Origin of the sequence: Tessaracoccus palaemonis (genome assembly GCF_019316905.1) — a bacterium.
Lineage (GTDB): Bacteria > Actinomycetota > Actinomycetes > Propionibacteriales > Propionibacteriaceae > Arachnia > Arachnia palaemonis.
The window spans coordinates 2,116,781-2,570,838 of the sequence record NZ_CP079216.1 but is presented as its reverse complement, the minus strand read 5'-3'; the positions used below and the strand labels follow the sequence as shown (position 1 = coordinate 2,570,838).

416 protein-coding genes, 8 tRNA genes, 3 rRNA genes, 1 other RNA gene, 3 pseudogenes and 1 riboswitch (2 of these 432 running past the window's edge) are annotated in these 454,058 nt (G+C 69.7%); of the genes and pseudogenes, 265 read left to right on the top strand and 166 right to left on the bottom strand.

Going from position 1 to position 454,058, the window contains the following annotated elements:
- The 5 genes in view from KDB89_RS11730 to idi are tightly spaced (each overlapping or abutting the next) and all read right to left on the bottom strand, a layout consistent with a single transcriptional unit that may run on beyond the window.
- Positions 1–671, bottom strand: the 5' portion of a protein-coding gene (locus KDB89_RS11730) for a cytochrome P450 (RefSeq protein WP_219081250.1). Its footprint begins 406 nt before the window's first position; only the first 671 of its 1,077 coding nucleotides appear in the window; the start codon lies at positions 669–671; its stop codon lies beyond the left edge, outside the window.
- Positions 668–2,242: a phytoene desaturase family protein gene (gene crtI / locus KDB89_RS11725; RefSeq protein ID WP_219081248.1), complete on the bottom strand. Its 1,575-nt coding sequence runs from the start codon at positions 2,240–2,242 to the stop codon at positions 668–670. Before crtI ends, KDB89_RS11730 begins: the two co-directional genes overlap by 4 nt.
- Entirely contained in the window at positions 2,239–3,123 is an 885-nt protein-coding gene (locus tag KDB89_RS11720) for a phytoene/squalene synthase family protein (protein ID WP_219081246.1), read from the bottom strand. Before KDB89_RS11720 ends, crtI begins: the two co-directional genes overlap by 4 nt.
- The gene (locus KDB89_RS11715; protein WP_219081244.1) at positions 3,120–4,196 is read right to left on the bottom strand and encodes a polyprenyl synthetase family protein; all 1,077 of its coding nucleotides are present in this window, start codon (positions 4,194–4,196) and stop codon (positions 3,120–3,122) included. Before KDB89_RS11715 ends, KDB89_RS11720 begins: the two co-directional genes overlap by 4 nt.
- A complete protein-coding gene (gene idi / locus KDB89_RS11710) occupies positions 4,193–4,762 on the bottom strand; it encodes an isopentenyl-diphosphate Delta-isomerase (protein ID WP_219081242.1) in 570 nt (189 codons plus the stop codon). The genes KDB89_RS11715 and idi overlap by 4 nt, the downstream gene beginning before the upstream one ends.
- A gap of 93 nt (positions 4,763–4,855) precedes the next feature.
- Between idi and KDB89_RS11705 the strand changes: the two genes are divergently transcribed.
- Positions 4,856–5,365, top strand: coding sequence for a MarR family winged helix-turn-helix transcriptional regulator (locus KDB89_RS11705; RefSeq protein WP_219081240.1), 510 nt, complete (start codon positions 4,856–4,858; stop codon positions 5,363–5,365).
- Here KDB89_RS11705 and KDB89_RS11700 read toward each other — a convergent pair.
- The 5 genes from KDB89_RS11700 to KDB89_RS11680 all read right to left on the bottom strand — a co-directional run bounded on the left by KDB89_RS11700 (position 5,304) and on the right by KDB89_RS11680 (position 9,395).
- The gene (locus tag KDB89_RS11700) at positions 5,304–6,866 is read right to left on the bottom strand and encodes an FAD-dependent oxidoreductase (protein WP_219081238.1); all 1,563 of its coding nucleotides are present in this window, start codon (positions 6,864–6,866) and stop codon (positions 5,304–5,306) included. The genes KDB89_RS11705 and KDB89_RS11700 overlap by 62 nt on opposite strands.
- Complete coding sequence (locus KDB89_RS11695) at positions 6,863–7,573, bottom strand: class I SAM-dependent methyltransferase (RefSeq protein WP_219081236.1); 711 nt, start codon at positions 7,571–7,573, stop codon at positions 6,863–6,865. The genes KDB89_RS11700 and KDB89_RS11695 overlap by 4 nt, the downstream gene beginning before the upstream one ends.
- Positions 7,566–7,886, bottom strand: a complete 321-nt coding sequence (locus KDB89_RS11690) for a lycopene cyclase domain-containing protein (RefSeq protein ID WP_219081234.1) — start codon at positions 7,884–7,886, stop codon at positions 7,566–7,568. Before KDB89_RS11690 ends, KDB89_RS11695 begins: the two co-directional genes overlap by 8 nt.
- Complete coding sequence (locus tag KDB89_RS11685) at positions 7,879–8,262, bottom strand: lycopene cyclase domain-containing protein (RefSeq protein ID WP_219081232.1); 384 nt, start codon at positions 8,260–8,262, stop codon at positions 7,879–7,881. The genes KDB89_RS11690 and KDB89_RS11685 overlap by 8 nt, the downstream gene beginning before the upstream one ends.
- A 497-nt stretch (positions 8,263–8,759) precedes the next feature.
- Positions 8,760–9,395 carry a VOC family protein gene (locus KDB89_RS11680; protein WP_219081230.1) on the bottom strand — a complete coding sequence of 212 codons (636 nt, stop codon included), beginning with the start codon at positions 9,393–9,395 and terminating at the stop codon, positions 8,760–8,762.
- 110 nt (positions 9,396–9,505) lie between these two features.
- Here KDB89_RS11680 and KDB89_RS11675 point away from each other — a divergent pair, with 110 nt between their 5' ends.
- From KDB89_RS11675 to KDB89_RS11610, 14 genes are all read left to right on the top strand, one after another.
- The gene (locus tag KDB89_RS11675) at positions 9,506–10,309 is read left to right on the top strand and encodes a sugar phosphate isomerase/epimerase family protein (protein WP_219081228.1); all 804 of its coding nucleotides are present in this window, start codon (positions 9,506–9,508) and stop codon (positions 10,307–10,309) included.
- Between the two features lie 7 nt (positions 10,310–10,316).
- Positions 10,317–11,225, top strand: a complete 909-nt coding sequence (locus tag KDB89_RS11670) for a proline dehydrogenase family protein (protein WP_219081226.1) — start codon at positions 10,317–10,319, stop codon at positions 11,223–11,225.
- Positions 11,222–12,010 (top strand): CPBP family intramembrane glutamic endopeptidase, encoded by a 789-nt coding sequence (locus KDB89_RS11665; RefSeq protein ID WP_219081219.1) that lies wholly within the window; start codon positions 11,222–11,224, stop codon positions 12,008–12,010. The genes KDB89_RS11670 and KDB89_RS11665 overlap by 4 nt, the downstream gene beginning before the upstream one ends.
- A 55-nt stretch (positions 12,011–12,065) precedes the next feature.
- Complete coding sequence (locus tag KDB89_RS11660) at positions 12,066–13,085, top strand: aspartate-semialdehyde dehydrogenase (protein ID WP_219081218.1); 1,020 nt, start codon at positions 12,066–12,068, stop codon at positions 13,083–13,085.
- A complete protein-coding gene (gene proC, locus KDB89_RS11655; RefSeq protein ID WP_219081216.1) occupies positions 13,082–13,879 on the top strand; it encodes a pyrroline-5-carboxylate reductase in 798 nt (265 codons plus the stop codon). The genes KDB89_RS11660 and proC overlap by 4 nt, the downstream gene beginning before the upstream one ends.
- Positions 13,880–14,029: 150 nt before the next feature.
- The gene (locus KDB89_RS11650) at positions 14,030–14,131 is read left to right on the top strand and encodes a 30S ribosomal protein bS22 (RefSeq protein ID WP_002550589.1); all 102 of its coding nucleotides are present in this window, start codon (positions 14,030–14,032) and stop codon (positions 14,129–14,131) included.
- A complete protein-coding gene (locus KDB89_RS11645; protein ID WP_219081215.1) occupies positions 14,131–14,466 on the top strand; it encodes a glutaredoxin family protein in 336 nt (111 codons plus the stop codon). Before KDB89_RS11650 ends, KDB89_RS11645 begins: the two co-directional genes overlap by 1 nt.
- Positions 14,432–16,027, top strand: a complete 1,596-nt coding sequence (locus tag KDB89_RS11640; protein ID WP_219081213.1) for a uroporphyrinogen-III synthase — start codon at positions 14,432–14,434, stop codon at positions 16,025–16,027. Before KDB89_RS11645 ends, KDB89_RS11640 begins: the two co-directional genes overlap by 35 nt.
- Positions 16,028–16,037: 10 nt before the next feature.
- On the top strand, positions 16,038–16,697 hold the full coding sequence (locus KDB89_RS11635; protein ID WP_219081211.1) for a histidine phosphatase family protein: 660 nt from the start codon (positions 16,038–16,040) through the stop codon (positions 16,695–16,697).
- Positions 16,694–17,254: a TlpA family protein disulfide reductase gene (locus tag KDB89_RS11630; protein ID WP_219081209.1), complete on the top strand. Its 561-nt coding sequence runs from the start codon at positions 16,694–16,696 to the stop codon at positions 17,252–17,254. Before KDB89_RS11635 ends, KDB89_RS11630 begins: the two co-directional genes overlap by 4 nt.
- A gap of 41 nt (positions 17,255–17,295) precedes the next feature.
- A complete protein-coding gene (locus KDB89_RS11625; RefSeq protein ID WP_219084306.1) occupies positions 17,296–18,006 on the top strand; it encodes a cytochrome c biogenesis CcdA family protein in 711 nt (236 codons plus the stop codon).
- Positions 17,976–19,583: a cytochrome c biogenesis protein ResB gene (gene resB / locus KDB89_RS11620; RefSeq protein ID WP_255555903.1), complete on the top strand. Its 1,608-nt coding sequence runs from the start codon at positions 17,976–17,978 to the stop codon at positions 19,581–19,583. Before KDB89_RS11625 ends, resB begins: the two co-directional genes overlap by 31 nt.
- Complete coding sequence (gene ccsB / locus KDB89_RS11615) at positions 19,580–20,491, top strand: c-type cytochrome biogenesis protein CcsB (protein WP_219081208.1); 912 nt, start codon at positions 19,580–19,582, stop codon at positions 20,489–20,491. Before resB ends, ccsB begins: the two co-directional genes overlap by 4 nt.
- A gap of 39 nt (positions 20,492–20,530) precedes the next feature.
- Positions 20,531–21,955, top strand: a complete 1,425-nt coding sequence (locus tag KDB89_RS11610; RefSeq protein ID WP_219081206.1) for a GerMN domain-containing protein — start codon at positions 20,531–20,533, stop codon at positions 21,953–21,955.
- Between the two features lie 6 nt (positions 21,956–21,961).
- Here KDB89_RS11610 and KDB89_RS11605 read toward each other — a convergent pair whose 3' ends face one another.
- A complete protein-coding gene (locus KDB89_RS11605) occupies positions 21,962–22,723 on the bottom strand; it encodes an SDR family NAD(P)-dependent oxidoreductase (protein WP_219081204.1) in 762 nt (253 codons plus the stop codon).
- 31 nt (positions 22,724–22,754) lie between these two features.
- Positions 22,755–23,480, bottom strand: a complete 726-nt coding sequence (locus KDB89_RS11600) for a PIG-L deacetylase family protein (protein WP_219081202.1) — start codon at positions 23,478–23,480, stop codon at positions 22,755–22,757.
- A 311-nt stretch (positions 23,481–23,791) separates the two neighbouring features.
- Here KDB89_RS11600 and KDB89_RS11595 point away from each other — a divergent pair, with 311 nt between their 5' ends.
- The 3 genes from KDB89_RS11595 to KDB89_RS11585 all read left to right on the top strand — a co-directional run bounded on the left by KDB89_RS11595 (position 23,792) and on the right by KDB89_RS11585 (position 28,518).
- The gene (locus tag KDB89_RS11595) at positions 23,792–25,060 is read left to right on the top strand and encodes an IS256 family transposase (protein ID WP_219080107.1); all 1,269 of its coding nucleotides are present in this window, start codon (positions 23,792–23,794) and stop codon (positions 25,058–25,060) included.
- Positions 25,061–25,909: 849 nt separating this feature from the next.
- A complete protein-coding gene (locus KDB89_RS11590) occupies positions 25,910–27,319 on the top strand; it encodes a mycothione reductase (RefSeq protein ID WP_219081200.1) in 1,410 nt (469 codons plus the stop codon).
- Positions 27,316–28,518: a glycoside hydrolase family 3 N-terminal domain-containing protein gene (locus KDB89_RS11585; protein WP_219081198.1), complete on the top strand. Its 1,203-nt coding sequence runs from the start codon at positions 27,316–27,318 to the stop codon at positions 28,516–28,518. Before KDB89_RS11590 ends, KDB89_RS11585 begins: the two co-directional genes overlap by 4 nt.
- Before the next feature lie 8 nt (positions 28,519–28,526).
- Here the strand turns inward: KDB89_RS11585 and pstB are convergent, their stop codons facing one another.
- The 8 genes from pstB to KDB89_RS11545 all read right to left on the bottom strand — a co-directional run bounded on the left by pstB (position 28,527) and on the right by KDB89_RS11545 (position 37,151).
- Positions 28,527–29,306, bottom strand: coding sequence for a phosphate ABC transporter ATP-binding protein PstB (gene pstB, locus KDB89_RS11580; protein WP_219081196.1), 780 nt, complete (start codon positions 29,304–29,306; stop codon positions 28,527–28,529).
- A gap of 20 nt (positions 29,307–29,326) precedes the next feature.
- Positions 29,327–30,403 carry a phosphate ABC transporter permease PstA gene (gene pstA, locus KDB89_RS11575; RefSeq protein WP_219081194.1) on the bottom strand — a complete coding sequence of 359 codons (1,077 nt, stop codon included), beginning with the start codon at positions 30,401–30,403 and terminating at the stop codon, positions 29,327–29,329.
- A complete protein-coding gene (gene pstC, locus KDB89_RS11570) occupies positions 30,403–31,380 on the bottom strand; it encodes a phosphate ABC transporter permease subunit PstC (protein ID WP_219081191.1) in 978 nt (325 codons plus the stop codon). The genes pstA and pstC overlap by 1 nt, the downstream gene beginning before the upstream one ends.
- A gap of 70 nt (positions 31,381–31,450) precedes the next feature.
- A complete protein-coding gene (gene pstS / locus KDB89_RS11565; RefSeq protein WP_255555902.1) occupies positions 31,451–32,560 on the bottom strand; it encodes a phosphate ABC transporter substrate-binding protein PstS in 1,110 nt (369 codons plus the stop codon).
- A 114-nt stretch (positions 32,561–32,674) separates the two neighbouring features.
- Positions 32,675–33,547, bottom strand: coding sequence for an NUDIX hydrolase (locus tag KDB89_RS11560; RefSeq protein WP_219081189.1), 873 nt, complete (start codon positions 33,545–33,547; stop codon positions 32,675–32,677).
- Entirely contained in the window at positions 33,544–35,703 is a 2,160-nt protein-coding gene (locus KDB89_RS11555) for an RNA degradosome polyphosphate kinase (RefSeq protein ID WP_219081188.1), read from the bottom strand. Before KDB89_RS11555 ends, KDB89_RS11560 begins: the two co-directional genes overlap by 4 nt.
- Positions 35,648–36,487, bottom strand: a complete 840-nt coding sequence (gene mshD / locus KDB89_RS11550) for a mycothiol synthase (protein ID WP_219081186.1) — start codon at positions 36,485–36,487, stop codon at positions 35,648–35,650. Before mshD ends, KDB89_RS11555 begins: the two co-directional genes overlap by 56 nt.
- A 10-nt stretch (positions 36,488–36,497) precedes the next feature.
- Positions 36,498–37,151 (bottom strand): response regulator transcription factor, encoded by a 654-nt coding sequence (locus KDB89_RS11545; protein WP_255555900.1) that lies wholly within the window; start codon positions 37,149–37,151, stop codon positions 36,498–36,500.
- Between the two features lie 111 nt (positions 37,152–37,262).
- Here KDB89_RS11545 and KDB89_RS11540 point away from each other — a divergent pair, with 111 nt between their 5' ends.
- The 5 genes from KDB89_RS11540 to ygfZ are packed head-to-tail and all read left to right on the top strand — an operon-like array spanning position 37,263 to position 40,014.
- Entirely contained in the window at positions 37,263–37,946 is a 684-nt protein-coding gene (locus tag KDB89_RS11540; protein WP_219081182.1) for an NADase-type glycan-binding domain-containing protein, read from the top strand.
- A 37-nt stretch (positions 37,947–37,983) separates the two neighbouring features.
- Positions 37,984–38,421, top strand: coding sequence for a D-aminoacyl-tRNA deacylase (dtd, locus tag KDB89_RS11535; RefSeq protein ID WP_219081180.1), 438 nt, complete (start codon positions 37,984–37,986; stop codon positions 38,419–38,421).
- A gap of 35 nt (positions 38,422–38,456) precedes the next feature.
- Complete coding sequence (locus KDB89_RS14690; protein ID WP_255555899.1) at positions 38,457–38,582, top strand: hypothetical protein; 126 nt, start codon at positions 38,457–38,459, stop codon at positions 38,580–38,582.
- Positions 38,579–39,085: a heme-binding beta-barrel domain-containing protein gene (locus KDB89_RS11530; protein WP_219081178.1), complete on the top strand. Its 507-nt coding sequence runs from the start codon at positions 38,579–38,581 to the stop codon at positions 39,083–39,085. Before KDB89_RS14690 ends, KDB89_RS11530 begins: the two co-directional genes overlap by 4 nt.
- Complete coding sequence (gene ygfZ / locus KDB89_RS11525; protein WP_219081176.1) at positions 39,085–40,014, top strand: CAF17-like 4Fe-4S cluster assembly/insertion protein YgfZ; 930 nt, start codon at positions 39,085–39,087, stop codon at positions 40,012–40,014. The genes KDB89_RS11530 and ygfZ overlap by 1 nt, the downstream gene beginning before the upstream one ends.
- Before the next feature lie 378 nt (positions 40,015–40,392).
- Here ygfZ and KDB89_RS11520 read toward each other — a convergent pair whose 3' ends face one another.
- The 4 genes from KDB89_RS11520 to KDB89_RS11505 form a co-directional block, all read right to left on the bottom strand.
- Positions 40,393–41,277, bottom strand: a complete 885-nt coding sequence (locus KDB89_RS11520) for a sugar ABC transporter permease (protein ID WP_219081175.1) — start codon at positions 41,275–41,277, stop codon at positions 40,393–40,395.
- A complete protein-coding gene (locus tag KDB89_RS11515; RefSeq protein ID WP_219081173.1) occupies positions 41,277–42,860 on the bottom strand; it encodes an ABC transporter permease subunit in 1,584 nt (527 codons plus the stop codon). The genes KDB89_RS11520 and KDB89_RS11515 overlap by 1 nt, the downstream gene beginning before the upstream one ends.
- 78 nt (positions 42,861–42,938) lie before the next feature.
- Positions 42,939–44,195 (bottom strand): sugar ABC transporter substrate-binding protein, encoded by a 1,257-nt coding sequence (locus KDB89_RS11510; RefSeq protein WP_219081171.1) that lies wholly within the window; start codon positions 44,193–44,195, stop codon positions 42,939–42,941.
- Positions 44,196–44,226: 31 nt separating this feature from the next.
- Positions 44,227–46,215: a beta-galactosidase gene (locus KDB89_RS11505; protein ID WP_219081169.1), complete on the bottom strand. Its 1,989-nt coding sequence runs from the start codon at positions 46,213–46,215 to the stop codon at positions 44,227–44,229.
- A gap of 159 nt (positions 46,216–46,374) precedes the next feature.
- On the opposite strand from KDB89_RS11505, the gene KDB89_RS11500 reads away from it, so the two are divergent.
- Positions 46,375–47,388 carry a LacI family DNA-binding transcriptional regulator gene (locus tag KDB89_RS11500; RefSeq protein WP_219081167.1) on the top strand — a complete coding sequence of 338 codons (1,014 nt, stop codon included), beginning with the start codon at positions 46,375–46,377 and terminating at the stop codon, positions 47,386–47,388.
- Positions 47,389–47,410: 22 nt separating this feature from the next.
- Positions 47,411–48,718 carry an acyltransferase family protein gene (locus tag KDB89_RS11495; protein ID WP_219081165.1) on the top strand — a complete coding sequence of 436 codons (1,308 nt, stop codon included), beginning with the start codon at positions 47,411–47,413 and terminating at the stop codon, positions 48,716–48,718.
- Between the two features lie 2 nt (positions 48,719–48,720).
- Here the strand turns inward: KDB89_RS11495 and tpx are convergent, their stop codons facing one another.
- Positions 48,721–49,218 (bottom strand): thiol peroxidase, encoded by a 498-nt coding sequence (tpx, locus tag KDB89_RS11490; RefSeq protein WP_219081164.1) that lies wholly within the window; start codon positions 49,216–49,218, stop codon positions 48,721–48,723.
- 89 nt (positions 49,219–49,307) lie between these two features.
- Between tpx and ppk2 the strand changes: the two genes are divergently transcribed.
- Positions 49,308–50,225, top strand: a complete 918-nt coding sequence (gene ppk2, locus KDB89_RS11485; RefSeq protein ID WP_219081162.1) for a polyphosphate kinase 2 — start codon at positions 49,308–49,310, stop codon at positions 50,223–50,225.
- A 3-nt stretch (positions 50,226–50,228) separates the two neighbouring features.
- On the opposite strand, the gene KDB89_RS11480 is transcribed toward ppk2, so the two are convergent.
- The 6 genes from KDB89_RS11480 to KDB89_RS11455 all read right to left on the bottom strand — a co-directional run bounded on the left by KDB89_RS11480 (position 50,229) and on the right by KDB89_RS11455 (position 55,559).
- The gene (locus KDB89_RS11480) at positions 50,229–51,125 is read right to left on the bottom strand and encodes an EamA family transporter (protein WP_219081160.1); all 897 of its coding nucleotides are present in this window, start codon (positions 51,123–51,125) and stop codon (positions 50,229–50,231) included.
- A gap of 82 nt (positions 51,126–51,207) precedes the next feature.
- Entirely contained in the window at positions 51,208–51,864 is a 657-nt protein-coding gene (locus KDB89_RS11475) for a PadR family transcriptional regulator (RefSeq protein ID WP_219081158.1), read from the bottom strand.
- Between the two features lie 114 nt (positions 51,865–51,978).
- Positions 51,979–52,305, bottom strand: a complete 327-nt coding sequence (locus KDB89_RS11470) for a type II toxin-antitoxin system PemK/MazF family toxin (protein WP_219081156.1) — start codon at positions 52,303–52,305, stop codon at positions 51,979–51,981.
- On the bottom strand, positions 52,302–52,511 hold the full coding sequence (locus tag KDB89_RS11465) for an antitoxin MazE family protein (RefSeq protein ID WP_255555898.1): 210 nt from the start codon (positions 52,509–52,511) through the stop codon (positions 52,302–52,304). Before KDB89_RS11465 ends, KDB89_RS11470 begins: the two co-directional genes overlap by 4 nt.
- Before the next feature lie 81 nt (positions 52,512–52,592).
- On the bottom strand, positions 52,593–54,455 hold the full coding sequence (typA, locus tag KDB89_RS11460; RefSeq protein WP_219081154.1) for a translational GTPase TypA: 1,863 nt from the start codon (positions 54,453–54,455) through the stop codon (positions 52,593–52,595).
- Positions 54,456–54,533: 78 nt separating this feature from the next.
- Positions 54,534–55,559, bottom strand: a complete 1,026-nt coding sequence (locus KDB89_RS11455) for a LacI family DNA-binding transcriptional regulator (protein WP_219081152.1) — start codon at positions 55,557–55,559, stop codon at positions 54,534–54,536.
- A gap of 155 nt (positions 55,560–55,714) precedes the next feature.
- On the opposite strand from KDB89_RS11455, the gene KDB89_RS11450 reads away from it, so the two are divergent.
- From KDB89_RS11450 to KDB89_RS11435, 4 genes are read left to right on the top strand one after another with little or no spacing between them, the layout of a single operon-like run.
- The gene (locus KDB89_RS11450) at positions 55,715–57,004 is read left to right on the top strand and encodes an extracellular solute-binding protein (RefSeq protein ID WP_255555897.1); all 1,290 of its coding nucleotides are present in this window, start codon (positions 55,715–55,717) and stop codon (positions 57,002–57,004) included.
- Between the two features lie 2 nt (positions 57,005–57,006).
- The gene (locus KDB89_RS11445) at positions 57,007–58,005 is read left to right on the top strand and encodes a carbohydrate ABC transporter permease (protein ID WP_255555896.1); all 999 of its coding nucleotides are present in this window, start codon (positions 57,007–57,009) and stop codon (positions 58,003–58,005) included.
- Complete coding sequence (locus tag KDB89_RS11440) at positions 58,005–58,880, top strand: carbohydrate ABC transporter permease (protein ID WP_219081146.1); 876 nt, start codon at positions 58,005–58,007, stop codon at positions 58,878–58,880. Before KDB89_RS11445 ends, KDB89_RS11440 begins: the two co-directional genes overlap by 1 nt.
- Positions 58,881–58,905: 25 nt before the next feature.
- A complete protein-coding gene (locus tag KDB89_RS11435) occupies positions 58,906–61,233 on the top strand; it encodes a glycoside hydrolase family 3 N-terminal domain-containing protein (protein ID WP_219081144.1) in 2,328 nt (775 codons plus the stop codon).
- 20 nt (positions 61,234–61,253) lie between these two features.
- Here KDB89_RS11435 and KDB89_RS11430 read toward each other — a convergent pair whose 3' ends face one another.
- A complete protein-coding gene (locus KDB89_RS11430) occupies positions 61,254–61,580 on the bottom strand; it encodes a type II toxin-antitoxin system PemK/MazF family toxin (RefSeq protein ID WP_219081142.1) in 327 nt (108 codons plus the stop codon).
- On the bottom strand, positions 61,577–61,837 hold the full coding sequence (locus KDB89_RS11425; protein WP_219081140.1) for a hypothetical protein: 261 nt from the start codon (positions 61,835–61,837) through the stop codon (positions 61,577–61,579). The genes KDB89_RS11430 and KDB89_RS11425 overlap by 4 nt, the downstream gene beginning before the upstream one ends.
- A gap of 438 nt (positions 61,838–62,275) precedes the next feature.
- On the opposite strand from KDB89_RS11425, the gene KDB89_RS11420 reads away from it, so the two are divergent.
- On the top strand, positions 62,276–62,773 hold the full coding sequence (locus KDB89_RS11420) for a hypothetical protein (protein ID WP_219081138.1): 498 nt from the start codon (positions 62,276–62,278) through the stop codon (positions 62,771–62,773).
- A gap of 212 nt (positions 62,774–62,985) precedes the next feature.
- Positions 62,986–64,281 (top strand): competence protein CoiA family protein, encoded by a 1,296-nt coding sequence (locus KDB89_RS11415; RefSeq protein WP_219081135.1) that lies wholly within the window; start codon positions 62,986–62,988, stop codon positions 64,279–64,281.
- Between the two features lie 114 nt (positions 64,282–64,395).
- Here KDB89_RS11415 and KDB89_RS14685 read toward each other — a convergent pair whose 3' ends face one another.
- The 6 genes and pseudogenes from KDB89_RS14685 to dhaK all read right to left on the bottom strand — a co-directional run bounded on the left by KDB89_RS14685 (position 64,396) and on the right by dhaK (position 67,663).
- Complete coding sequence (locus KDB89_RS14685; protein ID WP_255555895.1) at positions 64,396–64,527, bottom strand: hypothetical protein; 132 nt, start codon at positions 64,525–64,527, stop codon at positions 64,396–64,398.
- A 322-nt stretch (positions 64,528–64,849) separates the two neighbouring features.
- Complete coding sequence (locus KDB89_RS11410) at positions 64,850–65,290, bottom strand: DUF3151 domain-containing protein (protein ID WP_219081133.1); 441 nt, start codon at positions 65,288–65,290, stop codon at positions 64,850–64,852.
- Between the two features lie 16 nt (positions 65,291–65,306).
- Positions 65,307–65,624, bottom strand: a complete 318-nt coding sequence (locus KDB89_RS14775) for an HPr family phosphocarrier protein (RefSeq protein WP_369408099.1) — start codon at positions 65,622–65,624, stop codon at positions 65,307–65,309.
- 12 nt (positions 65,625–65,636) lie between these two features.
- Positions 65,637–66,035: pseudogene (dhaM, locus tag KDB89_RS14770) on the bottom strand (dihydroxyacetone kinase phosphoryl donor subunit DhaM); the annotation flags it as partial.
- Positions 66,036–66,038: 3 nt separating this feature from the next.
- Positions 66,039–66,671, bottom strand: a complete 633-nt coding sequence (gene dhaL, locus KDB89_RS11400) for a dihydroxyacetone kinase subunit DhaL (protein ID WP_439654848.1) — start codon at positions 66,669–66,671, stop codon at positions 66,039–66,041.
- Entirely contained in the window at positions 66,668–67,663 is a 996-nt protein-coding gene (dhaK, locus tag KDB89_RS11395) for a dihydroxyacetone kinase subunit DhaK (RefSeq protein WP_219081128.1), read from the bottom strand. The genes dhaL (KDB89_RS11400) and dhaK overlap by 4 nt, the downstream gene beginning before the upstream one ends.
- Positions 67,664–67,862: 199 nt before the next feature.
- On the opposite strand from dhaK, the gene KDB89_RS11390 reads away from it, so the two are divergent.
- From KDB89_RS11390 to KDB89_RS11370, 5 genes are all read left to right on the top strand, one after another.
- Positions 67,863–69,146 (top strand): adenylosuccinate synthase, encoded by a 1,284-nt coding sequence (locus KDB89_RS11390; protein ID WP_219081126.1) that lies wholly within the window; start codon positions 67,863–67,865, stop codon positions 69,144–69,146.
- A gap of 7 nt (positions 69,147–69,153) precedes the next feature.
- Complete coding sequence (locus tag KDB89_RS11385; protein WP_219081124.1) at positions 69,154–69,372, top strand: hypothetical protein; 219 nt, start codon at positions 69,154–69,156, stop codon at positions 69,370–69,372.
- Between the two features lies 1 nt (position 69,373).
- The gene (purD, locus tag KDB89_RS11380; RefSeq protein ID WP_219081122.1) at positions 69,374–70,609 is read left to right on the top strand and encodes a phosphoribosylamine--glycine ligase; all 1,236 of its coding nucleotides are present in this window, start codon (positions 69,374–69,376) and stop codon (positions 70,607–70,609) included.
- A 5-nt stretch (positions 70,610–70,614) separates the two neighbouring features.
- Positions 70,615–71,718: a DUF3048 domain-containing protein gene (locus KDB89_RS11375; protein ID WP_219081120.1), complete on the top strand. Its 1,104-nt coding sequence runs from the start codon at positions 70,615–70,617 to the stop codon at positions 71,716–71,718.
- Positions 71,719–72,001: 283 nt separating this feature from the next.
- Positions 72,002–73,282, top strand: a complete 1,281-nt coding sequence (locus KDB89_RS11370) for an ATP-binding protein (protein ID WP_219081118.1) — start codon at positions 72,002–72,004, stop codon at positions 73,280–73,282.
- A gap of 238 nt (positions 73,283–73,520) precedes the next feature.
- Here the strand turns inward: KDB89_RS11370 and KDB89_RS11365 are convergent, their stop codons facing one another.
- Positions 73,521–75,458, bottom strand: coding sequence for an acyl-CoA dehydrogenase family protein (locus KDB89_RS11365; protein WP_219081117.1), 1,938 nt, complete (start codon positions 75,456–75,458; stop codon positions 73,521–73,523).
- Positions 75,459–75,461: 3 nt separating this feature from the next.
- Complete coding sequence (locus KDB89_RS11360; RefSeq protein WP_219081115.1) at positions 75,462–76,097, bottom strand: TetR/AcrR family transcriptional regulator; 636 nt, start codon at positions 76,095–76,097, stop codon at positions 75,462–75,464.
- A gap of 69 nt (positions 76,098–76,166) precedes the next feature.
- Between KDB89_RS11360 and KDB89_RS11355 the strand changes: the two genes are divergently transcribed.
- From KDB89_RS11355 to KDB89_RS11345, 3 genes are read left to right on the top strand one after another with little or no spacing between them, the layout of a single operon-like run.
- Positions 76,167–77,414: an acetyl-CoA C-acetyltransferase gene (locus tag KDB89_RS11355; protein ID WP_219081113.1), complete on the top strand. Its 1,248-nt coding sequence runs from the start codon at positions 76,167–76,169 to the stop codon at positions 77,412–77,414.
- A 1-nt stretch (position 77,415) separates the two neighbouring features.
- Positions 77,416–78,804, top strand: coding sequence for a 3-oxoacyl-ACP reductase (locus tag KDB89_RS11350; protein WP_219081111.1), 1,389 nt, complete (start codon positions 77,416–77,418; stop codon positions 78,802–78,804).
- Positions 78,805–78,817: 13 nt separating this feature from the next.
- Entirely contained in the window at positions 78,818–79,672 is an 855-nt protein-coding gene (locus tag KDB89_RS11345; protein ID WP_219081109.1) for a MaoC family dehydratase, read from the top strand.
- Here KDB89_RS11345 and map (KDB89_RS11340) read toward each other — a convergent pair.
- A complete protein-coding gene (map, locus tag KDB89_RS11340; RefSeq protein WP_219081107.1) occupies positions 79,653–80,420 on the bottom strand; it encodes a type I methionyl aminopeptidase in 768 nt (255 codons plus the stop codon). The two genes, KDB89_RS11345 and map (KDB89_RS11340), sit on opposite strands and share 20 nt — an antisense overlap.
- A 120-nt stretch (positions 80,421–80,540) precedes the next feature.
- Here map (KDB89_RS11340) and purB point away from each other — a divergent pair, with 120 nt between their 5' ends.
- The 3 genes from purB to KDB89_RS11325 are packed head-to-tail and all read left to right on the top strand — an operon-like array spanning position 80,541 to position 84,969.
- Positions 80,541–81,971, top strand: coding sequence for an adenylosuccinate lyase (gene purB, locus KDB89_RS11335; RefSeq protein WP_219081105.1), 1,431 nt, complete (start codon positions 80,541–80,543; stop codon positions 81,969–81,971).
- 55 nt (positions 81,972–82,026) lie between these two features.
- Positions 82,027–83,562 carry a Re/Si-specific NAD(P)(+) transhydrogenase subunit alpha gene (locus KDB89_RS11330; protein WP_219081103.1) on the top strand — a complete coding sequence of 512 codons (1,536 nt, stop codon included), beginning with the start codon at positions 82,027–82,029 and terminating at the stop codon, positions 83,560–83,562.
- Positions 83,563–83,565: 3 nt separating this feature from the next.
- Positions 83,566–84,969 carry an NAD(P)(+) transhydrogenase (Re/Si-specific) subunit beta gene (locus KDB89_RS11325; protein WP_219081101.1) on the top strand — a complete coding sequence of 468 codons (1,404 nt, stop codon included), beginning with the start codon at positions 83,566–83,568 and terminating at the stop codon, positions 84,967–84,969.
- A gap of 511 nt (positions 84,970–85,480) precedes the next feature.
- Here the strand turns inward: KDB89_RS11325 and KDB89_RS11320 are convergent.
- The 4 genes from KDB89_RS11320 to KDB89_RS11305 all read right to left on the bottom strand — a co-directional run bounded on the left by KDB89_RS11320 (position 85,481) and on the right by KDB89_RS11305 (position 88,758).
- On the bottom strand, positions 85,481–86,395 hold the full coding sequence (locus tag KDB89_RS11320; protein ID WP_219081099.1) for an amino acid ABC transporter permease: 915 nt from the start codon (positions 86,393–86,395) through the stop codon (positions 85,481–85,483).
- Positions 86,392–87,039 carry an amino acid ABC transporter permease gene (locus KDB89_RS11315; protein ID WP_219081097.1) on the bottom strand — a complete coding sequence of 216 codons (648 nt, stop codon included), beginning with the start codon at positions 87,037–87,039 and terminating at the stop codon, positions 86,392–86,394. Before KDB89_RS11315 ends, KDB89_RS11320 begins: the two co-directional genes overlap by 4 nt.
- 72 nt (positions 87,040–87,111) lie before the next feature.
- On the bottom strand, positions 87,112–87,978 hold the full coding sequence (locus KDB89_RS11310; RefSeq protein ID WP_219081095.1) for a glutamate ABC transporter substrate-binding protein: 867 nt from the start codon (positions 87,976–87,978) through the stop codon (positions 87,112–87,114).
- Between the two features lie 27 nt (positions 87,979–88,005).
- Positions 88,006–88,758 (bottom strand): amino acid ABC transporter ATP-binding protein, encoded by a 753-nt coding sequence (locus tag KDB89_RS11305; RefSeq protein WP_219081093.1) that lies wholly within the window; start codon positions 88,756–88,758, stop codon positions 88,006–88,008.
- 188 nt (positions 88,759–88,946) lie between these two features.
- Between KDB89_RS11305 and KDB89_RS11300 the strand changes: the two genes are divergently transcribed.
- Positions 88,947–89,333, top strand: a complete 387-nt coding sequence (locus KDB89_RS11300; RefSeq protein WP_219081091.1) for a pilus assembly protein TadG-related protein — start codon at positions 88,947–88,949, stop codon at positions 89,331–89,333.
- A gap of 69 nt (positions 89,334–89,402) precedes the next feature.
- Here the strand turns inward: KDB89_RS11300 and arfA are convergent, their stop codons facing one another.
- The 4 genes from arfA to KDB89_RS11280 all read right to left on the bottom strand — a co-directional run bounded on the left by arfA (position 89,403) and on the right by KDB89_RS11280 (position 94,236).
- Positions 89,403–90,911 carry an arabinosylfuranosidase ArfA gene (gene arfA / locus KDB89_RS11295; RefSeq protein WP_219081089.1) on the bottom strand — a complete coding sequence of 503 codons (1,509 nt, stop codon included), beginning with the start codon at positions 90,909–90,911 and terminating at the stop codon, positions 89,403–89,405.
- A gap of 98 nt (positions 90,912–91,009) precedes the next feature.
- Entirely contained in the window at positions 91,010–92,368 is a 1,359-nt protein-coding gene (locus tag KDB89_RS11290; RefSeq protein ID WP_219081087.1) for an ABC transporter substrate-binding protein, read from the bottom strand.
- A 93-nt stretch (positions 92,369–92,461) separates the two neighbouring features.
- Positions 92,462–93,340 (bottom strand): carbohydrate ABC transporter permease, encoded by an 879-nt coding sequence (locus KDB89_RS11285; RefSeq protein WP_255555894.1) that lies wholly within the window; start codon positions 93,338–93,340, stop codon positions 92,462–92,464.
- Complete coding sequence (locus tag KDB89_RS11280) at positions 93,340–94,236, bottom strand: carbohydrate ABC transporter permease (RefSeq protein ID WP_219081085.1); 897 nt, start codon at positions 94,234–94,236, stop codon at positions 93,340–93,342. The genes KDB89_RS11285 and KDB89_RS11280 overlap by 1 nt, the downstream gene beginning before the upstream one ends.
- Positions 94,237–94,616: 380 nt before the next feature.
- Here KDB89_RS11280 and KDB89_RS11275 point away from each other — a divergent pair, with 380 nt between their 5' ends.
- From KDB89_RS11275 to KDB89_RS11235, 10 genes and pseudogenes are all read left to right on the top strand, one after another.
- Positions 94,617–96,284: a nitrite/sulfite reductase gene (locus KDB89_RS11275; protein ID WP_219081082.1), complete on the top strand. Its 1,668-nt coding sequence runs from the start codon at positions 94,617–94,619 to the stop codon at positions 96,282–96,284.
- On the top strand, positions 96,281–96,460 hold the full coding sequence (locus tag KDB89_RS11270) for a hypothetical protein (RefSeq protein ID WP_219081080.1): 180 nt from the start codon (positions 96,281–96,283) through the stop codon (positions 96,458–96,460). Before KDB89_RS11275 ends, KDB89_RS11270 begins: the two co-directional genes overlap by 4 nt.
- Positions 96,457–97,194 (top strand): phosphoadenylyl-sulfate reductase, encoded by a 738-nt coding sequence (locus KDB89_RS11265; protein ID WP_369408085.1) that lies wholly within the window; start codon positions 96,457–96,459, stop codon positions 97,192–97,194. The genes KDB89_RS11270 and KDB89_RS11265 overlap by 4 nt, the downstream gene beginning before the upstream one ends.
- Positions 97,191–98,090: a sulfate adenylyltransferase subunit CysD gene (gene cysD, locus KDB89_RS11260; protein WP_219081078.1), complete on the top strand. Its 900-nt coding sequence runs from the start codon at positions 97,191–97,193 to the stop codon at positions 98,088–98,090. Before KDB89_RS11265 ends, cysD begins: the two co-directional genes overlap by 4 nt.
- A complete protein-coding gene (locus tag KDB89_RS11255; RefSeq protein WP_219081076.1) occupies positions 98,090–99,382 on the top strand; it encodes a sulfate adenylyltransferase subunit 1 in 1,293 nt (430 codons plus the stop codon). The genes cysD and KDB89_RS11255 overlap by 1 nt, the downstream gene beginning before the upstream one ends.
- A gap of 18 nt (positions 99,383–99,400) precedes the next feature.
- Positions 99,401–100,111 (top strand): sirohydrochlorin chelatase, encoded by a 711-nt coding sequence (locus tag KDB89_RS14680; protein WP_255555893.1) that lies wholly within the window; start codon positions 99,401–99,403, stop codon positions 100,109–100,111.
- A pseudogene (locus tag KDB89_RS11250) lies at positions 100,108–100,971 on the top strand (phosphoribosylaminoimidazolesuccinocarboxamide synthase); the annotation flags it as partial. The gene KDB89_RS14680 and the pseudogene KDB89_RS11250, both read left to right, overlap by 4 nt.
- 55 nt (positions 100,972–101,026) lie before the next feature.
- Complete coding sequence (locus KDB89_RS11245) at positions 101,027–101,185, top strand: hypothetical protein (RefSeq protein ID WP_219081072.1); 159 nt, start codon at positions 101,027–101,029, stop codon at positions 101,183–101,185.
- Positions 101,186–101,202: 17 nt separating this feature from the next.
- On the top strand, positions 101,203–102,054 hold the full coding sequence (locus tag KDB89_RS11240; RefSeq protein WP_219081070.1) for an aminotransferase class IV: 852 nt from the start codon (positions 101,203–101,205) through the stop codon (positions 102,052–102,054).
- Positions 102,051–102,671: a DNA-3-methyladenine glycosylase gene (locus KDB89_RS11235; protein ID WP_255555891.1), complete on the top strand. Its 621-nt coding sequence runs from the start codon at positions 102,051–102,053 to the stop codon at positions 102,669–102,671. The genes KDB89_RS11240 and KDB89_RS11235 overlap by 4 nt, the downstream gene beginning before the upstream one ends.
- A 168-nt stretch (positions 102,672–102,839) precedes the next feature.
- Here KDB89_RS11235 and KDB89_RS11230 read toward each other — a convergent pair whose 3' ends face one another.
- On the bottom strand, positions 102,840–104,009 hold the full coding sequence (locus tag KDB89_RS11230; protein ID WP_219081068.1) for a pyridoxal phosphate-dependent aminotransferase: 1,170 nt from the start codon (positions 104,007–104,009) through the stop codon (positions 102,840–102,842).
- A 117-nt stretch (positions 104,010–104,126) separates the two neighbouring features.
- Here KDB89_RS11230 and purS point away from each other — a divergent pair, with 117 nt between their 5' ends.
- From purS to purL, 5 genes are all read left to right on the top strand, one after another.
- Positions 104,127–104,366 carry a phosphoribosylformylglycinamidine synthase subunit PurS gene (gene purS, locus KDB89_RS11225; RefSeq protein ID WP_219081066.1) on the top strand — a complete coding sequence of 80 codons (240 nt, stop codon included), beginning with the start codon at positions 104,127–104,129 and terminating at the stop codon, positions 104,364–104,366.
- Positions 104,366–105,040, top strand: a complete 675-nt coding sequence (purQ, locus tag KDB89_RS11220) for a phosphoribosylformylglycinamidine synthase subunit PurQ (RefSeq protein ID WP_219081064.1) — start codon at positions 104,366–104,368, stop codon at positions 105,038–105,040. The genes purS and purQ overlap by 1 nt, the downstream gene beginning before the upstream one ends.
- Before the next feature lie 86 nt (positions 105,041–105,126).
- A complete protein-coding gene (locus tag KDB89_RS11215; protein WP_219081062.1) occupies positions 105,127–106,107 on the top strand; it encodes a DUF2332 domain-containing protein in 981 nt (326 codons plus the stop codon).
- Between the two features lie 42 nt (positions 106,108–106,149).
- Positions 106,150–108,813, top strand: a complete 2,664-nt coding sequence (pepN, locus tag KDB89_RS11210; RefSeq protein ID WP_219081060.1) for an aminopeptidase N — start codon at positions 106,150–106,152, stop codon at positions 108,811–108,813.
- A 9-nt stretch (positions 108,814–108,822) separates the two neighbouring features.
- On the top strand, positions 108,823–111,078 hold the full coding sequence (gene purL / locus KDB89_RS11205; protein ID WP_219081059.1) for a phosphoribosylformylglycinamidine synthase subunit PurL: 2,256 nt from the start codon (positions 108,823–108,825) through the stop codon (positions 111,076–111,078).
- A gap of 9 nt (positions 111,079–111,087) precedes the next feature.
- On the opposite strand, the gene KDB89_RS11200 is transcribed toward purL, so the two are convergent.
- The 3 genes from KDB89_RS11200 to KDB89_RS11190 all read right to left on the bottom strand — a co-directional run bounded on the left by KDB89_RS11200 (position 111,088) and on the right by KDB89_RS11190 (position 113,404).
- Entirely contained in the window at positions 111,088–111,582 is a 495-nt protein-coding gene (locus KDB89_RS11200) for a GyrI-like domain-containing protein (RefSeq protein ID WP_219081058.1), read from the bottom strand.
- 65 nt (positions 111,583–111,647) lie between these two features.
- Positions 111,648–112,751 carry an NADH:flavin oxidoreductase/NADH oxidase gene (locus KDB89_RS11195; protein ID WP_219081056.1) on the bottom strand — a complete coding sequence of 368 codons (1,104 nt, stop codon included), beginning with the start codon at positions 112,749–112,751 and terminating at the stop codon, positions 111,648–111,650.
- Positions 112,748–113,404 carry a type 1 glutamine amidotransferase domain-containing protein gene (locus tag KDB89_RS11190; RefSeq protein ID WP_219081054.1) on the bottom strand — a complete coding sequence of 219 codons (657 nt, stop codon included), beginning with the start codon at positions 113,402–113,404 and terminating at the stop codon, positions 112,748–112,750. Before KDB89_RS11190 ends, KDB89_RS11195 begins: the two co-directional genes overlap by 4 nt.
- Positions 113,405–113,530: 126 nt before the next feature.
- On the opposite strand from KDB89_RS11190, the gene KDB89_RS11185 reads away from it, so the two are divergent.
- On the top strand, positions 113,531–114,445 hold the full coding sequence (locus tag KDB89_RS11185; RefSeq protein ID WP_219081052.1) for a LysR family transcriptional regulator: 915 nt from the start codon (positions 113,531–113,533) through the stop codon (positions 114,443–114,445).
- A 123-nt stretch (positions 114,446–114,568) separates the two neighbouring features.
- Here KDB89_RS11185 and KDB89_RS11180 read toward each other — a convergent pair whose 3' ends face one another.
- A complete protein-coding gene (locus KDB89_RS11180; RefSeq protein ID WP_219081050.1) occupies positions 114,569–115,147 on the bottom strand; it encodes a winged helix-turn-helix domain-containing protein in 579 nt (192 codons plus the stop codon).
- Positions 115,148–115,241: 94 nt separating this feature from the next.
- On the opposite strand from KDB89_RS11180, the gene KDB89_RS11175 reads away from it, so the two are divergent.
- From KDB89_RS11175 to KDB89_RS11165, 3 genes are read left to right on the top strand one after another with little or no spacing between them, the layout of a single operon-like run.
- Positions 115,242–116,567, top strand: coding sequence for a dipeptidase (locus KDB89_RS11175; protein WP_219081048.1), 1,326 nt, complete (start codon positions 115,242–115,244; stop codon positions 116,565–116,567).
- A 4-nt stretch (positions 116,568–116,571) separates the two neighbouring features.
- Positions 116,572–117,591: a glycosyl hydrolase gene (locus tag KDB89_RS11170; RefSeq protein WP_219081022.1), complete on the top strand. Its 1,020-nt coding sequence runs from the start codon at positions 116,572–116,574 to the stop codon at positions 117,589–117,591.
- A gap of 4 nt (positions 117,592–117,595) precedes the next feature.
- Positions 117,596–119,077, top strand: a complete 1,482-nt coding sequence (locus KDB89_RS11165) for an aspartate ammonia-lyase (RefSeq protein WP_219081020.1) — start codon at positions 117,596–117,598, stop codon at positions 119,075–119,077.
- A 5-nt stretch (positions 119,078–119,082) separates the two neighbouring features.
- Here the strand turns inward: KDB89_RS11165 and KDB89_RS11160 are convergent, their stop codons facing one another.
- From KDB89_RS11160 to KDB89_RS11130, 7 genes are all read right to left on the bottom strand, one after another.
- Entirely contained in the window at positions 119,083–119,958 is an 876-nt protein-coding gene (locus KDB89_RS11160) for an SDR family oxidoreductase (RefSeq protein WP_219081018.1), read from the bottom strand.
- A 49-nt stretch (positions 119,959–120,007) separates the two neighbouring features.
- Complete coding sequence (locus KDB89_RS11155) at positions 120,008–120,964, bottom strand: cation efflux transmembrane domain-containing protein (protein ID WP_255556444.1); 957 nt, start codon at positions 120,962–120,964, stop codon at positions 120,008–120,010.
- Between the two features lie 5 nt (positions 120,965–120,969).
- Complete coding sequence (locus tag KDB89_RS11150; RefSeq protein WP_219081014.1) at positions 120,970–121,434, bottom strand: LysR family transcriptional regulator; 465 nt, start codon at positions 121,432–121,434, stop codon at positions 120,970–120,972.
- Between the two features lie 55 nt (positions 121,435–121,489).
- Entirely contained in the window at positions 121,490–122,359 is an 870-nt protein-coding gene (locus tag KDB89_RS11145) for an enoyl-CoA hydratase-related protein (RefSeq protein ID WP_219081012.1), read from the bottom strand.
- Positions 122,356–123,288 (bottom strand): NAD(P)H-dependent flavin oxidoreductase, encoded by a 933-nt coding sequence (locus KDB89_RS11140; protein WP_219081011.1) that lies wholly within the window; start codon positions 123,286–123,288, stop codon positions 122,356–122,358. The genes KDB89_RS11145 and KDB89_RS11140 overlap by 4 nt, the downstream gene beginning before the upstream one ends.
- A gap of 28 nt (positions 123,289–123,316) precedes the next feature.
- Complete coding sequence (locus KDB89_RS11135) at positions 123,317–123,571, bottom strand: HPr family phosphocarrier protein (RefSeq protein ID WP_219081009.1); 255 nt, start codon at positions 123,569–123,571, stop codon at positions 123,317–123,319.
- Positions 123,572–123,701: 130 nt separating this feature from the next.
- Positions 123,702–124,331, bottom strand: coding sequence for a helix-turn-helix transcriptional regulator (locus KDB89_RS11130; protein WP_219081007.1), 630 nt, complete (start codon positions 124,329–124,331; stop codon positions 123,702–123,704).
- A gap of 73 nt (positions 124,332–124,404) precedes the next feature.
- Between KDB89_RS11130 and moaA the strand changes: the two genes are divergently transcribed.
- Genes moaA through moaC form a run of 13 tightly spaced genes read left to right on the top strand, consistent with a single transcriptional unit; the run spans position 124,405 to position 138,604 of the window.
- Positions 124,405–125,424 carry a GTP 3',8-cyclase MoaA gene (gene moaA / locus KDB89_RS11125; protein WP_219081005.1) on the top strand — a complete coding sequence of 340 codons (1,020 nt, stop codon included), beginning with the start codon at positions 124,405–124,407 and terminating at the stop codon, positions 125,422–125,424.
- Between the two features lie 15 nt (positions 125,425–125,439).
- Positions 125,440–125,679, top strand: a complete 240-nt coding sequence (locus KDB89_RS11120; RefSeq protein WP_219081003.1) for a MoaD/ThiS family protein — start codon at positions 125,440–125,442, stop codon at positions 125,677–125,679.
- Position 125,680: 1 nt separating this feature from the next.
- Entirely contained in the window at positions 125,681–126,328 is a 648-nt protein-coding gene (gene mobA / locus KDB89_RS11115; protein ID WP_219081001.1) for a molybdenum cofactor guanylyltransferase, read from the top strand.
- Positions 126,329–126,370: 42 nt separating this feature from the next.
- Positions 126,371–130,090 (top strand): nitrate reductase subunit alpha, encoded by a 3,720-nt coding sequence (locus KDB89_RS11110; RefSeq protein WP_219084299.1) that lies wholly within the window; start codon positions 126,371–126,373, stop codon positions 130,088–130,090.
- Entirely contained in the window at positions 130,090–131,667 is a 1,578-nt protein-coding gene (narH, locus tag KDB89_RS11105) for a nitrate reductase subunit beta (RefSeq protein WP_255555890.1), read from the top strand. Before KDB89_RS11110 ends, narH begins: the two co-directional genes overlap by 1 nt.
- Positions 131,664–132,287, top strand: a complete 624-nt coding sequence (gene narJ / locus KDB89_RS11100; RefSeq protein ID WP_219080999.1) for a nitrate reductase molybdenum cofactor assembly chaperone — start codon at positions 131,664–131,666, stop codon at positions 132,285–132,287. Before narH ends, narJ begins: the two co-directional genes overlap by 4 nt.
- Before the next feature lies 1 nt (position 132,288).
- Complete coding sequence (gene narI, locus KDB89_RS11095; protein WP_219080997.1) at positions 132,289–133,044, top strand: respiratory nitrate reductase subunit gamma; 756 nt, start codon at positions 132,289–132,291, stop codon at positions 133,042–133,044.
- A complete protein-coding gene (locus KDB89_RS11090; protein ID WP_255555889.1) occupies positions 133,041–134,399 on the top strand; it encodes an MFS transporter in 1,359 nt (452 codons plus the stop codon). Before narI ends, KDB89_RS11090 begins: the two co-directional genes overlap by 4 nt.
- The gene (locus KDB89_RS11085; RefSeq protein ID WP_255555888.1) at positions 134,396–135,781 is read left to right on the top strand and encodes an MFS transporter; all 1,386 of its coding nucleotides are present in this window, start codon (positions 134,396–134,398) and stop codon (positions 135,779–135,781) included. The genes KDB89_RS11090 and KDB89_RS11085 overlap by 4 nt, the downstream gene beginning before the upstream one ends.
- The gene (locus KDB89_RS11080; protein ID WP_219084295.1) at positions 135,778–136,188 is read left to right on the top strand and encodes a molybdenum cofactor biosynthesis protein MoaE; all 411 of its coding nucleotides are present in this window, start codon (positions 135,778–135,780) and stop codon (positions 136,186–136,188) included. Before KDB89_RS11085 ends, KDB89_RS11080 begins: the two co-directional genes overlap by 4 nt.
- Complete coding sequence (locus KDB89_RS11075) at positions 136,179–136,928, top strand: HesA/MoeB/ThiF family protein (RefSeq protein ID WP_219080995.1); 750 nt, start codon at positions 136,179–136,181, stop codon at positions 136,926–136,928. The genes KDB89_RS11080 and KDB89_RS11075 overlap by 10 nt, the downstream gene beginning before the upstream one ends.
- Positions 136,915–138,129 carry a molybdopterin molybdotransferase MoeA gene (locus KDB89_RS11070; protein WP_219080993.1) on the top strand — a complete coding sequence of 405 codons (1,215 nt, stop codon included), beginning with the start codon at positions 136,915–136,917 and terminating at the stop codon, positions 138,127–138,129. Before KDB89_RS11075 ends, KDB89_RS11070 begins: the two co-directional genes overlap by 14 nt.
- Positions 138,130–138,133: 4 nt before the next feature.
- Complete coding sequence (gene moaC / locus KDB89_RS11065; RefSeq protein WP_219080991.1) at positions 138,134–138,604, top strand: cyclic pyranopterin monophosphate synthase MoaC; 471 nt, start codon at positions 138,134–138,136, stop codon at positions 138,602–138,604.
- 7 nt (positions 138,605–138,611) lie between these two features.
- Here the strand turns inward: moaC and KDB89_RS11060 are convergent, their stop codons facing one another.
- Positions 138,612–139,124: a MogA/MoaB family molybdenum cofactor biosynthesis protein gene (locus tag KDB89_RS11060; RefSeq protein ID WP_219080989.1), complete on the bottom strand. Its 513-nt coding sequence runs from the start codon at positions 139,122–139,124 to the stop codon at positions 138,612–138,614.
- 67 nt (positions 139,125–139,191) lie between these two features.
- On the opposite strand from KDB89_RS11060, the gene KDB89_RS11055 reads away from it, so the two are divergent.
- From KDB89_RS11055 to mobA (KDB89_RS11035), 5 genes are read left to right on the top strand one after another with little or no spacing between them, the layout of a single operon-like run.
- On the top strand, positions 139,192–139,599 hold the full coding sequence (locus tag KDB89_RS11055; protein WP_219080988.1) for a TOBE domain-containing protein: 408 nt from the start codon (positions 139,192–139,194) through the stop codon (positions 139,597–139,599).
- Positions 139,596–140,336 carry a molybdate ABC transporter substrate-binding protein gene (modA, locus tag KDB89_RS11050; protein WP_219080986.1) on the top strand — a complete coding sequence of 247 codons (741 nt, stop codon included), beginning with the start codon at positions 139,596–139,598 and terminating at the stop codon, positions 140,334–140,336. The genes KDB89_RS11055 and modA overlap by 4 nt, the downstream gene beginning before the upstream one ends.
- Before the next feature lie 23 nt (positions 140,337–140,359).
- Entirely contained in the window at positions 140,360–141,115 is a 756-nt protein-coding gene (locus KDB89_RS11045) for an ABC transporter permease (protein WP_255555887.1), read from the top strand.
- Complete coding sequence (locus KDB89_RS11040; RefSeq protein WP_219080982.1) at positions 141,108–142,160, top strand: sulfate/molybdate ABC transporter ATP-binding protein; 1,053 nt, start codon at positions 141,108–141,110, stop codon at positions 142,158–142,160. Before KDB89_RS11045 ends, KDB89_RS11040 begins: the two co-directional genes overlap by 8 nt.
- Positions 142,161–142,219: 59 nt before the next feature.
- Positions 142,220–142,813, top strand: coding sequence for a molybdenum cofactor guanylyltransferase (gene mobA, locus KDB89_RS11035; protein ID WP_219080980.1), 594 nt, complete (start codon positions 142,220–142,222; stop codon positions 142,811–142,813).
- A gap of 88 nt (positions 142,814–142,901) precedes the next feature.
- On the opposite strand, the gene KDB89_RS11030 is transcribed toward mobA (KDB89_RS11035), so the two are convergent.
- Together KDB89_RS11030 and KDB89_RS11025 are read right to left on the bottom strand one after the other, a co-directional pair.
- Positions 142,902–144,518, bottom strand: coding sequence for a glycoside hydrolase family 13 protein (locus KDB89_RS11030; RefSeq protein WP_219080978.1), 1,617 nt, complete (start codon positions 144,516–144,518; stop codon positions 142,902–142,904).
- Positions 144,515–145,498, bottom strand: a complete 984-nt coding sequence (locus KDB89_RS11025) for a LacI family DNA-binding transcriptional regulator (protein WP_219080976.1) — start codon at positions 145,496–145,498, stop codon at positions 144,515–144,517. The genes KDB89_RS11030 and KDB89_RS11025 overlap by 4 nt, the downstream gene beginning before the upstream one ends.
- Positions 145,499–145,689: 191 nt before the next feature.
- On the opposite strand from KDB89_RS11025, the gene KDB89_RS11020 reads away from it, so the two are divergent.
- Positions 145,690–146,286: a GNAT family N-acetyltransferase gene (locus KDB89_RS11020; protein ID WP_219080974.1), complete on the top strand. Its 597-nt coding sequence runs from the start codon at positions 145,690–145,692 to the stop codon at positions 146,284–146,286.
- Between the two features lie 134 nt (positions 146,287–146,420).
- On the opposite strand, the gene KDB89_RS11015 is transcribed toward KDB89_RS11020, so the two are convergent.
- Genes KDB89_RS11015 through KDB89_RS11000 form a run of 4 tightly spaced genes read right to left on the bottom strand, consistent with a single transcriptional unit; the run spans position 146,421 to position 153,034 of the window.
- A complete protein-coding gene (locus KDB89_RS11015; protein WP_219080972.1) occupies positions 146,421–147,098 on the bottom strand; it encodes an ABC transporter ATP-binding protein in 678 nt (225 codons plus the stop codon).
- Complete coding sequence (locus tag KDB89_RS11010) at positions 147,095–148,039, bottom strand: ABC transporter ATP-binding protein (protein WP_219080970.1); 945 nt, start codon at positions 148,037–148,039, stop codon at positions 147,095–147,097. The genes KDB89_RS11015 and KDB89_RS11010 overlap by 4 nt, the downstream gene beginning before the upstream one ends.
- Positions 148,020–150,617, bottom strand: coding sequence for an FtsX-like permease family protein (locus KDB89_RS11005; RefSeq protein WP_219080968.1), 2,598 nt, complete (start codon positions 150,615–150,617; stop codon positions 148,020–148,022). The genes KDB89_RS11010 and KDB89_RS11005 overlap by 20 nt, the downstream gene beginning before the upstream one ends.
- Positions 150,614–153,034, bottom strand: coding sequence for an FtsX-like permease family protein (locus KDB89_RS11000; protein ID WP_219080966.1), 2,421 nt, complete (start codon positions 153,032–153,034; stop codon positions 150,614–150,616). The genes KDB89_RS11005 and KDB89_RS11000 overlap by 4 nt, the downstream gene beginning before the upstream one ends.
- Before the next feature lie 69 nt (positions 153,035–153,103).
- Here KDB89_RS11000 and purF point away from each other — a divergent pair, with 69 nt between their 5' ends.
- From purF to KDB89_RS10940, 12 genes are all read left to right on the top strand, one after another.
- A complete protein-coding gene (gene purF / locus KDB89_RS10995; RefSeq protein ID WP_219080964.1) occupies positions 153,104–154,537 on the top strand; it encodes an amidophosphoribosyltransferase in 1,434 nt (477 codons plus the stop codon).
- Positions 154,534–155,574, top strand: a complete 1,041-nt coding sequence (purM, locus tag KDB89_RS10990; RefSeq protein ID WP_219080962.1) for a phosphoribosylformylglycinamidine cyclo-ligase — start codon at positions 154,534–154,536, stop codon at positions 155,572–155,574. Before purF ends, purM begins: the two co-directional genes overlap by 4 nt.
- Before the next feature lie 71 nt (positions 155,575–155,645).
- On the top strand, positions 155,646–156,701 hold the full coding sequence (locus KDB89_RS10985; RefSeq protein ID WP_219080961.1) for a heme/hemin ABC transporter substrate-binding protein: 1,056 nt from the start codon (positions 155,646–155,648) through the stop codon (positions 156,699–156,701).
- Entirely contained in the window at positions 156,698–157,804 is a 1,107-nt protein-coding gene (locus tag KDB89_RS10980; RefSeq protein ID WP_255555886.1) for a FecCD family ABC transporter permease, read from the top strand. The genes KDB89_RS10985 and KDB89_RS10980 overlap by 4 nt, the downstream gene beginning before the upstream one ends.
- Positions 157,801–158,592 (top strand): heme ABC transporter ATP-binding protein, encoded by a 792-nt coding sequence (locus KDB89_RS10975; RefSeq protein WP_219080959.1) that lies wholly within the window; start codon positions 157,801–157,803, stop codon positions 158,590–158,592. Before KDB89_RS10980 ends, KDB89_RS10975 begins: the two co-directional genes overlap by 4 nt.
- Complete coding sequence (locus tag KDB89_RS10970) at positions 158,589–159,797, top strand: hypothetical protein (protein WP_219080957.1); 1,209 nt, start codon at positions 158,589–158,591, stop codon at positions 159,795–159,797. Before KDB89_RS10975 ends, KDB89_RS10970 begins: the two co-directional genes overlap by 4 nt.
- Positions 159,794–161,101, top strand: a complete 1,308-nt coding sequence (locus tag KDB89_RS10965; protein WP_219080955.1) for an HtaA domain-containing protein — start codon at positions 159,794–159,796, stop codon at positions 161,099–161,101. The genes KDB89_RS10970 and KDB89_RS10965 overlap by 4 nt, the downstream gene beginning before the upstream one ends.
- Before the next feature lie 51 nt (positions 161,102–161,152).
- Entirely contained in the window at positions 161,153–162,499 is a 1,347-nt protein-coding gene (locus KDB89_RS10960) for an HtaA domain-containing protein (RefSeq protein ID WP_219080953.1), read from the top strand.
- 5 nt (positions 162,500–162,504) lie between these two features.
- Positions 162,505–163,470 (top strand): WxL protein peptidoglycan domain-containing protein, encoded by a 966-nt coding sequence (locus KDB89_RS10955; RefSeq protein WP_219080951.1) that lies wholly within the window; start codon positions 162,505–162,507, stop codon positions 163,468–163,470.
- A 9-nt stretch (positions 163,471–163,479) separates the two neighbouring features.
- Entirely contained in the window at positions 163,480–164,292 is an 813-nt protein-coding gene (locus KDB89_RS10950; protein WP_219080949.1) for an alpha/beta fold hydrolase, read from the top strand.
- Positions 164,279–164,965: an esterase/lipase family protein gene (locus KDB89_RS10945; protein ID WP_219080947.1), complete on the top strand. Its 687-nt coding sequence runs from the start codon at positions 164,279–164,281 to the stop codon at positions 164,963–164,965. Before KDB89_RS10950 ends, KDB89_RS10945 begins: the two co-directional genes overlap by 14 nt.
- A gap of 146 nt (positions 164,966–165,111) precedes the next feature.
- On the top strand, positions 165,112–165,750 hold the full coding sequence (locus KDB89_RS10940) for a biliverdin-producing heme oxygenase (RefSeq protein WP_219080945.1): 639 nt from the start codon (positions 165,112–165,114) through the stop codon (positions 165,748–165,750).
- Positions 165,751–165,809: 59 nt separating this feature from the next.
- Here the strand turns inward: KDB89_RS10940 and KDB89_RS10935 are convergent, their stop codons facing one another.
- Positions 165,810–168,023, bottom strand: coding sequence for an NADP-dependent isocitrate dehydrogenase (locus KDB89_RS10935; protein ID WP_219080943.1), 2,214 nt, complete (start codon positions 168,021–168,023; stop codon positions 165,810–165,812).
- A gap of 207 nt (positions 168,024–168,230) precedes the next feature.
- On the opposite strand from KDB89_RS10935, the gene KDB89_RS10930 reads away from it, so the two are divergent.
- Both KDB89_RS10930 and KDB89_RS10925 read left to right on the top strand, forming a co-directional pair.
- Positions 168,231–168,443 (top strand): DUF3073 domain-containing protein, encoded by a 213-nt coding sequence (locus KDB89_RS10930; protein WP_219080941.1) that lies wholly within the window; start codon positions 168,231–168,233, stop codon positions 168,441–168,443.
- A gap of 24 nt (positions 168,444–168,467) precedes the next feature.
- Complete coding sequence (locus tag KDB89_RS10925) at positions 168,468–169,436, top strand: alpha/beta hydrolase (RefSeq protein ID WP_219080939.1); 969 nt, start codon at positions 168,468–168,470, stop codon at positions 169,434–169,436.
- Positions 169,437–169,445: 9 nt separating this feature from the next.
- On the opposite strand, the gene KDB89_RS10920 is transcribed toward KDB89_RS10925, so the two are convergent.
- Together KDB89_RS10920 and KDB89_RS10915 are read right to left on the bottom strand one after the other, a co-directional pair.
- The gene (locus KDB89_RS10920; protein ID WP_219080937.1) at positions 169,446–170,552 is read right to left on the bottom strand and encodes an aminotransferase-like domain-containing protein; all 1,107 of its coding nucleotides are present in this window, start codon (positions 170,550–170,552) and stop codon (positions 169,446–169,448) included.
- A gap of 77 nt (positions 170,553–170,629) precedes the next feature.
- Complete coding sequence (locus KDB89_RS10915; protein ID WP_219080936.1) at positions 170,630–171,412, bottom strand: Ltp family lipoprotein; 783 nt, start codon at positions 171,410–171,412, stop codon at positions 170,630–170,632.
- Positions 171,413–171,511: 99 nt separating this feature from the next.
- On the opposite strand from KDB89_RS10915, the gene KDB89_RS10910 reads away from it, so the two are divergent.
- From KDB89_RS10910 to KDB89_RS10900, 3 genes and pseudogenes are all read left to right on the top strand, one after another.
- On the top strand, positions 171,512–171,895 hold the full coding sequence (locus KDB89_RS10910; RefSeq protein WP_219080934.1) for a metal-dependent transcriptional regulator: 384 nt from the start codon (positions 171,512–171,514) through the stop codon (positions 171,893–171,895).
- A pseudogene (locus tag KDB89_RS10905) lies at positions 171,810–172,388 on the top strand (ABC transporter ATP-binding protein). Before KDB89_RS10910 ends, KDB89_RS10905 begins: the two are co-directional and overlap by 86 nt.
- A 180-nt stretch (positions 172,389–172,568) precedes the next feature.
- A complete protein-coding gene (locus KDB89_RS10900) occupies positions 172,569–172,808 on the top strand; it encodes a tyrosine-type recombinase/integrase (protein ID WP_255556442.1) in 240 nt (79 codons plus the stop codon).
- 126 nt (positions 172,809–172,934) lie between these two features.
- Here KDB89_RS10900 and KDB89_RS14675 read toward each other — a convergent pair whose 3' ends face one another.
- From KDB89_RS14675 to KDB89_RS10890, 3 genes are all read right to left on the bottom strand, one after another.
- The gene (locus tag KDB89_RS14675; protein ID WP_255555885.1) at positions 172,935–173,063 is read right to left on the bottom strand and encodes a hypothetical protein; all 129 of its coding nucleotides are present in this window, start codon (positions 173,061–173,063) and stop codon (positions 172,935–172,937) included.
- Positions 173,064–173,066: 3 nt separating this feature from the next.
- Positions 173,067–173,750, bottom strand: coding sequence for a hypothetical protein (locus KDB89_RS10895; RefSeq protein ID WP_219080930.1), 684 nt, complete (start codon positions 173,748–173,750; stop codon positions 173,067–173,069).
- Positions 173,751–174,130: 380 nt separating this feature from the next.
- Positions 174,131–174,203 (bottom strand) — tRNA-Lys (locus tag KDB89_RS10890).
- A 65-nt stretch (positions 174,204–174,268) separates the two neighbouring features.
- Here KDB89_RS10890 and KDB89_RS10885 point away from each other — a divergent pair.
- The 6 genes from KDB89_RS10885 to KDB89_RS10860 all read left to right on the top strand — a co-directional run bounded on the left by KDB89_RS10885 (position 174,269) and on the right by KDB89_RS10860 (position 177,629).
- A complete protein-coding gene (locus tag KDB89_RS10885; RefSeq protein ID WP_219080928.1) occupies positions 174,269–174,904 on the top strand; it encodes a hypothetical protein in 636 nt (211 codons plus the stop codon).
- A 360-nt stretch (positions 174,905–175,264) separates the two neighbouring features.
- A complete protein-coding gene (locus KDB89_RS10880; RefSeq protein WP_219080926.1) occupies positions 175,265–176,629 on the top strand; it encodes a VldE C-terminal domain-containing protein in 1,365 nt (454 codons plus the stop codon).
- A 130-nt stretch (positions 176,630–176,759) separates the two neighbouring features.
- A tRNA-Glu gene (locus KDB89_RS10875) sits at positions 176,760–176,832 on the top strand.
- Between the two features lie 135 nt (positions 176,833–176,967).
- Positions 176,968–177,044, top strand: a tRNA-Asp gene (locus tag KDB89_RS10870).
- Between the two features lie 26 nt (positions 177,045–177,070).
- Positions 177,071–177,147, top strand: a tRNA-Phe gene (locus KDB89_RS10865).
- Positions 177,148–177,200: 53 nt separating this feature from the next.
- Entirely contained in the window at positions 177,201–177,629 is a 429-nt protein-coding gene (locus tag KDB89_RS10860; protein ID WP_219080924.1) for a VOC family protein, read from the top strand.
- 9 nt (positions 177,630–177,638) lie between these two features.
- On the opposite strand, the gene KDB89_RS10855 is transcribed toward KDB89_RS10860, so the two are convergent.
- Genes KDB89_RS10855 through KDB89_RS10830 form a run of 6 tightly spaced genes read right to left on the bottom strand, consistent with a single transcriptional unit; the run spans position 177,639 to position 185,380 of the window.
- Positions 177,639–178,334, bottom strand: a complete 696-nt coding sequence (locus KDB89_RS10855) for a response regulator transcription factor (RefSeq protein ID WP_219080922.1) — start codon at positions 178,332–178,334, stop codon at positions 177,639–177,641.
- Positions 178,331–180,835 (bottom strand): sensor histidine kinase, encoded by a 2,505-nt coding sequence (locus tag KDB89_RS10850; RefSeq protein ID WP_255555884.1) that lies wholly within the window; start codon positions 180,833–180,835, stop codon positions 178,331–178,333. Before KDB89_RS10850 ends, KDB89_RS10855 begins: the two co-directional genes overlap by 4 nt.
- Positions 180,836–180,837: 2 nt before the next feature.
- On the bottom strand, positions 180,838–181,452 hold the full coding sequence (kdpC, locus tag KDB89_RS10845; RefSeq protein ID WP_219080920.1) for a K(+)-transporting ATPase subunit C: 615 nt from the start codon (positions 181,450–181,452) through the stop codon (positions 180,838–180,840).
- A 17-nt stretch (positions 181,453–181,469) separates the two neighbouring features.
- Positions 181,470–183,626, bottom strand: coding sequence for a potassium-transporting ATPase subunit KdpB (gene kdpB / locus KDB89_RS10840; RefSeq protein ID WP_219080919.1), 2,157 nt, complete (start codon positions 183,624–183,626; stop codon positions 181,470–181,472).
- A gap of 3 nt (positions 183,627–183,629) precedes the next feature.
- Entirely contained in the window at positions 183,630–185,300 is a 1,671-nt protein-coding gene (gene kdpA / locus KDB89_RS10835) for a potassium-transporting ATPase subunit KdpA (protein WP_219080918.1), read from the bottom strand.
- On the bottom strand, positions 185,300–185,380 hold the full coding sequence (locus tag KDB89_RS10830) for a potassium-transporting ATPase subunit F (protein ID WP_255556441.1): 81 nt from the start codon (positions 185,378–185,380) through the stop codon (positions 185,300–185,302). The genes kdpA and KDB89_RS10830 overlap by 1 nt, the downstream gene beginning before the upstream one ends.
- Before the next feature lie 323 nt (positions 185,381–185,703).
- Here KDB89_RS10830 and KDB89_RS10825 point away from each other — a divergent pair, with 323 nt between their 5' ends.
- Positions 185,704–186,465 (top strand): DUF5134 domain-containing protein, encoded by a 762-nt coding sequence (locus tag KDB89_RS10825; RefSeq protein WP_219080914.1) that lies wholly within the window; start codon positions 185,704–185,706, stop codon positions 186,463–186,465.
- A 15-nt stretch (positions 186,466–186,480) separates the two neighbouring features.
- Here the strand turns inward: KDB89_RS10825 and KDB89_RS10820 are convergent, their stop codons facing one another.
- Entirely contained in the window at positions 186,481–187,947 is a 1,467-nt protein-coding gene (locus tag KDB89_RS10820) for a patatin-like phospholipase family protein (protein ID WP_219080912.1), read from the bottom strand.
- Between the two features lie 69 nt (positions 187,948–188,016).
- Here KDB89_RS10820 and KDB89_RS10815 point away from each other — a divergent pair, with 69 nt between their 5' ends.
- A complete protein-coding gene (locus tag KDB89_RS10815; RefSeq protein ID WP_219080911.1) occupies positions 188,017–188,613 on the top strand; it encodes a pentapeptide repeat-containing protein in 597 nt (198 codons plus the stop codon).
- Between the two features lie 495 nt (positions 188,614–189,108).
- Here KDB89_RS10815 and KDB89_RS10810 read toward each other — a convergent pair whose 3' ends face one another.
- Entirely contained in the window at positions 189,109–192,183 is a 3,075-nt protein-coding gene (locus KDB89_RS10810; RefSeq protein ID WP_219080909.1) for a glycine--tRNA ligase, read from the bottom strand.
- Positions 192,184–192,271: 88 nt separating this feature from the next.
- On the opposite strand from KDB89_RS10810, the gene KDB89_RS10805 reads away from it, so the two are divergent.
- Both KDB89_RS10805 and KDB89_RS10800 read left to right on the top strand, forming a co-directional pair.
- Positions 192,272–193,216, top strand: a complete 945-nt coding sequence (locus KDB89_RS10805) for an NAD(P)-dependent oxidoreductase (RefSeq protein ID WP_219080907.1) — start codon at positions 192,272–192,274, stop codon at positions 193,214–193,216.
- A 38-nt stretch (positions 193,217–193,254) separates the two neighbouring features.
- Entirely contained in the window at positions 193,255–194,160 is a 906-nt protein-coding gene (locus tag KDB89_RS10800) for a cation diffusion facilitator family transporter (RefSeq protein WP_219080905.1), read from the top strand.
- Positions 194,161–194,861: 701 nt separating this feature from the next.
- On the opposite strand, the gene dhaL (KDB89_RS10795) is transcribed toward KDB89_RS10800, so the two are convergent.
- A complete protein-coding gene (gene dhaL / locus KDB89_RS10795) occupies positions 194,862–195,503 on the bottom strand; it encodes a dihydroxyacetone kinase subunit DhaL (RefSeq protein WP_219080903.1) in 642 nt (213 codons plus the stop codon).
- Positions 195,504–195,578: 75 nt separating this feature from the next.
- Positions 195,579–195,827 carry a PLD nuclease N-terminal domain-containing protein gene (locus KDB89_RS10790; protein ID WP_219080901.1) on the bottom strand — a complete coding sequence of 83 codons (249 nt, stop codon included), beginning with the start codon at positions 195,825–195,827 and terminating at the stop codon, positions 195,579–195,581.
- Positions 195,828–195,891: 64 nt separating this feature from the next.
- Here KDB89_RS10790 and KDB89_RS10785 point away from each other — a divergent pair, with 64 nt between their 5' ends.
- From KDB89_RS10785 to menD, 4 genes are read left to right on the top strand one after another with little or no spacing between them, the layout of a single operon-like run.
- Positions 195,892–196,902: an AMP-binding protein gene (locus KDB89_RS10785; protein WP_219080899.1), complete on the top strand. Its 1,011-nt coding sequence runs from the start codon at positions 195,892–195,894 to the stop codon at positions 196,900–196,902.
- Positions 196,899–197,789, top strand: coding sequence for a 1,4-dihydroxy-2-naphthoate polyprenyltransferase (locus tag KDB89_RS10780; RefSeq protein WP_219080897.1), 891 nt, complete (start codon positions 196,899–196,901; stop codon positions 197,787–197,789). The genes KDB89_RS10785 and KDB89_RS10780 overlap by 4 nt, the downstream gene beginning before the upstream one ends.
- Positions 197,786–198,739 carry an o-succinylbenzoate synthase gene (locus KDB89_RS10775; protein ID WP_219080895.1) on the top strand — a complete coding sequence of 318 codons (954 nt, stop codon included), beginning with the start codon at positions 197,786–197,788 and terminating at the stop codon, positions 198,737–198,739. The genes KDB89_RS10780 and KDB89_RS10775 overlap by 4 nt, the downstream gene beginning before the upstream one ends.
- Entirely contained in the window at positions 198,736–200,253 is a 1,518-nt protein-coding gene (gene menD / locus KDB89_RS10770; protein ID WP_219080893.1) for a 2-succinyl-5-enolpyruvyl-6-hydroxy-3-cyclohexene-1-carboxylic-acid synthase, read from the top strand. Before KDB89_RS10775 ends, menD begins: the two co-directional genes overlap by 4 nt.
- Before the next feature lie 130 nt (positions 200,254–200,383).
- Here menD and KDB89_RS10765 read toward each other — a convergent pair whose 3' ends face one another.
- Together KDB89_RS10765 and KDB89_RS10760 are read right to left on the bottom strand one after the other, a co-directional pair.
- On the bottom strand, positions 200,384–202,087 hold the full coding sequence (locus KDB89_RS10765) for a TM0106 family RecB-like putative nuclease (RefSeq protein WP_219080891.1): 1,704 nt from the start codon (positions 202,085–202,087) through the stop codon (positions 200,384–200,386).
- Between the two features lie 8 nt (positions 202,088–202,095).
- A complete protein-coding gene (locus KDB89_RS10760; RefSeq protein WP_219080889.1) occupies positions 202,096–202,791 on the bottom strand; it encodes a demethylmenaquinone methyltransferase in 696 nt (231 codons plus the stop codon).
- An 85-nt stretch (positions 202,792–202,876) separates the two neighbouring features.
- Here KDB89_RS10760 and KDB89_RS10755 point away from each other — a divergent pair, with 85 nt between their 5' ends.
- Together KDB89_RS10755 and KDB89_RS10750 are read left to right on the top strand one after the other, a co-directional pair.
- Positions 202,877–203,521 carry an ABC transporter ATP-binding protein gene (locus KDB89_RS10755; protein ID WP_219080888.1) on the top strand — a complete coding sequence of 215 codons (645 nt, stop codon included), beginning with the start codon at positions 202,877–202,879 and terminating at the stop codon, positions 203,519–203,521.
- Positions 203,521–205,155 (top strand): DUF6297 family protein, encoded by a 1,635-nt coding sequence (locus KDB89_RS10750; protein WP_219080886.1) that lies wholly within the window; start codon positions 203,521–203,523, stop codon positions 205,153–205,155. The genes KDB89_RS10755 and KDB89_RS10750 overlap by 1 nt, the downstream gene beginning before the upstream one ends.
- Positions 205,156–205,365: 210 nt before the next feature.
- On the opposite strand, the gene KDB89_RS10745 is transcribed toward KDB89_RS10750, so the two are convergent.
- A complete protein-coding gene (locus KDB89_RS10745; protein ID WP_219080884.1) occupies positions 205,366–206,628 on the bottom strand; it encodes an isochorismate synthase in 1,263 nt (420 codons plus the stop codon).
- A 272-nt stretch (positions 206,629–206,900) separates the two neighbouring features.
- On the opposite strand from KDB89_RS10745, the gene KDB89_RS10740 reads away from it, so the two are divergent.
- The 18 genes from KDB89_RS10740 to KDB89_RS10655 all read left to right on the top strand — a co-directional run bounded on the left by KDB89_RS10740 (position 206,901) and on the right by KDB89_RS10655 (position 226,570).
- The gene (locus tag KDB89_RS10740) at positions 206,901–208,190 is read left to right on the top strand and encodes a geranylgeranyl reductase family protein (protein WP_219080882.1); all 1,290 of its coding nucleotides are present in this window, start codon (positions 206,901–206,903) and stop codon (positions 208,188–208,190) included.
- A gap of 18 nt (positions 208,191–208,208) precedes the next feature.
- Complete coding sequence (locus KDB89_RS10735) at positions 208,209–208,568, top strand: NADH-quinone oxidoreductase subunit A (RefSeq protein ID WP_219080880.1); 360 nt, start codon at positions 208,209–208,211, stop codon at positions 208,566–208,568.
- 16 nt (positions 208,569–208,584) lie between these two features.
- On the top strand, positions 208,585–209,139 hold the full coding sequence (locus KDB89_RS10730) for a NuoB/complex I 20 kDa subunit family protein (protein ID WP_219080878.1): 555 nt from the start codon (positions 208,585–208,587) through the stop codon (positions 209,137–209,139).
- Positions 209,136–209,837 carry an NADH-quinone oxidoreductase subunit C gene (locus KDB89_RS10725; RefSeq protein ID WP_219080876.1) on the top strand — a complete coding sequence of 234 codons (702 nt, stop codon included), beginning with the start codon at positions 209,136–209,138 and terminating at the stop codon, positions 209,835–209,837. The genes KDB89_RS10730 and KDB89_RS10725 overlap by 4 nt, the downstream gene beginning before the upstream one ends.
- Positions 209,837–211,189 (top strand): NADH-quinone oxidoreductase subunit D, encoded by a 1,353-nt coding sequence (locus KDB89_RS10720; RefSeq protein ID WP_219080874.1) that lies wholly within the window; start codon positions 209,837–209,839, stop codon positions 211,187–211,189. The genes KDB89_RS10725 and KDB89_RS10720 overlap by 1 nt, the downstream gene beginning before the upstream one ends.
- Entirely contained in the window at positions 211,186–211,929 is a 744-nt protein-coding gene (gene nuoE / locus KDB89_RS10715) for an NADH-quinone oxidoreductase subunit NuoE (protein ID WP_219080872.1), read from the top strand. The genes KDB89_RS10720 and nuoE overlap by 4 nt, the downstream gene beginning before the upstream one ends.
- Complete coding sequence (gene nuoF, locus KDB89_RS10710; RefSeq protein ID WP_219080870.1) at positions 211,926–213,239, top strand: NADH-quinone oxidoreductase subunit NuoF; 1,314 nt, start codon at positions 211,926–211,928, stop codon at positions 213,237–213,239. The genes nuoE and nuoF overlap by 4 nt, the downstream gene beginning before the upstream one ends.
- On the top strand, positions 213,236–215,635 hold the full coding sequence (locus KDB89_RS10705; protein WP_219080868.1) for an NADH-quinone oxidoreductase subunit G: 2,400 nt from the start codon (positions 213,236–213,238) through the stop codon (positions 215,633–215,635). The genes nuoF and KDB89_RS10705 overlap by 4 nt, the downstream gene beginning before the upstream one ends.
- A gap of 4 nt (positions 215,636–215,639) precedes the next feature.
- The gene (gene nuoH / locus KDB89_RS10700) at positions 215,640–216,962 is read left to right on the top strand and encodes an NADH-quinone oxidoreductase subunit NuoH (RefSeq protein ID WP_219080866.1); all 1,323 of its coding nucleotides are present in this window, start codon (positions 215,640–215,642) and stop codon (positions 216,960–216,962) included.
- The gene (gene nuoI / locus KDB89_RS10695) at positions 216,963–217,517 is read left to right on the top strand and encodes an NADH-quinone oxidoreductase subunit NuoI (RefSeq protein ID WP_219080864.1); all 555 of its coding nucleotides are present in this window, start codon (positions 216,963–216,965) and stop codon (positions 217,515–217,517) included.
- A 5-nt stretch (positions 217,518–217,522) separates the two neighbouring features.
- Positions 217,523–218,335, top strand: coding sequence for an NADH-quinone oxidoreductase subunit J (locus tag KDB89_RS10690; protein WP_438874130.1), 813 nt, complete (start codon positions 217,523–217,525; stop codon positions 218,333–218,335).
- Positions 218,332–218,631 carry an NADH-quinone oxidoreductase subunit NuoK gene (gene nuoK / locus KDB89_RS10685; protein WP_219080859.1) on the top strand — a complete coding sequence of 100 codons (300 nt, stop codon included), beginning with the start codon at positions 218,332–218,334 and terminating at the stop codon, positions 218,629–218,631. Before KDB89_RS10690 ends, nuoK begins: the two co-directional genes overlap by 4 nt.
- A gap of 59 nt (positions 218,632–218,690) precedes the next feature.
- On the top strand, positions 218,691–220,547 hold the full coding sequence (gene nuoL, locus KDB89_RS10680; protein ID WP_219084292.1) for an NADH-quinone oxidoreductase subunit L: 1,857 nt from the start codon (positions 218,691–218,693) through the stop codon (positions 220,545–220,547).
- 16 nt (positions 220,548–220,563) lie between these two features.
- Positions 220,564–222,069 (top strand): NADH-quinone oxidoreductase subunit M, encoded by a 1,506-nt coding sequence (locus tag KDB89_RS10675; protein ID WP_439654847.1) that lies wholly within the window; start codon positions 220,564–220,566, stop codon positions 222,067–222,069.
- Complete coding sequence (gene nuoN / locus KDB89_RS10670; RefSeq protein ID WP_219080856.1) at positions 222,066–223,640, top strand: NADH-quinone oxidoreductase subunit NuoN; 1,575 nt, start codon at positions 222,066–222,068, stop codon at positions 223,638–223,640. The genes KDB89_RS10675 and nuoN overlap by 4 nt, the downstream gene beginning before the upstream one ends.
- A gap of 19 nt (positions 223,641–223,659) precedes the next feature.
- Positions 223,660–224,625: a polyprenyl synthetase family protein gene (locus KDB89_RS10665; protein ID WP_439654846.1), complete on the top strand. Its 966-nt coding sequence runs from the start codon at positions 223,660–223,662 to the stop codon at positions 224,623–224,625.
- Between the two features lie 146 nt (positions 224,626–224,771).
- Entirely contained in the window at positions 224,772–225,878 is a 1,107-nt protein-coding gene (locus tag KDB89_RS10660; RefSeq protein WP_219080854.1) for a hypothetical protein, read from the top strand.
- A 221-nt stretch (positions 225,879–226,099) separates the two neighbouring features.
- Positions 226,100–226,570: a hypothetical protein gene (locus tag KDB89_RS10655; RefSeq protein WP_219080852.1), complete on the top strand. Its 471-nt coding sequence runs from the start codon at positions 226,100–226,102 to the stop codon at positions 226,568–226,570.
- Between the two features lie 148 nt (positions 226,571–226,718).
- On the opposite strand, the gene KDB89_RS10650 is transcribed toward KDB89_RS10655, so the two are convergent.
- From KDB89_RS10650 to KDB89_RS10625, 6 genes are all read right to left on the bottom strand, one after another.
- Positions 226,719–228,671 carry a M13 family metallopeptidase gene (locus KDB89_RS10650; protein WP_219080849.1) on the bottom strand — a complete coding sequence of 651 codons (1,953 nt, stop codon included), beginning with the start codon at positions 228,669–228,671 and terminating at the stop codon, positions 226,719–226,721.
- 111 nt (positions 228,672–228,782) lie between these two features.
- Positions 228,783–228,965: a hypothetical protein gene (locus KDB89_RS10645; RefSeq protein ID WP_219080847.1), complete on the bottom strand. Its 183-nt coding sequence runs from the start codon at positions 228,963–228,965 to the stop codon at positions 228,783–228,785.
- Positions 228,966–229,000: 35 nt separating this feature from the next.
- Positions 229,001–230,254, bottom strand: coding sequence for a hypothetical protein (locus KDB89_RS10640; RefSeq protein WP_219080845.1), 1,254 nt, complete (start codon positions 230,252–230,254; stop codon positions 229,001–229,003).
- Positions 230,251–231,300 carry a 2-oxoacid:ferredoxin oxidoreductase subunit beta gene (locus KDB89_RS10635; RefSeq protein WP_219080843.1) on the bottom strand — a complete coding sequence of 350 codons (1,050 nt, stop codon included), beginning with the start codon at positions 231,298–231,300 and terminating at the stop codon, positions 230,251–230,253. The genes KDB89_RS10640 and KDB89_RS10635 overlap by 4 nt, the downstream gene beginning before the upstream one ends.
- Entirely contained in the window at positions 231,300–233,216 is a 1,917-nt protein-coding gene (locus KDB89_RS10630; RefSeq protein WP_219080841.1) for a 2-oxoacid:acceptor oxidoreductase subunit alpha, read from the bottom strand. The genes KDB89_RS10635 and KDB89_RS10630 overlap by 1 nt, the downstream gene beginning before the upstream one ends.
- 60 nt (positions 233,217–233,276) lie before the next feature.
- Positions 233,277–236,420 carry a DEAD/DEAH box helicase gene (locus KDB89_RS10625; protein WP_219080839.1) on the bottom strand — a complete coding sequence of 1,048 codons (3,144 nt, stop codon included), beginning with the start codon at positions 236,418–236,420 and terminating at the stop codon, positions 233,277–233,279.
- Positions 236,421–236,497: 77 nt separating this feature from the next.
- Between KDB89_RS10625 and KDB89_RS10620 the strand changes: the two genes are divergently transcribed.
- Genes KDB89_RS10620 through mptB form a run of 4 tightly spaced genes read left to right on the top strand, consistent with a single transcriptional unit; the run spans position 236,498 to position 239,223 of the window.
- Positions 236,498–236,902 carry an NADH-quinone oxidoreductase subunit B gene (locus KDB89_RS10620; RefSeq protein WP_219080837.1) on the top strand — a complete coding sequence of 135 codons (405 nt, stop codon included), beginning with the start codon at positions 236,498–236,500 and terminating at the stop codon, positions 236,900–236,902.
- Positions 236,899–237,411 carry an NADH-quinone oxidoreductase subunit C gene (locus KDB89_RS10615; RefSeq protein WP_219080835.1) on the top strand — a complete coding sequence of 171 codons (513 nt, stop codon included), beginning with the start codon at positions 236,899–236,901 and terminating at the stop codon, positions 237,409–237,411. The genes KDB89_RS10620 and KDB89_RS10615 overlap by 4 nt, the downstream gene beginning before the upstream one ends.
- Positions 237,408–237,722 (top strand): NADH-quinone oxidoreductase subunit I, encoded by a 315-nt coding sequence (locus KDB89_RS10610; RefSeq protein ID WP_219080833.1) that lies wholly within the window; start codon positions 237,408–237,410, stop codon positions 237,720–237,722. Before KDB89_RS10615 ends, KDB89_RS10610 begins: the two co-directional genes overlap by 4 nt.
- Positions 237,715–239,223 (top strand): polyprenol phosphomannose-dependent alpha 1,6 mannosyltransferase MptB, encoded by a 1,509-nt coding sequence (mptB, locus tag KDB89_RS10605; RefSeq protein WP_219080832.1) that lies wholly within the window; start codon positions 237,715–237,717, stop codon positions 239,221–239,223. Before KDB89_RS10610 ends, mptB begins: the two co-directional genes overlap by 8 nt.
- On the opposite strand, the gene KDB89_RS10600 is transcribed toward mptB, so the two are convergent.
- Positions 239,205–240,095, bottom strand: coding sequence for an exodeoxyribonuclease III (locus tag KDB89_RS10600; RefSeq protein WP_219080830.1), 891 nt, complete (start codon positions 240,093–240,095; stop codon positions 239,205–239,207). The two genes, mptB and KDB89_RS10600, sit on opposite strands and share 19 nt — an antisense overlap.
- On the bottom strand, positions 240,092–240,619 hold the full coding sequence (locus KDB89_RS10595; RefSeq protein WP_219080828.1) for a GNAT family N-acetyltransferase: 528 nt from the start codon (positions 240,617–240,619) through the stop codon (positions 240,092–240,094). The genes KDB89_RS10600 and KDB89_RS10595 overlap by 4 nt, the downstream gene beginning before the upstream one ends.
- Positions 240,620–240,684: 65 nt before the next feature.
- On the opposite strand from KDB89_RS10595, the gene KDB89_RS10590 reads away from it, so the two are divergent.
- The gene (locus tag KDB89_RS10590) at positions 240,685–243,468 is read left to right on the top strand and encodes a cation-translocating P-type ATPase (RefSeq protein WP_369408084.1); all 2,784 of its coding nucleotides are present in this window, start codon (positions 240,685–240,687) and stop codon (positions 243,466–243,468) included.
- 830 nt (positions 243,469–244,298) lie between these two features.
- On the opposite strand, the gene KDB89_RS10585 is transcribed toward KDB89_RS10590, so the two are convergent.
- Positions 244,299–244,790: a YajQ family cyclic di-GMP-binding protein gene (locus tag KDB89_RS10585; protein ID WP_219080824.1), complete on the bottom strand. Its 492-nt coding sequence runs from the start codon at positions 244,788–244,790 to the stop codon at positions 244,299–244,301.
- A 147-nt stretch (positions 244,791–244,937) separates the two neighbouring features.
- On the opposite strand from KDB89_RS10585, the gene KDB89_RS10580 reads away from it, so the two are divergent.
- From KDB89_RS10580 to KDB89_RS10540, 9 genes are all read left to right on the top strand, one after another.
- Positions 244,938–245,023: transfer RNA gene (locus KDB89_RS10580), tRNA-Tyr, on the top strand.
- A 60-nt stretch (positions 245,024–245,083) separates the two neighbouring features.
- Positions 245,084–245,794 (top strand): purine-nucleoside phosphorylase, encoded by a 711-nt coding sequence (locus KDB89_RS10575; protein ID WP_219080822.1) that lies wholly within the window; start codon positions 245,084–245,086, stop codon positions 245,792–245,794.
- 54 nt (positions 245,795–245,848) lie between these two features.
- Positions 245,849–245,921: transfer RNA gene (locus KDB89_RS10570), tRNA-Thr, on the top strand.
- Between the two features lie 35 nt (positions 245,922–245,956).
- Positions 245,957–246,029: transfer RNA gene (locus KDB89_RS10565), tRNA-Met, on the top strand.
- Between the two features lie 51 nt (positions 246,030–246,080).
- Positions 246,081–246,251, top strand: a complete 171-nt coding sequence (gene rpmG, locus KDB89_RS10560; protein ID WP_219080820.1) for a 50S ribosomal protein L33 — start codon at positions 246,081–246,083, stop codon at positions 246,249–246,251.
- 100 nt (positions 246,252–246,351) lie between these two features.
- Complete coding sequence (locus KDB89_RS10555) at positions 246,352–246,777, top strand: FAS1-like dehydratase domain-containing protein (RefSeq protein ID WP_219080818.1); 426 nt, start codon at positions 246,352–246,354, stop codon at positions 246,775–246,777.
- Entirely contained in the window at positions 246,770–247,177 is a 408-nt protein-coding gene (locus KDB89_RS10550) for a MaoC/PaaZ C-terminal domain-containing protein (RefSeq protein WP_219080816.1), read from the top strand. The genes KDB89_RS10555 and KDB89_RS10550 overlap by 8 nt, the downstream gene beginning before the upstream one ends.
- Positions 247,170–248,276, top strand: coding sequence for a UDP-N-acetylmuramate dehydrogenase (locus KDB89_RS10545; protein WP_255555882.1), 1,107 nt, complete (start codon positions 247,170–247,172; stop codon positions 248,274–248,276). The genes KDB89_RS10550 and KDB89_RS10545 overlap by 8 nt, the downstream gene beginning before the upstream one ends.
- A 102-nt stretch (positions 248,277–248,378) precedes the next feature.
- Positions 248,379–250,310 carry a peptidoglycan-binding protein gene (locus KDB89_RS10540; protein ID WP_219080814.1) on the top strand — a complete coding sequence of 644 codons (1,932 nt, stop codon included), beginning with the start codon at positions 248,379–248,381 and terminating at the stop codon, positions 250,308–250,310.
- Positions 250,311–250,323: 13 nt separating this feature from the next.
- On the opposite strand, the gene KDB89_RS10535 is transcribed toward KDB89_RS10540, so the two are convergent.
- The gene (locus tag KDB89_RS10535; protein ID WP_219080812.1) at positions 250,324–251,502 is read right to left on the bottom strand and encodes a M20 metallopeptidase family protein; all 1,179 of its coding nucleotides are present in this window, start codon (positions 251,500–251,502) and stop codon (positions 250,324–250,326) included.
- 24 nt (positions 251,503–251,526) lie between these two features.
- Here KDB89_RS10535 and KDB89_RS10530 point away from each other — a divergent pair, with 24 nt between their 5' ends.
- The 8 genes from KDB89_RS10530 to KDB89_RS10495 all read left to right on the top strand — a co-directional run bounded on the left by KDB89_RS10530 (position 251,527) and on the right by KDB89_RS10495 (position 259,657).
- A complete protein-coding gene (locus KDB89_RS10530) occupies positions 251,527–253,305 on the top strand; it encodes an ABC transporter ATP-binding protein (RefSeq protein WP_219080810.1) in 1,779 nt (592 codons plus the stop codon).
- Positions 253,302–255,116, top strand: coding sequence for an ABC transporter ATP-binding protein (locus tag KDB89_RS10525; RefSeq protein ID WP_219080808.1), 1,815 nt, complete (start codon positions 253,302–253,304; stop codon positions 255,114–255,116). Before KDB89_RS10530 ends, KDB89_RS10525 begins: the two co-directional genes overlap by 4 nt.
- 120 nt (positions 255,117–255,236) lie before the next feature.
- A tRNA-Trp gene (locus KDB89_RS10520) sits at positions 255,237–255,309 on the top strand.
- A gap of 90 nt (positions 255,310–255,399) precedes the next feature.
- Positions 255,400–255,849: a preprotein translocase subunit SecE gene (gene secE, locus KDB89_RS10515; RefSeq protein WP_255555881.1), complete on the top strand. Its 450-nt coding sequence runs from the start codon at positions 255,400–255,402 to the stop codon at positions 255,847–255,849.
- Between the two features lie 3 nt (positions 255,850–255,852).
- A complete protein-coding gene (gene nusG, locus KDB89_RS10510) occupies positions 255,853–256,647 on the top strand; it encodes a transcription termination/antitermination protein NusG (RefSeq protein WP_219080805.1) in 795 nt (264 codons plus the stop codon).
- Positions 256,648–256,707: 60 nt separating this feature from the next.
- Complete coding sequence (gene rplK / locus KDB89_RS10505) at positions 256,708–257,136, top strand: 50S ribosomal protein L11 (protein ID WP_219080803.1); 429 nt, start codon at positions 256,708–256,710, stop codon at positions 257,134–257,136.
- Between the two features lie 88 nt (positions 257,137–257,224).
- Positions 257,225–257,923, top strand: a complete 699-nt coding sequence (gene rplA / locus KDB89_RS10500; RefSeq protein ID WP_219080801.1) for a 50S ribosomal protein L1 — start codon at positions 257,225–257,227, stop codon at positions 257,921–257,923.
- Between the two features lie 396 nt (positions 257,924–258,319).
- Positions 258,320–259,657, top strand: a complete 1,338-nt coding sequence (locus KDB89_RS10495; RefSeq protein ID WP_219080799.1) for a DDE-type integrase/transposase/recombinase — start codon at positions 258,320–258,322, stop codon at positions 259,655–259,657.
- A gap of 155 nt (positions 259,658–259,812) precedes the next feature.
- On the opposite strand, the gene KDB89_RS10490 is transcribed toward KDB89_RS10495, so the two are convergent.
- The gene (locus KDB89_RS10490) at positions 259,813–260,748 is read right to left on the bottom strand and encodes a putative endonuclease domain-containing protein (protein ID WP_219080797.1); all 936 of its coding nucleotides are present in this window, start codon (positions 260,746–260,748) and stop codon (positions 259,813–259,815) included.
- Between the two features lie 189 nt (positions 260,749–260,937).
- Here KDB89_RS10490 and KDB89_RS10485 point away from each other — a divergent pair, with 189 nt between their 5' ends.
- Together KDB89_RS10485 and KDB89_RS10480 are read left to right on the top strand one after the other, a co-directional pair.
- Complete coding sequence (locus tag KDB89_RS10485) at positions 260,938–261,558, top strand: pyroglutamyl-peptidase I (protein ID WP_219080795.1); 621 nt, start codon at positions 260,938–260,940, stop codon at positions 261,556–261,558.
- Positions 261,559–261,828: 270 nt separating this feature from the next.
- A complete protein-coding gene (locus KDB89_RS10480) occupies positions 261,829–262,581 on the top strand; it encodes an enoyl-CoA hydratase/isomerase family protein (protein WP_219080793.1) in 753 nt (250 codons plus the stop codon).
- Between the two features lie 7 nt (positions 262,582–262,588).
- Here KDB89_RS10480 and KDB89_RS10475 read toward each other — a convergent pair whose 3' ends face one another.
- The 3 genes from KDB89_RS10475 to KDB89_RS10465 form a co-directional block, all read right to left on the bottom strand.
- A complete protein-coding gene (locus KDB89_RS10475) occupies positions 262,589–263,341 on the bottom strand; it encodes an amino acid ABC transporter ATP-binding protein (RefSeq protein ID WP_219084288.1) in 753 nt (250 codons plus the stop codon).
- 5 nt (positions 263,342–263,346) lie between these two features.
- Positions 263,347–264,198: an amino acid ABC transporter permease gene (locus KDB89_RS10470; protein ID WP_255556435.1), complete on the bottom strand. Its 852-nt coding sequence runs from the start codon at positions 264,196–264,198 to the stop codon at positions 263,347–263,349.
- Positions 264,199–264,296: 98 nt separating this feature from the next.
- Complete coding sequence (locus KDB89_RS10465) at positions 264,297–265,217, bottom strand: ABC transporter substrate-binding protein (RefSeq protein WP_219080789.1); 921 nt, start codon at positions 265,215–265,217, stop codon at positions 264,297–264,299.
- Positions 265,218–265,519: 302 nt separating this feature from the next.
- Here KDB89_RS10465 and rplJ point away from each other — a divergent pair, with 302 nt between their 5' ends.
- From rplJ to tuf, 8 genes are all read left to right on the top strand, one after another.
- Positions 265,520–266,125: a 50S ribosomal protein L10 gene (gene rplJ, locus KDB89_RS10460; protein WP_219080787.1), complete on the top strand. Its 606-nt coding sequence runs from the start codon at positions 265,520–265,522 to the stop codon at positions 266,123–266,125.
- 54 nt (positions 266,126–266,179) lie between these two features.
- On the top strand, positions 266,180–266,572 hold the full coding sequence (gene rplL / locus KDB89_RS10455) for a 50S ribosomal protein L7/L12 (RefSeq protein ID WP_219080785.1): 393 nt from the start codon (positions 266,180–266,182) through the stop codon (positions 266,570–266,572).
- A gap of 333 nt (positions 266,573–266,905) precedes the next feature.
- Positions 266,906–270,379, top strand: coding sequence for a DNA-directed RNA polymerase subunit beta (gene rpoB / locus KDB89_RS10450; protein ID WP_219080784.1), 3,474 nt, complete (start codon positions 266,906–266,908; stop codon positions 270,377–270,379).
- A 103-nt stretch (positions 270,380–270,482) separates the two neighbouring features.
- The gene (gene rpoC / locus KDB89_RS10445; protein WP_219080783.1) at positions 270,483–274,424 is read left to right on the top strand and encodes a DNA-directed RNA polymerase subunit beta'; all 3,942 of its coding nucleotides are present in this window, start codon (positions 270,483–270,485) and stop codon (positions 274,422–274,424) included.
- Between the two features lie 322 nt (positions 274,425–274,746).
- On the top strand, positions 274,747–275,118 hold the full coding sequence (gene rpsL / locus KDB89_RS10440; RefSeq protein ID WP_077340453.1) for a 30S ribosomal protein S12: 372 nt from the start codon (positions 274,747–274,749) through the stop codon (positions 275,116–275,118).
- A complete protein-coding gene (gene rpsG / locus KDB89_RS10435; RefSeq protein WP_219080782.1) occupies positions 275,118–275,588 on the top strand; it encodes a 30S ribosomal protein S7 in 471 nt (156 codons plus the stop codon). Before rpsL ends, rpsG begins: the two co-directional genes overlap by 1 nt.
- Before the next feature lie 75 nt (positions 275,589–275,663).
- Complete coding sequence (gene fusA, locus KDB89_RS10430) at positions 275,664–277,745, top strand: elongation factor G (RefSeq protein ID WP_219080781.1); 2,082 nt, start codon at positions 275,664–275,666, stop codon at positions 277,743–277,745.
- A gap of 208 nt (positions 277,746–277,953) precedes the next feature.
- Positions 277,954–279,153, top strand: a complete 1,200-nt coding sequence (gene tuf / locus KDB89_RS10425) for an elongation factor Tu (protein ID WP_219080780.1) — start codon at positions 277,954–277,956, stop codon at positions 279,151–279,153.
- Between the two features lie 220 nt (positions 279,154–279,373).
- Here tuf and KDB89_RS10420 read toward each other — a convergent pair whose 3' ends face one another.
- Entirely contained in the window at positions 279,374–281,056 is a 1,683-nt protein-coding gene (locus KDB89_RS10420; RefSeq protein ID WP_219080779.1) for a glutamine--tRNA ligase/YqeY domain fusion protein, read from the bottom strand.
- Positions 281,057–281,104: 48 nt separating this feature from the next.
- A complete protein-coding gene (locus KDB89_RS10415; protein WP_219080778.1) occupies positions 281,105–281,611 on the bottom strand; it encodes a DUF4112 domain-containing protein in 507 nt (168 codons plus the stop codon).
- A gap of 118 nt (positions 281,612–281,729) precedes the next feature.
- Between KDB89_RS10415 and gltX the strand changes: the two genes are divergently transcribed.
- The gene (gltX, locus tag KDB89_RS10410) at positions 281,730–283,196 is read left to right on the top strand and encodes a glutamate--tRNA ligase (protein ID WP_219080777.1); all 1,467 of its coding nucleotides are present in this window, start codon (positions 281,730–281,732) and stop codon (positions 283,194–283,196) included.
- Here gltX and KDB89_RS10405 read toward each other — a convergent pair.
- The 5 genes from KDB89_RS10405 to KDB89_RS10385 form a co-directional block, all read right to left on the bottom strand.
- Positions 283,189–284,904, bottom strand: a complete 1,716-nt coding sequence (locus tag KDB89_RS10405) for an NAD-dependent malic enzyme (protein ID WP_219080776.1) — start codon at positions 284,902–284,904, stop codon at positions 283,189–283,191. The genes gltX and KDB89_RS10405 overlap by 8 nt on opposite strands.
- A gap of 60 nt (positions 284,905–284,964) precedes the next feature.
- The gene (locus KDB89_RS10400) at positions 284,965–285,921 is read right to left on the bottom strand and encodes a glutathione S-transferase family protein (RefSeq protein WP_219080775.1); all 957 of its coding nucleotides are present in this window, start codon (positions 285,919–285,921) and stop codon (positions 284,965–284,967) included.
- 34 nt (positions 285,922–285,955) lie between these two features.
- Positions 285,956–287,707 carry a DEAD/DEAH box helicase gene (locus KDB89_RS10395; protein ID WP_219080774.1) on the bottom strand — a complete coding sequence of 584 codons (1,752 nt, stop codon included), beginning with the start codon at positions 287,705–287,707 and terminating at the stop codon, positions 285,956–285,958.
- Between the two features lie 74 nt (positions 287,708–287,781).
- On the bottom strand, positions 287,782–288,225 hold the full coding sequence (locus KDB89_RS10390) for a EutP/PduV family microcompartment system protein (protein ID WP_255555880.1): 444 nt from the start codon (positions 288,223–288,225) through the stop codon (positions 287,782–287,784).
- On the bottom strand, positions 288,204–288,563 hold the full coding sequence (locus tag KDB89_RS10385) for a BMC domain-containing protein (protein ID WP_219080773.1): 360 nt from the start codon (positions 288,561–288,563) through the stop codon (positions 288,204–288,206). The genes KDB89_RS10390 and KDB89_RS10385 overlap by 22 nt, the downstream gene beginning before the upstream one ends.
- Before the next feature lie 89 nt (positions 288,564–288,652).
- Here KDB89_RS10385 and KDB89_RS10380 point away from each other — a divergent pair, with 89 nt between their 5' ends.
- On the top strand, positions 288,653–289,216 hold the full coding sequence (locus KDB89_RS10380; RefSeq protein WP_219080772.1) for an NUDIX hydrolase: 564 nt from the start codon (positions 288,653–288,655) through the stop codon (positions 289,214–289,216).
- Here the strand turns inward: KDB89_RS10380 and KDB89_RS10375 are convergent.
- Both KDB89_RS10375 and KDB89_RS10370 read right to left on the bottom strand, forming a co-directional pair.
- Entirely contained in the window at positions 289,201–289,863 is a 663-nt protein-coding gene (locus KDB89_RS10375; RefSeq protein WP_219080771.1) for a 3'-5' exonuclease, read from the bottom strand. The genes KDB89_RS10380 and KDB89_RS10375 overlap by 16 nt on opposite strands.
- A 3-nt stretch (positions 289,864–289,866) precedes the next feature.
- Positions 289,867–291,693, bottom strand: coding sequence for a DUF294 nucleotidyltransferase-like domain-containing protein (locus KDB89_RS10370; RefSeq protein WP_219080770.1), 1,827 nt, complete (start codon positions 291,691–291,693; stop codon positions 289,867–289,869).
- A gap of 199 nt (positions 291,694–291,892) precedes the next feature.
- Between KDB89_RS10370 and pflB the strand changes: the two genes are divergently transcribed.
- From pflB to rpsQ, 13 genes are all read left to right on the top strand, one after another.
- The gene (gene pflB, locus KDB89_RS10365; RefSeq protein WP_219080769.1) at positions 291,893–294,166 is read left to right on the top strand and encodes a formate C-acetyltransferase; all 2,274 of its coding nucleotides are present in this window, start codon (positions 291,893–291,895) and stop codon (positions 294,164–294,166) included.
- On the top strand, positions 294,167–295,024 hold the full coding sequence (gene pflA, locus KDB89_RS10360) for a pyruvate formate-lyase-activating protein (protein ID WP_255555879.1): 858 nt from the start codon (positions 294,167–294,169) through the stop codon (positions 295,022–295,024).
- 272 nt (positions 295,025–295,296) lie between these two features.
- Positions 295,297–295,608: a 30S ribosomal protein S10 gene (gene rpsJ, locus KDB89_RS10355; protein WP_015071250.1), complete on the top strand. Its 312-nt coding sequence runs from the start codon at positions 295,297–295,299 to the stop codon at positions 295,606–295,608.
- 11 nt (positions 295,609–295,619) lie between these two features.
- Positions 295,620–296,276: a 50S ribosomal protein L3 gene (gene rplC / locus KDB89_RS10350; RefSeq protein WP_219080768.1), complete on the top strand. Its 657-nt coding sequence runs from the start codon at positions 295,620–295,622 to the stop codon at positions 296,274–296,276.
- Positions 296,273–297,163, top strand: a complete 891-nt coding sequence (gene rplD / locus KDB89_RS10345; protein ID WP_219080767.1) for a 50S ribosomal protein L4, sunset domain variant — start codon at positions 296,273–296,275, stop codon at positions 297,161–297,163. Before rplC ends, rplD begins: the two co-directional genes overlap by 4 nt.
- A complete protein-coding gene (gene rplW / locus KDB89_RS10340) occupies positions 297,160–297,471 on the top strand; it encodes a 50S ribosomal protein L23 (protein WP_219080766.1) in 312 nt (103 codons plus the stop codon). The genes rplD and rplW overlap by 4 nt, the downstream gene beginning before the upstream one ends.
- Before the next feature lie 30 nt (positions 297,472–297,501).
- A complete protein-coding gene (gene rplB / locus KDB89_RS10335; RefSeq protein ID WP_219080765.1) occupies positions 297,502–298,338 on the top strand; it encodes a 50S ribosomal protein L2 in 837 nt (278 codons plus the stop codon).
- 18 nt (positions 298,339–298,356) lie between these two features.
- Positions 298,357–298,638, top strand: coding sequence for a 30S ribosomal protein S19 (gene rpsS / locus KDB89_RS10330; protein ID WP_219080764.1), 282 nt, complete (start codon positions 298,357–298,359; stop codon positions 298,636–298,638).
- 27 nt (positions 298,639–298,665) lie between these two features.
- Complete coding sequence (rplV, locus tag KDB89_RS10325; RefSeq protein WP_219080763.1) at positions 298,666–299,067, top strand: 50S ribosomal protein L22; 402 nt, start codon at positions 298,666–298,668, stop codon at positions 299,065–299,067.
- Between the two features lie 2 nt (positions 299,068–299,069).
- Entirely contained in the window at positions 299,070–299,882 is an 813-nt protein-coding gene (rpsC, locus tag KDB89_RS10320) for a 30S ribosomal protein S3 (RefSeq protein WP_219080762.1), read from the top strand.
- A 2-nt stretch (positions 299,883–299,884) separates the two neighbouring features.
- Complete coding sequence (gene rplP, locus KDB89_RS10315) at positions 299,885–300,304, top strand: 50S ribosomal protein L16 (RefSeq protein WP_219080761.1); 420 nt, start codon at positions 299,885–299,887, stop codon at positions 300,302–300,304.
- Positions 300,304–300,537 (top strand): 50S ribosomal protein L29, encoded by a 234-nt coding sequence (gene rpmC / locus KDB89_RS10310; RefSeq protein ID WP_219080760.1) that lies wholly within the window; start codon positions 300,304–300,306, stop codon positions 300,535–300,537. Before rplP ends, rpmC begins: the two co-directional genes overlap by 1 nt.
- 2 nt (positions 300,538–300,539) lie before the next feature.
- Positions 300,540–300,815 carry a 30S ribosomal protein S17 gene (gene rpsQ, locus KDB89_RS10305; protein ID WP_219080759.1) on the top strand — a complete coding sequence of 92 codons (276 nt, stop codon included), beginning with the start codon at positions 300,540–300,542 and terminating at the stop codon, positions 300,813–300,815.
- A 250-nt stretch (positions 300,816–301,065) separates the two neighbouring features.
- On the opposite strand, the gene KDB89_RS10300 is transcribed toward rpsQ, so the two are convergent.
- Positions 301,066–301,443 (bottom strand): phage holin family protein, encoded by a 378-nt coding sequence (locus KDB89_RS10300; RefSeq protein WP_219080758.1) that lies wholly within the window; start codon positions 301,441–301,443, stop codon positions 301,066–301,068.
- A gap of 101 nt (positions 301,444–301,544) precedes the next feature.
- Here KDB89_RS10300 and KDB89_RS10295 point away from each other — a divergent pair, with 101 nt between their 5' ends.
- From KDB89_RS10295 to KDB89_RS10215, 17 genes are all read left to right on the top strand, one after another.
- Positions 301,545–305,045, top strand: coding sequence for an ABC transporter ATP-binding protein/permease (locus KDB89_RS10295; protein ID WP_219080757.1), 3,501 nt, complete (start codon positions 301,545–301,547; stop codon positions 305,043–305,045).
- A 217-nt stretch (positions 305,046–305,262) separates the two neighbouring features.
- On the top strand, positions 305,263–305,631 hold the full coding sequence (rplN, locus tag KDB89_RS10290; RefSeq protein WP_219080756.1) for a 50S ribosomal protein L14: 369 nt from the start codon (positions 305,263–305,265) through the stop codon (positions 305,629–305,631).
- Positions 305,632–305,633: 2 nt separating this feature from the next.
- On the top strand, positions 305,634–306,005 hold the full coding sequence (gene rplX / locus KDB89_RS10285) for a 50S ribosomal protein L24 (RefSeq protein ID WP_219080755.1): 372 nt from the start codon (positions 305,634–305,636) through the stop codon (positions 306,003–306,005).
- Positions 306,005–306,628, top strand: coding sequence for a 50S ribosomal protein L5 (gene rplE / locus KDB89_RS10280; protein WP_219080754.1), 624 nt, complete (start codon positions 306,005–306,007; stop codon positions 306,626–306,628). Before rplX ends, rplE begins: the two co-directional genes overlap by 1 nt.
- Positions 306,629–306,636: 8 nt before the next feature.
- Positions 306,637–306,822, top strand: coding sequence for a type Z 30S ribosomal protein S14 (locus tag KDB89_RS10275; protein ID WP_219080753.1), 186 nt, complete (start codon positions 306,637–306,639; stop codon positions 306,820–306,822).
- 80 nt (positions 306,823–306,902) lie between these two features.
- Complete coding sequence (rpsH, locus tag KDB89_RS10270) at positions 306,903–307,307, top strand: 30S ribosomal protein S8 (RefSeq protein ID WP_219080752.1); 405 nt, start codon at positions 306,903–306,905, stop codon at positions 307,305–307,307.
- A 27-nt stretch (positions 307,308–307,334) separates the two neighbouring features.
- A complete protein-coding gene (gene rplF, locus KDB89_RS10265; RefSeq protein ID WP_219080751.1) occupies positions 307,335–307,877 on the top strand; it encodes a 50S ribosomal protein L6 in 543 nt (180 codons plus the stop codon).
- Positions 307,877–308,260, top strand: a complete 384-nt coding sequence (gene rplR, locus KDB89_RS10260) for a 50S ribosomal protein L18 (protein ID WP_219080750.1) — start codon at positions 307,877–307,879, stop codon at positions 308,258–308,260. Before rplF ends, rplR begins: the two co-directional genes overlap by 1 nt.
- 25 nt (positions 308,261–308,285) lie before the next feature.
- The gene (rpsE, locus tag KDB89_RS10255) at positions 308,286–308,885 is read left to right on the top strand and encodes a 30S ribosomal protein S5 (protein WP_219080749.1); all 600 of its coding nucleotides are present in this window, start codon (positions 308,286–308,288) and stop codon (positions 308,883–308,885) included.
- Positions 308,885–309,067 (top strand): 50S ribosomal protein L30, encoded by a 183-nt coding sequence (gene rpmD / locus KDB89_RS10250; protein ID WP_219080748.1) that lies wholly within the window; start codon positions 308,885–308,887, stop codon positions 309,065–309,067. Before rpsE ends, rpmD begins: the two co-directional genes overlap by 1 nt.
- 2 nt (positions 309,068–309,069) lie before the next feature.
- The gene (gene rplO, locus KDB89_RS10245) at positions 309,070–309,510 is read left to right on the top strand and encodes a 50S ribosomal protein L15 (RefSeq protein WP_219080747.1); all 441 of its coding nucleotides are present in this window, start codon (positions 309,070–309,072) and stop codon (positions 309,508–309,510) included.
- Positions 309,511–309,681: 171 nt separating this feature from the next.
- A complete protein-coding gene (gene secY, locus KDB89_RS10240; protein WP_219080746.1) occupies positions 309,682–310,995 on the top strand; it encodes a preprotein translocase subunit SecY in 1,314 nt (437 codons plus the stop codon).
- Complete coding sequence (locus tag KDB89_RS10235; protein ID WP_219080745.1) at positions 310,992–311,567, top strand: adenylate kinase; 576 nt, start codon at positions 310,992–310,994, stop codon at positions 311,565–311,567. The genes secY and KDB89_RS10235 overlap by 4 nt, the downstream gene beginning before the upstream one ends.
- Positions 311,564–312,385: a type I methionyl aminopeptidase gene (gene map, locus KDB89_RS10230; RefSeq protein ID WP_219080744.1), complete on the top strand. Its 822-nt coding sequence runs from the start codon at positions 311,564–311,566 to the stop codon at positions 312,383–312,385. The genes KDB89_RS10235 and map (KDB89_RS10230) overlap by 4 nt, the downstream gene beginning before the upstream one ends.
- 16 nt (positions 312,386–312,401) lie before the next feature.
- Positions 312,402–312,764, top strand: coding sequence for a DUF1707 SHOCT-like domain-containing protein (locus tag KDB89_RS10225; RefSeq protein ID WP_219080743.1), 363 nt, complete (start codon positions 312,402–312,404; stop codon positions 312,762–312,764).
- 25 nt (positions 312,765–312,789) lie between these two features.
- Positions 312,790–313,740 (top strand): neutral zinc metallopeptidase, encoded by a 951-nt coding sequence (locus KDB89_RS10220; protein ID WP_219080742.1) that lies wholly within the window; start codon positions 312,790–312,792, stop codon positions 313,738–313,740.
- Complete coding sequence (locus KDB89_RS10215) at positions 313,740–314,690, top strand: hypothetical protein (RefSeq protein ID WP_219080741.1); 951 nt, start codon at positions 313,740–313,742, stop codon at positions 314,688–314,690. Before KDB89_RS10220 ends, KDB89_RS10215 begins: the two co-directional genes overlap by 1 nt.
- A 1-nt stretch (position 314,691) precedes the next feature.
- Here the strand turns inward: KDB89_RS10215 and KDB89_RS10210 are convergent, their stop codons facing one another.
- Complete coding sequence (locus KDB89_RS10210; RefSeq protein WP_219080740.1) at positions 314,692–314,976, bottom strand: YciI family protein; 285 nt, start codon at positions 314,974–314,976, stop codon at positions 314,692–314,694.
- Positions 314,977–315,101: 125 nt separating this feature from the next.
- On the opposite strand from KDB89_RS10210, the gene infA reads away from it, so the two are divergent.
- The 19 genes from infA (at position 315,102) to KDB89_RS10115 (ending at position 332,148) form a co-directional block, all read left to right on the top strand.
- Positions 315,102–315,323: a translation initiation factor IF-1 gene (gene infA / locus KDB89_RS10205; protein ID WP_068749455.1), complete on the top strand. Its 222-nt coding sequence runs from the start codon at positions 315,102–315,104 to the stop codon at positions 315,321–315,323.
- Between the two features lie 216 nt (positions 315,324–315,539).
- Entirely contained in the window at positions 315,540–315,653 is a 114-nt protein-coding gene (gene rpmJ / locus KDB89_RS10200) for a 50S ribosomal protein L36 (RefSeq protein WP_020575560.1), read from the top strand.
- Between the two features lie 253 nt (positions 315,654–315,906).
- Entirely contained in the window at positions 315,907–316,281 is a 375-nt protein-coding gene (gene rpsM, locus KDB89_RS10195; RefSeq protein ID WP_219080739.1) for a 30S ribosomal protein S13, read from the top strand.
- Positions 316,282–316,323: 42 nt separating this feature from the next.
- The gene (gene rpsK / locus KDB89_RS10190) at positions 316,324–316,731 is read left to right on the top strand and encodes a 30S ribosomal protein S11 (RefSeq protein ID WP_219080738.1); all 408 of its coding nucleotides are present in this window, start codon (positions 316,324–316,326) and stop codon (positions 316,729–316,731) included.
- Between the two features lie 28 nt (positions 316,732–316,759).
- On the top strand, positions 316,760–317,365 hold the full coding sequence (rpsD, locus tag KDB89_RS10185; RefSeq protein WP_219080737.1) for a 30S ribosomal protein S4: 606 nt from the start codon (positions 316,760–316,762) through the stop codon (positions 317,363–317,365).
- Between the two features lie 115 nt (positions 317,366–317,480).
- Complete coding sequence (locus tag KDB89_RS10180; RefSeq protein WP_219080735.1) at positions 317,481–318,491, top strand: DNA-directed RNA polymerase subunit alpha; 1,011 nt, start codon at positions 317,481–317,483, stop codon at positions 318,489–318,491.
- A gap of 35 nt (positions 318,492–318,526) precedes the next feature.
- On the top strand, positions 318,527–319,003 hold the full coding sequence (gene rplQ, locus KDB89_RS10175) for a 50S ribosomal protein L17 (RefSeq protein WP_219080733.1): 477 nt from the start codon (positions 318,527–318,529) through the stop codon (positions 319,001–319,003).
- Positions 319,004–319,215: 212 nt separating this feature from the next.
- Positions 319,216–320,094 carry an ABC transporter substrate-binding protein gene (locus KDB89_RS10170; protein WP_219080731.1) on the top strand — a complete coding sequence of 293 codons (879 nt, stop codon included), beginning with the start codon at positions 319,216–319,218 and terminating at the stop codon, positions 320,092–320,094.
- A 77-nt stretch (positions 320,095–320,171) separates the two neighbouring features.
- The gene (locus KDB89_RS10165) at positions 320,172–321,146 is read left to right on the top strand and encodes an ABC transporter substrate-binding protein (RefSeq protein ID WP_219080729.1); all 975 of its coding nucleotides are present in this window, start codon (positions 320,172–320,174) and stop codon (positions 321,144–321,146) included.
- A 16-nt stretch (positions 321,147–321,162) separates the two neighbouring features.
- Positions 321,163–322,065 (top strand): ABC transporter permease, encoded by a 903-nt coding sequence (locus tag KDB89_RS10160; protein WP_219080727.1) that lies wholly within the window; start codon positions 321,163–321,165, stop codon positions 322,063–322,065.
- A complete protein-coding gene (locus tag KDB89_RS10155; RefSeq protein ID WP_219080725.1) occupies positions 322,065–322,856 on the top strand; it encodes an ABC transporter ATP-binding protein in 792 nt (263 codons plus the stop codon). Before KDB89_RS10160 ends, KDB89_RS10155 begins: the two co-directional genes overlap by 1 nt.
- 63 nt (positions 322,857–322,919) lie before the next feature.
- A complete protein-coding gene (locus KDB89_RS10150; protein ID WP_219080723.1) occupies positions 322,920–323,945 on the top strand; it encodes a LacI family DNA-binding transcriptional regulator in 1,026 nt (341 codons plus the stop codon).
- Positions 323,942–325,465, top strand: a complete 1,524-nt coding sequence (locus KDB89_RS10145; protein ID WP_219080721.1) for a sugar ABC transporter ATP-binding protein — start codon at positions 323,942–323,944, stop codon at positions 325,463–325,465. Before KDB89_RS10150 ends, KDB89_RS10145 begins: the two co-directional genes overlap by 4 nt.
- Before the next feature lie 154 nt (positions 325,466–325,619).
- On the top strand, positions 325,620–326,630 hold the full coding sequence (locus tag KDB89_RS10140) for an ABC transporter substrate-binding protein (protein WP_219080719.1): 1,011 nt from the start codon (positions 325,620–325,622) through the stop codon (positions 326,628–326,630).
- Between the two features lie 100 nt (positions 326,631–326,730).
- A complete protein-coding gene (locus tag KDB89_RS10135) occupies positions 326,731–328,317 on the top strand; it encodes a sugar ABC transporter ATP-binding protein (protein WP_219080717.1) in 1,587 nt (528 codons plus the stop codon).
- Positions 328,301–329,356, top strand: coding sequence for an ABC transporter permease (locus tag KDB89_RS10130; protein WP_219080715.1), 1,056 nt, complete (start codon positions 328,301–328,303; stop codon positions 329,354–329,356). Before KDB89_RS10135 ends, KDB89_RS10130 begins: the two co-directional genes overlap by 17 nt.
- Positions 329,353–330,378, top strand: a complete 1,026-nt coding sequence (locus KDB89_RS10125; RefSeq protein ID WP_219080713.1) for an ABC transporter permease — start codon at positions 329,353–329,355, stop codon at positions 330,376–330,378. The genes KDB89_RS10130 and KDB89_RS10125 overlap by 4 nt, the downstream gene beginning before the upstream one ends.
- 13 nt (positions 330,379–330,391) lie before the next feature.
- On the top strand, positions 330,392–331,543 hold the full coding sequence (locus KDB89_RS10120) for a glycosyltransferase (protein WP_219084285.1): 1,152 nt from the start codon (positions 330,392–330,394) through the stop codon (positions 331,541–331,543).
- Positions 331,540–332,148, top strand: a complete 609-nt coding sequence (locus KDB89_RS10115; protein ID WP_219080711.1) for a hypothetical protein — start codon at positions 331,540–331,542, stop codon at positions 332,146–332,148. Before KDB89_RS10120 ends, KDB89_RS10115 begins: the two co-directional genes overlap by 4 nt.
- A gap of 67 nt (positions 332,149–332,215) precedes the next feature.
- On the opposite strand, the gene KDB89_RS10110 is transcribed toward KDB89_RS10115, so the two are convergent.
- The 4 genes from KDB89_RS10110 to trmB form a co-directional block, all read right to left on the bottom strand.
- Positions 332,216–332,827: a superoxide dismutase gene (locus tag KDB89_RS10110; protein WP_219080709.1), complete on the bottom strand. Its 612-nt coding sequence runs from the start codon at positions 332,825–332,827 to the stop codon at positions 332,216–332,218.
- 138 nt (positions 332,828–332,965) lie between these two features.
- Positions 332,966–333,556 (bottom strand): class I SAM-dependent methyltransferase, encoded by a 591-nt coding sequence (locus tag KDB89_RS10105; RefSeq protein WP_219080707.1) that lies wholly within the window; start codon positions 333,554–333,556, stop codon positions 332,966–332,968.
- The gene (gene truA, locus KDB89_RS10100) at positions 333,553–334,374 is read right to left on the bottom strand and encodes a tRNA pseudouridine(38-40) synthase TruA (RefSeq protein ID WP_219080705.1); all 822 of its coding nucleotides are present in this window, start codon (positions 334,372–334,374) and stop codon (positions 333,553–333,555) included. Before truA ends, KDB89_RS10105 begins: the two co-directional genes overlap by 4 nt.
- A complete protein-coding gene (trmB, locus tag KDB89_RS10095) occupies positions 334,358–335,089 on the bottom strand; it encodes a tRNA (guanosine(46)-N7)-methyltransferase TrmB (protein ID WP_255555877.1) in 732 nt (243 codons plus the stop codon). The genes truA and trmB overlap by 17 nt, the downstream gene beginning before the upstream one ends.
- A 114-nt stretch (positions 335,090–335,203) precedes the next feature.
- Here trmB and KDB89_RS10090 point away from each other — a divergent pair, with 114 nt between their 5' ends.
- On the top strand, positions 335,204–335,587 hold the full coding sequence (locus KDB89_RS10090) for a YccF domain-containing protein (protein ID WP_219080703.1): 384 nt from the start codon (positions 335,204–335,206) through the stop codon (positions 335,585–335,587).
- Between the two features lie 4 nt (positions 335,588–335,591).
- Here the strand turns inward: KDB89_RS10090 and KDB89_RS10085 are convergent, their stop codons facing one another.
- Entirely contained in the window at positions 335,592–336,302 is a 711-nt protein-coding gene (locus KDB89_RS10085) for an NRDE family protein (protein ID WP_219080701.1), read from the bottom strand.
- A 38-nt stretch (positions 336,303–336,340) separates the two neighbouring features.
- On the opposite strand from KDB89_RS10085, the gene coaBC reads away from it, so the two are divergent.
- From coaBC to rrf, 9 genes are all read left to right on the top strand, one after another.
- Complete coding sequence (gene coaBC / locus KDB89_RS10080) at positions 336,341–337,555, top strand: bifunctional phosphopantothenoylcysteine decarboxylase/phosphopantothenate--cysteine ligase CoaBC (RefSeq protein ID WP_255555876.1); 1,215 nt, start codon at positions 336,341–336,343, stop codon at positions 337,553–337,555.
- Positions 337,556–337,720: 165 nt separating this feature from the next.
- A complete protein-coding gene (gene rplM / locus KDB89_RS10075; RefSeq protein WP_219080697.1) occupies positions 337,721–338,164 on the top strand; it encodes a 50S ribosomal protein L13 in 444 nt (147 codons plus the stop codon).
- 11 nt (positions 338,165–338,175) lie between these two features.
- A complete protein-coding gene (rpsI, locus tag KDB89_RS10070) occupies positions 338,176–338,697 on the top strand; it encodes a 30S ribosomal protein S9 (RefSeq protein ID WP_219080695.1) in 522 nt (173 codons plus the stop codon).
- Positions 338,698–338,789: 92 nt separating this feature from the next.
- Positions 338,790–340,142 carry a phosphoglucosamine mutase gene (gene glmM, locus KDB89_RS10065; RefSeq protein ID WP_219080693.1) on the top strand — a complete coding sequence of 451 codons (1,353 nt, stop codon included), beginning with the start codon at positions 338,790–338,792 and terminating at the stop codon, positions 340,140–340,142.
- Between the two features lie 62 nt (positions 340,143–340,204).
- The gene (locus tag KDB89_RS10060; RefSeq protein WP_219080691.1) at positions 340,205–340,945 is read left to right on the top strand and encodes a zinc ribbon domain-containing protein; all 741 of its coding nucleotides are present in this window, start codon (positions 340,205–340,207) and stop codon (positions 340,943–340,945) included.
- The gene (locus KDB89_RS10055) at positions 340,945–342,384 is read left to right on the top strand and encodes an RNB domain-containing ribonuclease (RefSeq protein ID WP_219080689.1); all 1,440 of its coding nucleotides are present in this window, start codon (positions 340,945–340,947) and stop codon (positions 342,382–342,384) included. Before KDB89_RS10060 ends, KDB89_RS10055 begins: the two co-directional genes overlap by 1 nt.
- A gap of 547 nt (positions 342,385–342,931) precedes the next feature.
- Positions 342,932–344,454 (top strand): 16S ribosomal RNA (locus KDB89_RS10050).
- 327 nt (positions 344,455–344,781) lie between these two features.
- Positions 344,782–347,888, top strand: a 23S ribosomal RNA gene (locus KDB89_RS10045).
- A 118-nt stretch (positions 347,889–348,006) separates the two neighbouring features.
- Positions 348,007–348,123 (top strand): 5S ribosomal RNA (gene rrf, locus KDB89_RS10040).
- Together the 16S, 23S and 5S rRNA genes form the textbook arrangement of a ribosomal RNA operon.
- A gap of 919 nt (positions 348,124–349,042) precedes the next feature.
- Here the strand turns inward: rrf and KDB89_RS10035 are convergent.
- Positions 349,043–349,498 carry a MarR family winged helix-turn-helix transcriptional regulator gene (locus KDB89_RS10035; RefSeq protein WP_219080687.1) on the bottom strand — a complete coding sequence of 152 codons (456 nt, stop codon included), beginning with the start codon at positions 349,496–349,498 and terminating at the stop codon, positions 349,043–349,045.
- 50 nt (positions 349,499–349,548) lie between these two features.
- On the opposite strand from KDB89_RS10035, the gene KDB89_RS10030 reads away from it, so the two are divergent.
- On the top strand, positions 349,549–350,799 hold the full coding sequence (locus KDB89_RS10030) for a multidrug effflux MFS transporter (protein WP_219080685.1): 1,251 nt from the start codon (positions 349,549–349,551) through the stop codon (positions 350,797–350,799).
- A 67-nt stretch (positions 350,800–350,866) separates the two neighbouring features.
- On the opposite strand, the gene rnpB is transcribed toward KDB89_RS10030, so the two are convergent.
- Positions 350,867–351,231, bottom strand: an RNA gene (gene rnpB, locus KDB89_RS10025) — RNase P RNA component class A.
- A gap of 66 nt (positions 351,232–351,297) precedes the next feature.
- Here rnpB and KDB89_RS10020 point away from each other — a divergent pair.
- Positions 351,298–353,787 (top strand): circularly permuted type 2 ATP-grasp protein, encoded by a 2,490-nt coding sequence (locus tag KDB89_RS10020; RefSeq protein WP_219080683.1) that lies wholly within the window; start codon positions 351,298–351,300, stop codon positions 353,785–353,787.
- Entirely contained in the window at positions 353,784–354,740 is a 957-nt protein-coding gene (locus KDB89_RS10015) for a transglutaminase family protein (protein WP_219080681.1), read from the top strand. The genes KDB89_RS10020 and KDB89_RS10015 overlap by 4 nt, the downstream gene beginning before the upstream one ends.
- Here the strand turns inward: KDB89_RS10015 and KDB89_RS10010 are convergent.
- Genes KDB89_RS10010 through KDB89_RS10000 form a run of 3 tightly spaced genes read right to left on the bottom strand, consistent with a single transcriptional unit; the run spans position 354,704 to position 357,282 of the window.
- Entirely contained in the window at positions 354,704–355,513 is an 810-nt protein-coding gene (locus KDB89_RS10010) for a transglutaminase-like domain-containing protein (RefSeq protein ID WP_219080679.1), read from the bottom strand. The genes KDB89_RS10015 and KDB89_RS10010 overlap by 37 nt on opposite strands.
- A 50-nt stretch (positions 355,514–355,563) precedes the next feature.
- A complete protein-coding gene (map, locus tag KDB89_RS10005) occupies positions 355,564–356,379 on the bottom strand; it encodes a type I methionyl aminopeptidase (RefSeq protein WP_439654887.1) in 816 nt (271 codons plus the stop codon).
- A 57-nt stretch (positions 356,380–356,436) separates the two neighbouring features.
- On the bottom strand, positions 356,437–357,282 hold the full coding sequence (locus KDB89_RS10000) for a DUF2510 domain-containing protein (protein WP_219080675.1): 846 nt from the start codon (positions 357,280–357,282) through the stop codon (positions 356,437–356,439).
- 128 nt (positions 357,283–357,410) lie between these two features.
- On the opposite strand from KDB89_RS10000, the gene KDB89_RS09995 reads away from it, so the two are divergent.
- A complete protein-coding gene (locus KDB89_RS09995; protein WP_219084283.1) occupies positions 357,411–358,703 on the top strand; it encodes a glutamine synthetase family protein in 1,293 nt (430 codons plus the stop codon).
- On the opposite strand, the gene KDB89_RS09990 is transcribed toward KDB89_RS09995, so the two are convergent.
- Positions 358,690–359,118 carry a sterol carrier family protein gene (locus KDB89_RS09990; RefSeq protein WP_219080673.1) on the bottom strand — a complete coding sequence of 143 codons (429 nt, stop codon included), beginning with the start codon at positions 359,116–359,118 and terminating at the stop codon, positions 358,690–358,692. The genes KDB89_RS09995 and KDB89_RS09990 overlap by 14 nt on opposite strands.
- 40 nt (positions 359,119–359,158) lie before the next feature.
- On the opposite strand from KDB89_RS09990, the gene KDB89_RS09985 reads away from it, so the two are divergent.
- From KDB89_RS09985 to KDB89_RS09975, 3 genes are all read left to right on the top strand, one after another.
- On the top strand, positions 359,159–362,074 hold the full coding sequence (locus KDB89_RS09985) for a bifunctional [glutamine synthetase] adenylyltransferase/[glutamine synthetase]-adenylyl-L-tyrosine phosphorylase (protein WP_219080672.1): 2,916 nt from the start codon (positions 359,159–359,161) through the stop codon (positions 362,072–362,074).
- A 36-nt stretch (positions 362,075–362,110) separates the two neighbouring features.
- Positions 362,111–362,243, top strand: a riboswitch (FMN riboswitch).
- 78 nt (positions 362,244–362,321) lie between these two features.
- Positions 362,322–363,149 (top strand): ABC transporter permease, encoded by an 828-nt coding sequence (locus KDB89_RS09980; protein WP_219080671.1) that lies wholly within the window; start codon positions 362,322–362,324, stop codon positions 363,147–363,149.
- The gene (locus KDB89_RS09975) at positions 363,146–364,144 is read left to right on the top strand and encodes an ABC transporter substrate-binding protein (protein ID WP_219080669.1); all 999 of its coding nucleotides are present in this window, start codon (positions 363,146–363,148) and stop codon (positions 364,142–364,144) included. Before KDB89_RS09980 ends, KDB89_RS09975 begins: the two co-directional genes overlap by 4 nt.
- A 6-nt stretch (positions 364,145–364,150) precedes the next feature.
- Here KDB89_RS09975 and KDB89_RS09970 read toward each other — a convergent pair whose 3' ends face one another.
- The 6 genes from KDB89_RS09970 to KDB89_RS09945 all read right to left on the bottom strand — a co-directional run bounded on the left by KDB89_RS09970 (position 364,151) and on the right by KDB89_RS09945 (position 372,311).
- Positions 364,151–365,632, bottom strand: a complete 1,482-nt coding sequence (locus tag KDB89_RS09970; protein WP_255555874.1) for a catalase — start codon at positions 365,630–365,632, stop codon at positions 364,151–364,153.
- Positions 365,629–366,057, bottom strand: a complete 429-nt coding sequence (locus KDB89_RS09965; protein WP_219080667.1) for a Fur family transcriptional regulator — start codon at positions 366,055–366,057, stop codon at positions 365,629–365,631. The genes KDB89_RS09970 and KDB89_RS09965 overlap by 4 nt, the downstream gene beginning before the upstream one ends.
- A gap of 80 nt (positions 366,058–366,137) precedes the next feature.
- Entirely contained in the window at positions 366,138–367,112 is a 975-nt protein-coding gene (locus KDB89_RS09960; RefSeq protein ID WP_219080665.1) for an MDR family oxidoreductase, read from the bottom strand.
- A gap of 32 nt (positions 367,113–367,144) precedes the next feature.
- A complete protein-coding gene (locus tag KDB89_RS09955; protein WP_219080663.1) occupies positions 367,145–369,295 on the bottom strand; it encodes an MMPL family transporter in 2,151 nt (716 codons plus the stop codon).
- 66 nt (positions 369,296–369,361) lie between these two features.
- Positions 369,362–369,625, bottom strand: coding sequence for a DUF1905 domain-containing protein (locus KDB89_RS09950; RefSeq protein WP_219080661.1), 264 nt, complete (start codon positions 369,623–369,625; stop codon positions 369,362–369,364).
- 70 nt (positions 369,626–369,695) lie between these two features.
- The gene (locus tag KDB89_RS09945) at positions 369,696–372,311 is read right to left on the bottom strand and encodes a UvrD-helicase domain-containing protein (protein ID WP_255556434.1); all 2,616 of its coding nucleotides are present in this window, start codon (positions 372,309–372,311) and stop codon (positions 369,696–369,698) included.
- Between the two features lie 232 nt (positions 372,312–372,543).
- Between KDB89_RS09945 and KDB89_RS09940 the strand changes: the two genes are divergently transcribed.
- Together KDB89_RS09940 and KDB89_RS09935 are read left to right on the top strand one after the other, a co-directional pair.
- Positions 372,544–373,758 carry an HNH endonuclease signature motif containing protein gene (locus tag KDB89_RS09940; RefSeq protein ID WP_219080657.1) on the top strand — a complete coding sequence of 405 codons (1,215 nt, stop codon included), beginning with the start codon at positions 372,544–372,546 and terminating at the stop codon, positions 373,756–373,758.
- Positions 373,759–373,877: 119 nt separating this feature from the next.
- The gene (locus tag KDB89_RS09935; RefSeq protein WP_219080655.1) at positions 373,878–375,086 is read left to right on the top strand and encodes a Fic family protein; all 1,209 of its coding nucleotides are present in this window, start codon (positions 373,878–373,880) and stop codon (positions 375,084–375,086) included.
- A 65-nt stretch (positions 375,087–375,151) separates the two neighbouring features.
- Here the strand turns inward: KDB89_RS09935 and KDB89_RS09930 are convergent, their stop codons facing one another.
- The 3 genes from KDB89_RS09930 to KDB89_RS09920 form a co-directional block, all read right to left on the bottom strand.
- Positions 375,152–378,661 (bottom strand): DUF4020 domain-containing protein, encoded by a 3,510-nt coding sequence (locus tag KDB89_RS09930; protein ID WP_219080653.1) that lies wholly within the window; start codon positions 378,659–378,661, stop codon positions 375,152–375,154.
- A 272-nt stretch (positions 378,662–378,933) separates the two neighbouring features.
- Positions 378,934–380,355 (bottom strand): type I glutamate--ammonia ligase, encoded by a 1,422-nt coding sequence (glnA, locus tag KDB89_RS09925; RefSeq protein WP_219080651.1) that lies wholly within the window; start codon positions 380,353–380,355, stop codon positions 378,934–378,936.
- Between the two features lie 175 nt (positions 380,356–380,530).
- Positions 380,531–381,898 carry a dicarboxylate/amino acid:cation symporter gene (locus KDB89_RS09920; protein WP_219080649.1) on the bottom strand — a complete coding sequence of 456 codons (1,368 nt, stop codon included), beginning with the start codon at positions 381,896–381,898 and terminating at the stop codon, positions 380,531–380,533.
- 185 nt (positions 381,899–382,083) lie between these two features.
- Between KDB89_RS09920 and KDB89_RS09915 the strand changes: the two genes are divergently transcribed.
- Positions 382,084–382,515: an RDD family protein gene (locus KDB89_RS09915; RefSeq protein ID WP_255555873.1), complete on the top strand. Its 432-nt coding sequence runs from the start codon at positions 382,084–382,086 to the stop codon at positions 382,513–382,515.
- A 3-nt stretch (positions 382,516–382,518) separates the two neighbouring features.
- Here the strand turns inward: KDB89_RS09915 and KDB89_RS09910 are convergent, their stop codons facing one another.
- Positions 382,519–383,655: an AAA family ATPase gene (locus tag KDB89_RS09910; protein ID WP_219080647.1), complete on the bottom strand. Its 1,137-nt coding sequence runs from the start codon at positions 383,653–383,655 to the stop codon at positions 382,519–382,521.
- A 64-nt stretch (positions 383,656–383,719) separates the two neighbouring features.
- On the opposite strand from KDB89_RS09910, the gene KDB89_RS09905 reads away from it, so the two are divergent.
- Complete coding sequence (locus tag KDB89_RS09905) at positions 383,720–384,532, top strand: aldo/keto reductase (RefSeq protein ID WP_219080645.1); 813 nt, start codon at positions 383,720–383,722, stop codon at positions 384,530–384,532.
- Between the two features lie 4 nt (positions 384,533–384,536).
- On the opposite strand, the gene KDB89_RS09900 is transcribed toward KDB89_RS09905, so the two are convergent.
- Complete coding sequence (locus tag KDB89_RS09900) at positions 384,537–386,252, bottom strand: amino acid ABC transporter ATP-binding/permease protein (RefSeq protein ID WP_219080643.1); 1,716 nt, start codon at positions 386,250–386,252, stop codon at positions 384,537–384,539.
- Positions 386,249–387,922: an ATP-binding cassette domain-containing protein gene (locus KDB89_RS09895; RefSeq protein WP_219080641.1), complete on the bottom strand. Its 1,674-nt coding sequence runs from the start codon at positions 387,920–387,922 to the stop codon at positions 386,249–386,251. The genes KDB89_RS09900 and KDB89_RS09895 overlap by 4 nt, the downstream gene beginning before the upstream one ends.
- Before the next feature lie 268 nt (positions 387,923–388,190).
- On the opposite strand from KDB89_RS09895, the gene exaC reads away from it, so the two are divergent.
- Entirely contained in the window at positions 388,191–389,714 is a 1,524-nt protein-coding gene (exaC, locus tag KDB89_RS09890; protein ID WP_219080639.1) for an acetaldehyde dehydrogenase ExaC, read from the top strand.
- Position 389,715: 1 nt separating this feature from the next.
- Complete coding sequence (locus KDB89_RS09885; RefSeq protein WP_219080637.1) at positions 389,716–390,132, top strand: DUF779 domain-containing protein; 417 nt, start codon at positions 389,716–389,718, stop codon at positions 390,130–390,132.
- Position 390,133: 1 nt separating this feature from the next.
- Here KDB89_RS09885 and KDB89_RS09880 read toward each other — a convergent pair whose 3' ends face one another.
- The 6 genes from KDB89_RS09880 to KDB89_RS09855 form a co-directional block, all read right to left on the bottom strand.
- A complete protein-coding gene (locus KDB89_RS09880) occupies positions 390,134–391,840 on the bottom strand; it encodes an ABC1 kinase family protein (RefSeq protein ID WP_219080635.1) in 1,707 nt (568 codons plus the stop codon).
- Positions 391,841–391,842: 2 nt separating this feature from the next.
- Entirely contained in the window at positions 391,843–392,388 is a 546-nt protein-coding gene (locus KDB89_RS09875; protein WP_219080633.1) for a PadR family transcriptional regulator, read from the bottom strand.
- Between the two features lie 74 nt (positions 392,389–392,462).
- Positions 392,463–394,226 (bottom strand): ABC-F family ATP-binding cassette domain-containing protein, encoded by a 1,764-nt coding sequence (locus tag KDB89_RS09870; protein WP_219080631.1) that lies wholly within the window; start codon positions 394,224–394,226, stop codon positions 392,463–392,465.
- A 3-nt stretch (positions 394,227–394,229) separates the two neighbouring features.
- A complete protein-coding gene (locus KDB89_RS09865; RefSeq protein WP_219080629.1) occupies positions 394,230–394,994 on the bottom strand; it encodes a DUF4191 domain-containing protein in 765 nt (254 codons plus the stop codon).
- Positions 394,987–395,940 carry a lipoyl synthase gene (locus KDB89_RS09860; RefSeq protein WP_219080627.1) on the bottom strand — a complete coding sequence of 318 codons (954 nt, stop codon included), beginning with the start codon at positions 395,938–395,940 and terminating at the stop codon, positions 394,987–394,989. Before KDB89_RS09860 ends, KDB89_RS09865 begins: the two co-directional genes overlap by 8 nt.
- A gap of 10 nt (positions 395,941–395,950) precedes the next feature.
- Entirely contained in the window at positions 395,951–397,144 is a 1,194-nt protein-coding gene (locus KDB89_RS09855; protein ID WP_219080625.1) for an MFS transporter, read from the bottom strand.
- A 69-nt stretch (positions 397,145–397,213) separates the two neighbouring features.
- Here KDB89_RS09855 and KDB89_RS09850 point away from each other — a divergent pair, with 69 nt between their 5' ends.
- Positions 397,214–398,137, top strand: a complete 924-nt coding sequence (locus tag KDB89_RS09850) for a LysR family transcriptional regulator (RefSeq protein ID WP_219080623.1) — start codon at positions 397,214–397,216, stop codon at positions 398,135–398,137.
- Here the strand turns inward: KDB89_RS09850 and lipB are convergent, their stop codons facing one another.
- The 3 genes from lipB to KDB89_RS09835 form a co-directional block, all read right to left on the bottom strand.
- Positions 398,138–398,788, bottom strand: a complete 651-nt coding sequence (gene lipB / locus KDB89_RS09845) for a lipoyl(octanoyl) transferase LipB (protein WP_219080621.1) — start codon at positions 398,786–398,788, stop codon at positions 398,138–398,140.
- 21 nt (positions 398,789–398,809) lie between these two features.
- Complete coding sequence (sucB, locus tag KDB89_RS09840; RefSeq protein WP_219080620.1) at positions 398,810–400,567, bottom strand: 2-oxoglutarate dehydrogenase, E2 component, dihydrolipoamide succinyltransferase; 1,758 nt, start codon at positions 400,565–400,567, stop codon at positions 398,810–398,812.
- A gap of 131 nt (positions 400,568–400,698) precedes the next feature.
- Positions 400,699–402,213, bottom strand: coding sequence for a leucyl aminopeptidase (locus tag KDB89_RS09835; RefSeq protein ID WP_219080617.1), 1,515 nt, complete (start codon positions 402,211–402,213; stop codon positions 400,699–400,701).
- 68 nt (positions 402,214–402,281) lie between these two features.
- On the opposite strand from KDB89_RS09835, the gene KDB89_RS09830 reads away from it, so the two are divergent.
- Positions 402,282–402,593, top strand: a complete 312-nt coding sequence (locus KDB89_RS09830; protein ID WP_219080615.1) for a hypothetical protein — start codon at positions 402,282–402,284, stop codon at positions 402,591–402,593.
- Here the strand turns inward: KDB89_RS09830 and KDB89_RS09825 are convergent.
- Complete coding sequence (locus KDB89_RS09825; RefSeq protein ID WP_219080613.1) at positions 402,566–402,772, bottom strand: hypothetical protein; 207 nt, start codon at positions 402,770–402,772, stop codon at positions 402,566–402,568. The genes KDB89_RS09830 and KDB89_RS09825 overlap by 28 nt on opposite strands.
- Positions 402,772–403,437: a DUF3043 domain-containing protein gene (locus KDB89_RS09820; RefSeq protein ID WP_219080611.1), complete on the bottom strand. Its 666-nt coding sequence runs from the start codon at positions 403,435–403,437 to the stop codon at positions 402,772–402,774. The genes KDB89_RS09825 and KDB89_RS09820 overlap by 1 nt, the downstream gene beginning before the upstream one ends.
- A gap of 159 nt (positions 403,438–403,596) precedes the next feature.
- Between KDB89_RS09820 and KDB89_RS09815 the strand changes: the two genes are divergently transcribed.
- The 7 genes from KDB89_RS09815 to KDB89_RS09785 all read left to right on the top strand — a co-directional run bounded on the left by KDB89_RS09815 (position 403,597) and on the right by KDB89_RS09785 (position 409,179).
- Positions 403,597–404,367 carry a PspA/IM30 family protein gene (locus KDB89_RS09815; RefSeq protein ID WP_219080609.1) on the top strand — a complete coding sequence of 257 codons (771 nt, stop codon included), beginning with the start codon at positions 403,597–403,599 and terminating at the stop codon, positions 404,365–404,367.
- Positions 404,364–404,678 (top strand): PspA-associated protein PspAA, encoded by a 315-nt coding sequence (gene pspAA / locus KDB89_RS09810; RefSeq protein WP_219080607.1) that lies wholly within the window; start codon positions 404,364–404,366, stop codon positions 404,676–404,678. Before KDB89_RS09815 ends, pspAA begins: the two co-directional genes overlap by 4 nt.
- Complete coding sequence (locus tag KDB89_RS09805) at positions 404,675–405,559, top strand: glycerate kinase (protein ID WP_219080604.1); 885 nt, start codon at positions 404,675–404,677, stop codon at positions 405,557–405,559. The genes pspAA and KDB89_RS09805 overlap by 4 nt, the downstream gene beginning before the upstream one ends.
- A gap of 100 nt (positions 405,560–405,659) precedes the next feature.
- Positions 405,660–406,004: a HesB/IscA family protein gene (locus KDB89_RS09800; RefSeq protein ID WP_255555872.1), complete on the top strand. Its 345-nt coding sequence runs from the start codon at positions 405,660–405,662 to the stop codon at positions 406,002–406,004.
- 150 nt (positions 406,005–406,154) lie between these two features.
- A complete protein-coding gene (gene ctaC / locus KDB89_RS09795) occupies positions 406,155–407,018 on the top strand; it encodes an aa3-type cytochrome oxidase subunit II (RefSeq protein WP_439654845.1) in 864 nt (287 codons plus the stop codon).
- 29 nt (positions 407,019–407,047) lie between these two features.
- Positions 407,048–408,784, top strand: a complete 1,737-nt coding sequence (ctaD, locus tag KDB89_RS09790) for an aa3-type cytochrome oxidase subunit I (RefSeq protein ID WP_439654886.1) — start codon at positions 407,048–407,050, stop codon at positions 408,782–408,784.
- The gene (locus KDB89_RS09785; protein ID WP_219080603.1) at positions 408,781–409,179 is read left to right on the top strand and encodes a cytochrome c oxidase subunit 4; all 399 of its coding nucleotides are present in this window, start codon (positions 408,781–408,783) and stop codon (positions 409,177–409,179) included. Before ctaD ends, KDB89_RS09785 begins: the two co-directional genes overlap by 4 nt.
- Positions 409,180–409,188: 9 nt before the next feature.
- Here the strand turns inward: KDB89_RS09785 and KDB89_RS09780 are convergent, their stop codons facing one another.
- From KDB89_RS09780 to ctaE, 8 genes are read right to left on the bottom strand one after another with little or no spacing between them, the layout of a single operon-like run.
- Positions 409,189–410,544, bottom strand: coding sequence for an MFS transporter (locus KDB89_RS09780; protein WP_219084277.1), 1,356 nt, complete (start codon positions 410,542–410,544; stop codon positions 409,189–409,191).
- A 38-nt stretch (positions 410,545–410,582) separates the two neighbouring features.
- Complete coding sequence (locus KDB89_RS09775; protein ID WP_219080601.1) at positions 410,583–411,734, bottom strand: ABC transporter permease; 1,152 nt, start codon at positions 411,732–411,734, stop codon at positions 410,583–410,585.
- Positions 411,731–412,612, bottom strand: coding sequence for an ABC transporter ATP-binding protein (locus KDB89_RS09770; protein ID WP_219080599.1), 882 nt, complete (start codon positions 412,610–412,612; stop codon positions 411,731–411,733). Before KDB89_RS09770 ends, KDB89_RS09775 begins: the two co-directional genes overlap by 4 nt.
- A gap of 41 nt (positions 412,613–412,653) precedes the next feature.
- A complete protein-coding gene (locus KDB89_RS09765) occupies positions 412,654–414,114 on the bottom strand; it encodes a GuaB1 family IMP dehydrogenase-related protein (RefSeq protein ID WP_219080597.1) in 1,461 nt (486 codons plus the stop codon).
- Positions 414,115–414,145: 31 nt separating this feature from the next.
- A complete protein-coding gene (gene qcrB / locus KDB89_RS09760) occupies positions 414,146–415,846 on the bottom strand; it encodes a cytochrome bc1 complex cytochrome b subunit (RefSeq protein WP_219080596.1) in 1,701 nt (566 codons plus the stop codon).
- Positions 415,846–416,907, bottom strand: coding sequence for a cytochrome bc1 complex Rieske iron-sulfur subunit (gene qcrA, locus KDB89_RS09755; RefSeq protein ID WP_439654844.1), 1,062 nt, complete (start codon positions 416,905–416,907; stop codon positions 415,846–415,848). The genes qcrB and qcrA overlap by 1 nt, the downstream gene beginning before the upstream one ends.
- On the bottom strand, positions 416,904–417,701 hold the full coding sequence (gene qcrC, locus KDB89_RS09750; RefSeq protein ID WP_219080594.1) for a cytochrome bc1 complex diheme cytochrome c subunit: 798 nt from the start codon (positions 417,699–417,701) through the stop codon (positions 416,904–416,906). The genes qcrA and qcrC overlap by 4 nt, the downstream gene beginning before the upstream one ends.
- A 24-nt stretch (positions 417,702–417,725) precedes the next feature.
- A complete protein-coding gene (gene ctaE, locus KDB89_RS09745; RefSeq protein ID WP_438874122.1) occupies positions 417,726–418,430 on the bottom strand; it encodes an aa3-type cytochrome oxidase subunit III in 705 nt (234 codons plus the stop codon).
- A 208-nt stretch (positions 418,431–418,638) separates the two neighbouring features.
- On the opposite strand from ctaE, the gene KDB89_RS09740 reads away from it, so the two are divergent.
- Both KDB89_RS09740 and trpD read left to right on the top strand, forming a co-directional pair.
- On the top strand, positions 418,639–419,049 hold the full coding sequence (locus KDB89_RS09740) for a response regulator (protein WP_219080590.1): 411 nt from the start codon (positions 418,639–418,641) through the stop codon (positions 419,047–419,049).
- On the top strand, positions 419,049–420,086 hold the full coding sequence (gene trpD / locus KDB89_RS09735; protein WP_219080588.1) for an anthranilate phosphoribosyltransferase: 1,038 nt from the start codon (positions 419,049–419,051) through the stop codon (positions 420,084–420,086). The genes KDB89_RS09740 and trpD overlap by 1 nt, the downstream gene beginning before the upstream one ends.
- Here the strand turns inward: trpD and KDB89_RS09730 are convergent.
- Positions 420,073–420,714: a hypothetical protein gene (locus KDB89_RS09730; protein ID WP_219080586.1), complete on the bottom strand. Its 642-nt coding sequence runs from the start codon at positions 420,712–420,714 to the stop codon at positions 420,073–420,075. The genes trpD and KDB89_RS09730 overlap by 14 nt on opposite strands.
- A 29-nt stretch (positions 420,715–420,743) precedes the next feature.
- Here KDB89_RS09730 and KDB89_RS09725 point away from each other — a divergent pair, with 29 nt between their 5' ends.
- Positions 420,744–421,946: a winged helix-turn-helix domain-containing protein gene (locus KDB89_RS09725; RefSeq protein ID WP_219080584.1), complete on the top strand. Its 1,203-nt coding sequence runs from the start codon at positions 420,744–420,746 to the stop codon at positions 421,944–421,946.
- 12 nt (positions 421,947–421,958) lie between these two features.
- Here KDB89_RS09725 and KDB89_RS14765 read toward each other — a convergent pair whose 3' ends face one another.
- Complete coding sequence (locus KDB89_RS14765) at positions 421,959–422,858, bottom strand: sunset domain-containing protein (RefSeq protein WP_219080582.1); 900 nt, start codon at positions 422,856–422,858, stop codon at positions 421,959–421,961.
- Between the two features lie 150 nt (positions 422,859–423,008).
- Between KDB89_RS14765 and KDB89_RS09715 the strand changes: the two genes are divergently transcribed.
- Positions 423,009–423,518, top strand: coding sequence for a peptidylprolyl isomerase (locus KDB89_RS09715; RefSeq protein ID WP_219080580.1), 510 nt, complete (start codon positions 423,009–423,011; stop codon positions 423,516–423,518).
- Here the strand turns inward: KDB89_RS09715 and KDB89_RS09710 are convergent.
- A complete protein-coding gene (locus KDB89_RS09710) occupies positions 423,505–425,298 on the bottom strand; it encodes a DEDD exonuclease domain-containing protein (protein WP_219080578.1) in 1,794 nt (597 codons plus the stop codon). The genes KDB89_RS09715 and KDB89_RS09710 overlap by 14 nt on opposite strands.
- Positions 425,299–425,438: 140 nt before the next feature.
- Between KDB89_RS09710 and KDB89_RS09705 the strand changes: the two genes are divergently transcribed.
- Positions 425,439–426,521 carry a C40 family peptidase gene (locus KDB89_RS09705; protein WP_219080576.1) on the top strand — a complete coding sequence of 361 codons (1,083 nt, stop codon included), beginning with the start codon at positions 425,439–425,441 and terminating at the stop codon, positions 426,519–426,521.
- A gap of 1 nt (position 426,522) precedes the next feature.
- Here KDB89_RS09705 and KDB89_RS09700 read toward each other — a convergent pair whose 3' ends face one another.
- Positions 426,523–427,308, bottom strand: a complete 786-nt coding sequence (locus KDB89_RS09700; RefSeq protein ID WP_219080574.1) for an alpha/beta hydrolase — start codon at positions 427,306–427,308, stop codon at positions 426,523–426,525.
- Between the two features lie 38 nt (positions 427,309–427,346).
- On the opposite strand from KDB89_RS09700, the gene KDB89_RS09695 reads away from it, so the two are divergent.
- From KDB89_RS09695 to KDB89_RS09675, 5 genes are all read left to right on the top strand, one after another.
- A complete protein-coding gene (locus KDB89_RS09695; RefSeq protein ID WP_219080572.1) occupies positions 427,347–428,111 on the top strand; it encodes a lysophospholipid acyltransferase family protein in 765 nt (254 codons plus the stop codon).
- Positions 428,108–429,307, top strand: a complete 1,200-nt coding sequence (locus KDB89_RS09690) for a sensor histidine kinase (protein ID WP_219080570.1) — start codon at positions 428,108–428,110, stop codon at positions 429,305–429,307. The genes KDB89_RS09695 and KDB89_RS09690 overlap by 4 nt, the downstream gene beginning before the upstream one ends.
- Entirely contained in the window at positions 429,307–429,969 is a 663-nt protein-coding gene (locus KDB89_RS09685) for a response regulator (protein WP_219080568.1), read from the top strand. The genes KDB89_RS09690 and KDB89_RS09685 overlap by 1 nt, the downstream gene beginning before the upstream one ends.
- Before the next feature lie 81 nt (positions 429,970–430,050).
- The gene (locus tag KDB89_RS09680; RefSeq protein ID WP_219080566.1) at positions 430,051–431,436 is read left to right on the top strand and encodes a class II 3-deoxy-7-phosphoheptulonate synthase; all 1,386 of its coding nucleotides are present in this window, start codon (positions 430,051–430,053) and stop codon (positions 431,434–431,436) included.
- Positions 431,433–432,461 (top strand): threonine aldolase family protein, encoded by a 1,029-nt coding sequence (locus KDB89_RS09675; RefSeq protein ID WP_369408083.1) that lies wholly within the window; start codon positions 431,433–431,435, stop codon positions 432,459–432,461. Before KDB89_RS09680 ends, KDB89_RS09675 begins: the two co-directional genes overlap by 4 nt.
- Here the strand turns inward: KDB89_RS09675 and KDB89_RS09670 are convergent.
- Both KDB89_RS09670 and KDB89_RS09665 read right to left on the bottom strand, forming a co-directional pair.
- Entirely contained in the window at positions 432,451–433,554 is a 1,104-nt protein-coding gene (locus tag KDB89_RS09670) for a hypothetical protein (protein WP_219080564.1), read from the bottom strand. The genes KDB89_RS09675 and KDB89_RS09670 overlap by 11 nt on opposite strands.
- Positions 433,555–433,600: 46 nt before the next feature.
- Positions 433,601–434,632, bottom strand: a complete 1,032-nt coding sequence (locus tag KDB89_RS09665) for a LacI family DNA-binding transcriptional regulator (protein WP_255555870.1) — start codon at positions 434,630–434,632, stop codon at positions 433,601–433,603.
- A gap of 322 nt (positions 434,633–434,954) precedes the next feature.
- On the opposite strand from KDB89_RS09665, the gene KDB89_RS09660 reads away from it, so the two are divergent.
- The 4 genes from KDB89_RS09660 (at position 434,955) to lacZ (ending at position 441,103) form a co-directional block, all read left to right on the top strand.
- On the top strand, positions 434,955–436,259 hold the full coding sequence (locus KDB89_RS09660) for an ABC transporter substrate-binding protein (RefSeq protein ID WP_219080562.1): 1,305 nt from the start codon (positions 434,955–434,957) through the stop codon (positions 436,257–436,259).
- A 98-nt stretch (positions 436,260–436,357) separates the two neighbouring features.
- Positions 436,358–437,290, top strand: coding sequence for a carbohydrate ABC transporter permease (locus KDB89_RS09655; RefSeq protein WP_219080560.1), 933 nt, complete (start codon positions 436,358–436,360; stop codon positions 437,288–437,290).
- The gene (locus KDB89_RS09650) at positions 437,283–438,095 is read left to right on the top strand and encodes a carbohydrate ABC transporter permease (protein WP_219080558.1); all 813 of its coding nucleotides are present in this window, start codon (positions 437,283–437,285) and stop codon (positions 438,093–438,095) included. The genes KDB89_RS09655 and KDB89_RS09650 overlap by 8 nt, the downstream gene beginning before the upstream one ends.
- Positions 438,092–441,103, top strand: coding sequence for a beta-galactosidase, LacZ type (gene lacZ, locus KDB89_RS09645; RefSeq protein ID WP_219080556.1), 3,012 nt, complete (start codon positions 438,092–438,094; stop codon positions 441,101–441,103). The genes KDB89_RS09650 and lacZ overlap by 4 nt, the downstream gene beginning before the upstream one ends.
- A gap of 660 nt (positions 441,104–441,763) precedes the next feature.
- Here the strand turns inward: lacZ and KDB89_RS09640 are convergent.
- The 4 genes from KDB89_RS09640 to KDB89_RS09625 form a co-directional block, all read right to left on the bottom strand.
- Positions 441,764–443,623 (bottom strand): DUF222 domain-containing protein, encoded by a 1,860-nt coding sequence (locus KDB89_RS09640; protein ID WP_219080554.1) that lies wholly within the window; start codon positions 443,621–443,623, stop codon positions 441,764–441,766.
- A 428-nt stretch (positions 443,624–444,051) separates the two neighbouring features.
- The gene (gene pknB / locus KDB89_RS09635) at positions 444,052–446,130 is read right to left on the bottom strand and encodes a Stk1 family PASTA domain-containing Ser/Thr kinase (protein ID WP_219080552.1); all 2,079 of its coding nucleotides are present in this window, start codon (positions 446,128–446,130) and stop codon (positions 444,052–444,054) included.
- 48 nt (positions 446,131–446,178) lie between these two features.
- The gene (locus KDB89_RS09630) at positions 446,179–448,545 is read right to left on the bottom strand and encodes an HAD-IC family P-type ATPase (RefSeq protein WP_219080550.1); all 2,367 of its coding nucleotides are present in this window, start codon (positions 448,543–448,545) and stop codon (positions 446,179–446,181) included.
- Positions 448,535–449,620 (bottom strand): polyprenyl synthetase family protein, encoded by a 1,086-nt coding sequence (locus KDB89_RS09625; RefSeq protein WP_219080548.1) that lies wholly within the window; start codon positions 449,618–449,620, stop codon positions 448,535–448,537. Before KDB89_RS09625 ends, KDB89_RS09630 begins: the two co-directional genes overlap by 11 nt.
- A gap of 51 nt (positions 449,621–449,671) precedes the next feature.
- Here KDB89_RS09625 and KDB89_RS09620 point away from each other — a divergent pair, with 51 nt between their 5' ends.
- On the top strand, positions 449,672–450,589 hold the full coding sequence (locus KDB89_RS09620) for a methylenetetrahydrofolate reductase (RefSeq protein ID WP_219080546.1): 918 nt from the start codon (positions 449,672–449,674) through the stop codon (positions 450,587–450,589).
- Positions 450,590–450,594: 5 nt separating this feature from the next.
- On the opposite strand, the gene KDB89_RS09615 is transcribed toward KDB89_RS09620, so the two are convergent.
- Positions 450,595–452,778, bottom strand: coding sequence for a HelD family protein (locus KDB89_RS09615; protein ID WP_219080544.1), 2,184 nt, complete (start codon positions 452,776–452,778; stop codon positions 450,595–450,597).
- Between the two features lie 178 nt (positions 452,779–452,956).
- Here KDB89_RS09615 and KDB89_RS09610 point away from each other — a divergent pair, with 178 nt between their 5' ends.
- Both KDB89_RS09610 and KDB89_RS09605 read left to right on the top strand, forming a co-directional pair.
- Positions 452,957–453,715 (top strand): DsbA family protein, encoded by a 759-nt coding sequence (locus tag KDB89_RS09610; protein ID WP_219080540.1) that lies wholly within the window; start codon positions 452,957–452,959, stop codon positions 453,713–453,715.
- Positions 453,715–454,058: the 5' portion of a cytochrome c biogenesis CcdA family protein gene (locus tag KDB89_RS09605; RefSeq protein ID WP_219080538.1), read on the top strand. Its footprint extends 235 nt past the window's final position; 344 of the gene's 579 nt are visible here — the first part of the coding sequence; the start codon lies at positions 453,715–453,717; the stop codon falls past the right edge of the window. Before KDB89_RS09610 ends, KDB89_RS09605 begins: the two co-directional genes overlap by 1 nt.

Here is a 454,058-nt window from a genome sequence, read left to right as displayed (position 1 = left end):
TCGTCGAGCAGCCGCCACAGGGCCAACGCGATGAACTCGCGCGTTGTGACCATGCCGGCCGTCCCGTAGGTGACGCACTCGACGAGGATGTCGGCGTCGGTGTAGCCGCGCTCGATCAGGTGGCTGACGACGTCTTCGCGCGGCGTCCGGCGTCGCGCCCGGACGGCGGGGGCGACATCGGCGACCTGGAACACCGCGATCGGGACCAGCCCGTTGAGCGCAGCCTGCGCCCACTGGCGTCGGGTGCGGCCGAGGTCGTCGCGGGTCATGTCGAGCGGTGGCTGCCGGAAGAAGGCCTCCAGCCGCCTCGACATCCCCGTCACCGACGACTCCGTCAGCCCGACGACCCGTCGGGTCACGTCGACGGCGTAGTGCAGCGCGAGCCGGTCCGCCCGGACGACAGCGCCCGCGGGGACGTCGTCGAGCCAGCGGGCGACGGCGTCGCGCATATGGCTCTCGTACCGTGCGCGCACGACGTCGCGCGTGAACAGCCGCCCCAGCGCCCTGCGCTGGTCGTCGTGCGTGTCGCCGTCGGAGATGAGCACGGGATGGTGTCGCAGGAAGCCGCGCGGGATGTACTCGGCGGTGAAACCCGCCTGCGTCACAGGGCCGCGCAGTACCTGGCGGGCTGCCCTCATCGTGGTCGCCGTCCAGACGGAGGTGCCGGTCATGCTCGGACGCCCGTCGGGCGCGGCAGGGGCCCGGCGGTGCGGTCCCCGCGCAGGTGCTTGAGCACGAGCTCGGCGCTGATCAGGCACATCGGCACCCCGACGCCGGGACTGGTCGTGCCGCCGGCGTAGAACAGGTTCTCCACGCGCTTCGACCGGTTCCCGGCCCGGAACATGGCGCTCTGGCTGAGGATATGGGCCGGGCCGAGCATGCCGCCCATCCACGAGTTGTAGCTGTCCGCGAAGTCGCCCGGCCCGATCGTGTGACGCAAGACGATGCGGTCGGCGAGGTCGTCGATCCCCGCCCACTCCGCGATCCGCGCGATGGCGGCGTTGGCCGTGGCCTCGACGGCGGGGCTGCCGGTGCCGTCGGGGCCGCCGTGGCCAAGCGTCACGTCGGCGGGCACCGGGACCAGGACGAACAGGTTCTCGTGGCCGGGCGGGGCGACGCCCGGGTCGGTGGCGCTCGGCCGACACACGTACATCGACGCGGGATCCGGCACATGCGGCGAGCGACCGAAGATGGCGTCGAAGTTGGTTCCCCAGTCGCGGGCGAAGAACAGGCTGTGGTGCGGCAGCTGGGGCAGCTGGCCCTCGACGCCCAGCAGGACGAGCACCGCGCCGGGGCCGCTGGTGCGCCGCCGCCACCAGGACTCCGGGTAGGAGCGGGCGGCCGGGTCGAGCAGGCGGGTCTCCGTGTGGTGCAGGTCGGCGGCGGAGACGACGACGTCCGTCGCGCTCCGGCGAGGTGCCCCGTCGGTGTCACGCCAGGTGACGGCCTGCGCCCGGTGCCGGCGTCCGCCCGTCATGGTCTCGATGTGCGTCACCTCGGCGCCGGTGGTGATCCGCGCCCCGGCCCCGACGGCCAGGTCGTGGAGCCGGTTGACGAGCTCGTGGAAGCCGCCCATGGGGTAGGCGACGCCGTCGCCGAGGTCGAGGGCGCTCATCAGGTGGTAGATCGCCGGTGCGTCGGCTGGGCTGGTGCCGAGGAATACCGCCGGGTAGCCGAGCGCCTGCCGGAGCACGGGGTCCCGGAAGCGCGCCGCGACGAAGGACTCCAGGCTGGTGGCGAGCAGCCTCGCAAGGCGAGGCGCCCGGCGCAGTATGTCGCGGTGCGTCAGCGTCGTCGGATCGGTGAAGGGGTTGTAGAGGAAGTGGTCGGTGGCCAGCGCGGACGCCTCCCGGGCGGAGACGAGGTAGCGGCGCAGCTCCTCGGCCGAGCCGGGGGACCGCGCCTCGAAGGCCTCGAGCACCCGCTGCTCGCCGAGCGGCACGGTGAACGGCTCGCCGCCGCCGGGCTCAGGGAAGATGCGGTAGCCGGGGTCGAGGAGGCACAGGTCGAGCTGCTCCTCGGTCGAGGTGCCCAGCAGCGCGAAGAAGCGGTCGAACACCTCCGGCATGAGGAACCAGGACGGGCCGGTGTCGAAGCGGAACCCATCGCGGGTCAGCGAGCCCGCGCGGCCGCCGACCTCGTGGCCCCGCTCCAGCACCTCCACGTCGTGTCCCTCGGCGGCGAGCAGGGCGGCGGTGGCCAGGCCCGCGACCCCCGCCCCGATGACGACGGTGCGGGTCACCGCCCGGGCTCCAGCCGGGTCCTGAGCCAGGCCCTCGCGGCGAGCCACGCCTTGAGCGGGCCGGGCACGCGCACGCGGGAGCGGTAGAGGCGCTCGACGCCGGCTGCCTCGACCCGGTCGGTCAGCGCCGCGAACAGGTAGGCGGCCGCGCGGACGGCGGCCCGCGCGTCGCGGGGCAGCGCGGGGATGACGGCGGCCGCGGTCGCCAGCTCGCCGCGGATCGTGGCGACCCACCGGTCGACGTCGGCCTGGGTCAGCCGCGGAGCGTCCGCGAGGTAGTTCCGGCCGAGGCGGCCGGTGTCGTCGGCGAGGTCGCGCAGGAAGTTCACGTTCTGGAAGGCGGCGCCGAGCGCGCTCGCACCGGCGTCCAGCCGGGCGACCTCGTCGGGGCTGAGCGCCGAGGACCGCGTGAAGACCCGCAGACACATCAGCCCGACGACCTCGGCCGAGCCGTGCACGTACTCGGCATGGGCGGCGTCGTCGTAGCCGACGCTCGCCCCCGCCGTGACGAGATCCGAGCGCATCGACGCGAAGAACGGGTCGACGAGCGGCCAGTCGATCCCGCACTCGTGTGCCGTCGAGGCGAAGGCGTGCACCACGAGGTCGCTGCTGTAGCCCGTGAGCAGCGCGCTGCGCGTCTCGTCGATCAGCCGGTCGAGGGCCGCGGCCTGCTGGGCGGGGTCGAGGTCGGCCTCCGCGGTCACCCCGTCGACCAGCTCGTCCGCCACCCGCACGAGCGCGTAGATGTTGCGGATGTGACGACGGTGCCGGGCGCCGAGGAGCCGCGTCGCCAGAGTGAACGAGGTCGAGTAGCTGTCGATGACCTCCGCCGCGGCGCGTTCGGCCGTCTCCGTGTACCGCTGCAGTGCGCCGGCGCTCATGACCGGCGATCCCTGAGCTGCCCTGCCAGCGAGCGGATCAGGTCCGCCGCGCGCGGCGGGACCGGCCCGTCGCTCAACAAGGTGCCGACCTCGGTGTAACGCTCGTCCACGAGCTGCTCGACGAAGGCCCGCGCCCCGCACTCGGACAGCAGGTGCGAGGCCAGGGCGCCCTGGGCCGGTGACAGGTCAGGGTTCCCGAGCAGCGGCTCGAGGCGCTGCCAGGCGTCGGTGTGGCGGGCGAACGCGATGATCGCGGTCTGCTTTCCCTCTCGGAGGTCGGAGTAGCGGTCCTTGCCGTGCTCGCGGGCTATCCCGAAGGTCGAGAGCAGGTCGTCCTGCAGCTGGAAGGCCAGCCCGAGCTGCCTGCCGACCGCGGCCAGAGTCTCCTCCGTCGCCGTGGACGCCCCCGCCATCGTCGCCGCGACGCGCAACGGCAGCTCGAAGGTGTAGGTCGCCGTCTTCCGCAGAGTGGTGCTGAGCACCCGGGGCAGCGCGCCGGAGAGGATCCCGTCGCCCATCGACACGTCGGCGTACTCGCCGGCGACGGTCTCCGTGATGGTGAAGTCGATCAGGTCGAGCACTCGGGAGCGCTGGGCGAGGGGCAGGTCGACGCGGGCCACGAGCTGGTGCATGCCGGCCAGGACCAGGTCGCCCATCAGGATCGCCCCGCTGCGGGCCCAGTGGGCCGCGGCCTCCGGATCGACGCCCGGGGGCGCGTCGGCCAGGAGGGAGCCCACCAGGTTGGGGCGTCCGCGGCGCTGCACGTCGCCGTCGATGACGTCGTCGTGGAGCAGGAACGCGAAGTGCAGCAGCTCGACGGCGGCCCCCAGGTCCAGGAGCTTCTCGTGCACATCCGGATCCGGTGTGTTGGAGAGCGCGTCGTACATGTCGATCAGCAGCACCGGCCTGACGAGCTTGCCGCCGAAGGCACATTCGTAGGCCAGGTCCCACAGCTGCCGGAAGTGGCGGTCGTAGGCGCCGGCATGCCGCGAGCGGGCGTCGAAGAAGGCCTCGAGACGCTCCCCGACGGCCTGTCTCGTCGTGAGCGCCTCTTCGCGGGCCAGGGCGCTCACGTCTCGGACCTCGGGAGCAGCGAACCACGGGCCACGAGAGGGGGAAGCTGCAGCCGGAGCCATGGGCTGAAAGCGAAGCCCGCGGCGTCGACCGCCGCCGCCAGGTCCAGCGGGGCCACCCAGGCGATGTCCATCACCTCTGCCGGCTGGGGGGAGAGCGGCGAGGTGAGACGGGCCACGAACACCGGGCAGATCTCGTTCTCGACGATCCCTGTTGCGTCGACCGCGCGGTAACGGAAGTCCGGCAGGGCAAGCCGGGGATCTTCGACCTCGGCTCCGAGCTCCTCGCGGGCCCGTCGCGCCAAGGCGTCGGTCAGGGACTCGCCAGGTGCGGGATGGCCGCAGAAGCTGTTCGTCCAGACCCCCGGCCAGGTCCTCTTCGTCAGCGCCCTGCGGGTGACCAGCACTCTGCCCTGAGGATCGAGGAGGTAGCAGGAGAAGGCCAGATGCAAAGGCGTCGAAGTGTCGTGGACTTCGCTCTTGAGTGCTGTCCCGCTCGGCTGCCCGTCCTCGTGGAGGAGCACGACCACCTCATCGGCACCAGGGGGGGAACTGATCTTCTCCATTTCGCTAGCCTAGCTAGCTACAAGCTCAGCTTGATACTACCCAGGTGGTAATTTTCTCACGTGGCCAGTCGATTCGAGATCTACCGTCTGGGCGTGAGTGACCCCAGCGGAGCGCTCGTTGACAGAACGCAGCTGACCGCCGACGACGTCGCCCAGGTCGATGAGGTGATGAGCGCGCTCGTGGAGCTTCGCGCCGCCGAGACGCGGCTGGCAGAGGAGTCCAGCCGCTACATGAAGCTCGGATCCACCGATATGCAGGCCATCCACTTCCTGATCGCCGGCCGACACAGGGGCCAGGATGTGACGGCGGGTGCGGTCGCGGCCCACCTCGAGATCTCGAGCGCGTCCACCACCAAGCTGCTCGACCGTCTTGAGCGGGCTGGGCACATCAGACGAGAGCCGCACCCGGCGGACAGGCGGTCCGTCGTGATCCGCCTGGAGGAGTCCACCTACGCCTCGGCCATGGACACCGTCGGCCGGCAGCAGTCGCGTCGTGTCCGCGCTGTCACGATGCTCACCCCTGAGGAGCGGGACGCCGTCGTCAGGTTCCTGCGGCAGATGGCCTCTGATCTCGCCGACTTCGACGGTTTCGGCGAAGGGTGAGCAGGCCCCGCATGGGCACGGTCCACACGTCCTGACCAGCCACTCCCCACCGGCCGAGCAGGTGGTTGGCCGCCTCGAAGCCCGTCGTCGCGGCGCGTTCCATCAGGGCGACAGGTAGCCCCGTGCGCACCCAGTCACCCGCCAACACCAGGGACTCGAACGGCGTGGAGATGCCGGGCCGGCGCGACCACCCCGTCGGGGGCATCACGGCGCAGTCGTCGCGGAGCAGCACCTCGGTCGAGGTGGCGGCGCATTGCGCGGTCTCCGGGTAGATGCGGTGGAGCTGGTCGACGAGGTCGGCCACCAGGGCATCGAGGGCGGCGGTGTCCTGCAGAACCTCTGGTGGGCAGGCGTACGCGTGCAACTCGACCACCGAGCCGCCGTGCGCGGCGGCCCACCGGGCGGCGCCGTCCTCGAAGCGCTCCAGCACGGTCACGTTGTCGAGGGGGCCGTAGCCGCTGGTGCCGACGAAGGCCTCGCGAGCGGCATCGACGGGGCCGTCGAGCCACAGCCGAACGACGAGGAACGGCGGGGCGTTGCCGGTGGCGGCGGCGTCGGCGCGCCAGGCGTCGAGGCCCGCGGGTTCGGGAGAGGCCGACAGGCCGGCGATCAGGTCCCTGGCGGAGCGCGGGTCCGCGGCCAGCACGACGGCATCGCAGTCGACAGCCTCGCCGCCCGCGATCCTCACGTGCGCGCCCCCGCCGGTCAGCTCGATCGCCTCGGCGGAGGTGGTGGTGCGGACGTCGGCGCCGAGGTCGACGAGCAGGCGGCCCAGCGGTGCCCACAGCGCGGTGTCGTAGTCCTCGTCGGGAACGTCGAACAGCAGCCCTTCGGCGGACCCGACGAAGTAGGTGTGGAACATGGCGACCAGTTCCCCGGCCGCGAAGTCGTGCGGGTCGGCGAAGAAGGACCTCGCGAACACCTCCAGCGCCAGGTCCCTGGCGCCGGGCGGGAAGCGCAGCCGGTCGAGGAACTCGGCCGCGGACTCACCCTCGTAGCGCAGGTACGTGTCGGGGAAGCCGACGCGTAGCAGCTCGAGGGCGGCGCCCACGTCGACGCGCGAGAGTGAGCGGGCGGTGAACGCCTCGGAGCGGGCCACGAAGCCGAGCAGGCTCCAGGGGGGAGTGCGGGGGATGCCGGCGAAGGAGTCGCGGGTCCCGTCCGGCCGCTGGAGGGGGTAGTCGTCGACGGGTATGAGCCGGGCGAGGGCCGGGTCGGTGCGGCGCAGCAGCGAGCGCAGGTTGTAGTACTGGCGGAAGAACGCGTGGAACCCGCGGCTCATGGTCCGGCCTTCACTCACGGGCCAGGCCGACACGCGGCCGCCCAGCCGCTCGCCGGACTCCAGCAGGGTGACGCGCACCCCGCGCTCGGCGAGCACCGTCGCCGCGGCCAGTCCGGCTATGCCGCCGCCGACGACGCACACGTGGCGCTCGACCGTGCTGCGGTAGAGCCCCGTCGGGCCGGGGTGGCGGACTGCGCGCGGGTCGCGGCCCGGCGTCACGGCCGCACCGCCGCGAACGTGTGCAGGATGCCGCGCTGCCAGCCGCTGACGGTGCGGGTACGGACGTCGCGGAAGCCCGCGTCGGCGATGCGGTCCATGAACGCGGCGGGGGAGTCGAACCGTCGGGCGCTGCGCCACAGGTAGCGGTAGAGGTCAGGGTCGCGGTCGACCACCGAGCCCAGCGGGATGATGATCGACCAGGAGACGAGCGTCCAGCGCAGATCCGCGCCGGGGGAGCCTGCGACCGAGTATTCCTGTGTGATGAGGTGCCCGCCTGGTTTCAGCAGGCGCGCCACCTCGGCGAGCGCCCCGTCGCGCCCGGCCTCGGGGATGTTGCGGAACAGGTAGCTGGCGAACACGGCGTCCCAGCTGCCCTCGCCGATGCGGGCGGTGTCGAGGTCGCCGACGCGGCCCTGCTCGAAGGTGACGCCCGCGGGCCAGGTGTGCCGGGCGGCCTGGGCGAGCATGCCCCTCGACAGGTCGATGCCGTGGACCGTCGCCCCGGCGGGGAGAGCGTCGACCACGGCGCGCGTCGAGGCCCCGGACCCGCAGGCGAGGTCGAGCACCCGCGGGGCGTCGATGCCGCGCAGCCGGTCGGCGAGCTCGGCGGCTGCGGAGCGCAGGTGTCGGTGGTAGCCGGGGTTGAGCGAGACCAGCAGGTCGTAGTGGTCGGCGCCATGGTCGAACCGCGCGCGCAGGTCATGCATCGTCTCGAGCCTCCTTGCTGCCGAGCCGCAGCCATCCGAGCATCGTGCCCGTCACCATCGCAAATCCGAACCCGAAGTCCTCGATGGGGATGTCCCACGGGAACCGGATGCCGGAGAACTGGGCGGGGGAGTAGAGCACGATCGGGTCGCTCAACTTGGTGAGCCAGCCGTCGACCAGGCACTGGAAGAAGAACACGATCGCCATGGCGCCCCAGTACTGGGCCGAGCGGAAGATGCCGGTCCGCAGCCAGGCGAGCTCCAGTGCGATCACCACCACCACGGCGAGGACCGTGAGGACTGTGTACTCAGGCATCGGCCTTCTCCTCCTGTTCGCGGACGATTCCGTCGGGCCAGCGCCACCGCAGCCGGCCCGTGGAGCGGATCAGCGCCGCGACGCGCCCCACGGCCTCGTAGGTCAGCAGCCCGCACAGTGGGATGACGAGGAAGAACACGAGCTCCTCCAGCGGCATCACGCCCAGCATGATCCCCGTCGTGAAGCGGTCGGAGTAGCTCCAGTGCCCGCGCAGGATGCCCACGACATCCCAGACGATGAACACCACCAGCATCGGGGCCATGGCCAGCGCCAGCCGACGAGGGGAGCGGTAGACCCGCGCGCCGAGCACGAACTCCAGCGGCAGTGTGATCAGCACACACGCGCCCATGAGGATCAGGTACTGCCAGCCGTCCACCCGACCTCCTCCGTAGTCAGCAGCACATTAGGGGTCGGGCGGGTCAGGTCGACTCGGAGCGGCCACAGGTGGGCGCAGGGCATGCCCGTTATGGCGCCCTGGGTGCGGCGAAGGGAGTTCACCCCCTGGGTTGCTCGTTCCGTCGGCGCCGACACGCGCTCGACTCCTGAGCACAACGATGCGTATTTCGGGGTTGCTGTTCCCATGTTGCAGGGGCACCGACATAGGCATCTTTGTGCCGGAACGGGGAACCGGGGTGGGCTCGGTCGCCGGTGATCTCCCTTCGCTTCGCTCAGGGCCCTTCGACGAGCTCAGGGAACCGGGGTGGACCCGGGGTGGGACTCACGGGGCCGGGTTTCCCTTCGCTTCGCTCAGGGCCCTTCGACAAGCTCAGGGAACCGGGGAGGAGTGCAGGGAACCGGGGAGGGTGCGGGGAGCCGGGACGACGATGGCCGCGCACCCCAGGGTTCGCGGCCATCGTAGGGAAGGATCTGCGGTCAGATCGTGACGGTTCCCTTGGGGCACTCGAACGTGACGCTGCTGATTCCAGGGGTCCCGCGGGGGGAGACCAGGTCGAGCTTGACGCCGTCGAGTTCGGCACCGATCGGCTCGCCGAGCCACTCGGACAGCCGGCTGGCCGAGCCGGCAATCTGGATCTCGGTCAGGGTCGCGTCGCCCGAAAGGGCGGAGGGGCGCAGCGACGCGTCGCTCTTCCACTGCAGGAAGTACGGCAGCTGCGGGTCGGCGATCAGGCCGCGGATGCCGATCTGCGACCACTCGAGCCGGCGGCCGTCGGGAAACTGACGCGACCCGGGGACCGCGGAGCGGTTCAGGCGCTCTTCATAGGGGGTCAGGTCCGCGACGCTCACGACCCAGCCGAGCCACCCGCCACCCATCTCCGAACGGGCCCTGACGGCCTGGCCGAACGCCGCCTTGTCGGACGCGGGGTGATCGAGGACCTCGACGACCTCGATGTAGCGACCGTCGGTCAGCGGGATGATGTGGTTGCGGGTGCCGAAGCGCGGGTGGAAGCCGCCGTCCTTGTACTCGGTTCCGAGCTCGTCAGCGAGCCGCCCGGCCTCCGCTTTGAGGCCGTCGGGACCAATGGCATAGATCAGATGGTCGACGTGCATGAGTCCATTCTGACCTCTGGCACTGAGAATCGACTAATCGGAAGGATGGCGCGGTCGGGGCGGCGCGCTCGCAGGGCGGGCAGACAGGCTCGGCGGGTAGGGTTCGAGGTGTGAACGTCCCGCAGGTCCTGCTGTCGACCACTTCGGTCTTCCCCGAGGCCTCAACCAGCGCATTCGAGTTGTCCGCCTCTCTCGGCTACGACGGGGTGGAGCTCATGGTCGGCGTCGATTCACTGAGCGTGGACATCGATGCCATCGCGAAACTGGCCGACTACCACGGTGTTCCTGTGCGTTCCGTGCACGCTCCGACGTTGCTCGTCACTCAGGGAACCTGGGGCAACGACTCCTGGGAGAAGCTGCGCCGCTCCGGGGAGGCGGTCCGGCAGTTGGGCGGTGACGTGGTCGTCGTGCACCCCCCGTTCCGCTGGCAGCGTGACTACGGAAAGACCTTCGTCGACGGCATCGCGACCCTGAATGCGGACTTCGACGACGTGAAGTTCTGCGTCGAGAACATGTATCCGTGGCGCACGCCCGCCGGCAACATCCAGGCATACCTGCCCGGCTGGGACCCCACCGACTTCGCCTACGAGCACCTGACCCTCGACCTCTCGCACGCCTCCACGTCGCAGCGGCAGTCCATGGACTTCGTCCACGCGTGGGGGCCGCGGCTCGCCCACGTCCACCTCACCGACGGCAAGGGCTCGCTGAAGGACGAACACCTCCTCCCCGGCGAGGGCGACCAGTCGGCCTGGGACGTGCTCGCGGAGATCTGCAGCCGCGGCTTCGAGGGCCACATTGTGCTGGAGGTCTCCACTCGGCGCGCACGCTCCCGCGCTGAACGCGAGGACCTCCTCGGTGAGTCCCTGGAGAACATCCGACGCACGATGTCGGCCGCCGTGCCGGAGAAGGGCTGAACCGCCCGTGACCAAGGTCAACCGTCCGCTGCGCCGCCTGATCCGCTCGCGCAGGGTGCGCCAGTCCGCGCTCGCCACCGGCGTGGCCCAGGACACCGCGGCCAGCTACATCGCCGGCCCCGACCTTGACGGTGCTTCGACGGTCGTCGAACGACTCCGCCGGCAGGGTCTGGACGTGTCGCTGGCCTATCTCCCCGAGACGGACGAGGAGACCGAGTCGGTCGCCGAGTTGCACCGGGCCCTCGAGCGGTTCGGAGACGGTGCCCGCGGCATCGAGTTCTCCGTGAAGCCGTCTTCGTTGGGGCTGCGCGAGGACCCGACCGCCGCGACGGAGGCGCTTCGGGAGCTGGCAACCGCCGCGCATGGTCGCGGAGCCTTCCTCACCCTCGAGATGCAGGGCGCCGAGGCCTACGACGCGACGCTTTCCATGTGGCGCGACGTGCGCGAAGACGTCCCGACGCTCGGGATCACGCTGCCGGCCGAGATCCGACGCAGCGAGCGGGAGGCCCTCACGCTGGCCCGCGAGGGATCCCGCATCCGCATCTGCGTCGGCTCCTACCCCGTTCCGCGCGACCAGATCCACCGCCGGGAACAGGACAAGCTGCTGGCCTTCGTGCGGTGCCTGCGCATCGTGATGGACAACGGCGGCTACGCGATGGTCGCCTCGCACGACGCCACCATCATCGCCATCACCCAGGAACTGGCCGGCCGCAGCAATCTCCCTGCCGACGGGTTCGAGTTCCAGATGCTGCAGGGCGTCAGGCCGCTGGAGCAGCGCAGACTGGTGGACATCGGCTACCGCTGCCGCACCTACCTTCCCTACGGGCCCGCATGGTTCGAGTACCTGACCACCCGCATCGCGGCCCGCCCCCGCACGGCCTTCAACTACCTGCGGGCACTGGCGGACAAGAGATGACCGCGGAGGTCGCCCCCGGGTACCGCAGGGTGCTGTGGGCCGAGATGGCCGTGGTCCTCATGGTGTCGCTCGGCCAGTCGGCCGTCTATGCGATCCTGTCGATCATCGAGAGGATGACCCGCGGCGTTTCGCTCGGCAGCCAGACCTCGACGATCAACTCGTCGGCCACCCCCGACAGGCCGTGGCTCGACCTGGCCTACCAGGTCGCCTACATGACCATGCCACTGATGCCGGTGCTGCTGGCCTTCTACCTCCTCGCGGTACACCGTCGGCCTGAGGAGGGGCCGTTCCGCGTCATGGGCTTCGACCTGCGACGCCCCGGCTTCGACCTGGCCTGGGGGTTCGGGATCTTCGCGGGCATCGGCGCCGCCGGCCTGGCCTTCTACCTCACTGCCGTGGCCATCGGCATCAACACGCAGGTCAGCCCGGCGAACCTCGCCGAGAACTGGTGGACGGTGCCGGTCCTGATCCTCCTCGCGATCAAGAACGGCATCCTCGAGGAGGTGCTGATGATCGGCTTCCTCTTCACCCGCTGGGCCCAGACGGGCGGGCGGATGTGGGTCATCGTGGTCATCTCCTCGCTCATCCGGGGCGCCTACCACCTCTACCAGGGCTTCGGCGGCTTCATCGGCAACGTCGTGATGGGGCTGGCCTTCGGCTGGCTGTTCCTGACCGTGCTGAAGCGACGCGTCATGCCGCTCGTCGTGACGCACTCGCTGCTCGACATCGTCTCGTTCCTCGGCGCTGGCCTGCTGCCGACGCTCATGTCGTGGATCGGCCGCTGACCGGACCCATGGACGGGGCCGTGCCCCCTCGGGCCCCGCGCCGTAGGATGGCTCCATGCGTGTTGGTGTCTTTGGAGCGACCGGCCAGGTCGGCGGCGTGATGCGCCGTCTGCTGGACGAGCGTAACTATCCCGTCGATGAGATCCGTTACTTCGCCTCGTCCCGGTCCGCCGGGAAGAAGCTGCCGTGGAAGGACGGCGAGGTGGTCGTCGAGGACATCGCCACCGCCGACTTCGCCGGCCTGGACGTGGCGATCTTCTCCGCAGGCGGCGGCACCTCCAAGCAGTACGCCGAGAAGGTCGCGGCCGCGGGCGCGACCGTCGTCGACAACTCCAGCGCGTGGCGCATGGACGACCGCGTGCCGCTGGTCGTCGCCGAGGTGAACCCCGGCGACGTCGTCGACCCCCAGATCGGCATCATCGCCAACCCGAACTGCACCACCATGGCGGCCATGCCCGTGCTCAAGCCGCTGCACGACGCGGCGGGGCTCGTCGGCCTGCAGGTCACCACCTTCCAGGCCGTCTCCGGCTCCGGCGTCAAGGGCGTCGAGGCCCTCGCGACCCAGGTCGGCGAGATCGACGACCCGCGCGTGCTGGCGCTCGACGGCTCGGCCCTCCAGGTGGCCGACACGTCCCCGTACGTCGCGCCCATCGCCTTCAACGTGGTGCCGCTGGCCGGCAGCATCGTCGACGACGGTGACGGCGAGACCGACGAGGAGAAGAAGCTCCGCAACGAGTCGCGCAAGATCCTGCACATCCCCGGGCTGCCCGTCGCCGGGACCTGCGTCCGCGTGCCCGTGTTCTCCGGGCACTCGCTGAGCGTGCACGCCCGCTTCGACCGGGCCATCACGCCCGACGAGGCACGCGAACTCCTGGCTGCGGCGCCCGGAGTCCAGCTGGCCGACGTCCCCACACCGCTGATGGCCGCCGGCGCCGACCCGTCGTTCGTCGGCCGGATCCGGCAGGACCAGAGCGTCGCCGACGGCAAGGGTCTCGTGCTGTTCATCAGCAACGACAACCTCCGCAAGGGCGCCGCCCTCAACGCCATCCAGATCGCGGAGCTGCTGGTCCGATGAAGCTGGCGATGGTCGGCGTCGGCTCGATGGGTGAGGCGCTGCTCGCGGGCTGGCTGGCCTCCGGCGTCGTCGCGGCGGATGAGGTCGGCGTCGTGCAGCGCACCGCCGAGCGCGCCGCGCAGCTGGGGGAGAGGTACGGCGTCCCGGCCGTCAGCCTGCCCGAGGCCGCGGCGGCAGAGACCCTGGTCCTCGCTGTGAAGCCGTACCAGATGGCCGGCGTGCTGGAGCAGGTCGCAGGATCGCTGGGTCCCGACACGCTCGTCGTGTCCGTCGCGGCGGGAGTAACGCTCGCCGACCTCGAAGGTGCGCTGCCCGGCGCCGCCGTCGTCCGCGTGATGCCGAACACCCCCTCGCTCGTCGGGCACGGCATGGCCGGCATCATCGCGGGGACCTCGGCGGACGCCGCCCAGACCGGCCGGGTCGTCGACCTGATGCGCGCGGTGGGCGGCGCCATGATCACCGATGAGGCCCATCTGGACGCGCTCACCGCACTGTCGGGCTCCGGGCCGGCCTACCTCTACTACGTAGCCGAGGCCATGATCGAGGCCGGCGTCCACCAGGGCCTGCCGCGGGCACAGGCGACCGAGCTCGTGAACCAGACCTTCATCGGCGCCGCCGCCATGCTCGACCAGGCGGGCGAGTCCGCCACCGTGCTGCGCGAGCGGGTCACTTCCCCGGGCGGCACCACGGCCGCCGCCCTGCGCGCGCTCGACGACCACGGGGTGCGCTCCGGGTTCCTGGCCGCGGTCGAGGCGTGCGCCCGGCGCAGCGCCGAGATGTCGCGTCGTGACTGACGCCCCCGCGCGGGTCGCCCCTGGGCGCCCAGCCGCGGGATTGGGCGATCGGTCGGCCGCGCGTTAGGATTTGTCGTCTGACCAGTCTCAGCTGGCCGACAAACGTGAACACCCGGGCGGCAGCTGCCGCCCGGCTATGAAAGGCGAACAGTGGGTTCTGTTATCAAGAAGCGTCGCAAGCGCATGGCGAAGAAGAAGCACCGCAAGCTGCTGAAGAAGACCCGTATTCAGCGCCGCCGCGCCGGCAAGTAGTGCCAACTCCCACCCGGGTCCAGCTGCTCACGCGGCACGGTTGCCACCTCTGTGTGGAGGCGGAGACCACCGTGCGTCGCGTCTGCGCGGACCTGGGTGTGGGTGTCAGCGTCGTGAACATCGACGACGACGAGCGGCTGCGCGACCGGTACACCGATCACGTGCCCGTGACGTTCGTCGATGACGAGCTACACGGATACTGGTTTGTTGACGAGAGTGCCTTACGAGAAGCTCTCACGTCGAGGCCGCGAATGCGCGACGATGTGTCCTCAGGCGTTGTCCCCTCAAGAAAGCTAGGACGTGACCGAGTCACTCGAACTGACCACCCCCGCTGACGAGGCGGGTCCCGATCAGACGATCGGCTCCGTGACCTTCGTCGGATCCGGCCCCGGTGGTCTCTCCCTGCTCACCATTTCGGGTGCCCGTGCGCTCAGCGTGGCGGACCTCGTGCTGGTCGACACCGACTCCGACCTCGAGGAGGTCAGGGCGATGATCCCGGCACACTCGACGGTCGAGGCGGCTGGCGTCGGAGAGGTCGCGAGGATCCGGGGGGCGGTCGCCGACGGCCAGCGGGTCGTTCGGCTCGGACGCGGCGACTATTTCTCCGACGTCGATTCCAGCGGCGTGCTCGCCGAGGTGCTCGCCACGCACGGACTGCGCATCAACGTCATCCCCGGCATCAACAGGTGGGGTGCTGCGCTCAGCTTCGGAGGAGTGCACTTCGGTAACCAGTGCGCGGTGCTGGACGCGATGGTCGAGGTCCCGGACATTGAGCGGTGGCCCGCCGCCGACACGCTCATCCTTCGCACCTCCGGTGCCCTGGCCGCCGAGCTTGCCAGTGTCGCGGCCGAAAGGCTCGGGGCCGATGGCGAGACCCTGCGGATGGTCAACATGGGCAGCACGGCCCAGGTGAGCGAGCTCCTCACCTGGCGCGAGGTCTCGGCCAGCGAGCACTCCGAGGTCTACTTCATCGTCGGCCTCGGCATCGAGGACTCGCTGCGCGACCGGTACGGCTGGTTCGAAGGCAAGCCCCTGTTCGACTGGCGCGTCGTCACCCCGAGCACCAAGGACCCGCTGGACGCCCTCGTGGAGGAGCTCTCGCACTACGGGGCCTCCACCGAGATCGTCGCCACGATGTCCATTGAGCCGCCTCGTACGGAACAGGCCATGGAGAAGGCGGTCCGCGGGCTGGTCGACGGGCGCTACCTGTGGCTCGTCTTCACCTCCCCCTACGCGGTCACCGCCATCGCGGAGCGCCTGAGCGAGTACGGGCTCGACTCCCGTGCGTTGTCCGGCATCATGCTCGCCGCCGTCGGCCGCGGCACAGTGGAGGCGCTCGCCCGGCTCGGCCTCGTCCCCGACCTGGTGCCGGTCGTCGAGAACACCACCGGCGCGCTCGCCAACGAGTTCCCCGCCTATGACGACCTGATCGACCCCCTGAACCGCGTGCTCGTGCCCAGCGCCGACGTGTCGGTCGAGCCGCTGCTCGTCGGCCTCGGCAAGCTCGGCTGGGAGGTCGAGGAGGTCACGGCGTACCGCACCGTGCGCGCGGCCCCGCCGGCCCCGGAGGTCCGCGACGACATCAAGACAGGCATGTTCGACGCCGTCGCCTTCACCTCCGCCACGGCCGTGCGCAACATGATCGGCATCGCGGGCAAGCCGCACGCCGCGACGGTCGTCGCGGCCATCGGTCCCGCGACCGCCGCCGCGTGCAAGATGCACGGCCTGCGCGTCGACGTGGTCGCCGACCAGCCCACGTTCGAGTCCCTGGCCGAGGGGCTGGCGGAGTTCGCCGACCGTCGCCGTGCCGAGCAGGTCGCGGCCGGCCTGCCGCCGACCAAGCCGTCGCAGCGCAAGCGCCGCAAGCGTCGCAAGGTCGTTGAAGCCGACGCGTAGGGTGAGTCGCGTGGTAGATGCGAGCATCGTGCACCTGCAGAGGCACGGACAGGTGGAGAACCCCGACGGCGTCCTGTACGGGCGGCTTCCCGGATTCGGGCTCTCCGAGCTCGGGCACGAGATGGCCGAGCGGATGGGCCAGCACTGGGCCGACGTCCCCCTGACCCACCTGCGCTGCTCTCCGTTGCAGCGCGCTCAGGAGACCATCGCTCCCACCGCGGCGCGGCACCCGGACCTGTCGATCACCACCGACGAGCGGGTCATCGAGGCCGCCAACGAGTTCGAGGGCATGATCTTCGGTCGCGACAACGCCGCACTCCGCGACCCCAGGATGTTCTGGGCCATGCGCAATCCGCTCCGACCCAGCTGGGGCGAGGCCTACGCGGACATTGCGAAGCGGATGCGCGCCGCGATCATCGACGCCGCCGCCGAGGCCGGTCCCGGCGGGCAGGCACTCGTCGTCAGCCACCAGCTCCCCATCTGGATCGCCCGCCGCTCCGCGGAGGGACGCAGCCACGTCCACGACCCCCGCCGCCGCCAGTGCACCCTGTGTTCGGTGACCTCGTTCACCGTTCGCGAGGGCGTCATCACCAGCGTCACCTATGCCGAGCCCGTCGCCGACCTGCTCCCGGTCTCGACGACGGGCCGCAAGTTCAGGGTCGGCACGTGAGGCGACGGGTCGTCCTCACGGCCCTGGTGACGATCGGCTCCCTGAGCGCTTGCTCAGCGGCCACCGACGCCTCCGACGTCTCCGGGTTCACAGCGGGCGACGGTACCGTCACCATCGTCCCCGCAGACCAGCGCGTCGAGGCACCCGTGCTGGCGGGGGAGACGCTCGAGGGCGAGCCCATCTCCACCGCGGACTTCGCCGGCCGGGCCATCGTGCTGAACGTGTGGGGCTCCTGGTGCGCACCCTGCCGGGCCGAGGCCCCCGACCTGGTGGCCGCCTCCGAGCAGCTGGGCGACGACGTCGCCTTCCTCGGCGTCAACACCCGCGACCTCGACACCGCGCCCGCGCTCGCCTTCGAGCGATCCTTCGGGCTGACCTACCCCAGCATCTACGACCCCGACGGTGAGCTGCTGCTCGGCTTCGGGCAGCTGCCGCCCAAGGCGATCCCGAGCACCCTGGTGGTCGATCCTGAGGGGCGGATCGCCGCGCGCGTGCTCGGCACCGTCGACACGTCGACGCTGGTGGGGATCGTCGGCGACGTGGTGGCCGACTCGTGATCGGGCTCGAGAGCTGGGTCGGCGACGCGCTGACGAGCTCGATGCTGGTCGCGATCCCCGTCGCCATGCTGGCGGGGGTCGTCTCGTTCGTGTCCCCGTGCGTGCTGCCCCTGCTGCCCGGCTACCTCAGCTACGCCTCCGGCCTGGGCGCCGCCCAGATCGCCAGCGGGGAGGGATCGCGCAGGCTCCTGCTCGGCGGGACGCTCGGTTTCGTGCTGGGGTTCAGCCTCGTGTTCGTGCTCACGGGCGCCGCGATCGGCGGCCTCGGGACGCTGCTGCTCGGCAACGCCCGCATCATCACGGTGGTCCTCGGGCTGCTGATCATCGTGCTGGGCGCCGCCTTCGCCGGCTGGCTCCCCGTCCCCTCGCTCTGGCGGCCCGCCGTCGCCCCCCGGCTGGGAGTATGGGCCTCGCCGCTGCTCGGCATGGTGTTCGGCCTCGGCTGGACCCCCTGCATCGGGCCGGCGCTGTCCGTCGTGCTGACCCTCGCGCTCAACGAGGGCTCCGCCGTGCGTGGGGGAGCCCTCGCCTTCGCCTACGCCCTCGGGCTGGGGATCCCGTTCCTGGCGTTCGCAGCGGCATTCACCGCCTTGGCGCCCAGGCTCGACTGGCTGCGCCGCCACCAGATGCTGATCCAGCGCATCGGAGGAGTCGCGATGATCGTCGTCGGGATGGCCATGGTCACCGGTCTGTGGGACACGCTCACCGCAACGCTGCGCCAGTGGGCCGCGAGCTTCGGGACGATCCTGTGACCGCGCCGGCGGGCCCGCCGCGGCGACGCCCCGGCCTCGAGTTCCTGCGCTGGGCCTGGGGCCAGCTGACCAGCATGCGCACCGCACTGCTGCTCCTCTTCCTCCTCGCACTGGCCGCCATCCCCGGCTCGATGATCCCGCAGGAGGGCACCTCGGCGATCTCGGTCATCGACTTCAAGGAGAAGTACCCCGGCTGGGACGCGGTCCTCGAACCGCTCGGGATGTACCACGTCTACACGTCGCCGGGGTTCTCAGCCATCTACCTGCTGCTGTTCATCTCGCTGGTCGGCTGCATCATCCCCCGCGTCACCAAGTACGCACGCTCGGTCCGCAAGCCCCCGCCTGCGCTGCCCGCCCGGATCGACAGGCTGCCCGAGACCCGCTCCGCCGCCTACTCCGGCCCGACCGACGAGGCCCTCGACCGCGCCGAGAGGTACCTGCGCGGCAGGCGCTACCGCGTCGCACGCGTCAAGAGTGGCATCAGCGCGGAGCGCGGCTACCTGCGGGAGGCCGGCAACCTCGTCTTCCACGTCAGCCTGCTCGCCGTCCTGTTCGGGCTCGCCTGGTCCAACCTGTGGGGCTACCACGGCACCGCAGTCGTGGTGGAGGGGCGCGGCTTCGCCAACGTGCTCACGCAGTATGACGACTTCACCAGCGGCGCCGCGGTCGACACCGACTCCCTCGAGGCCTTCTCGCTGCAGGTCAACAGCTTCGTCGCGGAGTTCGAGACCGGCGAGGTGCAGACCGGTGCGGCCCGCAAGTTCGAGGCCTCCGTCACGGTCACGGACGCCGACGGCACCCGCGACGAGACCCTGACGGTCAACGAGCCGATCATGACGGCCGGCGGCACCCAGGTGAACCTGCTGGGCCACGGCTACGCCGCGTCGTTCACGGTACGCGACGGCGACGGCAACGTGGCATTCTCCGGCCCGGTGGTGTTCCTCCCGCAGGACGGCAACTACACCTCCTACGGCGTGATCAAGGTGCCGGACGCCCGCCCCTCCCGGCTCGCTTTCGAGGCCTACTTCTTCCCGACGGCGGCCATCGACGAGGTCGGAGGCCCGTACTCGTCCTTCCCGGACGCGTTGAATCCTCAGGTCTGGCTCAATGCCTGGTATGGGGAGCCGAAGGAGGAGACCGGAGCCCCCGAATCGGTCTACGCACTCGACACGACGGGCCTGGAGCCGGTGCTCGCCGACGACGAGGAGCCGCTGCGCGCGCAGATGGCCGTCGGCGCCGGATTCACGTTGCCCGATGATCTGGGTTCCATCACCTTCGACGGGTGGGAGCGATGGGTGAAGCTCCAGGTCAGCGACACCCCCGGTAACGCGATGACGCTCGCCTCGATCCTGATCGGGCTGATCGGTCTCAGTCTCAGCCTCAGCATCCGGCCGCGGCGCCTCTTCATCCGCGTCGCCGAGGGCATGGTGCTGACCGGGGGCCTCGACAGGGCCGACGCCGCCTCCGGACTCGAGGACGAGGTCGCTGCGCTGCTGGCGGCAGCGGCGGACTCCGCACCGACAGGGCACAATGGGGACGCCCCCGAGCCCGAGACCCACGAGGAGCCGCCCGCATGAGCCTGTCGGAATGGTCCTACACCGCGATGGTGACGGCCGCCGTCGTCTACACGGTTGCGCTCATCATGCACGCCCTCGAGTGGTCGACGGCGCGCGGGCTCGCTGCGCTCCGCCCCGAGGACGGCAGCGAGGACCGCGCGCGCATCCGGGTCGACTTCTTCGGCCGGCTCGGGCTCATGATCACCGTGCTCGGCGCAGCGCTCCAGGCATCCGCCGTGGTGCTCCGGGGGGTCGCGGCGCAGCGGGCCCCGTGGGGCAACATGTACGAGTTCGTGTCGGCTGCCCTGCTCTTCGCCGTGATCGTGTACCTGGTACTGGCCCTGCGGTTCGGGATGCGCTGGCTCGGCGTCGGCGTCACGCTGGTGCTCAGCGTAGGTCTCGGCCTCGCGGTCACCGAGTTCTACGTCGATGTGGCCCCCCTGGTGCCCGCTCTGCACAGCGTCTGGTTCATCATCCACATCGTCGCGGCGTGCATCTCCGCCGCCGCGTTCAACATCGGTGCGATCGCCGCGATCATGTACCTGATCCGGGACCGCGCCGAACGCAAGGCCGATGAGGCGGGGACGGGGCTCGTCGGGTACCTGGCGAAGCTGCCCACCTCAAGGCGGCTCGACCTGATCTCCTACCGGCTGCACGCGTTCGCCGTCCCGATCTGGACGTTCACGATCGTCGCCGGCGCCATCTGGGCCCAGTACGCGTGGGGCCGGTTCTGGAACTGGGACCCCAAGGAGACCTGGTCCCTGATCACGTGGCTCGTCTACGTCGGCTACCTGCACGCCCGCGCGACCGCCGGCTGGCGCGGGCGCCGCGTCGCCATCATCGCCGTGGTGGGCGTCATCACCTTCTGGTTCAACTTCATCGGCGTCAACCTGCTGTTCAGCGGGTTGCACTCCTACTCCGGGATCTGATCGCAGGACATGACCGCCGAGGAGTCACCAGACTGGCTGGTGAAGCTGTACGAGGAGCAGGGGATCACCCTGCACCGCCTCGTCGTGCTACTCGGCGTCGAGGACGCGTCCGGACGGATCGTGCGCAGCGCGATGCTGGCTCTCCATCGCCGCGGCAACCGCCTGATCGATCCGGGCGAGAGGGTCGAGTTCATGCAGGAGCACGCGGTGCACCTGGCCAGAGCATCCCGGACGGTGACGTCGCAGCTGACCCTGCCGGCCGTCGCGGAGCCACGCCAGAACGACATCCTCCGCGGCATCGCGTCCCTGCCCCCGCGGATGGCGGAGATCCTCGTCGTCAGCCATTACCTGTCGGTGTTCGGCCCAGAGCTGGCCGCCATCATGCGCATGTCGGTGCGCGGCTGCAACCAGAAGCTCGAGATCTCCCTGGAGACGCTGCGGGCCAAGGTGGGCGCCGCCGCGGCAGGAGGGCAGCCCGGCTCACTCGAGTCCTTCTCGCAGGAGGTGACCGCCGCCCTGAGAGCCTCCGCGCGTCAGGTCCAGGCACCCGGCACGGTAACGCTGGAGGGAGAGTTGGCGCAGCTCAGCGGCCAGTACCGGAGGCATCTGGCCCCTCGGTTCGTGGTGCTGCTGACGATCATCGCGATCCTGCTCGGTCTCCTGCTCGCCGTCCTCACCCGGCCGCAGCCCACGCCCGCGGTGCTCTCGCAGCCCACGGCCAGCTCCGCCCCCAGCGTCACCTCATCGCGGACCCTGCCGGCCCAGGTCCGCAACATCGCCGTGTACTACGTGGGGCGCTCCGACGGGCTGCTCCACCGCGAGCTGCGCGACCTGCCGAGCGCCGAGAACCTGCTGAACTCCGTTGTCGAGGCCGTCCTGACGCTCGTCCCGCTCGACCCCGACTACCGTTCGTCGTGGGGGCCCGGGCAGGTCCTGAGCGTCGAGAGCGCCGGCGACACGGTCACGATCGACCTGAGCGCCGAGGCCTACGCGGAGCTCACCACCGATGAACTCGCCGTGCAGGCGCGCAACCAGATGGTGTTCTCCGTCAACGCGCTGGTCGGGGATGCCGACAACGCCGTGTTCTTCCTGCAGGACGGCGCGGCCCCGCCCGATACCTTCGCGTCGGAGGAGGGGTACACGTCGCGCAACGCAGGCGTCCTCGCTCCCCTCCAGATCAGCACGCCGCGCAACCAGGCCCAGCTCTCCGTCGGCCGGACCAGCATCACGGGCACCATCCGCGACGGCGCATCGGAGCCCATCGTGCAGGTGACCGACGTGGATTCTGGCGCGGTGCTCGCGACGCTCGAGGCGGAGCTCACGGGAACAGTGAGCGACGATGGCCAGAAGGGCTGGGCCACGGCGGTCAGCCTGGGGGCCGGCAACTACGAGGTGCGCGTCACGACGTCGTGGGGGGCGCCGCCGGTCGAGTTCCTGGAGAACAAGTCGATCAAGATTGCCTGAGCCGACTCAGCGGCTGACGATCCCCCGGGAGATCAGCGTCTGCAGCCGCACCGGTGCCAGCCCGGCGGTCAACGCCAGCCCCCAGTTGCCCAGCCCGTCGACGGTGTAGGGCCGGTGTCGCTTCAGACCGGCCCAGGCCGTGTCGACGACCTGCTCCGGCGTGCGGCGACGCCCCATCACCTCCGAGTTGCCCGCGTTGGCGAAGAACGCCGTCTGCGTGGGTCCTGGGCACAGGGCGATCGCCCGCACGCCGGTGGCGTGCAGCTCGTCCCACAGCGCGCAGCTGAACCGCAGCACGTAGGCCTTCGCGGCGGCGTAGACGGCCATGCCGGGGATCGGCTGGAAGGCCGCCGTCGACGCGACGTTCACGATCGCCCCGCGACCCCGGGACACCATGCCCGGAGTGACCGCGCGGCTCAGCTCCGTCAGCGCGACGACGTCGAGCTCCAGCTCCTGTGTCACCCTGGCCGGGTCGATGTCGGCGAACTCGCCGAGCGTGCCGAAGCCGGCGTTGTTGATCAGGTGGCTGACGGGAGTCCGTGAGACCTCCTCGACGAAGCCTGCCCGGCCCTCCGGGGAGCTGAGGTCGACCGGCGACACGCGCGTGCGGACGCCGTGCCGGCTGCGCAGCTCGGCCGCGACCTGCTCGAGTCTGTCCTCGCTGCGCGCCGCCAGCACGACGTTCGCGCCCTCCGACGCGAGCCGGTGCGCGAACGCCACACCGAGCCCCGAGGAGGCTCCGGTCACCACTGCCCAGGTTGAATCCATGCGGGTCAGCCTAGCCCTCACCGACCGCGGGCTACAGGTCGAAGACGTGCATGAGCAGGCCGTGGGCCGCGTCGATCGCCGCCCCCTGCTGGGCGAGCATGTCGGGGATGAAGTCGGCCGGGGCCGGGTGGTCGGGCAGGTCCGCGAGGTAGGCCTCGTGCCGGCTCAGCGACGCGACCGCGGCGGCGACGTCGTCGTCGGACAGGGGCACGCCGTGCGTCGGCTCCTTGTGCCCGTAGACCAGCAGGCGGTCGACGTGCCACTTCGGCAGCCCCTCCCGGTCCGCCAGCTCGGGGTGCACCCATGTGTTGTCCGCGTCGCGGACGGCGTCGAGGGCAGCGAGCCCGGCGACGCGATGGTCGGCCTGGTTGAGCCCCCAACCGACCTCGATCTCCCAGGACCCGACGGCGACCACGTCGGGCCGGAACTCGCGGATCCTGCGTGCGATGTCGCGGCGCAGGTCGAGCGAGTAGACGAGCATCCCGTCGGGATGATCGAGGATCGTCAGGTCGTCGACGCCGACCTCGGCGCACGCGGCGGCCTGCTCCCTCGCCCGCAGGGGCCCGACCTCGGCCGGGGGAGTCTGCATCCCCGCCTCTCCCGAGGTCAGCAGCAGATAGGCGACCGTCGCGCCCTGCCGCACCCAGCGGTGCACGCAGGCCGACAGGCCGTACTCGACGTCGTCGGGGTGTGCGACGACGCACAGCACCCGCCGGAATCCCTCGTCGTCCAACCGCTGCACGCTCAGGTCAGTCATGGGGAAAGACTAGGCGCGGGAGGGTGCCGCGGGTGGCGTCAGCGGGCGACTCGTCGCCGCTAGGCAGCCAGGGCCAGGCTCGTCGGGGCGACGGCCAGGATCGCCACGCACCCGCGTTTAGGTGAGGGCCAGCTCCCGCGCCCGGCTCGCGACTCCCGCGCACAGCTCGATTCCCGCGCACAGCTCGGTTCCCGCGGGTGAGTCCCATAGCGTGGTGTCAATCCTGTGGGGGTTCTCGTCGTCGTGGACGTTGAAGGGCCATCGTGGGATGACCAGTTGTTTCCGGCAAGAAGCAAAGCAGAGATCCCACGATGACCCAGTACCAGTCTGCCCTTTCGACCCTGATCGGTGAAGTTCTCGCCGATCCCGACCTCGCGCATCAGGACGTGTTCCGCCGGATGCTGCAGGCCGGCCTGCAAGACCTTGTCGACGCGGAAGCGACCGCGAAGATCGGCGCCGCCCGTTACGAGCGCACCCCGGAACGGACCACCCGCCGCAACGGCACGCGCCCGAAGGTCCTCGCGACCCCGGCCGGGGAGGTCGACCTGCAGATCCCGAAGCTGCGGGAAGGGTCGTTCTTCCCGTCTCTGTTGCACCCGCGGCGGCGGGTCGATAAGGCCCTCTACGCGGTGATCTGCCAGGCCTGGATCGACGGGGTCTCGACCCGCAAGGTCGAGCACCTGATCCGGGCCCTCGGCAACGACACCGGCATCTCCCGCTCGACGGTGTCGCGGATCTGCGGCGAGATCGACGAAGCAGTCCACGAGTTCCTGCACCGCAGACTCGATCACACCTGGTTCCCGTACCTGTTCCTCGACGCCACCTACCTCGACGTCCGCCACCGCGGCCGGGTCGTCTCCCAAGCACTGGTCGTCGCGACCGGAGTCTCTGGTGAGGGCCGACGCGAGATCCTCGGGATGGCGCTCGGTGACGCGGAGACCACCGACTTCTGGACCGAGTTCCTCCGCTCGCTGCGCGACCGTGGCCTCAAGGTCGCCACCGATGCGGACCCGCTCGGGGTGACCCTGGTCACCAGCGACGCGCACGCCGGACTGAAAGCGGCAGTGAAAGCGATCCTGCCCGGAGCGGGGTGGCAGAGATGCCGGGTCCACTTCGCCCGCAACGTAACTCAACGCCTCGGATCGGCCCACTCGAAACCGGTCAACGCGCTGATCTCCACGATCTTCGCGCAGACCACGACCCAAACCGTGATCGCGCAATACAAGGCCGTCACCGACAGCCTCCGCTCCGCGTTTCCCGAGGTCACCGCGATGCTCGAGGCCGCCGAAGCGGACCTGACCGGGTTCGCGACGCTGCCGCGCGAGCACTGGCAAAAGGTCTGGTCGAACAACCCCATCGAGCGCCTCAACCGGGAGATCAAACGACGCGCCGACGTCGTCCAGATCTTCCCCGACCGCGACTCCGTGACCCGCCTCATCGGCGCCGTCCTCCAGGAGCAGCACGAGGAATGGTCTTACGGCGAACGCCGCTACTTCTCCGACATCTCCATGCGCAAACTCGTCCACACCCTCCACGAACACACCGAACCCGCCCACCACGAGCTCTACCTCACCGCCTGACCATCACCCACCAACAGGAAGCAACGGAATGACACCACACCACGGGACTTGACCGTTCCCGCGCACAACGATGCCTATTCCGGTGCCGCTGTGCGTATGTTGCAGCGGACCTGGCATACGCATTGTTGTGCGGGAAAGTGGGGCTGCGGGTCGGGGCCGGGAGCCCGGTGGGCTTCGGGGGACTGGTCGGGTCGCCGAGTCGGCCGAGGTGCCCTTCGCGAAGCGAAGGGGGTCCAGCCGGGGGAGAGGGTGAGTCCCTTCGCTTCGCTCAGGGCCCTTCGACGAGCTCAGGGAACCGGGGTCGGCTCGGTCGCCGCGCACAACGATGCCTATTCCGGTGCCGCTGTGCGTATGTTGCAGCGGACCTGGCATACGCATTGTTGTGTGGGAAAGAGGGGCAGCGGGTCTGGGCCGGGAGCCCGGTGGGCTTCGGGGGCTGGGGGACTGGTTGGGTCGCCGAGTCGGCCGAGGTGCCCTTCGCGAAGCGAAGGGGGTCCAGCCGGGGGAGAGGGTGAGTCCCTTCCCGTCGCTCAGGGCCCTTCGACGAGCTCAGGGAACCGGGGTCGGCTCGGATGCCGCGCACAACGATGCCTATTTCGGGGTTGCTGTGCGTATGTTGCAGCGGACCTGGCATACGCATTGTTGTGCGGGAAAGTGGGGCGGGACGCGCGTCGGCCACCGGTCACCCGGGGCGTGCTGGAACCGGCTCATGGACGACGGAGGATTCGAGCTGCTGGTTTCCCCTGGGGGAGCCGGTTGCCGACGAGGACTACGGGCGCCTGCCTGGCGCCGCGGGGAACGCCTGACGCCCTCCGGAAACGCCCGGGCCCTACGTGACAGAATGGCTGCATGCAGCACTTCGACCTCGCCGTCATCGGTTCCGGGACCGGGAACTCGCTCATCGACGAACGGTTCGCCGACTGGGACGTCGCCCTGATCGAGCGCGACGAGACGTTCGGCGGCACCTGCCTCAACCGCGGCTGCATCCCCACCAAGATGTTCGTACTGCCCGCGGACCTCGCCGCGAGCGTCGCCGAGGCCCGCCGCCTCGGCGTGCAGCTGGAGTTCAAGGGGGCCGACTGGCCGGCGATCCGCGACCGGATCTTCGGCCGCATCGACCCCATCTCCGCCGGCGGTCTCGACTGGCGCGAGCGCAGCCAGAACGTCACGGTCTTCCACGGCGAGGCCAGCTTCGTCGACGCCTCGACGCTGCAGGTCGGCGACACGCGGATCTCCGCGTCGAACATCGTCATCGCCACCGGCTCGCGCCCCCGGACCCTCGACGTGCCCGGCCTGGCGGAGGCCTCCGACCGTGTGCACACCTCCGACACCATCATGCGCATCGACGAGCTGCCACGCCGCCTCGTCATCGTCGGCGGAGGCTACATCGCCGCCGAGTTCGCCCACATCTTCTCGGGCCTCGGCTCCGAGGTGACGCTGATCAACCGCACCGACGTGCTGCTTCGCCACCACGACCGCGACATCGCGCAGGCGTACCTGCAGGAGCTCTCGCACGGCCCGGTCAACGTGCGACTCAACCAGGAGCTCTCCTCGGTCGAGAAGAGCGACGATGACTCGCTGGTTGTCATCACGAAGGACCGCAACGGCATCGAGTACGAGTACTTCGCCGACCAACTGCTGATCGCGGTGGGCCGCGACCGCAACTCTGATGCTCTCAACCTCCGCGCGGCCGGCGTCGACCACAACCCCGACGGCCAGATCCGCGTCGACGCGCAGCAGCGCACCAACGTGAAGGGCATCTGGGCCCTGGGCGACGTCTCCAGCGACCACCTCCTCAAACACGTCGCCAACGCTGAGGGCCGCACGGTCCAGCACAACCTCCTCCACCCCGACGACCTGCGCGGCACCGACCACCGGTTCGTGCCCCAGGCGGTGTTCGGCGACCCGCAGATCGCGTCGGTGGGGGTCACGGAGCAGGAACTCAGGAACTGGGGAGCTCCCTACATCGTCGCCCGCCAGCGCTACGCCGACGTCGCGTACGGCTGGGCGCTCGAGGACGAGGAGCACTTCGTCAAGCTGCTCGCCGACCCGCGCTCCATGCACCTGGTCGGCGCGCACATCATCGGCCCCCAGGCGTCCACCCTCATCCAGCCCCTGATCCAGGCGATGAGCTTCGGGCAGCGCGTCGACGAGCTCGCGCGCGGCCAGTACTGGATCCACCCCGCGCTGCCGGAGGTCATCGAGAACGCGCTGTTGAAGCTCGTCCTGGCCCGCAAGCCGGGGGAGATCGGCCAGTGAGGGCCGCCACGGCCCTGACAGCCCTGGGTGCCGTGGCGCTGGCAGCCTGCGCACCCGCTCCGCTGACCGCCGGCACGGCGTCGGCGACGGCCGCGGCTACGGACCCGGCGACCACGACCAGCGCCTTGGCCCCGTCAACGACGGCGTCCCCGTCGCCGACGGTTGACAGCTGCGCCACCCTGGCCGCGGACCTGTCCCTGGAGGAGCAGGTGGGGCAGCTGTTCATCATCGGCCTCGACAGCGCCGAGCTGGACGAGACCACGCGCAGGGCGATCGCCGACTACGACATCGGCTCGGTCATCCTGCTGAGCAACCGGACCTCCGGCAGCTCGGCGATCCGCACCCTGACGGCCAGCATCTCCAAGGAGGGCACCGCGAGGCTGCCGATCATGATCGCGGTCGACCAGGAGGGCGGCACCGTGCAGCGGCTCCAGGGCGACGGCTTCTCGACGATCCCGACCGCCCGCGAGCAGGGCACCTGGTCCGTCGATGACCTGCGCGCCCAGGCGACGTCCTGGGCCCAGCAGCTGAAGAAGGCCGGCGTGGACTACAACCTCGCGCCCGTCGCCGACGTCGTGCCCGAGTCCAAGCGAGATACCAACGCCCCGATCGGCAGCCTCAAACGCGACTTCGGGGCGGATGCCGAACAGGTCTCCGAGTCAGTCACAGCCTTCATCGACGGCATGCGGGCCGGCGGGATCATGACCTCGGCCAAGCACTTCCCGGGGCTCGGCGAGGTCACCGAGAACACCGACTACGCCGTCGCTCACGACGACGACATCGACGAGGACTCCGTCGCGCTGGAGCCGTTCGAGGCCGCCATCGACGCGGGCGTCAGCTCCGTGATGATCTCGTCGGCGATCTTCGAGAAGATCGACCCCGACAACGAGGGCGTCTTCTCGTCGGCGGTCATCACCGACCTGCTCCGCGGGAAGCTCGGCTACGACGGCGTCGTGATCGCCGACGACCTCGGAGCGGCCAAGGCCGTCGGCGACGTGGCTCCGGGGGAGCGGGCCGTCCGGTTCCTGGCAGCCGGCGGCGACCTCGTCATCAACGCAGACCCGCGCCTGATGGGCGACATGGTCGCGGCCGTGCTGGACGAGGCCGACGACGACGCCGACTTCCGGGCGGGCCTGGAGACGTCAACAGCCCGGATCCTCACGCTGAAGGCGGAGGCCGGGCTGCTGAGCTGCGGCTGAGACTCGGGTCAGCCGAAGCGGCCGGTGATGTAGTCCTCAGTGGCCTGCTGGTCGGGGTTGTGGAAGATCTTCTCCGTGGGGCCGATCTCGATCAGCTCGCCCGGCTTCCCGTGCTCCTTGAGGTTGAAGAACGCCGTCTGGTCCGACACACGAGCCGCCTGCTGCATGTTGTGCGTCACGATGACGACGGTGTAGGTCTCCTTGAGCTCCTTGATGAGGTCCTCGATGGCCAGCGTGGAGATGGGGTCGAGGGCGGAGCAGGGCTCATCCATCAGCAGCACGTCGGGGGAGACCGCGATGGCGCGGGCGATGCACAGGCGCTGCTGCTGGCCACCCGACAGGCCGGACCCCGGGCGGTCGAGGCGGTTCTTGACCTCGTTCCACAGGTTCGCGCCGATCAGCGACTTCTCGACCAGCTCGTCGGCCTCGGTGCGGGAGAGGCGGGCGTTGTTCAGCTTCGCGCCTGCCAGCACGTTCTCGCGGATGCTCATGGTCGGGAACGGGTTCGGCCGCTGGAACACCATGCCGACCTGGCGGCGGACGCGCACCGGGTCGACCGCCTTGTCGTACAGGTCCACGCCGTCGAGGAGAACCTCTCCGGTGCAGTAGGCGCCGGGGATGACCTCATGCATGCGGTTCAGGGACCGCAGCACCGTCGACTTCCCGCAGCCCGAGCTGCCGATGAAGGCCGTCACGGAGCGGGGCTGGATCACCATGTTCACGTCCTTGACGGCATGGAACTTGCTGTAGAAGATGTTGAGGTCGCGGATCTCGATGCGCTTGGACATGTGTGTGCGTTTCCTTGTTGTCAGCGGCCGGCTTTGGGGGCGAACTTCCAGGCGATGAGTCGCCCGATCAGGTTCAGTCCCATGACGATGATGATCAGGGTGAGCGCGCCGGCCCAGGCGCGGTCGATGTAGGGGGTCGGATCGGCGCCCGGCGTCGTGTACTCGTAGTAGACGAACACCGGCAGCGTCGCCATCGGGTTGGCCAGGGGGTTCAGGTTCATCGACGACGTGATCGCAGCGGTGACCAGCAGGGGGGCGGTCTCGCCGATGATGCGGGCGATGCCGAGCACGACGCCGGTCACGATGCCGGCGATCGAGGTGGGCAGCACCACGCGGCCGATGGTCCGGAACTTGGGCACACCCAGCGCGTACGACGCCTCCCGCAGCTCGTTGGGCACCAGTCGCAGCATCTCCTCGGTCGAGCGGACCACGGTCGGGATCATCAGGATCGCCAGGGCACAGGCGCCCGAGATGCCGTTGTTGGTGCCGGCCCCGAAGAACAGCGAGAAGACGGTGTAGGCAAACAGACCGGCGACGATCGACGGGATGCCCGTCATGACGTCGACGAAGAAGCGGATGGCCCGTCCGAGCTTTGCCTTGCCTGCGTACTCCACCAGATAGATGGCCGTCAGGATGCCGATCGGCACGGAGATCAGCGTCGCCAGGCCGGTGATGATCAGCGTGCCCCAGATGGCATGGACGGCCCCGCCTCCCTCGCCGACGACGTTGCGCATCGACGAACTGAAGAACAGGGCGTCGAAGCGGGCCATGCCTTTGCTGATGGTTCCCCAGACGACGGAGATGAGCGGCACGAGAGCAAGCAGGAACAGCCCGGTGACGATGTTGCGGGCCAGTCGGTCCTTGGCCTTACGGGTGCCCTCCACCGCGGCGGACAGCGAGTAGGACGCTACGAGGAACACCGCGGCGCCCAGCGCGATCACGGCACCCACCGAGGCGGAGCCGAACAACGCCAGGACGCCGGCGGCTGCCACGACGGCCGTGACGATCAGGGCCGGGGTCGTGGCGGGGGGCAGCTGGGCGGAGGTCAGGATGTTGCGCTTGCGGGAGTCGGCGGACTCGGTGACGGTGGCGTGCATCAGTTTGCTCCCGAGAACTCGGCGCGGCGGGCGACGATGGCGCGGGCGCCCATGTTCACCAGCAGGGTGATGATGAAGAGGATCAGGCCGGAGGCGATCAGCTGGTTTACGCCGAGCCCGTAGGACTCGGGGAACTTCAGGGCGATGTTCGCGGCGATCGAGTTCGGGTTGTTGGAGGTCAGCAGCTCGAGGTTGAACCCCGGCCCGGGGGACAGCACCATGGCAACCGCCATCGTCTCACCCAGGGCGCGGCCGAGCCCGAGCATGCACGCCGACACGATGCCGGGCATGCCGAAGGGCAGGACGGCCTGACGGATCATCTCCCAGCGGGTCGCGCCCAGCGCGAGGGAGGCCTCCTCGTGCAGCCGGGGGGTCTGCAGGAAGACCTCGCGGGTCACCGCGGTGATGATCGGCAGCACCATGACCGCAAGCACGAGGGCCGCCGTCAGGATGGTGCGCCCGGTGCCGGAGACCTGGCCGCCGAAGAAGATCCGCAGCACGGGGGTGCTGCCGAGGTTCGCGTTCAGCCACGCGTAGATCGGTTGGACGAGCGGAGCGAGCACGTTGATGCCCCACAGGCCGAAGACGACCGAAGGCACGGCGGCCAGCAGGTCGATGATGTAGCCGAGTCCCTGAGCCAGGCGGCGGGGCGCGTAGTGGGTGATGAACAGGGCGACGCCGATGGCGGTGGGGACCGCGAACAGCATCGCCAGGAAGGCCACCCACACCGTGCCGAGCGCGTAGGGCAGCACCCAGGACCAGAACGGGCCGTAGGGGAGCTCCTCGGCGTTCGCGAGCAGGGCGGGCATCGCCAGCGCGACGAGGAACGTCGCCACCGCGGCGAGGATCACGAGGATCCCGGTGCCGGAACCCGTCGAGATGCCCTTGAAGAGCTTGTCGCCGAAGCGGCGGGGGTCGCGCTGCAGGTCGCCGAAGGAGGCGGCCGGACTGGCCGGCTCCCTGGTGTCCGTGGTCATGGTTCTCCTGTTGTCTCTGAGGGCGGTCCTCGGGCCGCGACGCCTCAGCGCCGCGGCCCGAGGGCGGTCGTCACTTGATGGTGTCGATCGCCGCGAGAACCTTCTCGCGGAGCGAGGCGGACAGCGGCGCGGATCCGGCGGAGGCCTCGGCCGCGGACTGTCCCTCCTCCGACGCAATGTAGCTCAGGTAGTCCTTCACCAGGGCACCCTGGGTCGCGTCCTTGTACTCGGCGCAGGCGATCGCGTAGGAGACCAGCACCAGCGGGTAGCCTGCGGCGGAGCGGTCGATCGTGATCGCGATGTCGTTCTCGGCGCGACCCTCCTCGAGCGGGGAGGCCTCGACGGCGGCCGCCGCGCCCTCCTCGGTGGGCTCCTGGAAGTCGCCGTCGGGGCCGACCTTCGCGATGGTCGCGGAACCGGCCTGCGACGCGTCGGCGTAGCCGATGGTGCCGGCGCCGCCGGTCACGGCCGCCACGACGCCGGAGGTGCCCTTGGCGGCCTCGCCGCCGTCGACCGGCCAGCTGCTCGAGACCTCCTCGGTCCAGACATCGGGGGCGGTCGCCGCGAGGTAGTCGGTGAAGTTCTCGGTGGTGCCAGACTCGTCGGAGCGGTGCACGGCCGTGATGACCAGGTCCGGCAGCTTCACGTCGGGGTTGATCTCGGCGATCGCGTCGTCGCTCCAGTTGGTGATGTCGCCGTGGAAGATCCTGGCGAGGACATCGGGGGTGAGGTTCAGCGAGTCCACGCCGTCGAGGTTGAAGATCACCGCGATGGGGGAGATGTAGACGGGAAGGTCGATGGCCGCGGAGGTGTCGGCGCAGCCGCCGAAGCCCCCGGCGGTGTTCTCCTCGGGCTTCAGGGCCCGGTCGGAGCCGGCGAAGTCAGCGCCGCCAGCCATGAACGCCTCGCGCCCGGCGCCCGAGCCGTCGGGGGAGTAGTTGACCGTCACGTCGGTGTTCGCGGTCTGGAAGGCCGCGATCCACGTCTCCTGGGCGACCTTGGTGGAGGAGGCGCCCTTGCCGGACAGCGTGCCGGACAGGGTGGAGGAACTGGGGTTGGCGGGGTCGGCCGCTTCGTTGGCGGCGCAGGCGCTCAGGAAGAGCGCGGCGGAGAGTCCGAGGGCTGCGGAGATGCGCAGGGCGGTGCGGGCTCGGGTACCGGTGTTGGCGATGTTATCCACGCACGGCACGCTAGGACCGCAAAGTAACCGAACCCTTCGCCTCGGGTGAACGGAAGGTGAACGGTTGCGGACCTTTGCGAGCCGCTCCACACATCAGCCCGAAAGTGGCCCTGGTCAGGCAGTCGGCTTGTGGACCTCGACCTCGACGACGGTCCCGTCGTCGTCGCGGTGCAGCACGATGGCCTCGCCGACGACCATCGGGCGCGCCGGGAGGTCGAGCCCCTCGAACATGGCGGGCAGCACCGGGCGGTGGCCGCAGATTGCTGTGGGGCGGGTGATCGACTGCAGGAGATCGGCCACGTAGTCGCTGACCTCGCTGGGGCGCACGGTGCCCTCCTCCTCCGTCAGGACGTCGGTGGTGAGGACCTCGATGCCCTGCTGGCGGCCGTAGGGGGCGAGCGTCTGCACACAGCGCGTCGACGAGGAGGAGACCAGGTCGGTGACGCCGTAGGCGCCGAGCAGCTGGGCGAGTTCCTCGGCCTGGTGCCTGCCGCGTCCGGTGAGGCGCCGTTCCTGATCGGGCCCCGACCAGTTCCTGCGGAGCATCGCCTTGGCGTGCCGGACGAGGATCAGTGGGGTCGTGCGGGGCTTGAGGAGAGCCGCCGACAGCACGCGCCGCTCGTCGGCGTACGTGATGCGGCGCATGGCCTTGTCGATGCCGACCCAGCAGGTCTTGTCGACCTCGGCGTTCGGCGTGAACTCCTGGGCCGAGACCTCCTCGGCGCGCCAGTATTCGACGGACTTGTCGCCCTTCGACAGGTGGTACCTGATCGTGGGTAGCCGCAGGCCCAGCCGGACGGTGGTGGCGGTCTCCTCGAGAACCTCGCGCACCGCGGTCTGCGGGGGAAGCTCGTCGACCTTGCCCTTGCCCTTCGGGAGAGACCAGTCGTCGTAGCGCGGCCGGTGGATGATGAGCACCTCGGTGTCGTCGCCGTCGCCGCGCAGCACGACGGCGCCGGCGGCGCGGATCCTGGGCCGCCGGCTCATCGGCTGGCTCGCCTGGCTGAGGCCTGGTGGATCAACCACTCCTGGAGATCCGTCAGCGGTTCGCCGTCGTCGCGCACGGTGTGGGCACTCCACTGGGAGTCGTGCAACTCCCAGCGCACCGTCTCGTCCGAGAAGGCCCGCTCGAAGAGGTCCTCGATCTGGCGGATGTGAGCCGGGTTGTTCAGAGACACGATCGCCTCGACGCGTCGGTCGAGGTTGCGGTGCATCATGTCGGCCGACCCGATGCCCACCATCGGCGTGCCGCCGCCCGCGAACCAGAACACGCGCGAGTGCTCCAGGAAGCGCCCGAGGATCGAACGGACGCGGATGTTCTCGCTGAGGCCGGGGACTCCCGGCCGGATGGTGCAGATGCCGCGGACCCAGACATCCACGGGCACACCGGCCTGCGAGGCGCGGTAGAGCCCGTCGATGATGGCCTCGTCGACCATGGAGTTGACCTTGATCTTCACTCCGGCGGGCCTGCCGGCGAGGTGGTTGTCGATCTCGGCGTCGATGTAGTTCAGCAGGCCGTTGCGGATGCCGTGCGGTGCGACGAGCAGCCGGCGGTAGTGGGTCTCCTGGGTCATGCCGCTCAGGTGGTTGAACAGCCGGGCGACGTCGTCGGTGATGATGGGATTGCTCGTGAGCAGCCCCATGTCCTCGTACATGCGGGCCGTCTTCGGGTTGTAGTTGCCCGTGCCGATGTGCGCGTAGCGGCGCAGGTTCCCGTCGCTCTCCTCGCGGACCACCATCGCCAGCTTGCAGTGCGTCTTCAGGCCGATCATGCCGTAGACGACGTGGACGCCGTACTGCTCGAGCTTGCGCGCCCAGCCGATGTTGTTCTGCTCGTCGAACCTGGCCTTGATCTCGACGATCGCCAGCACCTGCTTGCCCGCCTGCGCGGCCTCGATGAGCGCGTCGACGATGGGGGAGTCGCCCGAGGTGCGGTACAGGGTCTGCTTGATGGCGAGCACCGAAGGGTCGGCCGCCGCCTGCTCGATGAACCGCTGCACCGAGGTCGCGAAGGAGTCGTAGGGGTGCTGCACCAGCACGTCGCGCAGCTTGAGGGCCTTGAACATGTCGGCGGGTCGCGCGGACTCGACCTGGGCAAGGTCCGGGTGTGTGATCGGCAGGAAGTTCGGGTACTTGAGGTCCTCGCGCGTCGAGTCCGCCAGCGCGAACAGGCCCGAGAGGTCGAGCGGGCCCTGCATGCGGAACACCTCGTCGTCGCGGACATCCAGCTCGGCGGTGAGCATCGCGAGCATCTCGTCGTCGATGCCCTCCTCGACCTCGAGACGGACAGGAGGGCGGCCGACCTTGCGACGCAGGAGCTCCTTCTCCAGAGCGAAGAGGAGGTTCTCGGCGTCATCCTCCTCCACCTCGATGTCCTCGTTACGCGTGACCCTGAACGTGGTGGACGCCAGCACCTGCATGCCGGTGAACAGCTGCCCGAGGTGCCGGGCGATGATCTCCTCCAGCGGCAGGTACCGGCCCTCGGCCAGCCTCACGAAACGGGCGAGGATGGAGGGTACCTTGACGCGCGCGAACTGACGGGCACCGGTCGCGGGGTTGCGCAGCAGGATGGCCAGCGAGATCGACAGGCCGGAGATGTAGGGGAACGGGTGCGACGGGTCGACGGCCAGGGGCGTCAGCACCGGGAAGATCCGCTCCGCGAACAGGGCGCGCATGCGGTCCTTCTCCGCCGCCGTCAGCTGGTCCCAGGCGAGGATCTCGATGCCCTCGGCGGCCAGCGCGGGGCGGACCTCCTGCTGGAAGACACGCGACTGTTCGGTGACGAGAGTGCGGACGCTCTCGAGCAGTTCGGCGTGCAGCTCGCCGGGCATCTTGCCGGTCACCGTCGGCACGGCGACGCCGGCGGCGATGCGGCGCTTCAGACCGGCGACGCGGACCATGAAGAACTCGTCGAGGTTGGAGGAGAAGATCGCGAGGAACTTGGCGCGCTCGATCAGGGGGATGCGCCCCGCGTCCTTCGCCAGGTCGAGCACCCGGTTGTTGAAGTCGAGCCAGCTCTGTTCGCGGTCGAGGTAGCGGTCGGTGGGCAGCACGGCCTCATCAGGCTGCGTGATCTCCGTCACAGACTTACACTCCTCGCGTGCGGTAACTGGTGTCGACCTGCTTGGTGAGGAAGCCCGCATTGCGGTAGATCCGCACGACCCGCTCCTCAGAGCCTTCAACGTAGAGCTGGACACGGTCGTCGCCCTGCTCAGCGAGCCATTGTAGGCCGCGCTCCAACAGCACCCGGCCGAGTCCCCTGCCCTCGTGGCGGGGGCCGACGGCGATGACGTAGACCTCGCCGAGGCCGTCGCCGTGACGCTTCGTCCAGTGGAACCCGGCGACCTCGCCGTCGCGCCGCGCGACGAACAGGCCCGAGGGGTCGAACCAGTCCTGGGAGGCGAGTTGGTCGAACTCCTCGACCGTCAGCCTGCCCTGCTCCGGGTGGTGAGCGAAGGCAGCGCCGTTGACGCCGACGATCTGCTCGCGGTCCTCGGGACGGAAGGTGTCGACGGTGTAGCCGTCGACGACCAGGGGCGTGCCGTCGACGGCGGGGAGCGCCCGCTCCATCCGGTACAGCAGCCGTGCCGGCTCCATGCCGACGTGCCGGGCGAGTTCCTCGGCACCCGGCAGCGTGCCGAAGGCCCAGGCCGAGTACGCGGGATAGGACGCCAGCGCCTGCAGCAGCAGCTCAGTGCCGAAACCCTCACGGCGGTGGGCCGGGTGCACGCCGATCAGCAGGGTCTCGTCACGGACGTCGCAGATGACGAAGCCGAACGGGTCGTCGCGGCGACCCATGAAGAAGAAGTCGGCCTCCCGCAGCCCGTCGATGCCCAGCGAAGCCGACTCGTTGATGGGCTGCACACCGTCGTGCTCCGCGATCGCGGCGACGAGTGCTCGCAGGGTGTCGCGCATCGTCGGGCTCAACGGCGACATGTTAACCAGCACGGTTGACCTCCCGGGCGCTCGCGAAGCGGTACCCGACGTTGCGGACGGTGCCGATGTAGTGGTCGTACTGGCCGAGTTTCGCCCGTAGGCGTCTGACGTGCACGTCGACGGTCCGCGTGCCGCCGTAGTAGTCGTATCCCCATACCTGGCTGACGAGGGTTTCGCGTGACAACACCCTCCCAGGATGCTGCATGAGGTAGCGCAGCAGCTCGAACTCGGTGTACGTCAGATCGAGAGGCGCGCCATCGAGGCTCGCGGAGTACGCGGCCCCGTCGACGCGGATCGGCCCGATGACAAGCACGTCGGGGTCGACGGCGGCGCGGGCGAGGATCCTCAGGCGTGCGTCGAGCTCGGCGGGCTCCGCTCCGACGGCCATGAAGTCGGTGAAACCCCATTCGGGGGACAGCACGGCAAGCCCCGAGACAGCCACCAGCAGCAGGATCGGTGTGTTGCCGCCGCGGGACAGCGTCTGGCACGTGGAACGGGCTCCGGCGAGGTCAGTGCGGGCATCGACGACGACGACGTCGGCATTCTCGGCTTCGAGGAGCGCCTTCGAGGCGGATGCCGCCTGGTTCACCTGATGCGAGAGGAGGCGCAACTCGTCCGGCGGTTCGCTCGCGGAGACAAAGAGAACAGCGCTCAAGCCGACTTCCCTCCTTCTACCTGACTGTGGATCGGCCCTCATCGTATCGCCCAACGACATGGCGTGTGGATCAGTCGTTCACGCTGGGAACCGGGCTTGTAGCATTGCGCCATGGCGCTCCAGGTGCCGGACGAGGCAGTCCGGAAGTCGATCGCGGTCGACGCACGCCCCGGCGTTGAGCCCCGGCTGCTTGTCCTGATGCTCGCCATCGCCGTCGTCGCCGGGTTCTTCGGCGGACGGCTGGTCCTCATCCGCTCGGACTCCAGCACCACCGGCAGCGCAGACGTGATCTCCTCGTCCCCGCTCGAGCCCGCGAACTCCGTCGACGACGGGCAGTACACGCCCTACACCGGGGTCGTGAAGACCGTCACGCCAGACAGCGCCGAAGGCAAGTGCAGCAAGAGTCAGGCGGACGATGCGCCCGCCGCACTCATCGACCAGTCCGACACCAGCATCTGGCGGTGCAGGGGGGAGGGCATCGGCGAGACGGCCGTGTTCGAGTTCGACGAGCCGGTCACGCTCGCCGCGCTGCGGGTCGTCAACGGCAACACAGCCTGGACGGACCGCTACGCCGCCGAGCGGCGTATCACGGCGATCCGCTGGACCTTCGACGACGGCTCGTTCTTCGACCAGGGGCTCGCGCCCAACGACCGCGACGCCCAGGAGGTCCGATTCCCGGAGACGGAGACGACCAGCATCGCGATGGACGTACTCGGCGTCACGGAGCCCGGCGACGACTCCGACCTATCCGACGCGGTGTCCATCAGCGCGCTGGAGTTCCTCGCCCCTGCCTGAGCGCGCGCCGCCTCGCAGACGCGCAACAATGACCCGCATGCGCATCGTCTGTACCCGCGTCTCGTCCGCCTCCGTCACCGTCGAGGACGAGATCATCGCCGAACTGCCCCGGCCGGGGCTGCTGGTGCTCGCCGGCGTGGGCCACGACGACACCGTCGCGCAGGCCGCCGCGCTGGCGCGCAAGATCTGGGGCCTGCGGATCCTCGACGACGAGCTCTCCGCCAGTGACGTCGACGCGCCGATCCTCGTCGTCAGCCAGTTCACTCTCTACGCGTCGACCAGAAAGGGCCGTCGCCCGGGCTGGAGCGCCGCGGCGCCGGGACCGGTGTCCGAGCCGCTGGTCGAGGAGCTCTGTACGCAGCTGGAGGCGCTCGGCGCGACGGTGCTGCGGGGGCGCTTCGGCGCCCACATGCAGGTGGCATCAGTCAACGACGGACCCATCACCATCACGATCGACACCGAGAACTGGGCCTGAGCCGGAACCGGTCGGGGTCCATATACTTGTCACCTATGGACGCTGTCCTGGTGTGGGTACTGATCATCGCCGCGGGGATCTCGAGCGCATTTGCGCTGCTGATCCTCGGGTTCGTCCTGTTCGGCCTGCGCCGCCAGCTCAGAGGAGAAGACGAGAAGTGAACATCGACATCGAGGTCCCCGAGGGCCTGAACCCCAAGCTGACCGCGCTCGGCTGGCTGGTCGGCCGCTGGGAAGGCACCGGTAAAGGCACCGACCACGAGGGCAACGAGTTCCAGTTCGAGCAGCGCATCGAGTTCAGCCACAACGGGGGCGACTACCTGTTCTATGCCGCCCAGTCGTTCAAGCTCGGCGCCGACGACGAAGCGGACGGCGAGCCGCTGGGCATGGAGTCCGGCTTCTGGCGTCCCCGCGCCGACGCGTCCGTCGAGGTCGTGCTGGCGAACGCGCACGGCTGGACCGAGGTCCTCGTCGGCAAGATCCAGGTGACCCGCATCGACCTGCTCAGCGACGCCGTCGTGCGCACCGAGCACGCCGACGTCACCCACTCCGCCGGGCAGCGCCTGTACGGCAAGGTCGACGGCCAGCTGATGTACGCGCTCGACCGCGCCACCACCGAGCACGAGCTGCGGCCGCACATGTGGGCGCAGCTGAAGCGGGTCTGATGCGCGTCGGCATCGAGGACGGCATCGACGCGGGGCTGGCCTGGCACTTCGGCAACCCCGTCGCCGAGGCCCGGCTGCTGACCTCCGGGGGAGGGGTAGTCGACCTGCGCAACCGCGAGGTCGTCGAGGTATCGGGCGCCGACCGGCTGGCCTTCCTGCACGCCCTGACGACGCAGCACCTCGAGTCGCTGCCCGTCGGCGAGGCGACGACCGCGCTGATCCTCAGCCCCACGGGCCACGTCGAGCACGTGCTCTACGGCACCGACGACGGCACGAGCTTCCTGGCGTGGACCGAGCCAGGCCACGGCGACGCGCTGTCCGCGTTCCTCGACTCGATGCGTTTCGCCATGCGCGTAGAGGTGCGCCGTCGCGAGGACCTGCACGTCGTGTGGGCCGGGCACCAGGTCGCGCTGGACCCCGCGTGGCGGGTGCGCGACAGCGACCTCGGCGGCGTCGAGGCATTTCTGCCGGTCGGTGTCGAGCTGCCGGACACGGTCGGACTGTGGGCGTTCGAGGCGATGCGCATCGCCGCGGGCGTGCCGCGCGTCTTCGTCGACACGGACCACCGGACGATCCCGAACGAGATCGGGCTCGTCGGAACACACCTGTCGAAGGGCTGCTACCGCGGCCAGGAGACCGTCGCCCGCGTCCACACGCTGGGCAGGCCTCCCCGTCGGCTGGTGCAGCTGCACCTCGACGGCTCCATGTCGGAGCTGCCGGCGGTCGGCGCTCCGCTGGAACTCGACGGCCGGCAGGTGGGCTTCGTCGGCTCGTCGGCCCGGCACCACGAGCTCGGCCCCATCGCGTTGGCGCTGGTGAAGCGCTCGGTCCCGGTCGACGCGGAGCTGGTCGTGGCCGGCATCGCCGCAGCCCAGGAGCCCCTGGTGGACCCGGAGGTCGGCCTCCACGTCCGCCCCGTCCTCGGCTGATCCCGCGCCACCCTTACCGACGGACGCCACCCTTACCGACGGACGCCACCCTTGTTCGCACTTGCCACCGCCATGGGGGTGGCAAGTGTCGAGAAGGGTGGCGTCTGCACGTAAGGGTGGCGTCTGCACGTAAGGGTGGCGTCGACCGACGGGGCGCCCATCCGGTTCCCTGAGCTTGTCCAAGGGCGTTGAGGAAGCGCGCCAGCGCTGACGAAACGTGGCTTGGGTGGGACCCTTCGCTGCGCTCAGGGCGATTCGACAAGCTCAACGAGCCGACGACAAGGTCGTCCGCCTGGAACGCAGAACCGCCGACCCCCTGGGCGGGGATCGGCGGCTTGCGGCTGCGACCGTGCGGTCAGGCCTCGACGGAGCTGGCGATCAGCCCTTGACGGAGCCGGCGGTCAGGCCGCCGACGATGTAGCGCTGCAGCGTCAGGAACAGCACGAGGACCGGGACGGCGGCCAGTAGGGCGCCGGCGGCGAACAGGCCCCAGCGCGACGTCAGCTGGTTGGAGACCCACTGGTACATGCCGACGGCGAGCGTCCAGTTGTCCTCCGACACGAGGATGATCTTGCTGACGATGTAGTCGCCGAAGCTGGAGATGAAGGCCAGCAGGGCGACGACAGCGAGGATCGGGGTAACCAGGGGCATGATCAGCCGCCAGAAGATCTGGGCGTGTGAGGCGCCGTCGATCTTGGCGGACTCGTCGATCTCGATCGGGATGGTGTTGAAGAAGCCGTACATCAGGAACGTGTTCACGCCGAGCGCGCCACCGAGGTAGACGCAGATCAGCGAGAGCTTGGAGTTCAGCCCGAGGACGGGGAACACCTCGCCGATGGCGAGCAGCATCAGGAAGATCGCGACGAACGCGAGCGCCTGCGGGAACATCTGAACGATGAGCAGCGTCGTCAGGCCGACGCGCCGACCGCTGAAGCGGAAGCGCGAGAACGCGTACGCCGCGCAGGCACCCATCAGCACCGTGCCGATGGCGGCAGACCCACCGATGATCAGAGTGTTGGCGTACCAGGTCCAGTAGGACGTCTCGCCGAGGGCCTTGAAGTTGTCCAGTGAGAAGACCGTGAACAGCGAGTTGCTGGCGGCCAGCGAGCCGTGCGGGTTCAGCGACGCCGACACGATGTAGATGAGCGGGAACACCGCGTAGAACAGGATGAACACCGCGAAGATGTACTTCCAGCCGACCTCGAGGAACCAGCGCTTGCGGCGGGCCGAGGTGCGGGATTCGGGGAGAGTGTCAGCGGACATCAGGCGAACTCCTCGAGCTTCTTGGTCTGGCGGAACGCGATCGCGGAGATTGCTCCGACGATGACGAACACGATGACAGACAGGGCGCTGGCCAGGCCGTAGTCGGCCACACCCCGGTTGACGCCCGAGATGTCCCAGATCGCAGAGATCAGGATGTCGGTGGCGCCGAGGGCGTACGGGGCGCCGGGGATGGCGGGCCCGCCGTCGTTGAACATGAAGATCACGGTGAAGTTGTTGAAGCTGAAGGCGAAGGACGAGATCAGCAGCGGCGCGGTGGCCACGAGCACCAGCGGCAGGATGATCGAGGTCATCTGCCTGTACCTGTTGGCGCCGTCGAGGGCCGCGGCCTCCAGCGTCGACGCAGGCAGCGACTGCAGCGCCCCGGTGCACACGAGGAAGTAGTACGGGTAGGTCAGCCACACGTTGACGAACAGAACCGCCAACCTGGCCAACCATGGGTTGCCCAGCCAGTCGATGTTCGCGCCGCCGAAGAACAGCTCGTTGATGACGCCGAACTCCGCGTTGAACATGCCGCGGTAGAGGAGCGCCGACATGAACGCCGGGAACGCGTAGGGGAGGATGAAGAGCGTGCGGAGGATCCTGCGACCGCGGATGCGCTCGTCGTTGTAGACGAACGCCATCAACAGCCCGATCCCGAACGGCACCAGCACCGACAAGATGGCCCAGACCACGGTCCACAGCGCGACCATCGCCAGCGGCGAGACGATCGTCGGGTCGGTGAACAGGCGCATGAAGTTGTCGAAGCCGACGTTGACGATCCAGCCAGTGGTCAGCGAGGTGCCGTCGTCGGCGGTGAAGGTGCCCTGGTCGGTGGCCCGGTAGACGATGCCGTTCTCGGTGTCGGTGATGGTCTGCGCGTCCGGGTCCCATTCCATCGAGGACTGGTAGATCGACCCGGTGGAGCCGTCGCGGGTGCGGATGGACCCGTCGGTGGCGTCGTCGGAGATGGGGACGCGAAGGTTGACGACCTGTGTCTGCAGGTCCTGGCTGCTCAGCAGGTCTCGGCGACCGATGACCTCCCAGCCGTCGACCTCGGTGGGTGCCTTGCCGTCGGCGGAGGTGCCGACGACCTCAAGCGGCTCGTCCGCGGTGCCGACGAGGACCTCGCCGTCCTGCACGATGGCAAAGCCCAACTCGTCGCCCTTCTGAACGACGGACAGCGGAACGGTGGGGGAGTTCTCGACCCGGCGTTCACCCTGCTGCAGCGCGGCGTTGACGGCCAGCTGCTGCGACCCGACGTGACCCGCGCCGTAGTTGGTGAACGCGATGTAGCCGGTGTAGCCGAAGATGAACACCTGGAACATCAGCATGAATGCGAGGCCGGGCAGGAGGTATTTCAGCGGCAGCGCGCGCCTGCTGAAGTACACGTAGTCGGCGGCCGCGAGCAGCACCACCGCGAAGCCGAGGATCACCCAGCTGCCCGCGTTGAACGCGGACAGGATGCCCATCAGGCCGACCGCGTTGACGACGGCCATGATCAGCAGCTTGACCAGGAATCCCCAGCCGTTCCAACCACGGCGGCTATACCCCGTGGTCGTCTTTTCTTCGTGGGCCTCCGACATGGTGTCCACCTTCCCCTTTCGTGAGCTGAACCGGCCAGCGGGGGCGGGCCGATGAGCCCGCCCCCACTGAGGGGTGAATCAGCCGATGGAAGCTTCGAGGTCGGAGACCATCTTCGTCCAGGTCGACTCAGCGTCTGCACCCTTGATGATCTGCACCTGAGCGGCGTTCCAGAGGTCCCAGACCGATGCCATCTCGGGGATGTTCGGCATCGGGACGCCGTTCTTCGAGGAGGCGACGAAGCCGGCGATGTTGGCGTCGGAGGAGACCTCCTCGGCCAGCGTGCTCCAGGCGGGGATGCGCGGGTCGGCCTCGTAGAGGGCCTTCTGAGCCTCATCGGTGGCGAGGTAGTTGGTCAGGAACTCCTGCGCGACCAGGGCGTTCTTGGACTCGGAGCTCAGGTAGAAGCCCTGCACACCGACGAACGGGGAGGCGGTCTCGCCACCGGCCGACGGGATGGGGTTGACCTTGACGTTGACGCCCTTGGCGGTCAGCGCCTCGATGGCCCACGGACCCTGGACGGTGTAGGCGGCCTTGCCGGACGCGAACAGCTCGTTGTTGGTGTCGTAGTCGATCGTGGTGGAGATGTAGCCGGTGCCCTCCTCACCGTTGGCGCTGAGCCACTTGGCGAACTTGGTGCCAGCCTCGCCGCCCATGCCCACCTCGGTGGTGAAGCCGGTCTCGTCCTGCACGAAGACGGGGGCGCCGAAGGAGGTCTGGAAGCCGTACATGGTGTACGCGTCACCGGTCTGGCCCGCGGTGTTGATCACGACGGGGCGATCGACGCCTGCCTCCTTCGCCGCGGCGATCATGTCGTCCCACGTGGCGGGGGCGTCCTCGCCGACCAGGTCGGTGTTCTGGATCAGGGCGATGGTCTCCAGGGAGTACGGCATGGCGTACAGCTGGGAGTCGTAGGTGAAGGCGTCGATCGAGACGGGCTCGAAGGAGGAGGCCTTGTCGCCGAGGTCGATCGTGGAGATGACACCGGCCTGGACGAGCGAACCGACCCAGTCGTGCGCGCCGATGGTCAGGTCCGGGCCCTCGCCGGTCGGCACCTGGTTGATGAAGTCGTTGCGGATGTCCTCGAAGTTCTTCTGGACGAGGGTGACCGTCGCGCCGGTCTCCTCCTCGAACACCTTCGCGGCGTCCTCGATCGCGGGCTTGCGATTCTCATCGGTCCAGATCGTCAGCTCGATGCCCGAGGCGTCGATTGGTGCCTCGGAGGTGGCCGAGGCGGTGGACTCGGCAGTCGTGGTGGTCTCGGGCGTGCCGCTGGAGCAGGCCCCCAGCAGCATGGTGGCGGCGACCGCGGCGGCGCCGATGCTCAGGTAACGCATCTTCGTGTTTCCTTCCGGTTCTTAACTGTGGTCAAACCCGGACGACGGCGACGCCGCCGCCCGGCAGGGTGAGGAGACCGGCGACGGCGTCCCCGGTCAGGAGGTCGGTCCCCTCGGCAGGGATCTCGACGGTGGCCTCGGAATGGTTGATCGCGACGAGGTAGTCGGCCGACTCGCCGCGTCGCGTGACGGCCTCGACGCCGCGCGGCAGGTCGAGCGGAACGATGCCCGCGTCGGCGTAGACGCGCTGCATGACGGCCCGCAGGCCCTCTGCGTCGGGACGCGTGCTGACGTACCAGCCGGTGCCGCTGCCGTGCGCGTTCCGGGTCACGGCTGCCAGGCCGCGGCCGGGGCCAGCGGTGTAGGTGCCGACGATGTCGGCGCCGGTCACCACGAGGTGTTCCTGCCACACGTCGACGTTCAGCTGGTACCCGTCGAGCTCGACGGCGCCGACGGCGTGCTCGCGCATGGGGAGGTGCTCCTCGACCCAGACGCCCAGCGCCGGCTCGAGGGGCCGCAGGAAGCCGCCCTCGTGGACCCGGTCATTCTCATCGACGACGGCGGAGAAGTACGACACGACCAGCGTGCCTCCGGCCTCGACGTAGGCGTTGAGCTTCGCGGCCTGCTCGAGGGTGAGGAGGTACTGCGCCGGCGCGATGACCAGCGGGTACGCGCTGAGGTCCTGGTCGGGGTGCGCGAAGTCGATGGTGATGCCGTCGCGCCACAGGCGCTCGTAGTAGGCGCGGGTGCGCTCGAGGGCGCCGAGGTCCTCGGAGGGACGCCACTCGAGGCCCTGGGCCCAGTGCGACTCGTAGTCCCACAGGATCGCGGCCTGCGAGACGACGCGGGAGCCGCGCACCTCGGCGAGCCTGCCGAGCTTGGCGCCCAGGTCGACGACCTCGCGGAACACGCGGGACTCCGTGCCCGCGTGCGGCAGCATCGCCGAGTGGAACTTCTCCGCCCCGGAGCGGCCTGCGCGCCACTGGAAGAACAGGATGCCGTCGGCGCCGCGGCCCAGGTGCGACAGAGAGTTGCGGGCCATCTCGCCCGGTCGCTTGGCGATGTTGCGCGGCTGCCAGTTCACCGCCGACGTGGAGTGCTCCATCAGGATCCACGGGTTGCCGCCGCCGACGGAGCGCGTCAGGTCTGCCGCGATGGCCAGCCCGATCTCGGCCTCCTCGTCGGCCGCCCACAGGTAGTGGTCGTCCGAGACGATGTCGACCTCGCGGGCCCACGCCCACAGGTCGCAGCCGCCGTGCTGGTTCGCCATGAAGTTGGTGGTGACGGGCTGCGTGGCGTGCTCGCGGATGGCCGTGCGCTCCGCGATGAAGCACTCGCGCAGCTGGTGGTCGGTGAATCGCGCCCAGTCGAGCAGCATGCCAGGGTTGATGACCGACGGTGCGGTGGCGGGGACGCCCACGTGCTCCCAGGACCCGTAGTGCTGGCTCCAGAAGGCGGTGCCCCAGGCGGCGTTGAGGCCGTCGAGGTCGCCGTGGCGGGCCTGCAGCCATTCGCGCCAGGCGAGCTTGGAGGCGTCGGAGAAGTCCTCGCCGACGGGCACGCCGTACTCGTTGTGGATGTGCCACATGACCACGGCGGGGTGGTCGGCGTAGCGGCGCGCCAGCTCTCCCGCGATGCGGGTGGCGGCGGCACGGTAGGCCGGGGACGAGTGCGACGCCATGCCGCGCGCGCCGAAGCCCATCGGGACCCCGTCGGCGTTCACGGCCCGCGCCTCGGGGTACGTGGCGAAGAACCAGGCGGGCGGGGAGGCGGTGGGGGTGCCGAGGTCGACGCTGATGCCGTTGGTGTGCAGCAGGTCGATGATCTCGTCGAGCCACGCGAAGTCGAAGACCCCCTCGGAGGTCTCGATCAGGGCCCAGGAGAAGATGCCGACGCTCACCAGGTTCACGCCGGCCTCGCGCATCAGCGCGACGTCCTCGCGCCACACGTGGCGGGGCCACTGCTCGGGGTTGTAGTCGCCTCCGTAGGCGATCCCACCGGGCCAGGGCATGGAAGTCATAGACAGACACATCCTCGGGTCAGAGCGCGGTCAAACTGTGACCGGTTACAACGCTCGCAATACTAGAATGTGAGCGCTGCAGATGTCGAGTGGCGTTACCAAACTGTGACCCGTTACAGAAGAAGCGGAAGCTCCCGGCAACGGGGTAGAGTGCGCTGCGTGACGGGACAAGGCCAGGCGAAGAGGCTGACCATCCGGGACGTCGCCGCGGTGGCGGGCGTCTCGTATGGCACGGTCTCGCGCGTCCTCAACGGCGGTCACTGGGTCTCTCCCGAGGCGCGTGCAGCGGTGGAGGCCGCCGTCGCCCGGACGGGATACACGGCCAACCACGCCGCCCGCTCGCTGGCAACCGGCCGCGCCGACTCCGTCGCGTTCCTGCTGACCGAGCCGCACCACCTGCTCTTCTCCGACCCGACGTTCGCGCGACTGCTGCGGGGAGCCACCGAGGCGCTGGCACAGCACGACAAGACACTCGTGCTGGTCATCGCCGACACCGAGGCAGAGCGGAAGAACGTCGAGCGTTTCGTGCGCGCCGGGCACGTGGACGGCGTCATGCTGATCTCCTCTCACGAGGCGAACCCACTCTTGCTCTCCCTGCTGGCTGCCAGGGTGCCGACGGTGAGCACCGGCAGCCCGCTCGGGCTGGAGAGCGAGATCCCCACGGTAGCCGTCGATGAGGCCGGATCGGCCCGCATCATGACCCGGTACCTTCTCGACAAGGGGCATCGCCGCATCGCGATCATCACCGGGCCGAACGACACGCCCGGCGGGCGCTACCGCCTCGACGGTTTCCGGGCCGAGATGGGGACACTGTTCGACCCGGCCCTCGTGGAGCAGGACACCTACTCCAGCGAAGCCGGGGGCAGGGCGATGGCCCGGATCCTCGAGCGCTCCGGGGCCCCGGACGCCGTGTTCGCGGCCTCCGACATCATCGCGGTCGGAGCCATCACCGCGCTGCGCCACGCCGGCTACTCGGTGCCGGGCGACGTCGCGGTGGCTGGCTTCGACGATTCCGGGCTCGCGGAGAGCCACGACCCGCCGTTGACCACCATGAGGCAGCCGTGGGCCGAGATCTCGCGCGCCATGGTCGAGCTGGTCCTCGCAGGGATCGACGGGCGCGAGGTCGACTCCGTCATCCTGCCGACGGAGCTGGTGGTGCGCGAGACGGCGTGAGAGCCTCTGGCATGCTTGCCGGGTGAGCGCGGAGATCGGACGGAACCACACGGTCGACGTCACCCGCGCGCTCTCGGTGCTGATCGTCGTGGTCTTTCACGGCCTCCTCTACACCGCTCACCTGACCCTCGACGGGTCTCTCTACATCACGCAGTGGTCCCCGCCGTCGTGGGTGTTCTTCGCCTCGTGGCTCCTGATGGCCATGCCGGCCTTCTTCGTCTGCGGGGGCTTCGCGAACGCGTTGATCGTCGACAAGATGTACGCGCGCGGCACCGGGTTCTCGCATTACCTGGCCAACCGGGGCAGACGGCTGACTGGCGGGCTCACGCTGTTCGTGACGTTCTTCGCCGTGGTGGCCAGCGTGGCGGGGTGGCTTGGCTTCTTCGACTACGCCTACCAGGCCAGCACGCACTTCATGCGGCTGCTGTGGTTCATCTCCGTCTACCTGGTGATCGTGCTGTTCGCCCCGTTCCTGGTCCGTCTGCACGACAGGTTCGGCGCCTGGGTCCTCGTGGTCTTCATGGTCGCCATCGTCATCGTCGACCGCGGCGTCTTCGGGCATCAGCTGCGCGGGCTCGGCGAGCTGAACATGTTCCTGGTCTGGCTGCTGTGCCACCAGCTGGGCATCGGCTACCAGCGCGGCTGGTTCCGGACCGGGCCGGTGATGAGGACCTGGATCCTGCTCGGGCTCGCCGCGGGCGGCATCGCAGTGCTGGTGTTCCTGTTCGGCTACCCGCCCAGCGCCGTGGGCTTCGGCAACATGCCCGTGGCGAACCACCTCCCGCCGACGCTGGCGATGGCGCTGCTGGGCGTGGCGCAGGCCGCGGTGATGGGGCTCGTCGAGCGCTCAGGTGTGCTGCGGAACATGCGCCCGCGCGCGGAGAAGCTCGTGGGAACCATCAACGCGCTGGCGATGACCATCTACCTGTGGCACATCCCGTGCCTGGCCATCGGCGGCATGGCGCTGCTGACGGTCTCGACGTTCGTGCCGTCCCTGTCGTGGCTCCTGCTCTCGCAGGCGCTGGTGATCGCGGCGGGCCTCGCGGTGCTGTCCGTCGTCGCGCCGGCCGTCGGCTGGGTGGAGTTCAAGCTCATCCCGCCGTTGGGGGAGCAGCAGGACCGCGACCTGGCCCTGCTGTCGTTCTGCGTGATGATCGCCGGCTCCATGCTGGTGTGGAACCACGGGGCCATGTTCGACGTGAGGGCGCCGCTGTCGACGGTGGGCGTGGTCAGCCTATGGGCCGGGGCCGCGCTCATGGTGCGCGCGTCGCGCCCCGCCGGCGTGGCGAGGTCGACGCGCGACACCCTGAAGCTGCCCCGTCGGCGTTGAGGTCAGGCGACGGCCGCCAGGGCCGCGTCGTAGTCGGGCTCGGTGCCGGTGTCGGCGACCTGCTGCGTGTAGAGGACGGTGCCGTCAGCGTCGAGCACGACGACCGAACGGCTGAGCAGCCCCTTGAAGCCGCCATCGGCGAACGTGACGCCGTACTTCTCGCCGAAGTCGGTCCGGAAGTCTGAGGCGACGGTGACGTTCTCGATGCCCTCGGCGCCGCAGAAGCGGCCGAGCGCCATCGGCAGGTCGCGGGAGACGCACAGCACCTTGACGCCGTCGAGGCCGGCGGCCAGTTCGTTGAAGCGGCGCACCGACATGGCGCAGACGCCGGTGTCGACCGACGGGAAGATGTTGATGACGAGCGTGGAGCCGGCGAAGTCGGCGTTGGTGATGGGGGAGAAGTCGAGGCCGGTGACCTCGAAGTCGGGGGCCTTGGAGCCCACTTCGGGCAGCGAGCCGACGGAGTGGACGGTGGATCCCTTGAAACCGATGTCAGTCATGGCCCCAGGGTATTGGGTGAACGGGCAGCCGGGTCATCCGTTTGGGCTGAGTTCAGGCGGCGTTCACCAATGGCTGGAAAACTGGACCCATGAGTCAGCAGGGACTACGTGAGTACATCGACCAGCTCGTCGCCGACGGGTACGAGCTCGCCGGGCTGTCCGACGAGGACCCGTACCTGATCGACCCGATGGGCAAGGCCGTCGAGACCTGGCGGGACCGCTACCCGTACGACGAGCTGCTCGGCCGCAGGGAGTACGAGGCGGCCAAGCGGAAGCTGCAGATCGAGCTGCTGAAGTTCCAGTACTCGGCCCAGGACCGCGGCACCCGGCACATCATTCTGTTCGAGGGGCGCGACGCCGCCGGCAAGGGCGGCGCGATCAAGAGGTTCACCGAGCACCTCAACCCGCGCACCGCGCGCACAGTCGCGCTGACGAAGCCGACCGAGCGCGAGCGCGGCCAGTGGTACTTCCAGCGCTATATCGCGCACCTGCCCACCAACGGTGAGATCGTTCTGTTCGACAGGTCCTGGTACAACCGGGCGGGCGTCGAGAAGGTGATGGGTTTCTGCACCGACGAGGAATACCAGATCTTCGTCCGGCAGGCGCCGGTCTTCGAGGAGATGCTCATCGAGTCGGGCATGACTGTGACCAAGCTCTGGTTCTCCGTCACGCAGCGCGAGCAGCGCACCCGCTTCGCCATCCGGCAGATCGACCCCGTCCGACGGTGGAAGCTGTCCCCGATGGACCTGGAGTCTCTCGACCGCTGGGAGGACTACACCGAGGCCAAGAACGCCATGCTGAAGTACACCGACACCGACCTGGCGCCCTGGTACCGCATCAAGTCCAACGACAAGAAGCGTGCCCGCCTCAACGCCATCCGGTTGTTCCTCAGCCTCCACGACTACGACGGCAAGGACGTCGACGCCATCGGCATCGTCGACCCGGAGATCGTGCAGTTCGGGCGCCGCAACCACGCGGCGCCCGAGAGCGAGGCCTCGCCGCTCTGACGGTCAGGCGGCCCGGCTGAAGATGCGACGGCGCAGCACACCAGTGGTGACCGCGACGCCGAGCAGCAGGACGACGCCGCCGACCACCTCGAGCGGCGCAGGGGACTCGCCCTCGATGAGCCACGCGGCCAGCATGCCGACGGGCGGCACGAGCATGGTGAACGGCACCACCGACGACGCCGGGTGCCGCGCGAGCAGCGTGTTCCAGATGCCGTAGCCGACCAGGCTCGCCAGCCACGCCGTGTAGGCCGTCGACAGCAGCTGCGCCGTTGTCAGGTGCGTGAGGGACGCCCAGACGACGCCCGGCCCGTCGAGGATCAGCGACAGCCCCAGCAGGGGGAGCGGCACGACCAGCGCGGACCAGACGGTCATGGAGAGGCCCGACAGCGGCCCGGCTCCGACGGTGGCCCCGGCGCGGCGCGCGATGACGTTGCCGATGGCCCATGACGTCGCGGCGAGCAGCGTGACGAGGAACCCGACGGCCGGGGTCGCCGCGCCGCGGCCGAGCCCGACGATCAGCAGGCCTGAGGCTCCGATCAGCACCCCGACGAGCTGGCTGCTGGTCGGGCGCTCCCGCAGCGCGAGGGCCGCGAACACGACGGTCAGCGCGACCTGGGCCTGGAGCACCAGCGACGCGATGCCGGCGGGCATGCCCAGCGCGATGGCGGTGTAGAGGAGGCTGAACTGGCCGAGGCTCATGAAGCACCCGATCAGCACAACGTCCCGCGTCCGGGCAACCGGACGCGGGACGAGGAAGATGGCGGGGACGAGCACCGCGACGAAGCGCAGCGCCACGAAGAGGGTGGGCGGCATGCCGCCGAGCCCCAGGTCGATGACGACGAAGTTGATGCCCCAGATCGCGGCGACCAGCACTGCGGCGAGGGAGGAGCGGAGCGGCATGGGGGCCAGTGTGCTCCTCATCGGGTGGCCGGTGAGGCCACCGGTCCAGGCGTGGACCGCCCTCAGGCGGCCCGGCCGTGGATCAGTTCTCGGCGAGCAACTGGTACAGGCGGCGCTTGAGCTCGTCGAGCTCGGCGGCGGCCTTGGTGATCAGCTCGGGGTTGCCTGACTGTGCGATGGCCATCGCGGCCTGACCGGCCTGGCGGACGCTCAGCATGAGGGCGTGGACGGGATCCTTCTCGTCGCCCTGGTTCTCCCAGGGGGCGGGACGGTCCTTGGCGGCCTCGGCCTCTGCGGCACCGGTCTCGGTGATCTCGAAGAGCTTGCCGGCCTCGGAGGCGGCGGCCCGGATGAGGCCCTCGTCCTCGAGCTGGCTTAGCGCCGGGTAGATCGCGCCCGGGCTGGGCTTCCAGTTGCCCTCGCTGCGGGACTCGATCTCCTGGATGATCTGGTAGCCGTTGCGCGGGGCCTCCGCGATCAGCAGGAGGGCCGCGAGGCGTACGTCGCCGCGACGCTTGCGGCCGCCGGGACGGCCACCGCCGAAGCCGGGGCCTCCGAAGCCCGGGCCCATGCCGAAGCCGGGGCCCATGCCGCGGCCGTGACCGCGGTGCCCGCGGCCCCCGCCCCGGCGGTCCTCGCCGCGGGGGCGGCGACGCTCGTCGTCGACCTCGTTGGCTGCGAAAAGGTCGCGCATCTGGGGGCGACGTCCCATGAACGGGTGGTGCATGGCGTATTCCATGACTGACTCCTTGCGTGTTGTCTTCCGGCGCTCAACCGCGCCGACAACACTAGCCTGAGCGAACTATCTAGATATGTCAAAGATATATCTAGATAGTTCGCTCAGGGCGAACGCCTACCTGGCCAGGCCGAGGAAAGCCATGACGCCGCGCTCGATCTCTGCCAGTTGCTCGGCCGACACCCGGCCGACCCGCTCGGCGAGGTTCGAGCGGCGGACGGTGGTGATCTTGTCGATCATCACGTCGCTGTCCCTGGCGAGCCCTGACAGTTCGCCCGCCAGGACACGCACGCGCAGCAGGGGTGTGTCGATGAGGCTGCTCGTCAGAGGGAGTACCGTCACGGACGCCGTTGCCGTAAAGGCGTCATCCTGGAAGATCAGGGCTGGCCGGGGTTTCGAGGCGTAGACGCCTCCGGATACCGTCCATAGTTCGCCGCGGATCACTCGTCGTCATCCCACGGTGCCGAGATGGCTTCAATGAACGCCTGGTCGTCGGTGGCGCTCTCGTGCTCGGCGATCAGCTTCGACTGACGCTCGGCCTCTGCTGCGAAAGCAGGAGTGCGGACATCTGGCACCCACACCTGCACCGGGCGGAAGCCTCGTTCCCGCATCCGGCGTCTGTATTCGCTGACGCGCTCACGAACTGCCATGATCTATCGTTACATGTAACACGCGCGGCGACAAGACATACTTGTCGCCGCGCGTGGTAGTTGGGGCTGAACCCCGCAGGGTCAGTTGTTCTTGAGGCCCCGCCTCGCCTTGGCGCGGTCGTTGGCGCTCAGGTGCACCTTGCGGATGCGCACGACGGCAGGGGTCACCTCGAGGCACTCGTCGCCACCGCAGAACTCGAGCTGCTGCTCCATCGAGAGCTTCTTGGCGGGAATCAGGCGCTCCAGCTCCTCGCCGGTCGAGGAGCGGATGTTGTTGAGCTTCTTCTCCTTGGTGGGGTTGATGTCCATGTCCTCGGCGCGCGGGTTCTCGCCGACGATCATGCCTTCGTAGACCTCGTCACCGGGGGAGACGAACATGGTGCCGCGGGCCTGCAGATTGAACAGGGCGAAGCTGGTCACCACGCCGGTCCGGTCGGCCACGAGGGAACCGGTGGGGCGGGTGCGGAAGTCGCCGGCCCAGGGGGCGTACCCCTCGGAGACGTGGTTCATGATGCCCGTGCCCCTCGTCTCGGTCAGGAACTCCGTGCGGAAGCCGATCAGGCCTCGGGCCGGCACGATGAACTCGATGCGGACCCAGCCGGTGCCGTGGTTGACCATCTGCGCCATGGTGCCGCGCCGCAGCCCCATGAGCTGTGTCACGACGCCGACGAACTCCTCGGGGATGTCGACGGTCAGGCGCTCGACCGGCTCGTGCAGCTTGCCGTCGATCGTGCGGGTGACCACGACGGGCTTGCCGACGGTGAGCTCGAAGCTCTCACGACGCATCATCTCGACCAGGATCGCGAGCTGCAGCTCGCCACGGCCCTGCACCTCCCAGGTGTCGGGGCGCTCGGTGGGGAGGACCTTGATGGACACGTTGCCGACCAGCTCCTGGTCGAGGCGGGCCTTCAGCAGGCGGGCGGTCAGGTTCTTGCCGGACTTGCCCGCGAGGGGGGAGGTGTTGATGCCGATGGTCATCGAGATCGACGGCTGGTCGACGTGGATCAGCGGCAGCGGCTTCGGGTTCTCCGGGTCGGAGAGCGTCTCGCCGATCATGATGTCGGAGATGCCCGCGATGGCCACGATGTCGCCGGGGCCGGCCTTCTCGGCCGGCACGCGGTCGAGGGCCTCGGTGATCAGCAGTTCGGACAGCTTGACGTTGCTGACGGTCCCGTCGGCCTTGCACCACGCGACGACCTGACCGCGGTGGATCTCGCCGGCAACGATCCGGCACAGGGCCAGGCGGCCGAGGTACGGGGAGGCGTCGAGGTTGGTGACGTGCGCCTGCAGCGTGGCCCCCTCCTCGTAGGTGGGGGCGGGGATGTGGTCGTAGATGGTGCTGAACAGCGGCTCGAGGTTCGCGCTGTCCGGCATGTCGCCGTCCGCGGGTTGCGTCAGCGAGGCGCGCCCTGCCTTGGCGGAGGCATAGATGATGGGGAAGTCGAGCACGTGGGCGCTGTCGTCGTCGAGCAGGTCCATGAACAGGTCATAGGTCTCCTCGACGACCGCGGAGATGCGGGCGTCGGGGCGGTCGACCTTGTTGACCACGACGATGATCGGCAGCTTCTTCGCCAGCGCCTTGCGCAGCACGAAGCGCGTCTGGGGCAGCGGGCCCTCGGATGCGTCCACCAGCAGCACGACCCCGTCGACCATCTCGAGGCCGCGCTCGACCTCGCCGCCGAAGTCGGCGTGTCCCGGGGTGTCGATGATGTTGATGGTGCCGGTGGTGCCGTCGGGGCGGATGTGCTTGACGGCGGTGTTCTTCGCGAGGATGGTGATGCCCTTCTCGCGCTCGAGGTCCATCGAGTCCATGACCCGGTTGTTGACGTCGGAGCCTTCGCGGAACGCGCCGGACTGCCAGAGCATGGCGTCGACGAGGGTCGTCTTCCCGTGGTCGACGTGGGCGACGATCGCGACGTTACGCAGGTCTTGGCGGATGGGCATGGGTGGTGGACTCCCGATGTAGAAAATGGGCCATCGGAAAGTGTAAGCCCGCGAGAGCGGATGCCCTAACGGCCGGGCTCATCCACGCGGGGCGGCCGTGGAGTCCCTGACCATGAGGCGGGTCGCGAGCCGGATGGGGCCGCCGGTGACGGGGCGGCCGTGGGCGATGTCCACGAGCGAGCGGACGGCGGCCGAGCCCATGGCCGCCAGCGGCTGGTGGACGGTGGTCAGGGGTGGGCTGACGAGCGTGGCGAGATGGGTGTCGTCGAAGCCGACGATGCTCAGATCATCGGGGATCCGCAGGCCGAGCTGACGGGCCGCTTGGTAGACGCCCATGGCGATGATGTCGCTCGCCGCGAAGATCGCCGTCGGCCGACGGTGGGCCGGCAGGCCGAGCAGCTTCAGTCCGGCGGCGACGCCCGCCTCGTGGCTGAAGTAGTCGCCGACGACCAGCGTCGGGTCGTGCGGGAGGTCGTGCATCGACAGCGCCGACAGGTAGCCCTGGAGACGCTCGGACGACGGCACGGATCCCGTGGTGCCGTTGACGAAGGCGATCCGCTGGTGGCCGAGCGAGATGAGGTGGCTGGTGGCCTCGACGCCGCCGTTCCAGTTCGTGGCGCCGATCGAGGCGGTGCTGGCGGGCAGTGCGTTGGCCGGGTCGATCGCGACAAGTTTCAGTCCCAGTTTCTCGATCAGCTGGAGCTGGTGGGGCGACAGACGGGTCGTCACGACGATGACGCCGAGCCAGCGGCTGGCCTTCACGAGTTCGAACCACGCGTCGCTGAGGGGGGCGGTGCCGGGATGCGGGCCCTCGGAGTAGTGGGTCACGAGTCCGACGCCCAACTCCATCGACGTCGTGGTCGCGCCTCTGAGGATGTCGAGCGTGTAGGTCGTCTCGAGATTGTCGGCGACCAGCGCGATGAGCGGTGTGTCGACGGGAGTGGCGCCCCCGCGGTAGCCGACCTCCTCGGCGGCGGCCAGCACGCGGGTGCGCGTCTCGGGAGAGACGTCGCTGCGGCCGTTGAGGGCCTTGGAGGCTGTGGCTCGCGAGACTCCCGCGAGCGCGGCCACCGCCTCGAGGCGGGGCGTGGAAGGGTTCGGCACGGGGCCAGCATACCGAAACCGTTTCGGCGTCGGCAACGGAGTGGTAACAACCCTCGTCGTCGTGGCCCCGGGGCTTGACTTGCTATATGGTTTTACTACGATACAAAGTATTAGCGTTTCGCGAAACGTTTCGCGAACACCAACTGGAGGTTTCAATGAAGAAGCAGATCCTTGGCCTGTGTGCGGCTGCCGCGATCGCCCTGTCGGCGTGCGGCGGCTCGGCCTCAGACACGAGCACCACCGACGGTGCCTCGGGCGACGTCACCCTCACGTGGTGGCACAACTCCAACAACGAGCCGGGCAAGAGCGTCTACGACCAGGTCGCGAAGGACTTCGAGGCGGCGCACCCCGGCGTCACCGTCGAGGTCACGGCGATGGCGCACGAGGACATGCTCACGCGCCTCGAGGCCGCGTGGCAGTCGGGCGACGCTCCCGACGTCTACATGGAGCGCGGTGGTGGCGAGCTGGCCGACAAGGTCGACGCGGGCCTGGTGAAGGACATCACCGAGTCCGCCTCCGACGAGATCGCCAAGCTGGGCGGCAACGTCTCCGGCTGGCAGGTCGACGGCCAGACCTACGCCCTGCCGTTCTCGATGGGCGTCGTCGGCTTCTGGTACAACACCGACATGTTCGCCGAGGCCGGCATCACCGAGGCCCCGAAGACGTGGGACGAGATGTACGACGCGATCGACAAGCTCAAGGCCGCGGGCATCGCCCCGATCTCGGTCGGCGCCGGCGACAAGTGGCCCGCCGCCCACTACTGGTACTACTTCGCGCTGCGCGCCTGTGACTCCGCCGTCCTCGACGACGCCGTCAAGACCCTCGACTTCTCCGACCAGTGCTTCGTCACCGCGGGCGAGCAGCTCGAGAAGCTCGTCGCGGCCGAGCCGTTCAACGCGGGCTTCCTCAACACCCCGGCGCAGACCGGCCCGACCTCGGCCTCCGGCCTGCTGGCGACAGGCAAGGTCGCCATGGAGCTCGCCGGTCACTGGGAGCCCGGCGTGATGCAGGGCCTGACCGAGGACGGCAAGGGCCTGGGCGACGCCACCGGCTGGTTCGCGTTCCCCTCGTTCGACGGCCAGGCCGGCGACCCGACCTCCGCGCTCGGCGGCGGCGACGCCTGGGCCTCCCCGGCGGACGCCCCCGACGAGGCGACCGAGCTGATCAAGTACCTCCTCTCCGACGAGGTGCAGAAGACGTTCGCCGAGAATGACATGGGCCTGCCGACCAACCCCAGCGCCTCGCAGTACGTCACCGACCCGGCGCTTGCCGACCTCCTCGAGGTCCGCGACAACGCGGCCCGCGTCCAGCTCTACTTCGACACGGCGTTCGGCACGTCGGTCGGCGGCGCGATGAACGACGCGATCGCGCTGATGTTCGCCGGCCAGGCCTCCCCGCAGGACATCGTGGACGCCACCCAGCAGGCGGCTGACGCGGAGAAGTGATGATGACGTCCCCCACCACTGTCGAGTCGACTGGTGCGGGCGTCGCGGCGGCCGGGCGCTCTGAGCAGCGCCCGGCCTCCCCGGCCCGGACCCGGCGACCCCGCGACTGGCGGATGGCACTCGAGGTGATCGGCTTCACCGCCCCCGCCCTCGTGCTGTTCTTCATGTTCATCGTGTGGCCCATGATCCGGGCCGTCGAATTCTCGTTCTTCCGCTGGAAGGGCTTCGGCCCGCTGGTCGACTTCGTCGGCCTCAAGAACTACGTGTCGGTCCTGACCAACGACGTCTTCGTCGGCGCGCTGCTGAACAACCTGTTCGTCGTCGTGATGTCCATCGTGATCCAGCTGCCCGTCGGCATCGCCGTCGCTCTGCTGCTCAACCGCAAGATGCGGTTCCAGGGCATCCTCCGGATGATCGTCTTCGTCCCCTACGTGCTCGCCGAGGTCATCGCCGGCGTCGTGTGGTTCCAGCTCCTGCAGCCCCAGTACGGCGTGATCGACTCCATCCTGGGCATGGTCGGCATCCAGGGTCCCGAACAGGGCTTCCTCGGAGACCCGAAGTACGCCATGTGGACCGTCATGGTCGTCCTGACCTGGAAGTACCTCGGTCTGGCGATCATCCTGTTCCTCGCCGGCCTGCAGGGAGTGCCCGCCGAGCTCGACGAGGCGGCGCAGATCGACGGCGCCACCTGGTGGCAGACGCAGCGCTACGTGACGCTGCCACTGCTCGGCCCCACGCTGCGCACCTGGGGCTTCCTGTCCATGGTCGGCTCGCTGCAGCTGTTCGACATGGTCTGGATCCTCACCAAGGGCGGCCCCGCCAACTCGACCATGACCATGGCCACCTTCCTCATCAACGAGGGCACCCGGCGCTCCAACTACGGCATCGCCGGCGCCGCCTCCGTGATCCTGTTCGTCGTCGCGCTCGCCCTCGCACTGGTCTACCAGCGCTTCATCCTGCGACGCGACAACCCCGACTACGCCGACAAGGCGGCCCGCTGATGACCACTGCCACGCTCACCGCCCCCGCCCACGCCGCGCCGGCGAGGACGGCGTCCCGCCGGAAGCGCTTCAACCCGCTCGTCTGGCTCGTCATCCTGATCGTCGCAGGGTTCTCGCTCGGCCCCGTGCTGTACGCGATCCTCGGCGGCTTCCGCACCAATGCCCAGCTCGCCGCCGACCCGGCCGGCATGCCCGACCCGTGGGTCTGGGACAACTACGCCCGCGTGCTCGCCGACGGCCGGTTCTGGACGTACGGCCTCAACTCGCTGGCCATCGCGCTGCTGACCACCGCGCTCGTGGTGATCTGCGGGCTGATGGCGGCCTACCCGCTGTCGCGCTACCGCTTCCGCGGCCGCGAGGCCCTCTACATGGTCTTCGTGCTCGGCCTGCTGTTCCCCGCGACCGTCGCCGTCATCCCGCTGTTCATCATCATCTCCAGGGACCTGGGGATGAGCAACACGTGGTTCGGCGTCGCGCTGCCCCAGGCGGCGTTCGCGCTGCCGATGACCATCGTCATCCTGCGCCCGTTCCTGCAGCAGATCCCCGCCGAGATCGAGGAGGCCGCGTCCATCGACGGCGCGGGCCGCATCACGGTCTTCTGGCGGATGATGCTGCCGCTGTCCGGCCCGGGCCTCGTCACCGTCGGCGTGCTCGCGTTCGTCAATTCGTGGAACGCGTATCTGCTGCCTCTGCTGCTGCTCCAGGGCGACATGCGCACGCTGCCGCTGGGCGTCGCGGACTACTCGACGCAGTACTCCTCCGACACGGCCGGCGTCTTCGCCTTCACCAGCCTGTCGATGGTCCCCGCCATGATCTTCTTCCTCGCCATGCAGCGCCGCATCGTCGGCGGACTGTCGGGCGCCGTCAAGGGCTGACCGGCCCGCTTCCCAAGGAATCCCGATGCATCCCTGGAACAACACCGCGCTGGCCCCGGCCGAGCGCGCCGCAGCCCTGCTGAGCGAGCTGACGCTGGCCGAGAAGGTCGGCCAGCTCGGCTCCTTCTGGAACCGCCCCCGCGCCGACGAGCCCGCCGCCGAGGACGTCGAGCACCACGACGTGGCGCCGATGGAGTCGGCGATGGCCACCGTCTCCTGGGAGGAGACCACGCGCGACGGGCTCGGCCACCTGACGCGCATCTTCGGCACCGGCCCCGTGACCGTCGCCGAGGGGCGCGCGGAGTTGGCGCGCCGCGTGGGCGAGGTGCAGGAGTCGTCGCGGCTCGGCATCCCGCCGATCGCGCACGAGGAATGCCTCACCGGCATCACGACGCTCGGCGCGACCGTGTACCCCGCCGCGATCGCCTGGGGCGCCACCTGGCGGCCCGAGCTGATCGAGGAGATGGCCGCCGCCATCGGCGCCGACCTCGCCGCCCTCGGCGTCCAGCAGGGACTCTCCCCGCTGCTCGACGTCGTCCGCGACTACCGTTGGGGCCGCGTCGAGGAGACCTGCGGCGAGGACCCGTACCTCGTCGGAAGCCTCGGCACCGCCTACGTGCGCGGCCTGCAGGGTGCCGGCGTGCACGCCACGCTCAAGCACTTCGTCGGTTACCCCGCGTCCAGGGCCGGCCGCAACCACGCGCCCATCTCCATGGGTCGCCGCGAGCTCGAGGACGTCATGCTGCCGCCCTTCGAGATGGCGGTGCGGGCCGGGGGAGTGAAGTCGGTGATGAACTCCTACTGCGACATCGACGGCGTGCCGTCGGTCGCCGACCCGTGGCTGCTGACGGAGGTGCTGCGCGACCGCTGGGGCTTCGAGGGCACCGTCGTCAGCGACTACTGGGCCATCCCGTTCCTCACCCACACACATCTGATCGCCCCCGACGGCGCGACGGCCGCCGCGCTGGCCCTGCGGGCCGGCATGGACATCGAGCTGCCGGAGACCGGCCCGTACGGCGACCTGGTGGAGGCCGTCGAGCGCGGCCTCGTCACCGAGGAGCTCATCGACCGCGCCGCGCTGCGGGCGCTGACCCAGAAGGCCGAGCTCGGCCTGCTCGACGCCGACTGGCGGCCCGCCGGCGGCGACGCGCCCGACCGCGATCTCGACTCCGCCGGCAACCGGGGCATCGCCCGCAGGATGGCCGACGAGTCCATCGTGCTGCTGAAGAACGACGGCGTGCTGCCGCTGGCGCCCGGCGACCGGAAGGTCGCGGTCGTCGGCCCGGTCTGGGAGGACGTGCGCTCGTTCATGGGCTGCTACTCGTTCCCCAACCACGTCATGTCGAAGCTGCCCGGCCGCCAGACCGGGCTGGACATCGCGAGCCTGGTCGAGACGCTGCCCGCGGCGCTCGGCGGCGAGGTGTCCTTCGCGCCCGGCTGCGGCTTCACCGACGGCACCGATGCTCAGCTCGACGAGGCGGTCGCGCTGGCTGCCTCGGCCGACCTGGCGATCGTGACGGTCGGCGACATCGCAGGCCTGTTCGGCATCGGTACCTCGGGCGAGGGCTGCGACGTCGAGGACCTCCGCCTCCCCGGTCGTCAGGGTGAGCTCGTCGAGCGGGTGCTGGCCACTGGCACCCCGGTCGTGCTGCTGCTGGTCACCGGCCGTCCCTACGCGCTCGGCGAGTACGCCGACCGCACCGCGGCCATCGTCTCGGCCTTCATGCCGGGCGTCGAGGGCGCCGCCGCGATCACGGCGGTGCTGACGGGCGAGACCAACCCGTCGGGCCGCCTGCCCATCGCGTTCCCCGCGCTGCGCGGCGGGCAGCCGGGCACCTACCTGAACCCGCTGCTCGGCTGGGTCAGCGACGGCATCTCCAACCTCGACCCGCGGCCGCTGTACCCCTTCGGTCACGGCCTGTCGTACACGTCGTTCGAGCACGGCGACCTCGTCGCCTCGGTTGATTCGATGGACGTCGAAGGAGCCGTCGATGTGTCCGTCACGGTCACCAACACCGGGGAGCGGGACGGCTCGGACGTCGTGCAGCTGTACCTGGAGGACCCGTGGGCCGAGGTCGTCCGCCCGCTCAAGCAGCTCGTCGGCTTCGCCAAGGTCGACGTGCCGGCCGGCGAGGCGCGCCGCGTGACGTTCAGCGTGCACGCGGACCGCACGTCCTTCACGGGCGTCGACCGGCGCCGCATCGTGGAGCCGGGCGAGATCCGGCTCTCGATCGGGCGCTCCAGCGAGGACCGGGGCGAGCCCGTCAGCGTCGAGATCACCGGGCAGCGTCGGGTGGTCGGCGAGGGCCGCGTGCTGACGACGCCCGTGGCCGTGGAGGTGCTCGGGGGCTAGACGGAAGGGGCGATCGGAGGCTAGGTTGAAGGGTCGATCGGGACGCCGATGATGCGGAACAGAGCGCGGGCAACCTCCGACGTGTCGTAATCGGTGGGGTCGATCCGGGTGATGCGCTCGAGGCTGAAGGAGCGGGGCTGCTCGGCCATGGCGAAGGAGTCAGGGCCTAGCTCCACTCGCCATGCCCAGGGGCGCCTCTTGGTGGTCATGGGCACGGCAACCACCATGCCCAAGAGTTCGTTGACGCGACGGTCGGACAGTACGAGATGAGGCCGGTGGCACCGCTGCTCATGGCCGCTGGTGGGCTCGAGGGAGGCCCAGACGACGTTCCCGCGATCTGGGATCATCGATCGGCCTCGTCCTCGAGGGTCTTTCGTTCCTCGGGCGAGTAGTCGGCGTCCAGGACCCAGTCGTCGCCGTCCTCCACGAGCGCGGCACGGTACTTCTCCGGGGTGAGATCCTCGAACGAGGCCCAGAATCGGCGGTCCTCCTCCTGGTCGAGCAGCCGATTGAGGAACTGTTCGACGGTCACGTGCTCGGCTCGCGCGCGTGTCGAGATGCGCTCGCGCAGGGGCTTGGTGACTGCGATCGTCGTTCTGCTCATATTCCTGAGTATACCTAGGAGGTATGCACGAGTCTGTGGGGCCAGCCCGCCCCTGTGTGCAGAAGCCGTGGCCGACGATGTGTAGTGCATGTGTCAGGAATGCCCGAGCGCAGAGTGCATCGACGCTGGGCCCAGGCAGTCCGCTACACCGGCCAAGCAGGCGGCACCGCCTAGATCAACGGACATCCCAACGATCCACAACTGACCGTCACCGCCCTCGAAGCCACACACCACGAGGCCCCCCACGGCATCTAGCCCCGGCGCTGAGAACAAAGGCTCCGCTGTCGGCCGCCGGACCCGATCCCCATGAGCGCGCAGGGACGCAGGATTGAGGGGTCTGCGCGCCAGGATGAGTAGCACTCAGAGCCTGACGGGCACATAGGTGCCAGTGTTGCGTGCGGTCGGGCGGAGGGGGTCTGAGAGCGCCACAATGGTCGCGTGACTACGCCTCAACCCGCTTCTGTCCCCGCAGTCGGCCCCATGCCCTCGGACGAGGAGATCCTGATCAGCCTCGCGCAGCGACAAGAGGAGATCAACGCTGCCTGGGATCGTGTCGAGGCGAAAGCTAAGGAGTTGGTTGCTCAGACCGGTCAGACCGCCACCACCATCAGCATCTTCTGTGGCTACGGCAACTTCACCCACTATGACGAGGAGCGATTCGACTGGACTGACCCTGACGGCGCCCGCCACACTCTCGAATGGGGCGAAGTCGAAGGGATGGATGCCGCTTGGGAGGCACTCGGCGGCCGGCTCTACGATCTGGCCTCATTGACCTATCCATCGCCAGGCGAAGTCAACCGCGAATGGTTGCAACTCGGCGACCACGACCTGGCGCTCCTGATCTACGGAGTGGAAGACGACGAGGGCTTCTACAACGAAGAGGAGTCGCCCATCTATCAGCGCTTCCTGGAGATCGATCGGGACCGCAGCCAATAGCCCATAAACTGAGGTCGTTGCCCGGGGGCGGGCAACGCGCATACGCCAACCGGAGCGAGGACTGGTCATCGAGCCTGGTGAGGATCCGCGCTCCCAGGGACAGATGGGTGGCCAATAGGGGCGAGAAACTGGGACGGCCGGCACAACCGCCTCCCCGTCTATCAGCTGCGAATAGCCCTGCCACTAGCGCGGATACGCGATAGCTTTGCCGCGTGAGACATCGCACCGACGAGTACTGCGCCTTCACCGGATCACCCGAGAGCCGGCTCGTTTTCGCGCTGAACTCTGCTGATGAGATCGAGTACCTGCCCGAGAACGCCGCGCCAGAGTTCAAAGAGCGCCGAAAGCAGGGCGAGACGTTCTCCTGTGTCGTGCCGGAGTGCGGGTCGCCTGCGCTGACCGTGGTCGATCGAGGAGACCGGAGACACGGGTTCTCCCACGTGGCCGGCGGTGGGCATGATCGGGTAGGGATCGCCCACCTGCAGTGCCAACTGCTGATAAAGCGCTGGTTGACCAACCGGTACCCGATGCTCGAGGTCGACCTCGAAGTAACGACCTTGGATGGGCGGCGGCGTGCTGACGTGATGGCGACCTCACCGGCGACCGGCGCGCAGATCGCGTTCGAGGTCCAGTACGCACACATGTCTTCCAATCAGTGGCGAGCGCGTCATGACTCCTACCGAGAGCTGGGCATCGTGGATGTGTGGCTGTGGGGGTATGGAGGCGACCACTTCCACCGGTCAAGGAACGCATCTGATGTGGTGGTATTGGGCCCGACCCTGTCGGCTGTTGCAGATGCTGGTGCGCCTGTTCTTTTCATCGATCCCAGTTTCGAGAGCATCGGATACGCCACGAAGCGCGCATGGGACAGCGGGCAACGCGTGCTGAGTACCGTGGGAGCGGGGGAGCTGCAGTCAGAGAGACTGGATGCGTTCAGACTGGACAACGAGCGACGTTTTGTCACCGACGAGCTGGCAGCGCTGCTGCGGACATCTGTTCGCGTCAAACTCGCTGCTGCGAGGCGTCAGGCCGAGAGGGAGGAACATGCACGCAGGATGCTGGAGGTCAGGGAGCGGTTCTTCGCCAGGGTGCAGAGCAAGTCTGAGGCTCACGCCGTTGCCTGGGAGACAAGCTCCGAGCGCCACCGCATCGTGACGATCTTCGGCAGCTTCCCCGGCTACCTGCAGCACACACCAGCCAGCGGGGGAACCGTCATCCAGCTACCGTTCCCTCCCGCGATGTGGCAATCAAAGCTCTACCTCAACCATGTGTATCGGCGCCGGTGCGGACAACAGGTCAGTATCCGCAAGATGGTCCAGGAACTCGAGGCGATGGACCGCGACGTTCGGTTCCCCGAGGAAGCAGTCAGGAGTTGGCTCGGCGAACTCGAGAAGCATGGCATCGTCGCGAAACGCGAATCACGATACCTCTACGACAAGTGGCCGAAGTACGAGATCGCCGCACAAGACATCGGCCCCCTACCATCTCTTGTGACCCCGCCTGGGTGAAGTTGACCCAGCCCCTGGGCTCCCTCGGTACTGCTATGGCTGGTGCCGATGAGACCAACCCCGAGGCCCCGGGCCTTTGCGTCTCCGCCGGGCGGGCTTTCTGTCGCCGTGGGTCTAGAGAGGCTCGCCGCAGCTCATGCAGACGGTCTCGCCCTCCTCGAGGATCATGCCGCAGCAGTACGAGGCGCCCCCGGTATCATCGGGACCCCACTCGCAGCCGAGCTCCTTGTGGATCGTCAGTTCCAAGGGATAGCCGAAGTCGGCACTTCAGCTGGGACAGACGTAGTCGTTCATCGTGATGCGGTCGCTCATGGGCGTCGCGGGTTGCGGAGCCAGCCCAGGCTTGCAAGTTCCTGCGATCCATCCAGTCTCCACTTAGCTCAGGAACCCGCACCTTGGGAAGCCATTCCCACCGCGAGTCGCGCGTTGCTGAAGGTCGCCACCGACACCCACTCGAAGGTCGCTTCTCCTCTGGAGATTGTGCTGGTTGGTCGGCGCGGCTGCCTGGTTGAGAACGCGACACGGCCCCGGCGGATGCCGGGGCCGTGTCGTTGTCTCTGCGGGAGTTTCAGGCGTCCGAGCCGGACAGCACCCTGAAGGCCTCCTCGGAGGAGTCGCGGAGGAACTGCGCGCAGCGCTCCTGCTCCTCGGTCTCGCCGATGCGGCCGGCCGCGACGCTCAGCGCCCACAAGGCGCGGAGGAAGCCGCGGTTCGGCTCGTGCTCCCAGGGGATCAGTCCCGAACCCTTCCAGCCGTTGCGGCGCAGCTGGTCGAGGCCCCGGTGGTAGCCGGTACGGGCGTACGCGTACGCCGCGACCGCGCCCCCGAGCCCCTCGTCCTGCAGGCAGGTCTCGGCGAGCAGCGCCCAGCACAGCGACGACGTCGGGTGCGCCGCCACCACCTCCAGGAAGTGGTCCCGGCCCCGCTCCGCGATGGCGGCCAGGGCGGGATCCTCCGGCAGGCTGACCACGACGTCGGCGGCCATCAGGTTCGGGTGCGTCTCGCTCATGGGAGCAGCCTATCCGTCACAGCTCGCCCAGGCCGTTCGACACGAACTGCGCGAGCGCCTCGACCGCCTGTTCCGCCTCGGCACCCGTCGCGGTGAACTCCAGCAGGTCACCCTTGCGGGCGGCCAGCGTGGCCAGGCCGATGCTGCTCTTCGCCGACACCGGGCCGGCGTCGCCGCAGCTGACCTTCACCTCCGCGTCGAAGCTGCGCGCCTGGGCGACCAGTTCGGCGGCCGGCCTGGCGTGCAGGCCGGTGGTGTTGACGATGACGGCCTCCGAGTGGGCCGTGTCGTCCTCGGACGCCTCCTCGACGGGGGAGACCTGCGGAGCCGGCACCGGCGGCGTGCCGAGGGCGGACAGCTTCGGGGTCAGCCCCTGGTCCGCCTCGGCTGCGACCTCGTCGATCGATGCGCCGCCGGTCGCACGCACCACGGCTGCGACGAGGCCCTCGACGAAGGGGGCGGGCAGGATGCGGACGTCCGTGCCGGGCTGGTCGTAGAGTTCGACGCCGAGTTCCGCGCTCATCAGCGCGGAGCCCATGTCGACGAGCACGACGACGCCGTCCCCCTGGTCCACGTCCGCCAGCGCTGACGTGACGGCCGTCGCGTCGGTGCCGAGGCCCCCGTCGGACGTGCCCGCGGCCAGGGCGATGGGCGGGGCATCCCCGTGGACCATCTGCATGGCTAGCTCGACGGCGGCCTCCGCCAGGGCATGGCTGTGCGATACGACGACGATTCCGACTGCCACGGGTCAGCCGATCGCGTCGACGAGAGCGTCGAACAGCAGGACGGCGGACGTGGCGCCCGGATCGAGGTGCCCGCGGGAACGCTCGCCCAGGTAGCTCGCGCGCCCCTTGCGGGCGATCATCGGCTCGGTCGCGTCCCGGCCGGCGGCCGCGGCGGCCTGGGCGGCCTTCGCAGCCGAGGCCAGGTCGCCGCCGTCGGCCAGCGACGTGTCGAAGGCGTCGAGGCCCGGGGTGAGCGCGTCGACCATGGTCTTGTCACCCAGTTCCGTCTTGCCGCGCGCGATCAGGCCATCGAGGCCGGCCCGCAGCGCGGTCGCGAACTCTGCCGGCGACAGCTCCGTCACCGCGCCCGTGTTCATGCCCATCCGCATCAGCAGGGTGCCGTAGAGCGGGCCGGCGGTGCCACCGACGGTGCTCACGAGCGTCATGCCGGCCTTCTTCAGCAGGGCGTCGACGGTGTTGGCCTCGTCGAGGTGCTCGACGACCGCGGCGGTGCCGCGGGCCATGTTGGTGCCGTGGTCGGCGTCACCGATCGCCGAGTCGAGCTCCGTCAGGTAGGCCTTCTGGTCGCCGACGAGTTCGGCGTAGCGCCGCAGCCATGCGGCCAACAGATCGAGGGTCAGTTCAGTTGCGCTCACAGGCCCCACCGTAGCCCCGCCGTGTTCACGGGCGCGTCCCAGAGGCCGAGGATCTCATCGTCGGCCTTGACGAGCGTCAGGGAGCAGCCGGCCATGTCCAGGCTGGTGATGTAGTTGCCCACCAGGTTGCGCTCGATCGTGACGCCGGCCGCCTCCAGCAGCTCGACGACCTCCCCGTACATGAGGTACAGCTCGATGAGCGGGGTGCCGCCCATGCCGTTGAGCATGACGATGACCGAGGAGCCGGAGTAGTCGAGGTCGGCCAGGATGGGCTCGACGAGCTGCTTCGCGATCGTCTTCGCGTCGGCGATGGGCTCGCGGTGTCGACCGGGCTCGCCGTGGATGCCGATGCCGATCTCCATCTGGTCCTCGGGCAGGTCGAACGTCGGCTTGCCGGCCGCGGGGACCGTGCAGGACGTGAGCGCCATGCCCATGGAACGCCCGCCCTCCAGCACCTTCTCGGCGAGCGCCTTGACGGCGGCGAGGTCGCGGCCCTCCTCGGCGGCGGCGCCGACGATCTTCTCGAGCAGCACCGTCGTGCCGACGCCGCGGCGGCCGGCGGTCCAGGTGGAGTCCTCGACGGCGACATCATCGGCGACGACCACGGCCTCTACGTTCACGCCCTCACCCGCGGCCAGCTCGGCGGCCATCTCGAAGTTCATCACGTCGCCCGTGTAGTTCTTGACGATGTGCAGCACGCCTGCGCCGTTGTCGACGCCGACGGTGGCGGCGAGCACCTGGTCGGGCGTCGGTGAGGTGAACACCTCGCCACAGGCGGCCGCGTCGAGCATGCCCTGGCCGACGAAGCCGCCGTGCATGGGCTCGTGGCCCGAGCCGCCGCCGGAGATCAGCGCGACCTTCCCTGCGTCCTTGGGGGTCGCCCGGAAGATGACCCGGTTCTCATGGTCGACCCGCACCCCCTTGTCGGATGCCTCGATGCCCTTGAGAGCGTCGGCGATCACTGAGTCGGGGGAGTTGATGAGCTTCTTCACGGGATCCTCCTGCGTCGTTGCAACGGGCGCCAAGTGTGCGCGCACACCCCATTCTTCCACCGCCGTGCCCGGCGCAACAGGGCCAGTTGGGGCGGGTTTCGGCGGCTTCCGGCTCGGTGTCGGTGAGGCCGGGTAGTATGCCGTTGCAAGGCCCCGGGCACGTTGCACGGGGCCCAATCCATGCAAGGAAGTGAACTCCATGCCGAGTGTTGTTGTGGTGGGCGCCCAGTGGGGCGACGAGGGCAAGGGTAAGGCGACCGATCAGCTGGGCGACCGCGTCGACGTCTGCGTGCGCTACTCCGGCGGTAACAACGCGGGTCACACGCTGGTCGTGAACGGCGAGAAGTTCGTCCTGCACCTGCTCCCGTCGGGCATCCTCAACCCGAACACCACCACCGTGATCGGCAACGGCGTTGTCGTGGACCTGGACGTGCTGGCCGAGGAGCTCGAGGTGCTGCACTCGCGCGGCGTCGACGTGCCGCACCCGCTCATCAGCGCCAACGCGCACATCATCACCGAGTACCACCAGGTGCTCGACAAGGTTACCGAGCGCTTCCTGGGCAAGCGGAAGATCGGCACCACCGGCCGCGGCATCGGCCCGTGCTACTCCGACAAGATCAACCGGCTGGGCATCCGCATCCAGGACCTGCTCGATGAGTCGATCCTGAGGCAGAAGGTCGAGGCGGCGCTGGACCAGAAGAACCAGCTGCTGGTCAAGGTCTACAACCGTCGCCCGATCGAGGTCGACCACGTCGTCGACGCGCTCATGAAGCACGCCGAGGCGATCCGCCCGCACATCATCGACTCGGGCCGCTACGTGAACGACGCGCTCGACGAGGGCAAGGTCGTCCTGTTCGAGGGGGCCCAGGCGCACCACCTCGACGTCGACCAGGGCACCTACCCGTACGTCACGTCGTCCAACCCGACCGCGGCGGGAGCTACCACGGGCGGCGGCGTCGGCCCCACCCGCATCAACCGCACCATCGGCATCGCGAAGGCCTACACCACCCGCGTCGGCGAGGGCCCGTTCCCGACCGAGCTGTTCGATGACGACGGAGAGAGGCTGCGCCAGGCCGGCGGCGAGTTCGGCGCCACGACCGGCCGCCCCCGTCGCTGCGGCTGGTTCGACGCGCTTGTCGTCGAGCAGGCCGTCAAGATCAACGGCTTCACCGACATCTTCCTCACGAAGCTCGACATCCTGAGCGGCTGGGAGCAGATCCCGGTGTGCGTCGCGTACGAGGTCGACGGCGTCCGCACCGACGTCATGCCCATGACGCAGTCCGATTTCCACCATGCCGTGCCGGTCTACGAGTACCTCGACGGCTGGAGCGAGGACATCTCCGAGGCCCGCGTGTTCGACGACCTGCCGGCCAACTGCCAGGCCTACGTGCACCGCCTGGAGGAGCTGATCGGCTGCCGCATCTCCGGCATCGGGGTCGGCCCGGGCCGCGAGCAGTCCGTCGCCATCAACGAGCTGGTCTGACACAGGCATGACGCGGGGCACGCGTCGCCTCGTCACGACCCTGGTCGTCGGCCTCGTGCTGTTCATGGTCGCGACGGTGGCCATCGCCATCTGGCAGGAGGACATCGGCTGGGGCTGGTGGTGGGCCGTGCCGGTCGGCGGCGGCTTCATAGCCGCGATCGTCGGCTTCCGCATCCTCGTCCAGCGTTCCCAGGAGGCGGCGGAGAGGGCGGACGCGCTCGACTAATGTGGCGCGGGTGAAGACCCTCCTGCTCGGCTCCGGCGGGCGCGAACACGCGCTGGCCCGCTCGCTGGCCTCCGATCCACTCGTCACCGCACTGCACGCCGCTCCCGGCAACCCGGGCATCGCGGCGCTCGCGACCCTGCACGCCGTCGACGCCGCCGACCCCGACGCCGTCGTGGCGCTGGCCCGCGAGCTGGCCGTCGACCTCGTCGTCATCGGCCCTGAGGCCCCGCTCGTCGCGGGCGTCGCCGACGCGCTGCGCGCCGCGGGCATCGACGCCTTCGGGCCGGGTCGGGAGGCCGCCGTGCTGGAGGGGTCGAAGGCCTTCGCCAAGGACGTGATGGCAGCCGCCGGCGTGCCGACCGCCGAGGCCCGCGTCTGCGGGAGCCGCGAGGAGTACGAGGCGGCCCTCGACGCGTTCGGAGCCCCGTACGTCGTGAAGAACGACGGGCTCGCGGCCGGCAAGGGCGTCGTCGTGACCGACGACCGCGACGCCGCGCTGGAACACGCGCAGTCATGCGGGCGCGTCGTGATCGAGGACTACCTCGACGGCCCGGAGGTCTCGCTGTTCGCCATCTGCGACGGGGTGCGCGGCCTTCCGCTGATGCCCGCCCAGGACTACAAGCGTGTGGGCGACGGCGACGCCGGCCCCAACACCGGCGGGATGGGCGCCTACTCGCCGCTGACCTGGGCCGAGCCCGGGCTCGTCGACCAGATCATGGCCGAGGTCGTCGACCCGACGCTGCGGGAGATGGCCCGCCGCGGCACGCCCTTCATCGGCCTGCTGTACGCCGGCCTCGCGCTGACGTCGAAGGGGCTGCGCGTCGTGGAGTTCAACGTCCGCTTCGGCGACCCTGAGACGCAGGCCGTCCTGGCTCTGCTGAAGACGCCGCTGGGTGGGGTGCTGCGCGCGGCGGCGCGCGGTGAGTTCGACGCCGTGGGGGAGCTCGAGTGGTTCGACGGAGCGGCCGTCGTGGTCGTCGAGGCGGCCGAGGGGTACCCGGGCACCCCGGTCACGGGCACGCCGATCGGGTTGCCGGCCGACGAGAAGGACGCCTACGTCCTGCACGCCGGGACGCGGCTCGACGGGGACGAACTGGTGTCGTCGGGCGGGCGCGTGCTGGGCATCGTCGGCCGCGGCGCCGACGTCGAGGAGGCGAGGAGCCGAGCCTACGATCTGGTCTCACAGGTTCGACTCGCGGGGGGCTTCCACCGCACCGACGTCGGCCTGCCACACTGAACACCGTGACCACCTCCAGACGCGCCGTCCTGCTCGGCGCGGTGGGCGCGACAGCCGCGCTCGCCGCCTGCCAGGGCGAGACCCCCGAGATCACCCCCACCCCGACGCCGGAGAGCCCCTCGCCGTCGCCCAGCCCCTCGCCGAGCCCGTCGCCCGAGCCGAAGATCACGTGGCCGCTCAACGGCCGCGAGGTCAAGAACGAGAAGCTGCTAGACAGGCCGGCGGTCGCGGCCAAGGTACCGAACCTCAAGAACGAGAACCCCCAGTGGGGGCTGCTGGACGCCGACATCATCTTCTGCCAGCCCAACGGCTTCGCCTACACGCGCCTGGTCTCGGTGTTCCACAGCAAGTACCCCGAGGCCGTGGGGCCGATCCGGTCCATCCGGCCGGTCGACGTGCCGCTGCTGTCGCCGATGAAACCGCTGCTCGCCAACACCGGCGCGGCGGACTGGGTGCTGAAGTACTTCGACGCGCACGACGACTACATCGAGCGCATGACCTACCTCGACTGGCGTGGCACCGACGCGTTCAGCGTCGACCAGGACCGGCTCTATCAGCTCAACGGGCAGACGTACTACGACCGCGCGATCCAGGCCCACCCCAAGGGCATGGCCGAGCTGGCGACCCGCATGAAGAAGAAGCCGAGCCAGTACCTGCCGTTCGCCGAGACCGCGGAGGAGGCCTCGACGGCCGACTCCAAGAAGAAGGCCACCACCATCGCGGTGCCCTACGGCAGCGCGCACAAGTACGACATGAGCTACGAACTCGCTGACAACGGCATGTACCTGCGCAGCCAGCCCTGGGGCGAGCACGTGCTGGCCGACGGCAAGCGCGTCACGGCCCACTCGGTCCTGATCATCTCCGCCGAGTGGCGGATGGACAAGATCTGGGAGGGCTCCGGCGCCGCCGACCCCGTCGTCGACATCATCGACGCCAAGGGGAGCTTCACCTACTGCCACGGCGGCAGGCGCGTCACCGGCACCTGGAAGAAGGGCGCCATCAACAAGCGCTTCACGTTCACGTGCAAGGACGGCTCGAAGCTGAAGGTCGCGCCCGGTCGCACGTTCGTCGAGTTGCCGTCGCCGAGTGCCGACCTGCAGTTCGGCTGAGCCGCCGCGTCCGTCCCGGCTCCACACGCCACCCTTCTCGACCGACGCCACCCCTACCGACCGACGCCACCGCTATCGACACATGCCACCGCCAGGGCGGTGGCATGTGCGAACAAGGGTGGCGTCTGTCGGTAAGGGTGGCGTCGAGCGTCTGGCAAGGGCCCGGGGCGCGATCACCGAGTGCCTAGTCTCGTCCAGATGGTAGATCCAGACTCGTCCAGATGTTAGATATAGATCCGTCCAAATGTTAGATTGAGACTCGTCCAAATGTTAGATTGAGCGCATGCCGTACCAGCGAAGGATCGTTGACGACCTACTCGATTCCGTGTTCATCCCCGGCGGACTCGCTGCGGTCGCGCTGGAGGGCGCCAAGGGAGTTGGGAAGACCGCGACCGGAACACAGCGTGCCTCCACCGTGCTCACCCTGACAGCCGCCGGGCAACGTGAGGCCCTCGCCGCCAATCCGGACCTCGTGGTTCAGGTGCCAACGCCGGTCCTGATCGATGAGTGGCAGCTGGAACCCGCAGTGTGGGATCGCGTCCGACATGCGGTGGACGATGACCCCACCGGGGGGCGGTTCCTGCTCGCCGGTTCAGCCGGCGTGGCACCGGGGGTGCGAGTTCACTCCGGTGCTGGACGGATCGTGCGACTCGCGATGCGTCCGCTCGCGATCAGCGAGCGCGGTCTGCTCGAGCCTCGCGTCTCGTTGGCCGCACTGCTCGCCGGCGACGTGACGGAGGTGGAAGGAACGTCGGAGGTCTCGCTCGACGACTACGTCGACGAGATCATGCGGTCGGGACTGCCCGGTATCCGCGATCTGCCCGACCGTGCCCGCCGGCTGCAACTCGACAGCTACCTCAGCCGGATCGTCGAACACGAGCTGCCGGAGAACGGGGCAGCTGTGCGCCGGCCCGCCGCGTTGCGCGCCTGGCTCGCCGCCTATGCCGCGGCGACCTCGACCGATGCCGGGTACGCCACGGTTCTGGACGCTGCCACGCCGGGCGAGGGTGACAAGCCGGCCCGGCAGACGGCCGACGTGTATCGGGAGCACCTCACACGCATCTTCGTACTCGATCCCGTCGAGGCGTGGATTCCCGCCTTCGCGCCCCTGAAGCGGCTCACCCTGGCGCCGAAGCACCACCTGGTCGATCCTGCGCTGGCCGCCCGCCTTGTGGGCGTTGGAAAGCAGAGCCTTCTCCGGGGTGTGGGTCACCCCCTGCCCGGAGCCCGGGCTGTCACCTGGCTCGGCGCTCTCTTCGAGTCGCTGGTGACCCAGTCTGTCCGGGTCTACGCGGAGGCGGCAGGGGCACGAGTCGGCCACCTGCGGACCAAGAACACCGAGCACGAGATCGACCTGATCGTCGAGGGGGACGATCACCAGGTCGTCGCGATCGAGGTGAAGCTCGCCGGCACGGTCGAGGCCGCGGATGTGCGCCATCTCAACTGGCTGCACGGCGTCCTCGGGGAACGACTCGCTGCGCGGGTCGTGGTCTACCCGGGCCGCTACGCCTACCGCAGGTCGGACGGCGTGTTCGTGGTGCCGCTGGCGCTCCTGGGGCCGTGAACCAGACCAGAGAGGCATGTCCTCGTCGGACGGTGGTCAGTACATGACAGACGCCACCCCTCTTGACCGACGCTACCGCTGTTGACACATGCCACCGCCAGGGCGGTGGCATGTGTCAACAAGGGTGGCGCCTGCATGTAAGGGTGGCGTGTGTCGGTAAGGGTGGCGTCTGGGCAGGCGGGCGCCTGACGACCCTGAGGCCGACAGGCGAGGGCGACGCAGGCGCAGGCAATAGCGGTCAGGGGAGCAGCGGGGGCACCGCGGCCGTCGGGTGGTGCAGCCAGCCGGCGGGGACGCCCAGGCCCTCGACCAGCTCCTGCGAGCGACCCCGGAGCTCCCCGACGAGCTTGTCGACCTCCGCGGTGACCGCCTTGCTGCGGCGGGGCTCGAAAGCCTCGTGCTCCAGATACCAGGCGCGGTTGGCCTCGATGGTGGCCAGGGCGTACAGGTCGCAGACCTTCACCAGCAGCGCGCGGACGTAGTCGTCGTCGCACTCGGCGATGCCCTCGATGAACGCCTCGAGAACCACGCGGTCGATGTGGGCGCGGGCGGCCTCGAGCATGTGCGTCTGGCAGGCGTTGGTCGCCGCGAAGGAATCCTTCTCCTTCGCCGCGGCGCGCATGCGCTGAGCGAGGCCCTCGACGGTGTGCTGCTCGCGGAACTCGAACAGCGATACGTGCCAGCCGCGCATCCGGATGCGCTCGGCCTCGGGCTTGAGGTCGGCGGCGGCGACGAGGCGCTCGATGACAGAGCGGGCTGTGGTGCGCTCCAGGACGGTCGTGCCGATCAGCTTGGCGGTCTTCTGCGCCGTGCCGCGCAGATCCATGTCGCCCCACGTCGACTTGTAGTCGAGCAGCAGCGCTTTGGCGACCAGCTGCAGCAGGACGGTGTTGTCGCCCTCGAACGTGGCAAAGATGTCGGCGTCCTGGCGGGCGAGCGTGATGCCGTTGTCGGACATGAAGCCCGCGCCGCCGCATGCCTCGCGGCAGGTCTGCAGCGTGTCGTTGGCCCAGCGGGTCAGCGTGGCCTTCATGCCGGCGGCCCTGGTCTCCAGCTCGCGGGCCGCGATGGGGTCGGACCCGGCCGCGTCGGTGATGCGCTGGAGCTGCAGAGCCAGCTCGTTCTGCGCGAAGCCGTAGGCGTAGGCGCGGGCGACCTCAGGCAGCAGGCGGCGCTGATGCGTCAGGTAGTCCATCAGGTGCACCTCCTCGCCCAGGCCGGGGGCGCGGAACTGGCGGCGCCGGTTGGCGTAGTCGACGGCGATCGTCAGGCCCTTGCGGGCCGCGGAGGCGGCGCCCCCGCCCACGCAGATGCGGCCGCGCACCAGCGTGCCGAGCATGGTGAAGAAGCGGGCGTTCTTGGACTTGATGTCGGAGCGGTAGACGCCGTCGGCGTCGACACCGCCGTAGCGGTTCAGCAGCATCTCGCGCGGGACGTGGACGTGGTCGAACGCGATGGTGCCGTTGTCGACGCCGAGGAGGCCGCCCTTGTGGCCGTGGTCGCCGGTCGTGACGCCGGGCAGGTCGTCGCCCTGCTCGTCACGGATCGGGACGAGGGCCACGTGAACGCCCTGGTGCGCGCCATCGACCCACAGCTGCCCGAACACGGCGGCCATCCGGCCGTCGCGGGCCGCGTTGCCGATGTAGGCCTTCGCGGCGGTGGGGGTGGGGGAGTCGACGACGAACTCGGCCGTGGTCGCGTCCCAGGTGATGGTGGTCTCGATCGACTGCACGTCGGAGCCGTGGCCGAGTTCCGTCATGGCGAAGCAGCCCGGGAGCGACACGTCGATCGCCGACGGCAGGAACGTCTCGTGGTGCCACTGCGTGCCGAGGTTGACGATCGCACCGCCGAACAGGCCGTGCTGCACACCGGACTTGATCGTGAGCGAGAGGTCGCCCATGGCCATCATCTCGAAGTTGGCGACGGACTCGGCCGCGTTGCCGCTGCCACCGACCTCGGTCGGGAAGCCAGCCGTCACGAAGTTGCGCCCGGCCAGCTCGACGACCTTGGCCAGCGTCCAGTCGCGGGCCTCCTCCATGCCGAGCGCGGTGTCGCGGACCACGTCATCGGCGGTCACCTCGTCGCGCCAGCGCTGCTTCAGGGCATGGAACGGGCCGTCGAGGGAACGGCGGAGGGCCTCACCGGTGGGGGTGGTCGTGGGGGTCTTGGCGTGCATGGGTCAACTCCTTCGTTGAGCGTCGAACGCGGGGATGAACAGTTGGTCGATGTAGTCGACGACGTCCTCGCGCGGGCGTCGGAGGTTGGTGACGATCCACCGGTCGGCGACGGCCCAGATGAAGCCGACGGCGCCGTGCCCCCAGGTGTTGGCCGGCTCCTCATCGAGCCCCTCGCGGCGTAGCCAGGAGCGCATCGCTTCCGAGACCGTGTTGCCGATCCGCGTGGTGATCGAGAGGACGGGATCCTCGGTGGGGGTATCGCCCGTGGGTCGGGAAGAGACGAAGAAGTAGAGGTTGCGGTCGCGCTCGACAACGCCGAGGTAGGCGTCGGCCAGCCGGGAGACGAGGTCGCGTGGGTCGAGAGCGTCGTCGAAGGGCAGCTTGCGGACGATGTAGTCGCCGACGGACTCCGCGACCGCCTGGTAGAGGCCGGACTTGTCGTGGAAGTGCCGGTAGAGCACGGTCTTCGACGTGCCGGCGAACGCGGCGATCTCGTCCATCCCGATGTTGGGGCCGAGGCTGCGGATCGCGCGCACGGCGGCCTCGACGAGCTCGCGCCGCCGCTGGAGGTTGTGCTGCTCCCAGCGCGTCGCGCGGCCGTCGACAGCCTCCTGCCCGGTGTCCTGCGTCGTCGCCATGGAACACAAGGTACCCGAAACTTTGAGTATCTGCTACCGTCGGTTACAGATACGTCTGGAAGGAAACCGATGACTCAACGCAGAGCCGTCATCGTCGGGGGCAACCGCACCCCCTTCGTCAAGGCCGGCGGCGCCTACGCGTCCGCCTCGGCGCAGGACCTGCTCACCGCGGCCCTCGACGGGCTCGTCGCCCGATTCGGGCTCGCCGGCGAACAGGTCGACGAGGTCGTCGCGGGCGCCGTGCTGAAGCACACCCGCGACTTCAACCTCACCCGCGAGGCCGTGCTCGGGTCGTCGCTGTCGCCCCACACGCCCGCCGTCGACCTCGCGCAGGCGTGCGGCACCGGTCTGGAGGCTGTGGTCTACGCGTCGAACAAGATCCGCCTCGGCCAGGCGGACGTCGCCATCGCCGGCGGCGTCGACTCCGCCTCCGACGCCCCGATCGTCGTCACCGAGCCGCTGCGCCGCGCGCTGCTCAAGCTCAATCGGGCCCGCACGCTGCCCGACAAGCTGAAGGCGCTGTCCCGGATCCGACCGCAGGACCTCGCGCCCGTGCCGCCCGCGGTCGTCGAGCCGCGCACCGGGCTCAGCATGGGGGAGTCGCAGGCTCTCACCACGAAGAAGTGGGGTGTCACGCGCGAGGCGCAGGACGAGCTGTCCGTGGCGTCGCACCACAACCTGGCCGCCGCCTGGAACGCCGGCTTCTTCGACGACCTGGTCACCGGCTACCTCGGCGTCGCCCGCGACGCGCTGCTGCGCCCCGACACCTCCGTGGAGGCGCTGGCCAAGCTCAAGCCCGTGTTCGGCAGGGGCGACGGCGCGACCATGACGGCCGGCAACTCCACCGCCCTGACCGACGGCGCCGCCGTCGCACTGGTCGCGGAGGAGTCCTACGCCCGCGGCCGCGGCTGGCCGGTACTGGCCAGCCTCGTCGACGCGCAGGTCGCCGCCTCCGACTACGTGACGGGAACCGAGGACCTGCTGCTGGCCCCCGTACGCGCCATCCCACAGCTGCTGGAGCGCAACTCCCTCACGCTTGACGACTTCGACCTCATCGAGATCCACGAGGCCTTCGCCAGCACGGTGCTGGCCACCCTCAAGGCGCTGGAGGAAGGCGGGATCGGTACCGTCGACCGCGCGAAGCTCAACGTCAACGGCTCGTCGCTGGCCGCGGGCCACCCCTTCGCCGCCACCGGCGGCCGGATCGTCGCCTCGCTCGCGAAGAAGCTCGCCGAGCGCGGCCCCGGCTCCAAGGGGCTCATCTCCATCTGTGCAGCCGGCGGCCAGGGCGTCGTCGCGATCCTGGAAGCGGTGTGACATGGACATCCTCGAGACCCTCTACGGCACCCGCGCCGGGAAGTTCGTCGCCAACAAGGCCGGCCTGGCCGACCCGCCCCGGCTGCGCCGCGGCCGCGTGCTGCCCACCGGCCCCGTCGTGCTCGGCGAGCTCGACGGTGCGGGCATCGGCCGCGCGACGCTCGAGCTGCTCGGCATCACACCCGGCCAGCCCACGTTGGACCTGCCGGAGAACCGCACCCGCGACGAGAACGGCCGCGAGCAGGCGCCCCGCTACGTGACGAAGCCCGGCGCCATCGTCGTCGACGCCACCGGCGTCCGCGAGATCGTGCAGCTGGAGGGCATCCGCGCTCTGCTGCGCCCGGTCATGCGCGGCCTCGAGCCGTCGGGCCGCGTCATCATCCTCGCCACCGACGCCTCCGCGGTCGAGGGGCTGGAAGCCAAGGCTGTCGCACAGGGCATCGACGGCATCAACCGCACCGTCGGCAAGGAGCTGCGCGCCGGGTCGACGTCCAACCTCGTCTTCGTGAAGGAGGGCGCAAAGGCCGGCGACCTCGCCTCCACGCTCAGCTTCCTGCTCGAGGGGCGCTCGGCGTTCGTGTCCGGCCAGACGTGGCGCGTCGGCCCGCAGAAGGTCGCGCACGACCTCGACGCGAAGCCGTTCGCCGGCCGCGTCGTCGTCGTCACGGGCGCGGCCCGCGGCATCGGCGCGGCGATCGCCCGCACGTTCGGCCGCGACGGCGCCACCGTCGTCGCCGTGGACATGCCGCAGTCCGGCGACGCGCTCGCGAAGGTCGCCAACGAGCTCGGCGGCTCCGCGCTGCAGCTCGACATCACCGCCGCCGACGCCGGCGAACGGATCGCTGCCCACGTCGCGTCCCGCCACGGCGCCGACGCGCGGATCTGGGCCATCGTCCACAACGCGGGCATCACGCGCGACAAGCTGCTCGCCAACCTGGACGAGAAGCGCTGGGCGTCCGTGCTCGACGTCAACCTCGCCGCCGAGATGCGCATCAACGCCTTCCTGCTCAGCCACGACGTGCCGGGCGGGCTGGCCGAGGAGGCGCGGATCGTCGGCATCGCGTCGACGTCGGGCGTCGCGGGCAACAAGGGCCAGACCAACTACGCGGCCTCCAAGGCCGGCGTGATGGGGCTCGTCTGGGCCATGCGCGACGAGCTCGCCGACCGGCCGATCACCGTCAACGCGGTCGCGCCCGGCTTCATCGAGACCGAGATGACCGCGGCGATCCCATTCATCTCGCGCGAGATCTTCCGCCGCACCAACTCGCTCAGCCAGGGTGGCGACCCCGTCGACGTGGCCGAGACGCTGGCCTACCTGTGCGGCCCGGCGTCCTCGGGCGTCGACGGGCAGGTCATCCGCGTGTGCGGGCAGAACCTCGTGGGGGCCTGACGTGGCGCGGCGCGTGATCGAGCTGAAGGAGCCGCCCGCCACCGGGCGGCTGCTGATCAAGGGGCTGGCCGGGGCCGTCGGCAAGCGGGGCGGGCGGGTCGCCGCGCTGCCGGAGCTGGTCTACCTCCTCGAGGACGCCGGTCAGCACGTCGGCCGCCTCGCGGCCTACGACCACCTGACGGGCTTCGCGCTGGCCGACTCGGTGCCGGCCACCTGGCTGCACGTGCAGACCTTCCCGCTGCAGGCCGCGCTGCTCGCCGCCGACGAGTTCCCTTTCCCGCTCGCCGGGCTGGTGCACGTCAGCAACACCATGACGCTGCACCGGCCCGTCGGATTGGGCGAGCGGCTGCGGATCACGGTGCAGGCCGAGGGCCTGGCTCCGCACGCCAAGGGTGCGACGTTCGACATGGTCTCGCGCATCAAGGTGGGCGACGAGACCGTCTGGGAGGGCTCCTCGAACTACCTCGCCACCGGCGCGAAGGTGCCAGGCGAGGCCAGAGCGGGCCTGCGGCTGGAGGCCACGACGGCCACGCCGTCGCAGCTGTGGCGGCTGCCGGCCGACCTCGGCCGCCGCTACGCGGCCGTCTCAGGCGACGCCAACCCGATCCACCTGCACCCGGCCACGGCCCGGCTGTTCGGGTTCCCGCGGCCGATCATCCACGGCATGTGGACGCACGCGCGGGCGCTGGCGGCGCTCGGCGCCCTGCCGGACGCCTACACGGTCACCGTGCAGTTCACCAAGCCGATCCTGTTGCCGGGGAAGGTGTCGTTCGCGGCGGAGCGGGCCGAGGACGGCTGGTCGTTCGCGGTGGTGAACTCGGCCGGCAAGCCGCACCTGATCGGGGAGGTCAGGCCGGCAGGGTCATGATCTCGGCGCCGTCGTCGGTGATGAGGATGGTGTGCTCGCTGTGCGCCGTGCGCGCCCCGGTCGCGCTGCGCAGCGTCCACCCGTCCTCGTCGGTGACGAGCTTGGCGGTGTCGGCCATCACCCACGGCTCCACCGCGATCAGCATGCCCGAGCGCAGCTTGAAGCCGCGGCCAGCGCGCCCGTCGTTGGGGATGTGCGGGTCCTGGTGCATCGTCGAGCCGACGCCGTGGCCGCCGAACTCCAGGTTGACCGGGTAGCCGGCGTCCTTCAGGACGGTGCCGATGGCGTGCGCGAGGTCTCCGACCTTCGCGCCCGCCTTCGCCACGGCGATGCCGGCGGCCAGCGCGCGCTGCGTCGCGTCGATCATCGCCAGGTCCTCCGGGGCACCGCCGCCGATCGTGAAGCTGATGGCGGAGTCGGCGACGACGCCGTCGAGGGAGACGGCGAGGTCGAGGCTCACCAGGTCACCCTCCGCGAGGCGCTGGTTGCGCGGCTTGCCGTGCAGCACGGCGTCGTTGACCGACGTGCAGATGTAGTGCGCGAACGGGCCGTCGCCGAAGGACGGGGCGTAGTCGACGTAGCAGGACACGGCCCCGGCGGCCTCGATCATCTCGCGGGTCCACCGGTCGATCTCCAGCAGGTTGGTGCCGACCTTCGCGCGCGACTTCATGGTCTGCAGGATGTCGGCGACCAGCGCTCCCGCTGCGCGGGCGCGCGGGAAGTGGGTGGGGCTGAGGATCTCGATCATGGGTGCGACCTTGCTGTGTGATTCCGCTGGAGTTGTCAACGCCAGGGTAGTCCGGCGCCGCCGCCGGACTACCCCAGCACCGTGACGACGACCCGGGCCGGGTCATTTAGACTCGGCCCCATGAGCGTGCCGAACGTCCTTGCCACCCGCTACGCCTCCCCCCAGATGCAGGGCATCTGGTCGCCGGAGGCCAAGATCGTCTCGGAGCGGAAGCTCTGGCTCTCGGTGCTGCGTGCGCAGCGCGACCTGGGCGTCGACTTCGGCGGGGCGGACCCCGACCAGGTGATCGCCGCCTACGAGGCCGTCATCGACCAGGTGGACCTCGACTCGATCAACGCCCGCGAGCGCGTCACGCGCCACGACGTGAAGGCCCGCATCGAGGAGTTCAATGCCCTGGCCGGGTACGAGCACATCCACAAGGGCATGACCTCGCGTGACCTGACCGAGAACATCGAGCAGCTGCAGGTGCTGCACTCGCTGCGGCTGGTGCGCGGCCGCGTCGTCGCGGCGCTGGCGCAGCTCGCCCGCCTGGCCACGCAGTACGCCGACCAGCCCCTGACCGGCCGCTCGCACAACGTCGCCGCGCAGCTGACGACGCTCGGCAAGCGCTTTGCGACCGTCGCCGACGAGCTGCTCGTCGCGCTGGAGCGCCTCGACAACCTGATCGGCCGCTACCCGGCGCGCGGCATCAAGGGCCCCGTCGGCACGGCCCAGGACATGCTCGACCTGCTGGGCGGGGACGCGGACAAGCTCGCCGAACTGGAGCGCCGCATCGCGACCGAGCTGGGCTTCGCGCAGGTGCTGACCTCCACCGGGCAGGTCTACCCGCGGTCCCTCGACTTCGACGCGCTGACCTGCCTCGCGCAGGTCGCCGCGGCGCCGAGCAACCTCGCCACCACCATCCGCCTGATGGCGGGCATCGAGCTGGTCACGGAGGGGTTCAAGGAGGGGCAGGTCGGCTCGTCGGCCATGCCGCACAAGATGAACACCCGCTCGTGCGAGCGAGTCAACGGCCTGGCGGTCGTGCTGCGCGGCTACGTGTCGATGGTGGGCGAGCTGGCCGGCGACCAGTGGAACGAGGGCGACGTGTCCTGCTCCGTGGTGCGCCGCATCGCGCTGCCCGACGCGTTCTTCGCGCTCGACGGCCTGTTCGAGACGTTCCTGACCGTACTGGCCGACTTCGGAGCCTTCCCGGCCGTGATCGAGGCCGAGCTGGAGCGGTACATGCCGTTCCTCACCACCACCAAGGTGCTGATGGCCGCCGTCCGGAAGGGCGTCGGCCGCGAGGAGGCCCACGAGGCCATCAAGGAGCACGCCGTGGCGGTGGCCCTCGACCTCCGCAAGGGGGCGCGCGTCAACGACCTGCTCGACCGGCTCGCGGCCGATGAGAGGCTGAAGCTGACGCGCGACGAGCTGGCGCATCTTGTCAGCTCCCCGCTCGAGCTGGCAGGGACCGCGCAGGCCCAGGTCGCCCGCGTGGCGGACCGCATCGCCGGGATCGTCGCGGAGAACCCGGATGCCGCCGCGTACCGGCCGGGAACGGTTCTCTGACCGCATAGCCGGACCCGTCGGCACGTCCGGTCGGCGGCTGCGTTAGCGTGTCGGCATGCAGGTCGGAGTACCCACGGAGGCCACCCCCGGCGAGAACCGCGTCGCGGCCACACCTCGCACCGTTTCCCAACTCATCAAACTCGGCTACGACGTCGTCGTCGCCTCCGGCGCAGGGGCGAGATCGTCCCTCCCGGATGCGCACTACGTCGAGGCAGGAGCCCGGATCGTCACCGAGGGCGAGGCCCTCGGCAGCGACGTCGTCCTCCTCGTCAACGCACCCGACGAGGGACAGCTCGCCCAGCTGCGGCAGGGATCGGCCGTGTTCGGCTTCTTCTGGCCCCGCCAGGACGCCGACCTGACGGCCAGGCTGGCCGCGGCCGGCGTGACGGCGCTCAGCATGGACATGGTGCCGCGCACCAGCCGCGCGCAGGCCCTCGACGCGCTGAGCTCGATGGCCAACATCTCCGGCTACCGCGCCGTCGTCGAGGCCGCGCACGCGTTCGGGCGCTTCTTCACCGGGCAGGTCACCGCCGCGGGCAAGGTCCCGCCGGCCACGGTGCTGGTCGCCGGCACGGGCGTCGCCGGACTCGCCGCCATCGGCGCGGCGAACTCGCTCGGCGCCATCGTGCGCGCCACGGACGTCCGCCCCGAGACCGCCGAACAGGTCGAGTCGATGGGCGCCACGTTCCTGCACGTCGAGCAGGCCGGCCAGGGGGTCAGCTCCGACGGCTACGCCAAGGAGGTCGGCGCGGACTACGCGGCGAAGGCCGCACAGCTGTACGCGGACCAGGCCCGCGAGGTCGACATCATCATCACGACCGCGGCCATCCCCGGCCGCCCGTCGCCGAAGCTCATCACCGCCGACATGGTCGCGACGATGAAGCCCGGCTCTGTCATCGTCGACCTCGCCGCGCAGGGCGGCGGCAACTGCGAGCTGACGAGGCCGGGGGAGAGCTACGTCACCGACGGCGGCGTCACGATCATCGGCTACACCGACCTCGCGAGCCGGCTGCCGGGCCAGTCGTCGCAGCTGTACGGCACCAACCTCGTCAACGCGCTGACCCTCATGACGCCCGGCAAGGACGGCCAGCTCGTCGTGGACTTCGACGACGAGGTCGTCCGGTCCATGACCATCACGCGCGGCGGGGAGGTCACGTTCCCGCCGCCGCCCATCGAGGTGTCGGCCGCGCCTGCAACCAAGGTCGAGGCGGCCCCCGTCGCGGTCGTCGAGCCGAAGGCGCCCCGGCCGTGGTGGCATCAGGTGGTGCAGGTCGGCATCGGGGCGGTGATCCTGATCGCGGTGCTGACGGTCGCGCCGTCGGCCTTCGTCAGCCTGTTCGGGATCTTCGCGCTGGCCGGCGTCGTCGGCTACTACGTCGTCTGGAACGTCACGCACGCGCTGCACACCCCGCTGATGAGCGTCACGAACGCGATCAGCGGCATCATCATCGTCGGCGGCATGACCCAGCTGGCGAGCGACAACTGGGCAGTCAAGATCATCGCCTTCGTCGCGGTGCTGCTCGCCTCCATCAACGTGTTCGGCGGGTTCACCGTGACCCACCGCATGCTCGGCATGTTCCGGAAGGACTGAGCGATGCTGACCAACTTCATCAACGCCACCTACATCGCCGCGGGGCTGATGTTCATCCTCGCGCTCGCTGGCCTGTCGAAGCATGAGACCGCCCGCAAGGGCAACGTGTTCGGGATCATGGGCATGGTCTTCGCCGTCGTCGCGACGAACTTCGCCATCGCCTACACCGACTACGCCAACCACAACCTGCAGTTCGACGCGGCCATCATGCTGTACGCGGCGCTGGCCGTCGGCGGCGGAATCGGCGTCTACAAGGCCCGCAAGGTCCAGATGACCGGCATGCCCGAGCTGATCGCGCTGCTGCACAGCTTCGTCGGCGCCGCCGCGGTGCTCGTCGGCTACAACGTGCACCTCGAGGCGACGCACCACGACGTCCTCCACACGCTCGAGGTCTACCTCGGCGTCTTCATCGGCGCGGTCACGTTCACCGGGTCGCTCGTCGCGTGGGGCAAGCTGAACGGGCGCATCTCGTCGAAGCCGCTGACGCTGCCGGGTCGGCACTGGCTGAACCTGCTGATCGTCGTCCTGCTGGCCGGGCTCGGCTGGTGGTACGTCGCCACCGGGTCGATCATCGCGCTGATCATCGCGACCGTCCTGTCGCTGCTGCTGGGCGCGCACCTCGTCGCCGCGATCGGCGGCGCGGACATGCCCGTTGTCGTGTCGATGCTCAACTCGTACTCGGGTTGGGCGGCCGCGGCGAGCGGCTTCATGCTCGACATGAGCGTCCTGATCATCACCGGCGCGCTCGTCGGCGCGTCCGGCGCGATCCTGAGCTTCATCATGTGCCGCGCCATGAACCGGTCGTTCGTCTCCGTGATCCTCGGCGGCTTCGGCGACGACGTGTCGTCGGGCCCGGAGACGGAGTACGGCGACCACCGCGAGGCCAGCCGCGCCGAGGTGGCGCAGCTGCTGAAGGACGCGAAGTCCGTCATGATCGTGCCGGGCTACGGCATGGCCGTGGCGCAGGCGCAGCATTCGGTCGCGCAGCTCACGGAGCGGCTCCGCGCCGCCGGCACCAAGGTCGGCTTCGGCATCCACCCCGTCGCCGGCCGCCTGCCGGGCCACATGAACGTCCTGCTCGCAGAGGCGAAGGTGCCCTACGACATCGTCTACGAGATGGACGAGATCAACGACGACTTCGGCGACGTCGACGTCGTGCTCGTGATCGGCGCCAACGACACCGTGAACCCGGCGGCCATGGAGCCCGGCTCGCCGATCTCCGGCATGCCCGTGCTGCGGGTGTGGGAGGCGGGCACCGTCGTGGTGTTCAAGCGCTCGATGAGTGCGGGCTACGCGGGCGTGCAGAATCCGCTGTTCTTCAACGAGAACTCGGTGATGTGCTTCGGAGACGCGAAGGAGTCGGTCGAGCAGATCGTCGCCGAGCTGCCGTCGAAGGTGACCGCCTGAAACACGTCGACAAGGCCGATGAGCACATCCTCCTGCTCATCGGCCCTGTCAGCGTTAACACCCGCCATTTGCCTCGACGACAAGTGTGTCGTGCTCATCGCGGCATCCGAAGGTCAGCACCTCGTCGCCGCTTCCGAAAAGTGGTCAGTGCCGCTTCTCCCCGGTCCGGTGACGAGAAGCGCCCACTCCCCGGCCGACGGCGCCCTCGGAAAAGCGGTCAGTGCCCGATTCTCCCCGGTCAGGTGAGGAGAATCGGGCACTGACCGCTTTTCGGGAGGGCTGAGCGGGCAGACCGGGCAGTCGGGCAGAGCAGGGGCGACGTGTTGGCATCGCCCCGGCCAGCGGTGGGCCGACGAGGTTGAGCCCGTCGACAGGGCCGATGAGCACATCCTCCTGCTCATCGGCCCTGTCAGCGTTAACACCCGCCAGTTTCGGCGACGACAAGTGTGTCGTGCTCATCGCGGCCCGGTGAGGTGTGGGGCGCGGGGCACGGGATGAGCGGCGGCGGGGGTCAGCGGACGGAGTCGGCGGCGCGGATCGGGTCGTCGGCCAAGGCCTCGGCGGCCCCGTTGGTTTCGGTGTGGGCGCCGGCCCTGGGGCCGGAGCGCTTCGCGATCCAGCGTGCGAGCGCCGACAGCGAGAAGTTCACCGCCAGGTAGATCGCCAACACCACCAGGAAGATCGAGAACGAGTACGTCGTCGAGCCGAAGTAGTCCTTCAGCTGGTACGAGATGCGCAGGATCTCCGGATACGCGACGACGTAGGCCAGCGACGTGTCCTTGAGCAGGACGACGAGCTGGGCGACGATGATCGGCAGCATCTGGCGGAAGGCCTGCGGGAACTCGATGAGGATCCGGGTCGAGAACGGGGTCAGACCCAGCGACAGGCCCGCCTCGCGCTGGCCCTTCGGCAGCGCGTTGATACCCGCGCGCAGGGCCTCGCCGATGATGGCGCCGTTGTAGATGGCCAGCGCCGCGACGACCGCGGTGTAGCCGTTGGTGCCCAGCGCCAGCAGGATGAACAGCATCATCAGCAGCACGGGCATGCCGCGGAAGAACTCCAGCACGACGGCGGAGACGCCGCGGACCCAGCGCCACGGGGCGGAACGGGCAAAGCAGAGGACGACGCCGAGCAGCAGAGCGAGCACGGCGGCCAGCGCCGCGGCGCGCAGCGTGCCCATGATGAGCCCGCGGACCACCAGACCCTGCCACACGGCGCTGTCGAGGAAGATGTCCCAGCGCGACGGGTCCCACAGGCCCGTCAGCACGGTCCCGTTGACGGTCGTGCGCGGCTGGCCGAGCTTCCAGATCAGCCAGAGCAGCCCTCCGCCGATCACGACGGCCGAGACGATGGAGGAGATGAGCGACAGGCGGCGGGCCTTCGGGCCCGGCGCGTCGTAGAGGACGTTGGCGGTTGAAGCGCTCATTTCTGCAGGGCCACCTTCCGCTCGACCCACCCGGCCAGCTGGCCGAGTGGGATGGTGATGATCAGGTAGCACAGGCCGATGCCGATGAGGATCGGGATGACCGCGTTTCCGTTGGCGTTCGCCAGGCCCTTCGAGACGGCGAACAGCTCGACGACCATGAAGCCGCCGGCCACGGAGGTGTTCTTGGCCAGGGCGATGAAGACGTTGATCATGGGTGGCACGACCATCCGCAGCGCCTGCGGCAGGATGATCAGGCTCACGGTCTGGCCGAAGCCGAGTCCGACGGAGCGGGCCGCCTCGGCCTGCCCGAGCGGGACGCCGTTGATGCCGGAGCGGATCGCCTCGGCCACGAAGGCGGACGTGTAGACGCTCAGCGCGATGTAGGCGCCCAGCTTGGCGCTGACGCCCATCTGCAGCGACGGCAGCACGACGATGATGAAGAAGAAGATCAGCGTCAGTGGGGTGTTGCGCATGATCTCGGTCCAGCCCGTCGCGATGGCGCGCAGCGAGCCGATGGGGGAGATGCGCATCAGCGCGATGATGATGCCGATCACCATGGCCCCGAGCCCGCCGACGATCAGCAGTTCGAGGGTGACCTTGAACCCGGCCCAGTAGCTGTCCAGGTTCGCAAGCACGGCTTCCATACGCGCGGCTCCTCAGTGGGTGAGTGGGTCAGGCGCCCCGCCCCGGAGGGAGGGGCGCCTGTTCAGGATCGATCAGTAGCGGTCGACCGTGGGCGGGTCCGGGGTCGGGAGGACCTTGCCGGCCGTCGCTTCCCAGGCCGCGGCCCACGAGCCGTCCTCGAAGGACTGCTCGAGCGTGTCGTTGATGAAGGTGCGGAAGTCGTCGTCGCCCTTCTTCAGGCCGATGCCGTAGGGCTCCTCGGTGAAGGTGGAGTCGACGACCTCGAACTCGTCGCCGTTCTGCGACACGAGGCCGGCCAGGATGACGTTGTCCGTGGTCAGCGCCTGTGCCTCGCCCGTGCGGATGGGCTCGAGGCAGTCGGAGTACTTGTCGACGGTGATGACCTGGTCGGCCGGCACGGTCTCCTTGATGTTGGCCTCGGAGGTCGACCCGGTGACCGTGCAGACCTTGTTGTCACCGACGGTCTCCGGCGACGTGATGCCCGCCGGGTTGCCCTTGGCGACCAGGAACGACTGGCCGGCGATGTAGTACGGGCCCGCGAAGTCGATGACCTCCTTGCGGGTGTCGTTGATCGTGTAGGTGGCGATGACGATGTCGACGTTGCCGTTCTCGATGAACGGTTCGCGGTTCTGCGAGACGGTCTCGGTCCACTTGATCTTGCCGGCGTCGATGCCGAGCTTCGCCGCGATGATCTTGCCGATCTCGACGTCGAAGCCCTCGGGCGTGCCGTCGGGGCCGGCCAGGCCGAACAGCGGCTGGTCGAACTTGGTGCCGATGGTGATCTTGCCCGCGGACTGGAGCTTGGCCATCGTGGTGCCGTCGGCGAACGACGTGCTGGCGACCTCAGGCGAGGCCGTGTCGTCGGACCCGCAGGCCGTGAGCGCCAGCGTTGCCGCTACTGCGGCCGCGACGGCGGTGGTGAGCTTGGTGAACTTCATGGGGAATCTCCGTTTCTCGTCGGTTGGTCAGGCGAGGATCTTGGACAGGAAGTCCTTGGCGCGGTCGGACTTCGGGTGGGAGAAGAACTCCTCCGGGGCGGCCTCTTCGACGATCGCCCCGTCTGCCATGAACACCACCCGGTCGGCGGCCTTCCTGGCGAAGCCCATCTCGTGGGTGACGACGACCATGGTCATGCCGTCCTGCGCGAGTTCAACCATCACGTCGAGGACCTCGTTGATCATCTCGGGGTCCAGGGCGCTGGTCGGCTCGTCCAGGAGGATGAGCTTGGGGTCCATGGCGAGGGATCGGGCGATCGCCACGCGCTGCTGCTGGCCTCCGGAGAGCTGGGCGGGCAACTTGTTGGCGTGGTCCGCCACTCCCACCCGCGTCAGCAGCTCCATTGCGCGCTTGTTTGCCTCGGCCTTGGGGATCCTGCGGACCTTGATGGGGGCCAGCGTCACGTTCTCCAGCACCGTCTTGTGTGCGAAGAGGTTGAAGGCCTGGAACACCATGCCCACGTCGCTGCGCAGCGCCGCGAGCTGGCGTCCCTCCTCGGGCAGCCGGACGCCGTCGATCAGGATCTCTCCCGAGTCGATGGTCTCCAGCCTGTTGATCGAACGGCAGAGCGTCGACTTGCCTGAGCCCGAGGGGCCGATCACGATCACCACCTCGCCCTTGGCCACGTCGAGGTCGATGTCTTTCAGTACATGGTGCGAGCCGAAGTACTTGTTGACGCCGCGAATCTCGACGAGGGGTCTGGTGGTGGGGGCTTCAGGCATGGCGGCACTCTACGTCCACCTGACAGGCGATTTAACCCGATGTGACATTTTGCGGGGAACGTGTTGCACAACCGTAACCTGCATATCAGATGGGTCACGGGCAGGGCACAGGGGGGTCGCCGGTGTGGAGAACGGCCGATCTGAGCCTCCGCGGTGATTGACTGACCGCCCTGGGAGGGGAGGCGCAGATGCCACGGGACGAGAGGGGCGCGGCCGTGTCCGTCTGGGTCGCGATGGCCCTGCCTGCGTTCGTCGTGGTCGTCGGGCTGGGCGTTGATCTGTCCGGTCACGCGGCCGCCGAGCAGGAGGCTCGCGCCGTCGCGGCCGAGGCGGCCAGGGCGGCAACCCACCGCGTCGCGCTGGAGGCTGCCGGGGCCACCCTGCCCGCTGGTCCCGCACGGGCGGCCGGTCGGGGCTACGCGGAGGCGGCGGGCCTCGACGCCGAGGTGACGGTCCGGGGACTGACCGCCGAGGTGACGGTCCGCGGCCGCTACGAGACGCTGTTCCTCCCGCTGATCGGCATCGACGGGATCGATGTGGTCGGCACCGGGAGCGCGACGGTCGCACTGGGTTGAAACGGACCCGGTCCGTCGACGGACCCTGGGTGGGCCTGTCGACGGACCGGGCGGTCAGCGGCGGTGAGATCAGCCGAGGCGGATCATTGCCCAGCTCATCGGGGGCAGCGCGGCGGACAGGTGGCCGTCGGCCAGCTCGACCCCGGTCAGCTCCTTCGGCGCGACGGAGGTGGAGTCCTCCTGCGTGGCGTGCCACTCGTGGTCGTCCGGGTTGGACAGCTCGACGGCCTCCAGCACCGACGTGACGCCGGCGGCCTTGAGGTCGACCTCGACGGGCGCGGACTCGGCGATGGAGCGGTTCACCAGGAACAGCGCGACCTCACCGGCCTCCTCGTCGTGCGTGGCGACGGCGTCGACGAGCGGGACCTCGCCGTACTTCTCGGTGTGGTAGCTGCCGGTCTGCACCGGGATGGTGAGCACGTTGCCGCGCGCGTACCGGGAGGTCAGCGCGAAGGGGTGGAACGTCGTCTGCTTCCAGGCCGGGCCGCCGGGCTCGGTCATGATCGGCGCGATGACGTTGACCAGCTGGGCCAGCGACGCGGCGTGCACGCGGTCGGTGTGGCGCAGCAGCGAGATCAGGAGGTTACCGACCACGACCGCGTCGGCGACGTTGTACAGATCCTCCAGGAGGCGCGGCGCGACCGGCCAGTCGTCGCCCTCAGGCACCTTGGACTCGACGCGCTTCTGGTACCAGACGTTCCACTCGTCGAAGGAGATGTTGATCCGCTTGTCCTTCTTCTGCGCGGTGCGCACGGAGTCGGCCGTGGCGACGACGCCGTCGATGAAGTTGTCCATGTTGACGGCGGAGGCGAGGAACGAGCCGAGGTCGCCGTTCTCCTCGAAGTAGTAGACGTGCGCCGAGATCAGGTCGACCTCGTCGTAGGCCTCCGACAGGACGACGCGCTCCCACTCGCCGAACGTCGGCATCTCGGAGTTCGACGAGCCGCAGGCCACGAGTTCGAGGTTGGAGTCGACCATGCGCATGGCGCGGGCGACCTTCGCGGCCTCGCGGCCGTACTCCTCGGCCGACTTGTGGCCGACCTGCCAGGGGCCGTCCATCTCGTTGCCCAGGCACCACATGCGGATGCGGTGGGGCTCGACGGCGCCGTTGGAGATGCGCTCCTCGGACAGCTTGGTGCCCGAGGGCACGTTGCAGTACTCGAGGATGTCGAGGGCCTCCTCAAGCCCGCGCGTGCCGAGGTTGATTGCCATCATCGGCTCGACGTCGGCCTTGCCGCACCAGGACATGAACTCGTCGAGTCCGAAGGTGTTGGGCTCGGTGGAGTGCCAGGCGAGGTCAAGGCGGCGCGGGCGCTGTTCGACGGGGCCGACGCTGTCCTCCCAGCGGAAGCCAGAGACGAAGTTGCCGCCGGGGTAGCGGATCGTCGAGACGCCGAGCTCGCGCACAAGCTCCAGCACATCCTGACGGAAGCCCTGCTCGTCGGCCGACTCATGGCCGGGCTCGTAGATGCCGGTGTAGACGCAGCGGCCGAGGTGTTCGACGAAGGAGCCGAACGTACGACGGCGGACGGGGCCGACGACGAATGCCGGGTCGACGGTGATGCGGGTGGTGGTCATGAGTCTCCTCGCGGAATGGTGGGGGTATGCGACGGGGCGTCGGGGGAGTCCTGAGACTCTCCCGACGCCCCGGTGCGGTCGGGTTGGATGCCCTGAGGTCAGCCGAGCTCGTTCTCGAGGTCGGACTGGGCCTGCGACAGCGCGTCGGCGACGGGGACGCCGCCCTCGAAGATGTCGTTCAGGGTGGTGGTGCCGAACAGGTTGTTGACGCTCGGCATGCCGACGTTGGTGAAGGAGGTCAGGTTACCGATGGAGTCCTTGACCTCGAGCAGCGCGTCGAAGGGGTTGTTCTTGAAGTACTGCACGAACGCGTTCTCCGGATCGTGGGTGATCTCCTCGTCCTCCCACACGGTGGTGTTCAGCGGGTCGAAGCCCAGCTGCTGCCAGGTCGCGACGTTGCCCTCGTAGGACAGCTTGGCCCAGGCGACGAACTCGGCGGCGAGGTCAGCGTTCTCGCTGGCCGCGACGACGGCGGTGCCGGTGCCGCCGCCACCGACGGTGTCGACAGCCGGGTCATCGGTGGTGGGAGCGGGGGCGATGGCGATCTTGCCGGAGAAGTCGGGCATGTAGGCCGTGTAGCGCGAGGTGAACCAGAACGGCATGATCGCCGCGGCGAAGTCGCCGTTGTTGTAGGCGCCGTAGGCCTCCTCGGTGTCGGGCTGGCCGCCGGCCGGAACCGCAGCCGCGTTCGCGTCCTGCAGGCCCTTGAGGATGCCGAGAGCCTCGTTCATCTCGGGGCTGTTGACGTTGATCTTGCCGTCGGCGGTGAAGTACTCGCCGCCGAGCTGGGCCATGATGAGGCTGGTCTGCCACATGGCGGAGGTGTCGACGGTCGTCAGGTACTTGCCGGTGGCGTCGTAGTACTTGCTGCCGGCCTCCTTCAGGTCGTCCCACGTCTTGATGGTGGTGTAGTCGATGTCGGCGGCCTCGAGCAGCTCGGTGTTGTAGAAGGCGACCGTGGTGCCGACGTGGAAGTCGAGACCGTAGACCTTGCCGTCCTTCGAGAACAGGTCGAGACGGGCCTGGACGATGTCGTCGGCGTAGGGGGCCGCGGCCTCGGTGAGGTCCATCAGGGCCGGGGTGCCCTGCACGAACTGCGGGAACTTGCCGGCCTCGATGTCGACGACGTCGGGAGCGCCCTCGCCGGAGGTCAGGGCGATCTGCAGCTTGTTGTGCATGTCGTCGTAGGGCATGACGTTGGCGGAGATCTGGACCTTCTTGTCCGGGTTCTCCTCGTTCCACTGGTCAGCCATGTCGGTGTAGTACTTGGCGTGCAGCTCCTGGAACGTCCACAGCTCCAGCTTGGTGGCGCCCTCGACGGCCTCCTGCTCGATGACGGAGCCCGACGCGGTGGCCTCGGCGCTCGACTCGTTGTTCGACGCGGTCTGGCAGGCGGTAAGGCCGAGCGTGGCCATGCCCGCTGCCAGCGCGCTGACGGCGATCTTCCTCAGTTTCATGGTGTGTCGTCCTTTCGGTCCAGTAGCGACACTGCTTGCGGATGGTTGAGTTATCTCTCTGCCGGGCGGACCCGGAAGTGGGTGGGGTGGGCGTCAGCCCTTGACCGCGCCAGCGGTCATGCCTTCGATGAAGAACCGCTGGAAGGCGATGAACAACACGAAGATCGGGAGGAGCGAGAACACCGAGCCGACCAGGAGCAGGTCGTAGTTGTTGCCGTACGGGGTCAGCAGGGTGTTCAGGCCGATGGGAAGGGTGTACTTGTCAGCCGAGCGCAGGGCGAGCAGCGGCCACAGGAAGTTGTTCCACGACGACATTCCGTTGAGGATCGCCATGGCGGCGAAGGCGGGCTTCATCAGCGGGAGCACGAGGCGGAAGAAGATGCCGTACTCGCTCACGCCGTCGATGCGGCCGGCCTCGACGATGTCCTTGGGGATGCCGCGGAGGTACTGCCGGAAGAACATGATTGTCACGGCGGCCGCGAGGAACGGCAGGATGACCGCGGTGTAGGTGTCCTGCAGGCCCATGTCGTTGATCTGGATGTACAGCGGCAGCATCATCATCTCGAAGGGCACGCTCATGATCAGCAGCACCGCGACGAACAGCGTGTTCTTGAAGCGGAAGTCGTACATCGCGAAGCCGTAGGCGACGAAGGCCGAGATCAGCAGCGTCAGGACCACCTGGACGACGGTGACGAAGACGGAGTTGAAGAACCAGGTGAAGTACTGGCCCGAGTCCGTGAACAGCATGACCCAGTTCTCGAGGCTCGCCTGGCTGAGGTCGATGCCCAGGTTCAGGCCGTAGCGCACGATCATGTTGCCGTCCTGGAAGGTGGCGATGAAGATCGCCCAGAACGGGATGAGGACGAGGATCATGATGATGACGAACAGCGCCACCATTCCCCAGTTCGCCACGGTGAGGCGACGCTTGAACTTCCGCGCCTCGGCGGTCAGCTCTCCGGTAGCGCGCGACATCAGCGCTCCTCCTTCTTGAAGGTGCCCGTCGCGATGAGCTGCGGGATGTTGATGGCCATGACGAGGATCAGCAGGATGATGCCGACCGCAGACGCGTAGCCGAGGTTGTTGCGCTCGATGCCCTGGCGGTACAGGTACCCGACGATGGTCAGGCCGATGTTCTGCGGCGAGTTGTTGCCGCCCCACAGCATGAAGGACTCGAGGAACATCGCGAGGCCGCCGTAGACCGAGATGGTCAGGACGAACACGATGGTGGGCTTGATCGACGGGACGGTCACGTGCCAGAACTGCTGCCACTTCGAGGCGCCGTCGAGGTCGGCCGCCTCGTAGTAGTCCTGCGGGATGGCCTGGAGGCCGGCCAGGAAGTAGAGGATGTTCACGCCGGTCCAGCGCCAGCAGGCCAGCGTCAGCAGCGCGAAGAAGCCCGTGCCGCTGTTCTTGAGCCACTTGACGGGATCCACGCCGAAGATGGCGACGATCTGGTTCATCAGCGAGGTGGAGGACTCGGAGAAGATCAGGCGGAACACGACACCGGCGACGACCACGGAGCTCAGTGCCGGGATGAACAGCACCGACTTGAAGACGGCCTTGAACTTGTCCGAGCCGATCTTCGAGTTGATCAGCACCGCGAGGATCAGGGGGCCGGGGATCAGCAGCAGCAGGGTCCACAGCATGTACTTGATGGAGTTGCCGAGCGCCACGTAGAACAGGCGGTCCCCGAAGAGGCGCTGGAAGTTCTTCAGGCCGACGCTCTCGGTGACGCCGGGGAGGATGTTCTGCGTCGACATGATGCCGGACTTGATGAGGGGGCTGATCCAGAACACCGCGAGGGTGAGCACGAACGGGAGGACGAAGATGAACGGCGCGATCTTCTGTGAGTAGAGGATGCGCTTCATGCAGACGCTCCCGCGTCTCGGGGTGACTGGGGTGCTCCGGTCATCGGTGACCTCCGGGTTGAGTGCTTCTTTGCTGCCGAAGTGGCTGTGTCTCAAGAGGAAGGTAGTTGTCCTCAGGGGCACTGTCAATCGATTTTCGGGTTTCGGGGACAAATTGTTGTGAAACGGTCACATTGACCACCCTCGCGGGGCGGACTGGGCGCTCGCGCGTCGAAAACGATTTCGAAAACTGCGTCCCTGCGTGGGGGTTGTGCGGGGGTGGCATCGGCCGGGAGCCGCGGCCTCCTGTTCGCCGGGGGCGATCGGCCGGGCCGGTCGGGAATGCCGGGGACACCCCACGGGTTCGGACGAGTTAAGCCACTCCCACCGAAGGAACGCGCATGACCGAAGCGGCCGCCCGGCCCCGACGCAACCAGGCCACCGGTGCCTGGGCCGACGGAGACACCACGCCCCTGAACGCCAATGAGGCCTTCAAGCAGGCAGACGACGGCCTCAACGTGCGCGCCCGCATCGAGGAGGTCTACAGCCGCGAGGGGTTCGCATCGATCTCCGCGGATGACCTCCGCGGCCGCATGCGCTGGTGGGGCCTCTACACGCAGCGCCGCCCCGGGATCGACGGCGGCAAGACCGCCACGCTCGCGCCGGAGGAGCTGGACGACGAGTACTTCATGATGCGGGTCCGCAGCGACGGCGGCGCGCTCAGCAACGAGCAGCTGCGCGCCATCGCGGGCATCTCGACCGAGTTCGGCCGCGACACCGCCGACATCTCGGACCGGCAGAACATCCAGCTGCACTGGATCCGCGTGGAGGACGTGCCCGAGATCTGGCGCCGGCTCGAGTCGGTCGGCCTCTCGACGACCGAGGCCTGCGGCGACGTGCCCCGCGTCGTCCTCGGCTCGCCGGTCGCGGGTATCGCCGCCGACGAGATCATCGACGGCAGCCCCGCCGTCGCCGAGATCGTCGAGCGCTTCATCGGCGACCCCGAGCTGTCGAACCTGCCCCGCAAGTTCAAGACCGCGATCTCGGGGAGCCCGCGCCTCGACGTGGCCCACGAGATCAACGACATCTCCTTCGTCGGCGTCGTGCACCCGGATCACGGCCCCGGCTTCGACCTCTGGGTCGCCGGGGGGCTCAGCACCAACCCCATGTTCGCCCGCCGGCTGGGCGCCTGGGTGCCGCTGGAGGAGATCCCCGAGGTCTGGAAGGGTGTGTGCTCCATCTTCCGCGACTTCGGCTACCGCCGCCTTCGAAACCGCGCCCGCCTGAAGTTCCTGATGGCCGACTGGGGCCCGGAGAAGTTCCGTGAGGTGCTCGAGACGCAGTACCTCGGCCGCACACTGATCGACGGGCCCGCCGCCGACGAAGCGGTCGCCCGCCGCGACCACGTGGGCATCAACCTGCAGAAGGACGGCAACTACTGGGTCGGCGTCGCGCCGATCGCCGGGCGCGTGTCCGGCACGAAGCTGACCCGGATCGCCGACCTGGCCGAGCGCCACGGCTCGGGCCGCGTCCGGCTGACCCCGCACCAGAAGCTGCTCGTGCTCGACGTGCCCGTCGCGGAGACCGAGGCGCTGGTGGCCGGGCTCGACGCGCTCGACCTGCCCGCCCGCCCGTCGGAGTTCCGCCGCGGCGTCATGGCGTGCACGGGCATCGAGTTCTGCAAGCTGGCGCTGGTCGAGACCAAGGCGCAGGCGCGCCGGATCGTCGAGGAGCTCGAGGCCAGGCTGCCGGAGTTCGACGTGCCCTTTTCGGTGCACGTCAACGGCTGCCCCAACGCCTGCGCCCGCACGCAGGTCGCCGACGTCGGCCTCAAGGGCATGGTGCAGACCGACGACGACGGCAACCTCGTCGAGATGTTCCAGGTGCACCTCGGCGGCGGCCTCGGCGCCACCCCGCAGCTGGCCCGCAAGACCCGCGCCCTGAAGGTCGCCGCGGACGACCTGCCGGACTACATCGAGCGGCTCGCGCGCACCTTCCTCGAGCAGCGCGAGGGCGACGAGTCCTTCGCCACCTGGGCGCACCGCGCCGAGGAGGACGACCTGCGGTGAGCGCCGTGATCTACCACTGCCCCTTCTGCGCCGAGGAGGACCTGCGCCCCGTCGAGGAGCCTCGCGGCGCCTGGCACTGCGTCGCCTGCGCGCGGGTGTTCTCGGTCACGCAGCACCGCGTCGAGACGGCCCAGATCCCGGGCCGCCTCCGGGAGGAAGAGGAGGCGGGCCGGTGACGACCACCCTGACCACCGACGAGCTCCGGGCCTTGGCGGACGAGGCAGCGGCCCGCTTTGCGCAGCTCGAGGCCGAACAACGGCACGCGGGTCACCTCGGTCGGGTCGAGCTCAGCCGACAGGTGCTCGCCTGGGCGGCGGAGTCGTTCGGCGACGACGTCACCGTCGCGTCCTCCATGGGCGACGAGGTCCTCGTCGAGCTGGTCGCGCAGTCGGCGCCCGCGCTCGATGTGTTCTTCCTCGACACCGGCTTTCACTTCCCCGAGACGCTGCGGACGCGCGATCACTACACGGACCGCGTGCGAATCCGCACGGTGCTGCCGCTCCTGACGGTCGACGAGCAGGCCGCCGAGCACGGGGACCGGCTCTTCGACCGCGACCCCGACCGCTGCTGCGCCATCCGCAAGGTCGAGCCGCTGAACCGCGCGCTCACCGGGCGGTCGGCCTGGGTGACCGGCATGCGCCGCGTCGACGCCCCGACCCGCACCGACATCGGACTGGTCGGCTGGGACGAGCGCAGGCAGATGGTCAAGATCAACCCCATCGCGGCGTGGGACGACGACGACGTCGACCGCTTCGCCTTCGAGGAGGACGTCTTCCTCAACCCCCTTCGCGAGAAGGGTTATCCCTCCATCGGCTGCGCCCCGTGCACGCGCCCCGTCGCCCCTGGCGAGGACGCGCGCGCCGGACGCTGGGCAGGCAAGAACAAGACCGAATGCGGGCTGCATACATGAACCATTCCCTCGACCATCTCGACCACCTCGAGTCGGAGGCCATCCACATCTTCCGGGAGGTGGCCGGCGAATTCGAGCGCCCGGTGATCCTCTTCAGCGGCGGCAAGGACTCCGTCGTCATGCTGCACCTGGCGCTCAAGGCGTTCGCTCCGGCGCCGCTTCCGTTCGCGCTGCTGCACGTCGACACGGGCCACAACTTCCCCGAGGTGCTGAGCTACCGCGACGAGACGGTCGCCCGCATCGGGGCGCGGCTGCACGTCGCGAAGGTGCAGGACTACCTCGACGACGGCCGGCTGCGCGAGCGCCCCGACGGCACCCGGAACCCGCTGCAGACCGTGCCGCTGCTCGACGCGATCGAGGAGGGCCGCTTCGACGCCGTCTTCGGCGGCGGCCGCCGCGACGAGGAGAAGGCCAGGGCCAAGGAGCGCGTGTTCTCGCTGCGCGACGCGTTCGGCACCTGGGACCCGCGCCGCCAGCGCCCGGAGCTGTGGGACCTGTACAACGGTCGCCACGCGCCCGGCGAGCACGTGCGCGTCTTCCCGCTGTCGAACTGGACCGAGCTCGACGTGTGGCGCTACATCGAGCGCGAGGACATTGCGCTGCCGAGCCTGTACTACGCCCACGAGCGCGAGGTGTTCCAGCGCTCCGGCATGTGGCTGACCGCGGGCGACTGGGGTGGTCCGCGCGGCGGCGAGCCCGTCGAGCGGCGCGTCGTCCGGTACCGCACCGTCGGCGACATGTCCTGCACGGGCGCCGTCGACTCCGAGGCCGCCGACGTGGCAGGGGTGATCCTGGAGGTCGCGGCCTCCCGCATCACCGAACGGGGCGCCACCCGCGCCGACGACCGCCTCTCCGAGGCGGCGATGGAAGACCGCAAGAAGCAGGGATACTTCTGATGACCCACGATCTGCTCAGGCTCGCGACCGCCGGGTCTGTCGACGACGGCAAGTCCACCCTCGTCGGACGGCTGCTCTACGACACCAAGTCTGTGCTCGCGGACCAGCTCGACGCCGTCGAGCGCGTGTCGCGGGAGCGCGGCCAGGCCGCCCCCGACCTCGCGCTGCTCACCGATGGGCTGCGGGCCGAGCGCGAGCAGGGCATCACGATCGACGTGGCCTACCGGTACTTCTCGACCGCCACCCGCTCGTACGTGCTGGCCGACACCCCCGGCCACGTGCAGTACACGCGCAACATGGTCACCGGGGCCTCGACGGCCGAGCTGGCGCTCATCCTCGTCGACGCCCGCCACGGCGTCGTCGAGCAGACCCGCCGCCACCTGGCCGTCACCGGCCTGCTCGGCGTGCGGCACGTCGCCGTCGCGGTCAACAAGATGGACCTGGTCGGCTGGGACCGGGCACGGTTCGACGAGATCGTCGCCGAGGCCACCGCGGTCGCGGCCCGCTTCGGGATCGACGAGGTCGTCGCGGTGCCGCTGTCCGCGCTGCTCGGCGACAACGTCGTCGACCGCTCCGCCAACACGGAATGGTACGAGGGGCCGACGCTGCTGGAGCACCTCGAGGCCGTGCCGGTCGGCACCGACCCGGCCGCCCAGCCTCTGAGGTTCCCCGTGCAGGTGGTGCTGCGGCCGCAGCAGGCCGGCCACGAGGACTACCGCGGCTACGCCGGGCGCATCTCCGCCGGCGTCGTGCGGGTCGGCGACGAGGTCACGGTGCTGCCGTCGCGCCGCACCACCACCGTCGTCGGCATCGACCGGGGGCGGGCCGATGGGACGCTCGAGGAGCTCGACGAGGCCTTCGCCCCCCAGTCCGTCACGCTCCGGCTCGCCGACGACATCGACATCTCGCGCGGTGACCTGATCGCCGCGGCCGAGGCTCCCGGCGAGGTCACCCGCACCGTCAGCGGCATGGTGTGTGTCCTGTCCGACCGGCCGGTCAGGCCCCGCGACCGCGTGCTGCTGCGCGCCGGCACCCGCACGGTCCGCGCCATGGTGGAGGAGATCCTCGACCAGCTGGACATCGCCACCGTCGAGTACGCCCGCGCCCCGCGCGAACTGGCGCTCAACGACATCGGCCGGGTCCGCGTGCGGCTGGCCGACGACCTGCCCATCGACGACTACCGGGAGCTGCGCCGCACCGGCGCGTTCCTGCTGATCGACGAGGCCGACGGCGCGACGCTCGCCGCCGGCATGGCCGAGACCGCCGATCGCTACGCCGGCGCCTCCATCTGACCTGACGGGAGGGCACCCATGCCCGACATCGTGCTCATCGCCCACGGGTCTCCGGACCCGCGCCACCGCGAGGGCCTGGAGCGGCTCGCCGACGCCGTCCGCGGTCGCGTGCGCCCCGGCCGCGCCGTCGGCGTCTGCTACCTCGATCACCACGCGCCGTCGCCGGCGGACCTCGCGGTCGAGCTCGGCGGCTCCGCCGTCGCGGTGCCGGTCCTGCTGACGCCCGCCTACCATGCGCGCGTCGACGTGCCGCGTGCCGTCGAGGAGCTCGGGTCCGCCGGCTCGCACGTTCGGGTGGCCCGCCCGCTCGGGCCCGACCGGAGGTTGCTTGACGGCTGCGAGGAACTGCTGGTCGGGGCAGGCGTGCTGCCCCGCCGCACGACCGCGGTCGCCGTCTTCGTCGCCGGCTCCTCCGACACGGCGGCGGTCGCGACCGTCGCCGAGACCATCGCCCAGCACCCCCGCGAGGGATGGGGCCCGTGGCGGGTCGCGGCGCTGGACGGCGGCCGCGCCGTCGAGGAGGTCGTCGCGGAGCTGTCGCTCGAGGCCGACGAGGTCGTCGCCGTCAGCTTCATGGTCGCCGAGGGTGTCCTGCGGGACCGCATGGCGGAGCGCACCGCGAGGCTGGGCGTCGAGCTTGTGCCCGGGGCCCTGTCCTCGACGGGGGCGCTCGCGGACCTGGTCGTCGCGCGGGCCGCCCAGCGACTCGCCCTTATGATGAGCGTGTGAGCCAGTACTCCTCGGTCCTGAACCTCCCGCTGCGGCACGCCGGCAAGGTGCGCGAGCTCTACGACATCACCGTCGACGGGGTGCCCCGCATCCTGATGGTCGCCACCGACAACATCTCCGCCTACGACTTCGTGCTCGAGACGCCCATCCCGGACAAGGGCGCGGTCCTGACGCAGCTCAGCCTCTGGTGGTTCGACCAGCTCGCCGATCTCGTCGACAACCACGTCGTCAGCACCGACGTGCCCGCGGCCGTCGCCGGTCGCGCGACGATCGTCGAGGCGCTCGACATGATCGAGGTCGAGTGCGTCGCCCGCGGCTACCTCACCGGCTCCGGCTGGGTCGAGTACCAGGCCTCCCGCACGGTGTGCGGCGTGCCGCTGCCCGAGGGGCTGCGCGACGGCGATCGGCTGCCGGAGCCGATCTTCACGCCCGCGATCAAGGCCCCGCTCGGCGAGCACGACGAGAACGTCGACTACGCCACCGTCGCCGGGATCCATGGCGAGGAGCTCGCGTCGCGGCTGAGGGACCTGACGCTGCGCATCTACTCGCGGGCCGCCGACATCGCCGCCGACCGCGGCATCATCCTGGCCGACACCAAGTTCGAGTTCGGCCGCCGCGCCGACGGCACCATCGTGCTGGCCGACGAGGTGCTCACCCCCGACTCCTCGCGCTTCTGGGACGCGCAGGCCTGGCGCCCGGGGGAGTCGCTGCCCAGCTACGACAAGCAGTACGTGCGCGACTGGCTGACCCGCGAGTCCGGCTGGGACAAGGCGTCCGACACACCGCCGCCCGCACTACCCGCCGACGTCGTCGCCGCGACCCGCGACCGCTACCTCGACGCCTACCGCCTGCTCACCGGCCGGGAGTTCCAGCCGGCCTGACGCCCGTGCCCCGTCATTGAGCGATGATGGCTCCATGACGGACACCCAGATCAACGACGTGCCCGAGGACCCGGATGTGGTGCTGCGGCAGCCGACGGTCGATGAGGTTCTGGCCCGGGTGGAAGGCCGGGCCGGCGGCTCGCTGTCGCTGGCGGACGCGGTCCGTGTGCTGCGGTCCGACCGTGGGGAGTGACCGGTAGGCTCACCGGCATGGCAGTCAAGCTTCTCGCGCTCCTCGACGGAACCCTCGCCGACGTCACGCAGCCCATCGTCCGCGCCGATGACCAGGGCGTCGTCCGCGGCGACGGCGTCTTCGATGCAACGCTCGCCATCGGCGGCGTCGCCCGCGACCTGGACGCACACCTGGAGCGGCTCGCGCAGTCGGCCGCCATGCTCGACCTCCCCGTGCCGGACGAGGCGGGCTTCCGCCGCGCGGTCGACGCGATCCTCGCCGCCTGGGACTGGGACGCCGACCCGGAGGCCGTGCTGCGGCTGATCCACACCCGCGGCCCCGAGGGCATCGCCGACCAGCCGAACGGCTGGGTGCTGGCCGCGCCGCTCGACGAGGCCTCGATCCGCCAGCGTGCCGAGGGTGCGAAGGTCATGGTGCTCGACCGCGGCTTCGAGGGCTCCGGCGTCGCCTCCCTGCCGTGGCTGCTGCCCGGCGCGAAGTCGCTGTCCTACGGCATCAACATGGCCGCCAAGCGCTGGGCCCACGCGCACGGCGCCGACGACGTCGTGTTCCGCTCCCCGTCGGGGGGCCTGCTCGAGGGCCCGACCTGCAGCGTCGTGCTGGACCTCGACGGCGTGCTCGTCACGCCGCCGCTCGACGGCATCCTCCGTTCGATCACCGTCGAAGAACTGGTCTCCAAGGGCGCCGAGCACGGGCTCGACGTCCGTTTCGGCGAGCTGAGCGTCGATGACCTCGACCGCTGCCGCGGAGCCTGGCTGCTGTCCAGCGGCCGGATCCTGGCGCGCGTCACGCACGTCGACGGCCGCGAGCTGCCGGTCAGCCCGCTCGACGCGCAGGTCGCCCGCGCCGTGGACGTGCCGCTGCCGTGATCCGGGTCCCGCCGACGACCGGCTGGGGAGACCTGACCGACGACCAGCGGGCCATGCTCGACGGCGTCGGGACCGCCGCCCGCGGGCTGCTCGGCGCCTCGCTGGTCGTCGACCGCGGCGACGGCCGCGTGGCGGCTGAGATCACCGAGGTGGAGGCCTATGGCGGCGGGCTGGACCCCGCCGCCCACTCGTACCGCGGCCCGTCGGCCCGCAACGCCGCGACGTTCGGCCCGCCCTGGCACGCCTACGTCTACCGTCACCTCGGCATCCACACGTGCTTCAACGTCGTGGTGGGGGACGAGGGTGTCCCGTCCGCGGTGCTGATCCGCGCCGCCCGGATCGTCGACGGGGTCGGCTTCGCCCGCGAGCGGCGAGCCGCCCGCGGCCGCACGCGCTCCGACGCCGACCTGGCGGCCGGCCCGGCCAGGCTGACCGTCGCACTCGGCATCGACATCGCCGACACCGGGTCCCCGCTCGACGGGAGCGCCGGGATCCTGCTGACCCCGCGCGCCGGAGCCGAGCCGCCCGTGTCAGTCGGCCCGCGGATCGGCGTCGGCAGCGCGGTGGACTACCCGCTGCGGTTCTGGGTCACCAGCGATCTCACAGTGTCGCGCTGAGCTGTCGGGGCGCGGACTACAGTCTCGGCATGGACCACCACCCGCAGGAGCGGGCGGAGCGGGCGACCTAACCTGCACGTCCGCTGGATGCTGGCGCTGCTCCCCGCGGTGCTGATGGCCCGCGAGTGGGCCACCGGCAAGCTCACGGAGCTGTGGGACCCGCCGCCCTCAGCGTGACTGGAAGGCGACGATCCGCTCGATCGCCTCGCGGATCGCGGCGGTTCCTGCCGCGAAGCTGACCCGGACGGTGCGGTGCCCGCCGACGGCGTCGAAGTCCGTGCCGGGCGTCAGGGCGACCCCCGTCGCCTCCAGTAGCGCCGCGGCGTAGGCGGACGAGGTGCCGTGGTGCTCCAGCTGCGGGCCGAGGTCGGCGTAGTAGTAGAAGGCGCCGTCCGCGGGTGCGGATCCTCCCCACCCCAGGCGGGGCTCGGCGTCGAGCAGCAGCCGGCGGGCCTCCGCGAAGTCGGCGACGGCCTCGTCGCACTGCGCGTACGAGGTGTCGGTGAACGACTCGAGGGCCGCGAACTGCGCCGGGGCCGGCGGGCACAGGGCCAGGTTCCCGGCCAGCGCGTCGACGGCCGACATCAGCTCCGGGGGAGCGAGCAGCCAGCCGATCCGCCACCCCGTCATGCCCCAGTACTTGCTCCAGGATGAGACGACGATCGGGCCGGGCCCGAACTCGCGGGCCGAGGTGCCGCGGGAGTCGCCGTAGGTGACGCCGTGGTAGATCTCGTCGCTGACCAGTCGCACGCCGTTCGCGTCGCACCAGGCGACCAGCGCGGCCAGCTCGTCGCGCGTGACCATCGTGCCGGTCGGGTTCGCGGGCGAGGCAAGCACCAGCCCGGCCAGCGGGCCGCGTGCGTGCTCGGCGTCGAGCTGCTCGACCGTCGGCTGGAAGCGCACGTCGGCGCCGCAGTCCAGGTCGACGACCTCGCAGCCCAGCGAGCTGAGGATGTTGCGGTACGCGGGATAGCCGGGCCTCGCCAGGGCGACGCGGTCGCCCGCGTCGAAGGCGGCGAGGAAGGCGAGCAGGAAGGCGCCGGACGAGCCGGTGGTGACCGCGATCTCGGACGGGTCGACATCGGTGCCGTACCAGCGGTCGTAGTGGCCGGCCAGCGCCTCGCGCAGCGGCGCGATGCCGAGCGCCGGGGTGTAGCCGAAGGTCGTGTGGGCGACGTGCAGCCGGGCCGCCTCGTCGTCGACGGCGGTGGGTGCCCCGGCGACGGGCTCGCCCGCGCAGAGCGAGATGACGCCGACGCCGCGGGCGCGCAGCCGGGCCACCTCGTCGAGGATGGTCATGACCTCGAAAGGCGGAACCTGGGAGCGGGCCGACACCATGCCGTCGAGGCTACCCGGCAAGGCACGGATCCGGCGGGGTCGCGGCGTTCCCGCCGCGTCGTGGGACGTAGCCCCGGCGCAGGGCTCCGACGCCGCGCCATGCCCTAGAGTGGCGCCATGCCACGCGTCGTTGTCAACGTCATGCCGAAGCCCGAGATCCTCGACCCGCAGGGGAAGGCCGTCACCGGCGCCCTCAAGCGCCTCGGCTTCCAGGGCCTCTCTGTCCGTCAGGGCAAGCGGTTCGAGGTGGAGGTCGAGGGCGAGGTCACCGACGAGGTGCTCGCCGAGATCGGCCGCGCGGCGGAGACGCTGCTCGCCAACACCGTCATCGAGTCCTTCGACGTGGTGGCCGACTGATGACCCGCGTCGGGGTGGTCACGTTCCCCGGGTCCCTGGATGACCACGACGCCCTGCGCGCCGTGCAGCTCTCGGGCGCCGAGGCCGTGCCGCTGTGGCACGGCTCCGACTCGATCGAGGGCGTCGACGCCATCGTCCTGCCCGGCGGCTTCTCCTACGGCGACTACCTGCGCTGCGGCGCGATCGCCCGGTTCAGCCCCGTGATGGGTACCGTCATCGACGCGGCGAAGAAGGGGATGCCCGTGCTGGGCATCTGCAACGGCTTCCAGCTGCTGTGCGAGGCGCACCTCCTGCCCGGCGCGATGATCCGCAACGCCGGCCAGCAGTTCATCTGCCGCGACGAGCGCCTGCGCGTCGAGACCATCGACACCACCTGGACCTGCGCCTTCGAGAAGGGCCAGGAGATCACCATCGCGCTGAAGAACGGCGAGGGGAACTACCAGGCGTCCGCGGAGACACTCAAGGAGCTCGAGGACAGCGACCGCGTCGTCTTCCGCTACCTCGACAACCCGAACGGCTCCGCGAACGACATCGCCGGCATCACCAACGAGCGCGGAAACGTCGTCGGCCTGATGCCGCACCCCGAGCACAACGTGGAGGAGCTGACCGGGTCGTCGCTCGACGGCAAGGCGTTCTTCGAGTCTGTGCTGCAGTTCCTCGCCGTGCGCGTCTGACCCCACCCCACCCCAGACGCCAACGGTATTTCCCAGACGCCAAGGGGTGCCCAGACGGGGAGGGCAGTCGTGAGGGGAGGGCGGGGATGAAGGCGGTCCACGCGTACGAGGCGATGCCGATCGACGAGCTGTACCGGTGGTTCGCCGGCGAGGCCGAGCCGACGTCGCCCGTCTGGTCGAAGCTGTGCCGCTGGATCGCCGGGACGCCGGTGCTGACCGCGCGGCTCGACGTGCTGCCGGGTCGCAAGCGGCAGCCGAACCTGTTCCTCGCCGCCGTCCGTTACCTCGACGGGCCGACCGACCCGGGGCCCGAGTTCCTCGACTGGGTCGACGGGAACTGGTCGGCCATCGAGGCGACGATCCTCGCCCGACGCACCCAGACGAACGAGCCGGGCAGGCTGGCCGTGCTGGCTCCGGTCCTCGCGAGCCTGCCGCAGCCCGTCGCGCTGCTGGAGATCGGGTCGTCGGCCGGGCTCTGCCTCCTGCCCGACCGGTTCCGGTACCGCCTCCCCGCGACCATCGCCGACGGTGCGGCCGCCGGACCCGATGCACCCGTCCTCGACTGCCGGCACGACGGCGACCCTCCCGCCTCGCCCGCGGACCTGCGCATCGCGCTGCGCCGAGGGCTCGACCAGCACCCCCTGTCCGCGGCCGATCCCGACGACGCGCGGTGGCTGCGGGTGCTGGTCTGGCCGGGCGAGCGCGACAGGGAGGAGCGGCTCGCCGCCGCCCTCACCGTCGCCGCGGCCGACCCGCCGACGATCCTGACCGGCTCCGCGCCCGACGACCTCCCCCTCCTGCTCGCCGACCTCCCCGCCGGCGCGACGCCCGTCGTCATGCATTCGGCGACGCTGGCCTACCTCGCGCGCCCCGAGCGCGACGCGGTCGTCGCGGCCGTTCGGGCCTCCGGCGCCCACTGGCTCTCCTTCGAGGGACCCACCGTCGTCACGAGTCTCCGCGGCCGCACCCCGCCGGTCGACGGGCCGCACTTTGTCCTCGCCCTCGACGGCGAGCCGCTCGCCGTCGCCTCGCCCCACGGCCGCTGGGTCCGCTGGCTGCCGCGCTGACCCGCGCGACGCGGCGCCCGCGCCAGTGGTTGGATGGGGAGCATGAGCTCAGCCAATCTCAGCCAGGTCGAGACCGCGGCGCGCGCCGCCGCGGTTGAGGTGCACAGCTACACGGTCGACGTCGACATCCGCGACGCCCGCGACCCGGGGACGACGACGTTCCCCGTCACGTCGACGATCGAGCTGAGCATCGCCTCGACAGGCTCGGCGCGTTTCGACAAGCTCAACGAACCGGGGAACGCCTCGACAGGCTCGGCGCGTTTCGACGAACTCAACGAACCGGGTGCGCTCAACGAACCGGGGAACGCCTCGACAGGCTCGGCGCGTTTCGACAAGCTCAACGAACCGGGGGCGCTCAACGAACCAGGTGCGCTCAACGGACCGCTGTGGATCGACTTCATCGGCGAGGTGGACTCGCTGACGATCGACGGCGAACCGCACCCCGTCGAGCACGACGGGGCCCGGCTCCAACTGCCCGACGTCGCGCCCGGGCGACACACCGTCGTCGTCGCGGGCCACGCGCGCTACTCGCGCACCGGCGAGGGCCTGCACCGCTTCGTCGACCCGGCCGACGGCGAGACCTACCTCTACACGCAGTACGAGCCCGCCGACGCGCGCCGCGTGTTCCCCAACTTCGAGCAGCCCGACCTGCGCGCGCCGTTCACCTTCATCCTCACCGGCCCCGAGGAGTGGTGGCTCGGCTCGAACCAGCCGGAGGCCTCCCGCGAGGTCGTCGCCGACGGCGTCGTGCGCGTCACGTACGAGCCGACCGGCGTCCTGTCCACCTACATCACCTGCATCTGCGCCGGCCCGTACCACCGCGAGGTCGACGCCTGGGGCGAGATGGAGCTCGGCCTGCTGTGCCGCCGGTCGCTGGCCCGCTACCTCGACGCCGACGTGCTGTTCACCTACACGAAGCAGGGCCTCGACTGGTTCACCGCCAACTTCGGCGACTACCCGTGGGGCCCCAAGTACGACCAGATCTTCGTCCCCGAGTACAACCTCGGCGCCATGGAGAACCCCGGCCTGGTGACCTTCACCGAGAGCTACCTGTTCCGCTCGCCCGCCACCCCGGCGCAGCTGCAGGCCCGCTGTAACACGCTGGTCCACGAGATGAGCCACATGTGGTTCGGTGACCTGGTGACCTGCCGCTGGTGGGGCGACCTCTGGCTCAAGGAGAGCTTCGCCGAGTTCTCCGGCAGCCATGTCTCGCACGAGGCCTGCGGCTTCGACGACGCCTGGGTCAACTTCGCCGCCAACCGCAAGGCCAGCGCCTACCTCGCGGACTCGATGCCGACGACCCACCCCGTCATCGCCGACATACCCGACCTCGAGGCCGCCAAGACCAACTTCGACCGCATCACCTACTCCAAGGGATCCTCGGCCCTGACGCAGCTGGTGCACTTCGTCGGCCTCGACGCGTTCCTGGCCGGGTCGCGCCGCTACTTCGCCGCCCACGCGCACTCGTCCGCGACCCTGACCGACTTCATCGGCGCCCTGGCTCAGGAGACCGACCGCGACCTCAGCGGCTGGGTGACCGCCTGGCTCGGCACCGCCGGCCACGACACGCTCGCCGCCTCCGTCACGCTCGACGGCGACGCCGTCGGCACGCTGAGCATCTCCCGCACGGTCCCCGACGAATACCCGGCCGACCGCCCGCACGCCACCACCGTCGGCCTCTGCCGCGTCGTGGACGGCTCGCTGAAGCTGGAGCGGCGCCTCGACGTCACGGTCGACGCCGCGACGGTCGAGGTCCCCGAGGCCGTCGGCCTGCCGGCCCCCGACGCCGTGCTGATCAACGACCTCGACCACACCTTCGCCGCCGTCGCGCTCGACGGGACCACGCGTGCGACGCTCGTGGCGCACCTCGGGCACCTCGACCCGATCTCCCGCGCCGTCGCCTGGACCGCGCTGCGCACCTCGCTCAGGTCCGGCGACCTGTCCGCGGAGGACTTCGTCGACGCCGTCCTCGGCGCCGGCGAGACGCAGACCGGCGTGCTCGCGTCCCTTGTCGCCTGGGCCTTCGACGCCGTCGACCGCTTCACCACCGACACCGCGACGCTCGCGGCGCGCTGGCGCGACGGCGCACGCGCCGCGGCGCTGGCCGCGGCCCCCGGATCCCCCGAGCAGCAGATCTGGGCCCGGGCCTACCTCCGCGCCGAGACCCTGGCCGGCGGCGACGTCTCCTGGGTGCAGGACGGCGGCATCCCGGGCCTCGAGCTGTCCGTCGACGTCACCTGGGCCGCGTGGCAGACGCGCGCCGCCCTCGGCGCCGCGACCCCGGAGGAGCTGGACGCGGCCCTGGCTGCCGACGACACCGCCGCCGGCCGGCTCGCCCGCCTCACCTGCTGGGCCGCCGCCCCCGACGCCGCGGTCAAGCGGGAGGCCTGGGACCGGGTCCACGTGATCGACGGCGACGCGAACGCCACGATCGACGCGATCCTGGCCGGCTACAACACGCCGGGCCAGTCCGCGCTGCGGGAGCCGATGCGCCGCCCGTATTTCGAGACGCTGCTGGACGTCTGGCGCGACCACCCGATCGAGATCGCCCTGCGCCTGGTGCGCGGCGGATTCCCCGATAACGGGGCCGACGAGGGGCGGGCCTGGCTGGACGCCAACCCCGACGCCCCAGGCACGCTCCGGCGCCAGATCCTCGAGGCTGTCCATGAGGCTCAGGTGGCAGAGCGCGTGCGCGCGACGCGATAGATTGACCCTGTGGCAGACACCGTAGAGAACGCCTTCCAGACCCCCGACGTCGAGCAGCCCTACGCCGCCCTCGGCGTCAAGGACGACGAGTACCTCCGGATCAAGGAGATCCTCGGTCGGCGCCCCACCTCCGCCGAGCTCGCCATGTACTCGGTCATGTGGTCGGAGCACTGCTCGTACAAGTCCTCCAAGGTGCACCTGAAGAAGTTCGGGGAGCTCAGCCAGGACACGCCGCGCGGACCTCTGCTGGCCGGCATCGGCGAGAACGCCGGCGTCGTCGACATCGGCCAGGGCTACGCCGTCACGTTCAAGGCGGAGTCCCACAACCACCCGTCCTACGTCGAGCCCTACCAGGGCGCGGCGACCGGCGTCGGCGGCATCGTCCGCGACATCCTCGCGATGGGTGCGCGCCCGATCGGCGTGATGGACTCCCTGCGCTTCGGCCCGCTCGACGAGCCCGACACGCACCGCGTGCTGCCCGGCGTCGTCGCCGGCGTCGGCGGCTACGGCAACTGCCTCGGCCTGCCCAACGTCGGCGGAGAGGTCCAGTTCGATCCCTCCTACCTCGGCAATCCGCTCGTCAACGCTCTGTGCGTCGGCGTGCTCCGCCACGAGGACCTGCACCTAGCCCGCGCCACCGGCGTCGGCAACCAGGTCATCCTGTTCGGCGCGGCCACCGGCGGCGACGGCATCGGCGGCGCCTCCATCCTGGCCTCCGAGACGTTCGACGAGACCGGCCCGGCCAAGCGTCCCAGCGTCCAGGTCGGCGACCCGTTCATGGAGAAGCTGCTCATCGAGTGCACGCTCGAGCTGTTCCAGGCGGGCATCGTCAACGGCATCCAGGACTTCGGCGCCGCGGGCATCTCCTGCGCGACCTCCGAGCTGGCCTCGGCCGGCGACGGCGGCATGTTCGTCAACCTCGACCTCGTCCCCCTGCGCGACCCCAACCTCGCGCCGGAGGAGATCCTGATGAGCGAGTCCCAGGAGCGCATGATGGCGGTCGTCGAGCCCGCCAACGTCGAGCGCTTCATGGAGATCTGCGCCAAGTGGGACGTGCTGGCGACCGTGGTCGGCGAGGTCACCGACGGCGACCGCCTCATCATCTCGTGGCACGGCGAGACCATCGTCGACGTCGACCCGAAGACCGTCGCGCACGAGGGCCCCGTCTACGACCGCCCGTACCACCGCCCCGACTGGATCGACGCGCTGAACGCCGACCGCGCCGAGGACCTGCCGCGCGACAACTCCGCCGACGCCGTCCGCGCCATGCTCCTGCAGGTGCTCGCGCACCCCAACGTCGCCGACAAGACCTGGGTCACGCAGCAGTACGACCGCTACGTGCGGGGCAACTCCGTGCTGGCCCAGCCCGAGGACGCCGGCATGCTCCGCATCGACGAGTCCACCGGGCTAGGCATCGCGCTCGCCCTCGACGCCAACTCGCGCTTCTCGTACCTCAACCCGTACCTCGGCGCGCAGCTGTCGCTGGCCGAGGCCTACCGCAACGTCGCCGTCACCGGCGCCGAGCCGGTCGCCATCACCGACTGCCTCAACTTCGGCTCGCCCGAGGACCCCGAGGTCATGTGGCAGTTCTCCGAGGCCATCCTCGGCCTCGTCGACGCCTGCCGCGAGCTCGGCATCCCCGTCACCGGCGGCAACGTCAGCCTCTACAACCAGACCGCCTCGACCCCCATCCTCCCGACGCCCACCGTCGGCGTGATGGGCGTGATCGACGACGTCGCCACCCGCCTGCGCTCCGGCTTCGCCCACCCGGGCGACGCCGTGCTGCTGCTCGGCGAGACCCGGGAGGAGCTGTCCGGCTCCATCTGGGAGGCCGTCGCGCACGACGCGCACCTGGGCGGCATGCCCCCGCAGGTCGTGCTCGGCGCGGAGAAGGCGCTGGCCGACGTGGTGGTGGAGGCGGCCCGCCGCGGCCTGCTGTCGTCGGCCCACGACGTCAGCGAGGGCGGCCTCGGCGTCGCGCTCGCGGAGTCGGCGTTCCGGGGCGGCCTCGGCTTCGCCGTGACGCTGCCGGGCGACGACCCGACGGTCGCGCTGTTCTCGGAGTCCGCCGCCCGCGCCGTCGTGTCGCTGTCGGGGGCGTCCCTGGCCGAGTTCGAGGCGCTGTGCACCGAGCACGGTGTGCCCGTCGCCCGCATCGGTGAGGTCACCGGCGGGGGCGAGCTCGAGTTCGTGGGCGCGTTCACCGTCGACCTCGACGAGGCCCGCCGCGCCTGGGAGGCCCCGCTGCCGGAGGCCCTCGGCTGATCCCGGCGGTCAGTCCCCCAGGGGGAGGATCAGATCCGTGCGCAGCTCCTCGGGAGCCACGCTCGGGTCTGTGACGTACACCTCCACCCACACGCCCGTGGGCAGCGCCGGGGCCCGGGCGGTGAGATCGGCCCAGGCCGCGCCGAGCCCGTCATAGGTGCCGACGTGCGTGGTCGCCAGCGCCGGCCCGGCGGGCAGCTGCGAGCCGACCACGGACACGTCGCCCGCGGGCAGCGGTCCGTCGAGGATCGTCGAGACGGGGAACCCGACCTCCAGGTCGAAGATGCCCTCGGGTTCGCCGCGATACAGGGCAAGCGCCGGGCCGGTCGGGTCGAGGGCGCCGGCCCCCACCAGGTTGCCGAGCGCGGGGAAGCCCTCGTCGAAGGCGGCGGGCAGCCCATCCAGGCTGATGCCCTCGTAGCGGACCACCGCCAGCGGCGTCGCCGCGAGCTCGATGGTTGTGGGCGCGGAGAACGGTGCCTCGGGAAATGCAGAATCGGTCATGCCGCCCATCCTTGCAGGTGGGTGCGACATGACCGATCGTCCGTGGAGGTCAGTCAGCTGAGCTTTCAGCGCAGGCTCCTGGCCGCCCGCGAGTACTGCAGCGGGAAGTCCTCGTCGGCGCCGAGCGTACGGGACGCGCGCACTCCCCAGTAGGGATCGAGCAGCAGCGGCCGGCCCAGCGCGACCACGTCGGCCTGCCCGTCGACGAGGATCTGCTCGGCCTGGGCGGGCTCCGTGATGGAGCCGACGGCGACGGTCGGCAGCCCGGCAGCCTCGCGGACGCGGGCCGCGAACGGCACCTGGTAGCCGGGTCCGGTCGAGGCGCCCGGCCAGGGAGTGTTGCCGCCGGTGGAGACGTGCACGATGTCGACGCCGTGCTCCTTGAGGGCCTTCGTCAGCTCGACGGTCTGGTCGGTCGTCCAGCCCTCGGGTTCGAGCCAGTCGGTGGCCGACAGGCGGAACATGACCGGGTAGTCCTCGCCGACGGCGTCGCGGACCGCGTCGGCGATCTCGATGGCCAGGCGCGAGCGGTTCTCCAGGGAGCCGCCGTACTGGTCGGTGCGGTGGTTCGACTGCGGCGAGAGGAACTGGTGGACGAGGTAGCCGTGCGCGGCGTGCACCTCGATCATCTGGTAGCCGGCGGCCACGGCGCGGCGGGAGGCCGCGGCGAAGGCGTCGACGACGCCCGCGATCTCAGCCAGCGACAGGTCGTGCGGCACGGGCAGCACGTCGTCGAACGCGATGGCGCTCGGGCCGACGACCTCCCAGCCGAGCCGATCGGTGGCGGGGTCGAGCGGCTGGCCGCCGAGGAACTCGCGGTTCGTGCTGGCCTTGCGGCCGGCGTGCGCGAGCTGGACGACGGGGACGACGCCCTGTTCCTTCATGAAGTCGGTCAGGCGGCGGTGGCCCTCGACCTGCGCCTCGTCCCAGAGGCCGAGGTCCCAGGCGGTGATTCGGCCCTCGGGGACGACCGCGGTCGCCTCCACGATGATCGCGCCGACGCCGCCGACGGCGCGGGCGCCGTAGTGCTGCGCGTGCCACTCGCCGGGCACGCCCGTCAGGGGGCCCTCGGCGGGGGCGCTGTACTGGCACATCGGCGCCATCCACAGGCGGTTCGGGATGGTCAGCCCACGCAGGGTGATGGGGGAGAAGAGTCGGGTCGCGGTCACTTGAGCGCCTCCAGGATGTTCTCGGCGAGGGGTGCGGACGAGGCCGGGTTCTGGCCCGTCAGCACGTTGCGGTCCGTGGCGGTGTGCGGCTGGAAGGGCGCGCCCACCTCGACGGTCAGGCCGGCCTCGGTGAGGCGGTCCTGCAGGAGCCAGGGAGCCTTGTCGGCGAGGCCGCCGATCTTCTCCTCGGCATTGGTGAAGGCAGTGATGGTGTAGCCGGCGAAGGCGTTGCTGCCGTCGGCCTTCGTCGCGGCCAGCAGGGCGGCGGGGCCGTGGCAGACGACGCCGACGAGCTTGCCGGACGTCACCGCGTCGGCGAGCAGCCGGCCGGAGTCGGCGTCGACCGCGAGGTCCTCCATCGGGCCGTGGCCGCCGGGGACGAACACCGCGGCGTAGTCCGCGAGGTCGACGTCGGCGATGGCGATGGGGGACTTCAGCTCGGGCTGGTCGGCGGAGATGTCGTCGCTCAGGCTGGCGGGGTCGACGGGCGGCACGACGCCGCCCGGGGTGGCGACCTGCACGGCGTAGCCGGCGTCCTTGAAGATCTGCAGCGGCGTCACGGCCTCCTCGGCCCAGAAGCCGGTGCGGTGCGCGGTGCCGTCGTTCAGGGTCCAGGTGTCGGATCCGGTCATCAGAAAGAGAATCGTGTTCATGGGGTCATCCTCTCGTTCCATTCGCTCAAGCCTACGTCGCGAAGCATCGGAATTGAAATCGGTCGATCGATAGTTCCCATCGGAGAACCGATGGTTCATCGGATGTGCGGGGCGTACAGTGGAGGTATGTCGGACACACGTACCCCCCTGGATCTGAACCTGCTGCGGACCTTCCTGTGCGTGTACCGCGTCGGCTCGCTCACGGGTGCGGCTCCCGGGCTCGGGCTGTCCCAGCCGACCGTGACGGCGCAGGTGCGCAGCCTGGAGGAGCGGCTCGGCCGCCAGTTGTTCGAGAGGCTCGCCCGCGGCGTGCAGCCGACCGCCTTCGCGCACGAGCTTGCCGCCCGGGTGGCCGCGCCGCTGGACCAGCTGTCCGGCCTCGAGGACGACGGACCGCTCGGCGTCCGCGTGGCTCCCGTGCACCTCGCCGGACCGTCCGAGCTCCTGTGCACGAGGGTGCTGCCCGCGCTGGCGCCCCTGGTCTCGCAAGGGGTCGAGCTGCGGGTCGCTCAGGGCATGACGGACGAGCTGATGGACGAGATGCGCGGCGGCCAGCACGACCTGGTCATCGCCACCCGCCGCCCCCGCGGGAAGGGGCTCGTGTCGACGCCGCTCACCGACGCGCAGTACGCGCTGGTGATCTCGCCCTCGTGGGCCGGCAGGGGCGTGCCGCTGGCGGCGACCGGGTGCGAGCTGTGCGACGCGCTGCGTCAGGTGCCGCTCGTGGCCTACGCCGAGGACCTGCCGATCGTGCGCCGCTACTGGCGCACCGCGTTCAACAAGCAGGCGGCGAGGGAGGCGTCGCTGACGGTGCCGAACCTGCACGCGGTCGTCTCGGCCGTGACGTCGGGGGCGGGCTACTCCGTCGTGCCGCGTGAGCTGTGCGAGGAGCACCTGGCGGACGGGCGCCTGGTGGAGTTGAACGTCGACCAGGAGTCGCCGCTCAACACGTTCTTCCTGGTGCGGCGCCCCGGTGCGGAGGCCAACGCGCACGTCGGCGCGGTCGAGCGTGCGCTGGTGGAGGCCGCGAAGACCTGGTGAGGGGCCGGTCGTGGGCCGTCGCGCAGCGGTGCGCGACGGCCCACGATCCCCCCAAGGCCGGCCCCATCCGGGCCGACGTGAACGCGTCAGGTGCGCACGCCGGTGTGCGCACCCGGCGCGAGATCAGGCGAGGCTCAGCTCGAGGAGCGGGCTCCGCTGGGCCGTGGTCGTGATGGCGCAGTCCGGGGATCCCCACGACGAGGGCTCGACGACGGTGAACCGCACGCTCTGGCGCAGCGCCTCCTTCGCCTCGGACGCCGCGCGCTGCACGCAGGTGGCCTCGACGTCGCCGACCAGCAGCACGTCGAGGTTCCTCGGGAACGGGCCGGGGCGGCCGACGCGACGCGCGGCCCAGGTGCCGAGCAGGTACGCCTTCTCCAGCGCGTCCACATCCTTGAGGATCGCGGGCAGGAGGGTGGACGGCCCGTAGGTCAGACGCAGGAGTTCGGTCAGCGCGGGGGCGAGCGGGTGCTCGCGGTCGGCGCGGACCATCCGGGCGCGGCCGGCGCGGCGGTCGAGGACCAGTCCGGCGGTGGTGAGGCGCTCGATCTCGGTGTGCACGGTGGTCAGCCCTGCGTCGAAGTGGCGCGCGAGTTCGGTCAGCGAGCGCTCCTGCTCGGGGAGCAGGAAGAGCGTCGACAACAGTTGCCCCTGGAAGTCCGATCGGAGGAGGCGGCTCCGAGTGGGCGGCGGTTGCTTCATGTAAAAATGATACGAAAAGCGTCACTTCCGGTCGTGGGCAGGGTGCGTTAACGCCTGACGCTGAGGCAGACCGCCCGCTGAGTAGGGTGGATGCATGAGCCTCCATGAAGCAGCAGAAGCCGTGATCCCCTCCGTCCTCACCGACCTGAAGCGGCTCATCGCCATCCCGTCGGTCTCGTCCATCAGCGAGCACGACGACGACGTGCTGGCCGCCGCGGACGTCGTCGCGCACCTGCTGAGCGACGTCGGCTGCCCCACGGTCGAGCTCCTCGAGGTGCCCGGCGGCAAGCCCGCGGTATACGGCCACTTCCCGGCCCCCGAGGGCGCCCCCACCGTGTTGCTGTACGCGCACTACGACGTGCAGCCCACCGGCGACCCCGACGCCTGGACGTCGCCCGCCTTCGCCCCGTCCGAGCGCGACGGTCGCCTCTACGCGCGGGGCGCGGCGGACGACAAGGGCGGCATCGCGGTGCACCTGGGCGCGCTGCGCGCGTTCGAGGGCCGCCCGCCGGTCGGCGTGAAGGTATTCATCGAGGGCGAGGAGGAGATCGGCTCGCCCAGCATGGCGGGCCTGTTCGAGAAGTTCGGCGACAGGCTGCACGCCGACGTCTTCGTCATCGCCGACGCCGTCAACTGGAAGGTCGGCGAGCCGTCGCTCACCGCGACGCTGCGCGGCTCCGTCGACGCGGTCGTCACCGTCTCGACGCTCCAGACCGGCCTGCACTCCGGCCAGTTCGGCGGCGTCGTGCCCGACGCGCTGACGGCGCTCTGCCGCCTGCTCGCCACCCTGCACGACGAGGCGGGCAACGTCGCGATCGAGGGGCTGAAGACCTCCCCGGAGCCCACCGTCGAGTACGACGACGACCGCCTCCGCGAGGAGACCGGCATCCTGGAGGGCGTCGAGTGGATCGGCGACGGCAGCGCCGCCTCGCGCATGTGGGCCAAGCCGTCCGCGTCCGTCCTCGCGATCGACACCACCCGCCTGAAGGACGCGTCCAACACGCTCATCCCGAGCGCGAAGGCGAAGGTCAGCGTCCGCATCGCGCCCGGCGACGACCCCGAGTCCGCCACCACGGCGCTCGTCGACCACCTGCACAGCCACGCCCCGTGGGGCGCGCACATCACGGTGGAGCCGGGCCGGCACGGCTCCGGCAGCGAGTTCACGCTGAGCGGCGACCTGAACGAGAAGGTGCAGGCCGCGTTCCGTGAGGCCTTCGGCGTCGAGGCGGTCGCCATCGGTACCGGCGGCTCCATTCCGATCGCCGCAGAGTTCGCCGAGCGCAACCCCGGCGCCGCGGTGCTGCTGACCGCCGTCGTCGACCCCACGTCCCGCATGCACGGCATCGACGAGTCCGTCGACCTCGGCGACCTCGCCAAGGCCGTGGTCGCCGAGACCCTGCTGCTGCAGAACCTGGCCTGAGGCCGTGACCGGCGCCCGCGCCGACGAGGCCGCACGCTCCGTGCTGGGGACCTTCGGCGGCCGGGCGCTCGGCGTGCCCCGCACCCGGCTGGCCGCGGTCGCCCGGCCCGGCCGGCCGCGCGGCGAGTGGCACTACTGGTGGCAGGCGCACCTGATCGACTGCCTCGTCGACGCGCGGCTGCGCGGCAGCGCACTGGTCGACGACCGCCTCATCCGCGGTCACGTCCGAGGCGTCTGGCTGCGCAACGGGCTGCGGTTCCGCAACGGCTACTTCGACGACATGGCCTGGCTCGCGCTCGCCTCGCAGCGATTCGGTCGCCTGGGCGGGACCGACGTCGCCTCGCGGCGCCTGCGGCCCGTGCTGGAGTCCGCGCTGCGGCACGACCGGGGCGGCGGCGCGCTGTGGAGCACGCAGCGGGACTTCATCAACACCGCCGCCACCGGTCCCATCGCGCTGTTCCTGGCTCGCGCCGGTGAGCGCGAGGAGCCGCGGCGCCTGCTCAGCTGGCTGCGCGCCAACCTCGCCGATGACGACGGCCTGATGCGCGACGGGCTGCGGGTGGTCGAGGGCCGGCTCGTGCCCGTCTCGGATGTCTTCACCTACAACCAGGGGCCCGTGCTCGGCCTGATGCTGGAACTCGGCGGCGACGAACTCCGCGCCGCCGAAGCCCACGTGCGGGCGGTGGCCGGGCGCCTGACCAGGCCGGGGACGCGCGTGCTGCGCACACACGGGCCGGGCGACGGCGGGCTGTTCAGCGGCATCCTGACCCGCTACCTCGCGCTCGCCGCCGCCGACCCGCGCCTCGACCGCGACGTGCGCGTCCTCGCCGGCGAGGTCGTGACCTCGACGGCGGACGACCTCTGGGAGCGGCGCGTCGAGCGCGGCTGGCGCGGCCGACCGGTCCTCGTCTTCCCCCAGGACACGCACGCGACCGACGTCGGAGAGACCGCCGAGCTGTCCACACAGCTGCAGGCGTGGATGGCGCTGGAGGCGGCTGCCGTCGCGTCCTCGGCGCTACGGTGAGGGCATGCCTCGCACAGAGAGAGACTCGCTCGGAGAGCTGCAGATACCCGATGACGCGTACTGGGGAATCAACACGGCTCGCGCGATGGAGAACTTCCCCATCAGCCGGCGCGAGATCAGCGTCTACCCGGATCTGATCATCGCCTACGCCCAGGTGAAACAGGCCGCGGCAAGGGCGAACAGGGACATCGGGGTCCTCGACGCCGAGCGCGCCGACCTGATCGACCGCGCGGCCCAGGACATCATCGACGGTTCGCTGCATGACCAGTTCGTCGTCGGCGTCATCCAGGGCGGCGCCGGCACGTCGACCAACATGAACGTCAACGAGGTCATCGCCAACCGGGCCCTCGAGCTCGCGGGCCGGCCGAAGGGCGACTACGACTTCCTCTCGCCCAACGACCACGTCAACCGCTCGCAGTCCACCAACGACACCTATCCGAGCGCCGTCAAGCTGTCGATCGCCTACGGGCTCGGCCGGCTCGCGAATGAGATGCGACTGCTGCGCAGCTCATTCGCGTCGAAGGGGCGGGAGTTCCGCGAGGTCCTGAAGGTGGGCCGCACGCAGCTGCAGGACGCCGTGCCGATGACGCTCGGGCAGGAGTTCCGCGGCTTCGCCACGACGCTGGGCGAGGACATCGCGCGCATCGAGGACGTCCGGCCGCTGCTGCTGGAGGTCAACCTCGGCGCCACCGCGATCGGCACCGGCATCGCGTCGGTGCCCGACTTCGGCCCGGCCGTCATCTCGCACCTGCGGGAGATCACCGGGTTCGACGAGCTCGTCGAGGCGGGCGACCTGATCGAGGCGACCAGCGACACCGGCGTGTTCATGTCCGCGTCGTCGGTCATGAAGCGGGCGGCGATGAAGCTGTCGAAGATCTGCAACGACCTGAGGCTGCTGAGCTCGGGCCCGCAGGCCGGGCTGGGGGAGATCAACCTCCCCGCGAAGCAGGCCGGGAGCTCGATCATGCCCGGCAAGGTGAACCCGGTCATCCCGGAGGCGGTCAACCAGGTCGCGTTCATCATCGCCGGCTCCGACGTGACCATCGCGATGGCGAGCGAGGCCGGACAGCTGCAGTTGAACGCCTTCGAGCCGGTCATGGCGCACGTGCTGCTGCAGAACACGGCGTGGCTGCGTCGGTCGGTCCGCACGCTGCGGATCAACTGCGTCGACGGGATCACGGCCAACACCGCGCACCTGCGGGCGATGGTCGACAGCTCCGTCGGCGTCATCACGGCGCTGATCCCGCGGATCGGCTATCTCCACGCCGCCCGGCTGGCGAAGCAGGCGCTGCACGAGGGCGTCCCCGTCCGGTCGCTGATCCTGGCGGAGGGGCTGATGTCGCCCGACGAGCTGGACAAGGCCCTCGACCCGCACGGACTGTCCGGCGGGCTGTTCGACACGAGCGTGCTGCCGCGGCTGACGCCGGAGGTGATCGCGGGCCTTGAGGCCCAGCTCGACGAGGCGGATCGCAGGGACCTCGCCTGAACGCCCTACAGGTGTTTACCGCCAGTCACGGGCAGCACCGCGCCGGAGGTGTAGCTGGCGTCCTCGGAGGCCAGGTAGACGTAGGCGCCTGCCAGCTCGGCCGGCTGCCCCGCCCGGCCGAGCGGCGTGTCCTGACCGAACGTGGCCAACCTCTCGGCATCCCAGCCTGTGCCGGGGATGAGCGGCGTCCAGATGGGCCCGGGTGCGACTGCGTTGACGCGGATGCCCTTCTCGCCCAGTTCGTCGGCGGCGGCCTGCACGAACGCGACCTGGGCCGCCTTGGTCATGGCGTAGTCGATGATCGAGTGCGACGGGTTGTAAGCCTGGATCGATGCAGTCACGATGATCGAGCTGCCCGGCTCCAGCCGAGGCACGGCCGCCCGGGCGCTCCACAGCATGCCGTACAGGTTCGTTCGGAAGACCCGGTCGAACTCCTCGGTGGGCAGCGTCTCGATGCCGTCACGGTCCTTCTGGTATCCGGCGTTGAGCACCAGGATGTCGAGGCCGCCGAACTCCTCGACGGTGGACTCCACGATGCCGGTGGCGAAGTCCTCGTCGCGAACGTCCCCAGGCAGGGAGAGCCCCCGACGGCCGGCCCGCTCGATCAGGGCAATGGTGTCGGCCGCGTCGGCGTGCTCCTCTGGGAGGTGGGCGATTGCCACGTCGGCGCCCTCCCGGGCGAAGGCGATGGCGACGGCGCGTCCGATGCCTGAGTCTCCGCCGGTGATCAGCGCCCTGCGGCCGGCCAGCCTGCCGCTGCCGGTGTAGCTGGCTTCGCCGTGATCCGGCCTGGGTGAGGTCTCGTCGGTGAGGCCAGGCTGGCTCTGCTCCTGATCAGGGAAGCCGCCCGTGTGGTGGCTGACGCGCGGGTCGTGGGTCATCGTCTCAACTCCTGAGGGGTCGGGGCTGCGAATCTACGCACCGGCCGGTTCACCCGGCCCCGAATCTCGTTTCGTCCGGCAGGGAGGAGACGGGGATCAGCGCGATGTCCTGTGCCTTCCAGTCCAGGGCTGCCACATCGTCGCGGGTGGCCTCCAACTGCTCGATGCTCACCTCGGCGCGGGGGATCACGAACACCTCGATGTGGAACACCTGCCCCATGTCGCGCATCCGGACAGAAGCGTCTCGCACCCATGCCTCGCGGCGGACCCGCTTGACGATGTCGCTCGACAATGGGTGGGGTTCGGAGTCGTCGAAGCTGCGCGCCCGCTGGTCCATGAGGTCCAGGACTGCAGAGGACGAGTTCCTCCAACCATCCTTGACGATGCCCAGCGAGATGAACAGGGCAGCGACGCCGTCAAGCCACCACCAGCCGATGCCGATGCCGAGTACACCTATCACGGAGGCCGCCGTGGTGGTCCAGTCTGCCTTCGACATGTCCGCGTCTGTGAACAGCACCTTGTTGTGCAGGTCGGGGGCCAGCTTGAGCTTGGCACGGCCGTAGACGAATGGCCCCCACATTGTGCCGACCATGACTGCGACCATGCACCATCCCAGCCAGATCGTGTGGCCGAACAGGTTCACGGTGCCGATCGCGGGATGCTCGGCCCTGGCCAGACCCAGGGCGGACTCGACAGCGAGCAGCGCACCGATGAGCAGGAGTGCCACCCCGGCAACCAGGTGGCCGACCCCCATGGCGCGGTGCAGGCCGTAGGGGAACCGTCGGCTGGGCGGTTGCCGGATGAACAGTAGGGCGACCAGGAACGAGATCTGGGGCAGCAGAGAGAGGATGTCCTCAACCCAGGCGGTCTTCATCGCTTGCGAGCCGCCGATCACCACGGCGATCAGCATGATGGTCGCCGCGGAGTAGCCCAGCGTGAACCACTCCCAGAAGATCGCCTTGCGCAGGGCCTCCTGCTGTCGCTGCGGCAGATCGGTGCGTCCCATGGACTTCACGGGCCCACCTCCGCGTCGAGGAATGTCTCCAGCGCGCTCTGGAACCGATTCTCGCCAAGCGGGAGCAGCAGCACGACCTTTCGGCCATCCGCGCCGGGAACGGTGTCATACCCGCGGGTCTGCGAGGCCCGCTCCGTCCAGGGTGATTCGTCGGTCATGGGGCCGATCCCAAGGTCGATCCGACCGGCCTCGAGCGCGTCGACGATCTCCTCCTCGCCCAGCACGGTGAACTCGATGTCCGCGTCGCGCGTCGCGGCAAACTCATCGACCAGGTCCGGCAGGGGGCCGGTCACGTGTGCTCCGTCGACCCGGACGAGCCCCTGCGCCGGTGAGGCACCGACTCGGAGGGTGGTGCCGGTGATCCGGTCCAAGGCCCCGTCCGGATCGTGTGGGATCGTGACCCCGCAGCCGATGACCAGGCAGCAGGCCAGCCCTGACCCCGCGATCCCCAGGCTGCGCATGCGGTCTCCTCACAATCGACTCCGAGCGTACGACGTCAGGGTTTCGCTGGTCTGATCACGCCCGCAGGAAGATGTGGTCGAAGCCGTGGGGCGCCGGCTGGTTGAAGTGCGGCTCGCGCTTGGCGAGGAAGGCCAGCCCGCCCTCCCGGCCGTCGCCGTGCGCCGCGTGGCGCAGGGCCAGCGACTCGTCCAGGTGGGCCTCCAGCACGCCGACGTCGGCGAGGTGGCGGTAGACCAGCTGGCGGGTGAGCGCGACGGCGTGCGGGGAGCGGCCACGCGTCAGCCGGTCGGCCAGCGCGTGGGCCGCGGGCAGCAGCTCGTCGGGCTCGTGGACCGAGCCGACGAGGCCGACCTCGTGGGCCCGTGCCGCGTCGATGATGTCGCCGGTGTAGAGCAACTCCAGCGCCGACGGCACGCCGATCAGCCGCGGCAGGAACCAGGTCGAGCACGCCTCGGGCGTGATGCCGAGCCGCGCGAAGACGAAGCCCATCCGGGCGTGGGTGGAGGCCAGGCGGAAGTCCATCGGCAGCGTCATGGTCGAGCCGATCCCTACTGCGGGGCCGTTGATGGCCGCGATGACGGGCTTGCGGCACTCGAGGATCGCGAGCGTCAGCTTGCCGCCGGGTTCGCGGGCCCCGTCGGAGACCTCGGGCTCCTGCCAGCGCTCCGCGAGCTCGGCCGGGGTGAGATCCATGCGGGGATCGAAGCCGAACACGTTGTCGGAGTCGCTCAGCTCCATGCCGGCGCAGAACGCGCGGCCCGCGCCGGTGACGATGATCGCGCGCACGGCGGCGTCGGCGTCGAGGCCTCGCAGCGCGTCGACGAAGTCGGCGCCCATGTCGAGCGTGAAGGCGTTGAGGACACCCGGACGGTTGAGGGTGAGGGTTGCGATGCCGTCGTCGACGGTGGTGGTCACGGTACTCACGGGTGCCTCCTCAGGCGTTTCACGGCGGCGGCGTACTCCTCGTCGAGCCGGTACACGAGTTGCGCGACCGACGGGGTGTCGGTGATGCCCGCGACCGACTGACCGGCGGACCAGATGTCGCGCCAGGCCTTCGCGTCGGACGGCGACGGCGACGTCAGGTGCGTGAGGTCGACGGGGCCGGGCGGCGCCGCCGGGTCGATGCCTGCGCGGGTCAGGCTCTCGGCGAGGAAGTTCGCCGGGATCGAGCTGACGGTGGGCGTGTAGACGATGTCCTCGGGGGCCGCGGCCGCGAGCATGTCCTTGTACTCCTGCGGGGCGAGCGACTCCTGCGTCGCGACGAACCGCGTGCCGAGGTAGGCGAGGTCGGCGCCGAGCGCGATGGCGGCGGCGACGTCGGCTCCGGTGCTGAGCCCTCCGCCGAGCAGCAGGGTCCCGTCGTAGAAGGACCGCACGGCGGTGACGAAGGAGAACGGGTTCAGCGTGCCGGCGTGCCCGCCTGCGCCGGCGGAGACGAGGATCAGGCCGTCGACCCCGGCGGCGATCGCCCGGCGCGCGTGGGCCAGCGTCGTGACGTCGTGGAAGACCAGTCCGCCGTAGGCGTGCACGGCCGCGACGACGCGGTCGGAGGCGCCCAGCGACGTGATGACGACGGGGACGCGGCGCCGAGCGATGACCTCGAGGTCGTCGTCGAGCCGGGGATTCGAGGAGTGGACGATCAGGTTCACCGCGTACGGGGCGTCGCGGGCCCCGGCCGAGATGAGGGCCAGCCACTCGTCGAACCCTCCTGTGGTGCGCCGGTTCAGCGCGGGGAAGGAGCCCAGCACCCCGGCGTGTGCGCAGGCCAGCACCAGGTCGGGGCCGGACACCAGGAACATGGGTGCGGCGACGACGGGCAGCCGAAGCCCCGTCAGCCGTTCAGGCAGCGCCATTGCAGCCTCAGCGTCGGTGGGGGTGGGCTCAGGCGTCCAGGTCCTGCTCGACCATGGCGGCGATCCTGTCCACGGCCTCCGCATTGTCGGAGGTCACCGTGACCTCGGCGCCTTTCTCCGCCCCGAGGGTCATGATCAGCAGCGAGCTGGCCGCATCGACCTCGGAGTCGCCCATCTGCAGGAAGATGTCGTCGTCGTACTCGCCGGCGGCAGCCGCGATGAGCGCGGCGGGGCGGGCGTGCAGACCGACGTGCGATCCGACGGTCACTGTCTTGCTGGGCAAGGTGTGCTCCTTTACACAGGGGGCGCCAGGTGGCGGGCCTCCAGCTTAGCGGCTCCCCCCGGGCCCTTCCCCGGCGCCGCGGTCTGTCCCGGCCACCCATTGGGTGGTCGGGAGCCGCGCGGTCGCGCGGTCAGTGACGGGAGACCTCGACCGAGCAGCTGTTCTCGCCGATCGCCATCGGTCCCGCGCTCAGGTCGTCGCTGACGGCGCTGAGGAAGCCGTCGATGAACCCTGCGTGGATCGCGCAGACGAGCGGCAGCTGCTGAGGCGAGATGGCGCTCCTGAACGGACAGCGCACGAAACAGAGTTGTTGGTCATCGCGTACAGGAGCGAAGCCGCGTTCGGCGAGGTGATGGGCGAGGGCATCGAGCACCTCGTCGTCATCGAGCTGCCCCGGGGCCTTGTCGGCCCCCCAGGCCCGACCCGCCTGCCGCCCGGCCGACTGACCCTCCGGCGTATCGCCCAGCTGGCCGAGCAGGAGCTCGATCAGTTCGAGAAGGTGGGAGTGGCCCATTGCGGGGGCGTCGTGGGTCGCCGTGTACAGGAGCGGCGGGCGACCGTTGCCGGAAGGAACTCCCGGTATCCGCACCGCATAACCGGCCTCCACGAGCGCGTCCAGGTGGAACCGGGCGGAGTTGCGGTGGAGCTGCAGCGCTGAGGCGATCTCGGGAACTGTGAGGTGGCCGGGAGCGTCGAGCAGGAGCGACAGCACCTCGGAGCGGGTTGCTCCCAGATGTAGTTGCTGCGTCGTGGCGGTCACCCCTGAATTGTCACACCGACCGTCACAAGTTCAGAATCGGGGGCTCGGAGGGACACGTTGCTACTGTTTGCCCATGTTCCTTGGGTTATTGGGGGACCGGTTCGGCCGGACGGCACGCGATCTGCGCGTGTCGTTGACAGACCGCTGCAATCTGCGATGCAGCTACTGCATGCCCGCCGAGGGGCTCGCGTGGCTGCCCACCGAGGCGACCCTCACCGACGCGGAGGTGATCCGGCTGCTCGGCGTCGCTGTGGAACGGCTTGGCATCACGCGGGTCAGGTTCACCGGCGGCGAGCCGCTGCTGCGCCGCGGGCTCGAGGAGATCGTGGCCGCAGCCGCCGCCCTCCGAGGGCCGGACGGACGCCCAGAGCTGGCGCTCACCACCAACGGCCTCGGCCTCGATCGGAGGGCAGCGGCGCTGCGTGCTGCCGGCCTCGACCGGGTCAATGTCTCGCTCGACTCACTCGACCCCGAGCGCTATGCCGCACTGGCCCGCCGGGACAGGCTTCCGGACGTTCTCGCGGGCATCGAAGCCGCTGCGGCGGCGGGCCTTTCACCGGTCAAGATCAACGCCGTCGTGATGCGTGGCGCCAACGAAGCCGATGTGGTGCCCCTTGCTCACTTCTGCCTGGATCGCGGGTATCAACTGAGGTTCATCGAACAGATGCCCCTCGGCCCGCAGGGTGAATGGGACAGGGAGAACCTCGTGACGGCCGACGAGGTGCTCGGCCTCCTGCGCGACGCATTCGACCTCTCTCCGGCCGTCGAGCCACGGGGCGCAGCCCCCGCAGAGCTGTGGGATGCCACCGGCCGCGACGGTGCGCCGGCGGGCCGGATCGGCGTGATCGCCTCCGTGACGCACCCGTTCTGTGGCGCCTGTGACCGAACCCGCCTGACGGCAGACGGGCAACTGCGGTCGTGCCTGTTCTCGCGCCGGGAAGGCGACCTCCGGTCGTTGCTGCGGTCGGGGGCCAGCGACGACGAACTCGCCGAGGCGTGGTGCGCGGCCCAGTGGGCGAAGCCGGCGGCCCATGGCATCGACACTGCAGGCTTCGTTCCGCCGACCCGCACGATGAGCGCTATCGGCGGCTGAGAGAGGAAGACCGACATGGAAGTGCGTTTCTTCGCCGGAGCCGCGGAGGCGGCGGGGGTCGAATCCCTGCAGCTCGACGGCGAGCCCGCGACCCGGGCTGATCTCGTCGCGCACCTCGCGCGCGACAACGAGCGGCTGGCACGGGTGCTGGAGGTCAGCGCGTTGCTCGCCGACGGCGTCCGGCTGACGCAACCTGCCAGCTCCCTGGCAGGCGTCCAACGAGTCGACGTGCTTCCGCCCTTCGCGGGCGGCTGACGTGAGATCCGCCGCTGTCATCCTCGCGGGTGGCAGATCCTCGCGGATGGCCGCCGACAAGCTCTCACTGGAGATAGGCGGGTGCAGTCTCCTGGAACGCGCTGTGCGGGCGGCCGACGCGGTCGCGGCGCCCATCGTGGTGGCCGGGGCCCGGCCTCCCTGGTGGCCGGCGATCGACCCGACCGTCGTGTTCGTCAGCGAGGATCCGCCGTTCGGTGGTCCTGTGGCCGGCATCGCGGCGGGTCTGAGCGTTCTGGGGGCGGAGACGGAGCGGGTCTTCGTGCTGGCGGGCGACCTGGCGGATCCGGCGGCGGTGGTCGCCGCGCTGACCGAGGTTGAGGCCGGCGACGACGGCGTCGTCCTGGAGGACGCTCAGGGCTGGCCCCAGTACCTGGCGGGTCTCTACGACGCTGTCGCGCTCCGGGCAGCGCTGGCCGGCCTTGGCGTGGCGCGTGACGTATCGGTCCGGGCTCTCATGGCGACCCTCGCACTACGTCGACTTCCAGCGAACCCGCTTGTCACGCGCGATTTAGATACCCCGGATGATGCGAAAATGGCCGGGGCCCAGTTGCCGCCGATGCGGGTCGACGGGGCGCTGCCGGGCCGCAGATGCGGGCCGTCCGCGTCCATCCACGACCTGGAGTCCTAGATGCCTCAAAAACGGGTGTTCTGACGATTTCTTTGTGCAAAGCTGTCGCCCATGGATCAGACAGCGCGACTCGACGGCCCAGCCTCCGAGGCCCTGCTCAAGCTGGGGAAGTTCTTCACCCGTTGGGACGAGACGTCGGATCAACGTGCGGTCTTCCGCGAGGGGGGTCGCGCCGGCGACGTGTTCTACCGCGACCGCTGGAGCCACGACAAGGTGGTGCGTTCGACCCATGGCGTCAACTGCACCGGTTCCTGCTCGTGGAAGGTCTACGTCAAGGATGGGATCATCACCTGGGAGTCCCAGCAGACCGACTACCCCTCAACGGGTCCGGACCGCCCGGAGTACGAGCCCCGCGGGTGCCCCCGTGGCGCAGCGTTCTCCTGGTACACCTATTCGCCCACGCGGGTCCGCTACCCGTACGGCCGCGGGGTGCTGCTCGAGATGTACCGGGAGGCGAAGGCCCGCCTCGGTGACCCGGTCGAGGCGTTCCGGGAGGTCTCCACCGATCCGCTCAAGCGGCGCCGCTACCAACAGGCCCGTGGCAAGGGCGGGCTGGTGCGCATCACCTGGGATGAGGCCCTGGAGATCGCCGCCGCCAGCTACATCAACACGATCGCGAACTACGGCCCCGACCGCCTCGTCTCGTTCTCGCCCATCCCCGCCATGAGCATGGTCTCGCACGCGATCGGCACCCGGTTCACGCACCTTCTCGGCGGCGCGATGACGAGCTTCTACGACTGGTACGCGGACCTGCCCGTCGCCAGCCCGCAGATCTTCGGCGACCAGACTGACGTGCCGGAGTCCGGAGACTGGTGGGACGCCACCTACCTCATGATGTGGGGCTCCAACGTCCCCGTGACCAGGACCCCCGACGCCCATTGGATGGCGGAGGTCCGCTACCGCGGCACCAAGGTCGTGGCCGTGAGCCCCGACTACGCGGACAACGTCAAGTTCGCCGACGAGTGGCTGCCCGCCCAGGCGGGCACCGACGCTGCGCTGGCCATGGCCATGGGCCACGTCATCCTCAAGGAGAACTTCGTCGACCGCACTGTGGACTTCTTCGACGACTACGTCAAGCAGTTCACCGACTTCGGGATGCTCGTGACGCTTGAGGAGCACCCGGACGGCCACGGCCTGACCGCCGGGAAGTTCCTCGCTGCCGCCGACCTGACGGGCGAGGCCAGGCAGGCTGACGCGTCGTTCAAGACAGTCATGTGGGACCGCGCCTCCGGAGCCCCGGCCGTGCCGAAGGGATCGATGGGGTTCCGCTACAACGAGGAGGACGCGGGCCAGTGGAACCTGGACCTCGGCGAGCTGCGCCCCACGCTCAGCCTCCTCGACGTGCCGGGGGCGGAGGGACGTGAGGTCGCACTGCCCTGCTTCGAGGACCCCAGGGGAGTCGGCAGCATCATCCGACGCGGCGTCCCGACGCTAGTCGTGGAGGGCAGGCTGGTCACCACCGTCTTCGATCTGATGCTTGCGCAGTACGGCGTTGGCCGCGAGGGTCTGCCGGGATCGTGGGCCAGCGGCTACGACGACGTGACCTCGCCCTACACGCCCGCGTGGCAGGCGGAGATCACCTCGGTTCCGGCTGAGGCCTGCATCCGCACGGCCCGCGAGTTCGCCCGCAATTCCGAGGCGTCCAACGGGCGCACGATGATCATCATCGGGGCCGGTATCTGCCACTGGTTCCACGCCGACGTCACGTACCGCGCGATCATCGCGCTGCTCATGATGACCGGCTGCATCGGCCGCAACGGCGGGGGATGGGCGCACTACGTCGGCCAGGAGAAGTGCCGTCCCATGACGGGCTGGTTCAACATGGCCAACGCCATGGACTGGCAGCGTCCGCCGCGCACCATGATCGGCACCGCGTACTGGTACATGCACACCGACCAGTGGCGCACCGACGGGTTCTCGGCGGACATCGTCACGTCGCCGCTGTCGAAGGGCAACCTCGATCACCTGCACACCGCGGACGCCGTCGCGGAGGCGAACCGGCTGGGGTGGATGCCCTTCTACCCGCAGTTCGCCACCAACCCACTCGATCTCGCCGACGAGGCGACCGCGGCCGTCGAGCGGGGCGAGGCCGCCAGCGTCCAGGCCTACATCGCCGACAGGGTGAAGGCGGGCGACCTGAAGAGCTCGATCGAGGACATCGACGCGCCCGAGAACTGGCCGCGCACCATGATGCTCTGGCGCTCGAACCTGTTCGGATCCTCCGCGAAGGGGGCCGAGTACTTCAGCAAGCATCTGCTGGGCACGCACAACAACGTGATGCCCAACCCCGACGCCACGGTCAACCGCCCCGAGGTCGTCGCGTGGCACGACGAGGCGCCGGAGGGCAAGCTCGACCTGCTCATGACGGCGGACTTCCGCATGACCAGTTCGACGCTCCTCTCGGACATCGTCTTCCCCGCGGCCACCTGGTACGAGAAGCACGACCTGTCGAGCACCGACATGCACCCCTTCGTCCACGCCTTCACGCCGGCCATCGACCCGCCGTGGGAGACGCGCAGCGACTTCCAGCTGTTCACAGGACTCGCCGAGCGCATCTCGGAGCTCGCGCGGGGCCGGCTCGACACCCGCAAGGACATCGTCGCGGTCGCGCTGCAGCACGACACCCCCGGCCAGCTCAGGCAGCCGGGCGGCCACGCCCCGGACTGGCGGGGCACGGACCGGCCTGCGGTGCCTGGGGAGAACTTCCCGACACTGGCGGTCGTCGAGCGTGACTACACGGCCATCGCCGACAAGCTGCTCTCGGTCGGCCCGCTGGCCGAGAAGCTGGGATTCACGGTCAAGAACATCACCTACAAGGTCGGCCACCAGGTCAACCAGCTGGCCAGGCTGCACGGCGTGTACCCGTCGGGCCCGGCGGAGGGTCGTCCGGCGATCGACACCGACCAGAAGCTGGCCGAGGCGATCCTGATGTTCTCCGGCACCACCAACGGGGAACTCGCCACGCAGGGCTTCAGAGAGCTGGAGATCAGGACCGGGCGCCACCTCATCGACCTCGCGGAGGGCTCGGAGGAACGGCGCATCACGTTCCGCGAGACGCAGCAGGCTCCCCAGCCGGTCATCTCGTCGCCCGAGTGGTCGGGCTCAGAGACCGGCGGACGCCGCTACACGGCATTCACCACGAACGTGGAGCGCCTCAAGCCCTGGCACACGCTCACCGGCCGGATGCACTTCTTCCTCGACCACGACTGGATGATCGACGCCGGAGAGCAACTTCCGACGTTCCGGCCCCCGCTCGACATGACCCGCGCCTACGGGGAGCCGGAGCTCGGTCCCAACGGCGAGAAGGCGATCACCGTGCGCTACCTGACCGTGCACAACAAGTGGTCGATCCATTCCGAGTACCAGGACAACCTGTTCATGCTCAGCCTCGGCCGAGGCGGGCCGCAGGCGTGGCTCAGCGTCAACGACGCGGCCTCGATCGGCGTCAAGGACAACGAGTGGGTGGAGCTCACCAACGCCAACGGCGTCTTCGTGGCCCGCGCTGTCGTCACGTCCAAGCTGCCCGACGGCATCGCGTACGTGCAGCACGCACAGGAGCGCACCATCGACGTGCCGAAGTCGCAGGCGACGGGACGCCGAGGCGGCATCCACAACTCGGTCACCCGCATCCTGCTGAAGCCGACCCACCTCATCGGCGGCTACGCGCACCAGGCATACGCGTTCAACTACATCGGCCCCACCGGCGTGCAGCGGGACATCGTCTCGACCGTCCGCCGCCGCTCCCAGGAGGTGCAGTACTGATGTCACGCAGAGTGATGGCCCAGATGGCCATGGTGATGAACCTCGACAAGTGCATCGGGTGTCACACGTGCTCGGTCACCTGCAAGCAGGCGTGGACCAACCGGGCCGGCGTCGAGTACGTGTGGTTCAACAACGTGGAGACAAGGCCAGGGCAGGGCTACCCGCGCGGGTACGAGGACCAGGACAGGTGGCAGGGCGGCTGGGAGCGCACGCGCTCCGGGCGCCTCAGGCTGCGCTCGGGGGGCCGGTTCAAGAAGCTCATCAGCATCTTCGCCTCCCCGGTGCAGCCGGGGATCGACGACTACTACGAGCCATGGACCTACGACTACGAGATGCTCACCAGCGCCCCCCTCGGAGACGACTTCCCCGTCGCCCGGCCCAGGTCGCTGGTGAGCGGCGAGAACCTGGCGATCAAGGCGTCGGCCAACTGGGACGACGCGCTGGGCGGCGTTGCCGACACCGAGGCGAACGACCCCATCATGCGGAAGCTGCGCGAGGAGGCCAACCTCCGGATCAAGCTCGAGTACGAGAAGTCCTTCATGTTCTACGTGCCGCGCATCTGCGAGCACTGCCTGAACCCGTCGTGCATGGCCTCGTGTCCCTCAGGCGCGATCTACAAGCGGGCCGAGGACGGCATCGTGCTGGTCGACCAGGACCGCTGCCGCGGCTGGCGCCAGTGCATCACCGGCTGCCCGTACAAGAAGATCTACTTCAACCACCGCTCGGGCAAGGCCGAGAAGTGCACCATGTGTTACCCGCGCCTCGAGGTGGGGCTGCCGACGGTGTGCTCCGAGACCTGCGTCGGCAGGCTGCGCTACCTCGGCATCATCCTCTACGACCCCGACCGGGTCACCGCGGCGGCGCTCGCTGACGACCGGGACCTCTACGAGTCGCAGCTAGACGTCATGCTCGACCCCCACGACCCGCAGGTCATCGCCGACGCCCGCGCCAGCGGCATCCCCCAGGACTGGCTCGACGCGGCCAGGAAGTCACCGACCTACGCGCTCATCAAGCACTTCAAGGTGGCCCTGCCGCTGCATCCTGAGTACCGCACCATGCCTATGGTCTGGTACATCCCGCCGCTCAGCCCAGTGGTCGACCTCCTGCAGTCGCAGGGTCACGACGCGGAGGCGGGAGGAAATCTGTTCGGCGCGATCGACAGCCTGCGCATCCCGTTGGAGTACCTGGCGGAGCTGTTCACCGCCGGCGACGTGGAGCCGGTGCGGCTGGTGCTGCAGAAGCTGGCCGCCATGCGCGCCTACATGCGCGACGTGACGCTCGGCAACCCCCGTGACCCCGAACTCGCCGCGGCCGTCGGCATGACTCCGGAGGCGCTGGAGCAGATGTACCGGCTGCTCGCGATCGCCAAGTACGAGGAGCGGTACGTCATCCCCAAGGCCCACATCGGCGACGCCCACAACCTCGAGGAGATGGGCTGTTCGCTCGACTTCGAGGGCGGGCCGGGTGCCGGTGGGGAAGGGCCGTTCGGCAGCAGCTCGGGCCGGGCGGTCCCCGTCGCGATCGAGACCTACGCCGACGCCAAGGCGCGTCGCGAGGAAGCCGAGGCCTCCCGATGAGCCGCGCAAAGCTCCCCGTCCCGCCGCCCAGAACGCACCGGATCGTCTACGCCGCGGCAGCCCGGCTGCTCAGCTACCCCGACGAGGAACTGCTGGGGCAGCTCGACCTGCTCGAGGCCGCCGCGGGAGAGGTCGGCGCGGCGCAGGCGTTCGCCCCGACCCTCGCGCACCTGAGGTCGATGCCGATGATGGAACTGCAGGGCTGGCACGTCCAGGAGTTTGACCTGTCGCGTCGTCACGCCCTCCACCTGACGTACTGGACCGACGGCGACACCCGGCGCCGGGGAGAGGTGCTGGCCGCCATCAAGCAGACCTACCGGGACTCAGGGCTGGTCGTCGACCTCGACGGCGAGCTGCCCGACTACCTCCCGATGGTGCTGGAGTTCGCCGCCACAGGGGCGCCCGCCCTCGGGGTCGGCCTGCTGAACACCTACCGCGCCTCGCTTGAGCTGCTGAGGCTCGGCCTGGAGCAGGACGACCTACCGCACGCCGGTGTCGTCCGCGCCATCTGCGACACCCTCGGCGGACCCTCTCCGGCGAGCCGTGCCGAGGTGCAGGAGCTCCTCGGCGGAACGCCCACCGAGTATGTGGGCCTCGAACCGTTCAGTCTGAGGAGTTGACGTGTCGATCCTGCTGTGGGGCGTCCTGCCCTACCTCGCGCTGCTCAGCATCGTGGTCGGGCTGATCTGGCGCTACCGCTACGACCAGTTCGGCTGGACCACGCGCAGCTCCCAGCTGTACGAGTCCAGGATCCTGAAGATCGCATCTCCGCTGTTCCACTTCGCGCTGCTGGCGGTGTTCCTCGGCCACGTCGTCGGGCTACTGATCCCCAAGGCGTTCACCGACTGGATCGGGCTCTCTCAGCACGCCTATCATCTCGGCGCGTTCTACGGAGGATCCCTGGCCGGCGTCGCCCTCGTGGTCGGCCTCGGGCTGCTGATCTGGCGCCGACGCACCACCGGCGCGATCATGCGGGCCACCACCGTCAACGACAAGATCATGTATGTCGTGATGGCCGCGGTTATCGGGTTCGGCCTGTTCGCAACGCTGACCGGCGGCTCCTACGCCGACGGCTCGGAGCACAACTACCGTGAGACGGTCTCGGTGTGGTTCCGGTCCCTGCTGGTCCTGCAGCCCGATGTCGAGGCGATGGCGGCCTCCACCTGGCAGTTCCAGGTGCATGTGTTGATCGGGCTCGCGCTGATCGCGATGGTTCCGTTCACCCGCCTCGTGCACGCCTTCACCGCCCCCGTCCACTACCTGTTCAGGCCGTACATCGTCTACCGCAGCCGTGAGGCGCGTCCGCGTCGCTCCCAGACGACGCCCGGTCGCGGGTGGGAGCCGGTGGGCACCCGGGACAACGAGGACCGTCGATGAGCGCACTGATCGAGGTCCCCCCGGTGCACGAGACCGGCAAGGGGGCCTTCCGGGTCACGGCGATGTCCACCATCGCCTTCACGCTGATGTTCGCGGTCTGGCTGATGTTCGGGATCCTCGGCATCCCCATCCAGAAGGAGCTGGGCATCAGCGACGAGCAGCTGAGTTGGATCTCGGCCGTCGCGGTGCTCAACGGCTCTATGTGGCGTCTCCCCGCGGGCATCCTGGCCGATCGCATCGGCGGCCGTCGCGTCACCATCTTCATGCTCTTCGCCTGCGCGCTGCCCACCTACATGGTGTCGATGGCGCACAGCTACATGTGGCTGCTGGTGCTGGCCTTCCTGGTCGGCTTCGCGGGCAACCTGTTCTCCGTCGGCACCGCGTGGAACTCCGCATGGTTCGGCAAGGAGCGCCAGGGTCTCGCGCTCGGGATCTTCGGCGCGGGAAACGTCGGCGCATCGGTGACGAAGCTGATCGGCCCCGGCATCATCGCCGCCACCGCAGGCAGCACCTACGGGCTCGGCATCCAGGGCGGCTGGCGTCTCATCCCGGTGATCTACGCGGTGCTGCTGCTCATCACCGGCGTCGTCACCTGGCTTGTCGTCCCGAGGCAGGACCGGGCGCCAGGCAGGTCGAAGCCCCTCAAAGAGATGCTCGCACCGCTCAGCAACGTGCGGGTGTGGCGGTTCAGCCTGTACTACGTCGCCGTGTTCGGCGCCTACGTCGCACTGTCGGCCTGGCTGCCGAAGTACTACATGGACAACTTCGACGTCACGCTCGCCGCGGCCGGTCTACTGACGGCGACGTTCATCTTCCCGGCCTCGCTGCTGCGGCCCGTCGGCGGATGGCTCAGCGACCGCTTCGGTGCCCGCAGGATCATGTACGCCTCCTTCGGCGTGATGCTGCTCACCAGCGGCATCCTCATGATGCCCAACGGCTTCATCACCGTCATGCACCCCGACGGCTCGGCCAGCGACCACCTGCACTACACGATCGCGCTGCCGCTGTTCGTGCTGCTGGTGTTCCTGCTCGGCTGCGCCATGGGGCTCGGCAAGGCAGCGGTGTTCAAGCACATCCCTGAGTACTTCCCGGACAACGTCGGTTCGGTCGGCGGGCTCGTCGGCATGCTCGGCGGCCTCGGCGGCTTCTTCCTGCCGCCCCTGTTCGCCTACTCCAAGACCTGGTCGGGGTTCCCGTCCAGTACCTTCTTCTGCATCTTCATCCTCGTGGCCGTCTGCGCGGTATGGATGCACCTGACCATCGTCAAGATGCTGCACGAGAACGCGCCGGAGCTGGCCGGCAGCATCGAGATCCCCATGGAAATCGTCACTTCCGATAGCGAGGCCCGCCTGTGAGCACCACCGAAACCAAGGGCGACTGGCTCGTCGCCTGGGACCCGGAAGACGACAGCAAGTGGAACAGCAGGCTTGCCTGGAACACACTGATCGTCACCACATTCTCGCTGACCCTGTGCTTCGCGGTCTGGTACCTGCCGAGCGCGATCGTGCCGAAGCTCAATGCACTCGGCTTCGACTTCACCGCCCAGCAGCTGTACTGGATGGCGGCCATGCCCGGCCTCTCCGGTGGCCTGCTGCGCATCGTGTGGATGGTCCTGCCGCCCAAGATCGGCACGCGCAAGATGGTCGCTCTCACCACCATCCTGCTGCTGCTGCCCGCGGTGGGCTGGGGCTTCGAGGTCGCCAACCCCGACGTCCCGTATTGGCGGCTGATGGGTCTGGCCTTCCTCTCCGGCATCGGCGGCGGCGCCTTCTCCGGGTTCATGCCGTCGACATCGTACTTCTTCCCGCGCAGGATGTCGGGCACCGTGCTCGGCCTGCAGGCCGGCATCGGCAACTTCGGCGTCTCGCTGGTGCAGTTGCTCACCCCCTGGCTCATCGGGTTCGGCATGTTCAGCTTCCTGGGCTCGCAGACCCTTCACATCGTCGGCCGCAACCCGGTGGTCGTCTACTACCAGAACTCGGCGCTCGTCTACGTGCCGTTCCTCATCGCCGGGGCGATCTGGGCCTACATCGCGCTGAGGTCTGTGCCCGTCAAGGCGACGATCAAGCAGCAGTTCGACATCTTCGACAATCCCGACACCTGGCTCATGACGATCCTCTACATCATGACGTTCGGCACTTTCTCGGGCCTCTCGGCCCAGTTCGGCCTGCTCATGACGAACCTGTACGGGTCGGGGAACTCGGCGATCGTCGAGGGGGCGGGGGAGTCGGCGAGGTTGCTGGTGGAGGGCTACACGCTGCCTGACCCCGTCAAGTACGTCTTCCTCGGTCCGCTCGTAGGAGCCGGCGCGCGCGTGCTGTTCGCGCCGCTGACCGACCGGATGGGCGGCGCGATCTGGACGGTGGTCTCCGGCGTCGGGGTGCTGGCCTCGATCCTGTTCACGATCCCCGCGCTGACCCCCGACACATCCAGTGCCGACGCGCTCTCGGGCGGGTTCACCCACTTCCTGTGGGGCATGCTCCTGATCTTCCTGTTCTCGGGCATCGGCAACGCCTCGACCTTCAAGCAGATGCCGATGATCTTCGAGCGTCGCCAGGCCGGCGGCGTGATCGGCTGGACCGCCGCCATCGCGGCCTTCGGGCCCTTCCTCTTCGGCGTCGGCCTCACCCTCATGAGCCCCACGGCGTTCTACCTCATCGGCGCCGCGTGGGCAGTGATGTGCATCGTCATCGCCTGGTGGCGCTACGCCAGGAAGGGTGCGGCGAAGCCGAGCTGATGGCGTTCATCACCGATCACGACATCGACGGCGCGGCGCTGACGGACGCCGTATCAGATGAGAGGGCGGGGGCGGTCGTCACGTTCGCCGGCGTCGTGCGCAACCACGATCACGGCGTCGCCGTGACCGCGATCGACTACGTCGGCCACCCGTCGGCTGAGGAGATCATGGCGCGGCTCGTCGAGGAGTTCGCTGCCCGCGAGGGGGTGCACGCGCTGGCCGCCCAGCATCGCGTCGGCCACCTTGGCATCGGCGGCGTCGCGCTCTTCGTCGCCGTCGCCGCCTCCCACCGGGCGCAGGCCTTCGGCTGCGCCTCCGATTTCGTCGACCGCGTCAAGCAGGAGCTGCCCATCTGGAAGAAGCAGTTCCTGGCCGACGGCACCCACGAGTGGTCGCAATGCCCCTGACGGACCAGCAGCTGGAGCGCTACCGCCGCAACATCGACGTCGTCGGCATGGGGGAGAGGGGGCAGGAGCGACTCCTCGCCTCCTCCGTGGCCGTGGTCGGCGCCGGCGGCCTGGGGTCCGCTGCGCTTCCCTACCTCGCCGCGGCGGGGATAGGACGCATCGTCGTCGTGGATGGCGACGTCGTGGAGCTGGGGAACATGCAGCGGCAGGTCATGCACACCGAGCTCGGCCGCAACAAGGCCCACTCCGGCAGGCAGCGTCTGCTCGCCCTCAACCCTGACGTCACCGTCGAAGCCGTGCCGGAGTACCTCACCGCCGACCGTGCCCGCGACCTCTTCGCAGAGGCGGATCTCGTGCTCGACTGCACCGACTCCTTCGCCGCGAAGTTCCTCATCTCGGACGCTGCCGAGGCGGTCGGGGCCCCGCTGGTGTGGGCCTCGGCGGTCGGCATGCAGGGCCAGTGCTCGGTGTTCGGCCTGCCCGACCGGGCGGGCGACCGGCTCTACCTGCGCGACCTGATCCCGCAGGAACCCCGGGCCGGCGAGTACCCGCAGGCCACGGGCATCGGGGTACTGGGTGCCATGGTGGGCCAGATCGGCACGCTGCAGGCCACTGAGGCCATCAAGATCCTGGCCGGCTTCGGCCAGCCGCTCATCGGCCGCGTGGCCGTCCTCGATGCCGCCAGCTGGCGGTGGTCCGAGCTACCTCTGCGAAAGGGTGACGTGAGTGCTGAGCGTTGAGGGCTACGAGGCAGTGGTGGTCTCCCTGGCGGGGCTGCTGCCCGTCGATGAGGTGCCGCTGGCGCAGGCACGTCGCCTGGTGCTGGCCGCGGATCTGCCCGCACTGACGAGCGTGCCACCGTTCACCAACTCGGCGATGGACGGCTACGCCGTGCGGGCCGCCGACGTCGCCGCGCCTCCGGTCGCGCTGAGGGTCGTAGGTGACATCCCGGCGGGTGCGTCCAGCGCGCCGGGCGTTGGCGTCGGCGAGGCGGCCAGGATCATGACGGGTGCACCGGTTCCGCCGGGGGCCGACGCCGTCGTGCCGGTCGAGGCGACCGACCAGCTGCCGGGGGCTGCGCCGTTGCCCGCCGAGGTGACGATCCTCGAGGCGGTGGCGATCGGCCGTCACGTGCGCCGCGCGGGGGAGTCCGTGCGCGTCGGCCGGGTGGCGCTGGCGGCAGGCCAGACGATGACGCCGGGGGCCCTCGCGGTCGCGGCCTCCGTCGGCTATGCGACCGTGCCCGTGCGGCGCCGTCCGCGCGTCGCAGTGCTGGCCACCGGGTCGGAACTGGTGAGTCCGGGACAGCGGCTGGGTTTCGGCCAGATCCCCGATTCCAACTCCGTCCTCCTGGCCGGGCTGGCGGCCGAGTTCGGCGCCCACGTGGTGCTGGCACGCGCGGTCGGCGACGCCCCCGAGCAGTTCTCCGCAGCGCTCTCCGAGGCGCTCGCCGGCGCCGACGTCGTCGTCACCGCCGGCGGCGTCTCCGCCGGCGCCTTCGAGCCCGTCAGGCAGGCCGGCCTGGCGGGCGTCGACTTCGTCCGGGTCGCGATGCAACCAGGCAAGCCGCAGGCGTGCGGAGTCGTCGAGGCCCCCGACGGCGGCAGGGTCGCCCTGCTCGGCCTGCCCGGCAACCCCGTCAGCGTCTTCGTGTCCGCCTGGGTGTTCCTGCGTCCGCTGCTGGCGGCGATGCAGGGGCGCCGGTCCGACTGGCGAAGGGTCGAGGCGCGGGCGGCGAGGCCCTGGTCGTCGCCGGCGGGGCGGCGCCAGTACGTCCCGGTGACCCTTGCCGAGGACGGCACCTGCATTCCCTCGCATGCGCTCGGCTCCGGGTCCCACATCATCTCGGCCCTGCACAGCGCGGACGCCCTGGCCGTCGTCGGTGAGGGCGTCGAGCGCGTCGAGGTGGGCGATCGGGTCTCGGTCCACCTGGTTGGATAGCGTCATGGAGTTCACGCATCTGGATGCACGGGGCCACGCCCGCATGGTCGACGTCACGGGGAAGCCTCCGACGGTGCGGCAGGCCACCGCCGAGGCCCTCGTGGCCTGCTCTCCGGAGGTCGTCGACGCGCTGCGCACGGGCACGGTGCCGAAGGGCGATGTGCTGGCCGTGGCGAGGGTCGCGGGCATCGCGGCCGCCAAGAAGGTGCCGGAACTGCTGCCACTTGCGCACACCATCGGGGTGCACGGAGCCGTGGTGGACCTCGACATCGCCGACGAGGGGGTGTGGATCGTCGCGACCGTCCGCACCGCGGATCGCACCGGCGTCGAGATGGAGGCCCTCACCGCAGCGACGGTGGCCGCCCTGGCCGTGGTGGACATGGTCAAGGGCGTCGACCGCTCCGCGGAGATCCGCAGCGCTCGCATCACGGCGAAGTCCGGCGGCCGTTCGGGTGACTGGACCCGGCCCGAGTAGCCCCGGCTCAGCCGACGCTCGGTGGCCGGTGCAGGTCGTGGTCGGCCCCGTCGAGCTGCTCGACGATGTGGACGAGCAGCGGCCCCAGCACGGCCAGCGCGTCCCTCGCCCCGCCCCGCGAACCGGGCGCGTTGTAGACGAAGACACGGTGCGGCCCGTCGATGATGCCGGCGAGCCCCCGAGACAGATACGACAGTGGGGTCTTCGCGGCTCCCGCGGCGCGCACCGCTTCCGCGATGCCTGGCACCTCGTATGCCAGCAACGGGCGGGTCGCCTCGACCGTGACATCGCGGGGCCCCACACCCGTGCCTCCCGTGGTCAGCACCACACGGGCGCCGCCGGCCACCGCATCCCGGATGCGGGCCGCGATGAGGTCCCTCTCATCAGGAACCACCACGGCGTCGGCCACCTCGAACCCGAGGGCGGCGAGACCCTCACGCAGCACCGGCCCGGAGCGGTCCTCGTAGGCCTCCGCCGAGGCTCGGTCGGAACAGGTGATCACGGCGGCGCGGAAGCTCATGTGGTTCATCCTAAGCACTTGTGTGAACTTCCGGCGGAACCTCAGATGCGTCAATAACATGTCATCCATGAAGCAGATACGGATCGCCACAGCGGCCAACCTCCTGGGTGTCAGCGACGACACCATCCGCCGGTGGATCGACAGGGGAAGGCTCGCCTCCACCGTTGATGACGCGGGTCGGCACTGCGTGGACGGAGCTGATCTTGCTGCCCTGGCGCAGGAACTCGCCGACGACGCGCTGCTCGCGCTCGACGACGGCGCGGGCCACCGCTCCGCACGCAATCACCTCACAGGCCTCGTCACGCGTGTCGTCTCCGACGCGGTGATGAGCCAGGTCGAGATCCAGTGCGGCCGCTACCGCGTGGTGTCACTGATCTCGACGGAGGCCGTGCGTGAGCTGGGACTCGAGGCCGGGTCGATCGCCACCGCGGTCATCAAGGCCACGTCCGTCGGCCTCGAAGGGGCGAGGGCATGAGGCGCGCCGCCGCCGTCTTCCTGGTGGCCACCGCCCTGGCCGTCAGCGCGTGCGGCTCGCCCGCCGCGGAGACCACGACGTCGGCCGTGTCGTCCGACCAGGCGGTCGTCTTCGCGGCTGCCTCCCTGAGCACGGTCTTCCCCGAGATCGCTGAAGCCAGCTACTCGTTCGACGGATCCTCCGGCCTGCTCGACCAGCTGTCCGGCGGGGCCCCCGCCGACGTCTTCGCCTCGGCAGACAAGGCCAACATGGACAAGGCGGTCGAGGCCGGCCTCGTCGACGGCGCCCCTGTCCAGTTCGCCACGAACCACCTCGTACTCGTCACCCCCGTCGACAACCCGGCGGGAATCACGGGCCTCGACTCGACGCTCGATGACGCCAAGCTCGTGATCTGCGCGCCGGAGGTGCCCTGCGGCGCCGCCAGCCTCAGGCTGGCCGAGGCGCTCGGCGTCGAGCTGACACCCGTCTCTGAGGAGTCGAAGGTCACCGACGTGCTCGGCAAGGTCACCTCCGGAGAGGCTGATGCGGGGCTCGTCTACGCCACGGACGCGATCACGGCCGGGGACGCGGTCGAGACGATGGAGGTGCCGGGGGCGGAGGAGGATCCCAACACCTACTGGATCGCCCGCGTGACCGAGGCGCCTCATCCGGAGGCCGCCGATGCCTTCATCGCGACGGTGACGGGCGAGTCCGGGCAGGCCGTGCTGGGGAGTGCGGGGTTCGGGCCGGCGCAGTGACTCCCTATCCGAGGTGGGCGTGGGTGCCGTTCGTCGGCGCGCTGGCCCTGCTGGTTCTTCCGCTCGCCGGGCTGATCGCGAGAGTGCCCTTTGACAGGCTGACCTCGCTGCTGGCATCCGAGCGGGCCATCGATGCGCTGCGGCTGAGCCTGTCGACGTGCCTCGTCTCGACGTTGCTGGTGCTCGTGCTCGGCGTGCCGACCTCGGTCATCCTCGCCAGGTCGCACGGGCGTTGGACCGCGTTCGCGCGCACGCTGGTGACCATCCCCATGGTTCTGCCTCCCGTGGTGGCCGGCCTTGCGCTGCTCGTCACCTTCGGGCGTCGCGGCCTGGTTGGCGCGTGGCTGTCGAGCATGGGTGTCGAGATCGGTTTCACCACCGTCGCGGTGGTGTTGGCGCAGACCTTCGTCGCGCTGCCCTTCCTCGTCGTGTCCCTCGAGGGGGCGCTGCGCTCGTCAGGCGGCAGATACGAGTCCGTCGCGGCGAACCTCGGGGCCGCGCCCGGGCGGGTCTTCTGGAGGATCACGGTCCCGATCGCGGCACCCGCCATCGCCTCGGGCACCGCTCTCGCGTTCGCCCGCGCGCTGGGGGAGTTCGGCGCCACGCTGACATTCGCCGGCTCTCTGCAGGGCACCACCCGGACCCTGCCGCTGGAGATCTATCTGCTGCGCGAGTCCGACGCCGACCTGGCGCTCGCGCTCTCGCTCGTCCTGATCCTGCTCGCGGTCGTCGTCGTGCTGCTCGCGACCAGGCTGAACGCATGGGGGCGCCATGGATGAGTTCCTCCGGCTGGACGCGGCCGTCCCCGCCCGAGGTGTCGAGTTGAGCCTCCACGTCGCCGCCGGTGAGAGGGTGGCCGTCGTCGGGCCGAACGGTGCGGGGAAGTCGACGCTGCTGCAGCTGATCGCCGGTGCGCTACGTCCCAGCACGGGGACGGTGAGCCTCCGCGGGCGCAGTCTGTCGGGGCCCGACACGCACCTGCCGCCGCACCGCAGGCGCTTCGCCTACATCGAGCAGCGGGCCTGGCTGTTCCCGCACCTGAGCGTGCTCGACAACGTCGCGTTCGGGCCGCGAGCCAGGGGACTCGGCAAGGTCGCGGCCCGGGACCGGGCTGCGGAGGAGTTGGATGCGGTCGGCTGTCTCGAGTTGGCCGAACGCCGCCCGCAGAGCCTGTCCGGCGGCCAGGCCCAGCGGGTGTCGATCGCGCGGGGTATGGCGATCGACCCCGAGATCGTGCTGCTCGATGAGCCGTTCGCCGCCCTCGACGTGTCGGTGACCCCCGCGGTGCGGAGCATGGTGCACAGCCGGCTGGCGGGTCGCACCTCTCTGCTGGTCACGCACGATCCGCTCGACGTGGTGACGCTCGCGGACCGGCTCATCGTGATCGAGCAGGGACGGGTGGCGGCGGACGGTCTGATTGACCTCCTGTCAGCCGCGCCGTCCACCCGGTTCCTGGCACGCTTCATCGGCGTCAACCTCCTGCACGGCGAGGCCGTCGCCCCCGATGCCATCTCGCTCGGCGGGCAGCACCTGCGCGGGCTCGGCGATCCCCTCGAGGTGGGGCGGAGCGCTCGGGCGACCTTCTCGCCGGCGGCCGTCGCGATCCACAGCGAGGCGCCGGGCGGCAGCCCCCGCAACGCACTGAGGTCGCGGGTCACGTCGCTCGAGTCGCGCGGAGCGGTCGTGGTGGTGAGCCTGGTGGTTGCCGGGCAGCATCTGCACGCTGAACTGACGCCTTCGGCGGTCGCGGAGCTGGGGCTCTCGCCGGGCGATTGGGTCCACGCCGTGATCAAGGCGACTCAGGTGGCCGTGCATCAGTCGTGACCCGGCCTTCTGCCGTGAACGGAGTCGTACGATGAGGCCAACTGGGGGAGGAGAAGGACATGGAGGCGCGCACTGCAACGGTGATTCTGGCCGGCGGCCGATCGACGCGGATGCCCGGCGACAAGCTGGCGCTCGTGATCGACGGGCGCACCCTGCTCGAGCGCGCGGTGGCCGCGGCCTCCTCCGTGTCCGACACCGTCGTGGTGGCCGGGCCACGACCGCACTGGTGGCCCGACGACAGCGCGGGCGTCACGTTCGTGGTCGAGGATCCGCCGTTCGGAGGCCCCGTCGCGGGGGTCGCGGCCGCGCTGCCGCGGCTGGGGGACGTCCACGACGTGTTACTGCTGGCCGGTGATCTGGCCGACCCCGCCTCCGTCGTCCGCCTCCTGTGCGACGCCGAGCTCGCGCACGACGGCGTGGTCCTCGAGGACGTCGACGGCATGGCCCAGCCGCTCGCCGGTCGCTACCGGCTTGCCGCGCTGCGGGCCGCCGTCGAGCGGCTGGGCCACGTCCGCAACGTCGAGGTCCGCGCGCTGATGCGGTCGCTGTCCCTGACGAGGCTGCCGGCCCCGGAGCCTGTTACGCGCAACGTGGACACGCCTGCCGCCGCGCATGCCGTGCGCGCGATCCTGCCGCGTGCCTCGACCCCCTGAGGTGCGCGGCGTGCGGGTTGCTCCCCTCGCTGCGCTCGGGGCACCTCGACAGGCTCGGCGAACCGGGCTCGGGGAGCCGGCGGGCTTGTCAGGCGCGCTTCAGCCAGACGGTGACGTCGGTCGGGAGCTCGCCGTCGACGTCCGCGCTCGCCAGCAGCACGGTCCAGCCCTCGGGCAGCGGCTGCGGGTCCCCCAGCACGTTGGTCAGCACGCGCACGTCGCCGTTGTCGAAGCCGACGATGTGTTCGCCGGCGTCGAGCCAGGTCAGCTCGCCGCGTCCCAGCCCGAGCTCGCGGCGCAGCGCCAGCGCGTCGCGGTACAGCGTCCAGGTTGACCCGGCCACCCCGACCTGGCGGTCGGCGGCCAGCTCGGCGAACGAGTCGGGCTGCGGCAGCCAGGACTCGCCGGTGGGGGAGAAGCCGTAGGCCGGGGCGTCGGCGAGCCACGGCAGCGGCACGCGGCAGCCGTCGCGCCCGACGCGCGTGTGGCCGGATCGGGTCCACGTCGGGTCCTGGCGGACGTCGTCGGGGAGCGTGGTGTGGTCGGGCAGGCCGAGCTCCTCGCCCTGGTACAGGTAGGCCGATCCGGGCAGCGCGAGCATCATGAGCGTCGCGGCGCGGCCGCGGCGCAGGCCGATCACGTTGTCGGGCTGCTCGTCGCGCAGTCCGAGACCCTCGTGGCTGGAGCCGGGCACCGTCAGGCCGAGCCGGCTGACGTGCCGGACGACGTCGTGGTTGCTGAGCACCCAGGTCGTCGGCGCGCCGACGGACTCGTTGGCGGCCATGGTCGACGCGATGACCTTGCGGTACGCGTCGGCGTCCCACAGGCAGTCGAGGAACTCGAAGTTGAACGCCGTGTGCATCTCGTCGGGGCGCAGGTACAGCTTGAGGCGCTCGGGGTCCTCGACCCAGGCCTCGGCCACCAGCGAGCGGTCGCCGTCGTAGCCGTCGAGCACCGCGCGCCAGCGGCGGTAGATCTCGTGCACGCCGTCCTGGTCCCACTGGGGGCCGGTCTGGAAGCCGAGGTCGGAGTCCGTGGAGACCTGGTCCGGCAGCCCCTCGGCCTTGGCCAGCCCGTGCGCGACGTCGACGCGGAACCCGTCGACGCCCTTGTCAAGCCAGAATCGCAGGGTGTCGTCGAACAGCTCGCGGACGGGCTCGTGCTCCCAGTTCCAGTCGGGCTGCTCGGGGTCGAACAGGTGCAGGTACCACTGCTCGGGCGTTCCGTCGGCGGCGGTCAGGCGCGTCCAGGAGCGCCCGCCGAACACCGCGGTCCAGTTGTTGGGCGGCAGTTCGCCGTCGTCGCCCAGCCCGTCGCGGAACAGGTAGTTCTCCCGCTCCGGCGAACCCGGGCCCGCGGCCAGCGCGGCCTGGAACCGGCGGTGCTCGCTGGAGGAGTGGTTCGGGACCAGGTCGACGATGATCCTGAGGCCCCGCGCGTGGGCCTCGGCGATCAGCTCGTCGGCGTCGGCGAGGTTGCCGAACATGGGGTCGATGTCGCAGTAGTCGGCCACGTCGTAGCCCGCGTCCGCCATGGGCGAGGTGTAGAACGGCGAGAGCCACACCGCGTCAACGCCCAGGTCGCGCAGGTAGTCGAGCTTCGAGATCACGCCCTTCAGATCGCCATAGCCGTCGCCCGAGGCGTCGGCGAAGGAGCGGGGGTAGATCTGGTAGATGACGGCGTCGCGCCACCACTGGTGAATCATGCGGCAGGTCCTGTCGATTGGCGGATGATGAGGTCGGGGTGGAAGAGCATCTCGGTGGACTCGGCAGGCGGCCGTTCCAGCGCGCTGAGCAGCGCGTCGACCGCGGCCCGGCACAGCGCCGCGACGGGCTGCCGCACCGTGGTGAGGGCGGGGGCGGTGAACGGCATCAGCGCGGAGTCGTCGAAACCGACGACGGAGACGTCGCCGGGGATGTCGAGGCCCCGGGAGCGGGCCTCGCGCATCGCGCCGAGCGCCATGACGTCGGAGCCGCACACGATGGCGGTGTGGCCGGCGTCGAGCAGGCGGGCGGCGGCGCTCTGGCCGCCCTCGCCGGTGAAGAAGGTGCTGACGACGCTCGACTCGTCGAAGCCGAGGTCGAGGAAGGCCTTGACCTTGCGCTGGGTGGGCTGGAAGCGGCGTTGGCCGACGGCCAGCCCGATGCGCGTGTGGCCGAGGCTCCGGAGGTGGGCGACGGACTGCGCGACGGAGGCCGCGTCGTCGGTCGAGAGGAACGAGCCGGTCACCTCGGGGTGCCAGGCGTTGATGGAGACGAGCTGGATGCCGGCGCGGTTGAGGCCGAGGTAGCGCTCGGGCGAGCTGAGCTCGTCGGCCAGCGTCCCGGAGACGGAGATCACGCCAGGCACGTCGAGCCCGCCGAGCACGTCGGGCATCTGTTCCTCCGCGGTGCGCGAGGGGCCGATGACGAGCAGCAGCATCACGCGGCCGGCCGCGGACAGCAGCAGCGACAGCTCGTTGGCGAAGGCGGCGAAGGTCGGGTTGCCGAGTTCGGGGATCAGGACGGCGACGTGGCGGTCGCGGGCGGCCGACGGCTGCCCCGTCGGGATGCCGAGCCGCCCGGCGGCGACGAGCACCTGGTTCCTGGTGGCCTGCGCGACGCCCGGTCGGTCGTTCAGGACGCGCGACACGGTGGCGGTCGAGACCCCCGCGGCGGCGGCGATGTCGGCCAGTCTGGCGATCATGGGGCTCCTTCCGCTCGTCGGTCCCGCCATCCTGGCAGAGCCTTGCATCGGCTGCAAACGCTGCAAGATTCTTGCAGTCCGGGCGCCTGCGAGCCGCGATGAGCACGACACACTTGTCGTCGCGCGAAACGGCCGGAATCGGGGCAGAATCGACGACGAGCAGGAGGATCTGCTCAAACCAAGGAGACGGCATGCAGCAACTCAGGCGCTTCAGACCCGGCGACGAGGACGGCATCTCGCGGGTGTGCCTCCTGACGGCGCGCTTCGGCGGCGACGCGACGGGCATGCTGAGCGACGACCGACTCTGGGGCGACGTGTTCGCCCTGCCGTACCCCGCCCGCGACCCCGGCCTGACGTTCGTCGTCGACGACGGCGACGGGACCGTGGTCGGCTACGTGCTCGGCACCGACGACACCTCAGCCTTCGAGGCCTGGTTCCGCTACGTCTGGTGGCCGCCGCGTGCCCCGTCGGCGGAGGGGAAGGATCGCGTCGAGGCTGGGCTGATCGGCTTCGCCGACACGCTCGGCGCAGAGCCCCTCCCGTTCCTGGCCGAGTACCCCGCGCACGTCCACATCGACCTGCTGCCCGCGGCGCAGGGCGGCGGCTGGGGTCGTCGGCTGATGGAGCGCTACGTCGACGAGTTGCGGGCGCGCGGCGTCCCCGGCGTCCACCTGGGGGCATCGTCGGACAACACGAACGCCGTCGCGTTCTACCGTCACCTCGGCTGGACGGAACTCGTCGCGCCCGACGAGGCCGGCACGACGTTCTTCGGGCTCCGGCTGGCCTGAGAATGAGCAGATCCTCCTGCTCATCGCGAGATTTCGCCCGATAACGGCCGTTTTCAGCGATGACAAGTGTGTCGTGCTCATCGCGACCCAGGGGAGCGGGGCCGGGGCGGGGTCAGTCGCGGGCTCGGGCGGGGTCAGAGGCGGGCACCGTCGAGGAGGCGGACGACGTGGTCGGCGCGTGCGACGAGAGCCGGGTCGTGCGTGGAGACGACCGCGGCGAGGCCGCGCTCGTGAGACAGCTCCACGATCAGGTCCATGATCGTGGCGGCGGTGTCCGAGTCGAGCTGGCCGGTCGGCTCGTCGGCGATCAGGATGTCCGGCCCCGCGACGACCGCGCGCGCGATGCCGACCCGCTGCTGCTGTCCGCCCGAGAGCTCGTGCGGGCGCTGGTGCGCGTGCCGCGCCAGGCCGACGCGCTCCAGCGCCTCCGCGACGCGCCGTGACCGCTCCTTCGGCTCCACCTGCGCGAGCCGGAGCGGCACCTCGACGTTCTCCGCGGCCGACAGCACCGGGATCAGCCCGAACGTCTGGAAGACATAGCCGATCCGCCGCCTCCTGACCGCCAGCACCTCGGCCTCGGGCAACTCCGACAGCACCCGGGTGTCGTCCAGCAGCACCCGCCCCGACGTCGGCCGGTCCAGCCCGCCGAGCAGGTTCAGCAGCGTCGTCTTGCCCGACCCCGACGGCCCCGTGACCGCCGTCAGCCGACCAGCCGCCACCTCCAGGGACACGCCCGTGAGTGCGTGCACGAGCGTCTCGCCCGAGCCGAAGTCGCGGGTCAGGTCGACGCCTGTCAGGCGAGACGTGGTCATGACTCCTCCTGTGTCCCGTGGCGGGGCGCCGGGGGCGTGGCCGGTTCGCCCGGCCAGACGCCGACGTGATCGCTCTCGCGGTGGATGCGGACCCTGTCGTGCAGCTGCAGCGCCGCCACGTGCTCCGCGGGGAGCTGCACGCGCCCCGTGCGGTCGATCACCGAGTACTCCTCGACGACCTCGCGGACGCCGTCGCCGTCGGCGACCGTGTGACGCAGCACCTCCGTGGACGTCCGGCCGTCGCGGATCTGCACCGTGCGGGCGACGTGCCCGCTGACCATCGGGTCGTGGGTCACGATCAGGACGGTGGTGTCCAACTCGGTCGCGGCCGCCCGCATGGCGTCGAGCACCTGGGCCGAGTGCACCTCGTCGAGCTCGCCGGTCGGCTCGTCGGCGAGCAGCACCGACGGGGCGTTCGCCAGCGCGGTGGCGATCGCGACCCGCTGCTGCTGGCCGCCCGACAGCGAGCCGGGCCGACGGTCGGCGCAGTCGGCCACGTCGAGGAGATCCAGCAGCAGCCCGGCGCGCTCCTCGCGACGACCGCGGCCCGCGATCACCATGGGCAGCGCGACGTTCTCGGCGGCGCTCAGGAAGGGCAGGAGGTTGCGGGAGGTCTGCTGGAATACGAAGCCGACGCTGTGCCGACGGAAGTCGACTCGCTGCCGGCGGCCCATCGCCGTCAGGTCCTCGCCCGCGACCCGCGCCCGGCCGCCGGTGGGGGTGTCGAGGCCCGACAGGATGTTCAGCAGCGTCGACTTGCCCGACCCGGAGGCCCCGACCAGCGCGACGACCTCGCCCGCCTCGACGGTGAGGTTCAGCCCCTGCAGCGCCTGCACCTCGATGCCCTCGGTGCGGTGGATCCGCACGAGGTCCTCGCACCAGATGTCCGGGCCGGCGTGCGTGCGCCGGGCGCGCGCCAGGTCATGCGTGCGTGGTGTCATCGTTCCTCCGGAGTTGGTCGGCGACGTCGACGCGGCCCGCGCGCCACGCCTGGATGAGGATGGAGAGGCCCGCCGCGGCGAGCAGCCCGGCGAGCACGGCGCCGAGCCCGAGCGGGTCGACGTGGAGCGACGGCGCGGCCGTCGAACCCGTCAGCGAGGCGAGGTCGACGCTGCGCACCAGCAGGGCGGCGATGGCCAGCCCCGCGGCCGCGCCCACGAGGAGCGCCACCGCGACGATCGGCGCCAGCTCCCACGCCGTGAGCTGCCTGAGCTGCGCCGGCCCGAGCCCCAGGGTCCTGAGAATCGCGCCCAGCGAGCGCCGCTCCTGCGCCGCGAGCGCCTGCGACGAGGCCGTGGCCAGCAGCAGGAGCCCGACGGTGCCGAGGGCCAGGATGCCGAAGATGCGGGTCAGCCCCGTCAGGGTCGGGCTCGAGCGCAGCGCGTCGAGCTCGGCGGCGGCCGTCTGCACCTTCGCGGTCGGCATGAGGCCAGCCACCCCGTCGGCCACTGCGACCGGGTCCGCGCCGTCGTCGAGCGCGAGCAGCGCCAGGGTCGACGCCACGTCGCCTCCGCCGGGCCACCGGTCGACGTCGGCCAGCGCCCACGCCGAGCCGGTCAGCACGCCGGGCAGGTCGTCGGCGCTGCGCACGACGGTGACCGCCCCGAGCGCGCCGAGCGTGCCGGAACCGGTGCCCCCGGCCCCGCCCGTCACGATCCGGGCGTCCCCGCCGTCGTCGAACAGCTCCGCGGGGACCGCGTCGCCGCCCGCCGCGGCCGCGTAGACCACCGGCAGCGAGTCGTCGGCCAGCCAGACGCGCACCAGCGTCGAGTCGTCGCCCTGGCGGAGCGTCTCGTTCGACGAGGCGAGGCGCAGGCGCGTCACCGCGGCGACGCCGTCGATCCCGGCCAGCTGCCCGGCCAGCTCGTCGGTGACGGGCGGCCCGCTGACGCGCACGTCGCCGCCGACGTCGCTCCACGCGGAGCGGTCGACCTCGGCCGAGACCGTGCCGAGCAGCAGCGACGATGTGACGGCCATGGTGGTGCCCAGCACGACCGCGGCCACCGGGACCGCGCCGCCCGCGGGGGAGCGCAGCGCCCGGGCCGCGCCCAGGAAGCCGACCAGCCCGCGACGTGGGCGCAGCGCCGTCTGCAGCGCGCGCAGGGGGAGCGGGTAGAGCCGGAGGACGGCCAGCACCACGGCGACGGCGAGCAGCAGGGGAGAGGTGATGACGAGCACGCCTCCGGTCGGGCCGGAGGCCAGCTGCCAGGCCGAGACGCCCGCGGCCAGCAGCACGAGCACCTCGGCGACGACCCGCCACCTGGCCGCCGCGCGGCCCCGGGATCCGGGGACAGCGGTCAGCGACGCGGTCAGCAGCCCGGCGGGCACCAGGGCCACCAGCAGCGTCCAGAACCACGCGACCCAGCCGTCGGCTCCCGGCGAGAGGGCGGCGGCCGCCAGGTGCCCCAGTGCGGCCGACGGCACACCCACCGCGAGCCCCTCGACGAGAGCCAGGCTGCGCTGCTGGCGCCGCGACAGGCCGCGCGCGGCGGTCAGGGCAGACGTCCGGCGGCGCCGCTCGGCGACCAGCCGCGCGGCGAGCAGGACGAGGGCCGCCCCGACGCCGAGCGGGCCCGCGGCGCTGACCCACACCAGGGTCCGCGTGGTGACCTGCTGCGCCGACACCGAGGTCAGGACCGGACCGAGCTCGGTGGCCAGCCGGACGGTCGTCGCGCCGTCGGGCGAGACGCTCCACGACGGCGCCGTCAGCCCCGTGACCTGCGCGTTCAGGGCGTCGACGTCCACGCTCGACCCCCCGACCGCGGCCGGGTCGAGCCGGAACCACAGGGTGGTGCGGAACGGCGCCTGCAGGCGGCCCGTCGGATCCCCGCCGGCCAGCTCGTTCGGCAGGAACACGCCGACCTCGAGCTCGATGCCCCGGTTCGGGTCGCTCAGCTCGTTGTAGCGACGCCCGAGCTCGAGGTGCTCCCATCGCACGTCGGTCGCGTCGCGGGGGCGGAAGAGCCCGGTGACGAGGTAGTCGTTGCCGACGACGTCGCCGACCTCCCAGCCCATCCGCGTGGCCGCGTCGGCGAGGACCGCGACCTGCTGCGGCCCCTCGTCGTCGAGCGCGGGCCACGCCCCGTCGGTCAGCTCGGCATGCTCCGCGAGCGCGGGGTCGACCAGCAGGTGCCACGTGACGGTGTAGTAGCCGGAGGCCTGCGGCGGCACGCTGGAGGTGGTCGTGGCGTACTGGGCGACGAACTGCGCGGGCGCCAGCAGGGAGCGCAGCGGCTCCGGCTGCGCCTGCCGGATGGCCTCGGCGGCATCGGCGTTGTCGTCCCACGGGTCGTGCACCTGGCCGTCGAGCGGTGCCGGGACGCTCCAGGTACCCGACACGTCGCCGGCGATGGCAGACAACGAGCCCAGCCGCTGGGCCAGCTGCCGGTCGTCGAGGTCGGCGACCAGCCGGGGAACGGCGGTCACCAGTGCGGAGACGACGGCGACGGTGAACGCCAGCAGCAGCGTCGGCCACGGCCGGGCGGCCAGCTGGCGGCGCAGGAGCGTCCACAGCGTCATCGGACCTCCTCCCGGTACTGGGCGTCGCGGGCCTGGCCGAGCACGGCCGCGCCCGCCAGCGCGACGACCACCACGGTCGCGGCTGCGCCGGCCGCCAGCAGCGCGGCCAGCTGGGGCAGGTCCGCGACCAGCGCGACGGGGAGGTCGGCCCCGGTCGAGTGCGCCAGCGGGATGGTCACGAGCGAGGCGACGCCGAGGCCTCCCGCGACGCCGGCGGCGGCGGCCAGCGCCCCGACGACGGCCGACTCCCAGATCCTGGCAGCGGCCTGGGCCGTCGGGGTCATGCCGAGCGCCCGCAGCACGGCCACCTCGGGCCTGCGGGCGCGCAGCTGGGCGGCCGACGCCGCGGCAACACCGGCGGCGGCCAGCGCGACGGCACCGACGGCGGCGAGCCGCAGCGAGCCGGCGGTCAGCGCCGTCGGTCCGTCGGTCGACGCAGCGGCCGGTCGGGAGACGTCCGTGACCCCCTGCTCGGCGGCCAGCGCGGCCAGCTGGTCGTCCGTGCCGTCTCCGGCCCAGATCTCGGCCGGCCTGCCGAGCGTGCGGCCGTCGGAGGCGAGGGCGCGTTGCAGGGCCGCGGAGTCGACCAGCGCCCCGTCACCGATGCGCGGCAGCGTGTCGACGACCGCCGCGACCGTGGCGTCGAAGCGCGCCCCGAAGGCCCCGATGACCAGCGCGTCGCCGACCTCCAGCGAGGCATCCCCGGCGATGGACGTCGTCAGCGCGACGGGCACCGTGTCCGCCGCGGCGTCGCTGAGGTCGGGGGTCGTGGCGCCGCCGGGCAGGATGGCCACGCGAGCGAGCGAGTCGGTGGGGGCGGCGAGCATCGGGACCAGCAGGTTGCCGACCTGCCCGGCGTCGGCGAGCCACACGGGGGTCGGCGAGGCGAGCCCGGCCGCGGCGGGCAGCGGCACGTCGTCGGCGGAGGTCGACGAGAGGGTCGCCCTGACCGGCGCCCCGGCGGCCAGCGCGGCGACGTCACCCTCGTAGCGGGCCGCCGAGCCGGCGAACACGGCCGAGAACGTGGCGGTGGATGTCGCGAGCACCATCAGGACGACCGGCACCGCGTGCAGGCGCAGGGCGCGGGCGAGCTGCGCCCCCGCCAGCCACAGCGGCGTGCCGGCCCGGCGCGTGGCCAGCTCCAGCAGCCGCGTTACGGGGGCGAGCACCACGAGGGCGGCGACGCCGACGGCGGCGAGCAGCAACGCCGGGGACAGCGCGGCGACGGGGTCGCCGACCACGCCGGCGCCGATCACCTCCGCCAGGCGTCCGTGCCGGCGCAGCTGCCACGTCGTGAGCGCGGCCAGCGCGCACACCAGTGCCAGCGACGCGGCCCCGGCGACGGCGCGGAGCCGTCCGGAGTCGCGGCCGTCGCGGGGGCGCGAGGAGCGGATGGCCACGCCGCAGAGGGCGCCGGCCGAGAGCGCGAGGGACACCGCGACCCCCATGTTCACCTGGCCGACGAGAAGCGCACCGAGGGCCGTGCCGCAGACGGCGACGACGAGCGCCTCGGCCAGGCCGGCGGTGAGCACCTGCGGCCTGGCCGCGCCACGGGCGAACAACAGCCCCACCTCGGATTCGCGGGCGGCGGCCAGCAGGACGGCGACCTGCACCAGTCCGACGGCCGCCACGAGCAGCAGCACCGTCAGGGGGACGATGCGGAGGAACGCGGCGAGCTCGAGGTCGGTGTCCGCGGACGCCGCGGCCTCGGCCAGATCCCCGCCGACGGTGACGCCGCGGCCCGTGAGGTCCGCGGGCTCCGCCAGCTCGCGGGCCCGCCCGGCGCCGGCGGCCAGCGGGCCGAGCCCGGACGCCGTCGCGCCACCGGGCAGCAGGGTCCACTGGACGAAGGGGGAGTCGGTGGCCGCGACCACCTCGTCGGCGACGAGCAGCGGGGAACCGACGGCCTCCACCAGGCGCGCGTCCGTCAGCCGCCAGGTCCCCGTCACCGTCAGAGTCCGGCCCGCGACGCTGACCTCGTCGCCGATCTCGAGACCGAGCGCGTCGGCGGCCGAGTAGGGCACGGCCGCCTCATTCGCCGCGGCGGGCAGTGCGCCCTCGACGGCGACGGCGGAGTCGAACAGGGGGCCGGCGGCCAGCGTCACGCGCGACGAGCCGACGCGCTGCGGCTCGGTGTCGTAGCTGGTCAGCACCGTGACGGGGGTCGGCGCGAGGCCGTCGGCCAGGGCCTTCCTCGCCGTCTCGTCCTGTGACGTCGGGTCCGCGGCGAGCCGGGTGCGGACCGTCAGCGTCGAGTCGGCGACGGCGTCGGCGGCGGTCTCGTCGGCCAGGCTCGCCCAGTGCCCGAGCGACCCGACGACCAGCCCCGCGACGACCGCCACGAGCGCCAGCAGGACGACGAGCAGCGCGCGGGCGGCGGCCGCCCGACGCAGCGCAACACCTACCCAGCCGGTCATGTGCCCACATGCTAGTCATGGCTCCCCGTGAAGAGGTCCGCCCGGGGGCCTTCCGTATAGGCTGATCCGGTGCCGAACGACTTTGAAGGTCCGAAAGAGGAATGTGGCGTCTTCGGGGTGTGGGCACCCGAGGAGGACGTCGCGCAACTCACGTTCTACGGCCTGTTCGCGCTCCAGCACCGCGGGCAGGAGTCCGCGGGTATCGCGGTCAGCAACGAGCAGCGCATCATGGTCTACAAGGACATGGGGCTCGTGTCCCAGGTGTTCAACGAGGCCACGCTCCGGTCGCTGCCCGGGCGGCTGGCCATCGGCCACACGCGTTACTCCACGACCGGCGCGTCCGTCTGGAACAACGCGCAGCCCACGTTCCGCGCCACGCATCACGGCGGCCTCGCGCTGGCCCACAACGGCAACCTGACCAACACCGACGAGCTGGAGGACTGGCTCGCCGAGCTCGCCCCGTCGGAGAAGGTGCCGCGCAAGAAGACCATGGACTCGACCAACGACACCTCGCTGGTCACGGCCCTGATGTCCAGCTTCGGCGACCTGCCGCTCGAGGACGTCGCGCTCCGCGTCCTGCCGCGCCTCGTCGGCGCCTTCTGCCTCACCTTCATGACCGAGACGACGCTGTACGCCGCCCGCGACCCGCAGGGCATCCGCCCGCTGGTGCTCGGACGGCTGAGCAACGGCTGGGTCGTCGCGTCCGAGACCGCGGCCCTCGACATCGTCGGAGCGAGCTTCGTGCGCGAGGTCGAGCCCGGCGAGTTCCTCGCCATCGACGAGCGGGGCCTGCGGACGCAGCGCTTCGCCGAGCCCGCACCCAAGGGGTGTATCTTCGAGTACGTCTACCTCGCCCGCCCCGACACCACCATCGGCGGCCAGAACGTTCACTCCACCCGCGTGCGGATCGGCCGGAAGCTGGCCGAGGAGTTCCCTGTCGACGCCGATCTCGTCATCCCCGTGCCCGAGTCGGGCACGCCGTCGGCCATCGGCTACGCGCAGGGCTCCGGCATCCCCTACGGACAGGGTCTCGTCAAGAACGCCTACGTCGGCCGCACGTTCATCCAGCCGAGCCAGACCATCCGCCAGCTCGGCATCCGGCTGAAGCTCAACCCGCTCCGCGAGGTCATCGAGGGCAAGCGGCTCGTCGTCGTCGACGACTCCATCGTGCGCGGCAACACGCAGCGCGCCCTCGTGCGGATGCTCCGCGAGGCGGGCGCCAGTCAGGTGCACGTGCGCATCTCGTCGCCGCCCGTCCAGTGGCCCTGCTTCTACGGCATCGACTTCGCCACCCGGGCCGAGCTCATCGCGCCCGGGCTCAGCGTCGACGAGATCTGCACGTCCATCGGCGCCGACTCGCTCGGCTACATCTCCATCGAAGGCCTGACCGAGGCCACCCACATCCCGGCGGACAGCCTCTGTCGGGCCTGCTTCGACGGCAGGTACCCCGTCGCCATCCCACCCGCACAGGCCAAGCTCCTGAACCTGGAGGTCGTGAAGTGAACCAGAGCGCCTACGCCGCCGCCGGCGTCGACATCGAGGCCGGCGACCGCGCCGTCGAGCTGATGAAGGCGTCCGTGCAGCGGACGCGCCGCCCGGAGGTGCTCGGCGGGCTCGGCGGCTTCGCCGGGTTCTTCGACGCCTCCGCGCTGAAGGGCTACCGCAATCCGGTGCTGGCGACCTCGACCGACGGCGTCGGCACCAAGGTCGCCATCGCGCAGGCCCTGGACAAGCACGACACCATCGGCTTCGACCTGATCGGCATGCTCGTCGACGACCTCGTCGTCTGCGGTGCCGAGCCGCTGTTCGTGACCGACTACATCGCCACCGGCAAGGTCGTGCCCGAGCGCATCGCGGCCATCGTCTCCGGCATCGCCGACGCCTGCGTCGCGGCCGGCTGCTCGCTGGTCGGCGGCGAGACCGCCGAGCACCCGGGCCTGCTCGCCCCACACGAGTACGACATCGCCGGCGCCACCACCGGCGTGGTGGAGAAGGATCAGATCCTCGGCGCACACCTCGTCCAGCCCGGCGACGCGGTCATCGCGATGAGGTCGTCGGGCCTGCACTCCAACGGCTACTCGCTGGTGCGCCACGTCCTGCTGGAGCAGGCCGGCTGGAGCCTCGACCGCCACGTCGACGAGCTCGGCCGCACCCTGGGGGAGGAGCTGCTCGAGCCCACCAAGGTCTACGCGCTCGACATCCTCGACCTCATCTCGAAGGCCGACGTGCACGCGATGAGCCACATCACCGGCGGCGGACTCGAGAACAACCTCGCGCGCGTCATCCCCGACGGCATGGCCGCCGTTCTGCAGCGCGACAGCTGGACCCCGCCCGCGATCTTCCAGCTCGTGCAGCAGGTCGGCAATGTGCCGCAGGCCGACATCGACGCGACGCTGAACATGGGCGTCGGCATGGTCGCGATCCTCCCGCAGGACCAGGTCCCCGCAGCCCTGGCCGCGCTGCAGCAGCGCGAGGTGCACGGCTGGGTGCTCGGCGAGATCATCGACGAGGAGGGGGCCGGCGCGGCGCGGTTGGTCTGACCTGTGGCGCCGGCGGATTAATGCACAGGGAAGTTTGCAAAATCCGGTGAGGTTTGCCTAACCTGTGGGGCGTGACGATCGCTTCCCTTGCCCTGAGCCGGTGTCCGCAACTCCTTGCCGGAGCGCTGGTGCTGGCCCTGACGGCGTGCGGCGGGGCGACGTCCCCCCAGCGGGTTGACGACGCGCAGTCGCTAACCGGAGCCGTCACCGCCACCGTCGACGACGCGACGGTGCACGCGATCACCGACGACCCGCAGCCCGCGATCCCCGCCACCGTCACCGACGTCCAGGGCACCGAGGTCGTCGTCGACGACATCTCCCGCATCCTCGCGCTCGACCTCTACGGCACCACCTCGCGCATCGTCTTCGAGCTCGGCCTCGGCGCCAACGTCGTCGGCCGCGACTCATCGTCGACCTTCGACGAGATCGCCGACGCGACGCTCGTGACCCCGGCCGGCCACGAGCTCAACGCCGAGGCGATCCTGCAGCTGGCGCCGACCCTCATCATCACCGACACCAGCCTCGGCCCGTGGTCGGTCATCGAGCAGATGCGCGACGCGGGCGTCTCCGTCGTGGTCGTCGACTCGCACCGCTCGATGGACAACGTCGACGAGATCACCCGCCAGGTCGGCGCCGCCGTCGGCCTGTCGGACGAGGCCGAGAGGCTGGCCGAGCGCACGCAGGCCGAGATCGACGAGGCTGTCGCCGAGATCGCCCAGATTGCTCCCGCGGACGAGGGCGAGAAGCTCCGCGTCGCCTTCCTGTACCTGCGCGGCCAGTCCGGCGTCTACTACCTGTTCGGCGAGGGCTCCGGCTCCGACTCACTCATCGAGGCCCTCGGCGCGGTCGACGTGGCGAGCGAGGTCGGCGTGACAGGCATGAAGCCCATGACCGACGAGGCGCTCGTGGCCGCCAGCCCCGACGTGGTCCTCTGCATGACGAAGGGCCTCGAGTCCGTCGGCGGCGTGGACGGGCTGCTGGAGAACGTACCCGCGTTCGCGCAGACCCCCGCGGGCACCAACAGGCGCGTCATCGACATGGACGACTCCCAGATCCTGAGCTTCGGCTCCACCACGCCCGACGTGCTGCGCTCGCTCGCCTCCGCCCTCTACGGGGTAGACCTGTGAGCAGCGTCGCGTTCCGTCTCGAGACCGCCCCCGCCGCGGGCGACGAGCAGCCGCACCTCCCGCCGGAGCCGCGCGCCTGGCTGCCCGTGACGATGCTGACCGTGCTGCTGGTCGTGCTCGCCATCGCGACGGTCCTCTCCCTGGTCAACGGGCAGATGATCATCTCCCCGGGCGAGGTGTTCGCCTCGATCGGCGCCAAGCTCGGCATCGGCACCGTCGATCCGGCGCACGCCTACAGCGAGGCGGCCCTGTGGACCGTCCGGTTCCCACGCGTCGCGCTCGCGCTGGTCGTCGGGGCGGCCCTGTCGGTCGCCGGGGTGCTCATGCAGGGCGTCTTCGGGAACCCGCTCGCCGAGCCCGGCGTCATCGGCGTCTCGTCCGGCGCGGCCGTGGGCGCCTGCACCGTCATCGTGTTCGGCCTGTCGGCGCTCGGGTCCTGGACCCTGGTGGTCGCGGCCTTCCTCGGCGGCCTCGGCGCGACGATGCTCGCCTACCGGACCGCCCGCCGCGGCGGGCGCACGGAGGTCGTCACCCTCGTCCTGACCGGCGTCGCCATCAACGCCGTCTGCGGCGCCCTCATCGCGCTGCTCGTCTTCCTCGGCGACACGCAGGCCCGCGAGGAGATCGTCTTCTGGCAGCTGGGCTCCCTCAACGGCGCCCGCTGGACGCAGGTCGCCGTCGTCGCACCCCTGACCGTGACCGGGATCGTGGCCGCGCTGTGCCTGGCCCGTCAGCTCGACCTGCTGAGCCTCGGCGAGCGCTCCGCCCGCCACCTCGGCGTCGACGTCGAGCACCTGCGCCGCATCGCGATCCTCATCGTGGCCGTGCTGACCAGCGCCGCCGTCGCCTTCGGCGGCATCATCTCCTTCGTCGGGCTCGTCATCCCGCACCTCGTGCGCATGGTGCTCGGCCCCGGCCACCGCTGGCTCATCATCGTCTCCGCCGTCGGCGGCTCCGCGCTCCTGCTGATCGCCGACCTGCTCGCCCGCACGCTGGTGACCTACGCCGAGCTGCCCATCGGGATGCTGACCGCGCTCGTCGGCGGCCCGTTCTTCTTCTGGCTCATCCGCCGCGGCTCCCGCGGGGCCGGAGGCTGGGCATGAGCAGCGCCGTCACCGTCACCGGGGCCTCCGTCGCACTGTCGGGCAACCCGATCCTCAGCAACATCGACCTCGACGTCCGCGTCGGAGAGCTGGTTGCGCTCGTCGGCCCCAACGGAGCCGGCAAGTCGACGCTGCTCGCCGTCATCTCCGGCGACGTGCGCCCCGACGCGGGCGATGTGACCATGTTCGGCCGCGCGCTCGACTCCTGGCGCCCCGCCGAGGCCGCCCGCCACCGCGCCGTGCAGACGCAGCAGGCCCGCGTATCCTTCGCGTTCACCGGCGCCGAGGTCGTCCGGATGGGACGCGCCCCGTGGCACGGCACGGACGAGGCGGAGCGCGACGACGAGGTCGTCGCCGCCGCGATGGACCTGACCGAGACTCTCGGTTTCGCGCAGCGCCGCGTCCCGACGCTGTCCGGCGGCGAGGCGGCCCGCGTCAGCTTCTCCCGCGCCCTGGCCCAGGAGACGGCCCTGCTGCTGCTCGACGAGCCCACCGCCGCGCTGGACCTGCGCCACCAGGAGATGGAGCTCGCGCACATGCGCGACCGCGCCGACGCGGGCGTGGCGGTCGTCGTCGTGCTGCACGACCTGTCGCTCGCCGCCGCCTACGCCGACCGCGTCGTCCTGCTCGACCACGGCGTCGTCGTGGCCGACGGCACGCCCCGCGAGGTGTTGACCGCTGAGCTGCTCACGCAGGTCTACCGACACCCCGTCACCGTCATCGACGACCCCATCTCCGGCGGGCCAGTCGTGCTGCCGGTCCGTTCCAGAGTCCGGGAGTCCGTGTGAATAGGATCATCGCCGCAGCCACCACGCTGGCCGCCGCCCTCGGGCTGGCGCTGGCCGGCGCCCAGCCTGCCCAGGCCGCGGCCCGCGTCACGGCCACGTCGTCGCTCGGCAGCGCCGTGGCCAAGCCCGACGGTTCGACGACCTTCCAGATCAAGGGCAGCGGTTTCCAGTCCATCAAGGGGGGCTTCGGCGGCATCTACCTGATGTTCGGGTGGGTCGACGACCCGAGCGGGGGCTCCTGGAAGCCCAGCAACGGCGGCAAGACCGGCTCCGATCTCCTCTACGTCCCGGACTCCGAGACCAAGGACAACCAGGGCTACCAGAAGTTCATCGCCTTCCCCGGGTCCTCGACCGAGAGCTCCGCCAACGGCGGCGAGGTGTCGGCCAGCGGGAACTTCTCCGTCTCGCTGGTGGTGCCCGGCCCGGAGTTCACGGCCCAGGACCGCGACGGCAACTCGCGTTCGGTCGACTGCCTGGCGGTGCAGTGCGGCATCATCACCATCGGCGCGCACGGCGTGGTCAACGCGAAGAACGAGACGTTCACGCCCATCAGCTTCGGCGATGCCTCGGGGGCCAGCGGCACCAGCTCGACGTCCGGATCCACGGGTTCCTCCGGCTCCGACGGGTCGTCGTCGACCTCGGGTTCCACCGGCACGGCGACCACCCCGGCCGCGACGGCCGCGGCCTCGGCGGCGGAGGCCGAGGGTGATGCTGACGGCGAGGCGGCCGACGTCCCCGCGACCGTCGGGCTCAGCCAGAGCGCCATCCAGGCCGGCCGCGTCATCGGCTTCACCGGGCAGGGCTTCGAGGCAGGCGAGCAGGTCGTCGCCACCGTCGGCGCGGGACTGGCCGGGGTCGGCCCGCTGACCGCCGGCCGCTTCGGCGAGGTCGCCGGCGCCATCTCGCTGCCGAGCGACATGCGCGCCGGCACCCACGTGATCACCCTGACCGGCGCCGGCTCGGGCAAGGTCGCCGAGGCGGAGGTCTCCGTGATGGCCGACCCGTCGGCCGCCGCCGCGACCACCGAGACCCAGCCCGTCTCCGACTGGTGGCGCTACGCGGCCATCGCCGTCGCCGCGCTGGCGGGCGTCCTGCTCATCCTCATCGTCACCTCCCTGGTGACCGCCATCGTCCGGCGCCGGAAGGCCTCGCGTGCCGGCAAGGTCCGCCGTGTGAAGGCGCCGAGGGGCGGTGACGGCCTGTGAGGAGGTGGATCATCGCGCTCGTCGCCGGGGGGCTGTCGCTGACGCTCGGCCTCGGCACCGCGGCCGCCGACGACTCGAACGACGTCGTCGACGTGAACGTGGTGATCCCCTCCTTCGAGCGTGAGGTCGACGACGCGGTCCTCAGCTGGGGCGTCAACCCCGAGAGCGGCTCGGGCGCCTTCTTCGGCGGCTGCAATTTCCTGTCGGCCGGCAAGGCCGGCAACACCGGGTCCAGCCGCGTGTGGGCGCAGTCCGACGGCTTCTACTCCGCGAAGTCCGGCAACGTCACGATCGAGAAGCCCACCTCCGACACCACCTGGACCCGTCCTACCTGGGCCGACAAGTGCATCAACGCCCGCACAGGGGAGACCGTCACCACCGGCACCACGGACTACGGCACGGGCAACCGCTTCGTCATCTCGGGCGGCTCGGGAACCGTGAACGTGTCGACCAACACGGCGAAGGTCTCCTGGAAGGGCTCCGTGACGCTGGTCATGTACGGGGGGCTGACCTACTTCTGGGTCACAGATCCCGTCCTCACTCTCAAGAACGGCACGGGCACGCTGACCGCGACCGCCGGCGGCTACGGGGCCGACCGCGGCAACGCCTCGGTGTGGACCGCGCTCACGCCCCGCACCGTCACCATCGCAACGCTGACCGACGTCTCCCTGGGCAGCGACCTCGGGTTCTCCGACGAGCCGGCCTACCGCGGCGTCAAGGTCAACACCGCCGACGACTCCCAGACGCGCACCGGAGACGACTGGGGCGCCTTCCCACAGAGCTTCGTCGACTTCGCCTACGTCGCCGGCCAGGGGCCGTACTGGCACTCCTCGGGCGGCGTGCGCGACTTCGCCAAGCCCCCGACCGCGCTGTCCGTCAGCTGGTCCGCCTCGGACCGCGTCGACGACGCCGTGCCGACCACCCCGCCGCGCGGCGACGGCGACGACAACACTTCCGGGGGTGGCCCCTCGAACTCGACCGACCGGCCGAGCTCGACTGCCACCGCCAGCAATACAGGGCAGGCCGGCTCGTCCGGTTCCGGCACGACCTCCGGCGCTCCGGCGCAGGCGGTCGCCGCCACCGCTGCCCCCGTGGACGTGACCCCGGCCGACGCCGGCTGGATCGCGGCCACCACGCCCGACGCGCTGCTCAGCAGCCGCGGGCTCATCCCGGCAGCAGCCGCTGTCGCAGAGGACCCACGGGCGCTCCTGGTGATCGCGTCCTCGGCACTGGCCGCCCTCACGGCCGTCGCCGGCGTCGGATTCCGCCGCCGCTGGTTCGTGCTTCCGTGGTCCAAGGGCTGACCGGCCCCTGGAGCTCCACCCACCATCCACCCGTCACGTAAGGAACGTCATATGACCACCCGACTGACCCGCATCGCAGCCGCGGGCGCACTCGCCGCGGCGCTGAGCTTCGGCTCCGTCACCGCGGCCGACGCCGCAGAGCAGAGCGTCGAAGACATCACCCTGGACTGGGGCCTCTCGCAGGAGGCAGGCGGCGGCGCCTACTTCGGCGGCTGCAACTTCCTGAGCGCAGGCGCCGCCGGCAACACCGGATCGTCCCGCGTGTGGACCGAGGCCGACGGCTTCTACAAGGCCACCGACGGCAACGTCACCATCGTCAAGGACGGCGCCTCCGGCGACGAGACCCCGACCTGGGGCACCAAGTGTCTCGGCGCCAACGGCTCGGCCGTGGGGACCGGGGCCGGCTCATCGACCAACAACCGCGCCGTCTTCTCCGGCGGCACCGGCACCGTCGACCTCGAGGCCGGCACCGCCACCGTCTCCTGGACCGGTTCCTTCACCAGCGCCTTCTACGGCGGCATGACCTACTGGAGCGCCACCGACCCGGAGCTGGTGATCGACGCCGACGGCACCGGGACGCTGACCGCCACGCTCAGCGGCTACGGCACCTCGATGGACGACATGTCCAAGTGGGAGGCCATCTCCGGCCGCACCGTCACCATGGCCACGCTGACCGACGTCGAGCTGACGGCCGACGGCCTCACCGTCACCCCCGACTACCTCGGCGTGACCGTGTCCGGCGTGAGCCAGACCACCACCGGCACGTCGTGGGGCTCATTCCCGCAGTCGTTCGTCGACTTCCAGCAGCTGACCGGCCAGACCTCCTACTGGTACTCCTCGGGCGGCGGCGCCGACCCGAAGAAGCCCGCCACCGCGCTGACCGTCGGCTGGGACGTCGAGGAGGAGACCACGCCTCCCACCACCGAGCCCACCGAGCAGGACAAGGGCGACGTCGACGTCGAGGTCGTGGTGCCCGACACCACCGAGCCCGAGCCCGAGCCCGCGCTGACCCTCTCGGTCTCCGGCACCGCCAACCTCGGCACCGCCTCGGTGCTGCCGCAGGGCTTCTCCGCCTCCGGCGAGCTGCCCCAGGTGACCGTCAGCGACACCCGCGAGGGCGGCCAGTGGTCGGTCAACGGCTACGTCTCGGACTTCACCTCCAGCACGGGCGGCACCATCGCCGCCCGGTCGCTCGGCTGGCAGCCCAAGGTGATCTCAGGCGACGCCCAGGTCGGCGCCCGCGTCCAGGCCCACGCCCCCGGGCTCGCCGCCCCCGCGACGCTGGCCTCCGGCTCCGAGGGTGAGGCCACGCTCGGCTCGACCCTGACCCTGCACGCGCTGGCCTCCACCACCGCGGGCGCCTACAACGCCCAGCTCACGCTGACCGCCCTGGGCTGATGCAGATGCGCCCACGTGTCCTCGCCTCGGCGATCCTCGCACTCCTCCTCGTGGCCGTCGGCCTGCCGGCGCACGCCGACGTCTCCTGGAGCGTCGCCGTGTCCGACGACGGCTCCGGCCGCGCGAACTACGCGTACGAGGAGGAGCCCGGGTCGTCGGTCGAGGACACGTGGGTGCTCACCAACTCCGGCAGCGAGGACATCACGCTGCGGGTGTTCGCCACCGACGCGATCACCACCAGCTCGGGGCAGCTCGACCTGATCCCGAGCGACCAGGAGCCCACCGGGCTCGGCTCCTGGGTCACGACCTCCGCCGACGAGGTCACCCTCGAGCCCGGCGAGAAGCAGGAGATCGACGTCACCATCTCCGTGCCCGACGACGCGACGCCGGGCGACTACGCGGGGGGCCTCGTCAGCGTGCTGGCCGCCGGCGACGGGGGCACCGTCGCCGTCGAGCGGCGCCTCGGCACCCGCATCCACCTGCGCGTCCCCGGCGACGTCACCACGTCGCTCGCCGTCTCCGACCTCACGGTCGACGCGCCGCTGGCTCTGAACCCCTTCGCCGGCGTGGATCTGGCCGTCAGCTACCGGGTCACCAACGACGGGACCGGACGGGCCTTCGCGCCCGAGGTGCTCACGGCCTCCGGACCCGGCGGCCTCGGCTCGGGCCGCACCACGGGCGAGGTCCCCGAGACGCTGCCCGGCAGCACCGTCGACCGCGCGACGACCGTCGCAGGCGTCTGGGCACTCGGCCCGACGACAGTGTCGGTCAGCGTCCAGCCGACCGGCATCGACGGCACCATGGCCGACCCTGTCACCGCCGAGACCACCGTCTGGGTCGTCCCGTGGGGCTGGATCGCGATCGTCGCCGTGGTGGCGTTGGCCGGCATCGTGGTGGCCGTCGTCCGGGCCCGGTCCCGCTACGAGTGGGTCGACGCAGGCGCGGCCGACGCAGAGGATTCCACTCGCTAGGCTGCACCCATGTCACGTCGTCACACGTCCCGCGGGGAGGTGCGCTACCGCCGCCGCTACATCGGCACCGTCGAGTACCACACCAGCCGCAGCGGCTATGGCGACGCCTCGATGGTCGCCTACCGCTTCCCCTGTCAGGTCCCCGAGAAGTCCGGGCCGGACTTCGTCCTGGTGCACGGCATCGGCGTCTCCGCCCGCTCCTACGGGCCCACCGCCGTCGCGCTGGCGCAGCACGGCGACGTCCACCTCCTCGACCTGCCCGGCTACGGCCGCTCGCCCCGCCCCGACCGGGACATGACGATCGAGGACCACGCGGCCATGGTCGGCCGGTACCTGAAGGAGAAGGACCTCGACCACCCGGTCGTGGTGGGTCACTCCATGGGCACGCAGGTCGTCGCCGAGCTCGCCGCCGACTTCCCCGAGGAGGTCGACCACATCGTGCTCATCGCGCCGGTGGTCGTGCCCGACGCGCACTCGCTGCCCAAGTTGGCGACGCTCCTGCTGGCCAACGGCCTGCGCGAGCCTCCGCGCGTGACCGGCATGGCCCTCTACGACTACTTCTTCCGGGCCGGCGTGCCGTACATGGCGCGGCAGCTGCCGCACCTGCTCGGCACGGACATGGAGGAACTGGCCGCGGGCATCGAAGCGAAGACGCTGATCATCTGTGGGGACACGGATCCGATCGTCCCCCTGGGCTGGGGCCGCCGACTCGCCGGGCTGTTCCCCGAGGGCTGGTTCGCCGCGGTGCCGGGGCCCCACGCCACCATGTTCGCGGCCCCGCAGAGGATCGCCGACCTGATAGACGAGCATGCCCATCGCTGACGGCCTCCGCGTGGTGGCGCGGCGGGGCTGGTTCTGGGGAGCCGACTACCGCTACGTCGCCTGGGCGCTGGGCGGCGGCCTCATGCGCCGGGCCGTCCCCGCCCGCTACGCCGACGGCGACGGGCGCCCAGTGGTGCTGCTGCCGGGGGTGCTGGAGGACTGGACCATGATGCGCCCGGTCGCCGAGGCGCTGCACGCCGCCGGGCATCCCGTCCACACGCTGCCGGAGCTCCGCCGCAACACCGCCACCCTGGCCGACGGCGCCGTGATCGCCGCCGCCTACCTCGCGGTCCGCGACCTGACCGACGTCGTGCTGGTCGCGCACTCCAAGGGCGGACTTGTCGGCAAGCTCGTCATGCTGGGGGAGGAGGGCGCTCGGGTCCACTCGCTCGTGGCGGTCGCGACGCCGTTCGCCGGCTCTTCGCTGGCCAGGCTCATCCCCTGGCGGGTGGTCAGCTCGCTCAGCCCCGCGGACGCCGCGATCGTGGACCTGGGTGCCCGGAGTGAGGTCAACGACCGCATCACGTCGATCAGCCCCGCCTTCGACCCGCACATCCCCGGCGGGTCGCACCTGCCCGGCGCAGTCAACGTCGAGGTCGCGGCGATGGGTCACTTCCGGATCCTGAGCGACGCGGACACCCTGGCCGCCGTCGTCGACGCCGCCTCGCGCTGAGCCTCCCTGACGCCCACGTCATGGGTGGGACACCCTGTCGTCATGAAAGAGACACCCTGTCGCGAATGTGTCATACTGGCGTTGACGAATTAGGTATGCCTGACCTTACGTAATAGGTCGGGCGACGTGAAGAGGAGACCATCTCGATGACCACCCAGCTGGCCGCCACCGGACTCGCCGCCCGACTGCGCACGGAGACCCGCGCCGCCCACGAGAGCGCAGAGAACAGCGCCTTCATGACCCGCCTGGCCCACGGCGAGGCCACCCGCAAGGACCTGCTCGCGCTGACCCGGCAACTGCTGCACGTCTACGAGGCCCTCGAGGAAGCCGCCCGCGGGCTGGCCGACGACGAGTCCTTCGCGGCGTTCCACGATCCTGCGCTGGAGCGCGTGGAGTCGCTGCGCGCCGACCTTGCGGCCCTGGGCGACGGCGCAGAGGTGCCCCTGACCCCGGAGGCAGAGGCCTACGCCGACCGGATCCGGCGGATCTCCGGCAGCGCCCCGTCACTGGTCGCGCACCACTACACGCGTTACCTCGGCGACCTGTCGGGCGGCCAGGCGCTCGGCGCGATCTTCGGGCGCTCGCTCGGCATCGCCCCCGGCGACCCCGGCATCTCCTTCTACCATTTCGCCGACATCGAGAAGGTCAAGCCGTACAAGGACCGCTACCGCGACGCGCTCGACGCCGCCCCCTTCACCGAGGAGCAGCTCGACGAGGCCGTCGCGGAGTCGGTCGTCGCGTTCGAGCTCAACCAGGCCATCTTCGCCGCGCTCGACGCCCGCTGAGCACGGAGCAACGCCGCCGGATCCCGAGGGAACCGGCGGCGTTGCTGCGTCTGCGGAGGTCAGCCCAGTGCGTCGATCACGGCGTTGAGCGTCACCGACGGCCGCATGACGGCGGTTGTCTTCGCCTCGTCGGGGCGGTAGTAGCCGCCGATGTCGGCCGGGTGGCCCTGCACGCCGTTCAGCTCGCCGACGATCCTCGCCTCTCCATCGGCCAGCGCGGCGGCGACGGGGGCGAAGATGGCGGCCAGCTCCGCGTCGACGCTCTGGCCCGCCAGCTCCTCGGCCCAGTAGCGGCCGAGCCAGTAGTGCGATCCGCGGTTGTCGATGCCGCCGACGCGGCGGGTGGGCGACTTGTCGTTGTCGAGGAACGAGCCGGTGGCACGGTCGAGCGTGTCGGCCAGGACCTGGGCGCGCGCGTTGCCCTCCTCCTGAGCCAGGTGCTCGAACGACGCGGCCAGCGCGAGGAACTCGCCGAGGGAGTCCCAGCGCAGGTAGTCCTCCTCGACGAGCTGCTGCACGTGCTTCGGGGCCGAGCCGCCGGCTCCGGTCTCGAAGAGGCCGCCGCCCGCCATCAGCGGGACGACCGACAGCATCTTGGCGGAGGTGCCGAGCTCGAGGATCGGGAACAGGTCGGTGAGGTAGTCGCGCAGCACGTTGCCCGTCACCGAGATGGTGTTCCCCCCGGCGCGGATGCGCGTGACGCTCAGCGTCGTGGCCTCGACAGGGCTCAGGACCCGCAGGTCGAGACCGTCGGTGTCGTGGTCGGCGAGGTATGTCTCGACCTTCGCCGCGATGTTGCGGTCGTGGGCGCGCTCCGGGTCGAGCCAGAACACTGCGGGCCAGCCGGTGATCCGGGCGCGGCTCACGGCCAGCTTCACCCAGTCCTGCACGGGCGCGTCCTTGGTCTGGCAGGCGCGCCAGATGTCGCCCGCGGCCACGTCGTGCGAGGTCAGCACGTCGCCGGCCGCGTTCACGATCTCGACGACGCCGTCAGCGGCGATCTCGAAGGTCTTGTCGTGCGAGCCGTACTCCTCGGCCTTCTGCGCCATCAGCCCGACGTTGGGCACGGTGCCCATCGTGCGGGGGTCGAAGGCGCCGTTGGCCTGGCAGTCCGCGATGACGGCCTGGTAGACGCCGGCGTAGGAGGAGTCGGGCAGCACCGCGAGGGTGTCGTCCTCCTCGCCCGACGGGCCCCACATGTGGCCGGAGGTGCGGATCATCGCCGGCATCGAGGCGTCGACGATGACGTCGGAGGGGACGTGAAGGTTGGTGATGCCCTTGTCGGAGTTCACCATCGCCAGGCGCGGCCCTTCTGCCACCTCCTGCGCGAACGAGGTGCGGATCTCGGCGCCGTTGTCCAGGGCGTCGAGGCCGGCCAGGATCGCCCCGAGTCCGTCGTTGGGGGAGAGGCCGGCCGCGGCCAGGTCGGCGCCGAAGCGCTCGAACGTGGCGGGGAAGAAGGCCCGGATGACGTGGCCGAAGATGATCGGGTCGGAGACCTTCATCATCGTGGCCTTCAGGTGCACGGAGAACAGCACGCCGGACGCCTTGGCCGCGGCGACCTGATCGGCCAGGAACGCGTCGAGGGCGGCGGCGCGCAGCACGGCGGCGTCGACGATCTCGCCGGCGAGGACCGAGAGGTTCTCCTTGAGCGACGTGACGGTGCCGTCCGCGGCGCGGTGGCGGATCGTCAGCACGTCGTCGGAGGGCAGCACGACGGACAGCTCGGTGTGGCGGAAGTCGCCGTCGTCCATCGTCGCGACGGACGTCCTCGAGTCGGCGCTCCAGGCGCCCATGCGGTGCGGGTTCTTGCGCGCGTAGTTCTTGACCGACTCGGGCGCGCGACGGTCGGAGTTGCCCTCGCGCAGCACGGGGTTGACGGCGGAGCCCTTCACGCGGTCGTAGCGCGCGCGGACGTCGCGGTCCTCGTCGGTCGCGGGGTCCTCCGGGTAGTCCGGGATCGCGAAGCCCTGGCCCTGCAACTCGGCGATGGCCGCCTTGAGCTGGGGGACCGACGCCGAGATGTTCGGCAGCTTGATGATGTTCGCCTCGGGCGTCTTGGCCAGCTCGCCGAGCTCGGTCAGCGCATCGTCGACCCGCTGCTCCGCGGGCAGGACGTCGGGGAACTGGGCCAGGATGCGGGCCGCCAGGGAGATGTCGCGGGTCTCGACGTCCACCCCGGCCTGGCCGGCGAAGGCCCGGGCGATGGGCAGGAACGAGTAGGTGGCGAGAAGGGGTGCCTCGTCGGTGAGGGTGTAGATGATCTTGCCCATGGGCGTGAGTTCTCCTCATGATGTGGGGTCGCATCGCCAGCTTAGCGATGACGCGCCTTGTCGTCCGGCGTCAATCCACAGCGCGCGCGGTGTTCGCGGTGGGCGCTCTTTGGACTAGCCGGGGTGACCCGGTAGCCTGTACCCACGAGTTAGTTGAAGATTCCGCGGCCAGGCCGCGATGTACAAAGGCAAGGGGGTCGACCCGATATGGGGCGCGGCCGTGCAAAGGCGAAGCAGACCAGGGTTGCCCGCGATCTGAAGTATCGCGCGGTGGACACCGATTTCACCTCTCTGGAGCGTGAGCTCCGAGGCGATTCAGCCCTCGCTACGAGCGAGAGCAATGACCTCCCGGATCCCTACGCGGATCTTGCTGACCAGTACGCAGACTTCGAGGACGACGACGAGCGTCGCTCGTCCTGATCCGTCCGCAGCATGAACCCGTGGGTGCCTGACCGGGAACTCGCGGGTTTCGAGTGTCTGGAGTTCGAACTTCCCGACGAGCCGACGTATGCCCTGGAGCCTGAGCGCTCGCTCGTGGCGACGGTGGTGCGGCGGGCCGCTCCGCGGACCGCGCGGGCGGTGCTTTTCGTGCACGGCTGGAACGACTACTTCTTCCAGCGGCACCTGGCCGACGAGATGGACGCGCAGGGCTACGACTTCTACGCGATCGACCTGCGCCGATACGGCCGGTCGCTCCGGCCGAAGCAGCTCGCCGGGTACGTCGCAGCACTCGAGGACTACTACGTCGAGCTCGACCTCGCCGTCAGCCTGATGCGCGATGAGGGGCATGACGAGATCGTCCTGATGGGCCACTCGACGGGAGGCCTGCTCCTCTCGATCTACGCCAGCGAGCGGCCCGGCCAGTTCTCCGCGCTTGTGCTCAACTCGCCGTGGCTGGAGCTGCAGGCCATGTCGAGCATGAGGTCCGCCACGCAGCGCATGTTCAGCGCGGCGAGCGCGCTGCTGCCGACCACTCCCTTCCCCGGCACGGACAACGGCTTCTACCGGCGGTCCATCTCCGTGCGCGAGGACGGCGAGTGGACGTACAACGACAACCTCAAGGGCGACCCCGCCTTCCTGGTGCGGATCGGCTGGCTGTCGGCGATCATGGCTGCCCAGGGTCGGGTCGCCGCCGGCCTCGACATCGACTGCCCCGTGCTGGTGGCCGTCTCTGAGCGCACCGACTTCCGCCGCAAGTGGGACGAGGCCCTGTCGAAGGCCGACATCGTGCTCGACGTCAACGCCATCGCCGAGCGGGCACACTGCCTCGGCGACCTCGTCGTGCTCGTCCGGATCCCCGACGCGCTGCACGATCTCGCGCTCTCGGCGCCGGAGGTCCGGGCGCGAGTGTTCGCCGAGTACGGACGCTTCCTACGCTGCTACTCGATCGGCGCCGAGGGCCCAGCCGAGTAGCGCCACCCGCTAGGCGGCCTGCTCGCGGAGCAGGTCTGCGAGGGTGGCCAACCCGCGGTCGACGTCCGCTGGTGCGGCGTGGCTGAAGTTGAGCCGCAGGTGGCCGACCTCCGGCTCTCCGGGGTAGAACTCCTCGCCCGGCATGAACGCGACGCCTCGGCGCAGGCTCTCGTCGAGCAGGGTGCGCGTGTCGATGGGCGAGGGCAGCCGGAGCCAGAAGAACAGGCCGCCCGGCGGCGTCTCCCACTCGGCCAGGCCTGCGAAGTGCCGGTCGAGCGCGGCGGCGAACTGATCGCGTCTGCCCCGGTAGAAGTCGACGAGCCCGGTCAGCCTGGCCGGCCAGCCAGGTGACTCGATGGCGTCGAGCACGATCCGCTGCGAGAGCCGGGAGCTGTGCAGGTCGACGGACTCCTTCAGCATGACCAGGGGCGTGAACAGGTCCTCGGACGCGGCGAGGAACCCGAGCCGCAGCCCCGGCGCGAACGTCTTGGAGAACGAGCCCTGGTAGATCCAGGAGCCACCCCGAATCCGCGCGGCGATCGGCGTCGCGGGGAGGGGGTCGTAGGCGAGGTCGCGGTACGGGTCGTCCTCGAACAGTACCGTGCCGCTGGCGAGGCAGGCGGCGGCGAGCGCGTCCCGCTCGGCCGGGGTCGCGCAGTGCCCCGTCGGGTTCGCGAAGGTGGGGATGGCGTAGGCCAACCGCGCCCCGCCGTGACCGACCTGATCGAGCCCGACGAGCCTCGCCCCGTAGAGGCGGAACACCTGGAGCGCGGCGAGATAGGTGGGCGACTCCACCGCGGTGGGGGTGCCCGCGTCGATCAGCAGTTTGGCGGCGAGGTCGATGCCCTGCTGGCTGCCGCTCAGAATCATGACGCGGTCCGCGGGGGCGTCGAGGCCCAGCGCCGTCAGCTGGGCCGAGACGGCCTCCCGCAGTTCCGGATCCCCCTGGCTGGGGCCGTACTGGAGGACGCTTGGCTCCACCGACGCGGACCAGGACGGCAGCGTCTCCGTGGCGGGCAGGCCGCCCGCGAAGGAGACCATGCCCGGCCGGTCGGCGACGGCGAGGATCCGCCGGATGGGGGAAGGGCGCAGGCGCTCGATGCGTTCGGACAGCATGGGGGCTCCTCGGTGTTGATCGTCAGAGCCCCAGTCCTATCGTGTAGGCCCGACGCCCGGACGCCCGTCTCATGCTGTCAGTCGTTCAGGTGCTTCAGCGCGTAGTCGGCCTGCTTGGCGGTGAACTGCTCGCCGTAGTCGCTGATCAGCTGGTCGCGGATCGCGGAGTCGGACATGGACATGTGCTCGCGGTAGCTCTGCGCGGACTCGAGCGCCTCTGCGTTCCAGTCGGCGTCGACGTGCTTCAGGGCGTAGTCGGCCTGTTTGGCGGTGAACTGCTCGCCGTAGTCGCTGGTCAGCTGGTCGTGGAGGCTGGCCTCGCTGAAGGCCATGGAGTCGACGTAGCTCTGCGCGGACTCCAGCGCCTCAGCGTTCCAGTCGACGTCGACGTGCTTGATCGCGTAGTTGGCGGCCTTCTTCGGGAACTGCTCGGCGTAGTCGCTGGTCAGCTGGTCGTACAGGCCGGCCTTGCTGAAGGACATCAGGTCGATGTAGCCCTGCGCGGAATCCAGGGCGGCCAGGTACTCGGCGGGGACCTCCGGCTCGGGCTCCTCAGTGGGCTCCTCGGCTGCCTCCTCCGTGGACTCGGCTGGCTCCGGCGCAGCCTCCGCGGTGGAGGCATCCTCCGCCGGGGTTGCCGCCGCAGTGGTAGGGGCCGAGCTGGCGGCGACCGCCTCGGTGGTGGCGTTGTCTGTGGCAGCGGCAGTGCTGGTGGCTTCGGTCGCCGGGTCCGCAGCCTCGGGCTCATCTCCACCCATGGCGCCGATGGCGCCGAACAGAATGACGGCCGCGGCGGTGATGATGAACCACCAGCGCATGTAGAAGGGCTTCCTGCCCGAGGGGACCAGTGGGGCGGTCATGATTTCCCCGTTCCTTTCGTCGATCTGATTTCAGGCTAGGGACGGGGTCCGACAGTTTTCTTCCGCGGTCGCGTCGCGACCCGGCGATACGCTGGCCGCATGTCCGTTTCCGAGCTGTCGGCGAGCACCCAGAACTACCTCAAGGCGGTGTGGGGGCTCTCCGAGTGGTCCTCCGATCTGGTGACTCCGTCGCTCATCGCTGAGCGGACGGGGCTCAGTCTGTCCTCGGTCTCCGACGCGCTGCGCCGGATGACGGGTCAGGGACTCGTGGACCATGCGCCCTACGGATCCGTCGTCCTGACCGACACGGGCCGTGCCCATGCGCTGGCGATGGTGCGCCGCCACCGGCTGATCGAGGCCTTCCTGGTCACCGCGCTCGGCTGCACAGAGCGCGCGGGTGCCGGTCCTGTCGGCCCGCAACGTGCGCAAGACCTACGGCGGAGGCGACGGCAGCTTCGAGGCGCTCAAGGGCGTCACGCTTGACATCCACGAGGGGGAGTCGCTGGCCATCGTCGGGAAGAGCGGGTCGGGCAAGTCGACGCTGATGCACCTCATGGCGCTGCTCGACGCGCCGACGGACGGCACGATCATGATGGACGGGCGCGATGTCGCCGACCTGAGGCCGAAGCAGCTGAACCGCGCGCGCAACAAGACGTTCGGCTTCGTGTTCCAGCAGTTCTTCCTCACCCCTAACCAGAGCGTCCTCGAGAACGTCATGCTGCCGCTCAAGATCGCCGGCCTGGCCGCGCGCCCGCGCCGCGACCGGGCCACGGCCGCGCTCGAGCAGCTCGAGCTCGCCGACAAGGCCCACAACTAGGCCGTCAACCTTTCCGGCGGTCAGAAGCAACGCGCCGTCATCGCCCGCGCGATCGTCGGCAATCCCCGTGTCCTCTTCGCCGACGAGCCGACGGGCAACCTCGACTCCGCGACCGGCAAGGTCGTGGAGGACATCCTCTTCGACCTGAACCGGGAGTAGGGCATCACCCTGATCATCGTCACGCACGACTACGAGCTCGCGGCCCGGTGCGACCGGCAGGTCCGCGTCCGCGACGGCCGCATCGAGCAGGAGCTCAAGGCGGTGGCGGCATGAAGTCTAGGGAACTCATCCGCACCGCGGTCGGCAACACCTTGCGCTTCCCCCAAGCGCGACTGGCAGCTGTGGACCGACGCGCTGGCGCGGGCGAAGGTGCCGCACGTCCCGCTGCACGGCGCACGCGGATCGGCAGCGTCACTGCTGGGTGAGCTGGGCGTCCCGGACCGCATGATCGTCGACATCCTCGGCCACCGCGACATCAAGGTCACGCAGCAGCACTACCTCACGACGCGCGAGAGCGAGCGCCGCAAGGCCCTGGGTAAGGCGGCCAGGGCGCTCAAGCTGGACCAGCTGACCGCCTGACCGGCTACCGGGCGAGCCACTCAGGCAGCCATGCGAGGAACCCATAAGCGAGCGTGAACCCGACAACGGCCGTCATGACACCGATACGCGTGCGTCTTTTCATGCCTGGATGGTAGCGACGGTCGCCTAGCGGAACTGGCTGGCCATCCAGTTGGCAATCCACGGTGCGGCGACCTCCTGGAACCACGGCATACCCCAGATGATGACGGCCACGATGATGGCGATGGTGACCAGCGGCCCGATGACGCTTCTCATGGGTCAGCTCGCTCGCGCCGGGCACTCGCGCCGGAACGCCTCGTTCTTGTAGTCGCGGATCGCCTCGTCCTGGTCGTAGGTGCGTTCGTCGCGGTCGGCCGGGAAGCCGAGCAGTGGTGCGATGGCGTCGTTCAGTTCGAGGTTGGTGAGGTCGGCGTCGGCCTCGCACAGGCCCTCATCGGTGGTGAGGTCGTAGCCAGACGTGTCCACGGCTGCGCTCCCGTCGTCGCTCTCGTCCTCGGTGTCCAGCGCGTCGCCGGTCCCCTCAACGATGGTGCCGCCGATCGCGTAGGTCACGGCGTAGGGGCGGTCCGTGTTGACGATCCAGTTCTCGCCGACGACGAAGTTCGTGACGAGGGCCTTGAGGTTCTGCGCCGCCTCATGGACGGCACTCTCGCCGGTGAAGATCATCAGGACGTCGGCGTCTGAGCACTGGCCGGATTGCAGGGCGAGGGCAACCCGGTCGTCGCGCTGCCAGTCTGTGCAGTAGTAGCCGCCCGCGCCGAGGGCATCCCTCAACGCCTCCACGGACTCGTAGCGCTGGGCGACCGGCGCCGACGAGAGTGCGCCGGGGAAGGGCTCTGTCGCCGCGGTGGCCGGCGTGGTCGATTCTGCCGCATCCGTGGCGCCGCATCCGGCGAGCAGCAGCATCGCTGCGACGGCGAGCGCCGTCCTGGTCCTAGTCATCCCGCTCTCCTTCCGCATGGGGGCATCGTGCCATAGGCGCTGATGGCTAGGTGCGCGGCCGCTCCTAAGGTGTTGTTTCGCACACCCGTTCGGTTTGTCTCGGACCTCTCCGACCGGCTGTCGGACATGGAGCGACAGACGCACAACGACCCCCGGCGGAGATGCCGGGGGTCGCCGTGGTTAGTGATCGGTCACGCCCTGGGCGGTGGCCCTCCGGGAGATTTCGCCCACGAGGTAGGGCTGCCCGACAACAGCAACGCCCCCGACCTCGTGTGAGGTCGGGGGCGTTTTCTGCGTTCAGGGGCAGCGTCCGGGAAGAATGGCTGTCGCGATGGCTGTCACGGGAGCCGCTGAACGGCGTTCAAATCGCTCTGACTAGGTGCCCCCAACGGGGCTCGAACCCGTGACCCATGGATTAAAAGTCCACTGCTCTACCAACTGAGCTATAGGGGCGTCACGCAGTCTAGGGCATCCGCGCCTGGCGCCGCCCGGCTGGCTCGACGTGGCAGGCTGGGGGCATGTCGCCCCTGGCCTGGTTCCTCGTCGTGGTGGCGGCGGGCGTCGTGCTGCTCGCCGCGGCAGTGCTGCTGGACCGTCGACAGCGGCGTGCGGTCACCGGCGCGGGCGAGCCGGCACCCCGGCGCGGGGTCGAGTCCGTGGACCGCATCGTGCCCCACTACGTCACGCAGGACGAGATCGACGCGATGCCCTCTCCGGCGGCCGACCCGTCGGGTGGCCTCCCGCACCGCGGCGAGGGGTTCGGGTTCGGTCACGCGCACCCGGACTTCGCGACGGGAAGCGGGGGAGCGGAGCTGACCGGTCCCCGATTCCTGGTCGTCGACGGCGACGTGACGTCGATGCGGGAACTGCTCGCGCCGCTGGGGACCGCGACCGTCGAGTCGCCGCTGGTGCTGGTGGCCGCGCACATCGCCGGCGAGGTCCTCGTGACGCTGGCCGCCAACCGGCGGGCGTTCGGGATGCCAGTGGTCGCGGCGGTGGCCGGGACCCGCGACCGGCGTAGACTCGCCGAGCTGACCGGCGCGAGGCCGGTCGCGGAGGACGATCTCCGCTCCGGTTACCTCCCTGCAGACATCTATGGCACCGCAGCCGCCTGGTCGAGCACGGGGACGCGGGCCTGGGTGCAGACTGCCTGAGCTGTGAGGAACCTGAACCTCAACCTCGCGAACTGAACCTCAAGCGGTGCTTCACCTGAGCTGTGACTGCACGTTTCCTGAGGATGCGGATCGCTTCCTCAGGATTGGCAAGAGGCCAGGACCGCCCGGGAGAACCCCTAGTCAACCCTGAGATACCCCTTGTCAGAACGCCATTAATGACACGGGTGTGGTTTCTCCCACGCATGCGGCGTGTCGCTTCGCAAGTCTCTCAGCAAACTCTCAACCACCCTTGTTGTGACCCTGAGAGCGTTCTTAGGGTCCAGGGCATCGGCAGACGTGTCGGGGTCGCCAAGGCTCGAGGAAGCGTCACGTCTGCCATGTACAGCTACTGGGAGAGACGTGAGAAGAGCACTGAAGGGCATCCGGGCGACTGCGGTCGCCGCCGGACTTGCCGTGCTGGTCCAGGGTCTCGGGACCGTCGCGACCGGCCCCTCGGCCGACGCCGGCACCTCCGAGGTCACGGCCATCACCCGGGTCCACGTGAGGAGCAAGCCGACGACGTCATCGTCGTCGCTGACGATCCTCAGCAAGGGCGACAAGCTGAAGGCAACCGGCACGACGAACGGCTGGACGAAGGTCACGTATCACGGGAAGACCGCGTACGTGTACAGCCAGTACCTCAAGGGTGCCTCCTCGTCGTCGACGAGTGCGACCACGTCTGTCGCCAAGGGGACCTGGTACACGACCGCCAACCTGAACCTGCGCACGGGGGCGTCGACGAAGCACAGCAGCTACGTCATTCTCGGGAAGGGGCGCTCGGTCACGCTGACCGGCAAGGCGAGCAACGGTTTCGCGCAGCTCACCTACAAGGGCAAGACCCTGTGGGCATCGCGCAGCTATCTGACGCAGAGCAAGCCGTCGACCAGTTCGTCGCTGCCCAAGGTCACCGGGCAGAAGCGCGGAACCACCGTCCTGATGATCCGCACGACGTCCACCTCGAGCTTCACATCGCTGGGTGACGCTCCCAAGGGCACGATCTTCGACGTGACGGGGACCGTGAAGAACGGCATGGCGCAGATCATCTGGAAGAGCAACGTCCGCTGGGTCAACAACAAGTACCTGACGTCGGTCGGCGGGTCCACCAACTCGCCGTCTGCGTCCGAGACGCCTGCGACCACCACGAAGTACGCCACCGCGGTTCTCAATGTGTGGGCAAAGAGCACCGGAAGCTCCTATAGCGGCGAGATCGCCAAGGGGTCGAAGCTGGCCGTCACCGGCACCGTCAAGAACTCCCGGGCGGAGATCGTCTATAACGGTGCCATCAAGTGGGTCACGTCGAAGTACGTCTCGTCGTCGAAGCCGTCATCCTCGGCTTCAAGCGGCAACAGTTCATCGCTGAACAAGGGCTACTCGAGCGGTCTCGACAAGACCAACGCCAACGTCCAGGCCATCGCCCGCGACGTGTGGAACCGGTTCCCGCAGATCAAGACGATGTACGGCTGGCGCCGGGATGTGACTCCCGACCACCCCGCAGGGCGCGCCGTCGACGTGATGATCCCCGGCTACAAGTCCAACCAGGACCTGGGCTGGACCATCGCCAGGTACTACCGGGCGAACGCGCGGAAGTACAACATCAACTACATCATCTTCGGGCAGAAGATCTGGAACATCGCGCGTGACAGCGAGGGCTGGCGGAGCATGGCGGACCGTGGCGGAGACACGGCCAACCACTACGACCACGTCCACATCAATACCTACGGCTGATTCCCCCCACCAGCCGTACCTGGGAGGGCCCGGTGCTGATTCCTCGGCACCGGGCCCTCTCCTTTGCCATGCGCCCGGCGGGGCGGTTTGCCACCCTCCCGCCGCTATCCGTTATGATGGGTCACCGCTGGTCCCCATCGTCTAGCGGCCTAGGACTCCGCCCTTTCACGGCGGCAGCACGGGTTCGAATCCCGTTGGGGATGCGACGGCGTCAAACCCCTCGAGGGAATGTCGCCAACCGGTAATGACAAGGGCGGATGCCCGATGTGACAACCGCGAGGGGGTCACGCTATAGTTATCGGGCTGGCAGATGAGGCCGGCAAAGTGGTCAAGAAATTGGCCCCGTAGCGCAGTTGGTTAGCGCGCCGCCCTGTCACGGCGGAGGTCGCGGGTTCGAGTCCCGTCGGGGTCGCCAGGATGAGGCTGAGTGCTTCTCCTACTGGCCAGGTAGCTCAGCTGGTAGCAGCGTTCGCCTGAAAAGTGAAAGGTCGCCGGTTCGATCCCGGCCCTGGCCACCAGCACCCCGCCCAGGCGGGGTTTTCTGGTCTCAGGGCACCGGTAGCCTTCCCGCATGACCGCGCCGCACATCACCGCCATCACGCTCGGAGTCCGCGACGTCGCCGCGTCGCGACGCTTCTACGTCGACGGACTCGGCTTCGACGAGATCCCGACCGCCTCCGACGACATCGCCTTCGTCCGCGCCGGCCACGGCCTGCTGCTGGCTCTGTGGGACGCGACGCAGCTGCCCTCCGAGTACGGAGACGTGGGCCACGGCCCGCTCGCTCCTCCCATGTCGCTGGGGCACAACGTCGCCGGCCCCGACGAGGTGCGGACCTGGTTCGAGCGTGCCGTCTCCGCGGGCGCCAGCCCGGTCTCCGAGCCGCGGGAGCAGGTGTGGGGCGGCGTCAGCGCGTGCGTCGCGGACCCGGACGGCTTCCGCTGGGACTTCGTCCACAACCCGGCCTTCTCCGTCGCCGACGACGGGTCGGTCACCGTCTGAGGCCGCGCCTCAGCCCGCCGACACGTTCTCCAGCCGGTACCCCATGCCCGGCTCCGTGATGATGTGCACCGGGTTAGAGGGATCGGACTCGAGCTTCTTGCGGAGCTGGGAGACATACAGCCGCAGGTAGCCGCTGTCCTCCGCATGCTCGGTGCCCCAGATGCTGGTCAGCAGCGTCTGCCGCGTCACGAGCCGGCCCGAGTTGCGGATGAGGATCTCGATCACCTGCCACTCGGTGGGCGTGAGCCGCACCTGGCGGCGCCCCGACGACGACTCACGCGTCACGCTGCGGGCCGCCAGGTCGATCGTGACGTCTCCCAGCCGGACCGACGGTACCGCCTCGTCCTTCTGCACGCGGCGGGTGAGCGCGCGGATGCGGGCGAGCAGCTCCTCGATGGAGAAGGGCTTCGTCACGTAGTCGTCGGCGCCGGCGTCGAGCGCCTCGACCTTGTCGTAGGCGCCGGTCCGGCCGGAGACGACCAGGATCGGCGCCTGGGACCAGCCGCGGATGCCATGGATGACGTCGATGCCGTTGAGCTGCGGCATCCCGAGATCGAGGAGGTAGACGTCCGGGTGGTCGTCGATCGCGGCGCTGATGGCCTGCGCGCCGTCGGAGGCGGTGACCACCTCGTAGCCCTTGGCCGCGAGCGTGATCCGCAGCGCGCGGAGGATCTGCGGGTCATCGTCGGCGATCAGGATCTTCATGCTGTGGCCTCCTGCGTCGGTTCGTCCGGGCGGGAGACTCGGAGCGCGACGACCATTGTCAGGCCGCCGCCGGGGGTCTCCTCGGGAGTCAGCTCACCGCCCATGGCCTCGACGAAGCCCCGCGACAGCGCGAGCCCCAGGCCCAGTCCGCTCGAGTTGTCGGTGTCCCCGAGACGCTGGAAGGGCTGGAAGATGCCGTCCTGGTCATCCGGCGAGACGCCCGACCCATGGTCGATGACGCGGATCTCCATCCGGTATCCGAAGGTGCTGGTCGTGACCGTCACCGGCACCTCCGGCGGTGAGTAGCGCAGCGCATTCGTCAGCAGGTTCACGATGACCCGCTGCAGCAGCACCGGGTCGGCGCTGGCGCAGCTGTCCTCGTGGTCGAGGGAGAGCCGCACCTCCGTCGGGCCGAGGCCCAGTTCGTCGAGGGCAGGGGCGATGGACTCGGCCGGGTCGGTCGGCAGGGTGTGGATGCTGAGTACCCCGGCCTGCAGGCGACTGACGTCCAACAGGTCGTTGACGAGCGTCGCGAGCGCGGCGAGGCTCTCGTCGGCCGTCTCGAGGAGCTCCTGCCGGTCGTCGCCCGACAGGCCGGGGCCGGCCGTCCGGAGGCCGCCGACCGCCGCGGACGCGGCGGCCAGCGGGCGCCGCAGATCGTGGCTGAGCGCCGACAACAGCGCGCCGCGGACGCGGTCGGATGCCGCGATGGGCGCGATCTCTTCCGCCGTCGCGGTGAGCCTTCTGTGCTCGAGCGCGGCCCCGATCTGCGAGGCGACAACGGTGAGCAGGCGGCGCTCCGAAGCGGGCAGGTCATTGCCCGAGAGCTCGAGGGTGCCCTCGCCGGACAGATCGATGCACAGGTGGTGGCCCCAGTCGCCGTCCCCGGAGGCGGCGACGATCCGGTCTCCGACCCGGACCCTGACCGCCTCGAACTGGAAAGCCTCCCGGGTCCGGTCCACCAGGGCCTGGATCGCGTTGTCCCCGCGAAGCACGCTGCCCGCCACCGTCTGGATGAGCTCGGACTCGGCCGCGGCCCGGCGGGCGGCGCGCGTGTACCGGGCCGCGCGGTCGACGACGACGCTGACCAGCGTCGCGATCACGACGTAGAGGAGCAGAGCGACGATGTGCATCGGCTCGGCGATCGTGATGGTGTGGAGGGGGTCGATGAAGAAATAGTCGAGCGTGATGCCCGACAGCACGGCCGCGAACAGCGCTGGCCAGAGCCCGCCCACCAGCGCGACGAGGACCACGAGGAGCTGGTAGCTCAGCACGTCGCTGGTGATGGAATCCTCGGAACGCAGCGTCAACAGCAGCGCGGTGAGCATGGGCCCACCGAGGAGGGCGAGTAGGAAGCCGAGGGCCTGCCGACGGATCGTGAGGGCGCCACCCGCGCGGGGAAGCGCGAAGCGGCTGGCCGCAGCATGCGTGACGATGTGGACATCGATGTCGCCGGAGTCCCGCAGCACCGTCGCGCCGATGCCGGGGCCGGTCAGCGCGGTGGCCAGGCGGCCGCGGCGGCTGACGCCCAGGACCAGCTGGGTCGCGTTCAGCGAGCGGGCGAACTCCACCAGCGACGTGGGCACGTCGTCGCCGACCACCTGGTGGTAGGTGCCGCCCAGTTTCTCAACCAGTGCCCGCTGCTGCGCCAGCGACGCGGGACTGCCCGACCGCAGCCCGTCCTGGCTCGTGACGTGCACAGCGATCAGCTCGCCGCCGGCGGATCTCGCCGCGATCCGTGCGCCTCGACGCAGCAGCGTCTCGCCCTCGGGCCCGCCCGTCAGCGCCACGACGACGCGCTCCCTGGCCTCCCAGGTGACGCTGATGTCGTGCTCCCGGCGGTACCGCGTCAGGGCCTGGTCGACCTCGTCGGCCAGCCACAGCAGCGCGAGCTCCCGCAGCGCGGTCAGGTTGCCGAGCCGGAAGTAGTTCGACAGCGCCGCGTCGATCCGCTCCGCCGGGTAGACGATGCCCTCCGAGAGCCGGCTGCGTAGCGCCTGCGGGGCCAGGTCGATGACCTCGACCTGGTCGGCCCGTCGCAGGAAGCTGTCGGGGATCGTCTCGCGCTGGGGGACGCCCGTGATCTGCTCGACGACGTCGTTCAGCGACTCGATGTGCTGGATGTTGAGGGTGGAGATGACGTCCACGCCGGCGGCCAGCAGTTCGGCGACGTCCTCCCAGCGCTTCTCGTTGCGGGACCCCGGCGCGTTGGTGTGCGCGAGTTCATCCACGAGCGCGACGTCGGGTGCCCGCCGCAGGACGGCATCGATGTCGAGTTCCTCGAGCGTGACGCCGCGGTGCTGGAACGTGGTGCGCGGCACCTGGGGGATGCCCTCGGCCATCTTCGCCGTGGCCGAGCGCCCATGGGTCTCGACGATGCCGACGACGACGTCGCGGCCCTCCTCCAGCAGGAGGCGGCGTCCCTCCTCGAGCATTGCGAAGGTCTTGCCGACGCCGGGGGCGGCGCCGAGCAGCACGCGTAGTCGCCCCCGGTTCGCCACGTTCAGCCCTCCAGTTCGTCCAGCGCGAGGTTCAACTCGGGCACGTTCACGACACTCTCGCCGAGGTGCCCCAGGTCCGGGCCGGACGTATGCGCGGCGACGAGGTCGGTGACCTCGTCGGTCGTGAGGCCGCGCGCCGCGGCGACCCGCCCGATCTGGATTGTGGCATAGGCGGGGCTGATGTGCGGGTCGAGGCCGGAACCCGAGGATGTCACGGCGTCCGCGGGGACCAGGGACTCGTCGACGCCGTTGAAGGCCGCGACCTCGGTGACCCGCGAGGCGACGGCGTCGATCAGGTCCGGGTTCTCCGGGCCGAGATTCGACCCGGACGACGAGGTCGCGTCGTACCCGTCTCCCGCCGCCGACGGGCGGGGCTGGAAGTACCCGGCCAGGGGGCGGCCCGCCGCGTCGGTGAACGACTGGCCGATCAGCGAGGATCCGACGACGACGCCGTCGCCGCCGGAGATCAGGGAGCCGTTCGCCTGCTGTGGGAAGGCCAGCTGGCCGACGGCGGTGATGAGGAGCGTGTAGCCGAGGCCGAGCACGACTGTGAACAGGAGCAGCGCGCGGGTCGCCACCCAGATCATCCGTCCGCCGCTGCGGGTGGCTGTGATCATGACTGAGTCCTTACCTGTCAGAAGCCGGGGATGAGGCGCACGAGCTGGTCGATGAGCCAGATCCCGATGAAGGGGGTGATGATGCCGCCGAGCCCGTAGACGGCGAGGTTGCGGCCGAGCAGCTGCGAGGCGCTGACGGGCCGGTACTGCACACCGCGCAGCGCGAGCGGCACGAGGAAGACGATCACGATGGCGTTGAAGATCACGGCCGACAGCACAGCCGAGGCCGGCGAGCTCAGCCCCATGATGTTGAGGACCGCCAGGCTCGGAAACACCCCCATGAAGATGGCGGGGATGATCGCGAAGTACTTGGCGACGTCGTTGGCGATGGAGAACGTCGTCAGCGCGCCGCGGGTGATGAGGAGCTGCTTGCCGATGGCGACGATGTCGATGAGCTTGGTCGGGTCGGAGTCGAGGTCGACCATGTTGCCCGCCTCCTTCGCCGCGGACGTGCCCGTGTTCATGGCGACGCCGACGTCGGCCTGCGCCAGGGCCGGGGCGTCGTTGGTGCCGTCACCGGTCATCGCGACGAGGTTGCCGCCCTCCTGCTCGCGCCGGATGTAGGCGAGCTTCTGCTCGGGCGTGGCCTCCGCCAGGTAGTCGTCGACGCCCGCCTCCTGCGCGATCGCCGCGGCCGTCAGCGGGTTGTCGCCGGTGACCATCACCGTGCGGATGCCCATGGCGCGGAGTTCGGCGAACCGGGCCTGCAGGCCCTCCTTCACGACGTCCTTCAGGTGGACGACGCCCAGGAGGCGGCCCGTGCCGTCCGCGCTCCTCGACGCGACGACCAGCGGGGTGCCGCCCGAGGACGCGATGGCCTCGACGCGCCCCTCCAGCTCGGCCAGCGTGCCGGCGTCGACGGCGCCGGACTCCTCCCGCAGCCACGCGATCACCGCGGAGCCGGCCCCCTTGCGGATCTGGGCCCCGTCGGCCAGGTCCAGCCCCGACATGCGCGTCTGCGCGGTGAACGGGACGATGACTCCGCGGGGATCCGGTCCAGGGTCGGTGCCCAGCTCGCGCCCGAGTGCCACGATCGACGATCCCTCCGGGGTGGGGTCGGCCAGCGACGACGTCACCGCGGCCAGGACGAGCTCCTCGCGCGGTACGCCGGTCAGGCGGACGAAGCCGGTGGCGCGTCGGTTGCCGTAGGTGATGGTGCCCGTCTTGTCCATCAGGAGCGTTGTCACATCGCCGGCGGCCTCGACCGCGCGGCCCGACATGGCCAGCACGTTGCGCTGGATCAGCCGGTCCATGCCGGCGATGCCGATGGCCGACAGCAGCGCGCCGATGGTCGTCGGGATGAGGCAGACGAGCAGCGCGACCAGCACGGTGATGCTCGCAGGTTGCGCCGGGTACGAGGCGATCGGGTTGAGGGTGAGGGCGACGACCACGAACACGATGGACAGCGACGCCAGCAGGATGTTCAGCGCGATCTCGTTGGGGGTCCGCTGCCGGGCGGCCCCCTCGACGAGCGCGATCATGCGGTCGACAAAGGTCTCGCCGGGCTTCGACGTGATGCGCACCACGATCCGGTCGGACAGCACGCGCGTGCCTCCCGTGACGGCCGACCGGTCGCCGCCCGACTCCCGGATCACGGGCGCGGACTCGCCGGTGATGGCCGACTCGTCGACGCTGGCGATGCCCCAGATGATGTCGCCGTCGCCCGGGATCAGGTCCCCGGCGACGACCACGACGGTATCGCCGAGCCGCAGCTCGGCCGAGGACACCTCCTCGGTGGCGGCCAGCTCCGCGGCGGGATCGTCGTCGGCCCGGTAGCCCTGCGCCCGGTGCGCCACGGTGGTGGTGCGGGTGCGGCGCAGCGTCTCGGCCTGGGCCTTGCCGCGGCCCTCGGCGATGGACTCGGCGAGGTTGGCGAACAGGACGGTGAGCCACAGCCAGCCGGCGATGGACCACGTGAACGCCCACGGGACCTCCGTCCCGCCGGAGGCTGCGGGGCCGCCGGTGAAGGCCTCGACGATGCCGAGCAGCGTCGTGAGCGCGGCCCCGACCCAGACGATCAGCATCACGGGGTTGCGCCACTGGTGGCGCGGGTGCAGCTTCACCAGGGCTCCGGGCAGGGCCGCGGAGACCTGGGACCAGGCGAGCCCGCGGCGGGGTGCGGCGGCCGGCGGCGCGACGCGTTCGTCGGCCTTGGGTTGGGTGAGTGTGGACATGGTTCAGAGCAGCCCTTCAGCCAGGGGACCCAGCGTGAGAATGGGGAAGAAGACGAGTGCGGTGACCAGGACCGCGGTGGCCACCGTCATGCCGACGAACAGCGGTCGATGGGTGGGGAGCGTGCCCGCGGTGGCGGGTGTGGCGCCCTGGGCGGCCAACGAACCCGCCAGCGCCAGGACCAGCACGATGGGGATGAACCGGCCGAACAGCATCGCCGCGCCGAGCGCGGCGGTCAGCCACGGTGTGCTCGCGGTCAGCCCGGCGAATGCCGACCCGTTGTTGTTCGCGGCCGACGCGAAGGCGTAGATCACCTCGGACAGGCCATGCGATCCGGCGTTGGCGAGCGAGACGTCCACGACGCTGTCGCGGATCGCCGGGACGGCGAAGCTCAGCGCCACGCCCACGAGGACCAGGATCGGCATGACCAGGATGTACAGGCTGGCGAGCTTCATCGCGCGCGGTGTGATCTTCTTGCCGAGGTATTCCGGGGTCCGCCCGACGAGCAGGCCCGCGATGAACACCGCGATCACGGCGACGATGAGCATGCCGTAGAGGCCGGACCCGACGCCGCCGGGGGCGATCTCGCCCAGCATCATGTTGATCATCGCCATCATCCCGCCGAGCCCCGTGTAGGAGTCGTGCATGGAGTTGACCGCCCCAGTGGAGGTCAGCGTCGTCGACGTGGCGTAGATCACGGATTGCACGAGCCCGAAGCGCGCCTCCTTTCCCTCCATCGCGGCGCCCGCCAGCTCGACGGCCGTGCCCCGGCCCGCGAACTCGAAGGCGGCCATCGCAGCGGTCGAGAGGAGGTACAGCGTCGCCATGGCGGCGAGGATGGCGCGGCCCTGGCGACGGTCGCCGATCATCGTGCCGAACGTCCGGGGCAGCGAGAACGGGATCAGCAGGAGGAGGAAGACCTGCAGCAGGCTCGTCCAGGCCGCGGGGTTCTCGAACGGGTGGGCCGAGTTGGCGTTGAAGAAGCCGCCGCCGTTGGTCCCGAGTTCCTTGATGGCCTCCTGGGATGCGACGGGCCCCCCGGGGATGCTCTGCACCCCGTCGGCGACCGTAGGAACGTCGGTGAACCCGTTGAAGTTCTGGATGACGCCGCCCGCGATGAGCACGACGGCGGCCACGATCGACAGCGGCAGCAGGATCCGCAGAGTGCCGCGGACCAGGTCCACCCAGAAGTTCCCGATGGTCCCCGACGACCGGTAGGCGAACCCGCGGACCAGCGCGACGGCGACGGCCAGCCCGACCGCGGCCGAGAGGAAGTTCTGCACCGTCAGCCCGAGGAACTGCACGGTGTAGCCGAGCGCCTCGCCCGAGTACGCCTGCCAGTTCGTGTTGGTCACGAACGAGATGGCGGTGTTGAAGGCGACTCCGGGTTCGACGGCGGCGTTCCCGAGGGAGAAGGGCAGCCATTCCTGCGCGCGTTGCAGCAGGTAGAGGAACAGGACACCCACCAGCGAGAAGTACAGCACCGAGCGCGCATAGGCCTGCCAGGACTGCTCGCGGTCAGAATCGACGCCGACGACGCGGTAGATGCCGGACTCGACCCTCCAGTGCCTTGGCGTGGTGAAGACCCGCGCCATGTAGTCGCCCAGCGGGCGGTGCGCGAGGCCGAGAGCCAGCGCGAGGGTGGCGATGCTCGCGGCGAGCAGGATCCAGTCCATCAGAACCGCTCCGGGCGCACGAGGGCGATGAGGAGGTAGACGACCGCGGCGACCCCCAGGGCGGCGGCGAGGAACTCCATGATGATCACAGCTTCTCCACCGCCTTCCCGACGATGCCGACGGCGACGAACAGGACGATGACGCTCAGCACGTAGACGAGGTCCAGCACTTCGGGCTCCAATCGGGAGAATCGCGAGCGCCGTTCTCCCGGCGCCCCACCTGATGCAACACCGTGCTGCGCGCCCTGGAAACTGTCCTAACGGAACCCATACGGCCGGCCCCGGAAACCTCACGATTCCCTGACGCAGAAGGCTCCCGCAGGCCCTGCTCCGCCCTGCGCGGAAATGGCGCGACGCCCTCTCCGACGCCACTAGAGTCACGGGGACACCTCCGGAAGGACCCCATGTTCACGTTCGACGCCACCCCGGTGAAGTTCATCGGCCTGCTGATCCTGTTCGCCTGGTGCACCATCTGGTGCATCTACGAGGTGACGCGCAGGCAGACGGGAGTCCAGCGGGTCTCGAACGTCCTGCACGTCGCGATGGCCGTCGTGATGCTCGCCATGATCGCGGGGCCGACGTGGAAGGGCCTGACCGCGGTCGTGCCGACCTGGGGGCTGACGGTCGTCTTCGTGGCCGCGACGCTCTGGTTCATCGCCCGCATCCCCGTCTCGCGGGCCGCCGGTGACGCTGCAGGGGTGAAGCACTTCGCCGGGCACTCGATGATGTTCGGCGCGATGGTGTGGCACCTGGCGGCGATGGCCGTCATGGCCGCGGCGATGTCCGCGCCGGCCGCCTCCGCCGGGGCCGACATGGACATGTCAGGCCACGGCGACATGGCGGGCTCCGGCTCCTCGATGGGCGGCATGGACTCCATGTCTGCCATGCAGCAGCAGGGCGGGGCGCTCTGGTGGTTCGCGGTGGTCGGGCTGGCCTTCATGACGTACCTGCTGGTCGCGAGCGTCGTCGCGTTGATCCGCGTCTTCGACAACCGCGGCGAGGGCGTGGGGGAACTCGCCGCCTGCTGCGCGGAGATCCGCCCCGTCGGGACGACGAAGTACCGCCTGGCCGCGCTTTCCGACTTCGCGATGAACTTCGGCATGTTCTGGATGAGCACCGGCCTGCTCGTCCCTGTGCTGCCGTTCTTCGCCGCGCTGGCCTTCTGAGGGCTCAGCCGCAGGTCACATGCTGAGCCACGGCGGGGCGAACGTCGGCTGATCCGCATGCCGCTCCCACTGGCGCCACCACTGGTCCGCGCCGGGCGGCAGAGGGGTGCCGTGCGCCGAGCGCACCGCGTCGCGGAGCTCGACCTTCACCGAGTGCAGCGCGACCTCCGCCCGCCTCGTCGGCGTCGGCTGCTCGAGGTACTCCTTCTCCAGCTGGAGCCCGCGCACCCGCAGCTGCGTGATGAGGCGGTGGCGGGCCTCGGAGGCGGCGTCCATGTCCAGGTGCCTCTCGGCGGCCCGCATCCAGCCGTAGGCCTCGTTGATGGCGATGAGGCCGGGGTCGACCGTCATGGCGTCGTGCACGACAAGCTCGGGGAAGATCACGACGGCGCCCGTCGAGTGCGCGTACGCCAGCTCGTCGCGGCCGGCCTCGTCGATCAGGATCTCGGTGGAGCGCATCACGACGGAGAAGATGTCGGCGTTGGCCATCGACTTGCGGCGCTGCACGCCCATGGCCTGCGAGCTGACGACGTAGTTCCGGGCCGCGCCGAGGTGCCCGATCGTGAGCTCGGCGGGGAGGTTCTCCCGGGCGCCGCCGTCGACATAGGTCTCCGCGCCCAGCGGGACCGGGCGGAACACCGCGGGGATGGAGCAGGAGGCCAGCACGCCGACGCTGAGGTCGTGCTCGGCCGCGTCGAACGGCTCGTCCTCGCGGTTCACCAGGGTGCCGCGCTCGGTCATGTAGCGGAGCTCGCCGGACTCGAGGGCGACCATGGCCAGCCGCAGTGTCGTGCCGGAGGCCGCGACGCGCGCGGGGGAGAACATCTCCTCATCCAGAAGCTTGGCGAGCACCGGACCGGGCCGGTACATGGAGCGCGTGTTGTCCAGGCCGTGGGCGATGGTGCTGAGGTCGGAGCCGATGCGCGGCAGCTGACCCAGGTGCGAGGCGATGCCGGACAGCATGGCGAGCGACCAGTCGGAGCGGATCTCGGTCTCGTCGTCGGGGGTGAGCGCAAGCTCGAGCGGGCTGGGGGGCTCGTCGGCCGGCTCGGGGCTCGCAGCGGAGGCGCTGCGCCTGAAGGGCAGCCAGCCGCTCCGGGTGGGCTCGGGTCGCACCGGTCGGGCCGGCCGGACGATCTCCAGCCATGTCGGCGCCTCGGTCTCCAGCCGGGCGAACCACGGTCGCGCCGTGAACATGTCCGAGTTCGCCGTCATCGAGTCCCAGATGTCGGTGAGGCGCCGCAGATACATCCGCTGACCCTCCGGGGTGGCCGCCTGGGCCAGCGAGGAGGCGATGATCGAGCCCGCGGAGGCGCCGACGAAGATCGTGGGCGTGAACTCCTCGTCGTGCTCGTACAGGTAGGCGAGCGCGCCGAGCTGGAAGCTCGCCCGGGCCCCGCCCCCGGACAGGATGCAGGAGACCACCGTCGGGCGAGGCGTGAGTGAGAAGAACGGAAGACCGAAGAGTCCCTTGCCAGCCATCTGTCAAGACTATTGCATGCCCCGACGTGGGCGACGACGGCCACCGCAGCCCCTCGGTAGGGTCGGGTCATGGACTACGCGGAGCTTATCGAGCACGACGACATCGAGGGCGTCCGCCGGTCGGGGGTCGACTTCAGCGGCGCCGACGAGGACGGCCTGAGGATCCTCGACTGCCGGTTCGACGGCGCCCGGCTGAACGGCGCGAAGTTCACGGGCTGCCGGTTCATCGACGTGGTCTTCGACGCGGCCGACGCGCCCGATCTCGAGCTGTCGAAGTGCGCACTGCAGGACGTCGCGATCACCGCGTCGCGCCTCGGGGGAGTGCAGGCCTACGCGGGGACCTGGACTCGGGTCACGATCGTCGGCGGCAAGGTGGGATACCTCAATCTCCGCTCCGCCAAGCTCGCCCGCGTCCGCTTCGAGGACTGCGTGGTCGACGAGCTGGACCTGTCGCAGACGCAGGTGGACCGGCTGAGCTTCAGCGGCTGCACCGTCGGCCGCCTGGACCTCAGCAACGCGCGGTGCAAGGACGTGGACCTGAGCGGTGCGGAGGTCCTGACCCTGGAGTCGAACCCGGAGGGCCTGCGCGGCGTGTCCGTGAGCCACGCGCAGGCCGTCGACCTCGCCCCGGGCCTCGCCCGCATCCTGGGCATGAAGGTGGTCTGAGCCTGCCCCCGGTTTCCCCTGGGGTCACCCGCCGCCCCCTTCCCGCACAACAATGCCTATGCTCCTGCCGCTGCAACATGGGTACAGCAGCCCCGACATAGGCATTGTTGTGCGGGGAAGGGCTGGATATGGGAACAACGCGGCTGATGACCGCGGCGCCCACCCACAGACGCCATCCTTACCGACGGACGCCACCCTTAACGACGGACGCCACCCTTGTTCGCACATGCCACCGCCATGGCGGTGGCATGTGTCGAGACGGGTGGCGTCTGCACATAGGGGTGGCGTCGAGGACGCGACGTCGACGACGGGGAGCAGCCCGTTGCTGCTCGTCGCGCCATGAGCCCGCCCGTCACCCCTTTTCCGCACAACAATGCCTATGCTGCTGCCGCTGCAACATGGGTACAGCAGCCCCGACATAGGCATTGTTGTGCGCGCGGGTCGGGGAAGCCACGGCGACCCGCACGGAAGCCAAGGCGACCCGCACGCTGGAGCTCAGCCCAGGGCGACGTCCAGCGACTTCCAGTCGACGCCGGCAGGCGCGAGCGCCAGCACGGAGGCCAATAGCCCCTGACGCGCGGCGCGGACCTCCGGGTCCTCGGCATTGACGAGGATGTCGTCGAAGAACCGGGCGGCCGCGGCGACCACGGGTGCGGTCGCGTCCAGCAGGCCCGCGACGCTGCCGTCGGCCGTCCCGGCCGGGACCGACGCGACGGCGTCGCGCAGCGACACCTCGGCGGGCTCGGTGAGCTTCGACTCGTCGACGGCCACGTCGGCGCCTGCCTGGGGCAGCGCCTCGGCCGGCAGGATGCGCGTGATGCGCACCAACGTGGCGACCAGGTCGCGGAGGCGCTGGTCGTCCTGAGCCCCTGTCAGCTCGTTGAGGAGCCGCGCGGCGTACCCGGGGGTGTCGGCGGCCGGGAGGATCGCGGCGACGAGGTCCGCGGAGGTGCCCTCGTCGCGCAGCAGCTGGGCGAAGCGGCCGATGGTGAACTCCAGCGCGGAGTCCACGGCGTCGGGCGCCACGTCGATGCCCTGCTCCGCGAGGCGGGCGACGGCGTCGGTCAGGCCCTCGCGGATGGTCAGGGTCTCGAGCGGGGTGCCGGCGGCCTCGCGGAGGATCCGCACGACGCCGAGCGCCGCGCGGCGCAGGCCGAACGGGTCGGACGAGCCGGTGGGCTTGGCCCCCAACGCGAACATCGCGGCGAGCAGGTCGAAGCGGTCGCCCAGCGCCAGGAGGGCGCCCGGGGTGGAGGCGGGGACCGGGTCGGCGGAGGTGTGCGGCTGCTCCATCTCGAACAGCGCGTCGGCGACGGCCTGGGTCTCGCCCATCCGGACGGCGTACTCGCGGGCGATGAACCCGGCGAGCGAGCTCATCTCGACGACCATCTGCGTCGCCAGGTCGAACTTCGCCAGCTGGCCGGCGCGCGTCAGCGTCGCGCGCTCGTGGCCTACGAGCCCGACGCGGTCGGCGAGCTTCTCCGCGACGTCGGCGATGCGGCGGGCGCGGACACCCACCGAGCCAAGGCGCTCCTCGAACGTGAGCTTGTCGAGGCCGGGGACGAACTCGTCGGCCTGCTTCGTCTCGAGGTCGGAGTTCCAGAAGAACAGGGCGTCCTCGTAGCGGGCCCGGATGACCGACTCGTTGCCGGCGCGGACGGTCTCGTCGTCGCACAGGCCGTTGGCCATCGTGACGAAGTGGGCGGCGAGCTTCCCGTCCCGGTAGACGGGGAGGTAGCGCTGGTGCTTGCGCATCACCGTGGTGAGGATCTTATCCGGCAGGCCGAGGTAGCGCTCGTCGAAGTGGCCGAGCACGCCGTGCGGGTCCTCCACCAGGTTGGTGATCTCGTCGACCAGGGCGCTCTCGCCCTCCAGATCGACGGTGCAGCCGACGGACTCGGCCAGCGCCGTGGCCCGCTCCTCGACCTGAGCGCGACGCTCGGCGCTCGACAGCGTGATCGCGCCGGCCTCGATGGTGCTGAGCAGCTCGCCCGCGGAGGCGACGTCCAGGTGGCCGACGAGCGCGCCGTCGGCGCGACGGCCGGACTCCTCGCCCGCGACGGGGCGCTGCAGGTAGGTGGTGCGGCCGGAGGTCAGCCCGGAGACGCGCACCGGGACGACGACATCGCCCCACAGGACGACGAGCCAGCGGATGGCGCGTGAGAAGGACAGGTCGGCGTCGTTCCAGCGCATGTTCTTCTCGGCGCGCAGCCCGGAGACGACCTCGGCGACGATCCCGCCGACGACCTCGAGGACCCCGCGGCCCTCCAGCGTGGCCTTGACCGCGGCGTGCTCGTTGCCGCCGATCTCGGCCTTGACGACCTGGTCGGCGGTGACGCCCTGGCCGCGCATGAAGCCCTGCAGCGCCTTGGACGGGTTGCCCTCGGCGTCGAACGCCGCGGACCACTTCGGGCCCTTGCGGAGCTGCTCGGCGTCGGGCTCGCTCGCGGCGACGTCCTCGACGACCGCGACGATGCGGCGCGGCGTTCCTTCGACGGTGATCGAACCATGGGTCAGGCGGGTGGCGGCGAGCTTGGCGGTCAGCGCCTCGCGTACCGCGTCGACCGTCTGGGGGACGACGTGCGGCGGCAGCTCCTCGACGCCGATCTCGAGGGCCAGCGTCTGCGGCTGCGCGTCGTGCGCGACCTCGGGCGCGTCGACGACCGGAGCCTCGACGGCGGCCTCCTCGCGCTTCAGCGGGAAGCCCAGCTCCTCGCGGCGCTCGATCCACAGCGCGGCGGTGTCGCGCATCAGGCGGCGCATCGTGGCGAAGGCCTTGGCGCGCTCGGTGGTCGAGATCGCGCCGCGGGCGTCGAGCACGTTGAACGCGTGGCTCGACTTCAGGATGTAGCTGTGGGCCGGGACGGGGAGCCGCTCGGCGACCATGCGCGTCGCCTCGCCGACGTAGGTCTCGTACAGGCGGCGGTTCGCCTCGACGTCCGCGTCGTCCAGGTAGTAGCGGCTCATCTCGTACTCCTGCTGCCCGAAGGCCTCCCCGTAGGTCACGGGGCGCCCGTCGGCGGCGATGGCGTAGACGATGTCCTTGAAGTGCGTGACGCCCTGCTGGGCCATGAGGATGCGCTCGACGCCGTAGGTCAGCTCGACGGGGATCGGGTCGAGGTTCTGGCCGCCGACCTGCTGGAAGTAGGTGAACTGCGTGATCTCCATGCCGTCCAGCCACACCTCCCAGCCGAGGCCCCAGGCGCCGATGGCCGGCTGCTGCCAGTTGTCCTCGACGAAACGGACGTCGTGCTTGGACAGGTCGATGCCCAGCGCCTCGAGCGAGCCCAGGTACAGCTCCTGCGGGTCGCCCGGCTCGGGCTTCAGGATGACCTGGAACTGCGTGTGCGTCTGCAGACGGTTCGGGTTCTCGCCGTAGCGGGAGTCGTCGGGGCGGACGGACGGCTCGACATAGGCGACGTCCCACGGCTCGGGACCGAGCACGCGCAGCACGGTCGCGGGGTTCATGGTTCCCGCGCCGACCTCCGTGTTGAAGGGCTGCCAGGTCAGGCAGCCTTTCGAGGTCCAGTAGTCGGACAGTCGTCTCAGGGCGTCTTGCATCGTCAGCACCTGGTCAGATTACCTACTGAGTTGCCCCTTCGCCCAGTCGGGTCTGTGCCATGCTGGGCGAAATCGACCCCCGAGGAGTGGATTGACTGTGAAGGTCCTTGTCCCCGACGCCGTGCGCGACACCATGCCCCCGATCGACGGCGTGGAGTACGTCATCATCCCCGCGTCCAGCCCCGTCCCCGACGAGCACCTCGACGCCGAGGTCCTGGTGGCCTGGGGGCAGCCGCCCGCGGTCCTGCAGGACGCCGCCCGGCGCATGACAGGGCTCAGGCTCGTCCAGGGTTTCCTCGCCGGGCCCGACTCCATGGTCGCAGCCGGCTTCCCCGAGGGCGTGCAGCTGTCCAGCGGCGTCGGCCTGCACGACGGCCCCGTCGCGGAGCACGCGCTCGGCATGGCGCTGGCGCTCGTGCGTAACGTCCCGCTGGCGCTGCAGCGCATGTGCGAGCACGCCTGGGACCCGTACCTCAACGGGTCGGTGGAACCGCGCGGGGCCGACGGCAGCGTCTCCACACTGAACGGCGCCAATGTCACGATCTGGGGTTTCGGGTCGATCGCGTCGCGACTCGCGCCGCTGCTGACCGCCCTGGGTGCCCGCGTCACCGGGGCCGCCCGCTCCGCCGGCGAACGGCACGGCTACCCGGTGGTGGCCGAGGACCGGCTGGCCGCGACGCTCGCCGAAACCGACCTGCTGGTGATGATCCTGCCGACCAGCCCCTCCACCGCGAAGGCCCTCGACGCGGAGCGGCTCGGACAGCTGAAGCCAGGCGCGCTGCTGGTCAACGTGGGGCGCGGCAGCACCGTCGACGAGGCGGCGCTGATCGAGGCGCTGACCTCGGGTCGGCTCGCTGGCGCGGCGATCGACGTCGCGGCGACCGAGCCGCTGCCCGGCGACTCCCCGCTCTGGGACGCGCCGAACCTGCTCATCACGCCCCACGTCGCGGGCGGCCGTCCTCAGAACCCTGGTGACCTGCTGCGGCACAACATCGACGCCGTCCTCCGCGGCGAGGGGGACGTGACCAACCCGATCCGGTGACGTTGCGTCACGCGTGACGCGCAAGGGACGATGGAGGCATGAGTTCCCCCCGCGTCGACCTGACCAAGTTCGCCTGGCTGTCCATCGCGACGGCGCTCGTCACCATCGCGCTGAAGGCCGGTGCGTGGCTGTTGACGGGGTCGGTCGGCCTGCTGTCGGACGCCGCCGAGTCCGTGGTGAACCTCGTGGCCGCCGTCGTCGCGCTCATCGCGTTGCGGGTCGCGGCAAAGCCAGCCGACAAGAACCACCATTTCGGGCACTCCAAGGCCGAGTACTTCTCCTCGGCCATCGAGGGCGTCATGATCTTCGTGGCCGCCGCCGTGATCGTCGTGCTGGCCATCCGCCGCCTGCTCGAGCCCCAGCCGCTCGAACAGGTCGGGATCGGCCTGCTGATCTCCATCGTCGCTGCGCTCATCAACGGCGCGGTGGCGATGGTGCTGCTCCGCGCCGGCCGCCGGCACAACTCCATCACGCTGCGCGCCGACGGCAACCACCTGATGACCGACCTCATCACGTCCGTCGGCGTCGTCGTCGGCGTCGGCCTGGTCGCTCTGACAGGGTGGATCTGGCTCGACCCCGTCGTCGCGCTGCTGGTGGGCATCAACATCCTCTGGACCGGCTGGCGGCTCGTCTCCGAGTCGGCCTCCGGCCTGATGGACGAGGCGCTGCCGAAGGAGACCAACCAGCGTCTCCGCGAGATCCTGGCCGAGCACAGCACCGACTACGTCAAGTTCCACGCCATGCGCACGCGCGTCTCGGGGGCGCGGGCGTTCATGGAGATGCACATGCTCGTGCCGGGGGAGTGGAGCGTGAAGCGCGGACACGACCAGCTGGAGGATCTCGTCGACGAGATCCGGGCCGAGTTCCCCGACCTCTACGTGACCGGCCACCTCGAGCCCGTCGAGGACCCCCGCAGCTACGAGGACGAGTTCCTCGACAGCTGAGTCGCCCGGAGTAATCCGCCTCGCTCCGCTCGGCGCCCTTCGACGAGCTCAGGGATCCGGAGGTGAGCTCAGAGAACCGGAGGCGAGCTCAGGGAACCACCCGGTTCGTTGAGCCTGTCGAAACGCCCTGAGCGCAGCGAAGGGTCTCAGCTCGGCAACAGGGTTTCGCCTCGCTTCGCTCGGCGCCCTTCGACGAGCTCAGGGAACCGGAGGCGAGCTCAGGGAACCACCCGGTTCGTTGAGCACTTCGACGGGCTCAGCACAGGCTTGTCGAAACGCCTTCCCGGTTCGTTGAGCCTGTCGAAACGCCTCCCCGGTTCGTTGAGCCTGTCGAAACGCCCTGAGCGGAGCGAAGGGTCTCAGCCCGGCAACAGGGTTTCGCCTCGCTCCGCTCGGCGCCCTTCGACGAGCTCAGGGAACCGGGGACGGGCTCAGGGAACCGGAGACGAGCTCAGGGAACCGGAGGCGAGCTCAGGGAACCACCCGGTTCGTTGAGCCTGTCGAAACGCCCTGAGCGGAGCGAAGGGTCTCAGCTCGGCAACAGGGTTTCGCCTCGCTCCGCTCGGCGCCCTTCGACGAGCTCAGGGAACCGGAGACGAGCTCAGGGAACCGGAGGCGAGCTCAGGGAACCGGAGGCGAGCTCAGGGAACCGGAGGCGAGCTCAGGGAACCGGAGACGAGGTCAGGGAACCGGAGACGGGGTCAGGCGGCCCTGGCGCGCAACTCCTCGCGGATGCGGGTCGCGCCGGTGCGCAGGATGAGAGCGGTTGACACGGCGCCGGGGTCGACGACGCCGACCGAGCTCTCGGACTTCAGCGCGGAGCGGCCGCGGTGCGCGACCATCGCGGCGGTCGCGTCGCGGGCCTCGTCGGCCGCGTCGACGGCGTCGAGGATCGCCGACTCCAGGTCGGCCCCGCGTCGGGCGTCGGCCTCGAGGGAGTCGATGGCCGGCAGCAGCACGTCGACCATGGTCTTGTCGCCCCGCACGGCCTTGCCGCGCGCCATCACACCGTTGGTGCCCTGCCGCAGCGACGCGGCGACGCCGGCAAGCGTGAGGTGCTCAGGCCAGGTTGCGCCCACCCGCAGCAGCAGGGTGCCGAACAGCGGGCCGGAGGCGCCGCCCACGGTCCCGACCAGGGACATGCCCACCTGGCGCATCGCGTCGTTGGCGTGGGGACACTCGCTCAGGTCGAGCCGGCGGGCCGCCGCGAAGCCGCGGTACATGTTCGTGCCGTGATCCCCGTCCCCCAGGATGCCGTCCAGTTCATTCAGCTCGTCGACGCGCCCTTCAAACACGTGGGTGCACTCGTCGAGCCACTCGGAGACGGCAGCCACGGTCGGCATGGGGGTCCTTTCGGTCGATGGGGGAATCTCGATTCTCCCACAAGTCCGTCGGGGCTCCCCGCCACGGCGCAAGCGTCAGCGCAGGCCGCGGAGGAAGTCCTCGTCATCGTCGGGGGCCTTCGCGACGCGCGGCGAAGGCGTGCCCGCGCTGGGGCGGCCGAAGAACAGCCAGCTGAGCGGACCGACGACCGGCGCGCAGATCACCAGGAAGGCCCACAGCCAGCGCGGCATCGCGCGGACCTGTCCCGCTCTGCTCTGGGCGACCTCGACCACGCAGTACACGGTGAGCATCACCACTGCGACGATGAGGAGAACCCGGATCATGCGGCAAGTCTACCGTCGGTTCGCCTGCCCCGGCGGGCGGCCCGCGACCGATAGTCTGGCGGACATGGACGTCGACCGGGTGCAGGCCTTCCTCGACGGAGGGCCCGGCCTCTGGCTCGCCGACGGTGACGGCGTCGCCCCCGACGGCTGCGCTGTCGTGGCGACGTCGGGCTCGACCGGGTCCGCCAAGCTCGTGATCCTGAGCCGGTCGGCGCTCGTCGCAGCCGCTGAGGCGGCCGTCCAGCGGCTCGGCTATCGCGCGACCTGGCACCTGGCCCTGTCCCCGCGCTACGTGGCGGGGCTGATGGTGCTCGTCCGCGGCCTGCTCGGCGCCGGCGTGCGCGAGGCTTCAGCGTCCCTGGGGGACCTCGACCCGGCCCCCGGCCGCAACTGCCTCTCGATCGTCGCGACGCAGTTGTACCGCGCGCTGGACGACCCCGAGACCGCGTCGCGGCTTGCCGCCTTCGATGCCGTGCTGGTCGGGGGAGCCGCGCTCGGCGCCGAGCTGCGGGCCAGGGCCGAGGCCGCGGGCATCCCCGTCATCGAGACCTACGGCATGAGCGAGACGTGCGGCGGCGTCGTGTGGGACGGCGTCCCGCTGCCCGGCGTCGACATCCGGCTCGGTGAGCACGGCCGCGTCGCCATCGCCGGGCCGACGGTGTTCGCCGGCTACCTCGGGCGACCGGAGTTGACCGCCGCGACCCTGGTCGACGGCGCGGTCCTGACCGCCGACCGGGCGCACGTCGCCGACGGGCGGATCGCCATCGACGGCCGCTTCGACGACGTCGTGATCAGTGGCGGGGTCAACGTCGACCTGGCGGTCGTGCGTGCGGCGGTCGCGGCGCTGGACCCGGAGACCGCGGTGCTGTCGGAGCCCGACGCGGAGTGGGGCGTCATCGTCGTCCTGGTGGCGACGGGCGGCACGCTCGCAGGCTGGCGCGACCGGCTCCGCGGCAGTCTGCCGAGCCCGTTCCTGCCGCGCAGGTTGGTCCTTGTCGATCGCCTACCGCGCACGCAGGGGGGCAAGCCAGACCGCGTGAAGCTGCGCCACCTCCTAGACTCGTCGGCGACATGAACTCCTCTCTTGCAGTCTGGGTCGCCGGCGCGCGGCCCCGCACGCTCCCCGCAGCCATCGCACCCATCCTCGCCGGAGCCGCCTCGGCGCTGGCCGTCGCGGGGGCGACGGGGGGCCGGTTCTGGCTCATCACGGCCCTGTGCGCGGTCGTCGCTCTCGCGCTGCAGGTCGGCGTCAACTACGCCAACGACTACTCCGACGGCGTCCGCGGTACCGACGACGACCGTGTCGGGCCGCTGCGGCTCGTCGGCTCCGGGCTCGCATCCGCCCAGGCCGTCAGGACGGCCGCGTTCGCCGCCTTCGGCGTGGGCGCCGTAGCCGGGCTCGTCGTCGTGGCGCTCAGCGGCCAGTGGTGGCTGCTGCTCGTCGGCGCCGTGAGCATCGTCGCCGCCTGGTTCTATACCGGCGGGACGACACCCTACGGCTACCTCGGCCTCGGCGAGGTGATGGTCTTCGTGTTCTTCGGGCTCGTCGCCACGGTCGGCACCACCTACGTGCTCGCCGGCGTCGCCCCGCTGCACGCCTGGCTCGCCGGGGCGGCGGTCGGGGCGCTGGCCAGCGGCATCCTGGTCGCCAACAACCTGCGCGACATCGCCACCGACCGCGTCGCCGGGAAGCTGACGCTGCCCGCCCGCCTCGGCGACCCCCGCTCGCGCATCTTCTACGCCGGCCTCTGCGCCTTCGCAGGGGTCTGCGTCGTCGGGTTCGCGGCGCTGACCACCTGGTGGGCGCTGCTCGCACTGCTCGGGCTGCTGCTGCTCGTCGCGCCGCTGCGGCTCGTGCTCGGCGGCGCCATGGGGCCGAGGCTCATCCCGGTCATCCAGGGGACTGGCATGGCCGAGATCGGCATCGGGCTCGGGCTGCTGGTGGGGACGTTCCTCGCATGACCGCGGCGCCGTTCGTCTACGACATCCCGATGGCCGTCGGCTTCCGCGGCATCGCGCGCCGCTCGGGGGTGCTCTTCGAGGGGCCCGCCGGGTGGGCCGAGTGGAGCCCTTTTCCCGAGTATGACGACGAGGAGGCGGCGCCGTGGCTGGTCGCGGCCCTCGAGTGTGCCGCCGACGGGTTCCCCGAGCCGGTGCGCGACACCGTCGAGGTGAACGGCATCGTCCCGGCGCTTGCCCCGCAGGCGGCCGCCGACCGCGCCGTCGCGTCGGGCTGTCACACCATCAAAGTCAAGGTCGCCGGGCCGGGGTCCGTACTCGGCGACGACCTCGCCCGCGTCCGCGCCGTCCGCGCCGCCCTGCCCGAGGCCAGGCTCCGCATCGACGCCAACGGCGGGTGGGACCTTGCCACCGCGACCCGCGCGCTGGAGGCGCTCGAGCCCCTGCGGCTGGAGTACGCCGAGCAGCCGTGCGCCAGCGTCAACGACCTGGCTGCGCTGCGCTCCCGCCACACGGGCGTCCTGATCGCCGCGGACGAGTCGATCCGCCGGGCCTCGGACCCGCTGCGCGTTCGCGACGCGGGCGCCGCCGACGTCGCCGTGCTCAAGGTGCAGCCCATCGGCGGGATCCGCGCCTGCCTGGACCTGGCCGCGGACCTCGGCCTGCCCGTCGTGGTGTCCAGCGCCGTCGAGACATCAGTCGGGCTGCGGGCCGGCCTCGCGCTGGCAGCTGCGCTGCCCGAGCTGCCGTACGCCTGCGGGCTCGAGACGTCGCGACTGCTTGCCGGCGACGTCACCGGCGAGCCGCTGGCCCCCGTGGACGGGGCGCTGCCGGTGCGGGACGTGGCCGTCGACCCGTCGCTGCTCGCCGCGCACCGCGCCGACGACGATCTGCGGGACTTCTGGCTCCGGCGCCTTGCGCGGGTGTCGCGGATCGTGGAGGAGGCCAGATGAGCAGCATCGCGCTGGGCGCGACCATCGTCGACGCCCTGATCGGGGCCGGCGTCACCGACGTCGTGCTGGCGCCCGGCTCCCGGAGCGCGGCCCTGGCACTGGCCGTCGACCGCGCCGCGAAGGAGGGGAGCCTCAGGCTGCACGTCCGCGTGGACGAGCGCGTCGCCGGCTTCACCGCGCTCGGGATCGCGAAGGCGAGCCGTCGCGCGGTGGCCGTCGTCACCACGTCGGGCACCGCCACCGCCAACCTCGGGCCCGCCGCCATGGAGGCCACCGCGGCCGGCGTTCCGCTGCTGCTGATCACCGCCGACCGGCCGGCGCACCTCGTCGGGAGCGGGGCCAACCAGACCGGCGACCAGGCGGGCATCCTCGGCCCGTCGGCGCTCGCCGTTCTCAGGATCGGCTCCGAGTCGGGCGACGGGAACGACTGGGCCGCGGTGGTCCAGCGGGGCGTCGTGCTTGCGGAGGGCCGTCGGACCCGCCGCGCGGGGGCGGTGCAGGTCAACGTCGAGTTCGCTCCGCCGCTGGTGGGCGAGCTGCCCCCGGCCCGGCCCCGTCCACTGCGCGTCTCGCCGTCGGCGGGGCACAGCACCGTCGACCTGGACTCCCGGCGCACCGTCGTGCTCGTCGGGGACGCGACCCCCGAGGAGGGCGCGGAGGCCCGCGCCCTGGCGGAGCTCAGCGGGGCGCCGCTGCTCGCCGAGCCGTCGTCCAACGCGCGCGTCGGGGCCAACGCCGTGCCGGACTACCGGCTGCGGCTGGGCGCGCTCGGCGGCGACGTCGAGCGGGTCGTCGTGTTCGGGCATCCGACCCTGTCACGCCCGGTCACCACGCTGCTGTCCCGCGACGACGTCGAGCTGGTCGTGGTCAGCCCCGGGGCCACGTGGGTCGACCCGGGGCATCGCGCGGCGGTCGTCGCCGACCGCGTGCTGCTCGAGGATCAGGACCCCGAGTGGCTGCCGCGCTGGTTCGAGCCCCTGCCCGAGGCCACCCCTCCGACCGGCCGGGACCTCGTCGCCCGGACTGTGCTCGAGTCGCTCGGACCCGAGGACGACCTCGTGCTCGGCGCCAGCTCGATCATCCGCTCCGCCGACCTCGCCCCCATCCGGGAGCGCGGCCCGCGGGCGTTCGCGAACCGCGGCCTGGCGGGCATCGACGGCACCGTCGCCACCGCGACGGGGCTCGCGCTCGCGACCGGGCATCCCACGACCGTGCTGCTCGGCGACCTCACGGCCCAGCACGACCTCGGCGCCCTCGTGCGACCCCCGTCGGAGCCGTGGCCGGAGCGGCTGCGGGTGGTGGTCGTCGACGATCGCGGCGGCTCGATCTTCCGCGGCCTGGAGCAGGGGGCGCCTGAGTACGCCGACAGCTTCGACCGCGTGTTCCTCACGCCCCAGGGCGTTGACCTGGTGGCGGTCGCCGCGGCGCTCGGCTGGCGGGCGGTCCGGGTCGTGCCCGACGACCTCGCCGCCACGCTGGCCGGCGACGCCGAGTTCATCGTCGTCGACGTCTAGACGCCACCCTTACCGACCGACGCCACCCTTACTGACGGACGCCACCCTTCTCGACACATGCCACCGCCATGGCGGTGGCATGTGCGAAGAGGGGTAGCGTCTGCGCACAAGGGTGGCGTGTGGCACCCCGTCAGCCGGCAGGGAGGGCCCGGTCCTGGGCCGCGATCCACTCGCGCACGGCCAGCGTCGCGCGGACGTCGTCCTCGTTGTACTCCAGCACCCGGTCTCGGGCAGCGGCCCGCGCCTCGGGGCCGGGGCCGTCGACGGCCTCGTTGAACCACGACTGCGACGCGAGGCCGCCGGGCTCCTCGTCGCGCCAGGAGAAGCCGGCGCCCTTGTGCGCGACGACCTTCAGCCCCAGCCCGTCGACGCCGACGAAGTTGTCGCGGACGTAGCCGAACAGGTCGACGAAGTGGTCCCTGATCAGACCCGCGGCCTGGGCCAGGGCGGGGTCGCCCGTGCGCTCCGCCAGGCGTCGGATGTGGATCGTCTCGTAGTCGCTGTAGTGGTAGACGCGCAGGTCGGGGTGTTCCGCGGCCAGGGCGACGAGCCAGCGCGCGAACTCCGCGGCCAGCTCGCCCTCCTCGGGCTTGCTCAGGTGGTCGAAGCGGCTGAAGTGCTCGAAGCGGGTCCCTGACGCGTCCGTGACCAGCGCGCCCCACAGGTAGACGGTGCCGTCGTCGGCCGTCTCGATGTCCAGGTCGACCTCGAAGGTCGAGCGGGGCACGCCGATCGGGTCGTCGGTGACGCGCTCCAGGTCGACGCCGGCGGCCAGCATCCGGGCCCGACGGGCGGCCTGCCTCAGGCGCTGTTCCGAGCGGTCGCGGTGTCCGGTCAGCGGCAGGTACGACGGCAGGAGGGCCTCGACGTCGGTGGTGGCCAGCTCAGCGACGGTGTTGATGCCGAGGCTCAGCAGCGTCTGCAACTCCCGCACGTCGAGCGGCGCCTTCGAGATCCGCAGCGAGAGGTCGTCGTCGTCGATCATCGGGCGGCAGACCTGCCACCAGGCGCACCACTCGCACTCCTTGACGCGGATAGGGCGTACGACCGGCGGCGGGTCGTCGACCCCGGTACGTGTCATGGCGCTCTCGGCGACGTGGAGCCGGAACCTGAACTCGTGGTCGTAGCGCTCGAGGGCGGAGCGCAGCTTGTGTCCGGCGGACTTCGAGTAGGTGCGGATGAACTTGGCGTTGAGGTCGATCCAGGTGACGGTCGGCTCCGCGCTGAGCGCCCGGTCGTCGCCGACCAGCCCGACCCACGCGTCGGCCGACGAGAAGCCGCAGGCCTCCAGGAGACGCCAGTGGTGCACCAGCTCGAGCAGCGCCCCCTCGCGGTAGGTGCGGAACCGCGTCTTCGGGAGTTCCTCGAGCGTGCCGGGGTCGGCCAACGTCGAGGTGCGGAGGCTGGGCGCGCCAGTGTGCTTTTCCCGCACCCGGTAGGGCTTGACCTTGAGCGGCCAGTAGCCGGGGGAGCCCTCCGCATGGTCGACGCCGCGCACGAGCGCGTCGGGGCGGCCGCTTCGGTGCCCCTCCAGGTCCAGCGGCAGGACGCCGCCGATGATCACGGGCGCGCCGGCACCCAGCGCGGCGAGCGTCGCGGCCTCGCGCTCGGTCCACAGCCGGGCCTCGCCGGCGGGCACCCGCAGGTCCACCGCGTCGGGGACCTCGGCGAGTCGCGAGAGCACCTCGTCGCGGAAGTCGGAACCGCCCTGGAACGACTCGCGCAGCGACTCATCGAGGGGTGTGGTGGGCTTCTCCAGCGTGGGGTCGAAGGTGTGGTGCGTCTTCACCGGGCAGGAACGCGCGGCGTAGGCGTCGAGAACGATGGTGTCCACGTCGAGCGTTAGGCCTTCCAGGCGCGGTGCAGCGCGACGATGCCGCCGGCGTGGTTCTGCCACTCGACGTCGTCCCAGCCGGATGCGACGAGGAGGTCGGCCAGCCCGCGCTGGTCGGGCCAGGCGAGGATCGACTCGGCGAGGTAGCCGTAGGCGACGGGGTTGCTCGACAGCTTCGCGATGCGGGGGAGCGCCGCCATCAGGTACTCGGTGTAGATGTGGCGGAACACCGTGTTCGTGGGCGTGGAGAACTCGGCGATCACGACGCGGCCACCGGGCCTCGTCACCCGGAGCATCTCGCGGAGCGCGGCCGAGGTGTCCTCGACGTTGCGCAGGCCGTAGGAGATGGTCACCGCGTCGAACGTGTCGTCGCGGAAGGGCAGCGCCAGGGCGTCGCCGGCCACGAAGTCGATCGCAGGCTGCTGGACCCGGCCCTGGCGCAGCATGCCGAGCGAGATGTCGCTGGCCACCACGAACGCTCCGGACTCCGCGAAGGATGCCGAACTCGTGCCCGTCCCTGCGGCGAGGTCGAGGATGCGCTGGCCCTCGCGCGGCGCGACCGCCGCGACGGTCGCCCGCCGCCAGCTGTGCACCTGGCCGAGGCTCAGCACAGTGTTGAACAGGTCGTAGCGCTTCGCCACCCCGTCGAACATGGCGGCGACGTCCACCCGCTTCTTGTCCAGACCGGCGCGCTGATTCTGCATGCGGTAACCCTAGCGCCGCGCAGGTGGGACCGCCCGCCGAACCCAGCGGACCTCGATGTGCGCTGTGTTGGGCCTGTGGGTGACAATGGAAAGCGTGGCTAAGAAAGACGTAGTGCTCCAGGTGGACAACCTCAAGAAGGGCTATGGCCCCGTGACCATCGTGGAGAACTTCTCCATGAAGGTGCATGCGGGTGAGGCCGTCGCGCTCACAGGGCGCAACGGTGCCGGCAAGTCCACCGTGCTGCGCTGCCTCGTCGGGGCGGACCGCCCCAGCGAGGGGACCGTCGCGGTCAACGGCGTGAAGGTCTCCGAGACCAACCCGGTGATCCGGCGCGAGGTGGCGACCGTGATCGACGACCTCGACTTCTTCCCCGACCTCAGCGTCGTGGAGCACCTCGATCTGCTCGCCCGTGCCCACGGCCTGACCGACCCGGACGCGCTCGTCGACGAGGTGCTGGAGGAGGTGCAGCTCGTGCCGCAGGCCGGCCAGCTGCCGTCCACCCTGTCGTCGGGCCAGCGTCGCCGTCTGGCTCTCGCGACCGCCTTCGTCCGGCCCCGCTCGCTGCTGGTGCTCGACGAGCCGGAGCAGCGACTCGACGTCGAGGGCGTCGAGTGGCTCGGTCGTCGCCTGAAGCAGGAGCTGGCAGGCGGGCTCGCCATCGTGCTCGCCAGCCACGAGCCGACCCTCCTCGAGGCCATCGGCGCCCGTCAGCTGAGGCTGGGCGCCTGATGACGACCACCGACCCCCGCTTCGGCGAGATCGGCGTCGTCGACGAGAAGCAGCTCACGCTGCTGATGCGCGACTGGCGCAAGGGTCGCGCCGACCGCAACATCCTCCAGGCGCTCTCCGACGGCTACGTCATGGTGTTCAGCATCGTGCTGATCGGCGCCATGATCATCTCCTCGATCGTGCGGGCCCAGCAGGACGTCGCCGGCTGTACGGCCGAGGGCTGCCTCGCGGCCCGGAGCCTGCTGCCGTGGGCATCCGTCGCCGGGATCCTCGCGTTCACCCTTGTCATCTCGCGCATGTTCGGCCCGGTCGTCGCGTCGGCCGCCGAGGGCTTCTGGCTGATGGACGGTCCCACCGACCGTCGTCGGCTCTTGGCGCGCCGCCTCGTGGCCGCCGTCGCGTTGGCCTTCGGCGCGGGCGTGCTGTTCGGCGCGCTGATCGCCGCGCTGACGGGATCGCCGCTGCCGAACATCGGCATCTGGGCGCTGGCCGGCGGCTTCGGTGCCGCGGGCCTCGTGGCCTTCGCGGCCGCCGAGCAGGGCGCCGAGCGCGCCTGGATCATCGTGACGCTGCAGTGGCTGATCGGCGCCGTCGCCATCGGCACCATGGTCGCGCTCGTCGGCGGGGCGGCCGGCTGGTTCGCCCTCGGCGGGCTCGCGACGTTGTCGGTCGAGCTGGCGTTCATCATCGCCGGCGTCGGCGCGCTGCTGATCGTCGTCGCGGGGTTCATCGCCTACCGCCGACTCACCAACATCCGCCGCCAGCGGCTCACGTCGGGCGGCTCGCTGCTCAGCGGCCTGCAGGGCGCGGCCTTCGCCCTGGAGTTCGCGCTGATCCGCGACATCATCGTCGAGGCCAAGTCCAAGGCGCGCGGGCACGTGAACCCCACCCGCGGCACCGGCTCCGGCATGACGGCGCTGGTGTGGCGCGACGTGCAGCGCCTGTGGCGTCAGCCCCTCCCTCTCGTGACGCTGCTCGGCTCCGCCGTCGTGCCCTACGCGGTGCAGGCGCTCGGTCTGGCGCAGATCAGCCCGCCCATCTCGGCGCTGGTGCTGATGTTCGCGCTGGTCCCGTTCATGAACTCGCTGCGCGTCCTGACGCGGACCAAGGGTCTCCAGCGGTGCTTCCCCTACGACCCGGCACAGGTCAAGCAGGCTGCCATGATCGTGCCCGCGATCCTCGCGCTGCTCTGGTCGACGGCCGTCGTGCCGGCGTTCCTCGGCCTCGCGGGCGGCGCCGAGGCCGACATCGTGACGGCCATCAGCTCCGCTCTGGTGACCGGCATCGCAGGCCTGCTGGCCGCGATCCGCTGGATCTCCGCCAAGCCCGCCGACTACTCGGGTCCCATCGTCGCCACCGGCGCGGGCGCCATGCCCCCCGGCCTGATCTTCTCGCTGCTGCGCGGCTTCGACATGGTGGCGCTCGTCACCCTGCCGATCGTGTTCGGCTGGCCGGTGTGGATCTCGCTGGTGCTCGCCGTCATCGCGTTCAGCTTCCTGCGCTCGGGCTTCGACAAGGACCAGCTGTTCGAACAGCAGGAGGAGCAGAAGCGTCTCCTGGAAGAGGAGAAGGCCCGCCGCTCCGGCGCCGCCGCCCCGGGCAAGCAGAAGATCCAGGTCCAGCGGAAGCGCTGACGCCGCCCACCCCGTCGTCACCACCCCGCCGACGCGGTCACCCCTCGCTGGGTGGCCGGGTCGCCCCTCTGCAGACGCCAACGAAATACACGGACGCCAACGATATTCGCGCGAATATCGTTGGCGTCCGTGATTACCGTTGGCGTCGCGGAAATATCGTTGGCGTCTGCGGGAATGGTGCCGGGCCGGGGAGCCGGGGGAGTTGGGTCGTCAGCTTGGGGCGACGCCGAGGGCCTGGAGCATCGGCACGAACTTGGCCGCCGTCTCCTGCACCTCGACGCTGGGCGTCGAGTCGGCCACGATGCCGGCGCCCGCGAACAGTTGGATGGACTCCGGGGACTCGGGGCGGACCTGGCCGCCGCGCAGCGCGATGGCCCATTCCCCGTCGCCGTCCATGTCGACCCAGCCGACGGGGCCGGCGTAGCGGCCGCGGTCGATGGTCTCGACCTCCGCGATGATGTCCATCGCCAGGTGCGTCGGGGTGCCGCACACCGCGGCGCTGGGGTGCAGGGCAGCCGCGAGAGCGAGCGAGGTGGCGCCCGGCTCGACGACGCCCGTGACGTCCGTGGCCAGGTGCATGACGTTGGGCAGCCGCAGCACCGACGGGGAATCCGGCACGTTCATCGCCCGACAGTAGGGCGCAAGCGCGTCGGCCACGGAGCGGACGGCGAAGGCGTGCTCCGACATGTCCTTCTCGGACCGGGCGAGCTCGGCCGCCAGGGTGAGCGGATCGACGGCGCCACTGCCGTCCTGCCAGACGGTGCCCGCGAGCACCCGGGAGGTCACGAGCCCGCCCTGGCGGCGCAGCAGCAGTTCGGGGGTCGCGCCGACCAGGCCGTCGATCAGATACGCCCAGGTCATGGGGTAGGTCTCGAGGAGGCGGCCGTAGATGTGGCGGAGGTCGAGGGGACCGTCGGCCTTGAGGTGCAGGTCGCGGGCGAGCACGACCTTGTCGACCTCGCCGCTGCGGATCAGCGTGACGACCTCGGCGACGATGCGCTCCCATTCGCCCCGCCGCAGCGATCCGCCCATCTGGGTGATGTGACCGGGGCGGCGGGTCGGCTCGCCGGGGGAGGGGAGTGCGGTTCCCCGCCGGGCATCTCCGAGCCTGGTCATCCAGGCGAGGTCGCCGCGTCGGCCGATGATGACCTGCGGGACCGTGAGGACCGAGCGCTCCATCGAGCGGTCGGGATCGAAGATGAAGGAGCCGAGCGCCAGTGGGCCGGTCCCGAACTCGCCCGGCAGTTCGGAATCGTGGTCGATCTGGTTGGAGATCTCGTCCCACCACACGTCTGCGGCGTCGAGGCGGTCGGTCTCGAAGCGCGCTACTTCGCCCAGGGCGACGACGCCGTCGCCGCGTCGGATGAAGGCGCTGCCCTGGCCGGACTCCGGCAGGAAGCGCTCAAGGGGACCGGGATCGGCGATCGCCACTGTCGTGGCGCGCATGCGTGCGGTGCCGAAGTCGAGAATCACCCTCTGGAGCATACTGGGGCGTCCGAATGCTGGGCGACCCGGTGCGTCGCGTGTCCGCCATCGTGGGATGCCGACCGGCGCCGACCGGCGCCGCCGGGCCCTGACCTGAGGACCTCCGGACCTCCCGGTAATTAAGCAAAAGGAATCTCTCGAAAAGATTCTCAAAGCCCCTTGTCAAGGCACTGTCGGTCCGACTTTCCCCTCGTTTGTCCGAAAACTTTGACGGCCCCTAGACTGATCGCTGAATCTGATCAGAGCTGAGGAGCCGCTTCATGTCGTTCGCCAGTCCCTCGGGGGAAAGTGGTCCCACGGAGTCTGACGTCATCGTCGTCGGGGCCGGCCCTGGAGGGTCGACGACCGCGGCCTACCTGGCGCAGCACGGGCTGAACGTGACACTGCTGGAGAAGTCGGAGTTTCCGCGTGAGAAGGTGTGCGGCGACGGCCTGACCCCCCGCGCCACGAGGGCACTCACGCGACTGGGCGTCGACACCTCGCTGGAGAACGGCTGGCTCCACAACAAGGGCCTGCGTGTCTACGGCGGACGCACCGAACCGTTCGAGATGGACTGGCCGGACCTCACCGACTTCCCGCCCTACGGCCTCGTCCGTCCCCGCGCCGACTTCGACGACATGCTGGCGAAGCACGCCGTCGCGGCGGGCGCCACACTGCTCCAGAACACCAACGTCGACGGCGCGATCCTCGACGACCGCACCGGCCGCATCACGGGCGTCACGACCAAGGACGGCCGCCGCTACCACGCGCCGCTGGTCGTCGCGGCCGACGGCAACTCGTCGCGGCTGGCGGTCTCGATGGGCCTCAACAAGCGCGAGGACCGGCCGATGGGCGTGGCGGTGCGCACGTACTACACGAGCCCCCGTACCAACGACGACTACCTGGAGAGCTGGCTCGAGCTCTGGGACGGCGAGCGCGGCAAGTCCAACCTGATGCCCGGCTACGGCTGGGTCTTCGGGATGGGCGACGGCACCTGCAACGTCGGCCTCGGCGTGCTCAACACGTCGAAGGGCTTCGGTAAGACCGACTACCGCGAGCTGCTGAAGCGCTGGACCGACGGCACCCCCGAGGAGTGGGGTTTCCGCGAGCAGAACCAGATCGGCAAGGTGCAGGGCGCCGCGCTGCCGATGGCCTTCAACCGCCAGCCCGCCTACGGCCGTGGCCTCGTGCTCGTCGGCGACGCCGGGGGCATGGTCAACCCGTTCAACGGCGAGGGCATCAGCTACGCGATGGAGTCCGCGGAGATGGCCGCCGACGCGATCGTCGAGGCCCGCTCGCGCGGCTTCAACACCAGCTCGGCAGAGCGCGCGATGCGCGCCTATCCCGAGCGTCTCAAGGCTGAACTCGGCGGCTACTTCCGCCTCGGCACCGTCTTCGTGAAGCTCATCGGCGACCCCCGGATCATGAAGCTCTGCACCACCTACGGACTGCCGCGGCCGAGGCTCATGCGCTTCGTCCACAAGCTGCTCGCAAATCTGACCGACGCGCACGACGGCGATGCGGCCGACCGCATCATCAACGCGCTCTGCAAGGCCGCCCCGTCGGCCTGATCCGGAAGGAATCCAAGGATGAATCCCTACATCCCCATCGTGGGCATGGTGATCCTGGCGACCGCGTTCGTCCTGATCTCCATGGGGCTGAGCCTCGTCGTCGGCCCGCGTCGCTACAACCGCGCGAAGTACGACAGCTACGAGTGCGGCATCCATCCCACCCCGCAGCCCGCCGGCGGAGGCAAGTTCCCAGTCAAGTACTACATCACGGCGATGATGTTCATCGTCTTCGACATCGAGGTCGTCTTCCTGCTGCCGTGGGCCGTGGCGTACAACCAGCTCGGCTGGTTCACGAAGATCGCGATGATCATCTTCATCGTGCTCTTCTTCATCCCCTACTTCTATGTCCTGCGCCGCAAGGGCCTCGACTGGGAATGATCGGAAGGATCTGAACATGGGAATCGAAGACAAGCTCCCCAGCGGCATCCTCCTGACCACGGTCGAGGGGGTGTTCGGCTGGCTGCGCAAGGCGTCGTTCTGGCCCGCGACCATGGGTCTGGCCTGCTGCGCGATCGAGATGATGGCCTACGGCACCCCGCGTTACGACGCGGGTCGGTGGGGCCAGGAGGTGTTCCGCGCGTCGCCGCGTCAGGCCGACCTGATGATCGTGTCGGGCCGCGTCTCGCAGAAGATGGCGCCGGTCATCCGCCAGGTGTACGACCAGATGCCGAACCCCAAGTGGGTCATCTCGATGGGCGCCTGCGCGTCCTCGGGTGGCATGTTCAACAACTACGCCGTCGTGCAGGGCTGCGACCACTTCCTGCCGGTCGACATGTACATCCCCGGCTGCCCGCCCCGCCCCGACATGCTGATCGACGCGATGTTCAAGCTGCGCGAGAAGGTCCAGCACCGCCCGATCGGCCCGAACGAGGCCGCCGCGATCGAGGAGGCCGAGCAGGTCGCCCTCGCCGCCCCCGCCAAGATCGAGATGAAGGGCCTCATGCGATGAGCGAGCAGACCCCCGAGAACACCGAGAATCTGCCCTCGGCCGGAGAGCCGACGCCGAAGGCGCCCGTCTTCGAGGAGAAGAAGGGCATGTGGTCGCGCGGTTCCAGCGACACCTCCGGATACAACCTGCTCGACCGCGAACTGGCGATGCCGGGAGCCTCGCAGCCGCCCTTCGGCGAGCCGTTCGACGCCATCTACAACCGCGCCCTCGAGGTCGTCCCCGAGTTGCGGGGGGCGCTGGTGCTGTTCGACCGCGGCGAGCTGACGATCTACGTCCCCCGCGAGCACCTCCTGAAGACCGTGGCGCAGTTCCGCGACGACGCCTTCCTCCGCTTCGAGGTCTGCATGTCCGTCTCCGGCGTGCACTACCCGCAGCAGAGGGGCGCGGAGCTCCACAGCGTCTACCACCTGATGAGCTTCACCCACAACCGCCGCGTGCGGCTCGAGGTCAGCTGCCCCGAGGAGGACGCGCACATCCCGTCGGTCGTCGGCACGTACCCGATGGCCGACTGGCACGAGCGCGAGACCTGGGACATGTTCGGGATCATCTACGACGACCACCCGGCCCTGACCCGCATCCTGATGCCCGACGACTGGAAGGGCCACCCGCAGCGGAAGGACTACCCGCTCGGCGGCGTCGACGTCGAGTACAAGGGCGCCAAGGTCCCCGCCCCCGACAACCGGAGGAGCTACTCCTGATGAGCACCCACGCAGCCACTGAGGACATCTTCGCCGGCTCGGGCGGCGAGCCGAAGGCCGACCGCGTCTACCTGGCGCAGGGTGGCGACTGGGCCGACATCGCGGGCGAGCAGGCCGAGCGCGGCGACGAGACCATCGTCGTCAACATGGGCCCGCAGCACCCGTCGACGCACGGCGTGCTCCGCCTCATCCTCGAGATGGACGGCGAGACCGTCACCTCGATCCGCCCCGGCATCGGTTTCCTGCACACCGGCATCGAGAAGAACATGGAGTTCAAGACCTGGACCCAGGGCGTGACCTATGTCACGCGCATGGACTACGTCGCGCCCCTGTTCAACGAGGTCGCCTACTGTCTGGCGGTCGAGAAGCTGCTCGGCATCACCGACGACATCCCCGAGCGGGCCAGCATCATCCGCGTGCTCGTCATGGAGCTCAACCGCATCGCCTCCCACCTGGTCGCCATGGGCACCGGCGGCATGGAGATCGGCGCCCTGACGGTCATGACCATCGCGTTCCGCGAGCGTGAGATGATCCTCGACTTCCTCGAGGGCCTGTCCGGTCTGCGCATGAACCACGCGTACGTCCGCCCCGGCGGCGTGGCCAACGACCTGCCGGAGGACGGCATCAGCCACCTGCGCACGGTCATCGACTGGCTGAAGAAGCACCTGCCCGAGTACGCGACGTTCTGCAACGAGAACCCGATCTTCATCAACCGCCTCTCGAACGTCGGCGTGCTCGACCTGAGCGCCTGCATGGCACTCGGCGTCACCGGCCCCCGACTCCGGGGCACCGGCTACGGCTACGACCTGCGCAGGATGCAGCCATACTGCGGCTACGAGACGTACGACTTCGACGTCGTCACCTGGCCCTCGAACGACTGCTACGGCGCGTTCCGGATCCGCCTGCAGGAGTGCTGGGAGTCGCTCAAGATCGTCGAGCAGTGCCTCGAGCGCCTCGAGCGCACGCAGGGCCAGCCTGTCATGGTCGCCGACAAGAAGATCGCGTGGCCCGCGCAGCTGGCGCTCGGCCCCGATGGCCAGGGCAACTCGAACGAGCACATCAAGCACATCATGGGCGAGTCCATGGAGGCGCTGATCCACCACTTCAAGATCGTGACCGAGGGCTTCAAGGTGCCGGTCGGTCAGGTCTACCAGGCCATCGAGTCGCCCAAGGGCGAGCTCGCCTGCCACCTGGTCTCCGACGGCGGCACCCGTCCCTACCGGGCCCACTTCCGTGACCCGGGCTTCAACCACCTGCAGGCCATCCCGGCGATGTGTGAGAACGGCATGATGTCCGATGTCGTCGTCGCCGTCGCCAGCCTCGACCCCGTCCTTGGAGGTGTGGACCGATGAGCGGCCACTTCGAGAGCCATTTCCCCGAGTCCGGCTCGGTCGACTACGCGGACCAGTCCACGAACATCGACGAGACCACCATCAGCGAGCTGCGCCTGCTCGCAGGCCGCTACCCGCAGCCCCGCTCGGCGCTGCTGCCGATGCTGCACCTGGTGCAGAGCGTCGACGGCCGGGTCAGCCCCCGTGGCATCGAGGTCTGCGCCGACATCCTGGGCATCTCCACCGCCCAGGTCTCCGGCGTGGCCACCTTCTACACCATGTACAAGCGGCGCCCGGCGGGCAAGCACCACGTCGGTGTCTGCACGACGGCGCTGTGCGCGGTGATGGGCGGCGACATTCTGCTGGAGCGCGCCAAGAAACGCCTCGGCATCGACGAGAACCAGACGACGCCCGACGGCCAGGTCTCGCTCGAGCGCCTCGAGTGCAACGCGGCCTGCGACTTCGCCCCGGTGATGATGGTCAACTGGGAGTTCTTCGACAACATGACCCCCGAGAAGGCGGACGAGCTGCTCGACAAGCTCACCCGCGACGAGGAGGTCAAGTCCCCGCGCGGGGCCACGCTGACCTCCTGGAAGCAGGCCGAGCGGGTGCTCGCCGGCTTCCCCGACGGCCGCGCCGACGAGGGCCCGTCCGCGGGCGAGGCCTCGACGCTGGGCCGCCGCCTCGCCGACGAGAACAGCTGGGCCGCCCCCGCCGCCGACGCGGCGCCGGCCCCCGCCCCTGAGGAGGCCGCGAAGTGACCGACCTGCTGACTCCGGTACTGAGCGCCCACTGGGGCGATGAGCAGTCCTGGAAGCTGGCCCGCTACGAGGCGACCGGCGGCTACCGTGCGCTGCGCACCGCGCTCGGCATGTCTCCCGACGACCTGATCTCGCTCGTCAAGGACGCCAACCTGCGCGGCCGTGGCGGCGCGGGCTTCCCGACGGGCATGAAGTGGTCCTTCGTCCCGCAGGACAACCCGAACCCGAAGTACCTCGTCGTCAACGCCGACGAGTCGGAGCCGGGCACCTGCAAGGACATGCCGCTCATGCTGGCGACGCCGCACACCCTCGTCGAGGGCGTCATCATCGCGTCGTACGCCATCCGCGCCAAGCACGCGTTCATCTACTGTCGCGGCGAGGTCCTGCACGTGATCCGCCGCCTGCAGCAGGCCGTGCGCGAGGCCTACGCGGCCGGCTATCTCGGCAAGAACATCATGGGCACCGGCTACGACCTGGACATCATCGTCCACGCCGGCGCGGGCGCCTACATCTGCGGCGAGGAGACGGCTCTGCTCGACTCGCTCGAGGGCCGCCGCGGGCAACCGCGCCTGCGTCCCCCGTTCCCCGCGGTCGCGGGCCTCTACGCGTCCCCGACGGTGATCAACAACGTCGAGTCCATCGCCTCGGTGCCGTCGATCGTCGCCAACGGCGCGGCCTGGTTCCAGTCCATGGGTACCGAGAAGTCCAAGGGCATGACCCTCTACTCGGTCTCCGGTCACGTGAAGACGCCCGGCCAGTTCGAAGCCCCCATGGGCATCACGCTGCGCCAGCTGATCGAGCTGGGTGGCGGCATGCGCGAGGGCCACGAGCTGAAGTTCTTCACCCCCGGCGGCTCCTCGACCCCGATCCTGACGGCCGATGGCCTCGACCTGCCGCTCGACTACGAGTCGATGGCCGGGGCAGGCACGATGCTCGGCACCAAGGCCCTGCAGGTGTTCGACGAGACCACCTCCGTGGTCCGCACGACGCTGCGCTTCGTCGAGTTCTACAAGCACGAGTCCTGCGGCAAGTGCACCCCGTGCCGCGAGGGATCCTGGTGGCTCGTGCAGCTGCTGATGAAGTTCGAGGCAGGCACCGCACGGGAGGGCGACGTCGACAAGCTCCTCGACCTGTGCGACAACATCGGCGGACGCTCCTTCTGCGCGCTGGCCGACGGTGCCGTGGCGTGCGTGACCAGCGCGGTGCGCCACTTCCGCGCCGAGTTCGAGCTGGGCTACCACACGCCCGCCTGGGAGCTCTTCCCCTACGAGAAGAGCGCGCTGTTCACCACGGAAGGAGACGCGCGATGAGTGTCGAGACGAAGACGGCCTCCGAGGTCGCGCCGAAGCCCGATCTGGTCACGCTGACGATCGACGGGACGCAGGTGAGCGTCCCGAAGGGCACGCTGATCATCCGCGCCGCCGAGATGATCGGCACCGCGATCCCGCGCTTCTGCGATCACCCGCTGCTCGACCCCGTCGGCGCCTGCCGCCAGTGCATGGTCGAGATCCCCGACGCCGGCAACGGCCGCGGCTTCCCGAAGCCCCAGGCGTCCTGCACCATGCCGGTCGCCGAGGGCATGAAGGTCAACACGCAGGTCACGTCCCCCGTCGCCAAGAAGGCGCAGGAGGGCATGCTCGAGCTGTTGCTGATCAACCACCCGCTCGACTGCCCCATCTGCGACAAGGGCGGCGAGTGCCCGCTGCAGAACCAGTCGATGTCGCACGGCCACGGCGAGTCCCGCTTCACCGAACTGAAGCGCACGTTCCCGAAGCCCGTGAGCATCTCCGCGCAGATCCTCCTCGACCGCGAGCGCTGCGTGCTCTGCGCACGCTGCACCCGCTTCTCCGAACAGATCTCCGGCGACCCGTTCATCGCCCTGGTCGAGCGCGGCGCGCTGCAGCAGATCGGCACCTACGAGCAGGACCCGTACGACTCGTACTTCTCCGGCAACGTCGTGCAGATCTGCCCCGTCGGCGCCCTCACGTCGGCCGCCTACCGCTTCCAGGCCCGCCCGTTCGACCTCGTGTCGACGCCGACGACCTGTGAGCACTGCGCGTCCGGCTGCGAGCTGCGCACCGACCACCGTCACCACCAGGTCAAGCGCCGCCTCGCGGGCAACAACCCGGCCGTGAACGAGGAGTGGAACTGCGACAAGGGCCGCTTCGGCTTCATGTACGGCCGCGGCGACGACCGCGTCACCCGTCCGCTCGTCCGCCGCGACGGCGTCCTGCAGCCCGCCAGCTGGCCCGAGGCCATCGACGCCGCGGTCCACGGCCTGCGCGTCGCCGGCACCTCCGTCGGCGTGCAGACCGGCGGCCGCCTCACCGTCGAGAACGCCTACGGCTACGGCAAGTTCGCGCGCGCGGTGCTCGGCACCAACTCGGTCGACTTCCGCTCCCGCCCCGGCTCTGCGGAGGAGGCCGACTTCCTGGCCGCCCACGTCGCGGGCAAGGGGCTCGGCGACTCCGTGCAGTTCACCGACCTGGAGAACGCCGGCCACGTCGTGCTCGTCGCCTTCGAGCCCGAGGACGAGATGCCCAGCATCTTCCTCCGCCTCCGCAAGGGCGTCCGCAAGAAGGGCCTCAAGGTCACCACGCTGGCGCCGTTCGCGTCGCGCGGCACCGTCAAGCTCGGCGCCACGCTGGTCCCGGTCGCCCCCGGCGGCGAGGCCTCCGCGCTGGCCGATCTCGAGGGGCTCGACTCCGGCTCCGTCATCCTGGTGGGGGAGCGCGCCGCGACCCTGCCCGGCCTGCTCACCGCCGCCGTCGCGAAGGCCGACGCCACCGGCGCCCGCCTGGCCTGGATGCCCCGTCGCGCAGGCGACATGGGCGCCATTGAGGCCGGCTGCCTGCCGGCCCTGCTGCCCGGCGGCCGCCCCGTCGCCGACGCGGCCGCCCGCGTCGACGTCGCGTCGCACTGGGGCGTCGAGTCCCTGCCGACGGCCCCCGGCCTGAGCGCCGACGAGCAGTTCGCGGCCTTGGCTGACGGCTCGCTCAAGGCCCTCGTGGTCGCCGGCGTCGATCCGGCCGACCTCGCCGACCCGGACGCCGCGCTGGCAGGCCTCGAGGCCGCCCAGTTCGTCGTCAGCATCGAGCAGCGCCTGAGTCCCGTGACCGAGCGCGCCGACGTCGTGTTCCCCGCCTGCCTCCTCGAGGAGCAGAACGGGCATTTCCTGAACTGGGAGCACCGCGAGGGCCGCGTCCGCATGATCAACAAGGCGACCGTCTCCCCGATGAGCGACCTGCGAATCCTCGCCGCGCTGTCCGACGCGCTGGGCTCCGATCTGGGGTTCCGCGCCGCGAAGCAGGCGTGGGCCGACTTCACCGAGCTCGGCTCCTGGGACGGCGACCGCGCGACCGCGGCCCCCGTCGAGGCCCCCGAGCACGCCGCCGACGGCACGCTGGTCGTCGGCTGGCGCGAGCTGCTCGACGCCTCGAAGGGCACCGACTACGAGCCGGCGCTGCGCGCCACGGCCCGCCCGAACGTCGCGCGTGTCTCCACCGCGACGGCCGAGCGACTCGGCCTCGGCGAGGTCGTCACCGTCAGCCACGGGGCCCGTTCGCTCATCCTGCCTCTCGAGGTGACCGAGCCGATGGTCGACGACGTGGTCTGGGTCCCGCTCAATCCGGGCGCCGACCGTATCTTCGCTGCCCCCGGTACCCCGGTGGTTGTGGCACCCGTCCTCGTGGAAGAAGGGGAGTAGATCAATGGGCATCTTTCTCAACGACCCGTGGTGGCTGATCCTGATCAAGGTGGTGGCGCTGTTCGTGGTGCTGCTGGTCTGGACGATCTTCAACGTCTGGTACGAGCGTCGCCTCGTCGGCAAGATGCAGCACCGCCTCGGCCCGATCATGAACGGCCCCTTCGGCCTCGGACAGGCACTGGCCGACGGCGCGAAGCTGCTCGTCAAGGAGGACTTCCGCCCGGCGAAGGCCGACAAGTGGGTCTTCAACCTGGCCCCGGTGCTGACCGCGGTGGCCGCGTTCACCTGCTGGACGGTCATCCCGTTCTCGGGTGAGCTGGAGATCTTCGGCGTCACGACGCGTCTGCAGGTCGCCGACCTGCCCGTCGCCGCGGTCTTCATCCTCGCGTCCGCCTCCATCGGCATCTACGGCATCGTGCTCGCCGGCTGGGCGGGCAACTCCACCTACTCGTTCCTCGGCTCGGTGCGCTCCACCGCGCAGATGATCTCCTACGAGATCGCGATGGGCCTGTCCATGGTCGCGGTGTTCCTGATGGCCGGCACCATGTCGACGTCGCAGATCGTCGAGGCGCAGCGCGAGACCATCTTGTTCGCGCTGCCCTGGGACCGCGCGACGACGGTCGACATCGGCCTGTCCGGCTGGTACGCGCTGCTGCTGTTCCCGTCCTTCATCATCTACGCCATCGCGATGGTCGGCGAGACCAACAGAGCGCCGTTCGACCTGCCCGAGTGCGAGTCCGAGCTGGTCTCCGGCTACCTGACCGAGTACTCCGGCTTCCGCTACGCGCTGTACTTCCTCGCGGAGTACATCAACATGGCGACCGTCTCGGCCGTGTGCACCACGCTGTTCCTCGGCGGCTACCTGCCGCCGTGGCCGCTGACGCTGGTGCCCGGCATGGACAACCCGTGGCTCGGCCCGGTCTGGTTCGTGCTGAAGGTCCAGCTGCTCATCTCGGTGTTCGTCTGGCTGCGTGGCACGCTTCCGCGCCTGCGCTACGACCAGTTCATGGGCTTCGGCTGGAAGGTGCTGATCGAGGTCTCCCTGCTGTGGATCGTGCTCATCGCGCTGTTCCCCGACTACACGCTGGCCATCGCCGTCGTGCTCGTCGCGGTGCTGGTGCTGTGGTTCGGCCGCGAGAACAGAAAGACCGAGAGACCCGAGTTGGTGGTCGAGGAGGACTTCGACCCGTTCGCTGGCGGGTACCCCGTGCCCCCGCTGCCCGGCCAGGTGCTGCCCGAGCTCGTCGGCGTCGTGCACGCCACCGAGCCCGCTCATGAGGAGGCCGCGGACCCCGTGGCCGCTGCTGAAGAAGGGAAGGGCCTGTAGATGGGGTTCCTCAACCAGTGGGCCGGGTTCGGCGTCACGTTCAACACGATCTTCCGCAAGACCTTCACCCAGGGTTACCCCCAGAAGGGCAAGGAGAAGGTCACGATGCCGCGCTTCCACGGGCGGCACCAGCTCAACCGCTGGCCCGACGGCCTGGAGAAGTGTGTCGGCTGCGAGCTGTGCGCGTGGGCCTGCCCCGCGGACGCCATCTACGTCGAGGGCGCGGACAACACCGAGGACAGCCGCTTCTCGCCCGGCGAGCGCTTCGGCCACGTCTACCAGATCAACTACCTGCGCTGCATCTTCTGCGGCCTGTGCATCGAGGCATGCCCGACGCGCGCCCTGACGATGACCAACGACTTCAAGCTCGCCGACGAGACGCGCACCAAGCTGATCTACGAGAAGCAGGACCTGCTCGCCCCGCTGCTGCCCGGCATGGAGCAGCCGCCGCACCCGCGGCGCCTCGGCGACGACGAGAAGGACTACTTCCTCGGCCTGCCGGCCACCGGCACCGCCGACACCCGCACGGGCACGACCTCAGGAGCGGCCAAATGACCCCCATGATCCCGCTGGTCACCGCCAGCGAGGTGGCGTTCTGGGTGTGCGCGCCCATCGCGGTGCTGTGCGCGCTCGGCGTGCTGCTGTCGCGTAAGGCCGTGCACTCGGCCATCGCGATGGCGGGCGTGATGATCGCGCTGGCCGTGCTGTACGCGGCCCAGGACGCCCCGTTCCTGTTCGTCATCCAGATCGTCGTCTACACCGGCGCGATCCTGATGCTGTTCCTCTTCGTCGTGATGCTGATCGGCGTCGACGCGACGGACTCGGTCGTCGAGACGCTCAAGGGCCACCGCATCGCCTCCGCGATCGTCGCCTTCGCCATCGGCGTGCTGCTGATCTGCGCCGTCGCCCAGTTCACCCTCGGCGGTGAGCCGGCCGGCCTGGCAGAGGCGAACGCGGAGTACGGCGGCAACATCCAGTCGATCGCGGCGCTGCTGTTCACCAAGTACGTCTTCCTGTTCGAGGCGACCGCGGCCCTGCTGATCACCGGCGCCGTCGGCGCGATGCTGCTGGCGCACGGCGAGCAGCTGTTCACCAAGGTGACGCAGCCGGAGCAGCTGAAGAACCGCATGAAGGCCTACGCCGAGGACGGCGAGCACCCCGGGACGCTGCCCAACTCCGGTGTCTTCGCCCGGCACAACGCGATCTCGACGCCTGCGCTGCTGCCCGACGGCAGCATCGCGGAGAAGTCGGTCTCGGAGACCCTGCGCATGCGCGGGGTCATCGTCGACGTCGACGAGCTGCGCGGCCCGACCACCTCTGCCTACGCGGCGCTCGACGCGCGTGACCAGGAGCTCGAAGGAGACGACGAATGAACCCGGAAGGATTCCTGATCCTGTCGGCGATCCTGTTCGCCATCGGCATCGCGGGCTTCCTGCTGCGCCGCAACGCGATCATCGTGTTCATGAGCATCGAGCTGATGCTCAATGCCACGAACCTCGCCTTCGTGGGCTTCGCCCGCTGGCACGGCAACCTCGACGGCCTCATCGCGGCCTTCTTCGTGATGGTCGTGGCCGCCGCTGAAGTGGTCGTCGGCCTCGCGATCATCGTCGCCGTCTACCGCGCCCGCCGCACCGCCTCGGTCGACGACGCCAACCTGATGAAGTTCTAAGGGGACGGATAAGCGTGCAACTCCTCGAATCTCTCTCCGCCACTTCGGGCCAGGGCCTGATGATCTGGCTGCTGATCGCGATCCCGCTCGCGTCGGCGACGTTCCTGCTCCTGGCAGGCAGGCTCGCCGACAGGTGGGGCCACTTCCTGGCCACCGCCGCGGTGGTCGCCTCCTTCGTGATCGGGCTGGTGCTGTTCGCGGCGCTGCTCGGCCTCGACTCCGAGTCCCGCCACCTGAACACGGCCGTCTACGAGTGGATCGCCACGGGCAGCTGGTCCATCCAGCTCGGCCTGCTCGTCGACCCGCTGTCGATCCTGTTCGTGCTCCTGATCACGGGCGTCGGATCCCTGATCCACGTCTACTCGATCGGCTACATGGCCCACGACGACCGCCGTCGTCGGTTCTTCGCGTTCCTGAACCTGTTCATCGCCGCGATGCTGATCCTGGTGCTGGCGGACAACTACCTTGTGCTGTTCCTCGGCTGGGAGGGTGTCGGCCTCGCCTCGTACCTGCTGATCAGCTTCTGGGCGCACAAGCCCTCGGCCGCCCGCGCCGGCAACAAGGCGTTCATCGTCAACCGCGTCGGCGACCTCGGCCTCTCCATGGCGATCTTCACCATGCTGGCCATGTTCGGCTCGGTCCGCTTCGAGGACGTCAACGCCGGTGCCGCCGGGCTCAGCCCCCTGTGGGCGACCCTGCTCGGGTTCTTCCTGCTGCTCGCCGCGTGCGGCAAGTCGGCGCAGGTGCCGCTGCACTCGTGGCTGCTCGACGCCATGGAGGGCCCGACACCCGTCTCCGCCCTGATCCACGCCGCGACGATGGTCACGGCCGGCGTCTACCTCGTCGTCCGCTCCAACGCCGTCTACGCGCAGACCGAGGCCGCCGCGACCGCCGTCGCGATCGTCGGCACCGTGACGCTGCTGGCCGGCGCCTGGATCGGCACCGCGAAGGACGACATCAAGAAGGTCCTCGCTGGATCGACGATGTCGCAGATCGGCTACATGATGCTGGCGGCCGGCCTCGGCCCCGTCGGCGCCTCGTTCGCGATCTTCCACCTCATCACGCACGGCTTCTTCAAGGCCAACATGTTCCTTGGCGCCGGCTCCGTGATGCACGGCATGGGCGACGACGTGAACATGCGCCACTTCGGCGCGCTCGCCAGGCCGATGCGCATCACGTTCATCACGTTCGCGATGGGCTACCTGGCGATCATCGGGTTCCCGTTCACCGCGGGCTTCTACTCGAAGGACCACATCATCGAGGCCGCGTTCGACGTGAACCTGGTCTACGGCATCCTCGCGCTGGTCGGCGCGGGCATCACCGCGTACTACATGACGCGACTGATGATGATGACGTTCTTCGGCAGGAAGCGCTGGGCCGACGACGTGCACCCGCACGAGTCGCCCCTGGTCATGACCGTGCCGCTGATCATCCTCGGCGTCATGTCACTCATCGCAGGCCTCCTGCTGAACGGCTGGATCCAGGGCTGGCTCGAGCACTCCACGGGCCAGCACCCGCACGAGACCCCGCTCGTCCACTTCACGCCCATCGGCCTGCTCGCGCTCGCCGTGGTCGCGGTCGGCGTGTTCCTCGGCTGGTGGCTGTTCAAGGGTGAGATCGCCCGCGACGAGCCCGCGACGAGGAACCCGCTCGTGCTCGTCGGACGCAACGACCTGTACGGCGATGCCATCAACGAGCACGCCGTCATCCAGCCGACCCTCGGGCTCGCCCGCGGCCTGGCCTGGTTCGACAAGAGCGCCGTCGACGGCGTGGCGATGGGATCGGGGACCGTCGCGACGGGTCTCGGCCAGTGGCTGCGTAAGGCCGAGAACGGCTACGTGCGCACCTACGGCCTGGTGCTGACCGCCGGCGTCGCCCTGCTCGGTGTCGTGGCGATCCTCGGACACCTGGGCTAAGGAGAAGAAAGAAATCATGCAGGTACTTCTGACCATCCTGGCCCTCGTGCCGATCGTCGGCGCGGTGGTGGTGTTCTTCCTCAAGGGGCACGTCGCCAAGCTCGTCGGCTACGGCGTCGCCCTGACGACCGCCGTCCTCGGCGTGCTCGCCGTCGTCCTGCACGCGCAGGGCGCGGCACTCGCCGTCGAGTACAACTGGATCCCCGCCGTCGGAGCGCACTTCGCACTCGACCTCGACGGCATGGGCGCGATCCTCGTCCTGATGACCGTCATCCTCGTCCCCGTCGTCCTGCTCGCCGAGTGGCACGTCGGCGAGGGGGACACGGCCCGCTGGGGCGGGGGAGTGTTCTTCGCTCTCGCGCTGCTGATGCAGGGCTTCGCGCTCGTGGTCTTCATGGCCTCCGACGTGCTGCTGTTCTACATCGCCTTCGAGGCGACGCTGATCCCGACGTACTTCCTGATCGCCGGCTACGGCGGCCCGAAGCGTCGCTCGGCCGCCATCAAGTTCCTGATCTACTCGCTGGCCGGTGGCCTCGTGATGCTGGTCGCCGTCGCCGGGCTCTACGCCGTGAGCGCCGCCGCCGGGCAGCCGAGCTTCCTGGTCTCCGACCTGGTCGGCATCGAGATGGCCACCTCCACCGGCCGCTGGCTGTTCGTGGGCTTCTTCTTCGCGTTCGCCGTGAAGGCGCCCATGGCCGGCCTGCACACCTGGCTGCCCGACGCGGCCGAGCAGTCCACGCCCGGCACCTCGACGCTGCTGGTGGGCATCCTGGACAAGATCGGCACCTTCGGCATGATCAAGATCTGCCTGGTGCTGTTCCCGGAGGCCACCGCGTGGGCGACCCCGGTCATCCTGATCTGGGCGATCGTCTCGGTGCTCTACGGCGCCCTGATGGCGATCAACGCCAAGGACCTGCTGCGGCTGGTGTCCTACACCTCGATCAGCCACTTCGGCTTCATGGTCTTCGGCATCTTCGCCCTGACCACGCAGTCGCTGAGCGGCTCCATCTTCTACATGCTCAACCACGGCCTGTCGACGGCCGCGATGTTCCTCGTCGTCGGGTTCATGATCCGCCGCCGCGGGTCCGCGGACATCGACGCGTTCGGCGGCGTGCAGAAGGTCGCACCGGTGCTCGCCGGCGTGCTGCTCGCGTCGGGCCTCTCGGCGCTGGCGCTTCCCGGCATGGGCAGCTTCGTGTCCGAGTTCCTGGTGATGGCAGGCTCGTGGCAGCGCTACCCGGTGCACACCGCCATCATCACCCTCGGTACCGTGCTGGCCGCGGTCTACGTGCTGCGGATGTACCTGCGCACCATGACCGGCCCCGTCACCGAACAGGTCTCGACCCACACCGATCTCACCACGCGTGAGAAGGCCGTCATCGCCCCGTTGCTCATCCTGCTCATCGTGTTCGGCTTCTTCCCGAAGCCGGTCCTGAGCATGGCCGATGAGGCTGCGACGCAGACGATGGCCGTGGTCGGCGTGACCGACCCCGCCCCGCAGGTTCAGGAAGGCAACCGATGATCACCCTGTTGGAGATTCCTGCAGCGACCCTCGAGTGGATGATCCTCTCGCCGCTGTTCGTGCTGCTCGGCGTCGGCTGCCTCGGCATCCTGCTGGAGGCCGTCCTGCCCCGTGACCTGCGCTTCGTGGTGCAGATGGGCGTGACGGTGCTCGGTCTGGTGGTCGCGCTCGGCCTCACGATCCTCAACTGGATCCACGAGACCCCGACCATCGCGGCCATGTCGCTGCTGGCCGTGGACGGCCCGGCGTACATCTTCTGGACGCTCATCCTCATCGCGGGCCTCGGCGGCACCGCGCTCTTCGCCGAGCGGGCGCTCGGCGCGGGACACTCCGCCTTCGCCGCGTCGGCCGCCACCGTTCCGGGTTCGCCGCTCGAGCGCGAGGCGGAGCGGCTGCGCCGCGAGCACACGGAGATCTTCCCGCTGCTGATCTTCGCCGTGTTCGGCATGATGCTGTTCGCCTCGGCGAACAACCTGCTCGTGCTGTTCGTCGCCGTCGAGATCTTCTCGCTGCCGCTCTACCTGCTCACCGGCATGGCCCGTCGCCGTCGCCTGCTGAGCCAGGAGGCCGCGCTGAAGTACTTCCTGCTCGGCTCGATGGCCTCGGCCGTCATGCTCTACGGCATCGCGCTGCTCTACGGCTACTCCGGCGGCCTGAGCCTCAACGAACTCGACACGGCCATCATCGCCGGCACCGCCTCTCAGCCGCTGCTGCTCGGAGGCCTGGTGCTGACGTCGGTCGGCCTGCTGTTCAAGATCGGCGCCGTGCCGTTCCACGCCTGGACCCCGGACGCCTACATGGGCGCCCCGACGCCAGTGACCGCCTTCATGGCCGTCGCCACCAAGACCGCCGCCGTCGGTGCGCTGCTGCGCGTGTTCTACGTCGGCCTCGGCGGCGCCGCCTGGACGTGGCAGCTGCTGTTCGCCGTCGTCGCGATCCTGACGATGGCGCTCGGCTCCACCGTCGCGCTGGCCCAGACCGACATCAAGCGCCTGCTCGCCTACTCGTCGATCGCGCACGCCGGATTCATCCTGGTGGGCGTCGTCGGCGCGGTCGCGGGCGGCGACGGCGTCTCGGTCTCCTCGGTGAGCGCCATCGCCTTCTACCTGCTGACCTACGGCATCGCCACCTTCGGCGCATTCGCGATCGTCACCATGGTGCGCCGCTCCGGCGGCGAGGCGAACAGCCTCGACGCGTGGAAGGGCCTCGGCAGGCGCAACCCCGTCATCGCGCTCATCATGACGCTGTTCATGCTGAGCTTCGCGGGCATCCCGCTGACCGCGGGATTCGTCGGCAAGCTGACGGTGTTCGTGGCGGCATGGGCCGGCGGCTACGGCTGGCTCGTGCTCGTGGCGGTCGTGATGAGCGTCGTCGCGGCGTTCTTCTACCTGAAGGTCGTCGTGGCCATGTGGTTCCAGGACGAGGACCCCGAGGTCGTCGGCACCGTCGAGGCGCCGTCGCTCTGGACCTGGGTTGTGCTGGTTGTGTCGGCGGCGGCTACGCTGGTTCTCGGCCTGATCCCCGGCGGCGTGCTCGCGCTGCTGGCGGACGCGTCGCAGTTCATCCGCTGACCTGAGCTAGGAGTACCTCGTGGCGGACACCCCGCTCGATGAGCAGCTCGCCGGCCTCCTCGATGTCTTTGAGGAGCGCCTGGCTGAGTCTGCCGTCGCCAACTCGCCGTTCGTGACGGAGATGGCCAGGCACATCATCGCGGCCGGCGGGAAGCGATTCCGCCCGCTGCTGGTGTTCCTGTCCTCCCGCTTCGGCGGCGAGGTCGACGAGGACAACCTGCTTCGTGCGGCGATGGTGATGGAGCTCACGCACGTCGCCAGCCTCTACCACGACGACGTGATGGACGCCGCAGACCTGCGCCGCGGCGCCCCGTCCGCCAACCGCCTGTGGGGCAACTCGGTGGCGATCCTGGTCGGCGACTTCCTGTTCGCCCGCGCCTCCACCACCGTCGCGGAGTTGGGTGTCGAGTACGTGCACCTGCAGGCCGAGACCTTCTCGCGCCTGGTGCAGGGGCAGATCGCCGAGACCAAGGGCGCCGGCGACGGCGAGGACCCGCTGGCCCACTACATCCAGGTCATCGCGGACAAGACGGGGTCGCTGATCGCGGCCTCCGCCCGGTTCGGCGGCATGGTCTCCGGCGCCCCCGAGCCCACCCTCGACGCGCTGTCCGCCTTCGGCGAGGAGGTCGGGCTGGTCTTCCAGCTCTCCGACGACCTGATCGACATCACGTCGACCACCACGGGCAAGACCCCCGGCACCGACCTGCGCGAGGGCGTCCCGACGCTGCCCGTGCTCATGCTCCGCGCCGAGAACGACCCGACCGACGCCGAGCTGCTCGCCCGGATCGACTCCGACCTCAGCTCCGACGAGGCCCTCGCCGAGGTCCTCGCGGCCCTGCGCGAGCACCCCGTCATGGGCCGCGCCAAGGCCGAGGTCGAGCGTCGGGCGCAGATCGCGCGCGAGCACCTCGCGCCCCTCCCGGAGGGCGAGGCCAAGGACGCACTGCTGCAGGTCTGCACCGACCTCGTGGAGCGCACCAACTAGCCCCCCCACCTCGCTCTCGGAAGCCCACGTCGCGTTCCGAAAATCGTTCAGTGGTCGATTCTCCCCGGTCCGTCAACGAGAATCGCACACAGCCTCGGGTTTCGTGCCGCACGAACGCATGGTGGGCGCCCGCTAGTCTGGGCGTCGTGTCCGTCTCGCCATTTCCCCTGATCGAGTACGACCTCTCGCGGGTCGACGCGAGGAGTGCGCTCGCGGCCTGGGACCGACTTCGGCCGGGGCGACGCCGGAGTGACCGACTCTGGATCGGCCTGGGTGGAATCGGTGGAGCGGTCGGTGGCCTGTCCGGTGCGTTGCTGGCCGACGGCGAACCAATCCTCTGGTGGATCCTGGCACTCATGCTGGTGCCAGGAGTCGCCTTCGGCGTCGCCGTGGTCTGGCTGATGCTCTTCGTCACCCGTCGCCAGCGCGCCGACATCGTGATCGCCTCAGGCGCCATGCCCATCGGCCCCCAGCGCGTGTGGCTGGACCTCGACGGAGCCCATCACGACCGACCCGGCGTCAGCCACCTGCTCAGCTGGGCCGCTCTCGGAGAGCCACGGCAGGTGGGCGGTCACCTCATCGTGCCGCTCGCCGCCGCGACACCCCAGGCGCCGACCGGGGCCGCCGTCGCCTTCATCCTTCCGGCCAGCCTCGGTCAGCCGACCCTCGAGTCCGCCGCCCGGATGCTGACAGCGGGGCCCGGCGCGCTCCAGCGGGCGCAGGACGTGGGCAGGCACCCCTCGCCCGTCCTCCAAGGCGAGGTGGTCCTTGCAGACTACGTCGCGTTCAACCGCCACTTCCTCGTGACGCCGGCCGGCCGCCAGCAGCAGTGGATGCTGGCTGCGACGGGTGCTCTGCTGGGGGCCTTCGCCGGGTACGTGATCCTCGGTCAGTTCACCGGCGGGCTGGTTGCCGTCGCCCTCGGAGCGGTCCTTGCGGCGGGAGGCATCGTTGTGCTCGCGCGCAGCCAGGTGGGGGCCCAGGCCGAGGCGATGGTACGTTCGGGCTCCTACGACGTCGGGCCAGGGGCATGGTGGTTCGACGACGAGGAGGTCTACGCCCGGATCGGTGGCTCCCGCATCGGCGTGGCGTGGGAGTCCGTCACGTCCGTCGAGCCGGCCGGGCGCGTGGGGATCGTCTGGTTCGGCCGCTCCATCGCCATCGTCGTCCCGCGCAGCGCCCCCGGAGCCGACGCGTTCCTCGCCGCCGTCGCCTCCCGCGTGGACGGCCTCCACCGCGGACGCCAACGATAATCCCGCGACGCCAACGGTATGCACGGACGCCAACGGTATTCGCGTGAATACCGTTGGCGTCGGTGTATTTCGTTGGCGTCTGCGGGAAGGCGGACCGGGACTGAGGGCGGGGCGGGATCGGCGTGGGCCGGGAAGGCTGTGGATAACTCGCGGGGCGTGGCGGGCTGACCCACTAGCGTCGCGGCACCGGGCACAGGCCCGGGCCATTCGGAAGGAACGCCATGTCCCGTCGCACCGTCGCAATGCGGATCGCCGCATTCATCGCACTCACCCTGGCCGGCTGCGCACCCTCGGTCGAGGCCGCCCCGACGCCCTCCACCTCGCCCAGCCCGTGGTTCTCCGCCGAGCAGCTCGCGCTCGAGGCCCGGACCGCCGAGTGCCGCGACATCGCAGAGGACCTGTTGAAGTCCCATCGTGTGAAGGAGAAGGCCGTCACGGTCGACGGCGACTCGTTCAGGAAGGTCATGAAGCAGTTCAAGTCGATGTCGAGGCAGTGGGACACGTTCGCCGAGGACACCGAGGACGAGCAGCTCGCCGACGCGGCCGCGACCCTCGGAAGGGACTTCGCGATCATCCGCAGCGTCATGACGGACCTGTACGAGGAGGGCGTCACCGTGCGGCGGCTCGTCCGCGCGTCGGGGAACCTGTCGGAGTCCTACACGCGGCTGGCGATGCTCTGTGAGGAGCCCTGAGGACGGCCGAGGACCTGGCTTCGGTCCGCGACGCCAAGGGTATAGACAGACGCCAACGGTATTCGCGCGAATATCGTTGGCGTCTGCGGAGAGGGCCGCCAGCGGCAGCTGAGGGCAGCCGCCACCGACGCCGCTCGCCTCACCGGCATCACCAGATGGTGACGCGGTCCTCGGGGGCCAGCCACAGGGCGTCTGCCTCCGTGACGCCGAAGGCGTCGAAGAACGCGTCCAGGTTCCGCACGATCTTGTTGCAGCGGAACTCCGACGGCGAGTGCGGGTCGGTGGTCAGCAGCACCTTGGCGGCCTCGGGCCGGCGCTTGCCACGCCAGGCCTGAGCCCAGCCGATGAAGAAGCGCTGCGCCGGGGTCAGGCCGTCGATCGGCTCGCCGTCGGGCTGGCCGCCGGCCAGCAGCCAGGCGTCGTAGGCGATGCCGAGGCCGCCGAGGTCGCCGATGTTCTCGCCGAGCGTCAGCTTGCCGTTGACGCCGGTGGTGCCGGTGACGCCCTCCGGCTCGAGGCCCTCGTACTGGCCGACGAGGCGGCTGGTGAGCTGCTCGAAGGCCTCACGGTCGGCGGGCTGCCACCAGTCGCGGAGCTTCCCATCGCCGTCGCAGGTCGAGCCCTTGTCGTCGAAGCCGTGGCCGATCTCGTGGCCGATCACGGCGCCGATGGCGCCGTAGTTCACGGCGTCGTCGGCGTCGGCGTTGAAGAACGGCGGCTGCAGGATGGCGGCGGGGAAGACGATCTCGTTGCGCAGCGGGTGGTAGTACGCGTTGACCGTCTGCGGGTACATCTGCCACTCGGTCAGGTCGACGGGCTGCCCGATGCGCGACAGCGTCCAGTCGAGCTCGAACGAGTTGGCGGCCAGCACGTTGCCGACGAGGTCGTCGGCGGAGACTGTCAGCGCCGAGTAGTCGCGCCACTTCGTGGGGTACCCGATCTTCGGCGTGAACTTCGACAGCTTCCGCAGCGCCTCGGCGCGGGTCTCCTCGGTCATCCAGCCGAGCTTGGTGATGGAGTCGCGGTAGGCCTCGAGCAGCTTGGCGACGAGCTTCTCCATCGCCTCCTTCTTCTCGCTCTGGAAGTGGCGGGCGACGTAACTCTGGCCCACGGCCTCGCCGACGACGGCCTCGACGAAGCTCACGCCGCGCTTCCAGCGCGGGCGCTGTTCCTCGTTGCCGGACAGCGTCTTCTCGTAGAAGTCGAAGCGGGCGTCGACGAAGGGGGACGACAGGTAGGCGGACAGCGCAGAGATGGCCTTCCAGCGGGCCCACGAGCGCCAGGCGTCGAGCGGGGCGTTGGCGACAAGCGGCGCGATGCCCGCGATGAACGACGGCTGCGACACGACGAGCACGTCGAACCGGTCGCGCGGCAGCTCGGCACCCTCCAGGTAGGCCTGCCAGGCGAAGCCGGGACTCTGTGCCACGACGTCGTCATAGGCGGTCGGGTTGTAGCTGGCCTTCAGATCGCGGAGACGGACGCGGTCCCAGTGGTGGGCGGCGATCCGGGTCTCCAGATCCAGCACCGTCGCGGCCTGTTCGGCGGCATCCTCGAACCCGGCCAGCCCGAACACGCGGGTCAGGTGCGCCAGGTACTTCCCCCGAATCTCGGCGTGCTCGTCGAGGCGGTAGTAGCTCTCGTCCGGGAGGCCGAGGCCGGCCTGCGTCAGGAAGGCGGTGTAGTGGGTGGGGTCGCCGGGGTCGACCTCCTCGTACAGCGCCACGAGCGGGCTGAGGCCGTGCCTCAGCGACCAGCCGAGGTGACGGGCCAGCGCCGACGGTGAGTCGATCGCGTCGATGGCCTGGAAGATCGGGGCCAGCGGCGCGGCGCCGAGCTCCTCGACGCGCGCCTCGTCCATGAACGACGCGAACAGGGCGGCGATCCGCCCGGCGTCGGTGGTCGGGTCTCCGAGGGGCTGCTCTTCGATCAGCGCGTGGACATCGGCCTCCGACCTGTCCCGCAGGTCGATGAACCCGCCGGCCGAGCTCTGGTCCGGGTCGATCTTCGCCGTCGCGAGCCATGTCCCGTTGACGTGGCGGAACAGGTCGTCCTGGGGGCGGACGGCGGGGTCGGCGTTGGCGAAGTCGATGGCTTGTGTCATGCCTCCCAGGTTACTCAGCGCGAGCGGGGCTCTTCGTGCGCGTGCGTTGACGCCTGCTTCCCGGGTTCTCGACCGATCCCACCATTCATGCGGTCCGACGCCCGGGACGCGTCATCTTCTGAAGAGAAGGAACCCTCCGGTGACGAAGGCCGCGATGGCGAAGAGGAGGGCAGAGGGAGAGAAGCTCGGACCGCAGGCGACTTCTGAGCAGCTGAACACCGTGGTTGTGCCGAGGATGACCAGCCCGACCAGGATCACGGCAAGCCCGGAGACAACCTGCCGCATCTTCCTCATCTGGGGTTGTCCGCACGTCGCGTGGTCACGGGGGCTCAGCGCTCCCAGAAGATCGCGACGTCACTGCTGGTCTCGCCGAGCATGTTCGCGCGGGCCTGAACGGTGTCGCTGAACTCCTGACCCGGCGACCGGGTGCCGTCGGCGTAGTCGACGCTCAGCTGGAGGCGGAGCCCGATGGTCAGGACCGCGATGGACTGGTCGTCCGCGCTGAGCGACGGGGTGGTGTCGGCCCATGGGTCGTTCAGCAGGGTCCAGTGGATCGACGAGGGTACGACGGACTTGTCGCTCCTGATGCCGAACGGGCAGCCCGTCGGGGCCAGCGACTGCTGCGCTAGGCACCGGTCCAGCGACTCCCGGGCCGCGCTCATCAGCGCCGAGCGACCCAGGTCGGTCAGCTCCGGGCTCGCCGGGTGGCGGGTGAGGTCGGGGCGCGCCAGCGTCTGGATCTCGATCGCCGACGATTCGGGGTACTCCAGGAGCGTCCTGCCGGTGCTCAGCTCGTACCGCCCGGGCACCACCTCGAACGTCTGGCCCTGGTCGACCGTCGCGCCGTTGATGATCAGCGGGAGGTTGTCGGATCCCGTGATCTGGAACTGCACCGGGACCGTGGTCCGCGTGAGCCGGTACTCGCCGGTGTCGAGGCGGGTGATGCGGACCGCGGTGTCCACCCGGCTGTCGCCGAGGCGGTAGCGGACGTCCACCTCGGTGGCCGCCGGGTCCGTCGTGAGGATCTCGACGTCGCTGATCGGCGTCAGAGCGGCGGTGACGGCGTAGACCTTCGGGGTGAGGAGGGCCTCCGACCCGGTGCCGCCACGCGGCCCCATCGTGAGCGCCTTGGCAATGTCGCCGTCCGCCAGTGCCGCGAAGTAGTCCCGGACGATGTCCTGGGGTGTCTGCGCGGCCACCTGCGCGGGGTCGACGGAGTCGACGACGACGGCCACCTCCGCATCCTTCTCGACGTTGCGGAACCACGTCACATAGGTGAACCCGGCCACGATGCCGAGGGCCACGACGACCGCGAAGACCCAGGAGAGGCGACGCCAGGGCAACGGCGGCTTCGCCCCAGTCTCGTCGAGGTCGGGGGCGACGAAACGGCTCTGGTCCTGCGTACGGACGAGCGCGGACTGGAGTTCGATGGCCGCGAAGCTCGGGGCCGACGACGTGGCGTCGGGCCGGGGTCGGGCCTCGCCGTCGGGCCTGACAGGGGTCTCCTGCGACAGGGGTCCGTCGTGCTGAGCGGGGCGCGCAGGGGCGGGAGCGCCGGGCGTCCACCCCTGCTGATCGCTCATCGCTCGTCGGCCTCCCAGGTGTCGTTGCCGGCGATGACGTGCGCCAGCGCCTTGCCCGGGTCGTCGGCGCGCACGGCGTCGATCTGCTCCCGGACGAGGTCATCGTAGGCGGGACGCTCGACGTTGCGGAAGATGCCGATCGGCGCCTGACGCAGCACGCCGGGCTCGGTCAGCCGCGACAGCGCGAAGGCCTGCGACGGGTCCTGGCGCGTCTCGTCGTGCACGATGATGGCCGAGGGCTCGACGTCGGCCGTGGTCGCGACCCGGATCTCGCCGGTGTGCGGGTCTCGGATGACGCAGTACTCGCCGTCGCCGAAGACGATCGGCTCGCCGTGCCGCAGCCGGATGAGCGCACCCTCGGGGCCCTTGAGGGTCTCGAACGCGTCGTCGTTGAAGATGGGGCAGTTCTGGTAGATCTCCACCAGCGAGGCGCCGCGGTGCTGCGTGGCGGCCGTGAGGACCTCCGTCAGGCCCTTGCGGTCGGAGTCGATGGCACGGGCGACGAAGCTCGCTTCGGCGCCCAGCGCCAGCGAGATGGGGTTGAACGGCGTGTCGAGCGAGCCGTAGGGCGTCGACTTGGTCACCTTGCCCAGCTCGGAGGTGGGGGAGTACTGGCCCTTCGTCAGGCCGTAGATCCGGTTGTTGAACAGCAGGATCGTGATGTTCACGTTGCGGCGCAGCGCATGCATCAGGTGGTTGCCGCCGATCGACAGCGCGTCACCGTCGCCCGTGACGACCCACACGTTCAGGTCGGGGCGGGTCACGGCGACCCCGGTCGCGATCGCCGGGGCGCGGCCGTGGATCGAGTGCATGCCGTACGAGTCGACGTAGTACGGGAACCGCGAGGAGCAGCCGATGCCGGAGACGATGACGCTGTTCTCCCGCTTGATGCCCAGCGTGGCGATCATCGACTGGAAGGTGGCGAGCACGGAGTAGTCGCCGCAGCCGGGGCACCAGCGGACCTCCTGGTCCGAGGTGTAGTCCTTCTTGCTGAGCGGCTCGATGCTGAGCGGGATCCGGGCGAGGCCGTTGACGGTGGCAGTCATCAGTTCTCCTTGCCGAGGGCGTCGATCTCGGCGATCAGGTCGGCCTCGAGTTCCGTGATGGAGATCGGCAGGCCGCGGACGCGTGAGTAGCTGGACACTTCGGTCAGGTAGCGGGCGCGCAGCACCGTGGCGAGCTGGCCGAGGTTCATCTCGGGCACCACGACCTTGTCGTAGGCCGCGAGCACCTCGCCGAGGTTGGCGGGCATCGGGTTGAGGTGACGCAGGTGCGCGGTGGCGACGTTGCGGCCCGTCTGGCGCAGGCGGCGCGTCGACGCGGTGATGGGGCCGTAGGTCGATCCCCAGCCGAGCACGAGCACGCGGGCCTCGCCGCTGGGGTCGTCGACCTCCACATCCGGCACGTCCGCGACGATGCCGTCGATCTTCGCCTGACGAAGTCGCGTCATGCGCTCGTGGTTCTCCGGGTCGTAGGAGATCTCGCCGTGCAGGTCGCCCTTCTCCAGGCCGCCGATGCGGTGCTCAAGCTCGGGGGTGCCGGGGATCGCCCAGGCGCGCGCCAGGGTCTCGGGGTCACGCCGGTACGGCTCGAACGACGGGGCGCCCTTCGCGTTGGTGGCGTTGTGGGCCGTGGCGAAGTTCGGCTCGATCGGCTCGATGGCCTCCAGATCCGGGATCTTCCACGGCTCGGCGCCGTTGGCGAGGTAGCCGTCGGTCAGCATGATGACCGGCGTGCGGTACTTCACGGCCATGCGGCAGGCCTCCACCGCGGTGTCGAAGCAGTCGGAGGCCGACTTCGCGGCCAGCACCGGGAGCGGAGCCTCGCCGTTGCGACCCCACAGGGCCTGCAGCAGGTCGGCCTGCTCGGTCTTCGTGGGCATGCCCGTCGACGGGCCGGAGCGCTGCACGTCGACGACGACCAGCGGCAGCTCGGTCATGATGCCGAGCCCGAGAGCCTCGCTCTTCAGCGACATGCCGGGGCCGGACGTGGTGGTCACGCCAAGGGCGCCGGCGAAGGAGGCACCCAGCGCGGAGCCGATGCCGGCGATCTCATCCTCCGCCTGGAACGTCATGACGCCGACGTCCTTGCGCTTGGACAGCTCATGGAGGATGTCCGAGGCGGGGGTGATGGGGTAGGAGCCGAGGAACAGCTGCATGCCCGCCTTGTAGGCGCCGGCCATCAGGCCGTAGGCCGTCGCGACGTTGCCGGAGATCTGGCGGTAGCGACCCTTCGGCATCGGGGCGGGGTCGACGTGGTACTGCACCTCGAAGTGCTCGGTGGTCTCACCGAACGCGTAGCCGGCCTTGAAGGCGGCGACGTTCGCGTCGCGGATGACGGGCTTGCCGGCGAACTTCTCGGCCAGGAACTCGAGCGTGCCATCGACGGGGCGCGAGTACAGCCAGCTGAGCAGGCCGAGCGCGAACATGTTCTTCGTGCGCGACGCGTCCTTACGGGTGAGGTCGAATCCCGCGACGGCACCCGTGGCGAGCCCGGTCAGGTCGAACGCGTGCACCGAGTAGGCCTCCAGCGTGCCGTCGTCGAGCGGGTTGGCGTCCCAGCCGATCTTGGCGAGGTTGCGCTTCGTGAAGTCCGCCGTGTCGACGATGATCACGCCGCCGCGTGGCAGGTCCTTCAGGTTCGCCTTCAGCGCGGCGGGGTTCATGGCCACCAGCACGTCGGGCACGTCACCTGGGGTCACGATGTCGAAGTTGGCGAAGTGCAGCTGGAAGCTGCTCACGCCGGGCAGGGTGCCCTGTGGTGCCCGGATCTCGGCGGGGAAGTTGGGCAGCGTCGCGATGTCGTTGCCGAAACTCGCGGTCTCCGCCGTGAATCGATCGCCGGTGAGCTGCATTCCGTCGCCTGAATCGCCGGCGAAGCGGATGACAACCCTGGGGAGGGAGAGCTGCTGTGGCACGTGAAACAAGACCTTCGTGTGTCGAATGGTGGGCGTCTGGCCCATCATAGGCCCCCGGTTGATACTGCCCTCGGGGCGCCTGTGCGCCATGAGTGAACGGCCCGGTCAGGGCTCCAGTAGCCCCACGATGTCGCTGGCCGACAGCGGTGCCGCGGTGTCGGATCCGGTGCCCACCACCGAGTCGAACAGGTGCCGCTTGGCCTGCTGCAGCGCGACGACCTTCTCCTCGATGGTGTCTTGCGAGACGAGCCGGTACACGTTGACGCGCTTGTCCTGGCCGATGCGGTGGGTCCGGTCGATGGCCTGGTTCTCCGCGGCCGGGTTCCACCACGGGTCCAGGATGAAGACGTAGTCCGCCTCCGTCAGCGTGAGGCCGAAGCCGCCGGCCTTCAGTGAGATGAGGAACACGGGCGCCTCGCCGTTGCGGAATCCGTCGATGGTCGCGGCCCGGTCGCGGGTGCTGCCGTCGAGGTACTCGTAGGCGATGGACTCCTCGTCGAAGCGTTCCTTGACGAGGGCGAGGAAGCTGGTGAACTGCGAGAAGACCAGCGCGCGGTGCCCCTCGGCGACGATCTCGTCGAGCATCTCGACGAGGGCGTCGATCTTCGCGGACACGGCCGGCTGATTCTCGTCGACCAGCGCGGGGGAGAGGCTGAGCTGCCTGAGCAGCGTCAGCGAGCGAAGGATGGTGATGCGGTTGCGGCCGAGGTCGCCGACCAGGCCAAGCACCTTCTGTCGCTCGCGGGCAAGGTGCCTTTCGTAGGTGCGGCGGTGCGCCGGGCTGAGCTCGACGGGCACGACCTGCTCCTGCTTCGGAGGCAGTTCCTCCGCGACCGCAGCCTTCGTGCGTCGTAGGATCAGCGGCCGGATCCGACGGTGGAGGCGCGCCAGCGAGTCGGTGTCGCCGCCCTCGATCGGGCGGCGGTACGCGGTGGTGAACGCCTTGGGATCCGGGAACAGGCCAGGAGCGGTGATCGACAGCAGCGACCACAGGTCCATCAGGTTGTTCTCCAGCGGTGTGCCGGTCAGTGCGATCTTCACGCGGGCCCGCAGCTTGCGCACCGCCTGGTACGCCTTGGAGGCGTGGTTCTTGACGAACTGGGCCTCGTCCAGCAGCACCCCGCCCCACTCGACGGCGCGGTAGTGGTCGGCCTCCAACCGCAGCAGCGTGTAGGACGTGACGACGATGTCGGCGCCGGCCACCTCGTCGGCCAGGTCGGTGCCCCGCTTGGCCTTCGTGGCGGTGACAGCCACCGTCCTCAACCCGGGTGTGAATCGTGCTGCCTCCGAGACCCAGGTGCCGATGACCGACGTCGGGGCGACGACCAGGACGGGGCCGTCCAGCTCGCCGCGGTCCTTCGCCGACAGGATGAGGGCGAGCGACTGGAGGGTCTTGCCCAGGCCCATCTCGTCGGCGAGGATGCCGCCGAGCCGCGAGGACAACAGGAAGCTCAGCCACTGGAATCCGGTGTCCTGATACGGGCGGAGCTCAGCCTGGAGGCCGGCGGGCACCTCGATGGCCGGCAGCGACTCGGGATCCAGCAGCGCGGACACCGCCTGCCGCCACGAGTCCGCCTGCCCTGTGACGACTCCGAGCTCCTCGAGTTCCTCCCAGAGCCCGGCATGCTCCGGCCGGAGCCGGAACGTGTCGCCGTCGGAGTCGACGAGCAGTCTGGCCTCCTCCACGAGGGCGCGCAGCTCCGCCAGCTCGGGCTGGTCCAACGGGAACCACGTGCCGGACGACAGCATCAGATGGTCGTCGCCGGCGGTCAGCGCCGCGATGAGGTCGGCAAGAGGCACGCGCTCCTCGCCGACGCGGACGTCGACGCCGAGATCGAACCAGTCGCCGACGCTCGACTCGGTGACGGCCAGGTGGACGACGGCCTCATCCTCGGCCCGGCGGAACTCGGGAGGCTCGCGGTTGAGCTGCACGTCGACCTCGTCGCGCGACCTGAGCTCGGGCAGCGCGTCAGTGACGAAGTCGATCAGCGCGCGTCCGGTCAGGAAAGCCGGGCGAAGCTGCGGGCCGGCCGGCGACGTCTCGACCCACGCGCCGGCGGGCACGGAGGCGATCAGGGACCGCTCTGCGACAGGGTCGCGTGGCGCCCGCTCGTCGGTCCCCGACAGGCCGACCTCCTGGACGCGCTCGCCCAGCCGGTAGACGAAGCCCCAGTGCACATGCGCCGACCTCTCGCGGAAGTCGACGCGACACAGGAGCCTCGGGGGATGGGCCGCCGGCAGGTCGATGCCCTCGCCGACCGCGACGTCGACGGTGCGGCGCACCCGGGGCAGGTAGCCGACGGCGAACTCGTCGATGTCTGCGCCGGGGACCCGCACCGTTCCGTGCTGGAACAGGCCCTGCACGGCGGGGGAGAGGGGGCCTGCGAACGGGCCGAGGACCAGAGCGTCGTGATGCACGAACCAGGCACCGTGCGCCCGGCGGCCGAGCAGGCCCTTGCGTGGCAACTCGATGCGGGTGCCGTCCCAGTCGATCAGTGCCCGCACCGTCAGGTCTTCGCCGTCGCGCTCCACGTCGACCAGCGGGCGGAGCGGGGAGGTCGCCAGCACCGGCTCCGGCAGGTCGCGCCCGGACGCGGAGGTGCCGGCCACCAGCACAACGCCCGCCTCGACGGCGCGCTGCAGCGACTGCCAGGCGCTGGGCAGCAGGTCCCCGACCGCGATGACGTCGGAGCGCATGGCGAAGGAGCCAGGGTCCCTTGCCTCGTGCAGCTCCGCGATCGGGGCACGCTGGGACTCGAGGAATCCGGTGCGTGCGCCCGCGACATCCGCCCAGGAGGCCCCGGCGCGGACCCAGGCGTCGCGGGCCCCCGGCCGCAGCGGCCGCAGAACCAGGTTCGGCCCCTCCTCGGACACGAGCAGGGCCAGTGGCGACCCCTCGTCACGGGCCGAGGCGAACGGCGCCAGCACCTGCTGCCAGCCCTGCTCGGGGCGCGAGCCGGGGGATCGGAGGGCGAGGATGACCGCGACGGCGTGCTTACAGTCGCTGCGCACCGGGCAGCTGCAGGTCGCCACGAGAGTGTCGGCGCCGTCGCCGCCCACCACCGTCGTGTGATAGCTGCGGTACCCGCTGCCCCGTACGGAGGCGGTCGCCACCGGGCCCGAGCAGCGGACGGCGCTGACCCTGCCCAGGCTGGCGTACTGGCGGCCTCGGGCCACGGTGGCCGCGCCGAAGCGACGGTTGAGCTCTGCGTCGGTCACGTCGGAGACCCAGGAGGGGGTGTTCATCATCAGACCCGCCAGTCTATGCCCTCACCCCGGAGGGGCGGTCATCGAGCAGCGGTGCTGGTCGAAGTAGACTGCCCGCCATGGCAGTGGCACGCGACTGGTTCGACGACGGCAGCGTCTTCGTCGTCGACGTCCCGCTGGCCTGCTGCGCGCTGGAGACGCAGGCTGCGGAGAGGGACCGGCCCGGCATCGACCCGGCCTCGGTCCCCGACGGCGCGACGCTGGTCGTGACGCTGTCCGGCACCATCACCGAGCCGGTGGTCCCTGCCATCCGGCACACTCTCGACAGCCTGCCCCGGCGCCCCGTCGTCGTGGCCTTCGGGGCCTGCGCCTGCATCGGCGGGCCCTACTGGGACTCGTACGCGGTGGTGCGCGGCGCCGAGTCCTTCGTGGATGTCGACCACTTCATCGCCGGCTGCCCGCCGCCGCCGTCCGCGCTCGACGGGCTCCTGGACGACCTCCGCAGGCAGAGGGCCGACGCATGAGCTGGGTCGAGCGCGTCGAATCGGCGCGGGCCGACGGCCACACCTTCCTGCTGGACCTCACCGCGGTCGACGAGGTGGGCTCCTCCGATGAGATCCGCGTCATCGCACGCCTCCTCGACCCCGTCGGCGGCGGGATCGTCACCCTCGACGAGGCCGTGGACCGTGGCGACGCGAGGCTGCCGTCGATCGCGCACCTCCTCCCGGCGGCGGGGTGGCTGCAACGACAGGTGCACGACCTCTTCGGCGTGACATTCGACGGCGCTGACAACCGGCCACTGATCTACCACGGCGACGTCGCGGCCCCCCTGCGCAAGGACGTGCTGCTGGAGCAGCGGCAGACCACGAGCTGGCCCGGAGGCCTGGAGCCTGGCGAGCGCGGCAGCTCGCCCAGCCGACGCAAGCTCGTACCGCCGGGCGTCCCCGATCCCGCCGTGCTGGCTGCGCCGGACTCCACGGCGGCGGACATCGCGGTGTCCGCGACGGGTGCCCGCGTCCGGAGGTCACGATGATCCACGGCTCCATCCAGCTCGTCGAGGACCTCTGCACGTCCTGCATGATCTGCGCTCGCGAATGCCCCACGTGGTGCATCTCGCTCACGTCGCATCAGGAGCAGACGATCCCTGCCCCCGGCGCCCGACCCCGCACCCACAACGTGCTCGACACGTTCGAGATCGACTGGTCGCTGTGCATGTACTGCGGCGTCTGTATCGAGCAGTGCCCTACGGACGCACTGGAGTGGGCGGGCGCCCACGTCGCCCCCGCATCCTCGCTCGCTGAACTTGCCCACGGCAGGGAGCGGCTCGGCGGAGGCGGTGCGTAGCCTCGCGACCCGGGCGTGGGAGGACCTGAGGCTTGCCGCCTCGACCCGCGCGGTGTGGGTCGGTTTCCTCGGCAGCCTCGGCATCCTTCTCGGATCGCTGAGCCCCGCGTACCTGCCGCAGGCCTCGCCCATCTGGGATGTGCTGCGTGACCTCGGCATCGACGGCGCCACCACCAAGTGGGTCGGCACGATCGCGACGCTCGTCGGCCTGTCGCTGCTGCTGGAGTCCTGGTTCCGGCTGCGCCCCGCGCGGCGGCGGGCGGCCGGCGCGCCGCAGCTGCGCCACTGGGCGGTGCTGGCCATCATCTCGGCTCCGATGCTGGTCGGGCCGCCGATCTTCTCGCACGACGCCTACTCGTATGCCGCCCACGGCTGGCTGATCCACAACGGGCTGAACCCCTACCAGGTAGGGCCCGGCATCCTGCCCGGCTACTTCGCGGACCAGGTCGCCTGGGTGTGGCGTGAGACGACCGCCCCCTACGGCCCGCTCGCGCTGTGGATGAGCCACGGCATCGTGATCCTCGCCGGCTTCGACCCCTACCTGTCTGCCGTGCTGATGCGTGTGCCGGCGCTGATCGGGGTCATCCTGATCGGCGTCACGGTCCCGCGGATCGCCAAGCGCGTGGGCGTCGACCCCGCGGCGGCGAGCTGGTTCGCCGTCCTCAACCCCATCCTGGTCATCGACTTCATCGGCGGCGCACACAACGACGCGCAGATGACCGGGCTGATGCTGGCGGGCATCCTCGTCACGATGAAGATGCGCCGCTGGTGGCTGGGCGCGATCCTGGTCGGCGTCGCCGCCTCCATCAAGCAGCCGGCCTTCCTGGTGGCCGTAGCGCTGCCGTTCCTCGTCGCACCCTGGACGTCCTGGCGGCCCCGCGCCGTCGCGTGGGCCGCGCTGCGGGCCCTGTCGTCGCTGGCGGTCGCGGTGGCCGTGTTCGCCGCGATCTCGGTGGTCTCGGGGCTCGGTTTCGGGTGGATCAACGCCATCAACGTGCCCGGCATGGTCGACACGGTCTCCCCGTTCACGGTCGTCGGCTACCTGATCCAGTTCCCCGTCAACTGGATCACCGGCGACCCGACGGGCCGCGCCGCCGTCGTGGCGCTCAAGGGCATCGGCTCGGTGATGTCGGTGCTCGGCATCGTGCACTTCGCCTATCGGCACCTCGGCCGGCGGCCGCTGCACTTCCTGAGCTACTCGTTCATCTGGTTCGCGCTGTGCGTGCCGGCGCTGCACTCCTGGTATCTGCTGTGGGGCGCCGTCCTGCTGCCGATGACGAAGCCGTCGACCCGCGCGCTGCGGGGGGCCATCGTGGCCACCGTCGTGCTGCTCGGGTTCAACGCGATGAACTTCGGCATCCGCAACGGGGCGTGGATGATGGTGCTGATCCTGTTCGGCGCCGCCTACTGGACCATGCACACGCACGAGCTGAGCCAGCCGATGGACGCCGGCGGGGACGGTCCCCGGCCGCGCGAGAAGGATCAGTCGCCGACGGCGTAGTCCACGACGACGGGGCAGTGGTCCGAGATCCGTTCCTCGTAGCTGGCCTCGCGCCCGGAGAACGCGTGTGTCGCCGATCTGGCCAGCGAGGGGGAGGCCAGATGGTAGTCGATCCGCCAGCCCGCGTCGTTGGCGAAGGCCTGCCCGCGCCATGACCACCACGAGTACGGCCCGTCGGCGTCGGGGTGGAGCGCGCGGACCACGTCGACAAGGGTGCGGGGGCCCGTGATGGAGCCGAACCAGTCTCGCTCCTCGGGCAGGAAGCCCTCGGACTTCTGGTTGGTGCGCCAGTTGCGCAGGTCCTGCTTCGTGTGGGCGACGTTGAAGTCACCCATCACGACGAACTCGCGGCCCTCGGCGGCCGACCGTCGGCGGGAAACTGTCAGAAGCCGGGCCAGCCCTCGCATGAAGCGCATCTTGCGGTCGTACTTCTCCTGCGAGTTGTCCTCGTAGGGCCAGGCGGCCCCCTTCGGGAGGTACAGCGACGCGACGGTCAGCGGGGTGTCGGACAGGTCGACCTCGACGTAGCGGCCCTCTCTCGCGAACGGCGCGAGGTCGCGGCTCACGAGGCGGTCGACCTCGGTGTGTTCCCGGGCCCCGTGCGGGTCGATGGTCGTCACGGCCCCGCCGAGCGTCCTCACCGCGGTCGGGACCTGGCGGGTCAGGACCGCCACGCCGTTGCGGCCGGCCAGCGTGCCGGTGTCCAGCGTCGCGTGGTAGCCGGCGAAGGCCTCCAGCGGCAGGTCGTCGGCCCGGCAGCGGACCTCCTGCAGGGCGATGACGTCGGCGTTCGTCTGCGCCCACCAGGGGGCGAAGCCGCGCCGCAGCGCGGCCCGGATGCCGTTGACGTTGTGCGTGCCGATGCGCCTCACCAGGAGACCTCCAGTGTCGCGGCGGGCCAGGGATCGGTCGCCAGGCGGCCGTAGGTCAGCACGTCGACCCGCTGTCCGTCGATCAGGAACTTGCCCCGCTCCCGGCCTTCGCGGACGAATCCGGCCCGTCCCGCGACGTTGCCGGACAGCGGGTTGTCGGCCCGGTGACCGAGTTCGAGGCGCTCGCAGCCGCCTGCCGACAGCGCCCAGTTGGCGACCGCCGTCGCGCACGTCGAGGCCCAGCCGCGGCCGCGGTGCGACGCGTTGGTCCAGTACCAGAACCAGCCCACCCGATTGACCGTGTCGAGAGTCACGCACACCAGCCCGACGAGGCGGTCCCCGTCGCAGATGGCGAACGGGTGCTGGCGCTCGTCGTCGATCAGCCCCGACAGGTAGGCCTCGGCCTCAGCCAGCGACGTCACCGTGCCCTGGCGGGACATCGACGGGTCGGACCCGAAGGCATCGAGCGTGGCGGCCGCGTCGGAGAGTCGCACCGGCCGCAGGGTCAGCTGCGGATCTGTCATCAGGACCTGCCTGGGGATCGGGGCATGGAACACAGGCAGGCTAGCAGCGCGGGAACAACAGCGGTGTGGTTTGGGCAGGTCGCTACGATTTGAGAGCCTGCGAGACCCCACCCACACCTGGAGCCGTCATCGTGTCGACATCCCTTGAGCCACAGACCCCTCCCTCCTCATCCGCTCCGAAGCCGTGGGCGGCGAGCCCAGAGGAGGTGCTGGCATCCGTCGACTCGACCACCGACGGTCTCGCGGCGGCCGAGGTGGAGAAGCGCCTGGCGCGTGACGGCCGCAACGAGCTGCCCACGCCCAAGCCGGTCCCCGCCTGGCGTCGCCTGCTGTCGCAGTTCAACGACATCCTGATCTACATCCTGATCGCCGCGGCAGCTCTCAAGGCGTACTCGGGGGACTGGGTCGACTTCGCCGTCATCGCGGTCGTCATCCTCGCGACCGGCCTGATCGGTTTCATTCAGGAGGGCCGCGCCGCCTCCGCGCTCGCCAGCCTCCAGACCATGCAGTCGCTCGACGCGCAGGTGCTGCGCGACGGCACCTGGGGCGTCGTCGACGCGGCGACCATCGTGCCCGGCGACGTCATCCGCGTCCGCTCGGGTGACCGGGTTCCCGCCGACGTTCGCCTGCTGACCTCCTCGTCGCTGCAGGTCGACGAGGCGGCGCTGACCGGCGAGTCCGTGCCGGCGCAGAAGGAGCTCGAGCCCGTCGCGGCCGAGGCGGGCGTCGGCGACCGCTCCTCGATGCTGTTCTCCAGCACCATCATCACGGCCGGCACGGCCGAGGCAGTCGTCGTGTCGACGGGCGGCAACACAGAGATCGGCCGGATCTCCGCGCTGGTGGCGGACCAGGACAAGCTCGACACCCCACTGTCGCGGCAGCTCGCCAAGCTCGGCACGCAGCTGGCGATCCTCATCGGCGTGATGGCGGTAGTGATGCTCGCGATCGGCTACTTCGTGCACGACTTCCACGGCGACGAGCTGATCTCCGCAGCCATCGGCTTCGCCGTCGCGGCGGTCCCTGAGGGCCTGCCCGCGCTGGTGACCATCACGCTGGCGCTCGGCGTGCAGCAGATGGCCCGCCGCAACGCCATCACCCGCAAGATGGCCGCCGTCGAGACCCTCGGGTCCGTCACGACGATCTGCTCCGACAAGACCGGCACGCTGACCCAGAACGAGATGACCGCCCGCACGGTGCTGACCGCCGAGGGCCGCTACGTCGTCGAGGGCACCGGCTACCAGCCCAAGGGCCACGTCACCGACCCGCACGGGAAGCCCGCGACCCTGCCCGACCACCCGGACCTGGAGGCGCTTGTCATCGCCGCGGGAGCGGCCAACGACGCCCGTGTCGAGGAGACCGACGAGGGCTGGCGGGTCGTCGGGCAGCCCACCGAGGGCGCGCTCGACGTGCTCGCCACCAAGGCGGGCGCCGACATGGCCCACGTCACGCGGCTCGCCACCGTGCCCTTCGAGTCGGCCCACAAGTTCTCCGCCACCCTGGACGACGTCGCCTCCGGGGAGCGTCGGATCCACGTGCTGGGTGCCCCCGACCGGCTGCTCGACCGTTCGACCACGCAGCTGGGCGGCGGAGGCTCCACCGAGACGCTCGACCGCGGCTTCTGGGACGCCGGCATCGACGAGCTGTCCGAGCAGGGCCTGCGCGTCCTCGCCGCCGCCTCGCGCCCGGCCGACGGCGTCGAGGACCTGGCGCTCGACGACCTCGACACGGGACTGACCTTCCTGGGCCTGGTCGGCATCGTCGACCCGCCCCGACCTGAGGTCACGGATGCCATCTCGCTCGCGCACACGGCGGGCATCCGCGTGAAGATGATCACGGGCGACCACGCCGGCACCGCCGTCGCGATCTCCCGCGAGCTGGGCATCGCGCCGGCCGAGGGCGACGTGAAGGCGCTCACCGGCGCCGAGCTCGAGGCCATGAGCGACGACGAGCTCGCCGCGCAGGTCCGCGACGTCGACATCTACGCCCGCACCTCGCCCGAGCACAAGCTCCGCATCGTCAAGGCGCTGCAGACGCACGACGAGGTCGTCGCCATGACCGGCGACGGCGTCAACGACGCCCCGTCCATCACGCGCGCCGACGTCGGCGTCGCGATGGGCATCAAGGGCACGGAGGCCACCAAGGAGGCCGCCGACATCGTGCTGGCCGACGACAACTTCGCCACGATCGAGAGGGCCGTGGAGGAGGGGCGGCGGATCTACGACAACATCCGCAAGTCGGTGGTCTTCCTGCTGCCGACCAACGGCGGCCAGGGCCTCGTCATCCTCGTGGCCGTCCTGCTCGGCATGGCGCTGCCCCTGTCGCCGGTCCAGATCCTGTGGGTGAACCTCGTCACGGCGCTGACCCTGTCGTTGTCGCTGTCGAGCGAGCCCGCCGAGCCCGGCATCATGAGCCGCCCGCCGCGGTCCACCCAGGAACAGATCCTCTCGCCGAGGGCGCTGGCGCAGGTGCTGTGGTCGTCGGTCGCCATCGGTGGCGCCACGTTGCTGATGTTCATGCGCCAGAACGCCGTCGTCGACTACGACGTCGCGCAGACCGCCGCCGTGACCATGCTGGTCTTCGGCCAGATCGCCTTCCTGTTCAACTGCCGTTTCCTCAACACGTCGTCTCTGACGTGGCGGGTGCTCGTCGGCAACCGGGCGGTGTGGTTCTCGATCGCTGGGCTCATCGCCCTCCAGCTGGTCTTCATCCACGCGCCGTTCATGAACACCTGGTTCGGGTCCGCCGAGCTCGGCTGGGCGCAGTGGGGCCCGATCCTCGGCCTGTCGGTCGGCGTGTTCCTGTTCAACGAACTGGGCAAGTTCGTCATCAACCGCGTCGGTCGCCGCTGAGCATCCGCCCGGTCGGGTCGTTGAGCACTTCGACAAGCTCAGCACAGGCCTGGCGAGGCGCGCTGAATGCAGCGAAGGGACTCAGCCGGATCGCCGAGCATTTCGGCAAGCTCAGCACAGGCCTGGCGGGGTGCCCTGAGCGCAGCGAAGGGTAGGAGCCCAGGGGAGGGCAGAGCGGCGACAGCACCGAGCGTTGTCGGCCGCACCGAGCGAGGTCGGTGGCGTCCTCGGCGGCGGCGAGCCAGTCCAGGCTTGTTTGTCGAGCGGGCCGAGCCGCGGCCCCTCGCCTACGGTCGTGTCGGCTCGACTCCCACGCACAACAATGCCTATTTCGGCGTTGCTGCGCCTATATTGCAGCGGTCCCGGCATACGCATTCTTGTGCTGAAGAACGGGGCGGGGCCGTTGCAGCGGGCGGGGGGACCGGGCGGTGTGACGGTCCCCTGTCCGGCTCGACTCCCACGCACAACAATGCCTATTTCGGCGTTGCTGCGCCTATATTGCAGCGGCCCCGGAATAGGCATCGTTGTGCGGAGAAGGGGCGACGAGTTGGGGCAGGGTACGTGGGCGGGCGCAGGGAACTGGGGTAGGGGGTAGGGGACGGCGCTGGCCCCGGGGGGTCCGGCCGGGGGCCGGGGGCCGGCCGGGGGCAGGGGGTCGGCCGGAGGCAGGGGCTGCGGTCAGCTCTGGCCTGGGGTCGGCGCCGACCCGCCCCACCACCGCCGGCGCCAACGAGGTATCCCAGACGCCAAGGATATGCACAGACGCCAACGATAATCGCGCGAATATCGTTGGCGTCGGTGACTGTCGTTGGCGTCTGGGAAGGGGCCCGTCAGCGGTAGTTCACGAACTGGACGGCGAAGTCGTAGTCCTGCTCGGTGATCAGCTTCTGGACGGCCTGCAGGTCGTCGCGGCTCTTGGAGGAGACGCGCAGCTCTTCGCCCTGGATCTGCGCCTTCACGCCCTTGGGGCCCTCGTCGCGGATCAGCTTCGAGATCTTCTTCGCGTCCTCGGTCTTGATGCCCTGCTTGGTGGTCGCCGTGATCTTCCACAGCTTGCCGGACTGGCGCGGGTCGCCGGCATCCAGGGCCTTGAGCGAGACCCCCCGGCGGATCAGCTTGGTCTGGAAGACGTCGAGTACGGCCTTGACGCGCTCCTCGGAGACGGCCTGCATCTCGATGGCCTCGCCCGACCAGGCGATCCTCGCGTCGGTGTTCTTGAAGTCGAAGCGCTGGCCAACCTCGCGCGCGGCCTGGCCGAGCGCGTTGTCGACCTCCTGTCGGTCGACCTTGCTCACCACGTCGAAAGAGCTGTCAGAAGCCATGGTTCATCCTCCCGGGATCGTGCGTCGGGGCCCATTCTGCCAGGGGCGGGCGACCTCCGCGTCGACGAGGACGGTGGTCGACGCGCCCGCTTTGCGGCCCCTGCGGGAGCCCTGCTAAGGTTGTGCGTCGCCGGGGAAACCTGGCTTGGCAGGTTGCCCGAGTGGCCAAAGGGAGCGGTCTGTAAAACCGTCGGCGTAGTCCTACGTTGGTTCAAATCCAACACCTGCCACCAGGCCCCGGATCGGATGGATTCGGGGCCTGAGTCATTTCCGTCCGAGGAAAGGGGCCAACGATGGCCACCCCGCACATCTCCTGCGAGCCCGGCGACATCGCACCGCTCGTCATCATGCCCGGCGACCCGAAGCGTGCCGAGCGCATCGCGAGGACGCGCATGGACGACGCCCGCCTCGTCTCCGACGTCCGGGGCATCGGCGCCTGGACCGGCACCGTCGACGGCGTACCCATGACCGCCATGGCTTCCGGCATGGGCGTTCCCTCGCTGTCGATCTACGCCACCGAGCTCTTCACGCAGTACGGCGTGCGACGGATCTGCCGTGTCGGCACCTGCGGCGGCATCTCCTCGAAGGTCAAGGTGTCCGACGTCATCATCGCGTCGGCCGCGCACACGAACTCCGCGGTCGCGACCATCGACCTGCCCGGCGTGACCCTGTCGCTGGCCCCGAGCTTCGACATGCTGCGCGGCGCCGTCGACCAGGCGCGGGCCGGCGGATCGACCGTCCATGTCGGGCCGGTCTTCACCAGCGACTTCTTCTACAGTTCCCGCATGGACATCGTGCCCGCCCTCGACAGGCTCGGCACCCTCGGCGTCGAGATGGAGGCCGCCGGCCTGTACGCCTGCGCCGCCGCGAACGGGGGAGAGGCGTTGGCCGTGATGACCGTGTCCGACCACCTCAAGGACGGGTCCGGGGATCTGAGCGCCGAACAGCGCGAGACCCTGTTCCAGACGGCACGGGAGGCCGCGATCGCCGGCCTGAAGGCGTAGCAGGACCCCGATTTGGACCGCCGCGCAAACTCGTGTAAGTTTGTGCGTCGGCTGGCCCCTATAGCTCAGTAGGCAGAGCGTCTCCATGGTAAGGAGAAGGTCTGCGGTTCGATTCCGCATGGGGGCTCTGTTCCAGCCCGACCTCGGCCGGGAAGGAACGTCGACGGGGTAGCTCAGTCGGTAGAGCAAGCGGCTCATAATCGCTGTGTCGCGGGTTCAAGTCCCGCCCTCGTCACCGTCAGTGTCAACCGAGCGCTCAGCGCGACGCATAGCGAAGGAATGTGAAATGGCCAAGAAGGGCGGGGACATTCGTCCCAAGATCACGCTTGCCTGCACTGAGTGCAAGGAGCGCAACTACATCACCAAGAAGAACCGCCGCAACGATCCCGATCGTCTCGAGCTCAGCAAGTTCTGCCCGCGCTGCCGCCAGCACCAGGTGCACCGCGAGACCCGCTGATCACAGTCTTCCGAGAACGGCCGTCCCTGTCGGGGCGGCCGTTTCGCATGCCCGGCGGCCGGCGTTGGGCGAACCTGCCGGCCGCATTAGGCTGGCACCCATGCCGATCACAGCCGAGCACGTGGGCCGTACCTACCCCGACGCCCCCGTCTACGAGGTCAGCCGCGCCAAGATCGCGGAGTTCGCCCGAGCCCTGGGCGACGACAACCCCGCCTACTTCGCCGACAGCCCCATCGCCCCGCCTACGTTCGCCGCGGTCATCGCCGCGCACGCCTGGGAGGCGCTGTTCGGCGACCCGGAGCTCGGCCTGGCCCTCAACCGCACGGTGCACGCCGACCAGTCCTTCGTGTTCCACCGGCCCCTGGCCGCCGGTGACGACGTGGTCGCGAAGCTCACGATCGAGAAGGTCCGCAACCGCGGCCCGCTCGACATCGTCACGATCCTCGTCGAGCTCGTGGTCGACGGCGCAACGGCCGGCGAGGCCCGCTCCACCCTCATGCACACCCGGGAGACCGCCCATGCCTGACATCGCCATCGGCGACGCGCTGCCCGAGCTGCGCGTCAACGTCACCCGCTCGACGGTCGTGCGCTACTCCGGCGCGTCGACGGACTTCAACGAGATCCACTTCTCCGAGCGCCACGCGCTCGCCCTCGGCCTGCCGGGGGTGTTGGCCCACGGCATGTTCACGATGGGAGCGGGGCTGAGGATCGTCACCGACTGGATCGGCGACCCCGCCCGCGTCCAGAGCTACCAGGTCCGCTTCACGCGCCCCGTCGTCGTGCCCGACACCGACGAGGGCACCGACATCGTCTACACCGCCTCGGTCACCGACATCGCCGACGGCATCGCCAAGGTCGCCATCACGGCCACCCGCGGCGACGAGGCAGTGCTCGGCGCCGCCCGCGCGGAGGTGCGCGTTGATTGAGCCCTTCGCCACCGACGGCACGGCCTGCGCAGTCGAGAGCGTCACGCTGCCCGGCGCCGAGGCGCCCGTCAGCGACTCGCTGCTGCTCGCCGACCACACGACGCTGAGGGTCGGGGGACCCGCCGACCGGCTGGTCGTCGCCCGCACCGAGGCAGAACTCATCGCCGCGGTCGGCGACTGCGACCTCCGCGGCGAGCCCGTGCTGGTCGTCGGCGGGGGGTCGAACCTGCTCGTGGCCGACGAGGGCTTCCGAGGCACGGTCGTCGTCGTCGCCACGCGCGGCATCGCTGCCGACGTCTCCTACTGCGGAGGTGCCGCCGTCAAGGTCGCCGCCGGCGAGAACTGGGACGACTTCGTAGCCGAGTCCATCCGCCAGGAGTGGAGCGGCATCGCGGCCCTGTCCGGCATCCCCGGCAGCGTCGGCGCGACCCCGATCCAGAACGTCGGCGCCTACGGCTCCGAGGTCGCCCACGTCGTCACCTCGGTGCGCACCTGGGACCGCCAGGACCGCACGCAGCGGACCTTCCCGCTGGTCGACTGCGGCTTCGCCTACCGGACGTCGCGCTTCAAGCAGAACCCCGGCCGCTACCTCGTGCTCGAGGTCGGCTACCAGTTCCCGCTCGGCGACCTCGACGCGCCCGTCGCCTACGCCGAGCTCGCCCGGACGCTCGACGTCGAGGTGGGCACCCGGGTCAAGGGCTCGGCCGTCCGCGAGGCGGTCCTCGGCCTCAGGCGCGGCAAGGGCATGGTGCTCGACGCCGCCGACCACGACACCTGGAGCGCTGGCAGCTTCTTCACCAACCCGATCCTGACCCCCGAGGAGGCCGGCAACCTCCCGGACGACGCGCCCCGCTTCCCGGCGGGCGACGGCCGGGTCAAGTCGAGCGCCGCCTGGCTGATCCAGCACGCGGGCTTCGGCAAGGGCTTCGGATCAGGTGCCGCCGGGCTGTCGACCAAGCACGTGCTCGCGCTCACCAACCGCGGGGGAGCCGCGGCGGCCGATCTCGTCGCTCTGGCCCGCGAGGTGCGCGACGGCGTGGCGGAGCGCTTCGGGGTGAACCTCGACCCCGAGGTGAACCTTGTGGGCACCTCCCTGTGACAACCTCAAGTACCGGTTGAGAGGGCGGTGCCGGAAACTGGCAGGTGGCTCGGGGCGCTGGTTAGCCTCCGCGAGGAGCATTGTCGATCCCGGAGGACCCCCATGCGCTTTCGCCCGCTGAAGATCCTGCTGGCCACCACACTCGTGGCCGGCGCCATCGTCGCCCTGCCGAACATCTCGGCGCCGGAGGAGGCCGACGCCTCCACGCAGACCGACTTCATCGCGAAGCTGGTCAAGGGGGCCCAGACGAACGAGAAGAACACTGGTATCCCTGCCTCGGTGACCATCGGGATGGCGGCCCTGGAGTCGGGCTGGGGGCGCTCGACCATGGCCACGACCGTGCCGGCCACGAAGACCGCCGACGGCAAGAAGTACACCGTCAACACGCTGTTCAACATCAAGTGCGGCACCACTGCGTCGCCCTACCAGACCGGCTGCGTGCCGATGAAGGTCAACGAGTACACCTCGGGCGGCAAGGAGTACTACACCGTCTCCAAGTTCCGCACGTACTCCAGCTGGACCAACTCCATGCTCGACTACGGCCGACTCCTGACGTCCGCGTCGCGCTACTCCGCGGCGTTCTCGTACACCAAGTACCCGGACCAGTTCGTCACCGAGGTCCGCAAGGGCGGCTACGCAACCGACCCGAACTACGCCACCAAGGTGATCAGCATCATGGCGTCGTACAACCTGTACCAGTACAACGTGAACGGTGGTAAGGCCGGCTACCCCTGGAAGACCGCCCAGACCAGCAAGACCTACCCGACCACCGCGATCGGGGCCACCGGCCCGACGGTGAAGACCCTCCAGCGGCTGATCAACCTGCGCACCGGCACGAGCCTGACGATCGACGGGGGCTTCGGCACCGCGACGCAGAACGCGGTCAGGCAGTTCCAGGCCATCAACCACCTCACGGTCGACGGCAAGGCCGGAGACCAGACCTGGGCGGCGCTCGTCGGCACGGTCAGGAGCGGCAACACCGGCCGCCTCGTCGAGGTCATGCAGTACGAGCTGAGGTACGAGGGCTACCCGCTGACGGCCAACAAGAAGTTCGACGCCGCGACCCTGGCCGTGGTCCAGACCTACCAGCAGGCCAAGGGTCTGACCGTCGACGGTGTCGTCGGCACCAAGACGTGGGCGAAGCTCCTCAAGACGACCACGCAGCTGACGTCCCCGCCCACCAGCACGACCGTCTCGCCCCCGAGCACCACGACGGTGAGCTACAAGAGCCTCAAGGAGGGCGACACTGGGTCGACGGTGAAGACCCTCCAGCGCCTCCTCAACGCCCGGGCCGGGACGAAGATCGCCATCGACGGGCTCTACGGCACCACGACCGTCGCGGGCGTGAAGAAGTTCCAGAAGGCCAAGGGACTCACGCAGACCGGGACGATGAGCAACGCCACCTGGAAGGCGCTGCTGCCGTCGCTCAAGAAGGGCGCAACCGGTACCCAGGTCAAGATCCTGCAGTACGAGCTGCGGTACTCCGGCTTCCTGACGACGATCAACGGCAGGTTCGACACCACGACCGTCAACGCCATGAAGAGCTACCAGAAGGTCAAGAAGATCTCGACCACCGGCGGCACCGGCCCCCGCACCTGGGCGGCGCTGCTGGCGACCAACTCCTCGGTCTCCGTGTTCCCCGAGCTCGAGCGCGGCGACCGCGGCAACGACGTCCGCACGCTCCAGCGGCTCCTCAACGCGCGCGCCGGCGCCAAGCTCACCGTCGACGGGATCTTCGGGACCGGCACACAGAGCGCGGTGAAGAAGTACCAGAAGGAGAAGAAGCTCAGCCAGACCGGCATCGTCGACACGAACACCTGGAGCAAGCTCGCGCCCACCCTCAAGAAGGGCAGCACCAACTCCGGGGCGGTCAAGGCCCTGCAGTACGAGCTGCGCTACGCCGGGTACAGCATCTCCGCGACGGGGAAGTTCGACACTGCCACCATCACCGCCGTGAAGAAGTACCAGAGCGCGAAGAAGCTCTCGGCCAGCGGCACCGTCGGTGTGACCATGTGGAAGAAGCTGCTCGGCTGAGCCCCGGGGGACGTCAGGAGTCCTGTGCGTCGATGAGCGCACAGGCCCCGACGAAGCCCGCCGCGTAGGTCCGGGCCGCGAGGCGCAGCGTCTCGCGCCCGGGCAGGTAGGCGCCCTGATGCAGGCCCGCGCCGGAGATGCGACCGGTGCCGACGAAGCACATCAGCGACGCCGTCTCGGGCCCGTACTCGGCGAAGTCGTCCGAGCCGCAGGAGCGGAAGGGCGTCTCGGCCACCGTGATGCCGGCCCGCACCAGCTGCGGATCGACCCGGTGTACGAGCGACGGGTCGTTGACCAGCGCGGGGCCGCCGTCCATGATCCGGGCGGTGGCCACGGCCCCGCGGCTGGCCGCGATCGACTCGGCGGCCAGCACGATCGCCTGCTGCAGCTGCAGTCGGTCGGCGTCGTGGAAGCTGCGGATGGACCCCCTCGCCCTCGCCTCTCCGGGGATGACGTTCGGCGCGGTCCCCGCGGAGATCTCCCCGAAGGACACGACGCAGGGGTGGATCGGGTTGATGATCCGCGACGGCAGCGACGACAGGGCGTCGATGATCGCGGCCAGCGTGGTGATGGGGTCGACGGCCAGGTGCGGGTAGGCGCCGTGCCCCGACTGGCCGCGCACGACGATCTCGAACGCGTCGAAGGCCGCGTTGACTGCCCCGGCCCCCGTCGACACCACGCCTGGGGTCACCTGCGGCTGGACGTGGACGCCGAGCATGGCCTCCACCTCCTGCTCGCCCAGCAGGCCCGACGCCACGACGTCGGTCGCGCCGGGCGTGGTCGCCTCCTCGCGGGGCTGCAGGACGGGCAGCATGGCGTGCGGCAGCTCAAGGTCGCGGGCCGCCGTCAGGAGGGCCCACAGGCCGGCCATGTGGATGTCGTGGCCGCAGGCGTGCATGATCCCGTGCCGCTGCGAGCGCCACTCGACGGTGGTGGCCTCGAGCACAGGCAGGGCGTCCATCTCGGCCCTGAGCCCGACGGCGGAGCCGGCCGGGCCGGTCCTGGCCCACGCGCCGGTGTGCGCGACGGAGGACCAGTCGAGCCACGGCGTCGCGGCCATGAACAGGTCGCGGGTCGGCTCCTCCTCGCCGCTGAGCTGCGGGTCGGCGTGGATGGCGCGCCGCAGCTCGGCGGCCTCCGGAAGCGCCTTCTCGATGCCGGCGACCAGGTCCTTCAGCAGCGACTCGCTCATGCCCGGAGCCTATAGGGTGGCAGGATGCCCCGCCCCGAACCGACGTCCCGCGTCTCGACGCCCGGGCCGCCGGCGTTCTGGCGGCTGCTGCCCTACACGCGCCCCTACGGGTGGCAGTTCGCGGTCTCCTTCGTGCTCGCGCCCGTCCAGGTGCTCGCGACCATCGGCATCCCGCTGCTGCTCGGCGCGGCGGTCGACGGCCCGATGAGCCGCGGCGACCTCCCCGGGCTCCTCTGGTTCGCGCTGGCGCTGCTGGGGCTCGGGGCCGCCGAGGCGTTCTGCTCGTTCCTGCGCCGCTGGGTGATGGTCCGGGCCACGTCGCACCTCGAGGCGGACATCCGCGTCGACCTGTTCGACCGCCTGCAGCGCCTGCCACTCGGATTCCACAAGGCATGGGAGTCCGGCCAGCTGCTGTCCAGGTCCATGAGCGACCTCGGCGTCATCCGACGCTTCCTGTCCTTCGGCCTGGTGGTTCTGCTGATGAGCAGCGTCCAGATCGTCGTGGTCGTCGGCATCATGCTCGCCACGCTGTGGCACGTCGGGCTGGCCGTCCTGGTCCTCGTCGTCCCCGTCGTGGTCGCCGCATACCAGCTGATGTCGCGCTTCGGCGTCGTGTCGCGCCGGCTGCAGGATCTGACGGGCGACGTAGCCTCGTCCGCTGAGGAGTCGCTGCACGGCGTCAGGGTCATCCGCTCCTTCGGCCGCGCCCGGTACGCCGGCCGCTCCTTCGACCGGCGGGCCCTGGCCCTGCGCGACGCCGGGGTCGCGCGCATGGACCTCGCGGCGGTGTCGTGGACGCTGATGGAGGTGTTCCCGTCCGTTCTCCTGCTCGTCGTCCTGATCGGCGTGAGCTTCGGCGTGGCCGGCGGCGTCCTGAGCCTCGGCGCCGCCGTCACCTTCGTGACCCTGCTCCTGTCGCTGTCCTGGCCGATCGCGAGCCTCGGGTTCCTGCTGTCCTTCGCACGCGAGGCGGCCACCGCGGCCGACCGCATCGTCGAGGTGTTCGACGCGCCGCTGACGATCGTCTCCGGCCAGGAGACGATCCCGGAGCCACGCGGCAGGCTCGAGCTGCGCGGCGTCAGCTACACGTTCCCGGACGCCGACGAGCCCACGCTGGACGAGCTCAACCTGGTGATCGAGCCGGGGGAGACCGTGGCCCTGGTAGGCGGCACCGGGTCCGGCAAGTCGACGCTCGTCTCCCTGATCCCGCGCCTGGTCGACGTCACCGCCGGGCAGGTCCTGATCGACGGCGTCGACGTCCGGGACCTCGACCTCGCCCAGCTCCGCAGCCTCATCGGCACGGCCTTCGAGGACCCGATCCTGTTCTCCATGTCAGCCCGCGAGAACCTCACCCTCGGCCGGCCGGACGCGAGCGAGGAGGACATCGCCGACGCGATCCGCGTGGCCCACGCCGAGTTCGTCCACGACCTCCCCTGGGGGCTGGAGACCCGGCTGGGGGAGCAGGGGATGAGCCTGTCGGGCGGCCAGCGGCAACGCCTCGCCCTGGCCCGTGCCATCCTCGTCTCGCCCCGGATCCTGGTGCTCGACGACACCCTCAGCGCCCTCGACATCCACACCGAGGTCGAGGTGGAGGAGGCGCTCAGGTCGACGCTGGTCGGCGTCACGGGGCTGGTCGTCGCCCACCGAGCGTCGACGGTGCTGCTGGCGGACCGCGTCGCCATGCTCGTCGGCGGCCGCATCGCCCACGTCGGCACTCACGCCGACCTGCTCAGGGACGTGCCGGAGTACCGGGAGCTGCTAAGTGCCGACTACTCGATCGCGTTGGGGGAGGAGAAGCGATGACCGCCCCCGACACCGCAGCCCCCGACCAGTGGCGAGGCGTGAAGGACGAGAGCCAGCCCGAGCGCGACGCCGCCGGCGGCCTGCGCGGCCCGTCGCGGCGCCTCCTGAAGGAGCTCCTGCGCCCGTGGCGCGGCGCGATCGCCGTCCTCACGCTCGTGGTCATCCTGCAGGCCGGGGCTCAGCTCCTGATCCCCGTGCTCGTCGGCCGCGTGCTGGACCACGGGCTGACCGGCGGCGGGCGGGAGCTGTGGGGGCCGCTCGCGCTCATGGCGGCCGCGATCGTCGTGCAGACCGTGACGCGCGTGACCTTCCTCCGCCGCTCCGGCCGGGTGGGCAACGAGATCCTCCTGGAACTCCGGCGGCGCCTGTTCGCGCAGTTCCAACGCCAGGACATCGCCTTCCACGACCGGTACACCTCGGGCCGGGCCGTCTCGCGCATCACGAGCGACGTCGAGTCCGTGCAGGAGCTCGTCATGGAGGGCCTCGACACCGTCGTCATCGCCGTCCTGACCATCGTGGGCGCCAGCGCCATCATGATCGGGCTCGACTGGAGGCTCGCGCTGTTCGCGTTCGCCTCCTACCCTCCGCTGGCCTTTCTGATGCGCTGGTTCGCCCGCGCCTCCACCCGGGCCTTCCGGTCGGTACGCACGAGGTCCGCGCTGGTCATCGTGCAGTTCATCGAGACCATGACCGGCATCAAGGCCGTCCAGGCCTTCCGCCGGGAGGCGCGCTCCGCGCAGATCTACGACGCCGTGGCGGTCGACTACCGCGACGCCAACGTGCGCGCCTTCCGGGTCTTCGCCAGGGCCATGCCGGGCATCCAGTTCGTGGGCAACCTCGGCGTCGTGCTCGTCGTGCTCGGCGGCGGGTGGCTCGTGATCGGCGGCGACGTCAGCGTCGGCACCATGGCGGCGTTCGTGCTCTACGTCCGCATGTTCTTCGACCCCATGCAGGATCTGAGCCAGTTCATCTCGACTCTCCAGTCCGCGCTCACCGGTCTGGAGAAGATCGCCGGCGTGCTGGCCGAGCCCGCGCACGTCGCGGACCCGGAGGACCCCGTCGATCCGGGGCCCGTGGCGGGCCGCGTGACTCTCGACGACGTCTCGTTCGGGTACCTCGACGACGTGACGGTGCTGCCGGGCCTCGACCTCGACATCCCGGCCGGGCAGTCGCTCGCACTGGTCGGCACCACGGGCGCGGGGAAGACGACCATCGCGAAGCTCGTCGCCCGGTTCTACGATCCGCAGGCGGGGGCCGTGCGTCTCGACGGGCACGACCTGCGCACCCTCGACGACGCGACGCTGCGCCGCAACGTCACGCTGGTGACGCAGGAGAACTTCATCTTCGCCGGCACCATCGCCGACAACATCGCGTTCGGGAGGCCGGACGCGAGCCGCGGCGAGATCGAGCGGGCCGCCCATGTCGTCGGTGCCCATACGTTCATCGAGGCGATGCGCGACGGCTACGACACAGACACGGGCAAGCGCGGCTCGCGGCTGTCGGCGGGGCAGCGGCAGCTGATCGCCTTCGCCCGCGTCATCCTGGCAGACCCGCGCGTGCTGATCCTCGACGAGGCGACCAGCTCCCTGGACATCCCCACCGAGCGGCTCGTGCAGGCGGCACTGTCGACGATCCTGGCCGACCGGACGGCGATCATCATCGCCCACCGGCTCTCGACCGTCGAGATCGCCGACCGCGTCGTCGTCCTCCAGCACGGCACGGTCGTGGAGGACGGGAGCCCGGCCGACCTGGTCGCCGGCGACGGCGAGTTCGCCTCGCTGCACAGGGCCTGGGTCTCGTCCCTGGCCTGACCTGGACCCTCAGTTCGACTCAGCGGGCGATAGCGCCTATAGTGGAACAGGTCCGACACGGTCTGTCCCCGCGGTGTGCGCTCGCGAGAGCGTCGAGAGGGGCCCGGAAAGCGTCGGCGAAGGGTAGTAGCTCAACTGGCAGAGCAGCGGTCTCCAAAACCGCAGGTTGGGGGTTCGAGTCCCTCCTGCCCTGCGAGGTGGCCGGGTAGTCCGGCCGCCCCACATGCGCCTTTTGACCCTGCGGGGTCAGGGGCATTTTGTTTGTCGAGCGAAGGGATGCAGCGTGAGCGAGAAGTCGCGCGACGAGCTGGACCGCGAAGAGGTCGCGGAAACCGGCGAGCCGGACGCTGCCGTCGAGGAATCCGCTGAGGAGACCGACGAGGTCGCGACGGATCGGCTCGACGCACCCGAGGAGCTCGCAGAGGACGACGAGCGGGGGGCCGAGACCTCCGCGATCGTCCGCAAGACGGCCAAGGCCCCGGTCCGCAAGAAGGACCGTCCCACGCCCAAGCGTGAGGACGCCAAGGACGACGAGGACCCGTACAAGGCCAAGAACCCCGCGCATTTCGCCCGCCAGAGCGCCGGCGAGTTGAAGCGCGTCGTGTGGCCCACGTGGCCGCAGACGCTGACGATGTTCGGCGCCGTGCTGGTGTTCGTGCTGATCATGATCGCGATCGTCGGCGTGCTGGACCTCGCCTTCGGCTGGTCGCTACTGAAGCTGTTTGGGAGCTGATCCATGACTGACAACAACGACTTCGAGATCGACCTCGGCAGCGTCGACGAGACGCCCGCCGAGGACTTCGAGATCGACCTGGGCGCGCTCACCGCGCCCGACACCCAGGACGAGGAAGCCCCCGTCGAGCTGGCCGAGGACGTCGACGCCGAGGAGGCGGCCGAGGCCGCCGACCAGGACGACGCCGTCGCCGCCGCACTCGAGGAGCTGCGCACCGACCTGGAGTCCAAGTTCGGCGAGTGGTACGTCATCCACACGTACTCGGGCATGGAGAACCGCGTCAAGCAGAACGTCGACTCCCGCGCCCAGACCCTCAACATGGAGGACTACATCTTCGAGACCGTGGTCCCCACCGAAGAGGTCGTCGAGATCCGCAACAACACACGCAAGACGGTCACCCGCTGCGTGCTGCCCGGCTACGTCCTCATCCGGATGGACCTGACGAACGAATCGTGGAGCGTCGTTCGCCAGACCCCGTCCGTCACCGGCTTCGTCGGCAACGGCCAGGACCCCGTGCCGCTGTCCATCGACGAGGTCGTCCACATGCTTACCCCCTCCGTCGTCGCGAAGGTGAACGCCGCCCAGGCGACCACCCAGGCGACGCGGAAGAGGAAGGTCGAGGTTGTCGACTTCACCGTCGGCGACTCCGTCATGGTCGTCGACGGCCCCTTCGCAGGGGTGCACGCGACGATCACCGAGATCAACGCCAACTCTCAGCGGCTCAGGGCTCTCGTCGAGATCCTCGGCCGGGAGACCCCCGTCGACCTGGAATTCAAGCAGGTCGAGAAGGTCGTCTAAGATAGTGCGTTGCGCCCGGGCAACCGGGCTCATCCATCCATTCAGGTAAAGGACCCATCCATGCCTCCCAAGAAGAAGGTCGCGGCTCTCGTCAAGGTCGCGCTCCAGGCTGGCGCAGCCACTCCTGCCCCGCCCGTCGGTACCGCCCTCGGTCCGCACGGCGTCAACATCATGGAGTTCGTCAAGGCGTACAACGCCCAGACCGAATCCCAGCGCGGCAACGTCATCCCCGTCGAGATCACCATCTACGAGGACCGCACGTTCACCTTCATCACGAAGACCCCGCCGGCGGCGGAGCTCATCAAGAAGGCCGCTGGCATCGCCTCCGGTGCGGCCAACCCGCTCACCACCAAGGTCGGCAAGCTGACCAAGGACCAGGTGCGCGAGATCGCCACGACCAAGCTCCCCGACCTCAACGCCAACGACGTCGAGGCCGCCATGAAGATCATCGAGGGAACCGCCCGCTCCATGGGCGTCACCACCGACTGATCATCCCCCCAACATCCGTGGCAGGGGAGTGCTCCCCACACCACAACTGGTGCACCGGGCCAGTTCCCGGTCAGAGTTAGGAACCAGCATGAAGCACAGCAAGGGATACAACGCGGCTGCCGACAAGCGTGACGCCGCCCAGTCCTACAGCCCCGAAGAGGCCGTGAGCCTCATCAAGCAGATGGCGACCGCCAAGTTCGACGAGACCATCGATGTCGCCGTCCGACTGGGCGTCGACCCCCGTAAGGCCGACCAGATGGTCCGCGGCACGGTCAATCTCCCCCACGGCACTGGCAAGACGGCTCGGGTCCTCGTCTTCGCCGCCGGTGACAAGGCGGAGGCCGCCCGCGCCGCTGGCGCTGACGAGGTCGGCGCCGACGAGCTGATCGAGAAGGTGGCCGGCGGCTACCTCGACTTCGACGCCGTCGTCGCGACCCCCGACATGATGGGCAAGGTCGGTCGCCTCGGCCGCGTCCTCGGCCCCCGTGGCCTGATGCCGAACCCCAAGACCGGCACCGTGACCATGGACACCGCCAAGGCCGTCACCGACATCAAGGGCGGCAAGATCGAGTTCCGCATCGACCGCCACGCGAACCTCCAGTTCGTCATCGGCAAGGCTTCCTTCACGGCGGAGCAGCTGGCCGAGAACTACTACTCGGTCCTCGACGAGATCCTGCGTCTCAAGCCGACCGCCTCGAAGGGTCGCTACGTCCGCAAGATCGCCGTCTCCGGCACCATGAGCCCGAGCGTCCTCGTCGACGTGACGGTCACCAAGCCGGCCGAGTGATCCCGCGCCGGTCTGACGACCGGCCGTGACGCAGGGGGAGACCCCGCCGTCGGGCGGCCTCGCACAGTCGAGGGGCCCCGCCAGAGCTGCCAGTGGGCGGCCACCTGATCAAGGTGGCCGCCCACTGTCGCGTTCCTCCACGAAAATCGGTCAGTGGTCGATTCTCCTCGGTCCGGCGACGACTATCGCCCACTGCCCTGTCGCCCCAGCTGGTCGGGCGGCTCCGGAAAATCGGTCAGTGGTCGATTCTCCTTGTGAAGTCTCATACCTTCGTGGACGGTTGTGTCTCACAGCTTCGTTGACAGATGTGTCTCGACCTTCGTGGACAGTTGGTGTTGACGGTTCTGTCTCACGGTTTCGTGGACAGTTGCGGGTGCCCGCGGTGAGGGTCGGGCCATGGCTGCTCGTATCGACGCTCGTGTTCGTCAACGGATCATCAACTTCCCTGACAGTCCTCGTAGGGGCGAGGTCACCAGGTTCTGCCGGGAGCACGGCATCTCTCGCGCGGAGTTCTATAAGGTCCGGTCCCGGGCCGCCGACGAGGGCAGACTCGCAGCAGTGGCTCCTCGGCAGCCGATCGCCAGGTCCGTGGCGCGACGCACCAGCGACGAGATCGAGACGATCGCGTTGCAGGTCCGCGCCCAGCTGAAGCGGGAAGGCTGGGACCACGGCCCACTGTCCGTGGCGGCCGCGATGCGGCGTCAGGGGATCGACCCGCCGTCCAGGGCCACCCTGGCCAGGATCTTCACCCGCCATGGGGTGGTGCGTCCGGAGCCAGCGAAACGTCCCCGGGCGTCGTATCGCCGGTTCCGTTACCCGGACCCGAACGGCTGCTGGCAGCTCGACGGAGTCGAGATCGTTCTCGACGACGAGGCCGGGTCGAGACGATGCGTACTCCAGGTCGAGGACGACCACTCCCGATTCATCCTCGCCTCTCACGTCGCCCTGGCGGAGACCAGTCAGGCAGCGATCATCGTTGTCGCGGCGGCGATCGGTCACCATGGCGCTCCGGCTCGATTCCTGACCGACAACGGGACCGCGTTCAACCAGTCCCGCCGCGGCAGGACCTCCCAGCTCGAGGCGTTCCTTCAACGCCAGGGCGTCGAGCCGATCACCGGCCGACCCGGCAAACCCACTACCCAGGGCAAGAGCGAACGCCTGCATCAGACGTTCCAGAACTTCCTCGACGCGCACCGCCCGATCCGCACCCAGGACCGACTCGCAGAACTCGCCGACCAGTTCGCCCAGTACTACAACACCCAGCGGGCCCACCAGGCACTGGACCCCGACCAGACTCCCGCTGACGCCTACCAGTCCCGCCCGAAAGCCCTTCCCGGCCCACCGACACCACCCCCGCCAGCCACCCCTGCGACAGGCCGACGAACCGTGAAGTCCGGCATCACCCGCCGTCTGAAGGGTGAACGCCCCGTCACCGACGCCAACGACGCCCGCTGGGCCGACCGCCTGGTCTCCCGGAACGGCCGCATCCACATCTGCAACGCGAAGATCTACGTCGGTGCACGCCACATCGGCGAAACACTCCACATCATGTTCAACGCCACCACCATCGAGATCTTCGACATCAACGGCGTCCTGATCGGCACGACACCACACCCCGGCCCAGTCACCACCGGCACCACCCGACTGCTCACAATCAGCCCCAGAACCCCACCAGTCACCGTGAGACATAACCGTCAACAAGCCACTGAGACACAACCGTCTACGAAGCACTGAGACATGACATGGTCGATTCTCCTCGGTCCGGCGACGACTATCGCCCACTGCCCTGTCGCCCCAGCTGGTCGGGCGGCTCCGGAAAATCGGTCAGTGGTCGATTCTCCTCGGTCCGGGGACGAGTTTCGCCCACAGCCCCGCGGCGGGTCTGCCGATCACGACGCGACGGTGCACCGCGGCCCGCAGCGGCGGGGGAGTCCCGACCCACCGACCCCAGCCCAACCGCGCGTCGCAAGGACCTGGCCGATGAGTCGGGCCACGTGACACGGTCGCAGCACGACGTCGTGCCATCCGAACCGCAGCGTCGTGAGACCGAGGACTGCGTGCCGGTTGTCACGGTCGGCGTCGCGCCACTTTGCCTCGCCCTCATGTCCGACCCGCCCGTCCAGTTCGTAGAGCACGCGATGGACGTCGTCCAGCACATCGCTGCGCGTCCCGTCGGAGACGCTGACCTGCCGCGCGCCCTCCGGCAGGAGGTGGGCGCGCTGAACCTGATGCAGGAAGTGACTCTCCAGAGTGCTCTCGACGCCGGCCTCGAGCTCCGGCAGCAGCTGGAGAACCAGCGCCCTGTGACGGAGGTTGGCCATGGTGAGGGCGCACTCCCGCAGGCGCGCAGGGTGTGTGATGCGCCGACGCAGTGCGTTCGTCAACAGCCCGAGAACCTCGCGCGCTGGCACCTCGGCGCAGGCGTCAAGGATGGCGTCCTCGGTACGGAGGCGGGGTAGGTCGTCGACGCTGGGGCGTGGCCCGCGGCGGAAGTCCCACGGGCCGGCGGTGCGGTACCGGTCCGCCCAGACAGTGATCCGCGATGGCTGGGGACAGATGCCGATCAGGTGCGCGGCCGCCAGCCCACCGACGGCCGCACCGTCGCCGCCCCGAAGGACCCCGGCCCAGCAGAGCGTCTCGAACGTGACCGGCCGCTCCGCGGTGTACACACCCTGGCCGAGCCGGGTCCAGTTGCCGCTCCGGAGCTGTCGGTCCAGAAGTGTCTGGGTGCAGCCGCTGGCGAGGACCTGCTGACGCGAGAAGGCGCCGGCCTGTGCGGCCGAGGCGACGGCGAGGGACTCAGGGATGGGCGATGTGGGTTTCATGCCTCCGTGATGGCCGATTTCAGCCGATCCGCTCCACGATCCTCGGCCCTGGGGACAGGCGGTGGGCGGGTTTCGTCGCCGGACCGGGGAGAATCGGGCACTGAACGGTTCTCGTGTCCGCGCGCGGGCGGCAGCCGTCGGAGGCGACCTCGGCGGGTGCGCAAGGAGGGCGACGGCGATAATGGATGCATGACGCGCGTGCTGGTGACCGGATTCGAACCCTTCGGCGGGGACCGCGTCAACGCCAGCCAGGAGGCCGTCGCCCGCATCGATGTCGAGGGCCTGCGAGCCAGGGGCGTCGAGGTGATCCGCGAGACCCTCCCCGTGACCTTCGTCGGCGGCCCGGACGCCCTCGAGGCAGCCATCGGCCGGCATCTGCCCGATGTCGTCGTCTGCGTCGGTGAGGCCGGCGGCCGGGGCGAGGTGACGCCGGAGCTCAACGCCGTCAACGACCAGGTCGCGCGCATCGCCGACAACGACGGCCGGCAGCCCGGGGGCGCGCTCGACGACGGCCCCGCGGTGCTCACGGCCACGCTCGACCCTGCCCAGTTGGTCACGGCCATCAGGGACGCCGGGATCCCGGCGCGCGTGTCGGAGGACGCCGGGCGGTTCGTCTGCAACGCCGTGTTCCGCACGTCGCTCACCCGCTTCAGCGGGCCCGCCGACTTCATCCATGTGCCGGCGCACCGGGAGGTCGGCTTCGCATCGACGGGTGCGGAGACCGACGACGCCGCCCCCGTCGTGGCTGAGCTCACTTTCGACGACCTGGGGCGTGCGTTGACCGCCGCGCTGGGCTCGCTGGCCGGGTAGGCAGTGGGCGGAATTCGTCGCCGGACCGGGGAGAATCGACCACTGCCCGCTTTTCGGGGTTCGCTCGACGTCTGGGGCGGCGGGGGTAGTGGGCGGAACTCGTCGCCGGACCGGGGAGAATCGACCACTGCACGATTTTTGGGGGTGGCTCTGGGGAACTGGGCGACGGGGATGAGGGGACTGAGGGATGAGGGGCTGAGGTGTTGAGGGTTGAGGGGCAACCGGCCGGTTTCCGCACGCGGGGCGACGGGGCGGGGGAGGATGTCCCCCATGGGTGAGGTGACACTGGGGCGCGACGGGTCGACGGCGGTCGTCACGCTGGCCCGGCCGAACAAGCACAACTCGATGACGGAGGCCATGTGGGACGCGGTGCCCGAGGTGTTCGCGGCGATCGCCGCCGACCCGACGCTGCTTTCCGTCGTCATCCACGGGGCCGGGGACTCCTTCTGCGCGGGCTCCGACATCACCGACCTCGAGGGGCAGGCCCACGCCGAGCGGCCCATCCTGGCGGAGGAGGCCATCGCCGCCTGCCCGCTGCCGGTGATCGCCGCGATCGAAGGCCACTGCCACGGCGGCGGCTGCGAGCTGGCCCTGGCCGCCGACATCCGCGTCGCGGGCGACCAATCGACGTTCTCCGTCCCGCCGGCCAGGCTCGGCATCGTCTACCCGGTCAGCGCGACGCAGCGCATGGTCGACCTGATGGGGCCGGCCGTCACGAAGGAGCTGCTGTTCACGGCCCGCAGGATCGACGCGGAGCGCGCGCTGGCCGTCGGGATGGTCAACGAGCTGACGCCGACGGGGGAGGCGCTGGAGCACGCGCTCGCGATGGCGGAGGCCATATCCCGGCTGAGCCAGCTCACCGTCCGCGCGTCGAAGGAGATCGTGACCGGCCTCGTCCGCCGCGACCTGCAGGCCGAGACGGCAATCTCCTGGGTGCGCCGGGCGGCAGAAGGCCCCGACCTCCAGGAGGGGATCAGGGCCTTTGCGGAACGTCGCCCACCTCAGTTCACCTGGCGGGCCTGACGCGGGGTCAGAGCACCTTCGCGAAGAAGTCCTTCGTGCGGTCCTGCTGCGGGTTGTCGATGACCTCGGCCGCGGTGCCACGCTCGACGATCACGCCGTCGTCCATGAACACCACCTGGTCGGCGACCTCGCGCGCGAAGCCGACCTCGTGCGTCACGACGATCATCGTCATGCCGGAGTCCGCGAGGTCCTTCATGACGTTCAGCACCTCGCCGACCAGCTCGGGGTCGAGGGCGGAGGTCGGCTCGTCGAACAGCATCAGCTGAGGGTCCATCGCCAGCGCGCGGGCCATGGCGACGCGCTGCTGCTGGCCGCCCGACAGCTGCGCGGGATAGTGGTCCATCCGGTCGGCCAGCCCGACCTTCACGAGCTCCTCGCGGGCGCGGGCCTCGGCGTCACTCTTCGACCGCTTCAGCACCTGGCGCTGCGCCTCGATGACGTTCTCCAGGGCCGTCATGTGCGGGAACAGGTTGAACCGCTGGAACACCATGCCGATCTTGGAGCGCTGGTGGGCGATCTCCTTGTCGGAGAGGCGGTGCAGCACGCCGTTCTTCTCGCGCAGGCCCATCAGCTCGCCGTCGACGTAGAGCCGGCCGGAGCTGATCTGCTCGAGCTCGTTGATGCACCGGATCAGCGTCGACTTCCCGGACCCCGACGGCCCGAGCAGCACGGTCACCTCGCCGCGCTGGACGGTGAGATCGATGCCCTTGAGGACGTGCAGGTCGCCGAACAGCTTGTGGACGCCTTGTACCTCGACCATGGCGGTCACGGGGTCACCTCCAGGTTGGGGTCGGCCTTGACGGTTCCTGCGGCGAGGATCGCCTGCTGGCGCTTCGACATGCCCTTGGCGGGCTTCGACGGCGACTCGTCGTCGAAGCCCTTGCCGTAGTAGGCCTCGAGACGCGCCTGGCCGACCATCAGGATCGACGTGATGAACAGGTACCAGATGCCGGCGACGATGAGCAGCGGCAGCGGCAGGAACTCCTTGTTGCCGATGGCGTTCGTGACGAACTGCAGCTCGAGCGAGAACGGCACGGCCAGCACAAGCGATGTGGTCTTGAGCATCGAGATGGTCTCGTTGCCCGTCGGCGGCACGATCACGCGCATCGCCTGCGGGATGATGATGCGCCGCAGCGTCGTGGAGCGCTTCATGCCGAGCGCCGTCGACGCCTCCCACTGGCCCTTGTCGACAGAGTTGAGGCCGGAGCGGACGATCTCGGAGAGGTACGCGCCCTCGTTCAGGCCGAGGCCGAGGATCGCGGCGACCGTCGCGTTGATCACGTCGTAGGTGTTGAAGACGAAGAACTCGGGCCCGAAGGGGATGCCGAGGCTGAGCCGCGGGTAGAGGACGCCGATCAGGCCCCAGAAGACGAGCTGGGTGTAGACGGGCGTGCCGCGGAAGAACCAGATGTAGACCCAGGCCACCCCGCGCAGGACGGGGTTGGTCCCCATCCGCATCACGGCGGTCAGCACGGCCATGATGATGCCGAGCAGCATCGCCGCGACCGTCAGGATCAGCGTCCACCCGACCCCGCTGAGCACACGCGGGTCGAACAGGTACTGCCCGACGACGTCCCAGCGGTAGTTCTCGTTGGTCAGCAGACCATGTACCAGCATGGCCACCAGGACCAGCACGATGGCCGCGGCGACCCACAGGCTCGGCCGGGGGACCGGCCGTGCGCGGATGAGCTCGGGGGGCCGGGTCGACATCTCGGTCAGGCCTTCGGGTTCAGCTCAGCGGTGGAGAGAGCCGCGTCCTCGACGCCCCAGGCGTCCAGGATCTTGCCCCAGGTGCCGTCGTCCATCAGCGACTGCGTGGCGGCCTGAACGGCCTTCGCGAGCTCCATGTCGTCCTTGTTCACGACGATGCCCTGCTCGGCCGCGTCGCGGATGCCGCCGGTGATCTCCAGCTGGCCGTTGGTCAGCGAGGCGGCGTAGCCGGCGACGGTGGAGTCGGCGTAGAACGCGACGGCCTTGCCGCCGACGACGTTCGTGGTCGCGTCGGACTGCCGGGCGTAGGAGAGGACCTCGATTGCCTCGTCGCCGGCCGCGGTGCAGTCGTCGGAGAACGTGGCGAGCTCCTCCTCCTGGTAGGTGCCGGTCTGGACGGCGATGGTCTGACCGCACACGCTCTCGGGGTCGAAGGCCTGCGGGTTGCCTGCCTTGACCGCGTAGCTGGAGCCCACGTTGATGTAGGAGATCATGTTCGCGTTCTCGAGGCGCTCCGGCGTGATCGTGAACGACGAGATGCCGACGTCGTACTTCGAGCCGATCGCGGGGATCAGGGAGGCGAACTCGCCGTCCTGCACCTCGGCCTCGAGACCGAGCACGTTGCCGATGGCCTTGGCCAGGTCGACGTCGTAGCCGATCGCGGTGTTGAGGTCGTCGGCGCGGAACTCCGCGGGGGCGTAGTCGGTGGAGGCGCCGACGACGAGGGTGCCCTTCTCAGCGACCGCGTCCGGCAGCATGGCGGCGATGTCGTCGACCTTGGCGACGCCCGAGACGTCGTAGCTCAGGTCGGTGGAATCGCTCGCGGACGCGGTGTCGGAGGCGGTGCTGGCGGAGTCGGTGGCCTGGCCGCTGCACGCGGTGAGCGCGAGGGTGGCCAGCAGACCGACGGCGAGAATGGGACGCATGGGGGTCCTCCCGGAAGACAGTGATGACGCCGAAAGCCTAATGCACCGGCCCTGCTCCACCCCGCGGCGGACCGAAGGGCCGATTTTGCGCAGCGCGGGGTCGCGGGTACTGTATGTCGAGCCGAAGACCGCAGGTGACACCAGTCATAAAGCCGAAAGGCACCCGCGCAGGTGAACGTGAGAGCTCAGACTACTGAGATGCCCCGCGCCGCCTGGCGACGGGGCTTTTTTGTTGCGGTCGACGGTGCTCCAGGTTCCCCCGCCGGGGAGTCGGGAGCTTGATGAGACCGGAAGGAGACCACATGGCGAGGCCGGACAAGGCTGCCACGGTCGCAGAGCTCACTGAGGCATTCAGCAGCTCCGCGGCGGCAGTGCTTACCGAGTACCGCGGTCTCACCGTCAAGGATCTGCAGAACCTGCGTCGATCCCTCGGTGAGAACGCCACCTACGCCGTTGCGAAGAACACCCTGACGGCGATCGCGGCCAAGGAGGCCGGCATTGAGGGTGTCGAAGAGACCCTCACCGGCCCGACCGCCATCGCGTTCGTCACGGGTGACGTCGCCGCTGCCACCAAGGGGCTGCGCGACTTCGCAAAGGCCAATCCGTCCCTGGCTATCAAGGGTGGCGTCCTCGAGGGCAAGTTCCTCGACGCCAAGGCTGTTCTCAAGCTGGCCGACCTCGAGTCCCGCGAGGTGCTCCTGGCCAAGCTTGCCGGCGCGCTGCAGGCCAACCTGGCCAAGGCCGCCTACCTGCTGGCTGCCCCGCTGTCGCAGGGCGCCCGCGCCCTCGGCGCGCTGCAGACCGCTGCCGAGGCCAACCCCTCCCTGATCGGTGGCGCTGCCGCCGAGGCCACGGACGAGACCCCCGCCGCGGATGCGGCACCCGAAGCAGCGCCCGCTGCGGAGTGATCCGTTGCAGCGTCCGCTGCGATCACAAACTTTTCTACGAAAGGAACGCCCATTATGGCGAAGCTCACCAACGACGAGCTCCTTGAGGCCTTCAAGGAGATGACCCTGATCGAGCTCTCCGAGTTCGTGAAGCTGTTCGAGGACACCTTCGGTGTCACCGCTGCTGCTCCGGTTGCGGTTGCCGCTGCCGCCCCCGCCGCTGCCGAGGGCGGCGACGACGCTGCTGAGGAGGGCTCCGACAAGGTCGACGTCATCCTCACCGCCGGTGGCGACAAGAAGATCGCCGTCATCAAGGAGGTGCGCGCCCTGACCTCCCTCGGCCTGAAGGAGGCCAAGGACCTCGTCGAGGCTGCCCCCAAGGCCGTCCTCGAGGGCGTCGACAAGGAGACCGCTGCCAAGGCCAAGGAGGCCCTCGAGGCCGCCGGCGGCTCCGTCGAGGTCAAGTGACCCGACGCGCAGTTACGCGCTGACTGATTCCACAGTCCGGAAGGCCCGTCCCCATCGGGGGCGGGCCTTTCGCCATCTCCGGGGACCCCTGCGGCAGACTCGCCGCGGAAAGCACTTGCGCCGGCGCCGGGCCCCGCTATCATCATCGGCGAGGTCAGTGTCGACCGGGGGAGGACCCGCAGGCCAGGGAAGTGGTGCGTGGTCCCCTGTTGCCTTATCTGCCCGCTTGCAGTACAGTGGTTGTTTGCCCAGCTATGCGTATGCCCCGGTCTTGACACCGGGCGTCCGCCATGCACGGAAATTTGCTTCAAGCGTTCTTGGAAGGACCGAATCTTGGCCGCCTCGCGCTCTGCGTTGAAGAACACCAATGTCGTCTCGTCCACTGGTCGAATCTCCTTCGCGAAGATCCATGAGCCCCTGGAGGTCCCGAACCTCCTGGATCTCCAGATCAACGCGTACAACTGGTTGATCGGAAACGAGACGTGGCGTGCCTCGGTCGAGGCCCAGCTTGCCGCTGGCCGCACCGACGTCAACACCCGCTCAGGTCTGGAGGAGATCTTCGCGGAGATCTCCCCGATCGAGGACTTCAACGAGACGATGTCGCTGTCTTTCCGCGACCACCGTTTCGAGGAGCCCAAGTACAGCATCGAGGAGTGCAAGGACCGCGACGTCACCTACGCCGCGCCCCTCTTCGTCACCGCCGAGTTCGTGAACAACGACACCGGTGAGATCAAGTCGCAGACCGTCTTCATCGGCGACTTCCCACTGATGACCGACCGCGGCACCTTCGTCATCAACGGCACCGAGCGTGTCGTGGTGTCGCAGCTCGTCCGCTCGCCCGGCGTCTACTTCGAGCAGACCCCCGACAAGACGTCCGACAAGGACATCTTCTCCTGCAAGGTCATCCCGTCGCGCGGCGCGTGGCTGGAGTTCGAGATCGACAAGCGCGACATGGTGTTCGTGCGCCTCGACCGCAAGCGCAAGCAGAACGTCACCGTCCTGCTGAAGGCGCTCGGCTGGAGCGAGGACAGGATCCTCGAGGAGTTCGGCGAGTACGAGTCCATGCGACTGACGCTCGAGAAGGACTCCGTCAAGACGCAGGATGAGGCACTCCTCGACATCTACCGCAAGCTGCGCCCTGGCGAGCCGCCGGCGCGTGACGCGGCCCAGCAGCTCCTGGAGAACTACTACTTCAACCCGAAGCGCTACGACCTGGCCAAGGTCGGTCGCTACAAGATCAACAAGAAGCTCGGCCTCGAGCTGCCGTTCGATCAGCAGGTCCTCACCAACGACGACATCATCGCCGCGATCAAGTACGTCGTCGCGCTGCACGACCACCAGGAGACGCTCGGCGACGTCATCGTCGAGGCCGACGACATCGACCACTTCGGCAACCGTCGCCTCCGCACCGTCGGCGAGCTGATCCAGAACCAGCTCCGCACCGGGCTCGGCCGCATGGAGCGCGTCGTCCGCGACCGCATGACGACGCAGGACATCGAGGCGATCACGCCGCAGACGCTGATCAACATCCGTCCGGTGACCGCCGCGCTGAAGGAGTTCTTCGGCACGTCCCAGCTGTCGCAGTTCATGGACCAGAACAACCCCCTGGCCGGCCTGACGCACAAGCGTCGTCTGTCCGCGCTGGGCCCCGGCGGTCTGTCCCGTGACCGCGCCGGCATGGAGGTCCGTGACGTCCACCCGTCGCACTACGGCCGCATGTGCCCCATCGAGACCCCTGAAGGCCCGAACATCGGCCTCATCGGCTCGCTGGCGTCCTTCGCCCGCGTCAACGCGTTCGGCTTCATCGAGACCCCGTACCGCAAGGTCGTCGACGGCTACGTCACCGACCAGATCGACTACCTCACCGCCGACGAGGAGGACCGCTACAACATCGCCCAGGCGAAGGCAGCGGTCGACCAGGACGGCCGCCTGACGGAGGAGCGCGTGCTCGTCCGGATGAAGCACGGTGACGCCGACGAGATCGCGCCGTCCGAGGTCGAGTACATGGACGTGTCCCCGCGCCAGATGGTCTCCATCGCCACGGCGCTGATCCCGTTCCTCGAGCACGACGACGCGTCGCGCGCCCTGATGGGTGCGAACATGCAGCGCCAGGCCGTGCCGCTGATCCGCAACGAGTCCCCGTTCGTGGGCACCGGCATGGAGTACCGCGCCGCTGTCGACGTCGGCGACGTCACGCTCGCCAAGAAGCCCGGCGTGGTCACCTCGGTGTCCGCGGACATCCTGGAGATCGCGAACGACGACGGCACCTACGCCAGCTTCAAGCTGGACAAGTTCGTCCGCTCGAACGCCGGCACCTGCATCAACCAGCGCCCGCTGGTCGCCCCCGGCGACCGGGTCGAGATCGGCACGCCGCTGGCCGACGGTCCCTGCACCGACCAGGGCGAGCTGGCGCTGGGCCGGAACCTGCTCGTGGCGTTCATGCCGTGGGAGGGCCTCAACTACGAGGATGCGATCATCCTGTCGCAGCGCATCGTGCAGGACGATGTCCTCACCTCGATCCACATCGAGGAGTACGAGGTCGACGCCCGCGACACGAAGCTGGGCGCCGAGGAGATCACCCGTGAGATCCCCAACGTCTCCGACGAGATGCTGGCCGACCTCGACGAGCGCGGCATCATCCGCATCGGCGCCGAGGTCGAGGCGGGCGACATCCTGGTCGGCAAGGTCACCCCGAAGGGCGAGACCGAGCTGACCCCCGAGGAGCGCCTGCTGCGCGCCATCTTCGGCGAGAAGGCCCGCGAGGTCCGCGACACCTCCCTGAAGGTGCCCCACGGCGAGTCCGGCACCGTCATCGGCGTGCGCGTCTTCAACCGCGAGGACGACGACGAGCTGCTGCCCGGCGTCAACCAGCTGGTCCGCGTGCACGTCGCGCAGAAGCGCAAGATCTCCGACGGCGACAAGCTCGCCGGCCGTCACGGTAACAAGGGCGTCATCTCGAAGATCCTGCCCGTCGAGGACATGCCGTTCCTCGAGGACGGCACCCCCGTCGACATCGTCCTGAACCCGCTCGGCGTGCCGTCGCGCATGAACGTGGGCCAGGTCCTCGAGAACCACCTCGGCTGGATCGCCAAGACCGGCTGGGACATCGAGGACGCCAAGGGCGAGTGGGCTGACCGCCTCCGCGAGGTCGGCCTCGGCCACGTCGGCGCCGACTCCAAGCTCGCGACCCCCGTCTTCGACGGCGCGAACGAGGACGAGATCGCCGGCCTGCTGGACAACTCGCTCAAGACCCGCGACGGCGTCCGCCTGATCGACTCGTCCGGCAAGGCGAACCTCCTCGACGGCCGCACCGGCGAGCCGTTCCCGGAGAAGATCGGCGTCGGCTACATGTACATGCTGAAGCTGCACCACCTTGTCGACGACAAGATCCACGCACGCTCCACCGGCCCGTACTCCATGATCACGCAGCAGCCGCTCGGCGGTAAGGCCCAGTTCGGCGGCCAGCGCTTCGGCGAGATGGAGGTGTGGGCCCTCGAGGCCTACGGCGCCGCATGGGCTCTGCAGGAGCTGCTGACGATCAAGTCCGACGACGTCCCCGGCCGCGTGAAGGTCTACGAGGCGATCGTCAAGGGCGAGAACATCCCCGAGCCGGGCATCCCGGAGTCGTTCAAGGTCCTCATCAAGGAGATGAAGTCCCTCTGTCTGAACGTGGAGGTCCTCTCCGATGACGGCCGCGTGATCGACCTGCGCGAGTCCGAGGACGACATCCGGTCCGCCGAGGACTTCGGGATCGACCTCGGCCGCCGCCCCGGAGCCGACAACTTCATGGACGTCGGCGAAGTCTGAGTGTTGAGCTCAGTCACCCACTAGGGGCTCCCGCGAGCCCCGCATCAACAACTCAGACTCATTCGAAGGCACCTACTGCAAGTAGGGGAAAGAGAAGCAAAACGTGCTGGACGTGAACTTCTACGAGGAACTGCGCATCGGCCTGGCCAGCGCCGACCAGATCCGCGAATGGTCCCACGGCGAGGTCAAGAAGCCGGAGACCATCAACTACCGCACGCTCAAGCCCGAGCGCGACGGCCTGTTCTGCGAGAAGATCTTCGGCCCCACCCGTGACTGGGAGTGCTACTGCGGCAAGTACAAGCGGGTCCGCTTCAAGGGCATCATCTGCGAGCGCTGTGGCGTCGAGGTGACCCGCAGCAACGTGCGTCGTGAGCGGATGGGCCACATCGAGCTCGCCGCGCCCGTGACCCACATCTGGTACTTCAAGGGCGTCCCGAGCCGGCTGGGCTACCTGCTGGACATCGCTCCGAAGGACCTGGAGAAGGTCATCTACTTCGCCGCGCACATGATCACCTCCGTCGACGACGAGGCGCGTCACCGCGACCTCTCGTCGCTGCAGGCCAAGGTCGAGACCGAGTCGAAGCAGCTCGCGGCCCGCCGCGACGCCGACATCGAGGCGCGCATGCGCAAGCTCGAGGAGGACATGGCCCAGCTCGAGGAGGAGGGCGCGAAGGCCGACGTCAAGCGCAAGGTCCGCGAGGCCGCCGAGAAGGAGTCCGGCCTCATCCGGACCCGCGCGCAGCGTCAGCTCGACCGCATCGACGAGGTGTGGAGCCGGTTCAAGGGCCTGAAGGTCCAGGACCTCGAGGGCGACGAGACCCTCTACCGCGAGATGAAGAAGCGCTTCGGCAAGTACTTCTCCGGATCGATGGGCGCGGAGGCCATCCAGAAGCGCCTCCAGACCTTCGACCTGAAGGCCGAGTCCGAGAACCTGCGCGAGATCATCGCCACCGGCAAGGGGCAGCGCAAGACCCGCGCGCTGAAGCGGCTGCGCGTCGTCAACGCGTTCCTGACCGGCTCCAACGCGCCCGCCGCCATGGTGCTCGACGCCGTCCCGGTCATCCCCCCGGATCTGCGCCCGATGGTCCAGCTCGACGGTGGCCGCTTCGCCACCTCCGACCTGAACGACCTCTACCGCCGAGTCATCAACCGCAACAACCGCCTGAAGCGGCTGCTCGATCTCGGCGCGCCCGAGATCATCGTGAACAACGAGAAGCGCATGCTGCAGGAGGCCGTCGATTCGCTGTTCGACAACGGCCGTCGCGGACGCCCGGTGACCGGCCCCGGCAACCGCCCCCTGAAGTCGATCTCCGACATGCTCAAGGGCAAGCAGGGTCGTTTCCGCCAGAACCTGCTCGGCAAGCGCGTCGACTACTCCGGCCGTTCGGTCATCGTCGTCGGCCCGCAGCTCAAGCTGCACCAGTGTGGTCTGCCGAAGGCCATGGCGCTCGAGCTGTTCAAGCCGTTCGTCATGAAGCGCCTCGACGACCTGAACCACGCGCAGAACATCAAGGCCGCCAAGCGGATGGTCGAGCGCCACCGCCCGGTCGTGTGGGACGTGCTGGAAGAGGTCATCGCGGAGCACCCGGTGCTGCTGAACCGTGCACCCACGCTGCACCGCCTCGGCATCCAGGCGTTCGAGCCCCAGCTGATCGAGGGCAAGGCGATCCAGATCCACCCGCTGGTCTGCACCGCCTTCAACGCCGACTTCGACGGCGACCAGATGGCAGTCCACCTGCCGCTGTCCGCCGAGGCGCAGGCCGAGGCCCGCGTCCTGATGCTGTCGACGAACAACATCCTGAAGCCGGCCGACGGTCGCCCCGTCACCATGCCGACCCAGGACATGATCATCGGGCACTACTTCCTCACGTCCGAGCGCAGCGGCGCAGGCGAGGGCCACGCGTTCTCGAACCTGTCCGAGGCGATCATGGCCTACGACCGTGGCGACCTCGCCATCGGCGCGAAGTGCCGCATCCGTCTGCAGGGTGTCGTCTCCGAGGGCCGCACGCCCGACGCCAACGGCATGATCCTGATGGACACCACGCTGGGTCGTGCGCTGTTCAACGAGGCGCTCCCGGCCGACTTCGAGTTCGTCAACGAGGTGGTGGGCAAGAAGACGCTCGGCCGCATCATCAACGAGCTCGCCGAGACCTACCCCAAGGTCGAGGTCGCCGCTGCGCTGGACAACCTGAAGGACATGGGCTTCAAGTGGGCCTCGCGCTCCGGCGTGACCGTGTCCATCGGCGACGTCCAGACCCCGCCGCAGAAGGCCGAGATCCTCGAGGGCTACGAGAAGCGCGCCACGAAGATCGACCGCCTCTACGAGCGCGGATCCGTCACGGAGGACGAGCGCCGTCAGGAGCTCATCGCGATCTGGACGGACGCGACCGCCGAGCTGACCGAGGCGATGAAGGAGAACTTCACCACGGACAACCCCATCTACATGATGGTCGACTCCGGCGCACGAGGAAACATGACGCAGATGCGCCAGATCGCCGCCATGCGAGGCCTCGTGGCCAACCCGAAGGGCGACATCATCGCCCGACCGATCAAGTCGAACTTCCGTGAGGGTCTCTCCGTCCTCGAGTACTTCATCTCGACGCACGGTGGCCGCAAGGGCCAGGCCGACACGGCGCTGCGTACCGCCGACTCGGGTTACCTGACCCGTCGTCTGGTGGACGTGTCGCAGGACGTCATCATCCGCGAGGAGGACTGCGGCACCGAGCGTGGCCTCACCAAGACCATCGCGGTGTGGAGCGTCGACGGGACGGACGAGGAGTCCGGCCGCACCATCCAGGTGCCGGTCGCCGCGTTCACCGAGGGCGCGAAGGTCGAGACGTCCAGCGACGTCGAGACCGCGGTCTACGCCCGCACGCTCGCCGTCGACGTCGTCGACGCGGACGGCACCGTGCTGGCCGAGGCCGGCACCGACCTGGGCGACGCGGTCATCGCGAAGCTCGTCGAGGCCGGCGTCACCCAGGTCAAGGTCCGCTCCGTGCTCACCTGTGAGTCCGCCGTCGGCACCTGCGCCATGTGCTACGGCCGTTCGCTGGCCTCCGGCAAGACGGTGGACGTCGGCGAGGCCGTCGGCATCGTCGCGGCCCAGTCCATCGGCGAGCCCGGCACCCAGCTGACGATGCGCACCTTCCACACCGGTGGTGTGGCCGGCGACGACATCACGCAGGGTCTGCCCCGTGTCACCGAGCTGTTCGAGGCCCGCCAGCCCAAGGGCAAGGCCCCGATCGCCGAGGCCGACGGCGTCGTGCGCATCGAGGACGGCGACCGTTCGCGCAAGCTCGTCATCGTGCGTGACGACGGCGGCGACGACCTGGAGTACCCGGTCGGTCGTCGTACCCGTCTCGAGTACGACGAGCCCAGCGGGCGTCGTGTCGTCATCCGTGACGGCGCTCACGTCTCGATCGGCCAGCAGCTCACCGCCGGTCAGGTCGACCCGCAGGACGTGCTCCGCATCCGCGGCCTCCGCAAGGTGCAGGAGCACCTCGTGGAGGAGGTCCAGAAGGTCTACGGCACCCAGGGCGCCCCGATCCACGACAAGCACATCGAGATCATCGTGCGGCAGATGCTGCGCCGGATCACGGTCATCGACTCCGGCGACACCACCATGATGCCGGGCGAGCTCGTCGACCGCGCCACCTACGAGGCGGCCAACCGTCAGGCGCTCGCCGAGGGCGGCCGCCCCGGCGAGGGTCGTCCGGTGCTGATGGGCATCACGAAGGCCTCGCTCGCGACGGACTCGTGGCTGTCGGCGGCCTCCTTCCAGGAGACCACCAAGGTGCTGACCGACGCGGCGATCCAGGGCAAGAGCGACTCGCTCGTCGGCCTCAAGGAGAACGTCATCCTCGGCAAGCTGATCCCGGCGGGTACCGGTCTCGACCGCTACCGCAACATCCGGGTGGAGCCCACGGAGGAGGCGCGCGCCTCGGCCTACACGATGAACTACGACCCGTACGACTACTCGTTCGGTTCGGATTCGCTCGGCCCGGCCGTCCCGCTGGAGGACATGGACTTCGGCGAGATCCGCTGAATCATCCGGTAGCACGCCGCGGGGCGGGGGAGTGTCGCACTCCTCCGCCCCGCGGCGTCTCGCGTGCCGGATCGCGACGACCGGAGCCGGTTTTGAGGATGCGGTCCGCGTGAAGTAATCTTGTCCGGTGCGCCCGAACACTCGGGCCCTTGTGCGTGCCCTGGCATTCGCTCTTGACGTTGCGGAGAGCGTGACGTGCCGACAGTTCGCACGGCAGCCATCTGCATCACAGACCGGGAACGGTGTCCCCGTGTCGGCGATCCGGAGAAGCTGCGCCAGGGAAGGCAAACGTACACACAACGAACGAAAGTGATACCAGCAGGTGCCAACTATTCAGCAGCTGGTCCGTAAGGGCCGCACCGACAAAGTCTCGAAGAACAAGACCCCCGCGCTGAAGGGTTCCCCCCAGCGCCGCGGCGTGTGCACGCGTGTGTACACCACGACGCCGAAGAAGCCGAACTCCGCGCTCCGTAAGGTCGCGCGCGTGCGTCTGAGCTCCGGCATCGAGGTCACCGCCTACATCCCGGGTGTCGGCCACAACCTGCAGGAGCACTCCATGGTGCTCGTCCGCGGCGGTCGTGTGAAGGACCTCCCCGGCGTGCGCTACAAGATCATCCGCGGCTCCCTCGACACCCAGGGTGTCAAGGGCCGCAAGCAGGCTCGCAGCCGCTACGGCGCGAAGAAGGAGAAGTAATGCCTCGCAAGGGTCCCGCGCCGAAGCGCCCCGTCGTCGCCGATCCGGTCTACGGCTCCCCGGTTGTCTCTCAGCTGGTCAGCAAGATCCTCCTGGACGGCAAGAAGTCCGTGGCTCAGGCCATCGTGTACGAAGCCCTCGAGGGCACCCGCGCCAAGACCGGCAACGATCCGGTCCAGACGCTGAAGAAGGCTCTCGACAACGTCAAGCCGAGCATCGAGGTCAAGTCCCGCCGCGTCGGCGGCGCCACCTACCAGGTGCCGATCGAGGTCAAGCCGAACCGCCAGAACACGCTGGCGCTGCGTTGGCTCGTCTCCTTCTCCCGCGCCCGTCGCGAGAAGACGATGACCGAGCGCCTCATGAACGAGATCCTCGACGCCTCCAACGGCCTGGGTGCCTCCGTGAAGCGCCGCGAGGACACGCACAAGATGGCCGAGGCCAACCGCGCCTTCGCCCACTACCGCTGGTGACTGCCGCCCCCGGATCCGCGAAGGCTCCGGGGGTGCTCTCCGCTTAGTTGAAGTTTGACCCAAAGGAATGCACACATGGCCGACCTGAGTAAGGTTCGCAACATCGGCATCATGGCCCACATCGATGCCGGTAAGACCACCACCACCGAGCGCATCCTGTTCTACACCGGCAAGTCCTACAAGATCGGCGAGGTCCACGACGGCGCCGCGACCATGGACTGGATGGAGCAGGAGCAGGAGCGTGGCATCACGATCACCTCCGCCGCCACCACGTGTTTCTGGCACGACACCCAGATCAACATCATCGACACCCCCGGGCACGTCGACTTCACCGTCGAGGTGGAGCGTTCGCTCCGCGTGCTCGACGGCGCTGTCGCGGTGTTCGACGGTGTCGCCGGCGTCGAGCCGCAGTCGATGACGGTGTGGCGCCAGGCGACGAAGTACAACGTCCCCCGCATCTGCTACATCAACAAGCTCGACCGCACCGGCGCGTCCTTTGACCACTGCGTCAAGACGATCCGTGAGCGCCTCATGACCGACCCGGTCCTGCTGCAGCTCCCGATCGGCGCCGAGTCCGACTTCCTCGGGGTCGTCGACCTCGTCGAGATGCGCGCGCTCACCTGGCGCGGCGAGACCCAGATGGGCGAGAAGTACGAGATCGAGGAGATCCCGGCCGAGCTCAAGGACGCCGCCGAGGCTGCCCACGCCACCCTGATCGAGCGCGTCGCTGACGTCGACGACGAGATCATGGAGATGTACCTCGAGGGCGAGGAGCCCTCGGTCGAGCAGATCAAGGCCGCCGTCCGCAAGGGCGTCATCTCCAACACCTTCACCGCGGTGGTCTGCGGCACCTCGTTCAAGAACAAGGGCGTCCAGCCCCTGCTCGACGCGGTCGTCGACTACCTGCCGTCCCCGCTCGACGTGCCCGCCATCGAGGGCTTCAAGCCCAATGACGAGGCGGTCACCCTCGAGCGTCACCCCTCCGACGACGAGCCGCTGTCGATCCTGGCCTTCAAGATCGCCGCCGACCCGCACCTCGGCAAGCTGACCTTCGTGCGCATCTACTCCGGCGTCCTGACCGCCGGCTCGCAGGTGCTCAACTCGACGAAGGGTCGCAAGGAGCGCATCGGCAAGATCTACCAGATGCACGCCAACAAGCGTGAGGAGATCGACTCGATCGGCGCCGGCATGATCTGCGCGGTCATGGGCCTGAAGGACACCACCACCGGTGAGACCCTCTGCGACCCGGCCAACCCGATCGTCCTGGAGTCGATGACCTTCCCGAACCCGGTCATCGAGCAGGCCATCGAGCCGAAGACGAAGTCCGACCAGGAGAAGCTGTCCAACGCGATCCAGCGTCTGGCCGAGGAGGACCCGACCTTCCGCGTCCACACCGACGAGGAGACCGGTCAGACGATCATCGCCGGCATGGGCGAGCTCCACCTGGACGTCCTCATCGACCGCATGCGTCGTGAGTTCAAGGTCGAGGCCAACATCGGCAAGCCCCAGGTCGCCTACCGCGAGACCCTGCGCCGCAAGGTGGAGAAGGTCGAGTACACGCACAAGAAGCAGACCGGTGGTTCCGGCCAGTTCGCGCGCGTCATCATCGACCTCGAGCCGACCGAGCCGGGCTCGGGCTACGAGTTCGTCAACGCCGTCACCGGCGGCCGCATCCCCCGCGAGTACATCCCCGCGGTGGACCAGGGCGTCAAGGAGGCCATGCAGTTCGGTGTTCTCGCCGGCTACCCGGTCGACAACATCAAGGTGACCCTGACCGACGGCGCCTACCACGACGTCGACTCCTCCGAGCTTGCCTTCAAGCTCGCCGGCGCCCAGGCGTTCAAGGAGGCAGCCCGTCGTGCCGATCCCGCGATCCTCGAGCCGATGATGGCCGTCGAGGTGACCACGCCCGAGGACTACCTCGGCACGGTCATCGGCGACCTCAACGCACGTCGCGGCCAAGTGCAGTCGATGGACGAGCAGCACGGCAACCGCGTCGTGCGTGCGCTGGTGCCGCTGTCCGAGATGTTCGGCTACGTCGGCGACCTGCGGTCGAAGACCTCGGGCCAGGCGTCGTACTCCATGGAGTTCGACTCCTACGCCGAGACCCCGAAGAACATCGCCGACGAGATCGTCGCCAAGGCGAAGGGCGAGTGACACCAGTCACCCGTCGATGACTCTGGCCGGGGGTTTCCCCCGGCCAGAGTCCTGTCCGAGCGCGACTCGCCCCCGACTTTGACTGAAGGGGCCGGGTCGCTAGGATAAGGCAGGTATGGCACCGAGCTTGCGCCCGGTTCCGACGCCTCACAGAGGAAAGACCACACGCCGGGCAATCCCGCCTGGCGAGATCCAAGAAGGAGCCCTCGTGGCAAAGGCCAAGTTTGAGCGGACCAAGCCGCACTGCAACATCGGCACCATCGGACACGTCGACCACGGCAAGACCACTCTGACCGCGGCGATCACGAAGGTGCTTCACGATCGCTACCCGCAGTGGAACGCCGTCTCCGCGTTCGACCAGATCGACAAGGCGCCCGAAGAGCGTCAGCGCGGTATCACCATCTCGATCGCGCACGTCGAGTACCAGACCGAGAAGCGCCACTACGCTCACGTTGACTGCCCCGGCCACGCCGACTACGTCAAGAACATGATCACCGGTGCCGCTCAGATGGACGGCGCGATCCTCGTGGTCGCCGCCACCGACGGCCCGATGGCTCAGACCCACGAGCACATCCTCCTGGCCCGCCAGGTCGGCGTTCCCGCCATCGTCGTCGCCCTCAACAAGTGCGACATGATCGACGAGGCCGACGCCGACCTCATCGACCTGGTCGAGATGGAGCTCCGCGAGATCCTCTCCGCTCAGGAGTTCGACGGCGACAACCTCCCGATCGTCCGCGTCGCCGCCTTCCCGGCGCTGAACGGCGACGAGAAGTGGGCCGACTCGATCATGGAGCTCATGGACGCTGTCGACGAGTACATCCCGCAGCCCGCGCGTGACACCGAGAAGCCCTTCCTGATGCCCGTCGAGGACGTCTTCACGATCACCGGTCGTGGCACCGTCATCACGGGTCGTATCGAGCGCGGCATCGTCAAGACCGGCGAGACCGTCGACATCGTCGGCATCCGCGAGGACAAGCAGACCACCACCGTCACCGGTGTCGAGATGTTCCGCAAGATCCTCGACGAGGGTCGCGCTGGCGAGAACGTCGGCCTGCTGCTCCGTGGCACCAAGAAGGAGGACGTGGAGCGCGGCATGGTCGTCATCAAGCCCGGCTCGACCACGCCCCACACCGACTTCGAGGCCTCGGTCTACGTGCTCACCAAGGAGGAGGGTGGCCGTCACAAGCCGTTCTTCTCCAACTACTCGCCCCAGTTCTACTTCCGTACGACTGACGTGACCGGCGTCGTCCAGCTCCCCGCTGGCACCGAGATGGTCATGCCCGGCGACAACACCGAGATGACCGTTCACCTGAACAAGCCGATCGCCATGGAGGAGCAGCTCAAGTTTGCTATCCGTGAGGGCGGCCGCACCGTCGGTGCCGGCAACGTCACCAAGATCATCAAGTGAACTGATTCGCTGATCTAGAGCAGAGGGTCGCGCAGCTCCGGCTGCGCGGCCCTTTCTCTATGCCCGGGCGACGATGAGCACATCCTCCTGCTCATGGGCCGATTTGGCCCGAAAGACTGCCTTTTCGGCGACGACAAGTGTGTCGTGCTCATCGCGGCACAGATGGAGGCGCCCTCCCGTGATCCGGGAGGGCGCCTCGTGTGTCTGCGGCGGGGCGGGGTCAGCCCTTGCGCTTCTGGATGGCCGCCCACTCGTCGCGCAGCCCGACGGTGCGGTGGAAGTACATCTCCTCGTCGGGGTCGACGGCGAAGTAGCCGAGCCGCTCGAACTGCACGACCTCGCCGCCCGCGGCCTCCTCCAGGGCCGGCTCGACCTTGCATCCCGTCAGCAGCTCGCGGGAGTTCGGGTTCAGGTCGTCGAGGGGCTCCCCGGTGGCGTCGCCCGGCACCTCGGCGCTGAACAGCCGCTCGTACAGCGCGGCCGTCGCGTCGACGGCGTGGGGGAGCGAGACCCAGTGCATGGTCGACTTCACGCGCCTGCCGTCGGGGGCGTCGCCGCCGCGGGTGGCCGGGTCGTAGGTGGCGAGCACCTCCACGACGTTGCCCTCGGTGTCCTTCACGACGTCGGTGGCCGTCACGAAGAACGCGCCGCGCAGCCGCACCTCGCGGCCGATGGACAGCCGGAAGTACTTCGGCGGGGGAACCTCGCGGAAGTCGTCCTGCTCGATCCACAGCTGCCCGGTGAAGGGCACCTGCCGGGTGCCGTCCTCGGGCCGCTCCGGGTTGTTGGTCACCTCGAAGTGCTCGACGACGGGCAGTCCGGCCTCGTCGACGGGCCAGTTGGTGATCGTCAGCTTCAGGGGCCGCAGCACAGCCATCCGGCGCTGCGCGGTCTCGTTGAGTTCGCGACGCACGTAGGACTCGAGCGCCTCCATGGACTGGCGCGAGTTGGTGCGCGTGGTGCCGACCTCACGGCAGAAGGAGCGGATCGCCGAGGCCGGGTAGCCACGGCGGCGCAGACCGCCGATCGTGGGCATCCGGGCGTCGTCCCAGCCGTCGACGATGCCGTCGGCGACCAGCTTGGCAAGCCGGCGCTTCGACGTGACGGTGTGCGTGAACTCCAGGCGGGCGAACTCGTACTGGCGGGGCGCGTCGGGCACCTCGAGCTGGCGCAGGAACCAGTCGTAGAGCGGCCGGTGTGACTCGAACTCCAGCGTGCAGATGGAGTGCGTCACGCCCTCCAACGCGTCGGACTGGCCGTGCGCCCAGTCGTAGGTGGGGTAGATGGGCCACTCGTCGCCCGTGCGGTGGTGGTGGGCGTGGCGGATGCGGTACATGATCGGGTCACGCAGCTGCATGTTCTCCGACGCCATGTCGATCTTCGCGCGCAGCACCCGCGACCCGTCGGGGAACTCGCCCGCCCGCATGCGGCGGAACAGGTCGAGGTTGTCGGCGGGGGTGCGGTCGCGGAACGGGGACTCGACGCCGGGCCGTCCGAACCCCCCGCGCCCCTGGGAGATCTCCTCCGGGGTCTGGTCGTCGACGTAGGCGAGCCCGCGGCCGATCAGCTCCTCGGCCCACAGGTACAGCTGCGCGAAGTAGTCGGAGGCGTGGCGCACCTCGGCGGGTTCGTACCCCAGCCAGGCGATGTCGTTGATGATCCCGTCGACGAAGTCCGTCTCCTCGGTCTCCGGGTTGGTGTCGTCGAGGCGCAGGACGCAGCGCCCCCCGAAGTCGTCGGCCACGCCGAAGTCGACGACGATGGCCTTCGCGTGGCCGATGTGCAGGAAGCCGTTGGGCTCGGGTGGGAACCTCGTCTGCACCCTGCCGCCCCGCTGACCCTGCTCCACGTCCGCCGACACGGCGTCGTAGATGAAGTTCGAAGGCAGGTCCGCGGCAGTCATGGCGTCATGCTATCGGGTCCGGCCGGGAAGCGACGCCCCGCGTCTGGCTCACCCGAGGCTCGTCAGCCACGCGATCAGCAGCACGGGCACCAGCAGGATCAGCAGCATCATCCCCACGAGGATGGCCACCGCGCTGATCCAGTACAGGACGGAGGCGTGGCGCACCTGTTCGCGGTCGTCGATCGTCCGGCGCAGCAGCCGCAGATTCCGGTTGTTCGACCGCCAGGCGGCGTCCAGCAGCGGGCCCGCGTAGGGCAGCAGGCCGACCAGCCAGTCGATCAGCCAGTTGGCGAACATCCGCAGCAGCACCGGCAGCGGCATCCGCAGCCGCACGGCGTCGACCAGGAGGGCGGACCCGAAGACCGAGCCGATGGCGGTGCCTGCCCAGGGGACCAGCGTGAGCACCGGGTCGATCCCCACGCGCAGCTTCGTGCCCGGCACCGGCACGAGGTCCTCCAGCACGTGCGTGAGCGCCGTCGTCAGGCGGGCGGGCTGCGGCCCGCGGAGCTCCCGCTCCACCTCCTGCTGCGCGGCATGGATCTCTCGACTGGTCACCCGACCAGTCTGCCCTCCCGACGGGCCCACCCCAGCCGCTGTCGCCGGGGACCGGGGGAGGCCCAGGGACGTCCCGCAGCCGGGGCAGGGGGCCGTCGGCACTAGACTCAGGGGCACTATGACTGCAGATGTTCCCGCGCGCACCCGAGTAGCCCCCTCGCCCACCGGAGACCCGCACGTCGGCACCGCCTTCATGGCGCTGTTCGACCTTGCCTGGGCCCGTAGGACCGGCGGCCAGTTCGTGCTCCGGATCGAGGACACCGATCAGAACCGCCTCGTCGAGGGCTCCGAGCAGCAGATCTACGACTCCCTCGAGTGGCTCGGCCTCAGCCCGGATGAAGGCCCGCACGTCGGCGGCCCCTACGCCCCCTACCGCCAGTCAGAGCGGCTGGACACCTACCGGCCCTTCGTCGACCAGCTGATCGCCGACGGCCACGCCTACCACTGCTGGTGCAGCGCCGAGCGGCTCAAGGAGCTGCGCGCCGAGCAGGAGCGGAACAAGCTGTCGACCACCGGCTACGACCGCCTCTGCTACGGGAAGACCCGCGAGGAGCGCGCTCAGCTGCCCGGCTTCAGCGAGACCCCCGTCGTGCGCATGCTCATCCCCGACGACGTCGAGCTCGAGTTCACCGACGTCATCCGCGGCTCGGTGAAGGCGCCGCGACCCGACGACCAGGTCATCCTCAAGGCCGACGGCTTCCCGACCTACCACCTGGCGGTCGTCGTCGACGACCACCTGATGGGCATCAACACCGTCGTGCGGGGAGAGGAGTGGATCTCCTCCACGCCCAAACACGTCCTCCTCTACCGGTGGCTCGGCTGGGAGCAGCCGGCCTTCGCACACATGCCGCTGCTGCGCAACACCGACAAGTCCAAGATCTCCAAGCGCAAGAACCCCGCCGCGCGGCTCATGTGGTTCAAGGAGGCGGGCTACCTGCCCGAGGCCGTGCGCAACTTCCTGCAGCTGCTCGGCTACGCCGGCGACGAGGAGCACGAGGTCTCGACGTTCGAGGAGTTCGTGGAGCGCTTCTCCTGGGACAAGGTCAACACCACGGGCCCGATCTTCGACCTGAAGAAGCTCGACTGGCTCAACGGCCACTACCTGCGCCAGCTGAGCGCCGACGAGCTCGCCGACACCATCGCCGCCTTCGCCTCCGAGACCGGTCAGTGGAGCGAGCCGACCCACCGCCAGCTCGAGATCCTCCGCGCGGCCGTCCCGATCATCCAGGAGCGCCTCGTCCTGCTGAAGGACGCGCTGCCCCAGCTCGACTTCCTCTTCGCGGCCGACGCCGAGCTGGTCGTCGAGGAGGACGCGGTGGCCGGCCTGAACGAGAGCGCCGCAGACGTGCTGGAGGCCGCCATCAGCGTCGCCGATCACGTGCCGTTCGACGCCGCCGCCATCCAGGCCGGGCTGCGCGAGCGCATCGTCGACGGCATGGGGATCAAGCCGAAGTTCGCGTTCGCGCCGATCCGCGTGGCCATCTCCGGCCGCAAGGTCTCCCCGCCGCTTTTCGAATCCATGGAGATCCTGGGCAGGGAGTCCTCGCTGGCCCGGCTGCGGGCGCTGCGCTCCAGCCTCAGCTGAGGATCAGCTCCGGGTAGACGGGCTGCCACATCTCGTCGAAGACCTGTTGCACGGGCTCGGTGAGCGGCGCGGACGCGATGGATTCGTCGGCCGCGACCCGCGCGACGGCGATCGCGACGGCCGCGGACACGTGCCGCAGGTCGTTGATTCTGGGCAGCAGCGGGTCGGAGGGGGAGCGCACCTGGGCCAACGAGGCCACGGCCTCGGCCGAGGCGGCGATCATCGCGTCGGTGACCCTCGTCGCCTTGCAGACGGCGACGCCGAGCCCGATGCCGGGAAACACCAGGGCGTTGTTGGCCTGCGCGATCGAATACGTCACGTCACCCAGCGTCACCGCGGGGAACGGCGAACCGGTCGCGATCATCGCCCGACCATCGGTCCAGCCCAGCAGCTCCGCGGGGGTGGCCTCCGCGAGCGCCGTCGGGTTCGACAGGGGCATGATGATCGGCCGCTCGACGTACCCGGCCATGTCCCGGACGATCGCCTCCGAGAACGAGCCCGGCTGCCCGGAGGTGCCGATCAGGACGGTCGGGTGCGTGTTGCGGACGATGTCGGCCAGCATGTAGCGGCCTACCTGGTCGAGCTCCCAGTCGCGCAGCTCGCCGACGCCGCGGGCCCACGGCCGCTGGAAGTCGCGGAACCTGAGCGTCGCGTCGTCGGTGACCAGCCCGCGGCTGCTCGTCATCCAGAAGCGCGTGCGGGCCTCCTCACGGGTCACGCCCTCCTTGACCATCAGGTCGACGAGCAGGTCGGCGATGCCGATGCCCGCGGTGCCGGCGCCGTGGATCACGAAGCGCTGCTCGGACAGCCGCTCATGCTTGGCCTTCACGCCGGCCAGCACGGCGCTGGCGACGACGGCCGCGGTGCCCTGGATGTCGTCGTTGAAGGAGCAGATCTCGTCGCGGTAGGTGTGCAGGAGGCGGTGCGCGTTGTTGGCGCCGAAGTCCTCCCAGTGGATCATGGCTCCGGGGAACACGCGGCCGGCGGCGGCGACGAAGGCCGCGACGAACTCGTCGTAGCGCTCGTCGCGCACGCGGGCCTTCTTCAGCCCCATGTAGAGGTCGTCGTTGAGCAGCGCGAGGTTGTCCGTGCCGACGTCGAGCACGACGGCCAGCATGCGGTCGGGGTCCACACCCCCCGCGGCGGTGTACAGCGACTTCTTGCCGTTGCAGATCTGGATGCCGCCGACGCCCTGGTCGCCGATGCCGAGGATGCCCTCGGAGTCCGTCACGATCAGGATGTCGACATCGCCGTCGGTCAGCCCCGTGTTGCGCAGGCACTCCTCGACGCGGTCCACCTGGTCGATCGACAGGAACACGCCTGCCATGTGCTGATACCAGAGGCTGAACTCCTTGATCGCCTCGCCGATCGTCGGCGTGTAGACGATCGGCATGATCTCCTCGATGTGGTCGGTGAGCAGCCGGTAGAACAGCACGGTGTTGCGTTCCCGCAGCGCCTGGAGGTAGGCGAACTTGTCGAGCATCGTCCGGGCGCCCCTGACCCGGCTCAGCGCCCGCGCCTCCTGGGCCTCCAGGGGGGTGATGCTGACGGGCAGCATGCCCTCGAGGCCGAGGGCGGACCGCTCCTCGTGCGTGAAGGCGGTGCCCCGGTTGATGCGGGGATCGTGGAGGACGTCCTGGCCCCGGGCCTGGACACGCACGCGGGATCCATGGCTGCCGGGCAGGACTTCGTACTGGCGGCGTGGCATGGCAGCAACTGTAGTGCGACACGCCGTCGGGAACCGGCGGGCCACAGGAACTGGTGCCTGTCAGACGCGTCCCGGGTCGCTTAGCCAGGTGGCCAGATCCGGGCCCTTCGGCACTATGCCCAGAGGATTGATGTCGCGGTGCACGATGTAGTAGTGCTGCTTGATCTGGTCGAAGCGGACGTTCTCGCCGAAGCCGGGCATCTGGAACAGGTCCCTCGCATAGCCCCACAGGTTCGGCATCTCGCTCAGCTTCTGGCGGTTGCACTTGAAGTGGTCGTGGTAGACGGGATCGAAGCGGACCAACGTGGTGAAGAGGCGGACGTCGGCCTCCGTGATCGCGTCACCCATCAGGAACCGGCGGGTCGCGAGCCGGTCCTCCAGCCAGTCCAACGCCGCGAACAGGCGGTCGTAGGCCGCGTCGTAGGCCTCCTGCGAGCCGGCGAAGCCGCACCGGTAGACGCCGTTGTTGACCTCGGTGTAGACGCGGTGCATCACCTCCTCCATCTCGTCGCGGACGTCCGCCGGCCACAGGTCCGGGGCGTCGGCCCGGTGGAACGGCTTCCACTCGAAGAACAGGTCCTCGGTGATCTGCGGGAAGTTGTTGGTGACCACCTCTCCGGTGCGCTCGTCCACGATCGCGGGGACCGTGATGCCGCGGGGGTAGCCGGGGAAGCGCCTCTCATAGGCGTCCTTGAGCCGGTGGATGCCGAGCACCGGGTCGACGCCGCCGGGGTCGAGGTCGAAGGTCCAGGAATCCGCGTCGTGCGTGGGGCCGGGGTTGCCCATCGAGATGACGTCCTGCAGGCCGAGGAGGTCACGCACGATGATGGCGCGGTTGGCCCAGGGGCACGCGAAGGCGGCGATGAGGCGGTAGCGGCCGGGCTCGACGGGGTAGTCGTCAGTGCCGGGGCGCGGCTCCGCGACGATGCGGGTGGTGATGTAGCGGGAGTCGCGGCTGAACTCCCGGCCCTTGACCGTGTAGACGCCGCCGGTGCTGTGCTCCTGCTGATCGCTCATGACCTCGACCCTACCGGCCGGGCGAGCCGGGGGATCAGCCCCGCAGCCAGCCTCGGATCGCCGTGATCCGCTCGTCGACCTCCGCCGACGAGGCCTGCGCCAGCTTCGGGCCGCCGCACTCGCGCCTCAGGTCCGCGTGCACGTGGCTGTGCGGGACGCCCTTCAGATTGGCGTACTGGCTGACCAGCGAGTTGAGCTCCTTGCGCTTCGTCGCGATCGCCCGGTGCAGCGCGACCTCCGGCTCGACCTTCCGGTCCGCGTGCTCGTGCCGCTTCACCTGGCGGCGCTGCCGGTCCGCGAGCAGCGTGCGGACCTGGCCGGCGTCCAGCAGCCCGGGGAGGCCGAGGTAGTCGGCCTCGTCCTGGCTGGTCGGCTCGGCGTGCATCCCGAAGGCCTGCGCGTCGAACAGCACGTGGTCGAAAGTCGCATGCGACTCGAGGGCCTCGAACTCGCCGAGCAGGTCGTCGGAGGCGGACTCCGAGGAGTTGGCCGCCTCCATCAGGGCCTCGGACTCGGCCCACAACCCGTCCTCGTCGTTCTTCGGCCGCCCCAGTACATGGTCGCGCTGCTTCTCGATGGTCGAGGCGTGCGCCAGCAGCACCGGCACGGTCGGGAGGAAGACGGTGGCGACCTCCCCCTTGCGGCGCGAGCGCACGAAGCGGCCGACGGCCTGCGCGAAGAACAGCGGGGTCGACGTGGCGGTCGCGTAGACGCCGACGGCGAGCCGGGGCACGTCGACGCCCTCCGAGACCATGCGGACGGCGACCATCCAGCGCTCGTCGGACCCGGAGAACGCGTCGATGCGGGAGCTGGCCAACGCATCGTCCGAGAGCACCACGCACGGCTTGACGCCCGTGAGGTCGGCCAGCAGCCGGGCATAGGCCCGCGCGGTCGTCTGGTTGGTGGCAATGACGAGCCCGCCAGCATCGGGTACGTGGCGGCGGACCTCCGTCAGCCGCGTGTCCGCGGCCCGCAGCACCGCGTTGACCCACTCTCCCGTCGGCGACAGCGCGGTGCGCCAGGCCGCGGCCGTGAGGTCCTTGGTCATCGGCACGCCGAGTTCGGCGGCCAGCTCGTCGCCGGACTTGGTGCGCCAGCGCATCGGGCCGCCGTAGTTCATGAACAGCACGGGGCGCACGACGCTGTCGGCCAGCGCCTCAGAGTAGCCATAGGTGTAGTCGGCGCGCGACTGCTTCACCCCCGGGGCCAGCTCGTCGTACGCGACGAACGGGATGGGATTGTCGTCGGAGCGGAACGGGGTGCCGGTCAGCGACAGGCGCCGGGTCGCGTGCGTGAAGGCGTAGCTGATCGCCTCGCCCCAGCTCTTCGAGTCACCCGCGTGGTGGATCTCGTCGAAGATGACCAGGAGTTCCTTGGAGTGGCACAGCGCCTCGTAGACGTAGCTGCGGGCCGCGACGCCCGCGTACGTGACGACGGAGCCGTCGTACTCCTTCGAGCGTCCGCGGCGCGAGGAGCCGCCGGTGCCGGGGTCCAGCTGGATGCCGACGCGGGCGGCGGCGTCGGCCCACTGCACCTTCAGGTGCTCCGTCGGGGCGACGACGACGATCCGACGCACCGTGCGGGAGCGCAGCAGGTTCAGCGCGATGCGCAGCGCGAACGTCGTCTTGCCTGCGCCCGGGGTCGCGACGCACAGGAAGTCGCGGGGGTCGTCGCGCTCGTAGATGTCGAGGGCCTCCTGCTGCCAGGCGCGCAGCGACGACGCCGTACCCCAGGCGGCTCGCTGGGGGAAGGCGGGGGAGAGATGCTCGAGGGCCGACGACGACACGGTCGGCCACTCTAGTCGCCGTCGCGGGCAAATCCCAACGGTGTGGTTCGGCGTCCGGGCCGTCGCGCCCGGCCTCAGGCGAGGTGCGCGAGCAGCTCCTCGACGCCCTCGCCGGTGACGGCGGAGACCCGGAAGATGTGCTCGACGCCGGTCAGCTCGAGCCACCGCTCGGCCTGGTCCGCGTCACCCTCGGGGTCGTCGATGCGGGTCACGATGCCGATGACCTCCCGGTTCACCGACCCGGTCAGGTTCGGCGGGTACAGCGAGAAGGGCTCCGTCGCGCTGAGCAGGAGACCGATGACGTCGGCCTCATAGCTGTACAGCGCCAGCCCGCGGGCCAGTTCCTTGGTCTCCGCGTACTCGCCGGGCGTGTCGATCACCACGTCGTGGTGGTTGATGTACTGCGTCTTGTGGTAGCTGATCTGTTCGCCCCTCAGCACCTGCGTCAGCGTGGTCTTGCCGCTCCCGACGCGGCCGACCAGCATGATCTTGCGCATCAGGAGCGCGAGACGGGGCACACCGTGAAACGCAGCGTGTGCTCGGCGTAGTTGAGGATCTCCCTGATCGCCTGCTCCACATTCGACAGCGTCCCGGTGAAGATCAGGGTGCCCGAGAAGCGGTCGAGGAACCCGAGTTCGATGTCGGAGGCCTTGGTCGCCAGGTCCGAGCCGATGATCGCCATCTCGGCCGGCGTCATCGTCAGCACGCCGATCGCGGACTGCGAGTAGTCGATCCCCGGGTTCAGGCCGAGCTTCTTGTAGATGATCGGCCGCGGCCGCGCGATGATGTGCGCCAGCGTGATCTGACGGCCCGGGACCGTCTCCTGGATGATGCGGGTGAGGTTGTCGTCGGCCATCGTTGCCCTCCGTCGGTTGTCACCGCCGAGTCTAGGTCCAGTGCCTCAACTCCGCGACCCGGGGCGACCCTGGCCGTAGGGTGGGGCCCGTGACTGACGACGGACCGCTGCCGGGGGAGGGCTGGAGGATCGGCGACGACGGGCTCCCGTTCCGCCGCGCCGCCCGGGTGCTGCTCTTCGACGGCGCCGGTCGCCTCCTGCTGGTGCAGGCCCACGACGCCCAGCAGCCGGAGCGCACCTGGTGGTTCACGGTCGGCGGAGGCATCGACCCGGGCGAGACGGCACGGGAGGCGGCCGTGCGGGAGGTGCTCGAGGAGACGGGGCTGGTGCTCGACCCAGGCGCTCTGACGGGCCCGGTTGCGGCCCGCAGCTCTGTCTTCGACTTCTTCGCCCGTCCGGTCCGCCAGGCCGAGGAGTTCTTCGTCGGGCGACTCGACGGCGACCTGTCCGACGAGGCTCTGGCAACCGACGGGTGGACCGAGGTCGAGCGCCACTTCGTCGACTCCCTGCACTGGTTCACGGCCGACGAGTTCGCGGCGATCGACGTCGAGGTGTTCCCCGTGGAGCTGCCGCAGCTGCTGGAGTGGCTCGCGCCCGGCTGGGACGAGACCGTCATGCTGCTCGGCGACCTGGGGCCTCAGGCGCGGACCTGAGCGAACCGGCGCAGCCCCAGCTCCTGGGCCAGGGCGAGGTACAACTCCGCGCACGCCAGGGCGTCCACGACCGCGTCGTGCCCCTTGTAGGTCGGCAGGCCGCTGCGACGCCGCAGCCGCCACAGGCGCAGCGCGTCGGCCGGGTGGTCCTCGCCGATGCCGAGCGCCCGGTGCCCCAGCACCATCGTGTCGACCGCGGGAATGCCGATCGTGATCCCGTGGAGGGAGCGCACCGCGGCGGTCAGGAAGCCGACCTCCACGCCGGCGTGGTGGGCCAGCAGCACCCGACCGACGAGGCGCTCGAAGACGAGGTCGAGTGCCGCCGCGGGAGGGATCCCGTCGGCGAGCAGCTCGTCGTCGGTCAGGCCGTGGATCACGGCGGACTGGCCGACGCCGGTGCCCGGGTTGACCAGGACGTTGGTGGCGGTGCCGAGCGGGATGCACAGCCCGTCGACGTCCACCATGCCGACCGAGAGGATGTGGTCGCTGGCCGGCGACAGCCCGGTGGTCTCGAGGTCGATCGCCAGCAGACGCAACTCCTCCAGCGGGGTGTCGCGCCCGGGCGGGGTCGAGAGCAGGAACCGCCGCAGCGGCCCGTAAGGAACGCGAGGGGCCAGGACGGCATTGCCACGTCGGAACCAGGCCATGCGTCAGCCGATGAACTGGGTCTGGAACGTCACGGTCAGGGCCTTCTGCGCCTGCGAGACGTACCAGAAGGCGTCGCGTAGCGAGCGGCGCTCGAACTCGGTGAGCTCCGACGGCGCGAGGTGATTGTCGGGCTCCTCGTCGCGGCCCACCTGCCGCCCCTGATGCTGGAGGCGCGTGTAGCCCAGGTACTCATGCGCGTCGAGCAGGTTGTCGACGTGGACGCCGTGCAGCGCGGCGGCCGCGAGCCGCGGGCGGGTGCCGACCTGCGGCAGGCCCCAGCGCAGGGCGTACAGCCGGGCGACGTCGACGATCGGCGTCAGCCCGCCCTTCTTGATGTCGAGCTGGTCCCGATGGCTGCCCTGCCGCTCGACGACAAGGCCGCGCAGGAATCCGAGCGGCACCTCGATGTCGTTCGCGTGCGAGGCGAGGTGCCCGAGGAAGCGGGAGGCGCCGGGGGCGGCGGCCAGGATCCGGCGCTGCAGACCGGCCGCCAGGTTGCCGTCGCCGAAGACCGGTCGCATGTCGAAGAAGATCGATGACCCGAGCACTGCGTCGGCGGTGGGGGAGGCCAGCCAGGCCGAGAAGGTGTGCCACCAGCCCGAGACGGGCTGCCGCCAGCGTGGGTTCGTGGCCATCACGTCACCCTGGCAGCGGGGGAAGCCGCACTCAACCAGGGCGTCGGTCAGGAACCCGGCCACGGATGCGAAGTAGTCGTCGTGCTCGGGGAGCGCCTCGTCGCTGAGGATGAACGCGTGGTCCTGGTCGGAGCCGAGGGCCTGCTCCTGACGGGCCAGGGAGCCCAGCGCGACCCAGCAGTACGCGACGGGGGGTGGCCCGAAGCGCTCCTCGGCCAGCGCCCCCAGGCGCTGCCACAGTGCCTCGGTCGTCCGGCTCACGATGCGGCCGATGTCCTCCGCGGTCGCGTCCTGGCGCAGCAGGCGCGTGACCAGGCCGGGCACGCGGCGCATCACAGCCGCCAGCCCCTCGACGTCGCCCTGGCGGGCGAGGTCACCCACGAGGTACAAGGGGCTGGAGCGCTCCAACCGCATCAGGTCGCCGGAGGTGACCATGCCGAGGAGCTGATCGCCGCGCACCACGGGCAGGTGGTGGATGCGGTTCTCGACGAGCGTGAGGAGCACGTCGAGGGCGAGCGCGTCCGGGCTGACCGTGACGGGGGAGAGCGTCATCACCTCCCGCAACGGGGTCTCCCCGGGAATCTGCCTGGCGACGACGCGGCGCAGGTCGCGGTCGGTGAGGATGCCGACCAGGCGGTCGTCGCGGGTCACGACGATCGAGGAGATGCGTTGCTCATCCATCAGCCGGGCGGCGTCGCGCACGGTGGCATCGGAGCGGATCGACACCGCGCCGCGGGTGAGCATGTCCTCGACCCGTACCTGCAGCACCGGGCCGCCCTCCGGCGCTCCCTGCTGCGTCGCGTCGCCAAGTCTCGAGGCGGTGAAGTAGCGGCTGACCTTCGGCAGCGCGACGAGCTCATCGACGACGCCGGCATCGAAGCGCCACAGCAGCGTGTCCTCGACGGTCCTGAAGCTGAACCGCGACGGGCGTCGCTCGACGATGGACGACTGCCCGAAGCACCCCCCCTCCTCCTCGATCGTGGCGAGCTGGTCGCTCACGTCGCGCACCTCGACCGCCCCGGAGCGGATCACGAACATGCTCGACGGGTGATCGCCGGCGGAGAGCACGGTGCTTCCTCGGGGGAAGTAGACGGCTTCGGCGCGCCGGGCGAGCGCGGCCAACTGACCCCGGGGGAGCGCGGACCACGGCTCGCGCCCGCCGAGGAACGCAGTCACCTCCGCCAGCTCACTCATGGGCGCGACATTACCGGCGTGCGCGCCCGCGCGGGCGCGCACGCGCGAGAGTGCCTGCGCCGCCCCGGGCTGACGCTGTCGGTGAACGCAGTGACCGGGACCCTCCTTCGATTCTGGGAAAATTACTATCGGGCGTAGTATTGACACGCACTGCTCGCCACAGTAGGCGGCGAGTTTCGTCTGTCACACCAGGAGCAAAATGTCGGCCACGGCCACCGCTAGCAAGGACCTACATCGCGAAGACCCGTGGGAGGGTTTCACCGACGGCAACTGGCGCACCGCCATCGACGTGCGCGACTTCATCCTGACGAACTACACGCCGTACGTCGGCGACTCCAGCTTCCTGGCCGGCCCCACCCGCAAGACGCTCCAGGTGTGGGACACCCTCCAGCGTGACTACCTGAGCGTCGAGCGCGCCAAGCGCGTCTACGACGTCGAGACCCACATCCCGGCGGACGTCGACGCGTTCCCCGCCGGCTACATCAGCACGGACGACGACGTCATCGTCGGCCTGCAGACCGACGTCCCGCTGAAGCGGCCGATGATGCCCGCCGGCGGCTGGCGCATGGTCGAGACCGCCATCCGCGAGGCGGGCCTGGAGCCCGACGAGCGGATCAAGGAGATCTTCACCCGCTACCGCAAGACGCACAACGAGGCCGTCTTCGACATCTACACGCCGCGGATCCGCGCCGCGCGCAGCTCCCACATCATCACCGGCCTTCCCGACGCCTACGGTCGCGGCCGCATCATCGGCGACTACCGCCGCGTCGCCCTCTACGGCGTCGACGCGCTGATCCTGGCCAAGCGCAACGACAAGCGTCGCGTGACCGACCAGGTGGACTTCACCGAGGATTGGGCGCGCTACCGCGAGGAGCACTCCGAGCAGATCAAGGCCCTCGAGAAGCTGAAGAACCTCGGCGCCAGCTACGGCTTCGACCTGTCGCGCCCGGCCGCCAACTACATCGAGGCCGTCCAGTGGACGTACTTCGCGTACCTGGCGTCCGTGAAGAGCCAGGACGGCGCCGCCATGAGCATCGGCCGCCTTTCGGGCTTCTTCGACGTCTACGCCGAGCGTGACCTGGCCGCCGGCCTGATCACCGAGTCCGAGGTCCAGGAGGCCATGGATGCGCTGGTGACCAAGCTGCGCATCGTCCGCTTCCTCCGCACGATCGACTACGACAACATCTTCTCTGGTGACCCGTACTGGGCGACCTGGTCCGACGGCGGGTTCGCCAACGACGGCCGCACGCTGGTGACCAAGTCGTCGTTCCGGCTGCTGCAGACGCTGCGGAACCTCGGCCCCGCGCCCGAGCCGAACATCACCATCTACTGGGATGACGCGCTGCCTGCCGGGTACAAGGACTTCTGTGCCGAGATCTCGATCGAGACCTCCGCGATCCAGTACGAGTCCGACTCGTCGATCCGCTCCCACTGGGGCGACGACACCGCCATCGCCTGCTGCGTCTCCCCGATGGCGATCGGCAAGCAGATGCAGTTCTTCGGCGCCCGCGTCAACGCGGCCAAGACCCTCCTGTACGCCATCAACGGCGGCCGCGACGAGGTCAGCGGCAAGCAGATCGTCGAGGGCTTCGCGCCCGTCGACGGAGACGCCCCCCTCGACTTCGACACCGTCTGGGCCAAGTACGACAAGATGCTCGACTGGGTCGTGCGCACCTACGTCGAGGCCCTGAACATCATCCACTACAGCCACGACAAGTACGCCTACGAGGCGATGGAGATGGCGCTGCACGACGACGAGATCGTCCGCACGATGGGCTGCGGCATCGCCGGCCTGTCGATCGTGGCCGACTCGCTCGCCGCGATCCGCTACGCGACCGTCACGCCCGTGCGGGACGACTCCGGCCTGGTCATCGACTACATCACCGAGGGCGAGTTCCCGAAGTACGGCAACGACGACGACCGCGCCGACGAGATCGCCCAGCTGGTCGTCAAGACCGTGATGGACAAGATCCGCGCCATCAAGATGTACCGCAATGCCGTCCCGACGCAGTCCGTGCTGACGATCACGTCGAACGTGGTCTACGGCAAGGCCACCGGCGCGTTCCCCTGCGGCCACGAGGCCGGCACGCCCTTCGCGCCGGGCGCCAACCCGGAGAACGGCGCCGACACACACGGCATGGTCGCCTCCATGATGAGCGTCGGCAAGCTGTCCTACGAGGACGCGCTCGACGGTATCTCGCTGACCAACACCATCACGCCGCCGGCACTGGGCCGCACGCACGAGGAGCGGGTCACCAACCTCGTCGGCATCCTCGACGCGGGCATGGGGGAGGGGCTCTACCACGCCAACATCAACGTCCTCAACCGCGAGACGCTGCTCGACGCCATGGAGAACCCGGAGAACTACCCGCAGCTGACGATCCGCGTCTCCGGCTACGCCGTGAACTTCGTCAAGCTCACCCGCGAGCAGCAGCTCGACGTCCTCTCGCGGACCTTCCACGAGGCGATCTGAGTGACGGACCTCCTGGTGGACGCCATCGGGCTCGACCCGGTGGCGTCCGCGCCGTCCGTCACGTCGCTGGGCGGGGTCCCGGTCGTGACGGACCTCGGGCGGGGTGACCTGTTCGCCGCGATGCGCGCCGGCGAGATCGGTTCGGTCCACTCCTGGGAGTTGGTGACGGCCGTCGACGGCCCCGGTACCCGCATGACCACGTTCGTGGCCGGCTGCCCGCTGCGCTGCCTGTACTGCCACAACCCCGACACCATGTCCGGCGCCCGGGGCCTCCCCGTCCGCGCCGACGACCTGCTCGCCCGGATCCGGCGCTACCGCGGCGTGTTCCGCGCGACAGGCGGAGGCATCACGCTCTCGGGCGGGGAGATCCTGCAGCAGCCCGCCTTCGCCGCGCGCATCCTGCGCGGCGCGAAGGACCTCGCCATCCACACGGCGATCGACACGTCCGGCTTCCTCGGCGCCGCGGCCGGCGACGAGCTGCTCGCCGACGTCGACCTCGTCCTGCTCGATCTCAAGTCGGGCGACGAGGAGACCTATGAGCGCGTCACGGGCCGCCAGCTGGCCCCGACCCTGGAATTCGGCCGCCGCCTGGAGCGCCTCGGCATCGAGACCTGGGTGCGCTTCGTGCTGGTCCCCGGGCTCACCGACGACCCGGCCAACATCGCGCGGGTCGCCGACCACGCCGCCTCGATGAGCCAGGTGACGCGCGTCGAGATCCTGCCCTTCCACCAGATGGGCCGCGACAAGTGGGCCTCGCTCGGCATGGAGTACCGGCTCGCCGACACGCAGCCGCCGACCGCGGAGTCCGTCGAGGCCGCGCGCGCCACCTTCCGCTCCCGCGGGCTGACCGTCTACTGAGCCCGGCACCCCCGCACACGCCGCCGCGCGTGTCGAAGCCCCCTGTGGGCACCCCGATTTGGCGACGGCGCCCGATCATGACAGAATGTACAAGTTGCTCCGCGAGGGACCGCGATGTGGAAACGCGTCGGACCCCGCGAGCCAGGTCTTTCGGCGCCCCGGCGCTGTGAGTGGCCAGGCTGCGACACTCCCGAGTTCGGGGGTGGGGGTGACAAGGGGTTTTACCCCGAAGGAACTTGAAATTTCCAAAGGGACGAGAAGAAGGAACGACTGTGGCTGGACAAAAGATCCGCATCAGGCTGCGGGCGTATGACCACGAGGTCATCGACAGCTCGGCGCGCAAGATCGTCGACACCGTGACCCGCACGGGCGCCAAGGTGGCCGGCCCGGTGCCGCTGCCGACGGAGAAGAACGTGTTCTGCGTCATCCGTTCGCCTCACAAGTACAAGGACAGCCGTGAGCACTTCGAGATGCGCACGCACAAGCGTCTGATCGACATCCTCGATCCGACCCCCAAGACGGTCGATTCGCTGATGCGTCTTGACCTGCCTGCGGGCGTCGACATCGAGATCAAGCTTCCGTGAGGTCTGTTGAAATGAGTGAACGAATCGTGAAGGGCATCCTGGGCACCAAGCTCGGCATGACCCAGCTGTGGGACGACAACAACAAGGTCGTACCCGTTACCGTGATCCAGGCCGGCCCGTGTGTCGTCACGCAGGTCCGCACCCCCGAGACCGACGGCTACAACGCTGTCCAGCTCGGCTTCGGCGCGATCAAGGCCAAGGCCGTCACGAAGCCGGCCGCCGGCCACTTCGCCAAGGCCGACGTCACCCCGCGCAAGCACCTCGTCGAGCTGCGCACGGCTGACGCCTCCGAGTTCACGCTCGGCCAGGAACTGACCGCAGAGGTCTTCGCCGACGGCGAGACCGTCGACGTGACCGGTACGACCAAGGGCAAGGGCACCGCCGGTGTCATGAAGCGCCACGGCTTCAAGGGCCTCAGCTCTTCGCACGGTGTGCACCGCAAGCACCGCTCGCCCGGCTCCATCGGTGGCTGCGCCACCCCCGGCAGGGTCTTCAAGGGCCTTCGCATGGCGGGTCGCATGGGCAATGACAAGGTCACCATCCAGAACCTGAAGATTCACGCTGTCGACGCCGAGCGCGGCCTGCTGCTCGTCCGTGGCGCAATCCCCGGCAACAACGGCTCCCTCGTCGTCGTCCGCAGCGCAGCTAAGAAGGGTGACGCAGCATGAGCGATCTCACTGTTGACGTGATCGACGCCTCGGGCAAGAAGGCCGGCTCGGCCGACCTGCCCGCGGCTCTGTTCGACGCGCAGACCAACATCCCGCTGATCCACCAGGTCGTCGTGGCCCAGCTGGCGGCTGCCCGCCAGGGCACCCACGACACCAAGACCCGCGGCGAGGTCCGCGGCGGTGGCATCAAGCCCTGGCGCCAGAAGGGCACCGGCCGCGCCCGTCACGGCTCGCGTCGTTCCCCCATCTGGACCGGCGGTGGCATCGTCCACGGCCCGACGCCGCGTGACTACTCGCAGCGCACCCCCAAGAAGATGGTCGCCGCCGCTCTGCGTGGCGCGCTGTCCGACCGGGCCCGCGACGGTCAGATCTTCGTCGTCTCGGAGCTCGTCTCCGGCGAGAAGCCCTCGACCAAGGCCGCGATCGCCGCGCTGACGAACGTCGCGACGGACATCAGCAAGGTGCTCGTCGTCCTCGACCGCTTCGAGGATGTCGCCTGGCTGAGCCTCCGCAACGTCCCCACGGTGCACGCCCTGGCCGTCGACCAGCTCAACACGTACGACGTGCTGGCCAACGACAAGATCGTGTTCACGTCCGCCGCTCTCGCCGCCTTCGTGGCCGGCCCCGCGTCGGGCAAGTCCTTCAAGGCCGTCGCCACCGAGTCCGAGGCTGTCGCCGAGGCCGAGGTCGCCGACGGTTCGTACCGCGGCGACAACCCGCCGGCCGGCTACGACATCAAGGGCAACCAGTCCGGCAAGTACCACACCCCCGAGTCCCCGTACTACGGCCGCACCAAGGCCGAGGTCTGGTTCAACAGCGCCGAGGCCGCCGAGGCCGCGGGCTTCATCGCCGGTGTGACCAACAACTCTGAGGAGAAGGACAAGTGACGACTGCGCTGAAGATCCGCGATCACCGCGACGTCATCCTGCGTCCCGTGGTGAGCGAGAAGAGCTACAACCTTCTCGACGACGGCAAGTACACCTTCGTCGTCTCCCCCGACGCCAACAAGACCGAGATCAAGATCGCCATCGAGGCCATCTTCAACGTCAAGGTCACCTCCGTGAACACCCTCAACCGCCAGGGGAAGCGTCGTCGCACCAAGTACGGCTACGGCAAGACCGTCGCCACCAAGCGTGCGATCGTCACCCTTGCCGAGGGCCAGAGCATCGACATCTTCGGCGGCGCGGGCGCCTGACCCGGCGGCTGCTGAGACAAGGGAACTGACATGGGTATCCGTAAGTACAAGCCGACTACGCCGGGCCGTCGTGGCTCCAGCGTGTCCGATTTCGTCGAGCTGACTCGCTCCACGCCGGAGAAGTCGCTGCTCGCCCCGAAGACCAAGACCGGTGGTCGCAACAACACCGGCCGCATCACCACCCGCCACATCGGCGGTGGCCACAAGCAGGCGTACCGCATCATCGACTTCAAGCGGTACGACAAGGACGGCGTCCCGGCCAAGGTCGCTCACATCGAGTACGACCCCAACCGCACCGCCCGCATCGCCCTGCTGCACTACGCCGACGGCGAGAAGCGCTACATCATCGCGCCGAACGGCCTGACGCAGGGCACCGTGGTCTCCGCAGGTGAGGGCTCGGACATCAAGCCGGGCAACAACCTCGAGCTGCGCAACATCCCGGTCGGCACCACGGTGCACGCCGTGGAGCTCCGCCCCGGCGGTGGCGCCAAGCTCGGCCGCTCCGCCGGCGCCGCGATCCAGCTCGTCGCCCGCGAGGGCAAGTACGCCACCCTGCGCATGCCCTCGGGCGAGATGCGCATGGTCGACGTGCGCTGCCGCGCCACGATCGGCACGGTCGGCAACGCCGAGCAGTCGAACATCAACTGGGGCAAGGCCGGACGTAACCGCTGGAAGGGCATCCGCCCGACCGTCCGTGGCGTCGTGATGAACCCCGTCGACCACCCGCACGGTGGTGGCGAGGGTCGCACCTCCGGTGGTCGTCACCCGGTGTCTCCGTGGGGCAAGCCCGAGGGCCGCACCCGCGACAAGAACAAGGCGAGCAACCGCCTGATCGTCCGTCGTCGCAAGACCGGCAAGAAGCGCTGATAAGGGAGCCTGAAAGAAATGCCACGCAGCCTGAAGAAGGGCCCCTTCGTTGACGACCACCTGATCAAGAAGGTGGACGCTCAGAACGAAAAGGGCACCAAGAACGTCATCAAGACCTGGTCGCGACGCTCGATGATCATCCCCGACATGCTCGGGCACACGATCGCCGTGCACGACGGCCGCAAGCACGTCCCGGTGTTCGTCACCGAGTCGATGATTGGCCACAAGCTGGGCGAGTTCGCCCCCACGCGCACCTTCAAGGGGCACGTGAAGGACGACAAGAAGGCCCGTCGCCGCTGAGGCGCGAGATAAGGAACTGATTCAACTATGAGCAACGAAAACGGCAACAGCCGTCGACGGGAAACCCTGCTCGGGGATCGTCCTGGCTCGTACGCCATTGCGCGCCACGTCCGGATGAGCTCCACCAAGGTCCGCCGCGTCGTCGACCTGGTCCGCGGGATGGACGTCAACGACGCCCTGACCGCGCTGAAGTTCGCGCCCCAGGCCGCCTCCGAGCCGGTCTACAAGGTCGTGGCTTCCGCCGTGGCCAACGCAGAGTCCGCTGAGGCTCTGCGCGCCGACGACCTCTACATCTCCAAGGCGTTTGTCGACGAGGGTGTCACCCTCCGTCGCATCCGCCCGCGCGCCAAGGGTTCGGCCTCCCGCATCCTGAAGCGTGGGTCGCACATCACCGTGGTCGTGGAGCCCCGCGAGACGAAGGGAGCCTGACAATGGGCCAGAAGATCAACCCGAACGGCTTCCGTCTCGGCATCACCACCGATCACAAGACGCGCTGGTTCAGCGACAAGCAGTACGCGCAGCTGGTCGGCGAGGACGTCAAGATCCGTGAGTACCTGACCAAGAACCTCGAGCGCGCCGGCATCTCGTCCATCGAGATCGAGCGTCGCTCCGAGCGCGTCACCATCTTCCTGCGCGCCGCTCGCCCGGGCATCGTCATCGGCCGTAACGGCGCCGAGGCGGAGCGCGTGCGTGGCGAGCTGGAGAAGCTCACCGGCAAGCAGGTCCAGCTGAACATCCTCGAGGTCAAGAACCCCGAGACCGACGCTCAGCTGGTCGCCCAGGGCATCGCCGAGCAGCTCGGCGCCCGCGTCGCCTTCCGTCGCGCCATGCGCAAGGCCCAGCAGACGGCCATGCGCGCCGGCGCCAAGGGCATCCGCATCAAGTGCTCCGGCCGTCTCGGCGGCGCCGAGATGTCCCGCTCCGAGGGTTACCGCGACGGCCAGGTGCCGCTGCACACCCTGCGCGCGGACATCGACTACGGCTTCTTCGAGGCCCGTACGACCTTCGGTCGCATCGGCGTCAAGGTCTGGATCTACAAGGGCGACGTCGCCGGCACCAAGGCCGAGCGTCAGGCCCAGCGTGAGGCCCGCAACTCCGCCCCCGGTGGCCGTCAGCGTCCGGGCCGTCGCCCCGGCCGCGGCGAGGGCCGTGGGGACCGTCCCGAGCGCGGTGGTCGCCGTCGCGCCGACGCAGCTCAGGCTGAGGCCCCGGCTGCGCCCGCTACTGAGAACGCAGGAGCCTGAACATGCTGATTCCTCGTCGAGTGAAGTTCCGTAAGCAGCACCACCCGAAGCGTGACGGTGCGGCCAAGGGCGGCACCAAGCTCGCCTTCGGTGACTACGGCATCCAGGCGCTCGAGTCCTCCTACCTGACCAACCGTCAGATCGAGGCAGCTCGTATCGCCATGACCCGTCACATCAAGCGTGGCGGCAAGGTGTGGATCAACGTCTACCCCGACCGCCCGCTGACCAAGAAGCCCGCCGAGACCCGCATGGGTTCCGGCAAGGGCTCGCCCGAATGGTGGGTCGCCAACATCAAGCCCGGCCGCGTGCTGTTCGAGCTCTCCGGTGTTCCGGAGGAGGTGGCCCGTGAGGCCATGCGTCTGGCCATCCACAAGCTGCCGTTCAAGGCACGCTTCATCAAGCGCGAAGCAGGTGACATCTGATGAGTAAGGCTCTTACCGCAAACGACCTGCGTGGTCTCTCGCGCGAGCAGCTCAACGCCAAGGTGGTCGAGCTGAAGGAGGAGCTGTTCGGGCTCCGCTTCCAGGCGGCGACCGGGCAGCTGGAGTCGAGCGCCCGGCTGCGTTCCGTCCGCAAGGACATCGCCCGCATCTACACGGTGCTGCAGGAGCGCAACCTCGGCATCGAAGACGAGCCCGAGGCCGAGGAGAAGTGAACATGAGTGAAACCACCCCCACCGCAGAGCGCAACAGCCGCAAGGTCCTCCAGGGCGTTGTCGTCTCCGACAAGATGGACAAGACGATCGTCGTGATGGTCGAGGAGCGCGTCAAGCACCCGCTCTACGGCAAGGTCATGACCAAGTCCTCGCGCGTCAAGGCGCACGACGAGAACAACGACGCCGGCATCGGCGACCGCGTGCGGGTCATGGAGACCCGCCCGCTGTCCGCGCAGAAGCGCTGGCGTCTCGTGGAGATCGTTGAGCGCGCCAAGTAAGGCGATTCAGCCAGGCGGCCCGTCCCCTTGTGGGACGGGCCGCCTCGCATTTGACGAAAAACCATGGACAGTGGCATAAGGCACGTCGTACGCTTTCGGCAACAACCGCGTATGACGGAGGCCGAAGGGCAACCGGTCAGTTGGGGGGAACGCGGAGACAGCGCAGGGGGCCACGGCCCCTGGATTCGCCGACAGGCAGGATCTTGACCTTCAGCCGTCCGAAAGGACGGCTGAAGGGGCGCGTCGCCGGTCAGGCACGGTCGGGGTCGAGGAGCGCGCCGAGGGCAGCGCCCACGATCGAGATGATCACCGAGCCCCAGAAGGCGGGCCAGAATCCCTCCACGTGGAAGCCGAGGCCGAGGGTGCCCGCAGCCCAGCTTGTGAGCTCAAGCATCAGGGCGTTGATGACCAGCAGGAACAGGCCGAACGTGATGAGCACGAGGCAGCCGCTGAAGAAGGTCACGACCGGCCTGATGAACGCGTTGACCAGGCCGAAGATCAGGGCCACGACCAGCAGCGTGATGACCTTGTCGGCGGTGTCGACGGCGGTAAGCTCGACGCCCGGCACCAGCCAGACGGCGACGGCGGTGGCAGCGGCCGTGACGACCAGACGCGTGATGAACTCCATGCCTCAAGCATGCCAGGGGTGCTGCAACGCCCCGATACAGGAGTGTTTTCTATCTCCACGTAAGCTGTGTACGCCCGATTGGCCCTCCAGGAAAGACCCGCATGCTCGAGCTCAGGGACGTCCGCAAGACCTACACGACAGGTGACTTCACCCAGGTCGCGCTGAACGACGTCTCCATCGCCTTCCGCGACTCCGAGTTCGTGGCGGTGCTCGGCCCGTCCGGCTCGGGCAAGACGACCATGCTGAACATCGTGGGAGGGCTGGATCACTACGATTCGGGCAACCTGATCATCGACGGCATCGAGACGTCCAGCTACCGCGACCGGGACTGGGACGCCTACCGCAACAACCGCATCGGATTCGTCTTCCAGAGCTACAACCTGATCCCGCACCAGAGTGTGCTGGCCAACGTCGAACTCGCGCTGACCCTGGCGGGCGTCTCCCGGGCCGAGCGACGACGTCGCGCCACCGCCGCGCTGCAGGACGTGGGCCTCGGCGACCACATCCACAAGCGTCCCAGCCAGCTCTCCGGCGGGCAGATGCAGCGCGTCGCCATCGCCCGCGCGCTGGTCAACGACCCCGAGATCCTGCTGGCCGACGAGCCCACCGGCGCGCTCGACTCGACCACCAGCGTGCAGATCATGGGCCTGCTCACGAGCATCGCCAGAGACCGGCTGGTCGTCATGGTGACCCACAACCCCGAGCTCGCCGAGGAGTACGCCACCCGCATCGTGTCGCTGAAGGACGGCGTGATCGCGTCCGACACCGACCCCTTCGTGCCGCAGGCCGTCGAGCGGGAGGGCAGGAAGGCCCGCCGCACCGCGATGAGCTTCCCCACCGCCATCGCGCTGTCCTTCAACAACCTCATGACGAAGAAGGGCCGCACGCTGATGACGTCCTTCGCGGGCAGCATCGGCATCATCGGCATCGCCTCGATCCTCGCCCTGGCCAACGGCGTCAACGCCTACATCAAGGGGGTCGAGGAGGACACGCTCTCGCTCTATCCGCTGTCGATCCAGCGGCAGGGCGTGGACCTGACCAGCCTGCTGACCGCCTCCAGCGGCATCGCGCAGGAGGCCTCCGGCTCCGGTGACACGGATGACGGCGACGTGCACGAGGTGCAGCTCATGGCGTCGATGTTCGGCAGCGTCGGCACGAACGACCTCCGCTCGCTGAAGAGCTTCCTCGACGCGAACGGCGGAGGCATCGACGACTACGTCAACTCCATCCAGTACTCCTACGACGTCTCGCCGCTGATCTACGCCTCGGACACGTCCGACGGTGTCCGCCAGGTCAACCCGGACACCACCTTCTCGTCGCTGGGCTTCGGGTCGAGCACATCCGCCAGCAGCCTGCTGTCCAGCTCGTCGAGCACCAGCGTCTTCTCCGAGCTGGTAGACGACCTGTCGCTGGTCGAGAACAACGCCGAGGTGGTGGCCGGCCGCTGGCCGACCGCCTACGACGAGGTCGCCCTGGTGCTGACGGGCAGCGGGGGGGTGAGCGACCTCACCCTGTACGCGATGGGGCTGCGCGACCCGCAGGAGCTCGACGACATGGTCAAGCAGGTCGCGATCGAGGGGGACGTGACCGTCCCCGACGACCCCGGCACCTACAGCTACCAGGAACTGATGGGGGTGACCTTCAAGGCCGTCGACTCCGCGGACCTCTACTCCTACGACGACGAGTTCGACGTGTGGACCGACCGCTCCGACGACACCGACTACGTCACAGATCTCGTCGACGACGGCGACGAACTGCGGGTCGTCGGGGTCGTCCAGCCGAGCGGCGACTCGTCGACCCTGCAGCCGGGCATCTACTACACCCGCGACCTGACCGAGCACATGATCGCCGACGCGACCGACTCCGCCATCGTGCAGAGCCAGCTCGCCGACCCGGACGTCGACGTGTTCACCGGCAAGGAGTTCGGCGCCGAGGACGACGGAGAGGAGGCCGACCTCAGTTCCCTGTTCACCATCGACGAGGACGCGCTGGCCGGCGCCTTCACGTTCGACCAGTCGAAGCTGCAGCTCGACACGTCGGCCCTGGAGTCGGAGCTGTCCAACCTCGACCTGGGCCTGGACGATGTGCAACTCGACGCGTCCAAGCTGCCGGCCCTCGACGTGGCCGACATTCTCTCGCAGCTTGACCTCAGCAGCGTGATCAAGCTCCCAGAGGCCGAGGACGACGGCGAAGCCACGCCGTCCGCGCCGCAGGTCGACACCGAGGTGCTCACCGCCGCGGTGACAGCCTTCGTCGAGGCCTACACGCAATGGGCGACCGCAGCCGGCCTCGACCCGACCGACCCGGCGACGCTGACGGCCTTCCTCGCCTCCGCGGAGGGCCAGGCGGCCCTGGCAGCCGGGGGAGAGGCCCTCGACGCCGAGGCGGCCCAGCAGCTCCTCGAGGCCTACCTCGCCTTTGCCGTGACCACCGGGGCGGACCCGAGCGACGTGGCCACCACGATGCCGGCCTTCCTCGCCTCCCCGGAGGGCCAGGCGCTGCTGGCGTCGCTGACCCCCGACACGCCCGATGCCGACGACGCCGCCCAGGCGGCCGACGACTCGCTCGCCGGACGCCTCGTCCAGGGCTACCTCGCGTACGCCCAGGCCAACAACCTGGACCCGGCGGACATCGGGACCAACCTCCCGGCGTTCCTCGCCACGGACGAGGGGGCGGCGCTGCTTGCAGAGGCCGGGACCTATGTGGACACCGACGCGCTCAGCGCGCAGCTGCAGCCGATCCTCGGCGACTACGTCGACCAGGTCGTGGCGGCCTATTCCGCCGACCTCTCCTCTCAGCTCGGCGCGGCACTCTCGTCGCAGATCGGCTCGGCGCTCGAGTCCTCGATGGCGTCGCTGGCCGACAACATGTCGAGTGCCATGGGCATCAACGAGGACGCGTTCCTCGACGCCTTCCAGCTCAACCGCAGCACCGACGAGCTGACCCGCCTGCTGATGTCGATGGCCAACACCGAGGCAGCGTCGCTGGAGGGGAACCTGCGCACTCTCGGGTACGCCGACCTCGACAACCCGTCGAACATCGACATCTACCCGATCGACTTCGAGTCGAAGGCCGAGGTCATCAACATCCTCGACACCTACAACGACGACGCCCGCGATGCGGGCGACGACGACAGGGTGGTCACCTACACCGACATCGTGGGTGCGCTGATGACGTCGGTCACTGACATCATCAACACCATCAGCTACGTGCTGATCGCCTTCGTCGCCATCTCGCTGGTCGTCTCGTCGATCATGATCGGCGTCATCACCTACATCTCGGTGCTCGAGCGGAAGAAGGAGATCGGCATCCTGCGCTCCGTCGGCGCCCGCAAGCGCGACATCCGCACGGTGTTCAACGCCGAGACCCTCATCGTCGGCTTCGTCGCCGGCGCGCTCGGCGTGGCCATCACCGCGCTCATGACGATCCCGGCCAACGCGATCGTCGCGGCGAACTTCGGCGTCGAGAATGTGGCGGTGCTGCCGTGGCAGGCGGCGATCATCCTGGTGCTGATCAGCATGGGCCTGACGTCGGTCGCGGGCCTGATGCCGGCCAGCACCGCGTCGCGCAAGGACCCCGTCGAGGCGCTCCGCTCCGAGTGAGCCCGGGTTGCGCCAGGCACGATTTCGTGGCATGGCGCCCCTGGGATAGACTTACCCAGTTGCCTTGGGTCTGTGCCCCTTCGGGGGGACCCTTCCCGGGCAATGGCTAAGGCCCCCTCTCCCTCGAGCTGGGGGTTGCCTCCTGGCAGAATCCAGGGGGTTCGTTTCTAGTTTCACAAGGCCTTATGCATGGGAACCGGTGGAGCAAGGAGAAGTAATGATCCAGCAGGAGTCGCGACTGAAGGTCGCCGACAACACTGGTGCAAAGGAGATCCTCTGCATCCGTGTGCTCGGTGGCACCAAGCGCCGCTATGCCTACCTGGGCGACACCATCGTCGCCACCGTCAAGGATGCCATCCCTGGCGGCAACGTCAAGAAGGGCGACGTGGTCAAGGCCGTCGTCGTCCGCACCGTCAAGGAGCGTCGCCGCGCCGACGGTTCCTACATCAAGTTCGATGAGAACGCGGCCGTCATCCTGAAGAACGACGGGGAGCCCCGTGGCACCCGCATCTTCGGCCCCGTCGCCCGTGAGCTGCGTGAGAAGAAGTTCATGCGCATCGTCTCGCTCGCCCCGGAGGTGATCTGATCATGGCATCGCTCCACATCAAGAAGGGTGACCGCGTCAAGGTCATCTCGGGCAAGGACAAGGGCGTAGTGGCCGAGGTCATCGCCGTCGATCCCAAGGCCGAGCGCGTCACCGTGCAGGGCGTCAACCTCGTCAAGAAGCACCGTCGCGAGTCGCAGACCGCCGCGGGCAAGAAGATCGAGGGCGGCATCATCACGGTCGAGGCCCCCATCCACGTCAGCAACGTCCAGCTCGTTGTGAAGGTCGACGGCAAGGAGGTCGTCACGCGCGTCGGTTACAAGCGCGTCGACGTCACCAAGAAGCACGCCGACGGCACCGAGTACCAGGCGCAGCGCTCCGTGCGCATCGCCCGCAAGACCGGGGAGGAGATCTGATGACCGCCACCGCTACCGCGATGCCCCGTCTGAAGGCCCAGTACCGCGAGACCATCGTCCCGGCCCTGCAGGAGGAGTTCCAGTACTCCAACGTCATGCAGATCCCCGGTCTGGTGAAGATCGTCGTGAACATGGGTGTCGGCGAGGCCGCACGCGACTCGAAGATCATCGAGGGCGCCATCCGCGACCTCACCGCGATCACCGGTCAGAAGCCGGCCGTCACCAAGGCCCGCAAGTCCATCGCGCAGTTCAAGCTCCGTGAGGGCCAGCCCATCGGGTGCCACGTCACGCTGCGTGGCGACCGCATGTGGGAGTTCGCGGACCGTCTCCTGACGCTCGCGCTGCCCCGTATCCGCGACTTCCGTGGCCTCAACGGCCGCCAGTTCGACGGCAACGGCAACTACACCTTCGGTCTGTCCGAGCAGGTCATGTTCCTCGAGATCGATCAGGACAAGATCGACCGCGTGCGCGGCATGGACATCACCTTCGTGACGTCCGCGACCAACGACGTGGAGGGTCGCGCGCTGCTCAAGCACCTCGGCTTCCCGTTCAAGGCCGTCGACGACCCGAAGAAGCAGTCGGCCAAGCGCGGTCCCGCGTACTACGCCAAGAAGAAGAAGTGAGCTGAGCAATGGCTAAGACAGCACTCAAGGTCAAGCAGTCCCGCAAGCCGAAGTTCGGCGTGCGCGCCTACACCCGCTGCCAGAAGTGCGGCCGACCCCACTCGGTCTACCGCAAGTTCGGGCTCTGCCGTGTCTGCCTCCGCGAAATGGCCCACGCCGGCGAGCTGCCGGGCGTGACCAAGTCGTCCTGGTGAATCGACCCACTGAACACATCAACTAACACCAGGTCCGGGAGCGTTCCCGGAAACCGGTGTGAGAAATGAGGAAATAAGTCATGACGATGACTGATCCGATCGCAGACATGCTCACGCGTGTCCGCAACGCCAACCAGGCGTTCCAGGATTCCACGTCCATGCCGTCGTCGAAGATCAAGGTGGGTATCGCCGAGATCCTCAAGGCCAACGGCTACATCGCCGGCTACGAGCTGACCGAGGTCGAGGGCCAGGTCGGCAAGACGCTCAAGGTCTCGCTGAAGTACGGCGAGTCCCGCGAGCGTTCGATCTCCGGCATCAAGCGCATCAGCAAGCCCGGTCTCCGCGTCTACGCGAAGTCCACCGAGCTGCCGAAGGTGCTCGGCGGCCTGGGCATCGCCATCATCTCGACGTCGCAGGGTCTGCTGACCGACCGCGACGCCAAGGCCAAGTCCGTGGGCGGCGAAGTTCTCGCCTACGTCTGGTGACGCGGCGATAGGTAAGGAGGAAACAACATGTCACGAATTGGCAGGCTCCCCATCGCCATCCCGTCAGGTGTCGACGTGAAGCTCGACGGCCAGCAGGTCGACGTCAAGGGTCCCAAGGGTTCCCTGGCGCTGACGATCGCTGAGCCCATCACGATCGGCCGCAACGAGGCCGGTCTGCTGGAGGTCGCGCGTCCGAACGACGAGCGCCAGAACCGTTCTCTGCACGGCCTGACCCGCACGCTGGTGAACAACATGATCACCGGTGTGACCGAGGGCTACGAGAAGAAGCTCGAGATCGTCGGCGTCGGTTACCGCGTGATCTCCAAGGGCCCCAAGCAGCTCGAGTTCGCGCTCGGGTTCTCGCACCCCGTGATCGTCGACGCCCCCGAGGGCATCGAGTTCACCGTCGAGTCCGCGACCAAGTTCTCGGTCAAGGGCATCGACAAGCAGCTCGTCGGCGAGACCGCGGCCAACATCCGCAAGATCCGCAAGCCGGAGCCCTACAAGGGCAAGGGTGTCCGCTACGCGGGCGAGCACGTCCGCCGCAAGGCTGGAAAGGCTGGTAAGTAATGGCCATCTCGATCAAGCACAACAAGTCGCTTGCTCCGAAGGTCGCGTCCCGTACGCGCCGTCAGCTGCGTGCCCGCAAGAAGATCAACGGCACTCCCGAGCGTCCCCGCCTGGTTGTGACCCGCTCTTCGCGTCACCTGTTCGTCCAGGTCATCGACGACGTCGCCGGCACCACGCTGGCCTCCGCGTCGACGATGGAGGCGGACCTGCGGGCCACCGAGGCCGACAAGTCGGCCAAGGCCAAGAAGGTCGGCGAGCTGATCGCCGCCCGCGCCAAGGCTGCGGGTGTCGAGCAGGTCGTCTTCGACCGGGCCGGTAACAAGTACCACGGGCGGATCGCGGCTCTGGCCGACGCCGCCCGCGAGGCCGGCCTCGGCTTCTGATACGACGAAAGGATAGGTATTCACGATGAGTGAGACCCAGCAGCGCCGTTCCGGCGGCGGGGACCGTCGTGGCCGTGACGATCGTCGTGGCCAGGCTCCCAAGGAAGAGAACAAGTACCTCGAGCGCGTGGTGACCATCAACCGCGTCGCCAAGGTCGTCCAGGGTGGTCGTCGCTTCAGCTTCACCGCACTGGTCGTCGTCGGCGACGGCGAGGGTAACGTCGGCGTCGGTTACGGCAAGGCGAAGGAGGTGCCGGCCGCGATCGCCAAGGGCGTTGAAGAGGCCAAGAAGCACTTCTTCCGCGTTCCGCTGATCCAGCGCACGATCCCGCACCCGGTGCAGGGCGAGAAGGCGGCCGGTGTCGTCATGCTCCGTCCGGCCAGCCCCGGTACCGGCGTCATCGCCGGTGGCTCGGTGCGTGCGGTCCTCGAGTGCGCGGGCGTCCACGACGTCCTCGCCAAGTCGCTCGGCTCCTCCAACGCGATCAACGTGGTGCACGCCACCGTCGACGCGCTGAAGCAGCTCGAGGAGCCCGAGGCCGTGGCACGTCGCCGCGGCATGGCCGTGGAGGACGTCGCCCCGGCGGCTCTGCTCCGCGCAGCCAAGGAAGAGGTGGCCAAGTAATGGCTCGTCTCAAGATCACCCAGGCAAAGTCTGGGGTGGGTGGCAAGCAGTACCAGCGTGACACGCTGCGTACGCTCGGCCTCAAGCGCATCGGTGACCAGGTCGTCCGCGAGGACCGCCCCGAGGTCCTCGGCATGATCCGCACCGTCGCCCACCTCGTTACCGTGGAAGAGGTGAAGTGACCATGTCGCTGAAGCTTCATCACCTGCGTCCCGCCCCGGGCGCCAAGACGGCGAAGACCCGTGTTGGCCGCGGTGAGGGATCCAAGGGTAAGACCGCTGGTCGCGGCACGAAGGGTACCGGCGCTCGCAAGAACGTTCCGGAGAACTTCGAGGGTGGCCAGATGCCGCTGCACATGCGGCTCCCGAAGCTCAAGGGCTTCAAGAACCCGTTCCGCGTGGAGTTCCAGGTCGTCAACGTCGGCCGGATCGCCGAGCTGTTCCCGCAGGGTGGCAAGGTCGGCGTCGCCGAGCTCATCGCCGCCGGTGCGGTGCGCGACGGCAAGCTCGTCAAGGTGCTCGGCACCGGTGACGTGGCCGTCAAGCTCGACGTGACCGCTCACGCGTTCTCCGGCTCCGCCAAGGAGAAGCTGGCTGCCGCCGGCGGCTCCGCGAACGAGCTCTGAGGCGCAACCGCGCATCACCATCGACGGGGTGGGTCCGCTTCTGGCGGACCCACCCCGTCGGTTCATTTGTGCAGGGTGTTTTGTCTGCCAGCGGCGGGGCTTGGTAGGCTGCCATGGTTGCCGTGCCATGTGCGCGCGACCCACGTGTCATCAGTCGAAAGTAGTAACCGGATGCTCTCCGCTCTCGCTAACGCGTTGAAGACCCCGGACCTTCGCAAGAAGATCCTCTTCACGCTGGGCATCATCACCGTGTTCCGACTCGGCTCATCGATCCCCACCCCGAACGTCAACATGTCGCGCATCAACGAGTGCGTCGACCTCGCCTCCAGTGGCGACCAGGCCGGGCTGTACTCGATCGTGAACCTGTTCTCCGGTGGTGCGCTGCTGCACCTGACGATCTTCGCGCTCGGCATCATGCCCTACATCACCGCGTCGATCATCCTGCAGCTCCTCACGGTCGTGATCCCCAAGCTCGAGGCCCTCAAGAAGGAGGGTGCCTCCGGCACGGCGAAGATCACCGAGTACACCCGGTATCTGACGCTGGTGCTCGCCGTGCTGAACGCCACCGCGTACGTCACGATGGCGCGCACCGGCCAGCTGTTCCAGGGCTGCACGGGCATCATCTACTCCGAGGAGCTGTTCCCCCTGATCACGATGGTCCTGATCATGACCGCCGGCACCGGCGTCATCATGTGGATGGGCGAGTTGATCACCGAGCGCGGCATCGGCAACGGCATGTCGATCATGATCTTCACCCAGATCGCGGCCAGCTTCCCGACCGGCCTGTGGTCGATCAAGCAGGGCCACCCCGGCGCCGTCGGATGGTTCCTCTTCTTCGCCGTCATCGGCATCGGGCTGCTCGTCATGCTCGCGATCATCTGGATCGAACAGGGGCAGCGCCGCATCCCGGTCCAGTACGCCAAGCGCATGGTCGGGCGTCGCCTCGTCGGCGGCTCCACCACCTACATCCCGCTGAAGGTCAACCAGTCCGGCGTCATCCCCGTCATCTTCGCCTCGTCGATCATGTACCTGCCGGTCCTGTACGCCACCTTCCGCCCCGAGGGCGCGGTGTCCGAGTGGATCATCGCCAACTTCACCGGCAGCGGCGTCTACTCGTGGGTGTACACGGTCGTCCAGTTCGTCCTCATCATCGCCTTCTGCTACTTCTACGTGTCGATCACCTTCAACCCCGAAGAGGTCTCCGACAACATGAAGAAGTACGGCGGCTTCATCCCCGGCATCCGTGCCGGGAAGCCGACCGAGCGCTACCTCGCCTACGTGCTGTCACGGCTGACCGCGCCTGGCTCGCTGTACCTGGCGACGATCGCCCTGATCCCGACGCTCGCGTTCATCGCGGTCGGTGCTCAGCAGAACTTCCCGTTCGGCGGCACGTCGATCCTCATCATCGTCGGCGTCGGCCTCGACACCGTCAAGAAGATCGAGAGCCAGCTGCAGCAGCGTAACTACGAAGGATTCCTGCGATGAGGTTGTTGATCATGGGCGCCCCCGGCGCCGGCAAGGGCACCCAGGCGACCGAACTGGCCGCCAGGTACGGGGTTCCCGCGATCTCAACCGGAGACATCTTCAGGCACAACATCAGGAACGCCACGCCGCTCGGCATCAAGGTCAAGGAACTGATCGACGCCGGCGAGTACGTGCCCGACGACGTGACCGAGGAGATCGTCGCCGCGCGGCTGGCGGAGCCCGACTGCGCGCAGGGGTTCCTGCTCGACGGCTTCCCCCGCACCATGCATCAGGTGCATTTCCTCGACCGCCACCTCACGGAGCACGGCCAGGCGCTCGACGCGGTCGTGTCGCTGATGGTGCAGCCAGAGGCGCTCGTGCAGCGCCTCCTGCAGCGCGCCGAGCTCGAGGGACGCGCCGACGACAACGAGGACACCATCCGCCGCCGGATGGAGGTCTACGCGGGCCAGACCGCCCCGCTCCTGTTCCACTACGAGTCCAAGGGCCTCCTCGTCGAGGTCGACGGAACCGGATCGGTCGAGGAGGTCCGCCAGCGGATGTTCGGCCTCGTGGACGCACACACCGCCAGATGAGCCAGATCGAGATCAAGGACGCAGTTCAGCTGAAGCTGATGCGGCGGGCCGGTCTCGTGGTGAGCGATGGCCTTGCCGCCATGTGCGGGGCCGCCGCCATCGGGGTCACCACCCGTGAGCTCGACTCCATCGGCCGCGAGGTCCTCACCCGCAACGGCGCGTTGAGCTCCTTCCTCGGCTACGGCGCCGAGTACGGTGCGCCGTTCCCCGCCGTCGCCTGCATCTCCGTCAACGACACGCTGGTGCACGGCATCCCCGACGACCGTCCGCTCGAGGACGGCGACGTCGTCTCCATCGACTTCGGCGCCATCGTGGGAGGCTGGCACGGGGACGCTGCCCGGACCGTCATCGTCGGCTCGGCAGACCCTGCGGACGTCGCGCTCGTCGACGCAACCTGTGAGGCCATGTGGGCCGGCGCGCGTCAGATGCGCGACGGCGGCCGCGTCGGCGACGTTTCCAGGGCCATCGAGGGCTACGTCAAGTCGCTGCCCGTGCGCTACGGGTCGCTGCGCGAGTACACCGGCCACGGCATCGGCACCCAGATGCACATGGAGCCGGACGTGCCGAACTGGTACCGCCCGCGCCCCACGGCCCGGCTGCGCACCGGCATGGTCCTGGCGATCGAACCGATGCTCACCCGCGGCACGCACCACACCCTCGAGCTCGACGACGAGTGGAGCGTCGTGAGCCGCGACGGCTCGCGCGGCGCCCACTGGGAGAACACGGTCGCGATCACGCCCGGCGGCGTCTGGGTGCTGACGGAGGCCGACGGCGGCGAGTCCCGGCTGGGCGACCTCTACGCCCCGCTCGCCGACTGACGCCTATCATGGGCCCATGGCCCTGCCTCCCAGCTCGAAGTACCTCCAACGCGCCGCGGATCCGGTCGACGATGTCGAGCGGGAGTCGCTGACCGCACGGCTCAACTCCGCCTTCGCCGAGGGCCGGGTGACGCACGACGAGTACGCCGCGGCCATGGACGTCGTCTACGGGGCCCGCGCGCTCGGCGAGCTCGTGCCCGTCATCGAACAGCTGCCCGCGGCGTCGGCCGGGGTGCCGGCGATCGTCGCGCAGGGCAGCACCCCGGCCGGCGAGGTCTCGACCGCGCGCAACCTGATGCCCCTGACCATCCTGGTGGGCGCGGTCGGCCTCTCGCTGGTCGTGGTGATCGCCGTGCTCGTCGGCATCCTGCTGTTCTGAGCGACTCTCGCACTAGCCTGCCAGCGTGTCGAACCGAGAACCGCCTCCGCAGCCGCGGCGTGCCGCGCCCGCGGACGAGGGTGCCCGACGCGTCCGGGCGGCAGGCACGGCGGTTGCTGCCGTGCTCGTGCTGGCGGCCCTGGCGGCGGCTTCCTCGCTGCTGGGCGGCGGCGGTTCCAGGGTGGCGACGGTCACGGCCCCGACCATGAGCGTCACGGCCGGCATCGACCTGCCGCTCGGCGTCGATGTCGGCGCCGGCGCGTGGCAGCTGCCGACCCGCACGCTTCCCGATCTGCCGGACCCGGACCCGGACTCGGAGCTGTACCCGGCCCAGACCGCGGCGCTCAACGCGCTCCCCGTCATCTCACTGACCGGCTGCCCGGCCCCGGCCAGGGTCTCATCCCGTGCGGCCTGGAAGAGGGCCGTTCGCGCGCAGTGGCACTGCCTGCAGGAGGCGTGGGCGCCCGTGCTGGCCGGCTACGGGCTGGGCGTGACTGAGCCTGCCGTCAGCTTCTACGACGGTAACGGGGCCGACAGCGCCTGCGGCTGGATCGACGCGCCCGCCTTCTACTGCTCGGCGGGCGACGGGTCCGCGCACTTCGGCACCGGCCACTTCCAGATGGCGAAGTACTGGGACCTGTCGGTCAACGAGATGGTCAACCACGAGTACGCGCACCACCTCCAGTCGCTGTTCGGCATCACGGCGGTGAAGGTCGCGGCGTCCGGGGGAGCCGAGCTCGACAGGCGGGCCGAACTGCAGGCGACGTGCCTGTCTGCCGCCCTCACCATCAACAATGAGGCCGTCGACTTCGGCGTCGAGGAGTACGAGGGCTGGATGCAGCGGCTCGGGACGATGCTCTCGGACGATATCCACGGCAGCCAGGACTCGCTGCTCGACTGGGGGGCGCGAGGCCTGTACGCCACGACCTACCAGGCCTGCAACACCTGGGTGGCAGCGCCGTCGGCGGTGGGCTGATGGCCGGCTGGCGCCGTGCGCCACGAACCGGCGGCCGGAGACGCGGCGGCGCCTCGGGCGTCGGGCTGGTCGTCGGCGCGCTGGCGGCCGCGCTGCTCGTGGCCCTGCTCGCCGCGTCGCTCGTCGGGTCCATGGTCGCGCGGCTCCAGCCGCAGCCCGCTGATCCCGACGTGGCGACGCCCCGGCCCTCCGTCACCGCGTCGGCACCGGTCGCGACCCCGAGCGCCGCCCCGGAGCCCGGACTGCCCGAGCGGACCTGGCCCGCCCTCCCCGCGCCCAGCGCGACGGACGCGGCCGGGCGGACGCTGCAGAGCAGCGCCCTCTACGAGGTCGCCGCGCCAGGACAGGTGGGCTGTCCCGCTCCGGCGTCCGCCGGATCCATGGAGGAGCTGGAGGACCTGGCGGGCGGCCAGCTCGACTGCCTCCAGGAGGCGTGGGCCCCGGTGCTCGCGGCCCTCGGCTTCGATGCCACCGGGATCCCGTACTACTTCTACGACGCGGAGGGCGTCGACACCCCCTGTGGCTGGGTGGAGGCGCCGGCGCTGTACTGCTCCGCGCAGGGCGGCGCCATCTACTTCGGCGTGACCGCCCTGAACGGCACCAGCTGGTACGACCTGGGTGTCAAGGAGGTCGCCGGCCACGAGTACGGCCACCATCTCCAGGCGCTGGCCGGCATGATGGAGGCCTCGGCGGGCCTGTCCGGGAACGAGCCGGTCAGGCGACTCGAGCTCCAGGCCACCTGCTTCGCCTACGCGCAGATCGCCCGCGACGGTTCCGTCGACCTGACCCGGGAGGTCTTCGACACCATCGAGCCGTACCTGCGCGCCACCATCGACGACGGCGTGCACGGCTCTCCCGACTCGGTCGCCAACTGGGGGCTGCGCGGTCTCTACGCCGACGCCCTGGGGGAGTGCAACACCTGGGTCGTGCCGTCGGCGGACGTCGAGTGACTCAGCCGGCGAAGACGCCGATCACGGGGTTCCACTCCGTGATCGAGCGGCCCACGATCAGCGAGGCGTGCCAGAACGGGTCCTCGTCCAGCAGCGCGGCGATCTCCGCCGCAGTCTCGCCCCGGAACAGCAGCAGCGCGCTGGCCACCTCGACGTCCACGTACGGGCCGCTGGCGATCAGCGACCCGCCCGCCAGGGACGCGAGGAACTCGCGGTGCTTCGGCCGGATCGCCGCCAGGGCATCGGCGTCGGACGAATAGGTGTACTGGACTGCGAAGTACTTCATGGGTCCACAGGCTAGTGAGTTGCCGAGCCCCGTATTTGGAAAGACCTCCAGCTTCGGCGTAAAATGCCTGTCTGAAGTACACTCCGGCGGCGCACAGGCCCGCCGGCGCGACAGAATGAGAGTTCATGGCGAAGAAAGAAGGAGCCCTCGAGCTCGAGGGCACCGTGGTCGAGGCACTGCCGAACGCGATGTTCCGCGTGGAGCTCGCCAACGGGCACAAGGTCCTGACGACCATCAGCGGCAAGATGCGCCAGCACTACATCCGCATCCTGCCGGCCGACCGCGTCGTCGTGGAGCTGTCTCCCTACGACCTCACCCGAGGACGCATCGTCTACCGTCACAAGTGAGCCTCCCAGGCCGCTCGACGCGCCCGCCCCGTCAGGGGTGCGGCGCGTTGCTGTGTTTCGGGGGCGATTTGGGCCGCGCGCCCGCGTGGCGTAAGCTGGTGCGTCGGTCGTCCCCGCCCGGACGCGTGCGAGCGTGCCCGGGTGACGGCCACCGGAAATCCACCACAAGATTGGGTGCTGCCAAGCGCCCAGTCGCTGATTGAAAAGGTTGCTCGAATGAAGGTTCAGCCGAGCGTCAAGAAGATCTGCGACAAGTGCAAGGTCATCCGCCGGCACGGTCGTGTGATGGTGATCTGCGAAAACCCCCGCCACAAGCAGCGTCAGGGCTGATTCCGGGGCCGCGAGGCCTCAGATGAGCAGAGCACCGCGGTAAGGGTCTGGTCCCCACACCGCCGACAACTAGATAGCAACGTGATTGCAAGGACCCCCTTGACCGGGGTTCCCACCCTTGGACGAAGGCCAAGGCCCCGTCGGTGCCACCGAGGCACCACAGGCGGCGGGGACGCGTCACGCCACACACCTTCGCGGTCCATGACCGGGCTCCCATGGAGCCAGGACCGAGTTTTCAGAAAGGTACCGCCTGATGGCACGCCTCATTGGTGTCGACCTCCCGCGCGAGAAGCGCCTCGAGGTCGCACTGACCTACATCTTCGGCATCGGGAAGACCCGCGCCGCCGAGACCCTCGCCGCCACTGGAGTGAGCGGCGATCTGCGAGTCCACCAGCTCACCGACGATCAGCTCGTCGCGCTGCGTGACCACATCGAAGCCAACTACGAGACCGAGGGTGACCTGCGTCGTAGCGTCGCCGCCGACATCCGTCGCAAGGTCGAGATCGGCAACTACCAGGGCCGCCGCCACCGCGCCGGCCTCCCGGTTCGTGGTCAGCGTACGCGGACCAACGCGCGCACCCGCAAGGGCAAGAAGAAGGCCGTCGCTGGCAAGAAGAAGGCCCGCTGACCTTAGGTCAGGGCTTCTCAGGACTCAAGGAGAAAGACTTTTATGGCTACTGCAAGCCGTAAGGCGGGCGCCAAGACCAAGGTGCGCCGCAAGGAGAAGAAGAATGTGCTCGCCGGCCAGGCGCACATCAAGAGCACGTTCAACAACACCATCATCTCGATCACCGATCCCACCGGTGCCGTGATCGCGTGGGCCTCTGCCGGCACCGTCGGCTTCAAGGGCTCGCGTAAGTCGACCCCGTTCGCCGCCCAGATGGCCGCCGAGGCCGCTGGCCGCCGCGCCATGGAGCACGGCATGAAGCGCGTCGACGTGTTCGTCAAGGGCCCCGGCTCCGGCCGTGAGACCGCGATCCGCTCGCTCGGCGCCGTCGGCCTCGAGGTCGGCGCGATCTCCGACGTGACCCCGGTGCCGCACAACGGCTGCCGTCCGCCCAAGCGTCGTCGCGTCTGATCGACCGAGAGAGTAAAGGACTAAGAACATGGCTCGTTACACCGGCCCTATGACCAAGAAGTCCCGTCGTCTCGGGACTGACCTTGTCGGCAACGACAAGGCCTTCGAGCGTCGCCCGTACCCCCCGGGTGTGCACGGCCGCGGCCGCACGAAGGACTCCGAGTACTCGCTGCAGCTCAAGGAGAAGCAGAAGGCTCGTTACGCGTACGGCGTGCTCGAGAAGCAGTTCCGTCGCTACTACGAAGAGGCTGACCGCTCCGCCGGCAAGACCGGTGACCGTCTGCTGCAGATCCTGGAGTCGCGTCTCGACAACGTCGTGTACCGCGCAGGGTTCGCCGCTACGCGTCGTCAGGCCCGCCAGCTCGTCGTTCACGGCCACTTCCTCGTGAACGGCCAGCGCGTGAACATCCCCTCGTACCGCGTCCGCGCCAAGGACATCATCGACGTCGCCGAGAAGTCGCTGAACCTGACGCCTTTCGTGATCGCCCGGGAGACCCACGGCGACCGCACCGTCCCCGCGTGGCTCGAGGCCCGTCCGAACCGGATGCGCATCCTCGTTCACCAGCTCCCCGTCCGCGAGCAGATCGTGATCGACGTGGCCGAGCAGATGATCGTCGAGCTCTACTCGAAGTGATCCCAGGGCCGTCGGCCGGACGCGTTCCGGCCGGCGGTCTTTCGAGGCCCACGGGCCTCAACCAGACAACACCATTCGCGCCATCAGATAGCGGTTGGCGCGGGAAGGACAGTCAATGCTCATCGCTCAGCGCCCGACCCTCTCCGAAGAGGTCGTCTCCGAGTTCCGTTCCCGGTTCGTCATCGAGCCGCTGGAGCCCGGCTTCGGCTACACCCTCGGCAACTCGCTGCGTCGCACCCTCCTGTCGTCCATCCCGGGCGCCTCGGTGACCAGCATCAAGATCGAGGGCAACCAGCACGAGTTCTCCACCCTGGAGGGCATCGTCGAGGATGTCACCGAGATCATCCTCAACCTCAAGGGCCTCGTGCTGTCGTCCGAGGAGGACGAGCCCGTCGTCATGTACCTGCGCAAGGCCGGTGCCGGTGCGGTCACCGCCGGGGACATCCAGCCCCCGGCCGGTGTCGAGATCCACAACCCGGATCTGCACATCGCCACCCTCAACGACAACGGCAAGCTCGAGATGGAGCTCGTCGTCGAGCGTGGACGCGGCTACGTGTCCGCTGCGCAGAACAAGGACCCCGAGTCCGAGATCGGCCGCATCCCGGTCGACTCGATCTACTCGCCGGTGCTCAAGGTCACCTACAAGGTCGAGGCCACCCGTGTCGCCCAGCGCACGGACTTCGACCGCCTGATCGTCGACGTCGAGACCAAGAACTCGATCCTGCCCCGCGACGCCGTCGCCTCGGCCGGTCGCACCCTGGTCGAGCTCTTCGGCCTGGCGCGTGAGCTGAACGTCGAGGCCGAGGGCATCGAGATCGGCCCGTCGCCCGTCGACGAGCAGATCACGGAGTCCCTGAACCTCCCGGTCGAGGACCTGGAGCTGTCGGTGCGTTCCTACAACTGCCTCAAGCGCGAGGGCATCCACACCGTGGGTGAGCTCGTCGCGCGCAGCGAAGAGGACCTGCTCGACATCCGCAACTTCGGTTCGAAGTCCATCGACGAGGTCAAGGAGACCCTCGCCGGCCTCGGACTCGCGCTGCGTGACTCGCACCCGGGCTTCGACCCGATGCAGGCCATCGAGCGCTACGACGAGGACTCGGACTTCGCCGAGACCGAGCAGTACTGACCGCCCAACGCATCTACACCTGGAGTTAAACACCAATGCCCAAGCCAACCAAGGGTCCCCGTCTGGGCGGCAGCCCGACCCACGAGCGGATCATCCTGCGTAACCTGGCGACCCAGCTCTTCGAGCACGGCCGCATCACGACCACCGAGACCAAGGCCCGCCGCGTGCAGCCCCTGGCCGAGAAGCTCATCACCAAGGCGAAGCGCGGCGACCTGCACTCGCGTCGTCTGGTGCTGCAGTCGGTGACCGATCCCGCCGTCGTCCGCGTGCTGTTCGACGAGATCGCCCCGGCCGTCGCCGAGCGTGAGGGCGGCTACACCCGCATCACGAAGCTCGGCCCCCGCAAGGGCGACAACGCCCCCATGGCGATGATCGAGGTCATCACCGAGGCCGTCGCGCCGAAGGCCGCGCCCGCCGCCGCCAAGCCGGTCGTCGACGTGGCCCCCGTGGCCGAGGAGACCCCCGAGGTCGACGAGACCGTCGAGGTCGAGGAGACCGCCGAAGCCAAGTGAGCTGACGCACGCTGAGTCAGGAGGGGCCCTTCGGGGCCCCTCTTTTCCATTGCACGGAGGATGCGGCGTAAGCTGTCAGGCCGGAGATCACCGAGAGGAACAAGATGCTGCGACGTGGGCTTGCCGGGATGACACTCGGCGCGCTGCTGCTTGCCGGTTGCGCGCAGGGGGGCTCGACAGCGACGACGAGTCCATCCGGGGAGAAGCGCAGCGTGAGCGTGGGTGCGGTCACCATCGTGTCGCACCCGTCCCTGGACCTGCTGTACGAGGGCATCACCGAGGCCCTGGCAGACGCGGGATACGTCGAGGGGGAGAACCTGCAGATGTCCCTGGAGAACCCGCAGGGGGACCAGGCGACGCTGGCGAGCATCGCCAACACCTTCGCGGCCTCCGACAAGGACTATTTCGTCGCCATCGCGACCCCGCCGGCGCAGGCGCTGGCCCAGGTCATCACGGACCGGCCCATCGTGTTCGCGTCCGTCACCGACCCCGCTGCCGCAGGACTCGTCGACTCCATGGACGCGCCGGGCGGCAACGTCACGGGCACCAGCGACCAGCTGCCGACGGATCAGCAGCTGCAGGTGCTCACCGAGATCGACCCGAGCGTCAAGACCGTCGGCATCGTCTACTCCTCAGCGGAGGTCAACGCCCAGGTGCAGGCCGAGGCCGCGGTCGAGGCCGGCAGGCAGCTGGGCATCGAGGTGCTGACCGCCACCGTCACCAACAGCTCCGAGGTTCAGCAGGCCGCGGAGTCGCTCGACGTCGACGCCTACTTCGTGCTCGTGGACAACACCGTCGTGTCCGCCATGGAGTCCATGGTGCAGGTGGCCGAGCAGCACCACCGACTGCTGGTGGCATCCGACGCCGACTCGGTGGAGCGCGGCGCCGCCGCAGCGCTGGCCACCGACTACGAGGCACAGGGGCGCCAGACGGGGGAGATGCTCGTGCGCATCATCGAGGGTGCCGACCCGGCTGACATGCCGGTCGAGCTCCAGGAGAGCCTGGAGCTGGTCATCAACCCGGGCGCGGCCGAGGCCATGGGCGTGGCGATTCCCGACGCGGTCGTCAAGAAGGCGGACAAGACCGTCTGATCCCGGACGGCCCCCCTGCCGGCCCACAGGGGACGGTTAGGCTGTCTCGGTCACCCCCCAGCTCCACGAGGAGAACGATGAAGATCACGGCACTCGCCTTCGGCGTCGCAGCCGCCCTGTCCCTGTCCGCCTGCGGAGGTTCGACGGGGGAGCCCACACCCGGATCCGAGAGCGGCGCGGCGTCGTACTCGATCGGGATCGCCACGATCCAGTCCCACCCGGCGCTGGACGCCGTGACCGAGGGCTTCAAGGCCGCCTTCGAGGAGGCCGGCGTCGAGGTCACCTTCGATGAGCAGAACGCGCAGGGTGACCAGACGACGCTGACGAACATCGCCAACACCTTCGCCTCCTCGGACTACGACGCCTTCCTCGCGATCGCCACCCCGACGGCCCAGGCGCTGGCCAACGTGATCACGGACCGCCCGGTCGTCTTCGCCGCCGTCACAGACCCGGAGTCCGCCGGGCTCGTCGGCTCCTGGGACGCGCCGGACGCCAACATCACAGGGGTCTCCGACCTCAACCCGATGGCCGACCAGCTCGAGCTCATCCAGGAGGCCATGCCTGGGGTGAAGACCGTCGGCATCGTCTACGCGTCCGGTGAGGTCAACTCCGAGGTCCAGGTCCAGGAGGCCACCGACGCAGCCGCGACGCTGGGCCTGGAGATCAGGACCGCCACCGTCACCAACAGCTCGGAGGTGCAGCAGGCTGCCGAGTCTCTCGACGTCGACGCCTTCCTGATCCCGACCGACAACACGGTCGTGTCCGCTGCCGAGTCTGTCATCCAGGTCGGCGAGCAGAAGCAGGCGCCGGTGTTTGCCTCCGACGAGTCCACGATCGAGCGCGGCGCCGCCGCCGGCCTGTCCGTGAACTACACCCAGCAGGGCAGGGACGCCGCGGCCGTCATGCTGAAGCTTCTCGACGGCACTCCGGCCAGCGAGATCCCCGTGGCCACGCAGAAGGAGTTCGACCTCTTCGTGAACGAGGCTGCGGCCACCACGCAGGGCCTGACGCTGCCCGACGCCATCGTCGAGCGCGCCACCACCAAGTACTGAGAGTACGTGTGAACCGATGATCATCGCACTGGAGATCGGCCTTCTCTACGCCATCATGGCGTTGGGGGTCTACCTCACCTACCGAGTGCTGGACTTCCCCGACCTGACGGTCGACGGGTCCTTCACGACGGGCGCCGCCACCTGTGCCATGCTGATCGTGGGCGGGCTCCCGGTCCCGGTTGCGATGGTCGCCGGCACGCTGGCCGGCATGGCTGCCGGCGCGGTCACGGGCCTGCTGCACGTCTGGGGGCACATCAACCCGCTGCTGGCGGGCATCCTGACCCAGATCGCCCTCTACTCGATCAACCTCCGCATCATGGGCAACAAGGCCAACGTGCCGCTGCTGCGCCAGACGACGCTGTTCACGCCGCTGCAGGAGGCGGGTCTCCTGCGCACGTGGGCGTCGGTCGCGATCTTCGCCGTGGTGGTCGCCATCGTCGGGGTCATCGTCTACTGGTTCCTGGGCACGAGCTTCGGGGTGGCGATCCGTGCGACGGGCGACAACGAGTTGATGGCCTCCTCGCAGGGCATCAACACGGGCGTCACGAAGGTCATCGGGCTCGCCCTGTCGAACGGCCTGGTGGCGCTCTGCGGCACGATCGTGGCGCAGTACCAGGGCTTCGCCGACATCTCGATGGGCATCGGCCTGATCGTGGCCGGCCTGGCATCGGTGATCGTCGGCCAGGCCATCTTCGGCATGACGGCCGTCTGGCAGGCCGTGCTGGCCGCTGCCCTCGGCTCCGTCATCTACCGCGGCGTGATCCAGATCGCGCTGAACAACGGCTTCAACCCCAACGACATGAAGCTGGTGTCCGCGGTGCTCGTGGTGCTGGCGCTCGTGCTGCCCCAGTGGGCGCCGCTGAAGAAGCTGCGGATCCGCAGGAGGACCGCCGCGGCGGTCGCGGAAGGAGCCAAGTGATGCTCGAGCTCGTCAACGTCACCAAGCGGTTCTTCCCCGGCACGGTCAACGAGCGGGTCGCGCTCGACGACCTCTCCCTGAAGCTGTCCGAGGGGGACTTCGTCACCGTCATCGGCTCCAACGGCGCCGGCAAGTCGACCATGCTCAACGTCATCTCCGGCCGGTACCCCGCCGACGGCGGCAGGGTCATCATCGACGGCCACGACGTCACGAAGGCGCCTGAGCACCGCCGCGCCAGCGCCGTCGCCCGCGTCTTCCAGGACCCGATGGCCGGCACCGCGCCGCACCTGACGATCGAGGAGAACCTGGCCATCGCCTTCGAACGGGGCAAGGGCCGAGGGCTGCGGATGGCGGTCACGCGGGCCAAGCGCGAGGTCTTCCGCGAGGCCCTCATCACCCTCGAGCTGGGTCTCGAGGACCGCCTCGAGATGCGCGTCGGCATGCTCTCGGGCGGCCAGCGCCAGGCGCTCAGTCTTCTGATGGCCACCTACGCGAAGCCGGCCATCCTGCTGCTCGATGAGCACACCGCTGCCCTCGACCCGTCCCGGGCCGAGCTCATCACGCGGCTCACGGGGGAGGCGGTCGCGCGCAACAACCTGACCGCGCTGATGGTCACGCACAACATGAACCAGGCGATCGAGCTCGGCAACCGGCTGATCATGATGCATGAGGGCCGCGTCGTGCTGGAGGTGGACGAGCAGGCCAAGAAGTCGATCACCGCGGAACACCTCCTCGAGGAGTTCTCGAAGATCAAGGGCGCCAGCCTGTCCGACCGTACGCTGCTCGACTGAGAGCGGCCGCGGCCGAGGTCGGCCCGCTAAGCTCTGACCCAGTGGTGTCCGGCGGGAGGTGTAGTGGCAACTGACCCCGCTCACGAGCGCCCCAACATCCGACAGGTGGCGGCGCGGGCCGGCGTGTCCCACATGACGGTGTCGCGCGTGCTGAACGACGCCCCGAACATCCGACCCGATACCCGCGACAGGGTGCTCGCTGCCATCGCAGAGCTCAACTACCGCCCCAGCAATGCTGCGCGCGCCCTGGCTACGCAGCGGCACCAGCGCATCGGGGTGCTGATGGAGAGCCACTTCGCCTACGGGCCCACGCACACCCTGCGCGGCATCGAGCTGGCGGCGGGCGAGGCCGACTACTCCGTGACGTCTGTCACCCTGCGGGCGGAGGATCCCGCGGGCCCGCGGGAGGGCATCGAGCAGCTGTCGGCCCAGGGCGTCGACGGCATCTGCGTCATCGCCCCGCGCTCCACCTCGCTCTCGGCGCTGCGGCAGATCGAGTTCAGGGTCCCCGTGGTCGTGGTGAAGTCGGACAGGGACCCGACCTTCGTCACGGTCTCCGCGGACCAGAGGATGGGCACCAACCTGCTGGTCGATCATCTGGCCGAGCTGGGGCACCGCGACATCCTGCACCTGGCCGGACCGCTCGACTGGCTCGACGCCCGCGCGAGGGAGCGTGCCTTCCACGAGCGGGCCAAGGCGTGGAAGCTCGTCGAGCGGCCGATCGTGGTGGGGGACTGGAGCGCCGACTTCGCCTACGAGTACGCGCTCGGGCTCAAGCGACGCCCCGACTACACGGCGATCTTCGCCGCCAATGACGAGTCTGCGCTCGGGCTGATCCACGGCTTCTCGGAGCGCGGCATCTCGGTGCCAGACGAGATGAGCATCGTCGGCTTCGACGATCTCCCCATGACCGCGCACTTCCTGCCGCCCCTGACGACCGTCCGGCAGGACTTCCACGCCATCGGCGCCAAGGCACTGGAGATCGTCATCGCGGCAGCGAAGGGGCGCGATGTCCCGCAGCGGACCCGGCTGCCGATCGAGCTCGTCCGCCGCCTGTCGGTCGCCGCGCCGAGAGGGGGGCTGGGATGACGCAGCCTGTCCTCGAACTCGTGGGCGTCACCGTGGAGTACCCGGGGATGCTGGCCCTCGACGGGGTGGACATCGCGCTGTTCCCCGGTGAGGTGCATGCGCTGCTCGGCGAGAACGGGGCGGGTAAGTCCACCGTCATCAACGTCCTCAACGGTGTCCGACCCATCGCCTCGGGGGAGATCCTCCTCGACGGCGAGCCCGTCGCGCTCGCCAACCCGGCGGCCAGCCGGGCGGCGGGGATCGCAACGGTCTTCCAGGACATCCACCTGAGCGGGAACCTGACCGTCGCAGAGAACGTGATGCTCGGGCACGAGCCTCGCGGCCGGTTCGGCATCGACTGGGGCGCGACACGGGCGGCGGCCGCGGAGGTGCTGTCCCGCCTCGGGCTCGAGGACCTCGACCTGCGCACGAGGCTCAACGCCCTGTCGCCCTCGACACAGCAGCTCGTGGCCGTCGCGCGTGCGATGGTGGGCAGACCGCGCGTGCTGCTGCTCGACGAGCCGACCTCCAGCCTGGCGCCTGCCGACGTCGCGCTGCTGTTCAAGGTGCTCCGGCGTCTCCGCGACGACGGGATGGCGATCGTGTTCGTGTCGCACTTCCTGGAGCAGGTGTTCGCGATCAGCGACCGGGTGACGGTGCTCCGGGACGGCCGGGTGGTCGCGGAACGGGAGGCCGACACCATCGATCGCGTCGAGCTGATCTCGCTGATGCTCGGGAGGAGCGTCGACGCCCTCAGGGAGATCGGATCAGAACGGCGCGCGCACCGGCAGGATCCGGAGGGCGATCCCGTCCTCCTGGCGGAGGGCTTCGGGCGTTCCGGCGTGTTCGCCCGGACGGATCTCGCGCTCTACCGCGGCGAGATCGTCGGGTTCATCGGGCTGCGGGGATCCGGGCGTACGGAGTTGGCCAGGCTGCTGGCGGGCGTCACGCCGACGTCGCAGGGGACCCTGACCATCGACGGCCGCAGGGTGCGGGTCGACTCGCCCGCCAGCGGGCTGCGGCACCGGGTCGTGCTCTCGGCGCAGGACCGGACGGTCGACGGCATCATCGCCGAGATGACGGTGGCGGACAACGTGGTGCTCAGCCTGCAGGCCATGCGCGGCTGGCGGTCGCGCGTGTCGCGTCGCGAGCGGGCGGAGATCGTGACCTGGGCGAGGGAGCTGTTCGGCCTCGAGCAGCTCTCGCCCGAGACCCCGGCCGGGCTGTTGTCGGGAGGCCAGCAGCAGAAGATCCTCCTCGCTCGACTTCTCGCGACCCGGCCGCGGGTCCTCATCCTCGATGAGCCCACCCGCGGTGTGGACATCGGGTCGAAGGTCGCCATCCAACGGCGGGTGGCGGCGATGGTCGATCAGGGCATGGCCGTGGTGTTCATCTCCTCCGAGTTCAGCGAGGTGCTCCGCCTCGCCGACCGAATCATCGTCCTCAAGGATCGCGACAAGGTGGGGGAGATCTCCAACGGCCCGGGCGTCACCGTCCAGACCGTGGTCGAGATGATCGCCTCGGCCGCCGAGGACGACTGACGCCGTCCCATCGGGACCGTGACCTAAACGTTATCTGAAACCCCTTGCCCCCCGGCCGCGTGTTACCGGTAATGTTCCCGGTAACACGCGGGGCGCAGTGGAGCGCCACCAACGGACCCGGCCCAGGGTCCTCTCAAAGAGGAGAACAACGAACATGACTCGTCGCATCGTGAGGACGGCCATCGGCCTCCTGACCACGGGAGCCCTCGCGCTGGGGCTCACCGCCTGCGGGGGCGGCAACGCCGGCAGTGAGGACACCGCCGGAACCGGCGGTTCGGGAGATGATCTCACCACCATCGGCTTCGTCGCCGTCGGCCCCGAGGGGGCCTGGCGCAAGGCCAACGAGCAGAACGTGCAGGACACGTTCACCCAGGACGCCGGCTTCGACCTCAAGTACGCCCCTGCGGCCAAGCTCGATCAGAAGTCGCAGATCGACGCCTTCACCTCGTTCGTGGACGAGGGTGTGGACGTGATCCTGCTGTCCGCCACGGAAGGGTCCGGCTGGGAGGACTCGCTGAAGCGCGCCCAGGAGGCGGAGATCCCCGTCATCCTCATCGACCGCGGCATCGAGCCGGATGACACCAGCCTGTACGTGACCCGCATCGCGCCGGACAACAAGGAGGTGTCGGCCTCCGTGGCGAACTGGGCGGTCTCGGCCTTCCCGGACGGGGCGAAGTACTTCACCCTCGAGGGCCCGGCCGGCGTGTCGGTCGTCAACGAGCGCAACGTCGGCTGGGACGAGGTCATCGGCAGCAATGACAAGTTCACCAAGCTCGGCGCGCAGACGGCCAACTGGTCGACCGAGGAGGCGAAGAGCGTCTTCGAGACCGTGCTGAAGTCGAACAACAACGACGTCCAGCTGGTGTTCGCGCAGAACGACGAGATGGGCCTCGGCGCGGTGCAGGCCGTCGAGGAGGCAGGGCTGACCCCGGGCGTCGACGTCAAGATCGCGACGATCGACGGCACGAAGAACGCCCTCCAGGCCCTTGCAGACGGGAAGCTGTCCTTCGTCGCGGAGTACAACCCGCTGTTCGGGGAGACGGCCCTCGACGTCGTGAAGAAGACCCTGGCCGGTGAGGAGGTCGATCCCTACATCATCGTCCCGAGCGAGACGTTCGATTCGCCCGAGGCCGCCTCCGAGGCCCTTCCGGACCGCAAGTTCTGACCCACGTGCCAGTCGGCAGCAGCGGGCGGGGCGCCGAGCGCCCCGCCCGCCTCCCGGCGGCACGCGTGGCCGCCGAACAACCAGACCTAGGGAGATGGCCATGACCAGCCCCATCGTCGAGATGAAGTCCATCTCGATATCCTTCCCCGGCGTCAAGGCCCTCGACGACGTGGACTTCCGGCTGCTGCCGGGAGAAGTGCACACGCTGATGGGCGAGAACGGCGCGGGAAAGTCCACCCTCATCAAGGCGCTGACGGGCGTCTATCACATCGATGATGGCCAGATCCTCATCGACGGCAGGGACCTGAAGCTCGGCGGGACGGCCGACGCGCAGGCGGCCGGCATCTCGACCGTCTATCAGGAGGTGAACCTCTGCGCCAACCTGACGATCGGCGAGAACGTCATGCTCGGGCACGAGGTGCACGGCCCGTTCGGTATCCGATGGAAGGCGACCCATGCGCGGGCGCGCGAGGCGCTCGGGAAGCTCGGCCTCGGTCACCTGAACCCGAGGGCGCCGCTCAGCTCGCTGTCGCTGGCGATGCAGCAGCTCGTCGCCATCAGCCGGTCCGTGGTCACCAACGCGAAGGTGCTGATCCTCGACGAGCCCACCTCCAGCCTCGACGCGCGGGAGGTGGAGCAGCTCTTCTCGGTGATCAGGCGCCTGCGGGACGAGGGCGTGGCGATCCTCTTCGTCTCCCACTTCCTCGACCAGGTCTACGCGATCAGCGACCGGCTGACCGTGCTGCGCAACGGCAGCTTCGTGGGGGAGTACCTCACGAAGGACCTGGACCGGGCGAGCCTGATCGCCGCCATGATCGGCAAGGACATCGCCGCCCTCAGGAGTCTCGAGGGGGGCGGTGCGCGGGACCTCGCCGACACCGAGGTCGTGTACCGGGCTACGGGGATCGCGCGGAAGGGCGCCATCGAGCCGACGGACCTCGAGCTCCACAGGGGCGAGATCGTCGGCTTCGCCGGCCTGCTGGGGTCGGGGCGCACCGAGCTTGCGCGTCTCATGTTCGGGGCGGACCGCCTCGAGGGCGGGGCCGTCGAGGTCGGGGGGGCCGCCGCGGAGGTCCGCAGCCCGGCCGCCGCGCTCCGGCACCGCATCGCGTTCTCCAGCGAGAACCGCCGCGACGAAGGGATCATCCGCGACCTGAGCGTGCGCGAGAACATCGTGCTCGGCGTGCAGGCGAAGCGGGGCTGGGCCCGGCCGCTGCCCCGTCGGGAGGCAGACGCCATGGTTGATCGCTACATGACGGAGCTCAACGTCCGCCCCGCCGATCCGGACCGTCCCATCCGGACGTTGTCCGGAGGCAACCAGCAGAAGGTGCTGCTCGGGCGCTGGCTTGCCACGCAGCCGGAGCTGCTGATCCTCGACGAGCCCACCCGCGGCATCGACGTCGGCGCCAAGGCCGAGATCCAGGAGCGGGTGGTGCAGCTGGCGCGTGACGGCGTGACCGTCGTGTTCATCTCCTCCGAGCTGGAGGAGGTGGTCCGCCTGAGCGACCGCATCGTCGTGCTGAAGGACCACCGCAAGATCGCGGAGCTCGCCAACAGGGAAGGCCTGAGCGCCGACGACATCGTCAATATCATCGCCAGTGACGGCATCGCGGCCGCCACCAGGGCGGCGGCATCCGAGGAGGCCGTGGTGAGTGTGGAGGAGGTCGCCCATGACCGGGCAGAGTGACGGGATCAAGGGCGTGTTGAAACGCCAGTACGTGTGGGGGATCGTCGCGATCATCCTGCTGCTGGCGGTCAACGTGGCCAAGGACCCGAGCTATCTCAGCATCGGCTACAACGCGAGCAACGGCGCGCTGGTGGGCAACGTGATCGACATCCTGCGGGCGGCCGCCCCGGTGATGATGATCGCGCTGGGCATGTGTCTGGTCGTCGCGACGAGCGGGATCGACCTCTCGGTCGGCTCCGTGATGGTCGTGGCCGGGGCCGCCTCCATGGAGCTGCTCGCCGGCGCAGGGAACACGCCGGGCGCGGCCCTGACGGCCCTCGCTCTGGCGCTCGGCATCAGCGTCGTGCTCGGCCTGGTCAACGGCGTGCTGGTGTCCGTGGTGGGGCTGCAGCCGTTCATCAGCACCCTGGTGATGATGCTGGCCGGCCGCGGCGTGGCGAAGGTCATCACCTCCGGGCAGAACACGGCCGCGACGAACGACACGTTCCGGTGGATCGCCAACGGCTACGTGCTCGGCCTGCCCGTCGTGTTCGTCTTCGCCGTGCTCATCGTCGTGCTGCTCGGCCTCCTGGTGCGGCGGAGCGCGTTGGGGCTGATGATCGAGGCCATCGGCATGGACCCCGCTGCCGCCCGCCTCGCCGGCGTCAACCGTCGCGGCATGCTGCTGGCCGTCTACGCCATCTCGGGACTGACCGCCGGCGTCGCCGGGGTGTTCGCCACGGCTTCGGTCATGACGGTCGACATCTCCAGGACGGGCGATCAGATGGAGATGGACGCGATCCTCGCCGTCGTCATCGGGGGCACCTCGCTCGCCGGTGGCAAGTTCAACCTGACGGGGGCGACCATCGGCGCACTCCTCATCGCCACGCTGGACAAGACGGTGGTGTTCCTCGGGATCTCCTCGTCGGCGACCCCGGCCTTCAAGGCCATCGTGATCGTCGTGCTGTGTCTGCTCCAGTCGCAGCGGGTCCGTCAGCTGTTCGTCCGGCGCAGGACCATGTCGCGGCCTGCGCCCCTGGTGAAGGAGGTGGCGGCATGAGCTCCGCAACCGTGACCCGGCCCGAGGCCCCGACCGGCGCCAGGACCCGGCCCCGACTCCGCCTTGACCTGCTGCCCACCCTCGCCGCGCTCGTCATCTTCGTGGGCATGGTGATCTACGGCGAGGTGGCCTACGGGCGCATCGTCCAGATGAGCACGATCTCGAATCTGCTCATCAACAACGCACACCTGATCGTCCTGGCCGTCGGACTGACGTTCGTCATCCTGACGGGGGGCATCGATCTGTCGGTCGGCGCCGTGATCGCCTTCAGTTCGGTCTCCGGAGTCATGCTGATCAACTCCGGCTGGAACCCCTGGCTCGTGATGATCCTGATGATCCTGATCGGCGCGGCGTTCGGGCTGGCTTCGGGGGTCCTGATCCAGTACTTCAACGTGCAGCCGTTCATCGCGACGTTGGCCATGATGTTCCTCGCGAGGGGGCTGGCCTCGATGCTGAGCACCAAGCCGGGGCGGCTGCCGGACGAGTCCGCCTTCAGGGTGCTCGCCGAGCAGTGGAAGATCATCGACGGCCCGAAGGTCAACGACCTCGTGATCACGCCCGGTGTCCTCGTGGCGCTGGTCGTCGTGGTGGTCGCGTTCTTCACCCTGCACCGGACCCGGACGGGACGCACGGTGTACGCCATCGGTGGGTCCGAGCAGTCCGCGCAGCTCATGGGGCTGCCCGTGCACCGGACCAAGATGTGGGTCTACGTCATCAGCGGGCTGCTCGCCGGCGTCGCCGCGGTCATCTACACCGCGCGGCTCGGTATCGCGCAGAACATCACGGGCATCGGCTGGGAGCTGGACGCGATCGCTGCCACCGTGATCGGTGGAACCCTGCTGACCGGCGGCGCCGGGTTCGTGCTCGGCTCGGTCGTCGGCGCTCTGGTGCTGGGGCTGATGAACGTCCTGATCACCCGCGACGGCACGGTGCCCCCGGAGGCGACGACCATCATCACCGGCGGCATCCTTCTGGTGTTCGTGCTCCTGCAACGGGCGGTGCTCGCGCGCAGGAACCAGTGACGCATCCCCCTATATTGGGGGGATGCGGATAGCCCAGCTCGCCAACTTCGTCGGCCCCACCTCCGGGGGCATGAAGGTGGTCATCGAGGAGCTGGGCAAGGGGTACGTGGCGGCCGGGCACACCCGGATCTTCGTGGCGCCGGGGGAGCGTGACGAGGTGACCGAGACCGAGGCCGGCATCCTCGTCACCGTCCGGGCGCCGAAGGTCTCCCAGCAGTACCGCATGATCTTTCGCCCCTGGCGCGCCCTCGACGTGCTCGGCCGGTTCCGGCCCACCTCCATCGAGGTCTCCGACAAGTGGACACTGTCCCCGGCGGGCCGCTGGGCGAGCCGCAACAACGTCGGGTCGGTGCTGTTCAGCCACGAGCAGCTGAGCGACATGCTGTCCATGTGGGCCCGCCGCTCCTTCGGAGTGGAGACCGCGGTCGGCGCCCTCAACCGGCGCCTCGCGAAGGAGTTCGACCGCGTCGTGGTGACGAGCCGGTACGCGGCCGACGAGTTCGAGTCCACCGGCGCACAGCTGGAGCTCGTCCCGTTGGGCGTGGATCTCGACATCTTCCACCCTGCGAAGGGGGCGCCGGCCGACGACGGGCTCCTGAAGCTGTGCTACGTGGGGCGCCTGTCGCATGAGAAGAGCCCGCAGCTGGCCGTGGCCACCGTCGTGGAGCTGCACCGTAGAGGGCGCCCCGTCCGGCTCGACCTCTACGGGACCGGCCCCGACCTGGCCGAGCTGGAGGCTCTCGCGGGTGACGCCCCCGTCCACTTCCACGGCTTCGTCGCAGGCCGCGAGGAGGTCGCCCGGCGCATCGCGGCGGCCGACGTGTCCCTGTCCGTCTGCCCGGCGGAGACCTTCGGGCTCGCAGTGCTGGAGGCACTGGCCTGCGGGACGCCGGTGGTGACGTCCAACCGGGGCGGTGCGCACGAACTCGTCGACGCGTCGTCCGGCGCGTCCGCGGACCCGGACCCCGAGCTGCTCGCCGACGCCGTCGAGTCCCTGGTGCCGCGTCTCGGGCCCGAGCTGCGGGAGGCCGCCCGCGCTCGCGCGGAGCAGTACAGCTGGTCCAGGACGGTCCGGCAGATGCTCGACCTGCACAGCCGCCTGGCCGACGAGATCCCCGACGCGTCAGTGCGAGGGTTCGGCCATCGACGAGGGGAGATGCGATGAGGCTCAGGTGGATAGCGCTCGGGGCGCTCGGCATCGGCCTGATCCCCGTGTGGGCCTTCGCGCCCCCACCCGGGCGCACGGACCTGCCGGACACGGTGGAAGACCTGGTGCGCGCCTGCCGGGGCACCGGCGCGAAGGGGCGGGACCTGGTGGACGTCGCGATCGCCCAGGTCGCTCGCGCCTACCCCGTGCACTCGCTGTGGCATCTGTGGGAGACGCCGCGTCGCTCGCTGGCTGCCCACCGCGGCTGGTCGCACCAGTACAACACCGTGCTGCTGCTGGTATTGCGGGAGCTGGGTTTCGACGTGCGCCTCGTGCACGCTGCGCGCGTCCGCGGCTTCGGCCTTCCCTGGTTCCTCGCGGGCCACAGCTGGGCCCAGGTCAGGACGGGGGGCCGCTGGCTCGACGCGTGCGCCTCGCAGCCCGCGAGCCGGGCGGGCCACCCGCCCTTCGTGCCGCTGACCCCGGTGCTGCCGCTGCGGAAGGCCACCCGGTGGGCGGTGGGACTGGCGCTCGTGCCGTTCGTGATCGGGGCCGTGTGGCGCGCCTGGCTGACCGGCCGCGACGTGGCCGACTGGGTCTACGGCGACCGCCCGGCCAACTGACGGCGGACGCGACGCGGGCCCGGCCGGTCGGCCGGGCCCGCGGGGCTCAGGTGGGGACTGCTGCGGATCAGTAGCTGATCTGGGCGGCCTTGGCGGCGGCCAGACGCTGCGCGACGTCGTCCCAGTTGACGACATTCCACCAGGCGTTGACGTAGTCGCCCTTCACGTTCTTGTACTGCAGGTAGAACGCGTGCTCCCACATGTCGAGCTGCAGGATCGGCAGCTGACCGACGGGGAGGTTGCCCTGCTGGTCGTACAGCTGGTTGATGTTCAGGCGCTTGCCGAGGGTGTCCCACACGAGCATGGCCCAGCCGGAACCCTGGATGGAGTTCGCGGCCGCCGCGAACTGGCCCTTGAAGCCGTCGAACGAGCCGAAGAACTCGCCGATGGCCTCAGCCACGTCGCCGGTCGGCTCTCCGCCGCCGTTCGGGGAGAGGTTCTTCCAGAACACGGAGTGGTTGATGTGGCCCCCCAGGTGGAAGGCGAGGTCCTTCTCCAGCTTCGGGATGGCCCCGAACTCACCCTTGTCGCGGGCCGCCGCCAGCTGCTCGAGCGCGTCGTTGGCACCCTTGACGTAGGTGGCGTGGTGCTTGGAGTGGTGCAGCTCCATGATCTCCGGAGCGATGTGCGGCGCCAGTGCTCCGTAGTCGTAGTCGAGGTCGGGAAGGGTGTAGGTCATGTGTGACTCCATCCGTTGGGCTCGCGTCCATAGCAGAACGCTCTGACCCACCCATAGTAGGGGCCCGGTTCGGTACACAGGCCGGGTTTGGAGCCATCGCGTTGCGCTGTCGGGGAAAAGCCCCGGCCGGTCGCGGCCCTAGCCGCGGGCGACCTTGAGGACCCTGAAGCCCTTCGCGGAGGCGACGCGCCCGGTCGGGTAGCCCTGGTCGGTCAGCCAGCGCTGCAGCGAGTCGCCGCCGAGGTTCTTCCCGACGACCAGCCAGGCGACCCCGTCGGGGGAGAGGCGGGGCAGCCACGTCAGGAGCAGCTCGTGGAGCGCGGCCTTTCCGATGCGGATCGGCGGGTTGGACCAGATCTCGTCGAAGGTCGCGTCCGCGGGGACGGCCTCCGGTCGACAGGCGTCGAGGCGGTCGGCGACGCCGTGCCGGGCCGCGTTCGCGGCCGTCAGCTCGATCGCCAGGTCGTTCACGTCGACGGCAGTCACCCGCAGCCGGGGCGAGGCCACGGCCAGTGCGACGGCGATCGTGCCGACGCCGCAGCCGAGATCGAGCACGCGGCCCTCGGCGGGCGGCTCGACCTCCCGCAGCAGCACCGAGGTGCCGAGGTCGAGCCGGTGCCCCGAGAACACGCCGGGGGCGGCGGTGAAGGTGAGCTCGCGCCCGAAGACCGTCGCGGTGAACTCGTGGGTCGGCCCCGCCTGGTCGGGGGTCTCGAAGTAGTGGCTCATGACGGTTCCTCCATCGTGCGGACGGCGCGGGCCTGGCGTGCCCGCTCGGCGAGCTGATCGTCGGCCGGATAGCCGACCTCCTCGAGAACAAGCCCGTGCGCCGGCATCACGAGGACCTCGTTGTGACGGACGGGATGCGCCGCCACGTCCTCCAGCCAGGCCAGCGTGCGCCTCGACCCGCCGACGGCGGTCAGCGCGCCGACCAGTGAGCGGACCATCGAGTGGCAGAAGGCGTCGGCGACCAGCTCGATCTCGATCACGCCGTCGCCCAGGCGCCTCGCGCTGCAGCGGCGGAGCTCCCGGATCGTGGTCGCCCCTTCGCGCGGCTTGCAGAACGGCGCGAAGTCACGCAGCCCGAGCAGCGTGCCGGCGCCGGCGTTGAGCGCGCCCACGTCGACGGGGTGTGGCACCCGGGCGACGTGGCCGCGCAGGAGCGGGTCGGGGATCTGCCCCTCGTCGACGATGCGGTAGATGTAGCGGCGCCAGGTGGCGGAGAAGCGGGCGTCGAAGCCCTCGGGGGCCCTGCGCACGTCCCGGATCACGATGTCGTGCGGCAGCACGCGGCCCAGCCGCCTCAGCAGCACGGCGCACGGATCCTGGTCGAGGGTCAGCTCGTCGGGCAGGTCGACGTGGCAGACCTGCCCCCGTGCATGGACGCCGGCGTCGGTGCGGCCTGCCACGACCAGCGGAGTGGGGGCGATGCGCAGCACCCGGGGGATCCACTCCTCGAGCACCCCCTGCACCGTCCGCAGGCCGGGCTGCGTGGCCCAGCCGTGGAACGCGGCCCCGTCGTAGGCGAGGTCAATCCTGAGGCGCATCGACCCTCCGGTACGTCAGGTCGTAGACGGTCCGCCCTGCCTCGAGGCCCTTGCGCTCGTACTTGGTGACGGGACGCTCGGCCAGCCGCGGAGCCCAGCCCCCGTGGACGTTCTCGAGACCCGGGAAGCCGTCCAGGTGCTCCCGCATCCACAGCGCGTAGTCCTCCCAGTCGGTCGCGAGCCGCCACAGGCCTCCCGGCGCCAGCTTGGCGACGACCACGTCGGCGAAGTCCGTCCCGACGAGGCGGCGCTTGTGGTGGCGTTTCTTGTGCCACGGGTCGGCGAAGAACGTCCACAGTTCGGAGACCGAGCCGTCGTCGAACAGCCTCGCGAGCCCCTGGGCGCCGTCGGCGACGACGACGCGCACGTTGTCGATCCCGTGGCGCCCCAGCCTGCCGAGCGTCGAGGCCACGGCGGGCTCGAAGACCTCGAAGGCGACGACGTTGGCGTCGGGGCGGCCCTCGGCCATCGGCGCGAGTGAGTCTCCGGCGCCCGACCCGATCTCGACGATCAGCGGGGCCTCGCGGCCGAACGCGGCGCTCCAGTCGACCAGGGCGTCGTCGGCGATCGAGGTCGACATGTCACCGCGGGGCACGTCGACGACGAAGGCCTTCTCGTAGCGCTCCCACGCCTTCATCTGGGACTCGTTCATGCGGGTGCTGCGACGCACGAAGCTGACGACGTCGCGGTGCAGGCGAGGGGGTAGCGGATCCACCTGCCCACAATATCGAGGCACCGGCACCCGGGCAGAATCAGGGCAAACCCGCACCACCTAACCCCCTTGTCCTCCGTAGAATGGACGTGTCGTCACACGTTTCTAAGGGGAGTCATGCGCACCGTGCTCAATGTGATCTGGGTGGTACTCGGCGGGTTCTGGCTCGCTCTGGGCTACTTCGTGGCGGGCATCATCGCCTGCATCTTCATCATCACGATCCCGGCAGGGGTCGCGTCGTTCCGCATGGCGCGCTACGTGTTCTGGCCCTTCGGCAAGACCGTCGTCCCGAACCCGCGCGCCGGCGCCGGCTCCGCGGTCATGAACGTCATCTGGTTCATCATCGCCGGCTGGTGGCTCGCCGTCGGTCACGTCGTGACCGCGCTCGGGCAGGCCATCACCATCATCGGCCTCGCCAACGCCTGGGTCTCCCTGAAGATGATCCCCGTGACGTGCTTCCCGTTCGGCAAGCGGATCGTCGACAGCGCGCACCCCTTCTGACGGGTCAGCGCGGGGGCCGCAGGTCCAGGTCGTTCCAGCGGCCCGGCTCCTGCAGCGTGGCCATCGCGGTGGTGACGCCGTCTGTCCCCAGGGACGCGGCGCACACGAGCAGGGTCAGCGTGGGGTAGCCGTGCGGCCGGTTGTCGCGGATGATGGCACGGTCGTCGGTGGGGTCGAGTGCCGCGGTGCGGGCCAGCAGGTCCAGCCAGCCGCGCCACCACCGATCGCCGTCGGTGGGCGTGGCGGCGAACTCGTCGCGCCAGGCCAGCACGCGGGCGGTCGTCGGGTCGTCGACGTCGTCGTGGGCCAGCATGTGCGTGCCCGGCGGCAGGTCGACGACGCGCGGTACGCCGCCCTCCCAGGCAGTGACTCGCGCCCCGTCGCGGGTCACCTCGACGAGGTTGAAGCCGAGGGTGCGCAGGGGATCGGGCACCGCGTTCCCCGCCACGGAGCCCATGACGAGCGTGCCGCGCGACTCGATCCGGTCGCCGGTGGCGCCGCCCGCGCGGTTCAGCAGCACCGCGACCCGTTCATCGGTCGCGGCCAGCCAGGCCCCGCCGGCGAGGACGTCCTGGATGCCGACGACATCGGGGTGCTCTGGCCACCACCGGCCGAGGGGTCGCCAGGGGCGAGCCGGGTCCTCGTCGCGGACGGCGAGGATGCGGACCTCATCGCCGGAGCCCGGCTCCGGCACGCGAATCACCACGGTGCACATGACGCGGCATCGTAGCGGGGATGGAACAATCGGGTCCCATGAACATCGTCGTCGGAGTCACGGGTGGCATCGCCGCCTACAAGGCCGTCCACCTCGTCCGCCTGTTCATCGCGGATGGGCACGACGTCCATGTGGTGCCCACCGACGACGCGCTGCGGTTCGTCGGGCTCCCCACCTGGGAGGCGATCAGCCGTAACCAAGTCACGACCTCGGTGCATGACGACGTGCCGCGCGTGCGCCACGTCGCGCTCGGCCAGGCAGCTGACCTGGTCGTCATCGCGCCCGCCACGGCCAATACCATGGCCTCGATGGCGGCGGGGCTGGCCCCGGACCTGCTCGGCACGACGCTGCTCGCCACCACCGCCCCCGTGCTCATCGCCCCCGCCATGCACACCGAGATGTGGCGCCATCCCGCGACGCAGGCGAACCTGGCCACGCTGCGTGCCCGCGGCGTGCGCGTGGTCGGGCCGGCCGACGGACCGCTGACCGGCGGCGACTCCGGGCCGGGCCGGATGAGCGAGCCGGAGGACATCCACGCGGCCGCCTTGGCGCTGCTGAACGTCAGGCGGGACCTGACCGGCGTCACGGTTTCGGTGTCGGCGGGTGGCACCCGTGAGCCCATCGACCCGGTGCGCTACCTCGGGAACCGGTCGAGCGGAAAGCAGGGAGTCGCAGTGGCGAGGGCCGCCGTCGACCGTGGGGCGACGGTGCTGCTGGCCGCGGCCAATGTGGAGCAGACGGTGCTCGACGCGGCGCGCGTCCCAGGGGTCGAGATCGTCGAGGTCGGGTCCACCGCCGAGCTGGCGGAGGCCATGCAGGGCTTCGCCGCAAGGGCCGATGTCATCGTCATGGCCGCTGCGGTCGCCGACTTCCGCGTCGCCTCGGTCTCCGACGGCAAGCTCACGAAGGAGGACGGCGGGATCCCGACTCTGCAGCTCACCGAGAACCCCGACATCCTCGCCGGGCTCGTCCGTTCCCGCAGTGAGGGACAGCTGATCGTCGGATTCGCGGCGGAGACTGCCGCCGGAGAGGAACTGCTGGAGCGTGGCAGGCGGAAGCGTGTCCGAAAGGGGGCCGACCTGTTTGCGGTGAACGAGGTGGGCTGGACCGCGGGCTTCGAGACCTCCGACAACCACCTGGTGATCCTCGGATCCGACGGTGCGATCGTCGGTGACGTGACCGGATCCAAGAGGGAGGCTGCGGATGGGCTTCTGGACGCGGTCGTGCGGGCGTTGCGGCCCCCGGCCCGGTAGCCTGCTGGTCAGACGCATGCGACGGCCCGATTTGCTGTCAAGGGGATCGACGGCCTAAGCTAGGTAGCTGTTGCGCGCCGTGTGGCTTGGCGACCTTTTAGAGTCGATTGCCGCCAGTGCCTACGAGATTTTTAGAACGCAATGAATGGAAGTTGGTCTGCCTCCGTGTCTACGTACACTCCGAAGCCAGGCGAAATCGCCCGGAACTGGCATGTGATTGACGCCGAGGACATTGTCCTCGGTCGTCTCGCCGTGGCCGCTGCGACCCTGCTCCGGGGCAAGCACAAGGCCACCTACGCCCCCCACGTCGACGGTGGCGACTTCGTCGTCATCGTCAACGCCTCCAAGATCGCCCTGACCGGCAACAAGCGCGCCAACTCGATGCGCTACTCGCACTCCGGTCGCCCGGGTGGTCTGAAGACCGTCTCGATCGGCGAGCTGCTCGAGAAGGATCCCCGCAAGGCCGTCGAGAAGGCCGTGTGGGGCATGCTGCCGAAGAACAAGCTGAGCCGTCAGCTGATGGGCAAGCTCAAGGTCTACGCCGGCCCGGAGCACCCCCACACCGCGCAGCAGCCGCAGCCCTACGAGATCACCCAGATCGCCCAGTGAGTGAGAAGCAGATGACTGACACCGCTAACGAAGCCGCCGTCGAGGAGATCACCCCCTTCGTCGACGATCAGAACCGCGAGATCGCCTACCGCTCGGACTCGAACCCGGCGGCCGCCGCTGGCGCCGACGTTCGCCCCGCCGTCGTGGCCCCCGGTGCCGCCACCGGCCGCCGCAAGGAGGCTGTCGCCCGCGTCCGCATCGTCCCCGGCTCCGGCCAGTGGACCGTCAACGGTCGCACGCTTGAGGACTACTTCCCCAACAAGATCGACCAGCAGCACGTCAACGAGCCCTTCGTGGTCGCCGGTGTCGTCGGTTCCTACGACGTCATCGCCCGCATCGACGGCGGCGGCACCTCCGGTCAGGCCGGCGCGCTGCGCCTCGGCGTGGCCCGTGCGCTGAACTTCGTCGACGCCGAGGCCTCACGCCCCGCGCTGAAGAAGGCCGGCATGCTGACCCGCGACGCCCGCGTCATCGAGCGCAAGAAGGCCGGTCTCAAGAAGGCCCGCAAGGCCCCGCAGTACAGCAAGCGCTGATCCAGCTCTGCAGCGACGCCCGTCCCCTCAGGGGGCGGGCGTTCTGCATTGCCCCGAAGAACCCCTCAGCGCTCGACGGTAAGGTGGGACGGGTGGCAAGACTTTTCGGAACCGACGGCGTCCGCGGCGTCGCGAACAAGGACCTGACCGCCGAGCTGGCCCTCGACCTCTCGGTCGCGGCGGCGCACATCCTGGGGGAGGCGGGAGCTTTCGCCGACCGGCGTCCCCTCGCGGTGGTGGGACGCGACCCCCGGGCGAGCGGAGAGTTCCTGGAGGCCGCCGTCGTCGCCGGGCTGGCATCGGCCGGCGTCGACGTGGTGCGCCTCGGCGTGCTGCCCACCCCCGCAACCGCGTTCCTCGTCAACCACCTCGGCGCCGATCTCGGCGTCATGCTGTCGGCATCGCACAACCCGATGCCCGACAACGGGATCAAGTTCTTCTCGCGCGGCGGCGTCAAGCTGGACGACTACCTGGAGGACGCCATCGAGGCTCGCCTCGGGGAGGAGTGGGTCCGGCCGACCGGCGCCTCCGTCGGCCGCATCACCGACGACCTCGGGGCCATCGAGACGTATGTCGCCCACCTGGTGTCGTCGCTGGGGACCGAGGGTTCCCTGCAGGGCCTGAAGATCGTCATCGACTGCGCCAACGGCGCGGCCTCCGTCACCGCGCCGGAGGCCTTCGCGGCGCAGGGGGCCGACATCGTCGCCATCCACGCGGACCCCGACGGGCTGAACATCAACGAGAACTGCGGCTCCACGCACATGGGGGACCTGTTCGAGCGCGTCGTCGCCGAGGGGGCGGACCTCGGGATCGCCCTCGACGGTGACGCCGACCGGTGCCTGGCCGTCGACCACGAAGGCAACCTCGTCAACGGCGACCAGATCATGGCGATCCTCGCGATCGCGATGAAGGAGGAGCACCGTCTGCACTCAGACACCCTGGTCGCGACGGTGATGAGCAACCTCGGCCTCATCAACGCGATGCGCGACAACGGCATCCGCGTCGACCAGACGAAGGTCGGCGACCGCTACGTGCTCGAGTCGATGAACGCCAACGGCTTCGCGCTCGGTGGCGAGCAATCGGGGCACGTGATCATCTCCGAGTACGCCAACACCGGAGACGGCACGCTGACCGGTCTCCACCTCGCGGCGCGCATGCTGGCCACCGGACGCACGCTGGCGGACCTCGCCTCCGTGATGACGGTGCTGCCGCAGGTGATGATCAACGTGCGCGGCGTCGACAAGCTGCGCGCCGGCATCGACACCGAGGTCCAGTCCGCGGTCAGCGCCGCCGCCCGGGCGCTCGGCGACGACGGCAGGGTGCTGCTCCGCCCGTCGGGCACGGAGCCGCTGGTCCGCGTGATGGTCGAGGCCCCCACGGAGCAGATCGCGCGGGAGCACGCGGAGAACCTCGCGGCGAAGGTCCGGGAGCGCCTGTCCCTCTAGGCGAGGGGCTGCCGATGTGTTGTCGGTAAGGTGGGCGCCAACCAACTGGATAAGGACCCCCGATGCACGCTGATCCCGCCGCGCAACTCAAGCTGTTGACCCTCGCCGATCTGGACAAGGAGATCGGTCGGGTCGCGCACGCGGCGCGGACGCTGCCCCAGCACAAGGAGATCGCGGAGCTGATGGCGGCGCGACAGGCCGTCACCGACGAGCTGGTCGCCTCCGGCGTCGACGTGGAGGACCTCAGCGTCGCCGTCGAGAAGGCCGAGTCCGACCTCGCCCCGGTGAAGGCGCGCCTCGAGCGCGAGGAGAAGCGCATCCACGACGGGTCCGTGAGCGACAGCAAGATCCTGCGGTCGCTGACAGACGAGGTCGAGCACCTGTTGCGCAGAATCTCCGACCTCGAGGACAACGAGCTCGAGCTGATGGGACGCCTCGAGGACGCGACCACGCACCGCGACAGGATCGCCGCGCGCAAGGCCGAGATCGAGGCGATGCTGCGCGACGGCGTCGCAATCCGCGACGAGGCCGTCGCGAAGCTGCGGAGCGAGTCCCAGGACCTGACCGCGACCCGCGGCCCCATCGCCGCCCAGATCCCGTCCGACCTGCTGAAGCTCTACGAGAAGCTGCGCAGCGCGTCGGGCCTCGGCGCGGCGGCGTTCACCCGCGGTCGCTGCGGGGGATGTCAGCTGCAGGCCACGGTGGCCGACCTGGAGATGTACCGGCGGGCTCCCGCCGACGAGGTGATCCGGTGCGTGGAGTGTGAGCGGATCCTGATCCGCACCGCCGAGTCGGGCCTCTGATGCCCTCCCCGCACGTCAGCATCCCTGGGCCGCCAGCTGACGTGCGGGAGGCTCTGGCGGCCCTCCAGGCGCGTCTGGGGCTCACTGCTGAGTTCCCCGCCGAGGTCGTGGTGGACGCCGAGCGTGCCGCGTCCCTGCCGCCCTCGGAGACGCACGCCGACAGGACCGGGATCGAGTTCGTGACGATCGACCCGGCCAGCTCCATGGACCTCGACCAGGCGGTGCAGATCGAACGGGCGGGCACGGGCTTCCTCGTGAGGTACGCCATTTCCGATGTCGGGCACTTCGTGCAGCCGGGCTCGGCCCTCGACGCGGAGACCCACCGGCGCGGCCAGACCATGTTCGCGCCCGGGGCCCGCATCCCGCTCCATCCCCCGGTCCTGAGCGAAGGGGCAGCGTCGCTGCTGGCCGACGGCCGCCCCCGCCCGTCGATGCTCTGGGAACTCCGTCTCGACGCGACGGGCGAGCTCACCGATGTCGCACTCTCGAGGGCGCTGGTGCTCAGCCGCGCCAAGCTCAGCTACGAGTCGGTGCAGGCGGACCTGGACGCGGGTATCCCGCACCCCAGCATTGCGCTGCTCCCGGAGGTGGGCCGGCTCCGCAGGGAGCGTGAGATCCAACGGGGCGGCGTCTCCCTGAACCTGCCGGAGCAGGAGATCGTCGAGGAGCCGGACGGACGGTGGGGGCTGGAGTTCCGCGACGTCGTCGACGTGGAGGAGTGCAACGCGCAGATCTCGCTGCTGACCGGGATGGCGGCCGCCAGGGTCATGCTCGACGCCAAGGTCGGGATCCTCCGCACGCTGCCCCCGGCGGGCGACGATGAGGTCGACTCGCTGCGCCGTCGCGTCAACGCGCTGGGAATCGAGTGGCCGCGCTCGGTGACGTACCCGGACTTCGTGCGTTCACTCTCTCCCCACCGGCCACGGGAGCTTGCTGCGTTGACCCGCTGCACCAGCCTGTTCCGTGGCGCGGGCTACGTTGCCTTTGACGGGGCGCTCCCGGATGGGAACCATCTCCACTCGGCGCTCGCCGCGCCCTACGCCCACACCACGGCACCGCTGAGGCGACTGATCGACAGGTACGTGCTGGAGATCTGCCTCGCAGAGCTGGGCGGGACGCCCGTCCCCGACTGGGCGAGAGCGGCGCTGGCTGAGCTCCCCGGAGAGATGGCCGCCTCGGACCGGACCGCCGCAGCGTACGAGCGGGGAGTCATGGACCTGGCGGAGGCGCTCGTGCTGCGTGGCCGGGTGGGGGAGCGGTTCCGGGCGGTCGTCACCGACGTGAATCCCAAGACCGGTCAGGCCACAGTCCAGGTGGCCAATCCCGCTGTGGAGTTGAGGGTTCAGGCGGAGGAGACGAAGCCGGGCAGCGAGGTCGTCGTACACATCGTCGAGGTGAATCTTCATGAGGGCAAGGTCGATATCAGCATCGACGCATGAGGATGGCCAGGGCGACACGCCCGGCCGCGGGAGTGCAGCAACTGCCCGTCATGACCGTCTGACAAGGGCTTTCGGGCCGGGGCTGCGCAATGACGGACCTGCGATTTGGCGTCTGGGGTCCGGCGGGGTAATGTTCTCCAAGCCGTCACAGCGACGGCGAAGACAACCCAAGCTCGGCACTGAGCCCCGGATTTGACCGGGAGAAAATGACCGAGTAAGGTTGATCGAGTTGCCCCGGGGTTGATTCGGACAAGGTTTTTGTCTGGGTTGGCGCGGTGTGTACCCGAAACTTGAGAACTCAACAGCGTGCTTTAAGTCAATGCCAATTTTATTGATGCACCAAGCAATGTGGCCTCTTTGGGGGTTGTGTTGTTTGTCGCGTTTTTACCCCGTCGGCATGGCCCTTTGTGGTTGTGTCGCGGTTTTTTCTTTGAGATTGATTGATTGATTCAGCCAGTTTTGGTTGTTTCTGTTTGTCAGTGTCTTCTTTTTGTTGACAGTGTTTTCCTGCTGGCCGCTGTGGTGGTTGGTGGGTGCTGAAATGTTTTCAACGGAGAGTTTGATCCTGGCTCAGGACGAACGCTGGCGGCGTGCTTAACACATGCAAGTCGAACGGTAAGGCCCTTTCGGGGGTACACGAGTGGCGAACGGGTGAGTAACACGTGAGTAACCTGCCCTTGACTCTGGGATAACATCTGGAAACAGGTGCTAATACTGGATATTCTGCGATGCCTGCATGGGTGTTGTTGGAAAGCTCCGGCGGTCAGGGATGGACTCGCGGCCTATCAGCTTGTTGGTGAGGTAGTGGCTCACCAAGGCTTCGACGGGTAGCCGGACTGAGAGGTTGACCGGCCACATTGGGACTGAGATACGGCCCAAACTCCTACGGGAGGCAGCAGTGGGGAATATTGCACAATGGACGCAAGTCTGATGCAGCAACGCCGCGTGCGGGATGACGGCCTTCGGGTTGTAAACCGCTTTCATCCATGACGAAGCGAGAGTGACGGTAGTGGGAGAAGAAGCACCGGCTAACTACGTGCCAGCAGCCGCGGTGATACGTAGGGTGCGAGCGTTGTCCGGATTTATTGGGCGTAAAGAGCTTGTAGGCGGTTTGTTGCGTCGGGAGTGAAAACTCAGGGCTTAACCCTGAGCCTGCTTTCGATACGGGCAGACTTGAGGAAGGTAGGGGAGAATGGAATTCCTGGTGAAGCGGTGGAATGCGTAGATATCAGGAGGAACACCAGTGGCGAAGGCGGTTCTCTGGACCTTTCCTGACGCTGAGAAGCGAAAGCGTGGGGAGCAAACAGGCTTAGATACCCTGGTAGTCCACGCCGTAAACGGTGGGTACTAGGTGTGGGGGACATTCCACGTTCTCCGTGCCGCAGCTAACGCATTAAGTACCCCGCCTGGGGAGTACGGCCGCAAGGCTAAAACTCAAAGGAATTGACGGGGCCCCGCACAAGCGGCGGAGCATGCGGATTAATTCGATGCAACGCGAAGAACCTTACCTGGGTTTGACATATGCCGGAAACATCTAGAGATAGGTGCCCCTTTTTGGTCGGTATACAGGTGGTGCATGGCTGTCGTCAGCTCGTGTCGTGAGATGTTGGGTTAAGTCCCGCAACGAGCGCAACCCTCGTCCTATGTTGCCAGCGGGTCATGCCGGGGACTCATAGGAGACCGCCGGGGTCAACTCGGAGGAAGGTGGGGATGACGTCAAGTCATCATGCCCCTTATGTCCAGGGCTTCACGCATGCTACAATGGCCGGTACAAAGAGCTGCGAGCCTGTGAGGGTGAGCGAATCTCAAAAAGCCGGTCTCAGTTCGGATTGGGGTCTGCAACTCGACCCCATGAAGTCGGAGTCGCTAGTAATCGCAGATCAGCAACGCTGCGGTGAATACGTTCCCGGGGCTTGTACACACCGCCCGTCAAGTCATGAAAGTCGGTAACACCCGAAGCCGGTGGCCTAACCCTTTTTTGGGAGGGAGCTGTCGAAGGTGGGACCGGTAATTAGGACTAAGTCGTAACAAGGTAGCCGTACCGGAAGGTGCGGCTGGATCACCTCCTTTCTAAGGAGCTTTTGGCAGGCCGGCCCGTGTGGTTGGTTTGTTCAATTCACTTCAGTTCCGGGGCGTGTGTTCCCGGCTGGAGGGTTCTGGTTGGTGGAACATTGACTGAGAGTCGTCCCCCGCGAGTACAACCCGGTTTCGGCCGGGAGTGGGAAGTGGTGGGGTGGCTTGTTTGCACGTTGTTGGGTCCTGAAGGGTCGGTTGCCTGTTGGTGGCGCCTTCTTGCGGACCGCTTGCCGGCCTGGTCATCTGTTGGTGGCTGGTTGGTGGTGGGCTCGCTCGTTTTTTGAGAATTTCACAGTGGACGCGAGCATCTTTGTAGATTATTGACAAGCTACTAAGTGCGATCGGTGGATGCCTTGGCACCAAGAGCCGATGAAGGACGTTGTAACCTGCGATAAGCCTCGGGGAGTTGGTAAACAAGCTTTGATCCGAGGATGTCCGAATAGGGAAACCTTGAAATACCGGAGTCATGTCCGGCGACCTCTGCCTGAATGTATAGGGCAGTTGGAGGGAACGGGGGGAAGTGAAACATCTCAGTACCCTCAGGAAGAGAAAACAATAGTGATTCCGTGAGTAGTGGCGAGCGAAAGCGGAAGAGGCCAAACCTCAGTTGTGTGATAGCTGACAGGCGTTGCAGCTGGGGGGTTGTGGGGTCTCTCGGACCGTGCTGTTGAACGGTCGAAGAGTTAGAAATGGTTAGTGAAGTTGAAGTGTGCTGCGAAGGCCACAGCAGAGAAGGTAATACTCCTGTAGACGTAAGCTTTCCACTCTTGAGAGTGTCCCCAAGTAGGGCGGAACCCCTGAAATTCCGCTTGAATCTGGCAGGACCATCTGCTAAGCCTAAATACTCCTTGGTGACCGATAGCGGACAAGTACCGTGAGGGAAAGGTGAAAAGTACCCCGGGAGGGGAGTGAAATAGTACCTGAAACCGATCGCATACAATCCGTCGGAGCCCTTCGGGGTGACGGCGTGCCTTTTGAAGAATGAGCCTGCGAGTTAGTGGTACGTGGCGAGGTTAACCCGTGTGGGGTAGCCGTAGCGAAAGCGAGTCCTAATAGGGCGTTTGAGTCGCGTGCTCTAGACCCGAAGCGGAGTGATCTATCCATGGCCAGGTTGAAGCGACGGTAAGACGTCGTGGAGGACCGAACTCACTTGGGTTGAAAACCGAGGAGATGAGCTGTGGATAGGGGTGAAAGGCCAATCAAACTCCGTGATAGCTGGTTCTCCCCGAAATGCATTTAGGTGCAGCGTCGCATGTTTCTTACCGGAGGTAGAGCACTGAATGGTCTAGGGGGCCCAACAGCTTACCGAAATCAGTCAAACTCCGAATGCCGGTAAGTGAGAGTGCGGCAGTGAGACAGTGGGGGATAAGCTTCATTGTCGAGAGGGAAACAGCCCAGATCATCAGCTAAGGCCCCTAAGCGGTAACTAAGTGGAAAAGGATGTGGAGTTGCGGAGACAACCAGGAGGTTGGCTTGGAAGCAGCCACCCTTGAAAGAGTGCGTAATAGCTCACTGGTCAAGTGATTCTGCGCCGACAATTTAGCGGGGCTCAAGTTATCCGCCGAAGCTATGGCATTCAAACGTATAGGCCGTAAGGTTGTTTGGATGGGTAGGGGAGCGTCGTGTGCGCGTTGAAGCGGCGGGGTGACCCAGTCGTGGAGAGCACACGAGTGAGAATGCAGGCATGAGTAGCGAATGACGGGTGAGAAACCCGTCCGCCGAATATCCAAGGGTTCCAGGGTCAAGCTAATCTGCCCTGGGTTAGTCGGGACCTAAGGCGAGGCCGACAGGCGTAGTCGATGGACAACGGGTTGATATTCCCGTGACCGGCGAAATATCGCCCCTGCCGAGGTGAGTGATGCTAAGCATGCAAGACACTTCTCCTGATGGCCTTCGGGTTGTCGGGGTTGTGTTGAGTCTGTGATCCGATCTCATAGTAGGCAAGCTGCGGAGGGACGCAGGAAGGTAGCTCCTCCCGGGTATGGCTATACCGGGTCAAGTGTGTAGGGTGAGACGTAGGCAAATCCGCGTCTCATTGAGCCTGAGACATGATGTGTCCACACCTTGTGGTGTGGTTGGAGTGATCCTATGCTGCCTAGAAAAGCTTCGTGAGCGAGATATGAGCCGCCCGTACCCTAAACCGACACAGGTGGATAGGTAGAGAATACCAAGGCGATCGAGATAATCGTGGTGAAGGAACTCGGCAAAATACCCCCGTAACTTCGGGATAAGGGGGACCTGATACGTAGTAGAACTTGCTTCGAAAGCGTTGAGGGTCGCAGAGACCAGGCCCAAGCGACTGTTTACTAAAAACACAGGTCCGTGCCAAGTCGAAAGACGATGTATACGGACTGACTCCTGCCCGGTGCTGGAAGGTTAAGGGGAAGGGTCAACACTTCGGTGTGAAGCCTTGAACTTAAGCCCCAGTAAACGGCGGTGGTAACTATAACCATCCTAAGGTAGCGAAATTCCTTGTCGGGTAAGTTCCGACCTGCACGAATGGAGTAACGATTTGGGCGCTGTCTCCACCACGAACTCGGCGAAATTGCATTACGAGTAAAGATGCTCGTTACGCGCAGCAGGACGGAAAGACCCCGGGACCTTTACTATAGTTTGGTATTGGTGATCGGTGTGACTTGTGTAGGATAGGTGGGAGACTGTGAAGCCCGGACGCCAGTTCGGGTGGAGTCATCGTTGAAATACCACTCTGGTCACTCTGGTTATCTAACCTAGGTCCATTATCTGGATCAGGGACAGTGCCTGATGGGTAGTTTGACTGGGGCGGTCGCCTCCTAAAAGGTAACGGAGGCGCCCAAAGGTTCCCTCAGCCTGGTTGGCAATCAGGTTTCGAGTGTAAGTGCACAAGGGAGCTTGACTGCGAGAGAGACATCTCGAGCAGGGACGAAAGTCGGGACTAGTGATCTTCTGGTGGCACATGGAAGCGCCAGGACTCAACGGATAAAAGGTACCCCGGGGATAACAGGCTGATCTTGCCCGAGCGTCCATAGCGACGGCATGGTTTGGCACCTCGATGTCGGCTCGTCGCATCCTGGGGCTGGAGTCGGTCCCAAGGGTTGGGCTGTTCGCCCATTAAAGCGGCACGCGAGCTGGGTTTAGAACGTCGTGAGACAGTTCGGTCCCTATCCGCTGCGCGCGTAGGAGTCTTGAGAAGAGCTGTCCTTAGTACGAGAGGACCGGGACGGACTAACCTCTGGTGTGCCAGTTGTTCCACCAGGAGCACGGCTGGTTGGCTACGTTGGGAAGTGATAACCGCTGAAAGCATCTAAGCGGGAAGCACGCTTCAAGATGAGGGCTCCCACAGAATAATCTGGTAAGGCCCCCTGTAGACCACAGGGTTGATAGGTCGGACGTGGAAGCACAGTAATGTGTGGAGCTGACCGATACTAATAGGCCGAGGGCTTGTCTTCTACAAAGATGCTACGCGTCCACTGTGTAATGTCTCGAACAACGATCGAGACAACCCCCGCACCACAACCCTCGGGTTTGTGGCCGGCAGGGTTGTTCGTGATACAGTTCAATAAATGTTTCGGTGGTCATAGCGAGAAGGAAACACCCGGTCCCATCCCGAACCCGGAAGTTAAGCTTCTCAGCGCCGATGGTACTGCAGCGGGGACGCTGTGGGAGACTAGGACGCCGCCGGACCAACACTTACAAGAGAGAGCACCCACCCCCACCAGGGGTCGGGTGCTCTCTCTTTTTTCATCCCCCGACGCACAACACCCCCCGGGAACGAACGCGGAAAAGTGGGCAGTGCCCGCTTCTGGCCGGTCCCGGCACGAAAACCGCACACCACCCCCGCCTCCTCGGCCGCCGTCACGCACCTCCGGCCGCGTGCGTGCGCCGAGCCTCCTGACAGCTGGGGAAAGTGGTACGCGCGGAGGTGGCGGGGCGTCCCTCCGCAATGAGGACGCTGGGCCCGTCGCCCATCACTGGACCATCGGGCGATAGGTGAGCAGATCGTCCTGCCCACCGAGCATGTCAACGTCAGCATCACCTGAATCCCTCCATGACAAGTGTGTCGTGCTCATCGCACCCTCCCGTTTGCGGCTGGCGGGGTCGCGGGAGTTGGGCGCGCAGGGGGAAGCGCAGCAACTCCTCACGGGGATCCAGGACTATCCGTCGACGAGACTGTGAGACTTCGGCCTCCACGAACCGTGAGACTCCCCTTCCGGGGCCTAGCCCGAGAAGTGGCAAGTCTCACGGAGCCGAACTCCCAGCTCAAGCGGACCGGCATTCAGCGTCGCCCGTCCGTCGTCCGTTCATGCATTCTCCGCCGATCCGGGGGCGGACTCAGTGCGCCGTGAAGAGAGGCACTGCGACGGGTGCCGTCGGGGAGGGGAGGCAGTGAGCGTTTCTCGTCGGCTGACCGGGGAGAATCGGGCACTGCACGCTTTTCGGGCGTCGCTTCGCATGGTGGGTGGCGTGGGTGGAGGGCCGCATGTCCCCGAGCGAGGGAGGTGGGCTGCTAGGAACGCCCAGATCAACCTGAGCAGATCCTCCTGCCCGTCGGGCATGTCAACGTCAACACCGCTCGATTTCGACGACGACAAGTGTGTCGTGCTCATCGCGGCTCAGGTGGTGGTCGGAGGTCTGGGGTGGTGAGGGCGTCGTCGAGGGCCTTCAGCGCGGGGAGGAGGGCGGTGAGCTGCGCGGGGTCGGGATGGGCGGCGAGGAGCGTGGCGGCCCAGGCTTCTCGTTTCAGGGCCAGGTTCTGGCGTGCCTTCGCCGTCGGGTAGACACGGATCACACGGCCGTCCGCCGGATCGTGGTGGCGTTCGAGGAAGCCACGCTGCTCCAGGCTGCGCAGGGTCGTGCTCGCATTGCTCGACTTGAGGTTCAGCTCGGCCGCGATCTGCCCCGACGTGAGGCCCGGTGTCGCGGTGATCAGGCCCATGGCGAGCGCCTCCACGGTGCCGAGGTCGATGCCGGCCCCTGTGGTGGAGCGGACGCTGATCTTGCGGGAGAGCGTCATGATCAGCTCCACCAGGTCGGCGAGCTCGTCTCGGGGGGCATCCATGTATCAATGCTACTATAGCTATGTAAACATAGCTACGAGGTAAGAAGTACGTGAAATCCTCTGATAACGCGGTCGCCGACCGCCCCGCCATCCGCGTGAGCCTGCTCGTCACGCTCGCGCTCCTTGCATCCGTCGCGCCCATCGCGACGGATCTCTACCTGTCGGCCTTCCCCGGCATGGCGACGGACCTGCAGTCGAGCGCGACGGGCATCCAGTTCACGCTGACCGCCTTCCTGCTGGGCGCCGCACTCGGCCAACTGCTGTTCGGCCCGCTGTCCGACCGGCTCGGCCGCATGCGACCCCTGGTGGTCGGCGCTGTCATCTACGTGATCGCCAGCGTGGCCGCGGCACTTGCGCCGACGCTCGCCGTCCTGATCGCCTGCCGCTTCGTGCAGGGTGTCAGCGGTGCCGCCGGCATGGTGATCGGCCGGGCCATTGTGTCCGACCTCGCGAAGGGCAGGGAGGCCGCCCGCGCCTTCTCGCTGCTGATGCTCGTCGGCGGCGTCGCCCCCGTGATCGCGCCGCTCGCCGGGTCGCTGCTCCTGGCGCCGCTCGGCTGGCGTGGCCTGCTGTGGATCATCGCGGGAGTGGCGGTCGTCGGCCTGGTGGCGACGCTGCTCGTCGTGCGCGAGACGCATCCCGCAGAGGCCAGGGTCAAGGACGCCGCCTCGGCAGGCCAGGGGCGTGCCCTCATGAGCCGCCGGTTCCTCGGCAATGCGGTCGCGTACGCCTTCGGATTCGCCGTGATGATGGCGTACATCTCCGCGTCCCCCTTCCTGTATCAGGTGCTGATGGGCATGAGCGAGGTGCAGTACGGGGTGATGTTCGCGGCCAACGCAGTCGTGCTCTGCATCGTCAGCGCCGTTGCGGCCAGGATCACCCGTACGACCTCCGCCGTCCCCGTCGCGCGCATCGGGCTCGGTGTGAACCTGGCGGCCGTCGCCGTCATCGGGGTCCTCGTGCTGATGGGCACCCCGACCGTCGCCGTCTGCCTGGCCATCATGGTCGCCGTCGGCTCCCTCGGCATGGTCTTCGGCACCACGACGGCGCTCGCGCTCGACAGCCTCCCCGGCGGCATCGGCATGGGCTCTGCAGTCCTCGGCGTCGCCCAGTTCGGCCTCGCGGGCGCAGTCTCCCCGCTGGTCAGCATCGGCGGCGAGACCACCGCGGTCCCGCTCGCCGTCGTGATGATTGCGGCGTCGCTGATCGCCAACATCGCCCTGTGGGCAGCCGGCGGCATGAGGCAGGAGGAGATCGCGGCCCCCGAGGCCGAGCCGGTCGCGGTCGGCGCGTCCCGCTGACGGGACGACAGGTGGGGAACCAGATGCGCCCGTCCCCGGTGTGGGGCGGGCGCATTGCCGTGTGTGAGGGACGAGACGGCCGGTAAGCCGGATTCTGTCGACGGATGATCATCTATCTGAGGCCCCGTGTCGCCATGGGGCTCAAGCAACCTACCCGGGCGCCTCGCGCGAGCAGCGCTCAGGCGGCGTCCGCAGCCGACCCTGGGGTCGACCTTCTTGGTCTTGCTCCGAGTGGGGTTTACCGAGCCATCCCAGTCACCTGGGATGCTGGTGGTCTCTTACACCACCGTTTCACCCTTACCTGTCGCCAGGCGGTCTGTTTTCTGTGGCACTGTCCCGCGGGTCACCCCGGGTGGGCGTTACCCACCACCCTGCTCTGTGGAGTCCGGACTTTCCTCAGCTGTCTCCAGCCGCGATCATCTGGCCGTCTCGTCCGCGGGCAAGTCTAGCGCCGGATACCTCGTTGAGCGGCTTCCGGGGGCGGGGTAGGGTGAACCGGTGACAGCTGACGCGACCGTGACGAGCGAACTCGTCGGCTACCGCTCCCGCCTGACCGGCGGCTGGGACGAGCTGCTCGCTGCGTCCGGAGTGCGTGCTGACCAGCGCCTTCTCTCCGAGGCCGTCGAGGAGCTCGGGCTCCGCGGGATGCTGGCCGCGCGCTCGGAGATGAGTTCGCTGGTGCGCGATGAGGGCATCCTCTACGGCGGCGGCGACGCCAGAAGCTGGGCCATCGACCCGCTCCCGATCGTCCTGGGAGCCGAGGAATGGCGCCGTGTCGAGAAGGGACTGGAACAGCGTTCCCGGCTGCTCGGGCTCCTGCTGGACGACTTCTACGGCGAACAGCGGCTCCTGTCCTCCGGTGCGTTGCCTGCCGAGATCGTGTGGGGGCACTCCGGTTTCCTGCCGCAGGCATGTGGCGTCAGCGTCCCCGGCGGCGTGTGGCTGCCGATCGTGAGCGCCGACCTCGGGCGCGGCCCGGATGGCGCCTGGACCGTGCTGGCCGACCGCACCGCCACCCCGGCGGGCATCGGGTACGCCATGACCAACCGGAGGCTGACCTCCCGCGTGATGGGCGACCTGCACCATGACGCCCGCCCCGCGCGCTACCGCTCCTTCTTCTCCGCGATGCGCGCGGGCCTTCAGCAGCTCGCGCCCCGCGCGGGACACACGCCCAAGGGCGTGCTGCTCTGGTCGGGGGTCGACGACGCGACGGCCTACGAGCAGGGCTTCATCGCGACGCTGCTCGGCTACGCGCTCGTCGAGGCCGAGGATCTGGTGCTGCGCGACGGACAGGTCTGGATCAACACGCCCGAGGGTCGCACCCTCGTCGACGTGATCCTCCGCCGCGTCGTCTCCGACATGGTGGACCCGCTCGAGTTCCGCAGCGATTCCCAGCTGGGCATCGCCGGGCTGTTGGAATCCACGCGGCTGGGCAACGTCGTCGCGGCCAACCCGCTGGGCAGTGGCGTGACGGAGAGCCCGGCTCTGCAGCCGTACCTGGAGTCGCTGGCGCCGCAGCTTCTCGGGGAGGAACTCAGCCTGCCCTCGCTGCCCAGCTGGTGGTGCGGCGACGCCGGCTCGCTGTCGCACGTGACGAAGAAGCTCGCCAAGCTCCGGATCGTCTCGATCCACGGGGAGAGCCACCAGGGCTGGACGCTCTCGGCGGCCGAGCGATCGGAGCTGGCCGCCCGTATCGCTGCCGAGCCGTGGGCCTGGGTCGGCCAGCAGCCCTTCGAACTCTCGACCGCCCCCGTCGTGGCCGATGAGGGTCTCATCCCCAACCGGCTGGTGCTGCGAGCCTTCGGGGCCCAGGTCAACCACGCCCACCAGTTCCTTCCGGGGGGGCTGGCCCTGATGACCCCCCACGACGCGGCCATGCTCGCCTTCGACGGGCCGCGGCTGGCCAAGGACGTGTGGGTCCTCGACGCCGAGGACATCGTCGAGACCTGGACCCCGACGTTCGAGGGCGGCCCCGTCGTCCTGCGTCGCGCCGCGGCGCTGGCGCCCCGCATCGCCGACAACCTGCTCTGGCTCGGCCGCTACAGCGAGCGCGCCGACGCGAACGCACGCCTCCTCCGCCTCGCGCTGGACCTGGCCCTCGACCATGGCCGTCGGCCCGAGTCGCTCGGCGCCCAGGTGCTTGAGGCGGTGCTGGCCACCGGCGAGCGGATCACCGGCCTCCCGCTGGGCAGCGACAGCATCGCCGACGCCCACAGGTTCATCCGGCTGGCCATCAGCGACCGCGACCTCAAGGGATCCGTCGCGCACGCCGTCCGACGCCTGACAGCAGCCGCCCACGAGGTCCCCGACCTCATGTCCGGCGACCTGTGGCAGGTACTCAGCCAGCTCGAGCAGCTCGTCGGCGACGCCGCCCGGCGCCGCGATCTGACCGGTGTGCTCGACGCTCTGGTGAGCTCGACCCTGGCCCTCGCCGGCATCAACAACGAGTCGCTGACCCGCGACGTGACCTGGGCCTTCGTCGACGCGGGCGTGAGGCTGGAGCGGGCCCAGCGCATGCTGAGCCTCGTCGGCTTCGCGCTCGGCCGGGAGAGGGCGGCGGTCGTGGAGAACCAGTTGGCCGAGGCGATCCTCGAGATGGGTGAGTCGCTCATCACGCACCGGCGTCGCTCGGCCGCCGGCGAGGGGCCGCGGCAGCCCGGCCTCGGCGCAACGCAGCTGCTCGTCGCCGACCGCATCAACCCCCGCAGCGTCGCGTTCCAGCTCGACAGGCTCGTCGACGATCTGCGCCTCATCGGCGACCAGCGGCTCGCCGACCGGGTCGCCGCGCAGTGCGGCGCCATCGTCGACACCGACTTCGCATTGTTCTTCTCCACGCCGGACCGGACCGCGCTGGCGGGCTGCTTCGCCGACCAACGCACTGAGCTGCGTGAGATCGCCGACGAGCTCGGCCGCGTTCACCTCACCAGGTCCGCGCCCCGCAGGCCGACGCTCACGGACTGGTCGGGCGCGGCGGAGGGCCACCGATGAGGCAGCGGTCGGAGAATCTCACCCTCAGGCGGTACTTCGTCAAGCACCGCACCTCCTATGTCTGGCCGGAGCCGGTCACGGCGTGCCACGAGCGCGGCTTCCTGACGCCCCGCGAGGCGCCGAGTCAGCGCGTGCTCGTCGACGGTGTACGCGTCAGCCCCGACCCGCTGCTGCACACCGAGCACATCGACCGGTTCGGCAACGTGAGCCACTACTTCGAGATCCACGAGCCGACGCTCCACCTCGAGGTAGTGAAGGAGGCCGTGGTCGACGTCACATGGCCGGAGGTCGACGTGGAGCTCCTCAACCGCTGGACGCTCGCCTCGGCCCAGCGGGCCATCGCGGAGAACCCGGCGCTGGCGCTCGACCGCGCCATGTTCGGGCTGCCGAGCAGGCACGTCTCGATCCCGCCGCGGCTCGTGAGCTACATGGAGACGATCCTCGCGCCCGACCTGGGCTTCGGGCAGGCGCTGGCTGAGCTGACCCGCGGCATCCACCGCGACTTCGCCTACCGGCCGGGCGCCACCTCCGTGCGCACCACCGTCGACGAGCTCCTCGACCTGCGTGCCGGGGTGTGCCAGGACTTCGCGCATCTCGCCATCGCCATCCTGCGGCGCCTCGGGGTCCCGGCGCGCTACGTGTCCGGCTACCTGGAGACGCAGCCGCCGCCCGGCAAGGCCAAACTGGAGGGTTCCGACGCCACTCACGCCTGGGTCTCCGTCCTGGCGCCGAACGGCACCTGGGTCGACATCGACCCCACCAACGCCCAGTACGCCGACTCGCGCTACCTCGTGACGGCGTGGGGACGGGACTTCGCGGATGTGTCGCCGCTGCGCGGCATCGTGGTGACCGACGCCGAGACGTCGAAGCTGAGCGTCGGCGTCGACGTCGTCCCCATGACGGGCGACGACATCCCTCAGCTGAGCGTTCTGAAGCTGAACTTGTCGTCGTAGGGGAGCTCGCCGTCGACGCGCGCGTCCACCTTGATCCGACGCAGCCGGGTGCTGCCGGCCAGCGTCGTCATGAAGGCCGTGTCGGCGGCGTCGCGGCCGGTGCAGATGCGCACCATGGAGTCGCGCGGGGCCAGCCCCGTGGCGTCGAGCAGGTGCCAGGCGCCGTCGTGCCACGCCTCGACGACGGCGTGGAAGTCCATCGGAACCAGGCCGGGCGCGTACACGGAGACGAGCCGGGCGGGCATGTTCAGCCCGCGCAGGAATGCGATCACCAGGTGCGCCGAGTCGCGGCACACGCCCACCCGGCTGAGGTACGTCTCGAGCGCGCCGTCGACGACGCGGCTCGAGCCGGGCTGGTAGCTGACCTTGGTGCGGACCCACTGCGTCACGGCGCTCATCAGCTCGTAGCCGGTCAGGCCCGCGAAGTGCGTCGCGCCGAGGTTGGCGAGCCGATCGGAGTCGCAGTAGCGCGACGGCCGGGTGTAGAGGATCTCGTCGATACCCTGCAGTTGCGCGGCCGGCGCGGGCTGCGGCACGTCCGCCTCGTAGTCGACGGTGAGGGTCCCTGGAGGCGTCTCCCGCAGGCGGTGCAGGCGGCTGCGGGACGAGTCGAGCTGTTCCTCCGCCTCGATCTCCTCGCCGTCGAGCCGGAAGACGAGGCCCTCGCTGAGGCCGGGATGGTCGCCGCTCACCGCCACGGAGAAGACCAGGTCGGCGGTGGACCTCACCTGCACCTGCAGATGGCTGGAGACATGGCGCGCGGGCGGGATCACCGGGACAGGGTAGCCGAGCCGCGACGTCGCCGCACCGTGGGGCGACCGGCTCAGGGCAGTGTCAGGACCTCGGCGCCGTCCTTCGTCACCACGAGCGTGTGCTCGAACTGCGCGACGCGGGACTTGTCGCGGGTCAGGACGGTCCAGTCGTCGTCCCACTCCTTCGTCTCCGCACCCCCGAGAGTCAGCATCGGCTCGATGGTGAAGGTCATGCCGGGGCGCATGACGGTGTCGAGGCGCGGCTCGTCGTAGTGCAGGATCACCAGGCCCGAATGGAAGGTGGTGTGGACACCGTGGCCGGTGTAGTCGCGGATCACGCCGTAGCCGAAGCGCTTCGCGTAGGACTCGATGACCCGCCCGATCACGGACAGCGGGCGGCCGGGGCGCACCGCCTTGATGGCCCGGTTGAGGGACTCGAGAGTCCGCTCGGTCAGCAGGCGCGACTCCTCGTCCACGTCGCCGCAGAAGAAGGTCGCGCAGTTGTCCCCGTGCACGCCGTCCTTGAAGGCGGTGCAGTCGATCTTGACTAGGTCGCCGTCCTCGAGCGGGCGGAGGTCGGGGATGCCGTGGCACACGACCTCGTTGACCGACGTGCAGATCGACTTCGGGTAGCCGCGGTAGCCCAGCGTCGACGGGTACGCGCCGTGGTCGCACATGTACTCGTGGGCGATGGCGTCGAGGGCGTCGGTGGTGACCCCGGGCGCGATGGCCTTTGCGGCCTCGTGCATCGCGTTGGAGGCGATCCTCCCCGCGACCCGCATCCGCGCGATCACGTCCTCGCTCTGCACGTCCGAGCCCGTGTAGGGCTTCGGGGCCCGACGCCCCACATACTCGGGGCGCGCGATCGCGTGGGGCACCTCACGCATGGGGGTGACGTCGTAGGGGGTGACAGGGTTCACGACCGATGAGTCTACCCGCGGCCGTCACCCGTCCCAGCGGAGCGAGTCCAGCGAGTGCTGCACCTCTGCCGCGTTCTCCGCATGGTCGATCGTCACGCACGACACGTAGACCGCGATCCGGTCCTTGTCGTCCGTGGGCACGAGGATGATGTCGACGACGTCGCCCTGGATGCCCTGGTAGAGCTGGTTGCCCACGTAGACATTGTTCGTCAGCCGCCACCCGATGCGGGTGGAGACCTTGTACTCCTCGTCGCGGAGGATCTCCCGCTTGGTGAAGCCGGTGAACATGCCGGACGACGACATGCACGTGACGAACTGCTCGGCGGCGGTCGAAAGGTCGTCGGAGAACCCGTCGCTGACCTTGATGTACCCGACGCCGACGTTGCTGATCCACCCCGTCGCGATCGGGCGGATCATCGAGTTGTTGTCCCACAGCCAGTCGATGTAGGCGGGGTCAGCCTCCCACTGGGATCCGGTGGGCACATCGATCGACAGCCCGCCGCCGTGCAGCCTGCCGTCGACGACCTCGCTGCGTGGCCAGTCCTCGGCCACCGGGCAGTCGATGGGCTCGCCGAAACCCGTCTCCACCGCCGTCGGCGACGGGGTCTCGGTGGGTTCGAGTTCGTTCCACTGCGTCCCGGTGGGGCGGGCGCTCCTGGTGTCCTCGGGGACGGCCGCGAAGGGGTTCGACGATCCGGGCAGCACCACCAGCGCGACGACGACCGCGGCGACCACCACCAGGGCGATCATGAGCCACAGCCACGCCCTCGGCCCTCTGCGCTGTGGGGTCTCCTCGATCCAGCGCTCACCGTCCCAGTAGCGCCGACCGTCGGGCGCGGAGGGGTCCGCGTACCATCCGGGCTGTGCCATGGCGCCAGTGTACTGGGCCGCGCCGTGGGGTGATGTTGCCGGAACATGGCGCGCCCGTCACATGCCTGTAACACGCGATGGGCAGACTGGCTGGCATGGATAGGCAGACTGAGTTCGTGCTGCGCTCAATGGAGGAGCGGGGCATCCGGTTCGTCAGGCTGTGGTTCACGGACGTGCTGGGATCGCTGAAGTCCGTGGCCATCGCCCCCGCGGAGGTCGAAGGCGCCATCGGTGAAGGTGTCGGCTTCGACGGATCCGCCATCGAGGGCTTCGCCCGGGTTTTCGAGTCGGACATGGTCGCCCATCCGGACCCGTCGACGTATCAGGTGCTTCCGTGGCGCCAGGCCGGCCGCTCCACCGCGCGCATGCTGTGTGACATCAAGCTGCCGGACGGCTCGCCGAGCTACGCCGACCCCCGGTACGTGCTGAAGCGCGCCATGCGCCGCGCGGCCGACATGGGCTTCACGTTCTACATCCACCCGGAGATCGAGTTCTTCCTGCTGCGCTCCCTGCAGCCCCCGGTGCCGCTCGACGACGGCGGCTACTTCGACCACACCACGCTCGGCGACGGGACCGACTTCCGCCGCGACGTCATCACCATGCTGGAGCAGATGGGCATCTCGGTCGAGTTCAGCCACCACGAGGCGGCGCCCGGCCAGCATGAGATCGACCTGCGGTACGCGGACGCGCTGACCATGGCCGACAACATCATGACCTTCCGCGTCGTCGTCCGCGAGGTGGCCGTCAGCCAGGGCGTGCACGCGACGTTCATGCCGAAGCCCTTCTCGCAGCACCCCGGCTCAGGCATGCACACGCACATGTCGCTGTTCGAGGGCGACACCAACGCCTTCTACGACGCCAGCGACGAGTACAACCTGTCGAAGACGGCCAAGCACTTCATCGCCGGCCTGCTGCGCCACGCGCCGGAGATCACCGCGGTCACGAACCAGTGGGTCAACTCCTACAAGCGGCTCGTCGGCGGCGGCGAGGCCCCCTCGTTCGCCTGCTGGGGCCGCGCCAACCGCTCCGCGCTCATCCGCGTGCCGCAGTTCACGCCAGGCAAGACCTCGTCGGCCCGCATCGAGTACCGGGCCGTCGACTCCGCGGTCAACCCGTACCTCGCGTTCGCGCTGCTGCTCAACGCCGGCCTCAAGGGCGTCGAGGGCGAGTACCCGCTGCCCGAGGAGACCGAGGACGAGGTGTGGCGCCTCAGCGACCGCGAGCGCCAGACCATCGGCATCCGTGAGCTGCCGCGCAACCTGGACAACGCGATCCGCCTGATGGAGGAGAGCGAGCTCGTCGCCGACACGCTCGGCGAGCACGTCTACGAGTACTTCCTGCGCAATAAGCGTGAGGAGTTCGACGCCTACCGCAAGCAGGTCACCCCGTGGGAGCTGGAGCGGCACATCAAGGTGATGTGACAAGGGGAAAGGCGCGCGCGGTCTCGGCCGCGTGCACCCCGCTGCGTTGCATGGCCGCGTCCTCCCAGCGCTGACGTCCGGTCGCCAGCGCCAGGAACGTCTCCGGGGTCAGTTCCACCACGTTCGGGGGGGTGCCGCGCGTATGGCGCGAGCCGGCCTCGAAGCCGATCTGCACGGCCGCGAAGGGCGGCACGCGCACCTCGATCGTCGCGCCCGGGTACCGCTCGCCGAGACGCGCGCAGGCCGCCCTGCACGCCGCGGCTGTCAGCACCCTGCCCAGCGGCTCCGGGGTCCCCGCGGCGGCCAGCAGCAGCGGCGTGAGGTCCGGCTTCCGCAGCGCGAGGACCGGGTCGACGGCCGCGTCGCCGAGCCGCGCGCGCAGCGCGGCGACGACGGGAGGGGTGGGCTTGAACATGATCCGCCACACTACCCGTGACCGCGGATAGGGTTGGCGCGTGAGCAGGTACGAGTCGCCATCCGCAGAGTTCGCCCGCCGCGGCTTCGACTCCGCGGCGTCCGCGGCCAGGGTGTGGGAACGCTGGGAGTCCGACTACGGGCGCGACCTGCCGATCGACCTGAGGCTCTTCGAGCGCATCGCCGACCGCGACCAGGCCCTCGAGGCCCTCGAGCGCCTGTGGCACGCCGACCCGCAGCTCTTCGGGCGCATCGTCTCCGACGAGGCGTGGCTGCTGCGCGTGCTCCTTGTGCTCGGCGGGTCCACCGCGCTGGCGCAGACGCTGACCCGGCACCCCGAGGAGGCGCTGCGGCTGGAGCATGCCCCCGAGGCTCGGGGGGCCGACGGCTGGCAGGCGTTCTTCGAGGACCGCGTCGCTCCCGTGGGCGCCGTCGCCGAGGGCAATGGCGACGCGCTGCGGCTGGCCAACCGGGTCGCGCTCCTCGAGATCGCCTGCCGGGACCTGGCCGCCGAGAACCCCGTCGACCTCGTAGATGACATCGCGGCCGAGCTGAGCCACGTCGCCGACGCCGTGCTGGAGATGTCGCTGGCCTACGCCCGCGCCGAGGTCCCCGGCTGGGAGAAGACCCGGCTCGCCGTCCTCGCCATGGGCAAGACCGGCGCGCAGGAGCTCAACTACATCTCCGACGTGGATGTCGTCTACGTTGCGGAACCCGCCGACGGGGTCGGCGCGGACGAGGCCGTCGCCATCGGGTCACGGATCGCCGCCGCGCAGGCCCGGATCTGTTCGGCCCACACCGCGGAGGGGACCATCTGGCAGGTCGACGCCGCGCTGCGCCCCGAGGGCAAGGCCGGGCCGCTGGTGCGGACGCTCGACAGCTGCCGTGTCTACTACGAGAAGTGGGCGAAGAACTGGGAGTTCCAGGCCATGCTCAAGGCCCGGCCCGCGGCCGGCGACCTGCGGCTGGGCGAGGACTTCGTCGAGCTCGTCTCGCCGCTGGTGTGGCGGGCGGGGGAGCGCCCCGGGTTCCTCAGCGAGGTCCGCGCGATGCGGGCCCGCGTGATCTCGCTGCTGCCCGCCAGGCAGGCAGATGCCGAGATCAAGCTGGGGGAGGGAGGCCTGCGCGACACCGAGTTCTCGGTGCAGCTGCTGCAGCTCGTGCACGGCCGCGCCGACGACCGGCTGCGCTCCCGCGGCACCTTCCGGGCGCTGCAGGAGCTCGTGGATGACGGGTACATCGGGCGCGCCGACGGCGCCGAGATGGAGACCGCCTACCGTTTCCAGCGGCTGCTCGAACACCGCGTGCAGCTCAGGCGGCTGCGCCGCACCCATCTGGTGCCGGACGAGCCGCTGGCCCGCGAGCAGATCGCCCGCTCGATGGGGCTGCGCGCGGAACAGCTGATCGACACGTGGCGTGCGTCGACCAGGCAGGTGCGTGCCCTGCAGCAGCGGATCTTCTTCTCGCCCCTGCTGGACGCCGTCTCGAAGGTCTCGACAGAGGGCCTGCGTCTCACGTCGGAGGCGGCGGCGGCGCGGCTGCGGGCGCTCGGTTTCCTCGACCCGCGCACGGCGCTCGGCCATCTCGAGGCCCTGACGCGCGGCACGAGCCGGTCAGCCGAGATTCAGCGGCAGCTGCTGCCCGCCATGCTGGAATGGTTCGCGGAGGGGCCGAACCCAGACTTCGGGCTGCTCGCCTTCCGGCAGCTGTCCGAGGCGCTGCGCGACAACACCTGGTACCTGCGTGCGCTGCGCGACGACGCGAACATGGCCCACCGGCTGGCCCGCATCGCGTCGTCGAGCCGCTTCGTCGTCGACCTGCTCCGCCGCGCGCCAGACATGATCCGCATGCTTGCGAGCAACGAGGAGCTGCGGCCCAGGTCGGCCGAGGAGCTCACGGCCGCCATGCGCGCCGCTTCGGCCCGCAACGACGACGCCGAGGCCGCCGCGGCCTCGGTCCGGGCGCTACGCCGCTCGGAGCTGTGCCGCGTCGCGCTGGCGGACGTCCTGGGGCTCGCCGACGTCGAGGTGGTGGGCGAGGCGCTCAGCGACCTCGCCGCCGCGACCCTCGACGCGGGCCTCGACCTCGCGCGCCGCAGCGTCGTCGCGCCCGACATCGGGGTCGTCGCCCTCGGCCGCTGGGGTGGGCGCGAGCTGAGCTACGCCTCCGACGCCGACTGCGTCTTCATCGTCCCCGACGGCACGGACGGGGAGGGGCAGGCGCGGGCCACCGAGCTGGTGCGCCTGGCCTGCGACATCGTCGGGCGGCCCGGACCCGACCCCGCGCTGGTGGTAGACACGGAGTTGAGGCCCGAGGGCAAGGGCGGGCCGCAGGTCCGCACCGTCTCCTCGTACCTCGCGTACTACGACAGGTGGGCCTCCACCTGGGAGAGGCAGATGCTCGTCCGCGCCCGGGCGGGGGCCGGGGACCTGGCACTGGCCGATGCGCTGCTCGAGGGGGTCGACGGCTTCCGGTGGCCCGAGGGCGGCCTGACCGACGCCCAGGTGACCGAGATCCGCAGGCTCAAGTCGCGGATGGAGCACGAACGGATCCCGAAGGGGGTGCCGCGGGAACGGCACCTGAAACTGGGACCCGGAGGCCTGTCGGACGTCGAATGGACCGTCCAGCTCCTCCAGCTGTGCCATGCCCACGCACATCCCGAGCTGCGCACGCCGTCGACCATGCGGGCCCTGGCCTGCCTTGACCGCCTCGGGCTGGTCGACGGCACACAGGCGGAGCGGCTCTCCGAGGCCTGGCGGCGCGCCAGCCGGCTGCGCAACGCGATCATGCTGGTACGTGGCCGGGCGAGCGACGCGCTGCCGTCGGACACGCGCGACCTGGCGCAGATCTCGGTGCTGCTCGGGTACGAGTCGGGCGCAGCGTCGGGCATGGTCGACGACACCCGCAGGCTGATGCGCCACGCGCTCGACGTGACGAACCAGCTGTTCTGGGCCTGACGGCGGCTCGGCGGCGAGGGCTGGTAACCTGTCAGGCACGTGTTCCGGGGTCGGTGTAAGTCCGAACCGGCGGTGACAGTCCGCGACCCTTGTCAGGCTTCGGCCAGGCCAGGTTGACTCGGTGGAATTCCGAGACCGACAGTGAAAGTCTGGATGGGAGGAACGCGCCGCGCGGCAGCGTGGGCACAGCTGTGTCTGCGCGCCTGCCGTTCGCGCGCACCCCGGACCTGGAGGAAGGACGGGGTAGATGACCACCACGATGAGGCGACGCGTAGGCGCCGGCCTGTGGTCCGCCTACCCCGCGAGGACCCGACCGGGCACCGGTCGTTGGGTCCCCGCCACCGTCGCCGCCGCCCTGCTGCTCGCCATCTGGTGGGCGGTCACGGCCGGGGGCCTCGTGGCTCCGCTCTACCTGCCGGGTCCGGAGGACGTGGCTGCCCGCATGGTCTCGCAGCTGTCCAGCGGAGTGGCGTGGAGGTACCTCACGCCGACGATCTCCGCAGCCCTGCTGGGTGCCCTCATCGCGGTGGCCGTGGCCATCCCGGTCGGCATCCTCATCGCGCACTCGCGGCCGCTGGCCGCGGTGCTCGAGCCGTTCGTCGCCCTGTCGCAGACCGTCCCGCTGGTGGCCATCGCGCCGCTGCTGGTCCTGTGGCTCGGCTACGGCACCGTCCCGATCGCCGTCCTGTGCGCGATCGTGGCCTTCTTCCCGATGATCACCACCACCGTCGTCGGGCTCCGGTCCCTCGACATGCGAGTGGTGGAGACGGCGCTGCTCGACGGCGCCAGCTTCCCGCAGCGGCTGTGGCACATCGAGGGCCCCATGGTGGCCCCCGCGGTGCTGGCAGGGGTCCGCGGCGGGATGGCGCTCGCGATGACCGGCGCGGTCGTCGGCGAGATGGTCATGGGCGGATCCGGCATGGGCACACTCCTCACCATCTCCCGGCAGACGGCGGACACCGCATCGGTGTTCGCCGTGGTCGCCTGGATCGCCCTCGTGGCGATGGCTCTCTACGGGATCGTCTCGATCGCGGAACGCGCAGCTGTCAGACGACTACAAGGAGTCACCACATGATCAACCGCCGCCTTCCCGCCCTCGCCGTAGCCGCCGCGCTCGCCGTCGCGCCGCTGACCGCCTGCTCCGCCGGCCCCGAGCCGGAGGCCTCCGCATCGGCCGTCGACCTGACGCCCGTCACCGTCGGCCTGAGCTACATCCCGAACGTCCAGTTCAGCGCCTTCTACGTCGGCGTCGAACAGGGCATCTTCGAGGACCTCGGGCTGGACGTGACGCTGCGCCACCACGGCGAGCAGGAGGACGTGTTCGGCGCCCTCCTCGGCGGCCAGGAGGACGTCGTGTTCGCGTCGGCCGACGAGGCGATGGTCGCCGCGGCGGCCGGGCAGGACCTGCAGACGTTCGCCACCAGCTACCAGCGGTTCCCCGCGGAGGTGATGACCGACCGCGCCATCGAGGGCGCGACCCTGGCCGACCTCAAGGGACACACGCTCGGCATCCCGGGTCACTACGGCTCCAGCTACTACGCGGCACTCGCCGCGATCCATCAGGCCGGGCTCACCGAGGACGACGTCACGCTGCAGGACATCGGCTACACGCAGCTCTCCGCGCTGGCCGCGGACCAGGTGGACTTCATCGTCGGCTTCCACAACAACGAGCTCGTGCAGCTGCAGGCCACCGGCGGCGACGTGACGTCCATCCCCGTCTCCGACCCCGACTCCCCGACGCTGGTCGGCCCGAGCCTCGTCTCCAGCGGCGACTCCCTCTCCGACGAGACCCTGGCCGCCCTGGCCGAGGGCATGAAGCAGGCGGAGCAGGCCGTGATCGACGATCCCGAGGCCGCCCTGGACGCCACGGCCGAGCAGGTGCCCGCGCTCGCGGAGGCCGAGCAGCGGGCCGTGGCGGAGAAGGTGCTGGCCGCCACCACGGAGCTGTGGCTGAAGGACGGCACGGTCGACGTCACCGTCGACACCGATGCCTTCGCAGCCATGGGCGAGTTCCTGACGCAGGCCGGGATCATCGATCAGGCACCCGCCGAGCCGTACCGGATCGTCTGACCCCGGTCAGGCGCCTCCGCCGCTGAGCTTCGCCTCGATCCGGCCTCCGACGGTCTCGTCGACGTTCCTCCAGTACTGCAGCGCGCGCGCCATGACCTCGGCGTCCGTGATACCGCTGAGGGCACTGGAGACCGTGTCGACGAAGCGGTCACGCTGCTCGTCGTCGAAGACCTCGGTCAGCAGCGTGCGCGCCTGACCCCAGTCGTCGTCCTCGGCGTGCAGGGTGGCGGCGGCGCGGACGAGCGGGCCGTCGGCCTCCCAGCCCTCCTCCGCCCGGCCCTGCGCGTCGGAGAACATCCGGCCGAAGCTGTTGGGCTGGTAGACGGGCGCGCCACCGGTGTGCTGGTACTGCATGTGGCCCTGGTCCGCGTAGTTGTTGACCGCGGTGATCGGCTGGTTGACCGGCAGCTGGTGGAAGTTGGCTCCGATGCGGGCGCGCTGGGCGTCCGGGTAGGAGAACACGCGGGCCATCAGCATCTTGTCAGGCGAGATGCCCGTGCCGGGGATCATGTTCGACGGGGAGAAGGCCGCCTGCTCGATCTGCGCGTAGAAGTTCGTCGGGTTCTCGTTGAGTTCCATGACGCCCACCTCGACCAGCGGGTAGTCCTTCTGGGACCAGGTCTTGGTGAGGTCGAACGGGTTGAAGCGGTAGTGATTCGCCTCGGCGTAGGGCATGACCTGCATGTGCAGCGTCCAGCTCGGGAACTCGCCGCGCTCGATCGCGTCGTAGAGGTCGCGGCGGTGCGCGTCGGCGTCGGCGCCGGCCAGCTTCTCGGCCTCCTCGTTCGTGAGGTTGACCTCGCCCTGGTTGGAGCGCCAGTGGTACTTGACCCAGAACCTCTCGCCCTCGGCGTTGACCCACATGTAGGTGTGGGACGAGAAGCCGTGCATGTGGCGCCAGGTGGCCGGCAGGCCGCGGTCGCCCATCAGGTAGGTGACCTGGTGCGCCGACTCGGGGGAGGCGGTCCAGAAGTCCCACTGCATGGTGGCGTCGCGCAGGCCCGAGGAGGGGAGGCGCTTCTGCGAGCGGATGAAGTGCGGGAACTTCAGCGGGTCGCGCAGGAAGAACACCGGAGTGTTGTTCCCGACGATGTCGAGGTTGCCCTCGCTGGAGTAGAAGCGCACGGAGAAGCCGCGCACGTCGCGCCAGGTGTCGGGGGAGCCCTGCTCGCCGGCCACGGTCGAGAAGCGGGCCAGCATCTGGGACTTCGCGCCCGGCTGGAAGGCCGCCGCCTTGGTGTAGGCGGTCACGTCCTGCGTCACGGTGAAGGTGCCGAAGGCGCCGGAGCCCTTCGCGTGCGGGCTGCGCTCGGCGACGCGCTCGCGGTTGAAGTGGGCCAGCTGCTCGACCAGGTGGACGTCGTGCAGAACGATTGGGCCGTCGTTGCCGACGGTCAGGGAGTGCTGGTCGGAGTCGGCGGGCGCTCCGTTCAGGCGGGTCGAGGGGGTGGCGGGATCGTGCATGCCGTCGCGGTAGGGGCAGGTCATCGTTTCTCCTCAGTGTCTTCCTGGCAGCTCGGACACAGTCCCCAGAAGACGAGCTCGGCCTCGTCGACGACGAAGCCTCCCGTCTCGCTGGGGGACAGGCAGGGGGCATGACCGGTCACGCACGCGACGTTGCGCATGGCGCCGCAGCGGCGGCACATCAGGTGGTGGTGGTTGTCGCTCGTCTCGAGCTCGTAGCGGGGGCTGTGGCCCGCGGGCTCTACGCGCCGGATGAGGTGGGCGTCGTGCAGCGCGGCGAGCACGTCGTAGACGGCCTGCGTGGAGGCGCTGCCGATGCGGGAGCGGACGGCGTCCGTGATCTCACCGACGCCCAGATGGTCTCCGGACTCGAGCTCGGTGAGCACGGCGAGCCTGCCGGCGGTGACGCGGAGTCCCGCGTCACGCAGAAGGGTCGGCCAATCGGTCATGACCCCAGACTAGCGGTTAATCTGGATTGGTTCCAAAAAAGGACCAAGAAGTTTTTCTTAGCTATTCGGGATCTGAAGCATCAGTCGGCGATGCGCACCAGCGTCCGCCCGTGCAGCTTGCCGTCCAGCAGCTGCGCGCCCGCGTCGATGACCTGGTCCAGCGTGATGGTCGTGGTGATGTCGTCGAGCAGCTCCGGGTCGACGCCGCGGGCCAGGATGCGCCAGGCGTCGGCGCGGTCCTCGAGCGAGGCCCACACGGAGTCGATGCCGGCCAGGGTGACGCCGCGCAGGATGAAGGGCATGACGGTGGCCGGCAGGGCGGCCGAGCCGGCGAGGCCGCAGGCGGAGACCGTGCCGCCGGGCTGCGTGCGGGCGATCGCGTTGGCCAGCACCTGCCCGCCGACCGAGTCGACGACGCCCGCGTAGGTCGCCTTCTGCAGCGGGCGGCCCTTCTCCTCGAACTCGCTGCGGGGCACTATCTGCGTCGCGCCCAACGTGTGGAGGTAGTCCTCGTGGCTCTCGACGCGTCCCGTCACGGCGGCGACCTCGAAGCCCGCGGAGGCGAGCAGCATGGTCGCGATCGACCCGACGCCGCCCGTCGCGCCGGTCACCAGTACGGGGCCGTCCTCGGGCTTGGCGCCCTCGCTGACGATGCGCAGCACGGCGAGCGCCGCGGTGTAGCCGGCGGTGCCGAGGGCTGCGGCGCGCTCGGGCGAGATGCCGTCGGGCAGCGCGACGGCGTACGTCGGCTCGACGTGCGCCCGCTGGGCGAAGCCACCGTGCCGGGTCTCGGACTGGCCGGCGCCGTTGAGGACGAGCCAGTCGCCGGGGCTCCAGCGCGGGTCGTTCGACTCCGCGACCTTGCCGACGACGTCGATGCCCGCGATCAGGGGCATGGTGCGCACGACGCCCGGGCGTCCCGTCACGGCGAGGCCGTCCTTGTAGTTGAGGTCGCTGTAGGCGACGTCGACGACGATGCCGCCGTCGCCGAGGAACTCCTCGTCGACCTCCTCGAGAGCGACGCCGGATTCACGCACCACAACAGCCTTGATCATGGGCCCCACCTTAGTGCCGGGGGCGGCCCCGGTCAGGCGGCGTGTCGCCCCTTAGCAGCGGCCTCGTCGCGGGCCAGCTTCGACGGCCACCACACGGCCGGCCCGATGTCGTAGACCAGCGCCGGCACCAGCAGCGTCCGCACGACGAACGTGTCGAGCAGCACGCCGAACGCGACGATGAACGCGAGCTGCGCCAGGAAGAGGATCGGGATGACGGCCAGCGCGGCGAAGGTCGCGGCGAGCACGAGGCCGGCCGACGTGATGACGCCGCCCGTGACGGCGAGCCCGCGCAGGATGCCCTCGCGGGTGCCGTGGCGCCGGGACTCCTCGCGCACGCGGGTCATCAGGAAGATGTTGTAGTCGATGCCGAGCGCGACGAGGAACACGAACCCGTACAGCGGTACGGACGGGTCGGCGCCCGGGAACTTGAACACGTGGTTGAACACCAGGGCCGCGGTGCCCATCGCGGTGCCGAAGCTCAGGGCCGTGGTCGCGATGAGTAGCAGCGGGGCGACGACGCTGCGCAGCAGCGCGATCAGGATCACCAGGATCACGGCCAGCACGATCGGGATGATCAGCGCCCGGTCGTGCTCGTTGGTGTCGCGGGTGTCGACGTCCGTGGCGGTGTCGCCGCCGAGCTGGGCCGTGCCGGCCAGCTCCGTGCGGAGCTCGCGGATGGTCTCGACGGCCTCGTCGGAGTCGGGCGCGTCGGCCAGGGTCGCGAGCAGCATCACCTGACCCTCGGAGACGGTCGGCGCGGGCGCGGGCTGGCCCGGGATCAGCGACTGGACCCCGTCGGAGGTCACCTCGGCCTGCCCGGAGGGGGAGTCCTTCGCCACGACGGCGACGGAGTCGACGCCGTCGGCGGCCAGCAGCTTGTCGGTGACGTCCTGCAGGTTGCCCTCGTCGGTCAGGACATAGGCCGGGGCGCCGGAGCCGCCGGGGAAGTGCTCGCTCAGGCGGTCCTGGCCCTCGCGGGCATCGGAGAAGCCGAGCACGTACTCGCTGGTCGGCACACCGTCGGCCTTCAGCGTCGGAACGAACGCGGCGCCGGCGGCCAGCAGCAGGGCGCAGACGATCCACACCGTGCGCGGTCGGCGGGAGACGAACTCGCCCGCCTTGGCGTAGATGCCGGTGTGGACCTGCTGGTCGTCGCTGCGGTCGGGGTCGTACTTCGGACGCCGGGGCCAGTAGGCCGAGCGGCCGAGCAGGTACAGGATGCTGGGCAGCAGCGTCAGAGCGGACAGCATGGCGAACACGATGCCGATGGCGGCGACGGGGCCGAGCGACCGGTTGGACCCGAGGTCGCTCAGCAGCAGGCAGAGCAGGCCCGCGATGACGGTGCCGCCCGAGGCGAGGATCGGCTCGAGGACGCCCTTCAGCGCGGAGCGCGTGGCGTCGCCGCGGTGCCGGTGGCGGCGCAGTGCCTCCGCGTAGCGGGCCGTGTAGAGCAGCGAGTAGTCGGTGGCGGCGCCGATCACGAGGATGAACAGGATGCCCTGCGTCTGGCCGGTCAGCGTCAGGATGTCCCACTTGGCCAGCCACCAGTTCACGAGCAGCGCGACGCACAGCGCGAACATGCTGGTGGCGAGCACTGCGAACGGCAGCACGATCGAGCGGTAGACGACGAGCAGGATCACCAGCACCAGGCCCAGCGCCGTGATCAGCAGGATGCCGTCGATGCCGCCGAAGGCCGTGACGAGGTCGGCGGTGAACCCGGCGGGTCCGGTGATGTTGAAGGTGAGGCCGTCGGGGAGCTCGTCGGTGATGGTGGCCCGGAGTTCGTCGACTGCCTCGGAGATGTCCGCGTCGGTGTCGAGGCCGACGAACAGCTCGGCGGCGAGCCCGTCCTCCGACGCGACGGCGGGGGAGGACGACACCACGTTGGGCTCGTCGCCCAGGTCCTCGGCGAGCGTGTTGAGGGAGGCCAGCTGCTCTTCGGTGAGCTTCTCCTCGCCGGTGACGATCACGATGGCCGGGATCGACTCCGAGCCGACGAAGTCCAGGTACCGCTCGCCGACGACCGTCGACTCGGCCGACGACGGCAGGAACGTGCTCTGGTCGTTCTGTGCGACCTCGTCGACCTTGCCGAAGTACGGTCCGCCGATGCCAGCGGCCACGAACCAGAGGAGCACGAGGATGGCGGGGATCGCGATGCGCAGGCGTCGGGTGGTGGTGTTCACAAGGGGATTGAACCACCTTGGCCCACCATGGCGCCTGTTCTTCCGCGGACCGCGTACGCGTGTCGCTCAGCGGTCGGGGTCGACCACCAGTTCCACCTCGACCTCGTCGCCCGCGCCGCGACCGGTCTTCTTCCTGGTCTCCGCGTTGAACGAGACGAGGTAACGGCCGCCCATCACGCCGGTGGTCGTCGTGTAGGTGTAGTCGCCGTCGATCGTCACGATGACGGGCACGCGCTTTCCGCGCCCGAAGGCCAGGAGGATGTCCTCGGGCACCTCGATGCCGACGTTGTTGCCGCCCGTGGCGGCGAGGACGGTGCGGAAGACGGTCATGGTGGCTCCTGGGTCAGGCGTTTGTCGCATTATCCGGCCCGCTGGGTGCGCTCTCCGGTGGTCGAGGCAGCTAGAGCCTGGCCGTGGCCCTGCACTTCGGGAACCTGCTGCAGCCGAGGAACAGGCCATGCCGGCTCTTCCGCTGGACCATGGTTCCTTCGCCGCAGGTCGGACAGACCCGGACCGCATGCACGTCGGCGGCGGGGCTCTTCACGACGACGCCCGGGTCCTGGAGGAGTTCCACCACGAACGGCGACTCAAGACCTGCCACCGAGAAGATGGTGACGCCCCGCCGGGCCCGCGTCAGTGCCACGTAGAAGAGGCGCCTCTCCTCCGAGTGGGGGAAGCCATCGTCGCCGGACATCGCGAGCGTGAGGATCGGGTCGTCGGCGATCCCGCTGGGGAAGCCGAATGTCCCGGTGGTGAGGTTCGGCAGGACGACGAAGTCGGCCTCCAGCCCCTTCGACGCGTGGATCGTACGGAAGGTGAGGCGCAGGTCCGGGTAGCTGCCGCGGCGGAGGAGGTCGCGTTCGAATCGGTAGCGGCCGAGCACGTCGACGCTGCTGCCAGGCGCGGACTCGGAGAGCTCGGTGAGATGCTCGGCGATGGCGGCGGGGATGGCCTCCCTGTTCGGAAGGCGCACCACGGTCACGGGCGGTCCGCCGGGCCCGCGCGAGGCGCGGACCGACTTGCGCAACTGACTCGGGTTGCGCGCTACGAACCGGCTGGCCACGTCGGCGATCGTCTGGGTGCAGCGGAACGTCGTCTCCAGCCGACACGTCACGGCCGGCCCGAAGAAGGCGTCGAAGCCGGTCATCACGGCGAGATCCGCCCCGGCGAAGCGGTTGATGGCCTGCCAGTCGTCGCCGACAGCGAGGAGGTGCTTGTCGGGGCCCGTGATGAGGGCCTTCGTCAGGCGGGCCCGCGCCCGGCTGGTGTCCTGGAACTCGTCGACCATGACGAGATCCCAGCGCCTCAGGTGAGGGTTCTGTTCGACGAGTTCCGCGGCCCGCAGGAGCATGTCGTCGAAGTCGACAGCCTCGATGGCTCGCAACTCGGCCTGCCACCGGTCGTGGACCTGCCAGTACAGGTCGAGGAAGAGCCTGGCGCGCGCCTGGCGACGCTTCGGGAGGTCGCGGATTCGATCCTCCAGGTCCGATCGGGTCCACGAGCCTGACTTCACGTGGGACATGAAGGTACGCACGAGGCGCGACAGCCGCTCGTGCTCCATCGGCGGGGCGCCGGGAATGGGTCGGTCGGGGTTCCAGTCGAGTTCCAGCCCGTGCCTCGTGAGATCCCGTTCCAGGGACTCGAACCCGCTGAGGTCCGCGATCTCATGCCACGTCGTCTCCACCAACGTCGTGCCGTACCGCTCGTGGATCCGTTTCTTCCACCGCATCGACTCCGCGTAGCCGGTGAAGCTCTCCGGGGGCGTGCCGTCGGCCCGCAGGGCCCAGTGCTCGTGCCACACCTGGACGGTGGGATAGAAGAAGTCCGGCCGGTACTGGGAGTGCTCCGCGTCCGTGACGTCGTGGGCGTAGCGGTGCTCGTACTCGTACTCGACGCCGTTGAGGAACAGCCAGTTCGCGATGAGCCGTTCGCCCTCGCTGCGGACGGTCTCGCCGCGGTAGGTCTCGAAACCCGTGAGCCTCGTGGCGCGGTCGTAGCTGTCGGGCTCGCCGCCGTCCGGCTCGTCGGCCATGTGGGGGTAGAGGAGCCGGAAGGTGTCCCACTTGTAGCGGAAGCCGGGGGAGGAGTCCCGCAGGGCGTCGACGATCTCGGAGATCTTCGCGACATCCTTACCGTTCTCCACCCACGGGGCGATGCGGGGCTTGCGTCCGGTCGCCTCGCCGATGATCGACAGTCCGAAGGAGTGGAAGGTGCTGGCGAGCACCCCGTCGGAGGAGATCCCGAGGGCATCGAGGCGCGTGGTGACCCGCTCCCGAAGTTCCTCGGCGGCGTCAGCGTTGAACGCGAGCATCAGAATGCGCTGCGCCGGCACGATGCCCCGCGTGACGGCGTAGGCCGCCCGGGCGACCATGACCGAGGTCTTCCCGGAGCCGGCGGCGGCGATGACCCGTACCCGGTTGTCGAACGAGACCACCGCTGAGGCCTGCTCTGCGGTCAGCGGGGACTTCTCGATCGTGTCGAAGAACGGCTTCCTCTCTCGCAGCTCTCGACGGAGGATCTCGTCGTTGGCCGCCGCGACTCGCGCCCAGTGATCCTCGTCGAGGAACGCGAGGGTCTCATGCTCCTGGAGTGAGAGGCGTGGCAGCAGGGCCTGTTGATCGGCTGGGTGTAGAGGAGCCAGGAGGACGTAGCGGGTCGGGAGACCGGAGAGGGCGGCCGCGGCGGCGTCGTGGGGGATCCAGCGCTGCGCGCGCACGTGGTCGTCGATCAACTGGAGGAAGGCCGCCCGGCGCGAGACTGCGAGCGGAAGCTGGTCTCCGAGCCTGCCGCGGCGGGTCACCTCGTCGATGGCGGCCTGGACCGCGGGCGCGGCGGCGCGGGGGAGTCCCCTCAGTCGCGTGCGGCCGTCCACGACGAGTGCCGTCCGGATGAAGCCGCGACGTAAGGTGAGCCGGGTCGCCTCGAGGCCGATGAACTGGGAGAAGGTGTCGCCGACGGCCAACGACAACCTGTCGATGTCGTGCCAGAGTTTCCATCCGCCTCTGCCGACCCACATTCTGTGCACGGAGCCATCCTGCCGGTTATCCGGAACCTGTGGGGCATTGGGCCAAGTCAGTGGCGCAATGCTGGCGCGAATCGACCGTTTCCAGAGGGCCGAGTCGCCATTCTGCATAAGGGGTCAGATCTCTGTGCCCTACAGAGTCGCCTGTGGGAGATAGGCCGGACTTTGAACGCTTTTCGGAGGTGGGAACCCTTGTCCCTGGATTCGTGCGGGTGTACGATTAGGTATGGATTCGTTGGGGGACGCCGGGGCGGACGCGTGGGAGGTTGCCTCCCGTCGCGCGGGCGTGATCGCGGGGCAGGCGGCCCAGCTGAACGCGGATCTGGTGGATCTGATGGTCGAGGTGTTGGAGACCAACTGCTGGTCCGGTGGTGGGATCAAGTCTCCTGAGCATTGGCTGCAGTTGATGACGGCGGTCTCGCCTTCCCATGCCGCGGACATTGTGGCGGTGGCCCGGAGGAAGGGCGACTTTCCCGAGTTGGAGGCGCGCCTGGCGCGGGGGACGGTGAGTCTTGATCAGCTGGTCGTGGTGGCGCGTCATGTGCCCACGGAGTATGCGGAGTCGGTGACGGAGTTCGTGGAGGCCGCGACGGTGTCGCAGTTGCGGCGGGTGTTGCCGAAGTACCTGTTCGAGCCCGGCACGCCGGGGCCGGTGGAGGATCCTCCCGGACCCGAACGGCCGGTCGATGACGCGCCGAAGCTGCAGATGGGAGTGCGCGATGGGCGGTTCGTGTTGCGGTTCGACGCGAACCCGCTGGATGGGGCGCTGGTGGAGCAGGCCATCCGGGAGGCGAAGGATGCGCTGTTCACGGCCGGCGACACGGAGGCGACGCTGGCCGACGGCCTCGTCGAGACCGCGTCCCGGAGCCTGCATCAGGCTTCGCCGGCGTCTCGCAGGGAGCATTACCGGGTGCTGGTGCATCTGGATGCCGACGGTAACGGGTGGTTGAACAAGCGTGGCTCGTTGCCGTCGCGGCTGATGAAGAAGCTGACCTGTGACGGCGCGTTGAAGCCGGTGTGGACCCAGGATGCGAAGCCGGTCTCGGTGGGTCGGAGTATGCGGATCGTGCCGGAGCGGACGAGGCGGTTGATCGAGGATCGTGACGGGGGATGTCGGTTCCCCGGCTGCAATGTGAGCGGGTTCCTGGAGAATCATCACCTGTATCACTGGTCAGCGGGTGGTCCCACGGACATGGACACGCTGATCTCGTTGTGTCCCAGGCATCACCGGGAACACCATCAGGGCGAGTTCACCATCACCGGCAACCCCGGCTCCCCGGCCGGGCTGCGTTTCACGAACCGCCACGGGCTGCCCATCGAGCGTGACATCCCCGACGAGATCCCCCCACCCGGCCACCCGCCGCCCGACAAGCAGCCGGTCCGTGGCTGGATCATGGAGACAACCTCCATCAACTTCCGACCAACGCCAAAGACCGGGTGAGTGGAACTCTCCGCCTGTCAGATGGTGGAGATCCCTGTGTTCTTGTACCACTTTAGAGTTATAAAGTGGTGTACTGTGGGAATATGGACCGGGAGCGAGGTGATCTGCACTCTGCGTTCGTGGTCGGCTGGGAAGCCCATCCATGGCATCGCGAGTCGGATCATGGCGCCTCGCGTCGCCAACAACTCGCGGCTCGGGGACCGTATGAAGCGGCCGTGCCGGCCGCTATTGCCGGCGCCGGGGTCGTGGTCCCCAATGGCCTGCTGGCCGAGGCGGAGGACGCCGTCCAGGAGATCACCCGCTTCGACGCCGAGATCACGGCCTTCGCAGAACGGAGAGCCGCGACGGACGGCGACGACAACACGTCGGAGCTCGCGCCGCTGGCCTCCGTCCTCCTGCGCACCGAGTCGGCGTCGTCATCGGAGATCGAAGGCGTCACCGCTGGCGCTCGGGCCCTGGCTCTGGCAGCAATCGACGCCAAGGCAGGGCCGAACGCACAGCTGGTGACCGCGAACGTCGCCGCCATGCAGCGAGCCGTTGAGCTGGCTGACGACATCAGCGTCGAGGCCATCCTTGCAGCGCACCGTGCTCTTCACGGCAGTCAGGCTTACGCCGCGCCGGGCCAGCTGCGGGATCTGCAGGTGTGGATCGGCAGCAACGCGCTGAGTCCGCACACGGCTTCGTTCGTCCCGCCCCACCCGTCACGGGTCGCAGCGGCTCTCGACGACCTCATGGTGTTCGTTCAGCGCGTCGATCTGCCCGTGCTGGTGCAGGTCGCGCTGGCTCATGCACAGTTCGAGACGATCCATCCGTTCAACGACGGCAACGGTCGCACAGGGCGCACCCTTGTCCACGCGATGCTGCGCCACTCAGGCGTCACACGCACGCTCACGGTTCCCGTTTCAGCGGGCCTGCTGACCGACACCACCGGCTACTTCCGGGCGCTGACCGACTACCGCGAGGGATACATCGAGACGATCATCCGGCAGTTCGTCAACGCCTCCTTCCGCGCGATCAGCAATGGGCGGGAGCTCGTCGACGATCTCGAAAGGGTCTACGGCGCGTGGAGCGAGCAGCTCACGTCGCGTAGGGGATCGGCTGCGAGACGCCTGCTGCCGCATCTGCTGAGTCAGCCCGCGGTCACTGTGGCCCATGTGGAGGCGGTCACCGGCGTCGCGCTCTCGGCCGCGCAGCGGGCGATCGAGCAGCTGGAGGCGGCCGGGATCGTCACACGCACGAACGAGAACCGGCGCAACCGAGTCTGGATCGCGCCGGATGTCATCGAGGCGTTGGACGCCTTCGCGGAGCGCGTCGGACGTCGGGGGTAGCGCCTGGGACGCGGGTGGCTACGGGGCGAGCGGTGGAGGAAAGGGGGTGTCGGGGGAGGGGCGGACTACCAGTCGGCGGCATCGGTTGCGCCAAGCCGCATCGCCTCGTTGACCAGCTCTTTGAGATCGGGTTGAGGATCGCCTTCGCGAAGTCGAGACACAATCTCGTGGAGCCGATAGCCGATACCCCACGGCGGGCTGCTCGTGTTCTTGAGGAGGTGTGTCAGCAGTCGAGCCCATTCGCTTGCCTCAGCTGTCACATCGATGTCCGTGAGGAGGTCGAGGTGCCTGCCGCGTTGGTCGAGCCCTGCCGCGGAACGCAGCACAAGATCGATCGCCTGGCTCCGCACGCCGGGAAGCCCGACGACCCAATCGGCCGTCGAAGATGCCTCGGCGGCTGTGAAGGGCAGCGGCACAGACTGATTGCGGCCGGACCAGTACGCATAGATCCATCGGTCCCACTGGCCGGGTGCGTCCCTGGGGTCGAGCTCCGCCAAGGCACGCCCGACCTCTCGGGCCCAAGAGACTCTGAGATCCTCTGACGCTGAGCGAACGAAGCGCGTCAACCAGGTCGCTTGGTCAACAGGGGCGAACATCGCGATTGAAGTCAGATGCGTGGCGAGCTGACGGCGGAGGGCATTGGGCAACTCCTCGACGTGCGCCGAGGTCGCCACATAGGCGTCGAGCAATCCGGACTGGAGCAGACCGTCGTTCCACCGCCCCCATGCGAGGAAGCCCTGCCAGGCGGCCGAGGCCTCGGCTTCATCCTCCCAACCAAACAGGGGGAGTAGTCGTTCCTCACACCACTCACGGTCGGCCGCGAAGAAGAAGTGCAACCGTGAAGCGAGGAGGGTTCGCGCGAGGAGACCGTTGCGATCGGCGGCCGACACCATGACGTCTAGCTGTGCAGCAAGCCGCTCAGGGAGGCCCACCCAGGACGTCCCCTCCTGAGACCACTCCCACTGAACGACCTTCGTCCAGAACTCGGCAAGATCGCCTGCCGGGTGATCGAGTGCTTCAGTGAGGATGTCGGCTCCGCCGATGACTGCGCCATCGACGTCAGACGATGGCCAAAGGTCAGCGGCGAGGCGCTGAGCGTGTTCGAGCTGGTGCCACGGTGTCGGGTGTTCGGGGTCGCCGCCGTTCGACAGCATTGCGCATGCTGGCCGCCGAATCTCGTGGTGATCCCAGCTGGCGATGGTCGCCAATACACTCTCGATCAGCTCCGCATCGAGAGTCGCGGCGCCCCAGCCGTAGATCATTGACTCGCGGATGTCGCTGTCCTCAGCCTCCAAGACTCGAGCGAGTTCCGTGCCATCAGCGGGGTACGCCGTGACACAGGCTCGAACGGCGCGAAGCGCGCCGGTCCAGGAAGGCCCTCTATGGTTGTGTCTCTCCGTCTGGAACCCTCTGACGTGAGCGAGGGCTGCAGCTGGATCTTGGTCAATCAGATCGTGGAGTTCCGCCTCGGTGAACGGAAACGCATCCTCGACGACTCCGAATGATCCGAAGCTGTTGAGATCGGGGTGCTCCCTTCGGGCGTACTGGGGGTTCGCCGCCTGCGCTACCGCAAAGGCAGTCGTTGCGATCTGAAGATCGGGCGCGGAGTCTGCGAGCCAACCAAGGAGGTTGTAGCTCCGGTACTGCGCGTACTCATCGTCAGCGTCGCCAGGAGGGCCAGCGATAGCGTCGTCGACAAGCCTCTGGGCCACTTCGCTGCCAGAGGCCGGGAGTGTGTCTCGGATCAGCTGGAACACTTCGTGTTGTGGCAGGACGTCCCACAGAAGGTCTTGGCTGAGCATCCAGCTCAGCTTCGCATCGGGCCCAATGTCGGTGCGCACGCGCCACCCGTGCACGGCGAGGCGTTGAAGGATCGCATTGGGTGAGGATGCCCAGACCGCCAGGTAGGACTCTCCGAGCGGAATGGACTGGATGAGGGCAGCCTCTATCGAGTCACGCGCCGCGTCGATGAGGGCATCTACGGGGTCACGATGGCTGTCCTGCTCGTGGCGTTCGATGGCTGATCGCGAGAAGGAGACAGGATCGAAGGTTCTGTCAGGATTCGCGCTACGAAGGCTTCCATAGACACTCGAGATCTGCTGCGTTGTCAGGCTGAGGACCTCTGCGAAGTGTTCGTCGAGCACTGGTACGAATACCTTCGTCCAGTTGTCCGTGAGCCAGTGCTCATCGCCGCGAAGGGTCACCTCGAACCGAGGTTCGTCCGCGGGTCGGCCGAGGTCGAACGCTCGCCTCAGGAGTGGGCGGGTTCGATCCTCGAAGACCATGAGGGCGAGCTCGAAGTTGGTGGACCAGTCCTTGTCAACAAGCAGCATGTCGAGCAGGTCATGCTGATGGGTCGGGGCGTTCTGAAGGACAAGCAAGAGCCACGGATTGAGCCACTTCGGGAAGGTGCCGGTCAAGAAGCACAGCGCCTGCGCGATGGCGCACCACGTATCTGACGGCCAAGGCCGATCGCGGAACGCCCGCAGTGCCGACCCGGAGACTCCCTCCGAGAGGATGTACTGGTCGGCGATCCATCCCATGAGCGCGCGGGCCGTCGGTTCGCTGGCTGCGGCCTGCGAGAACAGGGCGAGGAAGGCCGGGCGGGCCTCCAACCAGGCGAACCACCGCCGGCTACGGTCTGCGTCATCGAACCTCGCCTTCTCGGCGAAGTACCTCACCCGCTCCGGGTGAGCGAGTGCAGCCTCGACATACGAGACTTCTTCCGGGATGGTGGGCGGTTCCGCGGAGAGGATCTCAGCAAGTCGTGCGCGATGCTCGACTTGCCCCATCGTCGCCAAGGTCCGCCATCGCTCGAGTGACTCGGGCAGGGCTAAATGGTCCCCGGAATCGTTCGGATACGTGATCGGTGTCAGACCTAGACGGCGCCACTCTGCGTTCTGTGCATCGTCGGTGAGCACGTATCGGCTCTGATCCGGTCCGAGGGAACGAGCCAAGTACTGCATCACGACGTCGCCGTGGCTGTAGCCGATGAAGACGATCGTGTACTTCGAGAACATCCTCTCGAGGAACCTGGCTACCCATGCCTCCCTGAGGTAGGCGTGTCCGAAGTCAGTGTCCGTAACGACGAGTCTGCGGCTGGGCTGCGACAACGACCCGTGGAGGTGAACAACTCCCTCGAAGTCATCGCCTAGCGGAAGGGCAGGAGCCTCGTAGACGTCCAGTGCTACGGAACTCGGGATTGCCGACGAGGTGAGATGCCGGTCGTAGTTGGTGGTGACTATTCGTGGGCTCGGATAGGAAACGGCGAGCCCCGTGATCGCATGGTGAAGGGCATTCGGCTGTGACCCGGGCCGATCAATCGCATTAGCCACCAGCAGATGTACGTCGTTGCCGTCGTCGTGAAGTCGGCCAAGAAACACATCGGGGTGGCGGAGCTCATCGTCCGTCGGCTCGCGCCCGACGAGGGCGCCAATACTGCGCACCAGTTGCACGAAGTCCGGCAGGTCGGCCGGATGCGCGCGTGACGCGCCGGCTCCCACGAAGAAGACAAGCTCGCCAGCCTCTGCAGCGTCGAGCACGGCCTGCGGCACATCGATGTCACCGATCCACATGGGTCAGGCTACGACGCTCGGCATTGCCGCCTTGTTGATGTGCTCGAGGGTGTCGATGATGACCGCTACGTCGGCGTCGTGGAAACCAAAGTCGGGTCCGGTGGGAGTATCACCAGTGATCACGGGCGCAACTCTAGTAGAGCCGGGCCTTGGGGATTGGGCCGGAGGCTGGGACTCGGTCGGCCTTCTGCCGCCCGCTCATCGGGCGACGCGAAAGGGCCCCTGACACTGCAAACATGCAGGTCAGGGGCCCTTCGGAGTTTCGGCGTCTGTCAGATCGCGTAGTAGAGCTCGAACTCGTGCGGGTGCGGGCGCATCGCGATGGCCTGGATCTCGGCGCGCTTCAGCTCGATCCACGTCTCGATGAGGTCGGGCGTGAACACGTCGCCGGCGAGCAGGAACTCGTGGTCGGCCTCGAGGGAGTCGAGGACGGCGCCGAGGCTGCCGGGGACGGTCGGGACCTGCGCGTGCTCCTCGGCGGGCAGCTCGTAGAGGTCCTTGTCGATCGGGGCCATGGGCTCGATGCGGTTCTGGATGCCGTCGATGCCGGCCAGCAGCATGGCCGCGAAGGCCAGGTACGGGTTGCTGGAGGGATCGGGGCAGCGGAACTCGATGCGCTTGGCCTTCGGGTTCGACCCGGTGATCGGGATGCGGATGCAGGCCGAGCGGTTGCGCTGCGAGTAGACCAGGTTGACCGGGGCCTCGAAGCCGGGGACCAGGCGGTGGTACGAGTTGACCGACGGGTTGGTGAACGCCAGGAGCGACGGGGCGTGCTTCAGCAGGCCACCGATGTAGTAGCGGGCCATGTCGGAGAGCCCGGCGTAGCCGTTCTCGTCGTAGAACAGCGGCTTGCCGCTGTCCCAGATCGACTGGTGGCAGTGCATGCCCGAGCCGTTGTCACCGAAGATCGGCTTCGGCATGAAGGTCGCGGTCTTGCCGGCGGCCCAGGCGGTGTTCTTGACGAGGTACTTGAACTTCATGACGTCGTCGGCGGCCTTGAGCAGCACGTCGAAGCGCCAGTTGATCTCGGCCTGGCCGGCGGTGCCGACCTCGTGGTGCGCACGCTCGACCTCGAGGCCTGCGGCCTCCATGTGGCGGACGATGTCGTCGCGCAGGTCGCCGAAGTGGTCGACGGGGGCCACGGGGAAGTAGCCACCCTTGTACTTGACCTTGTAACCGCGGTTGCCACCGTCCTCGACGCGGCCGGTGTTCCAGGCGCCGGCCTCGGAGTCGATGTGGTAGTAGGAGGAGTTCGACGAGGTGTCGAAGCGGATGTCGTCGAAGACGTAGAACTCGGCCTCGGGGGCGAAGAAGGCGGTGTCACCGATGCCGGTGGAGGCGAGGTACGCCATGGCCTTCTTGGCGATGTTGCGGGGATCGCGCGAGTAGGGCTCCTTCGTCAGCGGGTCGTGCACGAAGAAGTTGACGTTGAGGGTCTTCGACTTCCGGAAGGGGTCGACGTAGGCGGTGGTCGGGTCTGGGAACAGGGACATGTCCGACTCGTGGATCTTCTGGAAGCCCGTGATCGACGAACCGTCGAAGTTCAGGCCGTCCTCGAAGACCTCCGGGCCGAAGGAACCTGCGGGCACGGTGAAGTGCTGCATGACGCCGGGCAGGTCACAGAAGCGGACGTCGATGGTCTCGATGCCCTCTTCCTTGATGTAGGCCAGGAGGTCGTCTGCGCCTTGGAACATTGGTCATCCTCCGGATGTGTTGTGAACGTGGCTCCGACGCTAGACCCGATCGGTTGCCTTGCAGTGTCATGTCCATTACAGCGGCGTTACGCATCCCTGTGTCAGGCTGTGCCCCGAACGCGGCCGCGCCGCCGGCCCAGATCGGGCCGACGGCGCGGGTGACGGTGGATGCGCGTCAGACGGAGACCCCGTTGAACGACGGGTCGGCGTCGTAGACCGTCTCGTTCAGGATGCCTTCCCGCTTGGCGACGATCGTCGGAACGAGCGCCTGGCCGGTCACGTTCAGCGCGGTGCGGCCCATGTCGACGATCGGCTCGACGGCCAGCAGCAGGCCGACGCCCGCCAGCGGCAGGCCGAGCGTGGACAGCGTCAGCGTCAGCATCACCGTCGCGCCGGTGGTGCCCGCGGTGGCGGCGGACCCGATGACGGCGACGAACGCGATCAGCAGGTAGTGCGTCAGGTTCAGGTGCACGCCGTAGAACTGTGCGATGAAGATCGCGGCCAGCGCGGGGTAGACCGCGGCGCAGCCGTCCATCTTCGTGGTCGCGCCCAGCGGCACGGCGAACGACGAGTACTCACGCGGCACGCCGAGGTTGCGCTCCGTCACCTGCTGCGTGACGGGCATCACGCCCATGGACGAGCGGGTGATGAAGCCGAGAGACGTGACGGGCCAGACGTTGCGGAAGAACTGCCCGATGCCGAGCCCGTTGCTCCGCAGGACGATCGGGTAGACCACCAGCAGGACGATCAGCAGGCCGATGTAGAGGGCGACGACGAACACGCCCAGCGAGGCGAGCGAGCTCCAGCCGTACGTGACGACGGCCTTGCCGATCAGGGCGGCGGTGCCGATGGGGGCCAGCCGGATGATCCACCACAGCACCTTCTGCACGACGGCGAGCGCGGACTCGGCGAAGGAGACGAACGCGTCGGCCCTGGCGCCGACCTTCAGCGCCGCGATGCCGAGCGCGATAGAGATCAGCAGGATCTGCAGGATCGAGAAGCTGGGGGAGGCGGTGACGGCGTCGCCGGTGTCGGTGACGTTCACGGACAGGCCGAAGATGTTCGACGGCACGAGCCCGGTGAGGAACGCGGTCCAGTCGCCGACGCGACTGGGCTCGGCGGCCGCGTCGCCGGAGACGCCGGCGGTGAGCCACGGGCTGGACACCAGCCCGACGACGATGCCGACGATGACGGAGGCCAGCGCGGTGATGGCGAACCAGATCAGGGTCTGCACGGCGAGGCGGGCCGCGTTGGTGACCTCGCGCAGCCGGGCGACCGACGAGATGACGGCGGTGACCACCAGCGGGATGACAAGGACGGTCAGGAGCTTGACGTAGGCGCTGCCGACCTGGGTCAGAAGGCCGGTCAGCCAGTTGGGCTGGTCCTCGGAGACGGGGCCGATCGCCACGGCGATGAGGCCGAGGATCAGGCCGACGACCAGGCCGGCGACGATCTGGAACGCGAGGCCGGTGTAGAAGGGCTTCTTTCGCGGCGACTGCTCGGATGAGAGCGCGGCGGAAGCGCCGAGGGTGGTTGAAGACATGGATGTCCTAAGGCGTCGAAAAGGAAAAAGTGTGAGGGGTCGAGGAAACGGCTCAGCGACAACAGGTGGCGCTGGCCTGGCGACGAAGATCGACCCACGGCCTTCCGACGAGAAGGAGAATCACCCTGGCATCATGCACCATCCAGGCGGCATCGATGAAATCGGGCCGCTGGTAGGCTCGCCGCGTGACCCAGACGCACGAGGACCACGACCTCTACCCCGGCGAGTCGCTCGGACTCCCGCAGGCCGGCCGCGGGTCGCTCGCATCCTGGCTCGCCCGCGTCGGCGCGATGATCGGCGACTGGGCCGCCAGCATGGTCGTCGCGATCGCGCTGTTCGGCATGGACGTGATGACCGGCTCGGGCTGGAAGTCGTTCATGATCCTGGCCGTCTACTTCGTCCAGGCAAGCCTGCTCACGATCTTCGCCGGCGGGTCCTTCGGGCAGCTGATCGCGCGCATCGGCATCGTCCGCGTCGACGGCTCGCCGCTCGGCTGGTGGCGCCCCATCGTCCGCACCGCGCTGAAGTGCCTCGTCATCCCGGCGCTCGTGGTCGGGGCGGAGCGCCGCGCGATCACCGACCTGGTGCTCGGCACCGTCGTCGTCAACCGCCGCTGACGATCACCGGCGGCCCCACTCCCACGCGGGTCGGCTGAGCAGCCCCTGGCCGCCGACGACGGTCTCGCCGAGGTCCTTACCGAGCTCGACGAGCTCCAGGTCGCCCTCCGGCACCTCGTCGGTGAGCCGCTCGAGCAGCTCGGCCGAGTGCGTCACCACCACGACCTGCGTCGGCGCCGCGGCGATGAGCCTCGCCAGCGGCGCGATCAGCGACGGGTGAAGGCTCGTCTCCGGCTCGTTGAGCGCCATGAGCGGCGGCGGCGCGGGGGAGTAGAGCGCGGCCAGGTGCATGAGGTAGCGCAGGGTCCCGTCGGACAGCTCGGCGGCGCGCAGCGGGCGGAGCATCCCGGGCTGCTGCATCGCGAGGTCGAAAACCCCGTCGGAGACGTGGATGCTGAGCGTCGACCCGGGGAAGGCATCGGCGACGGCCTCCGCGAGCGGGGCCTTCCCGCGCTCGCGGATGGTCTGCAGGGCGGCCGCGACGTCGGCGCCGTCGGGGGCCAGCGCCCACGTGCGGGTGCCGACCTGCGGCTGCCGCGCCGGCGCGGCCGCGTCGATGCGCAGCGCGTCGTAGAAGCGCCACGCGGCCAGGTCGTCGCGCAGGGCGCGCAGCTCGGGCACGTCGGCCAGCATCGACGCGTGTGACGGAAGCCGCAGCCCCAGCTCCTCCCACGGCCCCTCGTCGCGGACCTCGATCCGGGGCCCCTTCCGCCGGGCAAGCATCGTGGAGGCCCGCATCACGGGCCCGGCCCAGGCGGCCTCGCGCTTGATCTCCGGGTCGCGCTCGAACGCGGAGGTCAGCGGCTGGGGGAGCCCGAGGTCGATCAGATACGAGTAACCGTCGGCGCCGATCCCGAGCCGGAGCGAGACGGGTCCGGACCGCGTCGTGCCCTGCGTCACTCCCGTGCGCCTGGCCCCGGCGAGCGACTCCGGCCCCGCCCACAGGACGGAGCAGAGCCCGCCCTCGCGGGCCAGCGACCCGATCGCGTCGCCCAGCGCGCACCCGGCGAGCAGGCGCAGCGCCCGGTACAGGCTCGACTTGCCCGCCCCGTTCGGCCCGGTCACCACGGTGACGCGCCCCAGCTTCACGGAGACGTCGCGGAGCGAGCGGTAGCCGGAGACGGCGAGGGTGCGGTACATGCCGACGACCCTACGGCCGGGGACCGACAGTCGGCGGACGCCAGGCGGGTGGCAGGATGGCCACATGCCAGCTGACTTCACGCTCAACGATGCGACGACACTCCCCGCGCTGGGCTTCGGCCTGTACAAGGTGCCTGCGGAGCTCACGGAACAGGTCATCGCCGACGGTGTGGCCGCCGGCTACCGGCTGGTCGACGGGGCCGAGTTCTACGGCAACGAGGAGGAGGTCGGCCGCGCGCTGAAGCACGTCGACCGCGACGCGCTACGCGTCACCAGCAAGTTCTGGGGGGAGGAGAGCCAGTCGCGCGACGCCGTGTTGCGCTCCTTCGACGCGTCCGAGAAGGCCCTCGACACCCACATCGACATCTACATGATCCACTGGCCTCGCCCGGCCCGGAACCAGTACGTCGACGTCTGGCGCACGCTCATCGAGCTGCGCGACGCGGGCCGCGTCACCACCATCGGCGTCTCCAACTTCACGGAGGCCCATGTGCAGCGCCTGATCGACGAGACGGGCGTCACCCCGGCCGTCAACCAGGTGGAGTCGCACCCGTGGCTGCCCCAGCACGACCTACGCGCCTTCCACGCCGCCCACGGCATCGTCACCCAGGCCTGGAGCCCGCTCGGCCGGGGCCGGGTGCTGCAGGACCCGACGCTGGCGGCCATCGCGGAGCGGCTCGACGTCACCGTCGCGCAGGTCATCATCCGCTGGCACCTGCAACTCGGCAGCGCGCTCATCCCCAAGTCGACGCACCCCGAGAGGCTTCGCCAGAACAACGACGTGGACGGCTTCGAGCTGAGCGAGGAGGACATGTCCACCATCGCCCGGCTCGAGACGGGGCAGCGCACGGGCACGCACCCCGACGACCGCCAGTAGCGGCTCAGGCGACGCGCGCCTCCAGGCGGGCGAACGCGCCACGGCCGGCGCGCAGCTCACCCGCGGTACCCGCCTCGACGACGCGCCCCTCATCCAGGACGGTGACGAACCCGTCGTCCGGCACGAGGTCGGCGCGGTGCGTGATCTCGATCACAGTGAGCTCGTCGTCGAACGCCGCGAGCCGGGCGCACACCTCGCGCGCAGTGTCGGCGTCGAGCTGGCTGAGTGCCTCGTCCAGGATCAGGGCGTCCGGGCGGGACACCAGTGCGCGGGCGAGGGCGACTCGCTGCAGCTGGCCGCCGGAGACGGTGGTGCCACGCTCGCCGATCGGGGTGTCGAGGCCCTGGGGCAGCCCGGCGAGCCAGCCGTCGAGGGCGACCGTGCGCATCGCCTCCACCAGCTCGAGGTCGGTGGCGTCGGGGCGGCCGAGGCGCAGGTTGTCGCCCAGGGTGCCCTTCAGCATCGTGGGCCGCTGAGACACGAGCGCCACGCGTCGGCGCAGCTCGTCGAGCGGCAGCCCGCGGACGTCCACCCCGCCGATCCGCACGGTGCCGGAGGCGGGATCGAAGCCGCGGGGGATCAGGCTGGCCAGCGTCGACTTGCCGCTGCCGGAGATGCCGACCAGGCGCGACCAGCGTCGGGCGGGGAACGACACGCTCACCGCATCGAGTGCTGGGCGCTCGGCTCCGGGATAGCGCATCGTGACATCCTCGAGGGTGACGGACGCGTCGGCGGGGAGGGCGCCGGGCGCCGTCGGCTCCTGCACGGTCGGGACGCCGTCGACGATGCGGCGGACTCGCTCGGCGGCCGCGAACGAGGCGTCGAGGCCCGTGACGAAGTCGTCGATGCCCTGCGCGGGCTTCCACAGCGCCACGGCCACCGCCAGGGTCACGGCGATGTCGATGGCGGTGGCGCCGATGGCGCTGCCGACGATCAGCGGCATGACGATCGCGCCGAGCTGCAGCACGGTGCCGACGGCGGCGCGGGCGCCCTGCACGCGGCCGGAGCCGCTGCGGGCCTTCGTGAGCTCCGCGTCGGCGGCATCGAGGCCGGCGAGGCGCTGCCCCGCCTGGCCGAACGCGAGGATCTCGCGCAGGCCCTGGAAGTCGTCGCCGAGGTGGGCGGCGATGTCGCCTCGACCCTTCGCGACGCGACCGGCCGCCCGCCAGGTCGACCTCCCGGCCAGCCAGGGTGCGACGACGACGCCGAGCACCACCAGCGGGGCCACGATCAGCGCCAGCCGCGAGTCGACGGCCGCGCCGAGCCAGATCAGCGCCGTGGCCGGCACCAGGACCGACGAGATCGCCGGGGGCAGCGTGTGCGCGAAGAAGACCTCGATGCGATCGATGTCCCGGGTGGCGCGCTCGGTCAGCTCGGCGCCGGCGCGGCCGCGGGTGGCGGCGGGGGCCTGCGGCACGAGGCGGTGGAAGAACAGGTTGCGCAGGTGCTGCAGCGCGGTGAAGGCCACCCAGTGGCCGGCGTAGTGCTCGGCGTAGCGCAGGACGGCCTTGAGGATCGCGATGGCGGCGAGCACACCGACGGAGCCCCAGACGGAGACGTCCTCGCCGGCGGCGGCGCGGCCGAGGCGGTCCACGGCCACCACCAGCAGCGCGACGCCGAGCAGCTGCCCGGCGAGGCGGGCCAGCACCGCGAGGGTCAGGGTGGGGAGGAACTGGCGCGTGTGGTGCACGAGCCAACGGGTCAGGTCGAGGCGGTTCACCGCATGCCCTTCTGGGAGCTGACGGCGGGGCGGAGGCTGACGGTGCGGTCGGCGGCCAGGATGGCCCCGGGGCGGTGCGCGATCATGAGGACCGTGCGGCCCTCGGCCAGCCGGTCGAGGGCCTCGAGGATCGCGGCCTCGCCCGCCAGGTCCACCTGGGAGGTCGGTTCGTCGAGCAGCAGGATCGGCGCGTCGCGCAGCCAGGCACGCGCGATCGACAGGCGCTGCGCCTGACCGCCGGACAGCAGCATGCCGTGCTCGCCGACGGGGGTGTCGAGGCCGCGCTCCATGGCAGCGACCTCGTCGCCCAGCCCGGCCAGCTCGAGGACGCGCCACAGGTCGTCGTCGGTCGCGCCCGGCTTCGCGAGGCGGAGGTTGTCCGCGATGGACCCGAGGAACAGGAACGTGCGCTGCTCGACCACGGCCAGCGAGGCGCGGACGGTGGCCGCGTCGGTCGTCGCGGTGTCGTATCCGTCGACGATCACGCGGCCGGAGGTGGGCAGGAGGTGGGCCTGGATGGCGGCGCCCGCGGTGGACTTGCCGACGCCGCTGGGGCCGACCAGCGCCACGCGCTCACCCGGGGCGACGGTGAAGCTGAGGTCGGTCAGCACGTCGGGGCCGCCGGGCCAGCCGCACGTCAGGCCGTCGAGCACCAGCGAGCCGGGGAGGGCGTCGGCGGCGCGGACAGTGCCGGCCGCGGGGGCGGCCGCCTCGTGCGCGGCGAGCTGGGCGCTGAGCTGGCTCTGGGCCGCGCGGCCGCCGATGCCGATGTAGAGGAACTGGCCGACCATGTCGACGGGGCCTGTGACCAGCAGCGACATGAGCACGATGGCAACACCCTGGCCGAACGTCATGGCGCCGTCCTGGATCCGGGCGATCGACATTCCGGCCGCGGCGACGATCACCGTCAGGGAGAATGCGCCGTCGACGATCAGGATGATCAGCTGGTTGCCGGCCAGGAGCTTCATGATCCTGGTGCGGTGCTGCTCCCCGCGCTCCGCGAGGTCGTCGGCGACGCGGCCGGCAGCGCGGGCCAGCACGAGCGTCTCGAGGGCCTGGATGGCCTCGAGGAAGGACGCTGTCAGCGCGCCGAGCGAGCGGCCGTACTCGGCGCCCAGCGGGCGGACGAAGCGCTGGAACGCGCCGATCAGCACAGGAACAAGAAGGACGAGCAGGGCGAGCCAGCCCGCGACGGCGGGGCTGACGCCCACTGCCATGACGGCGAGCACCAGGAACGGGGTGGTCAGCGCGCCCGTGATGGGGCCGAGGAAGCCCGCTCGGTAGTGCGCGGTCCGCTCGACGCCGCCGGTGGCCGACGACAGCAGCCTGCCTGACCGGCCGGCGGTGCCGGCGACACCCGAGCCGAAGGCGGCCGCGACGAGTCGCTGCCGCAGCGTGCGCTCGGCGGTGGCCCCGGCCCACTGCGCGAACCACGACGAGCCGGCGGAGCAGGCGGCCGCGACCACGGCGCAGACGACGAGCAGCGTGACGTCCGGTGCCACGACGCCCCGGTCGAGGATGATCCCGGCGCGGATGAACAGGACGGAGGTGGCCGCGGCGCCGCCCCAGGCGAGGCCGACGCTGACGCGTCCCATCCAGGACGGGGTGGCGGCCTTCACCTGCGGATGCAGGGGGGCTTTCGCCTTCTTCGGTGCCGTGTCGCGGCTCATGTGGCCTCCTGTCGGAGCGGGGATATCCGGCGTCCGGAACGCTACACGCAGGTTGTCGACACCCTGTCGCGACCCCCCGCGATATATCGGGAACGACGGGTGCTAGACTCCCCGGCTTCGCTGAGGCTTACCTAACCTGACGCCCCGTCAACAGGTCCGGGTCAGCGGCCCCGTCGGCTCCTATGCTTGCCGATCACATGGCCCACACCGACGTGGCCGCCGTGTCAACCGCCTCAACGACGAGGCTGACAGCTGAAGGGGAACCCCTATGACCGTCTACGCGAAGCCCGGCACCGACGGGTCCGTCATGGCCTACGAGTCCCGCTACGAGAACTGGATCGGGGGTGAGTGGGTGCCGCCGGTCAGGGGGCAGTACTTCGAGAACCCGTCTCCGGTCGACGGGAAGACGTTCTGCGAGGTGGCGCGCTCCACCGCCGAGGACATCGAGCTCGCGCTCGACGCCGCGCACGCTGCGGCCCCCGCCTGGGGGAAGACCCCGCCCGCCGACCGTGCCCTGGCGCTGCTGCGGATCGCGGACCGCATGGAGGAGCACCTCGAGAAGATCGCCGTCGCCGAGACCTGGGACAACGGCAAGGCCGTCCGCGAGACGCTGGCCGCCGACATCCCGCTCGCGATCGACCACTTCCGCTACTTCGCCGGGGCCCTGCGCGCGCAGGAGGGTGCCATCTCCGAGGTCGACGAAGACACCGTCGCCTACCACTTCCACGAGCCGCTGGGCGTCGTCGGCCAGATCATCCCGTGGAACTTCCCCATCCTGATGGCGGTGTGGAAGCTCGCCCCGGCGCTGGCCGCCGGCAACGCCGTCGTGCTGAAGCCCGCCGAGCAGACCCCGGCGTCGATCCTCTACCTGATGTCGCTGATCTCCGACCTGCTGCCACCCGGCGTCGTCAACATCGTCAACGGGTTCGGCGTGGAGGCGGGCAAGCCGCTGGCCTCCAGCAACCGGGTCCGCAAGATCGCGTTCACGGGCGAGACCACCACCGGCCGCCTCATCATGCAGTACGCCTCGGAGAACCTGATCCCCGTCACCCTCGAGCTGGGCGGCAAGTCGCCCAACATCTTCTTCTCCGACGTGCTCGCCGCCGACGACGGGTTCCTCGACCGCGCGCTCGAGGGGTTCACGATGTTCGCCTTCAACCAGGGCGAGGTCTGCACCTGCCCCAGCCGCGCGCTGATCCAGGAGAACATCTACGACGACTTCATGGCCAAGGCCATCGACCGCGTCAGCCGCATCCGGCAGGGCAACCCGCTCGACACCGACACGCAGATGGGAGCCCAGGCATCCAACGACCAGTTCGAGAAGATCACCTCCTACCTGAGGATCGGTAAGGAGGAGGGCGCCAAGGTGCTGATCGGCGGCGAGCCGGCCGACCTCGGCGGCGACCTGTCGACCGGCTTCTACATCCAGCCCACCGTCTTCGAGGGCCGCAACCGGATGCGCATCTTCCAGGAGGAGATCTTCGGGCCGGTGCTGGCGGTGACGACCTTCTCGGACTACGCGGACGCCATCTCGATCGCCAACGACACCCTCTACGGTCTCGGGGCGGGCGTCTGGAGCCGCGACGGCGCCACGGCCTACCGGGCGGGGCGCGAGATCCAGGCGGGGCGCGTGTGGACCAACACGTACCACGACTACCCGGCCCACGCGGCCTTCGGCGGCTACAAGCAGTCCGGCATCGGGCGCGAGACGCACCTCATGATGCTCGAGCACTACCAGCAGACCAAGAACCTGCTGGTCGGCTACGCGCAGAGCGCCAAGGGCTTCTTCTGAGATGACCGCGCTTCCGGACCGCGTGGTCGCCACCGAGGCGGCCGTCGACCTCCTCGCCAGGCTGACGGCCACCAACGGTGGGCTCATGATCCATCAGTCGGGTGGGTGCTGTGACGGGTCGGCGCCGATGTGCTACCCGGTGGGGGAGTTCCGCATCGGGCAGCGCGACGTTCTCGTCGGGGAGATCGACCTGCCGGCGCCCCACCCCTCGGTGCGCGTGTGGATCAACGGCGACCAGTTCGAGCTCTGGAAGCACACCCAGCTGATTCTCGACGTCGTCAAGGGCCGAGGGGCGGGGTTCAGCCTCGAGGCCCCCGAGGGGGTGAGGTTCCTGTCACGCGCCAGGGCCTTCACCGACGACGAGAACCGGCTGCTGGCCGACTCGCCCCCTCTGACGGGGGCGACCGCGGCCCCCTGAGCTACCGGGCGCCGTGCCGACGAGGCCGGCGCCCGGCCAGCAGGGCGTGCAGCAGGGGCAGCGCGGAGCCGCCCATCAGAGCGACTCCGACGGTCGGCTCCGTGGCGTGCAGCACGGCGCCGCCGATCAGCAGGCCCGCGAAGATCACGGCGGAGACGACCCTGGTGGCCGTGCGCTGCAGGGCCCTCAGCTGGCGGTCGATCGCCGGCGTCTTCACCGTGAGCCGGCCCTGCTCCAGCTGGCTGGTCACGTCGTCGATGCGCTGCGGCAGCCGGACGATGGTGCCGGCGGAGGCAAGCAGCTTCCCGCCCAGATCCTGCAGCGTCCGGGTGCCCTCCTCGCGCATCAGGGTCGCGGCGAACGGCTCGACAGCCTCCCACATGTTGAACTCGGGGTTGAGCGCCGAGCACACGCCCGAGACGAGCGAGACGCCGCGCACGATCAACAGGAAGTCCTCCGGGAGCTGCACGGGCAGGTCCCGCAGGGTGTCGCCGAAGCGGTCGGCGAAGTCCACCATCTCGGAGTGGTCGACGCTGCCGAGGTCGCCGACGGCCATGCCGCCGAAGCGGTCGAACAGCTCGCGCATCGCCCGCTCCAGCGTCGCGGTGTCCGCCGAGGGGAGCAGCACGCCGATGGCGGAGATGCCGTCGACGAAGCCCTTCGGGTCGCGCGCGACCACGGCCACGATCAGGTCGCGCAGCCCCTCGCGCAGGGTGTCGGGGATCTCGCCCATCATGCCGAAGTCGACGTAGGTCAGGCGCCAGTCGTCGTCGCCGGTGGAGGGGGTGACGAACAGGTTGCCGGGGTGCGGGTCGGCGTGGAAGAAGCCGTGCTCGAAGAACTGGGCGAACGTCGAGCTGGCCAGCTCGTCGGCGACGGCGGCCGGGTCGATGCCCGCCGCCCGGATCGCGTCGAGGTCGCCGACCTTGATGGCCGTGACGTCCTCGAGGACCAGCACCTGCCTGGTCGTGCGCTCCCAGGCGACGCGCGGCACGCCGATGCGCGGGTTCTCCTCGAAGTCCTCGGCGAACCGCTCCGCGGAGGCGGCCTCGTGCAGGTAGTCGATCTCCTGCAGGCTCGTGGTGGCGAACTCCTCGACCAGGCCGGGCACGTCGACCCTGGCGGCGATCGACTTGACCCGCGCGACCCAGCCGGCGATCTTCCGCAGCGCGGCGAGGTCGACCTCGACGATGTCGCGGATGCCGGGGCGCTGCACCTTCACGACGACGTCGGCGAAGCCGGCGTCCGCGGCGACCACTCCGGTCAGCCGGGCTCGGTGGGCCTGGCCGAGGGAGGCAGCCGCGATCGGCTCAGCATCGAAGGACGCGAACGCCATCTCCAGCGGCATGCCCAGCTCGGCCTCGGCCATCTCGCGGATCGCGGGGAAGGCGAGGGCGGGCACCTCGTCCTGCAGGCCGGCCAGCTCGTCGGTGACCTCGGGCGGCAGGATGTCGAGGCGGGAGCTCATGAACTGGCCGACCTTGATCATCAGCCCGCCGAGCTCGATTGCGAGGTCGTGGAAGCGGGCCGCGAAGCGGCGGAACCGCTCGGTGCGGCCGCGCCGGGACACGCGGATCAGGCCGAGCCGCGGCAGGACCATGCCGTACCACCACTCGACGACCATGAAGCGGAGCGCGAAGATCACGATCCTGCGGTAGCGGGCGCGGGCCAGCCTCGGCGTGAGCACGCCGGTGGGGGTCTCTGCCATGCTCAGCCCTCTGCCAGGATGGCGTAGAGCCTGCGGCGGGCGTCCTCGGCTATCTCGACGGCGCGGGCGACCTGGTCGTTTGACCCGTCGTGCGCGACCTGCGCGAACGCCCGGGCGAGCTGGACGCAGGCCTGCGGCAGCTGCGTCGTGGCCGCGGAGGAGGCGTCCCCGTCGGCGGGCGCGGCGTCCCAGGGCAGCGGGGTGTCGTCGCCGGGGGCGGCCTCGCGGCCGGCGTCGGTCAGCGAGTAGCTCTTGCGCTCCCCGTCCTCCGTCACCTTGACGAGCCCCTCGTCCGTGAGCAGCTGCAGGGTGGGGTAGACCGACCCGGGGCTCGGCCGCCATGCCCCGTCGGTGCGGCGGTCGATCTCGCGGATCAGCTGGTAGCCGTGCATCGGCTGCTCCGCGAGCAACGCGAGGATGGCCGTGCGCACGTCGCCCCGGCTGCGGCGCCGCGGCATCGCGTCGTGCGCGTGCGGTCGCTGGAAGGCTCCGGTGAACGCCTCCCGCAGGCCCGCGGCCCACTGCTCTGAAGAAAACGACGTGCCCATGGCAGGCTCCTCGAGGTCGAACGACAACTTCCGATATATCGTAACTCGAAGTTCCGAACCGGCCGGATGAGGGGCTACTCGGCGGCCTCGAGCCAGGCCTCCTCCAGCTCGCCCTGGCGTGCCTGCGCGGCGCGCAGCTTCTCGTCCAGGGAAGCCAGCTTCTCGAAGTCGCTCGCCGCGTCCGCCATCGAGGCGTGCAGCTTCTCGATCTCCCGGGCCACCTTGTCCAGCTGGCCCTCGATGCGTGTGAGGTCCTTCTTCCGCTGGCGTTCCTTCGCGGCGTCCGACCTGGTCGGCGCCTCGGGGGCCGCGGAGGTGGGGGCCGAGGCGAGGGCCTGGGCGCGGTGCCGGCGGTCGAGGTACTCCTCGACCCCGCCCGGCAGCATGACGCACGACCCGTCGCCCATCAGCGCGTAGGTCACGTCCGTGATGCGCTCCAGGAAGTAGCGGTCGTGGCTGACGACGATCAGCGTGCCGGGCCAGCAATCGAGGTAGTCCTCGATCACGGTCAGGGTGTCGATGTCGAGGTCGTTGGTCGGCTCGTCGAGGATCAGCACGTTCGGCTCGCTGAGCAGGAGCCGGAGGAACTGCAGCCTGCGGCGCTCGCCGCCCGACAGGTCGCCGATGCGGGCCACGAGCTTGTCGCCGGTGAAGCCGAACTCCTCGAGCAGGTTGGAGGCGCTCGCCTCGCGCCCCGTCGCGAGCTTCGTCTGCTCCTTCAGGCGTGTCACGGACTGCAGCACGCGGTCGGAGTCGTCCAGCTCGCCGACGGTCTGGGAGAGGTAGCCCAGCCGCAGCGTCTGGCCGCGCTTGATCTTCCCGCTGCCCGGCTCGCGCCGGTCGGCGAGCAGATCGAGCAATGTGGTCTTGCCCGCGCCGTTGATGCCGACCAGCCCGATGCGGTCGCCGGGGCCGATGGACCACGTCAGGTGCTCCAGCAGCGTCCGGCCGCCGACGGCGTAGTCGACGTTGATCAGGTCGAAGACGTCCTTGCCGAGCCGGGTGACGGAGAACTGCTGCAGCTCCAGCTTGTCGCGGGGGTCCGGCTCGTCGGCGATGAGTTCGTTCGCGGCGTCGATGCGGAACTTCGGCTTCGACGTGCGGGCCGGGGCGCCGCGGCGCAGCCAGGCCAGCTCCTTGCGGGCCAGGTTCCTCCGGCGGGCCTCGGTGGTGGCGGCGATGCGGTGCCGCTCGACGCGCGCGAGCACGAAGGCCGCGTAGCCGCCGTCGTAGGAGTCGACGGCGCCGTCATGTACCTCCCAGATGCGCGTGCACACCTCGTCGAGGAACCAGCGGTCGTGGCTCACGACCAGCATCGCGAGCCCGGCCCGGGTGCGCTCCCTGAGGTAGCCGGCGAGGAAGGAGATGGCCTCGACGTCGAGGTGGTTCGTGGGCTCGTCGAGCACGACGAGGTCGTGGTGTCCGAGCAGCACGGCGACCAGGCCGACCCGACGCCGTTCCCCGCCCGACAACGTTCCCAGCTCGCGGTCGAGGTCGATGTCGGTCAACAGCGCCTCGACGACGCCGCGCTTGTCGGCCTGGGCCGCCCACACATGGTCGGGCTCACCGCCGACGATCCAGTCGCGCACGGTGTGCGCGTCGTCACCGGTGGTGGCCTGCGTCAGGACGCCGATGGAGGCGTTGGTGGCGACGGTGACGCGGCCGTCGTCGGGGACGAGGTCGCCGGTGAGGATCCTGAGCAGCGTGGTCTTACCGTCTCCGTTGCGGCCGACCACGCCGATGACGTCGCCGGCACCGAGGCCGAGCGACACGTCATCGAGCAGGATGCGGGTCCCGAATCCGTGCGTGACGGATTCGAGGTTGACGAGGTTGGCCACCGGTCAGCGGCCGCGCATCGCGGAGCGCGCGCCCTTCGGGTTGATGTAGCCCTTGGGGATGGGGATGTTGGGGCGGGCATCCAGGGCCTTGAGGCGCTGGTTGACCTCCTGGATCTTCGCATCGGTCAGCTGCTTCGGGAGCTTCTTGATGTACTTGGAGAGCTGGTCGAGCGGCACCTGGCCGGCGCCGTTGCCCATCGTGAGGACCGTGACGTCCACGCCGTAGGCGACCTGCTCGTGCTTCTTCCGCTCCTTCTCGAGCAGCGGCTTCAGCTTGCCGGCGTCGCCCTCGCCGACGAGGATCAGGCCGCCGGGGCCGAGCGCGCGGTGCACGAGCTGGGGGCGCTCCTGCGTGCCGGACGCGGCGATCGCGGGCTTGGTGAGCCACTTCTTCGGCAGCATCTGCAGCGCGACCTGGGCAGAGCCGGGCTGACCCTCGAAGCGCGCGTAGACGCCGCGGCGCGCGCGCCACGAGAAGAGCAGCATGGCGGCGAGGAAACCGAGCAGCAGGCCGGTGATGCCCCACATGATGGGGGAGCCGAGCACGAAGCCCAGCGCGAGCAGCGCGATGAACGGGATCAGCAGGCCGGCGATGGTCCAGAAGTGCAGCTGCTTGTCGTACTGCGCCGTCATCTTGTACGTCTCGACGATCTGGCGCACCCGGCCCCAGTCGTCGGGGTTCGTGGAGTTCTTCTTGCGCAGCTTCTCGGCCTTGGCCTCGGCCTTCTGCTTCGCCTCCAGAGCCTTGGCGCGTTCGCTCTTAGCCATTCACTGTCTCCATCGTGGTCTTCCTGCGGGCGTCCATGGCTGTGCGGTACAGCCGGCCGGCACGGTAGGACGACCTGACGAGCGGCCCGGACAGCACGCCAGAATATCCGATGCCGCGCGCCTCCTCCGCAAGGGCCTCGAACTCGTCGGGGGTGACCCACCTGTCGATGGGGTGCAGGGTGGCGTTCGGGCGCAGGTACTGCGTGATGGTGATGAGCTCCGTGCCCGCGTCGAACAGGTCGCGCAGCGCCTCGGAGACCTCGTCCATGGTCTCGCCCATGCCCAGGATGAGGTTGGACTTCGTGACGAGGCCGGCGTCGCGCGACATGCGCAGCACCTCGAGCGATCGCTCGTAGCGGAATCCGGGGCGGATCCTCTTGAAGATCCGCGGCACCGTCTCGACGTTGTGCGCGAACACCTCGGGGCGCGCGTCGAACAGCTGGTCGAGGAGTTCGGGCCTGCCCGTGAAGTCCGGGGCGAGCATCTCGACGCCCACGCCGGGGTTGACGGCATGGATCTGCCGGATGGTCTCGGCGTACAGCCAGGCGCCCTCGTCGGGCAGGTCGTCGCGGCAGACCCCGGTGACGGTGGCGTAGCGCAGCCCCATCTTCTTCACGGAGGCGGCGACCCGCAGCGGCTCGGCCGGATCATAGCCGTCGGGCTTCGCGGACTCGATCTGGCAGAAGTCGCAGCGGCGGGTGCACTTGTCGCCGCCGATGAGGAAGGTGGACTCGCGGTCCTCCCAGCACTCGTAGATGTTGGGGCAGCCGGCCTCCTGACACACGGTGTGGAGGTCGCCGGTCGTCACGATCTGCTGCAGGTCCCGGTAGTTCGGGCCCATCTTGGCGGTCGTCTTGATCCATCCGGGCTTGCGTTCGATGGGCGTCTCGGCGTTCCTCGCCTCGACCCTCAACAGTCGTCGTCCGTCGGGCTGCACTGCGGTCACGGGCCGTACTCTACCCAACTGGTCGGTCCCGACCGCTCATCATGTGGCCCGCCGCCAACGCCAGGAGCGCGACGACGATCGCCGCGGACATGGTGCCCCAGCCCCCGAGGACGAAGGCGTAGCCGAGCAGCCAGCCGCCGACGCCGGAGCCCACGTAGAAGTGCACGTTGTACAGCGCGCTGGCCTGGCCACGGTGCATCGGGTCCGAGACGGCACCCGTGGTGGCGACGGCCGCCGCGTGGGCGAGGAAGAAACCGGCCGTGAAGATGATGAGGCCGGCGATCAGCACGGGCAGGGGAGTTGCGGCCAGCAGCGCGACGCCCACCACCATGGTCAGCAGCCCGACGACCATCGTGCGGCGCGCGCCATGGCGCGTCAGCCAGCTGCCGGCCAGGCGCGACGAGGCCGTGCCGGAGAGGTAGGTAACGAAGATGAGCGAGGTCAGAGCGGACGGGAGCCCGTACGGCGGCGCCTCGAGGCGGAAGGCGAGGAAGTTGTAGACGGCGACGAAGCAGCCGGTCAGGACGAGTGCCTGGAGGTAGAGCGGTCGCAGCGCCCGGGAGCGCAGGCAGTCCCCGATGCGTGGCCACTGTCGGCCGGCGGGGGCGGGGCGGCCGTCGGGCCGCGGGGTCAGCGCGACGAACGCCACGGCGGCGAGCAGACAGAGCGCGCTGACGACCAGCAGCGCCCCGCGCCAGCCGAGCGGCCCGGCGAGCGGTCCCGCGATGAGCCTGCCCGAGGCCCCGCCCAGCGTCGTGCCGGAGATGTAGGCGGTGGCAGCGGCCGCGGCGCGGGCGCCGTCGAGGATCTCGTACACGTAGGCCACGGCGAGCACGGGCACCCCGCCGAGGAGGGCGCCGGTCGTGAAGCGGAGGCCCACGAGCAGGGCGAACGACGGCGCGAGGCACGAGAGGATCCCGAGCAGCGCGGCCCCGAAGACCGAGACGCGCATCGCCTGCAGCCGCCCGATCCGCTCGGCGACGAGCGTCCAGCCGAAGACCCCGCAGGCCAGCCCGGTGGTCCCCGCGGAGACGGCCAGCGCGGAGTCGGCCGACGAGAGCCGGAAGTCGCGGGCCAGCCCGGTCAGCACGCCCTGCACGGCGTAGAGCTCACCGAACGTCGCAACCGCCGCGGCGAGGAGCCCTACCATCAGGTGGGAGCCCCGCCTCGACTGTCGCGCCTGCGCACCTTCGACCTTGACCACGACGCCGAGAATAGATTCCCCACAGCGCATGCACTAATGCCTTGGGCGCCGGACTGATACGTTCTGAGCATGAATAGTGAAGGCCTCGGCCCGATCCTCGCGGACCTTCCCGTGCTCGTCGAGCTCGGCCGGGCCGGCAGCGTGTCCGGTGCGGCGGAGGCGCTGGGGATGCCGCAGCCCACCGCGAGCAGGACGCTGGCCCGGCTGGCCGACCGGGTCGGTGTGGAGCTCGTGGCCCGGAGCGGCCGCGGGGTGGTGCTGACCGAGGCCGGGCGGGAGCTCGCGCGGGTCGGCTCGGGGGCGCTGGGCTCGGTGGCCGATGCCCTCGCCTCGCTGCGGCGCGAGGCCGTCGACGGATCCGCGCAGCTGACGATCGCCTACCAGGCGGCTCTGGGCGAGAGCTTCCTCCCGCTGGCTCTGACGAGGTACCGCGCCCGGCATTCTGCGGTGACCTTCCGGCTCGTGCACACGGACCGGGCCGGCTGCCTCGCGCTGGTCGACGGCGGTGACGCCGATGTGGCGCTGGTGGCGGACACGCGGCCGGGCCCCGGCCGCCACGTGACGGCGCTCTACCGCGAACCCCTCTACCTGGTCGTCTCGCGGGCCCACCCGCTCACCCGCATCGGGCGCGCGGTGCGCCCCGAGGACGTGCCCCGCGACGAGCTCCTGTTCCTCGGCAGCGCGTTCGGGCTGTACGGGTCGATCCGCCGCATCCTCGGCGAGGTGGCCACGGAGCAGCCGTTCGAGGCCGACGACTACCGGGTGCTCCGCGGTCTGGTCGCGGCCGGCGCCGGCATCGCGATCCTCCCGTCGACGGCGGCGCCGGAGGACGACGACGCCGTCGAGCTGCCCATCGACCATCCGGCGGCGAACCGCCTGATCACCGCCGTGACCTCCGACGCGGAGGACCCGCGCCGTGACGACGTGGTGGCCGCGCTGCGCAGCACCGCCCGCTACCGGTGGCGGCTCGCGCCGGCCTCACCGGTCGCCTGATCAGGCCGTGATGCGGGAGAGCTCTTCGAGCAGGATGGGCTCGAGGTCGTGGGCGACGCGCGCCACGTCCCACTCGCCGGGCAACTCCTCGACGATGGACGTGACTCCGGCGTCGGAGATGCCGCAGGGGACGATGTTGCCGAAGCGTTCGGCCGAGGACTGCACGTTCAGCGCGAAGCCGTGCATGGTGGTGCGGCGGGCGACGCGGACCCCGATGGCGCAGATCTTGCGCTCGGGCCGCTCGTCGGTGGCCGGCAGCCAGACCCCCGTGCGGCCCGCGACGCGGCCGGTGGCCAGCCCGTAGCCGGCGAGCAGGGCGATGATGGCCGACTCGAGCGTGCGGACGTAGTCGACGACGCCCAGCCCGTCTGCGAGGTGCACGATCGGGTAGCCGACCAGCTGTCCGGGGCCGTGGTAGGTGATCTCGCCGCCGCGGTCCACCGCGACGACAGGCGTCCCGTCGACGGGGTAGTCGCTCGGCTTCGTGCGGCGCCCGGCGGTGTAGACGGGGCTGTGCTCCAGCAGGACGACGTGGCCGGGCCGTGAGCCGTCGGCCACCCCTGCATGCACGAGACGCTGATAGTCCCACGCCTCCTGATAGTCGCTCAGGAGGCGTGGGACGTCGAGCCCTCGATGTTCGAAGGTCAGCATTCGAGAATCAGGCCAGCCTGCTCAGAGGCCGAGCTCACCGCCGAAGTCGCCCTCCTCGAGGCGCGCCTTGACGGCGCTCAGGAAGCGGGCGGCGACCGCGCCGTCGATGAGGCGGTGGTCGTAGCTCAGCGACAGGTACATCATGTGGCGCACCGCGATCGACTCGTTGCCGAAGCGGTCCTCGACGACGACCGGGCGCTTCACGAGCGCGCCGGTGCCGAGGATCGCCGACTGAGGCTGGTTGATGATCGGCGTGTCGAACAGCGTGCCGGCGGAGCCGTAGTTCGTGATGGTGAACGTGCCACCCGACAGCTCGTGCGGCTCGACCTTGCTCGCCCGCGTGCGGGCGGCGACGTCGGCGATCTTCTTCGCCAGGCCGGTGAGGTTCAGCTCGCCCGCGTTCGCGATGACCGGGACCATCAGGCCCTTGTCCGTGTCGACGGCGATGCTGATGTGCTCGCCGTCGGGGTAGGTGACGGTGCCGGCCTCGGTGTCGATCTGCGCGTTGATCACCGGGAACTGCTTCAGCGCCTCGACGGCCGCCATGGTGATGAACGGCAGGTACGAGAGGCTGACGCCCTCGCGCTTCTTGAAGTCGTCCTTCACCTGGCCGCGGATGTGGCTGATCGCCGTGACGTCCACCTCGACCGTGGCGGTCAGCTGCGCCGCGACCTGCAGCGACTCGACCATGCGCGAGGCGATGACCTTGCGCATGCGGCTGAGCTTCTCCGTGGTGCCGCGCACCGGCGACGGGGCCGGGGCGGCCTTCGCGGCCGGCGCGGCGGGAGCCGGAGCCGCCGCCGCTGCGGGGGCGGTCGGCGCGGGCTGCTTGGCGGCCTCGGCGGCCTCGAGGACGTCCTGCTTGCGGATGCGGCCGCCGACTCCCGTGCCCTTCACGTCGGCCAGGTCGACGCCGTGCTCCTTGGCGAGCTTGCGCACGAGCGGGGTGACGTAGGTGCCGTCCGACTCGGAGGCGCGGCGGGCCGCGGCCTCCTGGACCGCGGGCGAGTGCTCCTTGGCGGGGGCGGCCGCGGGGGTCGGGGCGGACGGGGCGGAGGGGGCAGACTCAGCCGACGGGGCCGATTCGGGAGAGGGCTCCGACGGGGCCGGGGCCGCGGCAGGAGCCGGGGCCGCGGGGGCCTCGGGGGCCGGTGCGGCAGCCGCGGCGTCACCGATCACGGCGAGGACGGCGCCGACCTCGGCGACATCGTCCTCCTCGAAGCGGATCTCGAGCAGGGTGCCTGCGACGGGGGAGGGGATCTCGGTGTCGACCTTGTCCGTCGACACCTCGAGCAGCGGCTCGTCCGCCTCGACGGTGTCACCGACGGCCTTGAGCCAGCGGGAGATGGTGCCTTCCGTGACGGACTCGCCGAGCGCGGGCAGGGTCACCTCGGTGCCCTCGGCGGGGCCGGAGGCTGCCGGGGCGGCCGCCTGCGTGGCGATCTGGACGGGCTCCTCGGCCGCCGGCTCGGCGGCCGGCTCCTGGGCCGGCTCCGGAGCCGACTCGGGCTCGGGGGCCTCGGCGGTCGAAGCGGCAGCACCCGCGTCACCGATCACGGCGAGGACGGCGCCAACCTCGGCGACATCGTCCTCCTCGAAGCGGATCTCGAGCAGGGTGCCTGCGACGGGGGAGGGGATCTCGGTGTCGACCTTGTCCGTCGACACCTCGAGCAGCGGCTCGTCCGCCTCGACGGTGTCGCCGACGGCCTTGAGCCAGCGGGAGATGGTGCCTTCCGTGACGGACTCGCCGAGCGCCGGAAGAGTGACTTCGGTTGACATGTGCGTATGGCTCCTAATGTGTGACCCACGGGTTTGGGTCCACAGTAGCCGCCTTTTCGGTCTCGCACATGCACGGTGGGCGACCGCCGGAATCGGCGACCGCCCACCGCATTGGCGTCCTGACCTGTGCGTCAGCCGCGCTGATCGGCCAGCCTGGAGGCCAGCGAGATGAGCGTGCGAACACCCATCCCTGTGCCGCCCTTCGGCGTGTAGCCGAACGCCTCGTCGGGGTTCTCGGCCGGGCCCGCGATGTCGAGGTGGGCCCATGCGGTGCCCTCGGGGACGAACCTCTCGAGGAAGGCACCGGCCACCAGCGCGCCGCCCCAGCGCTGGCTTGCGCCCGAGCGCATGTCGGCGACGGTGGAGGTGAGCTGACCGCGGACGTAGTCGTTCAGCGGGAGCTCCCAGAAGTCCTCGCCCGCGGTCTCCGCGGCGTCCAGCAGCACGTCGGAGGTCTCCTCGCCGTTGGTGATCAGGCCGGCCGTGCGCAACCCGAGCCCGACCATGCAGGCCCCCGTCAGGGTCGCGATGTCGACGATCAGCTCCGGCTTGTCCTGCGCGGCCCGGCCGATGGCGTCGGCCATCACGAGGCGGCCCTCGGCGTCGGTGTTGTAGTTCTCGACCGTCTGGCCGTCGAACATGGTGAGCACGTCGCTCGAACGGTACGCGCTGCCCGACGGCATGTTCTCTGCCAGCGCAGCGTAGGCGGTGACCTGGACCTTGAGGCCGAGGTCGGCGATAGCGCGGATGGCCGCGACGACCGAGGCCGCCCCCGACATGTCGAACTTCATGCCGGCCATGCCGCCCGCGGGCTTGATGTCGAGGCCACCCGAGTCGAACGTGATGCCCTTGCCCACCAGCGCGAGGTGCGCCGTGGCGCCGCGGGGAGCGTACGAGAAGCGGGCGAGCCGCGGCGCGCGGGCCGAGCCGCCGCCGACCGCGAGGATGCCGCCGTAGCCGTACTTGTCCAGGGCCTTCTCATCCAGGATCTCGACGGCGATCTTCGCATCCTTGACGTAGGCCCTGGCGGCGTCGGCGAAAGACTCGGGGTAGAGCAGGTTCGCCGGGGTGTTCTGCCAGTCGCGCGCCTGGCAGACGGCTTCGGCGATCACGCGGGCCTCCTCGGCGGCGGCCTTCTGGACGGCGTCGACAACGGGGGTGACCAGCACGACGGAGGCGACCGCGGTGGCGGGGGCGTCTGCGGTGAGGCGGGCGAACCGGTAGGCGCCGAGCAGCGAGCCCTCCGCCGCGGCCTGGATCAGCTCGGGATCGGAGACCTCCAGCGACACCGCGACCTGCAGGTCGGCCGCGTCGGCCAGGCCGGCGGCCGTGCGCAGCGCGACGCCGGTGGCGCTGCGGAGCCGGTCGGGGGTCACGTCCGCGTCGCCGAGCCCGACCACCAGGACCCGTAGCCCGTCGCGGGCCGGCAGTCGGGTGACGGCGTCGGCCTCGGACTTCGCGCCCAGGGCGAGGGCCATCTCGTGGACCGTGTGGCCGAAGGCCTTCTGGTATGCCTTGTCGAGGTCCGCGGTCACGCCGACGGCGGCCGTGTCTGCCGTGTTGACGCTCGCCAGGCCGACGACGACCACGCCGGCGGACTTCGGAAGAGACTTGCTGAGAGTCAGGGTCGGGTTGATTCGAGTCACCGGGCCAGCCTAGCCAACCGACCCGCGGCGGCTTGGGTCAGGTGGCCGCGCACGATACCTTGGCGGGCATGATCAAGCGCGTCTCGCTGTGGGCCTTCATCGTCGCCGGCATCGCGGTGGCCGCCTGGGCGGCCGTCAGCTGGGCGTCCCCGCAGGCGACGTGCCGGGGCGAGGCGATGGGCCCTGGGGACACCTGCAGCCACCTGAGCCTGACCGGGCAGGACGACGGGAAGGTCCAGACCTACGAGCAGCGGATCGCTGCCGCGCGCCAGCAGACGCCCTACGGCGTCGCCGCGGGCGTCTGCATGGTGGTGTTCGGGGCGGTGCTGCTGCGCATCGACACGGTGTCGGCTCAGGGCTCCAGCGACATCGGCCCGTAGACGAGCCGGTCCTCCTCGTACAGGCTGACCTCGGCGACCCCCTCGTGGAGCAGCTCCTCGTAGAACAGGGTCATCCACTCCTCGGCGGCGCCCTTGTCGTCGAAGTCCCGCAGCAGGTCGGCCCCGTCGAGCGCCTCCCGCGAGAAGGCCCCGGAGACCGGCACCCAGTGGTAGGCCATCAGAAGGCCTCGCCGCGCTTGATGACCGGCGACGGCTGGCGGAAGCGGCGCAGCATCAGCGAACGGTTGAACATGTAGACCAGCAGCCCCTTGGTGGAGGCGCCGGGGATGCGCTCGGCGAGCAGCTTCTTGAAGCCCCGCCACATGAAACCGACGTTGATGATCGTGATCAGCAGCAGCACCCACAGCGTGAGTGCGATCCAGCTGGACAGCACCGCGTTGCTCATCGTCGCCATGACCGCGGCCATCACCAGGATCATCGCGGGCATCATGAACTCGGCAGCGGTCCATCGGGAGTCGACGAAGTTGCGCAGCAGCACGCGCTCGGGGGAGGTCTCGATCTTCTCCCAGTTGTCGGCCTGGGCCTGCTGGCGCGCGATCCGGTCGGCCTTCTTCTGTTCCTTGGGCGTCAGCTGGGGGTGCAGCCGGTCCATCCGGGCGGCCTGGGCCTGCTTGCGGGTGGGCGTGGGGGCGTCCTTCTTGCGGGGGACGCGGATCTTCTCCGGCTCCTCCGCTTCGGTGACGACCGTGGCCGCGGGGGCCGCGGGGGCTGCGGCGGTCTTGCGCGCCTTCTCCTCGGCCTGGCGACCCTTCGGGGTCAGGGCGGAGATCTGGTCGCCCTCCGCGGACGACTCCTTGCGCTCATAGGGGCGGAACAGGGCCACGATGCGACGGCTTCCTCTTGGTGGAGACTACGGCGTCCCATCCTACCCTGCCGAGGCGACCCGGATCGGGGTCGCCTCAGGGCTATGACCCAGTGTGAACGCTGGATCCGGGCGCTAGATTGGTCAGGGAAATCGCACGCAGTCTGGAAGGACGCCGAAGTGGCCAGCATTTTTGAACGTATCGCACTGGTCTTCAAGTCGAAGGCCAACAAGGCCCTCGACAAGTACGAGGACCCCCGCGAGACGCTCGACTACTCGTACCAGAAGCAGCTTGAGCTGCTGCAGAACGTGCGTCGCGGCGTCGCCGACGTCGCCACCAGCCGCAAGCGCGTCGAGCTGCAGGCCTCCAAGATGAACTCCGAGGTCGAGCGCCTGACCACCGCCGCCCAGCGTGCCCTCGAGTCCAACCGCGAGGACCTCGCCCGCGAAGCGCTGACCCGCAAGGCGGGGCTGCAGGAGCAGCTCAACGACCTGCAGACGCAGCACGCCGCGCTGCAGGCCGAGGAGGAGAAGCTGGTGCGGGCCAGCTCGCGCCTGCAGGCGAAGGTCGACGCCTTCCGCACGCGGAAGGAGACCATCAAGGCGACCTACTCCGCGGCCGAGGCGCAGACCCGGATCAACGAGGCGTTCACCGGCATCTCCGAGGAGATGGGCGACGTCGGCCTCGCGATCCAGCGCGCCGAGGACAAGACGCAGGAGCTGCAGGCCCGCGCGTCCGCCGTCGACGAGCTGCTGGCCTCCGGCGCCCTCGAGGACCCGACCGGCCTGGCCAAGGACGACATCTCCCGCGAGCTCGACGCGCTGGCCGCCAACTCGTCGGTCGAGAGCGAGCTGGCCGCGATGAAGGCCCAGCTCACCGGCGGTTCCCCCGCCGCGCGCCCCGAGCTGCAGGCCGGGGCCGAGACCACGCAGGAGGAGCCGCAGTCATGATCGTGCGCATCATGGGTCAGGGGCAGTGGGTCATGGAGCCCGAGCACCTGCTGGAGCTGAACGAGCTGGACCGCGCTCTCGAGGATCGTGTGGAGGCCGGTGACGAGGCCGGCATGGTCCAGGCGCTCGAGGCGCTGACGGCGGGGGTGCGCCGACTCGGCGTCGAGGTGCCCGACGACGTGATCGTCGAGTCCGACCTCGTGCTGCCCGACACCGACGTGTCCCTGGCCGACGTCCGCGAGCTGCTGGCGTCCACCACCCAGTACTACGGGCTGATCCCCGACGCCGACGAGGACACGCCCGACCTGTGAGGGTTCTCGTCGCATCCGACGCCATCGCGGGCCTGAGCGCCCGCGAGACCTCGGAGGTCATCGCACGCGCCTTCGCGGGTGAGGGCGCCCAGGTCGCCGTCGTGCCGCTGGCCGCCGGCGGCCCCGAGCTCGCCGACAGCCTCCGCGAGGCGGCCCCCGGCGTGACCGTGCTGGCGCCGGCCACCGTCGCCGACCTCGCCGACGCCCTGGAGGCGGGCTCCGACGACGTGGTGGTGGACCTCACCCGCGCCGAGGTCGACGACCTCGGACGGGGGCTGCTGGGCGAGGACCCGGCGGTCGGGCTGGCCGATCTGCGGGAGCGCTGGGCGGGCCGCCGCCTGACGGCGCTGGTGGCCGACGGCGAGGCTGACCTCCCGCTGACCGGGCTCAGCGGGCTCGCCGCCACCGTCGGGCGGGCCAGAGGGCTGGAGCTGGCCGACGTGCTGGCCGCGGATGCCGACGCGCAGCGGTGGGCCTCGTTGCTGGGGCTCGACCCCGGGCCGGGCAGCGGCGCGGCCGGGGGAGCGGGACTGATCCTGCAGGCCATCGGCGCCCGCGTCACCGACCCGCTGACCGAGCTCACCGCGCGGTACGAGCTGGAGGGCACCGCGGCCGCGGCCGATGTGGTCGTGACGGGAGCCGAGAACCTGGACTTCCACAGCGTCGGCGGCGCCGTCGTGCAGCACGTCGTCGGGCTCGCCGGCCGCGCGCTGCGCCCCGCGATCGCGGTGGTGGGGCGCAACTACATCTCCGCGCGAGAGCTCCGGCTGGCCGGCCTCGAGTCCGCCTACCCCGTGTCCGTCGCCACCGGCGACGATGCGGCGACCGTCGAAGGACTCACCCGCGTCGCGCGCGGTGTGGCCGCCACCTGGCGCTGGTGACGGTTCGCCGACAGGTGACAGCCAGGCTGGGGAGATGGCAGCCACCGGCGTACACTCGATGCGACAACCGGCGATCACTTACACATTGGAGCCATCACTCGTGACTGACACCCAGACCGTTCCCGGCGTCGTCCTCACCGACGTCGCCCAGCAGAAGGTCCGTTCCCTGCTGGAGTCCGAAGGCCGCGACGACCTGTCGCTCCGCATCGCCGTCCAGCCCGGCGGCTGCTCCGGCCTGCGCTACCAGCTGTACTTCGATGACCGCATCCTCGACGGCGACGTCACGACCGAGTACGACGGCGTGACCGTGGTGACCGACAAGATGAGCGCCCCGTACCTGGGCGGCGCCTCCATCGACTTCATGGACACCATCGAGAAGCAGGGCTTCACCATCGACAACCCCAACGCGCAGGGCTCGTGCGCCTGCGGCGACTCCTTCCACTGAGCTGGGCCGCGGCGCCGGTCGCGCGCGATAGTAATCCACCCCGTCTGCGTAACCGCGGGCGGGGTGGTCTTTTTACGTTAAGGTGAACCCATCATTCGAAGTCCGGCCGCATCCGGGCGGCGTTCGACAGCTGAACGGAAGGGCAAGTTGGTGAGTGTCAATCCTGCGCCATCGAGGCGGCGGACAACTATTCGGGCGGGGGTCGCGGCGGCTGCCGGGCTCGCCCTGGTGGCTCTGTCGGCCTGCTCCGGACAGGGCGCCCGGCTCGGCCTCCCCGAGGCCGCGTCCGCGGAGGCCCCGAACGTCGGCAACCTCTGGGTGGGCGCCTGGATCGCGTCCTTCGTGGTCGGCGGCATCGTCTGGGGACTGATCGGCTGGGCGGTGATCCGGTACCGCCGTAAGGACGGCGACGCCCCCGCCCCACGGCAGACCACCTACCATCTGCCGCTCGAGCTGCTCTACACGCTCGTGCCCTTCCTCATCGTCGGCGTGCTGTTCTTCTACACCGTCAAGGCGCAGGACGCGATGATCTCGCAGACCGACGAGCCCGACGTCGTCGTCAACGTCGTCGGCCAGAAGTGGTCCTGGACCTTCAGCTACATGGAGGAGGACAACCCCGACATCGGCGCCGACGCCCACACCGTCGGCACGCTGGAGTCGATCCCGGACCTGTACCTCCCCGTCGACAAGACGGTGCGGTTCAACCTGAACTCCGCCGACGTCATCCACTCGTTCTGGGTCCCGTCGTTCTACTTCAAGATGGACGTGATCCCCGGCCAGGAGAACTCCTTCGACGTGACGCCGAACAGGCTCGGCACCTACGACGGGAAGTGTGCCGAGCTGTGCGGCGAGTACCACGCGCTGATGCTCTTCAAGGTGCACATCGTCACCGAGGAGGAGTACGAGGCGTACGTTCGTGACCTCGCCGAGAACGGCAACGAGGGGGCGCGTCTCGTGCAGGACACGATCCAGAACGCCCTGCCGAGCACCGAGACCGACGAGGAGCACTCGTGAGCAGCGCATCGATCGCTGGGCGCACCCAGCTGGAGGCCGGCGCCGAGGGTGCCGCGGTCCACCACACGCTCGGAGAGCGTGCCATGAAGTACCTCACGACGACCGATCACAAGGTCATCGGCAACATGTACTTCGTCACGGCGTTCATCTTCTTCGCGATCGGCGGCGTGCTGGCGCTCGGCATCCGTGCCGAGCTGGCCAACCCCGGCATGCAGTACATGAACTACGAGACGTTCAACCAGTTCTTCACCATGCACGGCACGATCATGCTGCTGATGTTCGCGACGCCGATGTTCGCGGGCTTCGCCAACGCGATCCTCCCGTTGCAGCTCGGCGCGCCCGATGTGGCGTTCCCGCGCATGAACGGCTTCGCGTACTACCTGTACCTTTTCGGCTCGATCATGGCCTGCGCAGGGTTCGTCAGCCCCGGCGGCGCCGCCAGCTTCGGCTGGTTCGCCTATGCACCGCTGAGCAACGCGATCAACTCGCCCGGCGTCGGTCACGACCTGTGGATCATGGGCCTGTACCTGCTCGGCCTGAGTTCCATCCTCGGCGCGGTGAACTTCATCACCACCATCATCACGATGCGCGCGCCCGGCCTGACGATGTTCCGCATGCCGATCTTCTGCTGGAACATCCTCGTCACGTCGATGATGGTCCTGATCGCGTTCCCGGTGCTCGCCGCCGGCCTGCTGGTCCTCGAGGCGGACCGCGTCCTCGGTTCGAACGTGCTCGACCCGTCGTCGGGCGGCGCGATCCTGTGGCAGCACCTGTTCTGGTTCTTCGGGCACCCCGAGGTCTACATCATCGCCCTGCCGTTCTTCGGCATCATCACCGAGGTGCTGAGCGCGTTCAGCCGCAAGCCGGTGTTCGGCTACTACGGCCTGGTGTTCGCGACGCTGGCCATCGGCGCGCTGTCGGTGTCGGTGTGGGCGCACCACATGTTCGTGACCGGCTCGGTGAACCTGCCGTTCTTCTCGTTCATGACGTTCCTGATCGCGATCCCGACAGGCGTGAAGTACTTCAACTGGATCGGCACTCTGTGGCGTGGCTCGTTGACGCTGAACACGTCGATGATGTTCGCGATCGGGTTCCTCACCACGTTCCTGTTCGGGGGCCTGACCGGCATCATCCTCGCCTCCCCGGCGCTCGACTTCCCGGTCTCGGACACCTACTTCGTCGTGGCCCACTTCCACTACGTGCTGTTCGGCACCGTCGTGTTCGCGATGTTCGCCGGCTTCTACTACTGGTGGCCGAAGTTCACCGGCAGGATGCTCAACGAGACGTGGGGCAAGGTCCACTTCTGGGCGATCTTCATCGGTTTCCACATGACCTTCCTCGTGCAGCACTGGCTGGGCGTCGAGGGCATGCAGCGCCGCATCGCCGACTACGGCGCCTGGGAGGGCTTCACGCTGCTGAACCAGATCTCGACGTTCGGCGCGTTCCTGCTCGGCGTCTCGATGCTGCCGTTCATGTGGAACGTCTGGATCACGCGCACGTCGCCGAAGGTCACCGTCAACGACCCGTGGGGCTGGGGCCGCTCGCTCGAGTGGGCCACGTCCTGCCCGCCGCCCAGGCACAACTTCGACCGCCTGCCCCGCGTCCGCTCCATGAGCCCGGCGCTCGACGAGGCCAGGCCGGAGCTGGCCGCGCACAACGCGGCGGAGGATCCCGGCGAGCTTCTCGACCGGTTGACGCCCGAGAACCCCGAGGAGGTCGTCACCACCGACGGCGCCCCCGTCACGGCTGAAGGAGAGGCCAAGTGAAGCCCGAGAAGTACGTCTTCTGGTTCATCTTCGTCTACATCTGCATCGTCACGCCGGTCTACTGGCTGATGTCGCGGGAGATCGCCGGCACGTTCGTGTTGGGCTTCACCGGCCTGCTGGGCGGCATGATCGCGGCCTACCTGACGCTGACGGCCCGCACGTTCGAGCCCCGTCCCGAGGACCGGGGCGACGCGGAGGTCGTCGACGCGGCCGGGGACGTCGGCTTCTTCGCGCCGAAGAGCATCTGGCCGTTCTGGGCCGCCGTCACCGTCTCGGTGATCTTCCTCGGCCCGGCGCTGCACCAGGCGTGGATCTCGCTGCTGGGAGTCGCTCTCGGCATCTGGTCCTGCTCCGGCTGGGTGCTGGAGTTCTACCGCGGCGACTACAAGCACTGAGGGGGAACCTCACCGCTCGGCGAGCGCCTCCCCGCGGTACTCGGGCAGCGCGAGGGAGGCAAGCGCGGCGACGGTGAAGGCCACGCCGAACACGACGAACAGTACGGGCAGGCCGCCCCAGCCGTTGAGCACCGGGACCAGCAGGGGCGCGCCCATCGCCGCGATGCGGCCGAAGGCGGTCGCGGCGCCGGAGCCCGTCGCCCGCATGGCGGTGGGGTACACCTCCGGGGTGACGGCGTACAGGGCGCCCCAGGCTCCGAGATTGAAGAACGACAGGACGCAGGCCGCCGCCAGCGTGACGGTGTAGCCGACCGAGGCGCTGCCCGGGGCGATCGCGCCCGCGAGCTGCGGGGCCGTCGCGAAGGCGATGGCGCCGACGGCCGAGCCCACCAGGAAGGTGGCCAGGGTCGCGCGGCGGCCCCACACCTCCACGAGCACGGCGGCCACGGCGTAGCCGGGCAGCTGCGCCAGCGTCATCACGAGCGTGAACTCGAAGGACTTCACCAGCGTCATCCCGTTCTGGCTGAGCAGCGTCGGCAGCCAGATGAAGGCGCCGTAGTAGGCGAAGTTCACGGCGAACCAGGTGATCCACAGCGCGACGGTCGTGCGCCGGAAACGCGGCCGCCAGAGCTCCGCCCAGCCGACCTTCGCGGGCTCCGCGGGGACCTCGTCGGCCTTCTCGTCGTCGGGCGTCACGATCCCGGCTGACGCCTCGAAGTCCACGACGGCGGCCTCGGCCTCGGCGTGGCGTCCCTTCGCCTCCAGGAACCGCACGGACTCGGGCAGGTGGAAGCGCACCACGATGGCCCAGACGGCCGGGATCGCGCCGAGCGCCAGGGCCCACCGCCAGCCGGCGTCGGAGGCCGGGACAAGGAAGTACCCGACGCAGGCTGCCGCGAGCCAGCCGACGGCCCAGAACGACTCGAGGGCCACCACGACGCGGCCGCGGATGCGCGACGGCGCGAACTCGGACACCAGCGTCGAGGCGACGGGGAGCTCCGCCCCGAGCCCTACGCCGACGACGAAGCGCAGCGCGAGCAGCATCACCAGCCCCACCGACAGCGCGGACAGCCCCGTCGCCAAGCCGTAGACGAGCAGGGTCAGTGCGAAGACGTGGCGGCGCCCGATGCGGTCGGCCAGCAGGCCGCCGAGGGAGGCGCCGAGCGCCATGCCGACGAAGCCGATCGACCCCAGCAGCGACAGCTCCCCGTTGCTGAGCGACCACTCCCGCGCGAGCGCGGCCATGATGAAGGAGATGAGACCGACGTCCATCGCGTCGAGCGCCCAGCCGACGCCGGATCCATAGAGCAGCCGGCCGTGCCGACGGGTGAAGGGGAGTCTGTCCAGGCGCTGCGCGCGTGTCATGGTCACGGCGGCATCGTAGTGCCCTGGGTGGAGTTTTCTCAGTCCGCCCGGCGCAGGGCATCGCGCAGCTTCAGCACCGTGCCCGTCTGCAGCAGCCCGCGCCGGTAGATCCGGTCGCCGACCCAGATCGTGGCGGTCATGAACGCCGCCGCCACGACCAGGGCGAGCACCGCGTCGAGCCAGCCGGCGTCCCCCGACATCAGGCGGCCGGGCATCGTGACGGTCGAGGCGATGGGCACGTAGCTGAGCACGGTCGCGGCGGTGCCGCGTGCGAAGAAACCGGCGAAGTACACGAGCATGATCACCATGGTCAGCGGGGTGGTGGTCTGGCTGAGGTCCTGCACGCGCGTGGCCATCGCTCCGGCAGCGGCCCAGAGGCAGGCCAGGGACGCGAACCCGACGATGAAGAACAGCACGAACCAGCCGACGACCCCGCCCACGACGCCGAGCAGCGGAGCGAAGTCCGTCCATGACAGCCCGAGCAGAGCCACGCCCACGATCAGCACGACCTGCCCGAGCGCCATCGCCATGTTGCCGACGACCTTGCCGATCAGCAGCTGACGCACCGGGATCGCCGCGGCGAGGATCTCCACGACGCGCGACTCCTTCTCCGTGACGACCGACTGTGCGATCTGCATGCCGTAGGTCACGGCCGCCAGCATGAACAGGACGGAGAACGCGGCGGTGGCGATGAAGACGGCCACTGCGGCGAGGTCGTCGCCCTCCAGCGGAACGACGCTGAGCGTCGTGTCGGCCAGCACATCGGCCGGGTCGACGCCGAGCGCGGTCGCATTGGCGGAGATCTGCACGTGCGTGATGGCGTCGGCCAGGTCGGGGGTGTCGGTCAGGTCGCTGACGGTCAGCACCCAGCCGCCGGGGACCTGCTCGAGCGCGGCGTCGGCATCGGATCCGGAGATGCTGGAACGCAGCTCGTCCGGCGCCACCTCGACGGCCTCGACGGCGACCCCGGAGGCCGCGGCGCGCTGCACGACCGCCATGGACTCGTCGGTGGACACCGCGACGCGGGTCGTGCCGCCCCCCGTCGCGGAGACCACGCCGAAGCCGAGGCCGAGCACCACCAGCGCCAGGGTTGCGAGCGTGCCGATCCAGAAGGCCCTGTCGGTGAGCTGGGCGAGGATCTCGCGCCGGGCGACGGTCGCCCACGAGGCCCTGCGGCGGGGTGCGTTCATCGGGTGACCTCCCGGTAGTAGTCGCTGAGCGGCCGGACGACGGGCCCGAATGAGTGGACGGGGCCCCGGTCGAGGGCGTCGCGGAGCACCCGCTGGGCCGTGGCGTCGTCGGCGAACCGGACCTCTGCCCGGTCCCCGTGCAGCTCCACGACCGTGACGCCCGGCACCCCGCGCAGCCAGCCGAGGTCGCCGTCGGCGGCGATCGTGTGGGAGGTGGGGCCCGAGGCCCGCAGCTGCGCGACGGTGCCGGCGGCGATCACGCGGCCCCTGCTCAGGATGACGATGTTGTGGCACAGGCGCTCGACGAGGTCGAGCTGGTGGGAGCTGAACAGGACCGGCACCCCGCGGGAGGTGAACTCCGTCAGCAGCGCGAACATCTCGTCGACGGCCTCGGGGTCGAGCCCGCTGAAGGGCTCGTCCAGCACGAGTGCCGCGGGGGAGGAGACCACCGCCCCGGCGATCTGGACCCGCTGCTGGTTGCCGAGCGACAGCTTCTCCAGCTTGTCCCGGGTGCGGTCGCCGAGCCCGAACCGGTGCAGCAGCTCCAGCCCTGCGGCCCGGGCGTCTCCGCGGCGCATGCCGTGCAACTCGCCGAGGTAGGTGAGCTGCGCCAGGATGGGCTGCTTCGGGTAGAGGCCGCGCTCCTCCGGCATGTAGCCGAACGTGGAGCGCTCGTCGCGGGTGACCGGGTGCCCGTTCCAGCGCACCTCTCCGGAGGTGGGGGCCAGGACGCCCATGATGATGCGCATCGTGGTCGTCTTGCCCGCCCCGTTGCCGCCGACGAAGCCGGTGAACTGGCCGTCGGGCACAGCGAAGGACACGTCGTCCAGGGCCGTCAGCGTGCCGAAGGTCCTTGTGACGTGCGAGATCTCCAACATGCCCCCCAGAGTGCCAGAGGGGCTGGTCAGGTCGGGGTAGGTCACCAGCTCCTGTCGAGCGGGCGGCCCTCCTCGTAGCCGGAGCCGGACTGCACCCCGACCACGGCTCGTTCCTCGAACTCCGGCAGCGAGCGGGCGCCCGCGTACGTGCACGAGGACCGGACGCCGGACGTGATCCAGTCGAGCAGGTCCTCCACGCCGGGACGCCGCGGGTCGAGGTACATCCTGGAGCTGGAGATGCCCTCCTCGAACAGCGCGGAGCGGGCGCGCTGGAAGGCGGACATGTCCCGCGTGCGGTTGCGCACCGCGCGGGCCGAGGCCATGCCGAACGACTCCTTGTAGACGCGGCCGTCGTGGTCGACGAGCTGGTCGCCGGTGGACTCGTGCGTGCCCGCGAACCAGGAGCCGATCATCACGGAGCCGGCGCCGGCGGCCAGCGCGAGGGCGACGTCGCGGGGGTGCCGCACGCCGCCGTCGGCCCAGACGGACTTGCCGTGCTCGCGCGCGGCCTGCGCACACTCCAGCACGGCGGAGAACTGCGGACGGCCGACGCCGGTCTGCATGCGGGTGGTGCACATCGCGCCCGGGCCGACGCCGACCTTCAGGATGTCTGCTCCCGCGGCGATCAGGTCGACGCAGCCCTCGGCGGTCACGACGTTCCCGGCCACGATCAGGATGCGGCGGCCGGTCTCGGCCTCGAACGCGTCGCGGACGTCGCGCGCGGTGGCAAGGGCGCCGATCATCTTCGCCTGGTGCCCGTGGGCCGTGTCCATCACGATGACGTCGGCCTGCCCCTCGAGCGCGGTGCGGACCTTGCCGGCCACGTCGCCGTTGATGCCGACGGCGACGCCGGCGCGCAGGCGCCCCTCGTGGTCGAGCGCGGGGGAGTAGATGGCGGAGCGGAGCGCGCCCTTCGGGGTCATCAGGCCGACGAGTCGGCCGTCGGCGTCGACCGAGACGGCGACCTTCTGATGGTGCTCGCTGAGCTGGTCGAACACCGCCTGCGGCGTCAGGTCGGGGGAGACCAGCGTCACGTCGGTGGTCATCACGTCGCGGGCCTGCGCGAAGCGGTCCGCCCCGACCGCGGCCGACGGGGTGACCAGGCCCAGCACCCGATGGTCGGCGTCGACGACGACCGCCACCCCGTGCGCGCGCTTGGGGATCAGGGACAGGGTCTCACCGACGGTGGTGTCGAGGGAGACCGTCACGGCGGTGTCGAAGACCGGGTGCGCGGCCTTCACCTTGCGGATGGAGGCGGCCACCACGTCGGAGGGGATGTCCTGCGGGAAGACCGCCAGCCCGCCGCGGCGCGCCATGGTCTCGGCCATCCGGCGGCCGGACACGGCGGTCATGTTCGCCGCGACGAGCGGCGTCGGGGTGGCCAGGCCGTCCGTGGAGGTGAGGTCGACGTCCAGGCGGGAGGTCACGCCGGAGCGGCTCGGCACCATGAAGACGTCGCTGTAGGTGAGGTCGTACGAGGGTCGCTGATCCAGAAGACGCACGAGTCAAGAGTATGACACACCTGAGACGTTCTCAGTGCAGCGCTTTGGGGCCCTCATCGTCGTCGCCCTCGAGTTCGCCGTGGTCGCCGTGGTGCGCGGCGGCGTCGAGTTCCGCCGTGGTCGGTTTGGCGATGTCGTGGCCGAGGAACCAACGCGACAGGCGGGCGCGGAACCCGCCGACCTCGGCCTTCCTCGCGACCCCGGATCCGTCCGTCGTCGGTCCGGACTCGAGCGGGGTGTGCTGCACGTGCTGCGTCAGGGTGAACTGCTCATCGACCGGGACGGGGACGTGGCCCTCGCCGTAGCCGCCCGCGGGGGAGCGGACGATGACGCCGTCCTCCGAGCCGTGCAGCGTGCGCTCACGGTCGGCGCGCTGCAGGGACAGGCAGATCCGTCGCGTGATGATGAACGCGATGATCGGAGCCACGAACACGGCGACGCGCATGAAGATCGTGATGGCGTTCAGGCTGAGATGGAAGCGGGTGGCGAGGATGTCGTTGCCGCCCGACAGCCAGAACATCGCATAGCACGTCATGCCGGCGACGCCCAGCGCGGTGCGCGTCGGGGCGTTGCGGGGCCGGTCCAGGATGTGGTGCTCGCGCTTGTCGCCCGTGATCCAGGCCTCGATGAAGGGCCACACCGCGAGCGCGCCGAACAGCAGGCCCATGAGGCCGACGCCGGGCAGGAAGATGGCCCACGACCAGGTGGTGGGCCCCCAGTGGGACTCGATGTTCGGCACGATGCGGATGGCGCCCTCGACCCATCCCATGTACCAGTCGGGCTGCGATCCTGCGGTGACCTTCGCCGGATCGTAGGGACCATAGGTCCACACGGGGTTGATCTGGAACAGTCCGCCCATCAGGACCAGGAAGCCGAACACCACGAAGAAGAAGCCGCCGGCCTTTGCCGCGTAGACGGGGAACAGCGGGTAGCCGACCACGTTGTTCTCGGTGCGTCCCGGGCCGGGGTACTGCGAGTGCTTGTGGTAGACGACCAGCACGAGGTGCGCCGCCACGAGGCCCAGCAGCAGGCCGGGAACCAGCAGGATGTGCACCATGTACAGGCGGGGAATGACCAGGTCGCCGGGGTACTCGCCCCCGAAGACGAAGAACTCCGCCCAGGTGCCGATGATCGGGATGGACCGGATGAGGCCGTCGACGAATCTCAGGCCCGTGCCGGACAGCAGGTCGTCGGGCAGCGAGTAGCCGGCGAAGCCCGCGATCAGGGACATCGACATCAGGCCGATGCCGATCAGCCAGTTCACCTCGCGGGGCTTGCGGAAGGCGCCCGTGAAGAACACGCGCAGCATGTGCACGAAGGCAGCTGCCACGAACAGCAGCGCCGCCCAGTGGTGGATCTGGCGCACCAGCAGGCCGCCGCGCACATCGAACGAGATGTGCAGCGTCGACGCGAAGGCCTCGGAGACCGGCATGCCCTTGAGCAGCTGGTAGGACCCGTCGTACTCGATCTCCGCCATGGACGGCTTGAACCAGATCGTCAGGAACACGCCCGTGATGAGCAGGATGATGAACGAGTACAGCGCGATCTCGCCCAGCAGGAAGGACCAGTGGTCGGGGAAGATCTTGCGCAGCCCGGCCTTGCCGATCTTCGCGACGCCGATCCGCTCGTCGGCCCACTTCAGCGGGCCGGTGAAGCCGCCCTTGTGGTCGGCGGGCGCCTCGGTCGCCTCGACGGACGGCGACGAGTCGACGACGCTCGTTGGCTTTGCCATTACTCGTCTCCATCCTGGAAGTCGTTGCGGGAGTCACGCTCGAAGTAGCTCGGCCCGACGGGGACCGTGAAGTCGCTCTGCGCGACGAGGTAGCCCTCCTCGTTGACGCGGATGGGGAGCTGGGGCAGCGCCCGGGCGGCGGGGCCGAACACGACCGTGCCGCTGTTGCCGAGGTCGAACGTCGACTGGTGGCAGGGGCAGAGCAGGTGGTGGGTCTGCCGCTCCCACAGCGAGATGGGGCAGCCGACGTGTGTGCAGATCTTCGAGTAGGCGAGGATCCCGGAGACCTGCCAGTCCTTGCGCGACTCGGGGATCCGGATCGATGCCGGGTCCATGCGCACGACGATGATCGCGGCCTTGGCCTTCTGCTGCTGCAACTCGGTGCCGTGCAGGTCGAGCAGGTTGGCGGGCTGGGCGTTGACCAGCTGGCCGATCTCGAGGTGCTCCGGGCGCAGGGGCACCCAGTTCTCGTCGTTCAGCAGGACGATGTCCTCGGCCCAGATGGTCTTCTCCAGCGTCTCTTCGCGGACCTTCCTGGTGGGCCAGGGGCCCATGTCGGCGAACAGCAGGACGCCGGGGATCACGGCGAAGCCGACGGCCCCGCCGAGCGCCCCGAGCAGCAGCGGGCGGCGCTTGACGCCCGACTGCTCCACGCCGTCGTTCCACTTGGCGATCGTGGCCGCGCGGTCCTCCTCGGAGGACGCCGCGGTGTGGCGCTCCTCGGCCATCTCCTCGTCGCCCATGATGACGCGGGCCCACTGGATGACGGCGATGCCGATCAGCAGGACCGCGAGGCCGGCGGTGGTGCCGAGGCCGACGTTCAGGGCGCTCGCGTGCAGCCATCCGAAGTCGATGTACATGGTCTTCGGGACGACGAAGTAGATGACCACGAACGCGATGGCCAGCACCGGCACCAGGCCGAGCATGATCAGGATCGCGCGGTAGGCGCGGTTGCCCGCACCCCTGTCGACGTCCGCGAAGCGCTCGACGTGCTCCTCGATGCCGGGATCCGGGACGACGTGACCGAGATCGGGATCCTTGACTGGCAGGTTGTCGCTCATCGGGCGCGGGCCCCCTTCTTGGCGATCCAGGTGGCAACGACGGCGAGGCCGCCGATGCCGATGACGAAGATCCAGAAGCCCTCGGATACGGGGCCGGCGTCACCCATGGTGAGGCCGCCGTAGTTCGGCTGGGAGTTGACCTCTTCGAGGTAGGCGATGATCTCGGTCACCGACTCGTCGGTCATCACATCCTTCGAGAAGGTCGGCATCATCTGCGGTCCGGTGCGCATGGCCTCGTAGATGTGCACGGCGCTGGTGTCGCGCAGCGAGGGGGCGTACTTGCCCTCAGGCATGGCGCCGCCGCCGCCGGTGATGCCGTGGCAGGCCGAGCAGTTGGCGCGGAAGAGCGCGCCGCCGCGGGCGATGTCCTCCTCGGAGAGGTCGGCCGTGTACTGCGACTCCTCCGGGATGGCGGGTCCGGCGCCCAGCGACGCGACGTAGGCGGCCACCGACTCGATCTGGTCCTGGGTGAACTGCACCTCGCGGGCCGGGATCTGCGCCTCTCCGCGGGCTGCGGGCATGCGGCCGGTGCCCATCTGGAAGTCGACGGAGGCGGCGCCGACGCCGATCAGCGTCGGCCCTGCGGTCGTGCCCTCGCCGTTCAGGCCGTGGCACGACGAGCAGTTCTGGTCGAAGATCGCCTTGCCCTGCTCGACCTGTTGGGTCGTCTCGGTCTCGGCGGAGGAACGCTGGGGGCTCACCACCGAGTAGCTGAGCGCGAGCACGACGAGCGTCAGGAGCAGCAGCACGGGTCGGGCGGCGGATCGCCGCCGAAGAGACGTGAGGAACTTCACTTCGAGATTCTCCTGTTGCTCGGTCTAGCGGAGGAAGTAGAGGACGCCGAACAGCAGGATCCAGATGACGTCGACGAAGTGCCAGTAGTAGGACACGACGTGGGCGCCGACGGTCTGCTCGTGGGTGTGGGTGCGCGTCATGAACGAGCGGGTCAGCACGAACCACATGGCGACGACCCCGCCCAGCACGTGGAGACCGTGGAATCCCGTGGCGAGGAAGAACAGCGACCAGTACTGGTTGGTCTGGATGGTGAAGCCCTCGTTGAAGAGGGTGAAGTACTCCCACACCTGCCCGGACAGGAACACCGAGCCGAGGATGGCGGTCACGATGAAGCCCTCGCGCATGCCCCACCGCAGCGGGTTGAACCAGGATCCGCTGACCCGGCCGTGCTCGGCGGCGTTGGCGGCCAGCTGGCACGTCACCGAGCTCAGGACCAGGATCGCGGTGTTGATGCTCGCGAACGTGACGTCCAGGTGGATGGTGTTGGCGTCCCACAGCGACTGGGTGCCGGCCTCGACGGCCGCGGCGGTGGTGATGTCACGCGTCCAGAAGTAGGCGGCGAACACCGCGGCGAAGAACATGAGCTCGCTGGCGAGCCACACGATGACCCCGACGGCGACCGGATCGGGTCGGCCGGCAGGCCTGTTCAGGCGTGCAGAGGGGATCGGATGGAGCGCCCCTGTCGGCAGAGGCGATGGTGCGCTGAGAGTCTCATGTCTGGTGGCCACGACGTCATTATTGCGGGAAAAAGGCCTCGTGGTCACGTGGACGCGAAAGTTAACTGACCCCGGCCGCGTCACCCGCGCGCGGTTTGCCATAATGCGGGCCAGCAGTGTAGGGACAGTGCGTCGCGCTTTCGGAGCCAGGCGGCCGCGCCGTCCCGCCGCGACGTGGCTACGATGAGGGGCAGGCTCTCGAAGACGAAGGATGATCCACATGAGCAACGATCCGGTGCAGGTGCTCCTGTTCTCCGACGACCGCACGGTCCGCGAACAGGTCCGCCTCACGCTAGGTCGACGCGTCGCCTCCGACCTGCCGGAGATCGAGGTGTTCGAGGTCGCGACACAGGGCGCTCTGCTCCGCACCCTCGACGCCGGCAACGAGTACGCGGTCCTCATCCTGGACGGCAACGCGCAGCCCTCCGGCGGCTTCGGCATCGCCCACCAGATCAAGGAGGAGTACGCCGACAGCGCACCGATCCTGCTCCTGGTGACGCGCGAGGCCGACGCCTGGCTGGCGTCCTGGTCCCGCGCCGAGGCGGTCGCTCCGTTCCCCGTCGACCCCGTCACGCTTCCCGAACAGGTCGCGAACCTGATCCGCGCAGGGCGGGCCGAGGCGAAGGCCTGATGTCCGGCTACACCTGGCCCGACATCCTCACCGGGCTGGTCCGCCGCGAGGGCCTCGAGGCCTCCGCCGCGACGTGGGCGCTCAACGAGATCTTCGCGGGCCGCGCCTCCGAGGTGCAGGTCGCGGCCCTCCTGACGGCCCTGCGCGCCAAGGGCGAGTCCGAGGACGAGATCGCCGGGCTCGCCGGGGCGATGCTCGCCAACGCCGCGCCCATCGCGCTGGACCCCGACGCCGTCGACATCGTCGGCACGGGCGGCGACCGGGCCAACACCGTCAACATCTCCACCATGGCCGCGATCGTCGCCGCCGGCGCCGGGGCGAAGGTCGTCAAGCACGGCGCCCGCGCCGCCTCCTCCATGGCGGGCACCGCCGACACCCTGGAGGCGCTCGGCGTGAAGATCGACCTCGACCCCGCGCGCCAGCCGGAGGTCCTCGACGAGGCCGGCATCGTGTTCCTGTTCGCGCAGCTGTACCACCCGGCCATGAAGAACGTCGCCGCGGTGCGGAGGCAGCTGGGTATCCAGACCACGTTCAACTTCCTCGGCCCGCTGGCCAACCCGGCCCGCCCCCGCGCCATGGCTCTGGGCGTCGCGAACGACGACATCGCGCCCGTCGTGGCGCGCGTGCTCGCCGAGCGCGGCACGCGGGGCATGGTGTTCCGCGGCTTCGACGGCCTCGACGAGCTGACCACCACCTCGCCGTCGGACGTGTGGATGATCGCCGAAGGGCGCGTGCACCGCACCACCCTCGACCCGATGGAGCTCGGCCTCCCGCCGTCCGCCCCTGTCGCGCTGACCGGCGGCGACGCCGCGCACAACGCGCAGGTGGCCCGCGACCTCGTCGCCGGGAAGCCCGGGGCGGTCCGCGACATCGTCGTGCTGAACGCGGCCGCGGCGCTGCTCGCCTACCGCGGCATCTCCACCGTCGAGCCGCTGCTCGACCAGCTGCAGGGGCCGCTGGCCGACGCGCAGCGCTCGATCGACGAGGGCCACGCGCAGGCCACGCTGGAGAAGTGGGTCGAGGTCACGCAGCGCTGAGCAGGACTGCCGCCAGCGGGCCGAGCCACAGGGCCGGCCCGTAGGCGAAGTGCCGCGGCCTCCCCGGCCGCCGGGCCGCCCACGCCGCGTGGGCGATGCCGTGCGCCGCGCCGAGCATCGTGCCTGCCAGCAGTGCAGTCGCCCAGGCGGTCGGCCCGCCGAGCGCGCCGACCGCCCCGACCAGCGCGGCGAGCCGGACGTCGCCGAAGCCCAGCCCCGACAGCAGCCGCCACAGGGACCAGAACAGCGCGTAGGCCGCCGCCGCGCCTCCGAGGGCGGCCAGCGCCTCCCGCCACGACGCGGCCGCCAGAGCGGCGAGCCCGAGAGCCATGGCCCCGGCCACGACCCGGTGCAGGCGCCGGGGCAGCCACGTGGTCATGGCGTCGACGGCCACCAGCGGCAGGCCGAGGCCGAGATACGGCACCCACAGCCACCAGTGCGGCGGCGGCACGAGCCACAGGATCTGGGAGAGCGCCGCGCCGACGATCCCCACGGCGGCGATCGACCCGGGCGTGACCAGCTCGTCGAAGCGGGGGGCGGCGTCGTCGTCGACGCGGATGTGGGGCACGAGCAGCGACCAGGTGAGCGCGGCGACGAGCGTCACCACCAGCTGCGTCGCCACGATCATGCGCGCGAGACTATCGATAGGCTGGGGCGATGCCACGCAGGATCAGCGCGTCCCAGGCCCGCCGGATCGCCATCCACGCCCAGCGGCTCGACGCGCCGCACCCCTCGCGCCCCGGCCCGGCCACCCTGTCGCGGGCCATCGGACACCTCTCGGTGCTGCAGCTGGACTCGGTCAACGTGTTCGAGCGCAGCCACTACCTGCCGCTGTTCTCACGGCTCGGCGCCTACGACAGGCGGACCCTCGACCGGCTGCTCCACCACGACCACGGGCGCAGCCTCGGCGCCTTCACCGAGTACACCGCGCACGAGGCCGCGGTGCTCCCCGTCGCCGACTGGCCCCTGTGGGCCTGGCGCCGCGACGCGCCCGTCCGCGACGGCTACCGGAAGTGGGCGACGGAGCACGCCGCGCTGATCGACGAGGTGCAGGCCGAGTTCCGGCAGCGCGGGGCGCTGAAGGTCAGCGAGTTGGAGCACGAGGACAACGTGCGCCTCGGCGGAGGCTGGTGGAACCACAACACGGTGCGGATCGCCGCGGAGTGGCTGTTCCGCCACGGCGAGCTCATCACCGTCGGCCGGGACAGATTCGAACGCGTCCTCGCGCTAGCCGACGAGGTGCTGCCCGCGGCCGCCCGCGCCGCCCTGCCGCGGGATGAGGCGCTGACGGAGCTCGTGCGCCGCGCCGCCCTGGGCTACGGGGTCGCGACGCTGGACGACCTGGCCGACCACCCGCGCGTCAAAGGCCCGTCCGTGCGCGCAGCCGTCGACGCGCTCGAGGCCTCCGGCGAGCTGGAGCCGGTCGAGGTCGAGGGCTGGGGGAGGCCGGCCTGGCTGGCCGCCGGCACCCGGATCCCGCGGTCGGTGACGGCCGCCACCGTGCTCAGCCCCTTCGACCCGCTCGTCTGGTACCGGCCGCGCGCCGAGCGGCTGTTCGGTTTCCACTACCGGATCTCCATCTACACGCCGGCGCCGCAGCGCGAGCACGGCTACTACGTGCTGCCCGTCCTGGTCGACGACGACCTGGTCGGCCGCGTCGACCTCAAGAGTGACCGGAAGGCGGGCGTCCTGCTGGTGCAGCACGCCCACGTCGAGCCCGCGTCGCACGGCCGGCGGCTCGAGCTTGCCCGGCGGCTCGCACCCGTGCTCGCCTCGGCCGCCGGCTGGCAGGGGCTGACAGACGTGCAGGTCGTCGGCCCAGGGACCTGGGCCGACGACCTGCGGGTCGCTCTGCGCTGATTCAGCGGCGCGTCAGCGCTGCGCCTTCGTGAAGCCGGCCTGCTGTGCCGCCTCCTCCGAGGCGAACCAGACCTCGGCGATGGTGCGCTCGTAGCCACCCGTGCCGGGGAGGTGGTACTTCTTCGACCGCTCGTTGCCCTTGATGATGAACTCGGCCGGCGGCTCGTCGCCCACGTAGGAGCCCTCGCCGTAGCCGTCGACGACCTCGAAGTCGGCCTGGGGTGCGGGCGCGCCCTCCGCCGTCATGTCGTTCTGCTCCTCGGCCTCCGCCTCGGTCACGACGATGTCCTCGGCCTCGGGCTCGGCCTCGGGCTCGGCCTCGGTGGGCGTCTCGATGTCGGAGGCGAACTTGGCCGCGTTCGAGAAGGTGTCGTTGTTGTTGACGTATGCCTTGCTCGGCTCGTGGGCCGTCCACCCGTCGTCCTTGGGGGAGAGGAAGTGCCGCAGGGCCGCCACGGCACCGGCGACGGCGGCGCCGATGGCGAGGAACTTGACGACGGAGCGGACCCTGCTCTTCTTCTTGACGGGCTCAAGCTCGCCGGTCAGCGCCTGGACGGCGGCGGTGCCGCGCCTGGTGGCCTCGGCGACGGCCGGGTGCTCGGCCGCCTGGTGCAGGACGTCCTGCAGCCTGGGGAGCAGGTCGTCGGTCACCTTGTCCTTGGCCGCCTCGACGGCCGGCGGCACGCGGTCCAGCGCGTCCTTGAGGTGCGGCTCGAGGTCCTCGAGGCGCTTGGAGGCGAAGTCAGCGGTGCGGACCCTCGCGTCCTTGAGGACGGGCCCCGCCTGCTTCTGGGCCTCGTTCAGCAGTGCCTGGGCGCGGTCCAGGCCGTCTTTCAATGCGGCGGTCGAGTACTCGGCGGCGGCGGAGGCGGTCTCCACGGCGGCCTTCTTCAGTTCTTGTGAGGTGTTCACAAGTTCCTCCCAAATGTTGTGGCTCGTGATCGAGCACCTCCCACGCTACCGGCTTCCCAGTCCTCGGCAAGGGGGGAACGTGGAAGAGGGCGACGCGTTGGGGCGGTCTGCAAGACTGGGGGCGTATCCATTCGAAAGGACGCAGACACAGTGAGCACTGCCACGCTGCACACCAACCGCGGTGACATCGTCATCGAGCTGTTCAACGACCACGCCCCCCAGACCGTCGCGAACTTCGTCGGCCTGGCCGACGGCACCAAGGAGTTCGTGGACTTCCAGACCGGTGAGCCCACCACCGGCAGGTTCTACGACGGCCTGACGTTCCACCGCATCATCGACGGCTTCATGATCCAGGGCGGAGACCCGCGGGGCGACGGCCGCGGCGGACCCGGCTACACCTTCGCCGACGAGTTCCACCCCGAGCTGAGCTTCAACAAGCCGTACCTTCTCGCGATGGCGAACGCCGGGCCCGGCACCAACGGCTCGCAGTTCTTCATCACCGTCGCGCCGACCCCGCACCTCAACCGTCGCCACACCATCTTCGGTGCCGTCACGGACGAGACCTCGCAGAAGGTCGTCGACGCGATCGCCGCGACGCCGGTCGACCGCATGGACCGCCCCGTCGAGCCCGTCGTGATCACCTCCGTCACGCTGGCCTGACGTACCCCGACCGCCCGTCCCGCTCCGCGGGGCGGGCGTCGTCGTGTCCGGGCACGCGGGGGACGCGGGCGAGTTCCGGCCCCAGCAGCTCCAGAGCGAGCGCTCCCTCCGCGACGCCGGCGTGCACCGGCCAGGCCCAGTCCCCGTCGGTCTCGATGAGCCTCACGCCCGGCTGTTCGAGCCAGGCCGCGATCCGCTCGGCCTCCTCGACGCTGCCCGCGGGCAGGCCGCCGGCGGGCCGCAGCACCGTCTCGGCGGACGCGGCGGCCTCCTCCGCGGCGCTGCGCGCCAGGGCGGACGGGGCGGCGGTGGCCGCCGCGAGTCTGCCGTAGCGGATGACGTGGATGTCCCAGCCGCGCGCGGACTCCACGGCCGCGATGAGCTGCGGGACGGCGGCGAGCGATCGCAGCCGGTGGTGGCGCAGCGAGGCGCGGTAGTAGCCGCTCAGCCGGCCCGCGATGACGCCGGCCTCCTCGTAGCGTTCCTGCTCCACGAGGCGGCGCAGGCGGCCCCGGACGCTCCGCAGCACGGGGCGCACGTCCGAGGTCCAGCTGTCGCGCAGGGCGTCGGCGACCTCGCCGTAGCGCTCGGCCCCCTCGCCGAGCTCACAGGGGGCGACGCAGCGGCCCATCTCGGCGAGCGCGCAGGACGCCGACGGCTTCCTGGCCGACAGGCGCGTGCTGCAGCGGCGGACCTTGAAGGCGTCGTACAGCGTCAGCGCCGCCTCCTCGGCGCCCTCGCGATTCCGGAACGGCCCGAAGACCGTCGCCCCGTCCGGGACCCGGGTGACGATCGACAGGCGGGGGAAGGCCTCGTCCGTCAGCCTCAGCCACACCAGCCTGCGCTGGTTCTTCGACCGCCGGTTGTAGCGGGGCGCCCGGGACTCGATCATCCGCAGCTCACGGACCTCGGCCTCCAGGTCCGTCGCGCAGGTCACGAAGTCCACCCCGGTCGCGACCCGGACCATCTCGTGGATGCGACCGCGCGTCTCCGAGGCGGTGAAGTAGGAGCGCACCCGTCGGCGCAGGTTGTTCGACTTGCCGACATAGAGCACCTCGCGGCGCCGGTGGCCGTCGGCGTCGGTGGAGTCCGTGTAGAAGGAGTAGACGCCCGCCGCCTCCGGGACAGCGGTGGCCCAGACCCGCTTCGCGCGACGGTCGGGGGACACCTTCACGGCGAACTCGGTGAGGTCCTCGAGCGTCGCCACGCCCAGGTTCCCGACCCGTTCGAGGAGCCCGTGCAGCACGTCGACCGTGGCGCGGGCGTCGCTGAGCGCCCGGTGGTTCGGCTCGGTGGTCGAACGGAAGTAGCGGGCCAGTGTGCCCAGCTTGCAGTTGGGCACCTCGTCGCGCAGCAGTGCGGTGCGGGCCAGCGCGACGGTGTCGACCACGGCCGGCCCGCGCCACGCCAGACCGAGCTGCTCGTAGCCGCGCCTCAGGAAGCCCACGTCGAACCGGGCGTTGTGCGCGACAAGCACCGCACCCGCGGAGAACTGGTCGAAGGACGGCAGCGCGACGTCGATCGGGGGCGCGGATGCGACGAGTTGGGGGGTGATGCCGGTGAGGACCTGGATCATCGGCGGGATGGGGGAGACGGGGCGCACGAGCGTCTGGAACTCGCCGATGACGTCGCCTCCGCAGACCTTCACGGCGCCGATCTCCGTGATCTCGCTCTCGGCCGTGCTCCCGGTTGTCTCGAGGTCCACCACGACGAAGGTCACCTCCGACAGCGGGACGCCGAGGTCGTCGAAGGACGGCTGGATCGGCACGGTGGGCGTCATGGGCCAGACGTTACCGACGGGCTCCGACACTTCCGCGGAAGGGGCAGGGACCGCCTGTGGACAACCCGCCGGGCAACTTGAGAAATCCTTAAGACGCCTCTAAGGTTTTCTCAGACTGGTCCCCCTCGTCTGGAGTATCTGTGAAGCGAATCCGCACCGCCCTCGTGGGCGTCGTCGCCGCTGCGTGCATGGTCACCGGAACCCTCTCGGCGAACGCCGACCCCGATGCGGTGGCTGAGGCGAAGTCCGAGCTCGCCCGCATCCAGCAGGAGTCCTCGGCGCTGGATCAGCAGATCATCGAGGCGTTCGACGCCGCGGACAAGGCCACCGCGAAGCTCAAGACCCTGAAGGCGGACCTCAAGGCCCAGGAGGCCAAGGTCGACGCCGGCATCACCGAGCTGGGCGACGCGGCGGCTCTGCAGATGGGCAACGACTCGGTCTCGCTCGCAGCGCAGCTTCTCACCACGAGCGACTCCGCCAACTTCCTCTCCGGGCTCTCCGCCATGCAGGCCGAGGTCGACCGTTCCTCGGCCGGCGTCCAGCAGCTCCAGCTGGAGCAGGCCAAGCTCGAGACCCTCCGCACGGAGGCCGCGGACACCAAGGCCGAGGCCGACAAGCAGGCGAAGGCCAAGGAGTCGCTGAAGGCCGACTATGACGAGAAGGAGGCCGAGGCGCAGGCCGTCTACGACAGGCTCTCCGCAGAGGAGCAGCAGCGCCTCGCCGACCTGCAGGCCGAGGAGGAGGCTGCGGCCACCGCTGCCGCTGAGGCCTCCGCGGCCCGATCCGCCGGCGCCAGCCGCGGCGAGGACCGCAGCGAGACAGCCTCGTCGTCCAGCTCCAGCGACTCGACCAGCACCGCCGCCGGCTCCGGCCGCGCGTCCAGCGCCGTCAGCGCCGCGCTGTCGAAGGTGGGAAGCAGCTATGTCTTCGGCTCGACCGGGCCGTCGTCCTTCGACTGCTCCGGCCTCATGTACTGGGCCTACAGCCAGGCCGGCATCAGCCTGCCCCGCTCCTCCGGCGCGCAGTACAGCGGGGCAGGATCCCGGGTCTCGATCTCCGACCTGAGGCCCGGCGACCTGGTCTTCTACTACAGCCCCATCAGCCACGTCGGCATGTACATCGGCGGCGGCAGGATCGTGCACGCAGCCAACCCCCGCACCGGCGTGACGGTGGCGGGCCTCCGCTCGATGCCGATCAGCGGCGCGGTGCGCGTCGTCGGCTGACTCAGGCGCGGGCCGCGATGAAGGCCCGCGACTCGTCGATGATGCGCTGCGCGTCGTGGTCGAGCGTCGCGACGTGGTAGCTGTCCGGCAGCGACACCTCGCGCACGGTCGCGACGTGGCGGCCGATCACCTCCCCGCTCAGGTCGTCGACGACGTGGTCGCCCGCCGAGCGCATCAGAAGCACGGGGGCGGTCACCCGCGGTAGCGCCTCCCGGGTCACGCGCCACAGGTCCGTCATGGTCTTCAGCGTGGTCACCGAGAACCGGTCGTAGCCGGGCTCCACGACGCCCTCGAGCGCGATGTCCGACGCGATGCCCGGCTGGGACGGCAGCACCCTGTGCAGCGCCGCCGCTGCGGGGATCCGCCTGTCGCGGGTGGCGACGGCGGGATTCACGAGCAGCACCCCGGCCACCGGCTCGCGGGAGGCAATCAGGAGCGCCAGCGCCCCGCCCATCGACAGCCCGGCCACGAAGACCTCATCGCAGGCCGCGGCGAGCTCGTGGTAGGCATCCTCCAGCTCCCAGTACCAGTCCCACCATCGGGTCCTCGCCAGGTCGTGCCAGTGCGTGCCGTGGCCCGGCAGCCGCGGCGCGATGACGCGGGCGCCCGGCCAGCCCTCGGCGCTCTCGGCGATTCCCCTGGCCCACGGCGCCACGGAGGCGACCGTTCCCGTGAAACCGTGGCTCACGAGCACCCCGATGCTGCCCTCGCCGATTCTCAGCGGCCGGGCCTCCGGCAGGACGGGGTGGTGGGGGTTCCGGGGCGGCAGCGGTGGCAGCGGAGTCATAGCCGAAGGATACGGCGACGGCCATTAGACTGCTGGCCATGACGGCTGCCTACACCTTCTTCAAGCTCGCGATCTTCCGTCCCCTGGTGAAGTACGGCTACTCCACCATCGTGATCGGCGCGGAGAATTTCCCGAAGGAGGGCGGCGCCATCCTCGCCAGCAATCACATCGGCGCGCTCGACTCGCTCGTCGTGCCGGCCATGATGCCGCGCGAGATCACGTTCCCCGCGAAGAAGGAGTTGTTCTCCGGCAAGGGAGGGCCAGGCCAGAAGATCGTCGCATGGTTCCTCAAGACCGTCGGCATGGTGTCGATGGATCGCAGCGGCGGCCGGGCCAGCGCCGCCGCGCTGGGTGAGATCACCGCGGTGCTGGAGGAGGGGCGGGTCGTCGCGATCTACCCCGAGGGCACGCGTTCCCCGGACGGCCGGCTGTACAAGGGCAAGACCGGCATGGCGCGCATGGCGCTCACCCACGACGTCCCCGTCATCCCCGTCGGAGTCAGCGGCACCAAGTCCTTCAAGGGCCCCTTCGGCATCCCCTGGGCGAAGCGGCCGGTCGTGGTGATTGGCAGGCCCCTGTACTTCCCGGACTACGCGGCGAGCCCGAACAACAGCAAGGCCCTGCGCTGGGTGACCGACGAGACCATGGCCGCCATCCAGCAGCTGACCGGTCAGGAGTACGTCGACGTGTACGCGTCGCGCGTGAAGCATGGGGACCTCGCCGGCGGCGGCGCCGACGCCTTCGTGCTGCCCCGTCCGGGTGGCGGAGACGCCCCCGTCATCGAGCCCCGCCCGGAGTCGTGAATCAGCGGCCGGCCGACACGACCCGTCCCCTGACCTGGGTGCGGGCGCAGGCGCTGTGGTTCCGTGACCGCGACGACCTGCTCGGCAGGGTGCTGGTGGTCTGTGAGGGCGCCCGGGGGCTGCTCGCGCTGCAGGCGGCCGCGGTGAACCTGGCCATCGTGCTGCCGCGCTCCGACAATGTGATCGGGGTCGCGGCCGCGACCATCGCGCTGCTCTACTGGCAGCTGTTCCTCTCGTGGCGGATGCGCCGATCCCAGCAGCGGACGTTGTCGACCCACCTGGCGGACCTCGGGGTGACGTGCGCCATCATCCTGACGACGGCCCAGGTTGCGCCGGAGGCGTCGGTGCTGACCCTGGCCGGCTACTGGGCGGGTGGCTGCGCGGCCTACGCCGCCGTCTTCCGCAGCATCCGCTGGGGGGTCGGGTTCTCGCTCGTCACGGCGGCGGCCATGCTCGTCGACCCCGGCGGGTTCGTCGGGGAGCGGGTGGGCCTGGCGTTCGCGATGGTCGTGCTCAGCGCCGCGCTCGCGCTGCTGATCAACCAGTTCCGCGCCACGATCATCCAGCAGGAGCAGGAGCGCATGCGGTCCGCGTCGCTCGCCGAGAGGGAGCGTCTGTCGCGCATCGTGCACGACGGCGCGCTGCAGGTGCTGGCGCTGGTGGAGCGCGAGGGCGCCTCCCTCGGCCCGCGCGGCCTGCGGCTGGCCGCGCTGGCTCGCGAGTCGGAGGCGCAGCTGCGCGGCCACCTGCAGGACCGGGAGGTCGAGGTGGCTGCCGCCGACACCGTCGACCTGGCCGCCGCGCTCGACAAGTACGGCTCAGCCCGGGTCACGGTGTCCACCATGGCGTCGCTGGTCACGGTGCCGCGCCGGCTCGTCGACGAGATCGAGGCGACCCTTGCCGAGATCCTGACCAACGTCGAGCGACACGCAGGGCCTGGGGCCCAGGTGTGGATTCTCCTCGACCAGGAGCTGGACGACGAGGTGATCCTCTGGGTCCGCGACAACGGCGTCGGCATGAGCGCCGGTCAGGCGCAGGAGGCCGCGGACAACGGCAGGCTGGGCATCCGGGACTCCATCGTCGGGAGGATGGCGGCGCTGGGTGGGTCGGCGATCCTGAAGTCGTCGCCGGGCGCGGGTACCGAGTGGGAGCTACGCTTTCCGTTGGACGGCCCGGAGATGGAAGGTGGTGCCTGATGCCAGAGCGCAGGCGTGTGATGCTCGTCGATGACCACCCCATGTGGATCGACGCGCTGAGCGAGGACCTCACAGAGGTCGGCTTCGAGATCGTCGCGGTCGCCAAGAACGGGCGCGAGTGCCTGGACCGGGCGCGGGCCGCACGGCCCGAGATCATCGTGATGGACCTGCAGATCCCCGAGCCTGACGGCGCGACCTGCATCGAGATCCTGCTGGGGGAGTTCCCCGACCTGCACGTGCTGGTCATGTCCGCCTCCGGCGAGCGCGACGACGTGCTGCGCGCCATGAAGGCCGGCGCCAAGGGGTACCTCGTGAAGTCCGCCTCCAAGGAGGAGCTGATCGACGGTGTGCAGCGCACCGCGGTCGGAGATGCCGTGTTCACGCCCGGCCTGGCGGGGCTGGTGCTCGGCGAGTTCCGCCGGATGGTCAACGTCGCCCACTCCCGCAACGAGGAGGGACCGGTGCTGACCAGCCGCGAGGTCGAGGTGCTGCGCCGCGTGGCGAAGGGCATGGCCTACCGGGAGATCGCCGACGAGCTGTTCGTGTCGCACCGCACGGTCCAGAACCACGTGCAGAACGTGCTGCGGAAGCTGCAGCTGCACAACCGCGTCGAGCTCACGCTGTATGCCATCGACCAGGGCCTGCACGACCCCAACGCCTGAGCCGTCGACGTTCACTCCAGGGGGAGTCCAGCGCGCCGCCGTCGTGCGGGGGCCCGTGTCCTCTCTAGTACCCTTGGCGCCATGTCGAGCATCATTTCCCGGGAAGAACTGCGCGCGCTGCCACTCATCCAGCAGCCGAGCTACCCGGACCGGCGGGCTCTCGACCGCACCATCGACTCCCTGGAGAAGCTGCCCCCGCTCGTGTTCGCGGGGGAGTGCGACGACCTGCGCCTGAAGCTGGCCGACGTCGCCGACGGCAAGGCCTTCCTCCTGCAGGGCGGCGACTGCGCCGAGACCTTCGAGGCCGTGACGGCGGAGAACATCAAGCGCAAGCTGCTCGTGCAGCTGTCGATGGCCGTTGTCATGACCTATGCGGCCCAGGTGCCCGTGGTCAAGGTCGGCCGCATCGCCGGGCAGTACGCCAAGCCGCGTTCCAAGGACACCGAGACCCGCGGCGACGTGACGCTCCCCGCCTACCGCGGCGACGCCATCAACGGCTTCGACTTCACGCCCGAGGCCCGGGTGCACAACCCGAAGCGGCTCCTCGACGTGTACACCTCCTCGGCCGCGACGCTGAACCTGGTGCGGGCCTTCGTCAAGGGCGGCTTCGCCGACCTGCGCGGCGTGCACAGCTGGAACTCGGCGTTCGTGCGCGACTCCGAGGTCGAGGCCGAGTACGAGGACCTCGCCAACGAGATCTCCCGCGCGCTGGCGTTCATGGTCGCCTGCGGGGTGCAGGACGACTCGCTGGACACCGTCGACTTCTACGCCTCGCACGAGGCGCTGCTGCTCGAGTACGAGCGCGCGCTGACCCGCGTCGACTCCCGCTCGCAGGAGCTCTACGGCTGCTCGGGCCACATGCTCTGGATCGGCGAGCGGACCCGCCAGCTGGACGGCGCGCACGTCGAGTTGCTGCGCCGGGTGCGCAACCCGTTGGGCATCAAGCTCGGTCCCACGACGACGCCGGAACAGGCGATCGCGCTGGCCGACCGCCTCGATCCCGACAGGGTCCCCGGCCGGATCACGTTCATCGCGCGCATGGGCGCGGGCAAGGTCCGCGACGTGCTGCCCGGCGTCATCGCGGGCGTCGAGGCCACCGGCCGCAAGGTCGCGTGGGTGTGCGACCCGATGCACGGCAACACGTTCGAGGCCGCCAACGGCTACAAGACCCGCTCCTTCGCCGACGTCGTCGACGAGGTCAACGGCTTCTTCGACGTCCACGAGCAGCTGGGCACCTGGCCCGGCGGCCTGCACGTCGAGCTGACCGGCGACGACGTCACGGAATGCGTCGGCGGCGTCAACCGGCTGAGCGAGGACGACCTGGCCAGCCGCTACGAGACCGTCTGCGACCCGCGGCTCAACCGCAACCAGTCGCTCGAGCTGGCCTTCACGGTCGCGAAGCGGCTGCGCTCCGGGCGGCTCAGGAGGGTCAACCCCGTGCAGCAGTTCGACGCCAAGGAGCTGTGACCGGCGTGATCGACCTGCGCAGCGACACCGTCACGCGCCCTGACGCCACGATGCTGGCCGCGATGGCGGCCGCCCCGGTGGGCGACGACGTCTACGGCGACGACCCGTCGGTCAACGCCCTCGAGGCGCGCGTGGCCGGGCTGTTCGGCAAGGAGGCGGGGCTCTTCTGTGCCACCGGCACGCTGAGCAATCTTCTGGGGGTGTGGCTGCACACCCCGCTCGGCGGGGAGGTGCTGTGCGACCAGTGGGCGCACATCGCCCGTGCCGAGATGGGCGCGCACGGCGCGCTGCACGGCGTCACCATGCGGACCTGGGCGTCCGACCGGGGGCGGCTGGGGGCCTCCGACGTGACCGCGCTGATCGCCACCGGCTGCGGGCCCTTCCTCGTCGAGACCGCCTGCGTCGCGGTGGAGGACACCCACAACTTCGGCGGCGGCACCGTGCAGGACTTCGATCAGCTGGTCGAGTTGTCCGCGGCGTTCCGCGCGGCGGGCGTGAAGCTGCACCTGGACGGGGCGCGGCTCGCCAACGCCGCGGCGGTCACCGGCCGCTCGTTCGCGGAGTACGGGGCGCTGTTCGACACCGTCAGCCTCTGCCTGTCGAAGGGGATCGGAGCGCCCGTCGGGTCGGTGCTGGTGGGTACCGCCGACAACATCGCGCGCGCCCGCGTGCAGCGCAAGCGGCTGGGTGCCGGGTGGCGCCAGGCCGGGGTTCTCGCCGCCGCTGCCGCCCATGCGCTGGACCACAACCTGGCCCGGATCGCCGACGACCACGCCGCCGCGCGCGCCTTCGCGGAGGCCGTCAACGCGGAGGCGCCGGGCACCGTCGACCTGGCGGGCGTGGAGACGAACATCGTCATCGTGCCGATGGCGGATGCCCCCGCCACCTCCGCCCGCCTCGTCGAGGCCGGCGTGCGGCTGACGACGCTGGGGCCGACGGCGCTGCGCGCGGTCACGCACCTGGACGTGACGCTCGACCAGTGCGCCGAGGCGGGCCGGATCGTCGGGGCGGCGCTCAGGGGCTGACGGCGTCGGTCGCCTTCGGGAAGGGACGCTGGGCCGCGCCCAGGTCCCTGTAGACGTGATCCGGAACGCGGGCGAAGAATCCCGTGAGGAACCGGTCCATGGCGGCGATGTCCTCGGGTGCCCAGGGGCCGCCGAAGCGGATCCTGCCCGCCGCGATCGAGAACGCCGGCGCGTTCCAGCTCAGCAGGTACTCCATCATCCGCTGGTGGATCACGTCGGAGGCGAAGCGCTCGTTGGGAGCGTTGATGCGCGCGCGCCGGTTGAACTCGGCCCACTCGAACTCCTGGCTGCGGCCGAAGAGGCCCCAGTTGACCGACAGGTCCGCGAAAGGGAACTGGGGGATGAACTCGCCGACGACCTCGGAGTGGTTGTCGGTCCTGGTGTGCGACCTGCCCTCCGAGTCGACCCACGTGTGGCTCGTCTGCCAGCGGTGCGTGAGCCGGACGAAGGGCAGCGGGCCGTCCGCGCGCAGGATGATGTCGCGCGCCTCGTGGGAGAACCCGTCGGTCGTGCAGGAGACAAGTGGCAGGTACGTGTCGTCCCGGGGCTTGTACACCCAGTCGGCGTGGCCCTGGAAGCTCAGCCACTGCGGCGGAACAGGGCCGTCGAGAGAGGCCGCGGGAGAGGCCAGGAGCCGGCCCCGTGCCTCGGCCAGCCGGACCACGGCGGCGTCGAGCCCCGCGGCGTCCGTGGGCGCGCCCACCAGCACCAGCTGGTCGTGGTCGACGTGCAGCGACTCCTCCTCGAGAAGGGTGACCGTGATCCCCGTGGCGGCGTCCGGACGCAGCGACCTGGGAAGTGCCAGCACGACGACGAGGCCGTCGGGCCGCGCCGCGGAGCTGCGATACCGCAACGCCCGGAAGCCGGTCCCGTCGCTCGCGGCGCCCCAGACGAGGTCGCTGGCGCGCCGGTCGAAACCCAACCCGAAGGGGGCGACGTTCAGGCCGAGCGTGACGTCCAGGCCGGGCGAGGCGACGAAGTTCCAGCCCCTGGCCCGCAGGGACGCGACGTAGCGGTTCCGTCGGATCAGGTACACCAGGACGCCGACGAGGGCGGCGACCACCACCAGGATGAAGATCGTCGACGCGTCCACCTCGTCATTGTGGCAGGCCGGGCCCGGGGTGCGCAGGCGGGACTGATCAGCGGGCGGGCGGAGCCGTCGTGCCCCTGACGAGGAGCTCCGTGGGTACCACGACCCTCGCCGGGGTCCCGGTGGCCGCCCCGTCGAGCTGCTCGGCGACCAGGCGCACGAGCTCGGTGCCGATGCGGGTGAAGTCCTGCCGGATGGTGGTCAGTGGGGGGGAGGAGAACTCGCTGAGCGCGATCCCGTCGAACCCGATGACCGAGACATCGTCGGGAACCCGCCGCCCCGCCTCGTGCAGGGCACGCATCAGGCCGAATGCCATCTCGTCGTTCGCGCAGTACACGGCCGTCACGTCCGGGTCGGCCGCCAACCGCTGACCGGCCTGGTAGCCGGACCTGGCGGTCCAGTCGCCCTGCAGGGGCTCCGGGGGCACGATCCCATGCTCGTTCAGGCAACGGCGCCAGGTGGCGCTACGGACGACGGCCGGCTGGGAGTCCGCAGCGCCGGCAATATGGTGCACGGTCCTGTGTCCCAGCCCCAGGAGGTGCCTGACCGCCTCCTGCGTGCCGCCGATCTGGTTCGCCACGACGGAGGAGTAGTGGCCCACCAGGCGGGAGTCGGACACGGCGACGGGCAGTGCCGGCGGCAGGGTCAGCGAACGGTGGGTGGCGTGACCCGCCCTGATGATGATGAGGCCGTCGACGGCCAGGTGCGAGAGCCGGTCGCTGGCGTCGCGCAGTTCCCCTGAATCGGGATTGCGCACCTCCAGCAGCGTGGTGGCGTACCCGCGTTCCTGCGCGGAGGAGACCACCGCGGCAGTCGTGAGGGCGTCGCCCGTGCGCTCCAGGCGCTGCGTGATGATCCCCAGCGCGCCGAAGGCACCACTGCGGAGCGCCCGCGCGGCCCTGTTCGGGACGTAGCCCAGCTTGCTCATCGCCTCCTGGACGCGCATCCTCGTGGCCGGCCGGACGTTCTGAGCCCCGGTGGACACGCGGGAGACTGTCTGGGCCGAGACGCCGGCGAGGCGTGCGACATCGCCGATCGAGGGGGACTTGGGACGCTGGGCGCCGCGCTGCGCGTGATCCATGACGGTGATGCTAGCAACTCCGCGGTGACAATCCCATGTGAACGTGACCATTCTCGTCCAGGTTGACCCTGCCTGTGCGCATCGTTATCAATTTGAGACTCAATGGAACCCCCATGGCACTGGCGCATGCCCGAATCCGGTGTTACGTTGTGGGAACGTAAACAAGTCGTGCTCCTCGCGGTTGAGGGCTGCGGCGCAGGGGCTGGCGAGGCTGCCGGACCTGAAGTGGAAGCGGCCGACCGGGGCCGGGTTCTCGTGCCGTGAAGTGTGTTTACGGGGTGCGAACGCTCCCGCTAAGGACCAACGAAAGGACCGTCCAAACATGAAGAACACCAGGAAGCTGACAGCGCTGGTCAGCGCTGGCATCTTGGCCCTCTCCCTGACCGCCTGCGGTGGCGGCAACTCCTCCGATGGCGCAAGCTCGGAGGGCGGCGGCGACAACACGCTGACCGTGTGGACCTGGGACCCTGCCTTCAACATCTTCGCCATGCAGGAGGCCGAGAAGGTCTACCAGCAGGATCACGCGGACTTCAAGCTCGACATCGTCGAGGTGCCGTGGGATGACCTGCAGACCAAGCTGACCACGATCGCGCAGGCGCAGTCGTGGGACGAGCTGCCCGACATCTTCCTGATGCAGAACAACGCGTTCCAGAAGAACGTGCAGAACTACCCCGACCTCGTCGCGTCGCTGGACGACTCCGGCATCGACTTCAGCGAGTTCCCCGACGGCGTGAAGGCGTACTCCAACGTCGACGGCTCCCAGTACGGCCTGCCGTTCGACGCCGGCACCGCGGTCACCGCGCTGCGCACCGACGTGCTGGAGGAGGCGGGCTACACCGTCGACGACTTCACCGACATCACCTGGTCCGACTTCCTGACCAAGGGCAAGGACGTCCTGGAGAAGACGGGCAAGCCGATGCTGTCCGGCCAGGCCGGCTCGTCCGACACCATCATGATGATGCTCCAGAGCGCCGGCGCCAGCCTGTTCGACGCCGAGGGCAACCCCACCATCACGGACAACGCGACCCTGAAGGCTGCCGTCGAGCAGTACAAGGAGCTCGTCGACGCGGGCGTCATGGTCGAGGTCAACTCGTGGGACGAGTACATCGGCACGCTGACCAACTCGACGGTGGCCTCCACCGTCAACGGCATCTGGATCGTCGGCTCCATCCAGACCGCGGAGGACCAGTCCGGCAAGTGGGGGCTGACCAATGTGCCCGCCCTCGACGGGGTCTCCGGCGCGACCAACTACTCCGCCAACGGCGGCTCGTCGTGGGCCATCAGCTCCACCGGCGACTTCGACCTGGCGTCGGACTTCCTGAAGTCGACCTTCGCCGGCTCGACCGAGCTCTACGACACGATCCTCCCGGAGGCCGGCGCGGTCGCCAACTGGATCCTGGCCGGTGACTCGGACGTCTACGCCGAGCCGCAGGAGTTCTGGGGCGGCCAGGCCATCTACAAGGACGTCGTCGAGTTCGGCACCAAGGTGCCGAGCAACAACACGGGCGTCTACTACTACGAGGCCCGTGACGCGGTGAGCGCCGCTCTCACCAAGATCATCGGCGGCACCGACGTCGACACCGCCCTCGCCGAGGCGCAGTCGACGGTCGAGTTCGCGATGCAGTGATCTGAGACAGATCTGCAGGGGTGCCGGGGGGTGTGGCCGCGGCCGCACCCCCGGCACCCCTGAGTCCCATGATCCGCACGCGAAAGGAGACCGATTCCATGTCCGCAACCGTCGTCGACGAACCCACCGCAACGAAGCGGCCGCGCGGCTCGATGAGCCCCTCGCAACGTCGAAACCTCACCGGCTGGGTCTTCCTGATCCCCGCCGCCGCGCTGATCGCCATCATGAGCTTCTGGCCCATGATCCAGGCGTTCATCCTGTCCCTCCAGACGGGCCGGGGCAGCAACCTCGACTGGGCAGAGCCGCTCTGGTACAACTACCAGCGCCTGTTCCAGGACGAGATCTTCAAGCTCACCCTGTCGAACACGTTCATCTACCTGATCATCCAGGTGCCGATCATGCTGATCCTGGCACTGGTGCTCGCGAACCTGCTCAACAACCCCAACCTCCGGTGGAAGGCCTTCTGGCGCACCGCCATCTTCCTGCCCTGTGCCGTCTCGCTCGTGTCGTACTCGCTGGTGTTCCGCACCATGTTCGCCACGGACGGCTTCGTCAACGACGCCCTGATGTGGCTGCACCTCATCGACTCGCCGATCAACTGGCTCGGCCAGGCGGGCACCGCGCGCTTCGTCATCATCCTCGGCCTCATCTGGCGCTGGACCGGCTACAACATGGTGTTCTACCTCGCCGCGCTGCAGAACATCGACGCCTCCAGCGTCGAGGCGGCCAAGGTCGACGGCGCCAACTCGTGGCAGACCTTCTGGTTCGTCACGGTGCCGCAGCTCAAGCCGATGATCCTGCTGACGGCGATCATGTCGACCAACGGCACGCTGCAGCTGTTCGATGAGTCGTTCAACCTGACCCGTGGCGGGCCCGCGTACCAGTCGATGACGATGTCGCACTACCTGTACGAGATCTCGTTCCAGCGCAACCCCAACGTCGGGTACGGCTCCGCGCTGTCCTACGTGATCCTGATCCTCGTGGCCGTGCTGGCCCTCATCCAGATGAAGGTGGGTGACAAGCGTGACTAGGACAACCTGGCGCAAGGTCCCTGGCTATGCGTTCCTGACGATCTTCTCGATCTTCTCCCTGTTCCCGCTGTACTTCATGGTGGTGGGCGCGACCAACACCAGCACCGACGTGCTGGCCTCCCGGCTGCTGCCGGGGGCGAACCTGATCCAGAACTTCCAGGATCTCGTCGCAGCCGCGGACGTCGCGTCGGCCATGTGGTACTCGGCGCTGTACGCCGTCGCCACGACGGTGCTGGCGCTGCTGGTCTGCTCGATCGCCGGCTACGGCTTCGAGATCTACCACTCCAAGGGCAAGGACCTGCTGATGGCTGTCCTGCTGCTGGCCATGATGATCCCGTTCGCCGCGACGATGATCCCGCTGTTCCGCATGTTCGCGAACTTCGGGATGGTCAACAGCGCGTTCGCCGTCATCCTGCCCGCCATCTCGACGCCGTTCCTGATCCTGCTGTTTCGGCAGTCGTCCAGGAGCTTCCCGCACGAGATCATCGAGGCCGCCCGCCTCGACGGGCTGCGCGAGCTGGAGATCTTCTTCCGCATCTACATCCCGACCATGAAGTCCACGTTCGCCGCGGCGGCCGTGATCACGTTCATGACGGCGTGGAACAACTTCCTCTGGCCGCGCGTCATCCTGCTGGACAACAAGGTCCAGACGATGCCGATGCTGATCTCCAACCTCAGCGCCGGCTACGTGACCAACTACGGCGTGCTGATGCTCGCCGTGCTGCTGGCCTCGCTTCCCGCGATGGTCGTCTTCCTCGCGCTGCAGCGCAGCTTCGCCCAAGGCATCACAGGAGCCATCAAGTGACCTTCGACCTGACCAGGATCTCCGACCCAGGCCTGTTCCGTGAGAACCGGCTCGACGCCCACTCCTCGCACCGCTGGTTCAGCGATGCGCAGGAGGCGGCGTCGGGTCGCTCGTCGTTCGAGCAGAACCTGAACGGGCTGTGGAAGTTCCACTACGCCCGCAACCCGCACCTGACGATCCCCGGCTTCGAGTCGCCGGACGTCGACGTGACGGGCTGGGACGACATCGTCGTCCCCGGACACATCCAGCTGCAGGGCTACGACCGCCCGCAGTACGCCAACACGCAGTACCCGTGGGACGGCCGCGAGGACGTCGCGATCGGCGACGCTCCGCAGCTGTTCAACCCCGTCGGCAGCTACGTGACGTTCTTCACGCCCGAGACGCCGCTGGCCGCCGGTGAGCGGCTGAGCGTCTCGTTCAAGGGCGCGGAGAGCGCCATCGCGGTGTGGCTCAACGGCACCTGGATCGGGTTCGCCTGCGACACGTTCACGCCCAGCGAGTTCGACCTGACCGACGCGCTGGTCGACGGTGAGAACCGCCTGGCCGCGCAGGTCTTCAAGTGGAGCGCCGCCTCGTGGCTCGAGGACCAGGACTTCTACCGGTTCTCCGGCCTGTTCCGCGACGTCGTCCTCTACCGTCGACCCCGCGCGCACGTCGAGGACGTCGACATCCGCGTCGACCTGTCCGACGATCTCGCCACCGCGACCGTCCGCGTCGTCACCGAACTCGTGGGCGACGGGGCCGTGACCGCGAGCCTCGAGGGCGTCGGGCAGCTGACGGCCGACGGCGACGGCGCCTTCTCCATCACCGTGACCGACCCGCGCCTGTGGAGCGCGGAGGACCCGCACCTCTACGGACTCACGCTCGAGGTGCGCGACGCGGGCGGGGCCCTGACGGAGGTGATTCCCGAGCGCGTCGGCATCCGCCGCTTCGGCATCGAGGACGGACTGCTGAAGATCAACGGGCAGCGCGTCGTCCTGAAGGGCGTCAACCGGCACGAGTTCGGCCTCAACGGCCGCGTGATGACCAGGGAGCGCACCGAGGCCGACCTGCAGCTGATGAAGGCCAACAACATCAACGCGGTCCGCACCAGCCACTACCCGAACAACACGTTCCTGTACGACCTGTGCGACGAGTACGGCCTCTACGTCATCGACGAGATGAACCTCGAGACGCACGGCCTGTGGGACCGGATCCGGTACTTCGACACGCCCGTGTCCGAGTCCGTGCCCGGCGACGACCCCCTGTGGCTGCCGGCGCTGCTCGACAGGGCCGACTCGATGTACCGGCGCGACCGCAACCACCCGAGCATCGTGATCTGGTCGCTCGGCAACGAGTCCTTCGGCGGCACGGACCTGCTGCAGGTCGGCGACCACTTCCGTGAGATCGACACCCGCCCGGTGCACTACGAGGGCGTCGCCTGGGATCCGCGCTACCCGGAGACCACCGACATCACGAGCACGATGTACACGTCGGCCGCGGCGGTCGAGGAGCACCTGAGCGTCCACCGCGACAAGCCGTACATCCTGTGCGAGTACGCCCACGCGATGGGCAACTCGTTCGGGGCCGTCGACCGCTACCTCGACCTCGCCTACCGCGAGCCGCTGTTCCAGGGCTTCTTCGTGTGGGACTTCGCCGACCAGGCGATCGCCCTGACCGACCGGCACGGGAACCCGTACTTCGGTTACGGCGGCGATTGCGGCGAGGCTCCGCACGACAGCGACTTCAGCGGCAACGGCCTGCTGTTCGCCGACCACACGCCCAAGCCGTTCCTGCGTGAGCTCGCCTACCTGTACCAGCCGGTGCTGGCCAGCGTCGGGGCCGACGAGGTCACGGTCACGAACCGGGAGCTGTTCACGTCCACGTCGCGCTACGAGTGCGTCGTGACGCTGGCGGAGCAGGGCCGCGTGATGGAGACGGGCGTCATCGACACCGATGTCGCGCCCGGCGGGTCCGCGGGTTACCCGCTGCCGATCGCGATCCCGCAGGTGCCGGGGGAGTACACCCTCGAGGTGTCGTTCCGGCTGCGTTCGGCCACGCGCTACGCGCCGGCCGGCCACGAGGTCGCCTTCGAGCAGACGGTGATCGAGGTGCCGGGCGCCGTCGCCCCGGCCGCGCCCGCGCGGCCGGAGATCGTCCGTGGCATCCACAACGTCGGCGTCCGGGGCCGACACTTCGAGGTCCTGTTCTCGAAGCTGCACGGCGGCATCCAGTCCTACCGGTACGGTTCGACGCCCGACGGCGGTCACGAGCTGCTCCGCGAGGTCCCCATGCCGAACTTCTGGCATGCGCCCACGTCCAACGAGCTCGGCTGGAAGGCGCCCTTCACCGACGGCGACTGGCTGCTCGCCAGCCGCTACGCCCGCCCGCGCGGCGAGAGCGCGATGGCAGGCGTCATCGAGCGCGACGACAGCATCGAGGTGGTCTACGCCTACTCGCTGCCCACCAGGCCCGTCAGCTCCTGCGACGTGTCCTACCGCGTCTTCGGCGACGGCACGGTCACCACGACCGTGACCCTGCGCCCCGGGGCGGGGCTGCCGGAGCTGCCCGAGTTCGGGATGCTCTTCTGCGTCGACGCCGACCTCGGACAGCTCCGTTGGTACGGCGACGGTCCGGAGGAGTCCTCGATCGACCGCCGCGGCGGCGTCCGGCTGGGCGTATGGGAGGCCGAGGTGAAGAATCAGCTCACGCGCTACCTGCGGCCGCAGGAGGCCGGTGGCCACACCGGTGTCCGGTGGGCGGAGGTGACCGACGCCCGTGGCGCCGGCCTGAGGTTCGAGTGCCAGGGCGGCATGGAGTTCTCCGCGCTGCCGTGGAGCCCGTTCGAGATCGAGAACGCTGCCCACCACACGGAGCTGCCGCCGATCAGCCGCACGTGGATCCGTCCCGTCGCGGTGCGCCGCGGCGTCGCCGGTGACGACTCGTGGGGAGCCCGCGAGCACCCCGAGTTCCGCATCGACGCCGACCGCGAGCGCGTGTTCACCTTCTCGTTCCGCGGCATCCGCTGACCCGACCGACGAGCCCGCCCTCCTCTCACCCTCGGGTGAGGGGAGGGCTTCGCATTGTGGTGCCTTCTCGGGTCGTTGAGCCTGTCGAAACGCCCTGAGCGCAGCGAAGGGTCCTAACTCGGTTCCGGTGCACAACGATGCGTATGTCGGTGCTGCTGTGTCTATGTTGCAGCGGTCCCCGTATAGGCATTGTTGTGCGGGAAAGGGCAGGCGGGTCAGGGTCAGGTGACCGGTTCGAGCCCGTCGCAGACGCCCTGAGCGCAGCGAAGGGAGAAGCCTGGGGAGATTGATTCCCTTCGCTTCGCTCAGGGCCCTTCGACGAGCTCAGGGAACCGCTGGGGTCGCCGAGCACTTCGACGGCCTCAGTTCGGGCCTTTCGAGGTGCCTGGTACGGGTCGCCGAGCCTGTCGAGGTGCCTGGTTCGGGTCGCCGAGCCTGTCGAGGTGCCTGGTTCGGGTCGCCGAGCCTGTCGAGGTGCCTGGTTCGGGTCGCCGAGCCTGTCGAGGTGCCTGGTTCGGGTCGCCGAGCCTGTCGAGGTGTCCGATCCGGCTCGCCGAGCCTGTCGAGGTGCCCGGTACGGTTCGCCGAGCCTGTCGAGGTGCCCTGAGCGAAGCGAAGGGAGTCCGTCGCACGGAGCGGCGGGAGCCCCAGGGAGTGTTGTCAGCCGCAACGGGCGAGGGTGGTGGCGTCGTCGGCGATGGTGTCGCACCAGTCCTGGATGGTCTTGTCGATGGGGCTGAGGTGTGGGCCGAGGTCGGGGGTGCATTCCAGCCAGGTGCCGCCGCTGGTGACCTCATACACGTAGCCCAGGGGGCTGGTCCAGCGGAAGTGGCCTGGTGCGATCTGGTTCAGTACCCAGGCGCCTTTGGTCTTGCCGCGGTGGACGCGGCGGCAGAGCTGGGCGAGGTTGTCCAGTCGGGTCTGGCCGGGTCGGCCGGGCTGGTAGGTGGTGTTGTGGTCGATGTCGAGCCGGCGGGTGCGGGTGGAGAAGGGGAACGCCTCGGTGGGTCGCAGCAGCCGGAGGGCTTTGCGCATCCGCCGAGTCGGCCGGTACCCGTCGGCGGCGGGGGTGGTGTTCAGGTCGATGACGGGCTGGACCTTGAGGCTGATTTCGCCGTTGCGGTACCCGTCGCCGAGGAGTTCTCCGAGCAGGGTGGTGGTGAGCGTGTCGGCGCGTTCGACCGACGCGATGGGGTCGAGGGTTCCGTCCGCGTCGGCGGTGATGTGCACGACGATCTCCACCCTCGGCAACGGCGCGGGCGGGGGCGGCGGTGGGGTGGCGGGTCGCCGGCCACGCAGACCGGGCTCTGTCCCGGCCCCGTCCAGGAGGGCAGTGTGGGGTGGTGGGTCTTCGCCTCGCTCCGCTCGGCGCCCTTCGACGAGCTCAGGGAACCGGAAAGGCGGCTCAGGGAACCGGGTCGGCTCAGGTGACCGGTCGGGTCGCCGAGCACTTCGACGGGGCTCAGCACATGCCTGTCGAGGTGCCTTGAGCGAAGCGAAAGGTCCCACCCCACCCGAGCGATCCAGCCGCGGATCGTCGGGTGGCTGCCAGTCGGGAGGCTCATCATCAGGGAACGGAGGCTCATCGTCCTCGTCCGGCCGCTCCGGCGGCACCGGCTCGAAGACCGAGCTGGTGCAGTCGCTGTCCAAGAGGGCCAGGCCGTCGCCCGGGCCGGTGCAGTCGATGCCGCGGTGGTCGAGGCAGCCGTCCATGCTGTCGCAGTCGATGCCGAGGGCGGGCTGGTCGGCTTCGAGGATGGTGAGAAGGAGGTCGGGGTTCATGGCCAGGGACAGGGCCTTCGCACGCCGCGCGGAGTGGCCCAGACCGGGATACCTGGCCTTCAACCGCTCCGAGATCTGGTGCAGGCGTTCGTCGACGATCCTGCCGTCCAACACGTCAAGCCGGCCACCGATGCTGGTGACACCCGGCTCCTCGTCACGCAGCCACACCCCGCGCCGCGCGCGGGCCTCCGCCTCCCGTGCCCTGGCCGCGGCCGCGTCGGCGCGGATGATCAGCTTCTTCAGTTCTCCCAGCGCGGCGCTGGGCACCAGCCCGTACTGCCTCGGCAGCCAACGGGCCGTGACGGTCTCGGGCTGCATCGGGTCCAGGTCCCGGCACAACCAGGCCGCCTTCGCTGCGAGCCAGGATTCGACCTCCCCGTTGATCACGGCCTCGAACAGCATCGGGTGGCGGTACTTCAGGTTCAGGGCGGAGGCGATCCTCTCGATCGCGGAGGTCTGGGAACACCGCAGCAGCGCGGCGACCTCCATGGCGAGGAACTCCGACACGCTCGGGGTGCCTCCCCCGCCGGGGTGGATCAGTTTCTCCGGGAGTCTGGTGTCGCGGTCGCGGTGGATCTCGGTGCCGTAGTCGAGGAGGTCCGCCTCATCCAGGCGGTAGGCCAGGGCACGGTCGCAGATCGCCTCGAGTTCCTCGGCCTCGCCGCGGCGACGCAGCACGACACCGGCGCGGAGGCGGTTGGTCGCCTGCCGGGAATCGTCGCGTCGCCGGGTTTCCATGACACCTACGCTACGACCCGCCACCGACACTTTTCGCACGCCCGTCTGAATTATCCACAGGGCGCTTCATCCTGAACGGCGCGACAGGGTCGTCGGCCGTGGCCTTCCCGTGTCCAGCACGAGTCCCGTGCACAGCGATGCGAATATCGGTGCTGCGGTTCCCATGTTGCAGCGGCCCCGGGATAGGCATCTTTGTGCCGGAAAGGGGGAGCCGGGGTGGGACTCGGGGGATCGGATCTCCCCTTCGCTTCGCTCAGGGCCCTTCGACAAGCTCAGGGAACCGGGGCAAGCTCAGGCCCGTCGACAAGCTCAGGGAACCGGGGTGGGCTCAGGGCCCTTCGACAGGCTTGTGCTGAGCTTGTCGAAGTGCTCAGGGAACCGGGGCACGCTCAGGGAACCGGGGCGGGCTCAGGGAGCCGGGACCGCCGTCAGACGACGTACAGGGTCACGGTCGAGCCGACCGCGACCGAGGTGCCGGCCGCGGGGTCGGTGCCGGAGGCAAGATCCAGCGGGATCGGGAAATCCGAGTCCTGCACGACGGTGACCTTGAGGTCGAGGTCCTCCAGCGCCTTCTTCGCGTCCGCGGTGCTCTTCATCCGCACCTCGGGGATCTCTACCATCTCCGGGCCGAGGGAACCCACCAGGGAGACGGAGTCGCCGCGCTTGCCGGTGCCGGACTTCGGGTCCTGCCGGATGACGCGCCCCTTCTCGACGTCGGCGGAGTGCTCCTCGGTCACCTTCACGGCGAAGCCGAGCCCGGTCAGCTGCTTCTTCGCGTCCTCGGTCTTCGCGCCGACCAGGTCGGGGAATCGGATCGGCTCGGGGCCCTTCGACACGGTGAGGTCGATCGCGGTGCCCTTCTTCAGCTGGGCGCCCGCCTCCTCGGACGCCTTCAGGACCTGTCCCACCGGCTCATCCTCGTCGTAGGCCTCCTTCACCTCGCCCACCGCCATCCGGCCGTCCGTGAGGGCGGTCTTCGCCTCGTCGAGCGTCTTCCCGACGACGTCCGGCATGGGGTAGCGCTCCTTGCCCAGCGAGATGGTCACGGTGACGGTGGAGCCGCGCAGGACGCGCTCGCCGGTGTCGGGATCCGTGCCGATCACCTGGCCCTTGTCGACCGTCTCCGAGTACGCGGAGGTCGTCGCGATCTTCAGCGCGTTCGCCTCGGCGGCCTCGCGAGCGGTGTTCTCGTTCATGGCCGACATGGGAGGCACGGTCGTGAAGCGGCCCGACGTGACCCACCAGGAACCGAATCCCAGGCCGGCCGTGAGCAGCACGACCAGGGCGACCAGCAGCACGGTCCGGCGACGCCGGTGCACCGGGTCATGCGAGATCTGCAGCTGCGGGAAGACGGGGGTGCGGTGGCTGCGGGGGTGGCGCGTGGTCGGACTCGAGGGCGAGACGGGATGCACGGCCGGCGGGGGAACAGGCGTCTCGGAGGCCGACGTCGACGCGGGGGAGGTCGAGGAGGCCCGCCACTCGCCGCCTCGTCGCACGACGACCGTCTCCGGGGTGCGGCCGGACACGGCGGGCCGGGGCCGGTCTGCGGTGCGCGGATACACAGGGGCGGTGTCGTCGTCGACGGGGCTGTCCGGCAGCAGCGCGGCCGCCAGGCCGGGATTGTCCCGGCCGCCGCCACGGGCCAGCTCCAGGCGGGCCCGGCGCACGGCGTTCAGCAGCTCGCGTCCGTCGCTGATGCGCGCCCTCGGGTCGCGGGCCACGCAGCCGAGCACCAGGGCGTCGACGTAGTCGGGGATCGGCCAGTCGGCCGCCAGACCGAGCTCGGCGAGTCGCTCCGAAGGCTTCTCGATGTCGACGTTCACATGCCGGTAGGCGATCTGGTAGTTGTTCTCGCCCGTGTGCGGCTTCTTGCCCGTCAGCATCTCGAACAACACCACCCCTGCCGAGTACACGTCGCTGCGGCCGTCGGGCCGCGAATGCGTGACCAGCTCGGGCGGGAGGTAGGAGGCCGTGCCGACCAGCACGCCCGTGGCCGTCATCTGCGGGGAGCCGACCTGCCTCGCGAGCCCGAAGTCGGCGACCTTGATCTGCCCCCGGTCCGTGATCATCACGTTCTCGGGCTTGATGTCGCGGTGCACGACCCCGGCCTCGTGCGCTGCGGCCAGCGCGGCCGCCACCTGCTCGAAGATGTCGAGGGCACGCTCGGGGGGCAGCGGCGCCTCCCGGCTGATCACCCGTCGCAGGGTCTCGCCCTCGATGAACTCCATGACGATGTAGGGCTGGGCCTGCGAGCTGCCCTGGTCGAAGATCGACACGACGTTGGGGTGGCTGAGCACCGCGGCGGAGCGGGCCTCGCGGTCGAACTTCGCGGCGAACTCGTCGTCCTCGCCCAGGTCGCTGCGCATGACCTTCACCGCAACGACGCGACTGAGTCTCAGGTCGCGCGCGCGATAGACCGTGGCCATGCCACCGCGCGCGACCTTCGCCACGATCTCGTAGCGGTCGTCGAGCACCTGGCCGACCAACGGGTCGTAAGTGCTGTTCATGCCACTCCATGCACGGTCAGGGGAAGAAGGCCGTGTGCCCGTCTGGGGTCAGATTGTAGGCCGGGAAACCCGCTCGGTCACAGTCGAGACGCGGCGAGTTGCCCACCAGGTGGCCTCGACGACCGCCATGCCGCATGCCCCGGCGATAATTCCGACGTTGATGACCGCAGGATCGGAGATGTCGAGGCTCAGGATCCGACGCGACCAGGGGAGCGTGAACATCAGGAAGTAGAAGCCGTAGGAGACGGCGACCAGCGCGATGCGCCACCACACGTAGGGCCTCGCGACGACGGACAGCACCCACGTCGAGGTCATGATGAGCGCGATCAGCGTGGCGGTGGCGGACTGGAGCTGCAGCGTGTCGTGCGCGTCGTCGATGCCGCGCGTCATCAGGTACGTCGTGAGCGCCGCGGCGGCGACGGCGAGGCCGCCGGGGACCGCGACGGCCAGGGTCCGTTTCACGAACCCGGGGCGGGCGCGGTCCCGGTTGGGGGCGAGGCTCATCAGGAACGCGGGGATGCCGATCGTGAACCACCCGACCACGGTCACCTGCAACGGCACGAACGGGTTGGGCAGCTGCAGCACCCCGACCACCAGCGCGAGCGCGACCGAGTAGATGGTCTTGGTGAGGAACAGCTTGGCGACGCGCTCGATGTTGCCGATCACCCGGCGCCCCTCGGCGACGACATACGGCAGCGTCGCGAACCGGTCGTCGAGCAGCACGATCTGCGCGACGCCGCGGGTGGCGGCGGAGCCGGAGCCCATCGCGACGCCCAGGTCGGCGTCCTTGAGCGCCAGCACGTCGTTGACGCCGTCGCCGGTCATGGCGACGTTGTGGTCGCGCGCCTGCAGCGACGCCACCATCTGCCGCTTCTGCTCCGGGGTCACGCGGCCGAAGACGCGCGCGGCGGCCACGGTGTCGCCGAACTCCTCGGTGTCGGGGCCCGGCAGTGTGCGGGCATCGACGACGTCGCCCTCGACTCCCAGCGAGCGTGTCACGGCGCCGACGGACGCGGCGTTGTCGCCGGAGATGACCTTGACCTCGACGTTCTGCTCGCGGAAGAAGGCCAGGGTCTCGGCGGCGTCGGGGCGGTGCAGCTGGTCGAGGACGACCAGCGCGACGGGTGTCACCAGGCCGGGCGCGTCGGCCCCGTCGACGCGCCGGTCGACGCTGCCGAGGAGCAGCACGCGCAGCCCCGCCGCGCCGATCTCCTCGGCGCGGGCGGCGACGTCGCCGCCCGTCAGGACGTCGGGGGCGCCGAGCACCCAGTCTCCGTGGCCGACGAACGAGACGCCGGCCCACTTCTTCGCCGATGTGAACGACGCCCGCGCCGCGACGGGCCATGGCTCGAAGTCGTCGTCGGCGGGCAGCCCGGATGCGATGGCCTGCATGGAGGCGTTCGGCGCCGGGTCGGCGCCGACGAGCTGGGAAAGGACCTCGGCGGGACGGTCCAGGTCGCCGTCGAGCCCGACGACCTCGTGCAGCGTCATCTGGTTGCTGGTCAGGGTGCCCGTCTTGTCGGCGCAGACGACGCTGACCCGTGCCAGGCCCTCGATGGCCGGGAGTTCCTGCACCAGGCAGTTGCGGCGGCCCAGCCGGATGACGCCCAGCGCGAAGGCCATGGAAGTGAGCAGCACCAGCCCCTCGGGGACCATCGGCACCAGCGCGGCCGTGGCGCGCAGCACGGCCTCGCGCCAGTCGACGTCGGGCTGGCTGAACTGCGCCCACACGATCAGCGCGCCGACGGGCAGCAGCAGCCACCCGACGATCCGCAGTATCTGGTTGATGCCCTGGCGCAGCTCGGAGTTGACCAGCGTGAACCGGGAGGCCTGCGCGGTCAGCTGCGCGGCGTAGGCGTCCGCGCCGACCTTGACCGCGCGGTACACCCCGGAGCCCGCGACGACGTAGCCGCCGGAGAAGACGGCGTCGCCCACGTTCTTCTCCACGGGGTCGGACTCGCCGGTCAGCATCGACTCGTCGACCTCGAGATAGTCCTCGGCGACGATCTCGCCGTCGACGACGACCTGGTCGCCGGGGCCCACCGCGATGAGGTCGTCGAGCACCACCTCGTCGCGCACGACCGACTCACGGACGCCGTCGCGGATGACGACGGGGTGCGCCTCGCCGACGACCGCCAGGTTGTCCAGTGTCCGCTTGGCGCGGAGCTCCTGCACGATGCCGATCACCGAGTTCGCGACGATGAGGAGGCCGAACGCCCCCTGCATCCAGTACCCGGTGACCATCACGAGCGCGAAGAGGACGGCCAGGATGGCGTTGACGCGCGTGAACACGTTGTCGCGGACGATCTGCGCCGTCGTGCGGCCCGATCTCGACGGCAGGGAGTTGACCTGGCCGGCTGAGACGCGCCGGGCGACCTCGGCGGCCGTGAGACCGGTGAGCCGGTCAGGCGACACGGCGGACGCTCCGGTCGGCGAGCACCGCCAGCGCTGAGCGGCCGTCCTCGTGCAGGTCCGCGCCGTCCAGTCTCTCCAGCGCCCGGGCCGTGTCGCGGGCGATGAGGTCCTCGACGTGCGCGAGCGCCCCGCTGGCCTCGATGATGTCCGCGGCCCGCGCGACGTCCGCATCGCCGAGGCCGGGGGCGCCGAGGATGGACTCCAGCTCGGCGGCGGCGGGCGAGGTCTCCAGCGCTTTGAGCACCAGCACGGTGCGCTTGCCCTCGTGGATGTCGCCGCCGTACGGCTTGCCGGTCACGGCCGCGTCGCCGAAGACGCCCATCACGTCGTCGCGCAGCTGGAAGGCTCGGCCGATCAGCGACCCGAACTCGCCGAGCGCCGCCTGCTGCGCCGCGTCCGCGCCGCCCAGCGCGGCGCCGATCTGCGTGGGGCGCCGGATGGAGTAGCGGGCCGACTTGTACTCGAGCACCCGCGACGCGACGTCGAGCTCCGCCGCGGCGGTCGCGGCCCCGGTGGTGCCGTACTGGGCGCTGACGTCGAGGAACTGGCCCGCGGTGACCTCGGCGCGCATCACGGTCAGCAGCGGGCGGGCGGCGTCGAGCAGCGCGGCTCCCGACTCGTCGGCCAGCTGGATGCTCCACATGAGCAGGAGGTCGCCGAGCAGGATGGCGCTGGAGCGGCCGAACTCGGCAGCGTCCCCGCGGCCGCCGCGTGCGCCGTGCAGCGCCTCGAACCGACGGTGCGCGGCCGGCTCCCCGCGCCGGGTGTCGGCGTCGTCGATCAGGTCGTCGTGCACCAGGGCGCTGACGTGCAGCAGATCGAGCGACGACGCCACCTTCAGCAGCGGGTCGTCGTCGGCGGGGACGCCGGCGACGGCGACGTGGCCCCAGTAGCAGTACGCGGGCCGCAGTCTCTTGCCACCCGCCAGCGCGTCGTGCGCCACCGGCAGCAGATCCGCCGAGCCGATCGCCTCCAGCAGCGGAGCCTGGGCGTCGAGGAAGCGCGTGAGCGTCCCGCCGACGGCGGACAGGAAGTCCGGGCTGAGGGGGGAGGTGGGCTCACAGCTTCGTCTCACGTGGACAGTTTAGTCCGGCCCTTCCGGCCACGGCTGCCTATTGTGGGGCGCATGTCCCACCCGCCTACGCGCCCCGGAACCGTGGCTGAGCTGCTCAGCTCCGCGACCGGGCCGACCTTCTCGTTCGAGTTCTTCCCGCCCCGTTCCGAGGAGGAGGAGCCGGTGCTCTGGCGGGCCGTCGAGGCCCTCGCGCCGCTCGAGCCGTCGTTCGTGTCGGTCACCTACGGGGCGAACGGGTCGCGCCGGGACCGGACCATCCACGCCACCCGGCGCATCGCGTCCGCCCCGGGCGGGCCGCTGACCGTCGGGCACCTGACGTGCGTCGACCAGTCGAAGGCCGACATCGCCGACGCGCTGGCCGCCTACCGCGAGGTCGGTGTGCGCAACATCCTGGCGATCCGCGGCGACATGCCGGGCGGCGGGGAGTGGACGCGGCACCCCGACGGGCTGGCCAACGCCACCGAGCTCGTGCGCTTCATCCGCGAGCAGGGGGACTTCTGCGTGGGTGTCGCGGCATTCCCGAACCCACACGAGACGAGCAACGACGCGGACCTCGACGCCCGGATTCTGGCGGAAAAGGTCGACTCCGGTGCCGAGTTCGCCATCACGCAGCTGTTCTTCGACGCCGGCCGCTACTCCGAGCTCGTCGCCCGGATGCGTGGCCTCGGCTGCGGGGTGCCGATCATCCCCGGCGTCATGCCGCTGACCGTGATCACGCAGATCGAGCGCTTCGCGGACCTGTCGGGTCGGCCGCTGCCCGAGGACTTCGTCGCGCGGCTCCGCGCGGCCCCCTCCAAGGAGGAGGTCCGCCGCGTCGGGCTCGCCGCCGCCGTCGACTTCTGCCGCGACCTGCTGGACGCCGGCGCGCCCGGGCTGCAGTTCTTCACGCAGAACCGGTCGAAGGCCACCCGCGAGGTGCTGGCGGAGCTGAAGGCAGCCGTGCCCGCGGTCGCCGAGGCGGGCCGGTAGCAGCCTCAGGCCAGCAGCCTGCGCCAGTCCTGCGTGTCGACGTCGAGGGTCACGAGCCGCTGCGTCGCGCGGGTGAGAGCCACGTACAGCACCCGCACCCCGCCGGGCGTCTCGGCGACGATCCCGTCGGGGGACAGGACCAGCACGCCGTCGTACTCCAGGCCCTTGGCCTGCAGCGCGGTCACGACGATGATGCGGGCCTCGAACTCGCGCAGTCGCGGGTCGGACATCACGAACAGCTGTATCTCGTTGAGGCGCGACGGCGGGCAGATGACGCCGATGGTGCCCTGGACCCTTGCCGCGAGCTCCAGCAGCTGCGCGCGTAGCCCGTCGTGGAGGCCCGCGGAGTCCGTGGCCGCGAGCAGCGGCTCGACGCCCGTGGAGCGGACCGCCCGCGGCAGCTCCGCCTCGGGGAAGACCTTGGTGACGACGCGGGCGGCGAAGTCGAAGACTTCGCTGGGGGAGCGGTAGTTGGTGCTGAGGGTGAACGTGCGGCGCGGGGCGTGGCCGATGAGTTCCTCGAGCGCCCGGGTGGTCTCCGCCTGGTCGGGGTAGGAACTCTGCGCCGGGTCGCCGACGATGGTCCACGACGCGTGCGGCCCGCGGCGGCGCAGCATCCGCCACTGCATCGGCGTGACGTCCTGGCCCTCGTCCACCAGCACGTGCGCGTAGGTGGACTGCGGGTCGTCGTCAGGGTCGACGACCTTCTCGGTGCGTAGCCGGTCGGCCATGGTGACGACCTCGGCCACGTTGCCGGTGAGGAAGAGGTCGGGCTCGGGATCGTCGGGGACCTGCCCGAGGACGGCGATCAGCTCGTCGAGCAGCGCGATGTCGGCGATCGACCAGCCGCGTGACTGGTCCGCGTCGTCGTCGCCCAGCCAGGCGTACGAGTCGACGAGCGCCGCCCGCTGCAGGGGGCTGAGCTCGGGGGCGACCTTCGCCGCGACGTCGGCGTCGGCCAGCCGCGCAAGCACCTGCGTCGCGGTCAGCGTCGGCCACCACGCGGGCAGGAACGAGCGCAGGCTCGGGTGGTCGCGCACCTGCTCCTCCAGCTCATCCCTCTCGATCGAGATCTCGGAGGGCAGCTTGCGCATCAGCGCGGTGACCACCTGGTCGGTCGCCATGGTGCGACCACGGTTCAGCTTGGTCGCGGACAGCACCTGGTCGCGGATCCGGTCCAGCTCGCCCTTGTCGAGGCCGAGGACCTCGCCCTTGACGGTGACGCGGACGCGGTGCAGCGCGGGGTCGTCGCGCAGGGGGAGCCGCACGAGGCGGCGCAGGATCCTCAGCATCGCGAGGCTGCCCTTGACGGTGGCCGCCTCCGCCTCGTCGTAGCGCTCGCTGGTGATGCCGAGCACGTCGCTGCCGACGCCACCGATGGCCTTCAGTACCACCGACTCCTCGCCGAGGCTGGGCAGGACCCGCTCGATGTAGTTGATGAAGACGTCCGAGGGGCCGACGACGAGCACGCCGCCCTTCTCCAGCCGCGCGCGGTTCGTGTAGAGCAGGAACGCGGCGCGGTGCAGCGCAACGACCGTCTTGCCGGTGCCGGGGCCGCCGGAGATGATCGTGACGCCGCGGTAGGGGGCGCGGATCGCCTCGTCCTGCTCGGCCTGGATCGTCGAGACGATGTCGCGCATCGTGCGACCGCGGGCGCGGCTCAGCGCCGCCATCAGCGCGCCCTCGCCGAAGATGGGCAGGTCGGTCTCGGCCGACGAGTCGAGCAGGTCGTCCTCCAGCCCGATGACCTTGTCGTCGCGGCAGCGCAGCACGCGGCGGCGGACGACGTCCATCGGGGTGTTGGACGTGGCGCGGTAGAACGGCTCCGCGGCGGGCGCGCGCCAGTCGATGACCAGCGGCTCGTACTCCTCGTCGCGCACTCCGATGCGGCCGATGTAGCGCTTCTCGAGGTCGGTCAGGTCGATGCGGCCGAACACGAGCCCCTCGTGCTCGGCCTCCAGCGTCGCCATCCGCCTCGCGGCCTGGTAGGCGAAGGCGTCGCGTTCGAACAGCGCGGTGCCGTCCTCCTCGCGGAGGAAGTTCGTGCGGTCCGACATGAAGATCTCGCGGCCCTGCCGGGCGAGCTCCTTGGCGCTGGCACTTGCGGTGGAGAGGTTGGCGTAGACCAGGTCGACGTGGGCCTGTTCCGCTGCGATCTCGCGGGCGAGATCTGCGCGTGAAGTAGACAAGGTGAGGCATCCCCCGGGTTCAGACAAGACAGTCAAGTCTAGCCATCTTCAGGCCGCGCGTGCGCGCGCCGCCGGATCGGGGGCGGGGGTTGACCGGGGCCGGCCTGGGTTCCCGGGGCCGACTAGGGCACAGTGGAGGGGCGACAGACCTCCCCGACACCGAGCGAAGTGATACCCGATGAGTGACAAGCCCGCCGCGATGAGTCCCCTCAAGGCGGTGGTCGTCGCCGTCGCCGCGGTGCTGATCGTCGTCTTCGCGATCGCCGCGCAGCGCCAGGTCGCGGCCACCGGCACCGCCGATGCCGCCCCTGCGGCCACCACGGAGGGGGCCGTCCCCGAGGCGACCGGCACGGCCGACGCCGAGCAGGAGGCGTACCGGCGGTGGCTGCTGACCGAGCTGCCGCGCCGCGAGGAGGGGGACCCGCTGGCCAGGGGCCGCGTCGACGCGACCATCGTGATGACCGAGTGGGCCGACTACCGCTGCCCCTACTGCTCGGTGTTCGCCGAGGAGACCCTCCCCGAGCTGCAGGGCTACGTCGACGACGGGACGCTGCGGATCGAGTTCCGCGACCTGGCGCTGTTCGGCGACGACTCCGTCTACGCCGCCGTCGCAGCCCGCGCCGCCGGCGAGCAGGGCAGCTACTTCGAGTTCCAGAGCGCGCTGTTCTCGGCACTGCCGAACGACGGGCACCCCGACGTCACCGAGGAGCTCGTCACCTCCATCGCCGCGGACCTCGGTCTCGATGCCGACAGGTTCGCCGCGGACCTCGCCGACCCCGCCCTCGAGGAGGCCGTGCTGGCCGACACGCAGGAGGCGCAGGCCATGGGCCTGACGTCCATCCCGTCGTTCGTGGTCGGCGGCAGCTACTTCACCGGGGCCCAGACCCTCGACTTCTTCCGGCAGACCATCGAGGAGCAGGTCAGGCAGCCCTCCTGATGCTGATCGGTTACGCGGGCGCCTTCCTCGGGGGAGCCGCCGCCATCCTCAGCCCCTGCGCCGCCCTGCTGCTGCCCGCCTTCTTCGCCTACGCGTTCGGAGAGGACCGGTCCCGGCTGGTCGGCCGCACCGTCCTGTTCTGGGTCGGCACCCTGCTCACGCTCGTCCCGCTGGGGCTGGGCGCCGGGGCGCTCGGCTCGGCGCTGGCCGCGCACCGCGGCACGCTGACGCTGGTCGGTGGGGTTCTCCTGATCCTCTTCGGCCTGCTGCAGGCCCTCGGCGTGCCCCTCGCGGTCCCGGGTGTCGCCCGCCGCGGAGACCCGCGCGGTCCGCTCGGCGCGGT

What these genes read in the sequence shown, in the direction of transcription:
- KDB89_RS11475 (WP_219081158.1), bottom strand. Translation starts at nt 51,864, where the DNA reads ATGGAATACGCCATGCACCACCCGTTCATGGGACGTCGCCCCCAGATG.
- KDB89_RS10635 (WP_219080843.1), bottom strand. Translation starts at nt 231,300, where the DNA reads ATGACTGCCACCGTCAACGGCCTCGCCCGGATCCCGCTCAGCATCGAG.
- narJ (WP_219080999.1), top strand. Translation starts at nt 131,664, where the DNA reads ATGAGCCGCGCAAAGCTCCCCGTCCCGCCGCCCAGAACGCACCGGATC.
- KDB89_RS11185 (WP_219081052.1), top strand. Translation starts at nt 113,531, where the DNA reads ATGTCGGACACACGTACCCCCCTGGATCTGAACCTGCTGCGGACCTTC.
- KDB89_RS09775 (WP_219080601.1), bottom strand. Translation starts at nt 411,734, where the DNA reads ATGAACGCACCCCGCCGCAGGGCCTCGTGGGCGACCGTCGCCCGGCGC.
- KDB89_RS11280 (WP_219081085.1), bottom strand. Translation starts at nt 94,236, where the DNA reads ATGAAGCGCATCCTCTACTCACAGAAGATCGCGCCGTTCATCTTCGTC.
- KDB89_RS11025 (WP_219080976.1), bottom strand. Translation starts at nt 145,498, where the DNA reads ATGATCGCCAGACTGGCCGACATCGCCGCCGCCGCGGGGGTCTCGACC.
- KDB89_RS11385 (WP_219081124.1), top strand. Translation starts at nt 69,154, where the DNA reads ATGACGCGGGGCACGCGTCGCCTCGTCACGACCCTGGTCGTCGGCCTC.
- KDB89_RS11390 (WP_219081126.1), top strand. Translation starts at nt 67,863, where the DNA reads ATGCCGAGTGTTGTTGTGGTGGGCGCCCAGTGGGGCGACGAGGGCAAG.
- KDB89_RS10595 (WP_219080828.1), bottom strand. Translation starts at nt 240,619, where the DNA reads ATGACAGATCCGCAGCTGACCCTGCGGCCGGTGCGACTCTCCGACGCG.
- KDB89_RS10385 (WP_219080773.1), bottom strand. Translation starts at nt 288,563, where the DNA reads ATGGCCGACGACAACCTCACCCGCATCATCCAGGAGACGGTCCCGGGC.
- rpmG (WP_219080820.1), top strand. Translation starts at nt 246,081, where the DNA reads ATGGCCAAGAAGGGCGGGGACATTCGTCCCAAGATCACGCTTGCCTGC.
- rplQ (WP_219080733.1), top strand. Translation starts at nt 318,527, where the DNA reads ATGCCCAAGCCAACCAAGGGTCCCCGTCTGGGCGGCAGCCCGACCCAC.
- rpsI (WP_219080695.1), top strand. Translation starts at nt 338,176, where the DNA reads ATGACTGACACCGCTAACGAAGCCGCCGTCGAGGAGATCACCCCCTTC.
- nuoE (WP_219080872.1), top strand. Translation starts at nt 211,186, where the DNA reads ATGAGCGGCCACTTCGAGAGCCATTTCCCCGAGTCCGGCTCGGTCGAC.
- KDB89_RS10830 (WP_255556441.1), bottom strand. Translation starts at nt 185,380, where the DNA reads ATGGAGTTCCTCGCCGCCGCCCTGGGGGTCGCCGCGGTCGTCTACCTC.
- KDB89_RS10690 (WP_438874130.1), top strand. Translation starts at nt 217,523, where the DNA reads ATGATCCCGCTGGTCACCGCCAGCGAGGTGGCGTTCTGGGTGTGCGCG.
- gltX (WP_219080777.1), top strand. Translation starts at nt 281,730, where the DNA reads ATGACTGCAGATGTTCCCGCGCGCACCCGAGTAGCCCCCTCGCCCACC.
- KDB89_RS11370 (WP_219081118.1), top strand. Translation starts at nt 72,002, where the DNA reads ATGCCGTACCAGCGAAGGATCGTTGACGACCTACTCGATTCCGTGTTC.
- KDB89_RS09665 (WP_255555870.1), bottom strand. Translation starts at nt 434,632, where the DNA reads ATGGATCACGCGCAGCGCGGCGCCCAGCGTCCCAAGTCCCCCTCGATC.
- purQ (WP_219081064.1), top strand. Translation starts at nt 104,366, where the DNA reads ATGACCCGCGTCGGGGTGGTCACGTTCCCCGGGTCCCTGGATGACCAC.
- rpsH (WP_219080752.1), top strand. Translation starts at nt 306,903, where the DNA reads ATGACGATGACTGATCCGATCGCAGACATGCTCACGCGTGTCCGCAAC.
- KDB89_RS11315 (WP_219081097.1), bottom strand. Translation starts at nt 87,039, where the DNA reads ATGGAAGCCGTGCTTGCGAACCTGGACAGCTACTGGGCCGGGTTCAAG.
- KDB89_RS10820 (WP_219080912.1), bottom strand. Translation starts at nt 187,947, where the DNA reads ATGGCTGGCAAGGGACTCTTCGGTCTTCCGTTCTTCTCACTCACGCCT.
- KDB89_RS09875 (WP_219080633.1), bottom strand. Translation starts at nt 392,388, where the DNA reads ATGGGCACGTCGTTTTCTTCAGAGCAGTGGGCCGCGGGCCTGCGGGAG.
- KDB89_RS10215 (WP_219080741.1), top strand. Translation starts at nt 313,740, where the DNA reads ATGGCCGGCTGGCGCCGTGCGCCACGAACCGGCGGCCGGAGACGCGGC.
- KDB89_RS09730 (WP_219080586.1), bottom strand. Translation starts at nt 420,714, where the DNA reads ATGATCGTGGCGACGCAGCTGGTGGTGACGCTCGTCGCCGCGCTCACC.
- KDB89_RS11560 (WP_219081189.1), bottom strand. Translation starts at nt 33,547, where the DNA reads ATGAGCCGGCGGCCCAGGATCCGCGCCGCCGGCGCCGTCGTGCTGCGC.
- KDB89_RS10755 (WP_219080888.1), top strand. Translation starts at nt 202,877, where the DNA reads ATGGAAAGCGTGGCTAAGAAAGACGTAGTGCTCCAGGTGGACAACCTC.
- KDB89_RS10375 (WP_219080771.1), bottom strand. Translation starts at nt 289,863, where the DNA reads ATGGCCTGGTTCCGACGTGGCAATGCCGTCCTGGCCCCTCGCGTTCCT.
- KDB89_RS11140 (WP_219081011.1), bottom strand. Translation starts at nt 123,288, where the DNA reads ATGGCGCTGCCTGAACGGCTGACGGGGCTTCGGCTGCCCGTCGTCGCC.
- pstC (WP_219081191.1), bottom strand. Translation starts at nt 31,380, where the DNA reads ATGACCACGGACACCAGGGAGCCGGCCAGTCCGGCCGCCTCCTTCGGC.
- KDB89_RS09930 (WP_219080653.1), bottom strand. Translation starts at nt 378,661, where the DNA reads ATGTGGATCGGTGACATCGATGTGCCGCAGGCCGTGCTCGACGCTGCA.
- exaC (WP_219080639.1), top strand. Translation starts at nt 388,191, where the DNA reads ATGACCGTCTACGCGAAGCCCGGCACCGACGGGTCCGTCATGGCCTAC.
- KDB89_RS09965 (WP_219080667.1), bottom strand. Translation starts at nt 366,057, where the DNA reads ATGACCGATTGGCCGACCCTTCTGCGTGACGCGGGACTCCGCGTCACC.
- KDB89_RS11325 (WP_219081101.1), top strand. Translation starts at nt 83,566, where the DNA reads ATGCTGACCAACTTCATCAACGCCACCTACATCGCCGCGGGGCTGATG.
- KDB89_RS10180 (WP_219080735.1), top strand. Translation starts at nt 317,481, where the DNA reads ATGCTCATCGCTCAGCGCCCGACCCTCTCCGAAGAGGTCGTCTCCGAG.
- KDB89_RS10720 (WP_219080874.1), top strand. Translation starts at nt 209,837, where the DNA reads ATGAGCACCCACGCAGCCACTGAGGACATCTTCGCCGGCTCGGGCGGC.
- KDB89_RS11015 (WP_219080972.1), bottom strand. Translation starts at nt 147,098, where the DNA reads ATGACCACGTCTCGCCTGACAGGCGTCGACCTGACCCGCGACTTCGGC.
- rpmJ (WP_020575560.1), top strand. Translation starts at nt 315,540, where the DNA reads ATGAAGGTTCAGCCGAGCGTCAAGAAGATCTGCGACAAGTGCAAGGTC.
- KDB89_RS10575 (WP_219080822.1), top strand. Translation starts at nt 245,084, where the DNA reads ATGGCCACCCCGCACATCTCCTGCGAGCCCGGCGACATCGCACCGCTC.
- KDB89_RS10090 (WP_219080703.1), top strand. Translation starts at nt 335,204, where the DNA reads ATGCGCACCGTGCTCAATGTGATCTGGGTGGTACTCGGCGGGTTCTGG.
- KDB89_RS09895 (WP_219080641.1), bottom strand. Translation starts at nt 387,922, where the DNA reads ATGAGCCGCGACACGGCACCGAAGAAGGCGAAAGCCCCCCTGCATCCG.
- KDB89_RS10940 (WP_219080945.1), top strand. Translation starts at nt 165,112, where the DNA reads ATGACCACCCAGCTGGCCGCCACCGGACTCGCCGCCCGACTGCGCACG.
- rpsS (WP_219080764.1), top strand. Translation starts at nt 298,357, where the DNA reads ATGCCACGCAGCCTGAAGAAGGGCCCCTTCGTTGACGACCACCTGATC.
- KDB89_RS10930 (WP_219080941.1), top strand. Translation starts at nt 168,231, where the DNA reads ATGGGGCGCGGCCGTGCAAAGGCGAAGCAGACCAGGGTTGCCCGCGAT.
- KDB89_RS11300 (WP_219081091.1), top strand. Translation starts at nt 88,947, where the DNA reads ATGCCACGGGACGAGAGGGGCGCGGCCGTGTCCGTCTGGGTCGCGATG.
- KDB89_RS10975 (WP_219080959.1), top strand. Translation starts at nt 157,801, where the DNA reads ATGAGCAGCGCCGTCACCGTCACCGGGGCCTCCGTCGCACTGTCGGGC.
- KDB89_RS11520 (WP_219081175.1), bottom strand. Translation starts at nt 41,277, where the DNA reads ATGTCCGCTGACACTCTCCCCGAATCCCGCACCTCGGCCCGCCGCAAG.
- KDB89_RS11175 (WP_219081048.1), top strand. Translation starts at nt 115,242, where the DNA reads ATGAGCCTCCATGAAGCAGCAGAAGCCGTGATCCCCTCCGTCCTCACC.
- KDB89_RS10405 (WP_219080776.1), bottom strand. Translation starts at nt 284,904, where the DNA reads ATGCCACGCCGCCAGTACGAAGTCCTGCCCGGCAGCCATGGATCCCGC.
- moaC (WP_219080991.1), top strand. Translation starts at nt 138,134, where the DNA reads ATGGAGTTCACGCATCTGGATGCACGGGGCCACGCCCGCATGGTCGAC.
- lipB (WP_219080621.1), bottom strand. Translation starts at nt 398,788, where the DNA reads ATGCTGACCTTCGAACATCGAGGGCTCGACGTCCCACGCCTCCTGAGC.
- KDB89_RS10540 (WP_219080814.1), top strand. Translation starts at nt 248,379, where the DNA reads ATGCGCTTTCGCCCGCTGAAGATCCTGCTGGCCACCACACTCGTGGCC.
- map (WP_439654887.1), bottom strand. Translation starts at nt 356,379, where the DNA reads ATGCGTGAGGTGCCCCACGCGATCGCGCGCCCCGAGTATGTGGGGCGT.
- KDB89_RS10295 (WP_219080757.1), top strand. Translation starts at nt 301,545, where the DNA reads ATGCTCGAGCTCAGGGACGTCCGCAAGACCTACACGACAGGTGACTTC.
- KDB89_RS10740 (WP_219080882.1), top strand. Translation starts at nt 206,901, where the DNA reads ATGTCGTTCGCCAGTCCCTCGGGGGAAAGTGGTCCCACGGAGTCTGAC.
- KDB89_RS11150 (WP_219081014.1), bottom strand. Translation starts at nt 121,434, where the DNA reads ATGCGCAGCCTGGGGATCGCGGGGTCAGGGCTGGCCTGCTGCCTGGTC.
- KDB89_RS11010 (WP_219080970.1), bottom strand. Translation starts at nt 148,039, where the DNA reads ATGACACCACGCACGCATGACCTGGCGCGCGCCCGGCGCACGCACGCC.
- KDB89_RS11000 (WP_219080966.1), bottom strand. Translation starts at nt 153,034, where the DNA reads ATGACCGGCTGGGTAGGTGTTGCGCTGCGTCGGGCGGCCGCCGCCCGC.
- KDB89_RS10825 (WP_219080914.1), top strand. Translation starts at nt 185,704, where the DNA reads ATGTTCACGTTCGACGCCACCCCGGTGAAGTTCATCGGCCTGCTGATC.
- KDB89_RS09700 (WP_219080574.1), bottom strand. Translation starts at nt 427,308, where the DNA reads ATGACTCCGCTGCCACCGCTGCCGCCCCGGAACCCCCACCACCCCGTC.
- KDB89_RS11465 (WP_255555898.1), bottom strand. Translation starts at nt 52,511, where the DNA reads ATGGCAGTTCGTGAGCGCGTCAGCGAATACAGACGCCGGATGCGGGAA.
- nuoK (WP_219080859.1), top strand. Translation starts at nt 218,332, where the DNA reads ATGAACCCGGAAGGATTCCTGATCCTGTCGGCGATCCTGTTCGCCATC.
- rplV (WP_219080763.1), top strand. Translation starts at nt 298,666, where the DNA reads ATGAGCAACGAAAACGGCAACAGCCGTCGACGGGAAACCCTGCTCGGG.
- nuoN (WP_219080856.1), top strand. Translation starts at nt 222,066, where the DNA reads ATGATCACCCTGTTGGAGATTCCTGCAGCGACCCTCGAGTGGATGATC.
- typA (WP_219081154.1), bottom strand. Translation starts at nt 54,455, where the DNA reads ATGCCCATCCGCCAAGACCTGCGTAACGTCGCGATCGTCGCCCACGTC.
- KDB89_RS09940 (WP_219080657.1), top strand. Translation starts at nt 372,544, where the DNA reads ATGGATTCGTTGGGGGACGCCGGGGCGGACGCGTGGGAGGTTGCCTCC.
- KDB89_RS10735 (WP_219080880.1), top strand. Translation starts at nt 208,209, where the DNA reads ATGAATCCCTACATCCCCATCGTGGGCATGGTGATCCTGGCGACCGCG.
- KDB89_RS10400 (WP_219080775.1), bottom strand. Translation starts at nt 285,921, where the DNA reads ATGAGCGATCAGCAGGAGCACAGCACCGGCGGCGTCTACACGGTCAAG.
- KDB89_RS10705 (WP_219080868.1), top strand. Translation starts at nt 213,236, where the DNA reads ATGAGTGTCGAGACGAAGACGGCCTCCGAGGTCGCGCCGAAGCCCGAT.
- KDB89_RS10650 (WP_219080849.1), bottom strand. Translation starts at nt 228,671, where the DNA reads ATGACACAAGCCATCGACTTCGCCAACGCCGACCCCGCCGTCCGCCCC.
- KDB89_RS11245 (WP_219081072.1), top strand. Translation starts at nt 101,027, where the DNA reads ATGACGGACACCCAGATCAACGACGTGCCCGAGGACCCGGATGTGGTG.
- rplF (WP_219080751.1), top strand. Translation starts at nt 307,335, where the DNA reads ATGTCACGAATTGGCAGGCTCCCCATCGCCATCCCGTCAGGTGTCGAC.
- KDB89_RS10000 (WP_219080675.1), bottom strand. Translation starts at nt 357,282, where the DNA reads ATGGCACAGCCCGGATGGTACGCGGACCCCTCCGCGCCCGACGGTCGG.
- KDB89_RS09885 (WP_219080637.1), top strand. Translation starts at nt 389,716, where the DNA reads ATGACCGCGCTTCCGGACCGCGTGGTCGCCACCGAGGCGGCCGTCGAC.
- KDB89_RS10055 (WP_219080689.1), top strand. Translation starts at nt 340,945, where the DNA reads ATGCCCTCCCCGCACGTCAGCATCCCTGGGCCGCCAGCTGACGTGCGG.
- infA (WP_068749455.1), top strand. Translation starts at nt 315,102, where the DNA reads ATGGCGAAGAAAGAAGGAGCCCTCGAGCTCGAGGGCACCGTGGTCGAG.
- KDB89_RS11665 (WP_219081219.1), top strand. Translation starts at nt 11,222, where the DNA reads ATGACCGCGGAGGTCGCCCCCGGGTACCGCAGGGTGCTGTGGGCCGAG.
- KDB89_RS10530 (WP_219080810.1), top strand. Translation starts at nt 251,527, where the DNA reads ATGCCCCGCCCCGAACCGACGTCCCGCGTCTCGACGCCCGGGCCGCCG.
- KDB89_RS11555 (WP_219081188.1), bottom strand. Translation starts at nt 35,703, where the DNA reads ATGCGGGCTTCCTCACCAAGCAGGTCGACACCAGTTACCGCACGCGAG.
- KDB89_RS10475 (WP_219084288.1), bottom strand. Translation starts at nt 263,341, where the DNA reads ATGGTCGAGGTACAAGGCGTCCACAAGCTGTTCGGCGACCTGCACGTC.
- KDB89_RS09880 (WP_219080635.1), bottom strand. Translation starts at nt 391,840, where the DNA reads ATGGCAGAGACCCCCACCGGCGTGCTCACGCCGAGGCTGGCCCGCGCC.
- modA (WP_219080986.1), top strand. Translation starts at nt 139,596, where the DNA reads ATGAGGCGCGCCGCCGCCGTCTTCCTGGTGGCCACCGCCCTGGCCGTC.
- KDB89_RS10775 (WP_219080895.1), top strand. Translation starts at nt 197,786, where the DNA reads ATGACCGCGGCGCCGTTCGTCTACGACATCCCGATGGCCGTCGGCTTC.
- purB (WP_219081105.1), top strand. Translation starts at nt 80,541, where the DNA reads ATGAGCGTGCCGAACGTCCTTGCCACCCGCTACGCCTCCCCCCAGATG.
- KDB89_RS11320 (WP_219081099.1), bottom strand. Translation starts at nt 86,395, where the DNA reads ATGAGCGCTTCAACCGCCAACGTCCTCTACGACGCGCCGGGCCCGAAG.
- KDB89_RS10790 (WP_219080901.1), bottom strand. Translation starts at nt 195,827, where the DNA reads ATGATCCGGGTTCTCCTCATCGTCGCAGTGGTGATGCTCACCGTGTAC.
- arfA (WP_219081089.1), bottom strand. Translation starts at nt 90,911, where the DNA reads ATGACCACCACCCGCATCACCGTCGACCCGGCATTCGTCGTCGGCCCC.
- KDB89_RS11430 (WP_219081142.1), bottom strand. Translation starts at nt 61,580, where the DNA reads ATGATCCCAGATCGCGGGAACGTCGTCTGGGCCTCCCTCGAGCCCACC.
- rplO (WP_219080747.1), top strand. Translation starts at nt 309,070, where the DNA reads ATGTCGCTGAAGCTTCATCACCTGCGTCCCGCCCCGGGCGCCAAGACG.
- dhaL (WP_219080903.1), bottom strand. Translation starts at nt 195,503, where the DNA reads ATGCCGACCGTGGCTGCCGTCTCCGAGTGGCTCGACGAGTGCACCCAC.
- KDB89_RS11720 (WP_219081246.1), bottom strand. Translation starts at nt 3,123, where the DNA reads ATGAGCGCCGGCGCACTGCAGCGGTACACGGAGACGGCCGAACGCGCC.
- KDB89_RS11330 (WP_219081103.1), top strand. Translation starts at nt 82,027, where the DNA reads ATGCAGGTCGGAGTACCCACGGAGGCCACCCCCGGCGAGAACCGCGTC.
- rplD (WP_219080767.1), top strand. Translation starts at nt 296,273, where the DNA reads ATGAGCGATCTCACTGTTGACGTGATCGACGCCTCGGGCAAGAAGGCC.
- kdpB (WP_219080919.1), bottom strand. Translation starts at nt 183,626, where the DNA reads ATGTCCACACTCACCCAACCCAAGGCCGACGAACGCGTCGCGCCGCCG.
- KDB89_RS11435 (WP_219081144.1), top strand. Translation starts at nt 58,906, where the DNA reads ATGCATCCCTGGAACAACACCGCGCTGGCCCCGGCCGAGCGCGCCGCA.
- rpsG (WP_219080782.1), top strand. Translation starts at nt 275,118, where the DNA reads ATGCCTCGCAAGGGTCCCGCGCCGAAGCGCCCCGTCGTCGCCGATCCG.
- KDB89_RS09685 (WP_219080568.1), top strand. Translation starts at nt 429,307, where the DNA reads ATGCCAGAGCGCAGGCGTGTGATGCTCGTCGATGACCACCCCATGTGG.
- KDB89_RS11215 (WP_219081062.1), top strand. Translation starts at nt 105,127, where the DNA reads ATGAAGGCGGTCCACGCGTACGAGGCGATGCCGATCGACGAGCTGTAC.
- KDB89_RS11090 (WP_255555889.1), top strand. Translation starts at nt 133,041, where the DNA reads ATGAGCGCACTGATCGAGGTCCCCCCGGTGCACGAGACCGGCAAGGGG.
- KDB89_RS14680 (WP_255555893.1), top strand. Translation starts at nt 99,401, where the DNA reads ATGCCCGACATCGTGCTCATCGCCCACGGGTCTCCGGACCCGCGCCAC.
- KDB89_RS11240 (WP_219081070.1), top strand. Translation starts at nt 101,203, where the DNA reads ATGGCAGTCAAGCTTCTCGCGCTCCTCGACGGAACCCTCGCCGACGTC.
- pepN (WP_219081060.1), top strand. Translation starts at nt 106,150, where the DNA reads ATGAGCTCAGCCAATCTCAGCCAGGTCGAGACCGCGGCGCGCGCCGCC.
- KDB89_RS10895 (WP_219080930.1), bottom strand. Translation starts at nt 173,750, where the DNA reads ATGACTAGGACCAGGACGGCGCTCGCCGTCGCAGCGATGCTGCTGCTC.
- KDB89_RS10785 (WP_219080899.1), top strand. Translation starts at nt 195,892, where the DNA reads ATGGACGTCGACCGGGTGCAGGCCTTCCTCGACGGAGGGCCCGGCCTC.
- map (WP_219080744.1), top strand. Translation starts at nt 311,564, where the DNA reads ATGAGCCAGATCGAGATCAAGGACGCAGTTCAGCTGAAGCTGATGCGG.
- rplR (WP_219080750.1), top strand. Translation starts at nt 307,877, where the DNA reads ATGGCCATCTCGATCAAGCACAACAAGTCGCTTGCTCCGAAGGTCGCG.
- rpmD (WP_219080748.1), top strand. Translation starts at nt 308,885, where the DNA reads ATGGCTCGTCTCAAGATCACCCAGGCAAAGTCTGGGGTGGGTGGCAAG.
- KDB89_RS11445 (WP_255555896.1), top strand. Translation starts at nt 57,007, where the DNA reads ATGACGTCCCCCACCACTGTCGAGTCGACTGGTGCGGGCGTCGCGGCG.
- KDB89_RS11005 (WP_219080968.1), bottom strand. Translation starts at nt 150,617, where the DNA reads ATGACGCTGTGGACGCTCCTGCGCCGCCAGCTGGCCGCCCGGCCGTGG.
- KDB89_RS11350 (WP_219081111.1), top strand. Translation starts at nt 77,416, where the DNA reads ATGGACATCCTCGAGACCCTCTACGGCACCCGCGCCGGGAAGTTCGTC.
- KDB89_RS11305 (WP_219081093.1), bottom strand. Translation starts at nt 88,758, where the DNA reads ATGCCTGAAGCCCCCACCACCAGACCCCTCGTCGAGATTCGCGGCGTC.
- KDB89_RS14675 (WP_255555885.1), bottom strand. Translation starts at nt 173,063, where the DNA reads ATGAGAAGCGTCATCGGGCCGCTGGTCACCATCGCCATCATCGTGGCC.
- KDB89_RS10960 (WP_219080953.1), top strand. Translation starts at nt 161,153, where the DNA reads ATGACCACCCGACTGACCCGCATCGCAGCCGCGGGCGCACTCGCCGCG.
- KDB89_RS09610 (WP_219080540.1), top strand. Translation starts at nt 452,957, where the DNA reads ATGAGTGACAAGCCCGCCGCGATGAGTCCCCTCAAGGCGGTGGTCGTC.
- KDB89_RS11255 (WP_219081076.1), top strand. Translation starts at nt 98,090, where the DNA reads ATGACCCACGATCTGCTCAGGCTCGCGACCGCCGGGTCTGTCGACGAC.
- KDB89_RS11365 (WP_219081117.1), bottom strand. Translation starts at nt 75,458, where the DNA reads ATGCACGCCAAGACCCCCACGACCACCCCCACCGGTGAGGCCCTCCGC.
- KDB89_RS10730 (WP_219080878.1), top strand. Translation starts at nt 208,585, where the DNA reads ATGGGAATCGAAGACAAGCTCCCCAGCGGCATCCTCCTGACCACGGTC.
- KDB89_RS10235 (WP_219080745.1), top strand. Translation starts at nt 310,992, where the DNA reads ATGAGGTTGTTGATCATGGGCGCCCCCGGCGCCGGCAAGGGCACCCAG.
- KDB89_RS09995 (WP_219084283.1), top strand. Translation starts at nt 357,411, where the DNA reads ATGGAGGAGCGGGGCATCCGGTTCGTCAGGCTGTGGTTCACGGACGTG.
- KDB89_RS10165 (WP_219080729.1), top strand. Translation starts at nt 320,172, where the DNA reads ATGAAGATCACGGCACTCGCCTTCGGCGTCGCAGCCGCCCTGTCCCTG.
- ygfZ (WP_219081176.1), top strand. Translation starts at nt 39,085, where the DNA reads ATGCGCGTCGGCATCGAGGACGGCATCGACGCGGGGCTGGCCTGGCAC.
- KDB89_RS10935 (WP_219080943.1), bottom strand. Translation starts at nt 168,023, where the DNA reads ATGGGCAAGATCATCTACACCCTCACCGACGAGGCACCCCTTCTCGCC.
- KDB89_RS09990 (WP_219080673.1), bottom strand. Translation starts at nt 359,118, where the DNA reads ATGTTCAAGCCCACCCCTCCCGTCGTCGCCGCGCTGCGCGCGCGGCTC.
- pstB (WP_219081196.1), bottom strand. Translation starts at nt 29,306, where the DNA reads ATGTCCAAGCGCATCGAGATCCGCGACCTCAACATCTTCTACAGCAAG.
- KDB89_RS10800 (WP_219080905.1), top strand. Translation starts at nt 193,255, where the DNA reads ATGAGTTCCCCCCGCGTCGACCTGACCAAGTTCGCCTGGCTGTCCATC.
- glnA (WP_219080651.1), bottom strand. Translation starts at nt 380,355, where the DNA reads ATGTTCCAAGGCGCAGACGACCTCCTGGCCTACATCAAGGAAGAGGGC.
- KDB89_RS09725 (WP_219080584.1), top strand. Translation starts at nt 420,744, where the DNA reads ATGCCACGCAGGATCAGCGCGTCCCAGGCCCGCCGGATCGCCATCCAC.
- rplX (WP_219080755.1), top strand. Translation starts at nt 305,634, where the DNA reads ATGGCATCGCTCCACATCAAGAAGGGTGACCGCGTCAAGGTCATCTCG.
- KDB89_RS10860 (WP_219080924.1), top strand. Translation starts at nt 177,201, where the DNA reads ATGACCGCGCCGCACATCACCGCCATCACGCTCGGAGTCCGCGACGTC.
- KDB89_RS10675 (WP_439654847.1), top strand. Translation starts at nt 220,564, where the DNA reads ATGCAGGTACTTCTGACCATCCTGGCCCTCGTGCCGATCGTCGGCGCG.
- rplN (WP_219080756.1), top strand. Translation starts at nt 305,263, where the DNA reads ATGATCCAGCAGGAGTCGCGACTGAAGGTCGCCGACAACACTGGTGCA.
- KDB89_RS11040 (WP_219080982.1), top strand. Translation starts at nt 141,108, where the DNA reads ATGGATGAGTTCCTCCGGCTGGACGCGGCCGTCCCCGCCCGAGGTGTC.
- KDB89_RS09950 (WP_219080661.1), bottom strand. Translation starts at nt 369,625, where the DNA reads ATGACCGTCTTCCGCACCGTCCTCGCCGCCACGGGCGGCAACAACGTC.
- KDB89_RS10645 (WP_219080847.1), bottom strand. Translation starts at nt 228,965, where the DNA reads ATGAGGAAGATGCGGCAGGTTGTCTCCGGGCTTGCCGTGATCCTGGTC.
- KDB89_RS10815 (WP_219080911.1), top strand. Translation starts at nt 188,017, where the DNA reads ATGGACTACGCGGAGCTTATCGAGCACGACGACATCGAGGGCGTCCGC.
- KDB89_RS09850 (WP_219080623.1), top strand. Translation starts at nt 397,214, where the DNA reads ATGAATAGTGAAGGCCTCGGCCCGATCCTCGCGGACCTTCCCGTGCTC.
- KDB89_RS10615 (WP_219080835.1), top strand. Translation starts at nt 236,899, where the DNA reads ATGAGCTGGGTCGAGCGCGTCGAATCGGCGCGGGCCGACGGCCACACC.
- KDB89_RS10955 (WP_219080951.1), top strand. Translation starts at nt 162,505, where the DNA reads ATGCGCCCACGTGTCCTCGCCTCGGCGATCCTCGCACTCCTCCTCGTG.
- nuoH (WP_219080866.1), top strand. Translation starts at nt 215,640, where the DNA reads ATGGGCATCTTTCTCAACGACCCGTGGTGGCTGATCCTGATCAAGGTG.
- KDB89_RS10125 (WP_219080713.1), top strand. Translation starts at nt 329,353, where the DNA reads ATGAGCTCCGCAACCGTGACCCGGCCCGAGGCCCCGACCGGCGCCAGG.
- KDB89_RS11510 (WP_219081171.1), bottom strand. Translation starts at nt 44,195, where the DNA reads ATGCGTTACCTGAGCATCGGCGCCGCCGCGGTCGCCGCCACCATGCTG.
- KDB89_RS10300 (WP_219080758.1), bottom strand. Translation starts at nt 301,443, where the DNA reads ATGGAGTTCATCACGCGTCTGGTCGTCACGGCCGCTGCCACCGCCGTC.
- KDB89_RS11285 (WP_255555894.1), bottom strand. Translation starts at nt 93,340, where the DNA reads ATGTCGCGCGCTACCGGAGAGCTGACCGCCGAGGCGCGGAAGTTCAAG.
- KDB89_RS10585 (WP_219080824.1), bottom strand. Translation starts at nt 244,790, where the DNA reads ATGGCTTCTGACAGCTCTTTCGACGTGGTGAGCAAGGTCGACCGACAG.
- KDB89_RS10910 (WP_219080934.1), top strand. Translation starts at nt 171,512, where the DNA reads ATGTCCGTTTCCGAGCTGTCGGCGAGCACCCAGAACTACCTCAAGGCG.
- menD (WP_219080893.1), top strand. Translation starts at nt 198,736, where the DNA reads ATGAGCAGCATCGCGCTGGGCGCGACCATCGTCGACGCCCTGATCGGG.
- KDB89_RS11690 (WP_219081234.1), bottom strand. Translation starts at nt 7,886, where the DNA reads ATGCCTGAGTACACAGTCCTCACGGTCCTCGCCGTGGTGGTGGTGATC.
- nuoL (WP_219084292.1), top strand. Translation starts at nt 218,691, where the DNA reads ATGATCTGGCTGCTGATCGCGATCCCGCTCGCGTCGGCGACGTTCCTG.
- map (WP_219081107.1), bottom strand. Translation starts at nt 80,420, where the DNA reads ATGATCGAGATCCTCAGCCCCACCCACTTCCCGCGCGCCCGCGCAGCG.
- KDB89_RS10535 (WP_219080812.1), bottom strand. Translation starts at nt 251,502, where the DNA reads ATGAGCGAGTCGCTGCTGAAGGACCTGGTCGCCGGCATCGAGAAGGCG.
- trpD (WP_219080588.1), top strand. Translation starts at nt 419,049, where the DNA reads ATGTCCGGCTACACCTGGCCCGACATCCTCACCGGGCTGGTCCGCCGC.
- KDB89_RS10945 (WP_219080947.1), top strand. Translation starts at nt 164,279, where the DNA reads ATGCCCATCGCTGACGGCCTCCGCGTGGTGGCGCGGCGGGGCTGGTTC.
- KDB89_RS11625 (WP_219084306.1), top strand. Translation starts at nt 17,296, where the DNA reads ATGCTGGTCGCGATCCCCGTCGCCATGCTGGCGGGGGTCGTCTCGTTC.
- KDB89_RS09680 (WP_219080566.1), top strand. Translation starts at nt 430,051, where the DNA reads ATGTCGAGCATCATTTCCCGGGAAGAACTGCGCGCGCTGCCACTCATC.
- kdpC (WP_219080920.1), bottom strand. Translation starts at nt 181,452, where the DNA reads ATGATCACAGCCACCCGCAGCGGCGGACGGATGATCTGGGTGGCGACC.
- KDB89_RS09655 (WP_219080560.1), top strand. Translation starts at nt 436,358, where the DNA reads ATGTCCGCAACCGTCGTCGACGAACCCACCGCAACGAAGCGGCCGCGC.
- pstA (WP_219081194.1), bottom strand. Translation starts at nt 30,403, where the DNA reads ATGCACGCCACCGTCACCGAGTCCGCCGACTCCCGCAAGCGCAACATC.
- KDB89_RS10015 (WP_219080681.1), top strand. Translation starts at nt 353,784, where the DNA reads ATGAGGCAGCGGTCGGAGAATCTCACCCTCAGGCGGTACTTCGTCAAG.
- narH (WP_255555890.1), top strand. Translation starts at nt 130,090, where the DNA reads ATGTCACGCAGAGTGATGGCCCAGATGGCCATGGTGATGAACCTCGAC.
- mobA (WP_219080980.1), top strand. Translation starts at nt 142,220, where the DNA reads ATGGAGGCGCGCACTGCAACGGTGATTCTGGCCGGCGGCCGATCGACG.
- dtd (WP_219081180.1), top strand. Translation starts at nt 37,984, where the DNA reads ATGCGCATCGTCTGTACCCGCGTCTCGTCCGCCTCCGTCACCGTCGAG.
- kdpA (WP_219080918.1), bottom strand. Translation starts at nt 185,300, where the DNA reads ATGGACTGGATCCTGCTCGCCGCGAGCATCGCCACCCTCGCGCTGGCT.
- KDB89_RS10485 (WP_219080795.1), top strand. Translation starts at nt 260,938, where the DNA reads ATGACGCGCGTGCTGGTGACCGGATTCGAACCCTTCGGCGGGGACCGC.
- qcrB (WP_219080596.1), bottom strand. Translation starts at nt 415,846, where the DNA reads ATGGCAAAGCCAACGAGCGTCGTCGACTCGTCGCCGTCCGTCGAGGCG.
- KDB89_RS10780 (WP_219080897.1), top strand. Translation starts at nt 196,899, where the DNA reads ATGAACTCCTCTCTTGCAGTCTGGGTCGCCGGCGCGCGGCCCCGCACG.
- KDB89_RS10760 (WP_219080889.1), bottom strand. Translation starts at nt 202,791, where the DNA reads ATGCAGAATCAGCGCGCCGGTCTGGACAAGAAGCGGGTGGACGTCGCC.
- KDB89_RS11055 (WP_219080988.1), top strand. Translation starts at nt 139,192, where the DNA reads ATGAAGCAGATACGGATCGCCACAGCGGCCAACCTCCTGGGTGTCAGC.
- KDB89_RS10105 (WP_219080707.1), bottom strand. Translation starts at nt 333,556, where the DNA reads ATGAGCCACTACTTCGAGACCCCCGACCAGGCGGGGCCGACCCACGAG.
- KDB89_RS11060 (WP_219080989.1), bottom strand. Translation starts at nt 139,124, where the DNA reads ATGAGCTTCCGCGCCGCCGTGATCACCTGTTCCGACCGAGCCTCGGCG.
- pknB (WP_219080552.1), bottom strand. Translation starts at nt 446,130, where the DNA reads ATGAACAGCACTTACGACCCGTTGGTCGGCCAGGTGCTCGACGACCGC.
- KDB89_RS09640 (WP_219080554.1), bottom strand. Translation starts at nt 443,623, where the DNA reads ATGGAAACCCGGCGACGCGACGATTCCCGGCAGGCGACCAACCGCCTC.
- KDB89_RS10470 (WP_255556435.1), bottom strand. Translation starts at nt 264,198, where the DNA reads ATGCTGGTACATGGTCTGCTGACCAACGAGAACTACCGCTGGGACGTC.
- KDB89_RS09770 (WP_219080599.1), bottom strand. Translation starts at nt 412,612, where the DNA reads ATGTTGGAGATCTCGCACGTCACAAGGACCTTCGGCACGCTGACGGCC.
- KDB89_RS09660 (WP_219080562.1), top strand. Translation starts at nt 434,955, where the DNA reads ATGAAGAACACCAGGAAGCTGACAGCGCTGGTCAGCGCTGGCATCTTG.
- KDB89_RS10370 (WP_219080770.1), bottom strand. Translation starts at nt 291,693, where the DNA reads ATGAGTGAGCTGGCGGAGGTGACTGCGTTCCTCGGCGGGCGCGAGCCG.
- KDB89_RS09960 (WP_219080665.1), bottom strand. Translation starts at nt 367,112, where the DNA reads ATGATCAAGGCTGTTGTGGTGCGTGAATCCGGCGTCGCTCTCGAGGAG.
- idi (WP_219081242.1), bottom strand. Translation starts at nt 4,762, where the DNA reads ATGGAGAAGATCAGTTCCCCCCCTGGTGCCGATGAGGTGGTCGTGCTC.
- KDB89_RS11030 (WP_219080978.1), bottom strand. Translation starts at nt 144,518, where the DNA reads ATGATTCACCAGTGGTGGCGCGACGCCGTCATCTACCAGATCTACCCC.
- KDB89_RS10640 (WP_219080845.1), bottom strand. Translation starts at nt 230,254, where the DNA reads ATGAGCGATCAGCAGGGGTGGACGCCCGGCGCTCCCGCCCCTGCGCGC.
- KDB89_RS10060 (WP_219080691.1), top strand. Translation starts at nt 340,205, where the DNA reads ATGCACGCTGATCCCGCCGCGCAACTCAAGCTGTTGACCCTCGCCGAT.
- sucB (WP_219080620.1), bottom strand. Translation starts at nt 400,567, where the DNA reads ATGTCAACCGAAGTCACTCTTCCGGCGCTCGGCGAGTCCGTCACGGAA.
- rpmC (WP_219080760.1), top strand. Translation starts at nt 300,304, where the DNA reads ATGAGTAAGGCTCTTACCGCAAACGACCTGCGTGGTCTCTCGCGCGAG.
- nusG (WP_219080805.1), top strand. Translation starts at nt 255,853, where the DNA reads ATGACTGACAACAACGACTTCGAGATCGACCTCGGCAGCGTCGACGAG.
- KDB89_RS09980 (WP_219080671.1), top strand. Translation starts at nt 362,322, where the DNA reads ATGACCACCACGATGAGGCGACGCGTAGGCGCCGGCCTGTGGTCCGCC.
- KDB89_RS11480 (WP_219081160.1), bottom strand. Translation starts at nt 51,125, where the DNA reads ATGCCGCTCCGCTCCTCCCTCGCCGCAGTGCTGGTCGCCGCGATCTGG.
- KDB89_RS10920 (WP_219080937.1), bottom strand. Translation starts at nt 170,552, where the DNA reads ATGCTGTCCGAACGCATCGAGCGCCTGCGCCCTTCCCCCATCCGGCGG.
- KDB89_RS10135 (WP_219080717.1), top strand. Translation starts at nt 326,731, where the DNA reads ATGACCAGCCCCATCGTCGAGATGAAGTCCATCTCGATATCCTTCCCC.
- KDB89_RS10275 (WP_219080753.1), top strand. Translation starts at nt 306,637, where the DNA reads ATGGCTAAGACAGCACTCAAGGTCAAGCAGTCCCGCAAGCCGAAGTTC.
- moaA (WP_219081005.1), top strand. Translation starts at nt 124,405, where the DNA reads ATGTTCCTTGGGTTATTGGGGGACCGGTTCGGCCGGACGGCACGCGAT.
- KDB89_RS11515 (WP_219081173.1), bottom strand. Translation starts at nt 42,860, where the DNA reads ATGTCGGAGGCCCACGAAGAAAAGACGACCACGGGGTATAGCCGCCGT.
- tpx (WP_219081164.1), bottom strand. Translation starts at nt 49,218, where the DNA reads ATGACTGACATCGGTTTCAAGGGATCCACCGTCCACTCCGTCGGCTCG.
- KDB89_RS10885 (WP_219080928.1), top strand. Translation starts at nt 174,269, where the DNA reads ATGTCGCCCCTGGCCTGGTTCCTCGTCGTGGTGGCGGCGGGCGTCGTG.
- pspAA (WP_219080607.1), top strand. Translation starts at nt 404,364, where the DNA reads ATGATCGTGCGCATCATGGGTCAGGGGCAGTGGGTCATGGAGCCCGAG.
- KDB89_RS11605 (WP_219081204.1), bottom strand. Translation starts at nt 22,723, where the DNA reads ATGGATTCAACCTGGGCAGTGGTGACCGGAGCCTCCTCGGGGCTCGGT.
- rpsK (WP_219080738.1), top strand. Translation starts at nt 316,324, where the DNA reads ATGGCTACTGCAAGCCGTAAGGCGGGCGCCAAGACCAAGGTGCGCCGC.
- KDB89_RS09830 (WP_219080615.1), top strand. Translation starts at nt 402,282, where the DNA reads ATGATCAAGCGCGTCTCGCTGTGGGCCTTCATCGTCGCCGGCATCGCG.
- KDB89_RS10610 (WP_219080833.1), top strand. Translation starts at nt 237,408, where the DNA reads ATGATCCACGGCTCCATCCAGCTCGTCGAGGACCTCTGCACGTCCTGC.
- KDB89_RS11075 (WP_219080995.1), top strand. Translation starts at nt 136,179, where the DNA reads ATGCCCCTGACGGACCAGCAGCTGGAGCGCTACCGCCGCAACATCGAC.
- KDB89_RS11120 (WP_219081003.1), top strand. Translation starts at nt 125,440, where the DNA reads ATGGAAGTGCGTTTCTTCGCCGGAGCCGCGGAGGCGGCGGGGGTCGAA.
- ccsB (WP_219081208.1), top strand. Translation starts at nt 19,580, where the DNA reads ATGAGCCTGTCGGAATGGTCCTACACCGCGATGGTGACGGCCGCCGTC.
- KDB89_RS10655 (WP_219080852.1), top strand. Translation starts at nt 226,100, where the DNA reads ATGTCCCGTCGCACCGTCGCAATGCGGATCGCCGCATTCATCGCACTC.
- KDB89_RS09905 (WP_219080645.1), top strand. Translation starts at nt 383,720, where the DNA reads ATGCCAGCTGACTTCACGCTCAACGATGCGACGACACTCCCCGCGCTG.
- KDB89_RS10915 (WP_219080936.1), bottom strand. Translation starts at nt 171,412, where the DNA reads ATGACCGCCCCACTGGTCCCCTCGGGCAGGAAGCCCTTCTACATGCGC.
- KDB89_RS09910 (WP_219080647.1), bottom strand. Translation starts at nt 383,655, where the DNA reads ATGTACCGCACCCTCGCCGTCTCCGGCTACCGCTCGCTCCGCGACGTC.
- KDB89_RS11160 (WP_219081018.1), bottom strand. Translation starts at nt 119,958, where the DNA reads ATGACCCACGACCCGCGCGTCAGCCACCACACGGGCGGCTTCCCTGAT.
- KDB89_RS11660 (WP_219081218.1), top strand. Translation starts at nt 12,066, where the DNA reads ATGCGTGTTGGTGTCTTTGGAGCGACCGGCCAGGTCGGCGGCGTGATG.
- fusA (WP_219080781.1), top strand. Translation starts at nt 275,664, where the DNA reads ATGGCCGACCTGAGTAAGGTTCGCAACATCGGCATCATGGCCCACATC.
- KDB89_RS10550 (WP_219080816.1), top strand. Translation starts at nt 246,770, where the DNA reads ATGCCTGACATCGCCATCGGCGACGCGCTGCCCGAGCTGCGCGTCAAC.
- KDB89_RS10950 (WP_219080949.1), top strand. Translation starts at nt 163,480, where the DNA reads ATGTCACGTCGTCACACGTCCCGCGGGGAGGTGCGCTACCGCCGCCGC.
- KDB89_RS11290 (WP_219081087.1), bottom strand. Translation starts at nt 92,368, where the DNA reads ATGAAACTGAGGAAGATCGCCGTCAGCGCGCTGGCAGCGGGCATGGCC.
- KDB89_RS11180 (WP_219081050.1), bottom strand. Translation starts at nt 115,147, where the DNA reads ATGAAGCAACCGCCGCCCACTCGGAGCCGCCTCCTCCGATCGGACTTC.
- KDB89_RS11155 (WP_255556444.1), bottom strand. Translation starts at nt 120,964, where the DNA reads ATGGGACGCACCGATCTGCCGCAGCGACAGCAGGAGGCCCTGCGCAAG.
- KDB89_RS10855 (WP_219080922.1), bottom strand. Translation starts at nt 178,334, where the DNA reads ATGAAGATCCTGATCGCCGACGATGACCCGCAGATCCTCCGCGCGCTG.
- KDB89_RS09920 (WP_219080649.1), bottom strand. Translation starts at nt 381,898, where the DNA reads ATGTCTTCAACCACCCTCGGCGCTTCCGCCGCGCTCTCATCCGAGCAG.
- KDB89_RS10630 (WP_219080841.1), bottom strand. Translation starts at nt 233,216, where the DNA reads ATGGGCCAGACGCCCACCATTCGACACACGAAGGTCTTGTTTCACGTG.
- rpsE (WP_219080749.1), top strand. Translation starts at nt 308,286, where the DNA reads ATGAGTGAGACCCAGCAGCGCCGTTCCGGCGGCGGGGACCGTCGTGGC.
- KDB89_RS10035 (WP_219080687.1), bottom strand. Translation starts at nt 349,498, where the DNA reads ATGGATGCCCCCCGAGACGAGCTCGCCGACCTGGTGGAGCTGATCATG.
- KDB89_RS14690 (WP_255555899.1), top strand. Translation starts at nt 38,457, where the DNA reads ATGGACGCTGTCCTGGTGTGGGTACTGATCATCGCCGCGGGGATCTCG.
- rplE (WP_219080754.1), top strand. Translation starts at nt 306,005, where the DNA reads ATGACCGCCACCGCTACCGCGATGCCCCGTCTGAAGGCCCAGTACCGC.
- rplA (WP_219080801.1), top strand. Translation starts at nt 257,225, where the DNA reads ATGAAGCACAGCAAGGGATACAACGCGGCTGCCGACAAGCGTGACGCC.
- KDB89_RS11310 (WP_219081095.1), bottom strand. Translation starts at nt 87,978, where the DNA reads ATGAAGTTCACCAAGCTCACCACCGCCGTCGCGGCCGCAGTAGCGGCA.
- KDB89_RS10620 (WP_219080837.1), top strand. Translation starts at nt 236,498, where the DNA reads ATGGCAGTGGCACGCGACTGGTTCGACGACGGCAGCGTCTTCGTCGTC.
- rplL (WP_219080785.1), top strand. Translation starts at nt 266,180, where the DNA reads ATGGCGAAGCTCACCAACGACGAGCTCCTTGAGGCCTTCAAGGAGATG.
- KDB89_RS10420 (WP_219080779.1), bottom strand. Translation starts at nt 281,056, where the DNA reads ATGACTGCCGCGGACCTGCCTTCGAACTTCATCTACGACGCCGTGTCG.
- proC (WP_219081216.1), top strand. Translation starts at nt 13,082, where the DNA reads ATGAAGCTGGCGATGGTCGGCGTCGGCTCGATGGGTGAGGCGCTGCTC.
- KDB89_RS11355 (WP_219081113.1), top strand. Translation starts at nt 76,167, where the DNA reads ATGACTCAACGCAGAGCCGTCATCGTCGGGGGCAACCGCACCCCCTTC.
- rpsQ (WP_219080759.1), top strand. Translation starts at nt 300,540, where the DNA reads ATGAGTGAAACCACCCCCACCGCAGAGCGCAACAGCCGCAAGGTCCTC.
- KDB89_RS11275 (WP_219081082.1), top strand. Translation starts at nt 94,617, where the DNA reads ATGACCGAAGCGGCCGCCCGGCCCCGACGCAACCAGGCCACCGGTGCC.
- nuoI (WP_219080864.1), top strand. Translation starts at nt 216,963, where the DNA reads ATGGGGTTCCTCAACCAGTGGGCCGGGTTCGGCGTCACGTTCAACACG.
- coaBC (WP_255555876.1), top strand. Translation starts at nt 336,341, where the DNA reads ATGAACATCGTCGTCGGAGTCACGGGTGGCATCGCCGCCTACAAGGCC.
- KDB89_RS09970 (WP_255555874.1), bottom strand. Translation starts at nt 365,632, where the DNA reads ATGACCTGCCCCTACCGCGACGGCATGCACGATCCCGCCACCCCCTCG.
- KDB89_RS11695 (WP_219081236.1), bottom strand. Translation starts at nt 7,573, where the DNA reads ATGCATGACCTGCGCGCGCGGTTCGACCATGGCGCCGACCACTACGAC.
- KDB89_RS11440 (WP_219081146.1), top strand. Translation starts at nt 58,005, where the DNA reads ATGACCACTGCCACGCTCACCGCCCCCGCCCACGCCGCGCCGGCGAGG.
- KDB89_RS10555 (WP_219080818.1), top strand. Translation starts at nt 246,352, where the DNA reads ATGCCGATCACAGCCGAGCACGTGGGCCGTACCTACCCCGACGCCCCC.
- cysD (WP_219081078.1), top strand. Translation starts at nt 97,191, where the DNA reads ATGAACCATTCCCTCGACCATCTCGACCACCTCGAGTCGGAGGCCATC.
- KDB89_RS10465 (WP_219080789.1), bottom strand. Translation starts at nt 265,217, where the DNA reads ATGCGTCCCATTCTCGCCGTCGGTCTGCTGGCCACCCTCGCGCTCACC.
- KDB89_RS10140 (WP_219080719.1), top strand. Translation starts at nt 325,620, where the DNA reads ATGACTCGTCGCATCGTGAGGACGGCCATCGGCCTCCTGACCACGGGA.
- rpsM (WP_219080739.1), top strand. Translation starts at nt 315,907, where the DNA reads ATGGCACGCCTCATTGGTGTCGACCTCCCGCGCGAGAAGCGCCTCGAG.
- KDB89_RS11595 (WP_219080107.1), top strand. Translation starts at nt 23,792, where the DNA reads ATGACCCAGTACCAGTCTGCCCTTTCGACCCTGATCGGTGAAGTTCTC.
- KDB89_RS09695 (WP_219080572.1), top strand. Translation starts at nt 427,347, where the DNA reads ATGACGGCTGCCTACACCTTCTTCAAGCTCGCGATCTTCCGTCCCCTG.
- KDB89_RS09975 (WP_219080669.1), top strand. Translation starts at nt 363,146, where the DNA reads ATGATCAACCGCCGCCTTCCCGCCCTCGCCGTAGCCGCCGCGCTCGCC.
- KDB89_RS09865 (WP_219080629.1), bottom strand. Translation starts at nt 394,994, where the DNA reads ATGGCTAAGAGCGAACGCGCCAAGGCTCTGGAGGCGAAGCAGAAGGCC.
- KDB89_RS11190 (WP_219081054.1), bottom strand. Translation starts at nt 113,404, where the DNA reads ATGAACACGATTCTCTTTCTGATGACCGGATCCGACACCTGGACCCTG.
- KDB89_RS11020 (WP_219080974.1), top strand. Translation starts at nt 145,690, where the DNA reads ATGCAGCAACTCAGGCGCTTCAGACCCGGCGACGAGGACGGCATCTCG.
- KDB89_RS10490 (WP_219080797.1), bottom strand. Translation starts at nt 260,748, where the DNA reads ATGAAACCCACATCGCCCATCCCTGAGTCCCTCGCCGTCGCCTCGGCC.
- KDB89_RS10110 (WP_219080709.1), bottom strand. Translation starts at nt 332,827, where the DNA reads ATGACCTACACCCTTCCCGACCTCGACTACGACTACGGAGCACTGGCG.
- secY (WP_219080746.1), top strand. Translation starts at nt 309,682, where the DNA reads ATGCTCTCCGCTCTCGCTAACGCGTTGAAGACCCCGGACCTTCGCAAG.
- rplC (WP_219080768.1), top strand. Translation starts at nt 295,620, where the DNA reads ATGAGTGAACGAATCGTGAAGGGCATCCTGGGCACCAAGCTCGGCATG.
- KDB89_RS09825 (WP_219080613.1), bottom strand. Translation starts at nt 402,772, where the DNA reads ATGGCCTACCACTGGGTGCCGGTCTCCGGGGCCTTCTCGCGGGAGGCG.
- KDB89_RS11360 (WP_219081115.1), bottom strand. Translation starts at nt 76,097, where the DNA reads ATGGCGACGACGCAGGACACCGGGCAGGAGGCTGTCGACGGCCGCGCG.
- KDB89_RS10085 (WP_219080701.1), bottom strand. Translation starts at nt 336,302, where the DNA reads ATGTGCACCGTGGTGATTCGCGTGCCGGAGCCGGGCTCCGGCGATGAG.
- KDB89_RS11590 (WP_219081200.1), top strand. Translation starts at nt 25,910, where the DNA reads ATGCAGCACTTCGACCTCGCCGTCATCGGTTCCGGGACCGGGAACTCG.
- KDB89_RS09620 (WP_219080546.1), top strand. Translation starts at nt 449,672, where the DNA reads ATGTCCCACCCGCCTACGCGCCCCGGAACCGTGGCTGAGCTGCTCAGC.
- KDB89_RS11410 (WP_219081133.1), bottom strand. Translation starts at nt 65,290, where the DNA reads ATGAGCGAGACGCACCCGAACCTGATGGCCGCCGACGTCGTGGTCAGC.
- KDB89_RS10750 (WP_219080886.1), top strand. Translation starts at nt 203,521, where the DNA reads ATGACGACCACCGACCCCCGCTTCGGCGAGATCGGCGTCGTCGACGAG.
- truA (WP_219080705.1), bottom strand. Translation starts at nt 334,374, where the DNA reads ATGCGCCTCAGGATTGACCTCGCCTACGACGGGGCCGCGTTCCACGGC.
- KDB89_RS10155 (WP_219080725.1), top strand. Translation starts at nt 322,065, where the DNA reads ATGCTCGAGCTCGTCAACGTCACCAAGCGGTTCTTCCCCGGCACGGTC.
- KDB89_RS11450 (WP_255555897.1), top strand. Translation starts at nt 55,715, where the DNA reads ATGAAGAAGCAGATCCTTGGCCTGTGTGCGGCTGCCGCGATCGCCCTG.
- KDB89_RS10210 (WP_219080740.1), bottom strand. Translation starts at nt 314,976, where the DNA reads ATGAAGTACTTCGCAGTCCAGTACACCTATTCGTCCGACGCCGATGCC.
- rplB (WP_219080765.1), top strand. Translation starts at nt 297,502, where the DNA reads ATGGGTATCCGTAAGTACAAGCCGACTACGCCGGGCCGTCGTGGCTCC.
- rplK (WP_219080803.1), top strand. Translation starts at nt 256,708, where the DNA reads ATGCCTCCCAAGAAGAAGGTCGCGGCTCTCGTCAAGGTCGCGCTCCAG.
- KDB89_RS11230 (WP_219081068.1), bottom strand. Translation starts at nt 104,009, where the DNA reads ATGGTGTCGGCCCGCTCCCAGGTTCCGCCTTTCGAGGTCATGACCATC.
- KDB89_RS11425 (WP_219081140.1), bottom strand. Translation starts at nt 61,837, where the DNA reads ATGAGCAGAACGACGATCGCAGTCACCAAGCCCCTGCGCGAGCGCATC.
- rpsC (WP_219080762.1), top strand. Translation starts at nt 299,070, where the DNA reads ATGGGCCAGAAGATCAACCCGAACGGCTTCCGTCTCGGCATCACCACC.
- KDB89_RS10130 (WP_219080715.1), top strand. Translation starts at nt 328,301, where the DNA reads ATGACCGGGCAGAGTGACGGGATCAAGGGCGTGTTGAAACGCCAGTAC.
- KDB89_RS11540 (WP_219081182.1), top strand. Translation starts at nt 37,263, where the DNA reads ATGGCGCTCCAGGTGCCGGACGAGGCAGTCCGGAAGTCGATCGCGGTC.
- KDB89_RS10625 (WP_219080839.1), bottom strand. Translation starts at nt 236,420, where the DNA reads ATGATGAACACCCCCTCCTGGGTCTCCGACGTGACCGACGCAGAGCTC.
- KDB89_RS09740 (WP_219080590.1), top strand. Translation starts at nt 418,639, where the DNA reads ATGAGCAACGATCCGGTGCAGGTGCTCCTGTTCTCCGACGACCGCACG.
- KDB89_RS10525 (WP_219080808.1), top strand. Translation starts at nt 253,302, where the DNA reads ATGACCGCCCCCGACACCGCAGCCCCCGACCAGTGGCGAGGCGTGAAG.
- KDB89_RS10725 (WP_219080876.1), top strand. Translation starts at nt 209,136, where the DNA reads ATGAGCGAGCAGACCCCCGAGAACACCGAGAATCTGCCCTCGGCCGGA.
- KDB89_RS09945 (WP_255556434.1), bottom strand. Translation starts at nt 372,311, where the DNA reads ATGTGGGTCGGCAGAGGCGGATGGAAACTCTGGCACGACATCGACAGG.
- purS (WP_219081066.1), top strand. Translation starts at nt 104,127, where the DNA reads ATGCCACGCGTCGTTGTCAACGTCATGCCGAAGCCCGAGATCCTCGAC.
- qcrA (WP_439654844.1), bottom strand. Translation starts at nt 416,907, where the DNA reads ATGAGCGACAACCTGCCAGTCAAGGATCCCGATCTCGGTCACGTCGTC.
- KDB89_RS11505 (WP_219081169.1), bottom strand. Translation starts at nt 46,215, where the DNA reads ATGACTTCCATGCCCTGGCCCGGTGGGATCGCCTACGGAGGCGACTAC.
- ppk2 (WP_219081162.1), top strand. Translation starts at nt 49,308, where the DNA reads ATGAGTCAGCAGGGACTACGTGAGTACATCGACCAGCTCGTCGCCGAC.
- KDB89_RS11680 (WP_219081230.1), bottom strand. Translation starts at nt 9,395, where the DNA reads ATGCACGTCGACCATCTGATCTATGCCATTGGTCCCGACGGCCTCAAA.
- KDB89_RS10480 (WP_219080793.1), top strand. Translation starts at nt 261,829, where the DNA reads ATGGGTGAGGTGACACTGGGGCGCGACGGGTCGACGGCGGTCGTCACG.
- KDB89_RS09780 (WP_219084277.1), bottom strand. Translation starts at nt 410,544, where the DNA reads ATGACACGCGCGCAGCGCCTGGACAGACTCCCCTTCACCCGTCGGCAC.
- KDB89_RS10225 (WP_219080743.1), top strand. Translation starts at nt 312,402, where the DNA reads ATGGCCCTGCCTCCCAGCTCGAAGTACCTCCAACGCGCCGCGGATCCG.
- pflB (WP_219080769.1), top strand. Translation starts at nt 291,893, where the DNA reads ATGTCGGCCACGGCCACCGCTAGCAAGGACCTACATCGCGAAGACCCG.
- KDB89_RS10145 (WP_219080721.1), top strand. Translation starts at nt 323,942, where the DNA reads ATGACGCAGCCTGTCCTCGAACTCGTGGGCGTCACCGTGGAGTACCCG.
- KDB89_RS10495 (WP_219080799.1), top strand. Translation starts at nt 258,320, where the DNA reads ATGGCTGCTCGTATCGACGCTCGTGTTCGTCAACGGATCATCAACTTC.
- KDB89_RS10115 (WP_219080711.1), top strand. Translation starts at nt 331,540, where the DNA reads ATGAGGCTCAGGTGGATAGCGCTCGGGGCGCTCGGCATCGGCCTGATC.
- KDB89_RS11200 (WP_219081058.1), bottom strand. Translation starts at nt 111,582, where the DNA reads ATGACCGATTCTGCATTTCCCGAGGCACCGTTCTCCGCGCCCACAACC.
- KDB89_RS09710 (WP_219080578.1), bottom strand. Translation starts at nt 425,298, where the DNA reads ATGACGCCCACCGTGCCGATCCAGCCGTCCTTCGACGACCTCGGCGTC.
- rplJ (WP_219080787.1), top strand. Translation starts at nt 265,520, where the DNA reads ATGGCGAGGCCGGACAAGGCTGCCACGGTCGCAGAGCTCACTGAGGCA.
- KDB89_RS10160 (WP_219080727.1), top strand. Translation starts at nt 321,163, where the DNA reads ATGATCATCGCACTGGAGATCGGCCTTCTCTACGCCATCATGGCGTTG.
- KDB89_RS11165 (WP_219081020.1), top strand. Translation starts at nt 117,596, where the DNA reads ATGCCTCGCACAGAGAGAGACTCGCTCGGAGAGCTGCAGATACCCGAT.
- KDB89_RS11600 (WP_219081202.1), bottom strand. Translation starts at nt 23,480, where the DNA reads ATGACTGACCTGAGCGTGCAGCGGTTGGACGACGAGGGATTCCGGCGG.
- rpsD (WP_219080737.1), top strand. Translation starts at nt 316,760, where the DNA reads ATGGCTCGTTACACCGGCCCTATGACCAAGAAGTCCCGTCGTCTCGGG.
- rplP (WP_219080761.1), top strand. Translation starts at nt 299,885, where the DNA reads ATGCTGATTCCTCGTCGAGTGAAGTTCCGTAAGCAGCACCACCCGAAG.